The following is a 388,388-nucleotide window of genomic DNA, read 5'->3' on the forward strand; positions in this document are numbered from 1 at the left end:
ACGCACAACCTGCTTATGGGTTAAAAGATTCCACGGGGAAAAAGGTCCATAACAAGGCCGTTCAACGCGCAGTAGTCGTCAGAACTAAAAAAGAAATCCGTCGTCCAGATGGTTCTTATATTCGTTTCGATGATAACGCAGTCGCAATTATCGACGACAAAGGAAACCCGAAAGGGACCCGTATTTTCGGGCCAGTAGCTCGCGAACTTCGCGATAAAAAATACGCTAAGATCATCTCCCTAGCGCCGGAGGTTTTATAATGTCTAAGCTGACGTATCGGGGATCCGAATATACAAAATTCAAATCCGTTCGCCTTCACAAAGATGACGAAGTAATCGTTATCGCAGGAAAAGAGAAGGGAAAAAAAGGCAAGATCCTAGTAATCGATAAGAAAAGGGATCGTGTAGTAGTAGAAGGACTCAATAAACGTAAACGTTTCTTAAGACCTACCCAAGAAAACCCTCAAGGTGGTATCGTAGAAGTGGAAGCTCCAATGCACATTTCCAACGTAATGTTCTACGATTCCAAGAAGAAGAAGGGAGTTCGTCTGGGCTACCAAGAGAACAAAGGTAAAAAAGTCCGCGTTTCTAAGCCGGAAGGGAAAGAGATCTAAGTCATGGCAGCAGCTAGATTGAGAGATAAATACGGGAAAGAAATCGTTCCCGCTCTTCAGAAACAATATAACTTCAAGTCCATTATGCAAGTTCCTCGTTTGGAAAAAATCGTTCTAAACGTGGGAATGGGTGAGGCTCATACCAACCCTAAAGCATTGGAAGCGGCTGTAGAAGAACTCGCATTGATCACCGGACAACGCCCGGTTAAAACCAAGGCTAAAAAATCCATCGCAGGATTCAAACTCCGCGAAGGTATGAGCCTCGGTACCACAGTAACCTTACGTGGAAACTATATGTATGAGTTTCTAGATCGTTTGGTGAACGTGGCTCTACCAAGGGTGCGTGACTTTAAAGGAGTTTCCGAGAAAGGTTTCGACGGACGCGGAAACTACAACTTCAGCATCAAAGAACAAATCATTTTCCCAGAGATCAAAGTGGATAAGATCAACACTCTCTACGGGATGAACCTGACCTTCGTAACGAACACCAAGGTAGACGCAGAAGCTTATAGCCTTCTCGCTGCTTTCGGTATGCCGTTCCGGAACCTGAGATAAGGAGCCCGCAATCATGGCTAAGACCTCTTTAATCGAAAGACATAAGAAAAAAAAGAAATTCAAAGTACGGGTTCACAACCGTTGCCCACTTTGCGGACGCCCTCGCGGTTACCTAAGAAGATTCGACATGTGCAGAATTTGCTTCCGGAAGCTTGCTAGCCAAGCTCAAATCCCGGGCGTAGTTAAGGCATCTTGGTAAGGAGGACATTATAATGAGTTTATCTGATCCAATCGGTGATATGCTGACCCGCATTCGTAATGCTGGTCGCGCAAAACATGAGAGTTGTGTGATTCCAGGAAGTAAGATCAAACGTTCTATTCTGGAGTTATTAAAAGAAGAAGGATTTATCAACGGCTATGAGCCGGTGACTAACGGAAGTTTCGAAGATTTCAAAGTTGCTTTGAAATACGATGTAACCAAAAGACCAGTGATCCGCGAGTTAGTTCGTGTATCTAAGCCAGGTCGTAGAGTTTACATGAAAAGCGAAGAGATCCGCCCATATAAAAACAATATGGGAACTATGATTCTCTCCACTTCCAAGGGAGTTATGACCGGCAAAAAAGCTCGGAAATTACGCGTAGGAGGAGAGGTTATCTGTAAACTCTCTTAAGAGTGACGGAAACTTATAAAGACCTATGTCCAGGATTGGAAAAGCAGAAATCAAACTTCCGGATAAAGTGGAAGTAAAACAGGACACCACCGTAATTAAAGTGAAAGGTCCTCTAGGTGAGTTACAAACTCCTATTTTTGCAGGAATCTCTCTGAAAAGCGAGGGTGGAATTGTAAAATTAGAAAGATCCAGCGAAGAGCAAAACGTAGTAGCTCTTCACGGATTGACCCGCGCTCTTCTTATGAATAGCGTAAAGGGCGTAACCGCTGGTTGGGAAAGAAACCTGGAGATCACAGGGGTTGGTTATCGTGCTGCTAAGCGCGGTGAAGATCTGGTGATGAACCTTGGATATTCCCACGAGGTTGTTTATAAAGCTCCTAAAGGAATTAAGATCGAAGTCATTGAACAAGTGAAGATCAAAATTTCCGGGATCGACAAACAACTGGTCGGACAAGTTGCGGCGGATATCCGTTCTAAGAGACCTCCTGAGCCTTATAAAGGTAAAGGGATCAAGTACAACGACGAATTTATCAAGAGAAAGGCCGGAAAAACCGGTAAGAAGTAAGGCCATGATTAATAAACTGAAAAAAATCGCAGCCAAACGCAGAAGAGCAGAGCGTTCCAGATTCAAACTGAGACAATCCAGCTCTCGCCCTAGATTGGTTTTCAATAAATCCAATCGTTATCTTTCCGCTCAAATAGTGGATGATGCACAAGGAACTACCTTAGCAGCAGCTTCTACTTTAGAAGCAGGTTTTGCAGGTAAAAGCCGCAAAGATAAAGAAGCTGCTAAGGCTTTGGGAAAAGCGATCGGAGAGAAAGCCGCTTCTAAAGGTGTGAAGGTAGTTATGCTGGATCGTTCCGGAATGATCTACCACGGAAGAATCGCGGCTTTCGCGGACGCAGCTAGAGAAGCTGGACTGGAGTTCTAATAATGGCGTACGAACAAGATCAAGAACAGAAAGAGTTTAACGAGAAGGTCGTAAAGATCGATCGCGTTGCTAAAGTTGTAAAAGGTGGACGTCGTTTCTCCTTTAACGCTCTAACAGTAGTTGGAGATGCAAAAGGTAAAGTAGGGATCGGATTCGGTAAAGCGAACGAGGTTCCGGATGCGATCCGTAAATCCATCGAATCCGCTAAGAAAAATTTGGTGAAAATCCAATTCAGAGGACATACCATTCCTCATGAAGTGATCGGAAAATTCAAATCGGCAAGAGTGATCCTGAAACCGTCTACTGCGGGAACTGGAATCATCGCCGGTGGATCCGTTCGTTCCGTAGTGGAGAAGGTTGGGATCCAAGATATTCTTAGCAAATCTTGGGGTTCTTCGAATCCAGTAAACATCGTAAAGGCGACTCTGGACGCTCTTCAACAATTGGAGACTCCGGTATTAGCAGCTCGTAAAAGAGGAATCACTCTGGCTCGTCTTTTCGGAAACGACGTAGGATAATAAACATGGAAACCGTAATCGTTACTCAGATCAAAAGTAATATCGGGATTAAAAAAGGCCAGAAGCTAACTCTGGCTGCTTTGGGACTCCGTAAAACCGGACAACAAAGAAAACATACTCTAACTCCGCAGGTGAAAGGAATGATCAATGACGTTCAACACCTGGTCCGAGTCGAAAAGGCGTAATTAGGTAAGGGAAATGAGTAAAGAAAGAATTAAGGCTGCTCTGGCGTTCGGAAAAGAGCGCACCGAAAAGGGAGACAAGCCGGCGGGGAACACCATTCCAGTTCCAGCAGGTTCTACTAAGAACAAAAAACGTTTAGGTCGTGGTATCGGTTCCAAAACCGGTAAAACGGGAGGACGTGGTTCTAAAGGACAGTATGCTCGTAACACTGTTCGTAGAGGATTCGAAGGTGGGCAGATGCCTATCCACAGAAGACTACCTAAGCGCGGGTTTACTTCTATATTTCATAAAGATTTCTTCCCAATCAACTTGAGAGACATAGAGAAAAGCGGGTTGACCGGCAACATAGATGCCAAAATTATGGTTGAATCGAAGATTCTTGATAATGAGGGCACTCTTTTCAAGATTTTGGGAACCGGTGAGATCACAAAAGCGGTTCATATAGTAGCGGATGGTTTTTCCGCTTCTGCCAAGGCAAAGATAGAGAAAGCAGGCGGATCCGTAAAACTTCGCTCAGAATTAGCTTCTAAAGAAGCTTAATCCGAGTCGTTTTCGACCATTTGTCTGAAACGAATCTTTAATGTTTAAGGAGGGACTCGGGGAAACCTTTGAGTCCCTTTTGCCCGAAAGGGGAATGACCAGGAAATAAGGAAAGAGAACAAAGCAATATGCTGACTTCGATCGCAAATATCTTCAAAATTCCAGAATTAAGAAACAAGGTTTTCTTTACTCTTGGCATGCTCTTACTCTTCCGTCTCGGAACTCATATTACTATTCCTGGTATCGATCCTAAAGTAGTTTCCGCAATCGCTTTGGATGCAAACGCAGCCGAAGGACTTGTAGGAATGTTCGACATGTTTGCTGGAGGAGCTCTTCTAAACTTCTCCATCTTTGCATTAGGGATCATGCCTTATATTTCATCTTCCATCATTATGCAGTTAGTGATGGTTCTTGTACCTTCTTTACAAAAACTCCAAAAAGAAGGAGAAGAAGGTCGTAAGAAGATCAGCCAATACACCAAATACGGAACTATCCTACTTTGTGGAGTTCAGTCTTTAGCGGTGATCCGTTTGGCTCAACGTTGGTCTTATGGAGCGGACAATGCACCTGCTCTTCACCCAGGTTTGATCCATTCTTCTGTAGAATCTTGGTTCTTCTTCATTGCTCTATTATCTATCACTACTGGAACTGTTCTTTTGATCTGGTTAGGTGAACAAATCACTGAGAGAGGGATCGGTAACGGTATTTCTCTTTTGATCTTTGCCGGCATCGTAGGACGTCTTCCTGTTTCCGTAGCTCAGTTGTTCCGTGAGAACTTCGTAGACGGACTGAACATTATCATCCTTCTTCTTTTATTCATTCTACTCATTGCATTAACTGTTCTTCTTACTCAAGGTGTCCGTAAGGTTCCTTTACAGTATGGAAAACAAATGGTGGGAAGAAAAATGGTCCAAGCTAAGTCTCAAAGTATTCCTTTTAAAGTGAATGGCGCGAGCGTAATGCCGATCATATTCGCTTCTTCTTTATTACTTTTTCCTCAAACGATCATCCAACAGATCTCCGAGCTTCCTAACTGGGCGGGCTGGGTTCTTTTATTGGATTATCTGAATCCTTTCTCTCAGACTTGGTATCACGCTGCGTTCTATTTCTTCGTATATATTGCGCTGATCGTATTCTTCGCGTATTTCTATACGGCGATCCAATTCAATCCTGGAGAACTTGCTGAAAATCTTCGTAAGTATAATGGATTCATTCCTGGAATTCGTCCAGGTTCTCATACTAAGGAATATATCGAGAAGGTCCTAAACAGGATCACTCTTCCTGGTGCCGTTTTCTTAGCGGGACTTGCATTAGCTCCTTATATCATTATTCGTTTCTTAAATTTAGGAACGAACTCCGGTGGTGGATCCTTAGTTTACACTTTCGGCGGAACTTCTCTACTAATCATGGTAGGGGTGGCATTGGAAACTCTGAAACAATTAGAGTCCCAATTGCTTATGAGAAACTATGATGGTTTCTTGAAAAAAACTAAGATCAAGGGAAGGTCTTAAGAAAATGAATTCCATCATTTTCATGGGCCCTCCGGGTGCTGGTAAAGGTACCCAAGCAAAGATACTTTGCGACACTTTGAGAATTCCTCAGATCTCCACTGGAGATATTCTGAGAGCTGCCGTTAAAAACGGTACTCAAATGGGATTAGAAGCGAAGAAGTATATGGATGCCGGAGATTTAGTTCCGGATTCAGTTGTTATTGGCATTATCAAAGATCGTCTTGTAGAGCCTGATTGCAAAAACGGATTCTTATTGGATGGATTTCCAAGAACCGTAGAGCAAGCGGATGCTTTGGATAAAATCCTAAGCACGGAAGGTTTGAAAATTAAAAGAGCGATCAACCTGGAAGTTCCTGATCAAGAACTTCTGGAACGTTTATTAAAACGTGCAGAAATCGAAGGTCGTTCCGACGACAACGAAACAACGATCAAGAGTCGATTGGAAACTTATAACAAGAAGACTCTTCCATTATTGGACTACTATGCTGCAAAAGGAAATCTCTCCCGTGTAAACGGAGTGGGGAACTTGGATACAGTCACAAAACTGATCGAGAAGGAGTTAGCTTAACTTGGCGAAAGAAGATGCAATCACCGTGGACGGTACCGTTTTGGAACCTCTCCCAAACGCTATGTTCCGCGTAGAGCTGGAAAATGGTCATAAGGTTTTAGCCCATATTTCCGGTAAAATGAGAATGCATTATATCAGAATCCTCCCTGGTGACAAAGTTACCGTGGAGCTTTCTCCTTACGATTTAACCAAGGGTAGGATTACCTACCGCAAAAAATAGGAACACGTTATGAAAGTAAGAACTTCCGTAAAAAAAATCTGCACTAGCTGCAAAGTTATCAGAAGAAAAGGTGTGATCAGAGTGATCTGCACCAACCCTAAACACAAGCAAAGGCAAGCATAATCATGGCTCGTATCGCAGGTATCGATCTTCCAAGAGAAAAAAGAATCGTTGTTGGTCTAACGTATATTTACGGAATCGGCCGATCCACTTCTCGCAAACTTCTCGCTAAGGCGGGAGTAGATGAAAAAATCAGAGTGAAGGATCTTTCTGACACTCAAGAAGCTGCTCTCAGAAAAGCGATCGAAGAAAGTATCAAGGTAGAAGGAGATCTTCGCTCCGAAAACCAACTCAATATCAAAAGATTGATGGATATCGGTTGTTACAGAGGCCTGCGTCATAGAAGAGGTCTTCCAGTTCGCGGTCAAAGAACCAGAACAAATGCCCGTACTCGTAAGGGTGTTAAGAAGACCGTTGCCAATAAGAAGAAGGTGACTAAGTAATCATGGCTGAAGATAAAAAAGGCAAAAAAGAGAAAAAGGTTAAGAAGAAGGAGAAAAAGGTCGTTCCTCGCGGAAAGGTCTATATCACCGCTTCTTTTAACAATACCATCATCACCATCACTGACTTGGCAGGAAATACACTGTCTTGGTCAACCGCTGGTGCTATGGGTTTCCGTGGATCCAAAAAATCTACTCCGTATGCGGCTCAGATCGCAGCGGGGAATGCTGCCGAGAAAGCAATCGACTCTACCGGCTTAGCCGAAGTGGATGTTCTGGTTTCTGGCCCAGGTATCGGACGCGAATCCGCAATCCGTTCCTTAGTTGCTAGAGGACTTTCCATTAAAATGATCAAAGACGTTACACCTTTACCTCATAACGGCTGTCGTCCGCGTAAAAGAAGAAGGGTTTAAGGTAGGAATAATATGGCAAGATATAGAGGACCTGTCGTTAAACTAATGAGGAGAGAAGGTGTTAACCTTTACCTCAAATCCAGTTTTACTTTCAATAGAGATAAGTTCCATAAAAAGGGACCTCCTGGTATGCAACCTAAACGGAAACCGAAAATTTCCGAGTACGGTTCTCAGCTTCGTGAAAAACAGAAGTTGAAAAGAGCTTACGGACTTTTAGAAAAACAATTCCGTAGCCTTTACGAAGAAGCATCTCATGCTCACGGTGTAACCGGTGAAATTCTTCTTCAACTTTTAGAAAGAAGATTAGATAACGTTGTATATCGTTTAGGTTTCGCAGTGACTAGACGTCAGGCGAGAAACTTCATCGCTCATAACCATATTTTGGTAAATGGAGAGAAAGTGGATATTCCATCTTTCCGTTTGAAAGTAGGCGATAAGATCGAGATCAAACCTAAATTTAGAACTTCTGGTTTTATTACCCAGAATATCCAACTGGCTCAATCTCTGAATAATATTCCTTCTTGGGTGTCTTCTGATTTCATTCAGTTCTCAGGAGAAATTCTGTCTTTGCCGGAACGTCATCATATCGACATTCCAGTGAAAGAGCAGGTGATCGTGGAGTTGTACTCCAAGTAATTTTATTGGGAAGGGTTTCTAAGTGTCTCTAAAAAGTTTACTCAAAGGATTTAAACGTCCCAAAAAGATCGAATTTACTACGGAAGCGAATACTCCTAACTACGGAAAATTCGTAGCGGAGCCTTTCGAGCGCGGTTTTGCGACCACAATCGGAAACTCTCTTCGTAGAACTCTCATGTCTTCCATCGAAGGTGCGGCTATCTCCGCACTTCGTATTGAAGGTGTGAACCATGAGTTCTCTTATATCGAAGGAGTCGCTGAAGACGTTACTCGTATCATCCTAAACCTCAAACAAGTTCGTATTAAATACGAGCCTGAGGATAAGGATCAAAGCAAAGTTATCCATTTGGAATTGAAAGGTGCGGGATATTTCAGAGCCGGAGATCTGGCTGTGGATTCTTCCATCGAGATCATGAACCCGGATTTGCATATCGCAACTTTGAATGAAGATGCGAACCTTGTATTGGATCTCGAAATCCAAAGAGGAAGAGGATACGTTCCTGCAGAAGATAAGAAGAAGGATATAGAAGTTCTTGGAACTATCCCAATCGATTCTATCTTCTCTCCGGTTCAAAAAGTAATTTTCGAAATTTCCGAGACCCGTGTGGCTCAGAGATCCGATTATGAAAAATTGACTCTGGAAGTTTGGACAGACGGATCCATTTCTCCTGAGGATGCAGTTGCTCAAGCGGCTAAAATCCTAAAAGAACACCTTACGGTATTCATCAACTTCGAAGAAGAATTAGAGGAAGAAGAAGACGAGTTAGACGAAGCGGACGAGAAGTTGAAAGCTTCCCTTTCCAAACATGTGGAAGAACTCGAACTTTCTGTACGTTCCCTTAACGTTCTTCGCAGTTTGGAAATCGACTTCGTTGGAGACCTTGTTAAGAGATCCGAAGAAGAGATGTCCAAATCCAAACATTATAGCGAGCAAGGTCTCGCAGAACTGAAGTCTAAACTTGCTGGTTTAGGACTTTCGTTCGGAATGAGAGATTTCTAATATGAACAAAAGAAATAAAGTAAAACATCTCAACCGCGAAAAAGGTCATAGAGACGCTCTGATCAATAACATGATCACTAGTCTTTTCAAATACGAGAGAATTGAATCTACTCAAGCAAAATTGAAAGTAGTTCGTTCTCACGCTGAGAAGATCATCACCAGAGCAAAAAGAAATCTCGCGACTGATATTGCTCCAGCGGTTGCACTTCACAATAAACGTGAAGTTTTAAAAAGAGTAAAAGATCGTAATATTGTTACGAAACTTTTCGAAGATATCGCAGTTCGTTATGCAGCTGTAAACGGCGGATACACTAGGATCCTGAAAAAGATTAACAGAGCTTCTGACAATTCCGAAGTAGGAATTTTAGAACTCACTAACAGAAAGGATCGTTCCGCTCTTATCAAAGAAATCAAAGATAAGAGAGAAGCTATTTCCGACGCTAAAAAAGAAAAAGCGGCAGCTCCTGCTCCGGCTAAAAAGGAAAAAGCTCCTAAAAAAGAAGCTGTTCCTAAAGCAAAAGCAATTAAGAAATCAGCAGCTCCAAAAAAAGCAGTTAAGAAAGCTGCTCCTAAGAAGAAAAAATAATATATATAATCCCCGAAGAGATGGGAGATATGTGGGCCCCGGTGTTGGAAACAGCATCGGGGTTTTTTCTTTTTAAAGAGGTGCGTTAGATAGAAAAGAATGTATTTTTGGGAATATCTAATATGATTTCAGGAAAATACATTTTCGGTCAAATAAACGAAGTTTTCCAAAAACTATTAAACCGTTTGAACATGGTTCCTTATTGGGACCTTATCCTGTCCATAATCGTCTTTATTCATATTTCTTATCATCATGCCTGGCTTTCCGACGATGCATTTATCAGTTTTAGAGTAGTTGATAATTTTGCGAACGGCTTTGGACTTCGCTGGAACGTAGTGGAGAGGGTCCAAGTTTATACAAATCCTCTTCTTGTTTTACTTCTTCTTCTGCCGTACATTCTCTGGAAGAATATTGTAGCGGTTTCATTTATTCTTTCTTTTTTGTTCGGAGTTCTTTCCTTAATCTTCCTGAAAAAGCTCTCTTCCTCTAGATTTTCTTTTTTGATAGCGGTAACCTATCTATTTTCCTCTAGAGCGTTTATTGATTATACTTACTCCGGATTAGAGAATAGTCTGAATCATTTAATCCAAGCTGTTTTCTTTTTTATACTTTGGAAAGAACCGGCAGAACCGAACAAAAGTAAATTACCCGTGCTTACCTTTTGGGTTTCTATTGGTCTTGTTTCCAGATTGGATTTGATACTCGTTTTGTTCATTCCCTATCTGGTATTATTCTTTTTAGAATTTTCAAAAGGTCTAATTGATCGGAAAACGATTTTACGTTCCGCTCTTTTCGGCTCTCCGATCGTTATTTGGTTTTTATTCGCGGGGATCTATTACGGTTCATTTCTGCCAAACACGTATTATGCGAAAACGAACATCACTGAGACATTTTTAGAAACTGCTCTCCAGGGTTGGCATTATTACGAACGTCAGCTATTTTGGGATCCGATCTCATTTTTGTTTTTTCCGATAGCGATGATAGTAGGTGTTTGTTTTAAGAGACTCAATAGACTTGCACTTTTGACCCTTGCTTCTTTATTACCTTTTTTTCTATATCTTGTCTCGGTCGGCGGTGATTTTATGGTGGGGAGATTCTTTACCCCTGCTATATTCATTCTTGGTCTTTCACTTGCGAAAGAATTCCCTTTTAAGAAAAAAGAAGCCATACTATTGCTATCATTATTATTTATTTATAATATTGCATTTCGCTTAACCCCTTTCCATCCTATGCCTAAAAAGCTTTCCTACTATAAAGAGGCTCGTTCGTTTGAAAATGGAATGCCATATGACATAGCGGATGAAAAAGGGTTTTATTACTTGGATACTGGGTTAGCATTTCGTAATTATCCAACCTCCTGGCTCGCAAATTTAGCAGGCAAGAATAATGTTTTTGATATTAAAGAATCTGTTGTAATACAAGGAATGATAGGAAGGTCCGGTTACGTTTACGGGCCAGATTATTTTATTGTCGATAAGTTCGCTTTGGCCGATCCACTTTTGGCAAGACTTTCCGGTTCAGGAAGGATAGGACACAAAAAGAGAAAGATACCGGAAGGTTACGTAGATGGTTTGAAGAAGGGAGAGAATGGAATCTTGGATCCAGGCTTAAAACAATATTATGAAGGTATCCTGAAGTTAACCCATGGACCGATTTTTACCATAGAACGATGGAATTTGTTTTGGAAATATCAATTCGGAGAATATAGAAAATATACGAAGGAATATAAATAAGATAGAAGGTGTATCTTATCAGAACCCTTTTGCTTTCAAAAACTCGTCCAACTTTCCTACGAGTGCACTTTCTCCATCTAATTCTTTTGCTTTTTCCAATACCGATCGTGCATCTTTAAATTTGTTCAAAAGTCTATAATTATCTGAAAGATTGATCAAGTTTGCTAGACGATGGGGTTGGGTATCTCGGACCTTCTCCGCTGCGTCTGCTGCACGTTGGAATTCCTTCATATGTTTATAACATAAGGACAATAAGAACCAGATATTATGGGATTCTTGATCCAAATTCAAATAACGTTCCAACCATTTTGAAGCTTTGGAGAATTCTTTTTTATCATAATAGATCTGTCCGATCAATCTTGCGGATTCTTTAAAATTTGGAGCCAAGTTCCAGGATAATTCTAGAAGTTCGAGAGCTATTGGTACTTCTTTTTTCGCTAAATGTTGTTTCGCTTGGTTGTACTTTGCTACTGCATCGTTATATTTAGGATGTTCAGGATCTATTAATTCTTTATAACCGATCCTTATAAGAGAAAGATCGTCCGCTATCGCGCCTACTCCATGTAGTTTTCCTGCGATCGTATCCAGATCACCTTTGGAATCTTCCACAATTCGCACGAATAAGTTCTCGTCCTCGTTCATTTTCCAATTGATCCCGTCCGAGCTGATATTGATATCATCCCTTCCGTCCGAGCCTAAGAAAAGAACGTCTCCTGGCTGCAGATACGATTCATGAATTTTAATATTCGCTCCGAATGGAGATCCCAATTTCCATGAAGAAAGTTCCGGTGCTAAAAAGGATGATCTATCATCTCTGAATAATACAGGCCAAGGATGTTCCGCATTCAGTATGAAGATCTTTCCGGTTTTATCATGTATAAGCCCAAATATAGCGGATGCCATCATAGTCCCATCGAATGTTCTGAATATTTCATCCAGTTCTCGATGAGTTTGGAGCATCCAAGCTTCTGGATTGATTTCGATTGTCTTTCCGTGGCTTGCAGAACGAGACAAGATATTATTTACGGCGGTTCCAAGTACGATCGCTCCTCCTGCACCTTGGAGAGATTTTCCCATTGCGTCTCCATTTAAGAAGAAGGTCCATTTTTCTTTTTCGGATCCGAACAGTAGATTTCCGCTGATACAAATATCTCCACCGAGTTCGGATTCCCTGTTTTTGAATGTGAACTTCTTCTTTTGTTCTATATAGAAGATGGTACTCACGTCTTGGGAAGTATTCCAGTTCGTCATGAGTGGTTTACTTAAGAGAGAAGTGAGATAATAATCACCATCTTGCTGGACCTTGAGAGCTTGGATCTCCTCCATTCTTTTGGTGACTTCTATCGTTCGTTCGTCTACTTTTTGTTCTAAAGTGTTTGCGTATTCTTCTTCTACTGCGCCAATTTTGCGGAAGATCAGGATCACACTTTGAGTAATATAAGATACTACTGCTAAAAATACTAATTTTAAGGATTGTTCCGAAATAGATGCATATCCTGGAGAGATAACTTTGAGTTCGTCTTCAGTGAATTCTACTCCTCTGAAGATAGTATTTAAGATCACGAGTCCTTGTCCGACTACGCTGAATAGTCCTGAAAGTTTTGCGACTGTTGGAGATAATAATAATACCGAATACACGATGAAGATCATATTGATCGCATATAAAATGATCTGGCGGATCACTCCGGACGCCATATTCCTGTCTGTCCAGGACGCTACGAACATGACTACTGATAAAATGGTGATGTCTGCAAGCACGGAAACTTTACCGACCATAGAAGGGATTTTTCCGTATTTCTTATTGCAGTAATGATTATAGTAAGCATAGCCAAGCATGGAGCCTGTCCCGATCAGATACGCTGCATTTTGAACTGCAGAGCTCTGGGTCCAAGCGGCAGCGAGGGAGAGCAGGAATAATCCCGCTAAACCGAATCGGATCCGATTGATCGTCAGTGGACCGGAGGCTATAATTCTCTCCGTGATGAGTTCCTTTTTTTCTTCCATCCCTAATCGGCCTCTTTTGGAAATCGCCTACTGTATTTGGATTAGTGAATATATTTTTGAACGTATCATCTACAAATTTTTTACAGAATGTAGGATAGTTGTAAAAATATAATCCCGCCTCCAAATACTTAAGACGGAAAAAAATAAGAGAAAAGTAAGTGGCTCCTTTAAAAACAATCTCGCAATTTAAAACTTTCTTTTATTGTTCGGCCGGATAACCTCCGTAAGTCATTTTGCCGGTTAAGTAGATTGGACTCTTCTTTTCGTTTAGGATCCGAATATTCAGCCCTGCTTGCAGAGTTTGCAATGCTTGGATATCAAACGTAGCGCCTGATCCGTCTACCAAGATTGCATAATGTATACTTTCATTCAGATCTTCTTCGGGATCTAGATCATCCCAAACTAATGCTAGATTTCCTGATCCACTTTCTCGATTTCTATCGTCCGTTAAGATCGCTTCATTCGATTCTTGTGTAAGAGCTCCCGGAATTTGTTTATTGTAGATACGTTTTTCGGTAATTAGAACAGTATCATTTTTATTAAAATGAGGAGGCAGATAGATTTCCGTAGGAGCATCCGAACTTCTACCTTTCCAGATCAGTAAGATAAATCTTTTATCTCCGAAATATTTTGTTCCATTCTGGACGGTTTTGATTGCGGCCCAGGCAAATACATTGTTCCAAGTATCGTATCCGATCGCATTATAATGAGAGCTTACGGCTCTTCCTTGGATCCTTCTTACATATGCTCTTTGCGTCACATGATAATCCATATTGAAGGTTGCTCCGTAATTTCCGATCACTGAGAAGTCTTCGTTATTCCAAGCATCTTTTGTAGTGATAAGTTTAGAACTATTACCATTCATATACTCGTTATGTTTATCATAGTAATAATCCCAATGCCATTGGGTTCCGGATACGATCGGATTGTAGAAGTCTGCAAACCTTGTTTTAGTGGTCTGCGCCTTGTCGGAAATTTCCATGGCTTGGTAGACCGCATTGATCATTCTAGGCGTATCTTTAGCGCCCACTCCTTTTAACCACATTCCGAACTCACTTAAGAAAGATGGAATATTCAGGAACCTTGCTTCTTTTCGGATCTCATCCAGGTATTTGAAATATGTAGCATTGTCTATCCCTGTCAGATCTGTTCCCATTCTTCCTGCGTCATAAAAGTGAGAATTGAATGCGAACCCTTCTCCAGGTAGAGTAGTTAAATGTCCTCCTCCAGTTGCAGGCGCTACAACTCCTACATTTGTGTTCCAGAAAACCAATGGTTCTGCAAATACCAGTTTAGCCTGCCATCCGTTTTGGGTTAGGGCTTCTCTTACCTTTCTGTAAAAAGGCCAAAGCTTTTGGTTATCCCATTGTGCAGGACTTAAACCCTCCATTCCTCCGTCTACAGGTTCATTGAATGGGTCTAGTCCTACAATGTAATCGAACTCTTCTGGACTTAGCTTTTCCTTAATATAGGCTGCGGTCTTTCCGATCTGCCAGAGATATTCTGTCTGAACATATCTAGTTCCTGAGGAAGTTGAAATAGATGAATTATTCCAGAAGTTACGAAAACCTTTGCGAACAGCTTCGTTTGTAAGATTGTTCTGACTCCAAGTAGCGCAAATAATTCCACAATATTCGGAAGGATAAGAACTTCCTGAGATAATCCAAGAAGGAGCGCCATTCCCAGTATGCCAGGAGTTCTTATTAAATAGATGTCTTGAGTAAAGATCTTGGTGATAATCGAGTAAAATATACATCTTCTTGGAGATCGCTTTTCTCATCTGAGAGATAACTGCGTCCAAATAAACATAATTGATCGTGTTTACAGCCGGATGAGTCCCTTCCCATGCAATTGTGAACCGGATCATATTGGAACCGGTGGTCTTGCCTAATCTATTAAATGCAGTTTCTGCATCTGAATCGTTTGCAAAAGGTTTGAACCCATGTTGAACAAGTTTTACATTCCCTGAAATATTGAATCCTCGGAAGGATACTTCTCTTCCCAAGCCATCTAAGAAAATTTTATCGGTGATCCCGTTAAAAGTTTTATCTCCAACTAAGATCTTGCGCTCTAATTCACTATTTGTATAATCCAAGCTATGAGTAGCAGGAATGTTCGGATTAGATTCCAAAATGGAATATTCGGATTTAGAATTTAGATTGGGTCCGTTCCCAAGAAGACTAATTAACTCCGGAGATATATTTTTTTCAGGACTGCAGGCGAATATGCAGATAACACCAAGGGCGATTATATATTTTTGTATTCTCTTCATGGGCGAGCAAGATAGCTATCTCTTCCAGAGATCCAAGTCTTATTTGACAAAAAGGAAATTTATAGACTTTCTATATTTTCGAGTTTAAGAAATAACTGTACTTAAATTAAGTTTTTTGAAATCGTTTTATAATTAAGAAAATTTATAAATACTTATATTTCACTTAGCCGAATTGAAAGGAGATATTAGATGAAAATTGTTTGGATCATTCTGTTTAGCTTGGTCGGTTTTATAGTTTTAATCGTGCTTTCTGGATATTTACTTCCAAAAGATCATATTGCAAGTGTAGAGAAAGATTTTCCGTCTTCTCCTGAAAGTATATACAAGATCATTCGTAATGTCCGCGAGTATCAGGTTTGGAGAAGTGGATTAAAATCCGTGAATATTGAATCTGATACTATCTGGACAGAGTCAGATTCTCATGGAAATAATATTCGTTTTGGAATTATAGAAGAACGTTCTCCTAATTATTTGAGAACTAAAATACTAAGCGAAGATCTTCCTTTTGGTGGAGGCTGGGAATTCGAAATCAGCCAGAATGGTCCAACGACTAAATTAAAAATTACTGAGAAAGGTTTTGTAACGAATCCTTTATTTAGAGTTCTTTCTAAGTTTGTATTTGGTCATGATGCGACTATGAAAACTTACTTGGAAGATCTTAATAAAAGGTTGGGGTTATCGGAGATGTGAGTGGGAAGGACAGGGCAGGGGAAGTGAGAGAAGGTTGTAAATAAAAATTTAGCTATTATCTTTGTTGGAATTCCAACAAGATGAAGAGCGGCAAATTATAGTTGTGGAAGATTCGATTTTGTGATAAAGAGATCGCTGCGTGTATCGAACGCTTTTTTTTGGGTACCACCGGCCAGCCCCCTTCGCAGCGACCATAGGAGCGAGAAGACGACCGTCTTTGACGAGTCGATGACCGAGAAGCCGAGGTCAAATGAGAATAACGCTAAAATTAAAACAGCGCGTGCATCGAACGCTTTTTTGGGTACCACCGGCCAGCCCCCACCCAAAGAGGGTGGGGCCACCCTCAAACAAATCTAGATCAACAGTAGATTCCCCTTAGTACAGGCCCACAAAAGAGCTCTCTATCCTCGGTTCTTCTCCGCTTGTTTAGAATATTTTCTCTGGTAGACGAATCGGATAGCTTCCGCTTCTAGCCAAGGAACTGGTTTTCCGCCACCTAGGATTTTAGATTCTACGAATGCCTTGCTTGCTTTTTCTAAAACCATACAAACTGCATGAACATCATCTATACTTTTATGAGCGCATAACGCTCCCACATCTTGAAGATATACCGCGTTTCTTCTGCTGATGGCAGAAACGATCTTCTTTAATCCTTTTTCATCTTTTTGATTTGGAACTACTTTTGCATTCGGACCTACGATCTGGGCCATATCATCCAAGAAGGGACGTACAGTCGTTCCTGCCATAGAGCATGTTGTTACATTCTCTTGAGTAGAGTGAACGATAACAGTAAATTCGGGTCTTGCTAAATAAAGAGAAAGATGTTGGATTGCTTCGTCAGGAATATCTTTCGGAAAGATTTGATTTTCTTCCAAAGGAATTTCTAAAAGAGCGGTTTTGGATTTTTTACCTATCGTATTTAGATCCGCTTTTTTAGGAGTGATCCAAATACTTTTTCCGATCTTAACACTGGCGCATCCGTTCTTAGTTAAAATCCCTTCCTTCACTAACTGAGGAAGAAATTTTTGAAGATCCATCGGGCTATCAGGAGCTTTCATGCTGATTTTACCAGTCCGTAGTTTTTGAGATACCAAGAGCGGATAGAATCTCTGTCTCCTTTTTTATAGCCGGAAACTTTTAAGAATTCTTTCTCTATGAATAATTGGCAGACTCGTTCTAATTCGAGTGCAACTTGGAAAGCATCTTCCATATCTTTTCCTACGCAGAGAGTTCCATGGTTTGCTAAAAGGACTGCTTTACTTCCGGATTTATCCAATGCATGGATTGCCATCTTGATCAGCTTCTTAGTTCCAGGAAGTGAATAGTCAGTGCAAAGCACAGGGCCTCCGATGATCTTTTTCATCTGAGGATTTAGAACAGGCACATCCTTTCTCGCAGCTGCAACCACTGCTGCTTGTAGTTGATGAGTATGGATAACCGCACCGATATTCGGGCGAAGTTTATAAGCAGCAGAATGGAGCCCCTTCTCATAAGAAGGTTTAATCTTTCCTATATGAGTAAGGTCTTCGATGTTTACTTGTACGATCTCTTCCGGAGTTAGATCCTCGTAAGTTCTGCCGGTAGGAGTGATCGCAAAATAATTTTCATCAATACGTTGGCTGATATTTCCCCAAGTTCTTGCAATCAGGCCGGACTTCAAAAGTCGGATCCCAGTATCTCGAACGATTTTTTTGGCCTTATCTATTTCCATATTCTTCTCCTATTCAGCAGAATTAAAGGTTATACACCTTCGACTTTTTGGAAAACTCTTTCGAATCTTTTTAATGCATCATCGATCACTGCATCAGTGTCTGCGGCGCTTGTATACAAGCGGCTGCCTGCTAATGTTACGATACCTTCTGCCATGTAAGCTGCGCCCATTTCTTCCATCGCTTTTTTGCGAGTATGAGCTTCTTTGATCGTAGACTTGATCTTCCAGAATTTTTTGATATCGATCTCTAAAAGCATGGTTCCAACAGTTTCTAAGTGGCAGATAGATCCTTGGTTGAATGCCACGAAAGGTAGATTATACTTCTTAATTAGTTTTTGTAAACCAGCAGTGATCCTATCACCGGCCCTTCCTGCTTTTTCACAGGCTTTTTGTTTTTCGATCTCGAGAAGAGTGTAATAACCTGCAGCAGAACTAAGAGGGTTTGCCGCCATAGTTCCGCCGATCAAAGCCTTTTTGACCCCTGTTTGGAGTCCTGCAGAAAGATACTTCATGTATTCCTTCTTTCCACCCAAACCACCGGCGGAAGGATAACCACCGGCAACCACTTTTCCGAAAACTGTTAGATCAGGAGTGACTCCATAATAACCTTGAGCTCCACTGAGACCGATACGGAATGCAGTAACTACTTCATCAAAGATCAGTAATGCTCCATACTTGTCGCAAAGTTCTCTGACTCCTTTATTGAAGTCCATATCTATTGGGCGAGTTCCACTTTCCGGTCCGATCGGTTCTAGGATAACTGCAGCAGTGCCGCCTCTCCAACGGTTTCTTTTTAAGGTTCTTTCTAATGCGTTTAGATCATTCGGATAGAATTCTTGGGTATATTTGAAAACATGTTTAGGAATCCCGTGAGACTCGAAATGTCTTGTTCCAGGAAGACGAAGTCCATAAGCAAGCTGGTCACTCCAACCGTGATATGCTCCACCCATCTTCACGATATTTTTCTTTTTAGTAGCAAGTCTTGCGACACGGATAGAAGCCATACAAGCTTCTGTTCCGGATCCTAACATTCGGAACATTTGGACAGAAGGCATGTGCTCCACAATCTTCTCCGCAAGTCTTAACTCATACTCATGGAATAGACCAGTCACCGGGCCTGTTGTTTCCAGAAGTTTAACAACCTGTTTACGAATATTAGCTGGGTTACTTCCTAATACTGTAGGACCTCCTGCTTGCAAGAAGTCTATGTATTTGTTCCCATCCAGGTCAAATAAATGCGCTCCGGAAGCTTTGGTGAAAACAAGAGGGAAGGGATAATTGAATGCGAGATTATGCTGCACTCCGCCTGGAATATATTCGGAAGCCTCCGCGATCATAGTCTTGGATTTAGAGCATTTTTTCTCAAAATATTCCTGAAGGTATTTCTCCATTTCATTCTTCTTAATGGAGCGAATTGGCTGGCGAATCAGGTCATGAAGTTGTTTATAAACCCCTTTTACGTCTGGGTATTGAGAAATTGCGAAGCCGGTAGACATATCTTTTTCCTTTTTTTGCGGAATATAGGTTGACAGTGAGTGAATACTCACTCACTGTCAACTAGAAAATACAGAAAAGATACTTCCGGGAAAATTTTCCGTATTCCGGAGGTTAGGAACCGCTCAGGTAGTAAATATAGGAAGTACTGTGGCCGAATTTACCTCTTCAAAATACAATAGAGATACTTTTGATAAGATCCCGGAAGAAAAAAGGACCAGGATACTTTCAGTTGCGATCGCAGAATTTGCAAACCGAGGTTTCAATAATGCGAACACTAACATTATTGCAAAGAAGGCCGGGATCAGCGTTGGGTCCTTATACAAGTACTTCGATACAAAGGAAGATTTTTTTCTTACCGCAGTAGGTTATGGAATCCATCAATTAGAAAAAACTCTCGAAGAAGTTTTAAGCGAAGACAGCGATCTTTTCGGTAAGATAGAAAGAATATTAAGAATTATCCAAAAACACTCCAGAGAGAATCGAGACATCATTCGTTTATACAATGAGATCACTGCCGAAGGGAATTCTGAATTGATCCGAGGACTTTCCTCCGATATGGAAAGTGTTTCCGCTAAAGTTTACACTTCCTTATTGGCAGAAGCAAAGAAGTCAGGATCTGTGAGCAAAGATGTAGATGAGAAAATTTTCGCGTTTTGCATAGATAATCTTTTTATGATACTTCAATTTTCTTATGCGACTGAGTATTATCGTGAAAGAATGAAAGTTTATTTAGGAAAAGATTTTGATAACGATGAGAAGATCGTGAAAGGAATAATGTCTTTTATTCGCAGGGCATTAGAGAAGAAATAGGCAACGATTCGATTTAGAAATCGAATGACCTAACTCTATCGATTGTGGAGGCTTGCTATTGGTCCTTCCCAATAAACTCGAATCTTTTCATCATTCCGAATTCTAAAATTGCAGATCTACTTTCCGAATTGATTGTTTTGGCTACTGCTTCCATTAACTTTTGCTGTACAAGATAGGCATTCGGATTGCTCATATCTACCCCAATCAATCCGTCTTTGGATGAATAAAGATACTGTTGATCTGAGTTTAGGCTATATTTCCACTCATAAAATTGCAATCCTGCATAAACTGAAATAGTAGGGGTGATCCTATAAACTAATCGATATAAAAGATGGAAACCGTTTGCGTTCCAGGAAAGATTCTGCCATTGCCTGTAAAATGCGACCTGAGATAAGTTTGCGGGGACAAGTGCGGATACTATACTCCCATCCTGGTTTCCGGATAGAGTTAGATTATGATATTCTAATCTATTTTCCCATCTTTCTCCCATTCGAATGGTTGCTTTTAGTCCAACAGTATAACCTTTAAGAGTTTCGTTAAATTTCATTACACCTTGGGAATATAGATACAGGCTATTACCCATATAATAGGATGTGGATAAATTTGTATCCTGAGATTGTCCCCAGAAATATTGGTACCCGATTGTGGGTCTTAGATCGAACCTTTCATTTGTAAACGCAAGAAAGGATATTTCATTTTTCAAAGAACTTTGTCTTTCCGGAAAGCTCCCGGTGCTGTGCATCATCCCACTCGCATAAGAATGACTATCGTAAGTGCTTCTGTTCCCTAAATAAGATCCTGTAATTCCTCCTGACCATCTTCTCCAGGTGTAAATCGCTCCGTATGTTTGGGATAATTCAGGAGAATGTGTTGGCTTATCGATCACTGTAGGAAGAGTTCCCGAGAGAAGTCCTATTTTGTTTTGGGTTTGTACTGGAAGTCCTTGAGTTTCAGGAGAATATCTTCCCGCGCCTAATCCGAAATAGGCCTCTAGGTCATTTCGTTTTAGCTGATCTATATGGAAATTTACGAAAGGTTTTGGTGCTTCCGTAATTTGTGGTATTGGAGTTTGTTCTGTTTGGACCGGCTTTTTCTCTTCCTGAGGAAGTTTAGCAGGCTCGTTGAAGCTAACCGTATTAATCTCAGACTTGTTTAGTTGTATCGTTTTTCCTTCTGCCGTTTTGATCGTCATGTTTGTGGCAGTCTGTTGTAATATTTCTGCACGAATGATCTGACCATTCTTCAGATAGATAGTTTTCATCTCCGCGAACAGGGAAATAACCGGAATCAATAATAGAACAAAGGGTAGAAGGAACCGAAAAGAATACAATTTCATCTGTTACGTATTCTGTATCTCAAAACCTTGGAGGCAATAATTTAATGCTTTAAATTTGAGTTCATAAACAAATTTCAATTATTGAGAGAATTCGAATCTTTTCATTACTCCGAATTCTAAAGAAGAAGCTTTGCTTGTGGCAGGGGTCATTTTTGCCGTCGAAGTTAATAGAATATTTATTAATACCAGTTCTTCCACAGGGCTAGGATTGCCTAAATTGGCTAACCCGGTGAAAGATTGATCGAATGATTTTAAAGAATATTTCCACTCAAATGCTTGGATCCCTACCCAAAAGGAGAGAGTGGGTGTCCATTTATAGAGTAGTTTATAAGAAAAATTGAATCCTTTCGCATCCCATTGTATACTGTCTTTATTTATTCCGTAATCGAAAAAATTCGGAGCATTGAGCATCGATAGCTTCCCATTGGAGTACTGGGAGCCTGAAAGAGCTAAATAATGCAGTTCTATTCTATGTTCCCATCGTTCACCTTGTCTCACCGTAGTTTTTAATCCTATAGAAGGACCTTTTAACTTTTCCAAGAAGTAGTACTGATACTTGAAAAAAGAAGTTAGTTCATTTCCGTTATAGCCGGTCGAAATTGTATTATTATCCTCTGTTTTTCCCCAAAACTGAGAATAACCGAAGCTAGGTCTTAGATCGATCCTTTGATTCGTGTAAGCAAGAAATGAAACATCTGCTTTTAAGGAACTCTGTTTTTCTGGAAATGTTCCAGCGATCTCCTGTAGACTTGCCGTGTTAGAATATACTTTTATCCTTTCAGAAGTTTGTCCGCTGAAATGATTTCCGCTTAGGCCGAATGCAAACTTTTTCCAATAGTATATAGCACCCATACTATATGCTAGGCCTCTTTTATAACTGGGTGTATCATGATCGGGAGGGATTTGTCCGGTTAGGGCATTTGCTTTCACCGAGGCCTCATTCAAAAAGGATTCACTAGGAGGTCGATATGTTCCCAAACCCGCTCCGAAATATAGTTCTAGATCTTTTCTTTTAGTTTGATCGATTGCGTAAGGGCTAGCTGCTTTGTCCACTTCAGGCTCGGGCTTTTTAGTAGGTTCCAGTGTGGGAGGAGGGGGTTCTTCAATAACTGTAGTTTGTTGTTTTAATTTTTCCTCTGATTCTTTTTTTTCCTGGATAGTAGGTTCTTTATAGCTAACTCTTTGGATCTCTTTTTTACTGAGCTGTTTGATCTTTCCATCTTCCATTTTGATCTGCATTGTGGTCGCAGTTTGCTGGATGACTTCTCCTCGTAAGATCTGTCCATTCCTCATATAGATCGTCTGCATTTCTGCAAATAGTTCGGCTATGGGGGAAGATAATAAAAGGATAAATAAGCAGATTCTTATGTTGGAACTTCCCATAACGCGGGATATTAGAACGAATATTTACAGGATAGGCAATAACTTATTAAATCAGTACAAATAAAAGGTGCTCTAAATTGGAAAAAATACGAGCGGTAAAGAATGGTTAATACCCGCCTATTTTATGAGATATTTATTCTTTCTTCGAATCTTGGATTTTTTCTTTCCCTTGCTTTGCGGAATTTGTGGTAGAGAAGACTTCTTTTCCTTAAAAATCGGCCTGTGTAAAAGATGTACCTATGCCGCTCGGACAGCCAAGCCATCATATAGGTGTAATGTTTGTTCTTCCCCCATGACCTCACCATTCGCAGTTTGTGAATTCTGTGATTCTAGGAATGTGTTTTTTACGAAAGTAATTAGCCTCAGAGATAGAAACGATCTTTTAGGAGAATTATTAAACAAACTCAAATCGAATCATGAGTATCCTGTTTCTATTTTTCTCTCCCTAGGTATCCGAAAATTTTTGAGAGAGTTGAAGATATTAGATTTAGATGCTTGTATTCTTCTGCCCAGCTATTCCAAAAATAGGATTTTTAATTCGGATCTTAGGCCATTCTCGCCTAGCAGCCGATTGTATGAAGAAACAAAAAGAATATTAAGAATTCCTTTAATAGATCCATTGACGAAGACAAGTAGGGAAAGGCAGGCGGGCAAAAGTTTTTCGGATAGATTTTTTCACGCGTATTCTGCTTGGGATATCCATCCGAATTGGAAGGATCGTTGTCCTTCTAAGATATTATTATTGGACGATGTTTTTACGACAGGTGCAAGTGTGAATGAAGCAAGTCGAATTTTAAAGAAGAATGGTACAAAGTCGGTTTATGTTTTAACCTATCTTAGGATTTCGGATTAAACTTGACCTCTCTATATATCCGTTTAGTATAGATGGGAGAAGATGATCCGAAAAATTCTACATGTAGATATGGATGCGTTTTATGCCTCCGTAGAACAAAGGGATAATCCGAGTTATCGGGGAAAACCGATCATTGTTGGAGGTCCTCCGGATTCTAGGGGAGTCGTATGCGCTGCAAGTTATGAAGCAAGAAAATTCGGAGTTCGTTCTGCAATGCCTTGTTCCCAAGCGGCAAGGCTTTGTCCTTCCGGGATTTTTGTAACTCCTCGCTTCGAAGCGTATAGAAAAGTATCTTCTAAGATCAGGCAGATATTTTTAGAATACACGGACCTAGTAGAGATGCTTTCCTTGGATGAGGCATTTTTAGATGTCACTCAAAATAAGAAAAATATCCCGTATGCAAGCCAGGTTGCTAAGGAGATCAGAGAAAAAATTTTCGAAGAAACTCAGTTAACCGCGTCCGCCGGAGTTTCCGTTAATAAGTTTTTAGCTAAGATCGCTACGGATCAGAATAAACCGAATGGAATGACGATCGTACGTCCGGAACAGGCTGAAAAGTTTATAGAATCCTTAGATGTTTCCGTATTTCCCGGGATCGGAAAAGTTACATTAAAAAAAATGCATGCTCTTGGGATTAAAAAAGGAAAAGATCTTAAAGAAAAAAGCCTGGAGATATTAGATCAAAATTTTGGAAAATCCGGTCGTTGGTTCTATGCGGTGTGCAGAGGTTTGGATGATAGGCCGGTTGAACCTTTTAGAGAGAGAAAATCTTTAGGTGCTGAATCCACTTTTGCCAAAGATCTGGAAAATAGTTCCGAGATATTCAGGGAACTTTCGGACATCGCAGAAGAATTGGAAAGAAGACTTTTGCAAAAACCTTTTCCGGGAAAAACAATCACTCTCAAAGTAAAATTTTCCGACTTCACCCAGAAGACCAGAAGTATCACCGAAGATTATTATTATATGGATAAGAATGAATTGTATAGGATCGGATCCAAACTTTTGGAAGAATTCATATTAGAATCAGGTAAAGCGGTTTTTCCGATCCGTCTTTTAGGATTAAGTCTTTCTCATCCGGAATCTTCTTCCAAAAATTCCCAGATCAGAAACGAAGACGAAGAAGATCTATTTCCTTCTTTATTTTAAGAACTTACCCAAAAGGTCCATGCGAGCAGAGTAAGTTTATTTGGAAGTATCGCCCGAATCAATTCCGGAAGGTACTAAGTTTGCGATTCCCTGTCTTAAATTTGCCCATTCCTGCCTACATTTTTTATCTGCATCTTTTTCTTCGTTGTAATGTAGCATCGATCTTCCCGCTGCAAGCCCGGCTAGTTTAGAATTATCGAATATTTTCCAGGCTATACTTAAGATGAATAATCCCACGAAAGGGAGTGCTATCTTTAAAATCCCATGATGTTTAGAGTCCATAATGGAGCCCAAAAATGTACAGATAGAGCCGATACTGAATAGATACCAACCTATATAAAAATAATCTTCCGCTATTTCGGAGGAGTTATTGATCATATATCTACAAAAAGATCCATCCATCTCTATTAATTCTTTTTTGCCGGACGGTAGGACATTTTCGATGAAAGGTTTTTCTAATCTGGATTTTCCCAAATAAGGTTGGATCTCTAAGAATAGATTGATCCCTAAATACAACATTCCGATGAAGAAGAGTATAAAAAACGGTCTGTATAAAAGTTTGGTTCTTTCCGTCGATCTATACAGTTCCAATTCCGATTCCGGAACCCCCATCTTTTTGGAAATTCGATCCTTATATTGTTGAAAGGCTAAGTTATCCATAAAAGGGATATAATCCGTGGCAGGAAGGGAATCTTTTGATTCCTTACTTTGAAGCCAGACGTTTACCTCGTTTAAGGCCTTGGTTTTAGAAACTTTGAAATAGGGAAAGATAAGGCGGATCAGAAACATATTGTTTTCCTAATGTATAAAATCAGCACATGGATCGGCTGGTCATATTAGGAAATCTTTAAGATGTATGCAAGGCGATTTTCGGGGTATGAAAAGTCGAAAAGATCAAAACTTCTCTAAAATGGCTAAAATTTCTTTCCCATATTGTCTAACTTTGGCTTCTCCCATACCTTTGATCGCCATTAGATCCTCCAGGCTTTCCGGTTTTTGGGAAACGATCCTAACGAGTACGGGGTTCTGGAGTACCATAAACTTTTTCCATTTATTACGTCTTGCGATCCTGTCCCGAAAATTTTTGAGTTCGTTTAGAATGAGTTTGTCACCGCTAAGCGGTATTTTTTTGCGAGGTTTGTCAGGATTGTCTGAAGATGTTTTAGGTTTTCCGAATGCAGTTAGATAAATTTTAGGATATTTATCCCCTTTGACTGAAAGTTTTTTGGCTTTCTGCCAATCTTCCAAAAGTTTTAGAATAGATTCTTCAGGAACATGTTTTAAAGAAGAATAATATTCGGACTTATCCAATCTTCTGCGAAGTATATCCTTGGATTTTGCTCCTCTTAATGTGCCTGCGATGATCTTTTTTCCGAATTTTGCAGGATATTCCGAAATCAATCCTTCTACGGATCTGATTTCGTCCGGATCGAAGATATGGGATTCTTTCTCCTTCTTCTTCTCCGCTTTTAATCTTTCTCTTTCCGTATAAGCAAGTCTTGCAGAATGAGAAGACGCCGAGTCCGCACAAGTGTCACAGGATCCACAATTGGAGATTTTTTCCCCGAAATAATCACATAAGATCTTTTGTCTGCAGTCAGGAGAGCTTACATAAGATTTTACATGAGAGAGTAATGTTTCCCCTCCCTTATAGTTAGCTTCCTTGGATAAAAGAAAACTTTGGACGCTTAAGTCTCCAGGTAAGAAGAATAATACACAATCTGAATTTTTACCGTCTCTACCGGCTCTTCCCGCTTCTTGGTAATAACTTTCTAAAGAAGAAGGTACCTGATAGTGAAGGACCAGCCGTACATTCGGGCTATCCAATCCCATTCCGAATGCGTTTGTGGCTACGAGTATATTCGTTTTTCCGGATGAATATCCTTCTTGCGCCTTTTCTCTGCTGGAATCGGTTCTTCCTGCGTGGTATTTTCCTACTTTGTATCCTGATTTGCGGAGAAGTTCGTAAATTTCGTCTACTTTTGCACGAGTGGAACAGTATATAATTACTTTTCCGGAAACTGATTTTTGAAAATTACCTTTTTCTAATATCTCCAAAAGTATATTTTCTTTTTCTCTTTCTGAGTCCGGATACACTACCGAAAATTTCAAATTTTCTCTGGCGTATGTTCCTTGCACATGCAAAGGAAGTTTTAATCCTAAACTATCCGAGATATCCTTTTTAACTTTATCAGTTGCGGTAGCCGTAAGCGCTACCCAAGGAGTTCCTTCTTGTAGATAAGAACGTAATGTATGTAGCTTTCTGTATTCGGGACGGAAGTCGTGCCCCCATTGGGAAACACAATGTGCCTCGTCCACCGCCATCAAACTTACGGGAAGTTTTGGAAGTAAATTTAAGAAAGAACGAGAAACTGCTCGTTCAGGAGAAATATATAATATTCTAATCTTACCGGTTGCTGCAGAGGATAAAACTCTGACTTGCTCCAGATCATCCTGAGTAGAGTTACAATAAGCTGCTTGGATCCCTTTTGCTTTTAAACCATCCACTTGATCCTTCATAAGGGCGATCAAAGGAGAGATTACGATCGTAAGAGAACTTGCCTCTGCAAAAGAAGGCAATTGATAGATGAGAGATTTTCCGCCACCTGTAGGAAGGATTGCGAGCACATCCTTTCTTCCCAATAACGCCTGGACAGCTTCCCATTGGCCTTGCCTGAATTGAGAAAACCCGAAATTGGTATGTAGGATCTTTTTCCAATCCTCTATCGAAGAGGAGACTGTTCCAGTGTTTGCAGACAAGTTGAAACTTCTTCCTTATTCTTGATTTCGGATCTTGCGGTATAGAAATCTTGAGGGATGCAGAGAAGAGTACAAGCTATTTTCGATAGATAAAGGTTCGTTTAAAAGAATCTCCGCCAAAATTTCCCCTCCCAATAGGGAAGTCAAAACTCCCCTGGATCCCAAACCGCCGAACACAAACAGGTTTTTTTGCGGTTCTAAAAAAGGGAATTCTTTCTTTCGATTTTTTGGCAGACCCATACCGGAGTATATTTTTCGAAACGGTTCCGGAGAATGGATAGGCCCAATGATCGGAAATCTATCCGGGGTTTGAGATCGTATTCCAACAAAATCGGAACGGACTTTGATCTGCTCCCAATGAACACCTAGGAATGTATTTTGAGAATATTCTAAAATTTCTTCCCTATCCTTCGATTTTGCATTCGGATCTAGATCGAACTCATTAAACGTAGAACCGTTCACTCTGATCCCGTTTTTAGATGGAGTAAGATATTTTTCTCCCACATGGATCGGATCTTTTTCGGAATATATATTCGAATCTTCTAATATTTCTAACTGTCCTCTGACGGATCTAAGGGAGAAGGGGGACTCTTCCCATAATCCTTGCAGTAAACTTTCTATCCCGAAAGAATTTGCTAAGATCAAAACCTCCGTTTTGTTTAAGGTTTCTTTATTCTCCGAGAATAATGCCCATTCCTCTTTTTCGAAAAAGATCGATCCAACTTTTCCTTGTTTGAGAATAATATTCGGATGATTTAAAAGTTTTTCTGTCAAGACCGGAGTGTCGGTCCAGAAACCGGAGGGATAAAATATACCTTTAGATTCTTCCGGATAGTTTTCTCCCAGTTCGGTCCTTAGTTCCGCTAATTCTTTATCTAAAGAATGTGCCTTTACTCCTTCTTCCAATCTAATCCAAGGAAGATCCTCTCCTGAAAGTTGTAATGTGCCGGAGATTTGGTAAGAATCCTTAGGTAAAAGATCGGAATATCGACGGATAGAATTTCCAAGACAGCGTAGAGTCCATAAACTGGTCGGAGTTTCTCCTTTGGTAATATGAGGATGAGAAACTGCCATTGGAACGGAAGAAGCGCGTAACGCGTTATGGTCATCCCAAACTTCTACCTGAATTCCTCTCCATGCAAGAGCTCTTGCGATACTTGCTCCTGCAAGTCCGGCTCCTAACACAGTTGCTTTTTTAGGAATTTGATTGGATCCTATTCTTCTTAAAAATGGGATCAGATTTAAGTCTAGTTCCGGTTCTGATTCGTAAACTCCCACAAGCATTTCTCTTTTTCTTCCATAACCTGGAATTTTAGAAAGGGAGAAGCCGGCACTACTTAAACAATCTTTAACAGATCTTGCTACAGTAAATGTAGCAAAACTCGCATTTTTGTTAGAAAGCCTTTTTAGCTGGAGTGAAATATTTTCCCCCCAGAGTTCCGGGTTTTTAGAAGGTGCAAATCCATCTAAGAAGAACGCGTCAAATTTTCCGGATGTTTCCGGAAGAAGTTGGATTGCATCTCCTATCCATAGATCCAAAATCAGATTTTCTTTTTCGAATAAGAAAGTATTACATCCAGGGATGAGCAGTTTATATTTTTCTAAAAATAAGTCCAATAGCTCTGAAAGTTCCGGAAAGACAGAGATTGCTTTTCGTATATCTTCTCTTTCTAATGGATATTTTTCGAAGGATGTAAATCGGAGAACTTGTAGGCTGGATTTATTTTTACAATTTCTCCAAAGCTGCCAGGCTGCTAAAAAATTTAAGCCGGTCCCAAATCCTAATTCTAAAATAGAAAATACATGCTGAGTTTCGGGAGAAGATAATCTTTCTTCCAATCTGTTTCCCTTTAAGAAAACATGTTTGGTTTCTTCCAATCCGTTTTCAGGAGAAAAATAAATATCGTTAAATTCTCTGGAAACGGGAGTGCCGTTTTCTTTCCAGTCGATCATCCTGGATTTTCCGAGTCTGATTTGTTGTCTTCTTTAGGAGGAAGACCGGCGGACGGCAGGTTCTGCAAAGGAGGATATGCAGGCCCTTCTTCTTTTTTGTGAGGCTCTTTAGAGAGTTGTATTTCTTTTCTGATTCCCATCCTGTAAGTAGTCATATTCATATAAAGAGAAGGAGCAGGTAGCCCGTTTGCAGTTGCGACCTGATTTTTGATATTCAAACCTTTCCCATCCAAGTCTCCGAAACTTGTGACTTCTAAAAATAAATATGCATTATAAAGAATAGTGTCCGGAAAGTATTGGCCTATATTATATTCTAATAATAAACGAAGCCCTTTTAGTTCTTGTAGTTGGTTCTTAACGCTGGAAATTCTTTGTTCTCTTTCTATAATGTCCATTCTGTAGACGGCGAGTCCGTATATCGGCCCGACGCCGAAGTTCACATTTTTCCCTTCATAATAGCCTAAATAAAGTGTGAAATACATCTGATAGTCTTCGTAAGTGTATTCCATATTTCTACCTAACTGAGGAGGAAGGGGAAATAGTTGATTGGAAACATATTCGTCAAATGCAAGATAACGTCTCCCATCGTCCGGATAATTGATCAGATTTCCTCTATATGTTCTGGGAGAAGTTAGGTTGAAAGACCAAGCGAGTCCGCTTAAAAAGGAAAAAAATCCTTTGATATCTCTTGTGCCTGGGATCCTACTTGGAACGGATCCTATAGAGTAAAATGCTCGAGTCGTTGTGGAATCCCTGCTGACCACGCTTGTATCCGTGTCCGAACCTGGAGCACTGAACTTACTGATAGGTATTCCCTGTACATTGGATGGATGTGTAAAAAAATCTAAGGCGGTATATTCCGCACCCGCATTGATAATAATAGAATCTAAAATCCCGCTCATACTCTTACAGGAAGAGAAAATCAGAAATAGGCAGCAGGTTATTAATTTTAAGAAAAAATCCGGATTTAGTCTCTTAGAATCCATCGTCCAGAACCAAATTGAAACGGTCGGAAATCAAACCAAGCCCATTTCATGGGGCTTGACTGCTCACACCGAAAACCGAGGATCGTATTAGTCGAAGTATATGTCTTTCGAAAAAAAACAGCCTATCTTATACCCCGTATCCGTAGCCCCCATGATGGACTGGACGGACAGGCATTTTCGTTTTTTCTTAAGACTGATCACTAAACATTCTTTATTCTATACGGAAATGGTGACTACCGGAGCCATCCTAAGGGGAGACAAACATAGATTCTTACGTTTTTCTCAGGAAGAATCTCCTGTTTCTTTGCAGTTAGGCGGGGACAATCCTTCCCAACTTGCTGAATGTGCTAAGATTGGAGAAGAATACGGATACTCGGAGATCAATCTAAATGTGGGTTGCCCAAGTGATAAGGTGCAAGAAGGAAATTTCGGAGCCTGTTTAATGAAGGACCCGAATAAAGTTGCTGATTGTATCTCGGAAATGGATTCTAAAACTTCAATACCGGTCACCGTAAAATGTCGTATCGGTGTTCGAGGAAAAGAAACATTAGAGGACTTGTATGAGTTCGTGAGATCCGTAAGCCAAGCAGGTGCTAGAAGGATCACAATACATGCAAGAATTGCAATATTAGAAGGTTTAAGCCCAGCTCAGAATAGAACCGTCCCTCCATTACGTTACGAGGATGTGTATTCTATCAAAAAAAGTTTTCCTGATCTTTTGATAGAATTGAACGGGGGAGTTAAAGCCATTTCGGATATCCATTCCCATATGGACAAAGTAGATGGAGTAATGATAGGAAGAGCCGCTTATGAAAATCCTTTCTTATTCTCCGAAGTCGATTCAGAATTTTTCGGAGCAGAACCTCTAAACTTAAGTCGCAGAGATATTTTCGAGTCCACTCAAGAATATGTTTCCTCTCAAACAGCATTAGGTGAAAAACCGAGTCGTATCTTGAAACATTTACTCGGGGCATTTCATGAGATCAGAGGAGCTCGCTCTTATCGTAGGATCCTCACAGAAAAGATGTATTCTAACCCGAGCCCTAGATTACTTTTAGAAGCATTGCAGTCTATTCCGGACGAATATTTGGATCGTAAATTAGGGAATCCGAAAATTGAGACCAAAGAGGTTGCCAATCCGGTGGTTTAATCGGAGAACACTCGTCTAACTACTGCATAATATTTGCGGAGAAACTTTTGGACAAGATTCGAACCATAGATTGCGGATATGTAGAAGCAGGACTTGCCTGCGCTTATCTGATCGTGGATGGGGAAAGAGCGACATTCGTAGAAAATAATACAAATTACGCGGTCCCTCTTCTAATAGAAGCATTGAAGGAAGAAGGGCTCGGTCCAGAGTCCGTAGATTATATTATAATCACACATGTTCACTTGGACCATGCAGGTGGAACAGGAAAACTTATCTCACTTTGTCCAAATGCGACCGTACTCGCTCATCCGAAAGCGGCTCCTCATGTAATAGATCCTACTCGTTTGATCAAAAGTTCCATCCAGGTATATGGAGAAGAGAATTATTTTAAATTGTACGGCGAAATCATGCCTGTACCAAAAGATCGTGTTCGCACTATGAGCGACGGAGAAGAGTTAATCTGGCAAAAAAGAACATTCAGATTTTTGCATACAAGAGGGCATGCAAATCATCATTTCTGCATTTATGATTCTTTAACAAACGGAATATTTACAGGAGATACTTTCGGGATAGGATATACATTATTTAGAAAAGGACAGGACTCGCTATTATTTCCTTCCACAACGCCTACTGATTTTGATCCGGAAGAAGCGATCCTTTCCGTAGATAAGATACTTGGTACAGGTGCAGATAAAGCTTATCTCACACATTTCGGAGTCTGGGAGGATATCCGTTCAGGAGCTTCTCAAATGAAAGAAGGTCTGAATGTTATGAAAAATATTTTGATCTCTGCGGAAAAGACAGGTTTGGAAGGAGAGGCATTGCTTGGCTTTTGTGAAGCTAGAGTCCGTTCTTATTTAGAAGATCAAATCCATATTCGACATCTTCCTTTCGGAGAAAAAGAGGAAAGATTTATAGGATTCGATTCTCAGATCAATGCACAAGGGATCGCATTTAAGATAGAAAGATCTAGAAAAAGCAGGAAATAAGTTTCCATCCCTTAAGTATATGGTTTTGATTCCTCTGAATTTATAGATGAGAATTCGAAATAGTCTAGTGCTTCTTAGGCGAAGTTTTTCATTTGATTTCCTAGTTTCGAACTTTTTGAATATACATGTGAGTATGATATCGGATGGATCCTATAAAAAAAGAAACCTAGTATTCCTTCTCTGTGCCTTCTTCCTTTTACTCTCTTGTACTACAAAAACTTCCGAAAAGAACCCTGTAATCTATAAAGGAAGTATAAACATGAATGCGGCCAGTCCCTGGGGAGAAATTTATCCCCTAAAAGGAGACTGGGAATTCAGTTGGGGAAATTTATATTCACCTAATACGGGTTATGTGGCAAGTGGGCAATACTTTCCTGTTCCGGGAATTTGGAGGGATTATTCGCCCGAATTCACATTACAAGGACATGGTTCTTATAGATTAAATATCCATAAAACTCCGGAGCAGAGGAATCTCGCCATTTATGTGCCCAGAATCCCCGGTGTGTATTCAGTATATTTCGGAAAAAGAATAATCTTTGCCAACGGGATCAATGGAACGAATCGATTTGATACAGAGTTCTTAGCGCATCCAAATTCTCAGATCTATCTTTTGGATTCCTTGGATACTGAACTTATCGTAAATGTTTCGAATTATAGAGGAAATTTTTTAAAAGGTGGAATACGAAATCCATTCCTGATAGGAGATATAGATTCTTTAAAATTAAAAGTGGTCCGTGAAATAATCTGGGAAACACTTTTAGTTGCGATTATTTTTTCAGTAGGTTTGTATCACTTGATCTTCTTCGCATCTTATCGAAAAGATTTAGTGCCATTATTTTTCTCATTATTTTGCTTTTTAGTAGCCTTCTATTCATTCGTAACTTCTGGCCTTCAGTATGTTCTTACACCTGAATTGACCTTAGATTTGCGTATCAGAATGGAATATTTCTGCGAAGCGTGCTTGGTTCCTTCTGTATACATGATCCTGAGGACAATGTATCCGAAACAGTTCGGAGCCAAATGGATGGCCATCTTAATGAGCACAATGTTCATTTTTGTCCTTTCTGTTTTTGTATTGGGAGAAGAAGAACTTATCTATCTGTATTCCTTCTTCATGCATGTTCCTCCATTTTACAGCTTGATCCTATTGGCAATATTAGGATACGCATGGTGGCAGAAGGAAGATAGAGCCAGAACAGTATTTCTTTCCGGGATCATACTTGCGATTTCTATGTTGAACGACGTGATCTGGGGATTATACGAAGTTTACTTCCTCATGCCTTATAGTTTTCCGGCAGCACTCGTAGGGTTTATCGCATTCAATTCTTATATTATATCATTAAGATTTACTAAAGATCTGGAGAAGGTCGAAACCTTTGCGGAATTACAATCCAAGTATAACGAACAACTTAGGTTAAACGCCGAGGAAAAAGCAAAGTATGCTACCTTAGTGGATCAATCCATGGATAAAGGATTTCATTCTCTTATCGATCAACTGGAATCCAAAGAAAGTTCCGATAAATCGCTTTCTAAACTTAAAAACGAACTCAGTCAAACTTTATCCGGAGTCAGGGATATTTTGGACCTGATGCATCATCAGGGTGGAAAAGAAGAATTAGTAGAAGATGAAATGAGAAAATTCGTCCTGAAAAACCCGTTATTCTCCCATTCGGAGATCCAAACCGTTTCCCAGTTTTTGAGAATAGACGAATGCCTACAGGTCCAAAGGATCTTCTCCGACGCGGTAAAGATAGGTGCGAGAAGGTCAGGTGAATCCAAAATTTTCTGGGGAAAAGAAGGAGACTCTATATTACTCAGGTTACAGGCAACTGGAGTTGTAGAAACAAAAGAAGAACCTTCTACTCTTCTTGAGGCGGACCTGAAAGTGAGAGCCGAAAAGTTAGGAGCAAGATTTTTCCTGCTAAGTGAGCCCGGAAAATTCGAATTCGAACTCAGATTGCACTCATAACCGAATTTTTCGGAAGAGAAATCGAATTCTTCTGAAAAAGAGTTGTCTCAAATTCTGCTCCGGGGATTCTACACAAGATTAGAATGATTCTAATCTGTGGTGATGAAAAATGAAGAATACAAAAATACTGTACTTGGGTCTAATTTTGGCCCTGGTCTCGGCATGTGGTCCATCCGAGAAAACAAAACAGCTTATGCAAGACGCGAAGACTTCCTTTGGAATTCTTCCGGAAAAAATGCCGGGTTCCGAAAAGGATACTCCTGCTAAGATTGCTTTAGGCGAAAAACTCTATTTCGAAAAACGTCTTTCTATCAACGATTCACAATCCTGCAGTTCCTGCCACGGAACTTTAGGAAAGACCGCTGGAGTGGACAATCTTCCTACTTCTCCGGGTGCTCTCGGAAAAAATGGAGATCGGAATTCTCCTACATCTCTGAACGCTGGATTCCATTTCGTTCAATTTTGGGACGGAAGAGCGGCAGACCTAAAGGCTCAGGCAAAAGGACCGATCTTAAATCCAGTGGAAATGGCTATGCCATCCGAAGCGGCTGTTGAGAAAAAGCTTTCTGAAATCGCTGAATACGTGGATCTATTTGCAAAAGCTTTCCCCGATCAGGACAAAAAGATTACCTATGACAATTTGGCAGAGGCGATTGCTGCGTTCGAAAGGACCTTGATTACAAGAGACCGTTTCGACGAGTTCCAAGCTGGAAATCACAGGGCTTTAACTTCTGAAGAGCAGAAGGGACTGGAAACCTTCCTAAGTGCAGGATGTATCCAATGCCATAACGGACCTCTATTGGGCGGTAACAGCTTCCGTAAACTAGGCCAGGTAAACCCTTACGAAAACACAACCGATGTTGGAAGATCTGCAGTAAGTAAGAACGATGCTGAAAAGTATTTCTTTAAAGTTCCGTCTCTTAGAAATATAGCCTTAACTGCTCCTTATTTCCATGATGGAAAGGTAGCAACCCTACCGGAAGCGGTGAAAAAAATGGCATATTTGCAGCTTGGAAAAGAGCTTTCCACCGAAGAGGTAGATTCTATTGTATCTTTCCTGAAGGCATTATCGGATAAAAATCGGTCTAATTAATTAGATCTTAGATCAAACGAACTTACAGAATTGAAACCTATTCAGACCGGCTCCGCAAGGAGACGGTTTTTTTTTTGTCCTCAGTTCGATTGCAACTGAGGTTTTAAAAGTAGAAGGTTATCTTTCCAGGATCTGTCTGTATTTTCTGTGAGTCTCGCCTGTAAAGATCTGACGTGGACGAACCTTATGAGATGCATTCACACCGATCCTTTGTTCTCTCCAGTGAGCCAACCAACCAGGAAGTTTTCCGATCGCTTGCATTGCAGTGAAAAGTTCTTTAGGAATTCCTAAACTATGGAATAGGATCGCACTATAGAATTCTAGGTTCGGGTACAGATTTTTTTCCAGGTAGAATGGATCTTTGCTTACGAAATCATCCACTTGTAGGGCAATTTCTGCGATTGGATCTAACTTCTTCTGCTTATAAAAATCTGTGAATAGTTTTTGGGCGATAGTAGAACGTTTGCTCTTCACCTTATATGCGTCGTGACCGAAACATGTGGAGTGAAGTTGGGATTCTCCTTTTTTGAACCGCTCGAAAAACTCAGGAACTGAAAGTTTAGATTTGATGATATCTTCGATCAATTCCACTGCCGCAACCTGTCTTCCACCTTCTCTGGAACCCCAAAGAGCGTTGATCGCAGAAGAAACGGAAGCGAATATATTTGCCTGGGTAGAACCGATCAGCTGAACAGTAGTATTCGAAACATTCTGCTCATGATCCGCGTATAAGATCCAAAGTTGATTTAAGATCCTATCATGCTCTTCGGAAGGTTGGTATTTAACCGACGGAATAGAGAAAAGCATATATAAGAAATTCGTACAATATGGATGGCGATCCACTGGATAAACGAAAGGTTGGCCTATCATTTTCTTATAGGAGAATGCGGCGATCGTTCTGATCTTCGCTAAAAGTCTAGCAGCTTGATCAATCCCGCGATCCAGATATTCTTCGTATTCGTCTTGGTAATAACTGGATAAGGAAGAAACCATTACCGAAAGAACTGCAAGTGGGTGAGCTCTTCCTGGGAAACCGTCGAATAGATTGATCATGTCTTCGTGGATCAAACTATGTTTGGAAAGTTTCATAGAGAATTCTTTCAGCTGTTTTTCGCTGGGAAGATCTCCGTAAATCAGCAGGTAGCTAGTCTCTACGAAAGTGGAATAATGCACTAATTCTGCGACGTCATAGCCTCTGTACTGTAAATCTCCGGTGAGAGCGTCCCTCCTGGAAATTTTACTCTGGGCATATGCAGTATTAAAAAAACCGGGATCGTAAGAAGTAAGTCCCGTCTTAGTATGCAAATCTCTAATATCGATTCCTTTATTCCCGTCAGTTCCGGTGATTACTGGAAGACGGTGGACCTGGTCTCCGAATTTCAACTCTACGAAATCGCTCATACCGATAGGAAACAGGGGAAGGGTAGAAGAGTCAAACCTTCCTTGGCGTAGCCTGCAATTTTCCCTTTCGGCTGGACAAAACTATCGCCTTCGATTTACTCTCCCGAAGTTTCGAAGGAATTTTGTTTTGGAGCATCTGCCCGGTTTTTTTCTTCATTTTTGGATCCAATTTGGAACCGCACTTTGCCTACTTCTCGCGGCGATGGAGCTCGCTAAAAAAAGGGAAAATGTGCTGCCGGGTGGGATCTTCTATCTAGCCATTATTCTCGCCTTGGTAGAGAGTCGATTGGGCCTAGGTCTGCTGCCATGGGCTGCGGATCATATATGGTTCTGGCCCGCATTCTTCCCTGCGGTCTGGGCGGTGGGTCCCACATTACTTTTGGTCTCTAAAAACATGGTCCAATTCGCTTTGGATAGAGAGATCCATATCGGAAAACATTTTATTCCGGCCGTTTTACTCTTACTCGGAGAATTAATAGCTTATACTATTCTACCTGCGGAAGAGATCAGAGAGTATATTCGAAATGCAATGTTCGGTTCTAAGGTGGATATTCTAACCGGAGTCACGATTTTCGGTTCCATCCACCAAACTGTTTATTCCATCTTTCTTTGGGTATTATTCAGAAAGGCATCTAAGGAAACCGAGATCCCACTTTCTTCTCTAGTTTATACGATCCTGTTTGTGGTATTCACCACTATTCAACTTTGTTGGTTTGGATATTTTTTAAAAAATCAGTTTTTGTTAGCAGCCGGTTCTAGTTTCCAAACTTTGGGGATCGTTCTAGTATTTTTATTCTCTTCCAGGTATCCGAATTTTTTCATTTCTTTGAAGTCGGAGATCCAACAGAAAAGATACGAGAGAACCCAACTGAATGGATTGGATCTGGACCAACTTCATACTCGTATCAAAGAATTGGTAGAAGCAGATAAAATATATAAAGAAGAAAGTCTGAAAATCCAGGACTTCGCCGAAAAATTATTGGTCTCTCCTCACCAACTTTCCCGCATTTTAAACGAAACCTACGGCAAAAACTTCAATGAATTTCTGAATTCATTTAGGGTAGAAGAGGCCAAAACTCTTCTACTAGAGGACCTGGAACGAACTGTTCTATCCATAGCATACGATGTTGGATTCAATACTAAATCCACATTTAATGCGCAGTTTTTGAAAATCACCGGAATGACTCCTCTAGAATGGAGAAAAAAGGGTAGCAAACTATAAGTTCGGACGATTGTTTTTCGCATATCGGTTAGGATAAAACCTTCCTGTCGGATTCCGCAAGGAAGGAGAAGAGACCGATGTCCCGAGAAACATATCCTAAAGAAGAATTAGAATCCTACCGCAAAGTGCAAGCCTTGGCTTACGAAGCAGTGGAATCCGTACGTAAGGAATTGTATCCTGGGATCACCGAAAAAGAAGCAGCTCGCAAAATTGACGATTATATCCGAAACGCGGGAGGCACATCCTTCTTTCATTATGGTTTCGCATGGTTCGGGGACAGAACCGCATTCAGAGGATTTAAACGCCCACTCTCTCTGAATTATTTAAGAAAGGGAGAAGGTTTACTTCCACATTTCGGCGGAAAGTTCCAACCTTCTAACCGCAGATTAGAAGAAGGTATGGCAGTGATCCTAGACGTAGCTCCTACGTTTGCAGGAAGAGCGGCAGATGTGGGTTACGCATTCTCATTCGGAAAAAATCCGGAACATGATAAGGCACTCGCAAATTTAGAAGAATATAGAGAGTTAATTTTAAGAAGGGTTTTAGAAGAAAGAACCTTATCCGAAATTTATCTGGAAGTAGACGCAAGAATACGTGCATCCGGATATGTTAACTGTCATTCTATCTATCCCCAAGGAGTTTTAGGTCATAAGGTAGGAAGACTTCCTGCTTATAATTTTCCCGGTGGAAGAGTGAATGGATTTCCATTCCAAACATTCGCATACTTATTCCCTCAAATGATAAAAGATCTAATCCCTGGAGTTTCCGGACATTCACCATTATGGGGAGAAGGTTCCGACTTCAGAGCAGAACCTGGACTCTGGGCGGTAGAACCTCATATCGGTAAGATATATAACGGTTCCAAAGAATCCGAATCTTTCGGAGCAAAATGGGAAGAGATCTTAGTGGTTACGGATTCCACAGCGTATTGGTTGGATGAGGATCTACCTCATGTAAACCTTTGGAAGGAAAAGAGAAAATCTAAGTCCTCCAAGCCGGTCGCCAATTCAAAAAAACAGAAAGAAAAAGTTCCGGCTTAAACGAAATACATTCAATAAATTTAATTTAGAAGGCTTATTATGAGCAGCGAAATATTACAGGATAAGGATTTTCATTTTTATCCGGTCAGAAAACCTAAATTCGAATTCAGCGAGAACGGAACCAGTAAACACTGGATGGACGGTTCCGCTTATAAAACGCATATTTTGAATACTTGGACTCTATTCTTTCCTGACGGAGAAAGATTCTTTATCAGAAGTATCCAGAAATTCCTTCCAAGTATCAAAGATCCGAGAGTTCTCCGAAATGCAAAAGCATTCATGGGCCAAGAAGCCCAACATGCCGGAGAACATAAAAAAACCTGGAAAATACTGGAAGATCAGGGCTTTAAGATCAAAACATTCACTGATTTTGTGAATTCATTCTTCGTAAATTTTGTAGAAAAAATATTATCAGCTAAGTCTTGTTTGGCGGCGACTGCAGGCGCGGAACATTATACCTCTCTGGTTGCTACTATCGGTTTGCAGATCAAGGCATTAGACCAAGCGGAATCAGAGATGAAACGACTTTGGGAATGGCATGCAGCAGAAGAGATAGAGCATAAATCCGCTGCTTACGATGTATTCTTGGATATCAGCGGAAATTATTTCAGAAGAATGATTACTTTCCTCGGAGTGACGATCGTATTCTGGGCGGCAACATTTATAGGTGCCGAAATTCTTCTTTGGCAAGAGGGACTTACTTTTAAATGGAAAACTAGAAAAGATGCTTTTCGTTTTATCTTTATAGACGAAAAGGTCTTCTTTCATGCTGCGGGTGCATTCTTCAGATACTTCCGTCCTGGATTTCATCCGGAACAAGAAGATAATCTTGAATTGAGTAGGACAATCTTTGAATCCCCTGAGCATAAGTATAAGGAAATTGCATGAGCAGATTAAGCGGGAAAAATATTTTAATCACCGGAGCAAGCGGTGGTTTCGGTAAAGAATTAACCAAACAACTATTAAAAAAAGGCGCCAATCTAGTACTTACGGACATGAAGGCGCCGGAAACCAAGGCGGAATTCTATTTAGAAAATTCTAAAGCAGTTCCTGGAAAAATACTCGGAAGTTTTGCGGCGGACTTAAGTAACGAATCCGGTTGCGAGAAAGCGTATAAAGAAGCGATCAAGATCCAACCTAAGATAGATATTCTGGTAAATAACGCAGGTTTAGCGTTCGGTGGTAGGCTATTGGATGTTCCAATGGACAAATGGAAATTGATCTTGGACGTAAACTTATACGCTCCAATCTATCTTTCTCGTTTATTCTTACCTGCAATGTTGGAAAGAAAATACGGACAGATCGTAAATTTATCTTCATGTGCTGGGATCACAGCTCCTGGCGAGTTAGTGTATTATTCCGTTTCCAAATTCGGGATCAGAGCCTTGGGAGAAGCATTAGATTCTGGTTATAGACATCAGGGAATATATACGACTAACGTGTATCCTTTCTTCGCAAATACAAATATTCTACATTCTCAACAATTCGGAACGGATAAACCGAAAGTAGTTCCTTCTTTGATCGTAGACAGTCCTCAAATGGTGGTTCGAGCCATAGTAAGAGGAATTGAAAAAAGAAAGATGCATGTCTTCCCAGGATTTACTGCGAAGTTTTTGCGCTTCTTGACTAGGCTGTCTCCCGGATTCTTAAGAGGAATGGAAAGACTAGGACAAAAATTTTCTTAAACGAAAAGAGGCGAAAATATGGCGGCTACCCAACTGGAAAACGGAGCAAAAAAGGAAAAGAAGGAAGTTTGGACGGAAACTTTCGTTCATAACGGTGATGTTTCTTTGTATGTAAAATACAATCATACGGCGAAAGAAAGACCGAACAGACCCACAGTTCTTTTCGTTCACGGATACCCTGACGATCATAGGGTCTGGTCCTACCAGATGGAATCCTTAAAAGAGGATTATAATGTGGCCGCGTTGGATCTAAGAGGTTCAGGAAAATCGGATAAACCTAAAAAACAAAAAGCATATAATGTTCGCAGAATATTCGAAGATCTTGAATCAGTAATCCGATTTGTAGGTAACGATAAACCTGTACATCTTGTTGCACATGACTGGGGATCTTTGATCAGTTGGGCATTTGTTGCCGACGAAGAAAAATCAGTTTGGGCAAAGTCATATACCGCAATGGGTGGGCCTCATCCGGTGCTTGGACGTAGAAGCGCTTTTCAAATGGCTCTTTCTGGGAACCCGCTTTCTTTGTATAAGGCACTTTCTCAGCTCAAAAGATCTTGGTACATTCTATATTTTCAAATTCCTTTTGTTCCTGAATGGATCTGGAAAACTTTCAGTAAGTTTTTCTGGAAGTATACGATGAATACTGGGGGAGTTCCTAAGAATGATACACTTAGAAATAAATCCAAAGAAGAGATCGTTGCGACCACAGTTTCCAATGTGAATTTGTATAGAGAGTTACTTAGAGGGGAGAAGTATCCGGAACCGAAACATATCAAGGCTCCGGTCCAGGTTCTAATTCCTCTCAAAGATTTTGCAATCCGACCGGAGTTATACAGACTTCATGAAAGGATCTGTGATTCTTATAAAGAATATACTTATGATAGCAATCACTGGATCCAAAGAACAATGCCGGATATGGTGAGCGAAAAGATAAGAGAGTTTGTTTGGGAGATCGGTTGAAAAACGTAAAATTATAATCACTCCGAACTCGAAAAAAAAAGAAACCAGATCCGTTCTAAAGGGGTCAGATAAACATGATCTTGAACGGAATCCAAAAAATTCTAGTTTTATGGAAAGAGAAAGTTCTCCCAAACTCGGGAGCGCTTTCTTTTTTGATCATACCTTTTTTCGCTTTGGTACTTGTCGCAGACCAAGCAAAATCCTTATCCGATAAAGAAGTTCACAAATACTTTTATGAAACTTGGAAATTAGAGATCGATCCCAAAGATAATTTGGAATTGTTCAAAGAAACCCAGCATTGGATCGGAACTCCTCATAAAGACAATGGAAAAGACGAATCCGGAATAGATTGTTCTAGTCTCGCCGCAAAGCTAGTAAAAAAAGCATATTCCAAAACAATTGCAGGCTCTTCCGACAGTATCTCAAAACAGGTCAAAAAGATCTCAGAGTCCGATCTGCAAGAGGGAGATTTAGTATTTTTTAATATATATGGCGAGAAGATCAGTCACGTAGGAGTTTATCTAAAGGATAGAAAGTTTGTACATGCTTCTGTTGTCAAAGGTGTAACGGTCAATTCTTTGGATGAGAATTACTATAAGACTAGATTCGTATTTGCGGGAAGACTATAGTCGAAGCCCGCGGGCTAGTATTGATTTGACACAAAGTTTAAGGGCTGAAATCACTCTTGTATGCGAGTCCGCAGTTTTGGCCTGATCTTTCTTTTATTTATCTTCTTCTATTGCCAAAAACCCCCAATCCCAAAATTAGAGGAAAGCGCACGGCCTATAAAGATCGAAAAAGGACTCGTAAACGTCAAAGATATAGATCCGAATATACAGATAGATCTGCGTTATTCTACATCTGAAAATTTTACGGGCACAATCATCTATCCTTTCCAAACCTGTTTGCTCAGAAAAGAAACGGCAGAAAAATTAAAAGCCGCTAACACTGAATTTCAAAGCTACGGATACAGAATTAAAATTTGGGATGGATATCGTCCTCCTTATGCACAAAAAATTTTATGGGAGAAGGTCCCAAATCCAAGATATGTTGGAAATCCTACAAGGGGCGGTTCTGTTCATAACCGAGGAGGAGCAGTAGATCTTACTCTTATAGATTCGGAAGGAAAAGAATTGGAAATGCCAAGTCTTTACGATGAATTTACGTATAAAGCTTCTCCTTTTCGTAAGGACCTGGAACCGACTGTTTCTAAAAATTTGGAAGTCCTTGTTGGAATTTTAACAAAGCATGGATTCAAACAGATCAGTTCTGAATGGTGGCATTATAACGACGGGGATGCAAAAGTTTATCCCTTAGTAGAGGTGGATCCGAAACTTTGGGAGAAATGAAACGGGCATTTTTCTTTCTTCAAGATCCGGCGGAATCAATATTCTAGTTTATAGCTTGCTTCAATTTGGTATTCTATTTTACATTGGTTAGCATAAAAGCTAACCTTCGATCCGGATGAATCGGATCGAATTTTTTAAGACAGAAAGCGGAAGATATCCGGTAGAGGAATTTTTAGATTCTCAACCCGCCAAGATCGCTCAGAAGATAATATGGGTTTTAAAAATAATTGGAGAAGGAGAGATTATCTCTAAACAATTTTTCAAAAAGATGAGCGGAAGTGATGAGATCTGGGAATGCAGGATCGATTATGGCTCGAATGCTTATAGAATTTTCGGTTTCTGGGCCGCAAGAAATACATTAATTTTAACTAATGGATTTCAAAAGAAGACCCAAAAAACTCCCAACAAAGAAATCGAACGAGCGGAAAAATACAGGAAGAATTATTTTAATAGGTTAAATCGATGAGTGATTTAAATAAATACATTAATAAACGAAAGAAAAAAGATCCGAAATTTGCGGAGAATTTTGAGACTGGATTTAATGATTTTAAAATAGGGCTTTATCTAAGAGAACTTAGGATCAAAAAAGGATTCACTCAGGAAGATCTTGCCGTTCGACTGAAAACTAAAAAGAGCGTAATTTCTCGCATGGAAAACCATGCAGAAGATATTCGTTTATCTACTTTGGAAAAAGTTGCCAAAGTTTTAGGCAAAAAACTACATATAAGCATTCGATAATTTTAATATATTTATGAAACATTTAGAAATGTTCTCCAATCGCCTGACTAGGATGTCCAAACATTGGAAAAAATGGGCGAGAAGAAGAGGGATTACCTGTTTTCGGATCTACGATCGTGACATTCCGCAGGTTCCGATCGTAATAGACCTATATGAAAATTTTTGCCTGGTTTCAGAATACTTGAATTCTTATCCGATGTCCGACGAAGAAAGAGAATCGGAAAGAGACACAATCCGAAACTTTATAATCGAAATTCTTCAAATTACTCCTGAAAATTTGTTTTGGAAAACCAGGGAGCGCAAGAAAGGAAATCTGCAATACGAAAAGTTGGATACCCAAGAGAAATCCATCCAAGCAAACGAAGGCGGGCTGATATTTAAGATAAACTTAAGTGATTATCTTGATACAGGACTTTTTCTGGATCATCGGACTACTCGAGATCTTTTTAGGAAAGAAGCCTCAGAAAAGAATGTTTTAAATTTATATTCTTACACGGGAGCATTTTCCGTATATGCTGCTGACGGTGGTGCAAAAAAAATCACCAGCGTCGATCTTTCTCAAAAATACTTGGATTGGTCCAAGGAAAACTTTGAACTAAACGGGTTTTCTCACGAAGAACATGAGTTTATTAGAGAAGATATTACTGAATGGTTGAAGAGAGAAAGAAATAATCCTAAAAGAATACAATACGATCTTATCATAGTAGACCCTCCTACGTTCTCTAATAGTAAGAAGATGAGAGATATTTTTGATGTGCAGAGAGATTATTCTTTTTTACTAAATTCGATTTTTAGGGATTTTTCTGCTCCAGGTGCGATCCTCTTTTTCTCTACGAATTTCCGGAAGTTCAAATTGGATGCGGATGAACTTTTGTGGGAAGATATTCAGGATATCACGAAACAAACTCATCCGGAAGATTTTCGGAATGAAAAGATACGGTTTGTTTGGAAGATGAGGAAGTAGATATCGTTTTAAATTGGAAACGGCAGGTCGGCTCTTTCACTGAGTCAAGAACATTCTTATTGCGCTAAAATGTAGGAGCTCCTACAAAATCCGCAGAAATTTGTATTTGTGAATTTTACGATTTTATGATAGAAGGCGAACGGGCTCCCACGGGCCACTCCCCCCCACCCAATGCAGGGAGGGGGCGAGCCTTGACCCATGTAGGAATTCCTACAAGCTCAGGTAACTGCAGTCTTGGACAAAAATTTCGCGAAAAACTTAGGGAAATAATGTCTTAGGAACAGACCGAATTTCTCTTTTCCACCGGCGATGATCACTTGCAGATCTTCGTTCTCGATGGCATCCAGGATTTTGCGTGCGCATTCGTCCGCATCGATCCCGTTCTCGATTACCTTATCCATTTTCTTTTGAGGAGTTCCATCTCCTTTAAGTGCGTTATGTGAAATATTGGTCTTCACAAAACCAGGATAGACTAAAGTAACTTTCAGATTTTCTTTCGCGTTTTCAGCTCTGAGCGCTTCATAAAAACCCGTTAATGCGAATTTTGTGGAAGAGTATCCGGTTCTCAATGGAACTCCGATAAGTCCTGCAACACTTGCAATTGTGGAAACCCAACCTTGTTTTCTTTCTCTCATATGAGGAAGTACTGCAAGAGTTAGAGCGATATTGCCGAAATAATTTACCTTCATCAAAGTTTCATAAGTGTCTAAGGAAGTTTCATGAGCTAGGGAACGTTGGCTTATTCCACCGTTATTAATGAGAACATCTATCTTTCCGAAAGTTTTAATAACTTGAGAAGGGACTTTTCCTAACTTTTTATAATCTTCTAGATCCAAAGGAAGGATCATGCTGTTTGAATCCGTTAATCCGTTCTCTTTGCGAACTCTTTTGAGTTCTTTTTCTCTTCTGGAAGAAAGAACTAAAGTCGCTCCTCTTCTCGCGGCTTCTTTAACTAAAGATTCGCCGATCCCGGAAGAAGCTCCTGTAATCCACACGACTTTGTCTTTGAAAAATTCTCCCATATTTTTATCTCCGATATTTAATTTCTTAGGCGGTTAAGGATCTAATAGAAGTTTAAAAACCAAGGGACCAGTCCCAAGATAAAAACTCCCTCTCCAAGAATCCTATACTTTTGAGAATCTTGGAATCTATCTGCGTAACGCAGGATTCCACCCGGAACTGCACAGATCAGAGCGATCACCAAAGAGGCCGAAACCGAGGTGCCCGGCGCCCATTTCCGTATTCCGCCGGCCAATACTAAGGCAGCCAGAAATCCGAGCAAGGACAATCGTAATACCCATTCCTTAGCAAGCTTGGGAGAAAGAACTCCTAATAGATAAACTTGGCCTTCCTTAGCGTCTAACTCTGCTTCCATGAGAGAGTTCATTACTAAATTTAGAACGGTGCCTAAAAAGAATAAGAAAAGAAGAAGGGGAACTGTCCAAGAACGAAACCCAACAACCAATAGAGGGCCGAACCAGACACCTAAAGTATAGATCAATGCTACTGAGAATTCTTTTCCGAAACGTATCTTTCCCCAACGGGCGATCCCTAGATGAAGAATAGCCAAAGCTGATAATAATACTCCGCCTAATAAAACGATCTCTCTTAATAATAAGAATGCGAGAACTGCGGAAATGATTGCCGCAATTGTGCAGAGTATTGTCAAAACTTTGGAATGATCGTAGTGGAATTTGTGACGCGGATTGATGGAATCTTCCCCCACCTTTTTTCCATCTAATAAATGATCTAAGGTGTAGATGACCCAAACGCTTAGGGAAAGAAGAAACCACCAAACTGTTTTCATCTTGGCGCCCGTCACTACTGCAGCCAAGGCTCCGGAACCTAAAACGCCAAGGCATACATCCAAGCTAAGGACGTGAGCGTAAAACCAAAGTTTGTTTTCTAAAACGTTTCGCATACGATCTCTATTACGACTGATTTCCGCGAATAGATTAGTTTGATTCGAATTATTTTACTGCTTTCGCGGATATGTTATCGATTCCTTCCGATCTAAATTGGGAATGCAAGGATTTTATGAAAATGGATTTAATTTGTCCTGAGTCATCTATGTTTTTTAAAGGGAGATGGACCACCAAATCGATATTAGATTGGCCAAAAGAAACATAACGAAATGAAATTTTGGATTCATTATAACCATTTTTTCCATAGATCTCTGTTAAGGAAAAATTTGCGGCCTGTTTCAAAATAGATTCCAACTTTTCCAGATTTCCTTCTTTAGGAATACTGATCTCTAACTCGGTCCAAAGTCCCGTGTTTGTAAGGCTATAATTCGTATAAGTAGTCTTGGACATTTTCGCATTCGGAATTATGATCGTGCTTCCATTTCTTTTTTTGAGAGAAGTGGTTCTCCAGTTGATATCTTCTACCAGACCTTCTTCTCCTGTTTCCAAAGAAATATAATCTCCTACGGCTACTTTTTTACCGAGCAAAACTCCAAGTCCCGCAAACAAATTGGAAAGAGTTTCTTGCAAACCTAATGCGAATGCAAGACCTCCCACCCCTAATGCAGTCAAAGCAGGAGTAACGGAGATACCCAGAGTTTGTAATGCGACTAAACCTCCAGTGAGTAAAATCAGAATTCTAACTATATTGTTTAATATAGATGCGGAGGGCAGAAGTCCTTCTGCCTTTGAAGAATATAAAGTAAAAGCACCCGAACCAACTCTTGCGAAGGAAAATGTGAATACCAAGATGCCGAATACTTTTAGATAAAGAGAAATTTTTTCTTCCGAGGAAGTATCTAATTTTAAGAACCGAAGAGCAGTATATAATCCAAAAATAAAAAAGGAAAATCTAACTAAGGAGAGAAGTGCCGTGTAAAGAGGATGTTTGGTATCTAACTTATCTTTTGTGAGAGTTTTTGCAAGTCTCGGAACTATGAACCCACCGAAAAGATAGCCCAAAAGAATTCCGGAAATAACCGAAATTGCTCCTAGTAACCAATTAGAACCTAAAACCGAGTCCATCCAAATCATTCTCCTAAATTAAGAGGAAGTATTTTATAGAAAAGAAAAAATGGAAGTGCCGAATTATGTGGCAAACCGAGGGCAAATCTAAAGGGAGATAAAATTGGATTTTGTAATGACAAACTAGAGAGATTTCAGAGACTCCTATCCCCATGCAAGAGGGAGTCGGAAAAAATCAAATTTTAGAAGTTCCCCTGACGGACACTATGTCCGCATACTCTAGACAATTTCCGGAAGAAGGCGGAAATCTTTCCGAATGGATGGACGAGATCCATACAAGAGGTATCCAAGAGGTAGTTTTTTGGGGAACTAAATCGGAAGCAAGCGGTTGGAAGAATAGCCAAGTATTCAAAGACTTGGTGAAAAAACTCCAAGAGGATAAGATTCGTCTTTCTACGATGGACGGTGCAAAGTTCCGTTCTTCTCCTGACTCTGCGCGAAAATTAGATCGTTTTCTTAGATCTCATTTAGGTTCCGTACTTGTTTGTTATTCCGAAAACGAATCTAATGAATTCGTAAAATTGATGCAGGAGATCCTTTCCGGCAAAAAAGAAGAACCTACCAAAGTATATACACCATATTCGCCTAATATAATATCTGAAAAACCTAAAAAAGAAAAACAAGAGCCTCCTAAAAATCATGGAGAAGATTTTAAAGCGTCTAGGATCACTATTCGAGTTAAACTTCTTGCAATCGTTTCTGCGATTGTAGTGGTAAGTATGGGTCTTGTGATCGGACTCGCAACAAGTCTTTTCCGGAATTATACAGTATCATTGATCCAAGAGTATAACCTGAGTTTGGCGAGATTAACCGGACTACAAGTAGGTCTTAGGATCAAAGAACTTTCTAATAAGTCATCCGAGTTTTCGGATAAAAGAGATATTCGTCCTTCTAAAGGTTCCGATTCTAAAAAAACTTCTCCCCCTGCTTATATCTCCGGATTTTTTTCCACTCATCCTAAAATTCTCGCTTGGGGAAAATACGAACAGGGAGAATCTGCACTTGTTTTTAATCCAAGGTTCATCCGAGATCTTAGGAAAGAAGAAGATGAGATCCGCGGTTTATGGTCTTCCATCCCCAAAGAGGAAAAGGAAAAATATTTCGCTTCCGAATTCGAATCCACTCGATTGGAAAATATTAGCTCTAAATTCGGATTCCCTACTGTACTTTTTATAGAAAAGGATAAATCCGGAAAAGGACATGGCTTCTTCTTAATTTCTCCTCAAGATCTTTGGGAAGCCGCCCGGTCCGCTTTACAAACTGAATTATTTGCAATTTGGGTAGTAGACTCAAAAGGAAGATTAATCGCTCATACGGAAGAATCAGAAACGGTTTCTGCTAAAGATTATTCTAAAAATCCTCTAGTCCAATTTTTATTAAGAAGTCCCGCAGACAACGGTTCTCAAACTTCTATCTTTGAAGGAAAAGAAACCCTAGGATCTTTCCAGCAATTAGAAGATGGAAACCTCGCAGTTGTGTCTTCCATTGAAGCGGACAAAGCTTTCGAAGCAGTTTATAGGATCAGAAGGCAGAATTTTTATATCCTGATCTCAGTCTTGAGTCTCGCATTCTTAGTGGTATTCCTATTCTCCAGAACTTTAACGGTTCCACTTATCAATCTATTGAGTGCCACAAGACAGATTGAAAGAGGGAATTATAAAGTAGGGATCAAACCTGTAACCAGGGATGAGGTTGGAGTTCTAACAAACTCATTCCTTAAGATGGCTCATGGATTAGAAGAAAGAGAGAAGATCAAAGATACTTTCGGAAAATTCGTGAACAAGGAAATCGCAGAACGCGCACTTGCAGGAGATATGCCTTTAGGCGGCGTCACCAAAGATGTAACAGTATTCTTCTCTGATTTAAGAAACTTCACTGGGATGTCGGAAAAATTAAAACCGAGTGAGGTGGTTGATTTCCTAAATGCATACTTCACCGAAATGGTGGAATGTATTTATCTCACAGAAGGCATTGTGGATAAGTTCATCGGAGACGCGATCATGGCTCACTGGGGCGCATTGTACACGGATGAGAATGATGCAAGGAATGCGATCAACTCCGCACTTCTGATGAGAAGCGCCTTATTCGAATTCAATCGTATTGGGAATGAGATTGGAAGGCCTCTCGCAAGATTCGGATGTGGAATTAATACGGGACCTGTGGTAGTAGGTCAGATCGGTTCCGAGAAAAAACTCGAGTTCACAGTTATTGGAGACGCAGTCAATCTTGCTTCTCGTATAGAATATTTAACGAAAGAATTCGGAACGGATATATTGGTTTCGGAAACATCTTATGAAAAAGTAAAAGATCATTATAAATTCGAAGAACTTCCTCCTGTTTGGATCCGAGGAAAAGAAAAACCGCAAAAACTTTATGCAGTATTAGGTTGGTTAGAAGATCCTGATTGCCCTAAAAATATACAAGAGCTACGCAAAGTTTGCGGAATACCTGAACCTGATTCTCCTTCTAAGGCTATAGCGGAATAAGATATGGATTGGAGAATATACAAAAGAGAATGGCAGGTTGGTATAGGCTGCTTTATCGTACTCTTTCTATCTTTGTATCTTCTATATTTCGAATCCAAATCAAACGGTGGAGTCGGAAAAGAGATCATGGGAACCGTCTCCTTCCGATACAAAACCGCACAAAGAAAATTTCCGGATAGAATGTTATGGGAAGATCTAGACCAAGGAATGCCTGTTTACGATAGGGATTCTATCCGAACGGACGAAGCATCTGAAGCAGTAGTATTTTTAAAATCAGGAACTCGGATAGAATTAGATCCTCAGTCCATGGTAGTTCTCCAGCTAAAAGAGAATAAAGAAAATTTGGATCTGAACGAAGGGAATATCCTAGTAGAGAGCGGAAAAAAAGTACTCTCTGTAATCGCAGGAACGGTAGGTTTAGAAGCTGAATTAGGTTCTAAATTCCAAGTTACCAAAAACGGAAGCGGCACCAGAGTAGATGTAGAAAGAGGACAGGTAGAATGGTCCGAAGATGGAACAGTTAAACAAACACTAGGTGAAAAAGAAAGTTCTCTGAATGGGAATAAACTAGGCCAAAGTTGGAACCTAGTAAGTCCTGAAGATTCGCATCGATATTTCCCGGCAGAACTAGAGCAGACTGTCGAATTCCGTTGGGAAGGTGGAGAAGAAGGTATATTAGAAATTTCTCCTAGACGAGACTTCTCCGTTTATATTTCTAAACGGCCTTCCAAAGAACCTTATTATAAACAAAAATTTCCGGAAGGGATCTACTTTTGGAGAATTAACTCCAAGGATGGAAAAAAAGTATCCGAAGTAAGAAAGTTCAGAGTTCTTCCTAATTTCCCCGTCGAATTACATTATCCTAAAAAAGATCTTTCTCAAGAAGATAGGACTGTCGCCTTCTCCTGGGCAAAACAAAAGATAGCAAGCGGCTATAAATTACAGATCTCTAACGATCCTAATTTTGGAAATTTGTCCGAGACACAAGTATTCCGTACGAATTTTTCTCTTACACTGGATCCTGGAACTTATTATTGGAGAGTGCAGTCTTATACAAATCTTGCCGGAACGGAAACATTCTCTGAAGTGCGTAAATTTTCCATCTCTCTTCCGGTGATCCAGGTTGCAGAAACTAAACAGGGCAATCTTGCGGTTCCAGAAACGCAGGCAAATTCCGAACTTTCCGTAGATTTTCCGAAAAACGGCACTTTGGTGGATATGACAGGCAAAGAAAGTATCTCTTTCCGCTGGAAATTTTCCGCCAAACAGAAACAAAGCGAATGGAAATTTCGTCTTTTTTATAAGAGAGGCTCAGGCGACGAGCTAATCTATGAAAAAAAGACAAAAGGTGACAGGTTGGTATTCAAAGATTTGGAAAAACTGGATGTAGGAACATTTCGGTGGACCATAGAATCGGATACTGACCCTAACCTAAGATCAGAAGCGGATTTCAAAATATTACTTAGGGAAGAATTGGAAGCCCCGGAAACAAAATCCAGCGGCGCCCGCCCTTAAGGAGAAGGCATGTTCTTGTTCCGCGGAAAAACTTTCGCTATTGTATTTCAGTTTATTCTAATATTCTTTTCCGTATTCTCGGGAGTTTTTGCCGAGAAAAAAAGTTTCGTATATTATATAGAATGGAAAGAAGTAAAAGGAAGCCGCGGTTATGTGGTGGAAGTCCGAAAAACGGAACCTCCTCAAGAATTATTTTTAGAAAAAAAAGTCTCCGAGAACGAGATCGAATTTTCTCTAGAAGCAGGAACTTATGAATATAGGATCGCCGCGCTAAACAGATTCGGAAAACCTTCTTCTTATACTCCTTGGACAAATTTTAAAGTAGAACAGGACCGTCCTAAGGCGGTTGCCTTAGCTGAAAAAGAAGAGGCAAGTAAAGGGATTAAAACTTCTAAGTTTGTTTGGATCCCAGGAACTGGATATTATTCAAAAGGTGAACGTTGGAAGTCCTACAGTATCTGGGCCTGGTTCGGAGTACTTGCTTATCTAGGAAATTCTGAAAGAGAGTCGGGGAATATTCTCGCCTCAAAACCGTTAAACGATCCGATGAATATTGCGGTCTTAAGTTTAAATCTACCTTCTTCATTAACTCTTTATCTTTGGCAGGCAAGGGAAAATGATAAGAAAGAATATGAAATGCATCAGAATAACCAGGTTCTTATCGGAGGAATTGCTATTTTAAGTATCGGGCTTTCTCTTTGGTTGGAAAATAAACTCCCACAAGGAGATACTGTTCAGTTCAAGGTGAGTCCTGATAGAAGCGGAAATCTAAATACTTTTGCAAATACCGGATTTTCTCAGAATAGATGGGAAGTCCAATATACAAGGAGCTTCTAATCTATGGCTCTTCGAATTTATTCTTTGGTCCTTCTTCTTTCCGGGCTTTTTAGCGCTGCTTGTTCCAAACCGTTCCCTGGTGGTGATGAACTTATTCTTTTAGGGCTCCTAGGAAAAACACATTATCTGTTTGTTACTACTTCTACCAATAACGGCGCTTTAGGAGGAGTTTCAGGCGCGGATTTGATTTGCCAAAATGCAAAAACTGCAGAGGTTCCTAGTTTGCCTGGTTCCTCTTTGGAATATGTGGCGTTAATCGCTTCTTCTACTCGAGTTCCGGGAGGGGCAGGCTGGCCTTTATTTGCTAATACGAATTATTATGCGATGAATCCGGGCCAGGCCTTAATCTTTCATACGAATGGTTCCGGGATTCCAGTGGACCCTATGGATAGTGGGACAGGAATTCCCGGATCTGGAAACTATTGGACGGGTATCAGTTCAAGTTTCGGAGTTAGTACTGATACTTGTCTAAACTGGGGAAGCTCTTCTCCGTCAGATTTTGGAGAAGAGGGTGCTCCGGGGAATCCAAGCGCGTACCCCGGTGGATTTACTCAAAGCTTCTCAGATGATTGCAGTCAGCTTAAAAGATTACTCTGCGTTAGAAATTAACTCTCAACGATACCGGCACGGATCGCATAGACTACCAGGTCTGCCACCTTGTGTAAGTCCAACTTTTTCATGATATTAGCTCTATGCACCTTTACGGTTGCAGGTGAGATATGAAGAAGTTTTCCGATCTTCTCGTTAGAGTTCCCCTCGGAGATCAATTTTAAGATCTGTCTTTCTCTGTCGGAAAGTACTGAGAATACGGAAGGACCTTCTTCCTGAAGTTCTCCCGTCTTTTTCTTTCCGATTCCGGAAAGAACTCTGGTTGCGATCCTTGGGCTTAGATAAGTTTCTTTTCTGCGGACTGCATCGATTGCTCTAAGTAGATCCTCGCCAGCGTCATCTTTTAGAACGTAACCATTGATCCCAAGATCCACCAGTTTTTGGATATACTCTTCGTTATCATGTCTGGATAGAATGATCACCTGAACTTTAGGATAATATCTTTTAACTCCCTTGACTAGGTCGATGCCGCTGACTCCAGGCATGGAGATATCAGTGATTAGAATATCGGGCTCTAATTTGCCGATCTCGTCTAGCGCCTGTTCGGCGTTCCCGTTTTCGCCGATGATTTCCAGATCGTTTTGTCCGGAAATGATCAGTCTAAGACCTTCTCTTAAGATTGCGTGGTCGTCTACAAGATAGAGTTTGCAAACGGAGGGTTGGGCGTTCATACTTTCTCCTTGGAACGTTTTTTTAACGGGATCCTAAGCACATATTGAGTACCTTTATTAGGTTCCGTTTCTAAAAAAAGAGTACCGTTCAGGTCCTCGGTTCTTCTCCGAATATTTTCCAATCCGTATCCGGTAGATTTTATTCTGGCTTCTTTTTCTTTAAATCCTTTTCCGTTATCTTTTGCAGAAACTACTAGAGTATCTTTTTCCGAAAAGATCTTTAACTCCACTTTATTTGCTTGGGAATGTTTCAGAATGTTTGCACAAATTTCCTGTAATATTCTGAAAACTTGGTTCTGTATTTCCTGAGGAATTTTTTCGGGAACTCTAAACTCGGATTTCACTTTAATTTTTTGTATCGGAAAAATTTGGTTCGCTAAGGAGCTTAAAGCGGCTTCCAGCCCAAGTTCTTTTAAGGAAGAAGGTTGCAAATTTGTGTAAATTTCGCGGAGTTCTTGGCTAGCTCGATCGATAAGTCCAAGGCCTGAGCCGAAAGATTCAGGATGTTCCTTCTCCGATTTTTGATAAGCTTGAAAATGTAATTTTGCTGCTAGTATAAGTTGCCCGACTCCATCATGAAGTTCTCTTGCGAGTCTGGATCTTTCTTCTTCTTGGGAGGCGAGTACTTGTGTGTGAAGAGTCGCGATCTTCTTCTCTAACTTTTTGTTCTCTGTGATATCTTTTAAGATCATCCCCAGGCTATCTTTGAATTTAAAGATGGAATATCCGTAAGACTTTTTTCCTTTTTTGAATTCCTGGTTTTGTAATTTTGTTTTAAGAGCCTTGTGAAGGTTTTCTCTTAGGTTTGCTTCTTCCTTTGAATCTAATTTTAATAGATTGAATAGGTTTTTACCTGCCGGGCTTGCAAATCTCAGCCTGAATTCCTTTTTAAAAGATGCGTTTGCAAATCGAACCGTATTGTTTTCGTCCAAGGCAACGATAGGGGAGATCTCCTCTACCAAGGATAGGAATTTAGAGGCCTGCTCCTTACCGGAGTATGAGCCTGATTGTTTGGTATCTTTTCGTTTGAGGAGTCCTGAAGCCACTTAAAGTTCAGGATATAGTCCGGCTTATGGCTCGAAAAGGAAAAAAACCCCTCCCCTCGGCCGAATGAGGGAAGGGGGAGGTTGCTTTTACTCTTTCAGGAGTCCCAAATTAGGGCGTAGCCGGAAACACTTCCGAAGTATTCGGAGTTCGGAACCAATCCGTATTGGTGGTTCCAAGAGATTCATACCAAGTTTTGAAAGTAGGATAGGAGTTACGTATGTCAGTAGCTTCGTAAGGCCATTGGAAGTTTCCAGGTACAAGAAGTACCCAAGGGAAACCGGTGGAATCTCTATAGATATCCTTACCTTCCGCATCGAAATACTTACCTGCAGCATGTATATCCTTACCGGTATTGAGCACTCGTATGAACGTATCATAAGGAGCAGGCCCTAATGCCAGTTTGGAAATCGGAGCTGAAAGGATTACTTCCAGTTTCGCTGTTTTACCTTTTACGAAAGCAGTATCCGTTTTAGATGCGTTCGATTTGGAAATAGTAGTAGAACTATTCCCTAAAATTTCCAAATCAGAGATCGATGTAGGAGTTCCACTTAAGTTTTCTTCCAAGGTGGTTCCGTCGGCTGCGTAGCGTAGAAGTGAATAACTTGCTACACTTGCCCCAGGCAATCCGAAACGGAGAGTGTGATTGTAACCGGCCCCCTTAGCGACATGAGTGAAATAACCTCTCACTCTTACAACTTCTCCGGCTTTGTTCAGGTCTTCTTCGAAATAAGAACGGATCACATAGTCGTTGAAGTCCGCATCTCCCTGTTTAGGAAATAAATCTTCATACGATGTTGTGTAATAATCTTCAGCAGGAACTCGGATCGAACTCGCTCTCGATGGATCATTCGGGAATACATCTTCGAAATCTTGTACACCGTCTCCATCCGTATCGATGATCTGTTGTACTGTAGCAGTAAATCCTATGGAGATCCTACGATCGACTTTACTTACTGTTACGATAGAAATATCCGCTTCGTAAAATTTACCGTAAGCCTCTACCGAGAGATGGACCGTTTTAGTATCACCATCAATTGTAAAACTACCGGTAACTTCTCCGCTTTGATTTGTGTAAGCTTTAAAAACGGATTTATTACTAGCGGCGCCTGGTACGGCAGAAGGTACAGTAACTTGCACCATAGAACCGTTCACCGGAGCAACAGGATCTATTACTTGAACGTTTACAGTGATTGTGCGCGTAGTATCGAATACAAAATCAACAGGAGCGGTCTCGTCATTGATATCGATTCCGAAATCAGTAGGACCGGAAGGAGCCTGCACCGCAGTGGACCCTGCTACAAGACTCATCAACCAAGCGTAGTTCGGATCGTTGGAAGAAGCGCAGGACGAGAAAAAGATACTGAGAGAGGCTAAAAAGCAGGTTAGGATTTTTTTTGTCATATATGCACCCGTACGGATGTCATGATTATGCCGATATCCCCTCAATAAGCAATACACCCGAAGGTTTAGATTACTAGAACCTTCGGCTAATACTATTTTTGATACTTTGTTCGAAAGAAATCTCTAATTGCCGGAGTACCGGCGAATTAAAGTGTAGCTTGGAAACTTTCTAAAGCTTTGGTCCGGAAAGAATGGAAGTCTCCGGAAGAGAAAAATTTACAATGTTTCAGTACTTCGTCGGGGATCTCGGAGAACTTAGCTTCTTCGTTATTGATCTTGATCATCATATCTCCTAAATAAATAGGGAAGATGATCTCCTTATATTGTTCATCCGCTAATTGAGGTCTATGATGGTATTCCATAGTTTTGGAATATAACTCAGGGAAATTCCATTTTTCTGCGATTAGCGCACCGATCTTAGTATGAGTAATACCGAATGCGGCTTCTTCCATAGAAAGAGAAGAAGCGATTTCTTTGGATGCAGAATAATTCTGGATCTTGCCCATACGCTCTTGTTCTAAGGATAGAAGAATAATCTCTCCGATATCATGTAGGAGTGCCGCCGACATCAGGTTACTCATTGCATCCTTTGGCATTCCTAATTTTTGAGCGATCAATTTGCAGTAGTACGCGCATTGATTGGATTTTTCCCAGATCGTTAAGAATGCAGGGAATTTGTTCTCTAAGATCTGTTTAGTTCCGAGAGAATATAATAAAACCTGTAACTCTTTCAAACCGATGAGCTGGATCGCTCTATCCAAAGATTCTACTTTGTTTCCTCTACGGAAAGCTGCCGAGTTGGATAATTTCAGAATGTTTGCAGCAAGAGCCACGTCCTTCTTCACCATCTCAGCGATCTGACCGATACTTGAATTCGGTTTGTCGATAGCAGTTTGGATATCTTGGATCGCTTTAGGGAATGTAGGAAGCTGGTCTACTTCCTTGATGATCTCTTCCGCTTTTTGGATCTGAACATTCTCTTTTTGGATACGAATCGGAATATCGATGATAACTGAGGTATTATTGCCTTGGCTTTCCACTTTATAGGAACTTGCACCTAGACCGTCGTTTTTTAACATCATAAGGGTCATTATGAGTCCGAGACCTGCGCCTTCTGTTTCGTCACCTTTTTCCAGAAAAGCTTCCGCAAGATCGTTATATGTTTTTGCCTTTTCGATCCTTTCGTTGATACGATCCACTTCTTCCGGGCTGAGTTTTACATTATTCATCACACGGATACGGATGGCGTCTTTATTGTGAATAAAAGAAACTAGGACAACATAGTTGTTTTTAAAGAGAAGATCTTCATACTTCTCCTTATTATCCAAATAAGTTTGTTTAAAACCTGTGATCTTGCTACGATACACACTCGGATTTTGGATATCCGCCTGAAGTTCTCTAAAATAGATCCTTTTAATATTTGCTTTGATCGTGTTAGTTATGGTTTCTTTCATCGCCGCGAGAACGGAATCCCTGACGAATATGATATCTAAATGTAAAAGATAACGATCCAATGTTTTAGAGAGAATACTATCCACACTCTCGGTAAGATTGAAAAATTTAAAATGGAACGGGATGTTTTCCGAAATAGGATGATTCAGGTCCTTCAGATTACTGAATATACCTTGGTCTTTGTGATGGAAAAGTTCTAGGGTTTTCCCTTGGCTCATATCATGTAACTCTGAAAAACGTTAGTGGTCTCTGTCAAGAATTAGCGTAACTTATAAATGAAAAATAAGATTCTGCTAAGCGAATTATACGGATCAAACTTTGAAAAAATAACCAATAGAAATATTTATCTTACAATTCTTGTCAGAAATAAATTTCCAAAAACGTCAATAGAAAATAATCCTTTTGGACTAATCTATCACTTGTTCAGGTAGGAAAATTTTTATCATAACGGGTAGAATAAAAAGCGACTTGGGTCCAGGAAGGGGGTATTTTCTCTAAAAGTTACGGAATGATCATTCAATAAAAAGGTTGCACCAAAATCCTAAATTTGATGAAATTATACCCTGGTTCTCTACCAGTCCGGATTTCCGGAAGAATGTTAGAACTTTAGGAGACCCCTCATGTCCAGCACAGCTACACAACCGGCGAGCTCAGTCTCTCCCGCTTCCAGCGGAACAGCTTCTTTTCCCGCTGCGAACCCTAAGGAGATGCAAAGAGTATTCGATGTCCAAAAACGTCATTTTCATAAGGTTCTGAAAGTATCCAAAGCCAAGGATCGAGTCGTATTATTGAAAAAATTACTGGCTGCAGTCGAAAGACTTACGCCGGAAATCAAACAGGCTTTACAAAAAGACTTTAGAAAAGCTCCTCACGAAACGGACCTAACTGAAGTTATGCCTTCTATCGCTGAATTAAAAGACGCGATCAGGCATGTAAAAACTTGGATGAAACCGGAAAGAGTAAAAACTCCAATTTCACTTTTCGGAGCAAGAAGTTCCATTTCTTACGAACCTAAGGGAGTGACTCTGATCATTTCTCCTTGGAACTATCCATTCTATCTTGCTATCGCACCATTAACTGCAGCGCTTGCGGCAGGAAACACTGCGATCATTAAACCTTCTGAGTTTACACCTGAAACTTCTAAACTACTTACTAAGTTAGTAAAAGAAACTTTCCAAGAAGGAGAAGTTGCGGTATTTGAAGGAGATCATACTGTTTCTACGGCTCTAATGGAGTTACCATTCGATCATATCTTCTTCACAGGAAGTACTCATGTAGGAAAGATCGTAATGGCAGCCGCTGCCAAAAATCTTTCTACGGTTACCTTGGAGTTAGGTGGAAAATCTCCTGCCATCATCGTACCTGGAGCGAACCTGAAAAAGGCAGCTCAGAAATTGGTATGGGGAAAGATCATGAATGCGGGGCAAACTTGTGTTGCGCCTGACTATCTACTTCTACCAGAAGGAGAAACTGAAGAGTTCGTAAAACAAGCGAAGGCTGCAGTAAAATCTTTCTACGGAGAAAGTTCTGCTGATATCAAGAGTAATAAAGACTTCTGCCGTTTAGTAAACCAAAGAAACTTCCAAAGGGTTTCCGGATACATTCACGAGGCAGTTGAAAAAGGTGGAAAAGTGGTGATGGGAGGAGAAACAGATTCTTCTCAAAACTATATTGAGCCTACATTGATCGCTAATGTTCCGGAAAGTGCAAGGATCATGGAAGACGAGATCTTCGGACCGGTTCTTCCGATCTTAACGTATAAAAACCTGGATGAAGCAGTGGAAAAAGTTCTCTCTAAACCGAAACCACTCGCACTCTACGTGTTCGGAAGTAATAACAAACATATCAACAAAGTTCTAAAGGAAACATCTTCCGGAGGAGCTGCGGTAAATGACGTTATCGTACACTTGGCGAACCCGAATCTACCATTCGGAGGGATCAATCACTCCGGACACGGAAGTTACCATGGCTGGTATGGATTCAGAACATTCTCTCATGAGAAGTCAGTATTCAAACAAGCTCCGTTCTCTTCGATTGAAATGTTATACCCACCTTACACTGGTTTTGTGGATAAAATGCTTCAATTCACCAAGAAGTTCTTCGTATAAAAACATCTTCTACTTTCTTCGATTTGAAAGCCCTCTTCGGAGGGCTTTTTTATTTGGGGCGGTTCCTCACTTCGTTCGGACTGGGCTACTACGGGTTCGCGCATTCGCGCTCATCCGGCAAGCCGGACTTACGCCCTGCGTATCCCTACCGCAAATAGAATATAATTTAAATCAATCTGCTGTGAAATTATTAAATGAATTTGAAATTGGCTGCCAATATTTTTGCCAAATTTTAATATAAGGAAAGAATAATATTATTATTCAAGCATATCCTTTAAAGCAATTTCGCCGCGTAACATTTTTAGGAAAGTTGATTGCCCACCGCTTCCTGGAGCGAAATTGCGAATCGTAAAATCATCGTCGGTCAATTCAATGTGATTGAAGTGCTTTTTAAATGATTTGGACGAAGGAATCATTCCAAATTTATCTTTGACTTCTTTCGGGTAGACATCTTCACGCAAATATATCATAAAAGCTTTGAAAGCATTAGACTTTGGAAGCAAATTTCCTGATTTGGATATAGAATCCCAGGAATTTGGCCAAGTGCTTTTTATAGCCGAAAAATAATTAAATAATATCTCAGCGATATCTAATTCCTTATTTTCAATGAAGAGATTTCTGAAAGGAACTTTCTTTAGGTCCTCTGTTGTGACTAATGATAACTTTTTGCGTCGTAGAAGATCATTTCTATCTTTTGCAGGATCTAATGAGATGAATTTAACTAAGGATTCTACGAACGAAGCTTGTGTTAATGGTTCATATTTTCTACCAGGTGTAGCTGTTCCTAATCTTTTGATTCGATGAAAGAGTGGGCTTCTTTCGTCTAAATCTAGAACTACGGCAACATTATGACAAGTTTTATGTGGACTCCTTGTTTTTGCTAATTCGGTTAAATCATAAACTAAACTTCTATTTACCTTTGTCTGTGCTAAATTAACTGTTGCAAAGATGTTGGCTTGTTCAGAAACGTCTGCTCCGATGAAGATTGATAAATTGATATCAAAATCTAAATCTTGAAAATCTAACGAATACTGATTATCTTCATTTAAGAATGCAGCAATTCTGTGCTGACCATCGATTACTTTAGCTATCTTATTTAAACTAATTGCATCTTCGGAAGTATCGGAATCGGGTGTATATGGTTTTAATCTTAAAAGACCTCGATTGGCGGTTTGCTCTTCAAATTCAGCACATTTTTCGTCGATTGCAACGATGACTGAAGTGGGAAAGGTCGCGTCCTTACTTCTAATATAACTTTTAATATCTTTTATTCTTTTCTTACTTATTGGTCTTTGAATTCCTAAGTATTTTTCGATATCTCTTTCTTCTTCAGCCAGTCTCCTGACATCAGCGTATGAAATCTTTACAAGATCAGCAGCTTTTATTGAAGTAATAAAAAAATCTCCAATAGGCTGATGAACTTTTAATACCTCTAATTCGATTATTGGAGATGACATTAATTGTTACCCTGCTGTTGATCAAGTCTCTTGCTAAAATCCTCACTAAAGTGACTTTCTTCTAGTCTATTTGCTTCTATGAAATTACCAGTATCTATAATGCCATCTAGTATAGATAGATAAAAGCAAAATAATGAATAAAAGAATAAATACCAACCTAGTTTGGTTACAATCAGAAAATAAAGTGTGTTTTTGAATGCATCAGGATTGTTTTTTAGAACAGCAAATCCACCCATAGTGAACAATAGAAGGAGAATAGCTAAAAATGTAGTCCACATATATCCAGGATATATTGTTCGTATCGTGGATTTAAATTTTTGATAATATGATGTATCGAATTCTTGCTGATGATATCTTTCGTAAACAATATACATTACCGGCGACACAAACGTAGCTATATAAATATATATTTCTGAAAAGGAAAAGAAATGATTTGTTTTGGAAATTAGATGATCGACAAAAGAGAGCTTTGGATTATTCGGAATTGGTGAAAAGATAATAGCAGCAAGTATTGGAGAAAGGTTAAGCAAAGTTAAGATGAGAAATTTAGGAATTGCGACTTTATGCGTTTTCCATCTGAAATAAATTAGTGATTGAATGATTGGTATTTTATTTGCCAACCCTAATAACATTTTATTGCGACCTCTTCATAATAGCCACGTGCGGATGCGTTTGCTGCAATGCGGCTTGGTCGAATGATTTTGATTTGTTCGCCAAAGCCTTTGTAAAGCTCTTTGATAGACGGATGGAATGCATTCGTAATAAGTGCTTTTGCGCCTCTCTTAACGGCTGATTGCAAATCTTCTTTTAATCTTAATTGATCTTCCCAGGAAAATAAGCTTTCATTATATTTAATAAATCCGTTATTATTATGTTTCACTGTGTAAGGTGGATCAGCAAAGATGAAGTCTCCGTATTTTGCGTCTTTAATTACTTTAGAAAAATCATTCGAAAATAACTTTGCTTTTCGCAATGTATTGGAAACTTTCTCAAAATCATCATTCCCTAATATAACACTTGATCTAGTTCCGATCGGCACATTGAAACTTCCTTTGGCATTTACGCGATATAGCCCATTCCAGCATGTCCTATTTAAGTAAATGAATTTCGCAGCCATAGCTGAACGACTCACGTATTCTCTATCGCGAATAGTATAATAATATTCCTTTGAATGGTTTCTTTGATGTTTTTGCAGATTTTTCAGAACACTTTTCCAATCTTCTTTTATTGAGATGTATGTATTTATTAGATCCGTATTTGAATCATTGAGAATCGCTCTAGCTGGGCTTAAAAAAAAGAAAACAGCTCCACTTCCGACAAACGGCTCTATTAATCTTTTATATTCTGTTTTAAATAAATGAGGATATTTTTCAATAAGCCATCTTTTTCCACCTGCCCACTTAAGAAATGGTTGTGATGTTTGGGTTTCCTTTTCCAAGTACATTCTTTTCCGATAATAGGATACTGTTATCTATAGTCAATACCTAATAGTTTGGCACTGCACGGAAAATTAGTATTTTATCAATTCTGCATAACGTTTAACTTGCAAATTTATTATCGGTAATTTATGGAATTCTGATTCTGTTTTCATAGTGCAGGGGAAGTGGAGAATTTTTTCCTTTTCGATGTATCAAAAAAGTATAAAACTCGCGAACTACAAATTACGACTAAATTTGTAGGAGCTCCTACATTATCACACGAGAAGAATATTCTTGACTGAGGGAAGATAACCGCGGCAGCGATGCGCAGGGGAAGTCCGAAGGACCGAAGCGAAAGCGTAGCCCGTAGAAGCGCGACCCGAGCTTAGCGAGGGAGCCGCCCTAAAACTCCTAATCCCTCTAAGAACTTATCCGTATATTTCCAAGGTCTTTTTTTGCCGAAATCGAACATGATACAGTGGGAGATGGATTCGCAGGAAACTTTGCCGTCGGATTTTCGAATTAATTTTTGGAACACCTTACATCTAGAGCCGGAGATCTCGCCGAATTGAGTTTCTATCAAAGCGGTATCCGGGTAACGAATTTCAGCCTTATAATCCGTTTCTCCTCTTAGGATCATCGGGCCTATGTTTTCGGATTTCATTTGAGAGAAAGAAAGACCTGCTTCTTCCAAGGCAACCATTCTCCCTTCATGAAGAAATACTTGGAAGTTCCCAACATTCAAATGGCCATTCGGGTCACATTGGCTCCATAAGACAGGGATTTCGTAAAAGAATGATTTAGAGATTTGCATATACTTCTCCTCTTCTTCCAAGCTGAAGATCTCGAAAATTTGGAAAAGGGAAAATTATAGTTTTATATCAAATTATTTATTGGTTGGAAAAACAAAGTATAGGATTAGAAATTATTCCAGCCAAGATATAAATAAGAAATCCCTAACAGAATACAAACGGGTGAATAGATTAGATAATCGTATTTTGCAAATTTAGTATTTTTGATTTTTTTAAAATAGCCTACCAATCTAAAATCTCCGACGGCCCTTCCTAAAAAGATGAATGCGATTAAGAGAGAGAATACTGCACTTGTTTTGTTTGGAGAAAAAATATTTCCGGAAGACCAAAGTGCTACTGCGCCGAACCCAAAGAGTGCAAATGCGACAAGTAAGGTCAATCCTCTGCTTGGAACAAATGTTGGTTTGCCGTTTGTTTCCGGAATTACTGTGATAGATTCCAATTTTCCGCCGAATGCCCAGAAGATATGTAATGCGGATAAAAAGAATAGAACGGAAGCTGTGATTAAACCTAAGATCTTTTCCATTCATATAGGTTTAAGTAAAACTTTGGATTTGTCCAGCAATCTTATGATTCGGATTCGAGTGAGAAGGTTTTAATCCCCGAAAAAATATAAATATCCTATTTTGAATCCGCGATCTATATTTGAATCCGTTCTTGTTTGAAGCATCAAAGAAAAAGTAAGGAATCCGTTTGGATTTGTGGGATATTGGATCCCGGGCGCGATCACAAAGAAATCCGAATAAGGTGTAATCGTATTCGATACAGTAGTTCTATGGCTGAACTCTAAAAGTAAATTTGTTTTAGAGGGTAGGCTGTAAGAAAGAGTAAGCCCAGTATATAAGAATCTTTTAAAATTCTCTTCTGCGGTCTCTTTTCCGGAAGAATTTGTTTCGGATTCGAAATTTGCAGTTCCTTGGATAGAGAATGCGCCGAATCTTTTTAATCCTCCAAAATATGCCCGTATCAAAAATAAATCCGGATTTACGTCCGCTTCTCTTGGCTGAGAAACGGAAGGTCCGAAAAATTGGACACCGCCCCCAAACGATGCAAAATCCGTTTTTATATAATATTTAGCTCCGACCGCCCATCTATCCCAACCGCTCCAAATTTTTCTGGTAGTGGAATAATGATCTAAATATCCATAACTTGCCGTGACCGAAAATTGATCCGTAAGTTTCATTTCTCCGGATGCGGAGATCTTTTTATCTCTTTCGTAGCCATCTTCCTGTCTGGGAGTTCTATCCGTGGCTGTTCCGGCAACATATACTTTATTATATACTGCCAATTCCTGGTTGAGGTTGGGATGAACGGGCCTTTCTTCATTTTCCGGTGCGGGCAATAAAGGAATTATAAAAGATGAATATACGAAAATACAGGCTATAAAACTTTTTCTTTTCATTTTTATCGCCTTATTCGTTCAGATACATAATGGGAAAGAACGGTTGTAGTTGCTCTCTGACCGCTTTGGAGAGAATATAATATCCGTTTTTATTGGGATGATTACCGTCGGTCAACATATCATCTTGGATCAGCAATTCTGTATCTATTCTTGGGACAAATGTGATCCTTTTTTTCATTTCTGCGGTGATCATCGCAACAGCAAGTGTGGGCCAGGGAAATTTAATATTCCAAAGATTTAATGCGACTACATGTTCGCATCTTGTAAGAAGTATCTGTATACCTTGGATCTGCCTGTTTAGGGTAGCGTCTACCTGGCCTTGAGTTGGAGAATAATTCTCTAAAAAGTCGTTAATTCCTCCTTCATACAGGCAAGCGTTATAACGATTGTTGTCATTTTGTATGGAAGATAGAATTCGGTTAGTATCTACGCCTGGAAAAGCAAACTTAATCACGTTGAAATCGGAAAGTTGTTCTTCTACAGGCCAGGAAGCTACGATGCTGTCCCCGTACATTGCCAAAGAAGGTTTTGAAAGATAAGAGATTAATTTTTCAGTATCGGAAGACGGATCTTTATCACAGTTGGTAAGAGGAAATATTAGGAGCAGAAGTAAGGCCCGGTTTAAGTTTACAAATAAACTCTTCCCTAGGCCTTTTGACTTCTGCATGAATACATTCTTTTTAAAAAGAATGTTTCGTTTAAACTAATTTTTTAGCAGCTCCGATCGCAGCTTCGTAATTTGGCTCACTCGCGATTTCCGGAACTAACTCCACATATTGAACAGTATCATTCTTATCTAAAACAAAAACTGCTCTTGCGGAAAGACCTTGTAAACCTCCGTCCGCGATATGAGTTCCGTACGCTTTTGAAAAGGAGAAGTCCCTGAATTGAGAAAGTGTGATTAGATTCGGAGAATCCAATCCTTCCATAGTGCAAAAACGATTCATTGCAAAGGGAAGATCTCCGGAGACAACCACGGTTACGATCCCATCTAACTTAGTTGCTCTTTCATGGAATTTTTTGGTTTCCATTGCGCATACGGACGTATCTAAACTTGGGACCGAAACTAAGATTTTCACTTTTCCGTTATAATCTTTGAGAGACTTGGTGCTTAAGTCTTTTGCTGTCCCGTGAAAGTCGGGAGCCTTTGCACCTACTTCTAATAATTTTCCTTCGAGTTGAACTGGGTTACCTTTAAGAGTGACGCTTGCCATTTTTGTTTCCTTGGGAAGGGATGATATGTCGGAAGCGGATTTGAGCAACGATAAAAAGTTCTTGCAAATTTTTATCCGTAAATTGTGAATATCTTAAGCGGTTTATCCGTCATTTTCTACGTAATGAATAAATTAGGTCTACAGTCTAACCAAAACCTTTGGGTCGTCCTCTGGATGGTGGTAGTGGTCACGCTACCCTGGTTAGGCTTTACGCCCTAAGGTTTTTTCGTAGGCAGCAATCCTCGAAAAGCCCCTCTCGGCGTAAAGCCGAGGGGGGCTTTTTTTATTTCTACACTGTGTGAGGCAAAAATGGAAACGATTACTGAAAAAAACAAGGCCTGGCTTAGAGAAGATAAGGTTCCTGAGAATGGAGCCGAACTGATCGTTGCTTATTTAAAAAGAAGAAGGATCCATAATGTATATGGGATCCCTGGCGGCGCCAATCTGCCATTATACGATGCGCTTCATAATAGTGGAATACGTCATATTCTAGCAAGACATGAACAGGGTGGAGGATTTATGGCTCAAGGAGAAGCCAGAGTCACTAAAAAACCTGCAGTTTGTCTGGCTTCCTCCGGTCCAGGAGTTACAAATCTGATTACCGCAGTTGCGGATGCAAAATCGGATTCTATACCGTTAGTCGCAATTACCGGCCAAGTGCCTTTATCTCTCATTGGAACGGATGCTTTCCAAGAGATAGATACTTACGGATTATCTTTACCTATTACTAAAAAAACTTATATGGTTCGCTCCGTATCGGAACTTATTCGCGTTTTGCCGGAAGCATTTCAAATCGCAGAAGGCCCGAGGCCCGGCCCAGTTTGGATAGATGTTCCTAAGGATATACAGGCTTCTCCAATTTCACTTTCTATGTCCCAGATAGAATCTATTTGGAGTTCTCAGGAAGAAACGAATTCTCCTAAGATCTTTATATCTGAAGCGGATAAACTTAGATTTTATTCTTTATTAGAAAATTCTAAAAAGCCCGTTTTGTATATAGGCGGGGGAGTTAAAGGTTCAGGCTCGGAGGATCTGATCTTACAATTGGCAGAGTCACAAGACATTCCGGTAGTTTGTACTTTGATGGGTTTGGATTCTTTTTCCCAAACTCATGAATTGTCTTTGGGAATGCTTGGAATGCATGGCGCTCCTTATACGAATCGATTATTGTCGGAATCGGATCTTCTTTTGGCGCTTGGAGTTCGTTTTGATGATAGGGCTACGGGAAAATTAGAAACATTCTGCCCGAATGCAAAAGTGATCCATGTGGACATTGATTATAAGGAAATCGGAAAATTAAGAAAACCTGATTTTGGATTTTGTTCCGATCTGAAATACTTTTTAGAAAATATGGGAGAATTTCCGATTCATAAAAGAGAAGAATGGAAAGAACAGATCCGTTCTTATAAAAAATTATATCCTTTAAATTCGGTTACTGCATCTAAAGGTTTTTCTCCTCAGGACATTATTTTATCCGTTGCAAAAATTTTGGGGCCGAATGCAAGGATTAGTACTGATGTAGGCCAACACCAGATGTGGGTGGCTCAATATTATCCATTCCAAAAAAGCGGGACTTTTTTGACTTCTGGAGGATTGGGCACTATGGGTTTTGGTCTGCCTGCAGCGATTGGAGCATCGCTTGCAGATCCTAATTCCAAGATCGTTTGTTTTTCCGGAGATGGATCTATACTGATGAATATCCAGGAACTGGATACTTTGAGTGAGTTACAATCGGATCTTAAAATTATAATATTCGATAATAGAAATCTGGGACTGGTTCGCCAACAGCAGAATCTATTTTATGGAAGTAGATATAATGGGAGCGCTTATCCTTCTCATTCTAAGTTTTCTAAGATCGCAAATGCTTTCGGGATTTCTAGTTTAGATCTGGGAGAAGAAGGCAGAAGTTTAGAAGATCTGGAAACTTTTCTGAAAGAGAAGGGGCCAGGACTGATCGTTGTTCCGATTGATCAGGATCTTCAGGTTCTTCCGATGGTTCCTCCCGGAAAAAGTAATTTGGAGATGCTCTTAGGTTGAAAAATTCCGTTCACAAACGGTTTTATTTACAAAATGATTTTTCGGCCGAATTTTCGGTCGGGAAATCAGGGGCTTCCTTATTTTCGTCCGTTCCTTCTATCTTTACTTTTAATATTTCTTGGTGGCCCTCCCGGGCCTAATTATACCTTAATATTCCTTTTTTCTAATGTATTGCAGGGCCCTTCTGGCCCAATATTAAGGAGACTACTATGTCCATAGAAATACAAAATATCAGAAAAGAAACAAATTCACTTTTTCCAAGGCCTATCTTGAGACCTTTTCCCCTAAAGGAAGAAGACGTTTTGGAATATTTTCAAAAACTAATGGAGGAAACCGAAATAGCGGTCCTATTCGAAAGTTTAGGACCTGAATCGGATAATTCCAGATATAGTTTTATTTCGGGTTTTCCAAAGAGGTTATTCAAGGCAAAGGGAGACAAATTGGAATGTGACGGAAATGAGATCGGTAAAGGAAATCCATACCAGTTATTCTCCGAAATTTTTCCTCCTAGAAAATCTTTCTTAGAATATACCGAGGCGGGGGGAGGCGGCCTATACGGGTACCTTTCTTATGAGGCTGCAAATGATATGGAGCCAAGTCTACAACTGAAAGAACATCCTAAATTTCCTAAGTTCTGTTTCGCTTGGATGGAAGATGGTATCCTTTTGGACAGAAGAACAGGTGAGTCCAAATACTTTCATTACGGAACGGATAGATATTCCTTGTTTGAGGAAATTTACAAAAAGAAAACTCCTGATAAAGGAATATTCCGATCCCTAGATTTTGGTTTTTCTAAAACGAAAGAAGAACATAGATCCATGGTGGATGAGGTTTTAGAAGAGATCCGAAACGGAAATACATTCCAATGCCAGGTAGGTTTTAGAAAAACATTTTTAATAGGAGAAGGTGAGACTGCCTTAGCCAGAAAAAAAGGAGATTTCGAATTATATAAATCGGTCCGAAAAATAAATCCTTCTCCGTTTATGTTTTTCATGAGTTTCCCGGGAGAAGTGCATTTAGGTGCAAGTCCCGAACTTTTATTTAGATTAAAAGACGGACTCGCTGAAAGTTTTCCATTAGCAGGAACCATCCGAAGAGGAACAAACGAAGAAGAAGATCAAAAGTTTGCACTTCAACTTCTATCGGACCCGAAAGAGATCGCAGAACATAATATGCTTGTGGATCTACATCGAAACGATCTGGGAAGAGTTTCCAAATTCGGAACCGTAAAGGTGAGAGATTCTTTTGCTCTTAAAAGGTTCAGTCATGTACAGCATCTATCTACTGAGGTTTCAGGTATTCTCCGGGCAGGCCAGGATATGTTTTCAGGATTAGCCTCTTCTTTTCCGACAGGGACGTTAAGCGGTGCTCCTAAAATAGAATCCATGAAGATCATTCATAGGATTGAAAATGATCCGAGAGGACCTTATGGAGGTGCTGTAGGAAGATTCGGCTTTGACGGAAATTGTTCCTTCTGTATTCCAATCCGAAGTTATTTCAGAAAAGAAGAAGAAGCAGTGATTCGAGCCTCCGGAGGTATCGTTATGGATTCGGATCCGGACGCGGAATACCAGGAGATCGGTCATAAATTAGGAGCAGTTTTGAAAGCGATGGAGGCAGCTCAATGAAAGTACTATTAGTAGATCATCATGATTCTTTTTCTTATAACCTATTCCAACTCGTAGGAGAAATATTGGAAGAAGAGTTTCCTTATAGATTTAGATTGGATGTGATCCGTCAGAACGAAACGGATATTTCCAAAATTTTGAAGGAAAAATACGATAGAATTTTACTTTCTCCTGGGCCTGGAACTCCGGAGGATCCCGAATATTTTGGCTGTTCTATGGAAATCCTAAAACAGTTGGGAGGAGAAATCCCGATCTTAGGAGTTTGTCTTGGAATGCAAGGGATAGCTCATTTTGCAGGAGCAAATATTATAAAAGCAGAATATCCTATGCACGGTAAAATTTCCGAGATTAAAACGGACGGAAAGGGAGTTTTCCAAGATCTTCCTTCCGATCTAAAGGTAATGAGGTATCATTCTTTGGTGGTAGATGAAAATTCTCTCGGAAAAGAATGGGAAAGAACTGCTTATGCAGGTTCGGAACCTATGGGGATCCGCAATCAAGGGAAAAAAATGGAAGGTGTTCAATTTCATCCAGAGTCTTTCGCGACCGAAGGAGGAAGGAAAATGCTTTCTAATTTTCTAATATAAATCAGGAAGCCAGGGAGGAAGGAAGGACTTTTAAAAATTCCTGGATCCTTTCTCCCAAATCTTCTATCCGGAAAGGTTTTCCTAGATAGTCATCCATTCCAGCTTCTGCGCAAGCTTTCCTATCTTCGGTACTGTCATGGGCGGTAACTGCTATGATCCAAGGGACTTTTCTGGTGCTAGGTTTTTTCTTTAAGATCCTTGCTACTTCGAGTCCGCTCAACTCTGGCATTTGTATATCTAAAAGAAGAAGATCCAGATCATTCTCTTCCCAATATGCTAATGCATCTATTCCGTTGGAAACGACAGCACTACTTAATCCTAATTTTTCCAACATCTTTTGGATCAATCTTTGGTTAACAAGATTATCTTCTGCTATAAGGATTTTCAGATCTTTATGTTCGGAGAAATCGAAATTAATCCGATTTTTAGATTCAGCGATTTTAACTTTTTCGACGAGATTCGCTTTTGGAAGAGTTAATTCTAAAACAAATTTAGAACCTTTACCTACTTCACTTTCTACGGATATATTCCAATCCAATGCCTCACAGACCCGTTTGCAGATAGAAAGTCCTAAACCTGTTCCGCCATATTTTCTAGAAATAGAAATATCGGCTTGAGAAAATGCCTCGAATAAGGTTGGGATACGATGTGCTTCTATACCTATGCCTGTATCTTTTACATTCAAAGAAAGAGTGATCTCTGTTTCACTTTCCTTTAATATATCCAACTCTACAGTGACTCCACCTTTTTCGGTGAACTTAAGCGCGTTAGAAACTAAATTAGAAAGAATTTGTCTGACTCGGATAGAGTCAGATTTTACATCAATATTTTCTCTCGCAGGGGGAAGAATCGTTTTGAATGCTAATCCTTTCTTGAAGGCTTTGTCGGATGCCTCTTCTGCGTATCTTTCTAAAAGAGAGATTAAATCGAATTCTTTAAAACTAAAATGTAATGAGCCTGATTCTGCTTTACTAAAATCGATTACATCATTGATCAATCGGATCAGATGTTCCGAACTTTCAGTTAAGGAATCCAGATATTCCTTTTGAAGCTCTGGATTGTTCGTTTGGTGTAATAGATCCACCATTCCTAGAATACCATGTACTGGAGTTCTAAGTTCGTGGTTCATATTGATGAAGAATTGTTCTTTAGCTTTTTGTAATTCTAAAGCTACAGACTGTAATTGGATCAATGACTGGGATTTCGCATCCAATTCCATAAAAGAAACTACAGATGTTGCCAATGCTTCTAATGCTTGTATCTCTGCTTCGGTTATAGTTTTAGGTTGAGAATCTAATACGCATAAAGTACCTAAAACATAACCATCAGGAGTTCTTAAAGGAGCACCTGCATAAAATCTAATATTCGGATCGTTGAGTACAAAAGGATTTTGTTGGAATCTTGGATCTTTTTGAGCGTCTTCTACGACCAAGGTTTTGTTTTCATAGAGTGCGAATTGGCAAAAAGATTCTCTCCGGGGAGTTTCCTGGTCCTTTATACCCATTCTGGCCTTGAACCATTGCCTTTCTGAATCGATCAGTGAAACCAAGGCCATGGGTGTCCCACAAATTAGGGATGCTGCTTTTATGATTCCGTCGTATTTTTCCTCGGGCGGTGTATCGAGAATTCTATAACGTTTTAATGCTTGTACCCTTTCTTTTTCGTTTTCAGGGAGGGGAGCGACGCTATAAGGAAGATTTTCCATAATGAAATGTAGTATTATTTGAGACTAAAAAATAATGGGCCATATTCTCCTTTTAGAAAGCAAAAACACAAGGATTTAACTTTTGGGAGATTATTTTTCAGGATCAATCATGTATCACCTGAAAATTACGAATTCCTAAGGTTTTACCCTGGGAAAGTATCTCTTGTAGTTTTCGGATGTCTTTTCTTGTATTTTCGAACACCTTGGAAAATATCCAGGATCGAAAAACTTTAGAAAATCCGGATAATTCCATTTGGCTTGTAAAAAGGATCTTAGTATCCGTATCGGAACCTTTAGGATCGGGATAAAAGGAGAAGGTCTCAGTCTGATCTGAAAATCTACTTTTGATCTTCATCACCAATCTACTAGGATACTTCGATTCTAAGATTTGGTATTCGAACTTACATGTGAAAAACCAAATCTTAGTTTTCACTTGAAAACCGGGAGTACTTTCATTTTTCTTAAAGGAGAGAATATTTCCCGACCAGTCAGGTAAACGTTCGAAATTAGAAACGTAATCGAACGCTCTGCTCAAAGAAATCGGCACAGTAAAAGCAATAGTAGTCGTCGCCATGGAAACTTCTCTCTTTCTTTAAAAAGAATTCCCTTAGGATCCTTTTTCGAGTCCAATGTAATATAGAGAGGAAATATGGGTTTTAGACGAATAACCGGAACAAGAATCGCCGAAAAAACTATGGAAGGTGGAGGATTTCCAGTCCGAAGACCATTCCCAGTTCCGCAATTTTCTTATTGGGACCCCTTTTTACTTTTGGATGAAATGGGACCTGTTGTTTACGAACCTGGCAAGGCTATAGGTGCTCCTGATCATCCTCATAGAGGTTTCGAGACCGTTACGTATCTTTTATCCGGAGAGATGGAACATAGAGATTCCTGGGGACATGCCGGAAAATTAAAAGAAGGTGGCATACAATGGATGACCGCCGGTGCCGGGCTTGTGCATTCGGAACTTCCTTCCGCTGATTTTCAATCTAGAGGTGGAAGAATGCATGGATTCCAGATCTGGGTTAATCTCCCAAGGGATAAAAAACTTATTTCCCCGAATTATCAGGAAATGGATTCATCCGAGCTACCTGTGGCAGAAAAAGACGGCGTTTGGGCAAAGGTAATTGCAGGGGACCTTTGGGGAACCAATGCGATCATCCAAACTCAAACCCCGATTGTATTCTTCCATTTGAAACTTTCTCCAGGTTCTTATGCGGAAGTTCCTGTGCCAAAAGATTATAATATTCTGGCATACCCGTTCGTTGGCGAAGGTACCGTAATCGATGCAGATGCTGAGCATGATCTAGTAGAAGGTGAGACTGTATTTTACCAAGGCGGAGAAGGTAGTATAGGCCTTCGCGCCCCCGAAAATTTTGCCTGGGAAGTTTTGATCCTAGGAGGACAACCTCTGAATGAACCTGTGGCACGTTATGGCCCTTTTGTGATGAGCACTCCTCAGGAAATACAACAGGCTTTTGAGGATTATTCCGCGGGAAAAATGGGGACAATATAACTCCCCATTCATGGAAGAAGTCCAAACTAAAAAATTAGCAGTGATCGGCGGAGGAGCCGCGGGGTTTTTCGGAGCGATCCAGACCAAAATTCTCTCTGAAGGGAAAGTCTCCGTATCTCTTTACGAAAAATCTCCAAATGTACTTTCCAAAGTTAAAATTTCGGGAGGAGGAAGATGTAATGTCACTCATTCCTGTTTTGATCCGGAAGAATTATCCAAACGTTATCCAAGAGGAGAGAAGGAACTTAAAAGGGCCTTTGAAATATTCCAACCAAAAGACACGATCCGCTTTTTCGAATCCAGAGGAGTGAAGTTAAAGGCTGAAAACGACGGTAGAATGTTCCCTACCACCGACAACTCCGAAACAATCATAAATTGTTTATTAGAAGAAGCCAAAAAATCAGGAGTAAGGATCCAAACCAAAATTTCTATATTGGGAATTTATAAAAATGAGGATCCCAACGGTAAAAGATTCAGGATACAAACTGAGGAAGGCGAAGAATACTTCGATTCAGTTCTGGTAGCAAGCGGATCTTCCCGAAAGGTTTGGGGCTGGCTGGAGAATATGGGCCATTCTATAGAATCTCCTGTCCCTTCCTTATTTACCTTTGAGATTTCAGATCCTTTATTGGATGGATTCCAAGGGCTTACAGTCTCGGATGTAGAAATTATATTCAAAAATTCTAAACTAAAACAAAGAGGTCCGATCCTGTTCACCCATTGGGGTTTGAGTGGTCCTGCAGTTTTGAAACTTTCTGCCTGGGCTGCTAGAGAATTATTCGATTCTGATTATAAAGCGGAATTACTTGTGGATTGGGTCCCGAATCATTCAAGACAAGAGTTACGAGAAATATTTTTAGAAAAGAAGAAGGACAGTCCTTCTAAAAAACCGGGGAGTCGTTCCGAATTCGATCTACCTTCCAGATTTTGGGAAAGAGTTTGGGAGAAGTCCTGCGGAACCGAAAAAAGATGGTCCGAAATTTCTTCCAAAGAAATCCACCAAGCGGAAGAGATCTTAAAAAGAACCGTGTTAAAAGTTTCTGGCAAAGGAGTTTTTAAAGATGAGTTCGTGACCTGCGGAGGAGTTCGTCGCAAGGAAGTGGACTTTTCCAAAATGGAAAGTAAGATTTGTCCGGGACTTTATTTTGCGGGAGAAGTTTTGGATATAGACGGGATCACAGGTGGGTTCAATTTTCAAAACGCTTGGACCACTTCTTATATTGCCGCTAAGGCCTTGGCGACAAATTAATCCCAGGGTTCCGGATAAGAACTAAATCCCAAACGATTCCCATCCGGATCTTTAAAATATTTAGTATAATCAGTTTTTTCTATAAATGAATTCCCGAATAAGGAATCTATTCTTTCTCTTTCTTCTTTTTTTGGTGCGGAGAAGATGAGTGCATGAGGTGCCTTGGGCTCTTCTTCTTTTTCTATCATGATACGAGTGGTTCCCGACAAAAACCAGGAAGATCTGAGTTTACCGTCCCCATAAAAATGGTCCTTTTCGAAAGACAGACCGGGGATAGTTATATAAAATTTTTTTAATGTTTCGGGATCTTGTGTGGAAATGGCTATATGATGGATCATTCCATAATCACCAGATCTGAATATTCGGGATGTCTTTTGAGATAAGTTTGTACAAATGAACAGTTCGGGATGATCTTTTTAGTTTCCGCTCTTGCTGCTTTTAGGGCAGCCTCCGCAAGTTGGGACGCGATCCCTTTTCCTCTGAAATCGGTCGGAACAAAAGTATGATATAAGTCCCAAACATGGGAGCCGATCTCTCTATAAACTAAATGAGCCTCTCTTCCGTCTTGTAAGATCAGGAATTTTTTGCCGGCAACATCGTGTTGGACTGAATTCATTTTGCCCTCTATGGATTCGACTCTATTGGAAAAGATTTTGTAGAGCCAAAACTATGGAATCCGATCAAGTTTTAAAAATCAAGCAAACGGAAGTCCCGCCTGTATTTTTCAGATCCAGTTCCGCCTTGAGTTGGTTACAAAGCGATCGAATGATCATCAGACCCAAAGAAGAATCCTGGTCCTGCTTTTTAGATGAAGTTTGCCCGAACCACTCTTGGATGCTTGGCATTCCTACACCGTCGTCTTTCACTGTAAGATGGACCTTATTTTCTTTTACCTTTAACTGAACAAAAATATTCCCTTTTGACTCGTTTGGAAACGCATGTTTGAGAGAGTTTGAGATAAGCTCGGTTACGATCAGGCCGCAAGGAATTGCCTTCTCCATTGAAAGTCTAACTGGATCCATATCCGCTTCGAAACCGATCCGATTCCCTGACGGGAAATAGGAGGTGACTAGATGCCTTAAAAGAGAATCTAAATAAGTTTTCATATCCACATTCGCGAATTTGTCCTGCTTATAGAGATGATCATGGATCATCGCCATCGCAGTGATCCTGCTCTGTGCCTTAGATAAAACTTCGGAAGTAGATGATTCGGTAGAATACATATTTTGTAAGTTCAGCATTCCGGAAACGATCTGTAGATTATTTTTAACCCTATGGTGGATCTCGTGAAGAAGAACTTCTTTCTCTCTTAAATTTTCTTCTAAGGTCCTTTCGATCTCTATTCTAGTGGCGATCTCTTTTTCTAAAGTACGTTTAGATCTATATATATGAGCTTTTCTTAATCTAAGGTTTGTAAGATATTCGTGCCTTCTCTGCACACTTTCTTGCAATCCTCTCATTAGAATAGTTAAAGGAACGCATACGATCGTATTGGCAATCAGGAAGTTTAGGCCTACAACGTATAATCTTTCCGGAGCCATAGACCAAGGGAGGCTCATGTAAAATTGAGCTCTAGATGCTATAAAGACGGCGATCATATTTGCGAGAAGTCCGAATAGGGAAGGGGTAAGGCCGAATAGAACTCCCGCTAATACCGGAAAAGGAAATAGCCAGAGTAATCCTCCTCCTTCCGGTCCCACGAATATTAAAAGAGAAAGTCCTAAAGAATAATTCATTGTAAGGATCAATGTCGCTTTGACCGAAAAATCTATTCTTTTGGCAAGTAGAAGAATATAGATCAATCCTAATGAAAGCGAATCCACCCATAAAACTTCCGTTTTACCTTCCGTCCATGCAAGATACACGCTCGGGAAATATACGATGGTCCCGAGTATGGTCATACTGAATAAGATAGAAGTTAAGATGAGTTCTCTCCAATATGAAAGTCCGGAAGAGACCGGAGCCTTTGGAGTTAGATATCCTTGGATAGATTTGAAAATCCGATCAAGTGGACCGGATTTTTTTCCTTTTTCCATAGTTGTTATAAATAGACTACAGGAACCTATTAAAACTATGATACTCTAGTTCGAATAAAAAGCGGTAGGGAATTTTAATTGTTTCTATTTTCATAATGAATTATGTAAGATCCTATTCTCTCTTCTTCAAGTAATAGTCTGAAATAAATTGAATACTAAATACTTCTGATTAGTTTTTTATTTTTTCAGAAATCCGAATCGTTTTTTAAAACAATTTTTCGTCGCGAAAATTGCACGTTATTCGAAAGATCAGAACATTCTTTGGATAAAAAAAAGAGGTCCGAAGACCTCTCTGAAGTTGGTAGTTAGGTATATGTTCGTTTTAGTTTTTGGAGATCGCTCCATCCAAGGAAAGTTTTCCTCCTCCCTTGATCACCAATGCTAAGGAGATTGCTACCATCAATAGATGGAATTCGAAACCTTCTCCCTTTTGGCTTCCTGCCCAGTTCATAAAGAAACCGTGCTCTGTATGAGGAAGTATCGCGACTGTCATTGCGACTGCGATCCCTGCTGCGGCTACTCTTGTAAGAAGACCCGAAAGTAATCCGATAGGTCCCAAAAATTCTGCGATGAATAAAAGTATAACCAAGAAACCGGGAAAGCCTGCGCCGGTTAAGTATGCATAAGTTCCGGAGAATCCGTATCCGCCATACCAGCCTAGTACCTTTTGTGCTCCATGTGGGAACATCACAACTGCAAGTGTTATCCTTAGAATTAGGGATGTTATATCCGAGTCCGTTTTGAGAATTTTTTGAATCATGCTTACCTCCTGAATGATTCGTGTTGATATAGTCTATTGTTTAATAGTTTATTATTAAAGTAATGGGCCGAAAAATCCGAAAAACATAGATCCCTCCTTCATATTACGCGGATTTGAGTCCGACAGTCTTGCAGATCTGTCCTAAATTTTTGAGTTCTTCGTCGCTGAGGCAGGACATCTTGCCCTTCAACTGCTCCAAATAATCAGGGAAAGAAGTTCCGATGAGCTCATTTCCTTTGTCGGTAAGATTGATGATAAAATAACGTCTGTCTTCTTCACTTCTGACTCTGATCACTAGATTTCTTTTTTCTAAATTGTCTATGATCTGTGTGATATTTCCTTCGCAGGAAAATATTTTTTGACCAATCTCTTTTTGGCACATAGGGCCAAGATGATATAGGGTTTCCAAACATCCAAATTGGCCGCTGGTCAGATTATACTGGTTAAGGAATTTTTCCTCCATTGTGCGAATGGAATCCGCACAACGACTCAATTTGATATAGGCATCGAGTACCTTTATATCTCTAGGCTTTCCTTTATAATGAGTGGCCATAATACTTTAAGATTGAACTATTAATGTATAGACCTCCCTGAAAGAAAAAAGTCAACAAAAAAAGAAGCTAAACCTAAGTCTATTTAAGCCCCGGTTGGATCCCAGCAGGTCCGAAAGTTCTCATTCCAAGTTTCTATTTCTGCCAGATCCGATTCGCTCAGTTTAAAATCGAATACTTGGGAATTCTCCAAGATCCTTTCTTTTTTAACTGATTTTGGGATCACAACCAATCCTTTGTCGATTGCCCAACGAATAAGAATTTGAGCAGGAGTTTTTCCATATTTTGCAGCAAAAGTTGCAAGTTTTGGGTCCGAAATTTTTTGGCCATGGGCGAGGGGGCTATATGCTTCCAAAACTATATTATTCTTTTTGCAAGTGTTTAGAAGTTCGTTTTGGTTTAAGAATGGATGGTATTCCACTTGGTTTACTGTAGGGGTAATCTCTGCGTACTCGAATAATTCCTGTAAGTGAGGGATTGTATAATTGCTTACTCCTATCGCTCGGACCAAACCTTCTTTATAGGCCTTTTCCAATTCTTTCCATGCTTGTTTTCTGGTTCCTGCTACGGGAAAGTGGATGAGATACAAATCTATTTTGTCCAGTTCTAGGGCTTGTAAGGACTCTTCTAAATACTTGCGTGGATTTCTTTGGTCACTATTCCAAAGTTTTGTGGTGATAAATAATTCCTTTCTTGGGATCCCGCTTTTTTTAATGGCTTCCCCCACATCCGATTCGTTTCCGTAAATTTTAGCAGTGTCTATATGTCTGTATCCGAATTCTAACGCATTCAAAACTGAATCTATACATTCTTTTCCGGATCTTGTTTTCCAAACCCCTAGACCGAATACCGGCATTTCTACTCCGTTATTGAGTCGGATGGATTGATTTAAGGTTAAATTTTGCATACTTGTCCTTAGACTCCTTCGTTTTTAATTCCGATCCATTCTACATTCAAAACAAAGGGTTTTATTTTTTAGTAGAAGGAGCCAAATCGGAGAATGTTAGGGACTCTTCTCTAAGGCCCAAAACGGATTCTAATACATTCTCCGCGTATACTAGATCACTATATCCCGGACCTTTGGGAAGCCAAGAGCCCAGGGTTATAATTCCTAGAAGTTCGACATCTCCTGGGAGTTGTTTAGCGGAAAGATTCACTCCTTGGACATTATACAGAAAATCCAAGAATGTTCTTTGTTTGAATCCATTAGAAGACTTTAATGCGACACAGAGTATTTGATTGTCCTGTTCCATTCGTATCGTGCGCACATTTCGGATAGAAGAAAGGGGGATACTTCTTTCCTTATATAATAAACTGTTTAAAATAGGTATCCTGGTGGAATAACGAAGTTTTAATTCGAGTGAATTTGCGACTACCTCTGTCTTTCTGAATAAAATAAAAACAGTCATCACTGTGGTAATTCCCAGAAAGAAAATAGAGAATGGGATCAGGAAGATTAAAAAGATCATATTTTCAAAATTCTCTAAGAAAGAATTTACGACCGTAAACCATGCTCCATAGAACAGGGCAGGAACGAGCAGTGTGATAAATGTTCTCCCTATAGATTTGGGTTCTATAATTTCTATTTTGGTTCCTTGGTCTTTCGATTCAGTTCTGACCCAACTAGAAGGTTCTATCTTTTTAGGATCTTGTTTATGAGGGATATCTTTTGATTCTGGACTGGTGAGTCTTAGATCCGATCTGTCTAAAACAGGCAAAGGAAGTTTTGTTTTAAAAAATTCTAAACCTTGTTTAAGGGAATTCCCATCTCTAAAAGTTTCTAATAAAATACAACTTCCATCTCTATATACCAAGTATAAGTCCCAGTATTTCCAAGTGCTATTCGTGTTGATACTAGTTCCGGTAGATGAGGATCTTTCGGCTCTGAATAAGACCATATAGGATATAAATTCTGAAAGTGGAAGTTCTACATCCGACTTGCCTGTCTCTCTCAGGGAAAGGAGAGAAGTGTTTGTTCGGATCTCTATCGTTTTAACTATATGAGATGCTTTTCTGTAACTTCTCATCGTAATGATAAAAATAGTAACGAGCGAAATGCAGAAAAAGAATCCGAAACCTGGGAAAAGTTTATCTTCTCCCGTTAAGAATAATACTCCGAAAAATAAAGAAGCAATACTTCCAAATACACAAAAAGCCAAAATCCCAATAACGAATATACATCCGCCTGAATAAGGATTTTTAGTTTCCTTAAGAATACTATCTGTTCCAGAGATCCAAGATTCTAAACTCATAATAAAAAGTCCTGAGAATAAAGAAGACTCAAGGAAAATCAATTTTAAAACGAATCCTTCTTGCATTTTGATTCGGATCGGATTCTTTGTTCGTCATGCAAATTAGTACTGCTATTTCGGATTTAATATTGGCGATCTTCGCCATATGGGGCGGTCTTTCCGTCCAGTCTTCCGCTAAAGGAAATGTTTCTAAAAAAGGAGGAGCCTATGGTCTTTTTCTGATTGGATTAGGCGCTCTTCTTGGTGTGGTTTTCTTTTTGGGCGGAGATTGGATCAGCCCAATTTATAGACCTATCGTGCATATTGCAGGAGTGGTTGGAGTTCCTTGGATCGGGATCGCATTTTTTAATGCAGGTTTCGGAAAGATAAACGGTAAAACTTGGAACCTTCTAAGCTTAATCTTATTGGTTTTAGCTATATTAAGTTATCTTTATCCTCTAGGTTTATACACTACCTTGATCGGAGCGATTGCATTGATCGCAGTTTTGGTAGTATGTATCCAAAAATACAAAGGTTCTCATAAGACAGCAGCATTGTATGGGATCGCGGGGGCTTTGCTCTTCATTCTATCCGGGCTTGTGATCGGAACTGTAGGAACAATCGCAGGATTTCCTAGAGTGGATATATTCCATTATGGATTAGCGGCAGCTTCTTATTGCCTAGGATATTCTTTAAAAAGAATCGGATAATTTTAAAGGATGCTGCGGTTTTAATACTGCGGCACTTCTTCTCTTAAGCAGGGATCTGTTCGGATACCTGAGTTACCCAAGAAGAATAATAGTTGGATAGAGTTCTAAGGAACATTAAGTCCATATCATTCTCAGTTCCAATAGCGCGTAATGCGTTAGCGTATTGTGTCCTAAAATCCGTCAGAGGCGCAGTCTCTTGGATATAATTTCTCATAGACTGGGCTTGTTCCGGACCAAAGCCGTATTCAGTAGACCATTTATCGATCAGAGTCCCACAATTGTACTTACGGGAAAGAAGTATCTGGGCCAAAATATTTCTGAACATATTCTCGATAGAAACAATCGTGATTTCCTTATGATTGATAGAGATCTCAGTGATGATCTCGTCCTTCTTATCGATCACTGCCTTAGAAGTTCCCATCTTATTGAAAAATTTAGAAAGATCGTTATATGCTCTAAAATGTTTTAAGATCAGTTCCCTATCTTTTACATCCACAGTTCTTTGGTCTTCCGGGTGACTCATCTCTTGAAGGATAGATTCTATCACTTGGAACATGATATCGAAAGTGAACTGAGTGGACTTACCTAATAAATATCTGATCTCGCTTTGAAATGCAGCATGCACACTGGCAAAGAATGACTCTAACTTTTCAGGATTGAGTACGGTAGAAGTCTTGAATACCGAGATCATATCCCGAACGAATTTGGCTCTGTCTAGGATAGGGAATTGTTCCGGGTGATTGGAATGGGTACGGATAAAAGTCTCTTTGACTACTTTAACCGAGCCTCCCCGGACCTCATCGCTTCGAAATAAAACTCGATAGAGAAGAACTGAGATCTCTCGGGAAGTTTTTTTATCTTTCAGAGTTTTTAAGTCAGAAGCTTCGAGAATTTCTCTGCTTCCTGCTGGCTTGCTCTGGATTTCTCCCATGAATGGTTATGCCGATATTCCCGAACGATTGTTAGGTCGATCTTGGTATGAAAAAGTTAATTGTAAAGCAGATTTGATTGATGAGGTAGAAATCCCATTGATTTTTCAACTAAGCGTTCGAAAATCGAGCGAAATCTATGCAAAAAATTATCGGACCCGAAAATCAAGTACACTATGGAGTTTGGGATGGTCCGATCGAATTCAATCATCATGATTTTACTCTTCTGGATTTTTTCGGAAAAGAGATCAAAGGGCTCAAAAAGAAGTTCGCTTTCCATTCTTTCAATTATCTAGGGATCATGATGGAAGACTGCTTGGTCGGGATAGCGGCAGTGAGTCTTGGATATGCGTATAACGTGTTTGCGTATCTGTATAAATTCGATCAGGGTAAGGTCTATGAATTCGATGTAAAAGGACCCGACTTAGGTCTTGCCTTAAAATTCCCCGCTAATCCGGATGAATACGAGATCTCTTTCAAAAAGGGAAAGTCCTTTCTGAATATCCGCAAGTCCCATTCGGAAGGAAAACTTCTACTAGATGCAAACTTTGGAAATAAATTGGAGATCTCTGGAGAATTCCCGTATTCTCTGATCACTCATAATCCTCTTAGAGTTCTAAATCCTTCCGAGCCAAGTCGTTGGACATTCACTGAAAAATGTTCTCCTCTGATACCTGATCGTATCAGTGTAAAATATGAGAAGAAGGAACTGGTCCGAGATCCTTCCAGGACTACCATGGTCTATGATTGGTCTGGTGGTTATTTAAGAAGAGAGACAAATTGGTATTGGGCAGCGTTCTCTTCCGTGCTGCCGGATAGGACCAAGATAGGCGCTAATTTTGCCGCTTTGGTAAACGAAAGTTTTTTTCCGGAGAATGCTTACTGGATCGATTCCGAAAGGCAACGAGTCAGTAGATGTATATTCGATTTTTCTCATAAAGATCCGTACAAACCATGGAGACTTTGGGACGAAGATGGACGTATCCGTTTGGAATTCGAACCAAAGGGAGAAAGAAGAGAAAAAGTGAATCTGATCTGGACTAAATTATATTTCAGACAATTTGTAGGAAAATTTTCAGGAAGTTTTAGACCGGAAAAAGGAAAGGAAGTCCAGATCAAAGATGTTTGGGGTTTCACTGAATTCCATAGGTCTCTTTGGTAGTATTCATAACTTGAAATCTGAGAATCCGATCCGCATCTTATCCATAGATCTTTTAAGAGGTCTGACTGTTGCAGGGATGATCCTGGTAAATAATCCGGGTACCTGGTCCAATATGTATTGGCCTCTCAAACACGCAAAATGGGACGGATGTACTCCGACCGACTTGGTGTTCCCTTTTTTTCTTTTTGTGGTTGGCGCTTCTATTCCTTTCTCGGTATCCAATGGAATACAAGAATTTCCTAAAATACTAAAACGCGCATCTATCCTGATCTTTCTGGGATTGTTTTTGAATTTTTTCGGAGAATGGAGTTTTTCCAATCTTAGATTTCCCGGAGTTTTGCAGAGAATAGGATTCGTATACTTTTTCGGAGCGATCGTGTATCGTGAGAAAAATCTGAAATTCAGGATCTTTTTATTTTTAACATTACTGATCTCTTATTGGTATTTACAGGAATTTGTTCCTCCTCCTGGAACTTTAGAACCAAGCATGAAAGAAGGAAAAGACTGGGGAGCCTGGATAGATAGGGAAATTTTCGGCCAAGCACATTTATGGAAATTCGGTAAGGTCTGGGATCCGGAAGGACTTTTAACTTCTTTCACATCGATAGGCTCGGTGTTCTGCGGGATTTTTGCGGGAGAATTTATAAAAGTTTCTTTAGACAAGAAAGAGTCTCTTCTTTCTATTTCAGGTAAAATCGCGTTAGGTGCTCTTGTTGTATTGTTTGTGGGCGGAGTTTGGGGAATTTATTATCCGATCAATAAAAGTTTATGGACCGGAACGTATTCTTTATGGACTGCGGGCTGGGCCTTGCTCGTTATTTCTTTATTTTTAATTTTAGAAAAGTTTAATGGATTTGGGCTGCAGGCTTTGCAAAGTTTTCTTCTTCCTTTCGGAAAGAATGCTTTACTCGTGTTTTTCGGTTCGGGGATTTTTGCCAGAAGTTTGAATATAATTATGGTCTCTTCTCCGGAAGGGAAAAAAATCCCTTTGAAAAATCTGATCTATCTAGAATATTATAAAAGCTGGATAGATTCCCCGGAGTTGAGTTCCTTTTTGTATTCTATAACTGTGCTGACTTTATGGTTTTTGATCCTTTTCTTTTTAGATAAAAAAAGACTGTATTGGAAAATTTAAGAACCGATCAGGTGTTTTACCGCGGCTAAAAGATCCTCGTCGTTGAAGGGTTTGATCATCCAACCCTTTGCGCCCGCATCTTTTCCTTGTGATTTCATAGCATCACTGGACTCAGTGGTTAGAATCAGAATTTTCATACTTTTCCCTTTTTCTGTTCTTAAAACTTCCTTAGTAAGTTCTATTCCCGTTCTACCTGGCATATTCACGTCGAATATCCCTATATCAAATGGGCCATCCGATTCTATTTTAGTCAGGGCTTCATCGGGACCCGCGGCCTTACATACGGAATAACCTTCTTCCGTAAGAGTGAAATCTAAAAGTTTTAAAACCGTGGGAGCGTCGTCTACGCAGAGTATCTTAGTCATTTTTTCCTTACCTTTGATTAATTATAACTGTTTGCTGTTCCGAAACATAACTCTGAAATTTTTTCAGGGATATTATCTAAAGAGATCTGTTCTTTTACCGCACCCATCTCGAATGCTTCTCTAGGCATTCCGTATACTACGGATGTGGATTCGTCTTGCCCGAATGTCATCGCGCCTTTTTCAGAAAGTGCTTTGAGCCCTTTTGCTCCATCCTTTCCCATTCCGGTGAGAAGGAACGCAGCACAAAATGAAGCCAATGGGGATCTTGAAATTGAATGGAATAATACGTCTACGGAAGGTCTATGGCCTGTGACCTTCTCCTTTTTATGTATTCGAATATTATAATATGGAGGATCTCCTATTTCCATATGATGATCTCCCCTGGCTACATACACGTTTCCTTTTGTGATACTCTGACCTTCTTCGGCTTCTTGGATCCTTAGAGGAGAAACGGAATCCAATCTTTCTGCGAACATTCCCGTAAAATATTCAGGCATATGTTGTACGATCAAAATAGGAGGAAGTTCTCCCGGAAGATTTCGAAGTAAATATTCTATTGCTTGTGTTCCGCCTGTAGAAGCTCCGATAGCGATCAATTTGATCTTAGAAACCGCGGAGGAGTCCCTAGTTTTTGTTTGAGAAGTCTTTTGTTTCCGATTCAGGACATCGGAAACATTTGTTTTGGCGCAGGCTCGGATCTTATTCTTAAGTTCCAGCATCATTCTCAGGAAATCTTCTTCGCTCCCGTCCGCTTTTTGAACGAAGTCCAAGGCTCCCGCTTGCAAAGAATCTAATGTTACCTTTGCTCCCGCTTCTGTGAAGGAGCTAAGCATGATAACCGGAATAGGGAATTTAGGCATAAGCCATTGTAGAAATTCTATCCCACTGATATCGGGCATCTCTACATCTAAAGTGATCACGTCCGGTTTTGCTTTTAGAACTTCTTTCATCGCCTCGGTTGCAGTAGAAGAACCGACCACCGTAAATCTAGGATCATCTTGTAACTGGGAAGCAATTATCTCACGGACAATCCGGTTATCGTCTATGATATACACTCTGATCATTCTGATTTAAGCCAATTTTTCCAAACTCAGATTTGAGTTTTCGCCGGTGGATGTAGATGCAGTATTGCCGTGGAATTTTTCGAATAGGAATTTAGTATCCAGGATCAAACTTACTCTTCCATTTCCTAAGATCGTAAATCCGTTTACACCTTGTGCCTTTTGGATGGAGGAAGAAAGAGGTTTGATCACAATATTCTGATTTCCTAATACTTCGTCCACGAGTATCCCTAAATATCTGTCCTCATTTTCCAGAATGATTAAGACAGGATTTTTACTTTTATATTCTAACTTTTCCCTGAGACCAAGTAGATCATTGATCCGTATCACAGGTATATAGATCCCTCTCAAGTCCAAGACCTCTTGGTCTTTATAAGGATGGATCAATTTCTGGTCTTTTAGACTCACCAATTCACTAATTTCTATCGTAGGAAGAGTTAGATAAGTTCCGCCAACTTCAAAAACAGTTCCTTCAATAATCCCTAAAGTAAGTGGGATCCTTAAAATGAAAGTGGTACCTTCTCCTTTTTTGGAGCGTACCTCTACTTTACCGTTTAGTTTTTTAATATTTTGGAGAACGATATCCATTCCGACACCTCTGCCGGAAATATCGGTGAGTTTTTCTGCGGTAGAAAATCCGGGAGTGAATATGAGTTGGAAAACTTCCTTATCACTCATTTCATCTGGATTTCCTTTTAGGATACCTTTTTCTCTGGCTTTATTGATGATCTTTTCCCGATCGAGCCCTCGTCCGTCATCCGCTACTAGGATCCAAACTTCGTTTGCGGATTGCCTTGCTTGTAAACGGATGATCCCTTTTTCTTTTTTACCTAATTCTGCTCTTTCTTCCGAAACTTCTAAACCGTGATCGATAGAATTTCTTAATAAATGGATGATCGGATCTTGGATGATCTCTACTACGGACTTATCTACTTCCGTGTCTTCTCCACCAATCTTGAAATCCAATTTTTTTTGAGAACGTTTTTGTAAGTCCCTTACCAACCGATTCATTTTTTGGAAGGTAGAAGATAAAGGTACCATTCTCATAGATAATGTAACTTCTTGCAGATCTCTTACGATCTTGTGCAGATGTCTTGCTGCAGAACGGAAACCTTCTAACCTTAGTCCTTCTAATTCAGGATGATGGATCACGTTAGACTCTGCTATTACTAGTTCTCCCATGAAGTCCATGAGTTGGTCCAGTTTATCCGTAGTGATACGAATATCCTTCTTTTTCTCCACGGTTTGGACTTCTTGGATAACTGGGTTAACTTCAGAAGAAGGAGCCGGAATTTTTTCCACGATTGCGGGTTTGGTCTCTTCTTCGAAAAATCCGAATCCTTTCGGAGCAGGGGGAGCCACTTCTTCAAAAAATCCGAATTTATTTTCTGGAGCCGTTTTTTCTTTTTCGGAACTTTTGGAAATTCGATCCAATTGTTCTTTAAGTTTATTGCGGATGACCTCGGTTTCTTGTTCGAAACCGGAATCAGTTCTTTCTTCTTCTACTCGATCAAATATCCTGCGGAGAAGATCCAAAGTTTCCATCAGATCGTCGCTGAAATCGAACTCGGTAACTTTATCTTGATTTCTTAATATATCTAGAAGTGTTTCGCCTAGATGAGTGATCTTAACCACCGTTTCCAGTTTTAATAAACCGGAAGAACCCTTAAGAGTATGGAAAAAACGGAAGGCTTTGTTTAAAGTTTCCGGATTCCCTTGGCCTACGGTTTCGATCTCCTCTTCTAATGTTAGAAGAGAAGTTTCCGCGGAGTCGATCAGGTCTCGGGCTTCCGAAACGAATTCCGAAAGAAGATGTTCTCGATCCATATTTATACTTTGATTTCGCCGGAGTTTTCTTCTGATCCGGAAGAATTTTCAGATTGGCTAGTTGCCTCAGATTCTTCTTCTATCAGCGGAAGGAAATTTTTTCCATTGGATGCCTTTTTCGTATCCTTCTTTGCATTTCCGAATTGAGAAGCCGCATGTTTTAGATCGAAATGAGGAGCGTGAAAATGAGACTTGATCTGTTGAGTTGCAGGAGAAGTACCTCTATCCTGCTTTTTTGATTTTCCTTTGGAAGCGGTTAATACTTCTTCTCTGATTTTGATCAGAGTTCCCATTACTTCCAAAAGAGTTTCCGCTTGTTCGTTCAATTCTTTCGCAGTGGAAGCTAACTCTTCCGACGCAGCGGCATTTTCCTGAGTAGCCTGATCCAATTGAACCATTGCGGTATTGATTTGAGTGATACCTCTTGCTTGTTCGTCCGAAGAAACTGAAATTTCCTGGATTAACTTTGCAGTATTCTCTATACTCGGAACGATCTCTTCTATCAGTTTTCCTGCATCTTCAGCACGTTCTACCGAATCTTTAGAAAGTCCATTGATCTCTTGGGCTGCGATCTGACTTCTTTCCGCAAGTTTTCTTACTTCGTCAGCAACGACCGCGAATCCTTTTCCGTGTTTACCTGCTCTTGCTGCTTCAATTGCAGCGTTTAATGCTAGTAGGTTAGTTTGGTAAGCGATCTCTTCTATAATATTAACTTTGCCCGAGATCTTCTTCATTGCATTTAAAGTTTCTAATACTGATTTTCTACCCTTGCTTGCATCTCTCGCAGAAGATTCTGCCATAGAGTTTGTCTCTTTTGCATTATGAGAATTTTGTTCTATCGTAGAAGACATTTCTTCCACTGCTGCCGTAGTTTCTTCTAAACTGGCCGCTTGTTCATTGGAAGATTGGCTCAAAGAAAATGCGGTTGCCGAAACCTGAGCTGCCGCAGAAGAAACTGAACCTACTACTTCTAACGCAGTATTCAGTGCCTTATTGACCGAAATTGTGATCCAGACCGCGGAAGCGATGGCGATCAAAGAAGAAATGATCGGGATGAGGATCATCAAGAAGGTGGTTTCCGCGTATAATTCGTCAGTGCTCTTATTTGCGTCATCCAATTCCTTTTGGGCACGATCGATCATTTGGTTTAAGTAACCTTCCATCTTGTCTAAATGTGCTCTTAATTGTTTTTGAGAGATCTCTCTTGCTTCTACGTTTTTGTTGATGTATGCGAGATCTAAAACTTTTTTCAGAGTAGCTCTATAATCTTTCTCTACTATTTTTAATTCGTCCATATTCCTTTTACCCGCTTCTTGGAGAAGTGGATAAACATCTGTTTCCAATTGAGGTAAAAGTGATAAATTCGTTTCCGTTTCACCGATATACTTTTTCATATCTTCTTCTTCGGTGGAAAGGATGGTGTTTTTCTCCGCTCGGGTGACTTTGAGTATTGCTGTCCTCATTGCTAAAAGCATGGTCGATTTTTTGGCGGAGACATTGACTGCTTTAGTAACTACTGCATTAAAAGTATTTAAACGATATATAGCAAATCCTGCTACGAAGATCAACAGAACGACTACGGTTGAGAATCCTATGGTTAATTTGGCTTTGACGCTCATTCTTCTATCCTTGCTTTATTATAAAATTCTTTTGTTTGGTTGTTTAAGCTGGAGTTCCAGCTTCGGGAAGTTTGTCATGTAGGACTTCCAACTCGTCGTCTCTCAGAAGTTTACGAACATCGAGTAGGATTTTGACGGAATCTTCCACTTTTCCAAAGGAGGCGATAAAACGGTTTGCTTCTCCGTCTCCCATCTTCGGGGCGGGTTCGGTGTTTTCAGAAGGAATACTTACCACTTCGCGGACAGTATCCACGATGAGTCCAAGGCTTTCTCCTTCTATGTTTAAGATGATTACGCAGGTTTTTTCGGTATAAGGAATGGATTCCATGTGGAATCTTAACCTAACATCAATTAGTGGAACTACTTTTCCCCGGAGATTGGTCACTCCTTTGATAAAGGCGGGCATATCCGGGACTTCCGTGATAGGTTGCATCCCGATAATCTCGATGATATATTTGATCTCTAATCCATATTCTCTGTCGGCCAGTGAAAAGACTAAAAATTTATTCTCTAGTGTATCTTCATCATCCGCTTCATCTTCTTCCAATAGAAGATCTATTTCGTTTTCTGCCATATTTATCCTCGATATTCTTTTCCGAATAGTCCCTATACTCGAATAGAATTTGTTTTTTCTGTCTCGAATTCAACATAGCCCGTCGATTTTAGCACAAAGATCGCGGGCAGACATACTAAAATAATTTATTTCAAACGATTCTTAGAGCCTTAAATTATGTCGGATTATTTGTGAAGTTTTGAGATCTTTCTTTTATCTATAGTTGAAAGATCCGAATCCCTTTTTTTAAACCGATCTTTTGCGGTTTTATCTTTTGTAAGAACTAGACCGGTAAGATGTTCGATGGATAAAAAAATAATCCTAAATTATTTCTATTCTTTTTTGATTCCTAACTTTTAAATTTTTCATAAGACGAACTTAATATATAAAAAACGAAACGAGCTCTAATGTGATATGAAATAATTTCTAAATTCATTTTCAAAAACTAGAGCTAAAGGATTACTCTTTATCCTTTGCCATACTTTTTGCTAATCGCTCGTTCAAGTAGGGCAACATCATATCTAGTATTTCAAGAAAACGTAAATAGGTTTTACGAAATTTCTTTTGGAATTTTCGGAAAAATATAATTTCACTTCCTTCTTAACGAACTGTTGTTACATTAGGTTGTTTTTTAAAGTCGTATTAGAGTATACTATAGCGCGGGCGGATTGTTTGGAATCAAATAGAGTCATTGAAGAAGAGAAGGAGATCCCGTCGGTGTTTGTTAACGTAGGAGAATGTTTATTTTCCCAAACTCCTGTCGCGATGAAGACTCTCTTAGGATCCTGCGTATCAGTATGCTTATTCGATCCGTTCAATAGATTCGGCGGGATGAACCATATACTTCTCCCAGGAAAATCGGGCGTAGATGATTCTGCAAGGTTCGGGATCAACGCTATGGAATTATTGATCAATGAATTCGTGAAGAAAGGAATTCCCAGAAGTCGTTTGCAAGCGAAGATCATCGGCGGAGGAAAGGTCTTAAGACTAGGCTCTAAAGGTGTTCCGATTGGCGAAAAAAACGTAGAGTTCGTGAAAGAATTTTTAAGATCGGAAGAAATTTCTGTTTCCGGAGAAGAAACCGGAGGCCAATATTATAGAAATCTACGTTTTTTCACTCATACTTTCGAAGTGTTTGTAAAACGTGTACAGATCGATCTAGAGAAAAATATGATCGAGAAAAACGAAGCGGCTTATTTGGACAAAATACGGGAGAATATGCGGAAAAAAACGCCGACCACTTTCTTTTAATTTCGAACGAAAACTTAGAACGTTTGGAAATAAGTATCGGCGCCGCCCAGGAGAAACGATTGGATTCCCTCGTACGCAATTTACTATCACCTGCTATTCTCACCGAAGAAAACGGCAAAATTTTAGAATCCAATGACAAGTTTGCCGAGTTGATCGGCAAAGAGTTGGATGCAACTTTTGATTACCATGATTGGATCCACCCCGTAGACAGAGAGCATGAGGCTTCTTTATGGGAAAAAGATCCAAGTCTCAAACATTATGAAATGATAAAACGTCTGAAAAACACGGACGAGATCTACCTAGCCTATCATACCGTTACTTCCAAAACGACGGATGGAAAATTACTAACTCTATTTCTTCCTATGGAAACTAAACTTCCTTCCGATTTTAAGAATATTTCCATTCATCCTACCGGAGAAAGTGTGAAGAAGGCTGAGATCGAGATTTATCGAAAAGCCTTGGAAATTTTCGATTGGAAACAATCTCTCAAGGATAGATATTCTTCCACTGCATGGATGGATTCCGCTATCAAACAGATTAATATCACTTTGATGCAAGGAACTGGAGTAGGAAGTTTGATGAGCGTTCTTTCTATGATACTTTCCAAAGCAAAGAAGAAAGAAGGCGCAGAATTCGTGGAAATTCGTTCTAATCTTTTCGATCTTTTACAAGACGGGGTAGCAAGCGCTTCCAGATTTACTAAATTTTTATCTTCTGCACAGGCACTTTTCGAAGAGAGCGAAACTCCTGAGGAAATAGGAACAGTAGCGGAATTTGTGGACATATTGAGGGAGGTGATAGACGATATCAGGCCTTCTGTGCTTCTTAAGGATCAAAAGATCCTAGTATCAGATAATTTGCATATTCTTTCTAATCGTTTGAGATTTAAGAAACCTTGGATATTTACTATCGCTAAAGAAGTTTTGATCAATGCATTAAAATATTCTCCCGACAAATCCAGTGTTCTAATCCTAGTGCTTAGGATCGGAGATGAACTACAATTTAAGGTGATCAATGATCCTCCATTTTCAGGTTATATACAGGATTTTCATGAGGATCTTGTATTTGAACCTTTTTATAGAGGGGTCAAATTTATGGACGAACGTTTCGACCAGGAACAATTTGGAATGGGCCTTGGACTCCCTGTCGTTAAAAAGTTAGTAGAACTACAAAATGGAAAAGTGCATCTGCAGACAATGAACCTAAATCTGGACGATGCCAGAAAAGAAGGGATCTGTCTTACGATGCGCTTTCCAGTCATAGAATAGAAGATCATTCTTCTAAAATTTTTGAGAAATAGGTAGATCCATTTCCATTAGGACCATCGTTTCTTCTTCCTCATCCAAAAAACTTGTTACATTGAATGTGGAAATTTTTCCTTCATGGTTCGAGACTATTTTTTCCACCAAAGGCAAACCTAATCCATAATCCAAGGTAGGAATATCCTCGTGTACGTATTTGGTCAGCCTTGCAAATGGTTGGAATACAAACTCCGATTCTTCATTCGGGATACCTTTTTGACTTCCGCCCTCTGTCTTTGGAGAATTTAAAACAGAGATCAAAAGTTTTCTTTTTTTCAGAGTGAATAATACGTAGATCGTTGTTTCAGGTTCCGAAAATTTGATCGCATTCAGAAGCAGTTCTTCGACTGCTTTTTTGAAACTTTCTTCATGGATACCTACGATTGCTCTGGAACTTACATACTTATCTTCGCAGATCTTAATATGAAGTTTTTTGAATCTTGCAAGTTCGTATACGTTCTGTATTTCCTTCCTAAATAGATTGTGTATCTGAGAAATGGAATATTCTTCCTTAATTTGGGCGTTATGGATGAAATAATCCATTTCGTTAAAAATTTCTATGATCCTATTTGCGGTTTCCGCATTGGATAATAGCAGATCGATCAAAGTAGCCGGAACCTCATAATGAGTACCATTCTGCTTGGCTTTTTTGCGTATAAGCCCGATCGCAGATACCAACGCCCCGAAACCGGAACCCTGACTTAAAGAAGTTCTAATATTCGAGATTAGATAGGCACTTTTTGTCTGTAAATCTTTTCGGATCAGATCCTTACGAAATGAATTCCAATCCAAGTCTCCCTGGATCTTATTAAATCTTTCCGTTTCTAGATTATCCTGTAGAAGATCCAATTCCCAGTTTTCTTTAATATGCCTGAGAGTCTCCTTGATCTCTTTGGGAGAAGTATCCTTAATGTTGATACAGTCTAAGGCTCCTAAACGTACTGCCTTGACTATAGTTTTAGTATCCGGGTTATCCAGACCCAAGATGAAAGAAGGGGACCTTTTGGCTGCGGAAAACTTTCGTGCCAATGTTTCGAATTGAGAGATATCTAATTCGGAATAAACGATCCCGAAGTCCCTATCGATTTTCAGATCTTCCAATATAGGAAAATAAAAAACCGTAAGACCAACATCTTCGCAAATTTTGGTAATCAGTTCCGTTCTTTCAGGGTCGGTCCCGACTAACAAAATATTTTTTTTAGTCCGGCCTTCTGATTGCCGAACATCCTTTTTTTCTATTCCAGCGTTCGTCATAGACGCGCTCCATCCAAAAGCATTCCCGAATATTCGGAAAATATCTATGTAATATATTTTTAATGAGCCATAACTCTAGAATAACACGGAAAATTGAAATATTTAATTTTATGACTTTTGTATACTAAGATGATGGAAGTGAAAAAAAATTTTTCTGAATTATGAGTATCGGATATTACAAATTATTTCTTCAACATTATAACACTTTCGGAGTATATTATAATTTACGACTAGACAAAACGTGTTACCTCATTTGAGAAATTTATTTCTGAGGTTCGTTCGAAATAAGAAAAGATTTTAACTCGGATTAGTCGAAATCCGCTTTACGGGAATTATATGTTTAGGATCGAAAACTGGAGAGAGCGTATAAAAATAAAAAACGCCGTTCTCCATGGGAAAAACGGCGTTCTTAAAATTCGAAAAATTAGAAATTAAATTCTTTCGATTACGGTTGCGATACCCATTCCTCCGCCGATACAGAGAGTAATGAGTGCGTAACGTTTATTTCTTCTTTCTAATTCGTCTAATGCGGTTCCGAGAAGGATAGCTCCGGTTGCTCCCAGCGGGTGCCCTAAAGCGATTGCTCCTCCGTTTACGTTGATCTTTTCCAGAGGAATTCCCAAGGTTTTTTGAGTGTAAAGAACCACTGATGCGAATGCCTCATTTATCTCCCAAAGATCGATATCTTCTACTTTTAGTCCTGCCATTTGGAGCGCTTTTTTGGAAGCGGAAACAGGCCCGGTCAACATGATGGTTGGGTCTTCTCCGGTAGCTACTGTAGAGAGTATTTTCGCTCTAGGTTTTAATCCGTATTTTTTAATCCCTTCGTCGTTGGCGATCAGAACGGAAGCGGCACCGTCCACGATCCCGGAAGAATTTCCAAGTGTGTGGATATGGTTTATTTTTCCCACATCAGGATAGGATTTTAACGCGATCGCATCTAATTCTCTTTCCCCAACTGTTTTGAAAACTGCACCTAAACCGGAAAGAAATGCGTAATCGGATTCGATACGAGGGTTTTCATCAGTATCTACTACGGTTCCATCTTCTAATTTTACCGGAATAATTGATTTTTTGAATGCGCCTTCTTTGATCGCTTTGTCAGCTTTCAATTGAGAAGACTCTGCGAATTTGTCCGCTTCTTCTCTACTAATATTATATTTGGTTGCGATAAGGTCCGCGGAAATTCCTTGAGGAACAAGATTATAATGTTTTTGTATATTAGGATTTCCTATATTAAAATCCCTGTCGCCTAGATCTGCTCCCATTTTTACACGACTCATGGATTCTACTCCACCGCCTAAACCTACTGCCATAGCTCCTGACTGAACATGGTTTGCGATATTATTCACTGCTTGTAATCCGGATCCGCAGAAACGGTTTACTGTATACCCCGGAACTGAATTTGGCCATTGTGCAGCCATGACCGCATAACGGGCGATACATGCAGCTTGGTCATCCACTTGGGAGACACAACCTAATACAACTTCTTCTACAACTTCTGGTTTTAATCCGTTTCTTTCTTGGATTGCTAATAGAGTAGAAGCAGAAAGTTCTTGTGGGTGAACTGAGGCAAGAGTTCCTCTTTTTTTACCTTTCCCTCTTGGGGTGCGAACCGCATCTATTACATATGCGTTGGACATAGTATTTCTCCTATAACGAAAGCCGTTCGGTTATTCTTGAACTTATGTTCAAAAACGAAATATGCTTACGACTTGAGTTTAGAAGAAAGGAGGGAAAAGCAAGCTACTTCTTCTTATCCGAATATAACTTTATCGAAGACTCTGAAATACCAACAGTCTCCTTTTAAGTTTTCATAAAATCCGTTATGGCCTCCGTACTTTTGAATGAATATTCTAAGCTTGGAACTTTTAGGGATCTCTTTGAATTCGTCGGGACGTATGATTGGATCGTCTGCAGATGTGACTATAGTCAGATCCACTTTTAGTTTTTCGAAATCCTTCGGTCCCAATGTATAAGAATTAAAATAATCATCAGTGTCTTTGAATTCTGAGGAAGATGCAACTATCCTATCAGTCATTTCCATAACCGATTTTCCTTTCATGATATTCTGATAAGGATGTAGATCGGGGAAATGTACATTCTTCTTAGATAGGGATTGTCTCCATTTATCTAAGAAATATTTTCCTATAATCAGTTTAGAATCCATCATTTCGGTGGCAGACTTCGGATGAAGTGGAGGACTGACAGCGATACAATGTTTTAAATTCGGGATACTTTGTTTATTTCGAGAATGTTCTCTTGCCACTCTGATCGTAAAATTTCCACCCATAGAGAACCCGCCCAGGTATACAGGAAGTTTATGTCCGAATTCTTTTGCAACTTTGCGAACGGCTTCGTAGGTTTCTCGTATTAAACTTCCGTTAAACGGTTCAGGATTCAGATGGTGAGTGTTCCCATGATCTCTTAAGTTAAGTCTGAAGATAGAGATTCCCTTATCATAAAATCGTCTGGAAGTTCTTTGGATATAATTGGAGTCCATACTTCCTTCCCAACCGTGTATCAGCACGAGCAGGGCTTTGTTTTGTGGGGATTTGGAATAATGACCTAATAATCGAACACCTTTACCTGCATTTATTACAACGGGGGAGGCCGCCTTGTCCATAGGATGATCCGGAGTATTCTGCCTCATTAAAGAAGCTAAGACTGTTTGAACAAAAGGATGTCTTAAATGAAAGGGAGGTTTGAAGGGACGAAGGGTCTCCATGCCGACACTTTTCCGGATCAGGTTTTGTTAGACAAGCATTCGTTAGAGAAAATCGGTAAGAACTTTATACAATTGTTTTGGTTGGAATGGTTTGCCGATAAAACCTTCTATTCCATGTTGAGTGCATTTTTCATACGCTTCCGAAAAGGAACTAGCTGTGACTGCAACGATAGGAGTTTTTGCATTAGAAGAATTTAAAGCATGTATTGCATCCGCAGTATGATATCCGTCCATCTCAGGCATTTGTAGATCCAATAGTATCAGATCGTATTTTTTCGTATTCGTATCTAAAAGTTTTAATGCTTCTTTGCCGCTTAATGCAGAGTCGGATTGTATTCCTGTTTTACTCAAATGTTTGGCTAGGATCTTCACATTAATCTCGTTATCATCTACGATAAGAACCGAACTTGAAGAGAATGTAGGAACTGTTTCTGATTGGATCTGAGCCGGATTAAAAGGTGCTTCCGCTTCCGTTTTTAAAGGAAGAATTATGGAAAATTCCGAACCAAGTCCCGGTTCTGAATTCAAATGAACATCACCTTTCATTTTAGAAGTTAGTCTTTTAACTATATAGAGTCCAAGTCCTACTCCTTTATACTTGCGAGTGTCCGCCAAATCCTCCTGGTGAAAAGCTTCAAAGATCCTTTGTCTTGCTTCTTCTTTAATTCCTATGCCTGTATCTTTTACTTTGAATAGAATAGAATCATTTCCTTTTAGATCCAAAGAAAGTGTGACTGAACCCTTGTCCGTAAATTTGATTGAGTTTGTGATCAAGTTAAGCAAGACCTGCTCAATCCTAGTTCTATCTCCCACGATCACTTTTGGGAATTTTTCGGAAACGATGATCTTGAATTCTATATTCTTCTCAAAAGCTTTAGGTTCTACTAATATACGGATGAGGTCGATAAATGTTTTGATCTCGAATGCTTCTTCTTTGATTTCGATTTTTGTAGAATCTAAAGTGATTATTTGTAATAGATCATCTATCAATCTGGATAGGATCTCGGTCGAATCGGAAAGATCTTTCAGATATTCTTTTTGTTCCAGGTTTAATTCGGAGTTCTCTAAGAGATTTGCCATTCCGAATATCCCGTTCAACGGGGTTCTCATTTCATGAGAGATCATTCCTAAAAATTCGGATTTCGCCTTATCTGCTTGTTCTGCTTTTTCTTTTGCTTTTTCCAAAGCTATTTCGGTTTGTTTTGCAGCGGATATGTCCGTATGAGTTCCTACAATACGTGCAGGTTGTCCATTTTCGTCTTCAATGATCAAAGCTCGGGAACGAATGAACATATATTCTCCCGATTTTGTTTTAAATCTTAAAACCTTATCGAATCTTGCTGTTCCTTCTTCCTGGTGTCTTTGGAATGCAGAAAGTGCAATTCTTAAATCCTTAGGATGTACTAATTTTCTCCAAACATGAGGATCATCGGATGAGATCTCTTGATCCGTAAAGCCCAACATCGTTTTCCATCTTTCAGAAAGAAAAAGTTGTTCAGTCTTCACATTATAATCCCAGTATCCGTCATTGGATGCCAGATATGTGAATTCTAATTGTTCTTTTTGGATCCTTAGCTGATTCTCTACATTTCGAATTTCCGTAATATTCTTATTACTAATAAGAAGCCCTTCATATACTCTACTGATTTGAAGTAGATAAAAACCTGGGTTTCCTTGAGAATCTTTGATCTCGTATTCCCTCTTCTCCGCATGCTGGGTGAGATATACGTTCTTATATAGTTCAAATGTGCCCAATTCCAGATTTTGTGGGAATAGTTTGCATAAGTTCTTGCCGATTGCGATCTCTTTCGGCATTCCTATTTCCGATTCTGCCGCGGGATTTAAATCTTTATATAAGAAGTCTGTAATATGTCCTTTCTCATCGAAAATTGGTTCTAGATAATAAACCGCATCCTCATTTCTGTATGCGGCCTCTCTAAAAATATCTTTCTCTTTAATCTCTTGGTTTAAGTCTTTTGCAATGGAAATGACCCAATCATCTTTTGGACAGATAACAGTGGAGTCATAAAATTTTTTAGAGATTGCAGATTGACGTATACCTCTCCATTCCGAACCCTTTTTGCTGACGGATTCCATAAATCCGCTGATGTCAGGATTACTTTCGAGTTCTCCAGGTCTGATCTCGGTGTAATTTTTACCTATAAGCTGGGTCTTCTCCATTTGAAGAAGTTTCGCACCCTGCTCATTGAGATAGTGTAATTTTATATCTCTGATTTTACCATTTTCGTCTCTAAGAAGATGGTTCACGTATATAGAAGTCCCGTCCGAATTTTCAAAAAACTTAATGAATATGCGAATGTCTTCAGGGATCTCGTTCATCTTCGTACTAAGGACTTTTCATCAATATAGGACGGTGAAGATCCGGAAAAGGCCCCGGAATTTCATAGCAGAAGCTTAAATCCTAAACGAGAAAACCCACGTTTAGTATCTGAATGTAGAGAGTTGGAAAGGATTTTTTGGGGATAAGAAGAAGGAAAATTTTCCGCTTAAGAAGCTTCTCCCTCTGGTCCGGAGCCTATATATTCATTTTCAGTATTTTGGGGGGTAAGTTTCCAAATTTCGGATCTTGAGGGATAGGTTTCTGAAATTTCCAGATCCTTTTGCTCGGATTCCAGCTTTCTGCATAAGTCTTGGAATGGGTGACGAAGGGAAGAAGCTCCACGTATGCTCATGTCCAGAGTCTTATATAATGAGACTCAATATCAATAAAATCTTTTAATTTCGAAAATTTTTCTGTTGACGTGGGAAACAATAAAAAGAGATTTTGTTTCCTATGGGCGGAAACAAAATATACTATAAATGTTTCCCGTTGGATGTTATGAAACACAAACAGAATCAATCAATCATTCGCAACATTTTAGGCTTAGGCATTTTCTTAAGCGCTCTTTCTATTTCCGGAGACACAAGGGACGATCTGGAGAAGGAAGGAGTTTGGACGACTACTTCTCTTATTCGTTACTCTTTAGAGAACTCGGTTCAGGCAAGGATGAGCCGACTGGATTTAGAAAACTCTGAGTATGATTGGGAGAAAGAGAACGGTAAATACAATTTTATCGGGACCTTAACCGCCAATACTCAAAAGACGAATAACTTACCTCTTCCTCAATACACCTTGCAAGGTAGAGAGATCACAAGTAATACGCTCTCCGCGGGTTTATCAAAAGTTTTTAATACAGGGACCACAGCGAGTTTAACGGTTTCAGACAACCGTTACGAAACGGATGCGGGAAAAAGGCCGGAGCAACAAGGAACAATCGCACAACAATTCGCTCAGCCAAGTCTTCACTTTGCAAATCTTGGTTTTACTCTCAAGCAGGAGTTATTGAAAAATATTTTCGGATACCAACAAAGAAGATCCTTGGAGATCAGTAGGAGAAGTTCCGCAGTTCGAAGATTGGATGCGATGAACACTCTTTCCAGATCGGTAGTCCAGTCTTTATTATCTTTTTGGAATTTATCCTTAGCGGACGAAAATCTTAAAACTGCAGAGCTTCTGGTAAAAAGTGTGAAGAATGTAAAAGATATTACTTCTTCCAAGGTCCGTATGGGAGTGGCAGAAGATTACGAATCTGGGCAATGGAATGCACTTTTAATAACTGCAGAGAACCAGCTCAGACAAGCAAAATTGGAAAAGGATAGAGTTCGAAGAGACTTACTTGTTTCTCTTGGAAAAGATCCCGAAACCAAAGTGAATTTTGCCTTGGTTTTGGATGACTCCCTTCCTTCTCTCGGTGCAGAAGAGGCAGAAACGGAAGAAGCCTTTAAACATAGATACGATTTCAAAAGTCTTGCATTACAAAAACAGAATGCGGGAGCCGCTTTGGAAATCGCTAAAAACGGGCTTTTGCCTTCTCTTTATGTGAGTGGAACTTATAATTCGAGAGAGTATGATCGTAATTTCCCTCAAAGTTTCGACGGGATCGGAAACGGAAGATTTACCCAGAATTCCGCTGAGATCAAAATGGATTATCCTCTAGGCAACGATACCGCAAGAGCGGAATTTAGGAATTCACAAACACAAAGTAGGAAGATGGATCTTCTTTTGGAACAAACAAAAGAGCAGGTCAAAACCGACGTAAGACAAGGGTTACAAAAGATAAACACTACTTACGAGATCTTAGAAGAATCTAAGAAGAATCTCTCTCAAGCGGAGAAGTTTTACTCGGGCATTCTGCCCAGATACAGATACGGAAGAGCCACATCCGTAAATGTTAAGAACGCATTGGACTTAGTAGCTCAAGCTAGATACGGACTGATGCAGGCAAAAGTGAATTATAACTCGGCGCTAGTACAATACGAGCTCTCTAAGGGAACACTATTTCGCAAATACGGAATGGATGCCGAAGAAGTTCTGAACCAAAACACCGGAGACCAAAAATGAATTTTGCGGAACTATCGATCAAACGACCGATATTTATTACCTGTACGGTTCTAATCATTCTTGTTTCGGGATATCTTTCCCTGAACAAGTTGGGTGTGGACCTTTTTCCTAACGTAACCATTCCGGTAGTCACAGTGACTGTGCCTTATCCTGGAGCGGCCCCTAATGAGATCGAAACTCTGATCGCAAAACCTGTGGAAGATGAACTTTCCACTATCTCCGGAGTGAAAAGGATCCGCTCTACTTGTAGCGAAGGATCCGGAACTATCATCCTGGAATTTACCTTAGAGACCGACGTGAAATACGCGGAACAACAGGTAAGAGATAAGGTATCTGCAGTTAAGCCTAAATTGCCGAATGATATCAAAGAACCTATCATCAGAAGGATAGACCCCGCGGATCAACCGATCATCATTCTTGCATTAAATGCAAACTTGAGCGAAGCGCAGATCTATGATATCGCTAACGAAGAGATCAAACAAAACCTTTTAACTGCTAAAGACGTGGGAAATATCACAATCTATGGTGGACGTAAAAGAGAGATCCATGTCGCTTTAGATCGCCAAAAACTAAAACAACATATGATCCCGGCATCGGTGGTTTCCAATCGTTTAGCTTCAGGCGGTACGAATATCCCTGCCGGTAAAGTGAGTAAGGCGGATTCAGAGCTAGTTTATAGAACCATCAACGAATTCAAATCTCCTCAAGAGATTAGAGACACTCCGATCTCCTTATTTGGGAACGAAGTTCCTGTCAAAATCGGGCAATTGGGAGAAGTGGTAGATACTTTAGAGGATGAAAGTACTCGCGCATACTTCAACGGTAAGAAAGCGGTTTTCTTATTGGTATTCAAACAATCTGGTTCGAACACAGTTGCGGTTGCCCAAGAGGTAAAAAAACGAATTGAAGATCTGAACAAGGAACTTGCAAGAAGAGAAGGTGGTGCAGTCCTTTCTATCGCAAACGATAACTCCATTCAGATCGACGATAATATCTATGATGTAAAAGAAACGATCATCATAGGTATCGCTCTTACGATTGTAGTGGTTCTATTATTCTTAGGAAGTGTTAGATCTACGATCATTACAGGGCTTGCATTGCCTAACTCACTTTTGGGCGCATTCATCTTGATGGCGGTTGCGGGATTTACCGTAAACGTGATGACACTTCTTGCATTAAGCTTGGCAGTGGGACTTCTTATAGATGATGCGATCGTGGTCCGGGAAAATATTTTCCGACACAGAGAGATGGGTAAAACTGCGAGAGAAGCTTCTACAGAAGGAACAAAAGAAGTAACATTAGCGGTAATCGCAACTACTATGACTGTGATCGCGGTATTCTTGCCGATTGCATTCGTGAGTGGGGTGGTAGGACAGTTTTTAAGAGAATTCGGACTAACAGTTTGTTTTGCACTTTTGATCTCTCTTTATGACGCGCTTACAATTGCTCCAATGTTATCCGCTTACTTCGGCGGAAAAATCTCGGGAGCGCATGCACAAGCAGGTCATGGACATTCTTCACAAGAATTTTTAAGCGTTCCATCAGATGGAAAGAAAAAGAAGAAGAATGGTGCAACCACAACCTTGGAAGAAATTGCATTTTCTAAAATAAGAGCGCAGGAAGCTCCGAAAGGAATTGTATCCAGAGTTTTCTCAGCTGTGTTCGAACTTCTAATGTTCGTATTCAGACTTTTGGGACGAATTCTTTCCCCGGTAGAGAAGGGACTGGATTCAGTTTTATCCGGATTTAACGTATTCCAAACTTGGTTGGAAAATATTTATGCAAGTGTTTTGAAATTCACATTAAAACGTCCTGTGTTCATATTAAGTAGTGCGGTTTTGATCTTTGTTGCCAGTTTAATGCTGACCAAATACATTCCGAAAACCTTCCTACCTGCACAAGACCAAGGAAAATTCCAAGTCACCTTGGACATGCCTCCTGGCACATCCGTACATAAGATGGCGGAGATCGCTCAAGATGCATATAAAGAGATTTCATCTCATAAAGAAGTAAAATTGGTAGCTATGTTCAATACGAACAGGACTGCGACTATGTTCGTGGAGATGATCCCAGCGAAAGAAAGAAATATGAACACTTCTCAGTTCAAAGATCTTCTTCGTAAAGAATTGGAATCATTCTCTTATGCAAATCCTATCGTAAAAGATGTGGATAACGTGGGTGGAGGACAAAGACCATTCACCTTGGTTGTTAGCGGACAGAACGGAAAAGTAGTGGAAGAATATTCCAGAAAACTTTTCGAAAAATTAAGAGAATCTAAAGCTCTTCTGGATGTGGACACAAGTTACAGAGCCGGTGCTCCAGAATTCAGAGTAGTACCGGATCGCCAAAGAGAAGTTCTACTTGGAATTCCTGGAACCGTGATCGGAACAGAATTAAGAACCTTGGTAGAAGGAACTACTCCTGCGGTTTATCGTGAGAATGGAGTGGAATACGATATTCGTGTTCGATTGAAAGAAGGTCAGAGGGATTTGAAGGATAACTTCTATAATTCTTTTGTGCCTAACTTTAATAACATGATGATCCCGATCCAAAACGTTGCTAAGGCGGAAGAAACGACAGGTCTTGCTACCATCAACCGTATGAACAGAAACCAATCCGTGGAGATCTATGCGGACGTAAATCCGGATGGACCAGGTATGGGTGGAGCAATGGAAGAAGTAGCAAAACTTACACAGACAGAATTGCCTCTTCCTCCTGGAGTTCGTATCGGATACACAGGACAGGCCGAGAACTTTAAGGAGATGGGAACTTCTCTTGGAATCGCTATGGGACTTGGGGTGTTATTCATCTATATGGTTCTTGCATCCTTGTATGAAAGTTTTATCACACCTATCGCGATCATGTTGGTTCTTCCTCTTGCGCTATGTGGAGCGTTCATCGCTTTATTCCTAACCCAAAAGTCATTGGATATATTCTCGATGATCGGGCTAATCATGCTCATCGGGGTGGCTACCAAAAACTCGATCTTACTCGTGGACTTCACGAACCAGCTCATACAAAGAGGTGTGGAAATGAAAGAAGCGATCATAGAAGCGGGAAGAGAACGTCTTCGTCCGATCCTAATGACATCGTTCGCTTTGATTGCAGGTATGGCTCCTATCGCGATCGGATTGAACGAAGCATCCAAACAAAGGACGAGTATGGGTGTCGCGATCATAGGTGGATTGATCTCTTCTACCGTACTGACGTTAGTGGTGGTTCCGGCAGCATTCTCTTATATAGAAAAGTTGAATAACTTGGTCCGTAGAAATTCTCCGGATCCGGATGCGCGATAATTATCATGGACTTCGCCGAGAAAAAAAATAGGCTCCGAGTTTTACTCGGGGCATCTCGGGTCTTTCAGAGGAAAGGTTATGCGAAAACTAGAATGGAGGACTTGGTAGAAGAGTCCAAAATCGGAAAAAAGACCTTATACGAATATTATTCGAACAAAGAAGAAGTTTTAAAGGCTGCTGCAGAATATCGCCAAACCAGGGCTTCCTATAGACTTAAAAGAATTCGAAATAATCAGGCTCTGGACTTCTCTAAACGATTTGTGAGGATGAGAAAGGAGCTACTGGACGTTTGTAAGCCCAGCCATTTTGCATTATGGAAGGAATTGCAGGATCAAATTCCAGAAATATGGAGACTGGTGAAGGCAAAAAGGGTCCAATTAATAGATACTGAAATTGAAAGCTTATTGGAAGAGGGGAAAAAATTAGGAGAATTCAGAGCGGACTTGAGGCCCGACTTGTTCATCATGGCATTAATCGCCTGTTCAGATGCGATTTATAAGTGGGAACAAAACCCGACCGAGCGTCGGGACAACATATCCGAACTGGACAATATTTTTCTTTATGGCATAATACGCAGAGGAAAAGAGACGTTAAAATCGTCTTGAGATTGAAAAATCGTTTCCTAAGCGAAAGGGGGATAATAAAGTGCACAGCGCCGTGGAACAAGAACTAACCCAAGAGAAGGACGAAGTCCGAGAGAGAATATTCGAAAAATCGTTCGAGCTATTTTTGCGATACGGTTTTGCGAAAACTCGAATGGAAGAGATCGCTCGAACTCTTAGGATCAGTCGCAAAACACTTTATAAACACTTCGCCAATAAACATGAATTATTAAAAGAAGTGATGACTGATAAACATCTCAGAATTCACGGCAGAATAGAAGGGATCTTCCAAGATCCGGACAAATCTATTAAAGAAAAGATCCAATCAATGAGAGGTTGTCTCTCTTCCGAAATTCCTCACGGAATGAACGAATTTTTAAGAGAGATCCGCGATCAAGCACCTGATATTTGGAAACAAATCCAGTCTCTAAAAGAAAAAAATATAAATAGAACAATGAGAAAGATGATCGAGACCGGCATCAAGAACGGTGAAATTCGTTCTGATGTAAATCCTGATATCGTACTTCTTATTCACTCAGCCGCCTCCGAAGCCATGTTTGATCCGAATTTCTTAGCACAGACTCCGTATTCTATCCGAGATCTAGTCCAGGAGCTGGACAATATTATCTTTTACGGGATCGTAAAAAGAGAAGATATTTAAAGTAGGAAATTTTTTTACTTTTGATATTCTTTTTTTTTCTAATCTTTTTATTCTCGGTCGCAGTTTACTATTTATTTCTGTCTAGATATAGGGAATTAGGAAAGCTCGGCCTAACTATCGTATCTACCTCTTTAGTCTTACTTTGGATTGGTCTAACTGCCTTTCTACTGACTGCTTTCGGGATCTATCGGTTTGACAGAGTAATTTATTCCATTACATTTTTTGCAAGTATAGGTTTAGCCTCTTTTCTGCGATATAGATCGCTTGGTCTAAGAGAAAAGTTTTCCGTTTTAGAGATAGGAAAAAAAGAACTTCTGTTTCTTGTTCTTTTCTCGTTGTTTTCATTTTATCTTTATGCCGGTTTTCCTACTCAATATATAGATGGAGGACGAGATCAAGGTCAATATACGATTTTTGGATATGTGATCGCCAAGACAGGCGGCTTTAATCTGGATGTACCTGACTCCGGATTGATCCGCAACATTTTCGGAAATTCCGTTCTACTGGATTACCAAGCTATTTCCTTGGATCCAAGAGAAGGTATTGATCGGAGATTTCCCGCTTTTTTTCATCTATTACCCGCATATTTAGCGGTCGGCTACGATCTATTCGGAATGTACGGATTGTTCGGGATCAATTCGGTTTTCGGATTTCTTTCCATCTTTCTTTTTTATTTAATCGTAAGAAGACTTTCCAGTCCATTAGTAGCGAGTGCTGCCCTAGTTTTATATGTTCTGAATGTATCACAATTATGGAATATTCGCTCGACTTTATCGGAACCGATTTCTCAGTTTCTGATACTATTTACTGCCTACTTATTGCAAACATTCTTTAAAACTAAGAATACATTTCTAATGTCTTCGATAGGTGCGATTTTTGGGATGAGTTGTCTACTTAGGATTGACGGGTTTACTTATTTTCCGGCGTTGGCCTTGTATTCGGTTTATTTAGTTATAGTTTCTCCTAAATACTTTAAGAATTTCTTATTCTTTTTCCTTTCATTTTCTTTAGTGAGCGTCATCGCGGCAATATATTCGTATTATCGTTCTGTAATGTATGTAGAGGCCCATTGGGCATATGTGAAACTATTGATTATTAGCTTCTTCTTTTCGATTAGTTTCGTTCTGGCCGAGGGAGTCGCACTAAAAAAAATGCCGACTACTTTGGAAGATCTCAGAGCCTGGTTGAAAAAAAGAAAGAAAGCTCTGCGTATTATTACTTATATCTTTATTGTTAGTTTGATTGGATTTATTTATTTGATTCGATCGGATTTTGTAAATGAATTGAGTAACACGAAAACAGCAGCCAATAAAGAAGTAAACTTTCTATTGGCTTTCTTTTGGTACGTCCCATTTTGGTTGTTTATCTTCCTTCCTTTTTCATTTGATCTTTTCTTATTTCGAAAAAAGGGAATCCGAACCTCTTTCCTATTTTTCGTAGGTTCCCTATTACTGTTTTTATATTTATTGGACCCTAAAATTCATCCCGATCATTTTTGGCTTACTAGGCGATGGGTTATTATTTCGATCCCATTCGCAATTTTGGGTTCTTTCTTGGGAATCCAATCGATTCCGGTTTTAAAACAAAAATGGAAGACCTCGATCCTTGTTTTAGGATTTTTATCCGGACTCACATATACGATCTGGAGGTCGAACCTGATTTTTTTTCGACCAATGATGGGGGCTTATCTGGAAGGTTATGAACGATTCTCCGGATCATTACCAGCCGATGAAGGTATATACTTTACTACCAAAAGATCGATTGCAAGTCCTCTGCGTTATATGTATGGGCGAAATATTTTCCTGATCCAAAATTCTCTGGAATTCTTAAATAAAGTCCCTGAACTTCTGAAATTGGGTAAAAAGGTTTATGTTATACAAAACGGAGATTTTTCAGGTTACAAATCTAATTTAAAATTCTCTAAAGTAACAAATTTGGATTTAAAAGGAAAATTTCCTATAGAATCGGTGTATAAGTTTCCTGAGTTTTTATATCATAAAAATTTGGATCTACAAGTTTTCAAGATCGAGACATCCGATAAAATACCACTTGGCGAGCGGATCGAAATGATATGGAATCCTGCTAATGGAGGATTCCTATCTAAAGTCGGTAAGATAGAAGAAGATGGAACGATTTCTGCAACAAGACATCGAGGGCCGCTTGTTTATGGTCCATTTCTTACATTGCCTGGCGGAAAATACGAATTACAATTCATCGGAAAAAATTTTCAGAATGCAGAGTTTGACGTCGTATACAATCAAGGCTCGGATCGTTTGTTAGAAAGTCAAAAAGGTACTGAGGATAATATTAAAACTTTATTATTCGAAGTGAAACTTTCTATTGTAGATGATTTGGAATTTCGAGTTTTTGTAGAAGGGAAATCCGGCGTCAAAATCGATAAGATTTCCCTGAAAAGAATACCGCAATAATAACCGATTAAGGTACTATTTTTCGCCAGACAAGTATTCTTGATCCATGATCTTCTTTTCGATAGAGTGGATTTTTATCGAAATAAAGAGCCATTTCACTTACGGATTTGCTAGCTGGCACTAATTCTTCTTCCGGGCTACGCAGAACGATCAGATCAGGATACCAAACCCCGGACTCGATTTTTTTCAAATCATGGTAAGGCATCTTAATATCGTTTCCGCAAAACAAATATGCAGCGTAAGAAAAAGAAGCGAAAACCTTTTCTTCACATCCGGACCTTAAACGAACTAAAGTGAAAGTATCTTGGATAGAATTTAAGGTATTGGCTTTTCCTCTTTTAATCAATTTTGCTACTGTAGGTCCGCGACCGCTATAATTCCCGGGGAAAAGTAATAGAAAGATAGATACAAGAATCAGTCCGATTGTGGGAAGAAGTATCCATCTTCTATCCTTTCCGAAATGGGCAAGTCGACCGGATAGGTTTGAAATTGCGAAAGGAATCGAATAATAAAATAGTAATATAGCTGGAAGCCCAAAATAGAAGGAGAAAAAAGCCCTGTCTTGAGATACGGAAGACATCCATAGTCCAGCTACAGCGATCCCTGGAATAGCTCTCCAGCCGGAGAAAATGGGTAAACACAATACACTTACGAATAAATATTTGAACTGTCCTGAAATTAGCAATTTGAGGTAAGAAAAAGGGTTCTGGAAAAGATCGATCAAGATCTCCGATTTGCTTTTCCCCCATTTATCAGAAAAATGTGATACTTTATCCGGGAAATATGTCGGAGTAAACCAGAAGAGTATGATCCCTACATATAATAATATTAGAATAAAATAGAATATTAGCGTTCTTCCTCTTACACGTCCAAAAAGGAGAGAGGTTGCTCCTATTGCATAAATCCAAGCGTCTTCTTTGACCATTAATGCGAGTATCAGGAAGGGGAGAGAGGTTAGAAAAGAACCTCGATTTGCATAAAGTAAAAAACCCGAAAAGAGTGGGATCCACAGGTTTTCAAAATGAGGATAAAGATGAGCATGAGTGACATATGGGTTTAGCAAAAACGTTAGGCTTAAAACCCAGGAATATTCGAACTCAGGTATTATCTCGGAAAAATAACGTTCTAATAATACGATACCCAAAGATATACTAATACATTGTATGATTAACCATAATTCTAGATAAGGAAAAAAATGAAAAAGAAAAGAGAGTAAACCGAGTATATAGGAGCAATGTTCTTGGAGAAATGGTACACCGAATTCATAGGACCAAAAGTATCCAACGGATTTCGGAGTTGCAAGAGCGTATAAGATCGAACCGGAATCATGCCATTCTATTTGGAGAGTGGCATATTGGATACCGGATAGAGTGATTAAATAGATAAGGGAAGCTAAGAATAAAATCCAGGACTTTCGTTCGGTTCCGTATCTAAGAAGATTCATAGGAAATTACAAACCAATTTCTGGTAGAGGAAACCGATTGAAAATACTTATTTTTATTCTTCCGGATTGTAGCATTAATCTACCGAAATTTTTTTCCGATCCGGTGAGTCGATACTCCTTAACTTCCCTAATTCACTCTTGATCTCTTCAATCGATAATTCTCCTCCTCCATAATTTTCGGAGATAGATTTTAAGATAGGCTGCAATTTGGAAGCTTCTTCTTTGGAAATGGAAATCCCAGATTGCATTAGGATTTCATAAATTGCAGATTTACCTGATTGGCTTGTGAATGCGATCCTATCTCCTTCCGGTCTTCCGATCAGGTTTGCATCGAAGGCACGATATGCACCCTTCTTCATATCCTTTGTTTTGGAAACTCCGTCCTGATGGATCCCGCTTCTATGAGCGACTACGTCTTCTCCGATCAAAGGAGCTTTTTCCGGAATTGGAACTCCGGACATACGAGAAACAATCCTGGAAGTTTCATAAATTGTCTGAAGATCCAAATCAACTTTGACCCCACAATTATGAAGAGCGATCGCAACTTCGTACGTGTTTGTGTTTCCTGCTCTTTCTCCCAAACCGTTTAACGCGGTTTCCAATTGAGTAGCCCCTGCAAAAAAACTTTCTACAGTGGTGGCTGTTGCCATTCCCAAATCATTATGGGTATGGACTGAAATTTTACTTCCTTGAGGCAATGACTCTGCAACCTTTCGGACCATTGCTACGAATAAATACGGTCTGTATCTTTCCACGGTATTGGGAAGATTCACAACATCTGCACCTGCATCCAAAGCTGCCTGAAAAGCCTCAACAGCAAAATCCATATTCTCCAATGAATCTCCGAAATGTTCTCCGGAGAATTGAACTTCTCCGTAATTTCCTGCTAATTTGCGTGCGTATGAAACGGATCGCATAATGTTTTCTTTAACTTCTTTTTCGGAAATCCCTAATACGTTTCGGATAGTAAAATCGCTGATAGGATAAACTATATGGATCCTTGGGCGAGGGGCCTTTCGGATCGCTTCCCAAGAAAGATCTATCTCCTTCTCCACAGCTCTGGAAAGACTTGAGATTGCAACATTCTCCGGAGCCAAAGAAGAAAGGTAAGAGCATGCTTCGAAGTCTTGTTTACTTGCGGAAGCAAATCCCACTTCTATACCTTGTACTCCTAACTTCACAAGTCTCTTAAATATGATCTCTTTTTCTTCTAGGTTCCAAGGTTTACGTAATGCTTGGTTTCCATCCCTTAATGTTACATCCATGAAGAATGGGGACACAGGTGGGGTTTTCAAACCCTGGCCGGGTATGATCATTTCTTGGATAGAAGGATATTGTGTTGCTAAATCTGAGTTCGTTTTTTGTTCCATTGGGCACTCTCTTTTTCCGGCTTCAAGCGAGAGATTTTGCCGGGAATAGCCCTAAAACAAAAAAACCCGCTCAGAGGCGGGTTTTTGCACACGCAAGTTTCCGTCCTCTCAACTCCAAAGAAGGAGTAAGAGGAGACCGAGCATATTAGCTTGGAAGAAATTTTGCGCCATACTTACCTTTAGACTCGGTAAATTGGAAAAGGAAGTCAAGTAAAAAAGAAAAAAATACTGCGCACCATTGTCGCGGTCAAATGTCCTCTTCCTTTTTCAGGAAACTCCAAATGCCGCCTTGCTCGAATTGTTTCTCTTCCAGCAACTGTTTGAGTTGGAGATATTCTTTTTTGACCTGGTCGGGGATGCCAACGATCTCTAATTTATGAAAAGTTTCTCTAGCTTCTTCAAAACGATTCGTTCTTACATAACAAATCGCTAATGCATATAGAGTAGGAGAATCGGATAGTTCAGACTCAGGAAGATCTTTTAGAAGATCCAATGCCCTATCAAATTTAGAAGCGCCGGTATAAACTGCCGCCAAATTTTTTTTAGCGAATACATCATTATCATCCAATTCCAATGCCTTGGAAAGATGGAATTCCGCTTTAGGTTTATCTTTTTTACGGGCAAATAAAACTCCGAGTCCTACCCATGCTTGCACATGTGCAGGCTCTAAACGGATACATTCTTGTAGTGCGGATTCTGCAGGAGCCATCTCTCCCAATTGAGAAAGGCACATTCCTAAATGAAAGAATGTATTAGGGTTATTCGGCTCAGACTCAGTCCAAGAGATCAATACGGACTTAGCGGAATTCGAGTCTCCTCGTTTCAGATAGTCCAATGCGGTTTTCAGTCTTGGATCCATTCTTTTTCCATTTCTTTTCTTCCTTATGGATACGACTATCTTTTTCCTCTTTGGTTTCTCTATTACAATGTTGAGAAGAAGCTCTCCATTCCCATTCCGCGTTGATCTTGAGCCATTCCTTATCTATCTGGTATTTTTCCATAAGAGTATCCAGTAAACGAACATCTTCCCAATCATCTGCGTTCACAAAATGATTGGATTCTTTCATAAATTCCTTTTTCCAGTGAGAAACGAATATGTCCAAATGATCTTCTTTAAAATCTTCCAAGCTGTCTTCCGAATTCGCACATTCATTGATCAGGAATTCCACATGTTTTTTTCTGAGCTTCGCCTCCGAAGTTTCAGTCACTTTCTGGTATGTTACGTAGATGGTTCCCAAAACTAAAGTGGTTTCAAAAGCGAATGGGACAGGAGTGATCGCAGCGATTGCAAGTACTCCTCCTAATTTTCTTATAATAGAACTGCTGTCTTTTTTGAGCTCCGATTTATATAAGGAAACTTCTTTGATCCTTTCCGTATATTTTTGTTTTTGAGGGCCTATAAATTCCGAGTCGAATTTTTCCAGATCCGCAAATGCGTCTTTGTATTTTGTCTTAAGACTTAGGTCTGTTCTGTATACATTACCTTCTTCATTCGTGTAAAAGAGAGAATATTGATGCTCTCTTGAAATTAAAGATTTATCTCCTCTTGGAAAAGAAGAACAGGAGTAGATAGATAGTAAAATTATGATCTGTATTCGTTTTGAAAATTTGCGTTTTGGTTTTGTCGGGTGAAATATTAGAAGTATTTGATGGTTTATGGATAAGTGTCGCATAATGAGCCTTCCCTAAAGGTCTTGGCGCTTATTTTATATCCTGTCCAAATCTTGAGTCGGACATAGGAAATAAATTTCTATAACCTGTTTTGTTTGTAACCTTTACCGATTTGTATTCGTCCAACCGAGATTTTCGCTGGACAGAAATTCTTTCCGGAGTTTCATAGAAGTGCCGGACATTCTATGAATTCATTCGCTAAATATCTAATTATATTTTTTGTATCCGTTTCCTTATTACTTCCATCTTGTTCCGGGGCGGAAAGGCAAAATCCTGAAATTCAGTTACCTTCTTCCGGAGAACAAAGATCTGAAATGCCAGTGTTAGTCCAATTCGAAGATGATTTGGAATACGATGTAAAAACGTTGATGGCAACATTTGCTACAGGGGTTGAAGGCAAGGACAGAAGATTAGATAGAGAATACGCTAAATTTCCGATCTTAGTCGGAACTGGGGCTAGATCCAAAGAATTGGAATTAGAAGGTACAGTCACCAGAAGGGTTTCTTGGAACAAGTCCGAAAGAAAAGAAGTTCTAATCACTATCGAAGGAAACAAGCTCACTCATAACTGTGGTTTGGGGATTACTGATAAAACTTTAGCTTTGTCTAATCCAGGTAAAAAACCGTTTAGATCAGTTCGTCTATTTTTCCAAAGTACAGGAGTGAGAGACACCCCTCGCACAGGATTTGCCTGGGTTGTGGGGCTTGGGACTTACTTACTTTATCCATTGATCTATACTGGATTCGTGGTTGAAAAGATGGATTGTGGATTGGTTATAGAAGGTTAGATCATAATTTTGCTTTTCTAATTCGTCTAATAGGAAGAATATAACAGAAAGGAAGAAGAATATGCCTTATATGGCGGTCGGATCTCGACAAATTTTATATTCCGATTCTTCGGCTCCTGCCCTAGTGGGAGACCAACCCAGAGAAGTTGCTTCCGTTTCGGACAACGCTATAGTGCAACCACAAACAGTTGTGGTTCCTCCGGGCGGTTTGCCTCCTCATTTGGGACAGTTCCTAGATTCTACAGTTTAAGGACATAGATGTACAGACTTCTTTTTTCCGTTTTACTCCAATCCTTGGTAGTAGTATTCGTTTTTCCTCTGATCGATTCAGGATTTCGTGTCAGCACTAATGTTTGGGACGTAATAGTAATCGTTCTATTTTTCGGATTTTTAAATTTTGTTTTGAGATGGTTCCTTGTCCTAGTCACTTTCGGCGTGGGGTATTTGGTTTATCTTTTGACATTAGGAATCGCCGGTCTTGTGGTGAATGCTATCGTTCTATTCTGGATCGCTAATATATTTCCCGATAAAATATTCGTGCCTGGTTTTTGGGCCGCTTTCTGGGGAGGAGCAATTCTAACCTTGGCAAATTACGTGGCTAAAAGAGAGAGCAGAGAAGAATATTCCAGATCAGATCGTAAAAAGAAAAAATCCTATTAGATTTTCCGAATGATTCGAGAGATCCAAGCAATTTTTAAGAACGACCCGGCAGCCAGGGGATTGGAATTTATACTCTATCCTGGGTTACATTCCATTCTGATGCATAAGTATATTGCATATCCTTTATATCAGATAAGATTAAAGTTTTTAGCCAGATTCATTTCCCAATTCAATCGTTTCCTTACTGGAATTGAGATCCATCCAGGCGCAAAGATAGGAAGCGGATTATTCATAGATCATGGAATGGGGATCGTAATCGGCGGGACCGCAGAGATTGGTGACGATTGTATTTTATTTCATGGAGTTACCTTAGGCGGAACAGGAAACCACCAAGGAAAACGTCATCCTACCGTTGGGAATAATGTGCTTATAGGAGCAAGGGCAACAGTTTTAGGTCCGGTTCACGTAGGAAATAATGTGAAGATCGGTGCAGAGGCAGTGATCATAGACCACGATATTCCGGATAATTGTACCGTCGTGGGCGCTCCAGGAAAAATTGTCCGATTAAAAGGGAAGAAGGTCAAGATCTCTCTTAAAAAAACAAAATTAGTTTAGGTTCGAGAGCATTTCTTCTTCTAATTCGTTAAAATATTTGGGATCGTGGGTCATCACGTAAAATTGGGAATTCCCCTGGAATAATTTTAGAAATAGTTCCGCTTTTTTTCTGGAATCGAAATTTGCAGGAAGTATAAGAGCCTTCTTATTCTTTTCAAAATAATTTTCTAAACAAGAGGTCCAGGATTCTAATACGGACGAACTTCTTTCAGCTAGATTAGGTTCAGGTTTATCTAAACTTCCCATAAATCGAGCAAGAGGACATCCGAAATATTTTCCGGATTTGACCTGTTTTTTTAAAAGAGCCATCCATCTATGTACGAACTCTTCCGGAGTTTCGGATCTTTCCATCAGCCTTTCCCAGCCGTCTTGAAAATCCTTGCCTTGTCTTTCTAAGTATTCTTTTCCCAGATCTTCTTTGGTTTGGAAATATCTGTAAAAACTTGCCTTATGAGATTCTGATTCGTCGATCACCTGGTTAATGGAGGTCCCAGCGTATCCTTGAGAATACATTAAGCGAACAGCAGTGGATGCTATTCTTTCGAAGGGACCTTCTGGCTGGCCCAGCTCCGATTTTCGTTTGCTCATCCGACTAAAATAAAATGATAGACTAACTGGTCTATCCTATTTTTATAAGGACGATTGCGGATAGACTGATCGGTCTATCGGAGGGAAACCATGCAACAATTGCTATTTTCTAAAAGAAATCGGGTAGAATGGGAAGAAGTCCCGGATCCTAAACTTTCCGGACCGAACCAGGCACTGGTCCGTCCCTTGGCGGTTGCCAGATGCGATTTGGATCTTCCCATTTTAAGAGGACAAACATTATTCCGTCCACCTTTTCCTTTGGGTCATGAGTTCGTAGGAGAAATATTAGAAACTAGTGAAGAGTTATCTTCACTCTTTCCTAAAGGAACTCGTGTTGCGGTTCCATTCCAAATTTCCTGCGGACATTGTGCTAATTGTGAAACAGGCCTGACTAAAAGTTGTAGCACCGTTCCTCATACGAGCGCTTACGGAATGGGAAAAGGTGCAAAAGAATTTGGCGGGGCTATTTCCGATTCTGTTTTGGTTCCATATGCAAAAGAGATGTTAATACCTTTTTCTAATAAGACCGATCCTGCAGCGATCGCAAGTATCAGTGATAATATTGTGGAAGCATGGAAGTTAGTAGGTATACATCTCCAACAAAATAAGAATAAGTCCGTTTTAGTTCTCGGAGGTTTTGCCTCTAGCATTGGTTTGTATACTGCCGCTCTTGCAAAACATATGGGTGCCGCGGATCTCGTATACGTGGACACAGATAAAAAACGTTTAGAGATCGCTGAATCTTATGGCGTAAAAGTGGAGCAGGTCGCTTCTTTCCCGAAAAGTTTAGGTAAGTTTGATATAGTAGCGGACGCAAACGGAACTGCAGAAGGTTGGGACTGCGGTCTCAGATCTCTTGGAATAGAAGGTGAATTCGGATCAGCTTCTATCTTCTGGACTAATAATATTCCGATCCCTTATTTAGAATTATATAATAATGGAGCCACAATTCGTTTGGGTAGAGTTAGATCCAGAGAATGGATCCCTGAAATTTTGAGATTAGTAGAAGAGGAAGGTTTCGATCCTTCTAAGGTCACCACACGTAAGGCATCTTGGTCGGAAGCGGCAGATGCTTTCTTGGAAGAGGAGACTAAGTTGATCGTAGTCAGATGAAGTACATTGGATTTGAAGGACGAGGAAACTCGTCCTTATTTTTTTAATATTGTCCTATAGATCTAAAATAATCTCCTAATAGCCCGTCTACTTCTTCAAAAGAAGAATATCCTTTGGTTAAGATGCCTCTATCCAAGCCGTCTGAAAATACTAAACAAGGAAAACCGGTTACACCTAATATATATCCATAATTGAAATCGTTTCTGGTTTCCAAGAGGGTCTCTTCTCTATAGTATAATTCTTTAAATTCATCCAAAGGTATAGAAAGTTCGGAAGCAATTTCTGAATAAGTTTCAAAACTACCTGGATCTTTTCCTTTAGAATGAAAACCCTCTAATAGTTTATCTAAAAAAGCGAAAGATAGACTAGGATTGATCCTTTGAGCTGTAATGACAGCCCTGGAGCCAGGCTCGGAATCATACTGAATATTACGATTTTGGAGTATATCGTAGTGGAAACTTCTTTTGGAAACCCTTTCTACTTCCTTCCAAAGGTATTTTAATTTTTCAGTAACATCTTCCGAGAATATTTCCACTTCGGGACCGTATTTTAATCCACCGAGCACTAATGTGAATTCTATCTTATCCGAGTATTTTTCTCTGATCTTTTCAAAAATAGGAGAGAAGCCGTAACACCAGGCACAGATTGGATCGGCTACGTAAAGGATGGAATGTTTGGTATCCGGGCGTTTGAATTCTAGGCTCACAGATTACAGAGATAATTCTTCTTTTATCTTTTCCAACTAAAAAAGGCGGGAACATGTCCCGCCTTCCATTCCTTTTCAAATAGGAGGATTCTTTTTAGATTTCGTTCGGGTGTTTGACGTAGTAGAGCGATAGCCATACTACCCCGAAAAGTACCCCCGCGTAAGCTAGGATCGCAGTTGCGATATCAATCATAGGAAGAACTGCTGCTATAGGTGTAACTTTAGTCGCAGTAATCTTCGTAGCTTCACCAAGAATTAGGAAAAGACCTCCCAATCCGATTAGGTGATAGCGATTCATCGCATCCTTGGATACTCGGGCAAACCGGGCAAACACAGGAACAGCCAAAAGCGCTAATGCGAAGATGGTCACTGTATCCATGTTCATACCTCCTTAAGGTACTAGGTTAGACCGATGAGGAGGTTCACACATTTCATAAGAGTTAAAAAATTATTTTAAAAAAATATCATGTAATATAACGAGCGATTAATAATATTATCAGAGTTATAGTTCTTAAGGGTTAAATCATATTTTTATTTTATGTATCACGGAAGTGATAGTTTTATGAGGCCGTATGATTTTTTATTTAGTACATTATAATATATTAATGTAATATAAATTTTGTTCAACTGTAGAAGGTCCGTTGTAGCGGATGGTCAGCGCCAGCGGACCTTCTTCTTTTCATCGAATCGTAATCTAAAGGTAAAATTTTTTTTTGGACCGGAAAACGGCGGGTCCGTATGTTCGTGATTCAGTGGACGTATTATCGTACTATTTGGAAACCTACGAAGCCTGTAGAAAGGCCTTCTTATCCTACAAAAAGCAGTTAAAATCCAAGTTCGAACGTTTTGACTATGAATGTCTGCAGATCCCAAAAGATGGGGGAGAATTGGATGTTTATTGTTTAGGAGAAAAGAAAAAGCCTGCAAAACGTCTAGTCATCATGAGCTCAGGCATCCATGGAGTGGAAGGATTTGCGGGTTCCGCATTCCAACGCAGATGGATCGAGGAATTTCTACTGGATGACAAAAGTCCTTATAAACTTCCTAAAAATTCCGATTTTCTGATCTTGCATGGGATCAATGCTCACGGTTTCAAAAATTTCCTGAGAGTGAACGAAAGGAATGTGGATTTAAACCGTAACTTCGCTTTAAAAAGAGAGAAACTACACAAGAAGTTCAAAAACAAAAAATACAGAAAGATCCAAAGTTTCTTAAATCCCGGTTCGGAGTTCGGTAATTTTTTATTCGAGTATGTATTCTTCATTATCCGGTTTTTGGGAGTAGTGATCCGTTTCGGTGCAAAATATGTTTTAGATGCAGCAGTAAACGGTCAGTACGAATTTCCAAAAGGGATCTATTATGGTGGTAGAAAACCAGAGCCTGTCGTAAGAATTTTAAGAAAGTATTTTAAAAAAGTTCTTAAACCATACGAGCGTATTTTGATTTTGGACTTTCATACCGGTTATGGAGAAAAAAACGGGATCAGTCTCATGCAAAATGCAGAGAAAGGTTCTAGAGAAGATAAAAATTTAAAAAAGGTATTCGGTGATTTCGGTCTTCTTTTAAATGAAGGAGAAGAGGATTTTTATAGAACTTCGGGAGATTTTACCGACTTCTTCGGGAAAATCCTAACAAAGGGTAAAGATCTATTTCCGATCACTGTAGAGCTCGGGACCTTCGGCAATTTGAGTGTTCGGGGTGCGATCCGTGGAAGTTTCCTAATGATCAGCGAGAATCGTATCCGCTTTCACGGTTCCAAATCGGAATCAGAAGCGGATAAAGTAAGGGAAGAATTTAAACAAATGTTCTATCCGAATCGGGAAGACTGGAGACTGGCCGCAATGGATCACGTTTTCGGAATCGTTCCGGAAGCGATTACCAGATTTTCTAAATTATAAATCTATTTCATTTCCAGGGGATAGAAAGGAATTTTTTCCTCCAAAAATCCGGAAAACCTTTGTACACGTTTCGAAATATTCTCCGCTGGAAAAAGAATACAGCCCATAGTTTCCGAATCCAATATTAAATTTGGTAAAACTCTTTTTAGTTTTCCCGAACGTAGATTACTTTCCACATCCCAAAACGATCTAAAAAGGATTCCAGAACCCCCATTGACTGCGTATTCGCAAAGAAAAGTCGCATGATTCGATTTGATTTGTCTTTCAGAGCTTAGATCCATTAAACGTTTTTTGGTTTTAGGAATTCTGATCTGTGAATGTTCGTCCACGTACATAATTTTATGTTTTGATAATTCTTCTATATTTGTAGGAGTTCCAACTCGATCCAGGTAGCCGGGATTCGCTACTGCAATTACAGGGTTGGGCAGAATTCGCAGACATTTCGGGCTGCTAAGCGGTTTCATGATCCTGAAAGCAAGATCGAATTGTTCGTAAATCAGATTTGATTTTTCGTTTGAGAAAACGATTTCAATGGAAATTTCAGGATATAAATTCGAGAATTCGGAAATACATTCGGGCAGAATTCTATTCGCAAAAGGAAGAGCCGCTGTCATTCTAATCTTGCCTTTCATCTCTTTTTCTTTTCCAGCTTCCTTTTCCGCCTCTCTGATTTCGGAAAGTATTCTTTCGCATCGGATCAAAAAGTTTTGACCGGCTTCGGTTAACTGCATAGATCTTGTAGTTCGGTTGAACAAAATAATTTTTAGAGATTTTTCCAATCTTGAAATTCTTTTGCTTATCGAAGGTACCGAATTTCGAGTTCGTTTCGCAGCTTTAGCGAAACTGCCTTCTTTACAAACAGCTTCGAATATTTCCAGATCTGCTATACTGTCCAAATTCATTCTTTCCATTTTGGAAAGAATCTCTTTCAAATGCAAGATATTGTGGAAAATATATTTTAGGTTATTATTTTAATAATCCTGAAGAGATATTATTTCTCCAGGATCTTCATAAAAGGAGAATTATTTTGAAAGCAATGATGATTAGGTCTCATGGAGGCCCGGAAGTTTTTGAAATGGGAGAAATTCAGAAACCGAACCTGAAAGAAGGACACGTTTTGGTTAAAGTAAAAGCTACCAGCGTAAATCCTGTAGATTATAAAATTAGAAAGTTTGGACCGGCGATTTCCCCCCAATTACCCGCAATTCTACATGGTGATGTTTCAGGCATTATAGAAGAAATTCATGAGAAAGAAACATTTTGGAAAGTAGGTGATGAAATTTTCGGATGTGCGGGAGGAGTTATCGGAAACGGGGGAGCATTGGCGGAATACATGCTTGTGGATTCCAAATTGATCGCTAAAAAACCTAAGAACATAAGTTTTGAAGAAGCGGCAGCTCTACCCTTAGTTTCTATCACGGCATGGGAAGGTCTCTTCGATAAGGGAAAAATTTCTGCCGGAGATAAAATCCTGATTACAGGAGGAGCCGGGGGAGTAGGTCATATTGCGGTTCAATTAGCGAAATGGGCAGGAGCAAGAGTGATCTCCACTGCTACGGGCGAGTCCAAGAAAAAATTAGTTTTATCTTTGGGAGCCGAAGCTGTCGCTGATAGAAATATTGAGTCGATTCGAGAAACTGCAAAACGAATATTCGGAACGAATGAATTCGATTTAGGATTAGATACAGCAGGCGGAGAAGGTTTTCAAACCGCAATACAATCGGTAAAGATTAAAGGTAAAGCGATTACGATTAATGGAAGCGGTTCTTTCGATTTATCCGTTGCCCATTCCAAAAGTTTAGATTTGAGCATAGTTTTTATGCTTCTTCCTCTTTTAAAAGGAGAAGGTAGAGAATATCACGGAAAGATCCTAACAGAAATCTCTAGACTCGTTGAATCAGGGATCTTGAAACCGATCCTAGATTCTGAAATTTTCGATTGGAAAGAAATAGGAAAAGCTCATCAAAAATTAGAAGATGGAAAAGCGATCGGCAAAATTGCAGTTCGGATCGGAAATTAGATCTTAAACTCTGTCTACGATCAAAAGAGTGACATCATCTTCGAAATCGGATCTATGACAATAGGTCCTACATTCTTTAATCAAACTTTCGGCGGCTTCCGCTGAATGGGATTGAGAATGATTTCTGACTGCTAGAGTAAGTAAGTCTTCGCTATATCTTCTGGTTCTGTCCGCGTTGGAGTGTTCAGTGAGTCCGTCAGTGTACAATACCAATCTATCTTGGGGTTGGAAAGCGGTTACATATTCTTCAAAGAAAAGATCCGGGATCACTCCGACTAATTTTCCCTTTGTCTCTAGATGTAAGGAACTCCCTTCCGATTTTCTATATAGGATAGGAGGATTATGACCTGCGTTCGTATAAGACATCGTATTTGTGCCTGTATGAATGATCGCATAAAATGCGGTTAGGAAATTCCCGGCTAATTTATTATACAATGCATAGTTGAGTGCAGTGAAAAACTTGGAAGGACTTCCTAATGTTTCCGAATCGAATGTGCTGACTACGGTATGAATGACTGTTGCTACAACGGAAGCAGAAAGCCCGTGACCCGAAACGTCTGCAATAAGAACCGCGCTTCGGTTTTCATCTAATTTTAGAATATTATAAAAATCTCCACCTACATTATCGTAAGGGATATGTTGCACTCCAAATTCCAGGCCCCCCACATAAGGAAGACTAGAAGGAAGTATCTTATGCATTACTTCTCTGGCGCGTTTTAATTCTCTATCCGTATCTAAAACTTTATGGAATAGATTTGCGTTCTTGATAGTGACACTAAGTCTATTTGCGATCGCGCCCAACATTTCTAGATCTGCATGTGTGAATGCAAATCCAGAGTATTTATTATTTACGCTGATAACTCCCAGTAATTCTCCCCTAAATAATAGAGGAGCGGAGATGAGTGAGTTTGCTTCGAATTTATATTTAGCACTTTTATCGTATCTTGGATCTTCGTCCAGATTTTGGATGAGTAGGCTTTGTTTTTCTCTTGCGACCCAGCCTGAAATTCCTTCTCCATAGGGGACTTGTATATTATGGATGGCTTCTTCCGGAATCCCTCTGGCAGCTAAAACTCTTAGTACTTCTAAAGTGGGGTCTGCTATGTAGATGGTTCCCGCTTTTGCTTCTAAAAATTCGAGTACTTTGTCTAAAAGCCAATTTCCTAATTCGTTGATGCTCTTTTCTGCGACTGTTAATTTTTCGAATTCGTAAAGTAGCCGGAGTTCTAACACTCTCTTTTTTAGAGCTTCATGAGCTTGGGCATTTTTGATTGCGATTGCAGCCATTTCGGAAAGTGAGTTGAGAACCTCTACATCCGAGGATTCGAAACTTCTGTTGTCCGATTTGTTCAAAATTTCGAGAGTTCCGATCACTTTGTCCGCAATGTATAAAGGAACGCATACAAGTGATCTGGTCCTAAATCCTGTTTTTTGATCCAAAGCAGGATTAAATCTTGGGTCAGTGTATGCGTCTTCTAGTATGATTGCTTTTTTTTCTTTGGCTACCCAGCCCGCGATTCCCTGCCCAGGTTCTAACCTAGCATATTTTTGGACGATCTCTCCTTTTTCGCCCAAGGCAACTTCGCAGTATAAAAATCCGTCCTTCTCCTCTAATAAAAATAGGGAGCTTGCTTCCGCTTCCAATAGGTCTTTGGAATACAACATGATTAAAGGAAGAAGTTGGTAAAGGTCCAGGTTAGCGTTTAGGATCGTACTCGTGTTCAGTAGGCTTTTGTATTTTCTGGCTTCCGAGTCAATAGTGGACATAGATGGGGCAAGACTCTCACGGATCGGGAAGTAAGTCAACGGATTGTCGTTTTCTGTAGGAACAAAATGTAAGAAAGGCGTTTTTTGGAGGAACTCCGACCCTTTTTTTCGGTCGGATATATGAGTCTGGCAATGGAGTTCGATTTGCAAAGGTTAGTGATTTTTCTCAGTGTTTTTACCGTAATCCTTTTGATAGGTTATTCTTATGCGACCAGTCGTTTGATCGCACCTTTCGAACTCGGAACTTTTCAAAAGGTTTCTCTTTGGATCGGAGTGGTTTTTCTAGTCCTTCTTACCCCTAGTGCTTATCTTTTAAGTTTATTTTTCAGGGAAACCCAGTGGCAAAAATTCTGGGCTTACGCCGCATTTACCACTTTGGGGTTTGCAACCATTGTAGTTTCTTTCGTTGTCTTTAAGGATCTGGGAAACTTGGTTTGGAAAGGTGTTATCTATCTTTCGGACCTTCTACAATCCAAAAGTATTTCTGTCGCATCAGCCGAAACCGAGGCATTATTCGGATCGGAAAAATTCGGAAGAGGGGACTTTTTAGCCAGATTTTCTTCCTTTGCACTTTTGGGGCTTGCGGGTGGATTGACTGCCTTCGGATTTTACCAGGCTAAAAAAACTCCCACTGTTAAACATGTGAAGATCAAGGTGAAAGATCTGCCTGACGGTTTGCATGGTTTCAAGATTGCACAACTTTCCGATATCCATATTGGGCCTACGATCAAAGGGAATTTTTTAGAAGGTGTAGTCTCTAAAACAAATTCTTTGGAGCCGGATCTAGTTGCGATCACTGGAGATTTGGTAGATGGAACGGTAAACATGTTGAAACACCATGTTTCTCCTCTAAAAAATCTGGAATCCAAGTATGGTACATTCTTCGTGACCGGGAACCATGAGTATTATTCCGGAGTGATTGCCTGGATCAGAGAATTAGAGGATCTTGGGATCAATGTATTATTAAATCAGAATAAACTAATAGATCATAATGGAGCTAAGATTGCCGTCGCGGGTGTGACGGATTATAAGGCTCATACTGTGATCCCGGGTCATAGGACAGATCCTAAACAAGCTTCTCTCGGAACGGAAAACGCTCACTATAAGGTGTTACTCGCTCACCAACCTAATTCGATTTTTGAAGCTGCCAAGGTTGGATATGATCTTCAGCTCTCAGGCCATACTCACGGGGGCCAATATTTCCCAGGGAATGTGTTCATCCATCTATTCCAAAAGTTCGTGGCCGGCTTGAGTAAATGGGAAGAGACCCAACTTTATGTGAGCAGAGGAACTGGATATTGGGGTCCTCCTTTAAGAATAGGTGCTCCTTCCGAGATCACTCTGCTTGTTTTGGAAAAACAGTCTTAGAACTTTATTGACATTCTGATCTTCCCGGGCTCTCTGTAGGGAATCCGGGATCCAGAATGATCAAAAAAATTTTCAGTTCGATTGCCTTATTCGTTTTCTTATTTTCCAGCTACTTCTTCCTTTCTAATTGTTCCAAACCAAAACCAAAGTCCAACCCAGAGATCGAAAGATTAAAACCTAAAAAGAAGGCTGATGATAGGGACCAAGATTCGGATATTTCTTCTAGAGAATATTTCGATGAAGACGCGGACGGTAAACCTATCGAAAGAAAACCGGAACCTAATCCTGGAATTAATATAAGATCTTTTGCAAGCGGTTCTCCCGGATGTAAAAAAGGAAATTGTAAGAATGGAGAAGGTGTCTATGTTTATGATACGAAAGACGTTTACTCCGGCAGATTTTCAGGAGAGATGAGAGAAGGTTGGGGCACCTTAGCTTATTCTGACGGAGATAGATACGAAGGTAATTGGTCCGACGATAAGAAATCAGGAGCCGGACGTTATGTGTTTCGAGATGGTTCTGTTTTTAGCGGATCATTTACGGCAGAAGGTAATGGAAACGGTAAGTATACCAAAGCAGGCAGAACTGCGAGATGCAGATTAGAGAATAGAAAGCTATTCTGTAAATAGTGCTTATTAAACGATAATCCTTTCGGATGAGTTTAAACAAATATTAATAAACGATTGTTCGATTATATTAGATCTCTTTTTTACAAGAGGTCTTGCATTTCGAAAAAAGAAAGATAGAATGTTCCATCGCAGGACGGAGGTCCGTATGGAAAGATGGCATGATTGGTTAGAGACTCATCGGGATTGGTGGATCGATATGGTCCGCGTATATTTGGGCGGGGTTCTGGTGTATAAGGGACTTGCATTCCTTGCGGATACGGACGCGCTTATCCGGCTCATGGAATTGAATAATGCTCCTTACGCTTCTACATTATTAGCCCATTATATAGTGATCGCTCACATTTGTGGTGGTGTGCTGCTGATGGTAGGACTTCTGACTAGATTCTCTGCGATTTTACAATTGCCTGTACTAGTCGGGGCAGTTTTGTTCATCCATGCAAGAGAAGGTTTTGTGTCCGCAGGATCAAATCTGCCTTACGCATCCATGATCCTACTTTTACTTTTACACTTTTCCTTGTATGGATCCGGTCGTATCTCGGCGGATTTTTATATAGAAACACATAAGAGTGTTTAAAGGAAATATCGTTAGCTCTTTGGACATATTCCAAAAGAGCTAACGATATCATTTCGATTTCAGACTGGCTCTGATACTTTGTCCAATAGACCGACCCAATCCGTTCTCTCGGGTTGTCCCGGTTTTCTTTTTCCAAAAAACTGAACGATCAATTCTCCATCCGCATCATATACTTCCATAGAGTGAATGACTCCGTCTTTGGAAGGTTTATCTACGATATAAACTTTAGAGATTAGATCTGATCTTAAGTGTAGATTGAATTCAGGATCCAGGACATTCCACCAAGATTCTAAAACCTTAATATTGGTGACTTCTCCCGTATGGATCTGAATGGATCCCGGGTTTCCTACAAAAACCATGATAGGGCTTCTGTCTAAGGAAGCCATTTCCAACATTCTTAAAACCGCTTTAGGCTCTACGGTTTTGGTGAATTTTCCGTTAGCAATCTCCATGGATTGGATCCTGGAGACACCATGTTTTTTTAATAGAGAGAAAAATTCATGGGTATCTTCTAATTTTCCCCAGTCGTTTAGGAATTCTTCTTTGGTTTCCGAGTTGATCTCTTTTTTCTCTGCGATCGAAGTTTCTTTTTTATTTTCAGAGGAGAATAAAGTGGAGAAGTCAGGAGATCCGTTTTTGAATTCCGATCTTAGTTTTTCCCAAGCGGATACATTCGATTTATCCGTAAGGAAAAGTTTGAACATTGCTTCTCCATTTTCATTGAAGAATTGAAAAGATCTTTGTGTGGAATCTTGTTTAGGTTCTTCCACTGCAAATCCGAATCTCCAAATTCCTGGGAAAAGTCTGAGATCAATATCTGCTCCGACGACTAAGATATGCCCGGGACCGGAACTTACTTTTTCGAATATTCCTTTTCTTTCATGTACGCAAGCTTCGTTACGGGTAAGGACCATTACATGTCCCAATTCTCCGAACTTCGCGAATAATTCTCCCCAATTCGTTTGGAGAGAAGAAACTTGAGGAAATCCTTCCGCCTTGGAAATTTCAGAGGCAGCAAGTAGTCCACCTTCCGAGGTTTTGAGTTGGGAAGCGATCTCTCTCATTCTAAGACGAGGTTGTGTTTCTTTGATCTGTTTCCAATCTTTAATGATATTCTCGATCTCTAACGATTCAGCGATGGACATTTTCTTTGACTCCTTTAGCATCTAATGTATAGGGTAGGCCGTTTGTTTTGTTTGGTTCTGCGGGACCAAGAGGGATCAAATAATGCCCTCCTTCCGGGAAGGGAATTTTTTGGGTTCTCAATAGGAAATGTTCCAATACGAATTTTTCATCCAGAATATTCCCAGGGATCCCATCCGCTAGTATTTTACCTTCTTTTAATACTGCGATCCGATCCGCGTATCTAAGTGCAAGGTTTAGGTCGTGGAGAATGCAGAGAACCCCTCTTCCTTTTTTGCTGAGTTGTTTTGCTTTTTCCAATAAAGAATGTATTCTGTTCGGATCTAAAGAGGCGCCCGGTTCATCCAAGAGAACATAACTTTCTCTTTCGGTGGGTTCTTTATCCTGGGTTAAAACCCTTGCCATTTGGGTTCTTTGTTTTTCTCCGCCGGAAAGTTTATTATAAATTTGGAATCTTTCTCTTTCTCCTAGATGGACCGAATGAAATGCATCTTCGGTGATCTGATCCTCTAACGGTTTAGGAACTCTTAATTTAGAGCAGGACCTTCCCATTCGAACGATCTCGTCCGCGATAAATGGAAAATGGATCTCCGATTCTTGGGACAGTACACTTCTTCTAAGTGCTAAGTCTTCTGAATCGTATTCTGACAAAGGAATCCCATCCAATAGCACCAATCCTTTGTCCGGAGATATTTCTCCCGAAAATAATTTTAATAAGGTGGATTTTCCGGCTCCATTCGGACCTAACACAATCAAAAGTTCTCCAGGATACAAACTTAAGTTTACTCCTGATAATAAGAACCTTCCACCTCTGGATAAGGAAATGTCTGATAATACTAGGCTCATCTAAATTCTCCTTCTCTACGTTTTGCTTGTAAGATTAAGAATAAGAAGAACGGGCCGCCTATTCCTGCTGCAATGATTCCGATCGGTAGTTCTGAAGGGAAGGCGACAGTTCGCGCTGCTAAGTCTGCGATCGAAAGAAGAAGTGCTCCTCCGAATAAGGAAGCAGGTAATAATGTTTTATGACCCGGCCCTAAAACCATTCTTAGAATATGAGGAACGATCAAACCAACGAATGCAATATTTCCGCAGATAGAAATACTTACGCCTACTAGCAGACTTGCTAAAACGATGGTGAGATTTCGGATCCTTCTCACCTTGAAACCCGTATGAAAAGCTTCCGCTTCCCCTAATGCTAAAGCATCTAAACCTCTGGCTAATATAGGAAAGAAGAAGGTAACGACTAGAAGTACGGAACCGAGCAGATAAATTTTATGCCAGCTAGCAACCGCCATACTTCCCAAACTCCAGAAGGTTAAGTTTCTAAGTTGGGTATCATCCGCTAGATACGATAAAAATCCTAAAAGAGAAACGACAGTCGCATTCACTGCGATCCCTGCAAGTACTAGAACTAGTGAAAATCCTCCGCCTTCTCTTTTGGAAACCACATGCAGGAAGAAGGAAACGGAAAGAGCACCGGCAAATGCGCATATCTGTAATAAGATACTTTCTTTTCCTCTTAACTCGGCTGGAAAAAAAGTAAGTATCTTTTCTGAAAATACGATCCAAGTAGAAGCAGCTAATGCAGCTCCGGGGCTTACTCCTATAAATCCAGGTTCTACTAATGGATTTCGAAATAATCCTTGTATACAAACGCCGGCAGAAGCAAGACATGCCCCGACTAACATGGATAATACGAGCCTGGGCATTCTCAAATTCCAAACTAAAATGGAATGTGGGACTTCTAATTCGGATAAGGAATCCTGTCCTAATAGTAATACTTTCAGGATTTCCGCTGTTGAAAGTTGAATAGAACCGAATTTAAGGGAAAGTACTCCTATCCCGAAAAGCCCGGCAGCTAACACTACATATACGAAGATGGCAGGGACTTTGCGCCCTGTTTTTTTCTTCCTTTCTTCCCCTTTAGGTTTCATTTCAGGGGAAGAAGTTTCCAGAGAGGATACGATCATTTTTTATCAGTTGTTTTTGGATGGAATGATTCGAATAATTCCTCGATACCCTGACCAAGTCTTGGGCCGAAACCTAAAAGGACTAGATCATCTATCGCAACAACTCTGGATTTTTTTCCGGCTGGAGTATCTTTTACACCTGGAAGTGCGAATACTCCGTCTTTTCCGCCAAGGCTTTCTAAACCTCTGCTTGGAATTAAGATGATATCAGGTTGTGCTGCGATTACTGCTTCCGGAGTGATCGGTTTAAAACCTTTGAATCCGTCCACTGCATTGATCCCTCCGCCGAGTCGGATCATTTCGTCTGCAGGTGTTTCCGTTCCGGAAACTTGCGCTAGGCTTGTCCCTCTATGATATACGAATAATACTTTCGGTTTGGATTTTAATTTGGAAACCTTCTCCGCAATTTTAGAATGTTTTTTGCGGATGTCTTGTACGATCTTTTGAGCTTCTTTTTCGGCTCCGATCTCTTTTCCGATCGCAAGAATATTATTTAGCGCAGGCTCCACTCCAGGCAATCCGGGATAGATGATCACTTTTAAACCTGCAGATTTTAATTGTTCAATCACTTCGGGAGGACCGGCGTATTCTAATCCAAGGATCAGATTCGGTTTTAAAGAAAGAATTCCTTCTGCAGAAAGCATTCTTTGATAACCTACTTTTGGAAGTGCAACCGCTTCAGGAGGATAAAGGGAAGAAGTGTCGTTCCCTACAACTAATTTACCTTTTCCTAATGCGAAAACGATCTCGGAAACTGTTCCGTTTAATGTTACAATCCTAAGTTCTTTTGCCTCTGCGAATATGGTTGCAGGTAAGCAGAGGAACAAGGCCAAGGTTATGAGTTTTTTCATATTGGACTCCCAATTTTTGTTTTTACCGGACTCCCGGTACAGGCGACGAAGAAGGTATCGGCGCCGCAGAATAATCTGCTGGAGCCGCACCCGCGCTGAACCTTCCATCTATCCCCACATAATAGAATCTAGGTTTTTGCGGATTATAAGTAAGATCGAAAGTGTCTAGAAGATTGTCCACACCTGCGAATATTTCAAAAGTTCCTAATATCTTTTGAGAAACTCTGATATTCAAATTGGTATGAGCATTTACCATTCTCACTCCATAAGTAGGTCCTGTAGTACAGTAAGATAAGTTTCTTTCCGTACAATATTCTTGGATACCACCTGGAATATTTCCGAATAATGCGTTGATCGTATTCGTTGCTTGTGTAGTCAACTGAGCAGAAAGACCAGACAATTCGCTAGGAAGAACAGGATCACACCAAAGAGGATTTTTTGTACAATAGTAGGGTTGTTTTCCGAAAATCACCGCGAACAAAGAGAAGCTGAATCCGCTAGGTTGGTGATCTATACGTATATTCGCGTTCCATCTATGATAACCTCTTCCTTCTAAAGGAAGATTGGTCAATTCATCTCTTGTATCCGTGTATGTATAACCGCCACCCAAAGAAACATTTTGATGGACTCTAAGAGTTACGGAAGATTCGAATCCTTTCGTGAGAGCCTTCTGGTAGTTGGATGTATTAAAGATCTGTAATCCGGATGCATCCCTAGTAGGGTTCGTTCTGAATCCTATCAGGTTATCGATATTATTATAGAAGAAGTTAAAGCTAAACCAGAATACCTTATTCGGTTCCCATTCTCCGCCTAAATTATAACTGCGAGAAAGTTCCGGCTTTAAGTTGGGATTTCCGGCGACTCTATAGCCGACTCCTGGGTTTATAAAATTATAATATAGGTCCTGGAAACTAGGAGCTCTGTATCCTAAACCGTTGGCTGCTCTAATGCGGAATTTATCGGTTACATCGTAACGAATCGCGAGTTTAGGAAGAACTTGTCCTCCGTAAATGGAGTCGTGATCGGAACGGATCCCTGGTACGATTTGGATCCTAGGAGCGCTGGAAACTCTCCATTCGTCCTGCACATAAAATGCGTTTCTTTGTCTTTGAGCGTATCCGTTTTGAGTTTGGTAAGGATCTGTTCCTAAGATATCACTCGCACAAATATTAGGGAAATTTCTCTTACAGTCCGGAGCGATCCTCGCGGAAGAAAATTGATCTATCAATGTTTCAGCGCCGTAAGAGATCACATGTCCGTCGGAGATCTTATGATCTAAACGGGTCCTTAACTCTGTAACTGCGTTGTCTAACTTCTCCCTTTTATCTTGGGCGTCCGACTTTCTTTGATCGTATGTATAAGTATCGAAAAATCTGGCGTAGTTTGTGTTTACGTTTAAGTTTAATGTTTTGGTAATTTCCCAATCTGCGTTTAAAGCACCCATAAAGTCATGGGTCTTATTGCTTCTATCGTAAACTCCTCTTGGAGGGACCGCATCTACGGCGTTTTGGTTTAAATATCTGTAATAGAACTGAAATCCTAATTTAAAAGTTTCCGAAATATCAAAAGTAGTTTTGTTAGAAACGTTTATATCCTCGAATGCACTGCCCGAAGTAGACTCTAAGGGACCTTCATACGGAAGTTTTTGACGATAAATATAAAGTTTTGTCCAAAGAGGTGTACCAACAGGGAAGGGGGAGTAACTAGAAGAGAGACTTTCTATTCTTCCGTTTTTAGGTCCTAAGGTTGCGTCCGGAGTTAGATCGTAACCGTCTCCTCTATGCCAACCGGCTGTAAAATTGGTGGATACTATCCCTTTGCGTACTCCTACGGATGCATAATTACGGAATTCTGTTCCAGTTCCATAATAGACTGGATTTCCTCCTCCCATAAAAGTCCTGAAGTTCGCCGAATAAGGATCTTTTTGTTCCTTAGTGATGATATTGATCACACCCGCGATCGCATCGGAACCGTAAAGAGCGGATGACGCACCTTTTACGATCTCAATTCTTTCTATATCTTCCGCTTTAAATCTGGTTAAGTCGATAGAGCCGCTGAAACGTCCAGTGGTCCTTTGTCCGTCCACTAAGATCAAAACGTTTTGGCCCGAGAGACCTTGCAAACGGACAGTAGATCCTCTTTCCCCTGCTTGTGCAGGACGAACTTCTATCCCTGGAACGTTTCCTAAAGTTTGGGAGATATCCCTTGCTCCCATAGCATCTATATCTTTTCTGGTGATCACCTCTGTAGTGATCGTGGAATCTTTCAAAAAACCTTTTCTACGAGTACCGGTAACTGTGATGATAGAACCTCTATCATTATTCCCGTTCGTTACGTCTTTTCCGATTTCCGGATTTACTTTAGATTTATCTAAATCATCCTTTTTCTCTTCCGTCTTTTTTTCAGGAAGAACTTCTCCTTGGGAGAAGATAGGAACTCCTAGAAAACATAAACCTGAAAATAAGATCAGATATAATGTTCTAGGAATGGAAGAAGGTTTGATCTTCCCCATCAAGGAACTACCTTCCATTTAAATGACGGAAACCCACTGGTACTTGCACCGTCATAATAATCCAAGACCTCTAATCCGAAATGGGAAACTCCATCTGAACCTTGGATTAGGTATCCTCTTGCTTTTGGGCTGAGGATATGGGTGGTTCCGTCATAATCATACCAATCCCAGAGCGCAGGGCTTGCATTTTCGGTAGCAGTTCCGAATCCACCCCCCTCCTGTTTGAGACATGAGTTTGTCTATTTCTAATGTGCAATCGCTTCCGGTTACACTTGCTAAGTTGGTATCACTTGGATTAAAACAAGATCCACCATCTCCTGACCCGCTCGTTCCGCTATTGGTACCTATTACGAATCTTTTAAATCTTAGATCCCAGGTACCTGACTTAGTAGTTTCTACTCCGCCTGCTTTTAGGTCTATGTAAACCCAACATCCGCTTGCCGTTGCGTTAACTATAGTAGTAAGAGTTCCAGAACCTGTTGTAGTAGTATCTCCGGGGGCCTTGATACATCCTCCGCCACCATCTTCCAATGCGGCTAAAATAGCAAGACCGTCGTCTCCTCCGGTGCTAGGCCCGCAGAAAACAGTTAAAGTTGCCATGAGAATAATGAAAATTGAATATAATGTTTTCATTATAGAATCCCCCTTTTTCATAAATTAATAATGACAGTAGGCGGCCGAATAAAGACCGCCTAAATTTTTAAAGCGCGGTAGTGCTATAAGTTACTACCTTAGTCGCAGTTACTCCGGAAGCAGAGCTGCCGGTCTTGTAATAAGTGCTAGTGCTACCGGTGGAACCGATACCTGCACCGCTTGGCCAATTCGCTTTATTGATGATTGCATTAGATTCAGTAAGGGTACATCTCTTCTTACAGTTTGCACCTTTGTATCCACTTCCCCAAATAGTAACTTTTGGCGTTGTATCCGCGCTGATATCTAAACAAACATCACTTGCTGTAGTAGTGAAGGAGGAGAACAAACTAGTTCCTGATCCTCCGAGCGGTACGGTTGCAGTTCCATTATCTGTTCCATAAGCTGTGGTTGCAGAATAACCTGCGTAAACCATTGGTCCGCCTTGGTAGATGTTCACTACGAGCCTTCCATCACCTGCAGCAGTAGTAGGTGTAGAAGTAGTTCCTGCTAATGAATCAGTGTATCCGGTTGCTAGGTAGATGGTTCCGTGTCCGCTTAGGGCTTGGAGCAATACTCCTTCTAATCTGATATGTCTTGCCGCACCTGCAGTTGGAATGGAGATCAATTGGAAAGTATTGATCCCTGCAGTGATTGCAGTTTCTGCGATCTCATCGTTTGCAACTGCTGCGTCTATGCAGGCACTGTTTAAAGCCCCGAGTACAAGTGCAGAGTTGGACTCTTTCGAGCCTTGGTCGCAATTCATTAAGAAGGATATTCCTAGAATCATCGTCAATAGCGTCTTGGTTGTGTTCCGTTTCATGTTTTCTCCTGTTGAGACTCAATTCTCATTAGTAGGAGTCATGTTTTCTATATTTAGATCTTGAAATGAGTCTAAAACTCAAAATCAAAATCTCTCGGAATCTGTCAACCAAGAATGAGAACAATTCTCAGAAGCGATAGTGAAAAGTCCACTAAAGAATTCCTAAAAAGCCGGGCATTCTGGCGGTCTGGGGGATTGATATTTGTCTCTAAAAGGGCCTATGTTCAGAATAATTTTGGATTTAGAGACATTCCATTTTATCACAGAAAGTATATTTCGTTTTTCTAATCCTTAAAGAAGGAGGTTTTGGGAAAAGTAATTGATAGGTCCTTCTCCTTGGGTTAAAACTACCTTCGCCGAATTCCGAATCTTTCGGTGACGGAGAGTTCCATAATAGGAGGGTACAGTATGAAGAAAAAATGGGTGGTGGTTGCAAACCGAAGCGAGGCAAAAATTTTCGAATACCAAGGGCCGACTAACGGTTTGAAGCTGGTGCAATCTATGGAGAATCCCGAAGGAAGACTCAGAAATTCGGATCTAGTTACTGGGGCAGGCCAGGCTTCCAGATCGGATTTTGATTTTTTTCACGAACCTAAAAAGAGAGTGGCTGCGGCTTTTGCAGGTAAACTGAGCGATTTTATGAACTTGGAAAGGAAGAAGGATTCTTTTTCCAATTTTATTTTGGTTTCCGAACCTGGCTTTATGGGAATGATCCTAGGCAAACTTGACGAGAAGTCGAGAGAAAGGATCTATCACAAGATGCCTAAAGATATCGTGCATGAAAGAGAGTCCAATCTGATGAACCATCTTAAGAGCGTGCTTGTAAGCGAAGCTTAAGATCCATTCGAGTCGATATTATTTAAGGCCGCCTTCATGGCGGCTTTTTTATTGACGCAGCCGAATCCTAAAGGATTCTACCTCAGTAAAAAATTGGAGAGAGTTCAATGGCTGCCTCAAAAGAAAAATATATTCTTTCTATCGATAGTGGTGGAAGCGGGATCCGAGCTATCTTATTCGATAAGAAAGGCAGAATAGTTTCTCGCCAGTACGAAAAAACTCCTCCCATAGTAAGCGAGCCCGGCGCCTTAGAGCATGACCCTGAAAAACTTTGGCAGGCACTTGTTTCTATTCTCAAAAAAACTTTTAAAAACAAAAAGTTCCAAGCTGCAAATGTGGATTCACTCGGGATCTGCAACCAAAGAGGATCTTTTCTTCTTTGGGATAAAACTACCGGCAAACCTTTAACTAAACTGATCAGTTGGGCAGATGTAAGAGCGGGAAAAACTTCTGCGCAGATGAACTCGAATAAGATATGGAAAGGGATACAATTCGTTTCCAGGATCCTTGGAGCGATCACAGGCAATCCGATGATGATCGCAACTTATATGTTAAAGTTTACTACGGATCATGCCTCTGTTCGTTTGAAATGGGTGCTCGATAAAGACCCTGAACTTAGGAAAAGAGCGAAGAAGGGTGAGATACTTTTTGGTACCTTGGACACTTGGTTCGTGTACAAACTCACCAAAGGAAAAGAACATATCAGCGATCCTTCTAACGCTACAGTAACAGGTATGTTCAACCCGTTTCAATTACAATGGAATGCTCCTCTTTGTGGGATCTTCAATATCCCAACGAAAATTTTTCCGAATGTAAAAGATACCGCTGCAGATTTTGGAATCACTGATCCTTCTTTATTCGGTGCTGGAATTCCTATCAGAGCCGTGGTCGGTGATCAAATGGCGGCTTTATTCGGACACGCATGTTTTGAAAAAGGTGGAGTGAAAATTTCCCAAGGTTCTGGAGCATTCGTAGATATGAATATGGGGGATAAACCTAAACTTTCTAAAAGAGGTTTGTTCCCACTTGTTGCTTGGAGACTCGCTGGAAAGCCGACTTATATGTTAGAAGGTTTTACCGGAACTGTAGGAACTCTGATCGACTGGCTTGGAAAAGGGATCGGACTTTCGGATACTCCAAAAGTTTTGAACGAACTTGCTTCCCAGACAAATGATACAGAGGGAGTGATCTTCGTTCCGACTGCTTCCGGGATGAGATATCCTCATTTTAATCCGAATGCAAAAGCTTCCGTATTCGGGTTATCTCTTGCAACTCACAGAAGACATGTGGCAAGAGCGGTGTTGGAAGGAATTGCATTATCTTTATTTGATATATTAGAAGGGATCAAGAAGGACACGAATGTTCCCGTAAGTTCCATCATGGTGGACGGGGGTGTTTCCCAATCGGATATACTTCTACAATGTCTTGCCGACTTTTGTAATGTAGAAGTGAAACGTGCCCCGGAACCTGATATGACTGCCACAGGCGCCGCTTATCTTGCGGGACTCGGTTCCGGTTATTGGAAAAGTTTGGAAGAATTGAGTAAACTTGAAAGAGGTTACAAAATTTTCAAACCTAAGATGGATCCGAAATTTAGAGAATTAAAATTGGAACGTTGGCATAGAGCAGTTCAATCCACTCTCAGGATAGATTGAACTATTCTTGGATACGAATGGAGCTTACCACGGTGGTTAATTGTTCCGCCAATTCTTCGGTAGGTTCCTCGTCTCCATTATAAGTGATTAAGATCATTCTTTTTTTAGCGGAGACTAGATAGACCATCCAATGTCTTCCGTCTTCTTTTAAAAATTCACAGGCAATGATCTTAGAACCTTCATTATTCTCGAAGAACGCCGCCATATCTCTCACGAATTCAATTTTGTGGGTTGCAAGATATCTTTCTAATTCCTGTTCCGGATCGAAACCGCCTTCTTTATTTTCGAAAGCATAAACTTGCATGGCGCCGGAACCATTCTCTTCGAAAAAGGCAGGGATACCTTCGATCACAATATTCTGCCAATGGCCCGGGACTACCATGCTGTACCAGCCGGAAGGAGAACGATAGAGTCTGTAATCTAACTTTTTATCCATTCTAGAAACTATTTCGTCATCTTAATCCGGTTAAAAATCAAGGCAAGCATGTTTGGGAATACTTGACATTCGTGTTGTCTCAGTGATCCTCTCCTGTTGTGATCGCTATCCTGAAAAACAGAAGAGGCCCTTTTTATCTGATCACTACGTTTTTCGCGATCATATTTTTTGCGGTCTTCGCTTCCTCACTTGCTATCGTATTTTCCCTATTTTTGATCGCCGTATTGGTTTTATATCCTGTTTTATTGGACTGGTTCTCTCGCTTGTATGGCCAGGAAGATATTGCAGACGAGGTACATTTTGCAAAAACCAAAGACGGATGGAATATCGCGTTACACAGACATATCCCCCCTATTCCAAATCCTGAACTTGCTCCGGTAATCGTTGTACATGGGATCGCTACGAATAAGTATGTGATCGATTTAGATAAAAGGCATTCTCTTCCTTATTATTTGAAATTAAGAGGTTACGAGGTATTTGCAGTTTCTTTGAGAGGTGCAGGAAGTTCTTACCACGAGAGCAGGGGAGGTTACGAGGATTTTACTTTTGATGATTTAGTAAAATATGATGTTCCCGCGATCATCTCCAAAATACTTTCTTTAACGGAAAGTAAACGTGTGAACTGGGTGGGCCATTCTATGGGCGCAATGATCTTCTATTCTTATTTAGGGATCATATCTAAATCCGAAAAGGAAAAGATCGCAAGTTTTGTTTCTTTGGGCGGGCCGGGAAATTTGAACCATTTAGGTTTGAGCCTGATCGGTTTACTTTCTAGATTCCCTCGTGCCAGAAAAGTTTTAGATCTGAAGTTCGGGGCTTCTATGCTTGCTCCTTTAGCCGGAGAAATTTACACACCTATCGATCAGATACTTTATAACCCAAAAGCGACTCGTCCAAGAATAGTGAAAAAGGTAATGAAAAATGCCATCGAGAATATCAGCGAAGGACTGATAGAACAATTCATGTCTTGGATAGAGACAAAGAAGATGAGTTCCCTCAACGGATTCTATAATTATATAGATCTCCAAAAAGAGATCACCGTTCCTAGTCTATTTATCGCAGGTGCAAATGATGCGATTGCAACTCCTGACACTGTTCGATTCGTATACGAAAGAGCGGGAGCTAAGATCAAAAAATTTCATGTAATCTCAAAGGAAGAAGGAGCCAGCGACGATTACGGCCATGGTTGTTTGATCCTGGCGGAGAAGGCGGAAGACGATGTGTTTCCTAAGGTGGAAACCTTCCTAAGAGAACATGGAACCTCCAAAAAGCAGAGCTGGTTTTTACGATTAAAAAGAAAATTTAAACAGAATATTCGAACCTAACACTACATAATCCCTTATTTGCTGCCTTAAAAGAGTAGCATTCTTCCTTATATCTCACCAAATCTCAAGTATGTCTCAATATAAATATGCCTAAATAATAAACATATTTAAATTTTGTACCCAGAAATTGGGCATAATATTTAGATTTGGAGAATTGGTACGCTAATTGCATAAGATCTCGGTAGAGCGAAACGAATCCAAAGAGAAAAAGAATCGGATACGTAGAGGTGCTTGACCATGATAGAACTCAAATTTGGGCAAAGAAAAGTAGTTAGCTTCCGAGGTGCAAGGAAGGTCGTCGGCGGTTTAACCGAGAAGAATAAGATCGATATCCTTCTTTATATCAGTAAGGAATTTGCAAACGCGGATAAGGAAGAGGAACTTTACGATATCGTAATAAGCCTCTGTAAGGATATTTTCGAGTGTGATAATACCACTCTCAGGATGTGGAGAGGAAATCTTTTGGTTCCTTCTCGCTTCTTTAAAGAAACAATTCCACCTCGTAGAGATCTAAGCCAAGACGAAGGTTATTCGGGATTCACTTTTAAGACCCGTATGCCTTTGCTAATCCAAGACTTAACGCATCACGCGGAATACATAGACGAGGGGGAAACCACTCGTGCCGTTATGTGTGTTCCGATTATGTATAAGGAAGATTGCCTCGGTACAATCGCCGTAGAATCGGACACCGAATTTTTTTATAGAGAAGATGATCTAGAAATTTTAGAAGCACTCGGTTCCCAGCTCGCTCTTGCAATTACAAGCGTTCGTTTGATCCAAGGTTTGGTCCATGCGAATGAAAGAGAGGCTCAGATCCTAAAACAATTGGAATGGGATATGAGAATGGGCCGTAACGTCCAAAGTCAGATCGTAGAGACTACGATTGCTCCTTGGAACGGTTTACATTTCGGAACTTATTATGAACCGATGACCGAAGTTTCCGGAGACTACTTTAATGTGGTCCGACAAGGAAACTCGATCACTGCGATCATAGTGGATGTGTCCGGGCACGGTATTCCTGCCGCGTTAGTCACAATGTCCATCCACTATCAATTCCAACGTTGTACTTCCCTTGGTATGGGACTATCCGAAACTTTGGCCGAGTTGGGTGAATCCATCCGGCCACAGCTTCCGGATGGAACTTATTTCACTGCTTTCATTCTGAAGGTATACAGTGATTATACTTACTCTTATGTGAATGCAGCTCACCAAAAAATGTTACATTACCATAACGGTCATGGACGGATAGAAGAGTTGGATACCCAAGGTGTTCCTCTTGGCATCTTCGAAGTGGAAAGAAGTAATTTCGAAGAGAAACATGGAAGGATCCTACCCGGGGATATTTTATTCCTACCTACCGACGGTATTACGGAACAAAAAAATGAACAACGCCAAGAATTGGGGAACCAACGTTTTATAGAATGGATCCGCCAAGAAAAATCGACCATAGAAGAACAAAGAGATAAGATCTATGTTGCGGACTTAGTCGGTTCTTTGATCGGAAGATTCAAAAGATATAAAGGAGATATGAGAAACGGAGACGATGTTTCTTTACTCGCGCTCCAATGTAATCCTGAACTTGGAAAAGCTAAGACATTACTTTCCTTAGCGAAATCCGCTGCAAAAGCGAAGAAAGACCAAGTCGCTTACGACAAAGCTTTGGAAGTATTCTCTATGGACGAGTCTCTCAAAGACAGTTTGGTACTTCTTGGAAAAATGTATTACAGAGATAGGAATTTTGAAAAGAGCGTTCAGTTCTTGGAGAAATATATCAGAACCAGCGGAGAAGAATCCGAGCATATTCACTATCTTTTAGGAAGAGCGTACTACGAGTTGGAAAATATTCCGGAGGCTAAGAGAGCATTAAAACGTTCTCTCGCAATCGATCACACGTACGCGAAGTCCAGCTTGAGACTAGCTAGATGTTATTTGAAAGATAATGAAACTCCTAAGGCGATTAAGGTCCTTCAACAAGGGATCAAAAGCGCGCCTACGAACGAGTATTTAAAAATTTCCCTTAAAAAGTTGGAGGAATTAGTAAAAAGAAAATCAGGAGATCTAGTCGTTTCGGAACAAAGAAAAGAAGCGGTTTAATTAATAAGCGAAGTTCAGGAATCGTGTTCAAAAAATATATAGGAGATTTAGGAAAAATATGCGCATATTGATATTACTTACGCTCGCCTTTGCCTCGAGCGGAATTTGGGCTGATGAAGCCGATCCTGTGACTGCCGAATCCGCGTTAAGCGCAGTTGCAATATTAAGAGATGAGACGAATTGGTTATGGACCTGTATCGCGGGCTTTTTGGTATTTTTTATGCAAGCAGGTTTCGCTTTAGTCGAGGCCGGGTTTACCAGAGCAAAAAATACAGTGAATATTCTGATGAAGAACTTCATGGACTTCTCTCTGGGTTCTTTGGCTTACTGGTTGATCGGATTTTCGATCATGTTCGGACCTCAGATCATCAGCGGTATCGGATTCGGTTCCATATCTTTGGCTGATAGCCTCTTGATGGTGGATGGAAAACCTGATCCGAGCAAGTTTACATTCTTCATATTCCAATTGGTGTTTGCGGGAACTGCTGCAACCATCGTTTCGGGAGCTATGGCAGAAAGAACCAAGTTCGTAGATTATGTAATTTTCTCCGTGTTGATCACAGCTTTTGTATATCCGATTTTCGGTTCAGTAGGGTGGTCCAACTTATTTAACCCGGATAACAAAGGTTATTTGGTAGAAGCAGGATTTATAGATTTTGCCGGTTCCACTGTAGTGCACTCCGTAGGTGGATGGGCAGGACTTGCCGGAACAATTGTCCTTGGGCCTCGTATCGGAAAATACCAAGATGGGAAAGTTCTTCCTATTTTAGGTCATAACATGACGATCGCTGCCCTTGGGGTTTTCATTTTATGGTTAGGTTGGTTCGGATTTAACCCAGGATCCACTACTTCCGTGGGTGGAGGAACTTTCGCAATCATTGCAGTTACGACTAACTTTGCGGCGGCTGCCGGCGCGGTTTCTTCCATGGTTGTAACTTGGATACTTTTCAAAAAACCGGATATAGGTCTTTCTTTGAATGGTGCCTTGGCTGGACTTGTGTCCATTACGGCTCCATGTGCGAATGTAAGTATCAGTTCTGCGATCATCATCGGACTTGTGGGCGGGGTACTTGTAGTATTCAGCGTTTTATTCTTTGATAAGATCAAAGTGGACGATCCTGTAGGAGCAGTTTCAGTTCACGGAGTTTGTGGAGCTTGGGGAACGATCGCTGTAGGTCTATTCGCAGAGCAGGCTTTTGGCGGAGTAAACGGTTTATTCTTCGGCGGTGGTATCGAGCAATTATTGGTTCAGCTACAAGGTGTAGGGATCGGATTTGTTTGGGCATTTGGAGCGAGTTTGGTGATTTTCTTAGCACTTAAATTCACCATCGGTCTAAGAGTTTCTGAAGACGAAGAGATCCAAGGTCTGGATATTCTGGAACACGGAAACGAAGCGTATCCGATTTCCAAATAATCGGTTTACGAAAACCCCCGCAGCGGACTGTGGGGGTTTCTTTTACGTTGACGAAAAAGAAAGGTTCCGCCCGAATTGAGGTATGCGTTCGGGTTTTTCCATCCGCTTCTTCCAAAAATCGCTTTTCTTACTCTGTTTTCTTTTTTTCGGCTGCTTCGAATACGAAGAAACTTTGACCATTAATTCCAACCTAAGCGGCACTTTGGAGATCTCTTACGTGGTTCCGACTAAACGTAAGTCGGAAGAATCACTGATCAAATTTCTTCCTACCAGAAAGGAAGAGATCCAGAATCGATTGAACAAAGGATTTTTTTCCAAAAGCCTCGTACTAAAAGATTATACCTTCCAAAAATTAGAAAGTTCAGAAGCGGAACCGGGTGTATTCCGCGAAAAAGCAAAGGTCACTTATAAGGTTGACTTCACTGATATTTCTCAACTAGAGAATGTACTTCTCGGAAATGTTCAGATCAAAAAAGAGAAGGTGAATACTATCTATATTAAAAGAGAATTTCCTTCTATAAGTAAATCTTTAGAGTCTATGCAGATGGATGGAGAGAAAAAGGTCTTAAGCGAAACTTTAAGATTGATCCGAGGAAATGCACTTAATTTCAAAGTGAATTTTCCGATCACTTCCGTTTGTTATACAAACCGTGGAGAACAAAGTTTAGGAAGACTTGCTTATAGATTGCCTCTGGCTGACACAGTGGAGAAGTTCGGAAACAAATCCTGGGATTACAGGATTACATTCGTCTACTAAACTAGTGGTGGAAATTTTGGGCCTTTGCCGCTGCGCTGCGAGCCTCGCTTCGCTCACTCTTGCTTGGCCTTCGGCACATTGCCCTTCGGGCAACGTCGGCAAGCTTGTGCTTAGGTGGATTTTGTTGTAAGTGTAAATGTGGTTACCGCCACGTTATTGGGTCGGGCGGTAGTACTATAAAATCCCCAGTTCGCTACAGTATTTTCCGAATAGTTCGAAACCTTTGCGGTCGCTTTCAGTGATTTCGTAATGTAGTTCTTGGGTGAGATATGTGCGGACCAGGTCGGTAGGAAGTCTGGATTCTTTTTGGATGATTTCTTCGATATGAGCTAAGCCGTATTTTAAGGAATCCTCATAAAAGCTGTCAGGCAATTCCAAAGGTTTTTTGGAAGCCCAGAGTGCGAATATAAAAGAAGTTCCTGTGGTTTCATACCACCATTCTGCCAGGTCTTTTACTTCATAAACATCCGGATCCCATTCTGCAAATAATGCGTTGTCCCCAAAAAGCATATGGGACCCTCGGCCGATAGAAATTTCTTCTTTAATGATCTTAGGGTCTGTGGGGGATACTTCCGGTAATTTTCCAGAATCATTATGTACTAATACTCTGACCAAGGCCATGCTGGTTCTGGAGCCGTTGTCTGTGAGGATCCTGTAAGGAGGGTAGGCTTCTTTTTTATTTTTGAAAAACTTAATGGAGCGGACCTGTTTAGAGGCGCAGACTCCGACTTTCATGGATACGGAAAGTACGTCCGAGTTTCGGACACATTCTATGGAAGATATTAATCCAACATCTACCAGGCCGCGTAATAGATAATCCTTTAAAAGGGAGGGATTTTCTGGGACAACTTTATGTTCTGAATTCTGCTCGAATCCCCAGGTTAAGGGACGGGCGTTCAGATGTTTGACGATTCCAATTCTCACTTATTGTTTTTTTCCAGAAAAAAGATCCGTTTTTTTAGCCTATTTACCAGAAAAACGACGCTTCCCTTCTAAGCCAGAAAAATTAGTTTTTCCTTTCCTTTTCCAGGCTGTTTCCCGACTGTATTCCGAGGTAGGGACTTGTTCGTCCAATCTATGGAATGAGTCCGTCGAAACCGATGTTGATCAAAGTAGATTATGAGATCCTAAATGGTGATCATGAGGCTTTGCGTGCCTATTTGAATTCTCATGTGGAAGGGAATCCTGCTTCCGTAATTTTGGATCTGGATGAAGTGCAGGTGCTTACCTCGGTCGCTTTAGGAACCCTGGTTGCCTTTGCAAATCGTCTTCGAGGACAGGGTGTACTCTTGGAAACGATCAATGTCAGCCCTAAATTATTGGAAATTATTAAGTTAGTCTCTCTGGACCAGGCATTGGGTATTCGCTGATTTATGGATGATAATTTTTCCAGTTTCTCTCAGATCACGGACGAAGAGTTCAAATTCATTAAGGATTTGATGTATAAGGAAACCGGAATATTCCTGGCGGATCATAAAAAGATAATGGTCCAATCCAGGTTGAATTCCAGGGCAAGAATGCATAAGATGCAGAATGTTTCGGAATATATCCGAGGTCTGCAGGCTGACCGCAAATTTTTCCAAAGTGAACTCACCGAACTTATCAATCGTATTACCACTAATAAAACTGATTTTTTCCGAGAAAACCATCATTTTGAATTTCTAAAGGAGACCTTCTTTCCTTCCGTTGAGGAGAAGGCTTTGAAGTCCGGGAAAAAGCAGCTTCGTATCTGGTCCAGTGCTTGTTCGACCGGTGAGGAGCCCTATACAATCGCCGTTACTTGTGCCGAATATTTTATGCATAAGCCAGGCTGGGATATCAAAATATATGCATCCGATATTGATACGAATGTGGTGCAAACCGCTCAAGAAGGTATTTATAAAGCGGATCGTTTAGAACCTGTGAGTGAAGCTCTTAAAAAAAGATATTTTCTAAAAGTGAAGGATCTCTCCGGAAAAAATCAGGATACCTATCAGGTAAAACCAGAGATCAAATCCATGATCGAATTCCATAAGGTAAATCTTTTGGAAACTCCTTATCCGATACGGGAGAAGATGGATTGTATCTTTTGCAGAAATGTGATTATATATTTCGACAAGCCTACCCAAAAGAAAATTTTCGAGAACTTCGAACATGTTTTGAAGGATCGAGGACTTTTGGTAATAGGCCATTCTGAAACTCTTTTTGGGATTTCAGAAGCGTATAAGTTCTTAGGTCATACTGTTTATCAAAAAAAACCTAAAATTTGATATTTGTTGGAGAAAATTCTATGTTCAGAACATTTTATGTTTTTCTAATAATTGCTCTTTTTTCTTTTTCTTCCTGCGGGAATCGAGAAGATAAGGAACTCGCAGAATGGGTAGAGAAGGGCGCCCTGATCGTAGACGTAAGAACACCTAACGAATATGAAAAACGTCATTTTCCCGGTGCGGTCAATATTCCAATAGATAGTTTACCTTTAAAAGTGGATGAGTTGGGCTCCAAAGATAAACAGATCATTCTATATTGCCAATCAGGTGGCCGTAGCTTAAGGGCAAAAACTTTCTTAGAAGAAGAAGGATTTTCTCAAGTAAGAGACGCAGGGAGAATAGATCGTCTATTCTCCGCTGTTTCCGAGTGAATCTAATCTTTTACTTTAATATTCTAAACGATTAAAGTTTGAATTTTTCGGAGATATTTTTGAGTATCTCCGCTGTATTCGACAAGTTCCTGGAAGAAGAGGACATTTGTTCCGCTCCGGATGCAGTATTGATCGTATGCTCGTTGATCTGCATGATCACTTGAGAAATTTCAGAAACCGCTTTTTTCTGTTCGTCCGCAGCTAATTTTACCGCTTCTGATTCGATCCTTACTTTTCCTGCGTTATCCGTTACGGCCTGGTTTATATCCGTTTGGGAACCGGTGATGGAATACAATCTATCCATCGCATCGGAAACTTGGTCCACATTCCGGATAATCGCATGAATGATCTCCGTAGATGCTTGTATCCCTTTGGCTCCGCTATCCAATTCTCCTGTGTTCTTATTGATCATAGCAGAGATAGATTTGATAGAAGAAGCCGTCTTTTCTGAAAGTTTGGAGATCTCTTCTGCGACGACCGCAAATCCTTTTCCTGCTTCTCCGGCTCTTGCTGCTTCTATCGCTGCGTTCAATGCAAGAAGTTGAGTTTGTTCAGAGATATCATTGATGATCCCTATGATTGCGGTCATTTCCCCGGATGATTTCAGGATATTCGAGATCATCGCATTCATTCCGGAAAGAGATTCTTCTCCCTTTTTAGCTTGGAGAGAAATGGACTTTGCCATATTCAGGGTTGCCTGGACTTCGTTTCCGATCTGGTTCACACTTTGAGAAAGTTCGGTGATCTTGATCTGGAATTGTGAAATATTAGAATACTGGTTATAGATGGAACCTGAAATATTGTCCATCCCTGCGGACATCTCTTCTACCGTAGCGGACATTTCTTCCGTAGAGGCTGCCGTGGACTGAGCTCCATTGGAGAAGTTTTCAGAACTCGCAGATAGTTCTTCTGCGGAAGCCGCAAGTTCTTGGGAAACTTTTTGGATATCCCTTACTGAAGTTCTCAAACTTTCTAAGAATGAGTTGGTATCCTTGCTTAGATCTCCTATCTCATCTTCATGGTAAATTTTGAGACTTGCCGTAAGATCTCCAGTAGACATGGAGCGGAATAATTCCCTTGCTTCCTGTAAAGGATGAAGGCGAACATTTACTATTTTATAAATAATGAATATTGAAACGATTAGGAAAACGAGCGCGAATGCTATGATCCTGAATAACATTTGGTGAACCACTTCCGCAAGTTCGTCCTTGGATACCACTGCGGAAACTCTTAGGCCGTATTCCGGAACATCATAAACTGTGGCTATTTTATCTTTTTTGAAAAAATACTCCATATGTTCTTCTGAAGGAAGGGTCATTAGTTTTTTGCCCCAATCCGTTTTGCTCAGATCCAATTTTAGGATGAGCGATTTGTCCGGATGTCCTACAACTACTCCATTCATGTCGGTGATTGCAATATATCCGTCCGATCCGATGGTGATCCCACTGACTACTGCTTCCGTCATTTTGCTGAGTGAGATCGCAAAACCTAAAATACCTACTACTTGGTTTCCGTCCTTGGTGGGAACAGTGAGAACAGCGACTGCTTCGCCTGTAACAGGAGAAGGATTTACCTTGCTTAAAAGATTTTTTCCTTCCAATGCAGCTTTGATATTTGCGTCAAAACCTGTTCCACCCCAACGAAAATTATTCGCCTTACCTGTGGCATCCGCGAAAACCATCGGGTTTTCTTCGGGAGTGGATAAGAATACGTTCTCATACGTATCATATTTTTTGAATACGTTTATTAGAGTTGGATTTAGGCTTCCCCTATCTCTTGCAATCGTTGCTTTGATAAATGGGGTGTTGGAATTTACGAATTCCGCCAAAGTTGCTTGCTGGTCGAAGAAGAACTTGATATGTTTTCCCGCGAGTTTCGAGATCTTTTTCATCTCGTCTATATAAGCTTCTTCCACATATTTTTTTGCGGTAAAGTATGCGAATGAGGAGATGCCGACCGTAAGTAGAACTATAGTAATTGTACTTACTGCTAGGATGATGATCTTTAAACTGTTTCTTTGCATTTTGTTGAGTCGAATCTGGATCGGATTATATTTTAAATTTTTCGGTTATGTTTTTCAGCACTTCCGCGGTGGTGGCAAGGTTCTGAGCGGATGAGGACATTTGTTCGGAACCGGATGCAGTATTTAAAGTATGCTCGTTTATTTGAGTGATTACCTGAGCGATCTCTCTTACTGCTCTTTTTTGTTCGTCAGTTGCGAGTTTTACTCCTTCTGCTTCCGTTCCAACACGATCAGATTGTTCATCTACGGACCTGTTCACAGATTCTTGGGCAGAAGTAATCTCGAATAGATGATTCATCGCCTCACCGACCGAGTCCACGTTTTTAATAATGCTATGTAGTATCTCCACGGAAGAACGAATTCCCTTAGCACCCTCATCCAATTCTGAATTGTTCTTATTGATCATCTCGCCGATGGATTTGATAGAAGAAGCCGTTTTGACTGAAAGTTTGGAGATCTCTTCCGCGACGACTGCAAATCCTTTTCCTGCTTCTCCGGCTCTTGCAGCTTCTATTGCCGCATTCAATGCGAGAAGTTGTGTTTGGTCGGAAATATCATTAATAATACCGATGATAGATTTCATTTCTCCGGATGACTTTAGGATATTTTCTATCATGTTGCTCATTCCGGTGAGTGAACTTTCTCCTCTTTTTGCTTCTTGGGAGATGGACTCGGCTATTTGTAGAGTATTTTTTATCTCAGAGCCTATCTTTCTGACTCCAGAAGATAGTTCCTTTATTTTAGTATGAAATTCTAAAATATTCGAATATTGACTGTCGGTGACAGAGGCGATATTTTCCATACCAGCGGACATCTCTTCTACTGTGGCAGACATTTGTTCGGAAGAAGCAGCGGTAGATTGAGCTCCTGTCGCAAAACTTTGGGAAGAAACCGTTAATTCTTCCGCGGAAGATGCAAGTTCCATCGCAATTCTTTGAATATCTTTCAAAGAAACTCTGAGGCTTGAGATAAAAGAATTCAGATCCGCACTCATAGCGCCAATCTCGTCGCTATATACAACTTCAATGTCAGAAGTCAGGTCACCTTGGGACATGATCTGGAAAAGTTTGCTGGCATTTACTAATGGGTCTAATCTTTTCTTTAAAAGAACATAAAGTAGGAAAATAGAAAGTCCCACTGTGACTAAGCTAATAAGTCCGATGGAGAGTAATAGTTCTCCTAATGCTTCTCTGATCTCAGTTTTAGGTTGGATTGCGATTACAGACATTCTCCATTGGTCCAATCTGAAAATCGTGGAATAACGATCCGCTCCTTTGAAAGTGAATTCGAAAATTTCTCCACTTTTCAATTCTAACATTTTTTTTCCGTAATCTTCTTTGGCCACGTTCAAGTTCATGATCATTTCTTTTTTAGGGTGAGCGATCACTAAACCGGCTTGGCTCATTACGGAAACATAACCTTGTTCACCGATACGGATCTTGTTGATTACTTTTTCGGAAACATCTTCGAAGGAGAGAGCTATGTTTAATACGCCTACAATATTTGCTCCGTTACGGATCGGAACAGAGATCACTGCAACAGGAAGTCCAGTGATCGGAGATTTTTGTGGTGATCCTAAATAATGTTTTCCTTCTTGTACTGCGATTATATTTTCTTTTAGCTCGTCTCCTTGTGCTCTATAACCCAGGGACTTTCCACCTAAACTATCTGCTAAAATTCTTTTTTGCCCATCCAAGCTCATTACAAAAATGTTTTCGTAAATTCCATACCTTTGGTGCACTTCTTTGAAGAAGTCACCGGCAATCGGCTTACCTGTGAGTGCTGTTTGTATTGCCCTTGGATCTGCAGCTAATGTTTTAGCCACATTGGTATGAGAGAGTAAGAATGCATCGAACTCTTGAGCAACCACAGCCACCACGTTCTGCATTTGGTTTAGATGATTTTCCGTGATCTTTTTCTGGCCGAAATAGTAGGCATTACCTGAGATCAATAACGTTAATACTGTAAGAATAACGATGCCTGCGCCGAGAAGAATGAACTTTAAACTGGTTTTTTGCATACCTATAATAAGGCCTTCCTGAAGAGGCTAAGAGTTATAATAATTCGTCGGCCTAATCGGACAATTCCTTTCAGACCTTTGTCACCAGAGCGGATTTTTCTTTATGGAGAAGTTGGAACGCTGGCATTGTATCTAGGAAACTAGGACAGTCAAGACTTTAGTGCTTTCACGTTAGTGAGTTTATAATCATACTTATTTCGGATTATGTAAGTTTCGGCAAGGTTCTTGGTTGCCTTTTGGGTAAGCGGGTAGAACTTGGAAAACGAATTGGAACCTGTCCATTATTCGGTGCTCTATCGGGAGATACTTTCCTTCTTCCTCTCCGTATTCGATAAGGACCGAGAACTCCTTTTTTTGGATGGAACTGCGGGAGAAGGAGGACATAGTCTTCTACTCTTAGAACAATTCCCCAATTCTAAACTGGTTTTGGTAGATCGAGACTCGGTCATGTTGTCCAGGGCCCAAACAAGACTTTCCGCGTATTCTTCCAGAGTTATTCCTATCGAAGCCAATTTTTCGGATCTTGACTCGGAGTTCTTGAACAGCTTCGGTGTTTCCAATCCTCCCGACGGTATCCTTTTGGATTTGGGAATTTCTACATTTCATCTATTACATGCAGGAAGAGGTTTTAGTTTTAGAGAAAACGAACCTTTAGATATGAGACTTTCTTCTTCCGGAGGTATCTCTGCGGAAGATGTGATCAATACTTATCCAGAAAAAGCTTTGAGTAAAATTTTTTACGAATATGGGGAAGAGCGTTGGACCAAAAAAATCGTAGAAGCGATTTTAGAAAGAAGAAGACATTCTAGGATCGGTTACTCGGGAGATCTTGCACAATTGGTTTCCAGAGTAATTCCAAGAAAATTTTGGCCTCCCGGAAGACATCCTGCTACAAGAGTTTTCCAAGCTTTAAGAATAGAAGTGAATCAGGAACTTCTCCATATAGAGATCGGGGTCAAAAAACTTTTGGATCTGGTCGCAAAAGGTGGAGTATTACAAGTGATCTCTTTCCATTCTTTGGAAGACAGGATCATTAAAAATTTATTCAGAGATTATGCAAGAGGCGGAGAAGCTAAACTTCTTACCAAAAAGCCTGTACTTCCGTCGGATATTGAGACAAAAGAAAATCCGGCGTCACGTTCCGCAAAATTACGTGTCATACATAAATCACTTCCTACCGATACTGAAGAAGAAGAGGAGGACGAAGAAGAATGAGCAGAGTTTCGGAATTTTTATCCATTCGTCTTTGGCCCGATCTTGGTTTTTTGTTTAGAATATTCGGTTGGGTCCTGGCTCCCTTTAGTATCGCACTTTTATTCGTATGGCAGAATGTTCAGGTCTCAAGATTAAACCGGGAACTTGCTATCGCTTCCCAAGAAAAAGAAAAACTTTTAAAGAAGAATGATGATTTAAAAATCGGAATGGCGACTTATACTTCTGCTCGTAGGATAGAAGCGTTATATCGTAAAACATATCATTATTTACCGATCACAGTAGGAGATCGGATCATTACAGTGACTCTTCCTCCAGAAAGAAATGAGGCGGAACTTGAAACTTTCAGAGCTCCTTAATCTTTTTCCAGATATTAAAATAATATCAGGGTCTTATAATCCGGACGAAAACTTCGAATTTGTTCGCACAGATTCCAGAAAATTAGAATCGAATGATCTATTCTGTCTTCCTGATTCTTCAGGTGATAAAGGGGCGGAATACGCAAAGGTTTCTTCGTCTAGATATATATTAATAGGATCTAAATTAAAAATTCCGAAATTAGAAAATAAGGTCGTTCTTAAGACCGATCTAGATCCGGAAAGTTTAGCTGGACCGATTGCTTCTATAATTTTAGGGGATCCTTCTTCCAAGTTGAAGGTGGTCGGAGTCACCGGGACAAACGGCAAAACTTCTTTAACTCATATCTTAGCTTATCTTGGGGAATCTCAGGGGAAGTCTTGCGGTATCATTGGGACTACCGGAGTAAAATTTAAAGGTATCTTATCCGACACAGGATACACCACCCCTGATCCAAGTAGTCTTCAATCCATTCTAAAAGAAATGTATGATTCAGGAGTGGAATATGTTTTTATGGAAGCAAGTTCTCACGGATTAAAACTGGGAAGAACGAACGGAGTCCATTTTAAAGTGGGAGTATTCTCCAATCTCACTCAGGATCATTTGGATTTTCATCCAAATATGGAAGATTATCTAAATAGTAAGGCACTTCTATTTTCTTCCGTAGCCTTAAATCCGGAAACTTTCGGTGTTATAGATTCGGATGCTCCAGGCGGAAAAGATTTTAAATCTGCCGTGGAAACTTCTTCTCCTAATCTAAAAATTTTCTCTCTCGGAAGAAGTTCAGGAGAATTCGAGATCCATTCCGAGGCATTCTCCTTGGAAAAAACTTCTTACCAAATTAGACTTTCGGATGATTGGGGTGGGGATACGGATATCAACACCAATCTTCTGGGCGGGTTTAATGTTAGGAACACTGCACTTTCATTTGTGACTGCGCTTGGTTTAGGCTGGGAGAAAAAATCACTCTTAGAGGCTTTAGAAAGTATTCCTCAGATCCCGGGAAGATTTCAGATCTATTATAGTAAAGATAAGTCTCGTATGGCTGTTGTGGATTACGCCCATACTCCGGATGCTTTGGAGAATATTTTGAGAAGTATCCGAGAATCCAAACCGAAAGAGCTCATCGCACTTTTCGGATGTGGAGGAGACAGGGATAAAACCAAACGCCCTAAGATGGCGAAGATCGCCGAAGAACTTGCGGATAAGGTGATACTCACTTCCGATAACCCAAGGACGGAAAACCCGGAAAGTATCTTGGATGATATACAAGCAGGTTTTACCGACGGATATTCTCCTATGTTTAGAGAAGCGGATAGAGCCAAGGCCATTCTTTATGGGATCTCTCATTTAAAAGAGGGGGGCTGCCTTCTCGTAGCCGGAAAGGGGCATGAGGACTACCAGATCATAGGTAGAGATAAAAGGCATTTTGATGACGGAGAAGAGATCCGAAAGGTATTCGGTCTCTAATCGTAAGCCTCCTTAAGCCGGCCTTGTGCCGGATCTAAATCCAAAAAAAATGTCTCAGATCCTGACTTACGTCGATAATTAAGTCAGAGAAGAAGATTTTCTTTTTTACGTTTACTCGTACTTAGCGCAGGCGAATCTGTCTTCATAGAAACGATATGTTTTATTTTTTATACGAAAGATTTTTCCAAGACCTAGATTCCTTAAGACTTTTTAGCTATGTAACTGTTCGAGCTTTGATGGCAGGATTAACTTCTATGTTCCTGACTTTTTGGTTTGGGGGAAGGGTAATCGATTTTTTACACGGATTAAAATTCAGAGAAAGTGTAAGGGACGACGGACCAAAATCTCATAGCGCCAAGTCGGGAACTCCAACCATGGGCGGTCTGATGATCGTATCCGCCTTGGTTGTATCCGTTCTTCTTTGGGGAAATTTAAGAAATTATAATATTCTTCTATTGCTCGTTTGTTCTATTTCTTTTGCTACTTTGGGATTCATAGATGATTATATGAAATCCGTAAAAAAGATCAAAGGTGGAATGAGGGCTCGTACTAAGTTTGCAGTTTCCGTAGTTTTAGCCGCGATCTTTTGCGTAGTATTCTTGTATTCTAGCGGAGAAGCACCAAAAGGTACTACCGGCAAGATCCTATTTCATTTGACCGATCTATTCCTACCTTTCGTGAAAGGGCCGATCCTGTCCTGGGGTTATTTTGCGATCCCGTTTTCAATTTTAGTAATATTAGGATCTTCTCATGGAGTAAACCTGACTGACGGCTTGGACGGTCTTGCCGGTGGGACCGCGGGAATTGTAGTTGGGACTCTTGGATTGATTGCATACGTTTCCGGAACACCTGTGGCCGCAAACTATCTGAATATTCCTTATCTTCCTCATGCTCACGAATATAGTGTGTTCCTTGCCGCTTTAACCGGAGCTTTGATCGGATTTCTTTGGTTTAATAGCCATCCTGCACAAGTTTTTATGGGAGATACCGGGTCATTATTCTTGGGAGCGACTATCGGGCTTACTTGTGTGATGTTGAAAAAGGAGATCCTACTCATCATTCTAGGCGGGATCTTTGTTGCAGAATCTTTGTCAGTAATCTTGCAAGTGGGTTCCTTTAAACTAACCCAAAAAAGAATTTTTAGAATGGCACCTTTACATCATCATTTTGAGTTGGGGGGAGTTCCTGAAACAAAGGTGGTCATCCGATTCTGGATTGCGGCAATTATCTTAGCGATCATCTCCTTATCTAGTTTGAAAATACAATGAATGCTTTCGGGAGAAAGTTCAAAAATTTTTGGGAATCTCCCGGTTCCCCCTTCGATCTGGTCCTAGTCGGATCCGTATTCTTTCTTTTACTTTTTGGAATATGTGTAATGTATTCCAGTTCCTCCGTTACCGCATGGAGAGAATTCCAGGACTCTGAATATTTCCTAAAAAAACAACTAGCTTGGGCGATCATCGGCCTTATAGTATTTTTTTTCTTTGCGAATTTTCCTTATAAACGTTTGGAAAGATTCGCGTTAGGCGGAATTATAATCAGCGTTCTACTTTTGATCCTAGTGTTTATTCCGGGAGTCGGAAAATCCGTAGGAACTTATTATGGAAGAAATTTCCATAGATGGATCGGGATAGGGCCGTATCAATTACAACCTTCTGAAATTGCAAAGTTGGCTGTAGTCGTTTATCTATCTTCTCTAATCGTAAAACTGAAATTAAAAGAGAGTCGAGATCCAAAGAAGTTCATTCTTCCTGCGGTTTTGTTGCTCGCAGTTTTGATACTAATCTTGGCAGAACCTGCGTTCGGGACCACGATGGAAATTTTATTCGTGGTGATTGCGTTCGTCTTCTTGTTTGGATTTCCGGTTAGGAACCTTCTTCTTGTAGGACTAGTATCTCTTCCTTTAGCTTATCTTCTAATCAGCCAAGTAGGTTATAGAAGAAAAAGAATGGAAGTCTGGCTGGATCCATATCGCTTTCGTTACGACGAAGGCCATCAATTAGTGACCTCTTTCAGGGCATTTTTGGATGGAGGCTGGTTTGGAAATAAATTAGCCAGCGGATATGCTCATAGATATCTAACGTATAGTCATACTGACTTTGTTCTTGCTACCTATGTGGAGGACTTTGGATTTATCGGTTTCTTATTTTTCTTTGCTTTAGTGATGATACTTCTTTCCAGAGTATATGTTTTGCTAAAAAGAGTAGAGGACCCTTTCGGTTTTTATTTGGGAGCGGGTTTACTTTTTATTTTAGGGACCCAGTTCGTTATCAATAGTTATGTGGTAACCGGGTTATTCCCGATTACCGGGATCAGCTTACCGTTTATGAGCTACGGAGGCTCTTCACTTCTTGTGGTTTTGGCGGCCTTCGGAATTCTTGTCAATATAACCAGAAAAGAAAACATAGGCGTATGAGATCGGTTTTAATCGCAGCCGGTGGGACCGGGGGCCATATTTCCCCAGGGGTCGCTCTCGCAGAAAGTCTTGTAAGTCGAAAAGATTCCTTAGGTATCTCTAGCGTTTTTCTACATTCTCTTATCCGAAATAAGGATAATCCGGATCTAAAACAAGCTCCTTGCGAAGTTGTCTGGCATAATACTCCTTCTCTCTCCGGAAATATTCTTTTATTACCTTTTAGATATATATTCCAACTTATCCGATCTTGGATTAAGTTTAGACAACTTGGTGTGGATGCAGTGGTCGGTATGGGTGGATATTCCAGTGTTCCAGCACTTCTATACGCCGTGATCTTCGGCAAAAAATTGTATCTATGTGAGCAGAATTGTATTCCTGGAAAAGTAAATCGTATCTTCTTTAGATTCGCGGACAAAGTCGCATTTAGTTTTCCCCCTAAGGATACAAAAGTTTCCTGTAGTTGGGAAATATTAGGAAATCCTTTAAGATCTAAAACTGTTCCTAAACTTGCTTTGAAGTTTAGCGAAAAATGGGATCCTAAAAAGAAAAAACAATTTAACGTTTTAGTAATGGGCGGTTCTCAGGGGGCAAGGCAGATCAATAATATGGTAGTCAACCTGATGAAACATGAAGTGATCCAGGAAAGATTCCGTTTTAGAATGCTTACCGGTACTGCATTATACGATGAAGTTTCGAAAAAAACAAAAGATGCGGATCTTATTTCTTATTCGGATAATATGGCGGAACATTATGAATGGGCTAATTTAGTTATCGCTCGTTCCGGTTCCGGAGTTCTTTCGGAATGTGCAGCTTATGCGCTTCCTATGATCCTTATCCCGTATCCGTTTGCAAAAGACGACCATCAAACTGCAAATGCAAAGTATATGGAAGCAAATGGTGCAGCGGCCTTACTCGAACAAAGAGATGAGGATGAAAGTAAATTATTCCGCATTCTGGATGAGTATGCGGAAAAACCTGAACTTTTGAACGAAATGTCTATTAGATCATTAGAATGTTCTCATGTAGATGCATCTACTGAAACTGCCAGTTTCTTTTTCGAAATTACTAAATAATGGGAATAGGGTCTATCCAACAAAGATTAGGATTTTCAAAACCTTTTTTTCTTGGGATCGGCGGTTCCGGTATGTCCAGTTTGGCGCATATATTAGCGGACGCAGGTTTCGAAGTTTCGGGCTACGACGGTAAAAAAAGTCAAGTCACTGAAAACTTAGAGAAGAAGGGAGTAAAAATATTCTCCAAACTTTCGGATCTAGAAGAGAATATTGAATACGACGCAGCTATTTACTCTTCTGCGATCCGTTTGGATTCACATCCGATTGCTATTTTTTTTAAGCAAAAAGGGATCCGATTTTTCCATAGATCGGAAGTTTTGCATCTTTGTTTCGAGCATCTAACTTGTATTGCAGTCGGCGGTTCTCACGGAAAAACTACGACCACTGCGATGACTGCACATATACTCAATGATCTGGGATATTCTCCTTCCGTGATGGTGGGAGGCGATGTTTCCTTTTTGAATGGAGTGGGTGGTAGATTTTCTTCCGGTAAGATAGGGGTTTTTGAGTCCGACGAATCGGATGGTACTTTTTTAAATCATAAAGCGCAGGTGCGTATCCTTACGAATATAGATGAGGACCATCTGGACTTCTATCATACCCGAGAGAAATTGTTGGAAGCATTCTCCCGATTTATTTCTTCCGGGACCCAAACCGTGGTCTTGGACTTGGATGACCCCGGAATATCGGATTGCCTGGAGTTAGTACAAGATAAATCCAAAATTTTCGGATTTGCTTCTTCTTCGGATACGAATATCAAATCGGAAGGTTTTAGAAATTTAGTACATTATAAAATAGAAAATAAGAAGCTGATATTCTTTTTAGATGGGAAAGAATTCGAGATCAATTCCAGATTTCCCGGAAAACATTATCTTACGAATTCACTTGCTGGAGTTCTGGCCGCTTATTCATTGGGAGCGGATCCAAAAGAAGCTGCTAAATCCGTTTCAGGGTATGCAGGAGTCAAACGCAGATTAGAATATATCGGAAATAAGAACGGTGTGGATATTTATGATGACTACGGGCATCATCCGACTGAAGTTCAGGCAGTTCTTTCTTCTATCAGGGAGCTTTCCGGAGGAAGAGGAAAGCCGGTGATCCTATTCCAGCCTCATAGATATACCCGAACTCAAAACTTATACCAGGACTTTGCCAAAAGTTTGGACCAAGTGGAAACAGTTCTACTTCTTCCCATATATTCCGCCGGAGAAGATCCGATCCCTGGAGTTTCTTCCGAGCTCATCGCTGACAAGATGAAGATAAGACCCAAAATCCTTTCCGGAAATTTGGAAGCTGATCTTTCTATATTGAAAGATCTACTTAAATCAGGAGATGTATTCGTAAGTTTAGGAGCGGGGAATGTTAGAGACTGGGGAGTTGAATTCTTGAAGTCCTAAATTCCATTTTAGAATTTCAAATAAGTTTATTACTTACTCAAAGTACAATACATCTCAAAAAGTATTGGACGAATCATGAAAATCACTCATTTTGACAAGCAGTAGAATGAAGTTAATAATTAACATCCCTTGCTATAACGAGGAAAAAACTCTTTCTACGGTGCTTGCTGAGGTCCCTAAAAAGATCCCTGGTATTAAAACGATAGAAGTTCAGATCGTAGATGATGGTTCCACGGACCGTACCTCAGAGATCGCTGCTTCATACGGTTGTAAAATTATTTCCCACAAAAAAAACTTAGGACTTGGAAGAGCATTCAAGTCCGGAATAGAGGCCGCTTTAGAAAGTGGCGCAGATATTTTTGTAAATACTGATGCAGACAATCAGTATCCATCCTCTTATATTTCCGATCTAATTGCTCCGGTTGTGAATGGTTCCGCGGATATAGCAATCGGGAATAGAATGCCTTGGAAGGTGGAATATTTTTCTCCCTTAAAGAAAACCTTACAATGGTTTGGGAATATGGTCGTTCGAAATTTAATCGGCACTGATATCCCGGATACAGTTTCCGGATTTAGGGCCTATTCCAGAGAAAGTCTTTTAAAGCTGAATATAACTACTAAATTTTCTTATGTTTTAGACACGATCGTGCAAGCAGTTAAAATGGATCTGACTGTTTCTTCCATTCCGATCCCTACGAATCCACCGACTAGAAAGTCCAGGTTGTTTAAAAATATTTTCCACCATATGTGGAAGTCTGGAACTTCTTTGATAAGGTTATTGATCATCTATAGACCTTTTCAATTTTTTGGTGTTTTGGCGGTTACCGCTTTTATCCCGGCGTTGGCAATTGCGATCCGGTTTCTGATCTTTTTCTATTTAGGGATTGGAAAGGGCCATGTGCAGTCTCTATTGTTTGCTGTAGTATTGGTAATTATTTCGGGGTTGTTCTTGGTTTCCGCGATCTTGGCCTTTTTGATCGGGATGAATCGCAAATTGAATGAAGAAATTTTGTATTATGAAAAGAAAAGGACCTTTTCAAAGCAGTAATTATAAATATTATAAATTTTCGAAAAGCGTATCCGTAAAGTTTCACATTTAGTAATTCAAAGAAACGTTTTCCTTACTGATAAAAATAAAAACGTAAGTTCTTAGGACTTTACCTTAAATTCTGATGATTTTTTTTGATAGTAAGAAGCGATCAAAAATACTGCTCCGTCACCAATTGTCGTTATAAATCGTAGGATAACGCTAAGTCCTATCGCAATTCCCGGCTCATATCGTGTAGAAAGGCTTGCTACTATGATCGCTTCCCGGACGCCAAGGCCTGCAGGTGCTCCAGGCGTCAAATATCCAAGTATCCAAGACCAAGAAAAAGCGGTCGTTAAAAGGAAGATGTTACTTTCAGGATATTCGAATACAGTTTCCGCAACAAGATCTAAAACAATTCCAATATTAAAAAATGTGATAAGATATAAAATACTCACGAGAATTAAAGTGGAGAATTTAGGAATTCGTAATTGAACTCCTCCTGTAAATTTCAATAATCTTTCTTTTCCAAATCGATTTATTATAAAAAAGAAAAGTTTTGGAAGAAGCAATGCGACTAAGGCCAATAAAATAAGTTGGATAATCACGATTCGAGAATCATGAAGGCTTTGAAAGTTATAGAAAAAAAATCCCAGAACGCTGATAGATATGCCGGTAATTGCTAAAATAGCTGATTCTATGAAGAGGGTTTGGAGTGTTATTATGATTGGAACTTCTTTTTCGTTCGCTAAAGCCACTCTTCCAACATGTTGACCAATATTGCCAGGAAGGTATTTTCCAAATTGTGAGACAGATATTATCCTTAATGTCTCTTTCCATTCTATTTTCGCGCCGTAGTCTTTTAGAAGGATGAACCAAATGGTTCCTGCAATTAAAAAATTCCCCGTATATATGAGTACGGCAAGGACACTAACTGAAACGGTTCGGACATTCCAATGGATATCTGGTAAATCTTGATAGTTTCGATATAAATAAAAGGCAAAAAAACCGAAAGAGATACAAATGAAAAGAAGAGATAATATAAACTTTATTCTTTTTTTATTCATCAATCAAAACCTAAGATTTTTTTTACAAACGAATATTAAAGTCGGCATCCATGGCATTAAAGGAATATAAATCCAAGATGGTAATAGCGAGGTGACGAATTTAATGATAGGATGTTGGGACTCTATTTTTGCGTATATCTGGATTGCCTCTAATGTTGCCTCTTTTACTTCGAATCCAGTCTCTTTTAAAATCGAAAATGCGGCCGATCTTGAGAGTGGGAAGCAATCATAAAAATCTCCTTCCCCACTTAGTCTTACATATAAATCAGATAAAGAACGTGGAAGCCAACTCAGCAGAGGTAATTTATAATGAGGTTCAATGAGTCTCCAACGATTGGGAACAGCTAAATATAACATCCCGTCGTTTTTTAGCACTCTAGAGATTTCTTTCAGATGATCGATCTGATTTTCATAATTACCGACGTGCTCTATAACATGATTTGTAATTACTAAATCAAAGTATTCTTTTTTAAAGGGAAGTTTTGTGCCTTCTATTTTTTTGAAACGTATGTTTTCGATTGTTTGTCTTTGATCATTTACATCTACAGAATTTACTTCTGAGAATATTTTCGTAAAATAAGCAGCAATAAAACCGGATCCGGTTCCCACTTCGAGTAAGGTTCCTTTCTTATGTAGTCCGAATTTTTCCGTAAGAAGATGGATTTTTTTCGCTTTTTGATATCTTGAGCTTTCATCTAAAACTGCATGCGGTTTTAAATCCGTATTTTCTGATTTTGCCATCGTTATTTCTAATTTGATTCGGATTCTAACAAATCTGAAAATTTATTCACCATTAAGGATTGAGAATAGATTTCTCTGGTGGCTGTCGCAGAAGAACGGACCCATTCTTCTTTTTCTTTTTGCGACTGAGAAAGTAATTCTCGGATTTTATTGATCCATTTTACGGGGTCATTAGGAGAAACTTGAAAACCGGTAACACCGTCTTTAACTGCATCTGATAGGCCTTCCAAATCGCTCGCGATCAATCTGCATCCGACAGACGAGGCTTCAATTGCTACCAATCCGAATCCTTCTCTGTCGGTGCTCTCCGGGATTTTTATGTTAGGCATAACTACCAGAGAGCTATAACGAATATAATTTACAATTTCGTTTCCTGGGATTGTACCTAAATATACTACCTGAGGACAGGAAAATAATTCTTCAGCATAAGCAGGATCATTTATCGTACCAGAAACAAAAAAGGAAACTTCGTCTGGTAAATTGGGCAAAACTTCTTTAGCAAACCACAAAGAGCCTTTTCGAGGGATCAATCTTCCGAAATAAAAAATTGGATGTTTACTGGCCGAATATTTGTCCGGCTTTGTGAAAACCTTTGGTAGATTAGAAGTAAACCCTTGATTTGGTAATGAGGGCACAATAATTAACGTATTATCAAATCCTTTTGAAATTGCTATAGATTGTGTTGAACGCGAATTGGTGACAATTTTAAAGAAAATCTTCCGGATACCTACAATAAATTTAAGAACGAATCCGTATATAAATGAACGAAATCCTTTCCGATTCGAATACACTAAATCCAGTCCGTGTAAGACTGAGATACGTTTGGCCTTTCTATTTACCAAAGAATGAGCAAGAGCAGCTGGAAACAAAAGGGTATCCGTAAATATTACGCGATCGAATTTTGGTCCATACAATAAGCAAAATAGAGTTACTTTTGCAATAAAAAGACCTAACGATAATAAGGTGGGAGGCTTGCCATTGCTTTTCCCAGGAAGAGCTAAAAGTTTTATATTATACTCAGTCAATAAGCCAGAATAAAGCTCAAAGGAATAAGTTTCCATTCCCCCAATAGCAGGTGGCCATTTTCTTGAAATAAATAGCAATCTTGGTTTTGATAAATTTTTATTGCTCAATAACTAGTAGAAAAGTTTACTTTTTGCAAGCGTCAATATATTTCTTGGCTATCATTGTTTCGCTTGGGAAGTGTAGCTTGGAAAATTATAAAGTTTGGCGCGACTCTACAAAGTAAAAACTTTTACAAATTCAATTATATAGTATCGATTGCACTTTAACTTAGTTTTTGAGGCTCCGAGAAAACGTCGAAAGTTATATTGACTTTTATTATTGAACTTAAATTTTTAACCTTTTGGCCTAAATAATGTCGGAAATTTCATCATCCTTTTTTTCAACGAGGCAATTTCGTTATTTAGTATCAGGAACGTTTATTTTCGGAATAAACTTGATCGTAGCAAAAATTGTATTTAGTTTTTCGGAATTTTCCGAGACTGCTTTAGGCAGAAATTTAGGAAATCTTATAGCTACCGAGATTCCCATTCTAATCTCATTTCCAATTCATAAATTTTATACATGGAAAGAAAAATACGATAATTTATTTATAGAGTTTATTCGTTACCACGCAGTACTACTTTCCGGACTGATATTAAGATTACTTATTTTCCTAATTTTCGATTCATTAGGATTCTCTTTCTATTTTTCAACTATTTTTGGAATCATGGCCATTGTTCTTTGGAACTTTCTAGGATTTGATCGATACGTCTTTACGCAGAAGCAGATCTTATCAGAAAATTCTATCGTCTATGCTGACGGTGGGGCAGGAGTGGAAGTTTTAGAAACCGTTGAGGAGGCAGCCACTTACAACGATTATCTAACTTCCAAAATAACTCCTTTCCTTGGGTTCAGAAACATTGAAATCGGAGCAGGAACCGGGACGATTGCGAATTTAATTTTTGAAAAAGGATACAATGTTCTTCTTTCTGATCTCTCTAAATATAATGTCCTCCGCCTAAAATCAAGATTTTCTGATATACCTAAGTTTTTGGGAGTAGAGCAGGATTTTCTTTCTATCGGTCCTCAAAATTGGGATGCTATATATAGTTCAAATGTTTTAGAGCATGCATCGGATGATTGGAGGCTTATCCAACACGGATTGCGAATTTTGAATTCAGGAGGATGGTTTGTTGCAATCGTTCCAGCAACTAAAATATTGTATTCAGAATTTGATAGGAAGATCGGGCACTACAGGCGGTACGGATGGTCAGACAGAAAAAGGATTGAATCGTTATTAGTTTCCGAATTTCCTGAATCTAAATTGGAACTATGGAAACCTTTTAATCTTGTTGGGGCATTGGGATGGTTTGTTAAAATGCGTGTATTTCGTGCTTCCAATATTAAAGTGTCAGACGCTCTGATAATGGATTCTATTATTCCTTTCCTAAAACCTTTGGATTATATACCTTTCGGATTCGGTCAAACAATCGTCTTCGCGATCCGCAGGTGACATTACAATCCAAATGGTCGCAATTCTCTATGTATGAAAATCAATTCCTTTCCCTTTATTAAGGAGACTCAGAATTAACGAATGAAAGAAAATAGAAAAGCAGAAGCGATTTTAAATAGAACCTGTGAATACTGTATTTATTTTTCGAGCATAATTTTATCGATGAGTCTTGGCCAAATTATTGGTTATAATGGAAGATTTGCAATTCCTTGGTATGGAATTGCATTATCAGCTGTGCTTCTGCTAATTGCTATAATTATCCATAAGAAATTTCCAATCGATCTTAATTTTAATTTTCTATGTAAATTATCGATTAGTATTATCTTCGGATTATATACATTTTTATTTTTTCAAACGGAAGATTATACAAGACAATATTTCGAAGCATTTAAATTGCCTTGTTTGTTATTTATTTTATTTATAATAATTCTTCTCGCTTTTCGTCAAAAAGCAAACGGAAACATCTGGCGATCAATAGCTGTGTTATCTGCAAAAAATCCATTCTATTATTTTTGCATTCCGATTTTCTTATGTTTTACCTATTCCTCGGTAATTTTTGCGAGAGGGGACTCAATTCCTGCTAAGCTATATCCATTCACAATATATTCGGAAGGAAATTTAGATTTAAACGAATTTTTCCCTCCTCCAAATACAATTAAGGCTGAACATTTTGTTAAACAGAAATTGTTGATCGAAACTGTTACACAACTTCCTACGGGGGATTTTATTAGGCTGCCTTTCTATTTAGTTTGGGCGGATGGGAAGGTATTGGGGAGCTACCCTATTTTGCCGGGTTTGATGAATAGTATTGTTTATGGATTTATAAAATTAGCAGGTATAGAATTACCTCATCCCGGATTGATAAGTGAACAGAACCCAATTCCGTTTAGTGCTTTCTATTTGGAAAAATACACCGCCGGCGCGATAGCCGCGTTGACTTCCATGTTTTTTTTCAGAGCGATTCTCAGATTGGTCTCGTTTCGTTCTGCATTGATTCTTAGCCTATTATTCTCGTTCGCCTCTCCTCATCTCTCGGTTTCCTCTCAAGCTTTGTGGCAACATGGATTAATAGAAATGCTGCTCGCATTGTCGCTACCATACGTGCTCGTGTCCAATGCATGGAGTCGACAGAGGCTTTTATTCTTTGGTCTTTTACTTGGAACGTTTTATTTTGTTAGACCGAGTGGAATAATTATCGCCTTCATTATCGGTCTTTTGTTCGGGATTATGAATAAGTTGTATCTGATTCATAATAAGAGTAAGTTGAATCAAGTTCTGTGGATTTCTTCTGGGGCACTTTTTGCTGGAATATTTTTTGGTCTATTGAACTTTTATTTTTATGGTGATGTTCAGGGAGGATATAGCCTTTTTAAGGCCGCACTAGCAAATGATGGAGCTGTTTCTCTATTTGCCTGGAACTTTGGAAGCGGTTTTTCCGGATTATTATGGAGTCCGGGTTATGGCGTTTTTATTTTTTGTCCGATCGTTATACTTTCGCTTTTCGGTCCTTTTATTTCGAAAGGGAGATTAAAAATTACCCTTTTTTATTTAACATTATGCATTCTTGGCTACTTATTACTTTATTCGCCTTATAAATATTGGTGGGCCGGCGTGAGTTATGGAGCTAGATTTTTCTCTGATCTCTCTCCAATTTTTTTCGTACTTCTAATTCCAGTTTTTAAGTTAGCAAGGAAGATTAAAATACTAAAGGTATTGGTTATTCTCTTTGCAAGCATTTCTATATGGGCCCATTCTTCTGCAGTATATTTGGGAGGGGTTGTAAACTGGCAAGCTTGTAACCATTTGCCTGAGGAAGTGAGTGCATGGGATTGGACAAGAATACCTTATACTCAACCATTCCGGAAATACTATCCGTTCGTAACTGATGAGTTAGATATTCAGCCAGTTTTCTCCTGTCAGAAGGGTCGTTTGTCTGGATTTATAAACGATAGATATGCTTATCGATTCGATAAGGATTCACTTTTTATTGACGGATATGAAAAGATATTACAAGATACAACTGCCTATTTTAGAAAAGGAAATTATTGTTTAGCCGTTTTTGGCGCGGTCGCGAAAGAGAATCTGCAGGATAAAGATAATTTACGTGTTGTTATTTCTCAGAACAAAAAGGAAATTTTAAATTATAAAGAAACGTTGCAAACAATTTCCCCAAACTATTTTCCGAGTATTAATGAATTTGAAATCCCTTCGTCTGGAAAAATAGGGATTTCTATTGAGAGAAAGACTGGAAAGTCGATCGACTTTGCTGGTTTGCAAATAAAGGAAGGAACTTGTAACTTGGCCCGATTAAAAATGAATCGAAAAAGGAAGACGTTTTTAGTTCCGGATTGATAGAAATATTATTTTATTTCTATCAAAACGCTCTCTCAGCTCTATCTCCCACATAATTCCAATGCCCCATCTTACGATCCTGTCTTGGATCGGACTTACCATAAAGATGCAGAGTGTATCTTTCATCAGAAAGATACTTCGCCCAAAGGTCTGAATCAGGGAGATAATCTTGTCCTAAGATATTTTTCATGGAAGAAGGTTGAGAAGAAAGTTCAGAAGGAAGAGGAAGTCCAGTAAGGCATCTCAATTGAAGTTGGAACTGAGAAATATTTGCTCCGTTTTGAGAGAAATGACCTGAGTTATGAGGTCTTGGAGCAAATTCATTTAGAACGATCTTATCACCTTTGATAAAAAATTCTAATCCGAATACGCCAATATAATCTATTCCTTCTGCCAGGATTTTCGCAGATTCTACCATTTGTTTTTTGATCGAGTCTGAAAAATTCCCGGGATGAATGGTAGTATCCAAGATATGATTTTTGTGAATATTTTCAGAAGGAGAATAACAAAGTATATTTCCCTTTTGATCTCTTGCTAAAATTACTGAACCTTCTTTATCGAATTCATACCATTCTTCTAAGATCAGATCAAGCGGTTCTTGTCCAAGTGAGCCGACCCATGCCCTGAACTCTTCTTTGGTTTTGAATTTTGTTTGTCCTTTTCCATCATAACCGAAGGAAGAAGTTTTTAATACGGCAGGGAACTTGGATGTCTCTGCCGCTTTTGTCGCTTCTGCTTTGTTTGTGATCGGATAAAAAGGTACAGTAGGAAGTCCTAATTTAGAAAATAATGTTTTTTCTCGGATCCTATGTTGTGCGATCCGGATACACTCCGGACTCGGGAAAACCGGAAGAGAATTTTTTTTAGAATATTCGGAGATAAAATTTAATTCCGCGCCAGGTATATTCTCGAATTCGAATGTAAGTGCGTCTATGGACTTCAGAAATATTTGAAGTGAATTTTCGTCCTCATAGGGAGCAACTGTTTCGGAAGCTCCAACTAAGGAAGCAGGGCTATTTCTTTCAGGAGAATAAACGGATACTTGATAACCCATTCGGATTGCTTCTTGAGCAAACATTCTTCCGAGTTGCCCTGACCCCATCACCCCGAGTCTTGCGGAAGGAACTAGAATTTTTGTCATATTAGGTCTTTATTTTTGGACAATGCTTCTTCTCTGATATCGTTTCTGTATTGTTCCAATTTTTGTGATAATGTTTCGTCTTGTAGGGACAATATTCTTGCAGCAAGTAACCCTGCGTTTTTTGCTCCTGCAGTTCCGATCGCAAGTGTTCCGACTGGAACTCCTCCTGGCATCTGCACTATGGATAAAAGACTGTCCATTCCAGATAGAGCCTTACTTTGCACTGGTACTCCTAACACAGGTAGAGTAGTGAGAGAAGCCACCATTCCTGGAAGATGAGCCGCTCCGCCTGCGCCTGCGATGATGATCTCAAAACCTTTGGATCTTGCAGATTTAGAAAATTCGAATAATAACTCTGGAGAACGATGCGCGGATACGATTTCGGTATGGGATTCTATTCCAAACTGTTTTAGGATGCTGACCGCTTCTTTCATCGTTTCCCAATCGGAACTGCTTCCCATTATAATAGCGACTTTCGTTTTCACACTTGCAAATTCCTTTAATATCGATCTCTAGGCAAGTCCGAAAACACTTAAGAACCGTTGGTCTTGGAATTTAATTCTTCTACCGCTCTTTCTAATTTCATTCCTCTGGAGGCCTTTGCTAAAAGATAAGCGCCTGGAGGCACTTCTTTGCGGATCGTATCCACTAAGTTTTTGAGTCCTTCTTCATCGCCTGGAAAGGAGAAGGATAGAAGTCCCTGATTTGCTTTCTTTCGGAAACTTTTTAGTGCGTGAGAAGATTCTGTTCCGAATAGAAAGACACCTTTACAGTTCTTTAAACCTGCTGCAAAACTTCCGATCTCAGTATGGAATTTGCGGGAATAATTTCCTACTTCTTTCATGTCTCCAAGTACTGCGTAAAATCCTTCTTCTCCGGAGATCTGTGAACATGCTTCCAAAGAAGATAACATAGATTCTCTATTTGCGTTGTATGTATCGTTTAGAATTTTATAATTTCCTACTTGGAGATCCAATCGTTTGTCACCGGCTCTGAAGTTCTCGATACCGTTCTGTATCCATTCTGTAGGAGTTCCAACTTCTTCCAAAAGGGAAATACATAGTGCTAGGTTTTCCAATAACTTGATCCCGGGAAGGCTCCAATCTAGTATAGAATTTAGGAATGAGATCTTAAATCCCTCTCGATTGGTTTCTAATATTTCTATTCTTCTTTTAAGAGGGACCGATTTAAATTTGATCCCGAAACGTAGGCATCTTCGCTTTAGAAAATTCTTATATTCTCCCGTTTCCGGATAGAATAATACTCCACCTTTGTTCATTCCTTCCAGGACTTCCGCTTTCGCTTTTGCGATCCCTTTTCTGGAACCTAATAATTCTATATGAGCTGTTCCAATAGTGGTTATAAGTGAATAATCAGGCCTTGCCATTTTGGTCAGCCTGGAAATTTCACCCGCGTGGTTCATTCCCATCTCACATACTACATATCTGGTCTTTGAGTTGATCTTAAATAATGTGAATGGAACTCCGATTTCATTATTATAGTTTTTTTCAGTGACCAATAAACCTTCTTCCAATGGAGAAAGGCAGGAGGATAAGATCTCTTTTGTGGTGGTTTTTCCACTAGAACCTGTGACTGCGATCAATATTGGATTAAATCTGGATCTATGAAATGTAGCAAGCTTGCCTAAAGCGAGTAATGTGTCTTTGACTTGGATTGCTTTAGATCTTTGTTCTGAACTAAGGTTTTCTAAAATTGGATGATCCTTCTCGCATAAAAAATATGAGGCTCCTTTTTCCAAGGCATCCAATATAAATTCATGTCCGTCTCTATTTCCTCGTAAAGGTACGAATAAGGACCCGGGCTCCACCATTCCGGATGCTGTGCTGATACTTGTGATCTCCGATTCTTTTTGAAAGGAAAAGTCGGATGGACTTTGTAGTATCCTTCTTACTGTTTCGGGATCGTATTGGAATGGGGCTTTCATCAGACCCAATATCTTCCTACCTAAAATACTCGCAGTCTATTTTTAAAAATTCCTCTTGCAAGCTTCCGGTTCCGGTTTTCAAGTATGCGGGATGCGAAAAACCAAGGTTGTTTTAATCGGTTTGGGAAGGATTGCTTCATCCTTGGAAAAAGATCCGTATAGATCCAAGCCTTGTACTCATTCCGGTGTCTTATTTTCTCCTTGGGGTAAAAGGAATTTTGAGTTTCTGGGAGGCATCGATCCTAATCCGGATAAAAGGGAGAAGTTTCGTAAGCAGTGGAAATTACCCGAGCACGTTACCTTCTCCGATCTTGATCATCTATCTTCTAAATATAAACCTGATCTTGCGATCATCTCCAGTCCTTCCGAATCTCATTATAGAAATGCGCTCGAATGGATCGAGAGAGGTGTTAAAAATTTTCTGATAGAAAAACCGGTTTGTGAAACTTTCTTACAAGCAAAGGATCTGGAAAAGCTTTCCCGTAAAAAAGGGATCCGAATTTGGGTCAATCACGAGAGAAGATATCATCCTAAATACGTATGGGCAAAGCGGGTTTTGGATTCTCAAAAATACGGGCCAATTCGTACGATCCGCGCATCCGTTTTGACTTCTGCCTTAGCCCCTGGCCGAGCATTCCAAGGAAGGACTGGGCCATTATTCCATGATGGAACTCATGCAGTTGATTTGATCCATTGGTTTTTGGGCAAACCGGATCGGATCCGTTCTTCTTTGACTAGACGAAAGGGGATACCTATCGAAGATAGAGCACTTGCATTTTTGGAATATAAATCCGGGCCCGCGGTGTTTCTGGAAGCGGGGGGCGCTAGGAAATATTTTCAATTCGAGATGGATATTATGACCTCCGAGGCACGTATCCTTCTATCCAACGATGGTATGAGACTTTTCGTTTCCAAACCTTCCAAGAAATACAAGGGATTTAATAGTTTGACGGAAGTCTCATTTCCCGAAAAATCATTCCTCGGATCGAACCCGTTTATGAACCTTTATGCGGAGATACGCAATGTTCTTACGGGAAAATCAGTAAGAATGACCGGGGATATCGGAGAAAATCTAGGCATCATGGAACTTCTACATAAGATCAAAACCGTCGCCGAAATTAGAACAGTTTCGTAAATCTAAGCCTATGCCTTCAAATTCCCAATCTACAAATTCAAATCAATTGCCTTCTTATTCCGCGAGAGGAAGATACTATAGAGGTAGCTTCTTTCTTTGGAAAAAAATATTCAGTCTATTCTGGTATTATAAATTTGTAAGATTATTTCTTTCTTCCAAATCAAGAGAAGAAAGAGAATTAGAATTTTATAAATCATTGGGTTTTGAGTGTAGGGACTTCTTTCTGAAAATGGGAGGAGTGTATGTAAAACTCGGTCAATATTTCGCATCACTCTCTCATCTATTCCCTGAAAGTTTTACGGAACCTTTGCAGGATTTACAGGATCGTGTTCCTCCTCATCCTTTTTCCGAGATTAAAGAAAGGTTCAAAAAAGAATTCGGAAAAGAGATCGCACAAGTGTTTCCCGATATTTCAGAAGCGCCTCTTGCATCGGCATCCATCGCCCAGGTTCATTCCGCCACTTTTAAGGGAGAAAAAGTAGCGGTTAAAATTTTATATCCAGGCATCGAAGATATTATCGAAAAAGATCTAAAGGCAGTTCGTAAGTTCCTGAAAAGGATTAATCGATTCTTGGTCACATTCGATTTCAAAATAGTTCATAAGGAAATTGCGAAATTAGTAGGAAGAGAAACGGATCTTCGTTTAGAGGCCGAGTCCATGGACCGTATGGCCAGATATTTTGCAGAAGAGCCTGATTATGTTTTTCCTAAGTTATTTCCCGAGTGGAGCGGCAAGAGTGTTCTGACCGCTCAATTTATAGAAGGGAAACGTATCACTCAAGCCGGTACTTTAAAAAAAGGACAGGCAAAGTCCAGGCCGGTCGATCTTCTGATCAGAGCTTATATCCTTATGATATTTGAATATAGGTTTTATCATGCGGATCCTCATCCGGGAAATATGATCTATACTCCGGATGAAAAACTTTGTTTTATAGATTTCGGAGCAGTAGGGGAAATCCCTCCTAGCCAAGCACTTGCTCTCAGAAAGATCATTCTTTGTGCTATGACAAAGGACTATCCTGCACTCGTAGAGGCTCTAGATGAGTTAGGACTTATTTCTAAAAAAGCGGATAGAGAGAAGCTGGAAGAAGTAGTCCGTTACTCCATGGAAAAACTTTCTAAGTTTTTATCCGATACGGATTCATTTAAGAATATTAAATTCGAGCAGATTCATACTCTTGAAGATCTGAAATTTTTAAAAGAGATCAATTCAAGTCTTCGTGGACTTCTCCGAATGATCCAATTGCCGACCGCTCTTGTTCCTTTGGAAAGAGTTCTAGGTCTTCTGGTCGGAATTACTGCAAACTTGGATCCATACCGTACTGTTTTGGATTATGGAGAAAAACCATTTAAGGGACTGGTCTTCCAAGGAGAGAACCAATGGCAAAAGGTTCTTGTTCAGGAAGGTGGTATCTGGGGACAGGCGGTTTCTCTTCCTGGAGAATTATTACAGGCGGTTAAAAATTTAAACCGAGGAAAGCAGGCTTATAAACTTCCGGATCTGGAACAACATACTAAGAAGATGTATTCTTTAGGTCATCAGATCATCAGTGCAGCATTCATACTTTTTGGTATCCATTATGGAACCGATAGATTGGATAAAGGGATCGAAACTCAAGCAATGGTGGCTTACGGAGTATCCGTTTTCTTCGGAATCCTCCTTGCTCTATCCGTTATCAAAAATAAATTCAGCTCTAAAAGGAATCGTCAGTGAAATATTTCGAAAAGAAGTTCTTAGAGGTATATCCCCCTATCTTTATCATAAGCGTGATTGTTGGAACAGTTATAGATCTAGTTACCAAATACATCGCTATACTCTATCTAAGACCTCATAACCCGATCGAATTGATGGGAGATTTTTTCCGTTTAACCCTGACTTTCAACACAGGTTTTGTGATGGGGCTCTTCCAAGGATTTCCAAGAACCTCTTTGTCTCTGACAGCAGTAGCGATCTTAGTGTTAATCGCATATCGTTGGAAAAATTCCGACCTGGGTCATCCCGCAGGCTGGGCGCTTGTAATGTCGGGAGCATTCGGAAATTTTATAGATAAGTTTTTCGTGAAAATTATCGGGATCGGAGCTGAGTTCGGATTCGTAGAAAATCGTTACGAAGGAAGATTTATCGGAGTGGTGGACTTCTTAGACTTCGATTGGCCGAACTGGCTTTTGATCGATCGATGGCCCGCGTTTAACTTCGCGGACTCCTGCGTGAGTGTGGGATTGGTAATACTGATCCTGACTATGAAAATCGAAGAGGATAAGAAGTAGTTTTGAATTTCCTACAACTCCCTATCTGGAAAAAGATAATAAAGAAAAAAGGGACCTCCAATCCGGAGATCATACGTTTCCTTCGAGAGACTTCCGTATTCGGAAAATTAAAAAGAAGGACTTTGCACGAGATAGCAAGACTTGTCCACGTTAGACAATATTCCGAGGGAGAGGAAATTTTCAGACAGGGAGAAGCCGGAGCAGGATTTTATATGATCTTTGACGGTAAGGTAGCGATCCGCTCGGTTAGAGACGGGGTAGAATTAGACCTAGCCCATCTTGACCAACATTCATTCTTCGGAGAACTTTCCTTATTCTCCGAAGAGAGAAGGACAGCAACTGCAATCGCTCAAGAGCCATCTACCTTACTCGGATTTTTCCAACCTGATTTAAAAGAAATTATAGAGACCAAACCTAAGATCGGGATTGAGATACTTTTGAGTCTTACCGGAGTTGTGGTAGAAAGACTCCAGAAAACCAATCAGTTACTGGAAAAAGCATACTATAAGGGCAAACAAAAAAATGCCTGATACGAAACCGCTCTCTACATACGTAATCCGATCTATCTTTTTCTTTTTAGTAGGGGCGGCCATCGTATTTTTTACAATCGGTCTGCAACTTCTTATAGTGCCGATTGCTCTTTCCTTAATTCTGTTCTATATATTTAACGGAACTATAAACTACTTCGAAACATTGGGAGTGCCCAGGATTGTTTCGGTTGCCATCCTGATTTTTTTACTCTGTCTTCCTATCTATCTAATCGCTACGGAAGTAGCACCTCCGATCGTTTCCACTTTACAACCTATTATGAAAAGTTGGAAACAGGATATAGATGACGCTAAGTTTAAATACCTGGTAGTCGGTTTCCAGCTTAGGTTTAATGATTATCCTGCAAGCTGGGAAGATACGATCCGCCCTGATGAATTGGTAAAACAAGCGGCCGAAATGATCCATGCTCAGGTAAGCGGCTTGGTTTCTATAATTCCGACGTTGATCGGATACTTGGTGGTCACACCATTATTCGCATTTTTATTCCTGTTAAACGGGAACGGAGTATATAAGAATATAGTAAGCCTTGTGCCGAATCGATACTTCGAAATGACCTTAATGGTAGCTTCAAAGATCAACGAACAGATTACCAATTATTTAAGAAGTTTGGTAATCCAAAGTGCGATTATTACTGCGATCTCTATGATCGGTTTTTATGTGATCGGCTTAAAGTTCTTTTATATCTTCGCCTTATTCGCAGGGATCGCAAACTCGATTCCATATTTAGGCCCTATTATCGGGATGGTTCCTCCATTATTCATGACTTTGACCCAAGGTGCCGGGATTTTTACTCCGAATGGCATCAATGAAGGAATGGGAATGTATGAATTGATGGTCGCGATCTTGATTGTAGTGCTGATCGCACAAGCCGTGGATAACTTTTTCGTTCAGCCTGTTATTATCTCGGATGCTGTTTCTCTACATCCAGTGATCGTAGTAGGTGCAGTCACTGTAGGAGGAAGTCTCCTTGGAATTGCAGGGATGCTTGTTGCAGTTCCACTAGCTGCGATCCTGAAAGTGACGATTGCTTCTCTTTATAGATCCATGAAAGATCATAAGCTGCTTTGAACAAAGCAGCTTTGACTTCTTCTTTTATTCAGCTCCAATTCCTAAATAAACTCTGACCTTTTCGGATTCGAATTTTGCAGCAGCATTTTCGTCCGGGAACAGTTTAGAAAAAATGAATGCTGATATAAATGCCAAGGACATGGAAACGATCGCAGGATTTTTTAAAGGAAAAATTGCCTGATCGAATTTGAAAACATCCACCCAAACTGTAGGACTAAATATTATAAACAAGGTCGCGGAAATCGAACCGATCAGAATGGAGAATACTCCTCCTGCTGTGCTAAAATTTTTCCAGAGAATGGATAAAAATAATGCTGGGAAGTTTCCACTTGCTGCGATAGCAAATGCCAATCCCACCATAAAGGCAACGTTCTGGTCCTTGAACAAGATCCCGAGTAGAATACTGACTATACTGAAAACGACAGTCGCTTTTTTAGCGACAGAGACTTGTTCATCTTCGGTTGCTTTACCTTCCGTAAATACGTTGAAGTAAAGATCATGAGAGATGGTAGAAGCAGCTGCCAATGTTAAACCTGCAACCACTGCAAGGATTGTGGCAAATGCTACTGCTGCGATAAATCCTAAAAATGGTGTCCCTCCAAGTAACTCGGCTAAAAGTGCGGCCGCCATATTTCCACCCTTATCAATTCCGGCGATCTGTTCTCTTCCTATGAGAACTGCGGCAGCAAAGCCTACTATCGGAATGATGATATAAAAATAACCTATGAAAGTGGTAGCATAAGCCACGGATTTTCTAGCTTCTTTTGCATCAGGCACAGTATAAAATCTCATTAGAATATGAGGTAAACCTAATAGACCGAACATTAAAGCTAGTCCCAAGGAAATGGAGTCGATTGGGCTAGAGGCAAATCCTCCCGGCTCTAAGGCTGTTCTTCCGAATTTGGTTTCCACTGCGGAGAATAAATTCTCCAAACTAAAACCGAATTGTGCCATTGATAGAATCACGAGTAGGGTGACTCCGAAAAGAAGAAGGCAGGCTTTGATGATCTGCACCCAGGTGGTTGCGATCATTCCTCCAAACAAAACGTATAGGAGCATGACCCCGCCCACGATCAGGACCGCTAACTCATAAGGAAGTCCGAACATTAGATTGATCAGCTTTCCTGAACCTACGATCTGAGCGATAGAGTATGTGATCGTGACTAAAATCCCGCCGATGGAAGCAACGATACGAATAGGTTTTTGTTTTAAACGAAAAGCTAATACGTCCGCAAAAGTATATTTCCCTAAATTACGCAATGGCTCCGCAAGAAGGAACATGAGTGCCGGCCAACCTACAAGCCAGCCGACCGCATAGATGATCCCGTCATAACCTTTTAAAGCCACCATTCCTGAAATTCCCAAGAAGGAAGCGGCGGACATGAAGTCTCCGGAAAGTGCTAAACCATTTTGGAAACCTGTAATGGATCTGCCCGCTGCATAAAACTCACTGGAAGTTTTAGTTTTTTTAGCGGCCCAATAAGTGATCCCTAATGTAAGAACTACGAATACTACAAAGAATAGAACGGAGATAAAATTCGGTTGGCCTAAAGAGGATTCCATTATCTATTCTCCGATTCTAATTTAGATTTTAATACTTCTACTTCTTGGTCGTAATATTTATTGGCCCAGAAAACATATAAGAATGTGAGCAACCAGGAGAATAAGATTACGGATGCACCCGCATATAATCCGTAGTTACCGGTTCCTAACTTTTGTGTAACCCATTCCTTCTTTAAGGCGATGATGAGTATAAATCCGTAATAGTTCAGGAATAGGAAAAACAATAAAACGAAACTAACTGTCCATCTAGTCCGTACTAATTTTTTAAACTCGATGGATTCGATCAATTGATGAGCTTTTATCTTCATATGAAGTCCTTGGAACGGCGGAGAGAATAGAATTATACCTCCGGTTGGCAAGGATAAAATTAAATAATCGCAGATATCTTAATCTTAGCGAATTTTTTTTGATGTTGCGAATCGGCTAACGAATTTTGTTTCAATTTGGCGCCAAATTCGCATGACATAAAAGGGGGATAAAAGAACGCAAAAATAAAAAATTGGTTCAACTTCCATTCGCATTCGATGCGATTCATTTGGATCTACGAAACAATATAGGAAACTTAATGCTAATAAATGCAGAAAAATTAATTTAATTTTTTTAGAAAGCGTCGGAATCGAAATTAAAAAAACGATTATCATGAACGGGTAGATAAATTGGTATACGTTTACTTCTTCATCCGGCGAAAGAGAATACGACAGTAAATCCGTAAAAGGATATATTTTCCAAGGTCCGGAAATTTTTTCGGTAAATGACTTTAATAAAAAGTAATTTCCTGGGCTCTTCAGATATTTCTCGACACCGAAATCCAGAACAGCTAGTGAATGTCTTATTGAGATTTTGGGAGCTACTTGTTTATAATATGCTCTCGAAATAAAGATGTATCGAATATTTTGAAAATCTTCACCATTCAAACATGGTTCATTCGAATATTTATGAATGAGCGGGTTCTCTTCATCATATAAACCTTTATACTCGGAAATTTTTGAAAAAGGACGTACCAATGAAAGTGAACCCGGCACGAAATTTCGCGTATGAAAGCGGGCAATATTCATTCCTAACCAAGTGCTTCCTGTAAAGGAGTCGAAGAGAATATAATTTTTCGCATATAAGGACACAGGTAAGAGTAGGAAAACCACCCCGAGGGCAATTATTCTTTTTGATAATTTATTTCTCCAAATCCAAATCATATAAAAGATCCAGAATAGAGCTAAGCCCAAATGCCAAGAAGGTCTAATAAAACTGCCGATAGATATGGCTAAACTCACGAACAGGAATTTTCTCGTAATGGAAATGGGGGCAAATAATGCATAAAGTAGAAAACAAGTTAAAAAGAATAAGTAACTGGAATAGAAAGGATATCTGAAATAGATAAAAATAAGAGGATTTAAAAATAAAACGGCAAGAATGAAAATTTCGAATCGGAGTCTAAATTGCGCAATTGCTCTCTTGAAGAAAAGAAAACTGAGTATGTGAAGAATAGGGAGCAAAAATGAATAAATTGCGTATGGATCTCCATTTCCGAGTTTATAAGAGATATAATGCAGAATGCCTAAAAAAGGACTGGAACCATGAGTAAAAAGAAATGATTTAAGGGGGGTCTCTAAAAAACATGCTTCGGATGGAAGTTGCCAATACGAATTTATGGAAACGATCGGAAATCCGAATTTTCCAAGAAGAAAATGTACAAATATAATTATCCCGGAGATGGAAATTGTAGGTAGATCCGTTCGTTTGAATTTGTACATAATTTTCCTAGTTTCTTTTTTGAAAGTCCCTAAAATAAACCGTTGATGCCGTTTATGTTAACGGTCTTGATGATCTCTTTCTCTTGTTCGGTCTCTGCCACTTTCCAAGTGACTCCTGTTGGAGTGGAAAGTAGGCTTCTTCCTATCCTTTTTTTACCGAAAGGAACACCATAGCCGGAACTACGTACTAAGAACATTCCGTACTGAGAAGAAAGATCTGCGTAATTTTTAAGATCTTGGGAATAGTTCGTACCGTTATCCGAAACAGAATCCAAATGAAATGCCAAATTGATCCTGTCTGATTTTAATTTTTCCAGCTTGGATTTATCTTGGATCTCTTTACCTGCAAAGATCCCGAAACGAAATCCCCCTAAGATCAGAGAATCTTCACCTGAACCAGGGATAGCAGGGGAATCTTCGGAAGATAAACCTTTTACATCGTACCAATCTACTAGCACTATATTCTGTACGATGGGAATAGAAAATCTTAATTTACCCTCGTCGTCTCTTCGGAACATTCCGCCGCCAAAGATCGCACCTTTATAAACTTCCGAGATAGCGAAGATCTCATCTAAAAAAGTTTTGGCACGAGAAGCCAATGACTCAGGGGAACCGTTTCCTCCTCCTGGGAAATATAATGGAAGAATGAGGAAATCCGATTTTTCCTTAGAAAGTTTGGTCCTTTGTTCGGGAGAAACCGGCTGGGATAGATCCTTTTGGAAAAGGGTTATTTTTACTGAGGTCACTCTTTACCTGCGACTTTGAATTTAATCGGAAAGTATGGAAGGGTCCACACCGAAACTATCGTCTTCTCCGTCGCCGGACTCTGCACCAGGACTTAAAATTTCTGCTTCAGGAGCAGCAGTTGCAGCCTTGATACCGAATTCTTTTTCCATCTCTTCTGCGGAAAGTTCAGGAACTCCACCGAAAAGATCTCCGTTTTCTAAACGTTCGGAAAACGCCAGAGCATAACAATAAGATTCCATAATACACTGCTTTATCGGTTTCTTATTCAATCTCTTTTTGGATTCCATCAGATCGAAAGTCATTAAAGTTTCCATATTGGTCACGATCTCTTTTTTGCCTTTCATATCCGCGATCAATTTGGAAAGAAGTTCCGCTCCCTTCTGGAAAAAGTCCTTGGCGGTGACTCTTACGTTACGCGACTGTTGACTTCTTTTAGTCTCCAGGGCAGAAGTTTTTTTGGAAGCTTCAATATAATTTGCGCCAGGATTTTTAAGATGGTTTTCCAATTCTTTATAATACTGGTCGTAGATCCTGAATTGTTCGTGGATCCCTCTGGTTGTCTCATAAAGATCGATCAGTTTTTCGCGGTAATCTATTTTGGATCCTGCCGCGATAGTGGGTTTTAGATCTATCTTCTTAGTAGTCATCACGAAGGAATATTCTTCGTCGAACTCTTTGAAAAATAACCAGGTCAAGAATGCCTTGTCCCCTGCCGGGAGAAGATCGTGTTCTCCCCTTGTATCATGACGTTTTCTTAATTGATCCAAAGGTAAGGATCTCATGAGTTTTAGGCCGTATTTTAGCTCTTTGCTAAGGCCTTCTTCCGGATCGACCGGTTTTTCGTCCGGAGCTTCTTCCGTATCTTCCTCTTCCGGATGGACTCCTCCGGAGATTTCGTCTAACTCTTCGCCCTGTTTTCTTTGGCCTAACTTTTCTTCCGGAAGAATTCCCAGGACATTCTCCATATATGTGCTCAAAAGAGGGATGTTTTTGTCCTCACTTCTAAGAATTGCAAGATAGAGTTTATCAAAAATGGTCCCGTAAAGAACGTCGAATTCCTGGAGAGCCCTTTTTCTTTTGGTATTATAAACCGTAGCAGGTTTACCTTCCAGTTTTTCCAGAGCCTGATAGCCTAAGGTTACGGCTTTTACGTAAGAGCCTTGGAACGGATACATATAATACAGTTTTTTGAATATAGAATAGAGAGGTTGTCTTACTCTAGTGACCGATACAGGAAGGTCGGGGGCAGCGTTATGCCCTTCTAAAAGCTGATTCAGCTCAGTGCTATCATAGGCTTTGTGCATTCTGCCCAAGAGTTCTATATAAAGAGGATTTTGCCCGTCCAGTTCCTTTGCGATCTTTGAAGCATATGCAGGATTTCCTAGTAGGTCGTTTCCTACAAAGTTCATTTCCAGAAGCGCTTTTTTTCCTGCGATATTCAGCTCGGACATAAAAGCAGGGAGAAGGTCACTGGAAGAAAATGACGTTACGCGGGAGATCCAACATTTGAATCGGACCGCCATACGATTGAAAAAATTTCCCATTTCATCTTCTAAAGCCTTACGATCCATAATTGGATTCGGCTTAGAAGGCGCCTGTTTTACGGGCGATCTTCCTGATTGAGAAGATTGGTTTTGTCTTGGGTCTCTTCCCCCGGCTTGGCTTCTTGCACCTTGGCGGACTTGGGGTTGCTCTTTTTGTTTGCGAAGAGCTTCATCTCTTTTTTTATCCTTATCAGAGACTACTTTTCCGCCGGCGGACTGGAACTTGTCGAACATTTCCCGCCTGGCTTTATCATCTAGGTTATTAGCACCGATACTTTTTCTGGTTTTATCGAATTCGGACATGGACTGGATTCCTTGGAAACCGCTCTGATTGTATCTTGGCTTTCTGGCGAAATAAATCAACAAAGATACTTATTTCTTGACATACTCTGAATTCCTGGGCCTGTTATTTTCCCATGATTCTTAAAAGTCTCGCCCGAGAAAATCACCTGGTACTTTCGGTCCAGGAGGATATCTTGATGGATAATTCCCGGGACTTTTACCTGGAGTTCGAGGACAGCGTTCGGGAGGGATACCCCCCCGTGGTCAGCTTTCATTTGGGTCTCGTAAAGTTTATCGACTCTTCTGGGATTGGCATTATCATCAAAGTCAGAAATCAGATCAGGGACCATCAAGGAACTGTTAATATATTCGGGCTAAATAAGTCTCTACATTCAGTTTTTAGGCTTTCCGGTCTAGACAGAATTGTAAATCTGTACACCATCGAAGAATTTCTGGAGAAATACCCCGACTTTCGGGAATTTCTGACAGTAGAATGAACCGGAAACTCTTCTAAAAAGTTCCAACAAATAGATGAATCAATTCGGCAAGAGTCCTGTAATGAATTTTTCACTTTTAGATTTTATGAAGGGAAAAGCTCTCTGTACTTCCCTGATCCTTTTTTTAGCGTTTAGTTTCTCCGGATGTTATCCTTATTTTTTCAAAGACAGGATGTTCCGCTCCGAAGGGATGGGATTTTTTACGATCAGCGTTTCTGATCTACCTGATTTTGATAAAACTTCCAAGAATGAAGATATTAAATTGGACCATCCTATCCAATTGGACCAGGCCAAAATTAAAGACTATTTTGGAAATTTAAGATATTCTAAACGTTCTTCCGTAGGTTATTTTTCGGATTTCGTATTTTCAGATCACGAACTGGATCTACTCGCGAGAGACCTTCCTTATACTTTAAAAAATCTGCCGAACGACAAACTTCTTCTTATAATCTCTAAATATGATGATACACAATCCGTGATCTCTTTCGACGAGGTTACCAGTTGTGTTCTTTGGGCGGCAGAAGGTAAGATCAATCTTCTGTTTGGACGTGTAAAACGTGAACTTGTAGATAGAGATGCTGCCCTGGATTTTAGCCGTTGGACCAGGATCGAAAAGATCAGACTAGTTCATGGTTTCGACGGAACTGAGATCGCAGAAGGGGAGAATGTGGACTTCGGACAGATAGATGGACTTCCATTGCGTAAATGGGTAGTTTTCGATATGAAAAATTCGAGCAAATACAAGTTCACTCCTAGAAAACAATACCAGCCTGTCAAACTCACCGACGAAAACGACAGACCTTGATTTCAAGATAAAGCAAGATGAATCCGGAATATTGTTGCTTAGACCCTTCTATTACGGATCCTAAAGACTTAATTTCTTTCGAATATATTAATCCTGAAGTTCTGGATCTCATTAAATTGGACCCAAGATTTCAACAGGGTAGTCGGATGGTCTCTCTAGGAGAATTAAATCTGGCTACGATGAAGTACATCCAAGGTATGATCCAAAAGGAAACTTCTGAACTGAGTTCCTTGGAAGAAGAAGTCAAAAACAGCCTGGAAAATCAGGAACTAATCTCTGAAGATCTCAACCAAACGTTTCAATCTGGATTGACCTTCGGACAAAGAGTCGCAGATAAGGTGGCTGACTTCGGCGGAAGCTGGACATTTATACTTCTATTCGGTTTTTCTATGGCGGTTTGGATCGGGATTAATGTATTCTTTACCGTTGTAAGATTCGATCCTTATCCTTTTATTTTACTTAATTTACTTTTATCTACTTTAGCTGCGATCCAAGCCCCTATTATTATGATGAGTCAGAATAGACAAGAAGCAAAGGATAGAGCGAGGTCCGAGATGGACTATAAGATCAATCTAAAGGCAGAGTTGGAGATCCGGCATCTTCATGAAAAGATAGATCATATTCTCAAAAACCAATGGAGAAGGTTGACCGAAATTCAACAAATCCAGATGCAGATGATGCAAATATTAGGAAATCATAAATAATTAAAGTTTAGCGGCTTTAAACAGCCGCTGCACAACGTTTGCAAAGACCGTTATGTCTTTCCTCTGCTGGATGTCTCCAGCAGCGAGGACATTCTTCTTCTTTAGGTTTTACCACTCTAACCGAAAAATGTTCATCAGAATATTCCGATAATTGTTCTCTGTCCGATTTTTCGAAACCTACTTGAGAAACGGTAAAGATCAGTTCCAGAGCCTCTAAAGAGAAGTCCTTTTGAAGTTTATTCTCTGCTTTGGGGGAAATTTCCACTGCAGCTTCTAAAGATTTTCCCAATTTACTCGCCTGTCTTGCAAGTTCCAAAGATTTGTGGACTGTTTCTCTTGCAGCCAATGCTTCTTCGAATTTAGCTTCTAGTTCTTTGTTTTTAAAAGCAGAAAGATCCGGGAATTCTTCCGTAAATACAGATTCTTTCTTACCATTCTCTTTCCAAACTTCTTCGGTAGTGAAACTTAAGATAGAAGCGGAATATATACAAAGAGTTTCTAATATGATCTGAAGTGCAGTGCAAGAAGATCTTCTAGTTTTAGAATCTCTTCTGTCACAATACATTCTATCCCGGATCATTTCAAAATAATCTTGGGAAAGTGTTACGGTGCAGAATAGAAGAAGTTTCTGATATACTTGGTGGAACTGATAATTCTCGTAATGGTTTTTCAGTTCTTCCGCAAGTTGTGCCAGTTTGGATAGATAATATTTGTCTACTTCTTCCAAGTCGGAAACATTTAGATTTTGGTCCGAAGAATGTCCCGTCAAGTTACCTAAAAGATATCTGAATGTGTTTCGGATCTTTCTGTAATTATCGGCGATGATCTTAAGGCCGTCTTTGCCTACTTTTACATCGTCTCTGAAGTCTTGAGAGCTGACCCAAAGTCTGAGTATATCCGCTCCATATACATTGATAATATCGGTGGTCGGATCTATTCCATTGCCCAAAGACTTGGACATCGCTCTTCCTTGTTCATCCAAAACATATCCGTGAGTAAGAACGGATTTATAAGGAGGAATTCCACGTAATGCCATAGAAGGCCAAAGACTGGACTGGAACCAACCTCTATGCTGGTCTGAACCTTCCAGATACAGATCTGCAGGAGGTTCGTTGCCTCTTTCTTTTAGAACTGCAAAATTAGAAACCCCAGAGTCGAACCAAACATCTAAAATATCTTTTCCTTTTCTAAAAGAAGAAGACCCACATTTGGAACATTTTGTATCAGGAGGAAGAAGTGAATCAGCCGGTTCGCTGTACCAGATCTCTATTCCTTTGGTTCTTACGAGGTCTGTGAAGAATTTTACGGATTTTGCATCCAGATGAGTTTCATTACAATTTTCGCAAGTGAATGCAGGGATTGGAACTCCCCAGTTTCTTTGTCTGGAAAGACACCAGTCAGGTCTTGTCTCTACCATGGAGCGGATCCTGGTGATTCCCCAGTTAGGGATCCAACTTACTTTGTCGATCGCTTCTAAGGATTTTTCTCGTAGCTGTTGGTAATCCATTTGGAAAAACCATTGTGGAGTTGCACGGAAGATCAGCGGCTTCTTACTTCTCCAGCTATGAGGATAGCTATGTTCTAATATCGAATAATGAAGAAGTAGATTTTTTTCTTTAAGTAATTCTACGATCTTAGGATTTGCATCCCAAACCTTGATTCCCTTCATCATCGGGAATTCGTCGGTATATCTACCGTAATCATCTACAGGAGAATAAGGTTCCAAACCTGCAGCTAAACCGATCTTATAGTCGTCTTGCCCATGTCCTGGTGCTGTATGGACTGCTCCAGTTCCTGCATCCAGAGTCACATGTTCTCCGAAAAGAGGAATAGAATCCTGATCCAAGAATGGATGACGGAATACCATTTTAGAAAGTGTTTCCTGGGAGACGGATTCTTTCTTAGTGAGTTGGACTTCTGCGGCTTTTTCTACCGTTTCTTTTAGTCCATCTGCAATAAGTAATTCTTCTCCGTTAGGAGTTGCATAAAATGAATATGCGAATTTAGGATTAAAACTAATTGCAAGGTTTGCTGGAAGAGTCCACGGAGTAGTGGTCCAGATCAGACAGAATTTTCCATCCTGTCCTTTGACCGGGAATTTTACATAGATGGATGGAGATTTATGAGGATAATATTCTATCTCCGCTTCAGCATGAGCCGTCGCAAGTTCTATACACCAATAAACCGGCTTTTTGCCTCGGTATACATAACCTTTTTCGAATAAATCTCCGAAAACTTCCACGATCTTTGCCTCGAAATCGGGGCTCATCGTTTTGTAGATCTTACCTTCTTCCCAGAAACATAAAAAACGAGAAAGGTCTTGTCCTTGTTTTTGGACCCATTGTTCCGCGTATTCTCTACAAAGTTTTCTTAATTCTTCCGGTCCGATCTCTCTTGCTTTTTTTCCCAGGTTCTTAAGCACCTGAACTTCGATCGGAAGACCATGACAGTCCCAACCAGGGATCATGTCTGTTTGGTAACCCGCAAAAAATTTGGACTTAACGATCATGTCCTTTAAGATCTTATTAAGTGCGTGTCCCGTGTGAAAGTTACCGTTTGCATAAGGGGGGCCATCATGAAGAATGAACTGAGGACGATCCTTTCTTTTTTCCTGCATTTTACGCAGGATTTTTTCCGACTGCCAGGTTTTGATCTGATCGGGTTCTCTTGTGGAAAGCCCGGCCTTCATAGGAAAATCCGTTTGAGGGAGTATTACTGTATTTGAATATGGATTCTTCTTATCTTCTTCTTTCATGGATTAAAATTCTATCTTCACTTTTGGGAGAAGTTTTCTTGCGGATTCTATTTGAGAAGGTTTTAGACCTGTTTCTTTTAAGATCAGAAGTCTTAGTTTAGGATGGCTTGCTAAAAATCCAAAGTTTTTAGGAAAAGACCCGATCTTTCTATTTCTGGCCAGATCCAAAACTTCTAATTTTGGAAATCCCATTATAATATCTATATCGGATTCTTTGAATTCTATCTTATTGGAATCCAGATAAATTGTTTGGATAGAATTTGCGGGCAGTTCTGTAGGAATTCCAACAAAGTCGTTATTTCCTGCGAAAAAAAATCTGAGTTTAGAAAGTTTGGAAACGGAAGCGGGAAGTTTTTCTATATCGTTCCCATAAATATTCAAATGTTCTAAATTACTCCAGTCTCCCGCATTTTCTGGAAGAGAAGTAAGTTCGTTCATTCTTAGATCCAACCACTTCAGGTTCGGAAAATTGAATAGTGCCGGGGGAACCGTTCCTAGTTTACCAAGTCCTAAGTCTAATTTTTCGATAGAGCTCGGGTTTCTGGAAGCCTCGTTTAAAATTTCGGAAGCAGGACGTCTACAATCCGAAATAATAAAAGCAGCACAAAGGATTAAATAGGCGATACCGATTTTTTGACTGGATCTCATTTGAAAATTTCCTCCAAACCGGATTCATAAACCGATTTCAGTTCATTTGAAGAGATGGAAATTCCGTATCCTTGTATCTCGAGTTTAGGATCCGATTCTACTGTTCCGATAGAATAGAAGTCCAAACCTTTTGAGGTAACAAGTGATTTGATACTTTCTTCTTTTCCTTTTTCGTAACCGATCAAGACCGAACCTGAACTTTCTCCGAAAAGTGTGAGATCCTTTCTGGATTGTTTGATAACGTTTAAGTCTGCCTTGATCCCGAGTCCGGATAGTATTACGATTTTTGCAAGTGCTACTACGATTCCTCCCAAAGAAAGATCTTTGGCGAATGATAGGCTTCCGTTCTTTCTAAGAGAGACCAAAACTTCTAATAATGATTTTTCGTCGGAAAGTTCGAATTTCGGGATCTGGCCTTGCACTTTTCCTAAGAAAGTCTTCTGGTATTCACTTCCGCCCAGACTTGGATTAAATTTACCGATAAGTGCTAAACTTAGTCCTGCCTTTTTAGGAGCACCCCAAACCGCTTCCTTCTGTTTGTCCAGAATTCCAACCATTCCAATAGTCGGGGTAGGGAAGATCGGTCCTTCAGGTGACTCATTATAGAAGGAAACGTTTCCTCCCGTGACAGGAAGTCCTAAGAACCTACAAGCATCTCCCATTCCTCGAACACATTCTGAAAACATATAATAGTTTTCCGGAATATAAGGGTTTGCAAAGTTCAGGTTATTGGTTACTCCGAGAGGTTCTGCGCCTGTGACGGCTACGTTTCTTGCCGCTTCACAAACTGCGAGTGCTGCTCCCCAATACGGATCCAAATAAGTGAATCTGGAATTACAATCCGTCGCAGTTGCCAATGCCATATCCGTATCAGGAATAGCTGACAATCCTCCGTCTGCGCCTGGTCCTATCAGTTTGACTAGACCAACTTCGGTATCGTACTGCTCAATGATCGGTTTTCTGGAAGATATATTCCAAGAATTTAATAGTTTGAGTAGTTTTTTACCGGCTTCATTCTCTTGTAGATCGAGAGTAGAATCGGGAGTCCAAGAAGAAACCTGATCCAAATAAGTGGGACGTTTTGTTTCCCTAACGTATCTAGGGGCGCCTCCGCCTAAAACTAATGTGTCTGCAGGGATTTTGGCTTTTAGATTTCCATCTTTATAAACTTCTAATAGACCGGTATCGGTAACTTCTCCGATCTGTACTGCGTTTAGATTCCATTTTTTGAATATGGCAACCAGCTCTTCTTCCTTTCCTTTTTCCGGGATTACCAACATTCTTTCTTGGCTTTCGGAGAGCATTGCTTCGTAGGCATTCATTCCGGTTTCGCGAAAAGGAACCAGGTCCAGATTGATCCTCATTCCGGATTTTCCTTTGGCACTCATCTCAGAAGTAGCGCAAGAAATTCCGGCAGCACCCATATCTTGGATACCTATTAAAAGTTTTTTCTGAATAGCTTCTAGAGACGCTTCCATCAGTAGTTTTTCCATAAATGGATCACCTACTTGGACAGCGGAACGTTTGGATTCTGATTCTTTAGTCAGATCCTTGGAAGCAAAAGATGCACCATGGATCCCGTCTCTTCCTGTTGTGGAGCCAACGATGAATACTGCGTTACCTACCTTTCCTCCGGTGGTTGCGCTTGCCATTTGATCATGTCTAACGATCCCGACAGTCATCGCATTCACCAAAGGGTTTTTGGAAAAACATTCGTCGATGAATAGTTCTCCACCGGAGACTGCGATCCCTAATGAGTTGCCGTAATCTCCGATCCCTTTGACTGCTCTGGACAATAAGTATTTGTTTCTTGGTTCGTCCGGGTTACCGAACCTAAGAGAGTTTAAAGATACGATGGGTCTTGCCCCCATTGTAAAAATATCTCTCATGATACCGCCTACTCCTGTGGCTGCACCTTGGTAAGGTTCCACTGCAGTAGGGTGATTATGGCTTTCTATTTTGAAAACAACTGCCAGTCCTTGGCCAATGTCCATGGCACCGGCGTTCTCTTCTCCCGCTTGGGCCAAAAGTTTATCAGACTTTGTAGGAAGAGTTTTTAATTGAAGGATAGAATTTTTATAAGAGCAATGCTCCGACCACATTGCGGAGAAAATTCCGAGTTCTGTGGAGTTAGGGAGTCTGCCTAGGATTTCCTGGATTTTGCTAAATTCTTCTGAGGTAAGACCGTGTTCGAGAGCGTCTTGGAGGGAGACGGATTCTTTTTCCATTACGGGACCAGTTTTTCGGACTTGGCCCCCACTGAAAACTATTTTAGGGCAGGGTTCCCGTTTCGTTTAGCCAAGAACTACAAATATTTGTATAAGGCTAGGTATAAGGGAATGGCCCCGAAAATGGCGGCAATCATCCATCTTGTTTGGGTTTGGATGGCCTCATGCAAGGAAGCAATCTTTTCGTGTATTCTGGCAAACTCTTTATACACTTCTCTGAATTGTTCTTGGATCTTGCTGAATCCGTCATGCATTTCGGCTCTTAACTTGCCGGTTTCTTCCATGAGTCTTCTTTCGTATCTTTCTGTGGATAATTCATTCATAGTCTTTTTCCCAAAACTTTGCGATTTTTCTATATAATCCACTAACTCTTCCGCTACATCTTCCCCGAGTGCTTCTTTCAGTTTTTTGGAAGGTTTAGGAACTAATTCTAAGCTCATTTTGTATCTCCTCCGGCGTTTTTGGCAACGCATTATTGGTGAGACAGGTCAGGTTTTATCTACTTTGCTTGCACTTTTTATTTAATTTTTTCTTTTTTATAAAATTTTGATATTCTAATTTTTTATTTTGGAATCAGGAATCCAAATTCCGCAAATTTTTTGCCTAATTTATATTTGCATATAGATAATTCGTTTCAGGGAAAGGATCCTGGGAGGGAATATTAAGATTTTATAAAATATTGGAAATGGGAGCGGGCTCGTGGCCCACCCTTATTTTCGGTTAGATATTATAGTAATTCCTGCGGTAATAGAGAAGAGGCCGTTTAGAGTCATCGGATACTGCGAATAATACTCTTCCGATCACTATAGTATGGTCTCCTCCATCTACTTGTTTTTCCAGCTCGCATTCTATCCTTGCCAAAGTGCCGTTCAAAAAAGGCGCTCCGTTATGCCCTAAATCGCAGGCTAGTTTTTGGATCAGTTCATGTTTGTCTATTTTACCGGACGCGAATTGGTTGGAATATTCCTGTTGGTCGGATGACAAAATGTTCACAGTGAATAGGCCCGATGCGAGCAATGGATCGTGACTTGCTATATTCTTTTGAAGGCTAAAAAGAATTAAAGGTGGATCCAAAGAAAGCGAGCTGAAACTGCTAACTGTCAATCCTCCGGCTCTAGTAGTATCGGAAAAGGTCACCACAGTTACCCCGGATGCAAAATGAGAGAGTGAATTTTTGAATTCGTCCGCGCTGAAAGACATAGAATGGTGATAGTTTAGGAATTGTATTTGTAAAGTGGGAAATCTAAAAAAATTTTGCTGCTTTATTGGCCGAAACCGACCTCAAGTGTAATAGAATATTCGGAGAAAATTATGAGCATACAAGGAATCCAAGGATTGTCGGAAGCGGATATACGTTCGGAGGTTCAAAAAGGGGGAAAGTTCGTATATTATCTTTATACGTTTTCTATTTTGATTATGACCTTTAAAAACCCTTCTAAGGTGTATTTTATTCGTCCTAGAGAAAATTCCATTTTAAAAGGATTGGGATTCACCATCGTAACTTTATTTTTCGGATGGTGGGGATTTCCTTGGGGACCGATCTACAGCATCCAATCCCTGTTTACTAATTTGACCGGTGGAAAAGATATTACTCCCGAAATTTTGAGTTCCTTACAAACAGAACAACAAATCGACACCAGTCGCTTTTAGTTTTCTTAAGACTTCTTAATATCCGCCCAGGGTCTTTCTTTTTCTAATTGTCCTGCCAGTCGGAAAAGTACATCTTCTCTTCCTCTTTTGGAAGTGAATAACATTCCGATCGGCAGGCCAAGAGTCGTTTTGGAAAGTGGAACGGACATAGAAGGTTGACCGGTTAGATTTGCCAATTGAGTGAAAGGGGTTCTAGATAGATTCTTTTCCACAAGTTGGTCCACCATACCGCTTGCTAAAAGTAATTTGCCTGTTCCAATCCTTCCGATGATCTGCATTGCGATTTCTTCATATAGTTTCGGTGCAAGTTCTCCAATTTTAGCAGGAGGTTCTGCTGTTGTCGGGGTCAGATAGAGATCATAATTTTCTAGAAAAGATTCCGAGATATAAGCTGCTTCATCCCAATAGCGGATCGCAGACACAAATTCTCCCGCTGATATGGATCTCCCGAGTAATCCTAGGATCCAAGTAGTGGATTCCACATCTCCCATCTTTGCCTTTCGACCTAATACTTTGTCTAAGCGGGAAATTTCAGAAGCAACCTCTCCGAAATACATGGTTACGTAAGCTTTTGCTAAACGTTTTCCATCTACCTGAGGAGAACTTTCTTCCAATTTATGACCCAATGATCTTAGAAGTTTCACTGTGTCGTGTAACGCGTCTATATGATCTTGGTTGACAGGAGTTCCAATGGGAGAAGTGAAAGAATACGCGATCTTTAGTTTGCCTGGTGACTTCTTCGCTTCAGATAGATAAGAAGTTTTATTTTTCTCCATGGAGAACGCTTCTTCTATTCCAACACCTGAAACTAAGTCCAAAACTGCTGCGCTGTCTCTTACAGATTTAGTAAGAACATGATCCTGAGAAGCGCCTTGCCAAACTCTTCCGTAAGGACGGACCGGAACTCTTCCTCTAGTTGGTTTTAATCCGAATAATCCGCAATATGCAGCCGGGATCCGAATAGATCCTCCACCATCAGAGCCTGTTGCAATAGAACTCATTCCGGATGCAACTGCCGCTCCTGCTCCACCGCTAGAACCACCGGGAGTTCTTTCCGGATCCCAAGGATTTCGAGTAGGTCCGTGAAATTTTGGCTCAGTGATCCCCATCAAAGCAAATTCAGGAACATTCGTAGTACCTATAAAAACGAATCCCGCATTTCTTAGTCTGGAAACAAAAACACTATCATCGGATGGAATGTAATTTTTATAAGCCTTAGAGCCTGAAGTGATCTTCTGCCCCTTCACATGGTGTAATAAATCTTTAATAAGAAGTGGAACTCCGTAAAAGGGTCCCTTAAGTATCTTTCCTGATCTCAACTCTTCTCTTGCTTTGTCGATCGTGTTCAAAACAACTGCGTTCAATTCAGGATTGAACCTATCAATCTTTGCTTCAGAAAAATCTAATAATTCTTTGGGCTGGATCTTCTTCTTTCGGATCAAATCAGCGAGACCGATACTATCATAAGAATCGAATGGAAATTTTGTAGTACTCATATTCTTCCGCCAGAATGGATTTAGGACTCGGTCGAAGGGGTAAATCCAGACAGAATACTGGGAACCATTTACCGAATAAAACGCTCTAAGGGAGAGAGGCATAAAGCTTGGCCCACTCGGGTCAAGGATATTCCCCAGCCAACGGGAATTTTCATTTATAGAATCGCAGCTAAAATCAGGATAGGTAAATATCGGTGTTCGGAATAATGGATTTATTGGCAAAATACGGCAAACTTAGAAATGGAAGCTGGGCTGTGCTCGTTTTCGTCTTTAGTTTGGCGATCGAGGCCGATACCGAGCTGGACAGACAGTTCTTATCCGCGGTGAAAGAAGGTGATCTTCGTAAGGTAGAGCTACTTCTGAACCAAGGCGCCACTGTGGATGCTAAGGATGATGATGGCCGCACTGCGATCATGCTCGCAGAAGGTGAGGACGTAGTTGAGTTTCTCATCAAACATGGAGCGAATATCAACGCCCAGGATGTGGATGGGAATTCCGTATTATTCTATCGTTTAATCCCTATCTTAAAAGTAAAAATTCCGGATATGGATGATCTCGCAGAGGCAAAACGACTGATCGAGTCCGGAGCATTGGTAGAGTATACGGCTCGAAAAGGGGAGGACCAAAAACCGGTTTCTCTTCTCAATATGGCGATCCGGAACCAAAGTCTTGTTCTAGTAAAATTTTTGATAGAGAACGGTGCTAACCCGAATCATGATCCGGGTGGTATCGAAGAATATCCACTTTTCCTAGCTGTGGGCGGAGCTTCTTCTCCTTCTAATTTGGCGATCTCAGAATATTTGTTAGCGAACGGTTCCAAAGCAGTGTTCACTAGTAGATTAAAGGATGTTCACACTCCTAATGGGACGTACCAGATCGGTGCAAGAAATGCATTTCATTATGCTACAGAGCCCAAACAAACTGACCTGAAAATTTTAGATGTTTTAGCTAAGGCCGGGACAAATCTAAATCATAGAGACGCAGAAGGAAAAACTCCTCTTATGGAAGCCATCCAAAGAAAAAATGTTTCTGCAGCTCAGAAATTAATACAGCTCGGATCTGATCTTACTCTTGCGGATAACCAAGGTAAGACGGTACTAGATCTGGCAAAAGAATATCATCTGGATGAAATAGAGCGGATTTTGGCCGAAAAACTTTCCTCCAAGACACAATAATACAAAATCTTCTTAGTATACAGTTTTTAGAGTATACCGAAGCACCTTTTCGGTGTAGGATGCTTTTTTCTAAAAACCTCTAACAATTGTAAGGTTGTCATGTAGATTCGTCGTCATATCAACGTTATATAGGCGAAAATTTCTTTCATGATCGTTCCATGCGAAGACAAAGTTGATCCTCCTCTAGAAAATCCGGATACTAAAGCCAAAGAGAAAGCTTTAGGACAATTTTTCACGCCTTCTGCCTTGGTAAGCCCAATGTTGGAATGGGTTTCCGAAACCAAAGCTGCGTTAGAAGGGAAAAAAATTAAAATATTGGATCCAGGGACTGGGGAAGGAATTTTTTTCCAAGAATTTCAGGAGCATTTTCCAAAATTAGATAGCGAGTTCCATGGTTGGGAGATCGATCCAATACTACACGAGAAGTGTATACAAAACTTAGAGAAGGCAGGGATCTCCAAAAATCGTTTTCATTTGGTGTTAGGGGACTTCCTACAAAATGAAAAGAAAGAAAACTATGATATTATACTCTGCAATCCTCCTTATCTACGTCTTAGCCATTCCAAACATGGAAAAAAATTGATCCGTCAATTCGCAGAGGACATCAAAGAAGAGATTCCTGGGACAGCGAACCTGTATGTATTCTTTCTACTTCGTATACTAAGGCTTTTAGGTCCGGGAGGAAGGGCGTCCATACTAGTTCCTTACGAATTCTTGAATGCTGGATATGGAGTTCCGATAAAAAAAGCGATTATTCAATCCGGATATCTTCGTCGTATACTTATCTTAGATTCTTCCTGGTCTTTGTTTACTGGAGCTGTTACTTCTTCCTGTATACTATTCTTAGAAAATTCAAGAGATAGCGAAGAAGGTTTTCTTTGGTCAAGGACCTCATCATTCATTAAAGGAGAAAGTATAGAGCTTTCCGAGATGGTCTGGAGAAAAATTCGTCCTGATGCCGAGGCAAAATGGACTAGATTATTGAGTGATGACTCGGAGCCGGTACAAAATATAAAAAATGATGATAAAAATTCACCTAACAATAATTATGTGACTATGTCCGAAGATAATCGTCACGGTTGGGTCCCTATTAAGGAATTCGGAAGTTTTAGGAGAGGAATCGCGACAGGGGACAACGGATATTTTCTTTTATCCGAAAAAGACGCTTCGAACTTATCTATTCCTAAAAACTATCTTAGATCTTCTATTCCGAAAGCTCAGTATGCACTTTCTCCATTTTTTACCGGAGATGATTGGAATACTTTGAAATCTCAAGGAGCCAAGGTATGGCTTTTGGATGCAAAAGAAGTTCCGAACACTAATGAACAAGAAGGTATCAACAAATATCTGGAAGAAGGGATCAAACGAGGAGTACCGAAACGTTTCCTTCCTTCTAAAAGAAAACCTTGGCATTCTCAGGAGAACAGAGGACCTTGCAGGATCTTAGCCACTTCTTTTCATAGGGCAGAAGTAAGATTCGTGTTCAACCAAAGCCCTGCAGTTCATCTCACCTGCTTTCATGGATTTTCCGCAAAACCTGAATATGCTCATTTCGAAGAATATTTATTTGCTTATCTGATCACTCCTCATGTCCGTAAAGAGTTGGAATCAAGAACTAGAGAATATGCTCAAGGACTACGAAAAGTGGAACCTGGGGATCTGAATTCTCTTCTTGTACCTGATTTCAGGAAATTAAAAGAAGCGGAGAAGGAGAAGATCGGGAAATTACTCCATAATTATAGGAATATGATCCGTCCTTGGACTCCTGGTCGTAGGCAAAAAGGGGAGAAAGGGATCAGAAACCCGGAAGAAGAAGCAATACTCAAAAATATCGAGACTGAATTCTTAACCGGGCTATAAGAGGTACTATTTTAGGTTTTTATAAAGTTTATCCAAAAGCCGGACTAGGTCTTTCTTTTCCGGTTCCGTAAAACCTTTATAAAGGCCTGCAAGTAATGACCTAGATATTCCAAGCATCACAGGTCGGATAGAATAGGCCTTGCGTGTAAGTTGTAGATTAACCACTCTTTGGTCTTGAGTATCTCTCACTCTTTCCACATAACCTAGATCTTGGAGTTTGTCCACAAGTGCGGTCAGGGTGGACTTGTCCCTATCTATCATCCGAGCTATATCCTGCATCGGAACTCTTTTGGACATTGCAAGTGCGAATAGAATATCCGCATGGGTAGTGGTTAGCTGGCCCAAGCCCTTGTCCTTCAGTTCGGAATTCAGACGTCTGTGGAATTCGTCCCTGATCCTAGAAATCAGATAAATGATCGTACGAGGATTCATTTTAGAATACCTTGCCGATTAGGCGAATTGGTAGAGATAGATTACTTCACCGATTGCAGCAGGTTTTGCTGCACCTTCTACCTCGAAACTAAGTTTTAAGGTCATTCTTGCGGTACCTCTTAGGTCCTTCAATTCGATCAATTCCGCTCTAAGTTTGAGCTTGGAACCCACTTTTACAGGATCTAAGAAGCGGAGTTTTTCCATTCCGTAATTGATTCCCATTTTGATGTTTCTCAGCTCTAGAATCTGGCTTAATAGATAAGGAGCCATAGAAAGTGTAAGATAACCGTGAGCGATAGTTGTTCCGAAAGGAGATTCTTTGGCCGCTCTTGCCGGATCCGTATGGATCCATTGGTGGTCCAAAGTTGCGTTTGCGAATGTATCGATTTGTGCCTGGGTGATTTCGTGAGCGTCGGATACGCCTAGTTCTTTTCCTTCGTAAGCTTGTAATTCTGCGAAGCTGGATAGTACGAGTTTAGCCATTTGATTTTGTCCCTGTCAATGCTGGATCTATATGTCCAGTACCCTAATGCCTTAAATAGTTTTGTCACCAACTTTTTAGGTAAAACCAGAACGACTGTTCTGTTCGTAGTCCAAAGTTTTTGGCTTAATTCTACTTTGAAATTTCTGTTTTTCACGCGAAGTCGCAAAGGGGAGAAGGTAAGGGTGATAATTCGCTTAATCTTATTTAAATCTCTTCTATTCTTAGCGACTTGGCGTGAGGTTTTTCCTATCTTTCTTTCCTTAGGAATTTTATAAAAACTTAAAGTTCTTTTGGAAGGATAGAACGTTCGTTCTGCTTTTTGAGGCGGTATTGAAAAACGTTCTCATTTCGAAAAAAGGAAAATTGTAAAATTCGAAAATGATAGAATCCGGTCTTCCGACCTCTTGCAAAGGCCCCTTTCGGGATTTTAGATTGACATAGGCGAGTATGGGAGTTTGATAGAAGTTAGATATGGGAAGTTCGCCGGACCATCTAGGCCCCCTGCTGATTCAATTCCTCTTGGGAGTAGGATTCTCCGCTCTCATACTCGGACTCGCGTTCCTTCTAAACCCCAAAAAAAAATCCAAACCTCATGATACTTTTGAGTGCGGAGTGCCGTATTACGGGGATGCAAAGGGATTGTTTAATATCAAGTTCTACTTGGTCGCTGTTCTATTTATTCTTTTTGATATAGAAGCGATCTTCCTTTTCCCTTACGCCGTGAATTTAAAATCATTCAAAGAGGCGGGACTGGGTAATTTTCTCTTAATTGAGATGTTTGTTTTTATTTTCACCCTCGTGGTTGGACTGTATTATATTCGGAAGAAGGGGGCCTTAGAATGGGATTAAACGAACAACTCGCTCAACCCGGATCGTCTTACGGAGATTCCTTCCAAATTGCAACTGTGGACTCGGTTATCAATTGGGGAAGAAGTTACTCCTTATGGCCTTATCCATTCGCGACTGCATGTTGTGGGATAGAATACATGAGTACTTCCTGCGCGGATTATGATATCGCCAGGTTCGGAGCGGAAAGACCTTCTTTCTCTCCTAGACAAGCAGACATGATCTTAGTTCTTGGTACCATCACTTATAAGATGGCTCCGGTGCTTCGTGAAATTTACGACCAATTGGCCGAACCAAAATTTGTGATCAGTTACGGAGCCTGTGCTTCTTCCGGTGGAATGTTCCATGCGTACTCTGTTTTACAGGGAATCGATCGAATACTTCCTGTGGATCTATACGTTCCAGGTTGTCCTCCTAGACCAGAAGCACTTTTAGATGCTGTAATTAAACTTCAGGAAAAAGTAAAAACCCAAGGGTTAGAAGCCAGAAGACAGGAAGTAATGGATAAGATCCGGGAAATGAACGAAAGAAACAAACCCCTGGTCGTCCGATGAAAGAAACAATCCAGAGTTTCCTAAAAGACAAATTCCCTCATTTTATCTCCAAGGAAGAAGAAATACTCACAAATCTTCCTACATTCTTCTTAAAGTCGGAAGGAATTGTTCCTGTTCTTTCCGCTTTAAAAACAGCTCCTGGGATCGAACTGAATTATCTAAATGATCTGACTGCGATAGATTGGTTGGGCAAAAAAACTCCAAGATTCGAAGTCTGTTACCTTCTCCGCTCCGGAAACAAATCCTCCACAAAAGTACAATTCCGCGTAGCTTTAGAAGAAGATGAACAAGTTCCAAGTATCATAAACATTTTTAAAGGCGCTAACTGGCCCGAAAGAGAAGTGTACGATCTATTCGGCATTCGTTTTGCAGGCCACCCTAGAATGGATCGTCTCATCATGCCTGATAATTTCCAAGGTCATCCATTAAGAAAAGATTATCCTTTAGAAGGTTTCGGTCAGGATTATTTGGTAGAGGACCTTCTCACCATCCACTTAAAAGAAGATATGGAGGCTTAAGATGACAGCGATGTACGAAAAGACAGCGGAACATTTCAGCCTCAAACAGAAAAAGCTCCCGGAAGGACATCTTCTTGTGAACCTGGGGCCTTCTCACCCTTCTACTCATGGGATCTTACAGAATGTGATCCAACTAGATGGAGAAAGAGTGGTGGATGCAGAATCCGTGATCGGATATGTGCATCGCAGTTTCGAAAAATTAGGAGAACGTTATACTTATAATCAGTTCCTAGTTTGCACGGACAGAATGAATTACGTATCCACTCCTCTGAATAATATCGGTTGGATACTTGCCGTAGAAAAAATGCTCCAGATAGAAGTTCCTGATAAGGTAACTTACGTTCGGATGATCGTCTCCGAACTTTCTCGTGTAATGGACCATATTATCTGCAATGGAATTTTGGGAGTGGATCTCGGTGCATTCTCCGGGATGTTACATTTATTCCATCATAGAGAGAATATTTATCAGGTCCTGGAAAAACTCACGGGCGCAAGACTTACTACTACATTCTGTAGAGTGGGTGGACTCGAAAAAGATATTTATCCTGAATTCGAGAAGGATGTTAAGACTATCATCAAAGGTCTTCGTCCTGCGATTGAAGAATTCCAGTCTTTATTAGTAAATAATAGGATCTTCATGGATAGAACGGAAGGTGTGGGAGGTATCTCTGCAGAAGATGCTATCTCTTACGGTTATTCCGGTCCGAACTTGAGAGCCGCGGGTGTTCCTTGGGATATTCGTAAGGACGATCCTTATATGTTCTATGATAAGGTGGATTTTGATATTCCTGTGGGAGAGGACGGTTCCGTTCTTCATAGGACTCTTGTCCGTATGGAAGAGATGAGACAATCTCTTCGAATTGTAGAGCAATTGATTAACGGTCTTCCAACAGGCGCTCATCATGCCGACATGCCTCATATCTATCTTCCCGATAAGAGCAAGGTTTATAAGAATATGGAAGAGTTGATCTACCATTTCAAATTGATCATGCACGGGATCAAAGTCCCTAAGGGAGAATATTATATGGCAACCGAGGCCGCTAACGGTGAACTCGGATTTTATATCGTTTCCGAAGGGGAGAAGTCTCCTTGGAGAGTGCATGTTCGTAGGCCATGTTTCTGGTTTTATCAATCTTTCCCTGAATTAGTAAAAGGTTCACTTCTTGCGGATACGGTCGCTACAATGAGTTCCATGAATGTGATCGCAGGGGAGTTGGACTGCTGATGAGTTATCAATTTTCTTCCCAATCAGTTGCAAGACTAGACAAACTACTGGAGATGTTCCCGGATAAAAGAAGTGTGATCCTCCCAGGGTTGTACCTCCTACAGAAAGAACAGGGATATGTAGACAGAGAGGGAATGGAAGCGCTTGCCGACAAGATCGGTTCTCCAATTTCTCTCGCCCAAATATACGGGGTTGCTACCTTTTATACCTTATATAATAAAAAACCTGTTGGTAAGTATCATATCCAGATTTGTGGAACTTCTTCTTGTTATATGAGAGGGAATGATAAACTCGAAAAACATATTTGCTCTCGTTTGGGAATAGAAACTGGAGAAACAACTTCTGATAAAAAATTCACTTTAGAAGAAGTGGAATGTTTGGGTGCATGCGGATACGCTCCTATGGTCCAGATCAACGATGCATATTATGAAAATCTAACGTTCGAAAAAATGGATGAGATCCTGAAGGATTTGACCTAAGGGGAAACGTTATGGCAGAAATGAAAATCCTCACTAAATTTATAGACGATCCCCGTTCGAATGAATTGGAATTTTACGAATCCGTTCACGGTTATGACGGGATGAAAAAAGCTCTGTCTATCGCGCCGGAAGAAATTATCGAGATCGTCAAAAAATCAGGTTTGAGAGGAAGAGGGGGAGCAGGTTTCCCTACAGGGCTCAAATGGTCCTTTATTCCTAAGGATATTCCAAAACCTAAATATTTGATCTGCAATGCAGACGAGGGAGAACCCGGAACATTCAAAGATCGTAAACTGATCGAGAACCTTTCCCACCAGATCATTGAGGGAATGGTGATCGGTGCAAAAGCAATCGGTGCAAACAAAGGATTTTTTTATATCCGTGGAGAGTTCAATAAAGGGATCGACTCCATGCAGAAGGCAATCGACGAAGCCTATGCAAAAGGATATCTGGGAAAAAATATCCTAGGCAGCGGATTTGATTTTGATCTAGTATTATATGCGGGAGCGGGAGCTTATATCTGCGGAGAAGAGACTGCGCTCATCAATTCTTTGGAAGGTCGTAGGGGCCATCCTAGATTAAAACCTCCATTTCCTGCTGTTTCGGGCCTATATCGTTGTCCTACAGTTGTGAATAACGTGGAAACTTTTTCCACAGTTCCTCATATTTTGGACAAGGGCGCGGATTGGTATTCTAAGATTGGTACTGAAAAATCCCCTGGCACTCGTTTGTTCTCCGTTTCCGGTCATGTAAAAAGACCCGGTGTATACGAGATAGAATTAGGAACTCCTTTATTAGAATTAGTGAATGATCTTTGTGGTGGAATGCTGGACGATGTTCCGTTAAAAGCGGTGATCCCAGGCGGTTCTTCCGTTCCTATCCTAACTGCAGAAGAATGTAAAACTGCAAATATGGATTTCGAATCCATGGCGGCTCATAAAACAATGCTTGGTTCCGGTGCAGTAATCGTGATCGGCGAAGGTACGGATCTTGTGGAAACCACTTACAGGTTTGCAAGATTCTACGCTCATGAATCTTGCGGACAATGTACTCCTTGCAGAGAAGGTACTCATTGGGTGAGGGACCTACTACATAAGATAAGAGAAGGAGAAGGAACAAGTGCGGACTTGGATCTTATTCTTTCTTTAGCTCGAAATATGGAAGGTGGAACTACAATCTGTCCTCTTTCTGACGCATGTGTGGGAGCTGTCCGACCTACTATCTTAAAGTTCAAACATGAATTCGAAGCCAGATTAAAAGACAAAGCGGTTAAAGAAGAAGTAGAACAGCCTGCCGCGAGCGGGGCCTGATCGATGGATTGGAATATAGTCCTACTCTGGTTATTAAAAAGTGCACTTTTTTTCTTAGTGTTTATCACTGCTTGTGCTTACTATACATTAGCAGAACGTAAAGTAGCTGGATTTATCCAAGATAGGAAAGGCCCAAATCGTGCAGGTCCTCTTGGTCTTTTACAACCATTAGCTGATGGGATCAAGTTTTTAACGAAGGAAGAAATCTTTCCTAAAAATGTGAACAGGGTTATGTATTTGATCGCGCCTGCGATCTCTATGACCTGTGCGATCATGGCTTGGGCAGTTGTGCCCTTGGGTGGAACCGTTATCTTACCTGAATTTCTGGCAAGAGAGGTCGGATTTACTTCTATAGATCTTCAAATTGCAAATCCGGATACAGGAATTTTGTTCTTGTTTGCGATCTCCAGTCTTTCCGTTTACGGGATCATTCTTGCGGGTTGGTCCAGTAATAATAAATATTCTTTGATCGGTGGGATCCGTGCTACGGCTCAGATGATCAGTTACGAATTGCCTCTCGGTCTTTCAGTGGCGGCTATCGTAATCTTGACCGGATCTTTAAAACTCACCGATATCAATGATGCACAGATCGGTCTTTGGAATATTTTTAAACTTCCTGGCTTTATTGCGTTTTCCGTTTTTGTAGTGGCTATGTTTGCGGAAACGAATCGACTTCCTTTCGATTTGGCAGAAGCAGAATCTGAATTAGTGGTTGGATTTCATACGGAATACGGTGCATTCAAATTTGCGTTATTTTTTATCGCAGAATACATGAATATGATCACTATGAGTTGTGTGGTCACCATTCTATTCTTCGGCGGATACCATCTTCCTTTTGGAATATTGAGCGGTTCCGTTTGGCAGGCATGGGCAGGGCTCGGGTTTTTTACTCTTAAAGTTTTATTTTTCGCATTCTTGTTTATGTGGGTGAGATGGACCCTTCCTAGATTCAGATATGATCAATTGATGACTATTGGTTGGAAAAAAATGATCCCTTGGGCAGTGGCAAATATTCTGATCGCAAGCGTTTATGTTGGTTTGGATGGTTTCTGGAAATGGTAGGAATATTCGAGAATCCGGGGCTTCTGCTCTTTTTTATATTCAGTGGAGTATTGGTTGCCGGAGCTTTAGGAGTTGTATTTCACCCGAATCCAATCAGTTCCGCTGTTTTACTTGTACTTTCCTTTTTCGCGTTAGCCGGAATTTATGCGGTTATCGGTTCCGTTTTTGTGGCTACCATGCAAGTTTTGGTCTACGCGGGCGCGATCATGGTGCTTGTGGTTTTCGTTCTGATGCTTCTATCATTACATGATGAAGGAATTGCAAAACTTTGGAACCATCCTATTAAAAAAGTTTTGGTACTTTCCGTTGTAGTATTGCTTGCGATTGTGCTGATCCATTCCGTAAGAGAGGGTGTCCCGAATACGGAAGCTTCTCCTAAAGGATACTCTGATTCCGGGACTTATGAGTATACATTATCCAAATCAGAAGAAGGTAAAGCAGGTGTGATCGCGGAAGGAAATACTGCTGCGGTGGGAAGTTCCATGTTTTTGGATTACCTTCTTCCTTTTGAAATAGTTTCCATATTACTTTTGGCCGCTGTACTGGGCGCAGTTATATTAGGGAAAAAGAATTTAGGTAAAAAAACAGAAGAAGGGGAGCCATGAATCCGGGAATTCTGAAACCAACTCTCGCGGGAATCCCCGTGGAATATCTGCTGATCCTTGCCTGTATCGTTTTTTCTATCGGTGTCGCCGGGGTTTTATTCAGAAGAAGTGCGGTAGTTATCTTCATGAGTATAGAACTCATGTTGAACTCGGTAAATTTGGTATTTGTCGTTTTTTCTAAATCACTTCATCAAGTTCAAGGAGAAGTGGTGGTATTTTTCGTGATGGCGATCGCAGCAGTCGAAGCGGCGATCGGTTTGGCCCTAGTGGTCGCAATTCACAGAAAGAAAAAGACAAGTTTTGTAGACGAAATGAATTTAATGAAATGGTAATACGATGAGTTGGGAAATCCTAATACCGGTCCTAGTTTTTTCTCCTCTTCTTGGGTCCGTATTAAACGCATTATTCGGAAGATATTGGAAGGGTTTTTCAGGTCCGATCGGAACCTCGTTATCTTTTATATCCTTTGCTGCGAGTGTATTCGCATATTTGCAATTCCATCCTTTAGAAAGACAAGATGCTCAAATTGTAACTCTATTCAATTGGGTAGACGTTGGGAATTTTAAAGCGGATCTTGCATACCAAGTAGATCAACTTTCCCTTTTTATGGCATTGATCATTACGGGGATCGGAAGTTTGATCCATCTTTATTCTATTGGATACATGAAAGGTAATCCTGGGATCGGAAGATTTTTCTCTTATCTGAACTTATTCGTCTTCTTCATGCTGCATTTGGTTTTAGCGGAAAACCTGGTAGTCCTATTTTTCGGTTGGGAAGGTGTGGGACTTTGTTCTTATCTTCTGATCGGATTCGATACTCATAAAGAAAATGCGGCGCAAGCGAGTATCAAGGCTTTTGTCACGAATAGGATCGCCGACTTGGCGATGATAGGTGGGATTGCTCTCACGTATTGGTTGGCTGGTTCGGTCTCCTTCATTACGATTTCTGAATCTTTGCCTCAGGCAAAGTTCTTACTGAACGCACTTCCTTTTGTGGCGATCTGTTTCTTTATAGGCGCAATGGGTAAATCCGCTCAGTTCCCATTCCATGTTTGGTTGCCTGATGCGATGGCCGGACCTACTCCGGTTTCAGCTTTGATCCACGCGGCAACAATGGTGACTGCAGGATTATTCCTGATCGCAAGATTGAATTTTATTTTTATATTAGTTCCTAAGGTCGGTTTTTGGATCGTTTGTATAGGAACATTCACTGCTTTTTTTGCGGCGACAATTGGTGTTTATCAAAACGATATCAAAAAAGTTTTAGCTTATTCTACTGTTTCTCAGCTGGGTTATATGTTCGTTGCGATGGGAACAGGCGCTTATGTGGCTGGGCTTTTCCACTTACTGACCCACGCATTCTTTAAGGCCTTATTGTTCTTGGGTTCCGGTTCTGTTATCCATGGATTATCTGATGAGCAGGATTTAAGAAGAATGGGGGGACTTAAATCCCAGATGAAGATCACTTGGTGGACCTTCCTCTTGGGAACCTTGGCGATTGTAGGAGCTCCTCCATTTAGCGGATTTTTCTCCAAAGATTTGATCTTAGAAAAAGCGTTCTATTTCCATCCTGTATTCTTCGGAATGGGGGTTGCCACAGCGTTTTTAACCACATTCTATATGTTCCGCCTAACGTTCTTGGCGTTTACTGGCAAATCCAGAGTTTCTCATAGCGTGCATCCACATGAATCTCCTTGGACCATGACTTTGCCATTGGTAATCTTGGCATTAGGCGCTGCATTCTCCGGATATTTATTGGTTCCTGAATCCTTAGGTGGAGGAATTGATTTCTTAGAGAAATATTTCTCGCCTGTTTTTGCAAAAGGATTACTGTATTATTCCCAGCAAAAAGGAGCCTTGGAAGTCCATCATTTAAGCCATGAGTTGGAACTCCTACTGGCTGGATTATCCCTAGGAGCAATTCTTTTAGGAGTGGGGATCTATTGGTTTTTCTTCGGTAGAAAAGAGAAATTACCTTTAGATGAATCCTCTTATACCGGCTGGAGAATTCTTCCTGCAAACAAATACTTTATAGATGAAATTTTCAAAAACGTTTTGATCGGGCCGATCTCCGCCTTCTCCGAATTTTTATCCGAAGTGGTAGAGAAACGTTTGATCGATAGGGTTTTGACCGGAACAGGAAGGCTTTCCGGAGGGATTTCATCATTACTACGCAGGATCCAAACAGGAACCGTAGTAGATTACGCTTTTCTAATTGTATTAGGGACTGTTTTGATCTTGTCCGTATTTTTATGGAGGGGAATCTAAGTGCCCCAGTATTATTTAAGCATTCTGTTATTTTTGCCTGTTTTAGGGATCCCTTTCTTATTCTTATCTAAAAACGAAAAATGGATCCGGCTTTGGTCTTCGATAGTGACTCTGGGAGTTTGCGCGATGACCGTTCCTCTCTTTTTGGAATTTTTGAGAGGAGACAGCGGCTTTCAATTTACACATCATATTTGGAATTTTTTGAAACTCCAGTCAGGTGGTTTGGATTATCATATAGCGATAGACGGATTCTCCTTATTGCTCGTAACGATGTCCGCACTTCTGTTCTTTCTTTCCGTATTATCCGCTTTTTCTAATGTAAAACATCGGATTAGGGAATTTTTTATACTTCTTCTTTTAGTGGAAACGGGAGTGATCGGAGTATTTCTTTCGGTCAACCTGATCCAATTTTATGTTTTCTGGGAATGGATGGTCCTACCTTTCACTTTGATGGTGGGAATCTGGGGGGAACAAGGAAGAATTAAGGCCGCGATGAAGTATCTGGTATTCTCTTTTACCGGATCAGTTTTCATGCTCGCGAGTATTTTGGTCTTATACCATTATACCCGCACATTCGATCTAGAAGAATTAGCCGTTGTATCTTTGAATTTAATTCCGGCAAATATTAAGTTTTGGTTATTTGTTGGATTTAGTTTTGCATTTGCGATCAAGGTGCCTTTATTTCCTTTCCATACCTGGATGCCTGATGTTCACGAAGAAGCTCCTACTGTCGGTTCCGTGGACTTAGCAGGTATTCTATTAAAGATCGGACTATTTGCATATGTTAGAGTAGTGATCCCGATTTTTCCCCAGGTATTTTTAGAATATCGTAATCTATTAATTGTACTTGCGGTTGCGGGGATCGTTTATGGCGCTCTGGTAGCCTTAACTCAGAAAAACAGCAAACGTCTGGTGGCCTTCTCTTCTCTTTCGCATATGGGTTTTTGTATTTTAGGGATTTTAACTCTGACCGAAGAAGGTGTGGCAGGCGGGATGCTCCAAATGGTGAATCATGGATTCACTTCCGGGCTTTTATTCTTTATATTAGGATTTTTGCATGAAAGAACCGGAAGTAATGAATTAAAAGATTATTCCGGTCTTGCTAAGTCCGCTCCGTTTTTGGCAGTAGCGATCGGTTTGGCTGCTTTTGCAAGCGCCGGTCTCCCGGGAACAAACGGATTTGTGGGAGAATTTTTAGTCCTTATCGGAACTTTTAAATACAGCCTTATATACGGATTTTTGGCGGGAACTGCGGTGATCTTCGCAGCAGGGTATATGTTATACTTTGCTCGAAACTTATTATTTGGTGAGCCGAATTCTTTATCTTCCGGTTTATCCCCTTTAAATGGACGGGAGAAGTTCATAATCATTATAGTTTCGGGAATTATAATATTAACCGGGATTTTTCCTAATATTCTACTAACGTATCTGAAACCGAGCGCTCGAGTAGTATTAAATCTGACTTCTAAACAAGCATTACAAGAAAGAGCCTTTTTGGAACAAGAAGGTACTTTGAAGAACACCAAGAAGAAATTTATAAATTATAGGACCTTGGGTACCGAGCCTCCAAGTTACGAGGATAGGATCGGTTCCGGAAGAGGAACAGGGATCCCAGGTAAAAAGACTGTGTCCCAAGAGGCGGAAGAATGAATTTAATTCCAAATTCAAATGATCTAATTTCTATACTTCCAATTCTGGTACTTTCCGGAGGAGGGATCTTATTACTTGGATTACAGTTTTTTTTCCAAGGGTTTGAGTTTAGGATCGTAAGATTCACTTCCGGTTTGGTTTTGATCGCTGCATTCTTCTCCTTGTTCGTTGCTCAATCGAATCCTGGAGTGGGATCCTATTTTTCAGGACATTATGAAATTTCCACATTAGGTTTTTGGTTCGGGGCATTATACTTGATCGCCGCATTCTGTACGGTTCTTGCTTCTCCTAGAGTATTAGAACAACATAATATGGAATTCCCCGAGTTTTATCCTCTTCTTCTTTTTTCAGTGGTTGGAATGTTCCTAATGACTTCCGGAACGGATACTGTTACGATCTTTGTCGGATTGGAATTGATGTCCGTATGTTTGTATGTTCTAGTGGGAATGGCAAGAAGTGATGTTTATTCTTTAGAAGCTAGCCTGAAGTATTTTCTTTTAGGGAGTTTTTCTACCGGATTTTTCTTATTCGGAATGGCTTTCTTATTCGGAGGATCGGGCACAACTCATCTGCAAGATTCTTTAAAACCTTTGCTGAGTGCAGGATTCGATTCCAATTTTACAAAGATCGGATTATTACTTCTATTAACCGGGATATCATTCAAGATCGCATTATTTCCTTATCATTCTTGGACACCCGATGCTTACGAAGGTGCCTTGACTCCGGTAACAGGATTTATGGCTACAGCTTCTAAGTCCGCTTCTATGGGATTATTGCTGGTCGTATTCTCAAAACTTCCTGTTTCAGCTTCGGTAGGAGAATGGACCTGGATTATGGGAATTTTAGCTCTGATGTCCATGACTTACGGAAACTTTGTGGCTTTAAAGCAAACAAGTTTAAAGAGAGTTTTGGCATATTCTTCCATCGCTCATGCAGGCTATGTGGTTGCGGGGATTTCTTTAGGCGGAAAAGAAGAAGCATTATTCTACCTGATCGTGTATTCTTTTATGAGTTTGGGAGCATTTGCTATCTTATCTTTCTTAGAAGAAGGAAATCGCCACGTAACGTATGAATCTATCGCCGGACTTGCGAAGTCCAGGCCTTGGACTAGTTTCGCACTATTTATCTTCTTCTTATCTTTAGCCGGTATCCCTCCTTTAGGTGGATTCTGGGCAAAATTATTCCTATTCCAAAAGATCGCAGAGGGAACAGACCAGATCTCCAGATTATTGCTTATCGGTGGGATAGCAAACTCGGCATTGGCATTATATTATTATGTGAAAGTCGGAATACTTGCTTATATGAGCTCTGAAGAAGGAGAAATTTCTAAATTAGATTCTCCTAAAACAAGTTACGGAGTTTTATTCGTATCCGTAATTTCTTTGGTAGCAGTATTATTAGGTTGGTATTTTATCCAACCTAAGGATTTGAATAATTTAAATTTCGCAAACAAATCCGCAGAATTACAAAAGTAAGATGTCCAGTTTTAAAAAAGTTCTCTCTTCTATTAAGGAATATTTTGGGCCCATTCCCAAATTCGATGGAGAGAACGCAAGATTTAGAGAAGCAATTTATCTTTATTCTAAAAATCGTTCCGAAAAAAATTTAGAAAAACTTTCCGCTGAACTTACCAAGGCTTACTTTCTGATCCCTCATGCAGGTGAGGAAGCTGTTCCTAAAAAAGCGAAATCTAAGAAGAAAGCTGCCGCTAAGAAAAAGAAAAAAACTTCTCCTAAAAAAGGACCTCAACCTATCGTACTATTATATGTAAGCGATGAACATGGTAGAGTTTTCTTGCCTGCATTCTCCCATCCTTCCGAATCATTCCGTTATTTTAAAAAAGATACCGCGCTTGTCCCAATCACCGCAAAAGAGTTATGGGCCTTAGGTCTACAAAATAAGGGAGTTTCCGGAGTGGCCATAGATCCTGGATCCACGTTATGGTTGCTTTCCAGGGATCATTTGGAATTATTGCAAAAAGAAAAATAATCCTTCTATTTTTATCGAACGCATCCATGTATTCCTCTTTTCGAATATATATTTTCAACCTTCTTCTTTTTTCCTTATTATTCACGAACTGTATTTTGGTTTCGAGATCGGAACTTTCTTCTCCTTCTACCTTAAACGAGGGAAAAGTATTAAAACATTATAAAAAAGTTTCTATTAAAGTGATCTATATTCCGGAGAAGGATGATCACGCTTATAATCTGGAAGAGGAAGAGCAGAAGAATAGAGAAGGGACTTGGACACAACTTTTGGTTTCCGCCTATGAGGACTCAGGGTTGTTTAGAGAAGTCACTATATCTTCCGATGGAGATCTCAAAGTCCAAATTAAGATTGTGGAATCTCAGGCAGAAGATAGGGGAATAGATTATACATTTTCCAAAGGTTGGGGCTTTCGTCCATACAGGGAAGAAGGCTCTTTTGCCATGAGCACTGACTTTTATAATGCTAAGGGTGAACTTCTGGGTTCAGTTGATTTAACTGAAAAATACGATTATTATTATCAGGTTTTCTTTATATTTCTAATGCCTTTTTATTCTTCCGGCGGAGAATACGAAAGGTTGGGACGTTTTATGGGATTAAAGACCTTGGATAGGGCATTATCTAAGGAAATTTTTATCCCCAAAAAATAATCTCTAAAAATTTTCTGAAATAGTTCACCCAGATCCCGAATAAGATCAAATTGCTCGTGGCAAATATGATCAATCTATGAATAACGTTGTTATAAGTAAGATGGACCAAGCTATGTATAGTCCTAAGTCCCACATAGACCCAAGCCAGCTGAAAATTTAAAGGATCACTAGAACCCGTTAGGTATTGTATCAAACAGATAAGATAGAATAATAAGGGGATTTCCAATAGATTCATATAGTTCCGATTCGCAATGGATACCCATTGAGGAACATTTTTGGATTCTCCGAACTTAAAATCGTCCGCGATTACCTTTCCGATAATACCTGCGTATAAGCGGCGGATTGGAATTTGCAATAATACGAAAAAAGTCAATAGAGCTAACGCTCCGATCGGAAGAAGCCAATATTCTTTTTGCATTTCTGAACCCTTAGATTGAGAAGAATTTAATATGAAATACTTTTGCTTTTAATCTTCAAGCAAAAGACACAGAATTTCAAAATCTTCCATTTCTATTTTCATTGACTCCAGGAACTTTTTGAATAATGTAAGGACCCTTTATTCTCGTCTTATTCTTATACTTAAAATGCAAGATTCCCTGGAAAAGTTAGTCTATCACTGGATACAAAATGATTGGGAAGTGTTCCAGTTCATTCAAACCGAAGGTTTGGATGGTGTTTGGGTTTTGGATCTTTCGGATCGAAATAGATTTTGGATGAATCCGAAGTTCAAATCCGTTCTTGGATTTTCCGGTTCGAGCCCTGATATCAATTGGAAGGATCTATTTTTTAAAAAAGATCATGAACTGATCGATTCTCAAATAGATAAGATCCAAGAATCAAAAACTCTTCCGATTCGTTATAAAACACTCTCCGGTGGGGAACTGGAGACGGATACTAAACTTAAAATCCTAAAAAATGGATCGGGAGATCAAATCTGCATAGGCGGAATTAGTATCTTACAAGGATCGGAGATCCATTCTTTAAAAAAAGAATTGGATTTTCTTTTTCTGATAAATACTCTCCCCGATTTGGTTGGTTATTGGGATTCTAATTTGATCAATCGGTTGGCGAATGACGCCTACCAAGAATGGTTCGGAATAGAGGCCAAAAAGATAGTCGGCCAACATATAAGAGCTGTTTTAGGCGACCAATTATTCGAATTAAATTATCCTTATATACAAGGAGCTTTAAAGGGAGAAACACAATTATTCGAAAGAAGGGTTCCTTCTCCTGATGGACAACATTCCAGATATACATTAACAAAATATATACCCGATTTCAGGGATGGGAAGGTGGTAGGGTTTTCAGTAATCGCTAATGATATTTCCGAGATACGAAATGCCGAGCTCGCCAATCTTCGTCTGGCAAAAATTGTCGAATCTTCCGACGACGCTATCATCGGCAAAAACCTGGATGGGATTATTACTTCTTGGAATCATGGGGCTGAGAAAATTTTCGGTTATACTCCTTTGGAAATGATAGGAGCTAAATTTGATCTATTGGTCCCGGACGAATCCAAACCTTTAGAATCCAGGATCGATCTTCAGATCAAATCTGAAAAAGAGAACCTTCATTTTGAATCGGTTCGAAAAGCAAAGGATGGGCATTGGATCGAAATGTCGATCACACTCTCTCCAATGTTCGATTCTTCCGGGAAGATGACGGGGACGGCAGAGATAGCAAGAGATATCGGCGAAAGAAAAAGGATGGAAAGTTCTTTTAGGAGCGCTTTCGAATATTCCGCGATCGGAATGGCCATCTTAGATCCTCAAGGGAGATGGATGCAAGTAAATGGAAATCTGATTAAGCTACTCGGATATGATTGGGAAGAATTATCAAAGTTAACTTTTCAAGATATCACGTATGAAGAGGATCTTGGAAAAGATCTTCAGCTATTAACAGAAACCTTGGATGGAAAAAGGTCCGGTTATCATTTAGAAAAACGTTATATTAAAAAAGATGGAGAGATTGTGTGGGCACTTCTTTCCGTAGCTTTAGTCCGAGATGCGAACGGGAGACCTAATCATTTTATTTCCCAGATCTTGGATATAGATGAAATTAAGAAAGCAGAAGAAGAACTCAGGCACGCAAAAGAATTACTGGAACAAACAAGTAAGTTGGTCCGTATCGGCGCCTGGGATATGGATCTTAAACGTAATGTAGGATCTTGGTCCGCAGTAACGAAAGAAATGCATGAGGTTCCTCCTGATTACGTTCCGGATATAGAAGGAGGTTTGCAGTTTGTTAAAGAAGGTGAGAGCAGGGAGAAAGTAACTGAAGCGGTAAAATTACTTTTAGCAGAAGGAATTCCTTACGATCTGGAAATGGAAATCGTAACGGCCAAGGGAAATGAACTTTGGGTAAGAACTGTGGGGAGTGCCGAATTCGAAAATGGCGAATGTGTTCGGATCTTTGGGGCCTTATATGATATAGATAAAAGAAAGAAGGCGGAGCTGGAATTATTTAGAGAAAAATCCAGGCTTTCCGCATTCGTTGAGCACGCGCCAGCAGCAGTTGCCATGTTTGATACGGAGATCAAATATGTTGCGGTCAGTGAAAGGTGGTATACCGAATATCATTTAACCGGACAAGATATCGTAGGACTTTCTCATTATGAAGTATTTCCTAATGTTTCCCAAGAATGGAAGGATATTCACCAAAGATGTTTATCAGGAGAAGTTTTAAAAAATGATGAAGATGTTTGGAGACCGGAAGGCTGGGATCATGACCAATATCTTCGCTGGGAAGTAAGGCCTTGGTATCAGTTGGATGGTTCTGTCGGCGGGATCATGATGTTCACTCAGGATATCACCGAAAGTTGTCTCCAGAGAGAAGAATTAAAAAAAGCAAAACTGGCTGCTGAACAGGCGAATAGAGCTAAATCGGACTTCTTGGCGAATATGAGCCATGAGATCAGAACTCCTTTAAATGGGATCATAGGATTTTCCGATCTATTATTACGAACTTCAATGGATTCTACGCAACATCAATATATGATGACCGTCTTTCAGTCTGCCGAGTCACTACTGGATATTATCAATGATATATTAGATTTTTCTAAAATTGAAGCTGGAAAATTAGAACTTTCCTACGAAAATACGAATCTATTGGAACTTTGCAGCCAAATAGTAAATACGATCAAGTTCCAAGCCCAAAAAAAAGGATTAGAAGTGATTGTAAATGTCGCTTGGGATGTCCCAAGATTTGTAAAAGCGGATAATGTAAGGCTTAGGCAGATTATAGTAAATCTATTCAGTAACTCCGTAAAATTTACGGAAGAAGGTGAGATAGAATTTAAGATAGAACTTCTCAGAAAAATTTCGGAAACGGAAGGAGAGTTCAGATTTTCAGTAAGAGATTCCGGGATCGGGATCGCACCGGATGCGAAAGACAAAATATTCGAGGCTTTTGCACAAGGGGATGTGTCTACTACTCGTAGATTCGGAGGAACAGGTTTAGGTCTCGCTATCTCCAATAAACTTCTGTCTATGATGGGAAGTGGTCTCCAGGTAAAAAGTGAATTGGGAAAAGGAAGCACATTCTATTTCGATCTAAAACTGAATATTTCCGAAACTGTAGGAGAAGATTGGATCAGGTTACGTTCTATTAAAAAGGTTTTGGTAGCTGATAAGGATCAAGAAAACGTAAAGTTGATCGGAGAAATGTTATCCATGCAGAATATTCCTGCCGACTTTTCCAAAAACGGAGAGGAGATGTTGAGAACCTTATCCAATGGAAATAGATACGATATTATTTTGATGGATTCCGAAATGCCGGAAGGTGACGGCTTGGAACTTGTCCGAAAAGTAAGAGAAGATCTAAAAATAAGAAGTGAGGACCAACCGATCGTACTGATCGTAAATCCGGAAGAAGGGGAATTATTCACCGAAAAATCCAGAAAGTTGGGAGTCCAGGAAGTAATTTCTAAACCTCTTCATATGCAGAAGTTATTTGATATTCTCGCCAGAAATCAGATCTTTAAGGAACCTTTCGTATTTCCTTTGAATACAAGAGACCAAGAAGGAGCTCCTACAATTCATAAAACTGCGACTATTTTGATCGCAGAAGATAATTCCGTGAATATGATGCTCGCAAAAAGTATCGTTAAAAAGATCCTTCCCAAGGCAAAATGTATAGAAGCTCTAACGGGAAGAGAGGCAGTCGACAAGTTTAGAGAGATCAATCCTGATCTGATCTTTATGGATATCCAGATGCCTGAGATGAATGGGTATGAGGCCACCAAGGCAATTCGTACTTTGGAAAAAGATGGTCATAGGGTTCCTATCGTTGCGGTAACCGCAGGTATCGTTTCCGGCGAAAGAGAAAGATGTTTAGAAGCGGGCATGGATGATTATATCAGTAAGCCTGCGGTAAAAGCGGATTTTGCTCGGATTATATTCCGCTGGATGAGCTGATCGAGTTTTAACGTATTTTGATCATCTTCCAGTAAGTCCAAGATCTTAGGATCCATTCCATGGGACCTAAAGAAAAAATTCTTTTCCACGCAAGCGAGAATATTCCCCAGAAGATCCAAATCGGAACTGTCAAAACTAAAACAATATAACTACCTATCTGATCGAAATAGCCTAGTCCCCAACCACAAAAGATCCAAGTACAAACTAAGGATTCTCCTAGATAGCAGGTTAAAGAAAGTTTTCCCATTGTCTCGAGCCAATTTCTGTCTGCAAAACTTCTTTCCGAATGATAATAATTTCCGAGTAAATATACATAACAGAATGTGAGTGCAGGCGCGCTGAAAGTGTCGGAAACGGCATAAATAATTTTTAAGAACATACTTGGATTCTCGGGGAGAATATGACGGGAATGTAATGTATATACCAGGTTTCCTAAAATTCCAAGGATTAAGGTCCATGGAAAAAGTTTTTTAAATCCAAGCCTCGTTCTTTCCCAGTCCGTAAAGATCGAGTTTTTGGCTGCAAAGAAACCCAGACAAAACATTGAGAAAACCGTAGGCCATTGATAAAATACTAAAAATGGAATAGAAAGAATTGTATCTTTCGTCCTTTGTACATTACTTTCCCAGAACCCGCCTAAATATGCTTTTCTATTCTCTTCCAATAAGCGGGGAAGGTTTGCCTCTAACTGGGATTTGAATTCTACTTCTGCAAAACTCATACCTATTCTGCACAAGGCCGCAATCAATAGGCAAACTAAGGAAAATTTTAATAACCAAGAAGAAGTTTTGTTTCTTAAAAACCAGAGTAATGCTCCTAAGATCGCATACGAAAGAAGGATATCTCCTAGAAATAAGAAAATCCCATGCAAAAGTCCTAATATTCCTAAACCGAATATCCTTCTAAAATACCTGGATCTGGGATTCGTTTCCTGATTATTCTCTAATTGAATAGAAAATCCATAACCGAATAAAAAGGAAAATAATACATAAAACTTGGATTCAAAGAAAAATGCAACGATCCATGAGCCTATTGAATCCAGAAGAGTTGAATTTTCTCCTAAGGAAGCGACTAAATACATTGGTTTTGAAAAATAGGGCAGGTTAACTGCGAGTATTCCTAATAACGCAAATCCTCTTAAGAAGTCTATGAATCCTATCCTATTTTTCATGTTCGTTCCCTAATGTTTGGGTTTCCAATTCCAAGTGAATGCAAGAAATATTATGGCTAAAATTGCGGATGCAAATATTATAAATATAGAATGTTCCCAGCGAAACCAAGGATAGGAGCTCATCCATCCCAATCCTTTGGAAAGAGCAGTCCTTCCTAAATAACCGAATAAACCTATAAATCCAGCTGCGGTTCCGACCGCTTTTTTAGAAGTGAAATCTAACCCTGCTACTCCGAGTAACATTACGGGTGGATAGATGAAAAATCCGACCACACCGAATAGTGTAAGGTCTGCCCATAAATATCCGGAAGGAACAAGTAATATTCCGAATAATGCAAATAGGATAGGGACCATGCAGACCAAGCTGACTAATCCTCTTTTCCCTCCAACCTTGTCTGAATACCAACCAACGAGCAACGTTGAGCCTATTCCCGCGAATTCATAGATTAAAGTGCTGATCCCTCCTTTTTCTAAACTTGCTCCTTTCGCAAATTTTAAATAAGAAGGCCCCCAATCCGTCAGGCTATACCGGACAATATATACAAAAAAATTCGCTATTGCAAAGACCCAGATGTACTTATTTAAAAGCACCAGATCTATAAAAATTTCCTTAAAGCTGAGTTCTCTTTCTGATTCTGAAACTTTTGCAGAATCAGTTTCCGTTCCTGAATATTCTTCAATGGAAGGAAGTCCAACAGATTGAGGGGTGTCCAATAATCTAAAATATAAATAGATTGCGGTTAAAAATGAAAGAGCGGCAGGAATATAAAATGCGTTTCTCCATCCGAACCAAGAGGCACTATAAGCTGCGATCACTCCTACGAGTCCGCCTCCTACATTATGCGCGATGTTCCAGACTGCGAACTTTTCCCCTCTTTCTTTAACGGAAAACCAATGCCCTAGGGATCTTCCACAAGGAGGCCATCCCATTCCTTGGAATAGACCGTTTAATCCCCATAAAATTAAATGTGTTTGGTAATCGGAGGAAGCTCCGAAACATATATTACAAATTCCTGTTAGAATAAGGCCCAAAGGCATAAAGATCTTAGGGTTACTTCTGTCGGATAATGCTCCCATCAGGAATTTTCCGATCCCATAAGAGATTGCAGTGATCGCTAAAATATTTCCTATCTGTTCTTGTGAATAGGAGAGTGCTTGGCCTATTTCTTTTGAAACTACCGGAAAATTGTTTCGGACGGTATAAAAGACGGAATATCCTAAGAATGTGGCTTCTAAAATTCTCCAACGAAACTTCGGATAAAGAGTTCGGATTTCTGACTCGGGGCGTAAAGGTTTATGGGGCTTTGGTAGGATCCAAGATAATAGACCGTTTCTCATCGATCAGGAAGAATGATCGTATATTGTCGGACGCACAAGTAGAATTTGATTAAAAATGTCTAAATCCTGATTCTTTAGGAGAGTAAGTTTTTCCTTCGTAAGAATATCTGACCTGAGGAGATTCACCTTCTTCTAAAGCGAAAACACTACCTATTTTTCGGATAGAGATCCCTTCCCAAGAAGAAGGCAATTCGTCGGGGGATAAAAATAGAAGTTCTAATTCTTCTCCGGATATTAAAACACCTTCTATCCCGATTGCTTCTTTTACTCCATTTTCAAAAGGAAGTTTGTCCAGATCCAGCTCTATCCCGACTCCGGAAGACTTTGCTAATTTGAATACGTCTTGTTTGAGCCCGTCTGTTAGATCCATTCCTGCATGTATTCTGTTTTTTGAATATAAGGAGCGACTTAAGTTTAGTCTGGATTTAGGTCTTAAATGCCTATCTAGGGCGATCTTTTTTACTTCTGGAGAAAGCGAAATATGGGCGCCTTCTAATATTTTATAACCTAAAAGGGAAGCGCCAATATGGCCGCTCAGGTATACATGATCTCCAGGTTTTCCACCCTTTCTGTCTACAGGAGAAGGAGATTTTCCTAATAGAGTTAAAGTTAAGTTTAACTCTTGGGTCCTATAAGTGTCTCCACCACATAGTTCTATCTCATAAGAGTTTAATGCATTCTTAAATGAATCGATAAACGGTTCTAAAAATTCTTTTCGATTGCAGGAAGGAGAAAGTCCAAAATTGAAAAATGCCTTTTGGGGTGTTCCGTTAGCCGCTGCTATATCCGATACGTTCACTTCTACCAATTTGTTTGCCAAATCTTCAGGACGACTCCAGTCCAAACGGAAATGAGTTCCTTCTACAATCGTATCCGTTGTGATTAAGTTTCCTTCTTTGTCCGAATAACAGTCGTTTTCCTGTTCTTTACCGGGAGGATATAAGGAGGAGATGAGTTCTTCTTCGTTCAAGCGCTTTCCAATATCTAAAAATCTTGACTTTGTTTTATTTCAACCCTAGTATAAGGCCATGAAATCACGTATAAATTCTTTTTATCAATCCGTACTGATTTTTTCAGTATTCTCCCTTGCAGGAAGTTTGCAATTCAATTCGTTATCCGCAGAAGCTTCTTGCAAATATTCCGTGAGCCAAGAAACAACCGGCCTTGAGTGGAAAGCTTTTAAATTCACTGAAAAAACAGGAGTTGCCGGCAAGTTCACTAAAGTAAGTATTTCAGGAGCTAAATCTTCGGCTAATGTTTCCGACGCGTTAAAAGGTTTAAAATTCTCTATCGATTCTTTGGATCTGGACAGTGGAAATGCGGAAAGAGATCCAAAGATCAAGGGAGCATTTTTCGGAAATCTGAAAAAGAGCGGAAAGATAGAAGGATCAGTATCTTCTGCAAAACTAGATGCAGATGGAAAATCAGGAACTGGAGTTGTTAAACTTGTTTGGAATGGAGTGAGTAAAGATGTTCCATTACAATTCACTTTGGTTGGAGAAGTTTTAGAAGCAAAAGGATCCTTGGACGTAAACAATTGGAATGCCGGTAAGGCTTTAACTGCATTGAATACAGTTTGTAGCGATCTTCATAAGAGCAAAGACGGTAAATCAGTTCTTTGGCCGGATGTAGAAATTACTATTAAATCAACTTTAAAGAAAGATTGTAAATAGAACTTGAAATGCGGGGTGAACGATTCACTCCGCATATTATAAATTTCAGATATTTTATCTCAGCCTCCGCCACCGCTTACCGGTCTATAACAAATACAAAATACTTTGTAAGCTTGGTCACAGCCTGCTGCAAATACACTATTCCACCCTACTGCAGACGCAAGAGGAGTTCCTACATATCCAGTAAAGGCATTTGAATTATCACTCCCGTCATTACAGGTAACGCCTGAAGCATAATTCCCATTTAAATCCCCATAGGTCCAGAAATCAGTGCTGCCCAAACCTGCTGCTTCTAAGGTCACGTGTAGATCTACGGTGAAAAAAGAAGCCAGATCGTCGGCGAGTATAGTGCCTGTGGGACCTCCTCTCATCGGTAAGTTCGTCGGAATATCAGTATAAAGAGAAGTTAAATTATTAGCAGATACAAGAAGCGTGGATACTAAAGGAGCCACGCTTTGACATCCTACATCTAAGATAGGAGCAAAGGCACGTTCTTGTTTACAAATGGTTGATAAACTAGAGTCCAAGTTACCTGCACCTAAAATGGATAAATTTCCACCATAGGAAGGGGTGGAGGAATATACATAGATCCCTTCCGGAGCAGAAATGAGACTCAACAGACTCGCGACAGGATTGCAGCTTCTATCCTGGTCCGAGCAGATTTTATCGGAAATACAACCGTTCGATAAAATACAAAAAAATAAAATAGCAAGAATACGAAGCTTCATCTAACCAAGGGTAAAACTTCGTTAATCCTTAGGCAAGAAATTATAACTTCTCTTATAGGCGAAAATCCTATACTTTATTAATAACAAATACAAAGAATAGGATGAGATTCAATACATGCAGGAGCTCCCGATAAGGGCCAGTTTGTAGTAACATCGGTAGGAGATCCAATGGCTCCTGTAGCCCCCGTATTCGTTCCTACAATACAATTGTCAGCAGAATTATAACCTCCTCCTCCGTTAGCAAATGTCCAAAACGTTTGGGAAGTAACGCCTGCTTGCTCAAAGGTTATAAATAATCCGGCAAATAGATTTGACCAAGTGTTAGCAATCAATTCTCCCCTTGCTCCTCTTATGGGGTAACTGGTATTGTCCGGAACACCATAGAGTGCGGGGAAATTATACATAACATTTGTAGAAGTAGAAACTAAAGGAAGAACATTCATACAACTTGGATTGATGATCGATGCAAACAAACGATTTGCGGTGCAGATATTATGAAGACTGTCATCGATAGTAGATCCATAGACTGCCAAATTTCCTTGGTAGGTTGTTTGAGTTGAATATAAGTATATCCCTTGAGGAGCGGAGATCATAGAATATATCTGTTCTTGAATACTACAATTTTTGTCCTGATCGGAACAAACTTTTGAGCTCATACAAGCGTTTGAAGAAAGAATGAGAAAGAAGAAGGACAGCTGAATAAAAAATTTCACCGCACGATTAAAAACCAAACCAGTTGTTTTTGCAAGAAATTTCCTGCTTCGCATAATACAAAGCTTAGCGAATTTCTCATTAAACTTGACTAAAATATCTGAAAGTATTTTATTCTGCCAAGATGCGCCCAAATCTTAAAGTCCGTTTTGCAATCTTTTTCCTATTGGCAATGGTTCTAACTCCAGGTTTGTTATTTGCCGATCAGACCATTCTTCTCCGCAAAGGTGGTAAGGTGATCGGTAACGTAGTAGGTCAAAATGAGAAGACGATCGTTGTTCAAACGGAATCGGGCAAACAGAACATCAGCAAAAGAGATATATTAAAAATTATTTATAAAGATATCACAAAAGAAGAAGAGAATCGCATTCGTAAGGAAGAAGAAAAAAAGGTCCAAGAAAACCCTCAAGTAGTTGAGGAGCCTATCCAAATCATCCCGCCTCCTACTTCTACAGGACCTAGTAGAAGTAGATGGAGCGCAGTATGGCGTTCTGCAATTCTACCTGGCTGGGGACAATGGTATACTGATAATAAACTGGAAGCAAAAATCACAGGCGGAGCATTCTTAGTTAGCCTTGGGTATGCAGGATATTCCAGATCCGAAGCGGAATCGGCAAAAAGTAAATATGATGATGCAGTCTCCAAAAGTAGCACCACCGGTGCTTATATCTACGGAGGCGGAATTGCAAACTTCTACCTTCTCACCGTAGTCCCTGGAGCAAGAGCAGATTATGAAACTTCCGTCCATGCATATAATACTTCCGTGTATGTATTGGGTGGAGTGTATTTAGCTCAATTGGTGCGTACTTATTTCCTGGGAAAATCCTGGGAGCAGGGGGCTTCTGCCAATCCGGTCGCTTGGACAGTCGTGCCTAGGCCTGATTGGTCTGCTGGTAGAATTGGATGGGGTGCAGAAGCAAGTTTTAGCCTCGGTTTCTAGGAATTTTGTCCGTATTTCCTTGACCCCTTAGGCCGGTACGCGAAATTGGCCAATACAGGACATACCCATGCCAATCGTATCTAAACCGCATAGAACTCCTTCCTTAAAAAAGGAACAAGCTAATAAAGCTTGGTACGTAGTCGACGCTGAAGGCAAAACCTTAGGTCGTCTCGCTTCGGAGATCGCTACTAGACTCCGCGGTAAACATAAGCCTACTTTTACTCCCAACGTTGATTGTGGAGATAATATTATCGTTATCAATGCTGCTAAGGTAGCTGTGACTGGAAATAAAGAGACTCAAAAAGAATATTTCCATCACTCTCGTTATCCGGGTGGTATGACAGCTACTACTCTCCAAAGTATGAGAGTTAAACAACCTGAAAAAATCCTGTATGAAGCAGTAAAGGGTATGCTTCCTAAAAGTAAACTCGGTGCTGAAATGTTAACTCATTTCAGAATTTTCCCAGGAACCGAGCATAATCTCGGCGCTCAAAAGCCGATCAAACTGGAACTCTAGGAGATATTAGAATATGGCAAGCGCCAAGGAAATCTGGGCAGTAGGTCGTCGTAAAAACGCAATCGCCCGCGTAAAATTAAAAGAAGGTTCCGGTAAGATTGTAATCAATGATAAAGATTACAAAGATTATCTGCAAAACAGCCGCTCTAATATCAAAGAAGCAATTACTGCTTTAACTCTGATGAACGTTGCTGAGAAGTTCGACCTTAAAGTAAACGTTTCCGGAGGAGGGATCATCGGACAAGTCGGAGCGATCCGTCACGCACTTGCAAGAGTGATCTGCCGTTATAATCCCGAGTTCAGAGCTACTGTTAAAAAAGAAGGCCTTCTGACTCGTGACCCACGTATGGTGGAACGTAAAAAATACGGTCTACACAAAGCACGTAGAGGAACTCAGTTCTCTAAACGTTAATCTACGCTTTTTAGATCTATTTTTGGGAATGCCTGAAGTTCTTGCCAGCAAGACCTCGGGCATTTTCTGTTTTAAGGGGTATCATGAATTTTAAAAAAGTTTCCGAAGTCCGCAAAATCTTTTTGGATTATTTTAAGGAGAAGGGGCACACAGTAGTTCCTTCTTCTTCTCTACTACCTGCGGGAGATCCTACACTTCTATTCACTACTGCCGGAATGGTGCAGTTTAAACCTTTATTTACCGGTGCAGTAGAACTTCCTTATACTAGAGCAACTTCCGCTCAAAAATGTTTGAGAACCACCGACCTGGAGAATGTAGGTAAAACCGAAAGACATTGTACATTCTTCGAAATGCTCGGAAACTTCAGCTTCGGAGATTATTTTAAAGAAGAAGCGATCGAATATGCATTAGATTGTTCCGTAAATCATCTAGGCTTTCCAAAAGAAAAACTTTGGATCACAGTATTCGAAAATGATGATGAAGCTGAGAAGATCTGGATCTCCAAGGGTATTCCAAAGGAGAGGATCACTCGCTTAGGTAAAAAAGATAATTTCTGGGGGCCTGCTGGAGATAGTGGAGCCTGTGGACCTTGTTCGGAATTATATTTGGACAGAGGGCCTGAAAAAGCTTTTCCGGACTGTGGAGTTAAATACGAGTGCAAACCAGGTTGCGATTGCGATCGTTTTTTAGAATTTTGGAATATAGTATTTAACCAATTCAACCAGGACACGGAAGGAAATCTTCATCCTCTTAAACAAACCGGTATCGATACAGGATCCGGATTAGAAAGGGTGGCTTTACTACTACAAGGAGTGGATTCGGTTTATGATACTGACGAACTTCGCGGAATTATTTCAGAAGTTGAAAAAATCTCAGGCAAAACCTATAACGAATCCACTAAAGTTCCTTTCAGAGTAATTACGGATCATATTCGTTCCGTTCTTTTTACCGTATCCGATGGGATTTATCCTGATAGAACCGGAAGGGGATATGTTATTCGACGTTTGATCCGTAGGGCTGTATTATTCGCTAGAAAACTAGATCTGAGAGAACCTTTCCTATACAAACTTGCAAAATCAGTATGTAATATTTATAAAGAAAGATATCCCGATCTAGAAAAACATATCTCTTCAGTAGAAAGAACACTTCTCGCAGAAGAGGAATTATTCCTAAAAACCTTAGAGATCGGTTTGGAAAAGATAGAAGTTCTTGTTTCCAAAACCAAATCGGAAGGTTCCAGCACGTTCTCCGGAAAAGATAGTTTCTTACTTTATGGAACTTACGGTTTTCCTGCGGAGATGACAGAAGAGATCGTCGCAGAGCATGGACTTTCATTCGACAAAAAAGGTTTCGAGGAAGAACTAGAGAAGGATAGACAATCTTCCCGCGAGACTTGGAAGGCAAACAAGGTTTCCTTATTCACAGGGATCAAAACCGATAAGACCCAATTTTTGGGTTATGATGTTTTAGAAGCAGAATCGGATCTTAAATTTATATTTTCGGATAATAAACAAGCTACTGTTCTCAAAGAAGGTGAGTCTGGAGTGTTGGTGTTTTCTTCCAGTCCATTCTATCCGGAAGGTGGGGGACAAGTTGGAGATATAGGATTTATCCGAAAAGACGGGTCAGTCTTCAAGGTTTTAGATACCCAAAAAGAAAATGATATTATTCTTCATATAGGAACCGTTCTCTCCGGAAGTTTTTCCGCAGGAGACAAAGCGGTTCTTGAGGTGGAGAAGGAAAGAAGAGAAAGACTGAAATTCCATCACTCCGGAACTCACTTATTAAATGGTGCTCTCAGACAACTTCTTGGGAATCATGTTCTCCAAAAAGGATCCATTGTTTCTCCTGAATATCTGCGCTTCGACTTCTCCCATCCAAGTCCATTAAGTGTAGAAGAAATTCGTAATATAGAATCCTGGGTAAACGAAAGTATCGTCCGTCATATCCCTGTAGATACCAAAGTTTTACCGATCGAAGAAGCTAAAAAAACCGGAGCGGTTGCTGCATTCGATGAAAAATACGGAGATAGCGTAAGAGTTCTACAAATGGGAGATCGCTCCTTGGAATTCTGCGGTGGAACCCACGTAGTTAATACCGGAGATATCGGATACTTCTTCATTAAAAAAGAATCCAGCCCAGGTGCCGGAAATAGAAGGATAGAAGCAGTGGCAGGCCCACTAGTTGTGGAAACCTTCCAGAATAGATTTGCAGAATTAACGGAATCGGTCCAAAATCTAAATCTAAAGATCAAGGACGAGTTAGGAGCAGAAGGGGCAGCACTTTCTATCAAGACCATAATCCCAGGGCCGGATGAGATCAGATCTTTGTTCGAATCTAAAGGTGCGGATGCAGTAGTTTCTCTCAGAGACCTTTCCGAGAAACTGTCCTTAGAATTGGAAGAAGCCCAATCCAAGTTCTTAAAAGAAAAGAAGAATAGAGAATCCAGGGATTTCGAAAATAATCCGGAAGTGATCGCGAAAGTATTCGAAAATTCTAAAGTGATCGGATCCGCTAAAATTGTTTCTGCGATCTTCGAGTCCAAGGATGCAAAAGCATTAAAAGGGCTTTCTGATAATATCAAAGTCAGGGAAAAAGAAATAGTGGCCATTCTTGCCAGTAAAAACGCGGAAGATGCGAGTATAGTAATTACTTGTTCTTCTTCTTTGGTTGGAAAGATCCACTGTGGAGAACTCGTAAAAACTGCCTGTGAAATTTTAGGCGGGAAGGGCGGCGGAAAACCGGACATGGCCCAAGGCGGAGGAAAGGAAGTTTCCAAAGTAGAAGAAGCAGTTAGATCCGCATTAGAAAAAGCAAGTTCCAGTTTGAACGGGGGAAAATAAGATGAGCGATCCATCATTCGATGTTGTTTCCGAGATAGATAGACCTGAATTACAAAACGCTGTTACTCAAGCGATCGCAGAGATCAAGAATAGATTCGACTTTAAGGGTTCCAAGTCGGAGATCAAACTGGAAGAGGAAAATTTAACTCTTATTTCGGACAACGAAGCAAAATTGGAAAGTGTGATCGATGTTCTTATCAATAAGATGGCGAAAAGAGGACTCGGTCTTAAGTCATTCGATTTCAAATCCAAATTGGAACCTGCGACCGGTAATACTGTTCGGATGAAAGTGAAAATTCGTAACGGTCTTGAAAAAGAACAGACCAAAGAGATTACTAAGATCGTAAAAGATTCTAAACTGAAAGTGATCCCGACTATTATGGGAAATTGTGTCAGGATCCAAGGAAAGAAGAAGGATGAACTTCAGGAAATCATGAGACTCCTAAAATCTGCAGACCTTCCTTTTGATGTTCAATTCCAAAATTTTAAGGGATAAAAGTTTTTCCCGGTAATCAATATTCCGGGACGATCACCTTTTTCTATAATTTTTTAGTTCCAAATTTTGGAACCAACCTGTATAATATCTTCATGCGGAGAAACAGGATTATTTCCAGGGCGACTTTGGTGGAATTCTGGAAAAAACATCCTAACGCGAAAATTCCTTTATCCGCCTGGTACGAAGAAGCTAAAAAATCTCTTTGGAACGAGCCCAAGACAATTAAGGAACGATATAGGTCGGCAGATTTTCTTCCGGGTAGCAGAGTTGTTTTTAATGTGGGAGGGAATAATTACAGGATTATCGTAAAAATGGAATATAGGTTTGGAGGGGTATTTATCCGATTTGTCGGGACTCATTCCGAATATGATAGGATAGATGCGGAAACGATTTAGACATCTTGTAAGGATTTTATTATGACAAATGCGATTAAAATACAACCGGTAATCTCTAAAACCGATCATAAGTCCGCTTTAAAGCGGATCGAAGCATTGATGGACCAGAAAAAAAAATCCAGAGAAGAAGAAATTGAATTAGAAACGCTTTTCGTTCTAGTTAGCAATTACGAAGAGAAACATATTTTGATCTTTCCTCCGGATCCAATTGACGCGATCCGATTTAGAATGGAGCAACAAGGCCTTACACAAAAGGATCTTTCTAAAATTTTAGGTTCTAAACATAGAGCTTCCGAATATTTGAATAAAAAGATCCCTCTTTCTATTGAAGCGATCCGGAAGTTGAATGATTCGTTGGGAATTTCAGGTGATATTCTAATCCAAAAATACACTACGAAAAGATGAACGGTTTTTTTATTTTCAAGGGACTTGACAAAACATTCGGCAAGAAGAAGGGTCTAATTTAAGTATGAAACGTTTTACATTTCTCGCAATTATTTCAATTTTTCTGATCTCTGGACTTTCTGCAGAAGAAGAAAATCCGATCAAATTCAAGATAGAAAGATCCTCTCCTTCTGTTTATCTTTTGAAAGTTACGTATCCTGAAAATTTCGGAGTCCAAAAAGAGGCTCCACATCGAATCTTACTGAATGCTGGATCCGGATTAAAAGTAGTCTCTGCGGATCTAAAACTGAAAGGTAAAACTTCTACGCGCAAAAAAGAATATTTCGAATCAGTAGAACCTATGCAGGTAAAATTAGAGGGAAAAGGTGAATTGGAAATTCACGCGAAAATTTTCTACTGTGATTATAATAGGAATATCTGTATTCCTGGAAAGATATTACAAAAAGAAACTATACAATAATCGAATAGAGTTCTTAAAAAGAAAAAGCGGCCGAGAGCCGCTTTTTTTATGTAAAAAGGTTTGTTGGAGTTCCTACAAGCGAAGTCTCGTTACTTCTTAATCTCTATTTTTAGATCCGGTTGGGATACATGAAATAGATAATATGTCTTCCCGTTGATCGGCTTGGAGACTTTTACAAACTTACCTTTAGTATCTACTAGTTCCTTCAGGAATTTGCGGTCGGTGGGGCGGAATGAGTCTCCCTTCTCCGCTATAAAAAGATTTAAGGCTCTTTTTTTAGCTAGATCCAAAGCTTCGTTTTCATTACCATCTAAGGATGATACAACAACTTGGTAAGTAGAAGAGCTGATAAAACCTTCGGTAGCTTTTACGAATTGGTCGTCTTCGGTTGGAGCAGATTCTTGGACCACATTCTTAGGAGTTTCTTTTTTAGGTTCTTCCGTTTGGGGTGTTTTACATACGGAAATGAGAGAAATGATCAGTAATGCGAAAATCGTTTTTGTATACATAGATCGTTAGATTCCTTTGTTATGGAATTATTTTTGATTCTAAGGTTCGCTTAAGTAAATCCGCATCTACAACTCTAAAAACAAATATGCAGCTCTTAGGGTCGCTATAATCTTCTCTGTATAAGAACAGTTTATCCAAAAGCCAAGCGAAAGAAGCTCGGTAGGTTAAATAATCAGCATTTACGATTTCCGTCTTCTTCTTTTCTTTTTTTTCTTCCGGAGAATCGTCCTCTACCGGGGATTGTACGTTTTGGGTAGCGATAGAAGCAGCACCCATAGGAGAATTGGATTTGGTCCGAACTGCTTGGGGCGGTCCGGGAAGTGGTTCATACTTGGGAACTGTAGAATTGACCCCGACTCCGATCCAAGTTTTTCTTTCTTCCGAGATCTGAGCTAATAGTAAGTTCACGGACATCTCATCTCTTTTGCGGATGGCTCTTGCCTTACAATCTTCTCTCAATGTTAGGATAGGTTTTTCTTGGTTCGGGACTGGAACTGTCACAACTACTTGGAAATAATCATGAGAGATAAAACCTGAATCGCTTAGATTATCCCAAACCTTTCTTCTGTATTCCGGGTCTGCAGGTTCACAATACCCTAAAAAAAATGTCAGGAATAAGACCGATGAAACCCGCAACATAGTTCCTAGTTTAAAGCTCCCCTCTACAAAAACCAGCGGGATTTTTTCCCGGTATCTTCTGGACAACATAACTTTTAGAGGAAATCTTGTTGGTTATGTGGGAATATCTTTCCAAGTCCGTCATCTCTCGTTTCAACTTTTTGTTTTTCACTCTTTGTATTTTTATAAACTTCGAAGCATTCGCTAACGAAGACATCTTCTCGGAGATCCGAACCACTTTGGAATCCAGAGTGAAGAAGGTAACTCTGAAGAATGGGATCAGGCTTCTCATGATGAAAAGGGCCGATTCTCCTACTGTTGCCGTTTATACCAAATTTTTGGTAGGCGCAGCGGATGAAACTCCTGAGATCGCGGGTACGGCTCACCTTTTAGAGCATATGCTTTTTAAGGGTACGAAGAATATAGGAGTCACTGATGCCAAAAAAGAAAAAGTATATCTGGATCAGATCCGTGTCTGGGGAAAACGTTTAGATTCTTATCGTATACAAGAAAGAGAATTAGCGGCAAAGGGTGAGCCCGTTCCCGAAAAACTTATCAAAGATAAAAACATTTTAGAGATCAGATTCAAGAATCTGTTGGAGCTCCATCGTAAATTCGTGGTTTCCAATGAAGACTCTTATATTTACGAAAAGAATGGGGGTACTGGTTTTAATGCATACACAACGAATGATGTTACGAATTATCAGATACTTCTTCCCGCAAATAGATTAGAGATCTGGGCTAAACTGGAATCAGATAGATTAAAAGATCCTATATTAAGAGAATATTATACGGAAAGGGATGTTGTCCTGGAAGAACGCAGGATGAGAGTGGAAAACCAGGGGATGGGGATCTTAAGAGAGAAATTTTTAGGCGCCGCTTTCCCTAAACATTCTTACGGAATGCCGGTGATCGGTTATGAATCCAATCTTCCCTTTTTGGATATAGATAAAACGGAAGAATTTTTCAAAAAGAATTATAGACCGCATAAAATGGCGATAGGGATCGTAGGAGATATAGATTTCGATAAGACCGAAAAATTGGTCAGAAAATATTTCGAAGATATTCCGGACGGACCTTCTCCTAAACTTTCTCATGAGGCGGAAAGTTTTGATCATGAGACAAGAAGAGTGAGTGTAAAACACTCTTCCGGCCCAATGAAAGTGATGGGCTGGTTGACTCCTGCTTCTCCTCATCCTGATAAACCGGTTTTGGAATTGATTGATGCTGTCCTATCCCAAGGTGAGACCGGAAGATTGTACAAACGACTCGTACTTAGGGACAAACTCGCTCAAAGAGTAGCTTGTTGGACAGGAGAGCCGGGAGAAAGATACGCGAATCTATTTGCGATTTATGTGACTAATGTAAGAGGGGCTGATCCGGACAAGATAGAATCTTCTATTCTGGAAGAAATCGAAACTCTTAAAAAAGAAGCAGTTACCGAAGAGGAGCTGACTAAGATCAAAAATCAAATCGTAGCAGATTATATCAGAGGTTTAAACAGCAATTCCAAACTCGCAGATGTTCTTACTTATTACGAATTAGTAGCCGGGGATTGGACGGAAATTTTCGATGATTATGCACGTTTGGATAGAGTTACTCCGGATGATATCATGAGAGTGGCTCAAAAATATTTTACACCTCGAAACCTGACAGTAGGTGATCTGATTAATTCTGATGGAGAGAAAAAATGAATATTATAAAAAAATTAACTATCTCCTCTTTTGTATTTTTATTCTCTTTTGTTAGTTTAACTGCTGCTCCAGGAGATTTCGTAAAAGACGTAAAGATCCCTGCTTTAGAATTCCATTTTCCTGAAATTAAGGAGATCGGCAAAGACCCGAACACCAGAATACTTTATCTGGAAAATTCTGAGTTCCCGATCAAAACTTTGGAGATCACATTTTATGCGGGACCTTCTTTCCAGCCTAAAACCTCTTTCGAGTTAGTGGAAATTTTTCCAGAGGCTTGGAAAAAGGGGGGCACGACCTCTCATCCGGGAGAAAGTTTTGCAGAAGTCTGGGAATCGTACGGTTCCAAACTAAGAGTGGATTCCGATTTGGACACTGTGACTCTCACGTTCTCCTGGCTTTCCAGATATGACCAAGAGTCCAAGGCTTTGATCTCGGAATTTTTGAAACAACCTATCTTTGGAAAAGAAGCATTCGAGATTGCAAGATTGCAGCTAGGCGAACAGATCAAAAGAAGAAACGATAATATAGTAGGTCTTGCTTTCAGAAAGGCAAACGAACTTGTATACCAAGGAAAAGTAAAAGGAAAGGCTCTTTCTTTAACTACGCTTGAACAATTAAAAGAAGAAGATCTAGAAGAATATTATAAAAACCAGTTATTGAGTTCCAGACGTTCCATACTCGTGAGCGGTAAATGGAACCAAGAAGAAATCCCTCAGTTCTTAGGAGATATTCTACCTGGATTTTCCGGAACTCCTGTGATGGAATCTCAAGGTTCCAGTCCGGAAGAACTGAATAAAAATCTAAAACAGAAAGATATTAAAAATCTGATCATAGATAAGGCAAACACTCAGAACGTGGTTCTGTTTTTAGGGGTAGGGCCTGCTCATAACGATAAGGACTTTTATGCGGTCCAAGTTTTGAATTATCTTGTTGGAGGTGGTGGTTTTACTTCCTACTTCATGAGTAAGATCCGTTCTGACAAGGGGCTGGCTTATTCTTCTTCCAGTCATCCTGTGTTTGAAAAAGATCATTCTGTGATTTACTTTTTCACTCAGACAAAATCCCAAAGCACTATGGAAGTCTATAATCTAATGGGAGAAATTTTGGGAGATTCTACCTTCTCAAATATAAGCGAAGAAGAATTGAAGAATGCAAAAGAAGCGATCTTAAATAAGTTCATCTTCTTATTCACTGATTCCATAGAAATTCTGCGTAACGAAGTCCGATTCAGAGAACATAAAATGCCTAAGGATTATCTTAAAAATTATAGAGATAAAATCCAGAATGTTTCTCTTGAAGATTTAAGAAGAGTGGGTAAGATATACTTTAGAAGAGATAAACTAACTGCAGTGATCTCTGGGCCGAAATCTTCAGTCTCTTCCGAGTTGCCTGGACAAAAAACAATTGGCCCGGAAGATCCTATCCCATAATGGATTCTAGGTTCGAACATAAAGGATATTTATTCGAAGGAATTTCGGAAGGAGGAATTCGCACCTCCATTGTAATGCCTCGTTTGAGTTTGATGTTCGATATAGGACACCAAAATCCAGATCGTATCAATATAGAAAGACTATTATTGACCCATGCACATTTGGATCATTCCGCCGGAATTCCTTATTATATTTCTCAAAGGTCCTTACGCAAATTAGGACCTCCTAAAATATATCTCCCTAAAACATTAGAAGCTCCCATGAGAGAAATTTTATCTCTTTATTCTAAGATAGAAGATTTTCCCTACTCCTACGAAATGAAAGGATTGGAAGAAGGGGAAGAGATCCCAATAGATGCATACCATTTTTTTAAAGTATGGAAAACATTTCATAGAGTGGATTCCCAGGGTTATACAATCTACGAAAGAAAGAAAAAGTTAAAGGCCGAATTTGTCGGATTAGATCGAAACGAACTTTTAAAAAAGAAAGAAGAAGGGATCGACATCAATGAAGTTCATTCCAAGCCAGTGGTCAGTTTTTCCGGAGATACTAAAATAGAATACGTGCTTACTCATAAGGATGTGGCGGAATCCGAGATCCTATTTTTAGAATGTACTTATATAGACAATGAAAGGAATGTGGAGAATGCAAGAGAGTGGGGGCATATCCATCTGGACGAGATCTTGCATCATATTTCTTCTTTTAAGAACGAAAAGATAGTTCTGATACATTTTTCAAAACGTTATCCTCCCTCGTATATTCGAAAAGTATTATCTAAAAGAATTCCTCCTTCCGAAAAAGATAGGATCCATCTTTTTCTTCCCGAATAATATGGCTTCGCAGAATCCAAAACAGAAATACGGGACTTCTATTTATAAAGATGGATTAGAAGATTGGATCCATTCAGAATTAGTAAAACGCCCTTATGATTGGCTAGAAGATCTGGAAAAAAAAGCCGCTCAAGATAAGTTTCCCGTTTTGACTCCAGCATCTGGAGCGGTGCTCGCATTTTTAGCCTCTTCCTGGGATCCGGACGTAATTTTGGAATTGGGAACCGGCTATGGGATTTCCTTATTCTGGCTTATCTCTTCGATTCGAAAAGATACAAAGATCCAAACTGTGGATAGAGAAGCGGACTTCATCCAAGTCGCGAAAGAATTTTTTGCCAAACTGGAGCCCAATTCCAATAGAGTTGAATTTACGAATGCGGACTGTTCCGAGATCGCAAAAGAATTTTTGGAACCTTCTTCTTTGAACCGAAAGGAGCTGATGTTTGTGGATTGTGATAAGATCCGATATCCGGAAATTTTAGAGATGATCCTAGAAAAGGGAAAAACCAGAAATCTAAGAGTGATCTACGATAATGTTCTGTGGCATGGAAGGATTGCAGATCCTACAAACCAAGCTCCTTCCGACCGGGCGGTACGCGAATTATGGTCCCTAATCAAAAATTCTAAGATAGAATACACCTTATTCCCTGTTGGTGACGGAATATTATGTTTCGATTTTAAGCAATAAAAAGCTTGTTTGCTTCTTAAGCGTTGTGTTATATTACCGCGAAGGGTCGATCACATGACAAAAATTTCTTTCCCTCGGATCGTCGCGGTTCTTGCGGCATTCTTTATAATTTCGTACGGCGTATCTGCACAAAATAAACCTACAAGTAATGACGGTAAGGGTTCTGCCTTGGCCAATGTGGCTGAAGATCCTAAATACCAGGGAGATTATTTGGAGGAATTCCATTTTGCCAGGACCTTGGATTCCACTCAAATCAAGATCAAAAATGATTTAGGTGCACTTGAAGTGGTTGTAAAAAATTTCGGATCTCAGGTCCAAAATTCCCAACAGGACTTCGATACTATCTGGAAAAAATACAACGAAGCGTATCGATATTCTTTAATGCGCAAATATATCGTTGCCGGCCGTAAGATGAGGGAGACGGAAGACGAGACAAACAAACTGTACGGAAAATTCTCCGATCTATATAACCAAAAAGTAGATCAGCTCTTAGGAGAATGTGCGGATGCAATCGTATCTATCGAACAAAAGTCCGGACCTGGGGCGGCCGCAAAAGGATATGCGGGAAGAGAAGTGTCTTATAACCAACACAAACTTCAGATCGCTTATTATCAATTTATCCAAGCGGAGAAGATGAGAAGGGACTCTAGATTTAAGGATAGCCTGATGCATCTTAGGATCGCGAAAGAATATGGAATTTCTATCCTCAGCAAATTGAAAACCGAAGAGGAAAGTAAGAATGTACGGGAGAAATACAAAGTGGATCTAAGCGATAACCGCAATATGGTGTACGCAGAATCTAAACTTTAAAAGACTTCCAAACTCCAAACACACGGATTCCTTCCTTGACGTATCACATGGGGATAACAGGCTGTGCCTGATATCCCCGGAGAAATAAATTTCCATACGTGATACAAAAAATTTTACTCAGCCTTCTACTTCTCATTTTCTCATCCTCCGTTTCTTCTCAAGAAACAACCCCGAAAAGAACCTATAATATAGTCATAGATCCGGGCCATGGTGGTCTGGATCTAAAACCTAAGGAAGAACACGGGGATAAATACGATCCGATCTCTAATAAATACCTGGAACCTTATAAGGCGGGGGCCCAAACAAAATCCAGAAGAGAAAGTGAAGTAGTATTAGCTCTTGCAAAAGAAGTAAAAGAAATACTGGACCTTACCAAAACTCAGGAAGGATTCGAAACATTCAGATCATACGCAAAAAAATTCACGAACGATACACTCCCTTGGATCAGAATAGATTCGGATCTTACTAGAGAAGAAACAGCAAAGGAAGAAGGAGCCGATCTATCTTCCGACCCGAATGCTTTTTATAGATTGTACGATTATCCGGATAAAAAATCCGGAAAGATCAAGCCAGGAAGAATTTCTAGGATTAACGCCGCTCGACCTTATTTAGTTTTATCTTTGCATTTAAATCCAAGCTGGAAAGGACATCCAGGTGGAATGGCTGCGGTTCTTTCTCCTTCTTACAGAACATTTTATTCTTTGAGAAAAATTTCAGAAGGAAAATCTTCCAAGTCTTTCGAAGACGGACCTTGGAGTGAATGGATGCGTTTCAAAATGGAATGGTCTCGATTAGAAAATGCAGTAGCGGATGCATGGATCTACTTTAACGGTTATTGGCCGAACAAATCCGGAAAAAAAACGGACCTTTCCAATTTCGAAGGATATCGCCAAAACATGGTGACTTGGAAATATGCGGATTCTGCCGGCTGGATCGATAAAGCAGTGTTAGACGGTCCAGGGCCTTATGCTAAAAAACATTCGGAATATTCCGCCAAAGGAAAATTTTGGGATAGAGAAAGAGCGGAACCCGAACTCTGGAGAAGAGAAGACGGTGCAGAAGGATTCGGAGGAGACAATCATTACGCTGCAACCGAACTCATGAGATTTTTGCAATATGGTCTTAGGACTTTACCCAATTCGGAAGAAGAATTATCCAATCCCGGTCCTATTAATAAACCGTATATATCCACTTATAGCCTTCCTACATTTATCAATGCAATCTCTGCTTATTTAGAAATTGGTTATATTGATAAAGAGAAGGATATGAAAATCCTGACTCAAAGAAAAAAGGATACCGCGATCAGTTTGGCAGTCGGTGTTTATTCCTTATTCCATGGAATCAAAATTAAATCTGCGGATTTACCGTATGTTCCTAAGGGGAAGAAGATAGACTGGGCACGTTATGAGAACTTGAAGGAAGGGAATTATTTTAGGGTAGTAAGGGATGAGTGAATTGGGAGCGCGACAATCTTTTGCAGTAAGCGATACTATATCATTTCTTTAATTTTACTCTGCCGGAATAATATCCATTTATACGTAATGCTTCTATATTAATACTGGATACGGATGAATTTGGGTTATTGGATTCGGTTTTTATTGTTCCGTATCTGGTAACACAATTTACGAATAGAAATATTAGAAATAGGGGGAATACTTCATTCTATCTCTTTCTGAAAAATAAAACAGATAAAAATAAATTAGCCAAAAGAGAGATTCCTAATAAAGATAAAATCCATTTTTGAGGAATGTTTAAGGACTCTGCCTTTATATTCTGTCCTACGGTCCCTTGTTCTAATTCGGTGATCCTTAATTTTAGCCTGTCTTTAAGTTGATTTGTTAATTCTATAATTTCTGGGTCAGCTAAAACTATTAAAGTGCTTTTAGTCTGAGATTCAAGAGATAACTTTCCTACTTTTGGTCGTGATTCGACCTTAATTTGATCTATTAATTTTTTCCCTCTCAGCTCTTCATAACGAGAACGCAACAAGGGATGACTAGGCCAGGCCTCAAATGCTTTCGAAAAATAAGGAAACGCACTTTTATACTGCTTTTTCTGATAAAGACTTTCTCCAATACCAATCCAGATTTCTGTTTGAAAAAGGCCTAAAGTAACATCAGTAGGATTATTTTCTAGTAAAGGTTTAAGGATTTCTCCTGCTTCTTGGTATTTCCCAGAATTTACTAAACTTCTAATTTGCGATTGAACACTATCTTCTTCGGAAAACATTTCAGACACAAAGAGAAGTAAAATACATAATAGAAAGGCAGATATAATTTTGAATGACTGTTTCATCTTAGTATTACCGCCTTGTGACCATAACGTGCTCGGGGCATTTTCTGAGTAGAGAGAGTCCAAGGACCAGCCGTCGGATTTGATAATCCAATTGAGTAAACAAAATCAGTTGGAACATTTATTGATGATGCTCCACCGAATACATAAGCCTGATTAAGATCGTAAGAGATTTCCATCGCAGGAAAGTATAACGACTGTAAAAGCGAAGGTCCAGTGGCATAAGCATTTGTTGTAGTTGATATCGCATAAACTTCATAGTTTGATACCGGAGTTACGCTAGTAGCTGGTTGGAAGAAATTAGATCCACTAGATCCCCCAGCTATCAAGACATATTTTGAAGCTCCTGGATTAGGATCTCCTGTTTGTGGACGGTAACAAGCAATTGCCGCACCATGCCTTGCTGTAATTAGGGATGATTCTGTTATCGCTGATGTAGCATTTAAAGAAGGTATATAGCTGTCTGATGTTGCAGATGCGGAGCCATCATTGTATTGTCTGCCTCCGGTAAAATAGAAGGTTCCATCAAATATACAGCCGGACATATCTATTTTTGGGAATATGGAAGTTTGAGAAGTAAAAGGACTCGCCCAAGTTCCAGTTAAACCTATATCCGGATAAAAGCGATATACCGTATTCAAAAGAGTTCCAGAAGTAGTATTTAAAGAAGTACTGCCTGCGATAGCATAGATTTCGTCACCGGAACTTCCTCCAACAGCTCCGTGCAAGGTTGCGGGCATAGGAGAATGCGTTGTCCAAGTCTTGGTAAATGGATCGAAAGCTTCTACTTCATCTGTTACTGTCCAGCTTCCTCCTGAAGCTCGCTTGGCTCCGCCCATCACGAATATTTTTCCTTTATGAAAGATAGTAAGAGCAAAACTTCTAGGAGTTGGAACGGAAGTGAAAGCAGGATACCACTTTGATTCCACTGGATCGAATAAATCAATCTCAGCAATTGGATATCCGTTCCCATCAACACCGCCGACTAAGTAAATTCCTCTGGAAACTATTGGCTGATCACTGACCCAAGTTGTAAAAGGTATGCGAGTAGGTTTTGAGTTAGATATTTTTCCACATCCAAAAACCAAAGTATAATTAGAATCCGGAGTTAGATCTTGTATTGGAAGATAATGCGCCTTCGCTTGTGATAAACTCATACTGATTTGAGATTCAGAGGATCCTATCGCATACGCGTATGCATCTGACTCAGCAGAACATTTCAAACTTACTCCAATTTTTGTAGAGCCAGGTTGTATCCAAAAAGAATCAACTTTTAGATCATTATTATCTTCTCCCCAGGCGAATGGAGAATCGCAACCAAGTGTTGTGAAGAGTAAGATGGAAAGATACAGTGGGATAAATTTACGAAAAAATGAACTGCTATTATTAAAATTTTTGGATAACATCGCTCTCATAGTCTTGCTCCAAAAGAAAACTCTAGTCCTGCCGTACAGAATGGAGAGGTAGCATCCGCGAAACATAAAACCTTCCCTCCAATTCTGAGAAAACTTGTATCCCATCTCCAGCCTTGGTAACCAATTTCTAAATGAGCACCGGGAACAATACCAGACTGGGTTTCTCCTCCTGATTTAGATTGGACAGCCGCAGGTCCTAATCCTATAGATAAGTAAAAGTTTCTTTCTTCAGAAAATCCGAATCCTCTAAACAAATAAATCTCTGGCATCAAGACTGAATATCTTGTATTCGTTCCACCTGATGATCCAAGTGCATCAACTCTGATACCAAGCTGGTTTCTTTCACCTAATCGAAAGTAAGCTGGTTCGATAAACATGGAACCAGATAACCATAGAGGAGCAGAGTTTGCGATAGATCCGATTCCTCCGTAGGTAGAGAGAGATCCTCCCCACTTAGTTTCTGGCTGAGTCAATTTCTCGCTTAGGAATTCTAATGGAAGCTTTGCATCTTGGTCTTGTGGAATTTTTGAATTTTTAATCCGAGACTTATCGATATCTAGATAGCCTAAATCTGTTTTAACTGTATAAGAAGTTTCTTTTTCTTCAGCTAAGACTCCACGTATAGATGTGCTATCTTTTAGGAGGAAATGCGAAGTTCGATACGAAGTATGAGGTCCTTTTCGGCTGGCATCGACTTTCAATATTTCAGATCTTGGAATTACATAGATTCTATTTTTCCAAGAAACGGTGATAGCTCTTTCGTCTTCGGAGACTACATCTAAGATAAATCCATCTCCGTTCGAAAGGAGTAAATCAGCCGCTAAGAGTGGAGATGATAGGCATAACAAATAGCCAGCGACTATAAGCCACAAATAGAATGACCGCGTATTCAAGTTACGGTCAGTTCTCCTAAATTTTTTATAATTACTAATTATCGTAGAAATCATGCCGGTGTCTTATTGGAAGATACGCCAGCACACATTCCTCGGTTTGTTTTTACCGGTTGGAGAAATTCTATTTTGAGCATGGTTGATTCCTATCAATTTGTTTATTTCTTTTAGTTTATGGGATTCCGAATGAATCAATTTGAATCCAATGAGTTTCTTCTAATTTACAATCGTCTTTTAAGAAGATACTACGATCTGGAACTTCGGCAGATGTTCCACAAATGGCGGCTTGCTTAACCGCTTCTCCTTTTGCGACTGCATACAAACTCCCTTTGGTTCGTATCGCATTTACGCAGGTATCTACTGAATCTCTTGTGTAAGACTTGCCTGAATCAACGGATATAAGAGAATCAAAGATAGCTTGTGTAAGGTAAGTATTTTCAGTGGTTACAGGTCCACTGGAACCCGAACCACCGGAAGATCCATATATTTGATCCACTGTGATTGTGAAGGAATAAGTTTGCCCCGATGTTCCTTCACATTTTAGATAAGAGTAATATGTATTTCCACCTAAACCAGCGTTGAAGCCGATGTTTATAGATGTGGAAAAACCAGAAGAGGGAAAAGTTGAGCCTGAATCGGAAGTATGCGTCGTGGAATTGTTCGAACTTTGATCGTTCGTAGTGCTAAAAAATGTGCAAGTCGCATCTCCAGAATCATAATTTATTGTTATGCCTTTTTTAGCTGAAGTATTTAGAAAAGAAAAAAGATCGATATCACTACCATTCGAAATTTGACCGCTCAAAGTATATGTGTATCCAACTCCTCCGCTCAAATTGATGGAGTACGCACCTGAAAAAGTTTCGTTTGGCTCTGGATCATTTGCAGAGCCTGTACTAGGTCCTCCACCACCGCTCCCACCACAAGTCCCTGAAGCTGTTGAATTCGAAAGAACAAGAATGTTAGATAGACTTACCGAACTTGAAATTGCTGAATTGATTTGTCTTTTTGCTTCTGATCCTTTCACAGATCCGACACCCGGAACATTTAGAAACTGGCAGTTGAAAAGCGACAGAAGAAGAGCACTTAGGAGGTGGAATCGATATTCCGCTAACGTATTTATCACTTTATGCATAGAGTGCATATTTTTTTCAATTGACACTAATTCAAAGTCAAACCTGAGTTATGTGTGTCAATGGAAAACCTACAAGATCTTTTGATTTTTTGGAGTAAAATGTGAAAAACCTAAGAATTTGGAACCTAAATCGTAATTTAAAACCTTTTTCTTTTCCATTTAGCAAACTAAGTCAGATTGTTATTTTCACACTTATTTTTTCACAAATTTCATTCGAGCCATTAAGTTGGATACAGTCGTTTTTTTCATCATCAGATCCAATCTCTCAATCATTCCCAATTATTCAGGTTGATTCCTCAGGAAAAGGTAATGCTAACATTTCAATAGAATTGCCTCCAGGTGCTGGTGGAATTATCCCAAATATATCTTTAGTTCACACTACTGATGCAAGTAGGGGGATTGTCGGCGAAGCATGGGATTTATCAGGATGGGATTGGATTCAGAGAGACTCAGGCGATAAAATTACTTTTTCTTCTTCGGATTCTTTCCAAAGTTCTCTCGGAGGAAATTTAATTTCAACCGGTAGTGGACCATTTAGAACATATAATGAATCCTTTATGTTATATACTTCCACAGGGGATTGTTCTACATCCTGCACCTGGACAGCAATTGATCAGGGCGGATTGAAATACACCTTCGGAGGAAACGCAAGTTCCATTTTACTTACAGGTACGATCCAGAGGTTTTGGGCTTTGAGTAAAGTAGAAGACCCTTGGGGAAATTTCTATGAGATTCAATACCAAAAAACTAATGGAGTATTATATCCTTGGAAATACTCGTATGGTAATCGAGAGGTGGAGTTCTATTATACTTCAAGATCTGGAAATATAGGTTCAGTGTTCTCATCGGGAGACCAAGAAACCTGGAATCAAGTAATCAACAAGATCCAAATCCGAACTAGCGGAAATATAATTCGAGAATACCGTTTCAATTATGAAAACGGAACATATGGTAGATCTAGACTTAGTTCTCTCGAACGGTCGGAGTATTCGTCTCAGTGGGGAGACGAGGACTATTTACCTTTATCTTTTACTTACACGGATAGTTCTGCTAATTCCTCATTTCAAAATTTAAACGATTATAATTTAGATTCAGTAACTTTAAAGGCAAATGTTCGCGTTCCTTTATATGATAAATCAGCATGTATTGAAGGAGCATATTGGTGTTTTGTTGCTGGACAGGCTTGTCCTCCGATTGATTTAGGAGGGGCAGCATGTATAGCGACTGTAAATGCGGCAATAATTAGATGCAATGCTTACACGCTGGCTTGGTTTATACCATGTAATGGCGGACAATCCGTAGCCACTTTTTTGGGTGGATGGGCAGATCTTAACTCAGATGGAAAACTAGATTTACAATATTTGTCTGGTGATGCTGATTCGGGAGTTTACCCTTCTTCATATATTAAAGGAGTTTCCGGATTTAATAGTTATCTTGGTTCGAAATTGCCATCGTTTCAATACAATATTCTTAATACGCTTACCTTTGGTGATAGTAATGGAGATTTAAGAAGTGATGTATTTATTTCCACTGGGTCGTCGTTATCAGGTTATGTTTCAAATGGAAACACAAATTCATTTGGTGTAATGTATGCGAACGTTTCCATATCAGCTCCTACTCCAACTCCTTTAACTGATAATCCGATATCGTATCAAAAATCTTATAGCTTTGATTTGAATCGTGATGGCAGGTCCGATTACCTTTGGGTTGTGGATGATTCTACAATTAATTATTCTTTGTCGCAAGGAACAAGTTTTGCAGATCCTGTGTCCGTTTCTTTGAGTGGAGCTACTTCTTCCGACGGAACCTTTCTAGATTTAGAGGGTGACGGTATTCCAGAGTTTGTTTATTTTAGCGGATCGAATTTAGTTATCCAAACATTCGATTCTACATTAACTAGTTTTACTCAAACAACACAAACCTTACCAGTTGTCGGACAAGATGCTGTTCCATACTCCGCATCCCCTGTATATGCTGGTCGTTGGTGGGGAGATTTAAATGGGGATCGCCTTCCTGACCTGATAGCATATGATAGCGGTTTTCTTTACGTTTATCGTAACGAATATGGAAAGCTGACGACTTCTCCCCAAGCAGTTAATATAGGAAACATTAATCTAAGCGTTCAATCCGGAAAAAATAAATACTTTGGAATCGGAGATTTAAACGGGGACGGATTTGGGGACTTTGTTTGGGCGAATGGTTCCCGAGTGAATGTTTATTTTTCGACTGGAACTACCTTATCTAGCTCACCTTCCGCTGGAATTGATATTACCGGAGAAGTTCAGTTAGTAGATATTAATTCAGATCGAAAGACTGACCTGGTTGTAATGGATATAGCGGATAACGCAGTCGTAGGGAATTTAAGAGTATATACACTTGGAACAGGTCTTCCTGGGAATCTTTTAGCCTCAGTTTCTGATAACCAGTTTAAAAGTTCGACAATCACATATTCTTGGAAAACAGATCTAAGCGGGACCATTTCCACAAGTGCAGGTTCTTATCCGAATGTTCCGAATACGAATAATGAGGTGATCGTAAAGCAGATCGGTAATAATCTCGGTAACGGAATCTCCGAGAACCTCTCATATTCTTATACAAATTCTAGAATGAATTTAGGAACACCGCTTAATCGTGTTTCTTACGGATTTAGGACTGTTGTAGAAACGAATTCAAGAACCTTAGAAAAAACTGAAGTAGATTATTTCCAGACTAACCGTTTGTACGCTGGAATGATGGAAGCAAAACGGAGTTATATTGGAACTGTATCTGGAGCAAACACCATATATTCGCTTGTAAAAAATGAGACACAGGTTGTGGAAACAGGAACCTTTGCAGGAAGAAGTTACCCTCGTATCCAATCTTCTACTCAGAAAGAATATATTGGCGGAACCTTAGCTGGGAATGTCTTCACCTCCTTAAGTTACGATTCTTGCGGAAATATTTCTACAGCTACGGAGATTAACGAAACATATACTACGGTGACGTCTGGGACGTATGTTTGTGATACGAATAACTGGGTATTGAATAGACAGACCGCCAAAACAGTGACTCGCAATGGGATAACTTTAGAGAAAACTCAGATCGCTTATTCAGATTTTAAACCTGTATCTAAGACAGAATTTTCAGGAACATCTGCCGCGAAAACACAATCGTATGATTACGATAATTACGGAAACCAAGTTCTTGTTACAGATTCCAGAGGAAACCAAACAGTAATCGAATATGATCCTGTGGTCCATTTATTTGCAATTTCGATAACAGATGCTTCAGGACTTAATAAATTAATGGAATACGATACAGATCGGGGGCTATTGACCAAAGAGACTGCTGCAAATGGCGGTACTACCAAGAAATACTACGATGAATTTGGTCGATTGATCCAGACAGATTTTCCTGGAGAGGCTGATTGGAGTGAAAAACTTTCTTATGGAATTACATCCGGGGAACAAACTTCTTATGTGGAAAGGCGAATCCGAGACGATGAGAATGGAGAAGTTACTACGATTGAAACCTATACTCCACAGGGTTGGTTAGTAAAACGCTCTGCTACAACTCTTTTGGATCGCTGGACAACATCCACTAAAACCTATTCAGCCATTGGTAAATTATTAACTGAATCAAACGAATATGTGGAAGGAGTAATAACTCCAGTTTTCACAACTTACGAATACAATGGTCCAGAAGGACAAGTTTCCAAGATTAATTTTCCTGACGGTACTTCTAAGAGTATAGATTATTCTGGAAGAACTATTACGACACAAGTTAAAAGCGGGTCCACAATTCTATTGGAAGAGTCCCTTACTAAGGACGAATTGGATCAGGACGTTACGAAGACGAGCAATGGCTCAACTATCCAATATAGTTATGATAACGGTGGTCGATTATGGAAAGTGATAGATCCTCAAAATGGAACTACCTCCATTACTTATGATTCTGCTGGAAGAAAAGCAAGCACCACAGATCCGAATTCGGGAACAACTTCATATTCTTATGATTCGGAAGGCAATTTAATTTCCCAAGTAGATGCTCGTGGTAAAAGCATCCAGAAAACATACGACTCCTCGAATCGAATGATAACTTCAACTCCCTCTGATGGAAGTCCGACCATTTCAATGTCATACGACGGTAATGCTTTAGGAAAAGGAAGACCAACTCAAATTCAAGATGCCGCAGGTATATTAAATTTAACTTATGATATTCGAGGTAACATCTCCCAAAAAGTCAGAATTATAGATGATTTGACCCTTGTTTTTAAATACGCATATGATTCAATGGGAAGAGTAATTTCTACAACATATCCTGACGGAAGCATTGCTCATAATATTTATTCCAAAGGAAATCACCTTACCGGTGTTAGAATGGATGTTCCCGATAAAGGAAGCTATGACCATCCAGTAGTCTCTTACGATGGACCATTTCCAGGTACATCGGGTTCCTTCCAATTTACTAGAACAACTGGAAATGGTGTTGTGTCCTATATCGGCTATGATCCAATTTATGATCGACCTACTGGTTTTCAGACGAATTTTAAAAATGGCACTGTTTCACAACAGGTTACATTGGAATTTGATGCAAAAGGAAATATTAAAAAGATAAACGATCTTCAAAATTCCACACGAACCCAAACTTACACGTATGATGCTCAAAACCGCTTGGTTCAAGCCACAGGTAAATATGGAACGGAAGTATATCAATATACAGATAGTGGGAACCTTCTTAAGAAAGGAGATTATACATTTACTTATGGGAATTCTTCTCATGTTCATGCTGTAACATCAGTAAATAGTACAAATACTGGAACAATCAGTTTTGCATACGATGCAGCAGGGAATATGGTTTCCCGAAACGGAGAAAGTCTTGTTTATGATGCTTCTGGGAAATTGATTACTCATACGCTCAATGGAGGAGATCAGTTGAGCATGCTGTATGATTTCGCTGGAAATCGTATTAAAAAAAGTAGAAGTACGGATCTATCGGTAATTTATTCTCCTGATCCTCTTTATGAAGTTCTACGTCGCCCAGGTTATGCTGATCAGCACACTCTTTATCTTCGAGGTGTAAAGGGAGAACTTGTAGCTCAATTTGCTAGAACAGATGCTACTCTAATTTCGGCTGCCTCTACTGAGACACAACCTGGAATTACAGACACCGCCTTCTGGAAAGAATGGAATGGAAAAGCGAAATCTGGACTAATAAATTTTATTCTGGGTTATGTATATAATTCTCAAGGTAAATTTTCTGATGGGTTTTTAGCTTTTGCATGGGCTTCCATCATCTTTTTAGGACTCGCCTTAGCATTTTCTAAACAGAAAGAATCTCTATCGCCTGCATGGGCTAGAATTTTATCCGCACCTTTGATCGTACTTTTTTCATTTTCTTTTAGCGTTGGATGTTTGGACGAACTAATGAATAACGGAGGATCTGGGACTGCTCCTTGGGATTTACTTCCATTAGCAGTAGCAGGAAATACACCATCCGTTGATTCTCCTCCGGGGAATGGTGGGACTACAGATGGAGGTACTGTTTCTGGAACTCCAGTTCCAGGGATGGTATTCTTTCATCCAGATCAAATGGGTTCGATTACAATGGCTACGAACGGAGAAGGAAATGCGCTTTCCGGCGGAGACATGCCTGGAGCTTCTCATATTAGTTATAAGCCTTATGGTGAAATCGATCGAACAGATTCTTCCGGACCAGATGTCTTTAGATATAAATATACTAGCCAAGTAGAGGATCGAGATTCCGGTTTATATTATTATAATGCTAGATATTATGATCCGACAATTGCAAGGTTTCTTCAAGCAGACACAGCAATCTTTCCAAATCGAACTCAAGGATTCAACCGATACATGTATACGGAAGGGAATCCAGTCCGTTACGGAGATGCCAGTGGAAATAATATTTCAACTCCTCTTGCTTGGGCAATTGTAGGATATTATGCGGCTCCTCAATTAGGTCTGACTCCAGAACAAGGCTTCTTGCTCGGATATGGCTATGGACGTGGTCTTGTAAAACATAGGAGTGATTTGTGGAAATTCGGGAACTCTATTTCGGATGCTTACAAGGCTACTTGGGCTGGTCATCAAAGGGCCTTCTATGTCCCAACTCCTGGAACCAGAGGTGGATGGAGAGAACTTGCTCATAATGCAGGCAACTCCGTAAGAGGACATTTTAGAAGAATAGATCATGGAATTAGAGATCATTTCCGTAGGGTAGATGAAGGATTTAGAAGTGCGATGCGATCCTCCGATCACGGAGCAAGAACGATCGGAGAAATTTTCATGCAAGCTTTGGGAATGAGGCACAGGGATGGAAATTATGATCCGTTCGAATCAATTTTTAGTACAGGGGGAATGCAACTAGCCAAACTACAATTCGGTGCCGACCCAGCTTGGATTTTTTCAAAATTTTCTTGGACTTGGTTTGGAGTTAGTATTTTAGTAGATATAGGAATTTATTTATATAATTCAGCAGGCGGATACCTTCCTTATGAGGAATTTTCAAACGAAGCAAAGATTATGGCAGTCCTAATATTTTATCAATATCACTTTGATCAAAATCCGTTAGTGCAATATTTAATGTGGTGGTACGGTGTTCAGCATGGTATGATTTTACCTCCAGGTCAATGTAATGTTGGAGGGACCGTATTCTACGATTGCGATTAGAAAATGAAATATATTTTTTTCATAATAGTATTCATTTTTGGAATACGATGTATTTCTCAAGATATTCTGGTAATTCCATCTGAATATAAGATAAAGAAGTCCGATTGGAAAGAAGGAGCGATCAAATTTATTGTTATTAACAATTCTGGAATTAATTATGATAATTTAATATTAGAAAGAATTTGCATTGCGCCAACGGATAAAGATCTTGAATCTTTGGACTGTGTGATCTCTGAATTTCAAAAGTTAAGAATAGAAACTTCGAAATCATCGAATCAGAAAATTTCGATTCCGGAAGGAGACTTTGTCGGTTTTATTCAGATTCGTGGCAGTGAAGATTTCGAAAATATATATTCCAGAATAGTTTTTGACTCAAGAGTTTCAGAAAATTCTAAATGCAGTCATTCAGAAGTGGCAGAAGGATTGAGTTTTTTAGATATAGAGAAATGTACTAAACTCAAAATTCGTAATGGCAAAACTACGGAAATTGAATTAGAAATAACGAGTAAATTTGAGTCGTTCTTTGGGGAGGCACTTTTTATTGGTATTATAAGTTTTGGATTAGCTTCCCCTCAGATGAACATTCGCCACACTAAAGTAAATCTCAAGAATTCAATTAATTGAGACTAAAGGGCTCTAACTTAATATCGGATGTGGTATGGAGTTACACATAGTATTATTTTGCCAACTGGTCAGCGTAATGTGGGTGGAAGAGTATTTACTGATTGCTAAACCATGGTAATAAATTTTTTGTTAACCTTATGAAAGTTCTTATATTAGTATGCCAAATTTTTTTAATTATTGGATGTGCAACAGAAGAACTAAAATTACCAAGCGTTGAAAAAAATTCTAAACAAGAGTATGGGTCTTTAAAGATTGATTTTGAGAATCGGTCGAAGGATGATGAATTTGATGAAATTTCGATTCATACAATATGTATTTCAGGTAAACAAAAAATTGAAACTAGATTGGACTGCGATAAAAGTGTTTGGAGAGTTAATTCTAAGAAACTAAAGAAAAAGGATTCTTTTGAAGTAGAATTACCGTCTGGAGAGTATTTTGCGTTCTTATCAGTATTGGGTACTCAGTATTTCGAAAGCTTTAAACTTACTGGCTCTTTCAAGAATTTAATAAAAAATATCGCCAATAGTAAAGGCTGTGAAGTAAAATTTGGATGGTTTGATGAATTCGAATGTAATCCTTTGAAAATTGCGGCTAATAAAACGACTGAAATAAGAATTGTCATTACTGAATATCATGAGTCTTTATGGGTTCCATCGATACTTATTGGATTTGTTACTCTTGGTCTGATAATAATTCCACCTAGTGTCCGGCATGCCGAAATTCAGGTAAATTACCCAACTTCGAAATAAATAAAAATACTGTTGTTAAGAACGGGAGGTTCGAGTAGAAATCAGGATTGAAATAGTAAAATTCAATTTAATTGGATTTTCTCTTCTATCTCGTAATTGTATATTTGATTCACTCTGGCAAGTAAGAGATGAATTAACTAACAATAAAATTTTAAAAAATCATGCCTTTTCAGAATATTAAAATGTGGTTCTGATAATGGCGTATCTTGCGGTCTGCAAGTCTATAAATGATATTCTGCTATAGGGACAAATAGCTCTTTTGCGAGATTAATTCCAGTCTGATGATCTCTATTCCAGTATAATTACAATGAATTTCGAGAGTTTAGGAGCCGTGACAATAGATATGCTTATGTGGATTCTGATTCGCTGAAGGCTTGCTTAACGGAAGTGATGTTAACTTCTTGTAATGGGGCTTTGACGAAAATCCGATTTTCCGAAATATCATGATTATGTATATGTACAAAAAATTTGGGCTTTCACCTGGAGCTTGTATGGTTGGAGGTCAGGAATTCTATGACTGTGATTAAGATATTGATTATAAAAGTTTATGTATTCATACTTTATAATAAAAATAAAAACAGAGTGACTTTGTCGAAATAATGAAATTAGAAGCAGTTATTCTTATCCTAATCTTATCATTACTGTCTTGTAGAGGCGTCTTGGAAAGAGAATATCCTGAGTTATCAAACAGGGAAAAAGGAAAATTATTAATTTCTTGGACAGATGATTCCGGAAAAGATCTTTCTAAGATTAGAATGCGGCATTTCTGTCTCAGAGAAAAAGAAATAAAAGATCCCCGCAGTTCCTGTGAAGATATCGAATTAGCTTGGCAATACGATTTACGTAAAAATGATCAAATAGAGATAGCTATTCCTGAAGGTAATTACTCTGCTCGACTGACTATTCGAGAAAATTCTGGTGATTCGGATTATTCTTTTGTAACCTATTTTGGTTTCGGAGAATCCACTCAATCTCAATGTTTGTTTTCGTTTATCCAAAGTGATTTCCTTCCATATGATAGATTTGATTGTCCTAAGCTTGAGATTAGGCCGGGTAAAACTACGAAAGTTAAAGTAAAGGTGACAAGCAAACAAGAGGTTTGGAAAACCGAATCTTTATTAGTAGCAATCTTCTCCTTAGGTTTAGTTGCTTCTCCTTCTCAGCTTACACATTTGGGTATGGAATATATTCAGCCAAATAAGTGATTTAGTTTTGTATTAAGGTTAATAGTATTTTGAATCACCATGAATTATAGAACTTTTAAGTTAATAAGCCTTAAACGCTCGATTATAATATTCTCACGTGGAAAAAATGAATATTTAAAAAATTATTCCTTCTTAAACAAAACTTCTCTATCTTATCTTACAATTGCGCTGTTGATATTCTTCCTTATTTTCTGTTATAGCTGCGTTAATGATCAATACATTAAGAATTACTCAGAGCAGGAAATAGGAGGAAAAAAGATCACAGTTGAGATCTCTGTTTTCCATGGTGATGATCATTTGCTCGATAAAAGTGTGATGATTAGGCGATTTTGTATTGGAAGTGATTTGAATAAATTGGAACAAAATTGTGAATTAGATCCGATTATATTAAATTATACAATCACTACCGAGAGGCCTCTTCGAATAAGTATCCCGAGTCGGCAGCCAATTATCGCAAAAATTCTATTTCAACATGTAGATCATTGGTCTTTCGCCGATGCCGCTGCCTATTTTACTGACCAGAATAAAATTTCATCCCCTACGAATTGTAAAACGTCTGGTGTTTCCTTAGAAGGATTTCCAAAATTTCTATGTAATGGCTTTAAAAATACAAATCAAGTTCATAAAATCCGGTTTAAATATTTAGGAAAAAAGGATTTAGAAAAACCGGGAAGTGGTGGAGAGCTTATTGATAAGATCATCTTGAGTCCAATGTTTTTACCTGCTGAAGTTGTATATGAGTTGGCTTCACCTTAAAATAAGATCAGGTTTCCTATTTTTAGAAATGAAATACCTTATATTGCTGATCTCTATTTTTCTAGTAACTTCATGCGAAGTTAGGGAAAGTATCTTGATTTCTAATGATCCAAACTCCGGGACGTTAGTTTTACGTTTAATTGATAATTCGGAAAATAAAGAGTGGTCTAATTTAAAAATTCACACGTTATGTTTTCAGGAAACCGGGAATGAAGATCCTTTAGAAAATGAATGCTTAGGGGAAGAATTAATTAGTCGGACTAATATAGGTGTGAATGATCAGTTAACGATAAGAATAAAGCCGGGGAAATATACTGGAAGAATTTTGGTCCGAGAAGAAACTTTTTTCTTGGGAAATACTGTAGTTTCTGTAGGTCTGTTTGGTGAGAAATTGTCTTCGCAAGTAAATTGTGAGCATCTTTCAGAAAAGCTTAATGGAGCCATATTTGATATTTCTCGATGCCCCGGCATTTTAATCAAACCTGGAAAAAGAACGATGATCGATTTTGTCGTTACAAATGAAAAAGAATCATTCCCCTTGAGAGCATTTTGGTTAGCTTTATTTTCGAAAGGACTTTCAGGGGGAAGTCGCCAATTTTCAATCAATCATTCAAAATTTCATATATACAGTGAATAAAATGTATAAGTTAAATTTTGTGCGCATTCCGGATAGAGATTCGACGAAAATCCAATTGTTAGATTTCTTATATAGCTTTATCGATATAGGAAGTATAATACTGCAGCGGAGAAACGCTGCATTTATAATCATAAGCCTCTTTGCAATTAGCTGTAAGACGAATGAGAATCTAAAGTCGTCTGCCTTGGTAAATGGAAAAGGGAAAAATTATTTAACCATCCAACTAATAGATCACTCTTCAGAAGATTATAATTCTCTTGATATCGCTTCTTTATGTATTAGTGAACAGAATGGAAATTCTTGTTTATTGGATTTTAGAGAAGGGACTTTAGATGTTTCTTCGGAAGGAGTAAAAATTTCTTTGCCTCCTGGAAAATTTGACGGATCGCTGAGATTAAGAGGAGGGACTTGGGAAAATATAAAAACGAATATTAGTTTTGATCTCTCGGGGATCAGTTTAACATCTGGAGTTGAATGTAAATCAGAAGAAGTTGCAGCAGGTTATACCGTGCATCAGAATATAGTATGTCCTTCGATAATTGTTGCTCCCAATAAGAATCCAATCCTAAGAATTGAGATCTCTCCTGTGTATAAATCCTACTTAGAGGCTTCGATTATATTATTTCTATTTTTTCGGAATCCCACGCAAGCTAATCTGAGATTTTTAAAAGTATCTTTGATACAAGGTTAATGTCTCTAAAAAGGGTTGAAGAAGTATTTCGCCTTTGATATTGTAAGCGCTTATTAAATTAAGCATTTAAGAAGTGCTTAATAGGGAAGTTTAAATTAAGAATTATTAAATCTGTCTTCAGTAGGGGATAATTTAATGGTAATTTCAGATTTACCTTTGCGTGTAAGACGTTAGTTGTGCTGTATTTTTTATAGAAAACTTGACTCCATTTTAAAATTTCAAGATATATCAATAATAGACAATCGTGTCAATTCGAGGTGCAAATTTTGAAAAATCTGAAATTCGGTCTTCTCGTTTCTACGTTATCTTTCATTCCGTTGTTTCCCGCTCAGGCAGCTTGGTGGGAAGTGTCCGGAAGAATTGGTTACGGGATATGGAGTCCAATTGAAGAATCCAGATCAGAAGCAATTCAGAAATCTCCTGCCTCTGGAGGATTACATTATGGATTTGGCGGAAGTGGAGGATTTGGAAGTGGATACTCGCTTAGAACGTTTTCAAATTCCGGGAAATATTCTTTTTGGATAGATTATTCTTCTATTAAAGAAACAGCAAGTGATCGTAATGTTTTCTTATTTGCAGATTCGGCAACGATTCGCCCTGTAAATGCAACTACGATGATGAATTTGAATCGAAATGAGTTTGTTTTCGAATATTCTTACTTTTGGATCCCTGCAAGATTTGGAACTGGGATTGGTTTACGAACAGTAGCTGAATCAACTAGTAGCAACCCTTCTTTTTTTGCGACATTTCCGGGAGCAGCGATTACTCTCTATAAGACAAGCCAAAGCCATTTTGGACCTCAACTGTCGTTATATTATCTTCAGCCTTTAGCAGATTGGGTTCAGTTTAGATCACGTGCAACAGTCTTTTATCTCGATCATGGAACTTACAATGAAAATTCTAGCTCGATCACAAATCTACCGGGAAATCCATTGCCACCAGATCCGATCACTATTGCGAATGATCGAACAACTATCGGTTCCAAGCGTAGGGGGGTTGATTTGGATTTGAGTTTCATATTTCCGATTGAACATAATGTTAATTTGTTCACTGGTTACAAGCTCACCATTTCTGAAGTAGCGACAAATCGTCTTGCATCAACTGGAAGAAGTTTGGATGCAAGCGGACATTTTACTAGCTTCTCGACAACGAATGCAATGTCAGATTTAGCATTTTCTCCATATTACTCGCGTTTTGTAAGAGATACTATTCATACCATTTATTTTGGAGTAACCCTCGCCGTTGGTGGAGAAGAGGGTAGGAATAAGTGGTACAACTAGTTCTTTATTTTTATATAGGATCTGAATAAAACATATGAAAAAAATAATAATCTACTTTTCTGTTCTTTGTCTCAATCTTAGTTGCGTAACTGCAGCTGGAGTTACGGAGATGATTGTTTGGGACTCTGGTACAAATAAGAAAGTTGCGGATAGAATTTATATTAGTGATGCCACAGGAGGAGAGATGACTGTCCCTTGGGGATCTCCTACAATTACAGATCGAAATTTTACACGCGCGCTAAAGGATTCAATTGTCAACTCAGGTTTATGTGAATCTATTTCTACAAACGTTAGTGAAGATTGGATTTTGAGTGCTGCAATTATGAAATTAGATAATCCCTCATTTGGAGTTATGGATTTTACTCATAAGCTTACGGTTAGATATATTTTGAAGAACAAGGGAATATCTGTATTTAATGAAGTTATTGAAGCTCAAGGAATCGGAAAATTTACAGACCAACGGGTTGCACTCTATAGAGCACAGATGGCGACCGAGGCGGCTGCACAAGAAAACATTCGAAAGTTTTTAGCAGAATTAGAGAAGAAATTAAATTTGAAACCAGGAAAATCTAAATTCGGAAAGTGAGGGAGCTTGGAGCTTTCGATTATAAGAATATTACATTCAAAGTAGTTGATGATTCCTATATGGATGGATTTATATTATATACAGCCCTTACTCCTATTCAGTTAGGAGGGGACTTTCAAGCTGCTGAAATTAAATATTCGATTCAGAGTTCGAAGGGCAGGTGAGATTCAAATTCTAAATAAGATCTGAATGATCGGCAAGCTATATTGATATTTGTCAATCTTCCGATTTGTCCTGCTGCGCGAATTGTGAATGACAGAACCTATAATCTATAAATGGATTTCAGGTTCGGAATGGCGATAATGGATCAGGAAATTTCTTATTCGAATCGTCATTGGATAAACGTAACCGCTGCGTTTTTCCTAGCTTCTCTTCCTATCCTGATTATCCAGGTTTTTCATTCGTCCGTATATTTCGAATCCGAAATCCCTCCATATCTTGTCTTTCATAATATAGCCGAATCATTCAGCATCATCGTATCGATGTCTATTTTCGGAGTGGGTTGGTTTACTTACGCGCAAAGTAAGGACAAACATACCTTATTTTTAGGGACTGCTTTTTTAGGCATCGCCTTAATGGATATGATGCATATGCTGGGATACTCCGGCATGCCGGATCTACTTACTCCGAATTCTCCCAATAAATCGACTCAGTTTTGGATCATAGTCCGTTTCTTCGCGGCAATTTCTTTTTTGACGAGCGCATTTATTCCTAACGAGAACGGTTTGTTTAAACGAAAAGGATTGATGCTGTTTGTGCCGATCCTAGTTTCCGCTTTTGCATTTATTGCAGTTACCTATTATACGGGCCTTCTTCCCGTAACTTTTTCTCCCGAGGTCGGTTTAACACATTTCAAAAGGGCTTCGGAGTTCGTTATTATTTTTGTATTGACCCTTGCCTTAATCGCTTATTGGTTTAGGATTCCTAAGTTCGGTTGGAGTCATACTAAGTATTATATATACGCATTCGTGTTTTGTATATTCAGCGAGCTTGTATTTGCAGTGTACACAACTGTATTTGATATATATAATGTACTCGGTCATATTTATAAAATTGTTTCCTTCTTCCTGATTTATAGAGGGGTTTTTATTTCTTCTATCAATAGCCCGTATCGGAAAATTTTAGATACGAACGAGAAATTGTATAGGTCCTTAGGTGAAAAAGAAAATCTGATCCGGGAGATATATCATCGTTCCAATAATACTTTGCAAGTGATCGGAAGTCTGATCCTTCTACAAGCGGAGGCGTATCCGGATAGTCCCGAAATTAAGACGGTCGTGTATAGGATCCAGGATCGTATACAGGCTATCTCCCTTGTCCATAGATTATTATATTCGGGAAAGGATCTGTCCTCGGTACCAATAAAACAATATATCTCCGAATTATCGAATTACGCATTACAAGCCAACGTTAATACTTCCTGCGAGCTGAGCATTCAGACGGACATAGAGGATCGGAAACTTCTTTTTGATATGGTTATCCCTATAGGTTTGATCCTTTCCGAACTTTTGAATAATTCGGTCAAATTCGCTTTTCCGGAAGCTTCTTCCGGGAACATATCGATCCATTTTTACGAAGGTCGTGATGGAAGATTTCACTTAACGTATTCCGACGACGGTGTCGGAATGAAAGAAGATTATAACTTTAGAAGTTGCAGTTCTTTAGGAATACAACTCGTACAAGGGATCGCGGAAAGTCAATTGTCCGGTAAGATCCGTTTTAAGACCGGTCCGAATTTTCAATGCGAGATCGATTTTCCGAATAATATATATAAAAAGCGAGTATAACCGGAGATGAAAAATTTAAACGTACTTCTTGTGGAAGATGAGGTTATAATAGCCATGTTAATCCGAAGAGAGTTGAAAAAGATCGGATATAATGTGATAGATCTCGCTACCTCGGGAGAAGAAGCGATCCAAATCACAAAGGAGGATCGCCCGGATCTGATCTTAATGGATATCACTCTTGCTGGAGAAATGGATGGGATCACTGCCGCTTCCGAGATAAAAAAGAATTGGGATATTCCTATTATTTTTGTGACTGGATACCAGGATAGAGCTACTAGAGAAAGAGCGGCTTTAACTAACCCCTTGGGTTATTTTGTAAAACCTTTGCAGATTGATCAATTGAAGAGCTTAATAGATTCCCATTTTTGAGCCCGGCTTTTCAAATATTTTTTTCAATACCGAAACTTAGGCTTAATACCGAAACGGATTTACTGAATTGGAATTGAGCCAATTGGATCTCTTTTGCGGAAAAAATGGAATGTGCAAGAGCCCAATCCGAGGACTCGCTACCTTTCATTGATTTTGGAAACGCGTATTCTATAGCGAAATGGAGCGCCGAACCGCTTGTAGTATAATATCCCAAACCTCCTGCAAGATGATGTTCATTTGTAGTTCCGAGCATTGGGTTTAATCCTTGAGGAGTCATTGGAGTTTTTGCATAGCTGTAACCTGCTCTGAATCTAAATCCGTATTTCCATTCATATTCCGCTCCGAATGCGAAACAATATTGGTCTCTCCATCTGAAATTCATTTGCATTACGTTTGATTCAAGTCCGACCGGAGTAGTTAATAATGGTTGCTCCAGAATGAATCTATTGGTGCGAAAACTTTGGGACCAAGGAATAAATTTAATATCAAAATCAAAGATCCAAGAATTGTTTCTGTAAGAGATCCCAAAAACATGTCTATCCGGCCAAACCATATATCTGGATACACGAGATTCATTTTTTATGATTGGATTTTCTCCTTCTACCTTCATCTGCCCGTCCATATGTAAAACGTTTCGGAGTGTATAAGAATAAGCGACTCTGATATTAGAGGAGAGCTCATAAGAAAATCCTAATTTTCCTCCGTAAGAGTAAGCTGGATCGCTATTATAAGCTAAACTTCCAGGTAGCTCGATTGTCCTGCTCAGATCCATATTAGTCTTTTTCATTTCCATGAATGCATATGCAAGATCAAGTCCTATGCCCACCGATAGATTTCCGAATCTATATCCGGCCCCTATAGTCAACTTGGTAAGCATAAATTTAAATTTAAGATCTTCTTGTATTTTTCTTTCTGTTCCCAAAGGAACATCAACACCTAATGTATCATTTAAAGTTTGTTTGCCGGGTGCGATCCGATTTATATTCGAAAATAATCCTCCGCCTCCTCCTTGCGTATACAATGCGAATCCGATCCCGAGACGATCTGTGACCGGATGGATATAACCCATATAAGGAAAAACAGCTCTTGGAGTTTCCACGATCTTATTTTGGTAGGAAGGGTTAGGGTCCTGGTCCATAAAAGAATCTGAATATTCTATTTTCGCAAAATGAACGGAAGTCCCGAATTCCCATTTAGGTGTAGTGAGCCTCGCTAAATGAGATGGATTTGATTCCAAGTCCATGACTGATCCGCCGACTGCCTGGAATGCACCTCCCATCCCAGCCTGCCTTGCTCCGAATGAAGTGGGCATGATCCCTTGGAATCCATACAGGGAAGATCCGAATGAAAAGAAGAGCAATGTTAGGAAGAAGCTAAAAGGGATCCTTTTCATTCGAGTAAGCCTATCTCTACATTTGATATTAATTCCGAGATTCATTCTCAAATTATTCATAAGATCCTAGGAATTGCATTGATCCAAGTCAATTTTTTAGAATCTAGTGAGATACACCATTGGTTGGGGATATGCGGGATAACGAATGGAAAACCTGGATGCAGTTTCAGTTTTTCTTCTATCCTCCGGAAAGCAGATAAATTCGATCCTGAAGTCCCGGATCTCCATCTCGGGAGGTTGGATCCCATCTATAAAATCCATCCACTCCCAAGTTGGAACATTAATAAAAAGTAATCCCCCCTCCGGGAATTCATAACGTGGTTCTTTTTTATATTCTTTAGAATTCCATTCAAGATGAATATACACTCGAGGATGATGTTCTTCAAAGTCCATTATCAATTCATAATTGATCCTATCGAGTGCAGGCTTTAGAGAGGGGAAGGAAATCGTTTTCATAGTTTTCGTTTTAAAAATTTTGCGGCCTTTCTTCCGATTTCTTTTCCTAATTCTACTGTTTGTTCCAGTTTAGATTGTTTAGTCGTGATTAATCCGACGGGAAGTTTTGATTCAGGTGCGATTGTATAAATTCGGACTCCCTTTGGCGGATTTGAAGCGATCTCTCTTGCAGTATTATAATTTGTATGATGAGAAAATTTCATGATCTTGGATAATTTTCGATCTAGAGGAAAGGATAAAAATCTGCTAATAGATGTGAGTGGGGGAGAAGAATGTTGGATAGGAGAATTTAATACTACGGTTATATCCTTATATCCCGCCTCGATCAGATCTTGTAGCGGCAAAGGATTCAGGATTGCTGCATCGGATAAATATTCTCCTTCTACCTTATATTTTCCTTTGGTTGCGATCGGAAGTGATGTTGCTGCCTTTAATAGATCGAAAAGATTTTCTTTTGTAGCCTTTCTATATTCCACGGATCTGGAGCGAAGATTACTTACGGCAATCCTTAATTCGGGTAGTCCCTTTTTTCCTAAATTTTCGGTTAAGATCCTGTATTTTTTTCTAAATAGATAATCTATTAAATATTTCTGATCTAAGAATGGTTTACCGAAAAGAGGATGAAATACTGATATCAATTTTTTACCTGCGAGTTCATATTTCCAGATAGAAAGTGTATGATCTCCGGAGACCGGTTCAGGATCGGGAGTGGTTGCGTAATATGCCGCGCAACAGGCTCCGGAAGAAACAGCCAGGACCAGATCGAAATTTTTGGCAGGTAGAATACAATTCAAAGAATGTAAAACTCCTCCCGCAAATGCTCCTTTCATTCCTCCTCCTTCTACCAATAGTGCTCGCTTTCCTTTTTTTGCTTTAGGAAGTTCCATAAATTCTCCTTTGAACGAAACTTAGAAATTTATTCTTCGTTTCCATTTACAGAAGATATGAGATCATCTCTTTCGAAAAGGTTGCAAATTCAAGATGACTCCAAGGTTAAGAAATTCGTTTCAACGTATTAAACATGATAAATGTTAATGCGCACATTGATATCGATCAATTGCGTCGGAAAGATTTTCAGTTAAAATTATATTCTGAAAATGGAAGAGAAGAAAAAAGAAAAAACATCCTTATCCACCGAAGTTTTAGTGATCGGAGCAGGTCTCGCAGGGATCGTTATCGCTTTGGATCTATTAGATGCTGGAAAGAAAGTGATCTTGGTAGATCGTGATTCTGAGGATCGATTGGGTGGTCTTGCTCGACTTTCTTTCGGAGGTATCTTTATGGTAGATACTCCGATCCAAAGATGGAACGGAATACAGGATAGTATTTCTTTGGCTCTTTCCGATTGGAATTCTACCGCTGAATTTTCGAAAGGAGATACGTTCCCAAAACTTTGGGCTCAAGAATACGTTAACCGATCTTTAGAGGATATATTCTATTATTTGAAGGGAAAATCCGTCGGTTTTTTTCCGGTCGTACATTGGGTGGAAAGAGGAATGTTCAAACCGGGGAATAGTGTTCCTAGGTTCCATATGGTTTGGGGAACGGGAGATGGTCTTATCTCCGCATTAAAGAAAAACTTATACTCCCATAAAAATCTGAATAAACTTCGCTTTCTATTTAAAACTCGAGCCAAGGAACTGATCCGTTCCGGAAAAAAGATCCAAGGTTGTATTGCGGAATCTGAAACGGATGGAAGAAGATACGAGATCTTCGCAGAACATACCGTGCTCGCTAGCGGTGGAATCGCAGGAGACATGAAGAAGATCAGGAAACATTGGCCCAAATCCCTTGGCAAGCCCCCGGAGATCATTCTGAACGGTTCTCATAAATATGCGATCGGAGATCTTCATACTGCTTCCGCTAAGATAGGAGCGAATCTAACTCATCTAGATAAGATGTGGAATTATGCGGCAGGTGTTCATCATCCTGATCCAAAATGGGAAGGAGAAGGACTCAGTCTTGTTCCTCCTAAATCTGCTCTATGGCTGGATTCAAAAGGAGAAAGGATAGGACCGATTCCTTTGGTCACCGGCTTTGATACTCGTTATCTTGTAGAAAGGATCTGTGCTCAAGAAGAGAAATTTTCATGGCAGATCATGAATTGGAAGATTGCAGTCAAAGAACTTGCAGTTTCAGGTTCTGAATTTAACGACTCGATCCGCAATAAGGACTTTTTAGGATTTTTGAAAACGGTATTTTTCGGGAACGAACCTTTCGTAAAAAAGATCAGTTCCGAATGTCCGGATTTCGTAGTGGCAAATTCAATTTCAGAACTTGCAGAAGGAATGAACCAACTGAATGAAGATCGTTCTATCAATGCAGAAAGATTGGAAAGAACAATCTTGGAATACGATGAGATGATTGAAAGAGGAGAAACATTCCATAACGACGATCAACTCAGAAGGATCACTCAACTTCGTAATTATAGAGGAGATCGTGCTAGGACTTGTAAGTTCCAAAAGATCTTAGATCGAAAAGCGATGCCTCTAATTGCGATACGTGAATTTATCCTAACTCGAAAATCTATGGGAGGGATCCAAACCGACTTAAGATCCAGAGTTTTGGATCCCAGAGGAAATCCTATAGAAGGTCTGTATGCAGTGGGAGAAGCAGCCGGTTTCGGCGGCGGAGGTATCCACGGCAAAGGCGCTTTAGAAGGTACCTTCTTAGGAAGTTGTATACTTACCTCCAGAATAGCCGCTCGTTCTATTATAAAACCATAAATTACTAGGAATCATTATGAAAAAGACAGGTGCAGAATTGATCGTATATGCCTTGGAACAGATCGGAGTGAAATTCACTTTCGGGATACCTGGAGTTCATAATACGGAACTATACGATGAATTGAATATATCTAAGGATATTACTCCCTATTTAGTAACCCATGAATGTGGGGCTGCGTTTATGGCGGACGCGATTAGTAGAACTTCCGAATCTATAGGTACTTTAGTGATCGTTCCAGCTGCAGGTGCGACTCATGCATTGAGCGGAATTGGAGAAGCATACTTAGATGGAATTCCGATGCTAATTATCTCAGGCGGAGTAAGAACGGACACGGGGAAAAAATTCCAATTACATCAAATGGATCAGTCTGGTTTTTTAAAAGGCATCACTAAAAAATTCTTTAGAGTAGAAACCCATGAAGACATTATCCCGATCATATTTGAAGCCTATGAGATAGCAACAGAAGATGAGGCAGGCCCTGTTTTTATAGAAATTCCGGTAAACATACAATTGTTTTCAGGAAAAGTTTCTTATATTCCAACATTTACACCTGAAAGGAATGTATGGAAGATCAATGAGGCAGCATTAGAAAAATCATATAATCTTCTGAAGAGTTCCTCGCATCCTGGGATTTTTGCAGGTTGGGGAGCAAGAGAAGCAACGAAAGAATTGATCGAACTTGCAGAACTTATAGGCGCTCCTGTTGCAACTACCTTGCAAGGATTAAGCGTGTTTCCTGGGAATCATCCACTTCATACTGGAATGGGATTTGGTCCTTATTCCGTTCCGGCAGGAGAAGCCGCTTTTGAAAATTGCGATTGTCTATTAGCAATCGGAACAAGATTTTCAGAAATCCCTACCGGAAGTTTTAGCATGAAGGTCCCTGAAAATTTGATCCATATAGATGTGAATCCGGATGTATTCTCCAAAAACTATCCTGCAAAATTCGAATTAGAAGGAGACGCCAAACATATATTAGGTGCAATTATTGAAAAATTCAAGAAGGACGGAGTTCAGAAAAAAGGATCCGAGAAAATGAAGGATCTAATTCTGAAAAAGAAAAAAGAATACGAAACAGAATGGGAAAAACATTCCGTTCCGGATAAAGTGAATCCTTCTATCTTCTTTCGTGAATTGAGAAAACAAATGAAAGAAGAAGATATCCTAGTTGTGGACGACGGGAATCACACTTTCTTAGCTGCCGAACTATTTCCGGCAATACGCCCTAAAACATTTATCTCTCCTAGTGATTTTAACTCTATGGGGTATTGTGTTCCCGCTTCTATAGGAGCTAAGATTGCAAACCCGGATCGGAATGTTGTGGGTATTGTAGGAGATGGTGCATTTCTAATGACCGGGTTGGAGTTACTCACCGCCAGTACGAATTCCGTAGGTGTAGTAATTTGTGTATTTTACGATGGAGAACTAAGCCAGATCTCCCAAGGCCAGCAAATTCCTTATTCTCGTAAAACTTGCACAATACTAGGCGAGTTACAATTGGAAGGGATAGCCCAAGGAACTGGAGCCGCATATCTTTCTCTGGAATCCAATGAGAATATAGACTCCGTATTAAAACAGGCGTTCCGTATCTCAGACGAGGGTAGACCTGTTATTGTGGATATAAAGATAGATTATTCCAAAGCGACCAGATTCACTAAAGGAGTGGTCCAGGCAAATTTGGGAAGATTTCCTTTGGGAGAAAAATTCAGATTTATTGGTCGCGCTCTTTGGAGAAAATTGACCGGCTAAAGTTTTCTTCGCATGTATTTTATAGCTCTATTATTTCACTTTTTTGCGGCTGCCTTTTGGGTGGGTGGAATGCTATTCTTTGTGTTGATCTTTCGTCCGGTGTATAAGGATAAAGAGCTTTCGGATGTTAAAACTCTATTATTGCTTAAAATAGCATTACAATTCAGAAAACTTTCTTATTATGTATTTATAATATTGTTGTGCTCGGGTATCAGCATCGCTTATTTGAAGGGATATTTCGAGGTTTATTCCCAGATCTCCTATTGGCTATCTCCTCATGGAGCGGTCTTTCTTGTTAAAATGATCTTATTCCTTCTTCTCCTTTTAAGTTCTGTTCTTCACGATTTTTTGATCGGCCCAACTGCATTCAAGGATATGCAGAATGGAGTTAGGTCGGATAGCCGTAGTCGAAAATATGCATCCATTTTTGGAAGGATCAACCTTCTGATCTCTTTGTTGATCGCAGTATTGGGGCTTGCGTATTCGAGAGGTTTTACGTTTTAGCGGACCTTCTACCCGAATACGTATTAGAAGTAATTTTTTAATTCTTCTTTTTTTAAAACTTCTATCAAGCCTCTTTCCGGGTTTATAATTCCTTTATCTTTGAGTTGTTTGAGTGTTCTTGAAAAAGTTTCAGGCCTTAGGGCGAGCATAGAAGCGATCTGAGAATGTGCAAGTGTTGCTTGGTTCTCAGGAAGATAATATAGAAAGTGAGCCACTCTTTGCAAGGAATCCATAGTCATTCCACGATTAATAGAAAGATTTAGAGCTTGGATCTTAGTGAACAAAGATTGGATCAAAAGATGATTTAAGGGGATATCCGTTTTTATTCTTTCATGTAACTCTTTAAAAGGAAGAGAAAGGACCGCTCCATCTGTTACGAATCTGCCTGAGGCAGGAAAAGGGATCCCGTTTATAAGTGCTAGTTCTGCGACCATGGAAACCGGATTAAAAAAATTCAAAGTGATCTCATTGGAACTGGAATCATATTTAAATATCTGTAGTTTACCTTCTATAAGAAGATGTAAACAATCCGTTTCATCGCCTTGATGAAATAAGAATTCGTCTTTTTTTAGGATACGTTTCCTTCCACCTGAAAAGATAGATAACATCTCTTCTTCGGATATTTCATCGAAGATCATTAGTCCCATATATTTCTCATTATCATTCGATTCTTTTCTACATGTTTTGACGATCTGAAAACGATTCGGTCCATCTTTCGACCGTATGACAATTATCATCCGTGGCTTTTTAGGCAGATTGACCCGGGTCAAGGTGCTTCTTCTCCGAACGTAGTTAGATGAGTTGAAGTCCGGTCATAGGATCTGATCGCAGAAAACTAAAGATCCGGACTCTCGGGTGTTTATGAAGATAATTAAGAATATCATAAAATTCGGTAAGATCACTCCGGTACTGTTAGGTTTAATCGCTTTCTCTTTTTGCGGGAAAGAAAAACCGGCAGAAGCCGAGAGTTCTGTCGGTAGTAAGGGGATCGGGCCGATCACTTCTGTTACGTTAGGCGCATTGGACGAAGGGATGGCTCAAAAAGGGAAACAGAACTTCGAAACAAAATGTAGTGCCTGTCATAAATTCGAAGAGAAGGTCGTAGGACCTGCGTTAAAGGGAGTAACCGAGAGAAGAACTCCAGAGTGGATCATGAATATGATCTTGAATCCTATGGAGATGACCCAAAAGGATCCGATCGCTCAAGAACTTCTCGCAGAACATCTAACTCAGATGACTTTCCAAAACGTACAAGAATCTGAGGCCAGAGAGATCTTGGAATATCTTAGAAAAATGGATAAGAAATAAGGGAGGAAGAAAATGAAAATACACAAGTTCAGGAATCTTGTGCCTATCGGACTGATGGTCCTAATCAGTTTAGGGTACGGATGTAAGGGTGGGGCTGCAACTGCTGCTCTCGCTTCCGATGCGGCGAAGAGAGTGTATGTTGCGCCGGGAGAAAAGGACGAAGTTTACGCCTTCCTTTCCGGAGGATTCAGCGGTCAAATGTCGGTCTACGGAATTCCTTCTACACGTTTATTCAAGATCATTCCGGTCTTCTCTGTTTTTCCGGAGAACGGTTATGGATATGATGAAGAAACTAAGAACATGCTTAGAACTACTCATGGATATGTTCCTTGGGACGATAGTCATCATATAGAAGCGTCCATGACTGACGGAAAACAAGACGGTCGTTGGTTGTTCTTGAATGCAAACAATACTCCTAGACTTGCTCGGATCGATCTGAGATCTTTTGAAACCAAAGAGATCATTGAGATCCCGAACAGTGCGGGTAACCATGCTTCTCCTTTTGCTACGGAAAACACCGAGTATCTGATGGCGGCGACTAGGTTCTCTGTTCCAATACCTCAGGCAAGTGTTCCTATAGAAAATTTCTCTAAAGGAGATTTTAAAGGAACAGTTACTATGGTGAAGGTAGATCCTAAATCAGGAAGACTTTCTTTGGAACTCCAGATCCTTGTTCCCGGTTTCGATTACGATCTATCACATTGTGGAAAAGGGAAATCTCACGACTGGTGCTTCTTTACATCTTATAACTCTGAACAAGCATATAAGATGATAGAAGTAGGAGCTTCTAAGAATGATAAGGATTATATCTTAGCATTCAACTGGGTTCGTGCTAAACAATGTTTGGATCAAGGAAAGGCGTCTAACTTCGGAGGAGAATATTATAGAAATTATCTTCCGGAGAATCAACCTGCGATTTCTGAAAAGTTAAGTGGAGTAAAAATGCTCCAACCTAAGGACTGTCCGGGAGTCATGTATTATATGCCTACTCCTAAGAGTCCTCACGGAACGGACGTGGATCCTACCGGAGAATATATAGTGGGTGGAGGAAAGCTCGCTACAGTGATTCCGGTTCACTCCTTCTCTAAACTTATGGATGTGAAGGACAAACCTGAACATAGATCCGGAATGATCATGGATATTCCGATCCTAAAATACGAATCCACTCTTGCTGGAGAAGTTAAGAAACCTTGTTTAGGTCCTTTACATACGGAGTTTGATGGAAAGGGGTATGCTTACACTTCTTGTTTCGTAAGTTCAGAAGTTGTAAAATGGGAATTGGGAACCTGGGAAGTAGAACAACATCTTCCTGCTTATTATAGTGTTGGTCACCTTTCTATCGTAGGTGGAAGTTCCAAAGATCCGTATGGAAAATATCTGATCGCATTGAATAAGATCACTAAGGATAGATATCTTCCTGTAGGTATGGAATTACCTCAGAGTGCTCAGCTCTATGATATTTCAGGAGGTAAGGCAGAACTTCTTTCCGACTTCCCAACTGTAGGAGAGCCTCATTATTCTCAAATGATCCCTGCAAAACTTCTTATGGATAAGGCAGCGAAAATTTATCCATTAGAAGAAAATAAACATCCATATGCGATCAAGAATGAGAAGGATGCGAGAGTTGTTCGTGAAGGAAATACTGTCCGTGTTTATATGACACAGATACGTTCTCACTTTAAACCGGACACTATCGAGGTGAGAAGTGGAGATACCGTCTTCTTCCATGTGACTAACTTGGAACAAGACTTTGATATTCCGCACGGTTTCGCTGTGGGTGGGGCGCCGGAGATGCCTAACCTTCTGATCATGCCGGGACAGACCAGGACTTTCAAATGGAAAGCACCTAAGCCTGGAATATATCCGTTCTACTGCACGGATTTCTGTTCAGCTCTTCACCAAGAAATGCAGCAGTACATAAGGGTGCTTCCTTAAACGAGGGATCTTATGCAGGAACTTCTCTTAAAGAAGATCTCCAAAATGAACCGGCTCCTAATTTTAGGAGTCGGTCTTTTGTTTGTATCAGTTTATTTTTTGCCTATCTGGCATATATCTTTGGCCGCTCCTCAGTATCCGGAAGGTTTAGGAATGAAGATCTGGATCGATAAGATTACAGGTTCGTCTACTTACGATCTTCAGAATATTAATTTATTAAATCATTATATAGGAATGCATGAGATCGTTTCGGAATCCGTTCCGGAATTATTATTTATGCCCTATGTTTTGGGATTTTTGATCTTTGGAGCATTCGTGACATTTATTCATCCTAGAGTATATCTAATCGTTTTGGGAATTCTTAATATAGTAATATTGGGGATCCTGGGCATGTATGATTTCTGGAGATGGGAATATAATTACGGTCATAATCTAAATCCGGAAGCTCCGATCGTGGTTCCGGGGATGGCTTACCAACCTCCACTTTTGGGATGTAAGGAGATGTTGAATATCACTGCTTGCAGTTTCCCTTCTTGGGGAGGGATCATTCTATTTCTCTCTCTTGGAATTCTCATTTGGGTGATATGGGATGAAAGGAGAAGGGTATATGTTCCAAAATAGATCCGGTTTTCCGGTGATCATTTTGCTCTTGGTAGTATCGGTTTCGGTTTTCTGTTCCAAAAGAGAACCGATCCTTCCCGAATTCGGAAGAGAACTTTGTGCTCATTGTTCCATGGCAATAGTAGATAAACGTTTCCATGCTCAGTTATTAACCGAAAAGGGAAGAAGATACTATTTTGATTCCATAGAATGTTCTCACTCTTTCGAAAAATCCGCAAGATATTCTTCCGGATCCGTATGGTTCGCAGATTTTGAAAATCCGGATCATATGATCTCCGAAGATATGGCGGTGCTCGTCAATTCTTCGGAACTACGTTCTCCTATGGGGGAAGGGCTTGCGGCATTCTCCTCTATGGAACGAGCAAAAGGTTTTCTGAATACTCATAAAGGCTCTATCTGGAGTCGAAACAATGAAAAAGATCATTGATTGGTATCATGAAAATTTTCGGATCAGTTTTAGATATTCGCGATTGATTGCGATGTTCTCCTTCTTCTTTTGTCTAACTCCCTCCGATATTTTTTCCAAAGAGTTAGAAGTATGTATAGATAAGTGTAATTTTTACTCTATCCAAACCGCGATTGATTCTGCAAACTCCGGAGATACGATCAGGATCAGAAAAGGAATCTACCGAGAAGGAATGATATCCATTTCTAAACCCTTAATTTTGGAAGGTTCTAATGGCGTTATCTTAGATGGTAAAAAAGAAAAACATGTGCTGGATATCCGAGCCAATAACGTCGTAATTCGCGGATTGAATATTATAGGGAGCGGAGTTTCGGATACTTCGGAGTATTCCGGAGTTCATGCAGAAAAAATAAAATACTGTGTCATAGAAAATAATGAGTTCGAGGACAATGCATACGCGATCTATCTTGCAGAAGTAGAGGATTGTACCGTCCGAGGGAACGTTTCCGCGGGAAATGCAGTAAATGAAGTTTCCGGAGGAAATGGGATCCATCTCTGGTCTTCCAAAGGAATCAGGATAGAAGGGAATGAATTAAAAAAACATAGGGACGGGATCTATCTGGAATTTTCGAGTAATCTCAAGATAGAGGAGAATTATTCACATGATAATATCCGCTATGGAATGCACTTTATGTTTTCTTCGGATAATGATTTTAGGGCGAACAAATTCGAAAACAACTCTGCCGGAGTTGCGGTGATGTATAGTAAAAATATACTCATCGAAAATAACAGCTTCGAGAATAATTGGGGAGATAGTTCTTACGGTCTTTTGTTAAAGGAAATTTCCGAAAGTATTCTCACAAAAAACTTATTCGTTCATAATACAGTGGCGATCTTTGCCGACGGATGTAATCGAAATTATTTTACTCATAATATACTGAAAGATAACGGATGGGGCGTTCGTATATTAGGAAATAGTGAATCCAATCAATTTGTGCAGAATGAATTCAAGGAGAACGTATTCGATATCAGCACAAATACAAAACATAGTACGAATTCATTTAGAGAAAATTTTTGGGATAACTACGATGGTTATGATTTGGATCTGGATAGATTCGGAGATATTCCTCATAAGCCTGTTCATTTTTTCGGATATTGGGTAGTAGTTTATCCTTTTCTAATGGTTCTTTATAATTCTCCAGTCGTAAACTTTTTACAAGCAATCGAAAAGGCATTTCCGATCGTTACTCCGATCGATCTAGAAGATCCGAAACCTAAGATGAGGAGCCGTGTATGATGCAAGTGAAAGATTTAACCGTTCAATATGGAAAATCAATCGCTGTTAAGGGAATTTCTTTCGATGCAAAAGAAGGAAGTATATTATCCTTGATCGGCCCTAATGGTTCCGGAAAAAGTTCAGTCCTCAAAAGTATCGTAGGTTTGGTAAAACCTACTCGCGGTCATATAGAGTTTACGAGAAAGGAAGAAGGGCAGCCCGATTCTAAGATCGGATATATGCCCCAAGCTCCTTTGTTCCCTAAAAATGTAATGGTGTCCGAACTGGCGGATTTTTTAAAAAAACTGGAGCCTTCCGATCCGAAAGAATTTCAGGAATTATTCGATCTACTTGGTCTCAAGAATTATGAAAATATAAAATTCGGAGCCTTGTCCGGGGGAACAAAACAAAAAGTAAATATTCTGCAATGTTTTTCGATCCGTAAACCTGTATATATAGTAGATGAGCCTACTGCAAGTTTGGATCCTTATATCTCTAATCTTTTAAAGGAAATATTGCTCCGAAAAAAGAAAGAAGGGGCTTTGCTTGTTTTTTCAACTCATATCTTAAGTGAAGTAGAAGAGATTGCGGATCGTTTTTTACTTATGTCAGAAGGCTCCTTATTAATTGATGATTCGCCGGGAAATTTCGTAAAAAACAATGATAAAGGGAATCTTCAGAACACATTAATGGAATTTTGGAACACCAAATATTCGGAAAGAAGATGAAAGAACTAATCCTATTCGAGCTAAGAGAAAATATTAGAAGTAAATGGATGTTTGTGTTTGCAGGTTTTCTTGCGATTTCTGCAGGAGCACTTAATTATTTCGGAGATGAAAGCGGAGGGAGATTGGTAGTGAGCCAGATGAATCTGGTATTATTCGTCGTTCCTTTATTCTCTATTACATTTTCCGGATTAACATTTAACGATTCTCTTCCCTTTGCGGAAGTGCTTCTTTCTAAATCATTAACCAGGTCTCAATATTTTTTCGGGAAATATTGCGGGGTGAGTATATCTCTTTTTTTAAGTTTTCTGATCGGACTCGGAATTCCGGGGGTTCCGCTTTTTTTCAGTGATCCTAAACTTGCGATCTTATTCTCTGAGTTGATACTTTTCGGAACTGTTCTGATCTTAGTATTTGTTTCTTTAGGATTTTTATTGGCTTCGTTCTTTAAAAAAGGAGAATTGATTGTCTCCGGAGCATTACTCGTTTGGTTATACTTCTTTTTACTTTTTGATTCTTTCGTATTTATGTTAAGTATCTATTTGGGTGATTATCCGGTAGAGATCCCTGCATTACTCGTTATTCTATTCAATCCGGTCGATCTCGTTAGAATTTTGATCATTCTACAGACAAAGGCCTCGGTATTACTAGGATTTTCCGGGGCATTTTTGATCAGAAGTTTAGGTACATCAATTGTAGTTTTATTGTCTATTTTGTTCCTAATGTTCTGGGTTATGATGCCATTAAGTATTTCTTATAAAAGATTCTTAGTCCGAAATTTTTAAAAAAGAAGAAGGCCCAAAATACAAACTGATCCGGGCCTTCTACACTATTCTTTAATTTAGATCATAACGAACGAATACATTGAACATTGTTTGCATTGCAATTTGGGGACCGTTTAGATGTTGATGGAAAGGTTTACCAACTTCGAAACCGAATCGAATTTTTTCTTCTAAAAGAAAATTCATCCCGACTAATGCGTCTGTTCGATTTCCTCCTTGTCGTTTCGGATCGTTTTGAGGATCCATTTTCGGATCCAAAGAACCATCTTGCCCTTTGATATTATCCCAATACACTGCTTGCACTCGAATAGAAACGCTAGTCCAAGAAAATATAGAGTAAGCGATCCAGGAACTCAGTTCATATATATTTCCGAAACGATATTGGTTTTGATTTTTGGAACTGCGCAGATTCGCATTCCCTCCTAGTCCCCAAGAGAATCGATCCGATTTTCCGGAATATGCGATTCCCGGTAAATAATTGATCGTTCCGGTGCCCGGTTGCATATTATAGGGAACCTTTTGATTTCCCATCATCGGCATCCAATCTCGTTCATCAATGGAACCGGTAGGGAGGGAGACCCCGAAGTTTAAAAAGAATTCGTGATCATTCCGTTTTAGGATACGATGAGCTGCAGAAAAAGAAATATCTCCTACACCTCCGGATTTCATTGCAGAAGAATCAAAATTGCTGGTTTCCATCATCATTTGATTTTTTACGACCGGCACCATAAACATGATCATCGTATCGTCCGAAATTCCATACATCGCACTTGTCATATATGATTCCATTAACATGGATTTTGGAACCGACATATAACGATATCCGTTGGCGGATGTTTGAGGAATATTAGGCCCTCCTGTCAGTAAACTTCCACTCGGCATAGAAACACTTGGATCGAATTGAGGGAACCAAAGAGCTTCATAGGTTCCCATGGATTTGTTCCCATTCAGAAGTCCCGACATTTGCATCCCCATATAACGAAAATCTAAAACCCAAGAACCTTTATTATGAACATGGGGAAACATTAGACCAGCAGGTGCAATTTGGTCCGCTCTCGATCCGTGATGATGACCCTGTTCTTTAGATTCTTTACGATGGTGTGCATGGGGATCTATTTCTTCTACCGGTTTAGGTATATCTACCTCACCTGAAAAAATATTATGAAAAGAAAATATAATTAAAAAATAGAAAAGGAAAACGCGATACTTCATGATTACCTCCAAGTATCCGGATCAAAAAAAGAGGGCCGCGAAAGCGGCCCCAGTGGGAACGATCAATCGACTTGGGACAAAATCGATCCAATCGTAAAGGACGTTAGTTTTGCTCCATTCAAAATGAAGCCGATCCTGTTTCCTGAATAGGCAGGCACACTCATCATCTGCATGACAGGGAACATCATCATGGAATTTCTTTCTGTCTGTGTGACCTCTGAGCAGGCTTTCGGCCAGGCATTGATCCATTGCTCCGAGCTTGCATATTGGAAATCGATACAGTATGTATAGTTCGTGTCAGTGGATAAGGCCGCTGTTCCTTTGCTTACTACTTCAAAGTTTCCTGACATCTCGGAGTAGAATTGCTCTTTGGTAGAATCCGTTAACCGAAATGCCGGACCCGAGATCGGAGTGCCGGATCCGTAGACGTATGCAGTCAAACTTCCACCGGATTTGAGTGAGAAGGAAACTTCTAAATTTGTACCTCCATTTGAACTAGGGAGAACAATATTGCCAAGACTAGAGAAGAAAGAATCTGAGGAATTGCCACTCAATCCCTTTTCCAGATTGGCTGTATTACCTGTAAATCCAAGTCCTTCTAAATCGCTTGGAGAACAATTTTGGATATCATATCTTGTGCGTTTGGGATGTACATATGATAGAGTGTTCGAAATTGGAGTTAAACTTTGGATAGAACATCCTTCCTTTGCAGCTACTCCAAGAACGAGAGTCTGCATAAGTTGTTGTTCCGAAGAAGTTCCGTTCGAAAGAGATCCTAACTGGGAGCAATCGAAATGGAAGAAAGAGAGAATGATCGCGGTTGTAGAAATATAGCGAGATAGCATATTTACTTTCCTTTATATTATGAATATACACTTAAGATTTCTCCGAAATAGCATATGCAGTTTTCGAAGATGATATGGTTAGGCTAAGGAAAGATATTTGGGAGGACGTTTGAATTTTCTGTTATGGGCTTTGGACAATTTTGCGAAGTATAATTCCTCCATTCCAAAAGTAGATCCTAGAACCGGAATGATATAAATTCGAGATACAATTACATAATAAGAGAATACACTGATTTGGGAGTATATCCGATCGGAATTTTCCTTTTTGCATCCACATTCATGCACGGTCGATTCAGGATTTGAATGGCAGTTTGGACGATCTTGTTTTTCAGAGTTGGTTGATTTTGCCAGTTCGGTCTTGGTGCGGAAAAAATCATCTTCCTGATTTGGATGAGTCTCTCGGTTTGAATTATGATTACATTGGCAGATCAAATTTCCTAAAAATAATTTTTCGAACACGCTTCCTTCTGCAGGAACAAGCAAGCGCGGAAAAAAGATCAGAGTTAAAAACCAAGTTGTAATCGTTTTCATCTCGAAAGACTCTAACGGATTAAGTTTAACTCCTTATGATCTGAAAATGCATTGACTGCGATCAATCTTGAAGGTTTAAAAACCTTTCTAGGATTTTGATTTATCTCAAGATTTAGATTCGTGTTTGGAAAGAGTGATTAATGTTCTGGTCTTACTCAGTATTTTTTGAAAAGGTAAAAAATAGATCTTAAAAAGGTTTTCGAAGTTACTATCATCTTCTTCCTCCAGACCGAAGATCGTTTGTTCTGCTTCTCCTTCCTGAGGAATATAAAGACTTCCGAAAAGAATATCCCAAAATGCGAAAGATACTCCTATATTCTTGTTTTGAAGATTAATATCGGTGCTATGATGGATTTGATGTTGAGCAGGACTTAAAAATATTTTGCTCAACCATCTAGGAAATCGAAGACCTATATGAGAATGTCTTAAATTCGCATATAGATTAAATACGAAAATTCCAGCATTCACTCCTAAAAAAGACAACATATTGATACCGTTCGGAAATAGGAAAACGGCTAACCCGGTTACGATCCCGGAACAAAGAGCTCCTAATGAATTCACCAGGATTGCTTCTACAGGATGAACTCTATACACTGTGAGAGGGTTTAATACTTTTGCGGAATGATGTAGTTTATGGAATTCCCAGAGAAATGTTTTATGAAGAAGCCAATGAGCGAAAAATCTTCCGAAATCGTTTGCAAGCCAAAATAGGATGGAATAAATTAAAATGAAAAAAGTCCCGGAAGAGGAAAGATGATTTGCCTCTCCGAATATTTTAAACAGAAGTCCACTGATGAATGCGGATACTCCTGCACCCGATATAACGAAATAACTAAAGAAGAGTGCGAATAGGAACGTATTTATTAAATAATATTTATAATCCAATAAGGCGGATTTGTGCAGCCATATCTTCTTAGATAAATTTTCACGAAGATAATCCTTGGATCTAAATCCTTCTTCCTTCCAGCTTCTCCATATGATCAATAATAGAGTGATCAGAATTGAACTTAAAATATAGAACCAATATATCTTTACGGAAGGTAGAAATATGATCCGTATTGGACTAAGAAGAGAACGAAAAATCTCCGTGAAATACGACTGCATAGAACCTGATTTGAATTCTCTTTATTGGAAATAATCAGGTCAAATCGAAATTTTTGGACCTAAATCTGAGAAATCTCAAGAACTGGTGAATGCTCTAGGACTTATTAAAATTTTAGAATATTTAAACGTAAATATCAAAAATGCGGTTATCCAGAATAGAGCGGAAAATAGATAAGCTTCTCTATATTTATTGATTAAAGGAAAAAATACCCTGGCGATAACTGCTAAGTTGATCAAAATATATCCTAAGATTATCAATTTTGAAGCTTTAATCGGTCTACCGGTATGACCAAGTGAGACCCTCGTGATCATGCCATATACGAAGACTCCTATTCCTCCTACAGTGAAAATATGAAAAGCGGAAGAACTAGGGAAAAATCCCAAATGAGAAAGTCCATATGCTAAGAACCCGGAGCATAACCAGAAATAACCCGAATGTAAGATCCAGAGAATAGGTACTTTTTTGGACTTCCAAGGTTCCCAGAAAAGCCAACGAGAATAGTTTAAGATCCCGAATGCGAGGCAAAATAATCCTGCAAATGGAATGATCTCAGGAAACCAGAAAGCGCAAGCTTCTATTCCTAAAAATAGAAATCCTCCATATCGAATCAAACTTTCTAATTTTAGAAATCTTTTCGGATTTGCACCCGGCACAGCCGCCGAGGTGAAGAAGGGCATAATCCTTCCGCCTATAAGTATCACAAATTGAAGTATTACAAAAAGAGAAAGATGAATGAAATGTAAACTCCATCCTTCCGGTAAAATATTCAAAAATGAAAACGCTGTTAATATATGAAGTAAGAATAATAGAAAGTAAGTAACCACAACAACGCGGTTATGTTCCTGGCCTTTTGCAAATAAGGGAGGTGCAAGATAGAAAAGGACCAATAGATCACAATATAGATCAGCAGTAAGTGCAGCATAGGAAAGATACGGGTTGGATAAAAATCCGAATCTACCTAAAAACCAGAGTCCGAATAGAAGTGCTAAATATCCTTCTTTAGCCAGAACTTTTTTTGTCCAATTTTGGCCTGCAGTAAAAAGGAATCCTATAATTGCTCCTCTTCCAAAACCAAAAACCATCTCGTACGAATGGATCTGGATTCCTCCGGTTAGGAATGGAGAAGGTATGATTGAGAATAGGATTAAGATCCAGACAAGTACTGCAAATAGTGCGTGAAATGAACTAAATAAAAAAAATGGGCGAAATGCAACTGACCAGATCGCAGAACGAAAATCCAGAACTGATTTCATCCTTTCTATTATAATAAAGGGTTCCTCCTTTGTCTTTGATATGAATCAAAAATTATCCTTCTAACTTTTTTTCTTGATCTTCCTCATTTCGTGAGGAGAATCGTTCTCCTTGTTTCTTCAAGATAAGAAAGAAGAGCTATAATTCTAGATGGATTTTACAAACAGAGGGATTTTATATCTATGGAATGGTCGTGTGATGTTTGCCACAAATTCCATGCAGACGGATTTTCATTCCCACTACGCGGCTACCTTGGCAATTTCCTTAAAAGATAATATTCATATCGAGACTGAAAAGGGAAAAGAAGAATATCGTGTGGCTTTGGTCGGGCCTAATACATATCATAAAACTGTTTCTCCTGGTGTGGAGATGATCGCATTATTGATCGATCCCGAGACATATGAATATTCATCCATCTCGGAGTTTGCTGGACAGGGAGAAGTGAAAAAATTGGAAATTTCTACTTTCTTACCATTGATAGAAAGGTTATGGGAATTATATTACGGAAAATTAAATGATGAAGAAGCCTGGGAATTACATTTAGACCTTCTCCGCTCAGTGTTTCCTTTCCGAAAATTAGAAAAGGTAGTGGATGAGAGGATCGTTCAGATCGCAAATATGATCCGTAAGGAAATGCCTGACAGTATCAGAATGAAAGAGATAGGTAAAAATTTTTCAGTCTCGGAAGATAGACTTATCCGTCTTTTTAAAGAAAATCTGGGAATTCCGATGCGCAGATATCTATTATGGGTTCGGATCTTAGAAGCGGCAAAACTTTTGAAAGAAGGAAAGAGTCTGACAGAAGCTGCACATTCCGCAGGTTTCTCCGACTCGGCTCATTTCACCCGGACCTTCAAAGAAACTTTCGGATTTGTGCCTTCTTTATTTTTTGGACATTTAAAAGCGATCGAAGTTCGATTTTGTGAGTCGGGTGATTTGATCTAATTAAAATTTCACCACATACCGGAATCATTCAAGCAGGATCTTCCTTTCTCTGTTACTCTTTCCACATCAGAGCTTAGAGAAACTATATGCCAATAGAAAGACGAAGAGGATTATTATCCAAACTCTCCTCCAAAATTTCCAGATACACTTCCAAATCCATTCATATTCCTACACAAGAGGAAAAGGAAGGATTCCTAAAAGCACAAAGATTAGCCTACAAATGTGTTACCGAAACTGAAAAAGAAATACGAGAAGGTTGGACCGAACTACAAGCAGTCAAACGAATGGAAACATTCTTAAAGGATCATGGAGTTAAAGTATTCTTGCATCGTCCTTTCGCTTGGTTTGGTGAACATGCAAGATTCGACGGTTACAAAAGATTCACTCAATTCCATCCGAGTAAAAGAAGGTTACAAGCAAACGAATCTTTCATCTTAGATGTTTCTCCTGTTGTAGACGGATATATCGGTGATATAGGATATTCCTCTTCTCTGGATAAAAATCCTGAGTTGGATAATGGAATGCGATATCTATTAAAACTCAGGGAAGAACTCCCGAAATTATTTTCTTCTTCCATGAGTTCTTCCGAGATCTGGCATAAGATAGACCAAGATTCCAAAAAGAATGGATTCGATAATGTTCACTCTTTGTATCCATTTGCAGTTCTCGGTCATAGGGTTTATAAAGTTCATTTACCGAATATTTCTTTTCCGATATTGCCGATTAGTTTTGCAAGTTGGTTCAGTTTACAAGGTTCTTTAGAATTTTTAAGTCATAAGGTTCTTCCTGAACTTTTGACTCCCGATCATGAAGGAGAAAAAACAGGTCTCTGGGCAATAGAGCCTCATTTAGGAAGAGGAAAAACCGGTTTTAAATTCGAAGAGATTCTAGTGGTAGAAAAAGATAAGGCTTATTGGCTGGACGAAGAAGTCCCTCATGTCCAGAAATACGGAAAATTATTGGAAGCAGTATGAAATTAAATCATATAATTATAATATTATCCACTTTTGCACTTGCGGGTGCGTGTAGTCCTTCCGGGATTAAAATAGGGGAACCCTACAAATTAGGAGATGTTCCTTCTTCCATTTCGGAAGTTCAGGATAAACAAGACCCGTTCATAGCCGGGCTAAAAGTGGAAATGACGGATTTACCCGGACATGATGATCTAATTTTTGATCCTTCGAAAGGATTGGGATATGCTTCCGGAATGGATGGCTGGATCTGGAAACTAAATTTTACAACCGGAAAAGCGGAACAATGGTTAAAACCTCCAGTCAATCCTGCCGGAATGCAATATTCGGATAAGAAAAAGGATAAAATTTTAGTATGCGCTTCTAGATTGGGAGGAGAGATCTATGAAGAAATAAATAGAGTAGGTCTCTACGAAGTAAATATTGAAACTAAGAAGATAAATCCGGTTATTTTAGATCTTCCTAAATTAGAAAAAGAGGAATTTGAGAAAGTATATTCTTTTTCGGAGATGCCTACTGCTTCTCTGAAAGATCTGAATTTTTCTAATTCAAGACCGTTTTCTTTATGTAACGATCTTGCTATATCCGAGGACGGAAATCGTATCTATATCACAGAACCTTTTGAAAGAACGGATGCTGCTATGGGAAGCGGTGCTGTTCCCGAAGCAATAGGGCTTTATCCTCATGGAAAACTCTGGATGCTGGATAAAAGCAAAAATACGATCTCACTCGTGTTAAACGGATTTACTTTTGTGGATGGAATACTTCTAGAAAAAAGCGCTGATGGAAAAGAAGAGTCCGTAGTATTTACGGAAACGACTAAGTTTAGGATTATCAGAGCGTTTCTATCCGGAAAAAATCAAGGAAGTTCGGAAATACTATTCGAAAATCTTCCAGGCCTTGCGGATGGACTCGAAAGAGATGAAAGCGGAAGGATCTGGACCGGGATTATCAAAAGAAGATCAGGACTTGTGAATTTCGTACATAAGAATCCTTGGCTTAAAAAAGTGATCCTATCATTGCCTCAGAAAATTTTACCTATCTCTCATAATACTGGAATACTTGTGATCGACCCGAGTGGTAAAAAACCTCTCTATTATTCTATGCATGACGGTACTAAAATTAAGGATATTTCCGTTTCTGTTCCATTCGAGGGCAGAGTGTATTTTCCTTCCTTTGATAAAACCTCAAGAGGACTTTATTCTCTGCCTATATCTTCTTTGAAAATTAAAGAATTTTAATGAACCTCTACTGCGAGTAAAGTAACATCATCCTGGAATCCTCTCGGGCCTACAAAAATTTGTAGTTCCGAGATCAGATCTTCTGCTACTTCTTGGATTCCGGTGTTTCTACTCAAAATGGACAAGACCCGGTTTTCTCCGAATTCCTTTTTTTCCTGATCGAACTCTTCGAAAATGCCATCCGAAAAGAAGAAGATCCGATTTCCAGGAAGAAGGGGTACGGTCACATTTTTATAAGTGGCTTCTTTTTTCAGACCTATGATCGGCCCTCTGGAATATAAATAGTCTGCGCCTTCTTGTTTTTGTTTTAAAACCTGAGGCGGATGGCCCGCTGAAGAATAATATAATACATTATTGTTCAGATCTATATCAGCTAAAACTGCGGAGAATATGATATTAATACTTTTATATTTTTGGCAACAAGCTGCATTTAATAATTCTAATATACGAGACGGTTGGTCTTTGATAAACTTAATACTTTCGAATTCAGCCTTGATTGTCATGGTGAGAAGTGCTGCCTGTACCCCATGCCCGGTTGCATCCACCAAAAATAATCTGAAATAGCCGGGTTCCAGTTCGAAAATATCATAATAATCTCCTCCAATCTCTGACATAGGAAGATAATAAGGATGGATCGATACGTTCTTTCCGTTTAAATTGAGAGTAGGTAATGTTTTCTGCTGTAACTTTTTAGCGAGAGAAAGGTCTCCCTTTAAAAGTTTCAAAGACTCATTCAGATTTTCGGTTCTTTCGATTACGATTTGTTCCAGATTTACATTCAGTTTTTTAAGTTCTTCTCCCAGATCTTCCGCAAGCACAAATCCTTTGGAGAATCGTGAGGCAAGTAATACACATTGAGAAAGAACCAGGGCTAAAACTCCATACGGAACCATATAGAAAGAATCAATAAACTTATTTAGGTATAGAACATCATTTGCTACCGTGATCAAGTTTACGACTAGGCTGAAAAAACAAATTCTGGCTCCTTCTACTTTTTTGAAGGACATAAAGGCTAGTCTAAAAAAGAGATAGGTCAAAATTCCCAACATCATTGTTTCTAAAGAATTAATGAAGAAGGACATTGTGAATAGTTTTGTCGGGAAGAATGCCGCTGAAAAAACTAAAAGTAGACTTAAGTAAAATATAATATTGAATACTTTGTCCTTTCTGAATTGTTCCTTGAATATGGATTGAACATATAGAATTGTTCCCGGCAAAAGTAAAAATAAGAATAATATTTCTCCCCTGACCGAAAACTCATAGTTTTTGAAAATGGGAAATACATTATAAAAAATCCTTTCTCCATAAAAGGAAACTCTAAGAGCGATACACAAGCAGAGCACGGCAAAGAATAAGGCGGAAGGGTCCCTTCTTCTCATTAAATAAAACGTAAAATGATATAATGACATCACGAACAAGGTTCCGAACGTGATTGAATCCAGCATTGTTGCTCTTAAAGAAAGCTGTTGTATATCGGATGTGCTTCCTAATTGGATCGGATTCCATATCCCTGAACCGTTTGAATATTTATAATTCGAAACATGAATTAGGATCTCTAACTCCGGTTTGTCGGAGATAAAACTAAAAACGCCCGGTTTATAACCTGGAGAATATTCGGACTCTTCTTTCCCTACATTTCCTCCTTTAGAGATCTCTTTTCCGTTTATGAACAAGGTATAAGAGGAACTGATGGAGGAGATCTTAAGGCTAAGTTGAGTGTTTGATTCAGGCAGTAATACTTTTGCCCTATAACTTGCGAAACCATAGCTCGGATATTTATGAGTGACGTTACGTCCTTTGTCCCATTTTGCGGGGACCTTTGTATAAGAGATTGATGAGGATTGTTCTTTAGGATTGGTATCCGGCAGAAGCCTATTCCAATAAAATTCCCATTCTCCTTCCAAACTGATGTTCCCATCCGTTTGGAAATTCCATTGTCTAAGATCCAAGATCCCTTGTATGACTTTTGGGCTTTCCTTTCCAGGTTGGCAGCCCAAAAAAAAGAAGAATAGTGTAGATCCTAAGAGCCATTGCGGTATTCTATTCTTGCTCAAAATTCGGATCTTCCTGCCGTGAAATTTCAATAGGCTTATGCTCTATATAGATTTCTGATAGCTAAAAATATTTAGATCGGATTTTTTTTAAGGAGAGAAACGCGGGTTAAACGTCTCGTTTTTTCGTCGAATGCCTGATGCGGTCCAGTATTTTAATTATAGAAGATAGGGAAGAAGAATACATATGGATCCGAACTCTATTAGGGGGTATCGAATCCTTTTCCCCTAATTGTACGAGAGTCTTGGATTTTCAAGAAGCCTTGGAAAAAACTAAGACTGAGTTTTTTGACGTTATATTATTCCAATACAATTCTCGAAATAGTTTAGATATTCTGAAGAAGGCCCAGATCCTTCTCCCGTTGATCGTAATCTCCGAAAATCAGGAAAGTAAAGAAATACTCAAAAACTCCAAGATCAATTTCTCCGATCTATTGCTCAAAGAGAATGTAAGCACTGATCTTTTAGATCGTTCTATAAGACTAGTGCTACAAGCTAAGACAACCGAAGAAAATCTAAATCTTCTTAAGATAGGGATAGAAAGATCCAAAGATATTTTTCTGATCACGGAAGCTTCCCCTATAGATGAACCTGGACCAAAGATCGTATATGTTAACGGTGCTTTTGAAAGGTTAACAGGTTATAAAAGAGAAGAAGTATTAGGAAAAACTCCTAGGATCCTGCAAGGACCTAAGACGGATAGAGCGATACTGGATCGGATCCGAAAAGCAATCTCGGAAGCTAAACCTTGTTTCGAAGAGATAATCAATTACGATAAAGATGGAAAAGAATATTGGATTGAGATGGATATCTTTCCTATCGTGAATGAGCAAGGTATCGTCACTCATTTGATGGGAATCGAAAGGGATATTACGGAAAGACGAAATTCGGAAGAGAGGATAAGGCATTCCCAAAAGATGGAGGCTGTAGGACAGCTCGCAGGTGGAATGGCTCATGACTTTAATAATTTATTAAATGTAATATTAGCAAATCTAGATCTTCTTGAAATGAAGTTGAAAGATTCTGAAGATCTGATGAAAAGGGTGAGATCCGCACAGGACGCTATACAGAGAGGGGTCGAGATCAATAAAAGACTTCTTGCCTTTTCTAGAAAGCAAGCCTTGAATCCGGAATCATGCGACGTAAACCGGGTATTAAAAGATTTCATTCCTATTCTGGATAGGATCAGGACTGAAAAAATAGAAATAGAATACGAGATCGCTGATGAGAAAACGGTTTGCGACATAGAAAAGACCGGATTAGAGAACGCGATACTCAATCTTGCATTAAATGCGCGAGATGCTATGCCAGACGGTGGTAAAATATTTATTTCTACCGGGTTTGTTCGTAATGGAGATACAAAAGGTCCCAAAATCTCCGGTTTGGAAGAAAAGGATTATTTTTTGGTCACCGTCACTGACACTGGGACAGGCATGGACGATATCACTAAGGCCCGCATTTTTGATCCCTTTTTTTCGACCAAGGGAGGAGGAAAAGGAACCGGTTTGGGATTGACCATGGTTTATGGTTTTGTAAAACAATCGAACGGTTTTTTAAAAGTAATTACTGCGCCGGAATATGGTTCCAGTTTTCTAATATTCCTACCTTTGCATGAGCAGGGAAAGGACGAACAACTTGTCGCGACCAAAAAGAAAACTTTGGTCATGGAAGAAAATCGAGAAACTGCTGAATTGGCTTGTGTATACTTAAAGGAACTGGGTTACGAACCTCATGTGAGTTCGGATATGAAACGATTGGCAAAATTTTTCTCAGGCGATCCGGAAATCTCTTTCGTATTGTTGGACCTCCAACTAGCGGATTCTAAAGGGATAGATCTGAAAAAAGAACTGGAAAGATTTGGTTCGGGAAAAATAATCGCTACTTCTTCGAGCCGAGTGGAAAGTTTAGAACTTCCTAATACTATTCCTCTGGTCCGAAAACCTTATACAAAAACCTCATTGAAAGAAGCGGTTCGCAATATCGGAGAAATTCTTCCATGACGGATTCAAGAAATTCTAAAAAACTTCTGATCCTGGACGACGAAGAAGAGATCGCAAAGATCTTGGGAGAGATCGCGGTAGATTGTGGTTTCGAAGTTTCATTATCTCATACGGCTCCCGATTTTTTAGATAAGGTAGATCCAAGTTTTGATTGTGTGATCTTGGATCTGATGATCCCAGGAATGGACGGAGTGGATGTGATCCGCTTCTTGTCCGAAAAAGAAGTTCATCCTGATGTGATCTTGATCTCCGGTGCTGACAGAAGAACGCTTCATAGCGCAGAGACATTAGCCGGAGAATATGGACTACATATCGCAGCGGTTATGGAAAAGCCGATCCGAGTTTCCGATATCCGAAATACATTATCTGCGATTGCCGAAAAAGAATCGGATATTTCTTCTCGCACCAAAGCCGGCGGGAAAGGAAAATCAGGGCCCACATTCGAAAAAGAAGAAGTTTTAGACGCAGTCCGTTCCGATCAGTTCGTATTATTTTATCAACCTAAGTTCGATCTAAAAACGGGAAGGGTAGAAGGTTTCGAGGCCCTGGTAAGATGGAACCATCCTAAATTAGGATTAGTATTCCCCGATTCATTTTTACCTTTGATGGAAAAGGAAACTACCATCTTAAATCTAATGACTGAGAAAATTATAGATCTCGCGTTAGATGAGACAAGGATATGGCATACAAACGGACGAAAACTACGCGTTGCGGTTAACGTTTCTCCCGTGACTTTAACGGAGTTGGACTTTCCGGAAAGGATCCTTGCTAAAATTAAGAATAAAGGGATACCACAAAGCCAATTCCAGATGGAGATCACGGAAACCGGCTTTTTAGAGAACATTCGTTTTACTCAGGATATTTTAACTAGGCTTAGGATCAGAGGAATCGGTTTATCTATTGATGATTTCGGTACAGGCTATTCTTCTCTAAAACAATTGCATAGATTTCCATTCACTGAACTGAAGATAGATAAGTCCTTCGTTATGGATTCCCCAAGGGATAGAGAATCCTTGTTTATTTGTCAGGCTTCCGTTGATTTAGGGCATAAATTAGGAATGAATGTCGTCGCAGAAGGAATAGAGACTGTAGAAGTGGAAAGATTGATGAAGGAAGCCGGTTGCGACGTAGGGCAGGGTTATTATTATTCTAAACCTGTTCATCCGGAAAAAATCCCAGAAATTCTTTCCAAATTCGGTTAACAATAATACCCTTGGCAGAATGTCCTCGGGAAAGAGTAACAAACCATCGGAACAAGCAGTTCCCGACCAAACTCCCGAAATAAATCTAGAAACAAGCTTGGTATTTGATCATATACCTGACGCATTTATTTTTGCGGACCTCGATTGGAACTTAACGTATGTAAATGAAAAGGCGGAGGAAGTTTTACGCAGACCTAAAGAAAGTCTGATCGGCAAAAATATACTTACTGATTTTCCCAGAACATTCGGAACGGACTTCGAAACCCAATATAAAAAAGCAAAAGAGACAGGAAATCCCTGTGTATTCGAAACATTCTTCGAGCCATTTAATTCATGGATAGAAGCTAGAATCTATCCTAGGCACGATGGATTTTTAGTTTATTATCTAGACATCACTCAAAGGAAAAAGAAAGAAATCTCCTGGGCAATAGGAGAAAGTTTACTCTGGGATATTTCCACTTCAGATACCTTAAGTTCAGCGTTCGAAAAAGTACTTAAAACCTTAATTAAGAACACTGCATGGACTTACGGACAGATCTGGAGATCCAAAGACAATACTGTTTATATAAATGAAGAAGATCCTTATGTTTATGGCTCCGACCTTCAACTTCTGTTCCGAAAAGAATCCATAAATAAATTTTTCAGCATCAAAGAAGGTATATTAAAGAAGGTCAGTGAATCCGGAGAATTATATTTTATACCTGATCTCGTATCGGATAAGGAATTAAAAAGAAAAGATGCGGCAATAGCAGCGGGTTTTCGTTCTTGGATCGGGATCCCGATACTTTCTCACGGAAGATTTTACGAAATAGAACTTCTTTCCGAAAGAGTTTTGAATCCGGAAGAAGCATACTTAGATCTACTCGGAGTCGTTTCCAAAAGATTCGCAGAGATAGTAAGTAGAAGGGTTGCAGACGAAGAAAGAAAAGCATTAATAGACCTTTCTTCGGAGATTATAGTTACCATAGGTTTGGATTGTATAATCCGGAAAACGAACCCTGCCTTCCAAAAGGTTTTAGGTTATGAAAGAAAATATGTAAAAAACAAGAGTCTGTTGGAGTTCATACATCCGGATGATATAGAACTTACAAAGGTTAAGATAGCGTCAGGACGTAAGGAAGGATTCGAAAATCGTTATATAACGAAATATGGACAGCTCCGATATATCTACTGGAATATATCTCATTCTCCTGAATCTGGAAGTGTTTTCTGCATTGGTAGGGATATTACGGATGATAGATTGACCATTCTGAAGTTGGAATCCTTTGCGGACGAATTAAATGTAAATCGTGAACAGCTATATAATGCACAAAAGCTTGCGAATATGGGAAGTTGGACAATGGAGTTCGACGGAAAAGCAAATTGGTCACCCGGTTTGTACGAAATATTCGGTCTGGATCCTAATGATTCTCCTCCTGGCTTCGAGGATTTTATCCAATTTATTCCTCCGGAAGATAGAGTTCGTATCTCGCAAAATTACGAAAAATTCCTTTCCCAAGGTATCTTCGAAGAAACCGAACTTCATATCGTATCAAAGGATGGAATAGAAAAAATTCTTTCCGTAAAAGGAGAAGGTTTACTGAACCGAAATGGAAAATTTATCGGTGGGACCGGAACCATGCAGGATATTACTAAGGAGAAAGAATGGAACGATTCTCTTAGACAACTCCAGAAGATGGAAGCAGTGGGTCAACTTGCAGGAGGAATGGCTCACGATTTTAATAATCTTCTGAATATTATCTTAGCCAATTTGGATCTTCTAGAATTAAATCTTAGGGAAACGCCTGAATTATTAAAAAGAGTATTTTCCGCCCAAGACGCGGTCAGAAGAGGATCCGAACTCAATAGAAGACTATTAGCATTTTCACGCAAGCAGGCATTAAATCCCGAGCAAGCGGACGTAAGTCATGTGATCTCCGATTTTGCAGACATACTTACAAGGATCAGAAACGATATAGTCAGTATCGAATTCTGTCTTGAGGATTTTCCAATGATCTGTTCTTTCGAGAAGAACGGTTTGGAAAATGCGCTTCTGAATCTTTGTTTGAATTCAAGAGATGCGATGCCACAGGGTGGACGGATTTTAGTAAGCACAGGATTTTCTCCCGCAGGAAAGGAACATAGGTCCATGATCCCGGGATTTGTGGATATGGAAGACGCATGTATCATTTCAGTCCGAGACGAAGGTTGTGGAATGGACGATCGAGTCTTAGAAAGATTATTCGAACCATTTTTTACCACCAAACAATCCGGAAAGGGGACCGGCCTCGGAATGCCAATGGTTTACGGATTTGTAAAGCAGTCCAATGGAATGGTCCATGTGCATAGTGAGATCGGAAAGGGTACCTGCATTGAAATTTTTCTACCCTTAAGTAGAAATCCGGAGATCACTGATGAAAATAGAAACGAAAAGATCTTGGTATTGGAGAGAAACTTAAAAGGACAGACCTACTTAATCGCCTTATTAAGAAGATTAGGTTTTGAAATATTCCCAGCTTACGACCTACAAGAGGCAAAAACCGTTTTGGAAAATTATCCTGAAATGTATGCTTTCTTTGCGGAAGAAGAAATCTTATCCGAAGACTTCGATTGGGAGAAGTTCAAGAATAGGGATCGGATCATTATAATCTCGGAATGGAATTCCCAAACCGAATTTGATCCTTCTTTGAAAGTTTTAAGAAGGCCTTATAATTGGACTAAATTGAAAAAAATGTTAACTTAAAGAAAATATAAAGTATTTTTGCACCTGCTTTTAAACTTCCAACCAAATTCCCGCTGATCTTAGACTTTCCTCCCTTTCTTCTACTATAATTGACGGGAACTTCTTTGATCTTAAATTTTTTTCGGATCGCTTTGATTTGCATTTCAAGATTCCATCCCCAAGTAGGATCTTGCAGATCCAGATCCAATAAGGATTGCCATCTGAGAACTCGAAATGGACCTAGATCGGTGAATTTTACTCCGTAAAATAATCGGATCAAAAAGCAAGAAAGCCAATTCCCGAATTTTTGTAAGAAAGACAAGGAACCGGGTTCCACATTTCCCAAAGTCCGAGAACCTATTACAAAATTTGTATTTGGATCTTGGGAGAATGCAGAGAATAGATCTTTTAAATTGTTTAGATCATCCGAACCGTCCGCATCCATGAATATGATAAATTCAGGCGAAATTTTTCTTTCTAGGAGATAATGGATCCCCGCTAAACATGCAGCTCCATAACCTCTTTTCGGTTCTTGGATTAAGATCACTCCTGCGTTGATCGCAATTTGAGGAGTTAAATCCTTGGATCCATTGTCTAAGATCAAAATTTGCCCGGGCAAGATCCCAAATCCAAAAAGAGAATCCAAAACCTTAGGTAAGGATTCTTCTTCGTTTAGGGCAGGGATCAGAAATTTAGAATTTGCCCAAGGAGCTTTCAAACGTTTTATTCTCCTCTTCTGTTTTTAGAGATCTTAAAAAGTTCCTCAGGAGAATAGATCCTATTCTTTCTAGAGTTTAGATCTATATCTTCTTTATGAACAATGCTGGAAAAAGGATAGAAATTTTCTATCTCTGAGATCTTTTTACGAAGATCCGAGCGAACATTTTCGCTATTCTTTCTCATATGTTCCGCATTCGATTCTTTCAGTCGAGTATGATAAATTTCGAATACGATCTTAGATTGGCCGTTGATCCCTGCAAATAGATCCTTCCAAACCTTTGTTTCTCCGGGAAGGATCCGAGTATCTGCAACAAGTCTTGCCTTAGGATACCATTCCCATTCTTGTCCGAATTTGATCTCTTTACTAGCAAGAGATTTACCTTTGGAATCCAATAATGAAATTTTCAGAAGTATAAATCTTTCAGGATCTCCGGTCGGAATATTATGAGCCGCTTTTTCATTCGTAAGAGAAACTGAATATTCTAGATCGTTCCCTTTTTTATTCCATTGAAGCGGTTCTATTTTTAACCCGGTTCTATATCCTCCCGGGATCTGTTTCTCATAGAGCTCGAATTTTTTCGGAACTCCTCCTCCAATGAAAGAATGTTTATGAGAAGTCCTGACTGGAGTGTTTAGTTCCGGTTTGACTAATTTACGTTGTAATTCTCCCATATGACAGGAACCGCAGGCGATCTTTCCGTGTGAATTTCCCTTTTGCTCCAGCTCATTTCCTGTTTTGAAAGCGCATACCAATTGGTCGTCCAAAACATAATTTGCATTATGACAGTCTAGGCATCTATTCCTCAATTTATCAGGATCAATCTTGATTGGATGAGGAGGTTTTGTCTTACCATTTGCCCCTAAAACGTAGGAGTTCCCATTTTCATCCAGACGAACATGGCAAACTGCACATGTAACCGCTTCCGCTTTCATTTTAGGATCAAAATTAGGATTCGGTTCTTCTATAGGAGTTCTATAATCTCCGTTATTCAGATAATTAACCAGAGTTTCTCTTTGGTTGGCAACGGGAGTATGGCAGTTTAAACAAAGCCAACGAGGAGAAGAAGATTTAGAAAGTTCGGATTGGAACTGAAGATCGGAAAGAGCATTTGCATGGGTGGATGTTTTCCATTCTGCATAAATTTCTACGTGGCATTTACCGCAATTTTCCGCTCGAACTTCTCCCACTCCGGCAAGAGGAGGAAGATGAGGTAAAGGTTTGGACCAAGGTGCTTGAGAAAATACCTCGTCTACTGGAATCGGTTTATCTTTCGGCTTTGTAAAGATACAATAGAATAAACTAGCGGCCAAGGATAAAGATAGGACCGCTAATATTAAACTTCTTCTTTTATTTATGAACATTATAAAAATATTATCTAGTTACTAAAGGATGGTTTTGATCCCCTTTAGAAGACCATTCCCACATAGATCCTGCATAATTTTTTGCATTATAACCCAAAGAGACCAGAACGGATGTCATCCAACCCGATCTAACCCCTCCGGTACAATAAGAGATCACAGTCTTATCTTTGGAAATCCCTAATTCGTATAATTTAGAAACAATTTTGGATTCGCTTAATAGATATCCGTCTTTGTCCAAGAATTGTTTATAATAGATCCACTTTGCCCCAGGAAGATGTCCTCCTCTGGATTCTCCGTAAGGAGTTTGGCCTAAAAATTCTCTTTCTTCTCTGGTGTCTATGAATGCGAATTTTTTATCCGAAAGTTCGGATTGGATCAATTTGGAATCTGCCGACCAATTTTTATTTTCAGAAGCGGAAACGTTTATTTTAGAAAGAATTTCAGGGCGATTTGGGACAGGAGAATTAGAAGCCTTTTGCAAAGCGTTAATTCCTCCATCCACTATAAATGATTTAGAAAAACCTAATGTGCGCAGAGACCATACAATCCTACCTTCTTCTCCCCATCCTCCTGTAGGGTCCCCGAATACCAAAACGATCTTATTGGTATCCAATCCTTTTTTCCGTAGGAGTTCCTTCGCTTCTGAAGCCTGGACCAAATTTCCTTGGTTCGGAAATTCTTTTTGAGAGATTTCCTGCCAACCTAAAGGAACTGACTTGGAGAACGTGGATACTTTGATCCCATCTCTCGCATCCACAAACAATGCACCTTGACTGTGTAAGTATAATGCTTCGGGTGCACTGATGAACCATCCTCTGACTCCGGAAAGTTTTTCGGAGGCGAAAAGAGAGGAAGAAATTAGAAATACTATGCCAAAAGAGATTATAAGTTTCATTTGGGCTAACTTGGGAGAAGGCCTTGAAATCGTCAATAAGTAATACAAAAATTCCTATATAGCAGAATATTTTTAATATTACAGACAAATGTCCTGTATTTTTAATGGTATTTAACAGTGAAAAGGGAAATGTACCTTGGGATTCGTAAGGAATAATAAAGAAAGAAGAAGCCATATTCTAAACCGCGGAAACCTGATTTGGATCCTGGCCACTCTTGTTTATCTAGGTATTTTTCTCTTTTGGGAAGTGAAGAACCAAGGAAGAAGTTTAACTGGAAGTATATACATCTTAGGTTTTTGCGGATTAAGTGTCGTTTATGGATTTTTATTTCTTTCTAAAACTTTTGAAACTTCCGGAAGATTCAGTTTTGTTTTAGGACTTCTTCTTCGTATTGTTTTGATCTTTTCGACTCCAATTTTCGAAGACGATTGGGCACGTTATCTTTGGGATGGGTGGATTAGTTCCGAAAAAGGAAGCCCTTACGGTATCACCCCGGAATCTTTTTTTGGAGAATCGGATCCGACTAAAACTGAAATACTTTCCAGGATCAATCATCCCGACTGGCCCACAATTTATGGGCCGGTGTTAGAGATCTATTTTTATCTCATACATATTCTATTTCCTTGGAAGTTATGGGCACTTAAACTTTTTCTTTTGGTTCCGGACATTCTTCTATTCTTCTTGATCAAAGCTAAATATGGGACTCGATCTTCTTCTTTATATTTTTGGAATCCAATTCTGATCAAAGAGATCTTTTTAAATTCTCATCCGGATATCATAGGGATCTTTCTTTTGTTTTATTCTTTTTGTTTAGCGGAGAAGGGCAGGTATCGTTTAGGCTTTTTTATTTGGGGGCTCAGTATAGCAGTAAAAGGATTTGGAGTATTCCTTTTTCCTTTTATATTCAAGTCGTATTGGGATAAAAGCCGGAATTGGAAAAGGTTAGGGATAGATTTAACTTTTTCCATTTTAGGAATAGTCTTAACATATTCTCCTTTTCTATTATTTTCTAAAGAAACTGATTTTACCGCTTTAACCAGATTTGTGGGAAGTTTTACGTTCTTTCCGTTGGGTTATAATATTCTTCAGGCTCTATTTGGGGAATTCTCTAGGGTTTTCTGGGCTTTTCCTGCGATTTTAAGTATATTATTCTTTTTGAATAAAAAATATTTTTCGGATTTGGAAGAAGAGGAGAAGATAGGGATTACATTCTTCTTATTCTTCTATTTTTCTCCGGTGGTAAATGCTTGGTATCTTCTTTGGATGTTCCCATTTTTACTTAAGGAATCCAAAGTCTTTTGGCCGTCTTGGGTGTTTTTGTTCTTAGGACAGCTCTCTTACCTGAACTACGCGAATCTGGGAGATTGGAAATCCGTATTAGAAAAAGGTTATTATGCGCATCCGAATTGGCTTTTGATTTTGATCGGTTCGCTCTTCTTTCCCATTCTTCTTGTCTGGTATAGGATCCGGTTTTCTTCTAAAATCATCAATTCCCTTGAAAAACCATCTCTTTTGGGCTAAATAAGATTTTTTTCTCCTTTGAAAGAATTTTGGTTGTTATTTTGAACAGTATTTCCAATAAGTTGGATAAAATATTATTATAACTGTTCGGAATAAACAAAATTCCGGTTCAGTGGGGAGAACCGAGTATGCCAACGATCGATCCGATTGAAAGAGGCCTGATCCAATCTATTGGGACCTTGGTTCGTAAGAGAAGACAGGAATTAGGTCTTTCACTTGGAAAACTTGCGGAATTATCTCAGGTGAGCCGAGGAATGTTAAGCCTTGTGGAATCCGGAAAGGCTGCACCTTCTATCGCGCTATTATGGAAAATTTCAAAAGCGATCCGTTTACCTTTGTCCAGCCTCATGGAATTTTCTAAGGAAGAGTTTCCTAAAATTTTCAGAAAGGAAGACTCTAGCGAGAATTCAGTAGAAGAGAATCAGTATGTGATCCGTCCTCTCCTACATGAAGAAACTAGATTTCAAACTAGACTCTTCGAGATCAGACTTCTTCCTGGAGTTGCCAAAACCTTTATTACAAAAGTGCAATCTAAACAAAGGCAGAATCTGTTCCTACAGTCAGGAGCACTCCGTTTAAAAGTAGGAGGCAAATGGTTCGACCTGCAAGAAGGGGACAGTATGACCTTCTTGGGTAAAGATTTACAAGAACTTGCAAATTTAGGGGAGAAGGACTCATATCTGATCTGGTCCTCTTCTCTTTCCGACGATTGAAATAGAACCCCCAACCGGCCTAACACACTTTGGCCAAAATCCCTTATATAAATATGAGAAGTGGACTTGATTCATTCAAGGGCCGCTTCTCTCTATTTGGATCGAATACTTTATAAAAAGGTAATTTCGGTTTTCTGAATATTCTGTTTTAACGGAAAATAACGCATCCTGAATTCACAAAAACCATTTTCTATAGTCATTTTGTTTCCGCTTTTATAGGGTTTATTCCGTTTTGTTTAAAAAATTAGTCGCTTATTCTAATATATTGTTAAATTTATTGGATAATATGTTCGTTATATTGAAATAAACCTGGCAAAAACGAACCCTTTTCTCGATTTTGTGCTTAGAGTCCGCTGTGGAATAAACAAGAGGGAAACCCTGACCGGACCAGCAAAGGAGAACAAAATGAAAAATAAGCTCATTAATACGAGCCTCCTGGCAATTATGCTGGGATTACTCGGGAATTGTGGAGAGGGATCTTCTGACAGTTCCGCACTCGCGTTAGCTGCAATTGGAGGAGGTTCCTCCAGTGTAAAGGTGGCAAGTGCTTCCGATCTAGCGATAGAATCTGCGGCTGATTATAATGATAACAAATTCGGTCTTATTTCTGCAGATACTCTCAGAGGTTGGGTAAACGATTGGGCAAACAATAAGCCCGCAGGAATTACCGGAAACTTGGTGATCTATCAGACAAGCAAAGCTGGAACGGATGCTAACAAAAGTTTAATCTTACCTAAGACCGGAGTAAAAGTTTTTTTCGCAGTAGATGGAAATAATTCCGCTCTGTATTCTTGGAAAACCTTCAGAGAGACTAGAGACAACGGACTTATCTCTATCCCGGGCGGAACTTCTACGACTGGAGGTTTTGGTCTTATTAGCGGTGCGAATATCGATGCTTGGTTCCAGACTTACGGAGTGGATCCTACTAAGGACTTAATCGTATTTGCAAGCGGTAGCGGGGATAACTACGGCTCGATCGGCCACCAACATTACTCATTAAGATATTGGGGTGTTGCTCATGAACATCTTGCTATCCTGAATGGAACAATTAAAGGACAATTCCCGGAAGCTGAATTAGGTAATGATACAGATGAATCTGTTCCTCCTTTAAATGGAACTTTCTCAGTAAAACAACTGAAGAATGTAGATAACAGAATCTTAACATTAAGTATAGAAGATGTAATCGAAGTAGTAAAAAATAACGGAAATCATAGCGTAAAGGGTCTCTCTTCGACAGTTTTGATTTCGGATAACAGAACTAAGAATACTACCAATACGATCGGATCTTATACCTCAGCAGCAGGCTGGCAAGAGTATGACGGTGCAGAAAATGCTACTGGAACTACAAAAACTTCCGGCGGAGCGATTGCATTCGAAGGTCACTTGAAAGGTGCCATCTTTGTTCCTCACTACAACGTAGTTGAACGTGCGAACCTTGATAACACCTATGCTTATGGTGCGTCTGCTGCAGGAACTTTCAATACTTTGAAATTCAAATCCAAAGCTGATGTTCAGGATATTTGGGATACTTATGGAACTACCGGCGGACCTAACGCTGGAGCGCCTACATATGTAGAAGGACAAACTATTCTTCAATACTGCAGAACGAACACAAGAACTCAAACGAGCGGGATCTCTACTCAGTTAATCTTGGGACGTCCTTCCGTATTCGTGGAAGATGGTTGGAGTATTTTTGGATTACTTGCAGGAGCTTTCCCTCCAGCGAATTTCAATGACGATGTAAGTGCAGGTGCCGCAACTTTCCCTTCTATTCCTGCTAAATTCGCTCCTGACGTTCAGGGTGTAATTGAGTCAGGTGCAAGAGGATCCGGTTTAGGAGCTCACTACAATACAGGTGTGAAAAAATCCACTGTGGATTATTTCCAAATCAATTCTTCGGCTACTACTACTAAGAAAGCATTCGTAGAGGATTGGAATTACAAAAACCAATAAATCGAAACTAACTAAGGATGGAGGAAACTCTCCTCCATCCTCCTCAATTCTGTAACAAAAAAAAACAAGAGGGAGTTACAAAATTTATGAAAACTTTATATATCTACGCGCTGATCGGCGCATTAATCTTCTCTTCTTTCCAAGGCATTTTCGCTTCCGGAGGATTCGGCGGCGGCGGGGTTGCCGGACAGGCGCTTCGTGGAAAAGAAAGGGAAAAGTTCAATCTGGGCAAGGCAATCTATAATGCAGAGGTCGCCTTAGACGCCAAAAAAGAAGAACTAGTAAAATCTCAGAAAAACCGTTTGGAATACTTACAAGGTTCCTTGCCCAACTCCGAAAAAGGAAGGGTGAACCTGGAGGATTTGGCAGGCAAATTATCCGAAGAACAGATTTCCGCTTTGGAATTTTTCGTAAGCATCCGCTTCAACGTGAAGTTGGAGGAGAAGAAGGATTAATCAGGGAATCATCATATAATGAAATTATTATTTAAGAAGGGAGTTTTTTTTCCCCTTCTACTTTTGGCCCAACCACTTTTTATCGGGGAGTTATTCTCCCAAACGGTTTGGGCCCCTTATCAAAGACAATTATGGGTTCGGACCACTGCAGTGAATTCGGTTTATAATTCGGCATATGTGGGAAAATACCATAACACATACGATGATGATGTTCGGATCAATGTAGGTGCTCTCGCTTTTGAATACGGGATCACAGATAGACTTACCGTGGATCTTCAAACCGGTTTTGGTAAATTAGGAAGGGTCCAATTGATAGATCGTTATTTCGGGACCTTAACTTCTCCTGAACAACCTGATAAGTACGGGATCATAGATTCCAGAGCAGGCTTACGTTATAAGGTCCTAGATGAATATGATTATGAATCTATCTGGGTTCCGACTATCAGCGTAAGGATCGGCGGGATCAAAAAAGGCGATTATGATAGAAATCCTCAGGCTTTGGGAGATGGAGCAAACGGTGCAGAAGTAAATATCTACTTAGGTAAGGACTTCAATGTTTGGGGACTTGGTGCTTTAGGCGAATGGAGTTATAGAAAAAGAGAAAAGCCGGTACCGGATGATATTCTTTATTACGGAGCGTTATACAAACGTTTCTGGGATTCATTTATCTTCATAGTTGGAAGTAGAGGACAGATCGGTCAGGGAGGATATGCATTTGCAGATCCAAGAGGAACTCCTCCATTAAACCTGATACAAGTAAATCCACCTTCCATCGCACCTTTTGGAACGGATTGGTACAATTATTATCTGGAACACGAAAGACCTGCCTGGGGAAGAAAGGAAATCTATCATAACCTGGAAGTGAGTTTAGGTTATACGGATAAGTACGGGAATTACTATAACTTCTTCTATTCTCATACTTATGCCGGGTATAACACTGCAATCTTAAGAACCTTCGGGTTCCTGATCAATTTTCCATTTAACTTGTAGATCGGAGGGGAATATGTTCGGTTTAAAAATTAGAAATTTAGGAATTTGTTTATTACTAATTCCTTTTTTGGAAGCCTGCGATGCTCCGGAGTATCTCACTCCGTATCAAAAGCTTGCTCTTGTACAACCTGTGGAGGTGTTCAATACATCTCAACTTTTGTCCGTATCGAATGACGATTATAATGGTAATACATATGGGCTTATTACTGCATCCACTCTGGAATCTTGGAGATCAAATTGGGCGGCAAACCATCCTTCTGGGATCAGCGGGAGATTGATCATTTTTCAGATCAATGGAGGTGCGCTTGCAGGTTCTTATATAAGACCTGAGGAAGGTGTAAGAGTATACGGGATCACTGCAACTTCTACGGATTATACATTCTTTGGTCAGACCAGATTTAACGGCCTGGTCGATACTGAAACAATCGTTCCGGAAGGAGCGAATATCGATGCATTCTTGAAACGTTTCGGTGTAAATCCTACAACTGATCTGATCGTTCTTGCTCAGGATGTTCCTACAGACGGGAATCTAATGCTTACATTACGTTCTTGGTATACACTGTATTATTGGGGAGTGGAGAAAACTCACTTAGCGGTTTTAAACGGAGCGGCTTCAACAAAAATCACCGCATCTCAATTAACAGGCGGTTCTATATATACAATTCCTACATCCAGCGGAGCCGGAACCCTAGGAAGTTTGTATCGAGATCATACAATTTTGCAAGCGACACTCGCGGATGTTTTTAATGCAGTCCAAGGTATCACTAGTCCGACATTCACGAATTCCACTCCTGCTCCTGCGGGCGGAAGTTTTATCATGGATGCTAGATCTTCTACTGAATACGACGGAACTGGAAGTACCGTAGGGCCTTCTAATCTTACCTGCGCAGATACTCCTAGTTGTTATACACCTTTTGAAGGACATGTTAAGGGTGCGAAAAATCTACCTTTCGCGAATTTCATAAACGCAAATAAGGAGTTCCTACCTAAAACGGATCTTGCGAATCTTTTGAGTTCTAACGGATATACTTCAGGACAAACGATTATCGCATATTGTAGGACAAATGTAAGATCTTCCATCACAGGATTCGCCACTCTCGCGATCCTAGGATATCCTACAAGGTTTTACGATGGCTCCTGGGTAGAATGGGGATCACTCGCATATGATACTGGCGCGACTTGGTCCAACTTAAGTGCAGTTTCTCCTTGGAGAACGGATCGAGGAACAGTTTCTGAATCGATTACGTATAACGTAGGAAAAGGCGGAATAGACGCTTCGAATATTTCCAGTTTAGGGGGATATTTTACTCCGGACCGCAACTTTGCAAAAGGTACGAACGATATCATAGATCAGGATAAAAAATATCTTTCTGGTTCTGCATCCTCCGGAGGTGGGGGCGGCGGTGGCGGAGGAGGAGGCGGTGGGGGAAATCCTTGCGGAGGATAATCCCCCTTATCCTTGCGGTCGCAATTTTTGCGATCAGCTTCTTCCTAACGTTTTGTAAAGAAGAAGAATTTCACCAAAGGCATTGGGCATTCCCCCTCGAATCCCAAGGCTCGATCACAGTAGATCCGAACCCGGCCTCTTGCGGGAGTTGCCATTTACAACAGTTCGGTTCCTGGAAGTCGACTCTTCACTCCCGGGCCATTGGCCCGGGCTTTCTTTGGCAATTACCTAGGATCGGAAAACACGGATCCGAAAATTGTATGAACTGCCATAGCCCGAATCCTGAAACCAAAAATGTATTACTCTCTCGTTTAGGTTGGGGAGAAGTTTCCGCGCCTGCATGGAAATCAGGCAGTGAAGAAAACGGAGTACAATGTGCGAGTTGTCATCTCCGAAAAGGAAAAGTATACGGACCATTCCCGAAAGACGGAAATAAGGATAGAATATTCCAAAATTCGAATATTCCTCACCAAGGTTTTATACCCCAAAAAGAATTCGAGGAGTCGGAATTTTGCAAGAATTGCCACCAATCTCCTGAGACTGCAAAACAGGTGAACGGAAAGTTTCTGATGGATACGTACGGACAATGGAGAAGGTCCGAATTTGCGAGATCGAATGTACAATGCCAGAATTGCCATATGCCTGATAGAAAACATGAATGGAAAGGTATCTCCGACGGCGAAATGGTAAAACGAGGAGTCCAAACCTCTTTACAAGTTATACCAAAAGAAGAAGGAGCCGAAATTATCTCCGAACTGAAAAACTCCGGAGTGGGACATACATTCCCCAGTTATTCGGTTCCAAAAGTATATCTGGAAGTTTGGATCGAATCCATATCCGGACAAAAAAGGAAGATCTCCGAGAAAACTTTAGGTTGGATGTTGGATCTGGAATTGCAGAAAGAAATTTTTGATACGAGACTTTCTCCCGGAGAATCCGCTCTTCTTCGTGTAAATTTATCCAAGGAAGAATTTTCAAAACTCAAAAGAGTCGAGTTCATAGTCACAGTAGATCCGAAAGAATATTATATAAGAATGTTCCAAGACAATTGGAACTACAAAGATACTTTCAAAGAAGATACGAAACCTTGGGTTTTGCCTTACCTAAAAAAAGCGTTGGAAGAAGCAAACTCGGCTAAATACGAATTGATTCGTTTAGACTGGAAGAAGTAGACGCAGAGTTAAAAGAGACGCTAGGAAAAATAACTTCCTTATTCCAAGCTAAGTATAAAACTCATCCCGAGTATGGGATCGCTATTAGAAGAACCGGAATTTCCTAAATTGATAAGCGCTTATAGAGAAGCGATCCAAAGAAGATATTCCAAAACCAATCTATCCAAATATCCAAGGTTCTCTTCCATCCCGGAAGAGAGAGTGGATCTTTTGGTACGTTATTTTCTGGAGCTGTTATACCCCGAATATGAGGGCAGAAAAAAATTAGACGGAGCATTTACTTCTTTGGCAGGATTCATACATTCTCCTCCAAAAGTATTCGGACTTTTAGGCCAATTGAGTTTGGCAGTATTCAAATTGGGCCGTCATTTAAAATCCGCATTCCAAGCAGGATTTGCAGCCTTACATTCTTATGTAACCGCTCATAGATTCGAAGAGATCATGTTTTCGAAAGCAAAAGAATTATTAAAAGAAGGAAAGGATCTTCACAACAAATCCATCTTTAATCAGGTGCTTGCCTCCGTTTCTAAAAAAGACGCGGACGAGTTCAGAGAAGATATTCTAAAACTATTTACAACACTTTCGGATAAGGAGCTTCTTTCTAAGATCAAACAACTTATGGATGCAGTTGTTAAAACAATGAAGTCCAAACCAAAAACATATACTCAGGAAGAAGTAGAAGGTATTATGCTCGGTGCCGGAATTCTAACAAAGGGAGAAGAATTATTCTCCGGAATGACTCGGCAAGAAATGGATCTGATCTTAGAAGCGATTGATCAAGTGGAGAAGGATACATTTGAAGAAGCGATTGCTTCTGTTAGAGTTTAAATAACCCTGCCGACGGTCGGAGTCGAACCGACACGAGGTTGCCCTCGCTGGATTTTGAATCCAGTGCGTCTACCAATTCCACCACATCGGCGGGTTTTATAATTCCTTATTGGATCAGGAATCGAGTTCGATGTATTTGCCCTTACCGCGAGCAACAATTTTACCGATCTCGTTCTCAATTTCGGCTCTGTTTTCGATCACTTTTTTGTTCTTTTTAACGAACCAGCCACGTAAATGCAGAGGTTGATTTACTTGGGCAGGTTGTAAGAAGCGGATCGTTAACTCGCCAGTTGTTGTTTTAAAATTCATCGCCTCATTGATTTTGGCCATGATTTCGTCCAAAATGGTGGCGATGATTCCGGGATGGATCACGTCTGGAGACCCTTGGAACTTTTCAGGAACCGTATAGTCACCGTAAGCGGTTTTAGTGTCCTCATCAAAGGTGATCTTTAACTGAAGACCGTCCGGATTGTCAGGACTAGACCCGAAGCTCAGGTTTTCCCGAACCGTTGATTTCATATATGTCAAGTTATTACTTAACATTCATGGTGTCAATCCGAAAAAGCTACTGATTGCTGTTTAAGAACGACGTAATACTCTGTCGAAAATAATAGATAAGAATCTTTTAGATGACTGCACTTCTTTTATTATTAGGACTTCTTTCTGCGGGAGCAGGAGCGTACACTTTATTCAGAGATCCGAATAGATCTTCAGGAAGTCCTGCGCCTTCTCCAGGCGGCGGTCCAGGGTCGGGCGCTTCCGGTGGAGGAAGTCCTTCTCCAGCTGACCGAGGAAAATTAGTCAATGTTGGAGACCAAGATTCCGCTCCTTCTCCCTCTTCTTCTCCGTCTCAAAAAGGTGGTGGGCAACCGGAAGCACAGAAACCTGATCAAGAATGGAGTCCTCCTCCTGCCGGCGGTGAAAAACCGAATTATCCGGGATTAAAGAAGAAGGATAAATTACAACTTCCTCATGCAACAGACGATATCATTCGGAATAACTCCCGTTATGCGCATCACAGAAGACCTCTTTTACATTCGGAAGCTTTAGTAGATAAAGAAAACTTCTTAGCTGCGTTGGAGATCCTAAAGAGGACTAACGCTAGAATCCCCGATTCGGATATTAATGAAAAAATAGATAATAATATCCAAGCGATAGAAGATCATATCAACACTCCACCTGAGGAAGAGACTTATACTCCGGATGATCCGAATTATAAAGGACCACCTATTCCGATGGGTGACTTGGTCAAAGCGATCAAGGACATTAGCCAAGCTTTAGGCGGCAGTCTCTCCCAAGGATTTGCAAATCCGATCCAGATCCAAGCTCCTCCTGGAACAGAGGCCCCGAAACTTCCTGCGGAATTACCTCCAGGACCGGTATCTTATCAAATTATTTCTTATGCTCCTTCTTCCGGGCCTATGCCTCCACCTCCGCCGGGAGCACCAATCTCTTATAGTGCGGGAGTTCCTTCACCTCCGGGTGGATTTCCGCCTGGACCGGGTGGTCCGCCTCCAAGTGAAGGGCCAGGTCCTGTCAGTCCGGAGGATTTTGCTCCTTCTGAACCTTCTCCCAAACCTAAAGATCCTGATCATCTTGATCCGAATGAAATGGATCTTCCGGAAGATACATTCTTCACGGACGAATGGGATAAATTTAAAGACCTTCCTCTTGTTGATAGGAGGACAGGAGAAGATCGTCGTTCCCAAGGAGAAAGAAGAGGAGGAGAAGGTTCTCGCAAAGACAGAAGGGGAGAAGACGATAGAAGAAAAGAAGATCTTTTCCAAGAGAGAGATGATTATCTAAAGAAGAAGGCGGAAGAAAAACGCCAAGAAAGAGAAGAGCAAGCATTAGAAGAACCTTTACCTCAGGATTGGCCAAGACCTGAATATCCGCTTTCAGATCAGATCCCAGGTTATGCTCCACCTGTTCTTCCGCAGATCGATCTAGTTCCGATCCGTTTACCGGATCCGGAAGATAAAGTTCTCCGAGGAGAACCTGAAGGAACTCCACAAGCGGCACCTGCTCCGTCTCCTAGTGGAGAAGCTGCTCCCACGCCAGGTCCAGTAGAATTACCTAAAATAGATCTTCCTGATCCTGTAGATGAAACTAAACACGAAGAATTCACACCTGATATTCCTCCTCTTGCAGGACCAGGTGCTCCTAGCGGTGCCGCACCGGCTCCTTCTCCAAGCGCTGAAGAAGCTCCTGAAATTGAAGTATTGGATGGGGGTCTCGAACCTTTAGACCAAGATCGTCCTGAAGGTCCAAGTGGAGGCGGGGACGACGAGCCTAAAATGATCCATGGTATTCTGGAGTTAAAACCTCCGGAAGTGGATGATGCTCCGTTCTTAACCTTAACCTATGATTTCGGGAAGATACCTCACTCATTCAAACTTTCCAAAAATTACAGTATTATGGAATACTCATATTATAAGTATAAACCGATGCTGATCAAGGCTCAGGAATTCGCTCGCCGCAAAATGTTGAAGAATGCTTTGAATTATTATCGTGTGATCAAATCCCAGAATATCCCTCCTGAACTCAGGAAGATGATCAATCGGAACATCAAGGATATCACAGAGTTCATGGAGAAATACTTAATGGCTAAAGGCTGAAAATTTGGCAGAGAAGTTTCTTTGGAAAAAAATCCCCAACTTTCCTAAAAAAGAAAAACTGCTTTCCATCCTGGCTGTCTAAATTTAGAATGATTCTAAATAGGAGAGAGCAAAATGCCTCAAGTTACTTCACTCGCACCGGACTTTAAAGCAGAAGCCGTTATTGGCCAGCAAATCAAGGAAATCAAACTTTCCGACTATAAAGGAAAGTGGGTTGTTCTATTCTTCTGGCCCCTCGACTTCACTTTCGTATGTCCTACTGAAATCATCGAGTATGATGCAAAACTAGACGAATTCAAAAAAATCGGAGCGGAAGTTCTGGGAGTTTCCGTAGACAGCGCTTTTACTCACCTTGCATGGAAGAATACTCCTCGTAAACAAGGCGGATTAGGAGATATCAAGTATCCTCTAGTTGCTGACATAACCAAGTCAATCGCAAGAGATTACGGAGTTCTTTTAGAAGGCGGAATGGCTTTGAGAGGAACTTTCATCATCGATCCAGCTGGAGTAATCCGTCAGTCTACCATCAACGATCTTCCTGTAGGAAGAAACATTGATGAAGCAATCCGTTTGGTAAAAGCTTTCCAATACGTTGAAAAACACGGCGAAGTTTGCCCTGCAAACTGGGACGAAGGAAAGAAAACCATGAAAGCGGATCCAGAAAAGTCCAAAGAATACTTCTCTGCGGTAAACTAATCCAATACCAATGGAAATCCGGTCCTAGGGCCGGATTCTCCTTTCTAATTTCTCCTGGTCACCCATCCTTCCCCTTAAAATCTTGTTATACAGCCCTCATTCGGGCAAAACTCGCACTCAAGACTTTCGGAAAAGATTGCATCTTTCCTTATAAAAGTCTAAGATATGGGAGAGAAATATTATGGCACAAGCACTTGAGATCATTTCCGACGAAGATAGATATTATCGTGCGGATAATTTTCCCAAAGGACTTACACGCAAAGTGGTGGAGTCCATCTCTCATATTAAAAATGAGCCTGCTTGGCTGACTGAATTCCGTCTAGAGGCATTTAAAGTTTATGAAAGTAAACCTATGCCTGGTTGGGGATTTTTTCCCAACTTCAAAGTGGATATAGACGAGTACGTACATTATATAGGCGCAAATCATAAGAAGAAAAAATCCTGGGACGAAGTAGATCCTGAAGTATTAAAAAGTTTTGAAAGACTTGGGATCCCTGAACATGAAAGAAAATACCTGGCCGGGATCGAAGCCATGGAAGATTCTGAGACTGTTTACGCTAACGTTAAAAAGGAACTTACGGATCTAGGAATTATTTTCTGCGATATAGATACTGCTATTCGCGAATATCCGGATATCGTTCGTAAATATATAGGGACTGTTGTTTCTATCGGGGACAATAAATTCTCCGCATTAAACTCCGCGGTATTTTCGGGAGGATCTTTCGCTTACGTTCCGAAAGGTGTCAAAACTCCTATGCCTTTACAGGCCTATTTTAAAGTGAGTGCTGCTTCTTCCGGTCAATATGAAAGAACTCTTTTGATCGCAGAAGACGGAGCTGAATTGGAATATTCGGAAGGATGTTCTTCCGTGCAAGACAAAGGCACAAATTTCCATACTGCAGTGGTAGAGCTGATCGCTCATAAGAATTCTAAAATATTCTACACTACTATCCAAAACTGGAAAAAGAATATGTATAACTGGACCGTAAAGCGCGGTCTTTGCCATGAAGCAGCTCATATCACTTGGACGGATGTGAATATTGGAGCAAATACGATCAAGTATCCTGGTATCGTATTACAAGGTGATAATTCTACAGGTGATATTCTATCCTTGGCTTTTGCCGGTTCAGGTCAGATCCAAGATACTGGCGCAAGGATCATTCACGTAGGTAAAAATACTCGCAGTAATATTCTTGCAAAAGGTGTTTCCTTAGACGGTGGGATCAACTCTTACAGAGGTTTGGTAAAATTCACCACAGGTTCTTCTAACGCTTATAGCCATGTGAAATGTGATGGTCTCATGATGGATGATCGTTCTCAGTCACATGCGTATCCTTATAATGATGTAAGCGGGCAGAATGGAACCTTGAATTACGAGGCGACTGTTTCTCGTATCGATGAGGATCAATTATTCTATCTTCAATCCAGAGGACTTTCGGAAGACGATGCGAAACTTCTGATCATCAACGGTTTCTGTGAAGGTGTGACTAAACACTTGAACGTGGAATATTCCGTGGAGATGACTAGACTTATCAGAATGATCCTGGAAGACGGGAAAGTTATTTCCGAACATTCGGATTCTTCCGTTTCCTAACCGGAAAAAAGCTGGTATTCCTTCTAAAATCCGGTCATACAAATCATATGCAGAAAGTATTGGGTATTTTCCTGGTAGTTGGTTTGGTCCTGGCCGGGTTTCAGATTTTTTCTCCGGAGACAGTTTCTTCTAACGAACCTGAAAAAACAAGTTCTACGGCAACACCCGAAGAACAGGAAGTAAAAGTCGAGACTCCTAACGCGGTATTTTTTTGGATCACTGCTACTATCAGTTCTTTTCTGGACCAATTAGAAAAAGAATCACAGAGCCGTAATACTCCTAGTAGCACTCCTAGTGAAAGTCTTACTGACCAAGAATTGGGGGAACTTTTCCAACAAGGTTTAGATTCTTATAATGCAGCTGAATACGATAATGCTATTTCCCAATATGATCGTTATCTTGCGGTAAATCCTAAAAATTCTTCCGCATTCTATAATCGTGGTTTAAGTAAATATTATCTGAATAGATACACGGAGTCCGAGACGGATTTTGATTCGGCGTATTCTTTGGATTCCAAAAACTTGGACGCATTGTTCTACCGGGGCTTGAGCCGTTTCGGTTTGGAAAGAAAAGAAGAAGGTCTAAATGATATGAATAAGGCCATCAATTCCGGTCTGATAAAGTCATATGCATTTGCGGAAAGATCGATCCAACTAGGTATATTAGAAAAAGCGAAAGAATCTTTGGCTGACGCTAAAAAAGCGGTACAACTGGAGCCTGAATATCCTAGAGCGATCTTTGCCCTGGGATTTGCGTATTATGCGTCCGGAAAATATAAGGATAGTGTGGATTCTTATTCCAAAGTTTTGAAGATCTTACCGGAAGATTCGATCTCGTATTTTAATCGCGGATTAGGGTATGCTGCCTTAAAAAGAAAGGCAGAATCTTGCAAAGATTATAAAAAATCCTGGGATCTAGGATATGAAAACGCAGAAAAACAATATAAGGATTTTTGCAAGTGAACGAAACCCTTTCCGATTCCGAGATCAAAGAGAATAACTCCGGAAAAATTCCGGTCAAGGGTCATACCTTGGAGGAACTCACCCGGATCATTTCAGAATTAGGTGAAAAACCGTTTAGAGCTAAACAAATTTATAATGGATTATACGCGAACCGTTACGAGTCCTGGGAAGAATTTTCTACAATCGGTAAGGATTTAAGGGAAAAACTAAAGGAGAAGTTTAGTTTCTCCTCCATCAGTGTCGCTAAACATTTAAAATCAGTGGATGGAACCCAGAAATTCACGTTCGAATCTGTTCCTGGAAGTGGAAAAGAATTCGAATCTGTTTGGATCCCTTCCGGAGACGGCGGAAGAAAAACGATCTGTATTTCTTCTCAAATAGGTTGTACCTTAAATTGTAAATTTTGCGCCACTGCTAAACTTCCTTATATGGGGAATCTAAAAGCTGGTGAGATCATAGACCAGATCCTGCAGGTGGAAAAGATCGTAGGTGATAGAGCCACAAACATAGTGTTTATGGGAATGGGCGAGCCTATGCATAATTACTTTAATGTAATGCGTGCGGCGGAACTTCTTCATGATGAAGAAGCTTTGGGAATGGGCGCTAAAAGAATTACGATCTCCACTTCAGGAGTAGTGAACGGTATCCGCAGATTTATAGAAAATAAAGAGCCTTATAATCTTGCAATTTCTCTCAATCATCCTGATCCGAACGGAAGAAAAGAGATCATGGATATAGAGGAGAAGTTTGCACTTCCTGAACTTTTGGATGCCGCCTTAGAATATACGAAAGTTCTAAAACGTAGAATCACATTCGAATATGTGATGATCCCTGGTGTGAACATGAGTGCCGAAGACGCTAAAAAATTAGTGAGGATCGCAAGAAGACTGGATTGTAAAATAAACGTAATCCCTTTAAATACTGAGTTCTTCGGCTGGAGAAGGCCTACAGATCAGGAGATAGACGAGTTTTTGCGACATCTGGAACCTGCTGGAGTTCCTATCTTAAACAGAAGGTCCCCTGGAAAAGACATCAACGGGGCATGCGGAATGCTCGCCGCAAAAAGTTGACCTTAGATCCGTATCGAATAACCTAGCTGGAATGAGGCTGTCCCTTTTTTCGACCTTATTCTTATTTTCTTTTATTATGATCGGGATCACCGATTGTAAAGATCCCTACCAACAAAAATGCCAAGAGATCTGCGGATTTTTCACCTCTTGCGTGGAGAAACAATTCCAATCCAAGGGACCCATGGAAGCTTCCCAAAAAAGTTTCATGCAGATTGAATGTGAATCCGGATGTTTGAGAGAACAAGGATACGCAATGCCTTGTTATGAGTCTGAAAAAACATGTACCGGATTTACACGTTGCCTCATGGAATCCGGGCTCATGGATTGATCCTTCGTTTTTTTATTAAGTTTGGAGTATTATAAAAATATGAATTTCGTTCAGGATGGGAAAAACGTTCCTTTTGTGAAATATTCTATTTGGTTTCTTTTAGCAGTGGCAATTCTGCCTTTATTTCTGACATCTCCTTTGGATGTGATCGATATTGATTCTTCCCAATACGCCGAGATCGGCAGAGAAATGACGGATAGCGGTAATTGGCTTTTTATCAGAGATAATGGAAGAAGGTATCTGGACAAACCGATCCTAACTTTCTGGAAGATCAGCTCTTCTTTTACACTTTTCGGTCAGAATAATTACGCATTCCGTTTACCGGCAATCCTGATGACACTTCTCTCTCTTTGGGGAGTATTTACTATCACCAAATTATATTCAGGAAATAGTAAACGTGCCTGGATCTCCGTATTCTTATACGCGTTGTCTCCGGGTTTGTATGCGATGGTGGTAGATCCTAAGATAGACGTATACGTAACTCCTTATATAATTTTGGTGTTCGCATTTTATTATTTGGGAACCAAAAAAAATCCTGCTTATTATTACGCGATGTATCTCGCTATGGGACTTGGCTTTATAACAAAAGGGCCGATCGCAGTTGTGATCCCAGGGATCGGAATTGGTGGAGATATTCTTTTTAGAAGGGACTGGAAAAGACTTTTAGGAATGAAACTTTTTCCCGGAGGAATTTTAGCATTACTTCCTCCATTCTTATGGTCCATTCCCTTATACCTGGAATTTAATACTTACGGACCTTATTTTTTCCTTTGGGTACAATCCTTCGGTCGTTTTTACGTCAAGATGTACGACCAAAAATTCAATCCTCTATTCTTTTATTCCAACTTCTCTTGGGCATTCGGAATATTCATATTACCTTTCCTGGCTTGGATAGTATCGAATTTGGTCGGATTCGTAAAAGAAAAAGGCAAAAGTCTGATCGGGGATATTCGAAAAAATGAATGGAAGGATCGAGATTTTGTTCCTGCATTTTGGTTATTCTTATTTTTATTTTTGATCAGTTTTTCCAAATACCAATTGCCTCAGTATATTTACTGGTGTCTTCCTGCGGGGGCGATTGTTGGTTCCGGATTTTTACTTAAACTGATCGAAAATCCGGAAGGATCTCTTTCTTTTGTCGGTAAAATTTTAGTTTATCTGACTAGTTTAGGATTCGTATTTGCCGGGATCTTATTTCCGATCTTAGTTATGGATGTTTCTGTTTCCTATTATGTTTGGGTAGGGATTTATCTAGGAATTGCAGCAATCGTTCTATTATATTTCAAAATGAACGCTGTGCTTGGGACCTTGATTGTATCCGTATCCTTCTTCTTTACTTTGGTAAGTTTGTATGCGTATCCATTACTTATTTCTTACCAACCATCTAAAGAAGTAGGGGAGATTATCCAAGAAGCAGAACCAGGAAAAGAAAAGTTTTTGATGTTCGGTGTTCCCGCTTCTAAAAGATCTTACGCTTTTTATTCCAGACGTATCACTAGAACATTATTCGATCCTGAAGTTCTTTTTGAAGCTCTGCAGAAGGATGGAGAAAGAATGATACTCATCTCCGAAAAGTATCTGCCTCATTTTGACGAGTTTACCGCGAATCGAGTGGATCTGGATATTTTTGCAGAGTATGAAAGTTATAAGGTGGCAACGCCTGAGTTCGGTTTTTTCTTAAAATCTAAACGAGATTCTTTGACTACCAAGGTGTATTTAGGGAAGATCCGGTTTAAGCCGGGAAAAGAGACCGCGACTTCGAATTCTAAATAATTATTTTTTTCTAATTTTGAGAAAAAAAGTATAAGGGAAATTTTACAAATCCACCGAATTCTTAAGTAGGCTTTGTTATGAGCCTGGTTTGGTTTTGGTCCCAGGGTCCTCCTGGGGCTACTTTTCCCTCTATCCTCTAAATTTCTGGACGATTCCTCGCTTATACTTTATAAATGGCGAATGTTTGTTTCTCGCTCTTTTCTGTTCCTTTGTTCTGTTTTATTCTTCTTTCAATGTGTTACTTCTCCCATTAAAAACACTCCTCTTAAAGAAGAAAATCATATCCTTTCTTGGGATAAAAGAGAAGCAGAAGCCGTTAAAATCCTGACTGATCTGATCCGGATCAAATCAGTTCGAGGCAACGAAAAACAAGTAGCAGAATATATCAGATCCATTTTCGAAAAAGAAGGCATCAAGACTAAACTGATCTCCGAGCCTGGGTTTCCGGATAGAGTGAATCTGATTGCAGAGTTAGAACCGAATGTTCCGAGTTCCGAAAAAGGCCTAATTCTTGGAAACCATTTGGATGTGGTGGAAGCGGATCCAAAAGAATGGGCAGAAGATCCATTTGCAGGAACAATTAAAGAAGGTAGAATTCATGGAAGAGGTACCTTGGATTGTAAGGGCCTCATTGCAATGCAGATCATTTCTTTTTTGGAGCTGAAAAGATCCGCGGTCCCACTTAAAAGAAAAATAATGTTCTTAAGTATGGCGGATGAAGAATCCGGAAGCGAAAGAGGAGCCAGATTTTTACTAAAAGTACATCCTGAATTATTCAAAGGTTACGGATACATGCTGAACGAGGGAAGTTTCGGCACTAAGGATGTTGCCATTCCCGGAAGTACCATCTTCAATATACAATATGCGGAAAAAGGGAATCTTTGGTTGAACGTAAGAGCAAAAGGAGACCAAGGACATGGTAGCACTCCTAGCCAAAATTATCCTAGCCTCAGGCTTTTAAAATTTTTAACTGAAGTTTTGGAATATGATACGGATATCCGTATCTCCGAGGAAACCCAGGGATTTTTCTATCAACTGGGAACGATCAGCCGTTTTCCGAATTCATTCATATTAAAAAATTCAAATATTCCGATCTTGAGAAGATTATTGTACGGGCCGATCCGTTCAAGTAGGCAGTTGAGTGCGATCACTCGAAATACTAAAGCTGTTTCCGGTCTAAAAACCGAGGAAGGTAAAGGTCATAATGTACTTTCTTCCTTAGCAGAAGCGAAATTAGATGTAAGACTTCTTCCCGGATTTGATCCATTGGAATATTTGAAAGAGATCCAAAGGATTGCGGAAAAATATGAAGTAGAAGTGGAACCTGCATCCACGGTGAATTCTGATAAATCTAAATTGGATTCGATCCTTTTCCAAACGATTGCTTCCGTTGCGACTCGTAAAATTCCCGGGAGTGTTGCCGCTCCTTTTATTTCTCCGGGCAAAACGGATAATGCATACTTTCGTCAGATCGGTATGGAATGTTATGGTTTGATCCCTGTTCTCCTGAACGAAAAAGAACTTACTATGCTTCATGCTAAGAATGAAAGTATTAGTGTAGAAAATCTGAAATTGGGAACACAGATCTTGTTCGAAATATTATACCAGATGAACTGATGTTCGTTTTGCCTCTATTTGGGCTGAAGCGCATTTATACATAGGTCTTCTTTTGCTTGTCAAGGAACAAGGACCGAGTCCTTATGTTCGAAAAACAAGAATTGGATCTACCTTGGTTCGCTATATTATTCCCTATATCTTTTTATACTTATTTTATCTACCGTTCAGAATTCTTCCTTATAGAGCCTGTTTAATTTACGGAAGATTTTTAGTACGCCTTCTTTATCCTCTCGCTAAAAAACATCGTAAGATCGCGTATGATAATATTTCTTATGCGTTTCCCGATTATTCTGAAGAAAAGAAGAAGGAACTCGTATGGAAAAGTTTTCTTCATATAGGTGACCTTCTCGCAGGTACCTTGTTCGCTCCTCGTTTAAGTCGTAAATGGATGGATAAGTATCTGGTTTATGATGCGGAATCTTTAGCGATCGAGCAGAAAACGATACAAGATGGAGTAGGGGTTGTTCTGATCTCGGGACATTTTGGTACTTGGGAAATTCTTGTACAGTTCATGGGGATTAGAATGAAGGGAGGAGGGATTTATAAAAAAGTCCGAAACCCTTATGTCGATAGACTCATTCATAAATTAAGAAGTAAGAATGGGATCAAATTAGTTTCCACAGAAGAATCCAGCCAAGTTACTAAAATGTTAAAACAAGGTTATTGGGTAGGATTCGGTTCCGACCAGAATGCTGGTAAGGTTGGGATCTTTGTGGATTTCTTCAATAGAAAAGCTTCCACATACCAAGGCCCTGCATTGATGGCCTACTTAACCGGCGCAAAAATGTTACTATATTCGGTTTTATGCGGAGAAAAAGGAAAGGTAATGGTTCGAGTTAAGGATCTTGGCTTCGTAGACAAATCCGCATTCTCCGATCGGGAAGCTGCAATCCGTCATTATACTGAAGTTTGGACCAAAGCATTAGAAGAAGAAGTTAAACTGTATCCGGAACAATATTTTTGGGTACATAGAAGATGGAGAACCAAACCGGGAGATTTTCCGGGTCAAATTTAGTCATGGTTCCTGCGATCCCGATTATTTCATTTACGATCTGCGTTTTTTCCGCATTTCTGATTTTTACTAAAAGACCTAGATATTCTTTCGATTCTATTTATTCGGTATTCATAATATTCTTAGCTGCTCCTCATCTGGGGCATTTATTAGTCCATAGATTCGAATGGGGTCCTGAGTTCTTGGACTTTACCATTCTTTTCCCTTATACATATGGTCCATTATTATTACTTTATATTCAAAATTTAACAACGGAAGGTGGAGATTTTAGAAGAACGGACCTTCTGCATTTTATTCCTTTTGTCGTTCTGCAATTTATACTTTTTACTAAGTTATTCTTTGCCCCAATCGAGGATGAATTTTCTCCACATGATTGGCATAGACCGAGCAGGGGATTTCACCCGAACGGTGCACTTCTCGTTACTTCTATGTTGGTGTATTCTGTCTGGACATTTCTACTTTTGAACAATCATAGGAAAAATATAGTAAACCATTTCTCTAATATAGACAGTATTAAGGATTTACGATGGATGTATTGGAGTTTGGTGCTCTTCGTTATATCCACAGGCGTTCATATTTTGTTAGAAGGTTTACTTTTTACGGATCTTCGTCCTGAAACCTACGAGCCTCGTTTAATTCGAGGAGCTGCGGTATTGGCATTTTCCGTTTTTTTCTGCTGGTTCGGTGTAAGACAAACTGTGGTTTACACTCATAGAGAGCTACACGCATTTAAAGAAAAAACCTCACAGGAAGAAGTGGAAGTAGAAGAAGATCGTAAAAAATATGAAAAGTCAGGGCTGAGAGAAGATATGATCCCTGAATATCTTTCCAAGATCAGAAATTATATGGAGTCTGAAAAACCTTATAAAGATTCGGAATTCTCCATTGATCTACTTTCCGAAAATACGGATATTCCTAGATTCTATATCACCCAAATATTAAGCGAAACGTTGGAAACAAATTTCTATAATTTTGTAAATGAGTACAGGATCAAAGACATCATCCAAGCTTTGGAAAATATTTCAGAAGAACGTACAAATTTTTTGAGATTGGCCCTTGAGTATGGGTTTAATTCCAAGTCCACTTTTAACACTTCTTTTAAAAAAGTCACAGGAAAGACACCGACTCAGTATCTGGAAGAAATTTCCAAAGTAGGTTCAGTTTAAAATCCTAAAAATATGGTTCGAGCCGATTGGGACGGTCGAATTCATCCGAAAGATTTCGTAGATTATTCTAAACTAATAAGTTTGGAGTAGTTATGCTTCCTTTACGATCTATTCTATTGACTGCTATTGCTGTTCTTGTTTGGAATTGCGATAGCTCTGGAGGAACTGATCTTTCTTCCGCTGCGGTTTTGTTGTCTTCTTCTCAATGTACGCCTAAAACCACCACTACAATGCCTACAACTCTGACCTCTAATGCATCTTGCCCAAGTGCGATCAATAATGCTTCGGATAGTCTCGGTTTTGGTGGCCCTACTTGTTTAACTAGTATTGCGGCAGAGGCTCCTTGTTGGATGAAAACCAACTTTCATTGCGTGACAATAACGGTAGATGGTTCTAATTATGTGATCACAACTACTGATAGGCCTCCTCACAAGAGTACTTACTATACTGGTGCAGATAGTGGTTACACAGAAGTAATGGATTCAGGATTTACTGCTAATCCAAATCATATTATTGCCCAGAGTATCACGATGACTATCCCAACCACTCCAACCGTTACGGATTGTACCCAATCCAATGCAGGAACTGATTCTGTTGGAATTTCAACATTGGGCGTTGTAATCTTTAATAACCAAGCGGCTCCTGGAGATTCTTTTTCAACTGAATATTACACAATGGATCCATCCCAAGGCCACCCTCAGAATACCGGAAAATATCATTATCATACGGAACCTTATAAGATAACGAATGATGATGCTAATTTGGTAGGACTTATGTTAGACGGTTTCCCAATTTATGGAAAGAAAAGCCAATCAGGTTCTTATCCTACATTAGATTCTACTACACATACAACTTCTTGTACTCCTACTCAATTCCCGGACGGAACTTATTGTTATCATGTAGAACATAATACCGGCTATAATGGATATATTATTGGAAGTTACTTCAAAGGAACTCCGGGTTCCGTGGACTAATAGAGGTCGGATTGAAGTTCTATTTATTCGCGATTTGTTTTCTTCTAGTTGCCTGCGATCCTGCTCGGGTCGCAAGCACAGATCCTTCTATTACTCGAAATGGAAGGATCGTTTTTTATAGAGGAGAAAAGTTCCACGGACTTTTGGAGTCAAAGACGGAAGAATTGGGAATAGTCCGCGTGACTTCTTACAAGAACGGTCTACCTGACGGAATTGAAAAAGATGTACATTCTAATGGCCAGGTTTTAGCAGAAAGAGAGTTTTCTGCAGGGAAGAAGATAGGAACTCATCTAGGTTGGTTTCCCGACGGTAAAAAACGTTTTCACAACGAATACTTAGAAGGTCAGTTCCATGGATCCCAATGGGAATGGAGAAATTCAGGTTCATTATACTCTTATGCAAAATTCGATCATGGAAAAGTGATCGGGAAGAAGATGTGGAGAGAGAACGGACAGATCTATATGAATTTTGTGATCTTTCAGGGAAGAGCGTATGGAATGACCGGCGGAAAATTATGCAGCCAAATCCGAGGAAATGAAGATGGAAATACGATCTTATTCTAAAATTTTATTCTGCGTTTTAGTTCTTAGTTCTCTTTTCGCTTCTTGTGCGAAAGATCCAAAAGAAGAATATTCGGAAGAGATCACAGACATTTCCTTACCCGAAAAAGATAAACTTCCTTTGTATTACGGAAAAGATCTACAGCCTGTTTGGGAGAATAAAAATTCTTCGAAGCCGCGAGAAATTTCCAAATTCATAATGAAGGATCAGGAAAATCGAAATGTTTCAGAAGATTTCTGTAAGGGAAAAATTACTGTAGTCTCCTTCTTCTTCACTAAATGTGCGGGGATTTGCCCAACTATCACAAACAATTTGAGTTTGGTGCAGAAAGAATTCGAGGCTGATCCTAATATCCAAATTTTGTCCTTCTCCGCTACGCCTGATCTGGATTCTCCTCAGGTCCTAAAAGAATATGGATCTAAACGAAAGATCCGTTATGAAAAATGGAAACTTCTCACCGGGAACCAAAAGGAAATTTATACTTTGGCAAGAGATTCCTTCAATGCGGACACCGCGATCCCGAAAGAAGACGCTAAGAAAAAACTCACTGAAAATGATTTTCTTCACTCGGATCATGTTTATCTTTTAGATTCTCAACTTAGATTGCGAGGAATTTATAACGGAAAGATGAAGTCTTCTATCCAAGAATTGAATTCGGATATAGAAGTTTTAAAACGAGAACTTTGATCCCCGCGAAGATAAGATATATTGAGTTCGTGTTAGCTACCAAATTAATAGGTAATACGAACTTGGAATGCATATTCCGTGGGGTCGATGGGATTTGGAGACATTCTGGTTGACGCATTAAATTTTTGTAAATATCCTTGGGTCATGAAAATAACAGACATAGAACTCAAATATCGATTTCCTTTGGAAGGGTTTGAACAAGATCCTTCTGTGAAAAACCGAATTCCAACTAATAAAGTCGGAAAACCTAAAAAAAGAATACTGGGGATCTTAAAAGGAAAAGCATCATTTAAGATATCCGATGATTTCAAAATGACAGAAGAGGAATTTCTGAATCTGTGAATTATCTATTAGATACTCATGCGATCTTATGGGTTTTATTTCAGCCGGAGAATCTATCTTATAGAGTGGAATCGGAAATCCTAAACCAAAAGAATCGGATCTTTATTAGTAGTATTTCTTTATGGGAGATTTCTCTGAAATTTTCTTTGAAAAAGTTGGAGTTGCAGGGAATAACGCCTGAACAATTGCCTAGAAAAATTCGAGAAATTGGATTTGAATTTATAGGAGATTCTCCCGAGATATTTGCGAATTATTTTAAATTGCCGACTGGGAAACATACGGATCCATTCGATCGTTTTCTGATTTGGCAGGCCGTAAATTTTGATTTTGTGTTAATTACGAAAGATAGGTATTTAAAGGAATATAACCTTCTGGGTTTAAGATTGTTTTGGTAAAAGTAAAGGTGACCTCATATGCACCTCGCGTCCGCACTACTAATTTAGATCACCTCTCCAGCAACAAATCCGCACTCACAGGGCAATGATCTGAAAGACCTTTTTCTGCACTTGGGTTCCCGTCAAAATTGCCATCATCGGATTCAAATTTGGTTTGGACAAAACTTCCCTCTTGCCAATCCATATTTGTGATCAGATAATCTATAAAGCCATCATGATGTTGCCAACAATCTGATTTTTGTTTATAGTTCGCTACTTTAAGTTTTAAATTTCTTTGTAGGATTTTCAAAAGATCCACTCTTCTTTCCAAAACCTCATTAAAATCTCCTAATAGAACAAACTTGCCCAAAGAGGGGAGGATATCTTTCAGTGTAAGTATCTGCTCTTTCCTTTCCTTTTTATCTTTAGGAGAATGGCCTGCCTTTAAATGAACTACCAGGACCGAAACTTTCTTACCATCGAATATAAATTCTGCAAGTAATCCTTTTCTGAGGCCAGGGCGAATGGACAGTTGTTCCAATTCACTAATAACAGGTTTACCTAGTTCCTTTTTCCAACAAATCCCTAATTCCTGGGAATAACCTGGAGTTACCGTCGCCTTGCAATCATATTCATTTATTATAATATGATGAAGTGCGGTTTCATTTTCTATTTCTTGGAATCCGATTATGTCCGGATGATTTGATAGGATTAATTTTTTGATCTTAGCAAAATCTTCTTCCGTTCTATGTTTTCTATCTTTAGGGAATTTATATGAATCTCCAATCTCATCGTATAAAAAGTACGAATTGAAGCTTGTTACTTTGAGTTTTTTTATAGGACCTTTCGCGATAGTGGAGATTGTTATTAGGAAAGCGAAGGGAATTCCCAGAAATAGGATCAGTGCGCGGTGCATCATTCTTTCCAAATTAGATTTTTGAATTCATATTTTAGTGATATTAGAAAGTAAAATCCAGGAATTTTCTTATTATTAAGAACGATCGTTCTAATCATATCTATCATAAACTTAGGTTTTGTATTCGAGATCTTTTATCTTCTAAAATAGACTGTACTAAGTATAAATAGTATCAATTTAATTGATACTAAGTCTCAGATAAAAATGCAAGAAATCGCCAAACCAATCGCGTTTTTACGCGTTTACTTGCAATTTTAACCTAAGCCAAAATCCTTGTTCCCAAACCTTATTTTGGAACCCACGGGACTTCTCACGAATGAATAAGAAAGCTTTGAAACTTTCGGTTCCGCTTATTGCTATTGCAGCAGTGGCTTACCTGATTTTTTCTCCCTCCAAATATGTAGGCTACTCTCCGGATCAGCCTATACCTTTTAACCACAAGATTCACGCAGGTGATAATAAGATAGACTGTCGTTATTGTCACACTGGTGTAGAAACAAGCGCGCACGCAACGGTTCCGAATACTTCAACTTGTATGAACTGTCACTCGCTTGTTGCAAAGAACAGCCCAGATATAAAATTTTTGAGCGAAAGTTACACGAACAAGAAACCGATCGAGTGGGTGAAAATCCATGATCTTCCGGATCATGTTCAGTTCAATCACTCTCGCCATATCTCAAGAGGCGTGGATTGTTCACAATGCCACGGCAATGTAGCTGAAATGGTCAAGGTCAAGCAGGTAGCATCCCTTAACATGGGATACTGTATCAACTGCCACCGGGAGAATAACGCTCCTACCGACTGTTCCACCTGCCACAGATAATCAGGAGATAGCATAACAGATGGATAAAAAGAATTTCCAGAAAGAAAAGAAAGCTCACTGGCTCTCTCTTGAACTGAAAGATAACGAAAAGGAAACGAAGGATCTAGCGCGCGCTGAATTTTTCACTTCTCCGGATCCAGTTATCGCAAGGATTAAGTCAGGAGAGTTCGATCGTAAGACCTTCCTTAAATTGATGGGTGCGGGGGTCGCAATGACTTCCTTAAATTGTGTACGCAAGCCTGTCGAAAAAATCGTTCCTTATGTGGATCTGAAAACTGACGAAGGTACTTTCGATTTCGTAAAACACGGACAAGCATACTACTACGCTACCGCATTCAACGGAACCGGTTACTTAGTAAGATCTAAAGACGGACGTCCTCTAAAATTAGAAGGAAACGAAGATCACCCTGTATCTCAAGGTGCTCTTGGTGCTTCCGGACAAGCTGCTATTTTTGATCTATATGATCCAGACAGAGCACAAGGTCCGGCCGCAATTTCCGGCGGAAAAGTGGAGAATATCCAATGGGCCGCTTTGGATTCTAAAGTCCAGGAAGCTCTTTCTAAGAACAAAGGTAACACTGTAATCGTAACAAGACCTCTTGATTCTCCTTCTACCAAAGCGATTATCGCTGACTTCTTAAAAGCAGTAGGTGGGGGACAACATTTAGAGATCTCTATCACTTCTCCGGAAGATGCGATTTCTAAAGCTCAGGCTGCTTCTTACGGAAAGGCACTTGTTCCTAACTATAATTTCGAATTGGCGAACACTATCCTGTCCATCGATTGCGATTTTATGGGTGGATGGTTGTCTCCTGAAGAACACCAAAAGGATTTTGCAAAACGCAGAAACCTAAGAGATGGAGCAAAAGATCTTAACTACTTCATCGCTGCTGAATCCATTCCTACTATGTCTGGATCTAATGCGGACCTTAGACTTCCAATTCGTCCTGGTGACCAGTCCAAACTGGCTCTTGCAATTGCTGCAGGCTTGGGAGAATTAGGAGCGAACACTAAAGATATTACCGGGACTTCTACTGTAGAAAGTCTCGCTAGCGATCTTGGAGTTAGTGCAGAAGGTATCCGTAAAACGGCAAAAGCTCTTTGGTCAAACAAAGGTAGATCTCTCGTGGTTGCGGGTGGTCTTTCTGCTTCTACCAAAGAGGCTGTGGATCTTCAGATCCTTGTGAACTTCTTAAACTCTAACTTAGACAACGACGGTAAGACTGTTGATTACGCTTCTCCTAAAAAAGAAGGTTTAGCGGATTATTCCGGTAACTTAAACAAACTTACTGAAGCATTAAAACAAACTAAAGTAGGAGTTCTATTCCTCTATGATACCAACTTGGTTTACCAAGCTGGCGATTCTTGGAAGGACCTTCTTCATAGAGCTGCTTTAACCGTAAGTCTTGCAGACAGAGCGGATGAGACCGCACTTGCTTCCAACTATCTGGCTTCCACTACTCATTTCTTAGAGTCTTGGGGAGATTCAGAAGGAACTAAGGGAATATTCTCTATCCAACAACCTGCGATCCGTCCTTTATTCAACACTCGTTCTTTCGAGGACAGTTTGATCGCTTTCGCGGGCGGATCTCTTAGCGGAGAAAAACTATTTTACGAATACGTAAAGAACTCTTGGACTAAAAAGTTAGGTTCCAAACAGAAATGGGAAGATCTTCTCAGAGTTGGAACTACTGTAAGAGCTAAAGACCGCAGAAAAACTGCAAGCGCTACTCGTGGCTTTAACAAAGCAGCCTTGAAAAAGCCTGCAGGTTATCCGGCTGGAATCCGTTTGGCTCTTTATGAGACAAGCTCCATCGGAGATGGTAGAGCGGCGAATAACTCTCTTCTACAAGAACTTCCGGATCCTGTAACTAAAGTTACTTGGGACAACTATGTTGTTATTTCTCCGGTTCTTGCAAAAGAGAAAGGTATCCAATCCAACGATGTTGTTTCCGTAAAAACTACAAAAGGTTCCATCGAACTTCCTGCTCAGGTTCAGCCTGGTGTGCATAAGGATACGATCGGGATCGCGGTCGGTTACGGTAGAACTGCAGCCGGTAAAGTAGGTAACGAAGTCGGTAAGAACGCGTATGTTCTGGCAGAAGACGGAGTGTTCTCCGGGATTTCCGTAATATCTCTCGAGAAGACCGGAAAAACTTACAAGCTTGCTTGCACCCAACATCACCACGTATTATCACCAGGTTTCGGATACGAAGATCGTCCTTTGGTACAATCTACTTCTTTGGAAGAATGGAAAAAGAATCCAGCTTCCGGAGTGAAAGAATCCGAAATTCCTAAAATCAAAAAAGACGGTAAGATGGTCTACGCAGCCGGAGCAAACCCGGTTCATGAATACCCTGGTTATAAATGGGGTATGGCAATCGACCTGACTGCTTGCACCGGTTGCGGTTCTTGCGTCATCGCTTGCCAAGTAGAGAACAATATTCCGGTAGTAGGAAGAGACGAAGTTAGAGTGGGTCGCGAGATGCATTGGCTTCGTATCGACCGTTACTATATCGGTGATCCTGAAAAACCGGAAGATCTACAGATCGCTCACCAGCCTATGATGTGCCAACAATGTGATAACGCTCCTTGTGAGACTGTTTGTCCTGTTATGGCAACTGTTCATAGCTCCGAAGGGATCAACGACATGGTTTATAACCGTTGTGTTGGAACTCGTTACTGCTCTAACAACTGTCCTTACAAAGTTCGCCGTTATAACTGGGCTCAACACTGGTATAACGATACCGGAGCCGAAAAAGGATCCAGAACTCCGAGATATCTCGGACTCAATCCTGAAGTTACGGTTCGTGGTAGAGGGGTTATGGAAAAATGTAACTTCTGCGCTCACAAAATCGCAGAGGCTAAAATCCAAGCCAAGAACGAAGGCAGAACTCTTAAAGACGGAGAAGTTCGTTGTGCTTGTGAACAAAGCTGTGCGGCAGACGCGATCAGCTTCGGTAACACCAACGATAAAACTTCTAAGGTTTCCAAACTTAGTGCGGACCCTAGATCTTTCCGAGTTCTCGAGTATTTAAATGTCGGTCCCCAGGTCGCATATCTGACCAGGGTAAGAGCTTAATCCGGAGTAATTAAAGCGCTATGTCTATACCTAACGCAATCAAAGAAGCCCTGGATATCCAACCCTTAGTCACTGGCGGCAAGTCCGTCCGTGACGTTACCGAGGATATCCTCAAGCCGGTCGAAGCTTTCCCCACTTCTCTGTGGTGGAAGGCTTTCATTCTGGCTCTTACCATTACCGTAATCGATTTAGGTATCATCGGATACTTGGTATACGAAGGTCTTTATATCCTCGGGATTAACAATCCTGTAGGTTGGGGATTCTTTATCGTAAACTTCGTATTCTGGATCGGTATCGGTCACGCAGGGACTCTGATCTCTGCGGTTCTTTATCTGTTCCGTCAAGAGTGGAGAACCGGTATTAACCGTGCTGCAGAAGCGATGACCATCTTCGCGGTATTAACTGCTGCATCCACTTTGATCATCCACATCGGACGTCCTTGGATGGGATTCTGGTTATTCCCTTATCCGAATGAAAGAGGACCTCTTTGGGTGAACTTCAGATCTCCTCTGATCTGGGATACTTTCGCGGTTTCCACTTACTTGAGTATCTCACTTGTTTTCTGGTATATCGGTTTGATCCCGGATATCGCGGCTGTGAGAGACAGGGCTACTACTCCTATTCGTAGAAAAGTTTATGATATTCTTTCCTTCGGATGGGTTGGATCTAACAAAGCATGGTCTCACTTAGAGACTGTTGCGATGATCCTCGCTGCATTGTCTACACCTCTGGTTCTTTCGGTGCACACGATCGTATCCTTCGACTTCGCGGTTTCCATCGTTCCTGGATGGCACACTACGATCTTCCCTCCTTATTTCGTTGCCGGTGCGATTTTCTCCGGATTTGCGATGGTGGTTACTCTAATGGTAATCGCAAGGGAAGTCTTCCAACTGAAAGATTATATTACCATGAAACACTTGGAAAACATGAACAAGGTGATCATGGTTACAGGTTTGATCGTTGGTCTTGCTTACTCCACTGAGTTCTTCATGGCTTGGTATTCAGGAAACGAATACGAAGGATTTACCTTCGTTAACAGAGCATTCGGACCTTACGGATGGGCATATTTCATCATGTTCAGCTGTAACGTGTTTGCTCCTCAGGTATTCTGGTCTAAAAAACTTAGAAACAGCATCCCTGTGATGTTCATCGTTTCCATCATCGTAAACATCGGTATGTGGTTCGAACGTTTCGTGATCGTAATGACATTACACGCGGACTTCCTACCTTCCAGCTGGGACAAATACATCCCAACAGTTTACGACTTCATGATGTTACTCGGAACTTTCGGTATCTTCTTCACTATGTTCCTTCTCTTCTGTAGATTACTTCCAGTAATCGCGATTGCTGAAGTGAAAACAGTAATGCCTCATAAAGATGGAGGTCATCATTAATGTATACTCCTAAGAAAGAACAGTTTCATACTTTCGAAGAAACAGAACACGGAGTTTTCGGATTATTCGATACTCCTGCTCAGATCATAGACGCGGCTCAAAAAACAAAGGAGAAGGGTTACACCAACTTCGATTGTTTTACTCCTTATCCTGTTCACGGATTGGATGACGCGATGGGTCTTCCGCGTTCCGGACTTCCTTGGGTAACCTTCTTCATGGGAATTTTCGGATGCACTGTCGGCTTTGGAATGCAGTATTTAACTCATAAATACGATTGGCCGATCAATATCTCCGGAAAAAGTTTCAACGCTTGGTTCGCGTATATTCCGATCACATTCGAGTTTACAGTGTTCATGGCTGGACTTTCTACAGCTGCAGCTTTGTTCTTCCTGGCTAAACTTCCAAGAACCGGTCGTAAGGTTTTACATCCGGACATCACTACCGACAAATTCGCACTTTGGATCCCTTCCAATTCCGCGAATTATTCAGAAGGTTCAGTGACCGACTTTATCAAAGGCCTCGGCTCTAAACATGTCGAGACGGTGAAATAGGAGAATTTTGATGATTTCACTGCAAAGAATTTTTGCTCTTTCTCTCGCAGCTGTCCTTCTATGGAACTGCGAGTCTAAGACTCCTCCTATGGAGTACATGCCGGATATGGCCGACTCTCCAGCAAGAGAAGCTCAGGAAGCGGACTCTAATTTTCCGAATAATACTTCCTTACGCCTTCCTCCGGTTGGAGCGGTTCCTCAAGGATATTTCCCTTACGAGTATGCAGGTTGGACACAATCTCTAGATGCTCTTCCAAATAAGGGACTTGCGAATCCTATCAAAGGAGATCTGGCTACTCTTCAAAAAGGGGAGATCAAATACCAAACGTATTGTAGCCCTTGTCACGGTGTTAGAGGACAAGGAAACGGAACCGTAGTAGGTCCTGCTCCACGTTTGAATATGGCTCAGTCTGACGGAAGCCCGATGGCTGCATTAACATCTGCAAGCGCTAAAGCTTACTCCGACGGACAGATCTATCATATCATCACCGAAGGAAAAGGAGCTATGAAAAGTTATGCTTCTCAAGTTCCTTCCGAAGATCGTTGGAAAATCATATTATATGTTCGTAAATTACAAGAATACGACAACAGAACGGCTGGTAAATAATGGAAGTTAAAGTAGAACAAAACTTAATCAACTTTAAGTTGGATTCCAAAACCAGAAACGCTCTGGTAGGAATGATTCTAGTAGGTCTGGCAAGTATTGGTCTTGCGGCTTTCGGTCTTGGACATCCTGAACTTCGTCATGAAGGTGGTCATTCTAACCCGGCTTGGTCCGCATACTTAGTCGGTGTATTCTTCATTTTGGGAATTACACTAGCAGGGATCTTCTTCACCTCTTTGGCACATATCACTGGTGCTCATTGGCCGGTAACTCTTCGCAGAATTTCCGAAACTTATGGGCTATTCGTCCCTGTTGCAGCGGTCCTTCTACTCGTACTGATCGTGGGAGCTCATGATCTATATGAGTGGACTCACGCAGAGGCGGTAGAAGCTGATAAACTTCTTAAGCATAAAAAACCACTCTTAAACATCGGATTTTTCTCCGGGATGGTGGTTGTTTTAGGAGCAGCTTGGTCTGCATTCGGATATCTTTTCTATAAAAGATCCGTAACTCAGGATAGCGACAAAGACGTTAAACATACTCAGTTCAGCGCAAAGTTAGCCGGAGGATATATTATATTCTTCGCACTTTCATTCTCTTTAGTTTCCATCATGTTGGTAATGTCTCTTACTCCACACTGGTTCTCCACCATGTTCGGAGTTTACTGCTTTGCAGGTGCTTATCAGGCAGGACTTTCTTCTTTCATAATCATGGCGTATTACCTGAAGAAGAAGGGATTTTTAGGAAACCTGGTAAATGAAAACCATATCCATGACTTAGGAAAATTCTTACTCGGTTTCACAGTATTCTGGGCTTATGTTGGTTTCTCTCAGTTCATGTTGATCTGGTACGCTGCTATTCCGGAAGAAACTTTCTTCTATGAGCAAAGGCTGACCGGCGGTTGGGAATATCTTACTTTAGCATTGCCTGCTATTAAGTTTGCGGTTCCTTTTTTACTTCTCTTAAACCGTCCGAACAAAAGAGACATCGACTTCTTAGTAAAAGTCGCTCTTTGGGTCATCTTTACACAAGCTACTGAAATTTTCTGGCTGGTATATCCTGCTAATTTCGTGGACTTCTCCTTTGGAGGATACCTAGTATCTCTTGGATCCGTAGTAGGAGTGATCGGCTTATTCGGTCTGGTAGTTCTGAAAAGATTGGAAAAAGCTCCTTTGATCCCGGTGGGAGATCCGAGATTGGAAGAAGCTTTACACCATCACCAATAAGGAAAAGGATCATGAAAAAATTAGCATTAAATATTACGATCCTCGGAATTGCAGCTCTCGCTTTGGGAGCTTGCTCCAATACCGCTCAAATCGTAGGGAATATTAACTGCCCTACATTAGAAAAAGGTAAATTAGATCCTAAGGTTGGAATTCTTTCCGACGACCAATCTAATCCTGTTCCTGTGGAATTCCTTCCTGTCGGAACTGTAGTAAAAGTTTATGATTACAGAAACCATTACTATATCGCGAAAAAATTGGTTCGTATCAAAACTGAGAAAAACGAAGGTTGGGTCGACCCGGTTTGTTTGGTAGTCGCTCAAAATCCTGACGATTCCGTTTTCAAATGGGGATATCGTTCCGATTATAAACCTTTCTTAGACAGAGAGGACAGAGACAGATATAATCATAAAAATGATCCTAATGCAGGACCTGATTCAAAAGGAAGATCTGCTGACGGATTCGAATATGATATCTACAGAAACCTTCCAAAAGATAAGGTTCCTCTGGCAGATCTGGCACCTGAGCTGAAAAAGTAAAAGAAAAACGTTCTTTTATCCGTTTCAAAATTCACAAAACCCCCTCCGAATAAAGGTTCGTTGGGGGATTTTTTTATTTTACCCTTCTCTTAACGTAATTTTTCCTTTTACATATTCTATAAATATCATGTATGGGTCGTTCGAGGTTTGTAGATGATCAAATATAAAAAAATTCTGATATTGGTGATTATCCTGTTTGGGGTATTGGCGTGTAACGCGCATTATTTCGTAAAATATCCGGATGAAAGTGTAACTGTTCCTGTAACTTTGAAAAAGAACGTTAAGATAGCCTACGTAGGTTTTGTTCCGTTCCGTAGTTATGTTTCAGGAGTCTCCGGAAGAACGACTACATATACGGCAGTTTTAGACAAAACTAAACGTCTCCCTTTATCGGAAACTGTTGCTCAACCTGCTCATGCTTTAAAAAGTAATGGATTACGCAAAGACGTCCCTAAAGAGAAAGTGCTAAAATTCGTTTCGGATTATCTTTCTATCGTTAAAAAGTCCGGGACCGAAGAGTTGATCCACGTAATTGAGCCGGTAAAAGACGGCAAGAAGACTGAGGATGGAAAGGATTCTTATACTCCTTATCTTAGAAATCTAGACGCGGATTATATTGTAGTCGGTGCTTTAAGTCCGGCGTTCGAGGATATGAGCTTTGCCGTAACTTTCCCTCATTTATTTAGTACGCTGTTTTCCATAGTGACTTTAGGAATATTTCCTTCATTCCAATGGGGAAATGCTGCTATAGATGTTAAGGTGTATGATAAAAATCTAAATCAAGTTTGGCAGAAAGAATACGATGCGTCTTATACGGTATTGCGTGCATTATGGGTATCTTCTTATCCTAAAGAATGTTCTGAAAGATTAAGCTGTATCGTGAAACAAAGAGAAGCGGTTCCAGGATTCGTATACAGAGATTTGCTTCCGCAAGTGGAATTTGACGTTTCTAATTTTGTATCTTCAAATTAGTAAATAATATGATTTCCGGCTCAAAAGTCCGTTTATAGATTGGGGCCGGATATAAAAAAGCAAAAATAAAAAGACGGAATCAAGCCGGTTTTATAAACAATACGTTTTGAGTAAAAAATGTATCAGATCCGTAAATTCGCCAAAATTATATTATTTCTATTTTTCTCCTGCTCCATCATTTTTCATACGATCATCATATCCGGTGCAGTTCCTTTTTCCATAGTATGGGGAGGCAGATTAGAAACTTGGGAGCAGATGATCATTTTTGAATCGATTTCTATTCTTCTAAATTCCGTCTTTTTGATAGTGATCGCTCTCGATTCTAAATATATCAAACTTCCTATCCCGAGGCGAGTTGTTCGCATCGCAATTTGGATTATGGCCGTGATCTTTTCTTTGAATACTATCGGTAATATATTCTCTTTGAATTCTACAGAAACGGCAGTGTTCACTCCAGTTACTTTAGTAATCGCCGTTTGCTGTATTATTTTGGCAAGTTCGGAAGAAAGGTAGTAGTCACAAAGCCTAAATTTTTCTTGCCGAATTTATCTGGCTTTCTAACGTCATTCGCCATATGAAGAATCTTTTTAGAAAGTTATTTGTTCTTTCCTTAATATCTCTAACGCTTCCGTTTATCAACTGTAGTACTCGGATTTATCCGACATTAGCTGAGCCCTATGTACGCAAAACTCTCCCGGAAAATTATAAAAAGCCGAAAATCGCTTATATTGGATTTATGGGTTTCAAAGAGGAGCTAACTGCTTCCTATGGCAGAAGACGGACATATACCGCCAGCTTAGATGATAGGGCCCGTTTTTTGATAGATCCTCCATACGGTGATTTCGGTTCCGATGAACTAGCAAACGTGAACCAATTTAGAAGAGATATTCCCTCACCAAAAGTTCGTAATTTCGTTTTCAGCTATCTGGATTCGGTTCGTCAGTCCGGTTTGAAAGAAATGAACAAATATGTTCATGTTGTTCCTCGTGGAAAGGAATATGATTACTTTCTGAGAGATCATCAATTTGATTATTACGTCATTGGGATCCATCTTCCCGCTTTTGCTGAAAGTGCTGATGATGAAAATTTCTTTCATATCATTTCCTTTCCATTCTCCTTCTTTACATTAGGGGTACTACCGTTTGTTGGAAAAGGAAAAGCATACTCTACAATGATTGTTTTTGATAAAAATCTAAATGAACTTAAACGTTTTAACTATGATAATAGATACACTGAAATATCCGCTCTTTGGATGCCGGCATCCAAATCTTGCGAGGTTTTGCGTTGCCTTCATGGAGATAGCATGAAATTGAACAGGAATGAGCACATTTACTCAGGGCAAATTCCAGCGATTGAAAAAGATATCGAGTCAGTTATTTTCAAATAAATCCAAAACTTGGTTTTGTCGGATAAATTTTTACTGGCAACTTAGCCGGGAATTGTTTAGAGTTTTGAAATGCGTTCGATTTTGTTTAGCGTTCTTTTCTTACTTTTATTCAATTCCTGTGCTTCCAGATATTCTCTTACCCAGAATGGGGATGTGGGAACTCCTACAAAACAACCTACTAAAAAATTCAGGATCGCTTATTTAGGATTTAATACGTTTAAATCCACTAAGTTAAAAAAACCGTATGGGACAGTGGACTTTGAAGCACTTTCGGATCCATATTCTAGAACGATCAAAGAACCTATCGGGGGAAGTTTCCCCATTCCGGGGGAGAATAAGCCGAATGGAATTCGAAAAGACCTTTCTCCGGAGAAGGTTTCAAAATTCGTAAAATCTTTCTTAGAGGTGACTGGTCCTACCGGGATCAGAGAACTGGAAAAGTTTTTAGAGATCTCAAAAACAGAAGAGAATTATACTTATTCCTTTAAAAATCTTCCTTATGATTATTATATCGTAGGACTACATTACCCCGTCTTTGAAAAAACAAGGAATGTAGGCCTAAATTTTATAACTATTTTCTCCAGTTTATTTAGTGTGGTAACCTTGGGAATCTTGCCTTCTTATGAAGCGTATGCCGCTAATACAAAGGTTTTAGTATATGATAAAAATCTAAACTTACTCAAAGAACTTGAATATGATAATAATTACTCTGTTTGGAGAGCGTTATGGGTTACTCCGAATCCTAAGGAATGTGGGATCGGCAGTTTAAGCTGTCTCGGAATGTTCAGTCCTACATTGGGAACGAACCCGCCTATGGTATTCGAAGCAAGTTCTTCTAAGATCAGTTCCGATTTAAGCGATTATATTAATACTTTAAAATAAGAAAAGATACCCGGGGTGGTTTGGTCCCCCGGGATTAGAAGCTATTTAGCGAGAAGGGATGCGAGGAGACTTTTCTTGTCGATAGGAGAATCGAAAATAGAAGCAGAACAAACTTTATAATTAGCAGCAGACGGACAACTTGCTGTTCCTCCGATCTTACATCCAGACTTCTCACATTTTTTACGGCTTTCAGAAGTATCCGAACCTGAATAACTGCAATAGTCCCTGCAATTAGAACTAGAACCTGAACCGCAGATATAACATCCATCCGCATAGAGACCAAGTTTGGAATGAGCAGAAAGTATTAAGACGAGAAGCTGGATAAGGAGTAGTTTTTTCATATATTTTCCAGGGTCGAAATTGAATTAATAATTTATTTCCAAATTTTGAACTAGTCAATCGATTAATTTTAAGAAATATTTCCGTTCATACCGATTAGTTTTATCTCAAATCGGATCCGCCGATTTACGAAAACGGGGGTAAAACTCATCTTTTCTCGGAATTTTCCCGGATTTTCATGCTCTCCCTAAATTAAGGGATACGTTAGTCGAGGCCCGTATTCCCTAACGGATAAAATTCGGTAAAAAATTTTTTCCAAAAGAAGGTGATTTTGCCTTAAAAAAATCGAAAACGAAAGACATTCCAATAATAAATTGTGAGTCGGTTAATTCGGAAAGAATCAATTCGCTTATTAAAAGAAGTCTAGTTGGATTATGCAATATTTTGAAAAGAATTCCAGAGCTTTAGATTATATCGTTTCCAAAGATCAGAAAAAACATGTCATTCTGAAATACTTACTAGACCAAGAAGTTTCTCTTAAGATCTATCCTTTCGATCAAAAAGCTGTCATCAAAAAGTATTTGGAAGAGGATGAGAAGGTTCTAATTCGTATGCCGGAGAACTGGGAGGAAACCGGAGAGAAAAAAGTCTCCTTATTCAAGATCCTAGCCAAGTATATAGAGATCGATTGTCAGTTTCTTCAAAAAGCGGAGAAGGATCTTTATCTATTAAAAGTAGAAAAACTCGCAATTGCAAAATTGAATCGGGAAACCCCGAGGGTCCAAGTCTCAAGCGGCAAAGCAGTCGTAACAAATTTAATCACACCTAAAACGGTGATAGAAGCGAATATGTTCAATATTCCGACTTTGATAAAGGTAAATCTAGAAGATTATAAAAACCGCCTGAAAAAGAACAGCACTGATAATATAGTGATAGAAACATTTAAACCCGGGCTGGATAGAAAGTTTGAGATCGTAAAACGTTCCCGAAAATCTTTACTATTGGAAGATACGCAAAACACCAATTCTTATTCAGAGTCAGGGCCAGATCGTTTGGATTATTCCAAAGATATTGACGACGATATCGGGACAATAATCCGAAAATTCAAGGACCAAAAGATCGTTTCTGAACTCATTCGTCCTATTATTTACAAAAACCATTCTGATCAACAGATCCCGATAGGTTATATTTGGATACAAAGTAGGGATAAAAAACTCACTTCGGATTATTTGGCGGAATTGGGCAGGCTTTCGGATGAAGTTGTGGGCCGGATCAAAGAATCAAATACGATCAAAACTACCGAAAAATTCACAATTTTGGATGCCTCTCCTAGAGGACTTAAGGTAAAGATCCATGATCCTAATCTGATAGATACTTTACCTAAACAAGAGAGTTTTATCTTAGATGTTCTATTCAAAATGCAAGCTCCTTTGACTGTATCCGCCGCGATCCGTTGGTGGGGAAAAGACGAGGACGGAAATTTGACATTAGGATTGGAATTTAAGAGTAAATCGGATCATCCTGGTGAGAGGGACAGATATATTAAAAATTTGGAATTGATACAAAAGGGAGCACTTTAATCTAAAAGTCGAATCTTCCCTGAGGATCTATTAGGGAATCAAAATCCTTGAAAGAGGCGAATTCCGCCCAGACTTCTCTAAAAACCCCAACTAACATTTTTCTATAATATTCTTTGTCAAAACCTGTTTTTTTGATTTTGTTCGGATAGAGTTGTAACTCTTCTTCCGGCATGTATCTTCTATCCTTTGTTTTTGATTTCTGATTCAATACTAAGTATTTTATTTTTTCTCCAGCCTGCACATCCATACCGAAATCTTTCAGTTTCATCATGGAAAGAGCGGTGGCTCCCATTACTTCGTATTCTTCCAGCTCTCTGGAACTGGATTTGACAAGTAGTAGATTTTCGGGAGGGATATAATTCTGTCGGATCATAGAATCGTATTTATGATAGATGGATAAAATTTCAGATTCGGAGTTTTTTAGATCCTGGATCGTGACCTTGGTCTTCATCCATTCTAACATTTCATATTGTGCATTTGTAATGAAAGTAGGGAGGTCTTTTCTTCTGGCTCCTATTCCTCTACATTTTAATTTTCCGGATTGGAATCTTCCCATATACCTATTTGCCACAGGCATTTCCGAATCTTGGCTGGAAGGAGGAAACAGTAACCAGGTATAAACTCCGTCTACTTCCATTCTGATCTTGGTACGTTCATATATTTCTGAACATAAAAAATCTAGTTCGGATGTGCTCAGAGGAGAAGAGTCATAGTGTTTGATAAATATACTATCTGTGATCGCATGAACGAACTCATATCCGAATTCTTCCGCAGTTTCTTTTGCGAGTAGAAGTTTTTGTCTTCCGAATGCATTTACACTTTCATGGCTTTCTAATCTTCCGAATTTTGCATTTCTATAACCCAAGTATCCGAATGAAGTTACTAACATCCATTTTAAACTGGCTTGTTTTGCTTCATAATTTTCTAACTGTTGTCCCGAAGTGATCTTAGATTGTTTTTTATAATAAGTCCTTCTGTCTATTATATGTTCTAAAGCTTCCGAAACGACTCCTTTACGTTTATTGCATATACGATATCCTATGTCCGGAGCCTTTGGGACTGTTTCATCATCTGCGCAACATTGGCAGTTTACACATTCCGGAGAAATATTATGCATTGCCATGATGTTGGGATACATCTGCGCAAAATCCAATTGTGCAACATTCTCTGCCGTTTTTCCGTAACTAATATCCGGTTGAAAAACTAATCCTCCTTTATCTGCCTCCAGCAATTGGAGCGCCGTTTTAGGAGCTTCTACCGCACTTTTTTGCCAAGGAACCAAATAACCCCTCCTTAAGGCCACATCCGTCTCTATATAAGTAAGTGCCTTTCCTGTGGATGCTCTTGCCATTTTTTGCATCGGAAGCCTGGAAAGTCTTGCTAGTTCCACGACTCCCATTAGGTCTGCTTCCTTATATACGAAGCTATTTTTAGAATCTATATGCCATCTTCCGAATAAAGGATAAGAAGGTGCACGGAATACAATATTTCCGTATGTAAAATAACTGGTTCCCTTGGTGCTGATATTCCTGCGGATAGGAGTCGTTCTATCCCTGTCTAATGCAGGCAGAAATCCTTGTTTTTGGGATTGGTAGAATAGGTAAGGTAGAATGACCTGATCTCCATATCTGGTCAGTAGAATGTCTGGGTCTTCTTCCCTTAATAGTATATCTAGTTTTTCTAATAATCTTCTGGGATTTGTTCCGGATAGTTCATGGTAATCTGTATCAGTTCGAACTATTAAAGGATTGTTTTCTATATTGATCCTATGGCTTTTTTTGAGCTCCAAATATACGGTTTTGAATTTGGGAACCTCATAGTCCATTTCAGAGGGAGAATCTTCCGTTTTTACGTTTACGATCCTTTTTGCTCCAGGATCTTCCGTATAATCTATCTCCATTTTACATAAAGGAAATAAACCTTTTTGGAACATATAACTAGTGGGAAGATCCAGATCAGAATGATAGATCTCGAATTTTCCATATAAGGCATATAATTTGCGGCTGATCTTAGGTAGGATAGAAGGTTTGGTGATTACGATTTTCAGCACAGGGACTGTTTTATTTTCATAGAATAGATTTCTATTTTCGTAAACAGGAACCTCTTGAATTGCATCCAATTCGAAAAGACGTTTTACTAATTTTTTAAGTAGATCAGATTCTCCTCTTGCATAAACGATCGGATTAAATTTATCCAAAAAAAGTTGGGATTCACCTTCTTCGTTTTTCAACCATAGATATACTATGTCCTCCGCATGATAAACGTCGAACAAATATCCTTTGGCAGTTTGGAGGTTCATTCCGATTTCCGAAAAGCTTCCGATTCTTTTTTTAATCTGAGGATTTCTTTTTTTAGATCTATCATCATCGTAAGAAGCATAATATCGATGGGATAAGGAGAAGAGGCCATTACCCCTGCTTGCACCTGGAGTTTTGCGGTTCGGATCAATTCATCGAAAATTTCCTGGTCCGGCTTACGAAGTCCTCTTCTGTATTGTCCAAGGCTAGCATCGATGTACTGCATTTGCCTGGAATATGGAATAACTGTCCTACCCATAAATAAACTCCTGTTTAGAATTCGGATCTGTTCCGATCTCGTACATAGATTTCGCTTTTCTGATCTTAAGATAAGAATGATCTTCCACCACATTTAACTCCCAAAGATCTTCAGAGAGCTCCACTAACTTGGGAAAAATTTTTTGAAAGTTGGGATGAGTGTATTTAGTGGATTCCACAAGAACGATTGGGATCTGTTTGGAACGCATACGCTCCAATAATAATACCAATTTTTCCAAAAGGAAAAGACCCTCGTCATCCTGAACATCCCCATCGAAGAATTGTTTGCAGGGAGCTAAAATGAAATAGATCGTATTTTCTTTTGTGGAAGAATAGATCTCCCTCAAAGAATCCAGGATCTGATAAGGAGTGAATGCTCTCTGGACCAAGATTTTTTCTAAAAGAGCCTCGGGAGATACTCTCCTTTTTCTGGTCTCTTCCGTAATGGTAAACACATCGAAACGAATGGCGCAGTCCAAATTAAAAACCTGAAATCCCGAAACCGCAAACGCGTATTCCCAACGAAGGGCTAATTTATAAATTCCCTGTCTCCCTGTTAAAAGCCCGACATTGTCCCTGCTCCAGCCTAGGACCGGACGAAATAACTGGTCTTGGAAACCTTCCAGGGGACCTAAATACATATATACTATATAAATGATATGTTAAAAAATGTAAAGTGATTTGAGGAGTAGAAATTTCAAAAAGAAAATTTTGGTCTATGGACTATTATAATTATGTCTTGTCTAAATAAATTTTCCAAAATCCTTGGAGCTATGGAATCAGATCATTTCAAAACGGTCCGCGCACGTTCTGCCGTAGATTATCTTTTTAGGACCGTTCACCAGCATCATTCTCAGCTCAGCCAAATGGCTGATCAAAAGGCAAATATTTTAATCGCCGCATCATTTGTAATACTCTCACTTTCCTTAGGCTATGTTCAAAGACCTACCTATAGAACCGGTTTACTGACACTGATGGTATTTATCGTAATTGCGGCAAGTTTAGCGATACTTGCGGTGATGCCTACGTTCAAACAGAGAAAGAACGGCAAAATAAATCCCTTATTTTTCGGACATTTTGCCCCTATGAGTGAAAATGAATTTATGAATAAGATGGAAGAAATCGCTTCGGAAGATTCTTCTTTGTATGAGGCATTGACAAGAGATCTATATCACTTAGGAAAATCATTATATTTTACGAAATATAGATATTTGAGATGGAGCTACCGTTGTCTTTTAGTGGGTGTAACTTCTTCCATGGTCTTAATATTTCTGGAAATTAAAGGAATTCTTTAACAAGAGCCATTTACCCAGTTTAATCGGAAATAGATAATAACTTACATCTTAATCTGGATCGGAACAAATCGATTTAAGATTTCTCTGACAACCCGATTTAGTCTGGGTTTTCCTTCGGCTTCCAGAAGGATCCAATAGGCGTAGTCTATACTAAACATGTCTTTGATATTCTTTCCGACCTTTATCCATTGTTGTTCTATTCGTTTTTTGGCCTCAACGGTTAGGTTCGGATTCTTTTGGAAATTTTCCAAATAAGCATAATACTCTGAGGTAAGAGAAGCTGGGATCGGATCCTTCCATTTTCTGCCCCTTATTGTTCTCTCAGTTTCCCAACGGAATTCGCCTAAGGTTTTTGTAACTACTAACGTGGCGTTTTCAGTCATGACTATAGGGAATAATAACCTGCTATAATCTTGGTTGCCTGCGCTTGTTTCTTGCCAAAGAACTCCCCTGTTTCCACTATAAGGCAGAAGGATACAATCAGCAAAAAATTCCTTTCTATATAGATCTGTATGGTTTGGGTCGGAGTTGGAAATTGCGCTTACTTCTCTATGGAAGATGCTTGTATCTATTTTTAAAACTCTTTCCGCATTTGATAGAATTTTGCTTGGGAAGGTCAGATTGGATTCCGTTGCTCCGTAGAATTGGTCTTCGGATAAGATTGGATAAGCGAAATTCGGGTTTAAGGAAATTCCCAGAAGTCCCATATAAAGAATATTTTCCAGTTCCCAGTCCAGAATATGCAAAAGATATTCTTTATTCATAATATTCTTGGCTTCTGCTTCTTGGTTCCATCGCAGATTTGATTTTTGGACCTGATCGTAGGTTTGCCCAAGGTGGTTTTGAGAAGGATTTTTTTTGCCGGAAAGTATGAGGTTTAGCCAATCAGGAAGAAGATGAACAGAAAGTTTGACTTCCTGATATTGGCGATCATTGACAGAGGATTTTAATGTAGCGATCGCAAGTTCCAGATCAAACAATCGTTTCGCCGATACTAAACCTTCGTCCAGGAAGAAAAAATGTATAAATAGTAATACTGGTTTGGGGATATTTGTCGTTTGAGAGCGGAATTTTATAAAACAAACTTTGTATAATCGTATTAATATTTTATAATCTTCTTGTTTATGCCTTCTGCGTATCAAGCCAGGGTGTTCTTTATACGCGGTCACAAGCCTTGTGATCTCTTCACAAACACTAGGATTTAATCCCGAATATTCTAAAATTTGGGAAAGGCTATTTATATACTCGTCAGGGATGGCACCAGGATGTGCCGGCCCGGCAGGGCTTGTTTTAGGAGTTTCAATCCATTCTTCATTTTTTTTCTCATCAATTTCCGGAACAGTTTTGATCTGTAGGGTAAGATTTGTTCCTTCTTGAGAGATCAATATCGCTTCGGATTTGAGCCATTGTTTGCTCTCGTCCGGAACTAAGATCTGCATTCTTTCGTATCTTGTGAGAGAGAATGTGGCTCCTACTTTTTTAGTATAAATCCTGGCCCGTATCGCTCTGTTTAAAGAGTTCTCATCCAGTTCTTGGATACCTAATAAGGCAGGGAATCTTTCCTCGGAATCCGTTTCTAAGATAGCGGTGATAAAGTTTTTGGCGGTGGCCTTATGATCTTCTATCAGATGATCTAATGCATGTACGATCAATATGTCTTTCCAGGCGGGAAGATTACTTTGTTCCGCAAGGAACTGTAAAAACTCAGGAAGGAAATATTTTCGATACCAGGAAGGATCTTCCGCCAGTCGTTTTAGATCTGCGTTATCAACCTGATCTAAAAATGTATGGAATAGGTTCGTATCTTTGGAATTAAAATGGTGGAGCTGTAGTTTGGATACGATCTTTGCTCTGTGCTCTAACGCGAGACTGTTTTGTCTGCGTAGATAACGTTGCAATATATAGATTACTGTGAATAGAAGGGCTAAAAAGATCGCTCCGCTAATAACTGGAGCCCAAGAGAATTCTGGCCAAATCAGGATGGGGTTTCCGGAATCCTGACCTAATATGAACATGCAAAAATATTAAATAGAATTATAAAGTAGTCAAGATGTTTACTTGGCTGGGAGCTCTTTCTTTTTCATTCTTTTCAGAATATAATCTCGAATTGCCAGGAATGGCCTTTCTGTAATATAAAAAATCGGAACACAAACAACAAAAACAAATAATACCGTATAAATTCCAAGAAGTAAGTAAGGGCCAGCCTCTAATCCGGACGGAAGATTATTCTTGAATATAAAACGAAGTGCAGCTAGTAAAAACATTCCGTGCCAAAGATACATTGTATAACTTGTGCGAGCTATCGGAGTGAAAAAGCGCGATCTGAATATAAAATTCCAGAAATTTCCCTCCAGTAAACATGCAATGAATAAAACGGCAAAACTAAATTGGAAATACGTATGAATGAATATCGAATTTATATTTGTTCTACTCATCAGAAGTGCGATACAAAGAGATAACGCGGCTCCGATCGAAAAGCCTAAGTTTTTTGCCAGACTCGTATTTTTTAGAAACTCAGGTTTCCATCTTACAAGTTCAGTCAGTAACATTCCGACAATGATTGCATCAAAACGGGATTCAGTATGAAAGCTGGTCCAATCTGCCGTAAAGTCGAAATGATAATAGAATCCCCTGATAACCATCGGGACAAAATATAGCACGACCAATATGATCCTTCTCATTTCGGCTTTTTGTTTGAAAAGAAGAATGGAACAAAGCGGAGGAACGACTAAATAGAATTGTTCTTCGATGGAAAGACTCCAGCCGAATGAGAATAATCTATCGTGGAAAAAATTGGAAATATATAAAAAATCAGTCCAGGAATTCGCGAGGGAGTTTGCTAATTTTTCTTTTACAACCAGAATTTCCGGAGAAGGGGAGGTCATTTTTTCGCCAATTTTATAGACGGCTTTGGTTTGTATAAAATGAATAATTAGACAAATATAATATGCAGGTATAATCCTGAAGGTACGTTTTAAGTAGAACTTTTTTAGATCGATTTTGGAACTTCTTCCGTATTCATCTAATAACCCGCCGTAGATCAAGAACCCGCTTAACATGAAAAATAGATCTACTGAGGATTGTAAATTTACGATAATAGTGGTTAATATCTCTCCATCGGAGACTAGGACTTTTCCCGCTCCGGTCCCAAGATGGAAAATAATCACCATAAAGATGGAGAGGGCCCTTAGGCCGTTTAATGAAGGGATTTCCGCATCATTTTTAGCATATAAGTATTTTAGCATATATTTACCGTATTAGTTGGGTGTTGAAGCTGATCTGGCCTTTAGTCGAGCGATCCATTTGTCTTTAAGCTTTAAAAAAGGTCTTTCGATCAAATAGAATAGAATAGTACAGAACAAGAAAGTGAATAATACCGCGACTATAAAAGTGGCGAAAGTTCTGGAATAACTTAGGGATTGTATTACTGTTCCACAAACTATCGAGATAGCTGCGGAAGTCGGGTATAAATGCCAAAGATACATTGTGTAACTCACCCGGGCGATAGGACGAAATACGGAAAAGCTTAAAAATTTGCCTATATAGGAATTTTCCGAAAGGCTAACTAATACAATCCCTGCAAAACCTAGATTTAAACAATTATAAGCGTAAATTTGAGTGAATGCAGTCTTCTCTGTCAGAAAGCCTATTGCCGCAAGAATGATGGAGACAGAAAGCACCGAGTAACGGATCGGCTTTTTCTGGAAAAAGTTGGAATAATATGAAGAAAGGAAAAATTCAGAACATAACATTCCCGCAATAAGCGAATCAAATCTAGTCTCGCTATGAGTGTATATGATATGTGTAGGTAAAATATCGAATTGGGAATAAACCGCTCTTAATATGACCGGGATAAAATAAAGGCCAACAAGTAGGATCCTTCTTGTGGAATCCGAAATTTTAAAGAAAAGTAATGCACATAAAGGAGGTAGTATTAAATAGAATTGTTCCTCTATCGACAAAGACCATCCGTAATCGAATAATCTTCCTTTTGTATAATTGGAAATATAGAATATATCGGCCCATGCGTAGGAAATACTTTCGGTTAAACTCTGTTTTAAAAGGGTTTTGGAAGCATCTAAATTTTCTGCGGCGTTCAAGGACTTTAACATCCCTCTCATGCTGAGATATTGGACTAAGAGCAGGAAATAATAAGCAGGGAAGATCCTGAGAGATCTTTTGATATAAAAAAAGGAAAGTTTTATGTTCCCGTACTTTACTTTTTCTTTTAGTAGATTTCCATAAATTAAGAAACCGCTCAATATAAAAAATAAGTCGATTCCTGCGGTAAGGTTTTTAAGAGCAGTATCTAATAGGTAAGGGATATTCGGGATAAAATGATTTGCCCCAATCCAAATGTGGAGCCCTATGATCATCATAATGGAGATAGCTCTGACTCCGTTTAGGGCTGGGTATTCCTCGTCCCGCTTCTCCGTAATATAAGAAAAAAATTTCATAGGGCTCTCTTTATGTGTTAAATTTGGAAATTAATCCAATCTGAAATTGGTCATCGGGAATTGTTGGGTGATCTCTTTCACCCCTGCCTTGACTTTTTCCTTGGTCTTTTCGTCGTCCGGGTTGTCCAAGAAATCACAGATCAGGTTTCCTACTTTTTCAATATCGGCAGGTTTGAGACCTCTGGTAGTAAGTGCAGGAGTTCCTAAACGAATTCCGGAAGCAACTGCTGGAGGGTTTTTGTCGAATGGGATTGCGTTTTTATTCACTGTGACTCCGACTTCGTCCAATCCGTCCGCTGCTTTCGCGCCGGTTAAACCTTTTACGGATACATCCAATAAGACTAGGTGGTTGTCAGTTCCACCGCTTACCACTCTGAATCCTCTTTTTACAAAAACTTCTGCCAGCACTTTAGCGTTTGCGAGTACTGTTTCAATATACTTTTTGTAATCAGGGCTTAAAGCTTCTCCGAACGCTACCGCTTTTGCTGCGATTACGTGCATTAAAGGTCCACCTTGGATCCCAGGGAATACTCTGGAGTTTAATACTTTCTCATTTTCTAATTTAGAAAGAATTAAACCACCTCTTGGTCCTCTGAGAGTTTTGTGAGTGGTAGTGGTAACATAATCAAAATTATCGATTGGAGAAGGGTGATAGCCGGTCGCCACTAACCCGGAGATATGCGCGATATCTGCCATAAGTTTTGCGCCTACTGATTTTGCGATCTCTGCGAATTTATCAAAATCGATCGTTCTAGAATATGCAGAAGCACCTGCAACGATCAGTTTAGGTTTATGTTCTTTTGCAAGAGATGCAAGAGCATCGTAATCAATTGTCTCGGTTTTAGGATCTACACCGTAAGGGATCGGTTTATAATATTTTCCGCTGATATTTACAGGAGAACCATGAGTTAAATGTCCTCCATGAGCCAGATTCATTCCTAAAAAAGAATCTCCCGGTTCCATAGTGGCCAGAAAAACCGCCATATTTGCCTGCGCCCCAGAGTGAGGCTGAACGTTTGCGTATTCCGCTTTGAAGATCTTTTTAGCTCTTTCGATCGCCAAAGACTCTACCGCGTCCGCGTTTACACATCCGTTATAATATCTTTTTCCAGGATATCCTTCCGCATATTTATTAGTAAGAGTGGAAGTATAAGCTTCCAGAACTGGTCTGGACACGAAGTTTTCAGAAGCGATCATTTCCAGGTTTTGTTCCTGTCTTTGGTCTTCTGCCTGTAAGGCTTTGAAAATTTCGGGGTCTTGTTGGGGAAGGTATTTCATTTTTTCCTCGTGGTGCCTAAGAGAATCATTCTCCCAGAATATAGCCTAGATCTGAATATTTTTCCTGGAACAGCCGATCTGCCACCTTACGAACGTTTCGAAAGAAGGATGGATCCGCTTCGGTACCTATGATTTCAACCCCCAGATAATCCGCAAATAAAAGGGAAAGGTCTTGTTTGAATTTTCCGGGCGAAAAGGAGGCAGGCAAGGCGGTTACGAATTCATCATGAGCTCTGCCTTTTCTATATTCAGGTTCTTCTGGAGGATGGGGTAGAAGGTCCGACACCAATGGGATCAGCCTGGAATCCAAGATCAGGGTCCCATGTTGCACGATGCAGTTCTTCTTCCTGAACTGAGCGTTTCCCGAAATTTTTTTCCATACATCCGGGGATAGTTCTAAGGCGAGGTCTGACTTGCCCTTACATTTTGTTTTGAGCCCTTGTTTGTTTAGAGCAGAAGATATCAGACCTAAGAATATATTATAAGAGTTAGAGACAGGATATAGCTCCGGTTTTGTTTCTAAGGAAACGAAAAGGCTGAAGTTTAGATTCCATCCTGGCTCATGTACGACAGTCCCTCCGCCACTTGCTCTTCTGGCTATATATACCGGGTCTGTTATGGAAGGTTTTTTGGGAGTTGGTCTTTTTTGGAATGTAGTCAGGAAGTTTTCTATATTTTCTTTTCCTGCGCTTAGTTCCGGTTTTTCCGAGAGGCCCATTATAATGGACCTGGGTCCTTCCCAAAATCGAACCCCGCCGGAATATCCTCCGGATACTAGTTGGACGGCGAGAGCTTCTTCCAAAGCTAGATTATAATAAGGTGTCCTGATGGATTTTTGGTCTAGTATAAAAGTTCTCACTTCGAGACCAGAGTCTATCGGACTATAGTTTTCGTCCATGGGTTTTACTACGGACTGTGGTCTTAATTGATCTATTTAAACACCGGTCCCAATCTTATTTTCTCTTTTCTTACTCAGGGAATAATTTTAAACACTTTGTGCGAATATAAATGAACCGCGTTCCATATATATTAATAAAATATAATATTAAAGTGCGCTTTAAGTTTAATTGAACTGCGGTCACCGTTACTCGATTTTTAATAAAATTGGAACATTCTTCTTTCTCCCCTTGTCCTAATTTATAGAGCATTATGAAAAATGAATATAATTTATTTCTTAGAGAAGTTGAGACTTCTTTCTTCCCCTTCGAAAACCAGGGGGGTTTTTAATCGGTTCTCAGTTTTTGTTTTGGCCATGTCCCTTTTGTTAGGGGCTTGCGTTATAGACCAAGATACAAATTCCAAAAAATCCAAATTATACAAACCTAGCTTTGCCCTTTTCGGGGATAGTATCTCTGCCTTTTGGCCTGTAGAAGAACAGTTCCCCGAATTCGAAACTTATAAGAAGGCCTTCCCAGGAAGAAGGACTTATGAGATCCAGGAGGCAGCCAAAAACGAAACAGGGAAATATAGATCCTGTATGTTGAACGGCGGTGTAAATGATTTCCTGAATAATTTCGAACCCACTTGGGAAGAGGTCGACGCAACTGTACAACGTCAACTTAAGACCTTGGAAATACTGAACGAGCGCTGTGATTATATCATCGTTCTGAATGTATGGAGTGTCCAGCTTCCTTGGCCGGTTAAGGCAGCGTCCATGATCAATTTGGAAATGAAGAAGAAGGTCACCTTCCTACCAAGAATTGATCCTGAAGATCTGATCCATAACGAAATGTTATTGGACGGAGGTCACTTAACTGACGAAGGATACGGAATTCTTTCCCAAAGGGTGAGGGAATATCTCAAAGCTACTTTGCCTGAGTTTTGGTTGGAGTTTCTGTTATGAGGTATAGTCTCTTACTCCTTTTATTGTTCTTAAGTCCGCTTGCGGAAATTTTCGGATCCGATAAGGCTACGATCCCATATCCAGCATGGGGACAATCAGTAGGAGTATATAATATTTTTGTAATTAGTGCGGACGCGAAAGAATACAGGAATTCCAACGATTATGACCGGAATCGTAATATTTCTCTGGATGGGGAATTGAAATTGGGAGATCATTTTTCAGTTTCTGCCGGGTATGGATACGTAGACCAGTACGCTACTAGGACTACTCCCTGGAGTGGCTGGGATAGATGGAAAGCGGGCCTGAAAACATTTTTCACTTTCGGGATATTTTCCATAGGAGGAGGTGTAAACGTTTACGGACCTTCTGCATCCGAACCTTGGATCGGTGAAAGAAATCCGGACCTACTTTTGGTTCGTCCTCATCTTGGTTTTGTTCTGGATTTTGGTAGGACTAAGCTCCAGGCATTTGGTCTATACGAAAGAGAAACCGATTCCAGATTCAGGGATCCTGTCCAAGATAAATATTATCGTTATATGGAAGCGGGTGCTACTTTATCCTACGAAACAAATTCAAATTGGATCCTTCTTCTGGAAACTACCTATCGTATGGCAGTGGAAAATACGATCTCGTCTCCTCGTTCCGATTCATTCAATCTTCATCCTGGTGTTCAGTATAAGATTGGAGAGGGAGGGCGAGTTTTCTTTAGCGGTTTATACGGGATGCGAAAGGATAATACTTACGATCAGGGCTTTAAAGTAGGTTATCAGCAGATGTTCTCTTTTGAATGAGCCCGGCCCGAGAGAAGCGATGGCGTGGCCGAACTTAATCTTTCGCTTCGTAATATTTAGTTGAAGCTTCTTTCAGGAATTTTTTCTCTTTTTTGTTAAGAGAATTCATTCCTTCTTTGGAAATTTTTTCTAAGAGACGATCTACTTCTTCTTTCGCTTCTTCTCTTGTTTTCATCTCTTCTTGCCAGCGAACCATCTTTCTTTTTTGTCTCCATCTGGAAAAAGAGAAGCTCGGAAATTTGATTCCGAATTTATATTTTACTTTAGTATAATATAGAAAGTAAAGTCCGCCCGCAGCGAAGCCTCCTATTCCGTTTGCAATTGGAGTTCCTGATTGTAATCCTAAAAGTACTAGAACGACTAATATTAAAACTGCCAGGTATTTTGCTTTGATCGGGAAAATTCCCCAAAACAAAAGTTCTCTATTCGGCCAAATCAATGCGTAAGCTGTGATAAGCCCGTATAGAACTGCTGAAATCCCGAGTACTGTCCCTTGTTGGAACCCAAACAAAGAGGCAAGCACTGTGGCGACCCCGCCTCCGAAGACGCAGAACATAAAATAACGTAAAAAATTCCTGGTTCCCCAATGGGATTCTAACGCAGACCCGAACATCCAAAATGCGAACATCTCGAATAAGAAGCCGATCAACATATTAGGGGAATGGAGGAAGCTGTAAGTCAGTAGTTGCCAACCAAAAAACTTTTCTAGGACTAAACCTGGAGTCAGTCCGAATAAGCCCAGAATGGCCAAAAGAATGGAAGGGGCGACTAGGCTTAGGATAAACTCTATCCCGAAAATCGCTATATTTAAGATCAGAAGTTTACGAACGAGGGGAGAGGTTGAGACACCGAATCCGCTAGAGAAAGACGCCATTGCCTTCCTAGTTTTCTTTTTTCCTTTCGAACGACAACCTAAATCCGAGATTTTGTTTCCTTTGACAGTTTGGGGGAAATATAGTAAATGTTCCTAAGATGGAAATCTTCTTGTACGGAGTTCGGGGCTCTATTCCTGCCCCCTTATCAAACGAGGAATACAGGGAGAAAGTAATTTCCATATTGAGACTTGTGGCCAAGTCGGAGGGAAAAGCTTTTTCTTCTCCCGAAGAATGGTTCGATGGGTTGCCGGAACCTCTGAATTATGTTGTTGGCGGCAACACTACCTGTGTTCGGATTATAGGCTCTTCCGGGGTGGAGCTGGTTGTGGATCTCGGAACTGGGGCGAGAGTCCTGGGTGAGGACTTAGTCCGAGAAAAATTCGGGCAAGGAAAGGGAGAAGCTTCCGTATTTTTCACTCATACCCACTGGGATCATATCCACGGGATCCCTTTTTTCAAACCTTTGTATATTCCCGGAAATAAGTTCACCTTCTATTCTCCCTTGGAAGATCTTCCGGAAAGATTAAAATACCAACAAGAACCCAGATTTTTCCCGATCCATTTTGATCATTTCGGTTCAGAAAGAAATTTCCACAGGCTCCAAAAGGGAGAAGTCCTGGAAATCGGCGGTGTTAAAATAGAATGGCTCGCTCTCAAACATCCGGGAGGCTCCATCGCTTACAAATTCACTGAAAATGGGAAAAGTTTTATTTTTGCCACGGACGCAGAATATAATGGTGAGGATTTTCCTCTGATCCAGGAGCAAAAACCGTTCTTTAAGGGTGCGGATCTTCTGGTTTTGGACGCTCAGTACACTCTGGACGAATCCTTCCAAAAATTCGATTGGGGCCATACCGCTTATACAATGGCAGTCAATTGTGCTTCTTCTTGGGAGGTCAAAAAACTGGCTTTGACCCACCATGAACCCGCCTATTCGGATGAAATTTTAGCTATCATCTTAGATGACGCCAGAACCCATGCTGAAAATCTTGGAACCAAGGACCTATCCATTGTACTGGCTAGAGAAGGAATGAAATTCAAACTCGTATGAATCTATTTAGCGAAGGAATTCACAGAGCTACAAAAACACTTTTGGTCTTAGCCTTACTGGGCGGTCTGTTTTTTGGATACATTATCGCAGAAGTGGATGAGGGAGGGGAGCTTGCGATCCTTGCTTCTTACCAACCAACCACTCCAACTCGTTTATACGATATCAATGGTGTAGTGTATGCAGAGTTGTATCGCCATAAACAGCAACTTCTAAAATACCAAGACATTCCTCCACATGTGGTCCAAGCATTCCTCTCCGTAGAGGATAATAACTTTTTTAATCACTTCGGGATAGATTTCTCCGCAATCCTTCGCGCGGCAGCAGTCAATGTGATCTCGGGTAGGATCAAACAGGGTGGATCCACTCTTACCCAACAGCTTGCAAAAACGGTTTTGAATAATAGGAAAAAGTCCTTTATCCGTAAATTCGTAGAAGCTCTGTTTACTCTTCAGATAGAACAGGAATATTCTAAAGAAGAAATATTAGAAATTTATTTTAACTTAATATACTTAGGCCATGGAACAACAGGTCTTGCTTCTGCGGCAGATGTGTATTTCCATAAGGACGTTTCGGACTTGGATGTGGCAGAAGCTGCACTTCTTGCAAGACTTCCTAAGGCACCCGTAGATTATTCTCCTTATAAAAATCCGGCTGCTTCTAAAAGAGCTCATATAGAAGTTCTGAAACTTATGGCATCCCAAGGATTTGTTCCTGCAGACAAGGTCCAAACCATCCATGACGAATTTTGGGAAAAATATTGGCCGATCGTAATCACTCAGTCCCCTTCTCAATCTACCTGGGGAACTAAGCTGAATAGGGCCCCCCATTTTACTGAATTCGTAAGACAGAGATTATTAAAGGAATTGGGAGAAGATAGGATCTACAGTGGTGGTCTTAAAATTTATACCACTCTGGATATTCGCAAACAGGAGATCGCTCAGGACGAACTTCGTAAGGCTCTCAAAAAACACGATGATCTTGTTTCTGGTGTTACCGTGAATTATGCAGGTGGTGCGGACAGAGGTCTTGTCGGACTTTATAATTTTATAGGCTCTTTATTTCCTGTGGCTCCTACTTTCGTAAGCCGTTTAGATGATAAGGCAAACTTCAGAGTTGCACTCGAAAAAGAACTCATCGATTCCGCCGACGTTCTTAGTTTACTTCTTCCTGCGGATAATGAATCCGCTGCATTCACTGAATTCCAAAAAAGATCTGCGGTATTCGGCAAAAACCTTCACGTAGAAGGCGCCGCTATCACAATAGATCATACCAACGGCTATATAGAAACAATGGTCGGAGGTTATGAATTCACTCCTAAAAACCAATTCAATAGAGCGGTCCAGGCAAGAAGGCAGACTGGATCTTCTTTCAAACCTTTCGTATATGGGGCAGCGATCTCTGAACGTATCGTAGGTTCCGGAACAGGGATCATGGATGCACCTTTGACCACCTTAACCGAAGAAGGAGAAGGTTGGTCTCCGCAGGATTTCGATGGGGATTTCCAAGGGATGGTCCCTCTTTCCAGAGCACTTTCCATGTCATTGAACATCGTTTCTGTGCAGGTGTTTCTACGCACAGGTGCAGATGCGGTCATAGATTTTGCTTCTCGCTTAACAAAAGCTGATAAGAGCAGATTTATGCCTAGCCCTGCTCTCGCGTTGGGAATTGCTGAACTTTCTCCATATGAAATGGCCGTTGGCTATTCTATTATTGCAAATAAGGGAAGAAATGTGATCCCACTCTCTGTTCGATATGTGATCGATCAGTCAGGAAATGTAATTTATAACGAAGAGCTAAAAGTCAGGGAAGAATTGGATAAAGAAGCGGAAGACGGTTCAATCCAGATCATCAGCGAAGGTACGGCTTATATTCTTCGCAAAATGTTGACCATGGTTGCTATGGGGGGAACCGCCGCGAACGGACTCCATTCAGCTGACCAAGGAAATTATAAAGGGATCGCTGCTGGAAAAACAGGCTCCACTTCTTCTTTTACAAATGCTTGGTACTGTGGGTTCGATCCTAAATTGACCACTGTTATTTGGCTCGGATTCGATAAAAGTTCCATCTCTCTCGGAAGAGGGCAGGCTGCCGGGGTTCTTGCAGTTCCTATTTGGGGAAAAATGTACCGTCGTTTTTATAACGGTGAAAATTATCCTACTTTCGAGGATGAACATGGTCTGGATCCACAGCCTGAAGAAGTGCAAAGTGGAGGGACCTGTGCGTATAATGGACTGTCTCCTAAACCGGGAGTATGTCCTGTTACCCAGAACTTGACTTTAAAGCCGATTACTGTAGCAGGTGTGACAAAATCTGTCCAGGCAAACCGCCAATGCGACGGAGATCGGGACCATCATAAGTCAATAGATTTCAGAGAATTTCTGCAATTGGAATACCAGATCAGCGACGAAGAGATCGGAAAAACGGAACGTAAGTTTAAGCCGCAAGCGGACTAAAAAACCTTAGTGTGATTTCGGGAAAATTCATCCAAAACACCGATTTGACAAGAACGACTTTACAGAATTTTTCAGCTTTCCGAAAGTGAAATGGAGGCGGTCCCGGAACGGGACGTATACACCGACCTCCGTAGGATCAAGATGTCGATAGAGATCAAGGTTCCCGAAATGGGTGAATCCATTACGGAAGCAACAATAGCAAACTGGGTAAAAAAAGAAGGCGAACGAGTAGAACAGGACGAGGTCCTGGTGGAATTGGAAACCGACAAGGTGACCATGGAGGTGCCAGCCCCCTCGGCGGGAGTTCTCCAAAAAATTAACAAGAAACCGGGGGAGACGGTCAAGATCAAAGAAGTGATCGGAATCATTGACCCTTCTGCCTCCGCAAAAAGCACTCCTACTTCAAGCACTCCTTCAACAACAAATACAGCACAAACTAACACGACTAACCAGGCGCAGAACGATACACTTCCTCCTGCTGTTCGTAAACTAATAGATGATAACGGATTAAATCCTGCTTCTATCTCTGGCTCCGGTAAGAACGGACAGATCACCAAAGAAGACGTGTTAAACGCAATTGCAAATAAACAGTCAGCACCTGCGGCAGCAGTTTCTGCGGCGCCGGCAGCGGCTAAGTCTGCTCCTTCTCCTGAAATTCCTAAAGCGGTTCCTGCTGCTTCTCGTAGTAATCTTCCGAGAGAAAACGTTGTCCCGATGACTAAACTTCGCCAGACGATCGCAAATCGTTTGGTTGCAGCTCAGCATAACGCAGCTCTACTTACTACTTTTAACGAAGTGGATATGAGTGCTGTGATGGACCTTCGTGCTAAATACAAGGATAAGTTCAAAGACGCACATAATATCAATTTAGGATTTATGAGCTTCTTCACTAAGGCAGTAATTGGAGCTTTAAAATTTGTTCCTGCAATCAACGCAGAAATTCGCGGTACGGATCTAGTTTATAAAAACTATTTTGATATCGGTGTAGCTGTTGGAGGTCCTAAAGGTTTAGTGGTTCCGATTGTTCGTGATGCAGATCTTTTAAGTTTTGCTCAGGTCGAATCCGAGATCGCTCGCCTCGCGAATAAAGTGAAGGATGGAAAAATCGATCTTTCCGATATGGAAGGTGGAACATTTACCATCTCCAACGGAGGGATTTACGGTTCCATGATGTCCACTCCTATCCTGAACCCACCTCAGAGTGGAATTTTAGGACTCCATAATATTGTAAAACGTGCAGTAGTAGTGAACGATCAGATTGTGATACGACCTATGATGTATGTTGCTCTTTCTTATGACCATAGAGTTGTAGATGGGAAAGAAGCAGTAACCTTCCTCGTAAAGGTAAAAGAAGCGATCGAAGATCCGACCCGACTTCTTTTAGAAGTTTAAGGAAGTCTAATAAGTATGGCGGAACAATACGACGTATTAGTGATCGGATCGGGGCCTGGGGGTTATGTAGGCGCGATCCGAGCGGCTCAACTCGGGCTCAAAACCGGGATCATCGAAAAAAGAAAAACTTTGGGAGGAACCTGCTTGAACGTAGGCTGTATCCCTTCCAAAGCACTTTTAGATTCTTCTGAAGAATATCATAAAGTTTTACATAAGACTGATGTCCATGGGATCGGAGTTGGTAAAGTTACTCTTGACCTAAACAAACTCATGGAACGCAAGAACACTATCGTTAAGGAAGTCACCGACGGAGTAGACTACTTAATGAAAAAGAACAAGATCACTCGTTACGAGGGTTTTGGAAAACTTTTAGGTGGCGGCCAGGTAGAAGTCGCTTTAGTCGACGGCAAAAAAGAAGTATTAAGTGCGAAACATATCGTTCTGGCAACAGGTTCTGTTCCGATAGATATCCCTGGTCTGCCTGTGGACGGAAAAACGATCATCACTTCCGACCATGCAATCGATCTAAGATCGGTTCCTAAAAAATTGGTAGTGATCGGTGCGGGAGTTATCGGCTTGGAGCTCGGCTCCGTATGGGGAAGACTCGGTGCGGAAGTTACGGTGGTGGAACTCCTACCAGGACTTCTTCCTACAGTAGACAGATCTTTTGGTAGCTTGCTGCAAAGAAGTTTAGAGTCCCAAGGTTTTAATTTCTTATTCGAACATAAGGTATTAGGAGCGACTGCTTCTAAATCTGGTGCTAAAGTAAAGATTGCGGCGCCTGATGGAAAAGAATCCGAATTGGATGCGGACGTTGTTCTTGTGGCAGTCGGCCGTAAACCGTTTATCGACGGGATCGGATTAGAGGCAGCCGGGGTCCAATTAACTGAGAGAAAAAGGATCAAGGTAGATTCTCATTTCCAAACCAGCGCTGCCGGTATCTATGCGATCGGGGACGTAATCGACGGACCTATGCTTGCTCATAAGGCAGAAGAAGAAGGTGTTGCACTTGCGGAATTACTCGCAGGTCAATCCGGACATGTTAATTACGCAGCGGTTCCAAGCATTATCTATACCTGGCCTGAAATGGCATGGGTTGGAAAAGGTGAAGAAGAACTAAAAACTGCCGGTGTAGAATACAAAGTTGGTAAGTCATTATTCAAGCCTAACGCAAGAGCTAAGGCTATGAACGAAGCGGAAGGCCAAGTCAAAATTTTAGCAGATAAAAAAACGGATAAGGTATTGGGAGCGTTTGTATTTGGGCCTAGAGCTTCGGATATGATCGCTGAGCTTGCGGTCGCGGTAGAGTTCGGTGCTTCTTCGGAAGATATAGCACGTTCTTTTCACGCACATCCTACATTGTCCGAAGTCGTAAAAGAGGCCGCCATGGCCGTAGACAAGTGGGCAATTCACGCTTAGGGGAGATCCGATCATGAAAATCGAACAATTGATGGCATTATACGGAGAGAACGGAGCATTACTCGAAGAACTTTATGAAAAGTTTAAGAAGGATCCGAACTCTCTGGACAAAGAATGGTCTCTGTTCTTTCAAGAAGTAGAGACTAACGGAGTATATCCTCAGAATGGATCCAACGGAAACGGGAATGGTAACGGAAAATCAGCCGTCGCCACTTCTTTTACGGATGCTCAGGCCGGATCCATCAGAGAGATGGGGATTATCAACCTGTTGAATGCCTATCGTAGACAGGGACACTTAGCAGCTAACGTTGATCCTCTTGGGATCTCACAACCGAATCGTAAGTTTATCGAATCCAAATTGAGTAATTTGACTCCTGCGGATCTGGACACGGTAGTCGACACACAGAATCCTTCTCTGGGTCGTGCAAAACTGAAAGATGTTGTGGCTTGGTTTGAAAAAGCATATTGCAGCACTGTAGGTTATGAGCAATATTATCTAGTAAACGACGAAGAAAGAGAATGGCTCCAACATCAGATCGAGTCAGCGGAATACCATGCACCTCTTCCTAAAAGTACACGTCTGAGGCTGTTCGAAAAATTATTCCAAGCGGATCATTTGGAGACATTCCTCGCTAAAAAATACGTAGGTAAAAAACGTTTCTCCTTAGAAGGAGGAGAAAGTATGATCCCTATGCTCGACACCATCGTCGAAGAAGCCGGACGTTTCAAAATGGACGGACTCGTGATCGGTATGGCGCATAGAGGACGTTTGAACGTACTCGTAAACGTGATCGAAAAACCTGCTTCTTTAGTTTTCGCAGAATTCGAAGAGAAGGCGGACAAAAGCGCCGGAAGTTATGCCGACGTTAAGTATCACTTAGGATATTCCAATAGCAAGATGACTTCGAGTGGAAAAGAAGTTAAACTTTCCCTCGCGTTCAACCCAAGTCACTTGGAAGCGGTAAACCCGGTTGTTACAGGTTCCGTTCGCGCTCGCCAAGAACAATATGGGGATGCGGATCGTTCTAAATTTATGCCGATCACCATCCACGGGGATGCTGCGTTTGCAGGACAGGGTGTGGTGGCAGAAACCATCAACTTAATGAACCTGGACGGTTATACTACCGGTGGAACTTTTCATATTGTGATCAATAACCAGATCGGATTTACGACTTTACCGAATGAATCCAGATCTACGTTATACGCGACTGACCTTGCAAAAGGTTACCAAATCCCGATCGTTCACGTAAACGGGGACGATCCGGAAGCGGTGTACCGAGTGACTAAACTCGGAATGGAATATCGCCAGAAGTTCAAAAAAGACTTTATCATAGATTTGATCTGTTATCGTAGATTGGGTCATAATGAAACGGATGAGCCTGCATTCACTCAACCTAAGATGTATTCCATCATCAAAAGTCATCTCCCTACGGCTCAGCTATATGAGAAAAAACTGATAAACGACGGTGATATTACCGGAGAAGAGTTGGACTTCATTAAGAACGGTTCCGCTCAAGGTTTAGAAGATTCTTTCCAAAGAGCAAAAGAACAAGATATCAAGATGAAAGTGGATACCATGCAGGGTGTTTGGGCGAAATATTCCAAAGAACCTTTGGATAGTGGTACTGCTACTTCTCTACTTGCGGAACAAATCGATCGTATCGTAAAAGCGATCACTACGGTTCCGGACGGTTTCACTCCGAATCCTAAATTAGTAAAACTTCTGCAAAGCCGTAAGGAAATGGCAGAAGGAAAAGCTTCTTTGGATTACGGAATGGCTGAAGCACTTTCTTTCGGCTCGATCTTGGAAAACGGATTTAGAGTTCGTCTTTCCGGTCAGGACAGCCAACGTGGAACATTCTCCCATAGACACGCAGTTCTTGTGGATATTAACTCAGGAACGAAATACGTAGGTCTAAATCATATTTCGGAAAAACAAGCTAAGGCAGAAGTGGTGAACTCTTCTTTGTCTGAGTTTTCCGTTTTAGGTTTCGAATACGGTTATTCTCTTTCCGATCCGAGCGCGCTAGTTCTTTGGGAAGCACAGTTCGGTGACTTTGCAAATAATACGCAGGTGATCTTTGACCAATTCCTTTCCAGCTCGGAAGTGAAATGGCAAAGGATGTCCGGTCTTGTTGTTCTTCTTCCTCACGGATATGAAGGACAAGGGCCAGAGCATAGTTCCGGTCGAGTAGAAAGATTCCTCCAACTATGTGCGGACAATAATATGCAAGTGGCAAACTGTACGAATGCCGCTCAGTATTTCCATTTGCTTCGTAGACAGATATTGCGTAATTTCCGCAAACCTCTGATCATCTTCACTCCTAAGTCTTTGTTACGTTTCCCAGGGGCACTTTCTCCGATAGACGATCTATTAAAAGGAGCGTTCAGAGAAGTTCTTCCTGATCAAGCCGATATCAAAGCGGATAAAGTGGAGAAGGTAGTATTCAGTTTCGGAAAAGTATATTATGATCTTCTAAAATATAGAGAAGAGAATAAAGTGCAGAATACGGCGCTTATCCGAGTGGAACAGGTTTATCCTTTTCCTGCGAAAGAGATCCAAGAAGTCCTTAAAACTTACAAAAACGCTAAAACTTTCGTTTGGTGCCAAGAAGAACCTAAAAACCAAGGTGCTTGGACATTTGTAAGAGATAGATTCGAAGATCTTCTTCCTAACGGGACAAAACTCAAATACACCGGAAGAAAAGAATCTGCAAGCCCTGCTGCAGGACACATGAAAGTCCATACTAAAGAGCAGGAACAACTAGTTTCAGACGCATACACGGTCTGATCTTAGGTGTCGAATAACGTGGGAGAACCCGTCCTATTAGCATTAGTTTTTGCGGATCGGGTCATCTCGGAAGACAACGGGAAAAAAGGTATTATAGGGACTTTTACTAAGTTCTTTACCGGACAATTTCCCGTAGTCTTTCCTCCCTGGGGAATATACGTATGTGTCACAAATCTTTCCCCAGGAGACCATGAATTTTCTCTGGAATTAGAACATGCAGATTCAGGAGAAAAAGTAATAGGAGTCGGAGGAAATATCCGGGTCAATAACGGCTCCGAACCTGTTGAAATTGGGATCCCAATCCCTCACGCTGTTTTCCCAAAAGAAGGAAGGTATATTCTACTTTTTAAAGTAGGTGCCGAAATTGTGGGAAGTCGCCCCCTTTGGGTAGATAAATTAAATCCTACCTGATCCCAATCCTTTAGAAAACCCTAAATCTCTTACGAGTTCCTTCGTTTTCTTGTACGAGTGGATAATAATTTTTTTCCAATATTAGTCTTTTGAAATGCGCTTGCTTTGGAAAATTTTTCAAAGTATTCTACCTGTCTCTAATATACGAATTTCTTATATATTATGGCTACGCCTGCGGAAAAAGATATCACATTAGAAAAAGCTTTGAAAGACACAAAGCTGATCGAGGCCAGATTTAAAGGTCTTCTGGAATCCTTACCTGATTCTATCGTAATGGTAAACGATTCGGGAAGTATAGTTTTTGTGAACGAACAGGCGCTTAGGATGTTCGACTACAAAAGAGAAGAACTTTTGGGACAGCCTATAGAGATACTTCTTCCTGATAGATTTAGAAAAAAACATATTTCTCATCGTGATCATTATTTCACACAACCTAGGACAAGATCCATGGGAGTCGGCTCGGAACTTTTTGGTAGGAAGTCCAACGGAGCAGAATTCCCCGTGGAGATCAGCCTAAGTCCTTATAGAACGGAAGAAACAACATTAGTATTAAGTGCCATCAGGGATATTCGAGAAAGGATCAAGGCAGAAGCAAAGTTCAGAGGACTTTTGGAATCTGCACCGGACGCAGTCGTGATAGTCAATCGGGAAGGAGATATAGTACTCATCAATTCCCAGGCAGAAAAATTATTCGGATACCCCAGAGAAGAATTATTACACAAACCGGTAGAAGTTTTAGTTCCGGAAAGATTCAGGGCAAACCATCCGCGAAATAGGATCGGTTTTTTTAAAGATCCAAAAGTCCGAGGAATGGGAAGCGGTTTGGAACTATATGGACTTAAGAAAAACGGATTAGAATTTCCGGTAGAGATTAGCTTAAGTCCTTTGGAAACGGAAGAAGGTATTCTGGTTTCCAGTTCTATTCGTGATATTACCGAAAGAAAACAACAAGAGGAATTCAGAAGAGCCGCATTAGAAGAACAGAATGAAAGGATGAAGGAAACCGCCAGACTAAAAAGTGAATTTTTAGCGAACATGTCCCATGAATTAAGAACTCCTTTAAACGGTATTATAGGTTTTTCCGAATTACTATCAGACGAAAGACCGGGGCCCTTAAATGGAAAACAGAAAGAATACTTAACGGATATCTTAAATAGTGCGAATCATCTTCTTAAATTGATCAATGATGTTCTGGATCTTGCCAAGGTGGAATCCGGAAAGATGGAATTGTTTTTGGAAACATTCTCTATGTCCACGGCGATCAAAGAAGTTTCTTCCATCCTACGTCCGTTATTAAGAAAGAAGGGAATCAATTTTTCAGTTAAGGTAGAGGATTCCTCCGATTTTGTGACCTTAGATCCTCAAAAGATAAAACAGATATTATACAATCTATTATCCAATGCAGTAAAGTTTAGTCATAAGGGCGGAAATATCAGAGTTAATATAGAGGCAGAAGATAAGGATCTTATTCGAATGAAATTCGAGGATGAAGGGATCGGCATAGATGAAAAAGACCTTACTAGGATTTTCGAAGAATTCCAACAGATAGATAGCGGTGCGAATCGACAATTCCAAGGAACAGGTCTCGGGCTTGCATTAACCAAAAGGATCGTGGAATTGATGAACGGAAAAATATACGTTGAAAGTACATTGGGAAAAGGATCGGTTTTCACTATAATACTTCCTAAAGAGATCTCGAACGGTAAATAGAAATGCCCCCTAAGGTTTTGGTAGTAGATGATAATATGGTAAATCTAAAATTGATTTGCGAATTATTGGAGTTAGATGAATACGAAGTTTTAAAAGCAGGAAATGCGGAAGAAGCACTTCAGGTCATTGATAATTTTCCTTTAGATCTGATCCTCATGGATATAGAATTACCGGGCATAGACGGACTGACTCTTACTAGACAATTAAAAGAAAGAGAAAATACTAAAAATATATCTATCATAGCTGTTACCGCTTTTGCAATGAAAGGGGATGCTCAGAAAGCTTATGGAGCAGGTTGCGATGGTTATATTACAAAACCGATCGATACCAGGAAATTTACGGATCAAATTAACGGCTTTATCAAGGGGTTGAATCCATGATCCAAGAGATTTTTTTCGTCCCTTATCAATACATAGTCCTTTTTCGGACTTAAATTTTATGCTCATTCTGGTCGTAGACGACAGCTATCAAAACAGGAAATTAATTTCCGCGCAGTTGGAAAATGGATCTAGGAAAATTTACACTGCTTCTAACGGAATAGAAGCTTTAGAGATCCTGGAAAATACAGAAGTAGATCTGATCATTTCCGATATTCTAATGCCTCAAATGGACGGATATCAATTTTGTTCCAAGGTAAGACAGAATGAGAAGTTCAAACATATTCCAATTATCATATATACCGCCACTTATACTTCCGATTCGGATGAAAAACTTTCCTTTGATCTAGGTGCGGACGCATTTTTAAAAAAGCCTGCAGGATTAAAATTACTGGAAGAAACGGTAGTCAAACTTTTACAAAACCCTAGGGCAAAACGAAATGTGAGAGGATTGGTCTTAGATTCCGCTCCTCTTCGCCAATACAATCATAGACTTGTGGAAAAATTAGAAGAGAAAAATTTCGAGCTCCAAAGAAGGAGTGAAGAGTTAGGCTATGAGATAGAGGAAAGAATAAGAGCAGAAAGACTGAATCGAGAAGGTGAGGAATTATTCAAAGAACTCACAGATGCGATCCATGAAGTGTTCTGGATGACAAGTCTTTCAAAGAACGAGATCGTTTATATCAGCCAAGGATATGAACAGATTTGGGGAAGATCCAGACAAAGTCTTTTGGAAAATCCTATCTCTTGGATGGAATGTATCCATCCGGATGATAGAGATAGAGTGATGAATAGCGCAAGGACAAGACAAATAACCGGAGAATATAGAGAAGAATATAGGATCATTCGTCCTGACGGAGAGATCAGATGGATCAGAGATAAAGCATTTCCGGTTAAGAATGAAAAAGGAGATACGATCCGAGTCGCTGGAGTTGCGGAAGATATCACGGAACATAAACTAAAAGAAGCTCAATTAAAGGAAGTGGAGAAAAGAAAGGTAGAGTTAGAAGAACAACTAATCCAAGCGCAAAAACTGGAAAGTTTAGGAACCTTGGCAAGTGGTATAGCTCACGATTTTAATAATATACTTTCTATCATAATGGGTCATACCTCGGTGATAGAGAATAATAGGAATAATCCGGAAAAATTTTCCCAACATGTTTCCGCATTACATATGGCTACACAAAGAGGTGCTTCCTTGGTTAAGCAACTTCTTACGTTTGCCAGAAAAATGGAATTCAATCTGGAACTTGCACAGATAAACGATATTATATTAGAGATTAGTAAATTAATCTCCCAGACTTTTCCAAAAAATATCCGACTACTTACAGACTTCCAAGAGGATCTTCCTTTGGTTCACGTGGATACTAATCAGATCCATCAAGTTCTCCTGAATTTATGCGTGAATGCTCGGGATGCTATGCAAGATGGGGGGCTCTTAACTATCGAGACATTTCTAACCGACTCGGAAAATCTAAAGATCGGATATTCCAAGAGTCTAGCCGAAAAATACGTAATATTACGTATTTCTGACTCGGGTAGTGGGATGAGTGAAAAAACGAAGCAGAGAATTTTTGAACCGTTCTTCACTACCAAGGATATAGGAAAGGGAACAGGACTTGGGCTCGCATTGGCCTATAGTGTGATCGATAATCATAAAGGTTGGATAGAAGTAGATTCTGAATTAGGAAAAGGAACTACATTCTTCGTATACTTACCTGTTCCTAAAGAAAAACCGGAACTGAATATAAAGCCCGATTATTCGGAATCTGAATCTTTAGGGGGCAATGAAAGTATACTTATTATAGAAGATGAAGAACTTCTTAGGAGTATGTTGGCGGATCTTCTGGAGTCCAAAGGATACAAAGTATATTTGGCTATAGATGGAGAGGATGGCGTGGAACAATTCCTACTTCGACATTCCGAGATCCAATTAGTACTGACGGATCTGGGACTTCCAAAGTTTGGAGGAGGAGAAGTTATCAAGAGGATCAGGGCGATTCATAGCTCAGTAAAAATCCTTCTTGCAAGCGGGTTTATGGAACCTGAGTTAAAACTTTCTCTAAAAGATTTCGATGTGAGCTATTTTATTCAAAAACCGTATTTGGGCACTGAGATACTTTCCTGCATTCGATCCACATTGGATCAAAAATAATATATTGACCAGTGTAGCAATCGCTACAGTGTTGGTTTTAACAAGTGAAAAAGAGAAACGAAAATGAGCCATGCACGTCTTTTGCCGGTCCTAACCTGGAGGCTGGAGCTATTTACCCATACTGTTCCGGTTCCATTCGCAGTTTATTTTTCTGCAGTTACGGGTTCTTTATATTCTTTGGAAGAATATCTTTCTATGGGAGTGGCAGCGACAATAGCCGCCACGGCAATGCTTTTGGGGGCCTTCTATCTTAGATATATAAGATTAAAGAAAGCATCTTATTTGGAGGATAGAAGTTCCGTAGATCCGAACCTTCTCTCTTCCGCAAAATCGATTTATATTACCCAACCTATCTATGAATCCTTTGTGATTGCAGGCCGTTGGTTTTTTGGGGTATTACTCGCTCATCTTATCGTTTATTTGATCGTTGGATATCGTCCGAATCTGATCGCCACCATTCCTGCATTGTACTTAGGGATTATTCCGATTTCATTTATTAGTTATTTGTTTATTACCGAATACTCTGTTCGCCCCGCTTTGAGTAAAAATAAGTTCAGAGAAGTGGAAGCTAAGACCAGATTATTTTTTCCTTATTCCAAACGTTTGCTGGTAGTAGTTATGGCAATGATCTCCATGCCATTTAGTCTTTTGGGTTATATGTTATATGCTACTGTGGACGGCAGGATACGTCTGGAAAATCCTCTTCTTCATTTAACAATCATGGCATTCTTATTTTCCGTGCCGTTGATCTTTACCGCATGGATAGTAACTGAAGCGATACGATCCAGACTTTCTTCAGTAACTGGATTTCTGGAAGAAGTGGGAGAAGGTAATTTCGGTCTAAAAATTTCTCCTTCTTCCTTGGATGAATTCGGTAAACAAGAACAAAGGATCGGAAAGGTTGTAGAAAGATTGAGAGGTCTTTATGAGGAAATCCAATCCTTGAATGAAGGTTTGGAATCCAAGGTAGAAGAGAGAACCAAACAGTTAAAAGAAACCGCAGACGAACTTGGGAAAAGTCTGGAAGAGATCCAAAAGTTAAAACTTAGCCAGGATGGGGATTATTTCCTAACTTCTCTTTTGACGGAACCTTTGCATTCTATTCAATTACAAGATTCCGAATATTCTTTTCGTTCCTTAACGGTCCAAAAGAAAAAATTCAATTATAAACAGAAAGATAGGCAGATAGGTGGAGATATTTCTCTCGCTCATTCTATTCGATTGAGAGGAAAGCCATATATCGCATTTGTGAATGCGGATGCTATGGGTAAATCTTTGCAAGGAGCAGTAGGCGCAATCATCTTGGGTTCTATCTCTAGGTCCATGATTGAAAGAACTCCTGCATTGTATCGAAATGTTTGGCCGGAAAGATGGTTAAAGAACTGGTTTATAGAATTACAAAAAGTTTTTGAGGCATTTGACGGATCCTTGATGGCTTCCGCTTTTTTAGGATTATTGGATGAGTCCAGAGGTGTACTATATTATATAAATTGCGAACATCCTTCTCCTGTTCTGTATCGTGACGAAACTACTATGTTCTTGGAGCCTAAAGAAAAATATTTTAAGATAGGACATTCGGGAATAGGGCGCAATGTTCATATCGAAGTATTCCAATTGAGATCGGGAGATGTTTTATTCTCCGGATCGGATGGAAGGGATGATCTTTTGATACAATCCGAGATCGATCCTGACGATGCTAGATTTTTGGAAATTGTAGGAAGGGCAAAGGGAGATCTGGATCTTACATATGAATTGATCTTAAAAGAAGGGGAGATTACCGATGATCTTTCTCTTCTTAGAATCGAAGCACCTAAAAAAAGTCTAATATCCACCGACGTTCTGCTCAAAGATTCTAATCCTGAAAAAAAGAATGAGATCCAAAAGACGATTTCCGTTCAGGAATGCAGAAGACTTGCTTTGGAATATTCTTCCGGTAAAAAATATACTAAGGCGGGAGAGCTTGGTCTTAAGTATGTGCAAAGAAGACCTACGGATACCGAATTTCTTTTTACTGTAAGTAAACTTCTTCGTAAGTCGGGTAAGATCGTTCTTTCTATCGACTTAGGAGAAAGATACAGGATGAGAAATCCGATAGACTCGGATAATCTTCTCCACCTTGCAGAAATGTATGCTTCCAAAAGTAGATTAGAAAGATCGTTCCAACTTTTGGCAGAAGCAACTGCAATCACACCGGAGCATCCGAGGGCAAAAAAACTTTCAGAATTTCTGATAGAGAAAACGGGACAGATCTCCGAGTCCAGCGAGGACAGAAGGATCTTGAGATAAGGGCTCACGCGAAATGCAGCTTTAAGGATTATTTTAGTTTCATCTTACGGATTTCTTCAGCGACTGGGATGTTTTGATATTCGATCCTTTCTTTTCCATAGTAGAGTAAGGCTTCGATAAAGTTTGTTTTTGGGAAAAACTTTCGGATCTCGGTAAGTGGGATGGTGATCGTATCTGAGTTCGGACTTTTATTAAAAAACTCGGTATTCTCCGCTCTTAAGATAAGTTGGAGTTCCTTAGGTTCGAATGTTTTGGTTTTTTCGGATTTTATAATATTCTCGGAAATGGTTTCTTCTTCTTTTTTCCTGGAAATCGTTCGGAATGGAATTGTGGTCCACTCGAATAGAGCTCCGATATCTGCAAACATTCCTAGGATATATCTGTTCCAAGGTTTGTCATCGTTATCCAGTTGTCTGTATCCGTCTGTCTTCTTGTAATCATAATGAACGATCTTGGTTTCTAAAATTTTCCTTTTTTCTAATGTTTCCTGAAAGGAAGCAGCTTCTATTTTTAGGATTAATTCGAAGTTTTGGAATTCGTAGTTTATTTTTCCCTTATTGGAAATTATCTCTTCTGCTTTTTTATCCAGTAAACGAGAGTCTATAGTTTCTTGTTTGATCGGAAAAACCGTAAAGCAGTTTAGAAATATAGAATGGATCAAAACTAAGACGGCAAAATAACCGAAAGATCGAAATCTATTCACTGAAATAAAGGCACCATTCCGTAAGCAGACTCGAACGCATCTGCTTGTTCTTCGCATGCCCAAAGTTCCAGACTTTTATCGTAGTTCTGGTTTGTGACCAAGGTGAAAATTGCCTGATTTTTTCGGACCTGGCATTTTACGGTTTCGATCAATCCTTGTCTGTTCCGATTACATGCACTCGCGATCCTTAAAATTGCGGAAAGTTTTTCGACTGTTTCCTGTTCTCTCGGGCCGACTCTTTGGAATTCTCTATGTTTAGACTTTGGAGAACTTTTACGGTGATATCTTGCGGTAAGAGCTATGATCTCTATTTCTCCCCAGGTAAATCCAAGCATTGTTTCCGAGTTTCTGATCAGATAATAACTATGTTTATGATAGGCCGAATGAGAAATGAATAACCCTACTTCATGTAGCAGAGAAGAAGCTTCCAAATATTCTCTTTCTTCCTTTCCTAATCTATGCACTGACTGTAGTTGATCGAATATATCCAATGAAAGTTTAGCCACATGGCGGGCGTATTCTTGGTCTCTCGTGTATGAAACCAAAAGGTTCATGATGGATTTTTGGCGGATATCATCCAGATGTTTGGAATGTTCTAAGTCTTGAAAATGTTCCCATTTTCTGATGGTATCGTAAATAATCCCTTCTCTAAGTGCAAACTCGGATACTGTCATATCCGGAAGGTCCAATAATTGGAATAGTTCATCCAAGATCAGCATCCCACCTACGATAATATCAGAACGTTTAGAATCGAATCCTGGGATCTTACTTCTCTTTTTAGAAGTGTCCGCTTCTAAGATCATATTCCTTGCTCGTTTGAATTCGGAGGATTGGAAAGTGTAATGATTGAGCGGTCTTTCTTCTGTTTCTCCTTCGAAGGCGCGGATAATTCCTGCAGTTGCCTGGACTGTTCCGGATGAACCGATGATCATTTCAGGTTTTAGATCTCGGATGATCTTTCTAAAAGGGAGAATGATCTCTTCCACATAGAGTTTACATTTTCGTATCTGAGAAGAATCCAAAGTTTCCGATTTCAGGAATTTTTCGGTAAGTCGGATCGCTCCTAATTTGAAACTTTTGGAGAATAGAATGTCCCCTCTATAACCCACCAAAACTTCGGTGCTTCCTCCACCTATATCCACAAGTAGGACCTTTTTATCGAATACAGGAAGTCCTTGTAGGACCCCGAAATAGATGAGTCGGGCTTCTTCATATCCGCTGATCACATCTATTTTAATTCCCGCTTCCTTTAAGGCTGCAGCCTGGAATTCGGCACGATTGGAAGCTTCTCTCATTGCGGATGTAGCGACTGCTCTGATCTCTGCCTTTGAGTTATCAGCGAGCATCTTAAAGCGCTTTAAACACTCGATTGCACGCCTAAATGCGGGAGGATCGATCTCTCCTCCTTCTTCCAAACCGCTTCCGAGACGTACGTTCTCCTTCTCTCTGGCGATTGCTTCAAAGGTCCCGTTTTCACGGACCCGGACGATAATCATGTGAAAGGAGTTTGTGCCTAGATCGATGGCAGCTAGGGTGTTTTCCCGGACCATAAGTTCCCCAATATTATGGAGGTAGCAATGGGTTCCAATTTGTTTTTCGTTTTTTTTGTTTTGGAATTGCCCGTAAGGATCGGGCAGGAAATATTGAATTGGATCGCGACAGTAAAATCCTAGAGATTTTCACCGATCTTGCAGATAATAAATAAGATCAACCAGCCTTCTGGCAGCAAAGGATAGAAATGATATTCGATAAGCTATACGGATTATTTTCCAACGATATGGGAATCGACCTCGGAACCGCAAACACTCTCGTCCATGTAAAAGGGCAAGGTATCGTTCTTTCCGAGCCTTCCGTAGTAGCGGTCCACGCGGCTACGGGCAAAGTGCTCGCAGTAGGCCAGGAAGCTAAGAGAATGTTGGGACGTACTCCCGGCGAGATCGTAGCAATCCGTCCTATGAAAGACGGGGTGATCGCGGACTTCGAAACAGTCGAAAAAATGATCCGCTACTTCATTGCAAAAGTCCATAATAGAACTACTTTCGTAAAACCTAGGATCGTGATCGGAGTTCCTTCCGGGATCACTGAGGTGGAAAGACGTGCGGTCCGTGAATCCGCAGAACAAGCAGGTGCACGCGAGATCTTCTTGATCGACGAGGCGCTAGCTGCTGCGATCGGTGCAAATATTCCGATCAATGAACCTGCCGGTAATATGATCGTGGATATCGGTGGTGGAACTACAGAGATCGCTGTTATCTCTCTCGGCGGTATGGTAATTGCTGAGTCCATCAGAACCGGTGGTGATGAGTTCGACGATGCAATCATCAAATATTTAAGAAACCAATACAACCTGGTTGTTGGGGAAAGAACTGCGGAAGATATCAAACTTACTATCGGTAACGCTTACCCTGAAAAGAAAACAGAGACTATGGAAGTAAAAGGTAGAGATGCAATTTCAGGATTACCTCGTACTCTTGAATTAGAATCTAATGAGATCCGTAAAGCTCTCAAAGAACCGACCGACGAAATTTTAGACGGGATCAAAAGAGTTCTGGAAAGGACTCCACCTGAACTTGCTTCGGATATCGTAGAAAGAGGGATCGTTCTTACCGGAGGAGGATGTCTTCTTCGCGGATTAGAAACCTATCTTTCCAAAGAAACCGGTGTACCTGTGTTCAGAGCGGAAAACCCTCTGACCTGCGTGGTACTTGGAACCGGAAAATTCTTGGACGAAGTTAAGTATCTAAAACCAGGGATTCGTTAATTCGGATCTAGGTCTCCGGCTTGATTGCCGGAGTCCGATACGGAATTTTTTATGCTTTGGCTTCAAGTTAATAAAAGTAAGGAAACCGTTTCCCTTTTATTTTGTATCGTATTCTCTCTTCTTTCCCTGACTTTTAAGAGTAATGTTTTAGTCAGAGGGATTGCAAGTTTTCAGAGAGTAGGGGACTCCGTTTCCGGTTCCATCGACGGAGTGGGTTCCTTTTTCAAAGGTGCCTATACTAAATTAGAATCTTTTGAAGCGGTTCGTCAGGAAAGAGATGCCTGCGTTGCTGCTATAGATGATTATAAACTTCTTCCCCAAGATCTGGAAAGAGTAAGTAGAGAAAACGAAAGTCTCAGAAGAGAATTACGTTTTAATACTAAACAAAAATATTCCACAGTCAAAGCCGAAGTTCTTTCCGTTCGTTTAAATTCCATATATCGTACTATCATCATAGACAAAGGTTCCGAAGCAGGGATCAAACCTTATATGCCTGTTACTGCAAGAGCAGTGAACCAAAAAGGTGAAATTATAGAAGCTTTGGTAGGAAAGGTGATCGCAGTCACCGGAGGTTCCGCAGTGATCCAGCCTATCATCAATTCCAATTATAATATGGGTGTTTCCATTCCGGAAAGTAATCTTTGGGCAACTCTTTCCGGAAACTCAGGAAGAGGAATGGAAGCATTGATGAATTATATTGATAGCGGCATCATCATCGATCCAAGGATTTTCGGAGATTATCCGATGGGTCCGAGCGAGATGATCCAATACACCGAGTCTTTAAGTAAGATAGGAAAGCCAGTATATAGTTCAGGTTCTTCCGGAATGTTCCCACCAGGAATTCCTGTGGGTATAATTACTGAAGAAGGTCCGCGAAACGGAAGTTTTAAGACTGCGTTTTTGAAACCTTTTGTTCGTTTTGATATGCTGGAGTCGGTTACGATACTTATGAAACTCCCTGAAAAATGGGCGGAGACCTGGCCGGAAGGACAGAATATCAATATCGAAAATCCGTATTTTGGTGAATTAAATTATCCTAAAGAAGAAAGAGAGCCTAAGGTTCCAACTCCTGTCGGAAACAAACCTGTAGAAACTCCTAAACCTCAAAAACCGGATGGAAATGGATCCGGATTCTCCGACGAGGAAACGAACTGATGATCTTAGAATATATAGTCATTGGTGCAGGGATATTGATCTCCCATTTCTTGAACGGGACAAATTTGTTCGAAATTTCCGGATTTAAACCTGATTTTATGGTGATCTTCGTTCTATTCTTTGCTCTCCGCAGGGGAACAATGGCCGGGATCTGGATCGGGTTTTTTGGCGGATTACTTTCCGATTCGGGTTTAGGTGGAGAAATTGTAGGAAACGTTGTTACCTATAAAATAGGACTTCACTCACTTACATTCTGCATCATGGGATATATCGTAGGGAAGTTCGCAAGACCTGCCTATCATGAAAATCAGATTTCCATAATGTTGTATTCTTTGGTAGTCACACTGATCTCAAGGATCGCGTCTTATTTTCTATTCTCCTTGTTCTTTCATGAAAATTTAAACTATTCCATCATTAGTACCTCTATCTTTAACGGAGCGATCGCTCCTATATTCTTTTGGGTCTTAGGTAAACTATACAGACTGGAGCAGGCGGAAGGCTAAAATGTTGGGGGGAGGAGGATCTTCTTCAGCCACAGAGTTTAGACTGGAGCGCAGTTTCAGGCTAAGGCTGTACATGTTCTCCGGACTTGTTGCGTTTGCTTTAATCGCATTCGTGGTCCAGTTATTCAATCTTCAAATCGTACAAGGAACGGATAACTCTTTAAAGGCGGAGAAGTTCGTTCGAAAAAGTGAGACCATTCCTGCTGCCAGGGGAGAAATGTTCGATAGAAACTTTCTCACTCCCGAAACTTCTATGGCTCTTGTTTCCAATTATTCTAGCTTAGATGCAGTATTAAACACTTCTATACTCAAATACGATCCAGCTAAGGTTAAGAATTTTTTACAGGAATTCGCGAGAACTCTTTCTATCCCGATGTCTTATTATGAAGAGGATTTACTCGAACCTAAATTCTCCAAAAAGATCAAGACCAAAAAACCATTCGTACTTTTGGAAGCCATCTCCAAGGCTCAGCAGGAACGTATATCAGTTTTTGATAATATATCTAAATATGTGATCTTAGTTCCTTCTCCCAGAAGGATCTATAAAATGGGTCCTGCTCTTGCGCATGTTACAGGTTATATAGGTAAACCGAGTAAAACGGACCTTCTTACCCGTGAGATTAAATCTTACCAATGGCTTGGGAAAGACGGGTTGGAGCTCCAATACGACTCTCGACTTAGAGGAACCGACGGATTCCGTATCCAAAAAAGAAGTTCCGAAGGAAATATCGAAGAAGAAAGGGTGGTGGAACATTCTACTCCCGGAAACAATCTAGTTCTTACTATAGACAAAGACATCCAACTTGCAGCATATAAGGCTTTAAAAGGTGCCAGAGGAACTGCGATCGCAATGCGTCCTTCTACCGGAGAAGTATTGGCAATGGCTTCTAATCCAAGTTATGATCCGAATGTTCTCTCCGGAAAAAGTAGATCGGAACGGACTGCACATTATAAGAGAGTGGATGCAAACGGTGGATTTTTAAATCTTGCGATCCAATCTAAATTTCCGCCTGCTTCTACGTATAAAACGTTAGTTGCACTTGCCGCTTTGGAGAGTGGGCATAAGGTGGATTATACTCCTGAAACCAGTTACCAATGTAATGGTAGTTATACTTTAAAATCCACATTTGCCGGAGTTCCCGACCAAGTCTTTTACTGTTGGGAGAAGGGAGGACATGGTACGAATGACCTGGCTCATGCTCTTCAAAAATCTTGCTCCGTGTATTTTTATAACCTAGGATATAAACTAGGTTCCGATCCTATCTTAACCTATTCTCGTTTATTCTTGTTAGATCAAAAATCCAAGGTGGATCTTCCGGGAGAAATTGCAGGTCAGGTTCCTTCTCCTGCATGGAAAAAAAGGATCTATGGAACTAGATGGTTTGATGGAGATACGATCAACCTTTCCATCGGACAGGGATTCATGTCCGTTACTCCTCTTTCTATGACATTATTCTATGCCGGACTATTGAATAGAGGGCAGATCTATCAACCTTATATAGTAAACGAGATCAGAGATCCATTAGACAATTCCATTATCAATCGTACTGATCCACAGAGACTAAGTGATATTCCGATCCAATCTTCTACAGTAGAAGCGATCAAAACAGGACTTAGACTCGTGGTGAAGAATGGAACAGCCGCATTCGTATTAAATAAACCTGGCCTTCCTGATATTGCAGGAAAAACGGGAACAGCCCAAACAAGAAGAAGAGGATCTTCCGGATCCAACCACGCTTGGTTCATAGGATATGCTCCTGCCAATGCACCTGTCAGCGAACAAGTATTAGTTTCTGTGTTCGTAGAATACGGAGTGGGTGGAGCGGCCGGAGCAGCGCCGGTCGCGAGAGAAATGTTTAGAGCTGCTTTCCCTCCTGGAAGTTTCAAAAGAACTGCAGAGATACCTGAAACTGCTCCTGTAGCACCGGAGAATGTACAATGATGTCGGATCGTTCCATAGATAGGATTGACTACTTTTTGGTAGGCTCGGTCATCATAGTGGTGATCTGCAGCGTTCTCACTTTATATTCACAAGAATATAATTTTGATGATCCAAGTGTTGGACTCATGAGCCATAAATGGTTCAAACAGTTCCTGTTCTTCCTACTCGGATTGATCATTATGTGGTTCCTTTCCAGGGTCAATTACCAATTGATCGGAGCTTATGCATTATTTATCTATGGGTTCGCTATTCTATTACTTGCACTTACTCTAGTTAAATGGATCGGTTATCTTCCTTCCAGCAGAGGTGCAAGATCTTGGATCAAGATAGGACCGTTCTTATTGCAGGCCTCAGAGTTTGCAAAACTCGCCACTGTGATCTTACTCGGTCAGTATCTAGTATTAAAAGAGAAAGAAATGAAGAAGTTAGTGGTACTAGTGATCCCATTCGGGATCGTTCTATTGCCGATGGCTTTGATACTTTTACAACCTGACTTCGGGACTGCAGTATCCTTCTTGCCGATCTTATTCACAATGTTATTCTTGGGAGGAGCCGACTATTTCCATATCGGTTCCTTTATCACATTCGGAGGGATCTCACTTGTTCTTCCTATGTATGTGGAGTATTCCAAACTTACATTACTAAATGATATCCTCGCATTCTTGCAAAGAACCGGAAAAACGGACCTTCTATCCGTAGTGAACCGACTGGGTGGAAAAACCTGGCAGGTATTGGACGGAAAAGAAGTCGCCGGTGCAAATTTAACTCCCAAAACGATCGCCTCATTAAGAGAAGTATTCGATCAAGTAATCGATTTGGAAGGTAGCTTTATATTTAAGTTACTTTCCAACCAAGGATTACTCATCGGAGTGGGCGCAACACTTATCATATTCAGTATCATTATGATCTTACTCAGAGTCGCCCGAGGAAGTAAAACATTACGTTCTTATTATATTCCTCTCGGGATTCTCGGAATTAGTTTGATCTCGGCAGTAGTCGTGATGAAAACAGTTCCTTTCCGAGAAAACCAGGTCATTCGATTGACTGCATTTTTAAATCCGGACGAGTTTAAACAAGATGCAGGATACCAACTCAGAGCATCCAAACCTGCGGTAGGTTCCGGAAAATTAGTCGGAAAAGGATTTTTAAACGCGGAAATGACGGAAGGAAAAATCCCTCATGTTCCTGAATCCAGCACGGACTTTATCTTCGCATCTTGGGCGGAGCAAACTGGTTTTATAGGTTCCGTGTTCTTGCTCTTCTTCTTATTCTCTATTCCACTTAGAGGACTGCAGATCAGTTACGAAAGTAAGGATAGATTCGGATCTCTACTCGCATCCGGAATTGTAGCGATGTTATTCTATCATATGGCGATCAATATCGGGATTGTGCTTGGATTATTGCCGGTGACTGGAATCCCACTTTCTTTCATGAGTTACGGTGGTTCCCACTTACTTATGTCCATGGCAGCGGTCGGGATTATTCTCTCCATCAAGATGAGAAAACACGCAAACTAAAATTTGGATCGGTAAAATGGCTGGTATTGCAAAAAAGCCTGCCGATATTCAATCTAAGCCGACATGGAAAGAGTAAAAGATTCCAGATTTCTATTCGATCTGAAAAGAAAGTTCCGCTATATCTTGGAAGAAGTGGAGAAGAACACTTACGACCAAGATTCGGAAGTCAGAGAATTAGAAACAGTTTGGGAAGAAATGTTCGATGTCGCATCCCGCAATGATACCCCTTATTTCAAAGCCAGACTTTCCAATCTAAAAAGACAGTTAGATGGTTTTGTAAAAACCAAAGCATACGAAAAACAAGAATTCGATCGTATCTATAGACAACTAGAGAAGATCCGTAAAGATGATACTGTAGAATTTTTGGATGAGTCCATGCGTTCCACATTAGGAAGGATCGCAGAAAATACAAATAAAGTCACTCCTAATGTATCCAGTTCCGGATTAGAGCCTGGCTCTTTGGGTGGGATCCCTCTACTTCTCACATTCAGATGTGGAACAGTTCATTTTATAGTAAAATCTGGACCTAAAAAGATATTCAGAAACGTACATAGAAACAAAGACAAGGTACTCTACGAAGGGAAAAAATATCCAATCTTCCCAAGCAGGTCCATTTACTTTTCCTGGGAAGGAGAAGGTAGAGCCTGGGAAACCGAACCAGGTTCCTTACTCATGATCCGTTATCCGGAAGGGAATAGATTTTTTAGATGTGATGCGTTGGGAGATACATTCCGTATTCCTGAAGATACGTTTAAGAGAAGATTACAACCTACTGATAAACAATCCTCCGAGATCCGTTATTATTTCCGCAAAGCAGGAGTTCGGTATTATTATATTCCCCAAAAAGGGGAATGATCACCTAACAATAAAATAGCGTAATTTGGTTTGCAATTTTGAGGATATCGGAGAAAATCCGAGACCTTTACGATGCAACACAATACTTCTTTCTGGGACAATTGGACATTCGAAAGCCTTTTTGATCTATTTTCAAAGGGTCCTGATTTTTCGAGCTCCAAAGAATTAAAAATAAATAAAGAAACAAATTCTTATGATTGGACGGAGATCTGCACTGCTTGCGTTCAGATAGAAAGTTTATTTCATCTCATCAATGAACTTGTCCTACGAGAAAAGATATTTTATGATCAAAAGTTCTCCGCAGGTTGGGACGCATTCGAAAGTTTAGATTCTTTGGACGGAAGTCTTTTAGTTTCCGTGGATATTCCTACTGACGAACCCGAGGTAAAAGATTCCAGAAACGAGGCCTTAAAGTTATTATGTGCAACCGACCTCATGAAAAAACACCAGGAAGAAAATTTGTATGGTTATAGGGAGAATAAACAATCTCCTCACGAATATTTTGGGCAAGTAGTTTGGGGAGCGGCCGGTAATTTAGGAAGAAGCACATTTTTAGGCGCGCATTATGTAGCTCATCCGATCCGTGCTTCTCTTCTGGAACAAGTACCCTTATTCAAACCAAGCACTGATATCAATTCGGAAGTCAAAGAATGGATAGACGAAGAAAGAGTGAAGGTATTCACAAGTCTTACTCCGGTGGGGAGAATGAATAATTTTCAGTTGATCCTTCCTCCTTTAGTGACTGAGGTGATCGAATCTTCTTCTTCGCTTTCCGAGATTATACCCGCTACGATTGAAACCAGGGAAAAATACAAAAAAGTCCGAGAATGGATCGGAGAATACCAAATCGTATTAGAAAACGAAAACCCCACTCAGATCTCTAAATTTAAAAAAACATTATATAATGTAAGCCAGGATCTGGAGAAAATGAGAAAGCCAGGAGAATTAGGAGATACTAAAGTAGGGATGTCCTATATCGGTTTAAATTTTCCGACTCCTAAAATCCCGGATCTTCGGAAATTTTTTGGGATAAGAAGTGCGCTCAATAAACTTCTTCTTAATCCGAAAGGAGAAAAGGCATTATTAAAATTACTGAAATGGTTTGGGTGCGAGAAGGGAGAAGAACTGGGGACTATTCGGAAATATTTTTTATTATAAAATTGGAATATAGTAGAAGGCCCGAAGGCGGAGAGATTACTCTCCGTCCTCGAGTAGATTGTTCAGACTATCCAACAGAACATCTACTTCTACACCGTAGCCCATACAAACTTGCTCGATAGTTTCGAGTTCGTTGATGGAACAATGAGAGCATCCGCCCAAATGATAGCTTGAAAATACCAATCCTGCTTCAGGATGAAGACCAATTGCTTCGCCTACAGTCATTTCTTTAAAAAATCTTGGCTTGACCGCTTCCGACATGGGGAAAATCTCCTAAGTACTGGTTTAAGTTCCAGTATATAGACTCCCTAGGCCAAAGTCAATTCCATGTTTTTTCAAGAAACCGGCAAATTCTATATTCGTATCGAGGAAAGGTTCGAATCTTCTCATTATCTCTATAAATACTTCCCTGATGGCTCGGATGAGCCAATCCACGGCCATTCCTTTAAGGTAGAAGTTTATCTCTCCGGCCAAAAGAATATCGGAGAAGACGGGATCAGCTTCGACTTTTTGACCTCTAAACGTAAGCTTAAGGAGCTTGTGGCTGAGTTAGACCACATTCTGATCAACGACCATTCCGATTTTAAGAAGACTAATCCTACTTCTGAAAACATGGCTCGTTGGTTTTATTATGGCTTAAAGGACAGTGTGGCCGAGGCTAAAGGAAAAGTAGATCGGATCGTGATCCATGAAGGCCCGGAGAATTTAGCTTACTACGAGCCAAATTAACGATTTTCACGCGAAGGCGCTAAGAAGAGAAGGTTTGGAAATTTGAAAGTTAAAATCTTCGGATATTCTATTGATTGAAACAATAAATACCTTCTACACTTCGCGGCTTGGCGTGAGAAAAATAGCTCTATATCTTCCCGTACGTAAAAAGAAAAACGAGATTTGCCACTGCATAAGAGATCGTGAAATAAAAGCCGATCCGTAAAGGCCTAGGAAGTCTCATCACTCCACAAAGAACAAAGTGGACCGCTAAAAAACAAAGAGCCAAAGTGTTGGTCCAAAGAACAGCCTTCACTGGTTCAGAGTCGGCTCCGTATAAAAGAAGAAGGACCGTAGGCAATAGTCCCAGAAAACTCATGAACCCGCCTGTGGCGATCCAAACCATTAGGATCATTCTGGACTGTCTTTCATCGGGATGTTGGAAGACCGAGATTGCACCTCCAACTACTAACTGGTGTAGAAAACCGTGGAATGCGTAGACCAAACTTACGCATAAAAATAGGATCGTAGGCAGGTTGAGATGATTCAGGTCTGACAACTGGAAAACTCCGGACTTCTTATCGACTCACAAATCTTACGGGACGGCTTTCGCTTCACAACTAATTTACTGTTGACCTTCGATTGAAAAAAACGAAGATAACAGGCCGGACATGAATCAAACTCTTTGGACCCCCAGTCCCGAACTCATTCAAAACTCAAGACTTACAGAATTCCAAAATTTTGCCGAACAAAAGATCGGTAAAAAATTCAAGAACTACTCAGAGTTACATTCCTGGTCTGTGGAATTCCCCGAAAAATTTTGGGGATTGATTTGGGAATTTGCCCCGGTTATCCATTCCGAAACTTACGACGAAGTTATCCGGCCTGGAAAAACTTTTAGAGAGGCTCAATTTTTTCCGGGAGCAAAACTGAACTTCGCGCAAAACTTACTTCGAAAAAAGGATGATACAGTCGCGATCTTCTACAGGGGAGAAAGTGGGGCGGAGAAGAGCCTTACCTATTCGGAACTTTATAAAAACGTAGGAGCGCTGGCCGCCTATTTTAGATCGGAAGGTGTGGCACCTGGAGATAGGATTGCCGGGCTTATGCCCAATGTTCCGGATACGGTTCTTGCGATGTTGGCCGCTACGAGTATAGGTGCGGTTTGGACATCCTGTTCTCCTGATTTCGGGGTCAAAGGTGTTTTGGATCGATTCGGTCAGATCAAACCTAAAATCCTGATCACCACAGATCGATATGAATTTAAAGGTAAGTCACTTCCACTTGCAGCAACTATCCAAGAGATATCTTCCCAGCTTACCGATCTCAAAAAGATATTAGTTTCCGAATATCCTAGTTTAGGATCTGACGATCAGAAAAATATTACGGACGGATTTCCAAAAAATTCGCTTCCATTAATAGAATCTTATAAATCTTTTTTGGGGCAGGAACCCGAGTTTTACCAAACATCTTTTGATCATCCAGTATATATCATGTATTCTTCCGGAACAACAGGGCTTCCAAAATGTATGGTCCAGGGCTCCGGAGTTTTTTTGAATCATTGGAAAGAACTTGCACTACATACGGATCTGAGAGAAGGAGATGGGATTTTTTATTATACAACTTGTGGATGGATGATGTGGAACTGGCTTGTAAGTTCCCTTTCTATCGGAGCCGCAGTACATCTATTCGATGGAAATCCATTTCACCCTGATCCTGGAGTATTATTCCGTTTTGTTTCCGATCGTAAGGTGAAAGTATTCGGAGTAGGAGCTAAGTATATTCTTAGCTTAGAAAAGGAAAAATACAAACCGAGTGTAGATCTATCTTCCGTAAAAGCTGTATTATCCACAGGATCTCCATTGCCTGGATACGGATTCGAATATGTTTACGAATCTTGGAAGAAGGACCTAAGACTTTCCTCTATCTCAGGAGGAACGGATCTAAATGGATGTTTTGCATTAGGAAATCCTAATTTACCTGTGCATTCCGGAGAATTACAATCTTTAGGGCTTGGAATGGCAGTCCAAATTTTCGATGATTCGGGAAAACAGATCCAGGGACAGAAAGGAGAACTAGTTTGTACAAAACCATTTCCTTCCATGCCATTGGAATTTTGGAATGATCCGGAAGGAAAAAAATACCTGGGCGCTTATTTTGATACGTATCCAAATATTTGGAGACACGGTGATTTTGCGGAAATTCTTCCTAACGGGGGAATGGTAGTTTATGGAAGATCGGATGCTACCTTAAATCCAGGTGGAGTTCGTATTGGAACTGCGGATCTATATAGTTTGCTCGAAACTATTTCTGAAATTGCAGATTCGGTAGTGATCGGTCAAGAATGGAAGGATGATGTAAGAGTGATCTTATTCTTAAAAATGGCTCCAGGTGCAATTTTGGATCAGACATTCGAATCTAAGATCAAAAAGGAAATTAAGGATAAGGTTTCTCCTCGCCATGTCCCATCTAAGATCATCCAAGTAGCGGATATTCCTTATACTCGAAATATGAAGAAGGTAGAGATCGCGGTTAAAAAGACAGTCCAAGGAGAAGCTGTCACGAATCAGGATGCACTCATCAATCCTGAATCATTAGAATATTATAAAAATATCCCGCAATTGCAAACAGATTAAAACCCACTTTTGCGGACCTTCTTCTTTAATTCCGGTAGGCAGATATAAGTTTTACTTTTGCGGACCTTCTATCTTTCTGAAAAAGAAGTTTCAATGATCAGATCCGTATTCTCCCAGATATATTCCGTTTCTATGGGAGAAGCTAGATATTCCGCAGAGTTTTGTGAATTAGAGTAATTGTCTTCGGATTCTTTCAAACTACGCACATAAAAAGTAGCAAGCCCAGCTAATCCCAAAAGTAGAATTGCAGCCAAGGCCGCCTGCCACACAAATATTTTGTTGGAAGCTTCTTGGAATTCCGCTTTGGCGATAACTTTGCCAGCTATTCTTTTGGCAAGATCTGGATCCTTAAGTAAAGATCCAATTTTTTGATCTAGATCGGAATCGATATAAGGTTCTTTCATTTTTCTTCTCTTCCTGTCCGATTCGATGCGAATCGAGATAACCATTCTTTTGCTCTTGAAATTCTGGACTTGACTGTTCCTTCGGAGATATCCAGTTTTTTAGCGATCGATTCCATTTTCTCTCCGCCCAACCTAAGTATCATAGTTTCTTTATATGGAGAAGGCAAGAGATTAATTTGAGATTCCATCCATTTACGTTTGTCCGGATCGGGTTCGATCGCTGCAATATCTTGTTCTTTTTTTTCCGAAACTTTTATCTCAGCTTGTAGTTTTGAATAAGCTCTTCCTTCTCTATTCCATTTTCGGATCGCTCTTCTACATTCGTTTCTGGCAGCAACGTATAACCAACGATTTGCATCTTGCGGATCCAGAGAAGGTTTGTCCTTAAATTTAAGATAATATCTTAAATACGTATCTTGGACCAGGTCCTCAACTAAGGAAGCCATCCCGGGCAATATATGCCTACGGATGGACTTGAGGACAGTCTCCTTACTGGATTCTATGATCCGGATTAATTCTGGTTCCGTCATTCTATCTGCAGTCTCTATCTCCTGGAGGAGGTCCGGGAGGCGGTCCATGGTGATGAGGAAAATCCCTTCTTTCCTTGATCCTATTTAATCTTTCCTTATGGAGTTGGTTCAGTTTTTGTTTTTGTTCCGGATTCAGGATGGACTCGAATTCTAATCTTCCTTGTATATGCAGAAATCTTAATTCTAATTGTATTTCGCTGATCTCCTTTAGTTTGGATTTTACTGCTACCAGATCTACTTTAGGAGATTCTAATAATTTACGTAAGGATTCATGGAGAGCGGGTAACTTCTCTCCAATAGACTTGCTGAGGCTCAATCTTTTATCGGTTGCGGCTTTTGCTTTTGCGATCTGTTCTGGACTGAGAGAAAGTTCTTTGGAGAATCTTTCAAAATTTCTATCCTCTCTTTCTCTTGGACCAGGACCTCCTCCTGGTATGAAGAAGTCGAACGGTTCCGGACCGAATGGTGGTGGAGGAGGGGGTTCTGCAAATAAGATATTCCCTGATCCTGAAACCAGTAAAATAAAAACGAATAATTTGAGTTTTTGAAAATCCAAGTGATCACCTACTATTTCTGACGAATTATTTTTATTGTGTGGTACTAGTGCTAGAAGAACTTCCTGAAGAAATCGTACTACTTGTACAATTTACTTCTCCTTTTATACTGACAGAAGGACCTGAAACATTCTGCGTATTATAACAGGTCGTTCCGTCCTGGGTATAACACATACTTGTAGAAGTCGCGGAAGTACAATTGATATTATCCACAGTATAACATTGGGTAAGAGAAAGACCTACACTTCCGCTGGAGACTGCAGTGCCTACAAGATCCAAATCTACAGTAAGATAAGAAAGAGCCTGGGAACTGGAAACACTTGTGTCCACAGGTACACCGCTTCCTCCCCAATAAATTTTTCCGTAATTCGAAACCACTGCAGATGTTCCTATTCCTCCTGAATAAGAGAAACCTTGGGTCGAGTCGATCGATCCCTGATTCTGAGTTGCATCGTATAAGAACTTGAGATATAAATATTCTCCGGTTTTAAAATACAATCTTGTGATTACGGTATAAAGGTTCGTGGTGCTTGTACTCGTTGTAGTGGTGGTCGTACTAGTACTAGAAGAACTGTAAGGAGTTGCAGTTCCACAACTTGCAGTTTTATCCATATCCAATTCTCCATCTATATTGAATGCAACCCCATCCCCAAAAACCGTTAAACTTACCTTATCAGCATCTCTGTTCTCGCAGGATAAAAAACAAAATAAGAAAAATACGAAAAAGGTTCGATGATGGCTTTGCAGGTTTGGTCGGATAGGAGGATTCAAAATAAGATTCCCGGATTCTCTCTTTATATAAGTAAACCCGGAGAGAGAAAAACGTTCCCAGATTCTTACCGAAAAATTCACATTTATCGAATCGACTCAGGGTAGATATATGTTTGTTTTTCCCTTGATCCATAAGGGCTAAAAAAATATAAAAGAATGGTGCTTCGAATATTCGGACTTCTATTTTCTTTTTTGATCCTTTCTCCCGTATTCTCACAAGACGTTTCAGGTTCTCGTTTAGCGGAGATCCAAAAAAGGGGAGAATTGAGAGTCACCGGAAATCGTAACTTCGACCCGTTTTATATCTCAGATCCAAAAGATGGTTTTCCCGGATTCGATACGGAGCTTGGAAAAAAATACGCAGAGTTCTTGGGAGTAAAATACACATTCACAAACCGCCCGGAATTTGAGGATTACGCAGAAGCGATCAAAAATGGAGAAGCGGATATCGCATTTTCAGGCCTAAGTTCTACATTAGAAAGATCTAAAAAAGGAAGTTTCAGTTCGCCCTATTTGGTTTCCACACCGGGTGCATTGGTGAATAAGAATGCACTTCCTCCTCCTCCGGAAGGAAATATCATCGCCACAGTATATTTCAGAAATATAAAGGATCTGGATAGTATAAGCGGACTCAGTTTTTCAGTTCGTGCATTTTCTGCCAGCCATGAATATCTTTTAAGCCTTTTTCCGAATTCCAGAATATTCACTTACGGTTCTGTGGAAAGCGCTTGGAATTCAGTGAAAGAAGGGCAGGCAAATTGTTTTGTGGGGGATTCTCTTTATATCAAGGGTCTACTTCTCAAACAAAGAAGTATTTTATCTAATTTTAGAGCACTTATAGAGCCGGTTCAGGAAAATCATGTGAGCGCTTTACTTCCTAAGGGTGATATTTATTTCTCCCGTAACTTTGAATTTTTTCTGTCGGAACTCAAACGAACAGGAGAATTAAAAAGTTTAGAGGATAAGTATTTTAACAGAAGCGACTGGGTGAAATAAAGAAACAGTCTAATCCGTATGGCGACTTTGGCAAAAAGAAAGCCCCAAAATTTTCCCGGACAGATTTATGTGGATTCCAGTTGTATAGATTGTGAGACATGCAGGATCTTAGCCTCGGATATTTTTGGAGAAGATCAAACCGGTTCTTTCGTTAAAAAACAACCTGAAACTGAATCCGAAAAATTGCAAGCCCTACAAGCCTTAGTCGCTTGCCCCACCGCGTCTATCGGAACAGAAGATAGAATTGATCTAACAGATGCGAAAGCATCCTTTCCTAAACAGATCCAAGACGAGGTCTATCATTGCGGTTTCCATTCTAAGGATTCATTCGGCGCCTTCTCCTATTTAATTGTCCGGGAAGAAGGTAACGTACTTGTGGATTCTCCCAGATATATTCCATCACTTTCTGAAAAAATAAAAAATCTGGGCGGGATCAAATACCATTTCCTAACACATAGAGATGATATCGCAGATCACGAAAAATTTCATAACGATTTCGGGACCCAAAGGATCATACATGAAGGGGATCTATCTGCGATTCCAAATGCGGAAATCGTGATAAATGGAAGAGATCCGTTCTCTCTTGACGAAGATCTACTGGTGATACCAGGACCCGGGCATACGAGAGGACATTCTACTTTATTATATAAACATAAATTTCTATTCTCCGGGGATCATTTAGCATTTGATCCTAAGAAAGATAGACTGATCGCTTTCAGAGGTGCTTGTTGGTATTCTTGGGAAGAACAAACCAAGTCCATGCAGGACTTGGAAAATTATAATTTTGAATGGCTTCTTCCTGGCCACGGGCACCCCACTCATACGGATCGGAAGCGTATGAGTGAGATGCTTAGGTCCTGTGTTCTATGGATGCAAAAACGTTAGAATGATTCCCTGCTTCCTAAATATTCTTCCTGGCCTGAAAATACGCTCTCGGCGTAGGCAGGAACTCCTCCCCATTTTTTAACCGCTCCCGGTCCCGCATTATAGGCGAGAAGCGCTATACGAAGATTTCCCTCGTGGGTTTCCAAAAGATGGTTCAGATAAGAGACTCCTAAATGGATATTTGTCTCCGGCTCCAATAGATCTTGTTTTTTGATATGTTTTCCTTCCCAAGACGCAATCCAGGACCCGGTCCCCGGCATGATCTGCATAAGCCCAAGTGCATTCTTCTTGGATCTTGCTTTTCGGTAGAATTCCGACTCTGTTTTGATGATCCCGAGAAGTAACCCCGCCTTCTCTCCTTTTTGGCAATAAACACCACAAGCGCTATTATGGATCCTTTCTGATTCCTTTTCTACGGTTAAGGAGAGAAGTTCCAGCTCTGTTTCAGTAAGGCTTGGTCTCTCTGAGCGAATGTATTCTTTGATTTGGGTGCTTTCCGGTAAGGAGTTCCTACCAGGAGCGCTCTTTCCTATCAGGGAGCCTGCGATTGGGGCTACGAATGATTGGTAGAGAAGTGGTAATGAGGCGATAAATATGTATCTTTTTCTAACTTTAGGCTGGAGCATTCTCCTTGCCTCCTCTTATAGTGCATTGCACCATATATGACCAGTCTTTTTGCGGCGCACTACGGACCAAGCAAAAAACCAGCCGGTTTTTGGAGTTTGGGAAAAAAAGTCGGGTTTTTGGAGGGAAATCTGGCCCTTAAGAAATTGAAAACCAAATGAAGAAGAAGCACAGGAAACATTTTCCATTTTGGAAATTTATTTCCAAAGATGTAACTCTCATTCTTTTACTCTAGTTTTTTCTCTTCATCACTATACATATTTGAATTATTTGCGAAGACTTCTCAATTACAAGAGATTGGAAATAAATTTCCAATCTAAGAATAAATCTTTCGGTATAAAAAATTTAAAAACATAGATCGGAACGTTTAGAAGAAGTTTGGAAATAAATTTACTAACCTGAAATGAGTATTTTTATTTGCGTTCGCTTCTCAAAATGATTCTCAGACTTAAATAAATATAACATTCGATTTATTTAATATAATTTTCGGAAAATAAAATTTTTGATGCAAATTTTCGTAACTGCTTCGTCATAATATTTAGAACCGGGGATTTGTTGAACAAACAAGCCTAACTAAAAAAGAAAAACTCCCTCGCGATGATCGATCCCGCGATAGAGATAATTTAAAGATACATTATAAAAAGCTAATTCCGTATTCGTCGGATCCGTTTTCTAAAAACAAAAATTCTGAAATCGGATATTTTCTGGGGAAAAATGATGAGGATATCTTTAGCTCTATCCGTACTATGCCTACTTACATTTTCACAATGTACCCAAATGGGAAATCCTTCTAGCGATCTCACTTGGGAGGAAAAACAACTTCTCTGGATAGCATACGGAGAAGAAATGAAAGGCGGACTACAACTTACAAAAGCAGCGGCTCAAAAATGGGGCCTCGGTATAGATGTCTATCCAGCTAAAACCAGAGTGGATAGAATGAGAAACACGATCGCATTTACCGAATCAGGTAAATGCCATGTAGAAGGTATCTCGGCAAAAAATGCGAAGGACTGCCAGTTATTTTCTTCTAACCCGTTCTATTTGGCCGCTTGTTCCATCAGCGCAACTACAAACATAGAGAATAGTGTCATTTTTATTTTTAAAGATAGGATCAAGGCAACTGCTGATGCAATGAAGATGGAAGGAAGCACCATCGATGCAAAAGAATATATAATCGCAACCGTTGCGCACGAGGTAGGGCATTGCCTTGGATTACAACATTCTCAGGATCCTAAAGATCTGATGTTCCCGATGTTGACTGGAAACGTATTCGAACCTAGTAGGACTGAGATGCATGCAGCACAAGCATTGTATGATACTTCTATGCCACCTGGTTCTATAGATGAATCCAATCTTTATACGAAACAATCTGATTTTACTTACTTAAAACAATATACCGTACCTTCGTTTGCGGTATTCGGAAATATAAATATGGAAGAAGAAGACTGATAACCCCAGAACGGTAGAAACCGATCAGTCTTCTTTGGTGCGAATCGAAGATTGCCGGGGACTAAACTCCCCGGTTTTTTTCTAATTTTTCAGCCAAGTCTACAAGCAATCTTACACCGTATCCACTCGGTCCGTTCCCAATCTGAGTTCCGGATGCTTTCTTTCTCCAAGCGGTTCCCGCGATATCAATATGAGCCCAGTCAATTCCTGAATCCACAAAACGTTCCAAGTATTTTGCTGCAGAAAGGCTTCCACCTGGACGTCCGGCAATATTACGTAAATCTGCTATATCACTTTTTAGATCTTCGCCGTATTCTTCCCATAAAGGCAGATTCCAGGTTCTTTCATCGGAAGAAGCAGAAGCCTCGTCCAAAAGTCCTCGCAGTTTGTCTGAATTACTCATGACTCCGGCTGCTTCGTGGCCTAAGGAAATGATGATTGCACCTGTTAAGGTAGCCAGATCCACCATATAGTCCGGTTTGTATTTTTTCCCAATGTAAGAAAGAACATCTCCTAATACAAGACGGCCTTCTGCATCCGTGTTTTGGACTTCTACAGTGAGACCGTTATGAGCAGTGTAGACATCTCCAGGTTTCAAAGCGGCAGCATCCGGCATATTCTCCGCAACTCCGATCGCTGCAATTACCGGAACAGAGATGCCTAGTTCAGCAATGGCACCGATCGCATGGATCACTGCAGCGGCACCACACATATCATATTTCATTTCATGCATATCTTGTGCAGGTTTGATGCTGATCCCGCCTGAATCGAATGTGAGACCTTTTCCGATCAGAGCTAATTTCTTTTTGGATTTTGCCTTAGGAGGGTTATATTCCAAAACGATCATCTTAGGTTTTTTGTCCGAACCTTGGGAAACTGCGAGAATACCACCCATCTTTTCTTTTTTAAGTTGGGGCTCGTCCATCACGGTGATCTTTAATCCTGCTTCTTTTGCGATTTCTTTGGAACGAGAAACAAATTCTTCCGGAGTGAAATGATTTGCAGGAAGGTGAGCGATATATCTGGCACCGTTCACATATTTACTTACCGCTCTGGACTTATCCAAGCCTACTTTAGCGGATTTTTCCGCATTAGGATCTTCTAATACGAAGCTTACATTTCCGAATTTATTTTTTTTCTCTTTAAAATCTTTGGTAAGAACATTGATTGGGAATGCGCCTAGATCGATTGAATTTGCGATTTGGTAAACTAAAGAAGAAGGAGAAAGAGTTTTGGTCAAAAATCTTGTGAGTTTGATCTCTAATCCCACCGAGTCCCATTTACGCAGTTTTTCTCCGATACTTAAGAAGATCTGAGCTACGGAACGAATGCTAACCTTGTTGGAATTCCCTAAGCCTAAATAGATAATTCTTTCAGACTCATCAATAAAACTTTGTCCGGATTCTCCCGCGAATATTCCGGAACGTATCTGGTCCGAAAATTTGGTCTCTAATTCTTTGGGCAGATTGTCTTTTGTAACCGGGATTACTTTATAAATATTTTTGGAAGTGTTCTTCCCGATGTTATAATTGATTTTTGATTTTTCTATCTTCATTTTTTGCCCAACGCCTTGATATCTCCGAGTATCTCATCCACGTGACCTTTCACGCTTACTTTCGGATAAACTTTCAAAATTTTCAGATCTGTTCCGATCAGGAATGTGGTTCTGAGAATTCCCATAAATTCTCTTCCCATAAACTTTTTTAACTGCCAGACTCCGTAGGCCTCACAGATACTTCCGTCCTCGTCGGAGAGAAGAGTAAAATTGAGTTCTTGTTTTTCGATAAATTTCTGGTGGGACTTCACTGAGTCTTTAGAGACACCTACTACGTTATAACCTTCTTTTTTTAGTCTCGCAAAATTATCCCTAAAATCGCAGGCCTCGGTAGTGCAACCTGGGGTCTGGTCCTTAGGATAAAAATATAATACCAAACCGTTTTTTCCCGCCAGATCCTTGAGAGAGACCTTTTCCCCGTCTTGGTTTAGGGTCGTAAAACTAGGGGCCTTGGACCCCGCTTTTAAAGTACTCATACAAAGACAAATGATGGGGAACTCGGCTACTATACAAGATTTTTTGTTTCGTTTCCGTTTTCAGAAGGGAAGAAGGAGCTAAAAAGCCTTGCGAAATCGTGAAACCTGACGATAGTAAAACTATGGATCCTAAAGAAAGAATGGAACTGATTCGCCAGGGAAATCAGGCCTTCAATGAAGGTGATATCCGAAAAGCCAGGGAATGTTTTCTGAAAACGGAATATAAGGACGGGCTGATTCGTTTAGGAGACCATTTCATGTTCGAAAAAAAACTTCCTATTCTCGCCTACGGTTATTATAAGAAGGCGGGGTATCAGAGAAGGATCGACGAAATTTTCCAAAGAATGTTATGGGCACTTTCTCAATGGATCGGACCTGATAAGTTCAAAACTCCCGAACCCGAAAGAAAGGCTCCGGATCCGGAAGATTTTGTGGTCCATCCTATCCTAAGACAAACTGCCTTGGACATACTCAAGAAAAACGGAATGTCTATCTAAGCGCTCACAGGCGTATATTTTACGAAATCAATCCCGATCCCGTTCGGATCAGATATCGCAAAATGCCTGTCTCCCCATTCTTCTTCTTTAAGATCCAATAGAAAAGGTAAGTTTTTCTTTTTCAGTTCCGAATAAAGAGAATCTACATCCTCTGTCTCAATCGTGATATACATTCCAAATCCTGAATATTCTTTCTGAAATGCGGAATGTTGGCTCGGAAGATTTGGAAGCAGAAAGGAAATTTCATGTTTTCCGTTCGGTGTAGAAAGTAGAATATACCAATCATTCTCAAAAACGATCTGAAATCCTAATTTGACTACGTAGAATTCTTTGGTTTCCTTCAGTTTACTTGTGACTATTCCTGGATTTAATTTCATAAGTTTCTCCTATGTCTTGAAATTTAACCTGAAACTTAAGATACGGATTGTAAAAATCGGACAAAGTGTTAGTGGAATTTACGCAAAGAAGAAGGTGTAAGACCTGTGAATTTTTTCCAATCCTTGATAAAATGGGATTGGTCATAAAAACCTTCTCCTATTTCCAAAGAGCCGTTTTCTTTCCAATTTCTAAGAGCAGCTTGGAATCTCAGGACTTTTGCAAATTCCTTTGGAGAAAGTCCAATATTCGCTGAAAATAATCTTCTAAGATGTCTGGAAGAAATTTGAAATCCTAATTTTTCAGTGGGTTTTTGAAAATCTGAATATATTTCTTGTAGAGAAGTTTGGATCCTTTGATCAGTTTCCAGGCCCTTCTTCTTTAAAAGTTCCGAAAAATAAAGATCACATGTTTTGATCCGATTGAAAAAAGAATTAGAAATTCTTAATTTTTCTTCTAACTCCTTGGCTTCCGTTGGAAATATTTCATGAAATATAGAAGTTTGGCTTTTAAGTTCTCCTAAATCCATCTTAAAAAATCTACGAATTCCAGAAGGTAAAAATCGTATCCCGAACCAACGGTCACCAGGTTGGATCGGAAAGTTTTCCAAGGAGATAGGGGAGAGTGAAATTAAAATAGGACCATTAGAGTTTATATTCAAGATCAAGTCCACGCAGGCATCAGGAACGACTTGGTATTGGCTTGGAATGGAGAGCTGAGAACTGAATTCCCAATAGTATGCGATGGAAGAGATGAGCTCAGTGCAAGGCGCGATTTCGGAGTATTGGATGCCTAAATTGAGTTGTAATGGGCTGAAATCTTTTTTGTATTCCATCTTTCGAGGTGACTTCTTTATGGGTTTGTTTTCCGACTTGTCATCGTTTCTATTTGTAAAAACCTCGGAAACCTTGAAACGTATTATTACTCGGTTATTTTTCCCTGTCCTTATTTTAGCATTCTCTGCGGTTTTAGCTGCCTGTTTTTTGGAACAACCTAAGGAGTCCCAAAAAGTTGTGCCTCCTGCAGCTCCGGAAGGCCGCCTATTGGCTTCGACTTGGTCCCAAGACTTTTATGCGATGATGAAGTATGTTCATCTATATGATGAGATCCATCCATTTTTATATAATTTGGAAGGTGGACGTAGTAATACAGGACGGATACTTTCTGTTTGGAAGAAGGACGAGATAGACGAAAGGATCCGTTGGTTAAGACTAATGTCTCCGCGTACTTTGATCATTCCCACAATCTTTCGTTGGGAAAACGATTTTGAAAAAGTTTCGGACGTGATCGGCCTGAACGGTAATATCAAAATTAGAGATCTTCATATCCAAAATATTCTGAAAGAGATAGATACTTACGGATATGACGGAATCGATATTGACTATGAAGGAATGACCTGTGAAAAGAAGGAAGTATTTCAGGAATTTCTAATACTTCTTCGCGACGAACTGCATAAAAAGGGAAAAATTTTATCAGTAGCGATCCATCCTAAAACTGTCGCGGAAAAACCTTCCGTCTATCCTTGCAAAGGTCTTAAATCTCCCATCCAAGTGGATTTTTATGAAGCTTATAGAGGACAATTAACCCATGACTATGAGTTTTTGGGAAAGGTTGCGGATAAGATCAAAATTATGGCCTATGAATTACATCCCCGCAAACAAGGTTTTCCGGGGCCGGGACCACAGGCACCTGATTGGTGGATCGATAAAATTTTAGAATATGCGGTTGCTCGTATTCCGAACGAAAAACTGTATATGGCGATTCCAACTTATGGATATGATTGGGCCCTACATTGCCAGGCTGAAACAAAATCAGTCTATTATTCCAGGGCAAAATGGATCCGAGAAAAAATGGCTCCAAGAAAAGAAGAGCCTACAGACGTATTAGAAATTTTTAAAACTCAACCAAAGGCCGCAGATTGGACTTATCTCAGACCTTATTTATATAGGCATCAAGGCCATGTGTATTCGGATCCTTCTCTTTGGTATAGAATGGGTGGTTGTGATCGTGTGGCATTCTATATGAACAGAAGTGCTTTCGAGAAGAAGATGAAAATATTGGATAAGTATAAGATCCGCGGATTTTCCTTTTGGCAATTAATAGAAGATAACGATCCTGAGATTAATAAATATTTGGAAGAAAAATTGGGAAAAGAAGCGGGCTCGTCTTCTTCTCCCTAATGATCTGAATTTCGGGATCCTTAGATTATTTTGCTAAACTAACGATCGGATCTCCCTTCCATTGTGTTGGTTCATGTCCGTAAATCACTTTCACTTTCGAAAATTTTTTAGAGAAGGTATTCATTCTGCGGATAATATCTGTACTTTTCTCCTTATTGGTTGTAGCTCCTGGTGGAACTTCATTTTCGAATCCTGCCTTTAGGTGAGATGAGTCGAAGGTAAATAATAAAGGACCACTAGTAGCATTTAAAAGGACCGCGATTTCTCCTTCCGTATGGCCTGTAGCTGATATAACCCAAACGGATCCGTCTCCATAAAGATCGTACACAGAGCCAAGGATCGGCATTTCAAAAAATTTATCTTTTGGAAGAGTGGAAAGATCGAAATCAAAAGAAAGTGCAGTGGAGGAATAACCGTGGAAAATGGAGAAAGCCTTACTCGCATCTTCGGCTTCTTCCTCCGAGATTAATACCTTGATCGGACCTCTTTTTCTGAGAGCTTCCATCCCTCCGATATGATCCCAGTGTAAATGAGACGCTAAAACGAAATTCAGATCTTTATTCGGAATTTTTAATGTTTCCAATTGACCTGCGACATTACGACCTTTTTCGGACTGACATTTGGTATTAAATAAACCTAATAGCAGATTGAAATCGCATCTATTGTTTGAATCTACTTCCGGTACCCCTGAATCTAAAAGAAAATATCCTTTTTCAGGATGTTTCACTAAATAGCTAAGTACAGGAACCCATTGGTCTTTCTTTTGTTCTTCCGGAGTTTTGGGATGATCGGAATCGATCAGAATGAAAGGCCCTGTAAAAACCTGCCCAGTTAGAAAAGCAGTCACTTCTAAACGACTAGGTTTGGAAAAAACTTCTTCCCAATTTTTAAATTTTAGATCGGATTTAGGATTTATCCAGATTTGTGGCTGTTTATTCATAGGGGCCCCTAAAAAACAATCCGTACAAATTATAAGAGAGAAAGATAATAGGCTCCCAAAAATAATCTTTTGAATATGATTCGACATTTTAAACCTCTACATTTCGGAATTTATGGATTTCCGATTTGTCTAGATCTAAGATACATGGAACTTTATAAATCTCCTGGGACTTTTGTTCCATTCGGCAGGAAAAAAAGTAAAGTATGGAATTTTCGAAAGAAGTTTCAAAAGCTCTGGAGTTAAGCATCTTCTCCTCTTTAGAACAGGAGGTATACCAACCTTTGCTTAAGAAAGGGATTCTGATAAAATTCAAAGCAGGCCAGATGATCCCAAAAAATCCGGGAGACCCGGACTATGCAGGGCTTGTGGTCAGCGGATTTTTTAGAATGTATCTTTTTGCAGAATCGGGGAGACAGACTACTGTTCGCTATACTAAGCAAGGGGATATGATGGGCCTTGTAGGAGCTCTAACACCGGAAGAAAAAACCGGTCAGCCTGAAGAGACTTTCGTCCAAGCAGTGACCGATTCCGAAGTGCTCGCCTTATCTTTTCAGGATTTGAGAACATACGGAAAAAAATCCGCCGAACTCGCTTGGTTATTTGCTGAAGAATGTGCAAGAAGGGCATACGCTGCACTTCGTGAATTGTATGGAGCTAGTTTTACTGGGATTAGACAAAGGCTCGCTCGTCATTTATTATTAAACGCAATAAGTGGAGATATTGCTCCCTTTTTATTTGTCAATTTGTCCCAACAAAATCTTGCGGACTCAATCGGAACCGTAAGAGAAGTAATCGTCAGAGAACTTCGAAATTTAAAGCAGGAAGGATTTATTTCCAGCTCTAAAAACCGGATTGAAATTATAGATCCGATCGGTTTACATTCCATTTCCGAAGAAGGATATTAAGATTCCTTCATGATACTTCCGGAGATGATCAATTTCTGGATCTCGCTTGTTCCTCCACCTATCTCTCCCAATCGAGTGTCTCTATAGAGGCGAGATACTTTGTACTCGTCCATATATCCCGCACCACCATGAATTTGTACTGCAAGATTTGTAACTTCCCTTGCTGCTGTAGTTGCGAATAATTTACAAGCGGCGCATTTTCCGGAAAGACTCATACTTGGTTTTCCTTCCGATTCTATTTTTTCCATTTCCCAAGCAGTGTTATATGTGAGCCACTTAGCCGCCTCGTATTTGGAATAAATTTCTGCGAGCATAAACGCAACACCTTGGTGCTGGTAAATCGATTTGCCGAAACTTTTTCGAGAAGCGGAGAAAGATTTAGATTCATCTAAACAAGCCTTCATAACTCCTAATGAATAAGCGGCTAAAGAAAGTCTTTCCGCATTAAAAGTCTGCATGGTTTGTCTAAAACCTTTTCCCAATTTACCTAAGATATTTTCCTCAGGAACTTCTACATCTTCAAAGAATAATGCACCGGTAGGAGATGCTTTTAGTCCCATCTTATCCATTGCTGCAGATCTGGAGATACCTTTGGAATTCAGATCGACTATAAAATGAGTGAGCCCTTTTTCTTTTCCTGTTTCGTCTTGGGTTCTTGCAAGGACCAAACAATAGTCCGCATTCGGCGCATTTGTGATAAAAGTTTTTTGACCGGAGAGAATATAACGATCTTTACCTGATTTTTTAGCAAGGGAAGAAAGTCCTGAAACGTCGGAACCGCCGTCAGGTTCCGTAACTCCTAAGGAGCCGATTGTTTTGCCCAAGATAATATCAGGTAGATATTTTTTCTTTTGTTCTGGGGTTCCAAAATGTTTAATAGGAAGTCCGAATAAACCTGCAGAGGCACCCGCACTGAAAAAAGTAGAACCACAAGATTCGGAAATGATCTCCATTGCCAAGGTGCTTAAGAAAACTCCTGCACCCTGTCCGCCGAATTCTTCTTCATGCAAAAGACCTAGGTAACCGGCTTCTCCTAGCTTGAGATAATGGGATCCGGGAAGTTCCTTCGTTTTATCCGCTTCTTCCGCAAATGGGCTGATCTCCTTTTTACAAAAATTACGAAACGATTCTGTGAACTCTTGTTCATCGGAACTTAGGCTAAAATCCATTTATGATCCCTCGGATCTTGCTAAACTCGAAGAAAGATACGCGAAGGCAAGTAGAATTCCCTGAATCCGAATATTGTTCGTTAGGAATGCAAACTAAATATGGATCTTAGCTAAAACAATATATTCAGAAAAGTTAAAATACTATTTTCCTTTAAAAACGGCGGTTCTTTTCTCCAATAAGGAGCGGATACCTTCTTGGCCATCTTCCGATTTTAAACAATCGGTTACCAACGGCACTAAATCATCTATTGCCTCTAAATTTCCCACTTCGATTGCTTTTCGTGCGTTTGCCAGAACTGCATCGATTGCTTTCGGAGCCTGGGCGCAAATTTTTTCAGCGAGCTCTATTGCTCTTATTAATAATTCCTTTTTAGGTAGAACTTCCTGTACAATTCCGATCCGATATGCTTCAGTAGCGTCGAAAGTATCTCCTGTTAGAATATATTTCATCGCGTTACCCCAACCGGAAGCTCTTACGAATCGGATTGTGGCTCCGCCAAATGGTAAAATTCCTCTTTGCACTTCCATTTGAGCAAATACGGTTTTCTCTGCGGCGAGTGCTATATCGGAAGCAAGCATCAATTCAATTCCTAAAGTTAGGCAAAACCCATGAACCGCTGTGATCAAAGGTTTTTTGCGAACTCTACCTGTTCCTCCTGTATCCCAAGGGTTGATATTTCCTTTTTGGAAAAAATTCCTGCCTTGATCAATGATGGATTTTGCAACATCTTCCAATTCTAAACCGAAAGTGAAATGAAGACCATTCGCATACAAGACTGCACATCTTGAATTTGGATCATCTTCGTAAACAGTGAGAGCATCGCTTAACTCCATGATCATTTGCGTATTCATCGCGTTTCTGGCATCCGGACGATTGAGTGCGATACAAAACACAGGACCTTTCTTTTCAATTTGGATATAAGTATACGATTTCATAAAATTCTCCGTAGCGAGTAGACCACATAGTCTACTCTTTGGATTATATGTCTTTTGTTTTTCTGAATTTGATGTCGAACTTCTTCGCTTTTTAATAGAAACTAATTTCGTTTCCCAATCAAAATAGAGGCCTTACAGAAGGTTGACAACTCCGATAGATAGTAGATAAAGCCTTGGATGTCTAATCTTCCGATTTATCTTCCGGAACAAATTTCTCATTCTCCGGTATTCTGGATTTTAGTTTCTTTTGCGATCTTCGGAACGTATCTAGGAGCCTTATTATGTATCGGGCAGAATATTTTAGAAAGAAAAACGGCTCTCAATCGTTTACTTTCTTTGTTGTTCGTATGCTTAGGTTTATTACAAGGCACCTGTTTATTTTACGTATTCGGGCTTTCTTCTTCTTTTCCTAGAATTGTACTTCTTCATGTTCCGGTCTTGGGTTCCATAGGCCCCATTTTATATGGAATCCATAAAATTATCCAAAATTCAGAATTCGAAAAATCTACGCTGGGTTTAAGTCCAAAACATTCCATTTTGCCTGGGATCATCTGGATTTTATATTTTTTAAGTTTTGTTCCGGATTCTGATACGATTAGCGACGGCATACGAACATTCTCGGAAACAAGAAGTGCATTCGATCTGGTTTTTCTGATCCCATTACTCGTACTTGCCACCTATATTGCCGGATTGTTGAGAGGGAGCAGAATATTATTTAAACCGAATGTTTTGAAAGAAGAATGGACCGCAAGGGTCCTACTTTATATCATTCTTGCTACGATCGCAAACCATTCGGTAGGTGCTTTTTTTCTAATAGGCAAGAATCCACTCTTTCTGTTAGTCAGCGCTTCTATGATGGGCTTAAGTCTTTGTGTTTCGTATTTAATTGGCAGAAGGTACCCTGCTTATTTCCAAAATTTGCAAGAGGTTGCAAGAGCTACCTTCCAAAAATATTCCCGCTCCTTACTCCAAGGAATGGATCTAGTTACACTCAGAGAAAATTTATTAAAAGAGATGGAAGTCGAAAAATTATACAAAGACGAGGACCTGAGTTTGGCAAGTCTTGCGGATGAGTTAGGACTTTCTTCTCACCAACTTTCGGAACTGATCAACCAAGAAATGGGCAAAAATTTTTCAGCATTCGTAAACGAGTATAGGATCCGAGAGGCTTGCGAGCTGCTTACTAAAAACAAGGAGTCTTCTGTCCTGGATATTGCCTATGAGGTGGGATTTAGGAGTAAAACCTCCTTCCACAGGGCATTTCAGAAAGAAGTGGGAGTTCCTCCATCCGAATATAGGGAGAAAAATTCTTAAAGATCGGTCCCATCCTATCAATTGAAACCGATCCTACGGTTTCGGTTTATAGAATGGAACGACGGATCTGGGATATTGCGTATAATTCCTTCCATCAGTTACATCGGAGTGGATATGAGTTCCCTTACCCTTGAGCGAAAAAACATTTCGGATAGATTTACCGAAAAAGAAAAAACAAAACGTATCATCAAATGGATCCGCCGTTCGGATTCTAAACTCAGAAAACGTTTCTCATTTTTAAAACACCAAGACGCGATCGGATTTTCGATCACTATCGGCTCCGCTTTCGGAATGATCGTACTCGGAAGTTTGTATATAATGGATATTATTCCATTCTGGGCTTGTATAATAGGGAATGGAATCTTGGCTTCCTTTCTACATGAGATGGAGCATGACTTAATCCACAGTATTTATTTTAAAGAAAATCCCAAGATGCAGAATTTTCTATTCTGGATGGTCTGGTTATTCCGCGCAAATACAGTCAATCCTTGGTTTAGAAAAGAGATCCACCTTCTTCATCATAAACTTTCAGGAAATATAGAAGATATAGAAGAAAGATTTATCAGTAATGGAATGCCTTGGGGTATCAGACGAATACTCGTAATGATAGATCCGATCATGGCAGTCGTTCTACAAGGACCTAAGATCAGAAAAGACGCGATCCGATACCTTGCAAAAATAAAAGCCAAACCGATCAAGGGACCTTATCGTTTAGTGTACCTTCTTCTTTGGTATTCATTCTTGATCTGGGGAATGATTTCGTTGATCAATTGGTCATTAGGAAGTCCTATACAAGAAACTGGAACTACTGCCTACATTCATAATTTCTTAAATACTGCAGCGGTGGTATATTTGATCCCTTGTTGGCTCAGACAATCTGCCATACAGATCGTATCTTCTAATATGCATTATTACGGAGATGTGAAGAGTTTATACCAACAGACCCAAGTGTTGGATTCTTGGTGGATATTACCTTTACATTTGTTCTGCTTTAATTTTGGAGCCACACATGGTATCCATCATTTTGTGGTAACACAGCCGTTCTATCTACGACAAGCAGTCGCCCCTAAAGTAAAACCATTCTTAAAAAAATATGGAATTCGTTTTAACGACTTTGAAAGTATGACAAGGGCGAATCGTTACCAAAAAGAAGAAATGGATGGTATTGCGATTCCGGCCTAGTACTTTAAAGTCGGAAATGGCATGCAAAATTTAAAAGAATCCGAAAGACCCCAGGGTCAGTTCATTCGATCCTTAGACCAAGCGGAGGCAAATTTCTGGTTATATGACCGCGCCTCCTCTATGAACTTCTGCGTAATGGCAGAAGGCGAAGGTTCTTTTTCGGAAGAAAGTTTACGTAAAGCCCTGGACCTTATCCAAAACAAACATGCGTTAGCTAAGGTTCAGATCTTAAAACAGGCCGGACAAGATTCTCATTTATACTTTGCAACCTCGGACAAAAAAATCCCCATCCAAAAAGATTTCTATTCTCCTGATTGGAAATCCAAATTAGCTAAGGAAACGATCCGACTTTTTGAATTGGGAGATTCTCCTTTAATCAGAACTATATTTTATACTTCCGGAAATTCAAAGTTTGCGATCGGTGTTATCTTTCATCATAGCATCGGAGATGGAAGATCAGGTTGCAGATTTCTTTTAGATGTACTAAGAGCTAGCACGGGAGAAGCGGACGAAATTGAGGAAGATTCGGAATATTCTTCCTTAATGGAATTATATCCTGCGGAAGAATTATACAAAGGTGAGCCTAAACCTGAGAAACCTTTGACGATTCCTCAATTCTCTCGCAAAAAAGAAGAACAAGATCCTGAGATCATTAGTTTTTATTTAGAAGAAGAAGATGTAAATTCTATCTTAAAAACTTCTAAACAAAAAAAGATATCCCTTCATGGGATCTTAGGCGCTTCTCAAGTAACTGCGCTCGCAGATTTTTTTGACAAAGGCCAAGAAGGAGTATTATATCTTTCTACTCCAGCGGACTTAAGGCCTCATTTGAGTCATCCGGTGCCGGATTCCGCATTAGGACTTTATATCTCTCTATTCACTACTCCGGTGAATATTAGAGATCCATTTGATATTAAAGCAAAAGCAATCATGAATGATGTAAGAGCTCGTATTGGAAGAAGGGAAGGTAGAGCATTTTACGAATTACTTCCTCCTTCGGAACAATTTTTGGAAAAAGAAGATGGGCTAAAACTTTTCCAATTACTCATGAATCGGAATCCTCAAGCCAGTTTGCTGAGCAATGTGGGAATTATCCCTGTTTTGGCATCGGATGAAATAAAAGTAAAAGAACTTTCTTTTACGGTCCATCCTGCTTTGACCCAAACAGTTTTCACGACGGTGACTACTTACGAAAACAGAATGGCAATCAATATAAACTACGATAAAAATCGTTGGAAAGAAGGGGATATCTCTCAATTTGCATATTCTTTCCGAAAGAATATACTTTCGAATTCTTGAAAATTTGATTTTGTTTTCCCAAAATGTTCCTTCGGGTTTCTTGCTTCCTATAGATGTTTAAAACGGAAGGATTCTTTTTCTGTTTATAAAAACTCTTCTGCCCAGGATCCAGCCCCAGATCAGGAACCCGCACCCTAGATAAGAGATCAGGTTCGGGACTAGAAGAATTTCCACTTCTGCAAGTACAGGAACTTGCATGGTCAGACCTGCAAGCATTATGATTGTATGAATTTCCGCAACTCTTGACTTCTTCTCATCTAGATATTTACCTAAACCTCCTCCGCTAATGAATACTAAAACTCCGAAGATAGCTCCAATTCTTCCGGTATATGCGGAGAAGTATTCGAAATTTTGAATATCAGGAAATTGGAATAGAATGATAAACGGACGAGAAAAAAGAAAACTTAAGGAAATAATCCCCAAGTATCGATGAAGTCTGAGTTTGTTTTTAGGCGAAAGTTCCAAGGCAGAAACTTAAGCGGGATCTCCGCTGCCTACAGGAACCGGTTCGTTTTCAGGAAGTAAACTTAAACCGCCGGCTTCCAATGCAGGTTCGGAGATAGTTTCCGTCGGGATCGGTTGAGATTTTTTAGAAAGTTTGAAATAATAATAGAGCGGAATAGAGAATAGAGTGAACCCAAAACCCCAAAGAGCTTCTGCACTTTTGTTGTATAGCAATGTTGCAATAATCAGAATATTAGAAAGTATATATAGATAGGTTGAATAAGGATAGCCTGGTATCTTAAATTCATTTTTTAAATGTCTTTTTTCGAAAATGACAGGAGTGTAAGCGGTGATCGTTGCAAGTAATAGTGTGGAGCAAGTGATCAGATATAAAAGTGATTCTATCTCTTTTACAAAACAAAAAAGACAAGCATACAAAAACTGAAAGATCAAAGACTTATAAGGGCTATGATATTTAGAATGTAATTTGGCCATACTCGGAAAGAAGAATCCGTCTCTTGCCATAGCAAAATAGATCCTGGAACCGCCGATGATATAAGCGGAAATTCCGCCTAGGAATACCCAGCAAATAAATGCAGTGATCAGGATATTCACACCATTTCCGAATAAAAATCCGGAAGCAGTCACACCGATCTTCTCGTCTCCCGCCAAAAATTGGACAGGAGCAGAGCTCAAATACAGAAAATTGATCAGAACATAAAGAAGAGTCACTAAAATGCAGGAAACGATCACTGCTTTGTAAATATTCTTCTCCGGATCCTTTACTTCTTCTGCTACGTAAGTGATCATATTCCAGCCCAAATAAGAAAAGGTGACCGGGATCGCTCCTGCAAGTAAAAGATTCCATCCCTGAAGATCGGAAGGGATCAGAGAAAAAGATTCAAAATTTTGAATATTATAATTTCCTATAGTAAAACCCAGAGTCACGAAAGCGACTAAACCCAAAATTTTGAAAGTAGTGAAAAAATTTTGGATACGAGAAGCGAATCCGATACCGAAAAAGTTCACGATCGTAAAAAATAAGATCGTGGAGATCCCTATGATTTGAGCTATACCCAGGGAGAATGTGATGCCTAAAAACTTGGACTCTAAGAAATAAATGTCCCAACTGGGATTAAATAAGGTTAAAAACGATTTAGAGAAAGCAATTGCGGAAAGAGAGATAGATGCCGAAAAATTCACAGACAAAGAAAGCCAGCCGCTCGAAAACGCAACGATAGGAGAGTAGGCCTCCTTTAGATAAACATAATCTCCTCCAGCATACGGAAAGATGCTCGCCGATTTCGCATAACTCATCGCACCTGCGATTGCGAGCAACCCACCCAAGATCCAACAGAGGAGTGCCCAATTCGGATTGGCGGTTTGGGTCAGTATATAGCCCGTAGTGATAAAAATCCCCGGTCCGACCATAGAGCTGAACATGAGAGAAATGGAATCGTAAAGATTAAGAGAACGGCGGAGTTTCATTTCGGCTTTTGGTCAAGATAGCCCTTTTACTTTCACTCACAAGACATTTTCAAAGGTTTTAGAAGAAGCTCAACTAGTTAGATTTGCTCGCAGTAAGGATACTTTTGGGGTTTTCTAAGGATAGTAATTTGACATGAAGGTTTGATATGGAGAATGTTGTTTGATAATTCTATTTCTATGGGGTCTGCATAGTGAATATTCCTTTGTCCGGATGGGCGCCGATTGTCGCAGGATCTTTTGTATTCATTGGAATGATTTTTCGTGTTCTATTTTTTTATAACTCCTCCGATGCGGCGTTGATTGGAGTGATTCCTGATGATGCTTTCTATTATATTCAGATGGCAAGGCACCGGGTTTCGGAAGGCATTTGGACTTTCGATGGGGTTTCGGTTACTACTGGTTTTCATTTTTTATATGGATATATTTTAGTTTTTATATACTCGATCGTCGGTGATATCAATTGGAGAAATTTATTTTTGATAATTGGTGGATTAGCTTCCGTTTTTATGGGGCTGTCCGCTTATTTTACCGCACGGGTTGCTGAGAACTTTTTTGGTAAAAGTTCTATTATGTTAGCTGTGGCCCCATTCTTTACTTTTACGGCGATTATGCAGAGTACTGCAATGATGGAATCCTGGCTTGTTTTGTTTTTCTCAGCATCTTCGCTATATTTTTCTACACAAGATAAGGATTTATCCTTATCTGATACAATTTGGCTTTTTCTCTTGGGCGTATTCGGATCTTTATCTAGGTCTGATTTCGGGCTATTGCCAGGTGTTGTATTTTCTGCCTTTTTGATCAGTTCACTTCGCTTTAAAAGTAAAAGTTTGAAACGAAGCGCAATTGTTTTAGCCGGGGCAGTTATTGGCGTTTTTATTATTCTATTACAAAATTTCTTTATATCGGGCCATTTCTCTCAAGGGAGTGCTCAGGTAAAATTGTATTGGTCTGCTCTCGAGGGCCATTCCGTTTTGCCGGTGATAGGTTTGGTTGGTTCTATTTTTCTTCCCTTCTTTGCAAAGTTGGGTAAGTGGGTCCAAATTGCCGTATTATTATCATTTCCTGTCTTAGTAGTATACTCTTGGCGAAAGTTCATTAAGTCGAAGAATCGATCTAATTATTATCCTTCTTTAATTTTGGCTTTCTCCTGTTTTTTTACGGTGGTTGGATATGTTTTCTTCTATCGATTTAATTCTCGAGGAGCAAATGTTTGGTATTCAGCTAATCTTATCGTACCGATGGGCATCATGCTCGCCGCAATCGGCGTCTTTTTGTTTAGAAAACGTTTATTGATTCCGGCATTTTTGGTCCTTTTCGGTTATCTTTATGTAGACAAGGCAAAATTTCTCAGCATTAGATGGCCACATCAAATTGGAATGTTGCGTGCAGGGCTTTTTCTAAAAGATAAAAAATTCACTAAGGTTGCGGCATGGAATGCAGGTATTATCAGTTACTTTTCAAGAATACCAGTGATTAATATCGATGGGTTAGCAAATGATGAGGTCTTTCCTTACATTAAAAAGAATACCTTATTCGATTATTTAAGATCAAATAATATCGATTACTTAATCGATTATGAAGAAATGCTGAAGAGCGAAGTATATCGAAAAAGGGGAGGGTACTTTGACGAGAGAATGGATCGATGTTTGCGTTCTTTGTATCCTGTCGACGCCGGCTCGCCTAAATGGAGTGAAACTGAGTTGAAACTGTTTGAATTTATTCCGAATTGTAAATGAAATATTATATTTATTTAATTGATCTTCGATTATTATGAAGTTCTGAGTTTTTCTGTAGGTGATCTTTTGTCCAAATGTATCCCAGTTTTACTTGGGATTTTGATTGCTGGTGTTCTATAGTTTATTATGGATTACATTTCCTTTTTAGGGCTATATTAATATATTATAATGAATTGAATCTATGTCCCAAAGTGCCTGAAAGTATCGGAATTCCTATAAATTTTGGTTCAACTTATGTCGCATTAAAATCGCGGATTTCAAAATTCAAAAAGGATAGATTTGTAAAATTTCTATAAAAACGGTTTGACTGGCCGGGTCGATTTTGTATTTTGGTCTTCTGGCCGTTTTTAGGTCAGTAACCGAAACTTTCGAGTAGAACGGCATTTGCCTTTCGAGCCGCAAGTTTAGGGAAGAAACAAAGTTCTTTAACAACAAATATAACTGCGAATGAGAAATTAAAATTTTTTATTAGCTGAGATTGTTCCATGGTGATGAGTTCGCCATGGGTATAATAATCTCGAACACTAAGAAAACAAATTAGAGCTACTCTCATTCTACAATAATATCGAAAGATGCAGCCCT

Annotated in this window: 362 protein-coding genes, 1 tRNA gene and 1 pseudogene (1 of these 364 only partly in view); 221 read left to right on the forward strand and 143 right to left on the reverse strand. The window is 40.0% G+C overall.

Annotated elements, in window-relative coordinates; translation table 11 throughout:
* The 20 genes from rplN to EHO58_RS10805 all read left to right on the forward strand — a co-directional run.
* Positions 1-260 carry the 3' portion of a 50S ribosomal protein L14 gene (gene rplN, locus EHO58_RS10710; protein ID WP_008596038.1) on the forward strand. It extends 133 nt beyond the left edge of the window, so the window shows 260 of its 393 coding nt (coding positions 134-393); the start codon falls outside the window, past its left edge; it ends in the stop codon at positions 258-260.
* Positions 260-613 carry a 50S ribosomal protein L24 gene (gene rplX / locus EHO58_RS10715; protein WP_135629008.1) on the forward strand — a complete coding sequence of 118 codons (354 nt, stop codon included), beginning with the start codon at positions 260-262 and terminating at the stop codon, positions 611-613. Before rplN ends, rplX begins: the two co-directional genes overlap by 1 nt.
* 3 nt (positions 614-616) lie before the next feature.
* Positions 617-1,168 carry a 50S ribosomal protein L5 gene (rplE, locus tag EHO58_RS10720; RefSeq protein WP_008594895.1) on the forward strand — a complete coding sequence of 184 codons (552 nt, stop codon included), beginning with the start codon at positions 617-619 and terminating at the stop codon, positions 1,166-1,168.
* 13 nt (positions 1,169-1,181) lie between these two features.
* Positions 1,182-1,367: a type Z 30S ribosomal protein S14 gene (locus EHO58_RS10725; RefSeq protein ID WP_010513640.1), complete on the forward strand. Its 186-nt coding sequence runs from the start codon at positions 1,182-1,184 to the stop codon at positions 1,365-1,367.
* A gap of 13 nt (positions 1,368-1,380) precedes the next feature.
* Complete coding sequence (rpsH, locus tag EHO58_RS10730; protein WP_008594088.1) at positions 1,381-1,779, forward strand: 30S ribosomal protein S8; 399 nt, start codon at positions 1,381-1,383, stop codon at positions 1,777-1,779.
* Between the two features lie 25 nt (positions 1,780-1,804).
* Complete coding sequence (rplF, locus tag EHO58_RS10735) at positions 1,805-2,344, forward strand: 50S ribosomal protein L6 (protein ID WP_135679910.1); 540 nt, start codon at positions 1,805-1,807, stop codon at positions 2,342-2,344.
* Positions 2,345-2,348: 4 nt separating this feature from the next.
* The gene (gene rplR, locus EHO58_RS10740; protein WP_135629010.1) at positions 2,349-2,711 is read left to right on the forward strand and encodes a 50S ribosomal protein L18; all 363 of its coding nucleotides are present in this window, start codon (positions 2,349-2,351) and stop codon (positions 2,709-2,711) included.
* A gap of 2 nt (positions 2,712-2,713) precedes the next feature.
* On the forward strand, positions 2,714-3,229 hold the full coding sequence (rpsE, locus tag EHO58_RS10745) for a 30S ribosomal protein S5 (protein ID WP_020770439.1): 516 nt from the start codon (positions 2,714-2,716) through the stop codon (positions 3,227-3,229).
* Positions 3,230-3,234: 5 nt separating this feature from the next.
* Positions 3,235-3,414, forward strand: coding sequence for a 50S ribosomal protein L30 (gene rpmD, locus EHO58_RS10750; protein WP_008594182.1), 180 nt, complete (start codon positions 3,235-3,237; stop codon positions 3,412-3,414).
* A gap of 13 nt (positions 3,415-3,427) precedes the next feature.
* Positions 3,428-3,952 (forward strand): 50S ribosomal protein L15, encoded by a 525-nt coding sequence (rplO, locus tag EHO58_RS10755; protein WP_100724362.1) that lies wholly within the window; start codon positions 3,428-3,430, stop codon positions 3,950-3,952.
* 128 nt (positions 3,953-4,080) lie between these two features.
* Positions 4,081-5,463: a preprotein translocase subunit SecY gene (gene secY / locus EHO58_RS10760; RefSeq protein WP_086448211.1), complete on the forward strand. Its 1,383-nt coding sequence runs from the start codon at positions 4,081-4,083 to the stop codon at positions 5,461-5,463.
* Between the two features lie 4 nt (positions 5,464-5,467).
* The gene (locus EHO58_RS10765) at positions 5,468-6,031 is read left to right on the forward strand and encodes an adenylate kinase (protein WP_100724363.1); all 564 of its coding nucleotides are present in this window, start codon (positions 5,468-5,470) and stop codon (positions 6,029-6,031) included.
* A 1-nt stretch (position 6,032) separates the two neighbouring features.
* Positions 6,033-6,251, forward strand: coding sequence for a translation initiation factor IF-1 (infA, locus tag EHO58_RS10770; protein WP_008595303.1), 219 nt, complete (start codon positions 6,033-6,035; stop codon positions 6,249-6,251).
* A gap of 9 nt (positions 6,252-6,260) precedes the next feature.
* A complete protein-coding gene (gene rpmJ / locus EHO58_RS10775; protein WP_008594142.1) occupies positions 6,261-6,374 on the forward strand; it encodes a 50S ribosomal protein L36 in 114 nt (37 codons plus the stop codon).
* Between the two features lie 2 nt (positions 6,375-6,376).
* Positions 6,377-6,754 carry a 30S ribosomal protein S13 gene (gene rpsM / locus EHO58_RS10780; RefSeq protein WP_100710931.1) on the forward strand — a complete coding sequence of 126 codons (378 nt, stop codon included), beginning with the start codon at positions 6,377-6,379 and terminating at the stop codon, positions 6,752-6,754.
* A gap of 2 nt (positions 6,755-6,756) precedes the next feature.
* Positions 6,757-7,164, forward strand: coding sequence for a 30S ribosomal protein S11 (gene rpsK / locus EHO58_RS10785; RefSeq protein ID WP_008595617.1), 408 nt, complete (start codon positions 6,757-6,759; stop codon positions 7,162-7,164).
* A gap of 12 nt (positions 7,165-7,176) precedes the next feature.
* Complete coding sequence (rpsD, locus tag EHO58_RS10790) at positions 7,177-7,800, forward strand: 30S ribosomal protein S4 (RefSeq protein WP_100710932.1); 624 nt, start codon at positions 7,177-7,179, stop codon at positions 7,798-7,800.
* Positions 7,801-7,822: 22 nt separating this feature from the next.
* The gene (locus tag EHO58_RS10795; protein WP_008593478.1) at positions 7,823-8,800 is read left to right on the forward strand and encodes a DNA-directed RNA polymerase subunit alpha; all 978 of its coding nucleotides are present in this window, start codon (positions 7,823-7,825) and stop codon (positions 8,798-8,800) included.
* Between the two features lies 1 nt (position 8,801).
* Entirely contained in the window at positions 8,802-9,386 is a 585-nt protein-coding gene (gene rplQ, locus EHO58_RS10800; protein WP_135679911.1) for a 50S ribosomal protein L17, read from the forward strand.
* Between the two features lie 122 nt (positions 9,387-9,508).
* Positions 9,509-11,119, forward strand: coding sequence for a hypothetical protein (locus EHO58_RS10805; protein WP_135679912.1), 1,611 nt, complete (start codon positions 9,509-9,511; stop codon positions 11,117-11,119).
* A gap of 18 nt (positions 11,120-11,137) precedes the next feature.
* Here EHO58_RS10805 and EHO58_RS10810 read toward each other — a convergent pair whose 3' ends face one another.
* Positions 11,138-13,123 carry a PP2C family protein-serine/threonine phosphatase gene (locus EHO58_RS10810; protein WP_135679913.1) on the reverse strand — a complete coding sequence of 662 codons (1,986 nt, stop codon included), beginning with the start codon at positions 13,121-13,123 and terminating at the stop codon, positions 11,138-11,140.
* Positions 13,124-13,322: 199 nt separating this feature from the next.
* Positions 13,323-15,395, reverse strand: coding sequence for a glycoside hydrolase family 5 protein (locus tag EHO58_RS10815; RefSeq protein WP_135679914.1), 2,073 nt, complete (start codon positions 15,393-15,395; stop codon positions 13,323-13,325).
* Between the two features lie 189 nt (positions 15,396-15,584).
* On the opposite strand from EHO58_RS10815, the gene EHO58_RS10820 reads away from it, so the two are divergent.
* Positions 15,585-16,085 (forward strand): LIC10604 family protein, encoded by a 501-nt coding sequence (locus EHO58_RS10820; protein ID WP_135679915.1) that lies wholly within the window; start codon positions 15,585-15,587, stop codon positions 16,083-16,085.
* Between the two features lie 401 nt (positions 16,086-16,486).
* Here the strand turns inward: EHO58_RS10820 and EHO58_RS10825 are convergent, their stop codons facing one another.
* From EHO58_RS10825 to EHO58_RS10835, 3 genes are read right to left on the reverse strand one after another with little or no spacing between them, the layout of a single operon-like run.
* Positions 16,487-17,143 (reverse strand): class II aldolase/adducin family protein, encoded by a 657-nt coding sequence (locus EHO58_RS10825; RefSeq protein WP_135679916.1) that lies wholly within the window; start codon positions 17,141-17,143, stop codon positions 16,487-16,489.
* A complete protein-coding gene (locus EHO58_RS10830) occupies positions 17,140-17,796 on the reverse strand; it encodes a class II aldolase/adducin family protein (protein ID WP_100724373.1) in 657 nt (218 codons plus the stop codon). Before EHO58_RS10830 ends, EHO58_RS10825 begins: the two co-directional genes overlap by 4 nt.
* Before the next feature lie 29 nt (positions 17,797-17,825).
* A complete protein-coding gene (locus EHO58_RS10835) occupies positions 17,826-19,292 on the reverse strand; it encodes an aspartate aminotransferase family protein (RefSeq protein WP_135679917.1) in 1,467 nt (488 codons plus the stop codon).
* Positions 19,293-19,440: 148 nt separating this feature from the next.
* On the opposite strand from EHO58_RS10835, the gene EHO58_RS10840 reads away from it, so the two are divergent.
* Positions 19,441-20,103 carry a TetR/AcrR family transcriptional regulator gene (locus tag EHO58_RS10840; protein WP_135679918.1) on the forward strand — a complete coding sequence of 221 codons (663 nt, stop codon included), beginning with the start codon at positions 19,441-19,443 and terminating at the stop codon, positions 20,101-20,103.
* 55 nt (positions 20,104-20,158) lie between these two features.
* On the opposite strand, the gene EHO58_RS10845 is transcribed toward EHO58_RS10840, so the two are convergent.
* Both EHO58_RS10845 and EHO58_RS10850 read right to left on the reverse strand, forming a co-directional pair.
* Entirely contained in the window at positions 20,159-21,439 is a 1,281-nt protein-coding gene (locus tag EHO58_RS10845; protein WP_135679919.1) for an LA_0442/LA_0875 N-terminal domain-containing protein, read from the reverse strand.
* A 78-nt stretch (positions 21,440-21,517) separates the two neighbouring features.
* Positions 21,518-22,822: an LA_0442/LA_0875 N-terminal domain-containing protein gene (locus tag EHO58_RS10850; protein ID WP_425269441.1), complete on the reverse strand. Its 1,305-nt coding sequence runs from the start codon at positions 22,820-22,822 to the stop codon at positions 21,518-21,520.
* Between the two features lie 337 nt (positions 22,823-23,159).
* Between EHO58_RS10850 and EHO58_RS10855 the strand changes: the two genes are divergently transcribed.
* Both EHO58_RS10855 and dinB read left to right on the forward strand, forming a co-directional pair.
* Entirely contained in the window at positions 23,160-23,675 is a 516-nt protein-coding gene (locus EHO58_RS10855; protein ID WP_244241137.1) for a ComF family protein, read from the forward strand.
* A gap of 42 nt (positions 23,676-23,717) precedes the next feature.
* The gene (gene dinB, locus EHO58_RS10860) at positions 23,718-24,821 is read left to right on the forward strand and encodes a DNA polymerase IV (RefSeq protein ID WP_135679921.1); all 1,104 of its coding nucleotides are present in this window, start codon (positions 23,718-23,720) and stop codon (positions 24,819-24,821) included.
* A 36-nt stretch (positions 24,822-24,857) separates the two neighbouring features.
* Here dinB and EHO58_RS10865 read toward each other — a convergent pair whose 3' ends face one another.
* The 4 genes from EHO58_RS10865 to EHO58_RS10880 all read right to left on the reverse strand — a co-directional run bounded on the left by EHO58_RS10865 (position 24,858) and on the right by EHO58_RS10880 (position 30,436).
* Complete coding sequence (locus EHO58_RS10865; protein WP_135679922.1) at positions 24,858-25,610, reverse strand: hypothetical protein; 753 nt, start codon at positions 25,608-25,610, stop codon at positions 24,858-24,860.
* A gap of 105 nt (positions 25,611-25,715) precedes the next feature.
* A complete protein-coding gene (locus EHO58_RS10870) occupies positions 25,716-27,581 on the reverse strand; it encodes a RecQ family ATP-dependent DNA helicase (RefSeq protein ID WP_135679923.1) in 1,866 nt (621 codons plus the stop codon).
* A gap of 15 nt (positions 27,582-27,596) precedes the next feature.
* Complete coding sequence (gene mnmC1 / locus EHO58_RS10875; protein ID WP_135679924.1) at positions 27,597-29,534, reverse strand: FAD-dependent 5-carboxymethylaminomethyl-2-thiouridine(34) oxidoreductase MnmC1; 1,938 nt, start codon at positions 29,532-29,534, stop codon at positions 27,597-27,599.
* Positions 29,531-30,436, reverse strand: coding sequence for an LIC10647 family lipoprotein (locus EHO58_RS10880; protein WP_135679925.1), 906 nt, complete (start codon positions 30,434-30,436; stop codon positions 29,531-29,533). The genes mnmC1 and EHO58_RS10880 overlap by 4 nt, the downstream gene beginning before the upstream one ends.
* A 184-nt stretch (positions 30,437-30,620) precedes the next feature.
* On the opposite strand from EHO58_RS10880, the gene dusA reads away from it, so the two are divergent.
* The 4 genes from dusA to EHO58_RS10905 all read left to right on the forward strand — a co-directional run bounded on the left by dusA (position 30,621) and on the right by EHO58_RS10905 (position 35,721).
* Positions 30,621-31,670, forward strand: a complete 1,050-nt coding sequence (gene dusA / locus EHO58_RS10890) for a tRNA dihydrouridine(20/20a) synthase DusA (protein ID WP_135679927.1) — start codon at positions 30,621-30,623, stop codon at positions 31,668-31,670.
* 47 nt (positions 31,671-31,717) lie between these two features.
* Positions 31,718-32,659: an MBL fold metallo-hydrolase gene (locus EHO58_RS10895; protein WP_135679928.1), complete on the forward strand. Its 942-nt coding sequence runs from the start codon at positions 31,718-31,720 to the stop codon at positions 32,657-32,659.
* A gap of 133 nt (positions 32,660-32,792) precedes the next feature.
* Positions 32,793-34,628 (forward strand): 7TM-DISM domain-containing protein, encoded by a 1,836-nt coding sequence (locus tag EHO58_RS10900; protein ID WP_425269442.1) that lies wholly within the window; start codon positions 32,793-32,795, stop codon positions 34,626-34,628.
* A 109-nt stretch (positions 34,629-34,737) separates the two neighbouring features.
* The gene (locus EHO58_RS10905; protein ID WP_135651647.1) at positions 34,738-35,721 is read left to right on the forward strand and encodes a cytochrome-c peroxidase; all 984 of its coding nucleotides are present in this window, start codon (positions 34,738-34,740) and stop codon (positions 35,719-35,721) included.
* A 117-nt stretch (positions 35,722-35,838) separates the two neighbouring features.
* Here EHO58_RS10905 and EHO58_RS10910 read toward each other — a convergent pair whose 3' ends face one another.
* Complete coding sequence (locus EHO58_RS10910; RefSeq protein ID WP_135628527.1) at positions 35,839-37,122, reverse strand: citrate/2-methylcitrate synthase; 1,284 nt, start codon at positions 37,120-37,122, stop codon at positions 35,839-35,841.
* A 127-nt stretch (positions 37,123-37,249) separates the two neighbouring features.
* Here EHO58_RS10910 and EHO58_RS10915 point away from each other — a divergent pair, with 127 nt between their 5' ends.
* The 10 genes from EHO58_RS10915 (at position 37,250) to EHO58_RS10960 (ending at position 45,083) form a co-directional block, all read left to right on the forward strand.
* On the forward strand, positions 37,250-38,344 hold the full coding sequence (locus EHO58_RS10915) for an AraC family transcriptional regulator (RefSeq protein WP_135679929.1): 1,095 nt from the start codon (positions 37,250-37,252) through the stop codon (positions 38,342-38,344).
* A gap of 77 nt (positions 38,345-38,421) precedes the next feature.
* Positions 38,422-39,384, forward strand: coding sequence for a M24 family metallopeptidase (locus tag EHO58_RS10920; RefSeq protein ID WP_135679930.1), 963 nt, complete (start codon positions 38,422-38,424; stop codon positions 39,382-39,384).
* Positions 39,385-39,423: 39 nt separating this feature from the next.
* Positions 39,424-40,272, forward strand: coding sequence for a metal-dependent hydrolase (locus tag EHO58_RS10925; protein ID WP_135651646.1), 849 nt, complete (start codon positions 39,424-39,426; stop codon positions 40,270-40,272).
* Positions 40,269-41,069 (forward strand): SDR family NAD(P)-dependent oxidoreductase, encoded by an 801-nt coding sequence (locus EHO58_RS10930; protein ID WP_135679931.1) that lies wholly within the window; start codon positions 40,269-40,271, stop codon positions 41,067-41,069. The genes EHO58_RS10925 and EHO58_RS10930 overlap by 4 nt, the downstream gene beginning before the upstream one ends.
* Before the next feature lie 18 nt (positions 41,070-41,087).
* The gene (locus EHO58_RS10935; protein WP_135679932.1) at positions 41,088-42,032 is read left to right on the forward strand and encodes an alpha/beta fold hydrolase; all 945 of its coding nucleotides are present in this window, start codon (positions 41,088-41,090) and stop codon (positions 42,030-42,032) included.
* A gap of 74 nt (positions 42,033-42,106) precedes the next feature.
* Positions 42,107-42,661, forward strand: a complete 555-nt coding sequence (locus EHO58_RS10940) for a C40 family peptidase (RefSeq protein ID WP_135679933.1) — start codon at positions 42,107-42,109, stop codon at positions 42,659-42,661.
* 60 nt (positions 42,662-42,721) lie between these two features.
* The gene (locus tag EHO58_RS10945; RefSeq protein WP_135679934.1) at positions 42,722-43,381 is read left to right on the forward strand and encodes a M15 family metallopeptidase; all 660 of its coding nucleotides are present in this window, start codon (positions 42,722-42,724) and stop codon (positions 43,379-43,381) included.
* Positions 43,382-43,496: 115 nt separating this feature from the next.
* Positions 43,497-43,847: a type II toxin-antitoxin system RelE/ParE family toxin gene (locus EHO58_RS10950; protein WP_135679935.1), complete on the forward strand. Its 351-nt coding sequence runs from the start codon at positions 43,497-43,499 to the stop codon at positions 43,845-43,847.
* Entirely contained in the window at positions 43,844-44,119 is a 276-nt protein-coding gene (locus EHO58_RS10955) for a helix-turn-helix domain-containing protein (protein ID WP_135629114.1), read from the forward strand. Before EHO58_RS10950 ends, EHO58_RS10955 begins: the two co-directional genes overlap by 4 nt.
* A 13-nt stretch (positions 44,120-44,132) precedes the next feature.
* On the forward strand, positions 44,133-45,083 hold the full coding sequence (locus tag EHO58_RS10960) for a class I SAM-dependent methyltransferase (RefSeq protein ID WP_135679936.1): 951 nt from the start codon (positions 44,133-44,135) through the stop codon (positions 45,081-45,083).
* A 218-nt stretch (positions 45,084-45,301) separates the two neighbouring features.
* On the opposite strand, the gene EHO58_RS10965 is transcribed toward EHO58_RS10960, so the two are convergent.
* Genes EHO58_RS10965 through EHO58_RS10975 form a run of 3 tightly spaced genes read right to left on the reverse strand, consistent with a single transcriptional unit; the run spans position 45,302 to position 48,073 of the window.
* Complete coding sequence (locus EHO58_RS10965; protein ID WP_135679937.1) at positions 45,302-46,105, reverse strand: SDR family oxidoreductase; 804 nt, start codon at positions 46,103-46,105, stop codon at positions 45,302-45,304.
* Between the two features lie 41 nt (positions 46,106-46,146).
* Positions 46,147-47,004, reverse strand: coding sequence for an LA_0991 family prenyltransferase-like protein (locus tag EHO58_RS10970; RefSeq protein ID WP_135679938.1), 858 nt, complete (start codon positions 47,002-47,004; stop codon positions 46,147-46,149).
* A 49-nt stretch (positions 47,005-47,053) separates the two neighbouring features.
* Positions 47,054-48,073, reverse strand: coding sequence for a mechanosensitive ion channel family protein (locus EHO58_RS10975; protein ID WP_135680151.1), 1,020 nt, complete (start codon positions 48,071-48,073; stop codon positions 47,054-47,056).
* Between the two features lie 152 nt (positions 48,074-48,225).
* On the opposite strand from EHO58_RS10975, the gene EHO58_RS10980 reads away from it, so the two are divergent.
* From EHO58_RS10980 to EHO58_RS10995, 4 genes are read left to right on the forward strand one after another with little or no spacing between them, the layout of a single operon-like run.
* Positions 48,226-50,559: an adenylate/guanylate cyclase domain-containing protein gene (locus EHO58_RS10980; protein WP_135679939.1), complete on the forward strand. Its 2,334-nt coding sequence runs from the start codon at positions 48,226-48,228 to the stop codon at positions 50,557-50,559.
* A gap of 3 nt (positions 50,560-50,562) precedes the next feature.
* Positions 50,563-52,074: a FecR family protein gene (locus tag EHO58_RS10985; protein WP_135679940.1), complete on the forward strand. Its 1,512-nt coding sequence runs from the start codon at positions 50,563-50,565 to the stop codon at positions 52,072-52,074.
* A gap of 9 nt (positions 52,075-52,083) precedes the next feature.
* Positions 52,084-52,911, forward strand: a complete 828-nt coding sequence (locus EHO58_RS10990) for a fibronectin type III domain-containing protein (RefSeq protein WP_135629121.1) — start codon at positions 52,084-52,086, stop codon at positions 52,909-52,911.
* Positions 52,912-52,914: 3 nt separating this feature from the next.
* A complete protein-coding gene (locus EHO58_RS10995) occupies positions 52,915-53,520 on the forward strand; it encodes a DUF1554 domain-containing protein (RefSeq protein WP_135679941.1) in 606 nt (201 codons plus the stop codon).
* On the opposite strand, the gene EHO58_RS11000 is transcribed toward EHO58_RS10995, so the two are convergent.
* The 4 genes from EHO58_RS11000 to EHO58_RS11015 form a co-directional block, all read right to left on the reverse strand.
* On the reverse strand, positions 53,517-54,191 hold the full coding sequence (locus tag EHO58_RS11000; protein WP_100724404.1) for a response regulator: 675 nt from the start codon (positions 54,189-54,191) through the stop codon (positions 53,517-53,519). The genes EHO58_RS10995 and EHO58_RS11000 overlap by 4 nt on opposite strands.
* On the reverse strand, positions 54,188-55,237 hold the full coding sequence (locus EHO58_RS11005) for a sensor histidine kinase (protein ID WP_135679942.1): 1,050 nt from the start codon (positions 55,235-55,237) through the stop codon (positions 54,188-54,190). Before EHO58_RS11005 ends, EHO58_RS11000 begins: the two co-directional genes overlap by 4 nt.
* Before the next feature lie 109 nt (positions 55,238-55,346).
* A complete protein-coding gene (locus EHO58_RS11010) occupies positions 55,347-56,639 on the reverse strand; it encodes an LruC domain-containing protein (protein ID WP_135679943.1) in 1,293 nt (430 codons plus the stop codon).
* 146 nt (positions 56,640-56,785) lie between these two features.
* Entirely contained in the window at positions 56,786-58,309 is a 1,524-nt protein-coding gene (locus EHO58_RS11015) for an HDOD domain-containing protein (RefSeq protein WP_135679944.1), read from the reverse strand.
* A 402-nt stretch (positions 58,310-58,711) separates the two neighbouring features.
* Here EHO58_RS11015 and EHO58_RS11020 point away from each other — a divergent pair, with 402 nt between their 5' ends.
* Complete coding sequence (locus EHO58_RS11020; protein ID WP_135679945.1) at positions 58,712-60,199, forward strand: aldehyde dehydrogenase family protein; 1,488 nt, start codon at positions 58,712-58,714, stop codon at positions 60,197-60,199.
* A gap of 257 nt (positions 60,200-60,456) precedes the next feature.
* On the opposite strand, the gene EHO58_RS11025 is transcribed toward EHO58_RS11020, so the two are convergent.
* From EHO58_RS11025 to tpx, 8 genes are all read right to left on the reverse strand, one after another.
* Entirely contained in the window at positions 60,457-61,656 is a 1,200-nt protein-coding gene (locus EHO58_RS11025; RefSeq protein ID WP_135679946.1) for a DGQHR domain-containing protein, read from the reverse strand.
* Positions 61,656-62,288: a hypothetical protein gene (locus EHO58_RS11030; RefSeq protein WP_135679947.1), complete on the reverse strand. Its 633-nt coding sequence runs from the start codon at positions 62,286-62,288 to the stop codon at positions 61,656-61,658. Before EHO58_RS11030 ends, EHO58_RS11025 begins: the two co-directional genes overlap by 1 nt.
* Complete coding sequence (locus EHO58_RS11035; protein ID WP_244241138.1) at positions 62,279-63,094, reverse strand: DNA adenine methylase; 816 nt, start codon at positions 63,092-63,094, stop codon at positions 62,279-62,281. Before EHO58_RS11035 ends, EHO58_RS11030 begins: the two co-directional genes overlap by 10 nt.
* A 365-nt stretch (positions 63,095-63,459) precedes the next feature.
* Positions 63,460-63,888, reverse strand: coding sequence for an acyl-CoA thioesterase (locus EHO58_RS11040; protein ID WP_135679949.1), 429 nt, complete (start codon positions 63,886-63,888; stop codon positions 63,460-63,462).
* Between the two features lie 104 nt (positions 63,889-63,992).
* On the reverse strand, positions 63,993-64,412 hold the full coding sequence (locus tag EHO58_RS11045) for a DUF3995 domain-containing protein (protein ID WP_135679950.1): 420 nt from the start codon (positions 64,410-64,412) through the stop codon (positions 63,993-63,995).
* A 69-nt stretch (positions 64,413-64,481) separates the two neighbouring features.
* Complete coding sequence (locus tag EHO58_RS11050; protein WP_135679951.1) at positions 64,482-65,288, reverse strand: hypothetical protein; 807 nt, start codon at positions 65,286-65,288, stop codon at positions 64,482-64,484.
* A gap of 10 nt (positions 65,289-65,298) precedes the next feature.
* Positions 65,299-65,955, reverse strand: coding sequence for an SGNH/GDSL hydrolase family protein (locus tag EHO58_RS11055; protein ID WP_135679952.1), 657 nt, complete (start codon positions 65,953-65,955; stop codon positions 65,299-65,301).
* 31 nt (positions 65,956-65,986) lie between these two features.
* Positions 65,987-66,502, reverse strand: a complete 516-nt coding sequence (gene tpx, locus EHO58_RS11060) for a thiol peroxidase (RefSeq protein WP_100724413.1) — start codon at positions 66,500-66,502, stop codon at positions 65,987-65,989.
* A gap of 309 nt (positions 66,503-66,811) precedes the next feature.
* Here tpx and ilvB point away from each other — a divergent pair, with 309 nt between their 5' ends.
* From ilvB to EHO58_RS11075, 3 genes are all read left to right on the forward strand, one after another.
* Positions 66,812-68,539, forward strand: a complete 1,728-nt coding sequence (gene ilvB, locus EHO58_RS11065; protein WP_135679953.1) for a biosynthetic-type acetolactate synthase large subunit — start codon at positions 66,812-66,814, stop codon at positions 68,537-68,539.
* 209 nt (positions 68,540-68,748) lie between these two features.
* Entirely contained in the window at positions 68,749-70,167 is a 1,419-nt protein-coding gene (locus EHO58_RS11070; protein WP_135679954.1) for an anthranilate synthase component I family protein, read from the forward strand.
* Positions 70,164-70,754 carry an anthranilate synthase component II gene (locus EHO58_RS11075; protein ID WP_135679955.1) on the forward strand — a complete coding sequence of 197 codons (591 nt, stop codon included), beginning with the start codon at positions 70,164-70,166 and terminating at the stop codon, positions 70,752-70,754. Before EHO58_RS11070 ends, EHO58_RS11075 begins: the two co-directional genes overlap by 4 nt.
* A gap of 1 nt (position 70,755) precedes the next feature.
* Here EHO58_RS11075 and EHO58_RS11080 read toward each other — a convergent pair whose 3' ends face one another.
* Both EHO58_RS11080 and EHO58_RS11085 read right to left on the reverse strand, forming a co-directional pair.
* Positions 70,756-72,459: a hybrid sensor histidine kinase/response regulator gene (locus EHO58_RS11080; RefSeq protein ID WP_135679956.1), complete on the reverse strand. Its 1,704-nt coding sequence runs from the start codon at positions 72,457-72,459 to the stop codon at positions 70,756-70,758.
* Between the two features lie 103 nt (positions 72,460-72,562).
* Positions 72,563-73,033 (reverse strand): LIC13081 family protein, encoded by a 471-nt coding sequence (locus EHO58_RS11085; RefSeq protein WP_135679957.1) that lies wholly within the window; start codon positions 73,031-73,033, stop codon positions 72,563-72,565.
* Positions 73,034-73,108: 75 nt separating this feature from the next.
* Here EHO58_RS11085 and EHO58_RS11090 point away from each other — a divergent pair, with 75 nt between their 5' ends.
* Together EHO58_RS11090 and EHO58_RS11095 are read left to right on the forward strand one after the other, a co-directional pair.
* On the forward strand, positions 73,109-73,975 hold the full coding sequence (locus tag EHO58_RS11090) for a pirin family protein (RefSeq protein WP_135629136.1): 867 nt from the start codon (positions 73,109-73,111) through the stop codon (positions 73,973-73,975).
* Positions 73,976-73,985: 10 nt separating this feature from the next.
* Positions 73,986-75,224 (forward strand): BaiN/RdsA family NAD(P)/FAD-dependent oxidoreductase, encoded by a 1,239-nt coding sequence (locus EHO58_RS11095; protein WP_135680152.1) that lies wholly within the window; start codon positions 73,986-73,988, stop codon positions 75,222-75,224.
* On the opposite strand, the gene EHO58_RS11100 is transcribed toward EHO58_RS11095, so the two are convergent.
* From EHO58_RS11100 to EHO58_RS11130, 7 genes are all read right to left on the reverse strand, one after another.
* Positions 75,221-75,562, reverse strand: a complete 342-nt coding sequence (locus tag EHO58_RS11100; protein ID WP_135629138.1) for a VOC family protein — start codon at positions 75,560-75,562, stop codon at positions 75,221-75,223. The genes EHO58_RS11095 and EHO58_RS11100 overlap by 4 nt on opposite strands.
* Positions 75,559-75,840 (reverse strand): GNAT family N-acetyltransferase, encoded by a 282-nt coding sequence (locus EHO58_RS11105; protein ID WP_135679958.1) that lies wholly within the window; start codon positions 75,838-75,840, stop codon positions 75,559-75,561. Before EHO58_RS11105 ends, EHO58_RS11100 begins: the two co-directional genes overlap by 4 nt.
* Before the next feature lie 64 nt (positions 75,841-75,904).
* A complete protein-coding gene (locus EHO58_RS11110; RefSeq protein WP_135679959.1) occupies positions 75,905-77,260 on the reverse strand; it encodes a sensor histidine kinase in 1,356 nt (451 codons plus the stop codon).
* A gap of 322 nt (positions 77,261-77,582) precedes the next feature.
* Complete coding sequence (locus tag EHO58_RS11115) at positions 77,583-78,020, reverse strand: DoxX family protein (protein ID WP_135629141.1); 438 nt, start codon at positions 78,018-78,020, stop codon at positions 77,583-77,585.
* A gap of 103 nt (positions 78,021-78,123) precedes the next feature.
* On the reverse strand, positions 78,124-78,573 hold the full coding sequence (locus EHO58_RS11120; RefSeq protein WP_135629142.1) for a MarR family winged helix-turn-helix transcriptional regulator: 450 nt from the start codon (positions 78,571-78,573) through the stop codon (positions 78,124-78,126).
* Between the two features lie 83 nt (positions 78,574-78,656).
* Entirely contained in the window at positions 78,657-79,478 is an 822-nt protein-coding gene (locus EHO58_RS11125; RefSeq protein WP_135679960.1) for an aldo/keto reductase, read from the reverse strand.
* Between the two features lie 61 nt (positions 79,479-79,539).
* On the reverse strand, positions 79,540-80,823 hold the full coding sequence (locus EHO58_RS11130; RefSeq protein WP_244241139.1) for a hypothetical protein: 1,284 nt from the start codon (positions 80,821-80,823) through the stop codon (positions 79,540-79,542).
* 95 nt (positions 80,824-80,918) lie between these two features.
* On the opposite strand from EHO58_RS11130, the gene EHO58_RS11135 reads away from it, so the two are divergent.
* Entirely contained in the window at positions 80,919-81,512 is a 594-nt protein-coding gene (locus EHO58_RS11135) for a DUF6962 family protein (RefSeq protein ID WP_135679962.1), read from the forward strand.
* A gap of 43 nt (positions 81,513-81,555) precedes the next feature.
* Here EHO58_RS11135 and EHO58_RS11140 read toward each other — a convergent pair whose 3' ends face one another.
* Positions 81,556-82,443, reverse strand: a complete 888-nt coding sequence (locus tag EHO58_RS11140; protein WP_135679963.1) for an LIC_13029 family protein — start codon at positions 82,441-82,443, stop codon at positions 81,556-81,558.
* A 137-nt stretch (positions 82,444-82,580) separates the two neighbouring features.
* Here EHO58_RS11140 and EHO58_RS11145 point away from each other — a divergent pair, with 137 nt between their 5' ends.
* Together EHO58_RS11145 and EHO58_RS11150 are read left to right on the forward strand one after the other, a co-directional pair.
* Positions 82,581-83,603 carry a DUF2804 domain-containing protein gene (locus tag EHO58_RS11145; RefSeq protein WP_135679964.1) on the forward strand — a complete coding sequence of 341 codons (1,023 nt, stop codon included), beginning with the start codon at positions 82,581-82,583 and terminating at the stop codon, positions 83,601-83,603.
* A gap of 1 nt (position 83,604) precedes the next feature.
* Positions 83,605-84,738, forward strand: a complete 1,134-nt coding sequence (locus tag EHO58_RS11150) for an acyltransferase family protein (protein ID WP_244241161.1) — start codon at positions 83,605-83,607, stop codon at positions 84,736-84,738.
* Here EHO58_RS11150 and EHO58_RS11155 read toward each other — a convergent pair.
* Genes EHO58_RS11155 through EHO58_RS11175 form a run of 5 tightly spaced genes read right to left on the reverse strand, consistent with a single transcriptional unit; the run spans position 84,735 to position 90,184 of the window.
* Positions 84,735-85,103 (reverse strand): response regulator, encoded by a 369-nt coding sequence (locus tag EHO58_RS11155; protein ID WP_135629149.1) that lies wholly within the window; start codon positions 85,101-85,103, stop codon positions 84,735-84,737. The genes EHO58_RS11150 and EHO58_RS11155 overlap by 4 nt on opposite strands.
* A 17-nt stretch (positions 85,104-85,120) precedes the next feature.
* Entirely contained in the window at positions 85,121-86,167 is a 1,047-nt protein-coding gene (gene cheB / locus EHO58_RS11160) for a chemotaxis-specific protein-glutamate methyltransferase CheB (RefSeq protein WP_135679966.1), read from the reverse strand.
* A gap of 6 nt (positions 86,168-86,173) precedes the next feature.
* On the reverse strand, positions 86,174-87,991 hold the full coding sequence (locus tag EHO58_RS11165; protein ID WP_135629151.1) for a chemotaxis protein CheA: 1,818 nt from the start codon (positions 87,989-87,991) through the stop codon (positions 86,174-86,176).
* 2 nt (positions 87,992-87,993) lie between these two features.
* Positions 87,994-89,610, reverse strand: a complete 1,617-nt coding sequence (locus tag EHO58_RS11170) for a HAMP domain-containing methyl-accepting chemotaxis protein (protein WP_135679967.1) — start codon at positions 89,608-89,610, stop codon at positions 87,994-87,996.
* A gap of 43 nt (positions 89,611-89,653) precedes the next feature.
* A complete protein-coding gene (locus tag EHO58_RS11175; RefSeq protein WP_135679968.1) occupies positions 89,654-90,184 on the reverse strand; it encodes a chemotaxis protein CheW in 531 nt (176 codons plus the stop codon).
* 651 nt (positions 90,185-90,835) lie between these two features.
* Here EHO58_RS11175 and EHO58_RS11180 point away from each other — a divergent pair.
* Both EHO58_RS11180 and EHO58_RS11185 read left to right on the forward strand, forming a co-directional pair.
* Positions 90,836-91,414, forward strand: a complete 579-nt coding sequence (locus EHO58_RS11180) for a chemotaxis protein CheD (RefSeq protein WP_244241140.1) — start codon at positions 90,836-90,838, stop codon at positions 91,412-91,414.
* A gap of 59 nt (positions 91,415-91,473) precedes the next feature.
* Positions 91,474-92,682 carry a sensor histidine kinase gene (locus EHO58_RS11185; RefSeq protein WP_135679970.1) on the forward strand — a complete coding sequence of 403 codons (1,209 nt, stop codon included), beginning with the start codon at positions 91,474-91,476 and terminating at the stop codon, positions 92,680-92,682.
* A 12-nt stretch (positions 92,683-92,694) separates the two neighbouring features.
* Here EHO58_RS11185 and EHO58_RS11190 read toward each other — a convergent pair whose 3' ends face one another.
* The 5 genes from EHO58_RS11190 to EHO58_RS11210 form a co-directional block, all read right to left on the reverse strand.
* Positions 92,695-93,969, reverse strand: coding sequence for a hybrid sensor histidine kinase/response regulator (locus EHO58_RS11190; protein ID WP_135629156.1), 1,275 nt, complete (start codon positions 93,967-93,969; stop codon positions 92,695-92,697).
* Between the two features lie 431 nt (positions 93,970-94,400).
* The gene (locus tag EHO58_RS11195; protein WP_135679971.1) at positions 94,401-95,612 is read right to left on the reverse strand and encodes an acetyl-CoA C-acetyltransferase; all 1,212 of its coding nucleotides are present in this window, start codon (positions 95,610-95,612) and stop codon (positions 94,401-94,403) included.
* Between the two features lie 113 nt (positions 95,613-95,725).
* The gene (locus EHO58_RS11200) at positions 95,726-96,718 is read right to left on the reverse strand and encodes a YheT family hydrolase (RefSeq protein WP_425269446.1); all 993 of its coding nucleotides are present in this window, start codon (positions 96,716-96,718) and stop codon (positions 95,726-95,728) included.
* A 21-nt stretch (positions 96,719-96,739) separates the two neighbouring features.
* Positions 96,740-99,037 carry a hybrid sensor histidine kinase/response regulator gene (locus tag EHO58_RS11205; protein ID WP_135679973.1) on the reverse strand — a complete coding sequence of 766 codons (2,298 nt, stop codon included), beginning with the start codon at positions 99,035-99,037 and terminating at the stop codon, positions 96,740-96,742.
* 167 nt (positions 99,038-99,204) lie between these two features.
* Entirely contained in the window at positions 99,205-99,390 is a 186-nt protein-coding gene (locus EHO58_RS11210) for a hypothetical protein (RefSeq protein WP_135679974.1), read from the reverse strand.
* A gap of 101 nt (positions 99,391-99,491) precedes the next feature.
* Between EHO58_RS11210 and EHO58_RS11215 the strand changes: the two genes are divergently transcribed.
* From EHO58_RS11215 to EHO58_RS11235, 5 genes are read left to right on the forward strand one after another with little or no spacing between them, the layout of a single operon-like run.
* Positions 99,492-101,099, forward strand: coding sequence for a TolC family protein (locus EHO58_RS11215; protein ID WP_135679975.1), 1,608 nt, complete (start codon positions 99,492-99,494; stop codon positions 101,097-101,099).
* A complete protein-coding gene (locus EHO58_RS11220; protein ID WP_135679976.1) occupies positions 101,096-104,395 on the forward strand; it encodes an efflux RND transporter permease subunit in 3,300 nt (1,099 codons plus the stop codon). Before EHO58_RS11215 ends, EHO58_RS11220 begins: the two co-directional genes overlap by 4 nt.
* 5 nt (positions 104,396-104,400) lie before the next feature.
* Complete coding sequence (locus EHO58_RS11225) at positions 104,401-105,000, forward strand: TetR/AcrR family transcriptional regulator (protein ID WP_135629163.1); 600 nt, start codon at positions 104,401-104,403, stop codon at positions 104,998-105,000.
* Positions 105,001-105,040: 40 nt separating this feature from the next.
* A complete protein-coding gene (locus tag EHO58_RS11230) occupies positions 105,041-105,658 on the forward strand; it encodes a TetR/AcrR family transcriptional regulator (protein ID WP_086448291.1) in 618 nt (205 codons plus the stop codon).
* Positions 105,659-105,678: 20 nt separating this feature from the next.
* On the forward strand, positions 105,679-108,087 hold the full coding sequence (locus EHO58_RS11235) for a hypothetical protein (RefSeq protein WP_244241143.1): 2,409 nt from the start codon (positions 105,679-105,681) through the stop codon (positions 108,085-108,087).
* A 7-nt stretch (positions 108,088-108,094) separates the two neighbouring features.
* On the opposite strand, the gene EHO58_RS11240 is transcribed toward EHO58_RS11235, so the two are convergent.
* The 4 genes from EHO58_RS11240 to EHO58_RS11255 form a co-directional block, all read right to left on the reverse strand.
* On the reverse strand, positions 108,095-109,531 hold the full coding sequence (locus tag EHO58_RS11240) for a DUF2079 domain-containing protein (protein ID WP_135679978.1): 1,437 nt from the start codon (positions 109,529-109,531) through the stop codon (positions 108,095-108,097).
* 74 nt (positions 109,532-109,605) lie between these two features.
* Complete coding sequence (gene leuA2, locus EHO58_RS11245) at positions 109,606-110,901, reverse strand: 2-isopropylmalate synthase LeuA2 (RefSeq protein ID WP_135629166.1); 1,296 nt, start codon at positions 110,899-110,901, stop codon at positions 109,606-109,608.
* A gap of 247 nt (positions 110,902-111,148) precedes the next feature.
* The gene (locus tag EHO58_RS11250; protein ID WP_208728781.1) at positions 111,149-111,760 is read right to left on the reverse strand and encodes a tetratricopeptide repeat protein; all 612 of its coding nucleotides are present in this window, start codon (positions 111,758-111,760) and stop codon (positions 111,149-111,151) included.
* Positions 111,699-112,574, reverse strand: coding sequence for a hypothetical protein (locus EHO58_RS11255; RefSeq protein ID WP_244241144.1), 876 nt, complete (start codon positions 112,572-112,574; stop codon positions 111,699-111,701). The genes EHO58_RS11250 and EHO58_RS11255 overlap by 62 nt, the downstream gene beginning before the upstream one ends.
* A gap of 183 nt (positions 112,575-112,757) precedes the next feature.
* Between EHO58_RS11255 and EHO58_RS11260 the strand changes: the two genes are divergently transcribed.
* From EHO58_RS11260 to epsC, 4 genes are all read left to right on the forward strand, one after another.
* Entirely contained in the window at positions 112,758-113,360 is a 603-nt protein-coding gene (locus EHO58_RS11260) for a hypothetical protein (protein ID WP_135679979.1), read from the forward strand.
* Between the two features lie 61 nt (positions 113,361-113,421).
* Positions 113,422-113,610, forward strand: coding sequence for a hypothetical protein (locus EHO58_RS11265; protein ID WP_020768856.1), 189 nt, complete (start codon positions 113,422-113,424; stop codon positions 113,608-113,610).
* A gap of 8 nt (positions 113,611-113,618) precedes the next feature.
* A complete protein-coding gene (locus tag EHO58_RS11270) occupies positions 113,619-114,020 on the forward strand; it encodes a phage holin family protein (RefSeq protein WP_135679980.1) in 402 nt (133 codons plus the stop codon).
* 9 nt (positions 114,021-114,029) lie between these two features.
* Positions 114,030-114,575: a serine O-acetyltransferase EpsC gene (gene epsC / locus EHO58_RS11275; protein ID WP_135679981.1), complete on the forward strand. Its 546-nt coding sequence runs from the start codon at positions 114,030-114,032 to the stop codon at positions 114,573-114,575.
* Here the strand turns inward: epsC and EHO58_RS11280 are convergent.
* Positions 114,567-115,163, reverse strand: a complete 597-nt coding sequence (locus EHO58_RS11280; RefSeq protein ID WP_135679982.1) for a TetR/AcrR family transcriptional regulator — start codon at positions 115,161-115,163, stop codon at positions 114,567-114,569. The two genes, epsC and EHO58_RS11280, sit on opposite strands and share 9 nt — an antisense overlap.
* Before the next feature lie 90 nt (positions 115,164-115,253).
* On the opposite strand from EHO58_RS11280, the gene EHO58_RS11285 reads away from it, so the two are divergent.
* Positions 115,254-116,276, forward strand: a complete 1,023-nt coding sequence (locus EHO58_RS11285; RefSeq protein ID WP_135679983.1) for a zinc-dependent alcohol dehydrogenase — start codon at positions 115,254-115,256, stop codon at positions 116,274-116,276.
* Between the two features lie 43 nt (positions 116,277-116,319).
* Here EHO58_RS11285 and EHO58_RS11290 read toward each other — a convergent pair whose 3' ends face one another.
* Both EHO58_RS11290 and EHO58_RS11295 read right to left on the reverse strand, forming a co-directional pair.
* On the reverse strand, positions 116,320-116,982 hold the full coding sequence (locus EHO58_RS11290; protein ID WP_135679984.1) for a DsbA family protein: 663 nt from the start codon (positions 116,980-116,982) through the stop codon (positions 116,320-116,322).
* A gap of 94 nt (positions 116,983-117,076) precedes the next feature.
* The gene (locus tag EHO58_RS11295; protein ID WP_086448304.1) at positions 117,077-117,361 is read right to left on the reverse strand and encodes an LIC10816 family protein; all 285 of its coding nucleotides are present in this window, start codon (positions 117,359-117,361) and stop codon (positions 117,077-117,079) included.
* Positions 117,362-117,695: 334 nt separating this feature from the next.
* Between EHO58_RS11295 and EHO58_RS11300 the strand changes: the two genes are divergently transcribed.
* Positions 117,696-118,880: a M14 family metallopeptidase gene (locus EHO58_RS11300; protein ID WP_244241145.1), complete on the forward strand. Its 1,185-nt coding sequence runs from the start codon at positions 117,696-117,698 to the stop codon at positions 118,878-118,880.
* A 2-nt stretch (positions 118,881-118,882) separates the two neighbouring features.
* Here the strand turns inward: EHO58_RS11300 and EHO58_RS11305 are convergent, their stop codons facing one another.
* On the reverse strand, positions 118,883-119,791 hold the full coding sequence (locus tag EHO58_RS11305; RefSeq protein WP_135679985.1) for a LysR family transcriptional regulator: 909 nt from the start codon (positions 119,789-119,791) through the stop codon (positions 118,883-118,885).
* A 164-nt stretch (positions 119,792-119,955) separates the two neighbouring features.
* Here EHO58_RS11305 and EHO58_RS11310 point away from each other — a divergent pair, with 164 nt between their 5' ends.
* Positions 119,956-120,900 carry a zinc-dependent alcohol dehydrogenase family protein gene (locus EHO58_RS11310; RefSeq protein ID WP_208728783.1) on the forward strand — a complete coding sequence of 315 codons (945 nt, stop codon included), beginning with the start codon at positions 119,956-119,958 and terminating at the stop codon, positions 120,898-120,900.
* Positions 120,901-120,903: 3 nt separating this feature from the next.
* Here the strand turns inward: EHO58_RS11310 and EHO58_RS11315 are convergent, their stop codons facing one another.
* Complete coding sequence (locus EHO58_RS11315; protein ID WP_135679986.1) at positions 120,904-122,667, reverse strand: GAF domain-containing SpoIIE family protein phosphatase; 1,764 nt, start codon at positions 122,665-122,667, stop codon at positions 120,904-120,906.
* Between the two features lie 132 nt (positions 122,668-122,799).
* On the opposite strand from EHO58_RS11315, the gene EHO58_RS11320 reads away from it, so the two are divergent.
* The 3 genes from EHO58_RS11320 (at position 122,800) to EHO58_RS11330 (ending at position 125,238) form a co-directional block, all read left to right on the forward strand.
* The gene (locus EHO58_RS11320; RefSeq protein ID WP_135679987.1) at positions 122,800-124,035 is read left to right on the forward strand and encodes a metallophosphoesterase; all 1,236 of its coding nucleotides are present in this window, start codon (positions 122,800-122,802) and stop codon (positions 124,033-124,035) included.
* A 56-nt stretch (positions 124,036-124,091) separates the two neighbouring features.
* Positions 124,092-124,664, forward strand: coding sequence for an MORN repeat-containing protein (locus EHO58_RS11325; RefSeq protein ID WP_135679988.1), 573 nt, complete (start codon positions 124,092-124,094; stop codon positions 124,662-124,664).
* Between the two features lie 145 nt (positions 124,665-124,809).
* The gene (locus EHO58_RS11330) at positions 124,810-125,238 is read left to right on the forward strand and encodes a DoxX family protein (RefSeq protein WP_008595326.1); all 429 of its coding nucleotides are present in this window, start codon (positions 124,810-124,812) and stop codon (positions 125,236-125,238) included.
* Between the two features lie 59 nt (positions 125,239-125,297).
* On the opposite strand, the gene EHO58_RS11335 is transcribed toward EHO58_RS11330, so the two are convergent.
* The 7 genes and pseudogenes from EHO58_RS11335 to EHO58_RS11365 all read right to left on the reverse strand — a co-directional run bounded on the left by EHO58_RS11335 (position 125,298) and on the right by EHO58_RS11365 (position 133,113).
* Positions 125,298-126,383 (reverse strand): hemin-degrading factor, encoded by a 1,086-nt coding sequence (locus EHO58_RS11335; RefSeq protein ID WP_135679989.1) that lies wholly within the window; start codon positions 126,381-126,383, stop codon positions 125,298-125,300.
* A pseudogene (locus EHO58_RS11340) lies at positions 126,370-127,164 on the reverse strand (ATP-binding cassette domain-containing protein); the annotation flags it as partial. The gene EHO58_RS11335 and the pseudogene EHO58_RS11340, both read right to left, overlap by 14 nt.
* Before the next feature lie 59 nt (positions 127,165-127,223).
* Positions 127,224-128,354, reverse strand: a complete 1,131-nt coding sequence (locus EHO58_RS11345) for a FecCD family ABC transporter permease (protein WP_135679991.1) — start codon at positions 128,352-128,354, stop codon at positions 127,224-127,226.
* A complete protein-coding gene (locus EHO58_RS11350; protein ID WP_135679992.1) occupies positions 128,351-129,205 on the reverse strand; it encodes a heme/hemin ABC transporter substrate-binding protein in 855 nt (284 codons plus the stop codon). The genes EHO58_RS11345 and EHO58_RS11350 overlap by 4 nt, the downstream gene beginning before the upstream one ends.
* 22 nt (positions 129,206-129,227) lie before the next feature.
* The gene (locus tag EHO58_RS11355; RefSeq protein WP_135629307.1) at positions 129,228-131,717 is read right to left on the reverse strand and encodes a TonB-dependent receptor plug domain-containing protein; all 2,490 of its coding nucleotides are present in this window, start codon (positions 131,715-131,717) and stop codon (positions 129,228-129,230) included.
* Between the two features lie 156 nt (positions 131,718-131,873).
* Positions 131,874-132,350, reverse strand: a complete 477-nt coding sequence (locus tag EHO58_RS11360) for an HmuY family protein (protein WP_244241147.1) — start codon at positions 132,348-132,350, stop codon at positions 131,874-131,876.
* 67 nt (positions 132,351-132,417) lie between these two features.
* The gene (locus EHO58_RS11365; RefSeq protein ID WP_135629183.1) at positions 132,418-133,113 is read right to left on the reverse strand and encodes a hypothetical protein; all 696 of its coding nucleotides are present in this window, start codon (positions 133,111-133,113) and stop codon (positions 132,418-132,420) included.
* A 465-nt stretch (positions 133,114-133,578) separates the two neighbouring features.
* Here EHO58_RS11365 and EHO58_RS11370 point away from each other — a divergent pair, with 465 nt between their 5' ends.
* Together EHO58_RS11370 and EHO58_RS11375 are read left to right on the forward strand one after the other, a co-directional pair.
* Positions 133,579-134,007, forward strand: coding sequence for a host attachment protein (locus EHO58_RS11370; RefSeq protein WP_135629184.1), 429 nt, complete (start codon positions 133,579-133,581; stop codon positions 134,005-134,007).
* A 107-nt stretch (positions 134,008-134,114) separates the two neighbouring features.
* A complete protein-coding gene (locus EHO58_RS11375) occupies positions 134,115-135,662 on the forward strand; it encodes a glycerol kinase 5 (protein ID WP_135629185.1) in 1,548 nt (515 codons plus the stop codon).
* Between the two features lies 1 nt (position 135,663).
* Here EHO58_RS11375 and EHO58_RS11380 read toward each other — a convergent pair whose 3' ends face one another.
* Complete coding sequence (locus EHO58_RS11380) at positions 135,664-136,098, reverse strand: hypothetical protein (protein ID WP_135629186.1); 435 nt, start codon at positions 136,096-136,098, stop codon at positions 135,664-135,666.
* A gap of 98 nt (positions 136,099-136,196) precedes the next feature.
* Between EHO58_RS11380 and EHO58_RS11385 the strand changes: the two genes are divergently transcribed.
* The 4 genes from EHO58_RS11385 to EHO58_RS11400 all read left to right on the forward strand — a co-directional run bounded on the left by EHO58_RS11385 (position 136,197) and on the right by EHO58_RS11400 (position 141,688).
* Entirely contained in the window at positions 136,197-137,423 is a 1,227-nt protein-coding gene (locus EHO58_RS11385) for an alpha/beta fold hydrolase (RefSeq protein WP_135629187.1), read from the forward strand.
* 237 nt (positions 137,424-137,660) lie between these two features.
* Positions 137,661-139,517 (forward strand): SpoIIE family protein phosphatase, encoded by a 1,857-nt coding sequence (locus EHO58_RS11390; RefSeq protein WP_135615327.1) that lies wholly within the window; start codon positions 137,661-137,663, stop codon positions 139,515-139,517.
* A 58-nt stretch (positions 139,518-139,575) separates the two neighbouring features.
* Positions 139,576-140,931, forward strand: a complete 1,356-nt coding sequence (locus EHO58_RS11395) for an ammonium transporter (protein ID WP_135629188.1) — start codon at positions 139,576-139,578, stop codon at positions 140,929-140,931.
* A gap of 82 nt (positions 140,932-141,013) precedes the next feature.
* Positions 141,014-141,688, forward strand: a complete 675-nt coding sequence (locus EHO58_RS11400) for an LIC11874 family lipoprotein (protein ID WP_135679993.1) — start codon at positions 141,014-141,016, stop codon at positions 141,686-141,688.
* A gap of 174 nt (positions 141,689-141,862) precedes the next feature.
* On the opposite strand, the gene EHO58_RS11405 is transcribed toward EHO58_RS11400, so the two are convergent.
* Positions 141,863-142,612 (reverse strand): menaquinone biosynthetic enzyme MqnA/MqnD family protein, encoded by a 750-nt coding sequence (locus EHO58_RS11405; RefSeq protein ID WP_135679994.1) that lies wholly within the window; start codon positions 142,610-142,612, stop codon positions 141,863-141,865.
* 176 nt (positions 142,613-142,788) lie between these two features.
* Between EHO58_RS11405 and EHO58_RS11410 the strand changes: the two genes are divergently transcribed.
* Genes EHO58_RS11410 through EHO58_RS11420 form a run of 3 tightly spaced genes read left to right on the forward strand, consistent with a single transcriptional unit; the run spans position 142,789 to position 144,308 of the window.
* Positions 142,789-143,058, forward strand: a complete 270-nt coding sequence (locus EHO58_RS11410; protein ID WP_100724165.1) for an STAS domain-containing protein — start codon at positions 142,789-142,791, stop codon at positions 143,056-143,058.
* 3 nt (positions 143,059-143,061) lie between these two features.
* Positions 143,062-143,937: a CheR family methyltransferase gene (locus EHO58_RS11415; protein WP_100724164.1), complete on the forward strand. Its 876-nt coding sequence runs from the start codon at positions 143,062-143,064 to the stop codon at positions 143,935-143,937.
* Positions 143,938-143,957: 20 nt separating this feature from the next.
* Positions 143,958-144,308 (forward strand): rhodanese-like domain-containing protein, encoded by a 351-nt coding sequence (locus tag EHO58_RS11420; protein ID WP_135679995.1) that lies wholly within the window; start codon positions 143,958-143,960, stop codon positions 144,306-144,308.
* Positions 144,309-144,339: 31 nt separating this feature from the next.
* On the opposite strand, the gene EHO58_RS11425 is transcribed toward EHO58_RS11420, so the two are convergent.
* A complete protein-coding gene (locus EHO58_RS11425) occupies positions 144,340-146,331 on the reverse strand; it encodes a methyl-accepting chemotaxis protein (protein WP_135679996.1) in 1,992 nt (663 codons plus the stop codon).
* Between the two features lie 25 nt (positions 146,332-146,356).
* Positions 146,357-148,351 carry a methyl-accepting chemotaxis protein gene (locus EHO58_RS11430; RefSeq protein WP_135629193.1) on the reverse strand — a complete coding sequence of 665 codons (1,995 nt, stop codon included), beginning with the start codon at positions 148,349-148,351 and terminating at the stop codon, positions 146,357-146,359.
* Between the two features lie 255 nt (positions 148,352-148,606).
* Between EHO58_RS11430 and rsmH the strand changes: the two genes are divergently transcribed.
* From rsmH to EHO58_RS11470, 8 genes are all read left to right on the forward strand, one after another.
* Positions 148,607-149,566 (forward strand): 16S rRNA (cytosine(1402)-N(4))-methyltransferase RsmH, encoded by a 960-nt coding sequence (gene rsmH / locus EHO58_RS11435; RefSeq protein WP_135629194.1) that lies wholly within the window; start codon positions 148,607-148,609, stop codon positions 149,564-149,566.
* Entirely contained in the window at positions 149,563-149,922 is a 360-nt protein-coding gene (locus EHO58_RS11440) for an FtsB/FtsL family cell division protein (protein ID WP_135629195.1), read from the forward strand. The genes rsmH and EHO58_RS11440 overlap by 4 nt, the downstream gene beginning before the upstream one ends.
* Entirely contained in the window at positions 149,888-151,390 is a 1,503-nt protein-coding gene (locus EHO58_RS11445; RefSeq protein WP_208728785.1) for a UDP-N-acetylmuramoyl-L-alanyl-D-glutamate--2,6-diaminopimelate ligase, read from the forward strand. Before EHO58_RS11440 ends, EHO58_RS11445 begins: the two co-directional genes overlap by 35 nt.
* A 155-nt stretch (positions 151,391-151,545) precedes the next feature.
* Positions 151,546-152,658, forward strand: coding sequence for a phospho-N-acetylmuramoyl-pentapeptide-transferase (gene mraY, locus EHO58_RS11450; RefSeq protein ID WP_135679997.1), 1,113 nt, complete (start codon positions 151,546-151,548; stop codon positions 152,656-152,658).
* A complete protein-coding gene (locus tag EHO58_RS11455; protein ID WP_135679998.1) occupies positions 152,655-153,806 on the forward strand; it encodes an FtsW/RodA/SpoVE family cell cycle protein in 1,152 nt (383 codons plus the stop codon). Before mraY ends, EHO58_RS11455 begins: the two co-directional genes overlap by 4 nt.
* Positions 153,803-154,879 carry a UDP-N-acetylglucosamine--N-acetylmuramyl-(pentapeptide) pyrophosphoryl-undecaprenol N-acetylglucosamine transferase gene (locus tag EHO58_RS11460; RefSeq protein ID WP_135679999.1) on the forward strand — a complete coding sequence of 359 codons (1,077 nt, stop codon included), beginning with the start codon at positions 153,803-153,805 and terminating at the stop codon, positions 154,877-154,879. The genes EHO58_RS11455 and EHO58_RS11460 overlap by 4 nt, the downstream gene beginning before the upstream one ends.
* On the forward strand, positions 154,879-156,276 hold the full coding sequence (murC, locus tag EHO58_RS11465; protein WP_135680000.1) for a UDP-N-acetylmuramate--L-alanine ligase: 1,398 nt from the start codon (positions 154,879-154,881) through the stop codon (positions 156,274-156,276). The genes EHO58_RS11460 and murC overlap by 1 nt, the downstream gene beginning before the upstream one ends.
* 106 nt (positions 156,277-156,382) lie before the next feature.
* Positions 156,383-157,324, forward strand: a complete 942-nt coding sequence (locus tag EHO58_RS11470) for a glycosyltransferase family 2 protein (RefSeq protein WP_135680001.1) — start codon at positions 156,383-156,385, stop codon at positions 157,322-157,324.
* Positions 157,325-157,425: 101 nt separating this feature from the next.
* On the opposite strand, the gene EHO58_RS11475 is transcribed toward EHO58_RS11470, so the two are convergent.
* From EHO58_RS11475 to EHO58_RS11485, 3 genes are read right to left on the reverse strand one after another with little or no spacing between them, the layout of a single operon-like run.
* Positions 157,426-158,370 (reverse strand): lysylphosphatidylglycerol synthase domain-containing protein, encoded by a 945-nt coding sequence (locus EHO58_RS11475; protein WP_135680002.1) that lies wholly within the window; start codon positions 158,368-158,370, stop codon positions 157,426-157,428.
* A 3-nt stretch (positions 158,371-158,373) separates the two neighbouring features.
* Positions 158,374-159,111 carry a class I SAM-dependent methyltransferase gene (locus EHO58_RS11480; protein ID WP_135680003.1) on the reverse strand — a complete coding sequence of 246 codons (738 nt, stop codon included), beginning with the start codon at positions 159,109-159,111 and terminating at the stop codon, positions 158,374-158,376.
* Between the two features lie 8 nt (positions 159,112-159,119).
* Entirely contained in the window at positions 159,120-160,244 is a 1,125-nt protein-coding gene (locus EHO58_RS11485; protein WP_135680004.1) for a glycosyltransferase family 4 protein, read from the reverse strand.
* 245 nt (positions 160,245-160,489) lie between these two features.
* Here EHO58_RS11485 and EHO58_RS11490 point away from each other — a divergent pair, with 245 nt between their 5' ends.
* On the forward strand, positions 160,490-161,629 hold the full coding sequence (locus tag EHO58_RS11490; RefSeq protein ID WP_135680005.1) for a GtrA family protein: 1,140 nt from the start codon (positions 160,490-160,492) through the stop codon (positions 161,627-161,629).
* Between the two features lie 81 nt (positions 161,630-161,710).
* A complete protein-coding gene (locus EHO58_RS11495; protein WP_135680006.1) occupies positions 161,711-163,981 on the forward strand; it encodes a hypothetical protein in 2,271 nt (756 codons plus the stop codon).
* A gap of 22 nt (positions 163,982-164,003) precedes the next feature.
* On the opposite strand, the gene EHO58_RS11500 is transcribed toward EHO58_RS11495, so the two are convergent.
* The 3 genes from EHO58_RS11500 to EHO58_RS11510 are packed head-to-tail and all read right to left on the reverse strand — an operon-like array spanning position 164,004 to position 167,067.
* Positions 164,004-165,122 (reverse strand): 5-(carboxyamino)imidazole ribonucleotide synthase, encoded by a 1,119-nt coding sequence (locus EHO58_RS11500; protein ID WP_135680007.1) that lies wholly within the window; start codon positions 165,120-165,122, stop codon positions 164,004-164,006.
* A complete protein-coding gene (gene purE, locus EHO58_RS11505) occupies positions 165,119-165,607 on the reverse strand; it encodes a 5-(carboxyamino)imidazole ribonucleotide mutase (protein WP_086448343.1) in 489 nt (162 codons plus the stop codon). The genes EHO58_RS11500 and purE overlap by 4 nt, the downstream gene beginning before the upstream one ends.
* Positions 165,608-165,654: 47 nt before the next feature.
* Positions 165,655-167,067, reverse strand: coding sequence for a UDP-N-acetylmuramoyl-tripeptide--D-alanyl-D-alanine ligase (locus EHO58_RS11510; protein ID WP_135680008.1), 1,413 nt, complete (start codon positions 167,065-167,067; stop codon positions 165,655-165,657).
* A 91-nt stretch (positions 167,068-167,158) separates the two neighbouring features.
* On the opposite strand from EHO58_RS11510, the gene EHO58_RS11515 reads away from it, so the two are divergent.
* From EHO58_RS11515 to EHO58_RS11535, 5 genes are read left to right on the forward strand one after another with little or no spacing between them, the layout of a single operon-like run.
* On the forward strand, positions 167,159-168,202 hold the full coding sequence (locus EHO58_RS11515; RefSeq protein ID WP_135680009.1) for a Gfo/Idh/MocA family protein: 1,044 nt from the start codon (positions 167,159-167,161) through the stop codon (positions 168,200-168,202).
* Between the two features lie 10 nt (positions 168,203-168,212).
* Positions 168,213-169,916 (forward strand): ABC1 kinase family protein, encoded by a 1,704-nt coding sequence (locus EHO58_RS11520; RefSeq protein ID WP_135680010.1) that lies wholly within the window; start codon positions 168,213-168,215, stop codon positions 169,914-169,916.
* Positions 169,913-170,470, forward strand: a complete 558-nt coding sequence (locus EHO58_RS11525) for a lipoprotein signal peptidase (protein WP_135629211.1) — start codon at positions 169,913-169,915, stop codon at positions 170,468-170,470. The genes EHO58_RS11520 and EHO58_RS11525 overlap by 4 nt, the downstream gene beginning before the upstream one ends.
* A 2-nt stretch (positions 170,471-170,472) precedes the next feature.
* The gene (locus EHO58_RS11530; protein ID WP_100711055.1) at positions 170,473-171,000 is read left to right on the forward strand and encodes a cyclic nucleotide-binding domain-containing protein; all 528 of its coding nucleotides are present in this window, start codon (positions 170,473-170,475) and stop codon (positions 170,998-171,000) included.
* Positions 170,993-172,087 (forward strand): AI-2E family transporter, encoded by a 1,095-nt coding sequence (locus tag EHO58_RS11535; RefSeq protein WP_135629213.1) that lies wholly within the window; start codon positions 170,993-170,995, stop codon positions 172,085-172,087. The genes EHO58_RS11530 and EHO58_RS11535 overlap by 8 nt, the downstream gene beginning before the upstream one ends.
* Positions 172,088-172,111: 24 nt before the next feature.
* Here the strand turns inward: EHO58_RS11535 and EHO58_RS11540 are convergent, their stop codons facing one another.
* The 5 genes from EHO58_RS11540 to EHO58_RS11560 all read right to left on the reverse strand — a co-directional run bounded on the left by EHO58_RS11540 (position 172,112) and on the right by EHO58_RS11560 (position 177,992).
* Positions 172,112-173,650 (reverse strand): sodium:solute symporter family transporter, encoded by a 1,539-nt coding sequence (locus tag EHO58_RS11540; protein WP_135680011.1) that lies wholly within the window; start codon positions 173,648-173,650, stop codon positions 172,112-172,114.
* Positions 173,650-173,958 (reverse strand): DUF485 domain-containing protein, encoded by a 309-nt coding sequence (locus tag EHO58_RS11545; protein WP_135680012.1) that lies wholly within the window; start codon positions 173,956-173,958, stop codon positions 173,650-173,652. The genes EHO58_RS11540 and EHO58_RS11545 overlap by 1 nt, the downstream gene beginning before the upstream one ends.
* Before the next feature lie 84 nt (positions 173,959-174,042).
* Complete coding sequence (locus EHO58_RS11550) at positions 174,043-174,918, reverse strand: hypothetical protein (protein WP_135680013.1); 876 nt, start codon at positions 174,916-174,918, stop codon at positions 174,043-174,045.
* Positions 174,919-175,427: 509 nt separating this feature from the next.
* The gene (locus EHO58_RS11555; protein WP_135629217.1) at positions 175,428-176,144 is read right to left on the reverse strand and encodes an amidohydrolase; all 717 of its coding nucleotides are present in this window, start codon (positions 176,142-176,144) and stop codon (positions 175,428-175,430) included.
* Positions 176,145-176,165: 21 nt separating this feature from the next.
* On the reverse strand, positions 176,166-177,992 hold the full coding sequence (locus tag EHO58_RS11560; RefSeq protein WP_135680014.1) for a hypothetical protein: 1,827 nt from the start codon (positions 177,990-177,992) through the stop codon (positions 176,166-176,168).
* Between the two features lie 113 nt (positions 177,993-178,105).
* Between EHO58_RS11560 and EHO58_RS11565 the strand changes: the two genes are divergently transcribed.
* The 3 genes from EHO58_RS11565 to EHO58_RS11575 all read left to right on the forward strand — a co-directional run bounded on the left by EHO58_RS11565 (position 178,106) and on the right by EHO58_RS11575 (position 179,977).
* Positions 178,106-178,468 carry an STAS domain-containing protein gene (locus EHO58_RS11565; RefSeq protein ID WP_100724141.1) on the forward strand — a complete coding sequence of 121 codons (363 nt, stop codon included), beginning with the start codon at positions 178,106-178,108 and terminating at the stop codon, positions 178,466-178,468.
* Positions 178,469-178,529: 61 nt separating this feature from the next.
* Positions 178,530-179,273 carry an LA_1326/LA_4305 family lipoprotein gene (locus EHO58_RS11570; RefSeq protein ID WP_135680015.1) on the forward strand — a complete coding sequence of 248 codons (744 nt, stop codon included), beginning with the start codon at positions 178,530-178,532 and terminating at the stop codon, positions 179,271-179,273.
* 17 nt (positions 179,274-179,290) lie between these two features.
* Positions 179,291-179,977, forward strand: a complete 687-nt coding sequence (locus EHO58_RS11575) for a DUF1003 domain-containing protein (RefSeq protein ID WP_135680016.1) — start codon at positions 179,291-179,293, stop codon at positions 179,975-179,977.
* 16 nt (positions 179,978-179,993) lie between these two features.
* Here the strand turns inward: EHO58_RS11575 and ileS are convergent, their stop codons facing one another.
* The 5 genes from ileS to EHO58_RS11600 form a co-directional block, all read right to left on the reverse strand.
* Complete coding sequence (gene ileS, locus EHO58_RS11580) at positions 179,994-182,732, reverse strand: isoleucine--tRNA ligase (protein WP_135680017.1); 2,739 nt, start codon at positions 182,730-182,732, stop codon at positions 179,994-179,996.
* 3 nt (positions 182,733-182,735) lie between these two features.
* On the reverse strand, positions 182,736-183,380 hold the full coding sequence (locus EHO58_RS11585; RefSeq protein ID WP_135629221.1) for a leucine-rich repeat domain-containing protein: 645 nt from the start codon (positions 183,378-183,380) through the stop codon (positions 182,736-182,738).
* Positions 183,377-185,608, reverse strand: a complete 2,232-nt coding sequence (gene purL / locus EHO58_RS11590; protein ID WP_135680018.1) for a phosphoribosylformylglycinamidine synthase subunit PurL — start codon at positions 185,606-185,608, stop codon at positions 183,377-183,379. Before purL ends, EHO58_RS11585 begins: the two co-directional genes overlap by 4 nt.
* Positions 185,609-185,685: 77 nt before the next feature.
* Positions 185,686-186,048, reverse strand: coding sequence for an LA_3696 family protein (locus tag EHO58_RS11595; RefSeq protein ID WP_135629223.1), 363 nt, complete (start codon positions 186,046-186,048; stop codon positions 185,686-185,688).
* A gap of 280 nt (positions 186,049-186,328) precedes the next feature.
* Positions 186,329-186,808, reverse strand: coding sequence for a flavin reductase family protein (locus EHO58_RS11600; protein ID WP_135629224.1), 480 nt, complete (start codon positions 186,806-186,808; stop codon positions 186,329-186,331).
* Between the two features lie 111 nt (positions 186,809-186,919).
* On the opposite strand from EHO58_RS11600, the gene EHO58_RS11605 reads away from it, so the two are divergent.
* Positions 186,920-187,258: a hypothetical protein gene (locus tag EHO58_RS11605; protein WP_135629225.1), complete on the forward strand. Its 339-nt coding sequence runs from the start codon at positions 186,920-186,922 to the stop codon at positions 187,256-187,258.
* A 5-nt stretch (positions 187,259-187,263) separates the two neighbouring features.
* Here the strand turns inward: EHO58_RS11605 and EHO58_RS11610 are convergent, their stop codons facing one another.
* The gene (locus tag EHO58_RS11610) at positions 187,264-188,754 is read right to left on the reverse strand and encodes an amidase (RefSeq protein WP_208728787.1); all 1,491 of its coding nucleotides are present in this window, start codon (positions 188,752-188,754) and stop codon (positions 187,264-187,266) included.
* Between the two features lie 206 nt (positions 188,755-188,960).
* Here EHO58_RS11610 and EHO58_RS11615 point away from each other — a divergent pair, with 206 nt between their 5' ends.
* Together EHO58_RS11615 and EHO58_RS11620 are read left to right on the forward strand one after the other, a co-directional pair.
* Entirely contained in the window at positions 188,961-189,929 is a 969-nt protein-coding gene (locus tag EHO58_RS11615) for an ankyrin repeat domain-containing protein (protein WP_135680020.1), read from the forward strand.
* A 147-nt stretch (positions 189,930-190,076) separates the two neighbouring features.
* Positions 190,077-191,789, forward strand: coding sequence for an HsdM family class I SAM-dependent methyltransferase (locus tag EHO58_RS11620; RefSeq protein WP_135680021.1), 1,713 nt, complete (start codon positions 190,077-190,079; stop codon positions 191,787-191,789).
* Positions 191,790-191,795: 6 nt separating this feature from the next.
* Here the strand turns inward: EHO58_RS11620 and EHO58_RS11625 are convergent, their stop codons facing one another.
* A complete protein-coding gene (locus tag EHO58_RS11625) occupies positions 191,796-192,221 on the reverse strand; it encodes a MarR family winged helix-turn-helix transcriptional regulator (protein ID WP_008594860.1) in 426 nt (141 codons plus the stop codon).
* Positions 192,222-192,239: 18 nt separating this feature from the next.
* Positions 192,240-192,704: a MaoC family dehydratase gene (locus EHO58_RS11630; RefSeq protein ID WP_100711069.1), complete on the reverse strand. Its 465-nt coding sequence runs from the start codon at positions 192,702-192,704 to the stop codon at positions 192,240-192,242.
* A 472-nt stretch (positions 192,705-193,176) separates the two neighbouring features.
* On the opposite strand from EHO58_RS11630, the gene EHO58_RS11635 reads away from it, so the two are divergent.
* The 14 genes from EHO58_RS11635 to EHO58_RS11700 all read left to right on the forward strand — a co-directional run bounded on the left by EHO58_RS11635 (position 193,177) and on the right by EHO58_RS11700 (position 205,858).
* The gene (locus tag EHO58_RS11635; protein ID WP_036089115.1) at positions 193,177-193,554 is read left to right on the forward strand and encodes an NADH-quinone oxidoreductase subunit A; all 378 of its coding nucleotides are present in this window, start codon (positions 193,177-193,179) and stop codon (positions 193,552-193,554) included.
* On the forward strand, positions 193,545-194,105 hold the full coding sequence (locus tag EHO58_RS11640; protein ID WP_020768877.1) for an NADH-quinone oxidoreductase subunit B: 561 nt from the start codon (positions 193,545-193,547) through the stop codon (positions 194,103-194,105). Before EHO58_RS11635 ends, EHO58_RS11640 begins: the two co-directional genes overlap by 10 nt.
* On the forward strand, positions 194,102-194,623 hold the full coding sequence (locus EHO58_RS11645) for an NADH-quinone oxidoreductase subunit C (RefSeq protein WP_135680022.1): 522 nt from the start codon (positions 194,102-194,104) through the stop codon (positions 194,621-194,623). The genes EHO58_RS11640 and EHO58_RS11645 overlap by 4 nt, the downstream gene beginning before the upstream one ends.
* Before the next feature lie 10 nt (positions 194,624-194,633).
* Entirely contained in the window at positions 194,634-195,848 is a 1,215-nt protein-coding gene (locus tag EHO58_RS11650; protein WP_135680157.1) for an NADH-quinone oxidoreductase subunit D, read from the forward strand.
* Complete coding sequence (locus EHO58_RS11655) at positions 195,848-196,327, forward strand: NADH-quinone oxidoreductase subunit NuoE family protein (RefSeq protein WP_135680023.1); 480 nt, start codon at positions 195,848-195,850, stop codon at positions 196,325-196,327. The genes EHO58_RS11650 and EHO58_RS11655 overlap by 1 nt, the downstream gene beginning before the upstream one ends.
* 11 nt (positions 196,328-196,338) lie before the next feature.
* On the forward strand, positions 196,339-197,637 hold the full coding sequence (nuoF, locus tag EHO58_RS11660) for an NADH-quinone oxidoreductase subunit NuoF (RefSeq protein ID WP_135680024.1): 1,299 nt from the start codon (positions 196,339-196,341) through the stop codon (positions 197,635-197,637).
* A gap of 3 nt (positions 197,638-197,640) precedes the next feature.
* Positions 197,641-198,699: an NADH-quinone oxidoreductase subunit NuoH gene (nuoH, locus tag EHO58_RS11665; RefSeq protein WP_135629233.1), complete on the forward strand. Its 1,059-nt coding sequence runs from the start codon at positions 197,641-197,643 to the stop codon at positions 198,697-198,699.
* The gene (locus EHO58_RS11670) at positions 198,693-199,304 is read left to right on the forward strand and encodes an NADH-quinone oxidoreductase subunit J family protein (protein ID WP_135680025.1); all 612 of its coding nucleotides are present in this window, start codon (positions 198,693-198,695) and stop codon (positions 199,302-199,304) included. The genes nuoH and EHO58_RS11670 overlap by 7 nt, the downstream gene beginning before the upstream one ends.
* Positions 199,301-199,636 (forward strand): NADH-quinone oxidoreductase subunit NuoK, encoded by a 336-nt coding sequence (gene nuoK / locus EHO58_RS11675; protein ID WP_425268569.1) that lies wholly within the window; start codon positions 199,301-199,303, stop codon positions 199,634-199,636. Before EHO58_RS11670 ends, nuoK begins: the two co-directional genes overlap by 4 nt.
* A gap of 4 nt (positions 199,637-199,640) precedes the next feature.
* The gene (gene nuoL / locus EHO58_RS11680) at positions 199,641-201,572 is read left to right on the forward strand and encodes an NADH-quinone oxidoreductase subunit L (RefSeq protein WP_135680026.1); all 1,932 of its coding nucleotides are present in this window, start codon (positions 199,641-199,643) and stop codon (positions 201,570-201,572) included.
* Positions 201,573-203,222: a complex I subunit 4 family protein gene (locus EHO58_RS11685; RefSeq protein ID WP_135680027.1), complete on the forward strand. Its 1,650-nt coding sequence runs from the start codon at positions 201,573-201,575 to the stop codon at positions 203,220-203,222.
* Positions 203,219-204,697, forward strand: a complete 1,479-nt coding sequence (locus EHO58_RS11690) for an NADH-quinone oxidoreductase subunit N (RefSeq protein ID WP_135680028.1) — start codon at positions 203,219-203,221, stop codon at positions 204,695-204,697. Before EHO58_RS11685 ends, EHO58_RS11690 begins: the two co-directional genes overlap by 4 nt.
* A 1-nt stretch (position 204,698) precedes the next feature.
* Positions 204,699-205,211 (forward strand): SseB family protein, encoded by a 513-nt coding sequence (locus tag EHO58_RS11695; RefSeq protein WP_135680029.1) that lies wholly within the window; start codon positions 204,699-204,701, stop codon positions 205,209-205,211.
* A 95-nt stretch (positions 205,212-205,306) separates the two neighbouring features.
* On the forward strand, positions 205,307-205,858 hold the full coding sequence (locus EHO58_RS11700) for a hypothetical protein (RefSeq protein WP_244241148.1): 552 nt from the start codon (positions 205,307-205,309) through the stop codon (positions 205,856-205,858).
* On the opposite strand, the gene EHO58_RS11705 is transcribed toward EHO58_RS11700, so the two are convergent.
* The gene (locus EHO58_RS11705) at positions 205,842-206,276 is read right to left on the reverse strand and encodes an MAPEG family protein (RefSeq protein WP_135680031.1); all 435 of its coding nucleotides are present in this window, start codon (positions 206,274-206,276) and stop codon (positions 205,842-205,844) included. The genes EHO58_RS11700 and EHO58_RS11705 overlap by 17 nt on opposite strands.
* A gap of 166 nt (positions 206,277-206,442) precedes the next feature.
* Between EHO58_RS11705 and EHO58_RS11710 the strand changes: the two genes are divergently transcribed.
* Positions 206,443-210,273: a PAS domain S-box protein gene (locus EHO58_RS11710; RefSeq protein ID WP_135680032.1), complete on the forward strand. Its 3,831-nt coding sequence runs from the start codon at positions 206,443-206,445 to the stop codon at positions 210,271-210,273.
* Between the two features lie 7 nt (positions 210,274-210,280).
* Here EHO58_RS11710 and EHO58_RS11715 read toward each other — a convergent pair whose 3' ends face one another.
* From EHO58_RS11715 to thiL, 3 genes are read right to left on the reverse strand one after another with little or no spacing between them, the layout of a single operon-like run.
* Entirely contained in the window at positions 210,281-211,444 is a 1,164-nt protein-coding gene (locus EHO58_RS11715; protein ID WP_135680033.1) for a DUF418 domain-containing protein, read from the reverse strand.
* A 9-nt stretch (positions 211,445-211,453) separates the two neighbouring features.
* The gene (locus tag EHO58_RS11720; protein WP_135680034.1) at positions 211,454-212,782 is read right to left on the reverse strand and encodes an MFS transporter; all 1,329 of its coding nucleotides are present in this window, start codon (positions 212,780-212,782) and stop codon (positions 211,454-211,456) included.
* A 49-nt stretch (positions 212,783-212,831) separates the two neighbouring features.
* On the reverse strand, positions 212,832-213,752 hold the full coding sequence (thiL, locus tag EHO58_RS11725) for a thiamine-phosphate kinase (RefSeq protein ID WP_135680035.1): 921 nt from the start codon (positions 213,750-213,752) through the stop codon (positions 212,832-212,834).
* Between the two features lie 58 nt (positions 213,753-213,810).
* Here thiL and EHO58_RS11730 point away from each other — a divergent pair, with 58 nt between their 5' ends.
* Positions 213,811-214,455 (forward strand): YceI family protein, encoded by a 645-nt coding sequence (locus EHO58_RS11730; RefSeq protein ID WP_135680036.1) that lies wholly within the window; start codon positions 213,811-213,813, stop codon positions 214,453-214,455.
* A 59-nt stretch (positions 214,456-214,514) separates the two neighbouring features.
* Here EHO58_RS11730 and EHO58_RS11735 read toward each other — a convergent pair whose 3' ends face one another.
* Both EHO58_RS11735 and EHO58_RS11740 read right to left on the reverse strand, forming a co-directional pair.
* Positions 214,515-215,072 (reverse strand): hypothetical protein, encoded by a 558-nt coding sequence (locus EHO58_RS11735; RefSeq protein WP_244241149.1) that lies wholly within the window; start codon positions 215,070-215,072, stop codon positions 214,515-214,517.
* 188 nt (positions 215,073-215,260) lie between these two features.
* A complete protein-coding gene (locus EHO58_RS11740) occupies positions 215,261-215,839 on the reverse strand; it encodes a hypothetical protein (RefSeq protein ID WP_244241150.1) in 579 nt (192 codons plus the stop codon).
* A 179-nt stretch (positions 215,840-216,018) separates the two neighbouring features.
* Here EHO58_RS11740 and EHO58_RS11745 point away from each other — a divergent pair, with 179 nt between their 5' ends.
* The 8 genes from EHO58_RS11745 (at position 216,019) to mpl17 (ending at position 222,362) form a co-directional block, all read left to right on the forward strand.
* The gene (locus tag EHO58_RS11745) at positions 216,019-216,834 is read left to right on the forward strand and encodes an LA_0442/LA_0875 N-terminal domain-containing protein (RefSeq protein ID WP_135680039.1); all 816 of its coding nucleotides are present in this window, start codon (positions 216,019-216,021) and stop codon (positions 216,832-216,834) included.
* Positions 216,835-216,901: 67 nt separating this feature from the next.
* A complete protein-coding gene (rplM, locus tag EHO58_RS11750; protein WP_100724114.1) occupies positions 216,902-217,351 on the forward strand; it encodes a 50S ribosomal protein L13 in 450 nt (149 codons plus the stop codon).
* 13 nt (positions 217,352-217,364) lie between these two features.
* The gene (gene rpsI, locus EHO58_RS11755) at positions 217,365-217,763 is read left to right on the forward strand and encodes a 30S ribosomal protein S9 (RefSeq protein ID WP_100724113.1); all 399 of its coding nucleotides are present in this window, start codon (positions 217,365-217,367) and stop codon (positions 217,761-217,763) included.
* Between the two features lie 83 nt (positions 217,764-217,846).
* Positions 217,847-220,606 carry an alanine--tRNA ligase gene (gene alaS / locus EHO58_RS11760; protein ID WP_135680040.1) on the forward strand — a complete coding sequence of 920 codons (2,760 nt, stop codon included), beginning with the start codon at positions 217,847-217,849 and terminating at the stop codon, positions 220,604-220,606.
* A gap of 1 nt (position 220,607) precedes the next feature.
* Entirely contained in the window at positions 220,608-221,102 is a 495-nt protein-coding gene (locus EHO58_RS11765; protein WP_135680041.1) for a YajQ family cyclic di-GMP-binding protein, read from the forward strand.
* A gap of 92 nt (positions 221,103-221,194) precedes the next feature.
* The gene (locus EHO58_RS11770; protein WP_135629250.1) at positions 221,195-221,497 is read left to right on the forward strand and encodes a type II toxin-antitoxin system HigB family toxin; all 303 of its coding nucleotides are present in this window, start codon (positions 221,195-221,197) and stop codon (positions 221,495-221,497) included.
* 21 nt (positions 221,498-221,518) lie between these two features.
* A complete protein-coding gene (locus tag EHO58_RS11775; RefSeq protein ID WP_208728792.1) occupies positions 221,519-221,902 on the forward strand; it encodes a helix-turn-helix domain-containing protein in 384 nt (127 codons plus the stop codon).
* A 64-nt stretch (positions 221,903-221,966) separates the two neighbouring features.
* Positions 221,967-222,362, forward strand: coding sequence for a cell surface protein MPL17 (mpl17, locus tag EHO58_RS11780; protein ID WP_135680042.1), 396 nt, complete (start codon positions 221,967-221,969; stop codon positions 222,360-222,362).
* 89 nt (positions 222,363-222,451) lie between these two features.
* Here the strand turns inward: mpl17 and EHO58_RS11785 are convergent, their stop codons facing one another.
* Both EHO58_RS11785 and EHO58_RS11790 read right to left on the reverse strand, forming a co-directional pair.
* Positions 222,452-222,871, reverse strand: coding sequence for a lipoprotein (locus EHO58_RS11785; protein ID WP_135629252.1), 420 nt, complete (start codon positions 222,869-222,871; stop codon positions 222,452-222,454).
* A gap of 19 nt (positions 222,872-222,890) precedes the next feature.
* A complete protein-coding gene (locus EHO58_RS11790) occupies positions 222,891-223,511 on the reverse strand; it encodes a hypothetical protein (RefSeq protein WP_135629253.1) in 621 nt (206 codons plus the stop codon).
* Between the two features lie 95 nt (positions 223,512-223,606).
* On the opposite strand from EHO58_RS11790, the gene EHO58_RS11795 reads away from it, so the two are divergent.
* The 6 genes from EHO58_RS11795 to EHO58_RS11820 all read left to right on the forward strand — a co-directional run bounded on the left by EHO58_RS11795 (position 223,607) and on the right by EHO58_RS11820 (position 230,396).
* Complete coding sequence (locus EHO58_RS11795) at positions 223,607-225,184, forward strand: M16 family metallopeptidase (protein ID WP_135680043.1); 1,578 nt, start codon at positions 223,607-223,609, stop codon at positions 225,182-225,184.
* Positions 225,181-226,614: a M16 family metallopeptidase gene (locus EHO58_RS11800; RefSeq protein ID WP_135680044.1), complete on the forward strand. Its 1,434-nt coding sequence runs from the start codon at positions 225,181-225,183 to the stop codon at positions 226,612-226,614. Before EHO58_RS11795 ends, EHO58_RS11800 begins: the two co-directional genes overlap by 4 nt.
* Entirely contained in the window at positions 226,614-227,444 is an 831-nt protein-coding gene (locus EHO58_RS11805) for an MBL fold metallo-hydrolase (RefSeq protein WP_135680045.1), read from the forward strand. The genes EHO58_RS11800 and EHO58_RS11805 overlap by 1 nt, the downstream gene beginning before the upstream one ends.
* A gap of 1 nt (position 227,445) precedes the next feature.
* Entirely contained in the window at positions 227,446-228,132 is a 687-nt protein-coding gene (locus EHO58_RS11810) for an O-methyltransferase (protein ID WP_135680046.1), read from the forward strand.
* Positions 228,133-228,186: 54 nt separating this feature from the next.
* A complete protein-coding gene (locus EHO58_RS11815; protein WP_135629258.1) occupies positions 228,187-228,942 on the forward strand; it encodes a hypothetical protein in 756 nt (251 codons plus the stop codon).
* 134 nt (positions 228,943-229,076) lie between these two features.
* Complete coding sequence (locus EHO58_RS11820) at positions 229,077-230,396, forward strand: N-acetylmuramoyl-L-alanine amidase (protein WP_425269447.1); 1,320 nt, start codon at positions 229,077-229,079, stop codon at positions 230,394-230,396.
* 208 nt (positions 230,397-230,604) lie between these two features.
* On the opposite strand, the gene EHO58_RS11825 is transcribed toward EHO58_RS11820, so the two are convergent.
* The 4 genes from EHO58_RS11825 to EHO58_RS11840 all read right to left on the reverse strand — a co-directional run bounded on the left by EHO58_RS11825 (position 230,605) and on the right by EHO58_RS11840 (position 234,563).
* On the reverse strand, positions 230,605-231,237 hold the full coding sequence (locus EHO58_RS11825; RefSeq protein ID WP_135680048.1) for a tetratricopeptide repeat protein: 633 nt from the start codon (positions 231,235-231,237) through the stop codon (positions 230,605-230,607).
* Positions 231,234-232,649, reverse strand: a complete 1,416-nt coding sequence (locus EHO58_RS11830; RefSeq protein ID WP_135680049.1) for a Kelch repeat-containing protein — start codon at positions 232,647-232,649, stop codon at positions 231,234-231,236. The genes EHO58_RS11825 and EHO58_RS11830 overlap by 4 nt, the downstream gene beginning before the upstream one ends.
* Positions 232,646-233,497, reverse strand: coding sequence for an LA_3334 family protein (locus EHO58_RS11835; protein WP_135680050.1), 852 nt, complete (start codon positions 233,495-233,497; stop codon positions 232,646-232,648). The genes EHO58_RS11830 and EHO58_RS11835 overlap by 4 nt, the downstream gene beginning before the upstream one ends.
* Before the next feature lie 214 nt (positions 233,498-233,711).
* Positions 233,712-234,563, reverse strand: a complete 852-nt coding sequence (locus EHO58_RS11840) for a hypothetical protein (protein ID WP_135680051.1) — start codon at positions 234,561-234,563, stop codon at positions 233,712-233,714.
* Positions 234,564-235,228: 665 nt separating this feature from the next.
* On the opposite strand from EHO58_RS11840, the gene EHO58_RS11845 reads away from it, so the two are divergent.
* The 11 genes from EHO58_RS11845 (at position 235,229) to EHO58_RS11895 (ending at position 250,020) form a co-directional block, all read left to right on the forward strand.
* The gene (locus EHO58_RS11845; protein ID WP_135680052.1) at positions 235,229-241,336 is read left to right on the forward strand and encodes an RHS repeat-associated core domain-containing protein; all 6,108 of its coding nucleotides are present in this window, start codon (positions 235,229-235,231) and stop codon (positions 241,334-241,336) included.
* 3 nt (positions 241,337-241,339) lie between these two features.
* The gene (locus EHO58_RS11850) at positions 241,340-241,960 is read left to right on the forward strand and encodes a hypothetical protein (RefSeq protein ID WP_135680053.1); all 621 of its coding nucleotides are present in this window, start codon (positions 241,340-241,342) and stop codon (positions 241,958-241,960) included.
* 101 nt (positions 241,961-242,061) lie between these two features.
* Positions 242,062-242,709 (forward strand): hypothetical protein, encoded by a 648-nt coding sequence (locus EHO58_RS11855; RefSeq protein ID WP_135680054.1) that lies wholly within the window; start codon positions 242,062-242,064, stop codon positions 242,707-242,709.
* A 599-nt stretch (positions 242,710-243,308) separates the two neighbouring features.
* Positions 243,309-243,914, forward strand: coding sequence for a hypothetical protein (locus EHO58_RS11860; RefSeq protein WP_135680055.1), 606 nt, complete (start codon positions 243,309-243,311; stop codon positions 243,912-243,914).
* A 39-nt stretch (positions 243,915-243,953) separates the two neighbouring features.
* Positions 243,954-244,670, forward strand: coding sequence for a hypothetical protein (locus EHO58_RS11865; RefSeq protein WP_135680056.1), 717 nt, complete (start codon positions 243,954-243,956; stop codon positions 244,668-244,670).
* Positions 244,671-244,764: 94 nt separating this feature from the next.
* On the forward strand, positions 244,765-245,307 hold the full coding sequence (locus EHO58_RS11870; protein WP_135680057.1) for a hypothetical protein: 543 nt from the start codon (positions 244,765-244,767) through the stop codon (positions 245,305-245,307).
* Between the two features lie 184 nt (positions 245,308-245,491).
* Positions 245,492-245,998: a hypothetical protein gene (locus EHO58_RS11875; RefSeq protein ID WP_135680058.1), complete on the forward strand. Its 507-nt coding sequence runs from the start codon at positions 245,492-245,494 to the stop codon at positions 245,996-245,998.
* A gap of 266 nt (positions 245,999-246,264) precedes the next feature.
* On the forward strand, positions 246,265-247,278 hold the full coding sequence (locus EHO58_RS11880; protein WP_135680059.1) for a hypothetical protein: 1,014 nt from the start codon (positions 246,265-246,267) through the stop codon (positions 247,276-247,278).
* Positions 247,279-247,312: 34 nt separating this feature from the next.
* The gene (locus tag EHO58_RS11885; RefSeq protein ID WP_135680060.1) at positions 247,313-247,864 is read left to right on the forward strand and encodes a hypothetical protein; all 552 of its coding nucleotides are present in this window, start codon (positions 247,313-247,315) and stop codon (positions 247,862-247,864) included.
* 302 nt (positions 247,865-248,166) lie between these two features.
* The gene (locus tag EHO58_RS11890; protein WP_135680061.1) at positions 248,167-249,651 is read left to right on the forward strand and encodes an MASE3 domain-containing protein; all 1,485 of its coding nucleotides are present in this window, start codon (positions 248,167-248,169) and stop codon (positions 249,649-249,651) included.
* Positions 249,652-249,657: 6 nt separating this feature from the next.
* Complete coding sequence (locus EHO58_RS11895) at positions 249,658-250,020, forward strand: response regulator (protein WP_135680062.1); 363 nt, start codon at positions 249,658-249,660, stop codon at positions 250,018-250,020.
* 10 nt (positions 250,021-250,030) lie between these two features.
* Here EHO58_RS11895 and EHO58_RS11900 read toward each other — a convergent pair whose 3' ends face one another.
* The 3 genes from EHO58_RS11900 to EHO58_RS11910 all read right to left on the reverse strand — a co-directional run bounded on the left by EHO58_RS11900 (position 250,031) and on the right by EHO58_RS11910 (position 252,756).
* Positions 250,031-251,413, reverse strand: a complete 1,383-nt coding sequence (locus EHO58_RS11900; RefSeq protein WP_244241151.1) for an OmpP1/FadL family transporter — start codon at positions 251,411-251,413, stop codon at positions 250,031-250,033.
* Between the two features lie 96 nt (positions 251,414-251,509).
* Positions 251,510-251,869, reverse strand: a complete 360-nt coding sequence (locus EHO58_RS11905; protein WP_135629274.1) for a hypothetical protein — start codon at positions 251,867-251,869, stop codon at positions 251,510-251,512.
* Positions 251,866-252,756: a patatin-like phospholipase family protein gene (locus tag EHO58_RS11910; protein ID WP_135680064.1), complete on the reverse strand. Its 891-nt coding sequence runs from the start codon at positions 252,754-252,756 to the stop codon at positions 251,866-251,868. Before EHO58_RS11910 ends, EHO58_RS11905 begins: the two co-directional genes overlap by 4 nt.
* Positions 252,757-252,966: 210 nt before the next feature.
* Between EHO58_RS11910 and EHO58_RS11915 the strand changes: the two genes are divergently transcribed.
* The 3 genes from EHO58_RS11915 to EHO58_RS11925 are packed head-to-tail and all read left to right on the forward strand — an operon-like array spanning position 252,967 to position 256,849.
* Positions 252,967-254,595: an FAD-binding dehydrogenase gene (locus EHO58_RS11915; RefSeq protein ID WP_135680065.1), complete on the forward strand. Its 1,629-nt coding sequence runs from the start codon at positions 252,967-252,969 to the stop codon at positions 254,593-254,595.
* Positions 254,596-254,611: 16 nt separating this feature from the next.
* Positions 254,612-256,345 (forward strand): thiamine pyrophosphate-binding protein, encoded by a 1,734-nt coding sequence (locus tag EHO58_RS11920; protein ID WP_135680066.1) that lies wholly within the window; start codon positions 254,612-254,614, stop codon positions 256,343-256,345.
* Between the two features lie 12 nt (positions 256,346-256,357).
* Positions 256,358-256,849, forward strand: a complete 492-nt coding sequence (locus EHO58_RS11925) for a copper resistance protein CopD (protein ID WP_135629278.1) — start codon at positions 256,358-256,360, stop codon at positions 256,847-256,849.
* Between the two features lie 23 nt (positions 256,850-256,872).
* Here EHO58_RS11925 and EHO58_RS11930 read toward each other — a convergent pair whose 3' ends face one another.
* On the reverse strand, positions 256,873-257,586 hold the full coding sequence (locus EHO58_RS11930) for a Crp/Fnr family transcriptional regulator (protein WP_244241152.1): 714 nt from the start codon (positions 257,584-257,586) through the stop codon (positions 256,873-256,875).
* Positions 257,587-257,710: 124 nt separating this feature from the next.
* On the opposite strand from EHO58_RS11930, the gene EHO58_RS11935 reads away from it, so the two are divergent.
* From EHO58_RS11935 to EHO58_RS11965, 7 genes are read left to right on the forward strand one after another with little or no spacing between them, the layout of a single operon-like run.
* Positions 257,711-258,157 carry a c-type cytochrome gene (locus EHO58_RS11935; RefSeq protein WP_135680067.1) on the forward strand — a complete coding sequence of 149 codons (447 nt, stop codon included), beginning with the start codon at positions 257,711-257,713 and terminating at the stop codon, positions 258,155-258,157.
* Positions 258,158-258,211: 54 nt separating this feature from the next.
* Positions 258,212-260,092 carry a Sec-dependent nitrous-oxide reductase gene (gene nosZ, locus EHO58_RS11940; protein WP_425269448.1) on the forward strand — a complete coding sequence of 627 codons (1,881 nt, stop codon included), beginning with the start codon at positions 258,212-258,214 and terminating at the stop codon, positions 260,090-260,092.
* 12 nt (positions 260,093-260,104) lie between these two features.
* Positions 260,105-260,713, forward strand: a complete 609-nt coding sequence (locus tag EHO58_RS11945) for a hypothetical protein (protein WP_135629281.1) — start codon at positions 260,105-260,107, stop codon at positions 260,711-260,713.
* A complete protein-coding gene (locus tag EHO58_RS11950; RefSeq protein WP_135680068.1) occupies positions 260,700-261,140 on the forward strand; it encodes a nitrous oxide reductase accessory protein NosL in 441 nt (146 codons plus the stop codon). The genes EHO58_RS11945 and EHO58_RS11950 overlap by 14 nt, the downstream gene beginning before the upstream one ends.
* Positions 261,124-262,416 carry a nitrous oxide reductase family maturation protein NosD gene (locus EHO58_RS11955; protein WP_135680069.1) on the forward strand — a complete coding sequence of 431 codons (1,293 nt, stop codon included), beginning with the start codon at positions 261,124-261,126 and terminating at the stop codon, positions 262,414-262,416. The genes EHO58_RS11950 and EHO58_RS11955 overlap by 17 nt, the downstream gene beginning before the upstream one ends.
* Positions 262,413-263,123: an ABC transporter ATP-binding protein gene (locus EHO58_RS11960; protein WP_135680070.1), complete on the forward strand. Its 711-nt coding sequence runs from the start codon at positions 262,413-262,415 to the stop codon at positions 263,121-263,123. The genes EHO58_RS11955 and EHO58_RS11960 overlap by 4 nt, the downstream gene beginning before the upstream one ends.
* On the forward strand, positions 263,120-263,905 hold the full coding sequence (locus EHO58_RS11965) for an ABC transporter permease (RefSeq protein WP_135680071.1): 786 nt from the start codon (positions 263,120-263,122) through the stop codon (positions 263,903-263,905). Before EHO58_RS11960 ends, EHO58_RS11965 begins: the two co-directional genes overlap by 4 nt.
* 51 nt (positions 263,906-263,956) lie before the next feature.
* Here EHO58_RS11965 and EHO58_RS11970 read toward each other — a convergent pair whose 3' ends face one another.
* The 5 genes from EHO58_RS11970 to EHO58_RS11990 form a co-directional block, all read right to left on the reverse strand.
* Positions 263,957-265,114, reverse strand: a complete 1,158-nt coding sequence (locus tag EHO58_RS11970) for a transporter (RefSeq protein WP_135680072.1) — start codon at positions 265,112-265,114, stop codon at positions 263,957-263,959.
* 62 nt (positions 265,115-265,176) lie between these two features.
* Entirely contained in the window at positions 265,177-265,959 is a 783-nt protein-coding gene (locus EHO58_RS11975) for a hypothetical protein (RefSeq protein WP_135680073.1), read from the reverse strand.
* 78 nt (positions 265,960-266,037) lie between these two features.
* Positions 266,038-266,490, reverse strand: coding sequence for an LIC_11090 family protein (locus tag EHO58_RS11980; RefSeq protein WP_135680074.1), 453 nt, complete (start codon positions 266,488-266,490; stop codon positions 266,038-266,040).
* Positions 266,491-266,595: 105 nt separating this feature from the next.
* Positions 266,596-267,594, reverse strand: coding sequence for a sterol desaturase family protein (locus tag EHO58_RS11985; protein ID WP_135680075.1), 999 nt, complete (start codon positions 267,592-267,594; stop codon positions 266,596-266,598).
* 75 nt (positions 267,595-267,669) lie between these two features.
* Positions 267,670-268,848, reverse strand: a complete 1,179-nt coding sequence (locus EHO58_RS11990; RefSeq protein ID WP_135680076.1) for an NnrS family protein — start codon at positions 268,846-268,848, stop codon at positions 267,670-267,672.
* Positions 268,849-269,044: 196 nt separating this feature from the next.
* Here EHO58_RS11990 and EHO58_RS11995 point away from each other — a divergent pair, with 196 nt between their 5' ends.
* From EHO58_RS11995 to EHO58_RS12005, 3 genes are all read left to right on the forward strand, one after another.
* Positions 269,045-269,791 (forward strand): helix-turn-helix transcriptional regulator, encoded by a 747-nt coding sequence (locus EHO58_RS11995; RefSeq protein WP_135680160.1) that lies wholly within the window; start codon positions 269,045-269,047, stop codon positions 269,789-269,791.
* An 86-nt stretch (positions 269,792-269,877) separates the two neighbouring features.
* Entirely contained in the window at positions 269,878-270,765 is an 888-nt protein-coding gene (locus tag EHO58_RS12000; protein WP_135680077.1) for a M24 family metallopeptidase, read from the forward strand.
* Positions 270,762-272,003, forward strand: coding sequence for an SMP-30/gluconolactonase/LRE family protein (locus tag EHO58_RS12005; RefSeq protein ID WP_135680078.1), 1,242 nt, complete (start codon positions 270,762-270,764; stop codon positions 272,001-272,003). Before EHO58_RS12000 ends, EHO58_RS12005 begins: the two co-directional genes overlap by 4 nt.
* Here EHO58_RS12005 and EHO58_RS12010 read toward each other — a convergent pair.
* Positions 272,000-274,057 (reverse strand): PP2C family protein-serine/threonine phosphatase, encoded by a 2,058-nt coding sequence (locus EHO58_RS12010; protein WP_135680079.1) that lies wholly within the window; start codon positions 274,055-274,057, stop codon positions 272,000-272,002. The genes EHO58_RS12005 and EHO58_RS12010 overlap by 4 nt on opposite strands.
* Before the next feature lie 137 nt (positions 274,058-274,194).
* On the opposite strand from EHO58_RS12010, the gene EHO58_RS12015 reads away from it, so the two are divergent.
* The 3 genes from EHO58_RS12015 to EHO58_RS12025 are packed head-to-tail and all read left to right on the forward strand — an operon-like array spanning position 274,195 to position 279,978.
* Positions 274,195-276,054, forward strand: a complete 1,860-nt coding sequence (locus EHO58_RS12015; protein ID WP_135680080.1) for a PAS domain S-box protein — start codon at positions 274,195-274,197, stop codon at positions 276,052-276,054.
* Positions 276,051-277,256, forward strand: coding sequence for an EAL domain-containing response regulator (locus EHO58_RS12020; protein ID WP_135680081.1), 1,206 nt, complete (start codon positions 276,051-276,053; stop codon positions 277,254-277,256). The genes EHO58_RS12015 and EHO58_RS12020 overlap by 4 nt, the downstream gene beginning before the upstream one ends.
* A gap of 19 nt (positions 277,257-277,275) precedes the next feature.
* A complete protein-coding gene (locus EHO58_RS12025) occupies positions 277,276-279,978 on the forward strand; it encodes a PAS domain S-box protein (RefSeq protein WP_135680082.1) in 2,703 nt (900 codons plus the stop codon).
* Here the strand turns inward: EHO58_RS12025 and EHO58_RS12030 are convergent.
* From EHO58_RS12030 to EHO58_RS12040, 3 genes are read right to left on the reverse strand one after another with little or no spacing between them, the layout of a single operon-like run.
* Positions 279,953-280,675: a glycosyltransferase family 2 protein gene (locus EHO58_RS12030; RefSeq protein ID WP_135680083.1), complete on the reverse strand. Its 723-nt coding sequence runs from the start codon at positions 280,673-280,675 to the stop codon at positions 279,953-279,955. The genes EHO58_RS12025 and EHO58_RS12030 overlap by 26 nt on opposite strands.
* A gap of 5 nt (positions 280,676-280,680) precedes the next feature.
* Positions 280,681-282,039, reverse strand: coding sequence for a multiheme c-type cytochrome (locus EHO58_RS12035; RefSeq protein ID WP_135680084.1), 1,359 nt, complete (start codon positions 282,037-282,039; stop codon positions 280,681-280,683).
* 10 nt (positions 282,040-282,049) lie between these two features.
* Positions 282,050-282,934: a sulfurtransferase gene (locus tag EHO58_RS12040; protein WP_135680085.1), complete on the reverse strand. Its 885-nt coding sequence runs from the start codon at positions 282,932-282,934 to the stop codon at positions 282,050-282,052.
* 136 nt (positions 282,935-283,070) lie between these two features.
* Here EHO58_RS12040 and EHO58_RS12045 point away from each other — a divergent pair, with 136 nt between their 5' ends.
* The 8 genes from EHO58_RS12045 to EHO58_RS12080 all read left to right on the forward strand — a co-directional run bounded on the left by EHO58_RS12045 (position 283,071) and on the right by EHO58_RS12080 (position 292,014).
* A complete protein-coding gene (locus EHO58_RS12045) occupies positions 283,071-284,456 on the forward strand; it encodes an MptA/MptB family glycosyltransferase (RefSeq protein WP_135680086.1) in 1,386 nt (461 codons plus the stop codon).
* Positions 284,457-284,584: 128 nt separating this feature from the next.
* On the forward strand, positions 284,585-285,169 hold the full coding sequence (locus tag EHO58_RS12050) for a helix-turn-helix domain-containing protein (protein ID WP_100711761.1): 585 nt from the start codon (positions 284,585-284,587) through the stop codon (positions 285,167-285,169).
* Positions 285,170-285,574: 405 nt separating this feature from the next.
* Positions 285,575-287,122: a sulfurtransferase gene (locus EHO58_RS12055; protein ID WP_135680087.1), complete on the forward strand. Its 1,548-nt coding sequence runs from the start codon at positions 285,575-285,577 to the stop codon at positions 287,120-287,122.
* Positions 287,123-287,208: 86 nt separating this feature from the next.
* Positions 287,209-287,577, forward strand: coding sequence for a hypothetical protein (locus tag EHO58_RS12060; protein WP_135680088.1), 369 nt, complete (start codon positions 287,209-287,211; stop codon positions 287,575-287,577).
* Positions 287,578-287,595: 18 nt separating this feature from the next.
* Complete coding sequence (locus EHO58_RS12065) at positions 287,596-288,567, forward strand: hypothetical protein (protein WP_135680089.1); 972 nt, start codon at positions 287,596-287,598, stop codon at positions 288,565-288,567.
* A 13-nt stretch (positions 288,568-288,580) separates the two neighbouring features.
* On the forward strand, positions 288,581-290,014 hold the full coding sequence (locus tag EHO58_RS12070; RefSeq protein ID WP_135680090.1) for a sulfurtransferase: 1,434 nt from the start codon (positions 288,581-288,583) through the stop codon (positions 290,012-290,014).
* The gene (locus EHO58_RS12075) at positions 290,002-291,186 is read left to right on the forward strand and encodes a multiheme c-type cytochrome (protein WP_135680091.1); all 1,185 of its coding nucleotides are present in this window, start codon (positions 290,002-290,004) and stop codon (positions 291,184-291,186) included. Before EHO58_RS12070 ends, EHO58_RS12075 begins: the two co-directional genes overlap by 13 nt.
* 72 nt (positions 291,187-291,258) lie before the next feature.
* Positions 291,259-292,014: a hypothetical protein gene (locus EHO58_RS12080; RefSeq protein ID WP_135680092.1), complete on the forward strand. Its 756-nt coding sequence runs from the start codon at positions 291,259-291,261 to the stop codon at positions 292,012-292,014.
* 7 nt (positions 292,015-292,021) lie between these two features.
* On the opposite strand, the gene EHO58_RS12085 is transcribed toward EHO58_RS12080, so the two are convergent.
* Both EHO58_RS12085 and EHO58_RS12090 read right to left on the reverse strand, forming a co-directional pair.
* Positions 292,022-292,105 (reverse strand) — tRNA-Leu (locus EHO58_RS12085).
* A gap of 23 nt (positions 292,106-292,128) precedes the next feature.
* Positions 292,129-292,533, reverse strand: coding sequence for a PaaI family thioesterase (locus tag EHO58_RS12090; RefSeq protein ID WP_008595600.1), 405 nt, complete (start codon positions 292,531-292,533; stop codon positions 292,129-292,131).
* A 110-nt stretch (positions 292,534-292,643) separates the two neighbouring features.
* On the opposite strand from EHO58_RS12090, the gene EHO58_RS12095 reads away from it, so the two are divergent.
* The 14 genes from EHO58_RS12095 to EHO58_RS12165 all read left to right on the forward strand — a co-directional run bounded on the left by EHO58_RS12095 (position 292,644) and on the right by EHO58_RS12165 (position 307,809).
* On the forward strand, positions 292,644-294,632 hold the full coding sequence (locus EHO58_RS12095; protein WP_135680093.1) for a hypothetical protein: 1,989 nt from the start codon (positions 292,644-292,646) through the stop codon (positions 294,630-294,632).
* A gap of 114 nt (positions 294,633-294,746) precedes the next feature.
* Complete coding sequence (locus EHO58_RS12100; protein WP_135615444.1) at positions 294,747-295,328, forward strand: peroxiredoxin; 582 nt, start codon at positions 294,747-294,749, stop codon at positions 295,326-295,328.
* 181 nt (positions 295,329-295,509) lie between these two features.
* Positions 295,510-296,922: a Fe-S cluster assembly protein SufB gene (sufB, locus tag EHO58_RS12105; RefSeq protein ID WP_100724977.1), complete on the forward strand. Its 1,413-nt coding sequence runs from the start codon at positions 295,510-295,512 to the stop codon at positions 296,920-296,922.
* Positions 296,923-296,969: 47 nt separating this feature from the next.
* The gene (locus tag EHO58_RS12110; protein ID WP_135680094.1) at positions 296,970-297,884 is read left to right on the forward strand and encodes a tetratricopeptide repeat protein; all 915 of its coding nucleotides are present in this window, start codon (positions 296,970-296,972) and stop codon (positions 297,882-297,884) included.
* Entirely contained in the window at positions 297,881-298,954 is a 1,074-nt protein-coding gene (gene rlmN / locus EHO58_RS12115; RefSeq protein ID WP_135625601.1) for a dual-specificity RNA methyltransferase RlmN, read from the forward strand. Before EHO58_RS12110 ends, rlmN begins: the two co-directional genes overlap by 4 nt.
* Before the next feature lie 31 nt (positions 298,955-298,985).
* Positions 298,986-299,282, forward strand: a complete 297-nt coding sequence (locus EHO58_RS12120) for a Cys-rich protein (protein ID WP_135625600.1) — start codon at positions 298,986-298,988, stop codon at positions 299,280-299,282.
* A 39-nt stretch (positions 299,283-299,321) separates the two neighbouring features.
* On the forward strand, positions 299,322-301,055 hold the full coding sequence (locus EHO58_RS12125) for an ArnT family glycosyltransferase (RefSeq protein WP_135680095.1): 1,734 nt from the start codon (positions 299,322-299,324) through the stop codon (positions 301,053-301,055).
* A 180-nt stretch (positions 301,056-301,235) separates the two neighbouring features.
* Positions 301,236-302,672, forward strand: a complete 1,437-nt coding sequence (locus EHO58_RS12130) for a M20/M25/M40 family metallo-hydrolase (protein ID WP_135680096.1) — start codon at positions 301,236-301,238, stop codon at positions 302,670-302,672.
* 112 nt (positions 302,673-302,784) lie between these two features.
* Positions 302,785-303,687 (forward strand): lysophospholipid acyltransferase family protein, encoded by a 903-nt coding sequence (locus tag EHO58_RS12135; RefSeq protein ID WP_135680097.1) that lies wholly within the window; start codon positions 302,785-302,787, stop codon positions 303,685-303,687.
* Positions 303,648-304,850 carry a helix-turn-helix domain-containing protein gene (locus tag EHO58_RS12140; RefSeq protein ID WP_244241154.1) on the forward strand — a complete coding sequence of 401 codons (1,203 nt, stop codon included), beginning with the start codon at positions 303,648-303,650 and terminating at the stop codon, positions 304,848-304,850. Before EHO58_RS12135 ends, EHO58_RS12140 begins: the two co-directional genes overlap by 40 nt.
* A gap of 92 nt (positions 304,851-304,942) precedes the next feature.
* On the forward strand, positions 304,943-305,824 hold the full coding sequence (locus EHO58_RS12145; RefSeq protein ID WP_135680098.1) for a YHYH protein: 882 nt from the start codon (positions 304,943-304,945) through the stop codon (positions 305,822-305,824).
* Positions 305,825-305,835: 11 nt separating this feature from the next.
* Positions 305,836-306,387: a toxin-antitoxin system YwqK family antitoxin gene (locus EHO58_RS12150; protein WP_135680099.1), complete on the forward strand. Its 552-nt coding sequence runs from the start codon at positions 305,836-305,838 to the stop codon at positions 306,385-306,387.
* Positions 306,365-307,072, forward strand: coding sequence for an SCO family protein (locus EHO58_RS12155; RefSeq protein ID WP_135680100.1), 708 nt, complete (start codon positions 306,365-306,367; stop codon positions 307,070-307,072). The genes EHO58_RS12150 and EHO58_RS12155 overlap by 23 nt, the downstream gene beginning before the upstream one ends.
* A gap of 338 nt (positions 307,073-307,410) precedes the next feature.
* Positions 307,411-307,809, forward strand: a complete 399-nt coding sequence (locus EHO58_RS12165) for a type II toxin-antitoxin system VapC family toxin (RefSeq protein WP_135680102.1) — start codon at positions 307,411-307,413, stop codon at positions 307,807-307,809.
* 49 nt (positions 307,810-307,858) lie between these two features.
* Here EHO58_RS12165 and EHO58_RS12170 read toward each other — a convergent pair whose 3' ends face one another.
* Positions 307,859-308,707, reverse strand: a complete 849-nt coding sequence (locus EHO58_RS12170) for an endonuclease/exonuclease/phosphatase family protein (protein ID WP_244241155.1) — start codon at positions 308,705-308,707, stop codon at positions 307,859-307,861.
* 313 nt (positions 308,708-309,020) lie between these two features.
* On the opposite strand from EHO58_RS12170, the gene EHO58_RS12175 reads away from it, so the two are divergent.
* From EHO58_RS12175 to EHO58_RS12225, 11 genes are all read left to right on the forward strand, one after another.
* Positions 309,021-309,527: a cytochrome c3 family protein gene (locus tag EHO58_RS12175; protein WP_086448446.1), complete on the forward strand. Its 507-nt coding sequence runs from the start codon at positions 309,021-309,023 to the stop codon at positions 309,525-309,527.
* A gap of 19 nt (positions 309,528-309,546) precedes the next feature.
* Positions 309,547-312,609 (forward strand): TAT-variant-translocated molybdopterin oxidoreductase, encoded by a 3,063-nt coding sequence (locus EHO58_RS12180; protein ID WP_135680103.1) that lies wholly within the window; start codon positions 309,547-309,549, stop codon positions 312,607-312,609.
* A 26-nt stretch (positions 312,610-312,635) separates the two neighbouring features.
* On the forward strand, positions 312,636-314,003 hold the full coding sequence (gene nrfD / locus EHO58_RS12185; RefSeq protein WP_085988907.1) for an NrfD/PsrC family molybdoenzyme membrane anchor subunit: 1,368 nt from the start codon (positions 312,636-312,638) through the stop codon (positions 314,001-314,003).
* Positions 314,003-314,554, forward strand: a complete 552-nt coding sequence (locus tag EHO58_RS12190) for a DUF3341 domain-containing protein (protein WP_008594153.1) — start codon at positions 314,003-314,005, stop codon at positions 314,552-314,554. Before nrfD ends, EHO58_RS12190 begins: the two co-directional genes overlap by 1 nt.
* A gap of 10 nt (positions 314,555-314,564) precedes the next feature.
* Positions 314,565-315,161, forward strand: coding sequence for a c-type cytochrome (locus tag EHO58_RS12195; RefSeq protein ID WP_135626374.1), 597 nt, complete (start codon positions 314,565-314,567; stop codon positions 315,159-315,161).
* Positions 315,161-316,384, forward strand: a complete 1,224-nt coding sequence (locus EHO58_RS12200) for a hypothetical protein (protein WP_135680104.1) — start codon at positions 315,161-315,163, stop codon at positions 316,382-316,384. The genes EHO58_RS12195 and EHO58_RS12200 overlap by 1 nt, the downstream gene beginning before the upstream one ends.
* An 11-nt stretch (positions 316,385-316,395) precedes the next feature.
* Positions 316,396-316,920, forward strand: coding sequence for an Lsa16 family lipoprotein adhesin (locus tag EHO58_RS12205; RefSeq protein WP_100724961.1), 525 nt, complete (start codon positions 316,396-316,398; stop codon positions 316,918-316,920).
* A gap of 153 nt (positions 316,921-317,073) precedes the next feature.
* Positions 317,074-317,892 (forward strand): Lp29 family lipoprotein, encoded by an 819-nt coding sequence (locus tag EHO58_RS12210; protein WP_135626376.1) that lies wholly within the window; start codon positions 317,074-317,076, stop codon positions 317,890-317,892.
* A 117-nt stretch (positions 317,893-318,009) separates the two neighbouring features.
* A complete protein-coding gene (locus EHO58_RS12215; protein ID WP_135680105.1) occupies positions 318,010-318,405 on the forward strand; it encodes a hypothetical protein in 396 nt (131 codons plus the stop codon).
* Between the two features lie 61 nt (positions 318,406-318,466).
* Positions 318,467-319,279, forward strand: a complete 813-nt coding sequence (locus tag EHO58_RS12220) for an Lp29 family lipoprotein (RefSeq protein WP_425269445.1) — start codon at positions 318,467-318,469, stop codon at positions 319,277-319,279.
* A gap of 69 nt (positions 319,280-319,348) precedes the next feature.
* Positions 319,349-320,161 (forward strand): Lp29 family lipoprotein, encoded by an 813-nt coding sequence (locus EHO58_RS12225; RefSeq protein ID WP_135680107.1) that lies wholly within the window; start codon positions 319,349-319,351, stop codon positions 320,159-320,161.
* Positions 320,162-320,202: 41 nt separating this feature from the next.
* Here the strand turns inward: EHO58_RS12225 and EHO58_RS12230 are convergent, their stop codons facing one another.
* Entirely contained in the window at positions 320,203-320,502 is a 300-nt protein-coding gene (locus EHO58_RS12230) for a hypothetical protein (protein ID WP_135626380.1), read from the reverse strand.
* A gap of 372 nt (positions 320,503-320,874) precedes the next feature.
* On the opposite strand from EHO58_RS12230, the gene EHO58_RS12235 reads away from it, so the two are divergent.
* Positions 320,875-322,020, forward strand: coding sequence for a DUF1577 domain-containing protein (locus EHO58_RS12235; protein ID WP_135626381.1), 1,146 nt, complete (start codon positions 320,875-320,877; stop codon positions 322,018-322,020).
* A gap of 1 nt (position 322,021) precedes the next feature.
* Here the strand turns inward: EHO58_RS12235 and EHO58_RS12240 are convergent, their stop codons facing one another.
* From EHO58_RS12240 to EHO58_RS12250, 3 genes are read right to left on the reverse strand one after another with little or no spacing between them, the layout of a single operon-like run.
* Positions 322,022-324,319 (reverse strand): DNA polymerase domain-containing protein, encoded by a 2,298-nt coding sequence (locus EHO58_RS12240; protein ID WP_135680108.1) that lies wholly within the window; start codon positions 324,317-324,319, stop codon positions 322,022-322,024.
* The gene (locus EHO58_RS12245; protein ID WP_135626383.1) at positions 324,316-324,576 is read right to left on the reverse strand and encodes a DUF8156 family protein; all 261 of its coding nucleotides are present in this window, start codon (positions 324,574-324,576) and stop codon (positions 324,316-324,318) included. Before EHO58_RS12245 ends, EHO58_RS12240 begins: the two co-directional genes overlap by 4 nt.
* Positions 324,569-325,216, reverse strand: a complete 648-nt coding sequence (locus EHO58_RS12250) for a hypothetical protein (RefSeq protein WP_135680109.1) — start codon at positions 325,214-325,216, stop codon at positions 324,569-324,571. The genes EHO58_RS12245 and EHO58_RS12250 overlap by 8 nt, the downstream gene beginning before the upstream one ends.
* A 132-nt stretch (positions 325,217-325,348) precedes the next feature.
* Between EHO58_RS12250 and EHO58_RS12255 the strand changes: the two genes are divergently transcribed.
* The gene (locus tag EHO58_RS12255) at positions 325,349-325,870 is read left to right on the forward strand and encodes a Pycsar system effector family protein (protein WP_244241156.1); all 522 of its coding nucleotides are present in this window, start codon (positions 325,349-325,351) and stop codon (positions 325,868-325,870) included.
* Between the two features lie 41 nt (positions 325,871-325,911).
* Here EHO58_RS12255 and EHO58_RS12260 read toward each other — a convergent pair whose 3' ends face one another.
* From EHO58_RS12260 to EHO58_RS12280, 5 genes are read right to left on the reverse strand one after another with little or no spacing between them, the layout of a single operon-like run.
* Entirely contained in the window at positions 325,912-327,885 is a 1,974-nt protein-coding gene (locus EHO58_RS12260; protein WP_135680110.1) for a hypothetical protein, read from the reverse strand.
* Between the two features lie 39 nt (positions 327,886-327,924).
* On the reverse strand, positions 327,925-329,115 hold the full coding sequence (locus EHO58_RS12265) for an acyltransferase family protein (protein ID WP_135680111.1): 1,191 nt from the start codon (positions 329,113-329,115) through the stop codon (positions 327,925-327,927).
* Between the two features lie 12 nt (positions 329,116-329,127).
* Positions 329,128-330,327, reverse strand: a complete 1,200-nt coding sequence (locus EHO58_RS12270; RefSeq protein WP_135680112.1) for an acyltransferase family protein — start codon at positions 330,325-330,327, stop codon at positions 329,128-329,130.
* A 30-nt stretch (positions 330,328-330,357) separates the two neighbouring features.
* A complete protein-coding gene (gene glyA, locus EHO58_RS12275; protein WP_135680113.1) occupies positions 330,358-331,605 on the reverse strand; it encodes a serine hydroxymethyltransferase in 1,248 nt (415 codons plus the stop codon).
* Positions 331,606-331,630: 25 nt separating this feature from the next.
* The gene (locus tag EHO58_RS12280; RefSeq protein ID WP_135680163.1) at positions 331,631-332,464 is read right to left on the reverse strand and encodes a lipoate--protein ligase family protein; all 834 of its coding nucleotides are present in this window, start codon (positions 332,462-332,464) and stop codon (positions 331,631-331,633) included.
* Between the two features lie 393 nt (positions 332,465-332,857).
* Here EHO58_RS12280 and EHO58_RS12285 point away from each other — a divergent pair, with 393 nt between their 5' ends.
* Positions 332,858-333,448 carry an SGNH/GDSL hydrolase family protein gene (locus EHO58_RS12285; RefSeq protein ID WP_244241157.1) on the forward strand — a complete coding sequence of 197 codons (591 nt, stop codon included), beginning with the start codon at positions 332,858-332,860 and terminating at the stop codon, positions 333,446-333,448.
* Positions 333,445-334,239, forward strand: a complete 795-nt coding sequence (locus tag EHO58_RS12290; protein ID WP_135680115.1) for a hypothetical protein — start codon at positions 333,445-333,447, stop codon at positions 334,237-334,239. The genes EHO58_RS12285 and EHO58_RS12290 overlap by 4 nt, the downstream gene beginning before the upstream one ends.
* A gap of 34 nt (positions 334,240-334,273) precedes the next feature.
* On the opposite strand, the gene EHO58_RS12295 is transcribed toward EHO58_RS12290, so the two are convergent.
* Positions 334,274-335,113: a rhomboid family intramembrane serine protease gene (locus EHO58_RS12295; RefSeq protein ID WP_135680116.1), complete on the reverse strand. Its 840-nt coding sequence runs from the start codon at positions 335,111-335,113 to the stop codon at positions 334,274-334,276.
* 98 nt (positions 335,114-335,211) lie between these two features.
* Between EHO58_RS12295 and EHO58_RS12300 the strand changes: the two genes are divergently transcribed.
* From EHO58_RS12300 to EHO58_RS12345, 10 genes are all read left to right on the forward strand, one after another.
* Positions 335,212-336,165, forward strand: a complete 954-nt coding sequence (locus tag EHO58_RS12300; RefSeq protein ID WP_100724941.1) for an MBL fold metallo-hydrolase — start codon at positions 335,212-335,214, stop codon at positions 336,163-336,165.
* On the forward strand, positions 336,162-338,618 hold the full coding sequence (locus EHO58_RS12305) for a penicillin-binding protein 1A (RefSeq protein ID WP_135680117.1): 2,457 nt from the start codon (positions 336,162-336,164) through the stop codon (positions 338,616-338,618). The genes EHO58_RS12300 and EHO58_RS12305 overlap by 4 nt, the downstream gene beginning before the upstream one ends.
* Positions 338,619-338,759: 141 nt before the next feature.
* Positions 338,760-340,010 (forward strand): 2-oxoglutarate dehydrogenase complex dihydrolipoyllysine-residue succinyltransferase, encoded by a 1,251-nt coding sequence (odhB, locus tag EHO58_RS12310; RefSeq protein WP_167483213.1) that lies wholly within the window; start codon positions 338,760-338,762, stop codon positions 340,008-340,010.
* A 15-nt stretch (positions 340,011-340,025) separates the two neighbouring features.
* On the forward strand, positions 340,026-341,429 hold the full coding sequence (gene lpdA / locus EHO58_RS12315) for a dihydrolipoyl dehydrogenase (protein ID WP_135680119.1): 1,404 nt from the start codon (positions 340,026-340,028) through the stop codon (positions 341,427-341,429).
* A gap of 13 nt (positions 341,430-341,442) precedes the next feature.
* On the forward strand, positions 341,443-344,220 hold the full coding sequence (locus EHO58_RS12320) for a 2-oxoglutarate dehydrogenase E1 component (RefSeq protein WP_135680120.1): 2,778 nt from the start codon (positions 341,443-341,445) through the stop codon (positions 344,218-344,220).
* An 18-nt stretch (positions 344,221-344,238) separates the two neighbouring features.
* A complete protein-coding gene (locus tag EHO58_RS12325; protein ID WP_135626396.1) occupies positions 344,239-344,631 on the forward strand; it encodes a DUF6941 family protein in 393 nt (130 codons plus the stop codon).
* Positions 344,632-344,793: 162 nt separating this feature from the next.
* Positions 344,794-346,341 (forward strand): PAS domain S-box protein, encoded by a 1,548-nt coding sequence (locus EHO58_RS12330; protein ID WP_135680121.1) that lies wholly within the window; start codon positions 344,794-344,796, stop codon positions 346,339-346,341.
* Positions 346,342-346,343: 2 nt separating this feature from the next.
* Entirely contained in the window at positions 346,344-346,721 is a 378-nt protein-coding gene (locus EHO58_RS12335) for a response regulator (protein ID WP_135680122.1), read from the forward strand.
* A gap of 58 nt (positions 346,722-346,779) precedes the next feature.
* Positions 346,780-348,873: an ATP-binding response regulator gene (locus EHO58_RS12340; protein ID WP_135680123.1), complete on the forward strand. Its 2,094-nt coding sequence runs from the start codon at positions 346,780-346,782 to the stop codon at positions 348,871-348,873.
* A 63-nt stretch (positions 348,874-348,936) separates the two neighbouring features.
* Complete coding sequence (locus EHO58_RS12345) at positions 348,937-351,159, forward strand: SpoIIE family protein phosphatase (protein ID WP_135680124.1); 2,223 nt, start codon at positions 348,937-348,939, stop codon at positions 351,157-351,159.
* Between the two features lie 28 nt (positions 351,160-351,187).
* Here EHO58_RS12345 and EHO58_RS12350 read toward each other — a convergent pair whose 3' ends face one another.
* Together EHO58_RS12350 and EHO58_RS12355 are read right to left on the reverse strand one after the other, a co-directional pair.
* Positions 351,188-351,862: a hypothetical protein gene (locus EHO58_RS12350; RefSeq protein ID WP_135680125.1), complete on the reverse strand. Its 675-nt coding sequence runs from the start codon at positions 351,860-351,862 to the stop codon at positions 351,188-351,190.
* Entirely contained in the window at positions 351,859-353,412 is a 1,554-nt protein-coding gene (locus EHO58_RS12355; protein ID WP_135680126.1) for a Ppx/GppA phosphatase family protein, read from the reverse strand. Before EHO58_RS12355 ends, EHO58_RS12350 begins: the two co-directional genes overlap by 4 nt.
* A gap of 188 nt (positions 353,413-353,600) precedes the next feature.
* On the opposite strand from EHO58_RS12355, the gene EHO58_RS12360 reads away from it, so the two are divergent.
* The 7 genes from EHO58_RS12360 to EHO58_RS12390 all read left to right on the forward strand — a co-directional run bounded on the left by EHO58_RS12360 (position 353,601) and on the right by EHO58_RS12390 (position 361,753).
* On the forward strand, positions 353,601-354,623 hold the full coding sequence (locus EHO58_RS12360; RefSeq protein WP_008595388.1) for a rod shape-determining protein: 1,023 nt from the start codon (positions 353,601-353,603) through the stop codon (positions 354,621-354,623).
* 51 nt (positions 354,624-354,674) lie between these two features.
* Positions 354,675-355,778 (forward strand): rod shape-determining protein MreC, encoded by a 1,104-nt coding sequence (gene mreC, locus EHO58_RS12365; RefSeq protein ID WP_135626403.1) that lies wholly within the window; start codon positions 354,675-354,677, stop codon positions 355,776-355,778.
* The gene (mreD, locus tag EHO58_RS12370; RefSeq protein ID WP_100708168.1) at positions 355,778-356,281 is read left to right on the forward strand and encodes a rod shape-determining protein MreD; all 504 of its coding nucleotides are present in this window, start codon (positions 355,778-355,780) and stop codon (positions 356,279-356,281) included. The genes mreC and mreD overlap by 1 nt, the downstream gene beginning before the upstream one ends.
* Position 356,282: 1 nt before the next feature.
* Positions 356,283-358,223: a penicillin-binding protein 2 gene (gene mrdA, locus EHO58_RS12375; protein ID WP_135680127.1), complete on the forward strand. Its 1,941-nt coding sequence runs from the start codon at positions 356,283-356,285 to the stop codon at positions 358,221-358,223.
* Positions 358,220-359,740 carry a rod shape-determining protein RodA gene (gene rodA, locus EHO58_RS12380; protein ID WP_135626405.1) on the forward strand — a complete coding sequence of 507 codons (1,521 nt, stop codon included), beginning with the start codon at positions 358,220-358,222 and terminating at the stop codon, positions 359,738-359,740. The genes mrdA and rodA overlap by 4 nt, the downstream gene beginning before the upstream one ends.
* A gap of 63 nt (positions 359,741-359,803) precedes the next feature.
* Positions 359,804-360,595 (forward strand): hypothetical protein, encoded by a 792-nt coding sequence (locus EHO58_RS12385; protein WP_135680128.1) that lies wholly within the window; start codon positions 359,804-359,806, stop codon positions 360,593-360,595.
* A gap of 72 nt (positions 360,596-360,667) precedes the next feature.
* A complete protein-coding gene (locus EHO58_RS12390; protein ID WP_135680129.1) occupies positions 360,668-361,753 on the forward strand; it encodes a hypothetical protein in 1,086 nt (361 codons plus the stop codon).
* A 36-nt stretch (positions 361,754-361,789) separates the two neighbouring features.
* Here EHO58_RS12390 and EHO58_RS12395 read toward each other — a convergent pair whose 3' ends face one another.
* Positions 361,790-362,014, reverse strand: coding sequence for a DUF1858 domain-containing protein (locus EHO58_RS12395; protein ID WP_008593840.1), 225 nt, complete (start codon positions 362,012-362,014; stop codon positions 361,790-361,792).
* Between the two features lie 66 nt (positions 362,015-362,080).
* Between EHO58_RS12395 and EHO58_RS12400 the strand changes: the two genes are divergently transcribed.
* Positions 362,081-362,482, forward strand: coding sequence for a 6-carboxytetrahydropterin synthase (locus tag EHO58_RS12400; RefSeq protein WP_135615492.1), 402 nt, complete (start codon positions 362,081-362,083; stop codon positions 362,480-362,482).
* Between the two features lie 127 nt (positions 362,483-362,609).
* Here EHO58_RS12400 and EHO58_RS12405 read toward each other — a convergent pair whose 3' ends face one another.
* Positions 362,610-363,020, reverse strand: a complete 411-nt coding sequence (locus EHO58_RS12405; protein WP_100711614.1) for a hypothetical protein — start codon at positions 363,018-363,020, stop codon at positions 362,610-362,612.
* 112 nt (positions 363,021-363,132) lie between these two features.
* Between EHO58_RS12405 and EHO58_RS12410 the strand changes: the two genes are divergently transcribed.
* Positions 363,133-365,097, forward strand: coding sequence for an acetoacetate--CoA ligase (locus EHO58_RS12410; RefSeq protein WP_135680130.1), 1,965 nt, complete (start codon positions 363,133-363,135; stop codon positions 365,095-365,097).
* Positions 365,098-365,165: 68 nt separating this feature from the next.
* Here EHO58_RS12410 and EHO58_RS12415 read toward each other — a convergent pair whose 3' ends face one another.
* Genes EHO58_RS12415 through EHO58_RS12430 form a run of 4 tightly spaced genes read right to left on the reverse strand, consistent with a single transcriptional unit; the run spans position 365,166 to position 367,356 of the window.
* Positions 365,166-365,501 (reverse strand): hypothetical protein, encoded by a 336-nt coding sequence (locus EHO58_RS12415; RefSeq protein ID WP_135626409.1) that lies wholly within the window; start codon positions 365,499-365,501, stop codon positions 365,166-365,168.
* Entirely contained in the window at positions 365,498-366,031 is a 534-nt protein-coding gene (locus EHO58_RS12420; RefSeq protein WP_135680131.1) for an RNA polymerase sigma factor, read from the reverse strand. Before EHO58_RS12420 ends, EHO58_RS12415 begins: the two co-directional genes overlap by 4 nt.
* 1 nt (position 366,032) lies before the next feature.
* Complete coding sequence (locus tag EHO58_RS12425) at positions 366,033-366,587, reverse strand: Spy/CpxP family protein refolding chaperone (protein WP_135680132.1); 555 nt, start codon at positions 366,585-366,587, stop codon at positions 366,033-366,035.
* Between the two features lie 31 nt (positions 366,588-366,618).
* Positions 366,619-367,356, reverse strand: coding sequence for an LIC10920 family plasminogen-binding lipoprotein (locus EHO58_RS12430; protein WP_244241158.1), 738 nt, complete (start codon positions 367,354-367,356; stop codon positions 366,619-366,621).
* Between the two features lie 156 nt (positions 367,357-367,512).
* Between EHO58_RS12430 and EHO58_RS12435 the strand changes: the two genes are divergently transcribed.
* Together EHO58_RS12435 and EHO58_RS12440 are read left to right on the forward strand one after the other, a co-directional pair.
* On the forward strand, positions 367,513-368,352 hold the full coding sequence (locus EHO58_RS12435) for a substrate-binding periplasmic protein (protein WP_135680133.1): 840 nt from the start codon (positions 367,513-367,515) through the stop codon (positions 368,350-368,352).
* An 18-nt stretch (positions 368,353-368,370) separates the two neighbouring features.
* Complete coding sequence (locus EHO58_RS12440) at positions 368,371-369,237, forward strand: MBL fold metallo-hydrolase (RefSeq protein ID WP_135680134.1); 867 nt, start codon at positions 368,371-368,373, stop codon at positions 369,235-369,237.
* Here EHO58_RS12440 and EHO58_RS12445 read toward each other — a convergent pair.
* Positions 369,234-369,863, reverse strand: coding sequence for a lytic transglycosylase domain-containing protein (locus EHO58_RS12445; protein ID WP_135626414.1), 630 nt, complete (start codon positions 369,861-369,863; stop codon positions 369,234-369,236). The two genes, EHO58_RS12440 and EHO58_RS12445, sit on opposite strands and share 4 nt — an antisense overlap.
* Positions 369,864-370,575: 712 nt before the next feature.
* On the opposite strand from EHO58_RS12445, the gene EHO58_RS12450 reads away from it, so the two are divergent.
* Positions 370,576-371,310, forward strand: coding sequence for a matrixin family metalloprotease (locus EHO58_RS12450; RefSeq protein ID WP_244241159.1), 735 nt, complete (start codon positions 370,576-370,578; stop codon positions 371,308-371,310).
* Positions 371,311-371,371: 61 nt separating this feature from the next.
* On the opposite strand, the gene EHO58_RS12455 is transcribed toward EHO58_RS12450, so the two are convergent.
* Together EHO58_RS12455 and bcp are read right to left on the reverse strand one after the other, a co-directional pair.
* Positions 371,372-372,865 (reverse strand): leucyl aminopeptidase, encoded by a 1,494-nt coding sequence (locus EHO58_RS12455; RefSeq protein WP_135626415.1) that lies wholly within the window; start codon positions 372,863-372,865, stop codon positions 371,372-371,374.
* A complete protein-coding gene (gene bcp, locus EHO58_RS12460) occupies positions 372,862-373,341 on the reverse strand; it encodes a thioredoxin-dependent thiol peroxidase (protein WP_135680135.1) in 480 nt (159 codons plus the stop codon). The genes EHO58_RS12455 and bcp overlap by 4 nt, the downstream gene beginning before the upstream one ends.
* Positions 373,342-373,463: 122 nt before the next feature.
* Here bcp and EHO58_RS12465 point away from each other — a divergent pair, with 122 nt between their 5' ends.
* The gene (locus EHO58_RS12465; protein WP_100725349.1) at positions 373,464-373,838 is read left to right on the forward strand and encodes a hypothetical protein; all 375 of its coding nucleotides are present in this window, start codon (positions 373,464-373,466) and stop codon (positions 373,836-373,838) included.
* Here EHO58_RS12465 and EHO58_RS12470 read toward each other — a convergent pair.
* Both EHO58_RS12470 and EHO58_RS12475 read right to left on the reverse strand, forming a co-directional pair.
* On the reverse strand, positions 373,835-374,215 hold the full coding sequence (locus tag EHO58_RS12470; RefSeq protein ID WP_135680136.1) for a VOC family protein: 381 nt from the start codon (positions 374,213-374,215) through the stop codon (positions 373,835-373,837). The two genes, EHO58_RS12465 and EHO58_RS12470, sit on opposite strands and share 4 nt — an antisense overlap.
* Before the next feature lie 68 nt (positions 374,216-374,283).
* Positions 374,284-375,048, reverse strand: a complete 765-nt coding sequence (locus EHO58_RS12475; RefSeq protein ID WP_135680137.1) for a helix-turn-helix domain-containing protein — start codon at positions 375,046-375,048, stop codon at positions 374,284-374,286.
* Between the two features lie 241 nt (positions 375,049-375,289).
* Here EHO58_RS12475 and EHO58_RS12480 point away from each other — a divergent pair, with 241 nt between their 5' ends.
* Complete coding sequence (locus EHO58_RS12480) at positions 375,290-376,393, forward strand: glycosyl hydrolase family 18 protein (protein WP_425269449.1); 1,104 nt, start codon at positions 375,290-375,292, stop codon at positions 376,391-376,393.
* A gap of 25 nt (positions 376,394-376,418) precedes the next feature.
* Here the strand turns inward: EHO58_RS12480 and EHO58_RS12485 are convergent, their stop codons facing one another.
* Positions 376,419-377,333, reverse strand: coding sequence for an MBL fold metallo-hydrolase (locus tag EHO58_RS12485; protein ID WP_244241160.1), 915 nt, complete (start codon positions 377,331-377,333; stop codon positions 376,419-376,421).
* Between the two features lie 203 nt (positions 377,334-377,536).
* On the opposite strand from EHO58_RS12485, the gene EHO58_RS12490 reads away from it, so the two are divergent.
* On the forward strand, positions 377,537-378,238 hold the full coding sequence (locus EHO58_RS12490; protein WP_135680139.1) for a Crp/Fnr family transcriptional regulator: 702 nt from the start codon (positions 377,537-377,539) through the stop codon (positions 378,236-378,238).
* Here EHO58_RS12490 and EHO58_RS12495 read toward each other — a convergent pair.
* Both EHO58_RS12495 and EHO58_RS12500 read right to left on the reverse strand, forming a co-directional pair.
* Positions 378,235-379,407, reverse strand: coding sequence for an acyl-CoA dehydrogenase family protein (locus EHO58_RS12495; RefSeq protein ID WP_135680140.1), 1,173 nt, complete (start codon positions 379,405-379,407; stop codon positions 378,235-378,237). The two genes, EHO58_RS12490 and EHO58_RS12495, sit on opposite strands and share 4 nt — an antisense overlap.
* A 141-nt stretch (positions 379,408-379,548) precedes the next feature.
* Positions 379,549-380,343 carry a crotonase/enoyl-CoA hydratase family protein gene (locus EHO58_RS12500; protein ID WP_135680141.1) on the reverse strand — a complete coding sequence of 265 codons (795 nt, stop codon included), beginning with the start codon at positions 380,341-380,343 and terminating at the stop codon, positions 379,549-379,551.
* Positions 380,344-380,520: 177 nt separating this feature from the next.
* Between EHO58_RS12500 and EHO58_RS12505 the strand changes: the two genes are divergently transcribed.
* The 3 genes from EHO58_RS12505 (at position 380,521) to EHO58_RS12515 (ending at position 384,138) form a co-directional block, all read left to right on the forward strand.
* Positions 380,521-381,657 (forward strand): helix-turn-helix domain-containing protein, encoded by a 1,137-nt coding sequence (locus EHO58_RS12505; RefSeq protein ID WP_135680142.1) that lies wholly within the window; start codon positions 380,521-380,523, stop codon positions 381,655-381,657.
* Positions 381,658-381,771: 114 nt separating this feature from the next.
* The gene (locus EHO58_RS12510) at positions 381,772-382,839 is read left to right on the forward strand and encodes a fatty acid desaturase (RefSeq protein ID WP_167483214.1); all 1,068 of its coding nucleotides are present in this window, start codon (positions 381,772-381,774) and stop codon (positions 382,837-382,839) included.
* A 21-nt stretch (positions 382,840-382,860) separates the two neighbouring features.
* Positions 382,861-384,138, forward strand: coding sequence for a condensation domain-containing protein (locus EHO58_RS12515; protein WP_135626425.1), 1,278 nt, complete (start codon positions 382,861-382,863; stop codon positions 384,136-384,138).
* A gap of 57 nt (positions 384,139-384,195) precedes the next feature.
* Here the strand turns inward: EHO58_RS12515 and EHO58_RS12520 are convergent, their stop codons facing one another.
* Together EHO58_RS12520 and EHO58_RS12525 are read right to left on the reverse strand one after the other, a co-directional pair.
* Positions 384,196-384,603, reverse strand: a complete 408-nt coding sequence (locus EHO58_RS12520; protein WP_135680144.1) for a hypothetical protein — start codon at positions 384,601-384,603, stop codon at positions 384,196-384,198.
* Between the two features lie 9 nt (positions 384,604-384,612).
* Positions 384,613-386,070 (reverse strand): APC family permease, encoded by a 1,458-nt coding sequence (locus EHO58_RS12525; protein ID WP_135680145.1) that lies wholly within the window; start codon positions 386,068-386,070, stop codon positions 384,613-384,615.
* A gap of 191 nt (positions 386,071-386,261) precedes the next feature.
* Between EHO58_RS12525 and EHO58_RS12530 the strand changes: the two genes are divergently transcribed.
* Positions 386,262-387,806 carry a glycosyltransferase family protein gene (locus EHO58_RS12530; protein ID WP_135680146.1) on the forward strand — a complete coding sequence of 515 codons (1,545 nt, stop codon included), beginning with the start codon at positions 386,262-386,264 and terminating at the stop codon, positions 387,804-387,806.
* 352 nt (positions 387,807-388,158) lie between these two features.
* On the opposite strand, the gene EHO58_RS19675 is transcribed toward EHO58_RS12530, so the two are convergent.
* The coding region (locus tag EHO58_RS19675) for a hypothetical protein (protein ID WP_208728797.1) at positions 388,159-388,388 on the reverse strand (230 nt) is incomplete at its 5' end.

Source organism: Leptospira selangorensis, from assembly GCF_004769405.1.
GTDB classification, from domain to species: domain Bacteria; phylum Spirochaetota; class Leptospiria; order Leptospirales; family Leptospiraceae; genus Leptospira_B; species Leptospira_B selangorensis.

What these genes read in the sequence shown, in the direction of transcription:
- rplX (WP_135629008.1), top strand. Translation starts at nt 260, where the DNA reads ATGTCTAAGCTGACGTATCGGGGATCCGAATATACAAAATTCAAATCC.
- rplE (WP_008594895.1), top strand. Translation starts at nt 617, where the DNA reads ATGGCAGCAGCTAGATTGAGAGATAAATACGGGAAAGAAATCGTTCCC.
- EHO58_RS10725 (WP_010513640.1), top strand. Translation starts at nt 1,182, where the DNA reads ATGGCTAAGACCTCTTTAATCGAAAGACATAAGAAAAAAAAGAAATTC.
- rpsH (WP_008594088.1), top strand. Translation starts at nt 1,381, where the DNA reads ATGAGTTTATCTGATCCAATCGGTGATATGCTGACCCGCATTCGTAAT.
- rplF (WP_135679910.1), top strand. Translation starts at nt 1,805, where the DNA reads ATGTCCAGGATTGGAAAAGCAGAAATCAAACTTCCGGATAAAGTGGAA.
- rplR (WP_135629010.1), top strand. Translation starts at nt 2,349, where the DNA reads ATGATTAATAAACTGAAAAAAATCGCAGCCAAACGCAGAAGAGCAGAG.
- rpsE (WP_020770439.1), top strand. Translation starts at nt 2,714, where the DNA reads ATGGCGTACGAACAAGATCAAGAACAGAAAGAGTTTAACGAGAAGGTC.
- rpmD (WP_008594182.1), top strand. Translation starts at nt 3,235, where the DNA reads ATGGAAACCGTAATCGTTACTCAGATCAAAAGTAATATCGGGATTAAA.
- rplO (WP_100724362.1), top strand. Translation starts at nt 3,428, where the DNA reads ATGAGTAAAGAAAGAATTAAGGCTGCTCTGGCGTTCGGAAAAGAGCGC.
- secY (WP_086448211.1), top strand. Translation starts at nt 4,081, where the DNA reads ATGCTGACTTCGATCGCAAATATCTTCAAAATTCCAGAATTAAGAAAC.
- EHO58_RS10765 (WP_100724363.1), top strand. Translation starts at nt 5,468, where the DNA reads ATGAATTCCATCATTTTCATGGGCCCTCCGGGTGCTGGTAAAGGTACC.
- rpmJ (WP_008594142.1), top strand. Translation starts at nt 6,261, where the DNA reads ATGAAAGTAAGAACTTCCGTAAAAAAAATCTGCACTAGCTGCAAAGTT.
- rpsM (WP_100710931.1), top strand. Translation starts at nt 6,377, where the DNA reads ATGGCTCGTATCGCAGGTATCGATCTTCCAAGAGAAAAAAGAATCGTT.
- rpsK (WP_008595617.1), top strand. Translation starts at nt 6,757, where the DNA reads ATGGCTGAAGATAAAAAAGGCAAAAAAGAGAAAAAGGTTAAGAAGAAG.
- rpsD (WP_100710932.1), top strand. Translation starts at nt 7,177, where the DNA reads ATGGCAAGATATAGAGGACCTGTCGTTAAACTAATGAGGAGAGAAGGT.
- rplQ (WP_135679911.1), top strand. Translation starts at nt 8,802, where the DNA reads ATGAACAAAAGAAATAAAGTAAAACATCTCAACCGCGAAAAAGGTCAT.
- EHO58_RS10805 (WP_135679912.1), top strand. Translation starts at nt 9,509, where the DNA reads ATGATTTCAGGAAAATACATTTTCGGTCAAATAAACGAAGTTTTCCAA.
- EHO58_RS10810 (WP_135679913.1), bottom strand. Translation starts at nt 13,123, where the DNA reads ATGGAAGAAAAAAAGGAACTCATCACGGAGAGAATTATAGCCTCCGGT.
- EHO58_RS10815 (WP_135679914.1), bottom strand. Translation starts at nt 15,395, where the DNA reads ATGAAGAGAATACAAAAATATATAATCGCCCTTGGTGTTATCTGCATA.
- EHO58_RS10820 (WP_135679915.1), top strand. Translation starts at nt 15,585, where the DNA reads ATGAAAATTGTTTGGATCATTCTGTTTAGCTTGGTCGGTTTTATAGTT.
- EHO58_RS10825 (WP_135679916.1), bottom strand. Translation starts at nt 17,143, where the DNA reads ATGAAAGCTCCTGATAGCCCGATGGATCTTCAAAAATTTCTTCCTCAG.
- EHO58_RS10830 (WP_100724373.1), bottom strand. Translation starts at nt 17,796, where the DNA reads ATGGAAATAGATAAGGCCAAAAAAATCGTTCGAGATACTGGGATCCGA.
- EHO58_RS10835 (WP_135679917.1), bottom strand. Translation starts at nt 19,292, where the DNA reads ATGTCTACCGGCTTCGCAATTTCTCAATACCCAGACGTAAAAGGGGTT.
- EHO58_RS10845 (WP_135679919.1), bottom strand. Translation starts at nt 21,439, where the DNA reads ATGAAATTGTATTCTTTTCGGTTCCTTCTACCCTTTGTTCTATTATTG.
- EHO58_RS10850 (WP_425269441.1), bottom strand. Translation starts at nt 22,822, where the DNA reads ATGGGAAGTTCCAACATAAGAATCTGCTTATTTATCCTTTTATTATCT.
- dinB (WP_135679921.1), top strand. Translation starts at nt 23,718, where the DNA reads ATGATCCGAAAAATTCTACATGTAGATATGGATGCGTTTTATGCCTCC.
- EHO58_RS10865 (WP_135679922.1), bottom strand. Translation starts at nt 25,610, where the DNA reads ATGTTTCTGATCCGCCTTATCTTTCCCTATTTCAAAGTTTCTAAAACC.
- mnmC1 (WP_135679924.1), bottom strand. Translation starts at nt 29,534, where the DNA reads ATGATCGACTGGAAAGAAAACGGCACTCCCGTTTCCAGAGAATTTAAC.
- EHO58_RS10880 (WP_135679925.1), bottom strand. Translation starts at nt 30,436, where the DNA reads ATGAGCGGGATTTTAGATTCTATTATTATCAATGCGGGTGCGGAATAT.
- dusA (WP_135679927.1), top strand. Translation starts at nt 30,621, where the DNA reads ATGTCTTTCGAAAAAAAACAGCCTATCTTATACCCCGTATCCGTAGCC.
- EHO58_RS10900 (WP_425269442.1), top strand. Translation starts at nt 32,793, where the DNA reads ATGATATCGGATGGATCCTATAAAAAAAGAAACCTAGTATTCCTTCTC.
- EHO58_RS10905 (WP_135651647.1), top strand. Translation starts at nt 34,738, where the DNA reads ATGAAGAATACAAAAATACTGTACTTGGGTCTAATTTTGGCCCTGGTC.
- EHO58_RS10910 (WP_135628527.1), bottom strand. Translation starts at nt 37,122, where the DNA reads ATGAGCGATTTCGTAGAGTTGAAATTCGGAGACCAGGTCCACCGTCTT.
- EHO58_RS10920 (WP_135679930.1), top strand. Translation starts at nt 38,422, where the DNA reads ATGTCCCGAGAAACATATCCTAAAGAAGAATTAGAATCCTACCGCAAA.
- EHO58_RS10925 (WP_135651646.1), top strand. Translation starts at nt 39,424, where the DNA reads ATGAGCAGCGAAATATTACAGGATAAGGATTTTCATTTTTATCCGGTC.
- EHO58_RS10930 (WP_135679931.1), top strand. Translation starts at nt 40,269, where the DNA reads ATGAGCAGATTAAGCGGGAAAAATATTTTAATCACCGGAGCAAGCGGT.
- EHO58_RS10935 (WP_135679932.1), top strand. Translation starts at nt 41,088, where the DNA reads ATGGCGGCTACCCAACTGGAAAACGGAGCAAAAAAGGAAAAGAAGGAA.
- EHO58_RS10940 (WP_135679933.1), top strand. Translation starts at nt 42,107, where the DNA reads ATGATCTTGAACGGAATCCAAAAAATTCTAGTTTTATGGAAAGAGAAA.
- EHO58_RS10945 (WP_135679934.1), top strand. Translation starts at nt 42,722, where the DNA reads ATGCGAGTCCGCAGTTTTGGCCTGATCTTTCTTTTATTTATCTTCTTC.
- EHO58_RS10950 (WP_135679935.1), top strand. Translation starts at nt 43,497, where the DNA reads ATGAATCGGATCGAATTTTTTAAGACAGAAAGCGGAAGATATCCGGTA.
- EHO58_RS10955 (WP_135629114.1), top strand. Translation starts at nt 43,844, where the DNA reads ATGAGTGATTTAAATAAATACATTAATAAACGAAAGAAAAAAGATCCG.
- EHO58_RS10960 (WP_135679936.1), top strand. Translation starts at nt 44,133, where the DNA reads ATGAAACATTTAGAAATGTTCTCCAATCGCCTGACTAGGATGTCCAAA.
- EHO58_RS10965 (WP_135679937.1), bottom strand. Translation starts at nt 46,105, where the DNA reads ATGGGAGAATTTTTCAAAGACAAAGTCGTGTGGATTACAGGAGCTTCT.
- EHO58_RS10970 (WP_135679938.1), bottom strand. Translation starts at nt 47,004, where the DNA reads ATGCGAAACGTTTTAGAAAACAAACTTTGGTTTTACGCTCACGTCCTT.
- EHO58_RS10975 (WP_135680151.1), bottom strand. Translation starts at nt 48,073, where the DNA reads ATGGACTCGGTTTTAGGTTCTAATTGGTTACTAGGAGCAATTTCGGTT.
- EHO58_RS10980 (WP_135679939.1), top strand. Translation starts at nt 48,226, where the DNA reads ATGCAAGAGGGAGTCGGAAAAAATCAAATTTTAGAAGTTCCCCTGACG.
- EHO58_RS10985 (WP_135679940.1), top strand. Translation starts at nt 50,563, where the DNA reads ATGGATTGGAGAATATACAAAAGAGAATGGCAGGTTGGTATAGGCTGC.
- EHO58_RS10990 (WP_135629121.1), top strand. Translation starts at nt 52,084, where the DNA reads ATGTTCTTGTTCCGCGGAAAAACTTTCGCTATTGTATTTCAGTTTATT.
- EHO58_RS10995 (WP_135679941.1), top strand. Translation starts at nt 52,915, where the DNA reads ATGGCTCTTCGAATTTATTCTTTGGTCCTTCTTCTTTCCGGGCTTTTT.
- EHO58_RS11000 (WP_100724404.1), bottom strand. Translation starts at nt 54,191, where the DNA reads ATGAACGCCCAACCCTCCGTTTGCAAACTCTATCTTGTAGACGACCAC.
- EHO58_RS11010 (WP_135679943.1), bottom strand. Translation starts at nt 56,639, where the DNA reads ATGACAAAAAAAATCCTAACCTGCTTTTTAGCCTCTCTCAGTATCTTT.
- EHO58_RS11015 (WP_135679944.1), bottom strand. Translation starts at nt 58,309, where the DNA reads ATGAGCCAAGGGAAAACCCTAGAACTTTTCCATCACAAAGACCAAGGT.
- EHO58_RS11020 (WP_135679945.1), top strand. Translation starts at nt 58,712, where the DNA reads ATGTCCAGCACAGCTACACAACCGGCGAGCTCAGTCTCTCCCGCTTCC.
- EHO58_RS11025 (WP_135679946.1), bottom strand. Translation starts at nt 61,656, where the DNA reads ATGTCATCTCCAATAATCGAATTAGAGGTATTAAAAGTTCATCAGCCT.
- EHO58_RS11030 (WP_135679947.1), bottom strand. Translation starts at nt 62,288, where the DNA reads ATGTTATTAGGGTTGGCAAATAAAATACCAATCATTCAATCACTAATT.
- EHO58_RS11040 (WP_135679949.1), bottom strand. Translation starts at nt 63,888, where the DNA reads ATGCAAATCTCTAAATCATTCTTTTACGAAATCCCTGTCTTATGGAGC.
- EHO58_RS11045 (WP_135679950.1), bottom strand. Translation starts at nt 64,412, where the DNA reads ATGGAAAAGATCTTAGGTTTAATCACAGCTTCCGTTCTATTCTTTTTA.
- EHO58_RS11050 (WP_135679951.1), bottom strand. Translation starts at nt 65,288, where the DNA reads ATGAAAAGAAAAAGTTTTATAGCCTGTATTTTCGTATATTCATCTTTT.
- EHO58_RS11055 (WP_135679952.1), bottom strand. Translation starts at nt 65,955, where the DNA reads ATGCAGAAGTCAAAAGGCCTAGGGAAGAGTTTATTTGTAAACTTAAAC.
- tpx (WP_100724413.1), bottom strand. Translation starts at nt 66,502, where the DNA reads ATGGCAAGCGTCACTCTTAAAGGTAACCCAGTTCAACTCGAAGGAAAA.
- ilvB (WP_135679953.1), top strand. Translation starts at nt 66,812, where the DNA reads ATGGAAACGATTACTGAAAAAAACAAGGCCTGGCTTAGAGAAGATAAG.
- EHO58_RS11070 (WP_135679954.1), top strand. Translation starts at nt 68,749, where the DNA reads ATGTCCATAGAAATACAAAATATCAGAAAAGAAACAAATTCACTTTTT.
- EHO58_RS11075 (WP_135679955.1), top strand. Translation starts at nt 70,164, where the DNA reads ATGAAAGTACTATTAGTAGATCATCATGATTCTTTTTCTTATAACCTA.
- EHO58_RS11080 (WP_135679956.1), bottom strand. Translation starts at nt 72,459, where the DNA reads ATGGAAAATCTTCCTTATAGCGTCGCTCCCCTCCCTGAAAACGAAAAA.
- EHO58_RS11085 (WP_135679957.1), bottom strand. Translation starts at nt 73,033, where the DNA reads ATGGCGACGACTACTATTGCTTTTACTGTGCCGATTTCTTTGAGCAGA.
- EHO58_RS11090 (WP_135629136.1), top strand. Translation starts at nt 73,109, where the DNA reads ATGGGTTTTAGACGAATAACCGGAACAAGAATCGCCGAAAAAACTATG.
- EHO58_RS11095 (WP_135680152.1), top strand. Translation starts at nt 73,986, where the DNA reads ATGGAAGAAGTCCAAACTAAAAAATTAGCAGTGATCGGCGGAGGAGCC.
- EHO58_RS11100 (WP_135629138.1), bottom strand. Translation starts at nt 75,562, where the DNA reads ATGATCCATCATATAGCCATTTCCACACAAGATCCCGAAACATTAAAA.
- EHO58_RS11105 (WP_135679958.1), bottom strand. Translation starts at nt 75,840, where the DNA reads ATGAATTCAGTCCAACACGATGTTGCCGGCAAAAAATTCCTGATCTTA.
- EHO58_RS11110 (WP_135679959.1), bottom strand. Translation starts at nt 77,260, where the DNA reads ATGGAAAAAGGAAAAAAATCCGGTCCACTTGATCGGATTTTCAAATCT.
- EHO58_RS11115 (WP_135629141.1), bottom strand. Translation starts at nt 78,020, where the DNA reads ATGATTCAAAAAATTCTCAAAACGGACTCGGATATAACATCCCTAATT.
- EHO58_RS11120 (WP_135629142.1), bottom strand. Translation starts at nt 78,573, where the DNA reads ATGGCCACTCATTATAAAGGAAAGCCTAGAGATATAAAGGTACTCGAT.
- EHO58_RS11125 (WP_135679960.1), bottom strand. Translation starts at nt 79,478, where the DNA reads ATGCAAAATTTAACCTTAAATCAATCCATCCGACTCAATAACGGAGTA.
- EHO58_RS11130 (WP_244241139.1), bottom strand. Translation starts at nt 80,823, where the DNA reads ATGAGTTTAGAATCTTGGATCTCTGGAACAGATAGTATTCTTAAGGAA.
- EHO58_RS11135 (WP_135679962.1), top strand. Translation starts at nt 80,919, where the DNA reads ATGCAAATTAGTACTGCTATTTCGGATTTAATATTGGCGATCTTCGCC.
- EHO58_RS11140 (WP_135679963.1), bottom strand. Translation starts at nt 82,443, where the DNA reads ATGGGAGAAATCCAGAGCAAGCCAGCAGGAAGCAGAGAAATTCTCGAA.
- EHO58_RS11145 (WP_135679964.1), top strand. Translation starts at nt 82,581, where the DNA reads ATGCAAAAAATTATCGGACCCGAAAATCAAGTACACTATGGAGTTTGG.
- EHO58_RS11155 (WP_135629149.1), bottom strand. Translation starts at nt 85,103, where the DNA reads ATGACTAAGATACTCTGCGTAGACGACGCTCCCACGGTTTTAAAACTT.
- cheB (WP_135679966.1), bottom strand. Translation starts at nt 86,167, where the DNA reads ATGATCAGAGTGTATATCATAGACGATAACCGGATTGTCCGTGAGATA.
- EHO58_RS11165 (WP_135629151.1), bottom strand. Translation starts at nt 87,991, where the DNA reads ATGGATCGAGAACATCTTCTTTCGGAATTCGTTTCGGAAGCCCGAGAC.
- EHO58_RS11170 (WP_135679967.1), bottom strand. Translation starts at nt 89,610, where the DNA reads ATGAGCGTCAAAGCCAAATTAACCATAGGATTCTCAACCGTAGTCGTT.
- EHO58_RS11175 (WP_135679968.1), bottom strand. Translation starts at nt 90,184, where the DNA reads ATGGCAGAAAACGAAATAGATCTTCTATTGGAAGAAGATGAAGCGGAT.
- EHO58_RS11190 (WP_135629156.1), bottom strand. Translation starts at nt 93,969, where the DNA reads ATGACGAACGCTGGAATAGAAAAAAAGGATGTTCGGCAATCAGAAGGC.
- EHO58_RS11195 (WP_135679971.1), bottom strand. Translation starts at nt 95,612, where the DNA reads ATGTCCAACGCATATGTAATAGATGCGGTTCGCACCCCAAGAGGGAAA.
- EHO58_RS11205 (WP_135679973.1), bottom strand. Translation starts at nt 99,037, where the DNA reads ATGAACGAGATCCCTGAAGACATTCGCATATTCATTAAGTTTTTTGAA.
- EHO58_RS11210 (WP_135679974.1), bottom strand. Translation starts at nt 99,390, where the DNA reads ATGAGCATACGTGGAGCTTCTTCCCTTCGTCACCCATTCCAAGACTTA.
- EHO58_RS11215 (WP_135679975.1), top strand. Translation starts at nt 99,492, where the DNA reads ATGGGCGGAAACAAAATATACTATAAATGTTTCCCGTTGGATGTTATG.
- EHO58_RS11220 (WP_135679976.1), top strand. Translation starts at nt 101,096, where the DNA reads ATGAATTTTGCGGAACTATCGATCAAACGACCGATATTTATTACCTGT.
- EHO58_RS11225 (WP_135629163.1), top strand. Translation starts at nt 104,401, where the DNA reads ATGGACTTCGCCGAGAAAAAAAATAGGCTCCGAGTTTTACTCGGGGCA.
- EHO58_RS11240 (WP_135679978.1), bottom strand. Translation starts at nt 109,531, where the DNA reads ATGAATCTTCTTAGATACGGAACCGAACGAAAGTCCTGGATTTTATTC.
- leuA2 (WP_135629166.1), bottom strand. Translation starts at nt 110,901, where the DNA reads ATGGAACAAAAAACGAACTCAGATTTAGCAACACAATATCCTTCTATC.
- EHO58_RS11250 (WP_208728781.1), bottom strand. Translation starts at nt 111,760, where the DNA reads ATGGATCCAAGACTGAAAACCGCATTGGACTATCTGAAACGAGGAGAC.
- EHO58_RS11255 (WP_244241144.1), bottom strand. Translation starts at nt 112,574, where the DNA reads ATGCGACACTTATCCATAAACCATCAAATACTTCTAATATTTCACCCG.
- EHO58_RS11260 (WP_135679979.1), top strand. Translation starts at nt 112,758, where the DNA reads ATGAATTCATTCGCTAAATATCTAATTATATTTTTTGTATCCGTTTCC.
- EHO58_RS11265 (WP_020768856.1), top strand. Translation starts at nt 113,422, where the DNA reads ATGCCTTATATGGCGGTCGGATCTCGACAAATTTTATATTCCGATTCT.
- EHO58_RS11270 (WP_135679980.1), top strand. Translation starts at nt 113,619, where the DNA reads ATGTACAGACTTCTTTTTTCCGTTTTACTCCAATCCTTGGTAGTAGTA.
- epsC (WP_135679981.1), top strand. Translation starts at nt 114,030, where the DNA reads ATGATTCGAGAGATCCAAGCAATTTTTAAGAACGACCCGGCAGCCAGG.
- EHO58_RS11280 (WP_135679982.1), bottom strand. Translation starts at nt 115,163, where the DNA reads ATGAGCAAACGAAAATCGGAGCTGGGCCAGCCAGAAGGTCCCTTCGAA.
- EHO58_RS11285 (WP_135679983.1), top strand. Translation starts at nt 115,254, where the DNA reads ATGCAACAATTGCTATTTTCTAAAAGAAATCGGGTAGAATGGGAAGAA.
- EHO58_RS11295 (WP_086448304.1), bottom strand. Translation starts at nt 117,361, where the DNA reads ATGGATACAGTGACCATCTTCGCATTAGCGCTTTTGGCTGTTCCTGTG.
- EHO58_RS11305 (WP_135679985.1), bottom strand. Translation starts at nt 119,791, where the DNA reads ATGGAAAGAATGAATTTGGACAGTATAGCAGATCTGGAAATATTCGAA.
- EHO58_RS11310 (WP_208728783.1), top strand. Translation starts at nt 119,956, where the DNA reads ATGGGAGAAATTCAGAAACCGAACCTGAAAGAAGGACACGTTTTGGTT.
- EHO58_RS11315 (WP_135679986.1), bottom strand. Translation starts at nt 122,667, where the DNA reads ATGTCCACTATTGACTCGGAAGCCAGAAAATACAAAAGCCTACTGAAC.
- EHO58_RS11320 (WP_135679987.1), top strand. Translation starts at nt 122,800, where the DNA reads ATGGAGTTCGATTTGCAAAGGTTAGTGATTTTTCTCAGTGTTTTTACC.
- EHO58_RS11325 (WP_135679988.1), top strand. Translation starts at nt 124,092, where the DNA reads ATGATCAAAAAAATTTTCAGTTCGATTGCCTTATTCGTTTTCTTATTT.
- EHO58_RS11330 (WP_008595326.1), top strand. Translation starts at nt 124,810, where the DNA reads ATGGAAAGATGGCATGATTGGTTAGAGACTCATCGGGATTGGTGGATC.
- EHO58_RS11335 (WP_135679989.1), bottom strand. Translation starts at nt 126,383, where the DNA reads ATGTCCATCGCTGAATCGTTAGAGATCGAGAATATCATTAAAGATTGG.
- EHO58_RS11345 (WP_135679991.1), bottom strand. Translation starts at nt 128,354, where the DNA reads ATGATCGTATCCTCTCTGGAAACTTCTTCCCCTGAAATGAAACCTAAA.
- EHO58_RS11350 (WP_135679992.1), bottom strand. Translation starts at nt 129,205, where the DNA reads ATGAAAAAACTCATAACCTTGGCCTTGTTCCTCTGCTTACCTGCAACC.
- EHO58_RS11355 (WP_135629307.1), bottom strand. Translation starts at nt 131,717, where the DNA reads ATGGGGAAGATCAAACCTTCTTCCATTCCTAGAACATTATATCTGATC.
- EHO58_RS11360 (WP_244241147.1), bottom strand. Translation starts at nt 132,350, where the DNA reads ATGAAAACATTATATTCAATTTTCATTATTCTCATGGCAACTTTAACT.
- EHO58_RS11365 (WP_135629183.1), bottom strand. Translation starts at nt 133,113, where the DNA reads ATGAATTGCGACCAAGGCTCGAAAGAGTCCAACTCTGCACTTGTACTC.
- EHO58_RS11370 (WP_135629184.1), top strand. Translation starts at nt 133,579, where the DNA reads ATGAAGAAAAAATGGGTGGTGGTTGCAAACCGAAGCGAGGCAAAAATT.
- EHO58_RS11375 (WP_135629185.1), top strand. Translation starts at nt 134,115, where the DNA reads ATGGCTGCCTCAAAAGAAAAATATATTCTTTCTATCGATAGTGGTGGA.
- EHO58_RS11380 (WP_135629186.1), bottom strand. Translation starts at nt 136,098, where the DNA reads ATGGATAAAAAGTTAGATTACAGACTCTATCGTTCTCCTTCCGGCTGG.
- EHO58_RS11390 (WP_135615327.1), top strand. Translation starts at nt 137,661, where the DNA reads ATGATAGAACTCAAATTTGGGCAAAGAAAAGTAGTTAGCTTCCGAGGT.
- EHO58_RS11395 (WP_135629188.1), top strand. Translation starts at nt 139,576, where the DNA reads ATGCGCATATTGATATTACTTACGCTCGCCTTTGCCTCGAGCGGAATT.
- EHO58_RS11400 (WP_135679993.1), top strand. Translation starts at nt 141,014, where the DNA reads ATGCGTTCGGGTTTTTCCATCCGCTTCTTCCAAAAATCGCTTTTCTTA.
- EHO58_RS11410 (WP_100724165.1), top strand. Translation starts at nt 142,789, where the DNA reads ATGTTGATCAAAGTAGATTATGAGATCCTAAATGGTGATCATGAGGCT.
- EHO58_RS11415 (WP_100724164.1), top strand. Translation starts at nt 143,062, where the DNA reads ATGGATGATAATTTTTCCAGTTTCTCTCAGATCACGGACGAAGAGTTC.
- EHO58_RS11420 (WP_135679995.1), top strand. Translation starts at nt 143,958, where the DNA reads ATGTTCAGAACATTTTATGTTTTTCTAATAATTGCTCTTTTTTCTTTT.
- EHO58_RS11425 (WP_135679996.1), bottom strand. Translation starts at nt 146,331, where the DNA reads ATGCAAAGAAACAGTTTAAAGATCATCATCCTAGCAGTAAGTACAATT.
- EHO58_RS11430 (WP_135629193.1), bottom strand. Translation starts at nt 148,351, where the DNA reads ATGCAAAAAACCAGTTTAAAGTTCATTCTTCTCGGCGCAGGCATCGTT.
- EHO58_RS11440 (WP_135629195.1), top strand. Translation starts at nt 149,563, where the DNA reads ATGAGCAGAGTTTCGGAATTTTTATCCATTCGTCTTTGGCCCGATCTT.
- EHO58_RS11445 (WP_208728785.1), top strand. Translation starts at nt 149,888, where the DNA reads ATGAGGCGGAACTTGAAACTTTCAGAGCTCCTTAATCTTTTTCCAGAT.
- mraY (WP_135679997.1), top strand. Translation starts at nt 151,546, where the DNA reads ATGTTTTATTTTTTATACGAAAGATTTTTCCAAGACCTAGATTCCTTA.
- EHO58_RS11455 (WP_135679998.1), top strand. Translation starts at nt 152,655, where the DNA reads ATGAATGCTTTCGGGAGAAAGTTCAAAAATTTTTGGGAATCTCCCGGT.
- EHO58_RS11460 (WP_135679999.1), top strand. Translation starts at nt 153,803, where the DNA reads ATGAGATCGGTTTTAATCGCAGCCGGTGGGACCGGGGGCCATATTTCC.
- murC (WP_135680000.1), top strand. Translation starts at nt 154,879, where the DNA reads ATGGGAATAGGGTCTATCCAACAAAGATTAGGATTTTCAAAACCTTTT.
- EHO58_RS11470 (WP_135680001.1), top strand. Translation starts at nt 156,383, where the DNA reads ATGAAGTTAATAATTAACATCCCTTGCTATAACGAGGAAAAAACTCTT.
- EHO58_RS11475 (WP_135680002.1), bottom strand. Translation starts at nt 158,370, where the DNA reads ATGAATAAAAAAAGAATAAAGTTTATATTATCTCTTCTTTTCATTTGT.
- EHO58_RS11480 (WP_135680003.1), bottom strand. Translation starts at nt 159,111, where the DNA reads ATGGCAAAATCAGAAAATACGGATTTAAAACCGCATGCAGTTTTAGAT.
- EHO58_RS11490 (WP_135680005.1), top strand. Translation starts at nt 160,490, where the DNA reads ATGTCGGAAATTTCATCATCCTTTTTTTCAACGAGGCAATTTCGTTAT.
- EHO58_RS11495 (WP_135680006.1), top strand. Translation starts at nt 161,711, where the DNA reads ATGAAAGAAAATAGAAAAGCAGAAGCGATTTTAAATAGAACCTGTGAA.
- EHO58_RS11500 (WP_135680007.1), bottom strand. Translation starts at nt 165,122, where the DNA reads ATGACAAAAATTCTAGTTCCTTCCGCAAGACTCGGGGTGATGGGGTCA.
- EHO58_RS11510 (WP_135680008.1), bottom strand. Translation starts at nt 167,067, where the DNA reads ATGAAAGCCCCATTCCAATACGATCCCGAAACAGTAAGAAGGATACTA.
- EHO58_RS11515 (WP_135680009.1), top strand. Translation starts at nt 167,159, where the DNA reads ATGCGAAAAACCAAGGTTGTTTTAATCGGTTTGGGAAGGATTGCTTCA.
- EHO58_RS11520 (WP_135680010.1), top strand. Translation starts at nt 168,213, where the DNA reads ATGCCTTCAAATTCCCAATCTACAAATTCAAATCAATTGCCTTCTTAT.
- EHO58_RS11535 (WP_135629213.1), top strand. Translation starts at nt 170,993, where the DNA reads ATGCCTGATACGAAACCGCTCTCTACATACGTAATCCGATCTATCTTT.
- EHO58_RS11540 (WP_135680011.1), bottom strand. Translation starts at nt 173,650, where the DNA reads ATGGAATCCTCTTTAGGCCAACCGAATTTTATCTCCGTTCTATTCTTT.
- EHO58_RS11545 (WP_135680012.1), bottom strand. Translation starts at nt 173,958, where the DNA reads ATGAAGATAAAAGCTCATCAATTGATCGAATCCATCGAGTTTAAAAAA.
- EHO58_RS11560 (WP_135680014.1), bottom strand. Translation starts at nt 177,992, where the DNA reads ATGTCCGAATTCGATAAAACCAGAAAAAGTATCGGTGCTAATAACCTA.
- EHO58_RS11565 (WP_100724141.1), top strand. Translation starts at nt 178,106, where the DNA reads ATGATTCTTAAAAGTCTCGCCCGAGAAAATCACCTGGTACTTTCGGTC.
- EHO58_RS11570 (WP_135680015.1), top strand. Translation starts at nt 178,530, where the DNA reads ATGAATTTTTCACTTTTAGATTTTATGAAGGGAAAAGCTCTCTGTACT.
- EHO58_RS11575 (WP_135680016.1), top strand. Translation starts at nt 179,291, where the DNA reads ATGAATCCGGAATATTGTTGCTTAGACCCTTCTATTACGGATCCTAAA.
- ileS (WP_135680017.1), bottom strand. Translation starts at nt 182,732, where the DNA reads ATGAAAGAAGAAGATAAGAAGAATCCATATTCAAATACAGTAATACTC.
- EHO58_RS11585 (WP_135629221.1), bottom strand. Translation starts at nt 183,380, where the DNA reads ATGAGATCCAGTCAAAAAATCGGTATCGCCTATTTAATCCTTTGTGCT.
- purL (WP_135680018.1), bottom strand. Translation starts at nt 185,608, where the DNA reads ATGGAAAAAGAATCCGTCTCCCTCCAAGACGCTCTCGAACACGGTCTT.
- EHO58_RS11595 (WP_135629223.1), bottom strand. Translation starts at nt 186,048, where the DNA reads ATGAGCTTAGAATTAGTTCCTAAACCTTCCAAAAAACTGAAAGAAGCA.
- EHO58_RS11600 (WP_135629224.1), bottom strand. Translation starts at nt 186,808, where the DNA reads ATGTCTTTCAGCGCGGACGAATTCAAAAATTCACTCTCTCATTTTGCA.
- EHO58_RS11605 (WP_135629225.1), top strand. Translation starts at nt 186,920, where the DNA reads ATGAGCATACAAGGAATCCAAGGATTGTCGGAAGCGGATATACGTTCG.
- EHO58_RS11610 (WP_208728787.1), bottom strand. Translation starts at nt 188,754, where the DNA reads ATGAGTACTACAAAATTTCCATTCGATTCTTATGATAGTATCGGTCTC.
- EHO58_RS11615 (WP_135680020.1), top strand. Translation starts at nt 188,961, where the DNA reads ATGGATTTATTGGCAAAATACGGCAAACTTAGAAATGGAAGCTGGGCT.
- EHO58_RS11620 (WP_135680021.1), top strand. Translation starts at nt 190,077, where the DNA reads ATGATCGTTCCATGCGAAGACAAAGTTGATCCTCCTCTAGAAAATCCG.
- EHO58_RS11625 (WP_008594860.1), bottom strand. Translation starts at nt 192,221, where the DNA reads ATGAATCCTCGTACGATCATTTATCTGATTTCTAGGATCAGGGACGAA.
- EHO58_RS11630 (WP_100711069.1), bottom strand. Translation starts at nt 192,704, where the DNA reads ATGGCTAAACTCGTACTATCCAGCTTCGCAGAATTACAAGCTTACGAA.
- EHO58_RS11635 (WP_036089115.1), top strand. Translation starts at nt 193,177, where the DNA reads ATGGGAAGTTCGCCGGACCATCTAGGCCCCCTGCTGATTCAATTCCTC.
- EHO58_RS11640 (WP_020768877.1), top strand. Translation starts at nt 193,545, where the DNA reads ATGGGATTAAACGAACAACTCGCTCAACCCGGATCGTCTTACGGAGAT.
- EHO58_RS11645 (WP_135680022.1), top strand. Translation starts at nt 194,102, where the DNA reads ATGAAAGAAACAATCCAGAGTTTCCTAAAAGACAAATTCCCTCATTTT.
- EHO58_RS11650 (WP_135680157.1), top strand. Translation starts at nt 194,634, where the DNA reads ATGTACGAAAAGACAGCGGAACATTTCAGCCTCAAACAGAAAAAGCTC.
- EHO58_RS11655 (WP_135680023.1), top strand. Translation starts at nt 195,848, where the DNA reads ATGAGTTATCAATTTTCTTCCCAATCAGTTGCAAGACTAGACAAACTA.
- nuoF (WP_135680024.1), top strand. Translation starts at nt 196,339, where the DNA reads ATGGCAGAAATGAAAATCCTCACTAAATTTATAGACGATCCCCGTTCG.
- nuoH (WP_135629233.1), top strand. Translation starts at nt 197,641, where the DNA reads ATGGATTGGAATATAGTCCTACTCTGGTTATTAAAAAGTGCACTTTTT.
- EHO58_RS11670 (WP_135680025.1), top strand. Translation starts at nt 198,693, where the DNA reads ATGGTAGGAATATTCGAGAATCCGGGGCTTCTGCTCTTTTTTATATTC.
- nuoK (WP_425268569.1), top strand. Translation starts at nt 199,301, where the DNA reads ATGAATCCGGGAATTCTGAAACCAACTCTCGCGGGAATCCCCGTGGAA.
- nuoL (WP_135680026.1), top strand. Translation starts at nt 199,641, where the DNA reads ATGAGTTGGGAAATCCTAATACCGGTCCTAGTTTTTTCTCCTCTTCTT.
- EHO58_RS11690 (WP_135680028.1), top strand. Translation starts at nt 203,219, where the DNA reads ATGAATTTAATTCCAAATTCAAATGATCTAATTTCTATACTTCCAATT.
- EHO58_RS11695 (WP_135680029.1), top strand. Translation starts at nt 204,699, where the DNA reads ATGTCCAGTTTTAAAAAAGTTCTCTCTTCTATTAAGGAATATTTTGGG.
- EHO58_RS11705 (WP_135680031.1), bottom strand. Translation starts at nt 206,276, where the DNA reads ATGCAAAAAGAATATTGGCTTCTTCCGATCGGAGCGTTAGCTCTATTG.
- EHO58_RS11710 (WP_135680032.1), top strand. Translation starts at nt 206,443, where the DNA reads ATGCAAGATTCCCTGGAAAAGTTAGTCTATCACTGGATACAAAATGAT.
- EHO58_RS11715 (WP_135680033.1), bottom strand. Translation starts at nt 211,444, where the DNA reads ATGAAAAATAGGATAGGATTCATAGACTTCTTAAGAGGATTTGCGTTA.
- EHO58_RS11720 (WP_135680034.1), bottom strand. Translation starts at nt 212,782, where the DNA reads ATGAGAAACGGTCTATTATCTTGGATCCTACCAAAGCCCCATAAACCT.
- EHO58_RS11730 (WP_135680036.1), top strand. Translation starts at nt 213,811, where the DNA reads ATGAAATCACGTATAAATTCTTTTTATCAATCCGTACTGATTTTTTCA.
- EHO58_RS11740 (WP_244241150.1), bottom strand. Translation starts at nt 215,839, where the DNA reads ATGAGCTCAAAAGTTTGTTCCGATCAGGACAAAAATTGTAGTATTCAA.
- EHO58_RS11745 (WP_135680039.1), top strand. Translation starts at nt 216,019, where the DNA reads ATGCGCCCAAATCTTAAAGTCCGTTTTGCAATCTTTTTCCTATTGGCA.
- rplM (WP_100724114.1), top strand. Translation starts at nt 216,902, where the DNA reads ATGCCAATCGTATCTAAACCGCATAGAACTCCTTCCTTAAAAAAGGAA.
- rpsI (WP_100724113.1), top strand. Translation starts at nt 217,365, where the DNA reads ATGGCAAGCGCCAAGGAAATCTGGGCAGTAGGTCGTCGTAAAAACGCA.
- alaS (WP_135680040.1), top strand. Translation starts at nt 217,847, where the DNA reads ATGAATTTTAAAAAAGTTTCCGAAGTCCGCAAAATCTTTTTGGATTAT.
- EHO58_RS11765 (WP_135680041.1), top strand. Translation starts at nt 220,608, where the DNA reads ATGAGCGATCCATCATTCGATGTTGTTTCCGAGATAGATAGACCTGAA.
- EHO58_RS11770 (WP_135629250.1), top strand. Translation starts at nt 221,195, where the DNA reads ATGCGGAGAAACAGGATTATTTCCAGGGCGACTTTGGTGGAATTCTGG.
- EHO58_RS11775 (WP_208728792.1), top strand. Translation starts at nt 221,519, where the DNA reads ATGACAAATGCGATTAAAATACAACCGGTAATCTCTAAAACCGATCAT.
- mpl17 (WP_135680042.1), top strand. Translation starts at nt 221,967, where the DNA reads ATGAAACGTTTTACATTTCTCGCAATTATTTCAATTTTTCTGATCTCT.
- EHO58_RS11785 (WP_135629252.1), bottom strand. Translation starts at nt 222,871, where the DNA reads ATGTATACAAAAACGATTTTCGCATTACTGATCATTTCTCTCATTTCC.
- EHO58_RS11790 (WP_135629253.1), bottom strand. Translation starts at nt 223,511, where the DNA reads ATGTTGCGGGTTTCATCGGTCTTATTCCTGACATTTTTTTTAGGGTAT.
- EHO58_RS11795 (WP_135680043.1), top strand. Translation starts at nt 223,607, where the DNA reads ATGTGGGAATATCTTTCCAAGTCCGTCATCTCTCGTTTCAACTTTTTG.
- EHO58_RS11800 (WP_135680044.1), top strand. Translation starts at nt 225,181, where the DNA reads ATGAATATTATAAAAAAATTAACTATCTCCTCTTTTGTATTTTTATTC.
- EHO58_RS11805 (WP_135680045.1), top strand. Translation starts at nt 226,614, where the DNA reads ATGGATTCTAGGTTCGAACATAAAGGATATTTATTCGAAGGAATTTCG.
- EHO58_RS11810 (WP_135680046.1), top strand. Translation starts at nt 227,446, where the DNA reads ATGGCTTCGCAGAATCCAAAACAGAAATACGGGACTTCTATTTATAAA.
- EHO58_RS11815 (WP_135629258.1), top strand. Translation starts at nt 228,187, where the DNA reads ATGACAAAAATTTCTTTCCCTCGGATCGTCGCGGTTCTTGCGGCATTC.
- EHO58_RS11825 (WP_135680048.1), bottom strand. Translation starts at nt 231,237, where the DNA reads ATGAAACAGTCATTCAAAATTATATCTGCCTTTCTATTATGTATTTTA.
- EHO58_RS11830 (WP_135680049.1), bottom strand. Translation starts at nt 232,649, where the DNA reads ATGAGAGCGATGTTATCCAAAAATTTTAATAATAGCAGTTCATTTTTT.
- EHO58_RS11845 (WP_135680052.1), top strand. Translation starts at nt 235,229, where the DNA reads ATGTTATATACTTCCACAGGGGATTGTTCTACATCCTGCACCTGGACA.
- EHO58_RS11850 (WP_135680053.1), top strand. Translation starts at nt 241,340, where the DNA reads ATGAAATATATTTTTTTCATAATAGTATTCATTTTTGGAATACGATGT.
- EHO58_RS11860 (WP_135680055.1), top strand. Translation starts at nt 243,309, where the DNA reads ATGAAATTAGAAGCAGTTATTCTTATCCTAATCTTATCATTACTGTCT.
- EHO58_RS11865 (WP_135680056.1), top strand. Translation starts at nt 243,954, where the DNA reads ATGAATTATAGAACTTTTAAGTTAATAAGCCTTAAACGCTCGATTATA.
- EHO58_RS11885 (WP_135680060.1), top strand. Translation starts at nt 247,313, where the DNA reads ATGAAAAAAATAATAATCTACTTTTCTGTTCTTTGTCTCAATCTTAGT.
- EHO58_RS11890 (WP_135680061.1), top strand. Translation starts at nt 248,167, where the DNA reads ATGGATCAGGAAATTTCTTATTCGAATCGTCATTGGATAAACGTAACC.
- EHO58_RS11895 (WP_135680062.1), top strand. Translation starts at nt 249,658, where the DNA reads ATGAAAAATTTAAACGTACTTCTTGTGGAAGATGAGGTTATAATAGCC.
- EHO58_RS11900 (WP_244241151.1), bottom strand. Translation starts at nt 251,413, where the DNA reads ATGAAAAGGATCCCTTTTAGCTTCTTCCTAACATTGCTCTTCTTTTCA.
- EHO58_RS11905 (WP_135629274.1), bottom strand. Translation starts at nt 251,869, where the DNA reads ATGAAAACGATTTCCTTCCCCTCTCTAAAGCCTGCACTCGATAGGATC.
- EHO58_RS11910 (WP_135680064.1), bottom strand. Translation starts at nt 252,756, where the DNA reads ATGGAACTTCCTAAAGCAAAAAAAGGAAAGCGAGCACTATTGGTAGAA.
- EHO58_RS11915 (WP_135680065.1), top strand. Translation starts at nt 252,967, where the DNA reads ATGGAAGAGAAGAAAAAAGAAAAAACATCCTTATCCACCGAAGTTTTA.
- EHO58_RS11920 (WP_135680066.1), top strand. Translation starts at nt 254,612, where the DNA reads ATGAAAAAGACAGGTGCAGAATTGATCGTATATGCCTTGGAACAGATC.
- EHO58_RS11925 (WP_135629278.1), top strand. Translation starts at nt 256,358, where the DNA reads ATGTATTTTATAGCTCTATTATTTCACTTTTTTGCGGCTGCCTTTTGG.
- EHO58_RS11930 (WP_244241152.1), bottom strand. Translation starts at nt 257,586, where the DNA reads ATGATAATTGTCATACGGTCGAAAGATGGACCGAATCGTTTTCAGATC.
- EHO58_RS11935 (WP_135680067.1), top strand. Translation starts at nt 257,711, where the DNA reads ATGAAGATAATTAAGAATATCATAAAATTCGGTAAGATCACTCCGGTA.
- nosZ (WP_425269448.1), top strand. Translation starts at nt 258,212, where the DNA reads ATGGTCCTAATCAGTTTAGGGTACGGATGTAAGGGTGGGGCTGCAACT.
- EHO58_RS11945 (WP_135629281.1), top strand. Translation starts at nt 260,105, where the DNA reads ATGCAGGAACTTCTCTTAAAGAAGATCTCCAAAATGAACCGGCTCCTA.
- EHO58_RS11950 (WP_135680068.1), top strand. Translation starts at nt 260,700, where the DNA reads ATGTTCCAAAATAGATCCGGTTTTCCGGTGATCATTTTGCTCTTGGTA.
- EHO58_RS11955 (WP_135680069.1), top strand. Translation starts at nt 261,124, where the DNA reads ATGAAAAAGATCATTGATTGGTATCATGAAAATTTTCGGATCAGTTTT.
- EHO58_RS11960 (WP_135680070.1), top strand. Translation starts at nt 262,413, where the DNA reads ATGATGCAAGTGAAAGATTTAACCGTTCAATATGGAAAATCAATCGCT.
- EHO58_RS11965 (WP_135680071.1), top strand. Translation starts at nt 263,120, where the DNA reads ATGAAAGAACTAATCCTATTCGAGCTAAGAGAAAATATTAGAAGTAAA.
- EHO58_RS11970 (WP_135680072.1), bottom strand. Translation starts at nt 265,114, where the DNA reads ATGAAGTATCGCGTTTTCCTTTTCTATTTTTTAATTATATTTTCTTTT.
- EHO58_RS11975 (WP_135680073.1), bottom strand. Translation starts at nt 265,959, where the DNA reads ATGCTATCTCGCTATATTTCTACAACCGCGATCATTCTCTCTTTCTTC.
- EHO58_RS11980 (WP_135680074.1), bottom strand. Translation starts at nt 266,490, where the DNA reads ATGAAAACGATTACAACTTGGTTTTTAACTCTGATCTTTTTTCCGCGC.
- EHO58_RS11985 (WP_135680075.1), bottom strand. Translation starts at nt 267,594, where the DNA reads ATGCAGTCGTATTTCACGGAGATTTTTCGTTCTCTTCTTAGTCCAATA.
- EHO58_RS11990 (WP_135680076.1), bottom strand. Translation starts at nt 268,848, where the DNA reads ATGAAATCAGTTCTGGATTTTCGTTCTGCGATCTGGTCAGTTGCATTT.
- EHO58_RS11995 (WP_135680160.1), top strand. Translation starts at nt 269,045, where the DNA reads ATGTTTGCCACAAATTCCATGCAGACGGATTTTCATTCCCACTACGCG.
- EHO58_RS12000 (WP_135680077.1), top strand. Translation starts at nt 269,878, where the DNA reads ATGCCAATAGAAAGACGAAGAGGATTATTATCCAAACTCTCCTCCAAA.
- EHO58_RS12005 (WP_135680078.1), top strand. Translation starts at nt 270,762, where the DNA reads ATGAAATTAAATCATATAATTATAATATTATCCACTTTTGCACTTGCG.
- EHO58_RS12015 (WP_135680080.1), top strand. Translation starts at nt 274,195, where the DNA reads ATGCGGTCCAGTATTTTAATTATAGAAGATAGGGAAGAAGAATACATA.
- EHO58_RS12020 (WP_135680081.1), top strand. Translation starts at nt 276,051, where the DNA reads ATGACGGATTCAAGAAATTCTAAAAAACTTCTGATCCTGGACGACGAA.
- EHO58_RS12025 (WP_135680082.1), top strand. Translation starts at nt 277,276, where the DNA reads ATGTCCTCGGGAAAGAGTAACAAACCATCGGAACAAGCAGTTCCCGAC.
- EHO58_RS12035 (WP_135680084.1), bottom strand. Translation starts at nt 282,039, where the DNA reads ATGTTCATAAATAAAAGAAGAAGTTTAATATTAGCGGTCCTATCTTTA.
- EHO58_RS12040 (WP_135680085.1), bottom strand. Translation starts at nt 282,934, where the DNA reads ATGAAACTTATAATCTCTTTTGGCATAGTATTTCTAATTTCTTCCTCT.
- EHO58_RS12050 (WP_100711761.1), top strand. Translation starts at nt 284,585, where the DNA reads ATGCCAACGATCGATCCGATTGAAAGAGGCCTGATCCAATCTATTGGG.
- EHO58_RS12055 (WP_135680087.1), top strand. Translation starts at nt 285,575, where the DNA reads ATGAAAAATAAGCTCATTAATACGAGCCTCCTGGCAATTATGCTGGGA.
- EHO58_RS12060 (WP_135680088.1), top strand. Translation starts at nt 287,209, where the DNA reads ATGAAAACTTTATATATCTACGCGCTGATCGGCGCATTAATCTTCTCT.
- EHO58_RS12065 (WP_135680089.1), top strand. Translation starts at nt 287,596, where the DNA reads ATGAAATTATTATTTAAGAAGGGAGTTTTTTTTCCCCTTCTACTTTTG.
- EHO58_RS12070 (WP_135680090.1), top strand. Translation starts at nt 288,581, where the DNA reads ATGTTCGGTTTAAAAATTAGAAATTTAGGAATTTGTTTATTACTAATT.
- EHO58_RS12080 (WP_135680092.1), top strand. Translation starts at nt 291,259, where the DNA reads ATGGGATCGCTATTAGAAGAACCGGAATTTCCTAAATTGATAAGCGCT.
- EHO58_RS12090 (WP_008595600.1), bottom strand. Translation starts at nt 292,533, where the DNA reads ATGAAATCAACGGTTCGGGAAAACCTGAGCTTCGGGTCTAGTCCTGAC.
- EHO58_RS12095 (WP_135680093.1), top strand. Translation starts at nt 292,644, where the DNA reads ATGACTGCACTTCTTTTATTATTAGGACTTCTTTCTGCGGGAGCAGGA.
- EHO58_RS12100 (WP_135615444.1), top strand. Translation starts at nt 294,747, where the DNA reads ATGCCTCAAGTTACTTCACTCGCACCGGACTTTAAAGCAGAAGCCGTT.
- sufB (WP_100724977.1), top strand. Translation starts at nt 295,510, where the DNA reads ATGGCACAAGCACTTGAGATCATTTCCGACGAAGATAGATATTATCGT.
- EHO58_RS12110 (WP_135680094.1), top strand. Translation starts at nt 296,970, where the DNA reads ATGCAGAAAGTATTGGGTATTTTCCTGGTAGTTGGTTTGGTCCTGGCC.
- EHO58_RS12120 (WP_135625600.1), top strand. Translation starts at nt 298,986, where the DNA reads ATGAGGCTGTCCCTTTTTTCGACCTTATTCTTATTTTCTTTTATTATG.
- EHO58_RS12125 (WP_135680095.1), top strand. Translation starts at nt 299,322, where the DNA reads ATGAATTTCGTTCAGGATGGGAAAAACGTTCCTTTTGTGAAATATTCT.
- EHO58_RS12130 (WP_135680096.1), top strand. Translation starts at nt 301,236, where the DNA reads ATGTTTGTTTCTCGCTCTTTTCTGTTCCTTTGTTCTGTTTTATTCTTC.
- EHO58_RS12140 (WP_244241154.1), top strand. Translation starts at nt 303,648, where the DNA reads ATGGAGAACCAAACCGGGAGATTTTCCGGGTCAAATTTAGTCATGGTT.
- EHO58_RS12145 (WP_135680098.1), top strand. Translation starts at nt 304,943, where the DNA reads ATGCTTCCTTTACGATCTATTCTATTGACTGCTATTGCTGTTCTTGTT.
- EHO58_RS12155 (WP_135680100.1), top strand. Translation starts at nt 306,365, where the DNA reads ATGGAAATACGATCTTATTCTAAAATTTTATTCTGCGTTTTAGTTCTT.
- EHO58_RS12170 (WP_244241155.1), bottom strand. Translation starts at nt 308,707, where the DNA reads ATGATGCACCGCGCACTGATCCTATTTCTGGGAATTCCCTTCGCTTTC.
- EHO58_RS12175 (WP_086448446.1), top strand. Translation starts at nt 309,021, where the DNA reads ATGAATAAGAAAGCTTTGAAACTTTCGGTTCCGCTTATTGCTATTGCA.
- EHO58_RS12180 (WP_135680103.1), top strand. Translation starts at nt 309,547, where the DNA reads ATGGATAAAAAGAATTTCCAGAAAGAAAAGAAAGCTCACTGGCTCTCT.
- EHO58_RS12190 (WP_008594153.1), top strand. Translation starts at nt 314,003, where the DNA reads ATGTATACTCCTAAGAAAGAACAGTTTCATACTTTCGAAGAAACAGAA.
- EHO58_RS12195 (WP_135626374.1), top strand. Translation starts at nt 314,565, where the DNA reads ATGATTTCACTGCAAAGAATTTTTGCTCTTTCTCTCGCAGCTGTCCTT.
- EHO58_RS12200 (WP_135680104.1), top strand. Translation starts at nt 315,161, where the DNA reads ATGGAAGTTAAAGTAGAACAAAACTTAATCAACTTTAAGTTGGATTCC.
- EHO58_RS12205 (WP_100724961.1), top strand. Translation starts at nt 316,396, where the DNA reads ATGAAAAAATTAGCATTAAATATTACGATCCTCGGAATTGCAGCTCTC.
- EHO58_RS12210 (WP_135626376.1), top strand. Translation starts at nt 317,074, where the DNA reads ATGATCAAATATAAAAAAATTCTGATATTGGTGATTATCCTGTTTGGG.
- EHO58_RS12215 (WP_135680105.1), top strand. Translation starts at nt 318,010, where the DNA reads ATGTATCAGATCCGTAAATTCGCCAAAATTATATTATTTCTATTTTTC.
- EHO58_RS12220 (WP_425269445.1), top strand. Translation starts at nt 318,467, where the DNA reads ATGAAGAATCTTTTTAGAAAGTTATTTGTTCTTTCCTTAATATCTCTA.
- EHO58_RS12225 (WP_135680107.1), top strand. Translation starts at nt 319,349, where the DNA reads ATGCGTTCGATTTTGTTTAGCGTTCTTTTCTTACTTTTATTCAATTCC.
- EHO58_RS12230 (WP_135626380.1), bottom strand. Translation starts at nt 320,502, where the DNA reads ATGAAAAAACTACTCCTTATCCAGCTTCTCGTCTTAATACTTTCTGCT.
- EHO58_RS12235 (WP_135626381.1), top strand. Translation starts at nt 320,875, where the DNA reads ATGCAATATTTTGAAAAGAATTCCAGAGCTTTAGATTATATCGTTTCC.
- EHO58_RS12240 (WP_135680108.1), bottom strand. Translation starts at nt 324,319, where the DNA reads ATGAACCTCCAAACTGCCAAAGGATATTTGTTCGACGTTTATCATGCG.
- EHO58_RS12245 (WP_135626383.1), bottom strand. Translation starts at nt 324,576, where the DNA reads ATGGGTAGGACAGTTATTCCATATTCCAGGCAAATGCAGTACATCGAT.
- EHO58_RS12250 (WP_135680109.1), bottom strand. Translation starts at nt 325,216, where the DNA reads ATGTATTTAGGTCCCCTGGAAGGTTTCCAAGACCAGTTATTTCGTCCG.
- EHO58_RS12255 (WP_244241156.1), top strand. Translation starts at nt 325,349, where the DNA reads ATGGAATCAGATCATTTCAAAACGGTCCGCGCACGTTCTGCCGTAGAT.
- EHO58_RS12260 (WP_135680110.1), bottom strand. Translation starts at nt 327,885, where the DNA reads ATGTTCATATTAGGTCAGGATTCCGGAAACCCCATCCTGATTTGGCCA.
- EHO58_RS12265 (WP_135680111.1), bottom strand. Translation starts at nt 329,115, where the DNA reads ATGCTAAAATACTTATATGCTAAAAATGATGCGGAAATCCCTTCATTA.
- EHO58_RS12270 (WP_135680112.1), bottom strand. Translation starts at nt 330,327, where the DNA reads ATGAAATTTTTTTCTTATATTACGGAGAAGCGGGACGAGGAATACCCA.
- glyA (WP_135680113.1), bottom strand. Translation starts at nt 331,605, where the DNA reads ATGAAATACCTTCCCCAACAAGACCCCGAAATTTTCAAAGCCTTACAG.
- EHO58_RS12285 (WP_244241157.1), top strand. Translation starts at nt 332,858, where the DNA reads ATGTCCCTTTTGTTAGGGGCTTGCGTTATAGACCAAGATACAAATTCC.
- EHO58_RS12290 (WP_135680115.1), top strand. Translation starts at nt 333,445, where the DNA reads ATGAGGTATAGTCTCTTACTCCTTTTATTGTTCTTAAGTCCGCTTGCG.
- EHO58_RS12295 (WP_135680116.1), bottom strand. Translation starts at nt 335,113, where the DNA reads ATGGCGTCTTTCTCTAGCGGATTCGGTGTCTCAACCTCTCCCCTCGTT.
- EHO58_RS12300 (WP_100724941.1), top strand. Translation starts at nt 335,212, where the DNA reads ATGGAAATCTTCTTGTACGGAGTTCGGGGCTCTATTCCTGCCCCCTTA.
- EHO58_RS12305 (WP_135680117.1), top strand. Translation starts at nt 336,162, where the DNA reads ATGAATCTATTTAGCGAAGGAATTCACAGAGCTACAAAAACACTTTTG.
- odhB (WP_167483213.1), top strand. Translation starts at nt 338,760, where the DNA reads ATGTCGATAGAGATCAAGGTTCCCGAAATGGGTGAATCCATTACGGAA.
- lpdA (WP_135680119.1), top strand. Translation starts at nt 340,026, where the DNA reads ATGGCGGAACAATACGACGTATTAGTGATCGGATCGGGGCCTGGGGGT.
- EHO58_RS12320 (WP_135680120.1), top strand. Translation starts at nt 341,443, where the DNA reads ATGAAAATCGAACAATTGATGGCATTATACGGAGAGAACGGAGCATTA.
- EHO58_RS12330 (WP_135680121.1), top strand. Translation starts at nt 344,794, where the DNA reads ATGGCTACGCCTGCGGAAAAAGATATCACATTAGAAAAAGCTTTGAAA.
- EHO58_RS12335 (WP_135680122.1), top strand. Translation starts at nt 346,344, where the DNA reads ATGCCCCCTAAGGTTTTGGTAGTAGATGATAATATGGTAAATCTAAAA.
- EHO58_RS12340 (WP_135680123.1), top strand. Translation starts at nt 346,780, where the DNA reads ATGCTCATTCTGGTCGTAGACGACAGCTATCAAAACAGGAAATTAATT.
- EHO58_RS12345 (WP_135680124.1), top strand. Translation starts at nt 348,937, where the DNA reads ATGAGCCATGCACGTCTTTTGCCGGTCCTAACCTGGAGGCTGGAGCTA.
- EHO58_RS12355 (WP_135680126.1), bottom strand. Translation starts at nt 353,412, where the DNA reads ATGGTCCGGGAAAACACCCTAGCTGCCATCGATCTAGGCACAAACTCC.
- EHO58_RS12360 (WP_008595388.1), top strand. Translation starts at nt 353,601, where the DNA reads ATGATATTCGATAAGCTATACGGATTATTTTCCAACGATATGGGAATC.
- mreC (WP_135626403.1), top strand. Translation starts at nt 354,675, where the DNA reads ATGCTTTGGCTTCAAGTTAATAAAAGTAAGGAAACCGTTTCCCTTTTA.
- mreD (WP_100708168.1), top strand. Translation starts at nt 355,778, where the DNA reads ATGATCTTAGAATATATAGTCATTGGTGCAGGGATATTGATCTCCCAT.
- mrdA (WP_135680127.1), top strand. Translation starts at nt 356,283, where the DNA reads ATGTTGGGGGGAGGAGGATCTTCTTCAGCCACAGAGTTTAGACTGGAG.
- rodA (WP_135626405.1), top strand. Translation starts at nt 358,220, where the DNA reads ATGATGTCGGATCGTTCCATAGATAGGATTGACTACTTTTTGGTAGGC.
- EHO58_RS12385 (WP_135680128.1), top strand. Translation starts at nt 359,804, where the DNA reads ATGGAAAGAGTAAAAGATTCCAGATTTCTATTCGATCTGAAAAGAAAG.
- EHO58_RS12390 (WP_135680129.1), top strand. Translation starts at nt 360,668, where the DNA reads ATGCAACACAATACTTCTTTCTGGGACAATTGGACATTCGAAAGCCTT.
- EHO58_RS12395 (WP_008593840.1), bottom strand. Translation starts at nt 362,014, where the DNA reads ATGTCGGAAGCGGTCAAGCCAAGATTTTTTAAAGAAATGACTGTAGGC.
- EHO58_RS12400 (WP_135615492.1), top strand. Translation starts at nt 362,081, where the DNA reads ATGTTTTTTCAAGAAACCGGCAAATTCTATATTCGTATCGAGGAAAGG.
- EHO58_RS12410 (WP_135680130.1), top strand. Translation starts at nt 363,133, where the DNA reads ATGAATCAAACTCTTTGGACCCCCAGTCCCGAACTCATTCAAAACTCA.
- EHO58_RS12415 (WP_135626409.1), bottom strand. Translation starts at nt 365,501, where the DNA reads ATGAAAGAACCTTATATCGATTCCGATCTAGATCAAAAAATTGGATCT.
- EHO58_RS12420 (WP_135680131.1), bottom strand. Translation starts at nt 366,031, where the DNA reads ATGACGGAACCAGAATTAATCCGGATCATAGAATCCAGTAAGGAGACT.
- EHO58_RS12435 (WP_135680133.1), top strand. Translation starts at nt 367,513, where the DNA reads ATGGTGCTTCGAATATTCGGACTTCTATTTTCTTTTTTGATCCTTTCT.
- EHO58_RS12440 (WP_135680134.1), top strand. Translation starts at nt 368,371, where the DNA reads ATGGCGACTTTGGCAAAAAGAAAGCCCCAAAATTTTCCCGGACAGATT.
- EHO58_RS12445 (WP_135626414.1), bottom strand. Translation starts at nt 369,863, where the DNA reads ATGCTCCAGCCTAAAGTTAGAAAAAGATACATATTTATCGCCTCATTA.
- EHO58_RS12450 (WP_244241159.1), top strand. Translation starts at nt 370,576, where the DNA reads ATGATGAGGATATCTTTAGCTCTATCCGTACTATGCCTACTTACATTT.
- EHO58_RS12455 (WP_135626415.1), bottom strand. Translation starts at nt 372,865, where the DNA reads ATGAAGATAGAAAAATCAAAAATCAATTATAACATCGGGAAGAACACT.
- bcp (WP_135680135.1), bottom strand. Translation starts at nt 373,341, where the DNA reads ATGAGTACTTTAAAAGCGGGGTCCAAGGCCCCTAGTTTTACGACCCTA.
- EHO58_RS12465 (WP_100725349.1), top strand. Translation starts at nt 373,464, where the DNA reads ATGGATCCTAAAGAAAGAATGGAACTGATTCGCCAGGGAAATCAGGCC.
- EHO58_RS12470 (WP_135680136.1), bottom strand. Translation starts at nt 374,215, where the DNA reads ATGAAATTAAATCCAGGAATAGTCACAAGTAAACTGAAGGAAACCAAA.
- EHO58_RS12475 (WP_135680137.1), bottom strand. Translation starts at nt 375,048, where the DNA reads ATGGAATACAAAAAAGATTTCAGCCCATTACAACTCAATTTAGGCATC.
- EHO58_RS12480 (WP_425269449.1), top strand. Translation starts at nt 375,290, where the DNA reads ATGATGAAGTATGTTCATCTATATGATGAGATCCATCCATTTTTATAT.
- EHO58_RS12485 (WP_244241160.1), bottom strand. Translation starts at nt 377,333, where the DNA reads ATGAATAAACAGCCACAAATCTGGATAAATCCTAAATCCGATCTAAAA.
- EHO58_RS12490 (WP_135680139.1), top strand. Translation starts at nt 377,537, where the DNA reads ATGGAATTTTCGAAAGAAGTTTCAAAAGCTCTGGAGTTAAGCATCTTC.
- EHO58_RS12495 (WP_135680140.1), bottom strand. Translation starts at nt 379,407, where the DNA reads ATGGATTTTAGCCTAAGTTCCGATGAACAAGAGTTCACAGAATCGTTT.
- EHO58_RS12500 (WP_135680141.1), bottom strand. Translation starts at nt 380,343, where the DNA reads ATGAAATCGTATACTTATATCCAAATTGAAAAGAAAGGTCCTGTGTTT.
- EHO58_RS12505 (WP_135680142.1), top strand. Translation starts at nt 380,521, where the DNA reads ATGTCTAATCTTCCGATTTATCTTCCGGAACAAATTTCTCATTCTCCG.
- EHO58_RS12510 (WP_167483214.1), top strand. Translation starts at nt 381,772, where the DNA reads ATGAGTTCCCTTACCCTTGAGCGAAAAAACATTTCGGATAGATTTACC.
- EHO58_RS12515 (WP_135626425.1), top strand. Translation starts at nt 382,861, where the DNA reads ATGCAAAATTTAAAAGAATCCGAAAGACCCCAGGGTCAGTTCATTCGA.
- EHO58_RS12525 (WP_135680145.1), bottom strand. Translation starts at nt 386,070, where the DNA reads ATGAAACTCCGCCGTTCTCTTAATCTTTACGATTCCATTTCTCTCATG.